Origin of the sequence: Pseudomonas sp. ZY71 (genome assembly GCF_036542145.1) — a bacterium.
GTDB lineage: Bacteria > Pseudomonadota > Gammaproteobacteria > Pseudomonadales > Pseudomonadaceae > Aquipseudomonas > Aquipseudomonas koreensis_A.
The window spans coordinates 4986908-5448280 of the sequence record NZ_CP144274.1 but is presented as its reverse complement, the minus strand read 5'-3'; the positions used below and the strand labels follow the sequence as shown (position 1 = coordinate 5448280).

The window sequence follows — 461373 nt, the reverse complement described above, 5'->3', positions numbered from 1 at the left end:
TCCGTCCAGACCTGAATGACGTCGAGATGGCCATGTGGATGACCCGCGAACACGGTGTGGCGAGTATCCCGGTCTCGGTGTTTTACCAGAATCCACCGCAAGGCCAGCGCCTGGTGCGTCTGTGCTTTGCCAAGCGCGAGGAGACGCTGCGTGAAGCGGCGGCAAAACTATGCGTGATCTGAGTGCGTTGCCCGATCTCAACCTGGCGCTGATCCAGACCAGCCTGGCCTGGCACGACCGGCAGGCCAACCTTGAGCATTTCGAGGTGTTGCTGGAGCAGGCGCGGGGGGCGGATCTGATCATCCTGCCGGAGATGTTCACCACCGGATTCTCCATGGAGTCCGAGACCCTTGCCGAAGCCGAGAACGGCCCGACCAGCAAATGGCTGCGCGTTCAGGCGGCCAAACTCAATGCAGTGATCACCGGCAGCGTGATTATTCAGGCGTCTGACGGCAGCCATCGCAACCGCCTGCTGTGGGCGCGACCGGACGGCGAAGTCTTGCATTACGACAAGCGTCACCTGTTCCGCATGGCCGGTGAGCATAACCACTACACCCCCGGCGAACGTCAGGTGCAGTTCGAACTCAAGGGCTGGCGAATCCGCCCGTTGATTTGTTACGACCTGCGCTTTCCGGTGTGGAGCCGCGATTCGCAGGACACTGATCTGCTGCTGTACACCGCGAATTGGCCGGGGGCGCGACGGTTGCACTGGAACCGCCTGTTGCCGGCGCGGGCGATCGAGAACCTTTGTTATGTGGCGGCAGTGAATCGCGTCGGCACTGATGGCAAAGGCTTTGCTTATACAGGCGACAGTCAGGTGCTGGATTTCCAGGGTGAAACCTTGCTGGCAGCAGGGGAGGCGGATGGGGTGTTCAAGGTGGTTCTGGAAGCCGCACCATTGGCGGCTTATCGCGAGCGTTTCCCGGCGAATCTGGATGCCGACACCTTCGAGTTCACCTGATACTCGCAGCGCCTGTCAGGACGCCTTCGCGAGCAGGCTCGCTCCCACAGGTGAATGCATTGCAAATGTGGGAGCGAGCCTGCTCGCGAAGGGGCCATAAGAGTCAGCCAAAAACCTGCAGGCAAAAAAAGGCCCCGGAGTTCGCACGCCGGGGCCTTTTGCATTTCAGCGGTCGATTACGCCGCTTTCGCCTCAGGCTGGCTCAGCGAGCGGTTCAGCGCGCTGAACAGGGCCTTGAAGCTGGCCGTGGTGATGTTTTCATCGATGCCCACGCCGTGCACCGCACGCTCGCCATTCACACGCAGTTCGATGTACGCCGCAGCCTTGGCGTTGGTGCCCGCGCCGATCGCGTGTTCGTTGTAGTCCATGATCTCCACCGGAACCGGCAGGCCGGCGACCAGTGCTTCCAGCGCACCGTTGCCCTTGCCGCGCCAGTGCAGGTTGGTTTCGCCCTGACCCTTGCTCGCTACTTCCACTTCGACGGCGCTGTTGCCGTTTTCTTCCTGCAGGCGATGGCTGACCAGCGCGTACGGGGTGTTCGCTTGCAGGTATTCGCTGATCAACAGCGAATGGATCTGCTTGGCAGTCATTTCCAGGCCGAGACGGTCGGTTTCACGCTGCACCACCTGGCTGAATTCGATCTGCATGCGACGTGGCAGGCTGATGCCGTATTCCTGCTCCAGCAAGTAAGCGATGCCGCCCTTGCCCGACTGGCTGTTGACGCGAATCACCGCCTCGTAGCTGCGGCCAATGTCGGCCGGGTCGATCGGCAAGTACGGCACTTCCCAAAGCGCGTCTGGTTTCTGCTGGGAGAAGCCCTTGCGGATTGCATCCTGGTGCGAGCCGGAGAACGCGGTGTGCACCAGGTCGCCAACGTACGGGTGACGTGGGTGCACCTGAATCTGGTTGCACTCTTCGACGACTTTGCGCACGCCGTCGATGTCGGAGAAATCCAGCTGCGGGTCGAGACCCTGGGTGTACATGTTCAAGGCGACGGTGACGAGGTCGACGTTACCGGTACGCTCGCCGTTGCCGAACAGGCAGCCTTCGACGCGATCGGCGCCAGCCATCAGGCCCAGTTCGGTAGCCGCAACGCCAGTGCCACGGTCGTTGTGGGTGTGCAGGCTGATGATCACGCTGTCACGACGGTTGATATTGCGGCCGAACCACTCGATCTGGTCGGCGTAGATGTTCGGGGTTGCGCACTCAACGGTAGCCGGCAGGTTGAGGATCATCTTGTGCTCAGGCGTCGGGTTCCACACCTCGATCACCGCATCACAGACTTCCTTGGCGAACTCCAGTTCGGTGGCACTGAAGGTTTCCGGCGAGTATTCGAAGGTCCACTCGGTGTCCGGCTGCATTGCGGCGTATTTGACGAACAGCTTGGCCGCGTTCACAGCGATGGCCTTGATGCCGTCCTTGTCCTGGTTGAAGACGATGCGACGGAAAGAAGGCGAGGTGGCGTTGTACAAGTGAACGATGGCTTTCTTCGCGCCACGCAGGGATTCGAAGGTGCGCTCGATCAAGTCTTCACGGCCCTGGGTCAGCACCTGAATGGTGGTGTCGTCCGGGATGTGGCCTTCTTCGATCAGGGTACGCACGAAGTCGAAGTCGGTTTGCGAAGCGGCCGGGAACGACGCTTCGATTTCCTTCACGCCGACCTGCACCAGAGTTTTCCAGAAGCGCAGCTTCTTTACCGCGTCCATCGGCTCGATCAGCGACTGGTTGCCGTCGCGCAGGTCGGAGCTGCACCAGATCGGCGCGGTGTCGATGGTTTTCGACGGCCAGGTGCGATCCGGCAGGTTGATGACAGGAAACGCGCGGTATTTCGAAGACGGATCTTTGAGCATGCTCATCGGGAAATTCCTTATTGTCTGGGCCGAAAAAAGGCGGCCTGCCGGTGTTACGAATGTTCTGGGAAAAGCGTGGGACGAGGTGCCGCGATTCAGCCTGGCAGTCGTGCGCTGACAAGGCACAGGCTGCGGTGCTGGCGAAGCTGAATGAGGGTGTGAGAGGTTTTCATGCCTTCAACCCTAACCGCGAGGGGAGAGGATGGCAAGCAGTCGAAAAAAATTGAGAGGAATACTCGGAAAGCGGGTTTTTGCGGGATTTTATTGCGCTGGAGATCGCTGATCGTTGTGATATTTGCGCGAGGTTTGATTGGGGCGCAATTGGGGATGATGGGGTGTCAGGGGTGTTTGAGTACAGCATAAGCCGCCATCGCGAGCAGGCTCACTCCTACAGTTGATCGTGTTCACAACACCGGTCCAATGTAGGAGTGAGCCTGCTCGCGATGAGGCCATAAACTTCGCTCTATTTTTTAAGGCTGAAATGCACCAATAAAAATCGCCGGATCCACCCGCGCATCATTCAGGCTGACATTCCAGTGCATGTGCGGGCCGGTCGCGCGGCCGGTCATGCCAACCTTGCCGACCACCGCGCCCCGCGCCAGTTGATCGCCGACCTTCACATCAATCTTCGACATATGGCAGAACATGCTGATAAAGCCCTGCCCATGGTCGACAAACACCGTGTTGCCGTTGAAAAAGTAATTGCCGGTGAGGATCACCTTGCCCGCCGCCGGGGTCTTGATCGGCGTGCCCATCGGCACCGCAAAGTCGAGGCCAGCGTGCGGATTGCGCTCTTCACCATTAAAGAAGCGACGCACACCAAACTTGCTCGACAGCGGCCCGTTCACCGGTTTGTCCAACAGCAGATTGCTTGGCGTGTTCGGGCTGAAGCTTCGGTAAGCCTTGATCTGCTCGGCCAGTTCGCCCTCGATGCGCTTGAGGTTCGACTGATCAGGGTTTACTTGCTGTTTGTTCTTCAGGGTGATGCGCTGTTCCGGGTATTTCTTGTTGCCCACGGTGAATGGCAGATTGCGCCCACCGCTGCTGATCTGCTGCGCGCCCGGCTTCACCGTCAACGGCACGCCGACAATCGCCAGCCAGTTGTTCTGTTCTTTCACCACCAGCACCGGTTTGCCCTGATACGTGGCTTTCGGCGCCTGCGCGGCCGCGCCCAGATCGACCACCGCCACGCCGCCCGGCACCGGTTTGTTCAGCAGCCGGGTGATGTAACTGTCGGCGTGGGCATTGAAGGTCAGGCAGAGCAGAAACAGTGGAGCCAGAAAACGTGGCATGGATCAGTCCAGTAAAGAGAGGGTGACAGGCGTCAGGTGATTGTCCTCGACGCGCACTTGCAGTTCGCCTTCGCCAAGTTTGGCCTTCAGGCGCTGGCCAGTGTGGGTCTGGGCGGCGTTGCGGATCGCGTGGCCACGTTCATCGAGCAGAATGCTGTAGCCACGACCGAGCGTTGCCAGCGGGCTGACCACATGCAGTGTCTGCATCTGGCTGTGCAATTGCAGGCGACGGTTTTTCAGGCCTTCGCGCATGGCGCGGGGCAGACGTTCGGCGAGACTGTCGAGACGCTGACGCAACATCGCCAATTGCCGCCCGGGATGTTGCCCGGCGAGGCGGGTTTCCAGGCGAATCAAGCGTTCGCGGCGGGTGTTGAGGTGACGCTCGAACGCCCGGCGCATGCGCATGTCCAGATCATCCAGACGCTGCGCTTGCTGGCGCAGACGTTCACCGGGATGGCGCAGGCGACGGGCCATGCCTTCCAGGCGCAGGCGATCACGCATCAGACGGTCGCGCATGCGCATCACCAAACGGCGATGCAGGCTTTCGACCTGACGGATCAGATGACTGGAATCGGGCGCAAGTAATTCGGCAGCCGCAGACGGCGTCGGTGCACGGACGTCGGCAACAAAGTCGCTGATCGACACATCGGTTTCATGGCCGACGGCGCTGACAATCGGTGTCACACAGGCATCGACGGCGCGGGCCACGGCTTCTTCGTTGAAGCACCAGAGGTCTTCCAGTGAGCCGCCGCCACGGGCAAGGATCAACGCGTCAAAACCACGGGCATCGGCCATTTTCAGGGCGCGGACGATTTGTGTGGTGGCTTCGCGGCCCTGCACGGCGGTCGGAATCAACGTCAGTTGCACCTGCGGCGCACGGCGGCGGAACACGCTGATGATGTCGCGAATCACCGCGCCGGTCGGCGAACTGATGATGCCGATGCGTTGCGGATGCGCGGGCAGCGGCACTTTGCGTTCGGCGCTGAACAGACCTTCGGCGCTGAGTTTTTCTTTCAGCGCATCGAAAGCCAGACGTAGCGCACCGTCACCGGCAGGCTCAACGGTGTCGAGGATCAGTTGATAGTCGCCACGGCCCTCGAACAGTGAAACCTTGCCGCGCACTTTGACCGCCAAGCCGTCCTTGAGCGCCTGGCGCACCCGAGCGGCGTTCTGCCGGAACAGCGCGCAACGCACCTGCGCACCGCTGTCCTTGAGGGTGAAATAGATGTGGCCGGACGCCGGGCGGGCGAGGTTGGAGATTTCACCTTCGACCCAGATGTTGCTGAACACGTCTTCAAGCAACACCCGCGCGCGGCCGTTGAGCTGGCTGACGGTCAGGACTTCACGGTCCAGGCCAAGTCTTGCAAAGGGATCTTTAATCATGGGGCGCAGTTTAAAGGCATTTGCCGTTGAATCACCACAAGTCCCCTGTAGGAGTGAGCCTGCTCGCGATAGCGGTGTGTCAGTCGCAGGATAGGTTGAATGTTCAACCGCTATCGCGAGCAGGCTCACTCCTACAAGGGGGTTGTGAAGGTTTCGATGAAGTGTTGGATCAGCGGGGTGGGGTTCTGTCGGTAGGCGAGGGCGACGGTGCTTTGGCAGTCGGCATCGGCCAACGGTAGAAAGCGCACGCCGCTCGGGGCGATGTCCTGCATCGATTCCGGCAGCAGCGCGATGCCGAAACCGGCCTGAATCAATTGTAATTGCGTGGTCTTTCGCGACATCACCCGCGCCGCTTTCGGGAAAAAGCCCTGACGCATGCACAGGTCGGCACACAGATAACTCAAGCCGCCGCGTTGCGGGTGCGGGATCGAGATGAACGCTTCGTCCTTCAGTTGGGCCAGGTCGACACGCTCAGCCGCGGCCAACCGATGATCCATGGGAACTGCCAGCAGCAATCGCTCAGTGAACAGCGGCACAATCTGAATCCCTTCACGCTGGCGCAACACCGGCAGGCGCAGCAAGCCAATATCGAGTCGGCCCTCGGCCAACTCTTCCAGTTGCGCCTCGGAAGACAACTTGCCGATGTCCAGCGACACACCGGGTTGTTGCTGCAGATAGGCGCCGATGTCACTGAGCAAACGGCCGCTGATCGACACGGTGCTGGAATGGCTGAGGCGCAAGGTGCCGAGCTGACCGTTGCCGACTTCCGTGGCCATGGCGCTGGCCTTGCTCAGCTCATTGAGCAGATTTCTTGCCCGCGGCAGAAACGCTTCGCCCGCCGCCGTCAGTCGAGGCTGGCGCGCGGTGCGTTCGAATAACGGCGTTTGCAGACGCGTTTCCATGTCCTTGATCTGCCGGCTCAGCGCCGATTGCGCGATAAACAGACGCTCGGCCGCCGCACTGAAGCTGCCGCATTCGGCGATTTCCACGAAGTAGCGCAATTGACGGGTTGAAAGCACAGCAATGCCTTTTTGAGATGGGTCGGTGGCTTTGAAGATATTAGTCGCAACGCTCGACGCTGGCTAAAGTCATCTCAGGCTTATTTAAGGATGTGGACCGATGAGCGTGGCGGGGTTGTTGAGTGAGTGGTCGTGGGGCGCCGAAGGCTGGGTGATCATCGGCTTGGGCATCGTGCTGGCTTATATCGTCTTCGGTATCGCCGGGTTCGGCACGGCGCTGGTGGCGGGGCCGATTCTGATTCTGTTCATGCCGTTGTCGAAGATTGTGCCGTTGCTGGTGCTGCTGGATTTTGTCGCGGCGTTCGGCAACCTGCTGCCGTCGCGGCGGGATGTGGCAAAACCGGAGTTGTTAAGGCTGCTGCCGTGCATGGCAGTCGGCTGCACATTGGGGGTGATTTTCCTGCTCAACCTCAAATCCGATGTGTTGCTGTTGTTGATGGGATTGTTTATCAGCGCTTACGCGATTTACAGCCTGTGGGTGAAAGCGCGGCCGACGCAATTGTCGTCGGCGTGGGCGGTGCCGATGGGCACGGTGGGCGGGTTGTTTGGGGCGCTGTTTGGCAGTGGCGGCTTTTTATATGCGATTTATCTCAACAGCCGACTGCCGAAAGAGGCCGCCAGGGCCACGCAAAGTGCGCTGATCAGTTGCAGTACGGTGGTGCGCTTGAGCCTGTTCGCCATCGCCGGTGTGTATGCCGAGCTACCCTTGTTGATGCTGGCGCTGTGTCTGTTGCCGGCCATGGCGCTGGGGCTGTGGATCGGGCGGCGCTTGACCCTGAAGTTGTCGCGCGAGGCGTTTGTGCGGTTGGTGACGTGGCTGGTGCTGGCGAGCGGGCTCGCATTGATCGGGCGTTACCTCAGCACTTGACCGGATTTCGTCAGGGATTAAGCTGCCGGCCTTTAGGGCCTCTTCGCGAGCAAGTCGAATCGTCGCACCGTCGCTCCCACAGGTAGCGCATACCAATGTGGGAGCGAGCCTGCTCGCGAAGGCGTCAGAAGCCACACCGCAGGACTTTCCATGAATTCGCAAAGCATCATCGTCCCGAAAATCTCCACCCTGCCGGTCCACGAACCCCGGGCCCGGGCGATCGTGCGCTGGCTGGTGCGCAAAAACATCATCAAAGAAGAGCTGACGACTTGTGGTCGCACCGGTAACCGCATGGCTTACGCGATTGCCGATGGTGCCCGTGCTGTGGTGCTGCACCCGCAAGCGTTGCCATTCGGTGAGCCGATCAATGGGCTGGAGATCGTCACCAAGCGCTGTATCTATACCCCGGCCAAAGGCTTCCTCGAAGAAGCCGGTTGCGCCGAGTGCCGTCGCGAAGTCGGCGAAGCACTGTTCGAAAGCCTCGAAGACTGGTTCCCAGGCCGCACCGACAACTTCACTTGCCCGGAATGCGGGCATGAAGATGACATCAACGGTTTTCTGTTTTTGCAGGAATGTGCGTTTTCCAACCTCGGTTTCATCTTCAACAACTGGCTGGAGGCGGGCTTCAAGCAAAGCTTTATCGACGAGTTCGCCGATTGGCTCGATCAACCTGTCTCTTGGGTCAAGGTGGAGCTGTAGGGCCGGGGATTTCCCGTACATCAGCAACATTGATATTAAGCTGAGTTTTACATTGAACAGCAGGGGGTGTCTGACTATAATGGCGCGCTTCCATTTTCCCGCTCGGGAGCCCCCGCGATGCTGCGTATCAGCCAAGAAGCTCTGACATTCGACGACATTCTCCTAGTGCCTGGTTATTCCGAGGTGCTTCCTAACGAAGTCAGTCTCAAGACCCGCCTTACCCGTGGCATCGAACTGAATATTCCTCTGGTTTCTGCTGCAATGGACACCGTCACTGAAGCCCGTCTGGCAATCGCCATGGCTCAGGAAGGTGGCATCGGCATTATCCACAAGAACATGACCATCGAGCAGCAAGCTGCCGAAGTGCGTAAGGTCAAGAAGTTCGAAGCCGGCGTCGTCAAGGATCCGATCACCATCGAGGCTGATGCCACGGTTCGTGATCTGTTCGAATTGACCCGCATGCACAACATTTCCGGCGTTCCGGTGCTGCACGATGGCGACCTGGTCGGCATCGTCACCTCCCGTGACGTGCGTTTCGAAAGCCGTCTGGAAGCCACCGTCCGTGAAGTGATGACGCCCAAAGAGCGTTTGGTCACGATCAAGGAAGGCGCGAGCAAGGATGAAGCACGCGAACTGCTGCACAAGCACCGCATCGAGCGCGTGCTGATCGTCGACGACAAATTCGCCCTCAAAGGCATGATGACAGTCAACGATATCGAAAAAGCCAAAGCCTACCCGCTGGCCAGCAAGGACGATCAAGGTCGTCTGCGCGTTGGCGCCGCTGTCGGCACCGGTAAAGACACCGGTGACCGTGTAGCCGCGCTGGTCAATGCTGGCGTGGACGTCGTGGTAGTCGATACCGCGCACGGTCACTCCAAAGGCGTGATCGACCGCGTTCGCTGGGTCAAAGAGAATTTCCCTGAAGTGCAGGTGATCGGCGGCAACATCGCCACCGGCGCCGCTGCCAAGGCTCTGGCCGAAGCAGGCGCTGACGCAGTCAAGGTCGGTATCGGCCCTGGCTCGATCTGCACCACCCGTATCGTCGCTGGTGTCGGCGTCCCGCAAATCAGTGCCATCGCCAACGTTGCCGCTGCCCTTGAAGGCACTGGCGTTCCGTTGATTGCCGACGGCGGCATCCGTTTCTCCGGTGACCTGTCCAAGGCCATCGTAGCCGGTGCTTCCTGCGTGATGATGGGCTCGATGTTCGCCGGTACTGAAGAAGCGCCGGGCGAAATCGAACTGTTCCAGGGCCGTTCGTACAAGGCGTATCGCGGCATGGGTTCGCTGGGCGCCATGTCCCAGGCACAAGGTTCTTCCGACCGTTACTTCCAGGACTCCTCGGCAGGCGCCGAGAAACTCGTTCCGGAAGGCATCGAAGGCCGTGTGCCGTACAAAGGCACCCTGAGCGCGATCATTCACCAGTTGATGGGCGGTCTGCGTTCCTCGATGGGTTACACCGGCAGCGCCAACATCGAAGAGATGCGCACCAAGCCTGAATTCGTGCGGATCACCGGCGCTGGCATGGCCGAATCCCACGTGCACGACGTGCAGATCACCAAAGAAGCGCCAAACTACCGCGTAGGTTGAGCCTTCAAGCAATAAAGTAAGCAACCGGGGCTGTTTGATTCAGCCCCGAGTTGTTTCTGAATCACGACTGTTTCTGAACGACTTAGACGAGACTGAATCATGGCCCTCGATATTCACGCTCACCGCATCCTGATCCTCGACTTCGGTTCGCAATACACCCAACTGATTGCCCGCCGCGTGCGCGAAATCGGTGTGTACTGCGAACTGCACCCGTTCGACATGGACGAAGATGCGATCCGCGAATTCGCTCCTAAAGGCGTCATCCTCGCCGGCGGCCCCGAGTCCGTGCACGTCGCCGACAGCCCGCGCTGCCCACAGGCAGTATTTGACCTGGGCGTACCGGTCTTCGGTATCTGCTACGGCATGCAGACCATGGCCGAGCAACTGGGCGGCAAGGTTGAAGGTTCCGAACTGCGTGAGTTCGGTTACGCCCGCGTTGACGTGGTCGGCAAGAGCCGCCTGCTCGACGGCATCGAAGACCATATCGACGCTGACGGCCTGTTTGGCCTCGACGTGTGGATGAGCCACGGTGACAAGGTCACCAGGATGCCGGAAGACTTCCACATCCTCGCCAGCACCCCGAGCTGCCCGATCGCCGGTATGTTCAACGACGACCGTGGCTACTACGGCGTGCAGTTCCACCCGGAAGTGACCCACACCAAGCAGGGCGGTCGTATCCTCTCGCGCTTCGTCCTCGACATCTGCGGCTGTGAAGCCCTGTGGACGCCGTCGAAGATCGCTGAAGACGCCATCGCCAACATCCGCGCTCAGGTCGGCACCGACAACGTGCTGCTGGGTCTGTCCGGCGGCGTTGACTCCTCGGTAGTTGCCGCACTGCTGCACAAAGCCATCGGCGACCAACTGACCTGCGTCTTCGTCGACAATGGCCTGCTGCGTCTGCACGAAGGCGAGCAAGTGATGGCCATGTTCGCCGAGAACATGGGCGTCAAAGTCATTCGCGCCAATGCTGAAGAGCAGTTCCTGAACAATCTGGCCGGCGAAGCCGATCCGGAGAAGAAGCGCAAAATCATCGGCCGCACCTTCATCGACGTCTTCGATGCCCAGTCGAACAAACTGGAAAACATCAAGTACCTCGCTCAGGGCACCATCTACCCGGACGTGATCGAGTCGGCTGGCGCGAAAAGCGGCAAGGCTCACGTGATCAAGTCGCACCACAACGTGGGCGGCCTGCCGGAAGAGATGAACCTGAAACTGGTCGAGCCACTGCGCGAACTGTTCAAGGACGAAGTCCGTCGTCTGGGTCTGGAACTCGGCCTGCCGTACGACATGGTCTACCGTCACCCGTTCCCGGGCCCGGGTCTGGGCGTGCGCATCCTCGGTGAAGTGAAAAAGGAATACGCCGACCTGCTGCGTCGCGCTGACCACATCTTCATCGAAGAACTGCGCAAAGCCGACTGGTACCACAAGGTCAGTCAGGCGTTCGTTGTGTTCCAGCCGGTGAAATCGGTTGGCGTGGTTGGCGATGGTCGTCGTTACGCTTGGGTGGTTGCCCTGCGTGCCGTGGAAACCATCGACTTCATGACCGCGCGTTGGGCTCACCTGCCTTACGAACTGCTGGAAACCGTCTCCGGCCGCATCATCAATGAAATCGAAGGCATCTCCCGCGTCACTTACGACGTGTCGAGCAAGCCGCCGGCGACCATTGAGTGGGAGTGATCCCGCTGCAGGTTGATTAACGAAAAACCCTTGGCCTGCAGCCAAGGGTTTTTTCGTTTCATGCCCTGAAAACAGTTAGCTGGGTATGCGACTTTGCAGGGTCAAGCCGATCTCTATCAGGCGCTGGGATAACGCACCGATGTCACGGAACATGATGCCGCTGATCCGCGGCATCGACTGTGCCCAGATGTAAACCTGACCATCCCCTCGGCGATTCACCATGGTTCGAACGATATTGCCGTCGCTGTTGCGACGCACAAGCGTGTATGCATTCTGCGTTTTTTCGAGCATGAACATGCCGTTGCGATTCAGCAGTGTATTCACCGTTGCCTCAGTCCACTGCGGCACAGGTGTTTCGATCTGCAAGCGCAAATCCGCGAATAGAAAGTCGGATGAGTTGCGCGTCGATGCCCCGTTATCAAACGGGCCCCGAGCGACTTCCAGTCCCGGGTCGACTCTGATGCCGGCCACTTCGGTGGACGTCGCTTCTTCAATCCGTAAACCGATACCGCCCCTGAGTTCGCTTATGCCGGGCAGATTTCTGAAGGTATTGGTGTTCATTGCCTCGACCAGGGCAACCCATTTGCCCGGCCTGTTGAGGAGCTCGTCACCCCACATGATTTGAGAGGCAAGCCGGGCGTGGATCATCTGCTCTTCGATCGAAGTCAGCGGTATTTTCAGCTTGTAACTGTGCGCGACTTCAAGACCTTGGGTGCGGATGCCATTGGCCTGGGCAGCCTTGATCAGTTCAAGCATGTTGAACCGGCCATCAGGGTCGGTACCCAGGCTGGACAAGTAGCCTCGAAGATCCTCTGACATCTCTCCCGACAGGTGAAATTCGTTGAGATCTGTCTGGGCAAAATCGCTCAGCAAACCCCGCACGTAAAGTGTGTCGATATGCCGTGCGAACGCCGGCATGTTTTCGATCATGAAACGCATGCTGGCGATGCGATCGAGGGTTTCGCCAACGACCAGTCCATCGGTATTGGCAAAGATGCGATCAATCAGCTCAGCCGTCTGCATCTCGGCATCGATTTGCGGGATGACTGGCCGTGCGGGCAGGTTCGTCCAGTTCAGCTCTGAGTAATACTCTTTGGCCTCGTTCAGCAGGGACGTGCGTCTTTCGCGGAAATGGGCCGCATACGTATCGGCCGTTGATGGTTTACTGCGGTTTGCACTGGAGAGCTCGGTGAAAGTCTCAGGCAAGTTCATGGCCCATCTTTTCATTTTCGCCATGTCCACTCCTGCGATGTCGTTGAGGGGAGTCACCAGGCGCAGTGGTCGCGCGACCGGTGAAACCGGGTCGACGAGAGGAAGCTCCGCTGACGGCGTTGCTGTAGCCGGGGCCGAGGACGAGGACTGGTCGGTGTCCAGGAAACCGGCCTTGCCCACGCATTGGCCGCCTCCCCTGAGACGCAGCGCGGGTATGCGTTGCCACTTGCCGCTACTGCCGAAGCGGACTGGCAACGAGTAAGCAAACTGATTAGGTCGCTCGGGATCGACGATGGCCCAGTTGCCAGCGTCTTCGGAGTCGGCAAAGTAGCGCACGTAGTACGCGGTACCCTCCATTTCAATGGCATGGCCCGGCTCCTTGTCCAGGCGGTAAATCCCCTCATATTTGCCTGGCGCTGCCTCTACAGAACGGTGGGCCAATATCTCATTGCATCGATATTTGGCAGGAATCCTTGGAACAGACCAATCTTGGCGCGCAGCCGCCGTGGCCAACTGCCGGGTGGATTCGAGGGTAGTTTCGATGGCGATTTCGTTTGTCAGCTCAACGGGCACTTCTGGATCAACTACCGGGATTGGCGGTTGATCCAGAGGCGGCAAGAAGGGTGTGTCAGGCGAAGTGAACTCGATCAATCCGCGCATTTCTTCAGCTTCGGCAAACTCCACCTGCGGGCCCACTTCAAGTTGCGCGCCAGTGCTGATCAGAAACGGAATGTTGAACACAATGTCGATGGCATTGAGCACTGCGCCAGTAACACCGGCCTTGCGTTCGGTTGGCGTAGTGCCGTTGATGGCCTGATCGATGTTCAATCCCATGTTCGCGATGCTGGCGCCAATCAAAGGCAACGCCACAGGCCAGCCCACCGCTGCCATCGGGCCGAATACTTTCAAACCGGCACTCAAATAACCGATCCAGAGTTTTTTGCGCAGGTCACTGTTGGACGTGAGCGCCAGGTGCGCCTCGGCAACCATGCCCGAGCGTGTCGACTCGCTCAACCAAGTGAATGCGTCACCGCTGATCGCGACGTTGCTGCGATTGATCATGCGGTGATCGCTGTGACCCCAGGTGCTGACCAGACGGTTCATCAGATCGGTGAGGTTTTCGTTGAGGTGATGGCGGTCAGCCAGCGGGAAATGCTGGAGAAATGCCGTGCGCTTGTCGTCTGAATTCATCTGCTCAAGTATCCACCAATGCAGATCCGCTTCATTGTCCTTCAAGAGGAATGCCTGGGCCTCGCCTGGCAAGTAAAGGGTCTGGCGGCCACTGTCTTCCACCAGCCGCAGCGCATTGAAGGCGACATGGCCATCGAGATCCAGCGCCCGCACTTCAACACCGACCGGGTGTAACGCTTGCAGCATTTGCAAGGTGACGGGCCAGGTGACGGGCCCGATTACCGAGCCGACGATGCGCTGAAAATCAGCGCCATCAAGGTCACCCTGCTGCAACGCCTGCACCGCCAGACTGAGAAAGTTGCACTTTGCCAAGACGCGGAAGTTATCCGACGAGGTTTGCCAGAATCTCGTCAGTTGACCTGTGTAGCGCGCGCTGAAGTCGACATCCCAGAATGCCCTCAGCACATCGCTGCCGAGCAATCGCACTTCATTGCTCTGATTGAAGTTTTCCGCCTCCGGACCATCCGAGTAGAAGCCGCAGTAGAGGCCAAGCAGATCTGCGTTGTCTTGATCGGTCGCACGAAAGCGATGGATCACCAACTGCGTGAGGGTAAGCGTTTCATAAGGCTTTTCCAGCACATGCTCCCAACCCGTGAAGGTCAGCGAGCTGCTCTGCGCCGTTTTGAAACGGTGGAAGTAAATCCGGTCGGGATCGAGGCCGGACAGTCCTTTTTCCGCCAGGATTTCGTTGGCGACTTGCCGGGCTGCGTCGAGCAAACTCGGGCAGGTCTGCACGATAGTCGCGGCAATGGCTTTGAGGGCAGTTTTGTCCGCTGCGTTTGGTAGCAGACGTCGTTCGGGGGAGGTCATGCGTTCTTCATCCATGAGAAACAAAGATTGAGCATGACCGATTCGCGCAAGGGCAGTGCACTACCCGGCTACCGCATATTGTCCCTCATGTTCAACCGGAGAGCCTCAATCAGGGATCCGGCTACGCAATATCAGTCCGGTATCGGACAACCGCTGAGACATGTCCTTCAGATTGGCGAACGCGATGTCATTCACACGCTGCCACGCAGGTCGGAGGAGCGAGACCTTGCCGTCACTCAATCGAGTTATCGGCGTGCGCTGGAGCATGCCCTGTTTGCTGCGGTGGATCAGCGTGTAGCTGTCGCCCGCTTTTTCAAACAGATACATGCCACGCCTGTACAAAAGATTCTCCAGCGTCTCCTCGCTCCAGGCCAGCTCGGGTGCCTGGACTTTCAAGCGCAAGTCGGCGCGCAGAAGATCCGGATTTCCTTGCCTGACAGTGCCACCGGGCGAGCTGCCGCGTGGTACTTCAATACCCGGATCGACATCCACGCCCAGCTCTTCACCAATGCCGACTTCATCGATTCGCAGACCGATTGCTCCTTTCAACTCACTGATGCCCAGCAGTCCTCTGAAGGTATTGGTGTTGTGAGCATCCGTCACTACGATCCATTTTCCCGGGCTGTTGAGGTAGACATCGCCGGTCATGATGTCGTTTGTCAGATAGGTGCTCATCATCTGCTCGTCGACGGAGGGCAGCGGGGTTTTCATTTTGTAGCTGGCGGCGCAGTCGATCGCCTGGACCCGAACCCCGTTCGCTCGTGCGACCTGGACCAGCTCCAACGGGTTGAATCGACCGCCGGGATCGGTGCCGAGGCTGTTCAGGTAAGTGCGTAAATCCACGGTCATCTGGCCGCTGATGAAGTAGCGGTTCAGTTCAACCTGAGCGAAGTCACTGAGCAGCCCGCGCATGTAGAGGGTTTTCGCGTGGCGGGCCAATGCCGGCATGCTTTCAATCAGAAAACGCAGGCTGGCGATGCGATCAAGGGTTTCTCCCACCACCAGCCCCGAAGCACTCTCAAAAATCCCGTCGACCAGATCGGTCAGCGCCATCAGGCGGCTGATTGCGGGCATTACCGGCCGCGCAGGCTGAATAACCCACGGCAGGTTCCTGAAAAAGCCTCGGGCTGAACTCTGCAGGAGTTGGCGTTTGCCAGCGGCATACAACTCGAACGGGTCGTCCATGCCGAAACCGCCCGCACCGTCGGGCTGCAGCTGGGCATGTGTTTCGTTGAGATTCAGTGCCCAGGCTTTTATCGAACGACGCACCGGCGGGTCGATGTCGTAGGCGCTGGTCACCGGGCACGGGGGCCGTGATGTCGACGATTGCGGTTCTGCCACTGGTTGTGCGGGCGTCTCCGGTGATACCGGTTCGAAGGTATCGAGTTCGATATCAGGGGCGCATTGCTTGCCCATGCACTGACCGCCTCCCTTGAGGCCCAGTGCTGGCATGCGCTCCCATTCACCTTCGCCATTGAGACGGACAGGCAGGGCGTGGACGAGCTGGTTGGGTCGCTCGGGGTCAATGATCGCCCAGTCACCACTGCCCCGAGAGTTGGCGAAGTAGCGCACGTAGTACGGAGCGTCATTCATCAGGATGGCGTAGGGCGGATCAGCGTCGAGACGGTAGATTCCGTGGAACTTCCCGGACTCCTCGCCGAGTGCCGTGCCGTCGAGCAACTCGTTGCATTGATAACGTTCGGGTACCGCTGGCGATGGGGCGTTCTGCGCAGGAATCAGCGTCGTTTCATCGACATTTGGCAGGGTGATTTCGGCATCGTCCGGCACCATGATCTGCATTGGCTTGTCAGCCTCGGAGGGAGGATTCAGCGCTTCGCTGTACTCGGCCATTTCTGCGGCCTGTGCCGCATCGACTTCGGCGCCAATCTCCAGCAGTGGTCCGGTGCCGATCAGCAATGGAAGGTTGAATAACAGGTTGATGCCACTCAGTACCGCCCCCAATACGCCGGCCTTGCGTTCGGCGTTGGTCTTGCCGTTCTGCGCCTGATCGATATTCAGGCCCATGCTGGCGATGGTCGCGCCTATTACCGGCAACGCCAGCGGCCATCCGACAGTGGCCATCGGCCCGAACACCTTGAGACCCGCACTGAGATAACCGATCCACAACTTTTTGCGCAGATCGCCATTGGATGTCAGGGACAGGTGCGCTTCTGCGAACATTGCCTGGCGGGTCGAGTCGCGTAGCCAACTGAATGCATCATCGCTCAGCACTTGGTTTGTACGGTTGATCAGGTGATGGTCGGCCCGGCCCCAGGTGGCCACCAGGCGATTCATCAGATCACTAATGTTCTCGCTCATCTGCTGACGATCGGCGAGAGCAAAATGATTCAGGAAGGTCGCGCGGCGTTTTGCGTCGTTCAGCTGATCCAGCACCCACCAATGCAGGTCCGCCGCCGTTTCCTTGACCACAAATGCCTCGGCTTCATTGGGCAAATAGATAATCTGCCGGCCGGCGGGGGCGACGAGGCGCAGCAGTTGCGGGGCGACGTGCCCGTCAATGTCGAAGGCGCAAACCTCTCCCGTTGGCGTGTGACTCGCTTGCAGCATGCTCAAGGTGACCGGCCAACTGATAGGCCCCACCACGGAATCCACCAGCCATTGAAAGTCACTGCCGTTGAGCTGCCCAAGATCCAGAGCCTGCACCGCACGGCTAAGGAAATTGCACTTGGCCAAGGTGCGGAAATCCTCGCCGTGACTGTTCCAGAAGTCCGTCAGAATGGCCGTGTAGTGCCCACTGAAATCGAGGTTCCAGAACGCCTTCAAGACCTCATTGCCATGCAGGCGCACCTGGTTCTTTTCGTCGAAATTCTCAGACTGCGGACCTTCCGTATAGAAGCCGCCGTACAGATCGAGAAGATCGGCATTGTCCTGGTCGGTGGCGCGAAAACGATGAATCACCAACTGCGTCAGGGTCATCGATTCGTAGGGTTTTTCGCGGATGTGCTCCCAGCCGGTAAACGAGCGGGTACTGCTCTGGGCCGTCTTGAAACGATGGAAATAAACCTCATCCGGATCAAGGCTGGACAAGCCTTGGGCTTCCAGCAGATCACGGGCCGCTTCACGGGCGGCGTCCTGCAGGCCGGGGCAGTTCTGCACGACGGTATAGGCGATTCGCTTCAGAGCAGCCTTGTCGGCCGCGTTCGGCAGAGGGCTTGGTTGGGTGGCGTACATGCTTTCTCCATCCTTGAGAAATGAGGGCCGAGCATGGCCGATTCGCTCAAGGGGAGTGCACTACATATGTACCGCACAGGATCGTTGGAAATGTGCCGGGGTCAGCGCCGTGCCACGTCGGAAAAGTAGAACTTGTCCAAGGTGTGCCGCGATTCGGTGTACTCGAACTGACGACCGTCCTGAAGGAAGGTCTGGTTGCTGACCACGATCACATGGCTCTGACCGTCGAGGTCCAGGTGCAATTGATCATCTTTGCTGCGCGGCACCGCTTCGATGGTGCGTTGCGCGTAGGCAATCTGTAACTGCAGGGTCTGTTCGATATGGGCGTAGATCGACTGCTCGGCAATATCGAGGGACAGACCGGGAATGACTTCGCTGACGAAGTGGTTGATGTCGAGGATGACCCGTTTGCCGTCGATCCGCCGCACACGCTTGATCCGCGTGATGAGGCTGCCCGGTTCGGCATGGATATGCTCGAGCAGGGCGCCTTCGAGCGGGATCTGGCTCAACTCGACCACCTCGGTACTGACGTCGTTGCCCAGGCGCGGGTAGGTTTCCTGAAAGCTGACGATGCCGCCGAGCTGAAACTCGATCGGGTTGGTCGAAAGCACGAAGGTGCCCTTGCCGTGGATCTTCTGCGCAAAGCCGCGTTCCTGAAGCAGTTCGATAGCCTTGCGCACCGTGCCACGGCTGGCCTGATAGCTGTCCATCAGTTCGGTTTCGGAAGGCAGGCGGGCGCCGCGCTCCAGGCGTTCAGTCGTGATGCTGGCCAGCAGATCGCTATAGATCTGGTTGTATTTGCTCATGGGTAGGCTCGGTGCCGACTGTGCTCAAAGCCACGAACCTTAAGGCCAGGGTAGGGCTTTGTCCATGTGGACGATGGAAATCACCTTAGGGCTGAGTAGGAAAATTCGTCTTCGGTCTGGCGGGAATAAGCATAAACAAACTCGTCTGTACGAGTTGTTGCATTAACTCGTACAGACGAGTATTTTTCGCTTCGGCGTGCTGCCAATAACAACAATCCATAGCGGAAGAACTAGCATGAGCCACGACTACCCGAATATCGCCAGGCAATTGCTGCAAAGCCTCGGCGGCAGCGAAAACCTCGAACAGGCTGCCCATTGCGTCACGCGGTTGCGGCTGGCCCTGAAGGACCCGAGCCTGGTCGACACTGCCACGCTCAATCAGATCGATCTGGTCAAAGGCTCGTTCTTCACCGGCGGCCTGTATCAGGTGGTGATCGGTCCGGGCGAAGTGGAAAAGGTCTATGCCGAACTGCGTCGCCAGACCGGTCTCGCGGCGTCGACCATCGCTGACGTCAAACAGAAGAGCGCCGAAAAGATCAACGCCGTGCAGCGGCTGGTGCGGGTGTTTTCCGACGTGTTCATGCCGATCCTGCCGGCGCTGATCATTGCCGGCCTGTTGATGGGTATCAACAATCTGCTGGGCGCCAAAGGCATGTTCATCGAAGGGCAGACCCTGCTCGATGCCTACCCGAAACTCGACGGGCTGTGGAGCCTGATCAACCTGATGGCCAACACCTCGTTCGTGTTTCTGCCGGCGCTGGTGGGCTGGTCGGCGGCCAAACGCTTTGGCGGCAGCGAGATCCTCGGCATTGTGCTTGGCCTGATGCTGGTACATCCGGATCTGCTCAACGCCTGGAACTACGGCAAGGCCGTGGCCGGGCTGGACGGGCAGCAGTTGCCGTACTTCGACATTCTCGGTCTGTTTCAGGTGGAAAAGGTCGGTTACCAGGGGCAGATCCTGCCGATTCTGCTGGCGGCCTACGTGATGAGCGTCATCGAAAAATGGCTGCGTGCGCGCGTACCCAACGCCATTCAATTGCTCGTGGTGCCGATCACCACCATCGTCGTTACGGGCGTGCTGGCGCTGGCGGTGATCGGCCCGGTGACTCGCCACATCGGCATCTTCATCACCGAAGGGCTGGTCATGTTGTTTGACCTGGCGCCGATGGTGGGTGGCGCGATTTTCGGTCTGCTGTACGCGCCGCTGGTGATCACCGGCATGCACCACATGTTTCTCGCGGTCGACCTGCAATTGATCTCGACCCAGGGCGGCACCTTCATCTGGCCGATGATCGTCATGTCCAACCTCGCTCAGGGCAGTGCTGCCTTGGCGGTGTTCTGGATGACGCGCAATGCGCGGGACAAGAGCATGGCGTCGACCTCGGCGATTTCCGCCTACTTCGGTATCACCGAACCGGCGATGTTTGGCGTCAATCTTCGCTACAAGTTTCCGTTTTACGCCGCGCTGACCGGCTCGGCGCTGGGCTGTGTGTTTCTGTCGTTGAACAAGGTTCAGGCCTCCGCCATTGGCGTTGGTGGCCTGCCGGGATTCATCTCGATCATTCCGCAGTACATCCCGATGTTTGTGCTGGGGATGCTGATTGCCATGCTCGTGCCGTTTGTTCTGACCTGTGCATTGAGCATGAAGATTGTCCGGCCCGGTTACCGGGTTGCCTGATCAAGCACTTTCGCGAGCAGGCTCGCTCCCACAGTTGATCGCATTTCAATGTGGGTACGAGCTGCACGGACTTATTGAAGGAGTTGCGCCATGCAAGACTGGCAACGTTCGGTGATCTACCAGATCTACCCGAAGAGCTTTCATAGCCACGCCGGCAACCCGACAGGTGATTTGCTCGGTATCGTCGCCAAGCTCGACTACCTGCACTGGCTGGGCGTCGACTGCTTGTGGATCACGCCATTCCTGCGTTCGCCGCAGCGTGATAATGGCTACGACATCAGCGATTACTACGCCATCGATCCGAGCTACGGCAGCATGGCCGACTGCGAGCTGTTGATCGCCGAAGCGGGCAAGCGCGGGATCAAGCTGATGCTCGACATCGTGGTCAATCACACCTCGATCGAACACGTCTGGTTCCAGCAGGCGCGCAGCAGCCTCGACAATCCTTACCGTGACTTCTATATCTGGCGTGATCAGCCGAACAACTGGGAATCCAAGTTCGGCGGTTCCGCCTGGGAGTACGAGGCCCAGACCGGTCAGTATTACCTCCACCTGTTTGACCACACCCAGGCCGACCTGAATTGGGACAATCCCGAGGTCCGCGCTGAAGTGTTCCGGATGATGCAGTTCTGGCGAGACAAGGGTGTGGGCGGTTTTCGTCTGGACGTGATCAATCTGATCTCCAAGCCTGAGGACTTTCCCGAAGACAGCAGCGATGGCCGCCGCTTTTATACCGACGGGCCGAATGTCCACGCGTACTTGCAGCAGATGCACCGCGAAGTCTTCGAAGGGCACGAGCTGATCAATGTCGGCGAGATGTCATCGACCAGCCTCGAACACTGCATTCGCTATTCGAATCCGCAGTCGAAAGAACTGTCGATGACCTTCAACTTTCACCACTTGAAAGTCGATTATCCGAACCTGCAGAAGTGGGTACGCGCCGACTTCGATTTCCTTCAGCTGAAGAAAATTCTGTCCGACTGGCAGACCGGCATGCAGGCCGGTGGCGGCTGGAACGCGCTGTTCTGGTGTAACCACGATCAGCCGCGCGTGGTCTCGCGTTTCGGCCATGAAGGCGAGTACCGCGAACGCTCGGCGAAGATGCTCGGTACCGCGCTGCATTTTCTGCAAGGCACGCCGTTCGTCTATCAGGGCGAAGAGCTGGGCATGACCAATCCGGGGTTCGAATCGATCGAGCATTATCGCGATGTCGAGACGCTGAACATCTTTCGCCTCAAGCGCGAAGCCGGCAGCAGCGATGCCGACAACATGGCGGCGATCATGCAGAAGTCCCGCGATAACGGTCGCACGCCGATGCACTGGGACGCTGGGCCGAACGCCGGTTTCAGCAGCGTCGAACCGTGGATCGGGGTACCGGCCAATGCCGCGCAGATCAACGTCGCCCATCAGCTCGACGACCCGGACTCGGTGTTGCATCACTACCGCCGTCTGATCGCGCTGCGCCGCAGCGAATCGTTGATCACCGACGGGCTGTACCAACAATTGCTGCCTGAGCATCCGCAGGTCTGGGCGTATGTGCGTGAAGGTGACGCCGAGCGTTTGTTGGTGGTGAACAACTTTTACGGGACAACCTGTGAAGTGGAGTTGCCGGCGACGGTCATCAGCGAGTCGATGAGCCAGCGCCAGTTGATCAGCAATTATGCGGACGGGCCGTTGCGCAAGCGCCAGGTGACTTTAAGACCTTACGAGTCATTCGTTCTGCACCTGATCGATCCCTGACCGTTAACTAAAAAAACAGCTTTCAAAACAACACGCAGAGCACTGCGCGGGGGATTTCTGCGCGCCGAATTCATGCAACCAGACAATAAAAACAATGGGGTGGCTTATGAAAACAACAATAAATCGCAGCCTTGCAGTCGCAGGTTTTTGCCTGGCTTTACCGCCAGCGTCACAAGCGCTGGAGTTTGGCGGCTATTTGCGCAGCGGTGTCGGCACGTCGGTCAACAGCAGCGGTCAGTCGTGCTTCCAGTTACCCGGTGCGCAGACCAAATATCGTCTGGGTAACGAGTGCGAGCAGTACGGTGAACTGGAGTTGCGTCAGGATCTGTACACCCTCGACGATGGTTCGGTCCTGAGTGTCGACGGCATGGCCTCGCTGTATAACCGCTACGACCGCAGCCCCACGTTCAAAGACGACAATGGCTCGATACGCTTGCCGCAAGCCTACGCACAGTGGTCGGCGATGCCCGCACTCAATGGCGGTTCATTGTGGGCCGGACGCCGTTACTACAAGCGTAACGACATCCATATTTCCGACTTCTACTACTGGAACCAGAGCGCCACCGGGGGCGGGGTCGAAGACGTATTGATCGGCGACCTTAAATACAGCTACGCCTTCTCGCGCAAGGACAACCTGTACCAGAAGGACTACATCAATCGGCATGACTTCAACGTCGCCGGTTTCAAGACCAACCCGGGCGGTGAGCTGGAGTTCGGCCTGAGCTATATCGACAAGCCCGACAGCCGCGATGCCCACCGAGGCTGGGCGATCACCACGCAACATGTGCAAAAGGATTTTCTCGGCGGCAAGAACAAACTGGCGCTGCAATATGGTGAAGGGCCGGGCACCGGACTGGGGTATACCGGCAACGTCAAACTGGACGACAGCAACAAAAGCTACCGGATCGTCGATTTTTTCGACTGGCAGGTGACGCCGCGCTTCGGTGGTCAGATCGCGGCGGTGTATCAGAAAGACATTCGCCCGGACGGTGCCGATCAGAACTGGATCTCGTTGGGGGTGCGTCCCGCCTATGCGTTCAGCGAACACTTCAAACTGGTCACCGAACTGGGTCACGATCAAGTCGAAGCCCCGGGTGGCACACGCAAGCTGAGCAAGTTCACGTTTGCCCCGACCTGGTCGCCCAAGGGCCCGGAGTTCTGGGCGCGTCCCGAGGTGCGTCTGTATTACACGTATGCCACCTGGAACGAGGCGGCGAAACGTGCGGCCAACGAACTGGCGAAAGGCTCGGCATTGTCTGACACCGGCGCTTTCGGCACCGCTCGCCACGGTGCGAATGTCGGATTGCAGGTCGAATACTGGTGGAAATAAGCGATGCTGATGGAGCGTCGTGCTCCATCGGTACTTCAAAGAACAAAACTGCAGGTGACGTCATGGCCACACCCCAACCTTTGCAACTGCTGGCTCCCTTGTCCGGTGTCCTGATGGCGCTCGAGCAAGTGCCCGATCCGGTGTTTTCCGGACGCGTGATCGGCGACGGTCTGTGCATCGATCCGACCTCGTCGACCCTGTGTGCTCCTATGGCCGGAATTGTCAGCAACGTGCAGGCCAGCGGGCATGCCGTGAGCATCATCGATGACAATGGTGTGCAGGTGTTGATGCACATCGGCCTGGATACGGTGAACCTCGGCGGGCAAGGCTTCACTGTTCTGATCGAAGAGGGGCAACGGGTTGCCGCCGGGCAGGCCCTGATCGAGTTCGACGCCGATTACATCGCCCGGCATGCGCGCAGCCTGATGACGTTAATGCTGGTGGTCAGCGGTGAGCCGTTTACCTGGCTGGTCGCGTCGAGCGGACAGGTCGAAAGCGCTCAGCCGTTGCTTGAAATAGCCAGCACCCAGGCACTCAGCGAGGAAGCAGTGGCGACAGAGGGGCAGGCTGTTTTCTCGCAACCATTGAAACTGCCCAACCCCAATGGTCTGCACGCGCGCCCGGCGGCAGTGTTCGCGCAAGCGGCAAAGGGCTTCTCGGCAAAGATTTACCTGCATAAGCAGCAGGCTCAAGCCAGCGCCAAATCCCTGGTGGCGATCATGGCGTTGCAAACTGCTTTTGGCGACAGCGTACAGCTCAGTGCGGTGGGCGAAGACGCTGACGCTGCGATCGAAGCGTTGACCCGGCTCCTGGCCGAGGGCTGCGGTGAAACGGTAACGGCAGTGGCGCCTACCGAGGTCGTCGTCACGGAGGCGCTAACGCTTCTGCGGGGCGTCTGCGCGTCACCCGGTTCGGCATTGGGCCAAGTGGTGCAGATCAGCGAACCGGTCTTCGACGTCAGCGAATTTGGCGGCGGAGCAGACGTCGAGCGTGCGGCCCTCGCCAATGCCCTGATCGAAGCCGATCTGGCCTTGCAGCATTTGCGTGATACCGCTGCTGGTGTAGCCGAAGCCGAGATCTTCAAGGCCCATCAGGAACTGCTCGAAGATCCGGGTCTGCTCGATCAGGCGCAAGCGTTGATCGACGAGGGCAAAAGTGCGGCGTTCGCCTGGCGCGCCGCCACTGAAGAAACCGCGATCATGTTTCGCCAGCTCGGCAGTGCACTGCTGGCCGAACGGGCGGCGGATCTGACCGATGTCGGGCGCCGCGTGCTCAAACTGCTTCTAGGGATTGGCGAGCAGGCGCTGGAGCTGCCGCAAGGGAGCATTCTGATTGCCGATCAACTGACGCCGTCGCAGACCGCCGGTATCGATACCAGCAAGGTACTGGGTTTCGCTACGGTCGGGGGCGGCGCGACCAGTCACGTGGCGATTCTCGCCCGCGCCTGTGGCCTGCCATCGATCTGCGGGGTGCCGGTGCAGATGCTTGCGCTGAGCAATGGCACTCAAGTACTGCTCGATGCCGACAAAGGCGAACTGCATGTGCATCCGGACTCGGCGGCGATCAAACAATGGCAAGCGCGCCACGCGCAACAGTGCCAACGCCACGAGCATGAGCTGGCCAATGCAGCGCTCGCGGCGCGCACCCGTGACGGCCATCACGTCGAGGTGTCGGCCAACGTCGCCTCATTGGCTGAAACCGAGCAGGCCATGGCCTCGGGGGGCGCGGGTGTCGGCCTGCTGCGTTCGGAGTTTCTCTACCTGGGCCGCAACCACGCGCCGAGCCATGACGAACAGGTCGCCACTTACAGCGCGATCGCTCGCTGTGTCGGGCCTGCGCACAATCTGGTGGTGCGCACCCTCGATGTCGGCGGCGACAAACCGCTGGCCTACGTACCCATGGACAGCGAAACCAACCCGTTCCTCGGCGTGCGCGGCATTCGCTTGTGCCTGGAGCGCCCGCAATTATTGCGAGAGCAGTTCCGCGCCATGCTCGGCTGCTGCGATCTGACACGTTTGCACATCATGTTGCCGATGGTCACGCAGCTGTCGGAGCTGCGTCTGGCGCGGCAGATGCTCGACGAGGAAATCCTCGCGCTAGGGCTAACGCAACGGCCGAAACTGGGGATCATGATCGAAGTGCCGGCCGCAGCGCTGATGGCGGATCTGTTTGCGCCGCTGGTGGATTTCTTCTCGATCGGCACCAACGACCTGACGCAATACACCCTGGCGATGGATCGCGACCACCCGCGTCTGGCCAGTCAGGCGGACAGTTTTCATCCCTCGGTGCTGCGTCTGATCGCCATGACTGTGAAGGCCGCGCATGCCCATGGCAAATGGGTCGGCGTGTGCGGGGCGATGGCCTCTGAACGTCTGGCGGTGCCGCTGTTGCTGGGGTTGGGTGTGGACGAACTGTCGGTGAGCGTGCCGATGATTGCCCCAGTCAAGGCAACAGTGCGCGAGCTGGAACTGGCGGATTGTCAGATCATCGCGCAACAGGTGCTCGGTCTGGAAAGTGCCGGGCAGGTGCGCGAGGCGTTGCAGCTGTTTCATGAGGCAACCGTCGATACTTTACGGGTTCTGGAGAACTGAACATGTTCGATCAATTGCAGAAGGCATTCTGGAAAGCCCTGACCCCGGATCTGGTCGCGGACACACCGACAGCTGCGGCCGAGCCGAGCGACGGATTGAGCGTCGATATCGTCGCGGCGCTGGGCGGTGTGGATAACCTGAAGTCGCAGCAACCGCTGGCGTTGACGCGGGTGCGTGTAGTGTTGCGTGATGTGTCGCACATCGACCAACGGGCGTTGAGCGCCGCCGGAGTCGCGGGCGTGATGCCCTTGGCGGACGGTGTGGTGCACCTGATTACCGGGCTGCGGCCTTAAGCCGGCAGGTGATGTGCGGCCTCAGGTCGCCCTTACTGTTTCTCAACCGCAGGTGTATCGTATTCGCCTTTTGCAGGCCTTCAGGGCCTGTCGCTGATACGTGAGGTAGTTGAGTTCATGTCCTTTACCCGTCGCCAAATCCTCGGTGGCCTGGCCGGTCTTGTTGTCGTTGGCGTTGGTGCGGGGGGCGCGTCGCGTTATTGGCTGGGCAAAATGGCCGACGCCGAGGCGGGCCACGATTATGAACTGATCGCCGCACCGCTCGACGTCGAGCTGGTGCCGGGGCACAAGACCGAGGCCTGGGCATTCGGCCCGTCGGCGCCGGGCACCGAGTTGCGTGTGCGCCAGGGCGAATGGCTGCGGGTGCGCTTCATCAACCATCTGCCGGTGGCGACGACCATTCACTGGCACGGCATTCGTCTGCCGCTGGAAATGGACGGCGTGCCGTACGTCTCGCAACTGCCGGTGTTGCCGGGTGAATACTTCGACTACAAATTCCGCGTGCCGGATGCCGGCAGCTATTGGTATCACCCGCACGTCAGCAGCAGCGAAGAACTCGGGCGCGGACTGGTCGGGCCGCTGATCATCGAAGAGCGCGAACCCACTGGTTTCAAGTACGAAAAAACCTTGAGCCTGAAAAACTGGCACATCGAAGACGAAGGCAATTTCGTCGAGTTCAGCATTCCCCGTGAAGCCGCGCGTGGTGGCACGGCGGGGCGCTTGTCGACCATCAACGGCGTGCCGACCCCGGTGATCGAACTGCCGGCCGGGCAGATCACCCGGGTGCGTTTGCTCAACCTCGACAACACGTTGACTTACCGCATCAACATTCCCGGCGTCGAAGCGAAGATTTATGCGCTGGACGGCAATCCGGTCGAGCCACGGCCGTTGGGCAAGGAATACTGGCTGGGTCCGGGCATGCGCATTTGTCTGGCGATCAAGGCACCGGCGGCGGGCGAAGAGTTGTCGCTGCGCAATGGCCCGGTGCGTCTCGGCACCCTGCGTTCGGTGGCCAATAACGAGGCGCCGACTGACTGGCCAAAAGCGCTGCCGGCCAACCCGGTGGCAGAGCCGGACCTGGCCAATGCCGAGAAACTCAACTTCAATTTCGAATGGGTCGGCTCGGTGTCGGTCAACGTCGACAATGGCCGGCCGCCGAGCCTGTGGCAGATCAACGGCAAGGCTTGGGACATTACCGACAAGACTTGTGCCGACCGACCGATCGCCAGCCTGAAACTGGGGCAGAGCTACATCTTCGAATTGAAGAACATGACCCAGTATCAGCACCCGATCCACCTGCACGGCATGAGTTTCAAGGTGATCGCGTCGAACCGGCACAAGATCATTCCGTACTTTACCGACACTTATTTGTTGGGCAAGAACGAGCGCGCGCAAGTGGCGCTGGTGGCCGATAATCCGGGGGTGTGGATGTTCCACTGCCACGTGATCGACCACATGGAAACCGGCCTGATGGCCGCCATCGAGGTGAAGTGATGCGCCAGATTCGCCCCGCCGCGATCATCGACCGCAGCCGAGACCGTGACTTCATGCGTGAAGCCCTGACCCTCGCCGCACAAGGCGCCGCGCTGGGTGAAGTGCCGGTGGGCGCGGTGCTGGTGCAGGATGGCGAAATCATCGGCCGCGGCTTCAATTGCCCAATCAGCACCAGCGATCCGAGTGCCCATGCGGAAATGGTCGCCATTCGTGCAGCCGCGCAGGCAGTGGATAACTACCGTCTACCGGGCAGTACGCTGTATGTGACGCTGGAACCGTGCAGTATGTGCGCCGGTTTGATCGTGCATTCGCGAGTGGCGCGGGTGGTGTATGGCGCGCTGGAGCCGAAGGCGGGGATTGTGCAGAGTCAGGGGCAGTTTTTTACCCAGGGCTTTTTGAATCACCGGGTGTTGTATGAAGGCGGGGTATTGGCGGAGGAGTGTGGCGCGGTGTTGACCGAGTTCTTCCGCGCCCGAAGAGCAAAAAGCCCCTCACCCTAACCCTCTCCCAGAGGGAGAGGGGACTGACCGGATTGGATAGGCGAGGTCCGCCGACCTGAGATACCGAGTCGAACTCAAGTTTAGAAAAGCCCAAAGATCGGCCCCCTCTTCCAGCGGGAGAGGGGACTGACCGAGCTGGATGGGCGAGGTCCGCCGACCTGAGATACCGAGTCGAACTCAAGTTTTGAAAAGCCCGAAGATCGGCTCCCTCTACCAGCGGGAGAGGGGGCTGACCGAGCTGGATGGGCGAGGTCCGCCGACCTGAGATACCGAGTCGAACTCAAGTTTTGAAAAGCCCGAAGATCGGCTCCCTCTCCCTGGGGAGAGGGCTGGGGTGAGGGGTGAGTTCACCGCGGTGTTTGAGAAGTTGTATTACTTCTTGGCGACGATAACCGCCCGCATCGGCGCCGGCAGGCCTTCGATGGTTTTGCTGTGGTCTTCCGGGTCGAGGAAGTCGCTCAGCGACTGATACTTCATCCACTCGGTACCGCGTTGTTCTTCGATCGTCGTGGTGCTGACGTCTACGCAACGAATGTCGGTGAACCCGGCACGACGCAACCACAACTCCAGCGCCGGCACCGACGGCAGGAACCACACGTTGCGCATCTGCGCATAACGGTCTTCCGGCACCAGCACTTGATGCTTGTCGCCTTCCACCACCAACGTTTCCAGCACCAGTTCACCGCCCTTGACCAGGCAATCCTTCAGCGCCAGCAAGTGCTCGATCGGCGAGCGACGGTGGTAGAACACGCCCATCGAAAACACCGTGTCGAAACCTTCCAGATTCGGCGGCAGGTCTTCAAAGGGGAACGGCAAATGCCACGCGTTCGGCTCTGAGAGATAACGTTGCACCGCCTGAAACTGGCAGAAAAACAGCCAGTTCGGATCGACACCGATCACACTGTTCGCGCCGGCGCCGAGCATGCGCCACATGTAATAGCCGTTGCCGCAACCGACATCGAGGATGCGTTTGCCCTTCAGATCCAGATGCGGCGCGACCCGCGACCATTTCCAGTCCGAGCGCCATTCGGTGTCGACGTGCACGCCAAACAGATCGAACGGCCCTTTGCGCCATGGCGACAGGCCCATCAGCGCAGTACGCATCTGCGCGCGGGTTTCGTCGTCGCAATCGGTGTCGAGTCTCAGGCCATTGAGCAGATCGATTTCGCTCGGCTGAATCTTCGGCAAGGCGTCCAGTGCACTTTGCCAGCGCTCCAGGTCGCCGTGACCTTTCTCCATTTTCTTGTCGAGTTGCGCCTGCAGGGTGTTGGCCCATTCGGCCAGCGGTGTGCCGGCCAGACGGCGGGCGAGGGGGGACAGATCAATCATGGCAAGGCAATCAACGAGGCAAAGTTAAGACACTGGAACCACGGCACGACTTTCGAGAACCCGGCCGCCAACAGGCGTTCGCGGTGTTCTTCGAGGCTGTCAGGCTTCATGACGTTTTCGATGGCGCTGCGCTTCTGGGCGATTTCCAGCTCGCTGTAGCCGTTGGCGCGTTTGAAGGCGACGTGCAAATCGGTGAGTAAGGCGTGTTCTTCGGCATCGTTGAAACGCAGCTTCTCAGAGAGAATCAGCGCGCCGCCCGGCAGCAGCGACTGGCGGATGCGTGAGAGCAACGCGGTGCGCTGATCCGGGGCGATGAATTGCAGGGTGAAGTTCAGCGCCACCACCGAAGCAGGTTGAAAATCGAGGGCAAGAATGTCGCCTTCGATCACTTCAACCGGCAGCAACTCCTGGAACATCGAATCCTGACCGTTGAGGTATTCGCGGCAGCGTTCGACCATCGCGGCGGAGTTATCCACAGCGATCACCCGGCAACCGTCGGTGCGCACGTGGCGGCGCAGGGCTTGAGTGACCGCGCCCAGTGACGAGCCGAGGTCGTAGAGCACGCTGTTCGGCTGGGCGAACTGCGCGGCGAGCACGCCGAGGTTTTCGACGATGGTCGGGTAACCCGGCACCGAGCGCTTGATCATGTCCGGGAACACCCGCACCACGTCTTCGTTGAAGGCGAAGTCAGGTACCTGGGCCAAAGGCTTGGCGAAAATGCGATCGGGTTCTTTGCTCACGGCGGTTCCGGCGGTGTCGGTGGAAAAGGCCGGCATTTTAGCCAAAGTGGCGTCGGGATGCTTGGGTTGTCTGATAAAGCGGCAAATCAAAAGATCGCAGCCTGCGGCAGCTCCTACAGGGGAATGCGGTTTTCTGTAGGAGCTGCCGCAGGTTGCGATCTTTTAAAGGCTGGCGCGTTTACTTTGAGAGAACGCCGAGGCGGCGATGCCCCACTGGCCCAGCCAGTAGCTCAGGATGATGACGTAAGGTGCGGCGTGGAAAGGGGCGACGAAACGGTCGATACCGATCACGCTGTCCGAGAACACAAACGCCAGCGCACCGCCCGCCGCCAGAAGCGCCGAACGTTTGGGCACATCGGTGCCAAGGCGAGCGAGGGCGCGCCACAGCATTGCGCTGATCGCCGTGCCATAGACAATCACCGGCAACAGCAACGGCCCGAGTCCACTGGAAATCAAAATCCCTAGCAACACCGCGCCAACACCGAGAGCGAGTACCAGCGGCAGAATCGCCAGACGCTTGCAGTCACTCAAATAAGCCTTCAGATACGCCAGATGCGCGACCAGAAACGCACCGAGGCCAAATACAAACAGATCGCCCGGCCACGCCAGCAACACATCACCCAGCAACGAGAAAATCAGCCCGAGGCTGATCCAGCGCCGATAGTCGCTGGGCGGCGCATCATGTAGCCAGCCGAGCAGCGCCAGCACCGGCAGCGGTTTCACCAGCAAGCACAGCAACGCCGCATGGGTGCTGACGCCGTAGAGAAACGTCACCGCGCCCATCAGCGCCAGAATCAGCCAGCCCACGATCAATTCACCGAAATGGCGCAGTCAAAGGTTTCTACCGGCAGCACTTCCGGCGCCCATGGCTGTTGCGAGGTCAGACGCAGACGCCCGGTGCCGGGGGCAAAAGCCTGGAAGCGCCAGGTCGACAGACCCGCTGCACCGACCACGCCGGCATCTTCCGGATTGCTGTAGACCTCGGGGCTGAGCGCGCGCAGCACGCCGCCAGCGGAGTCCTGAATGGCCCAGCGATAGCCGGTGGTCGGGTTGCTTGGCAGCATGATGATGAGGTTTTGCCCGTTGGTCAGCCGTACGGGGCATTCGCTTTGTTTTTCCACGGTCACGTTGTGTTTCGGTTGCGTGGCGCAGGCGGCCAGCAACGAGAGGGCGAGGGGGAGAAACAGGCGAGTGGGGGACATAGGGTCAGCGGCTCCGAGCGTTCACGACGAACGGCGAGCATAACTGAAGATGAGACAAAGTGTGACAACGCCAAGCCCTCACCCTAGCCCTCTCCCAGGGGGAGAGGGGACTGACCGAGGTGTCTTGTGTCATACATCGACCTGAAAGACCGAGTCGATTATGGATTCAGCGAAGTAATTTCAGGTCGGCGTAACTCTGCAATATCCCACGGTCGGCTCCCTCTCCCAGGGGGAGAGGGGACTGACCGAGGTGTCTTGTGTCATACATCGACCTGAAAGACCGAGTCGATTATGGATTCAGCGAAGTAATTTCAGGTCGGCGTAACTCTGCAATATCCCACGGTCGGCTCCCTCTCCCAGGGGGAGAGGGGACTGACCGAGGTGTCTTGTGTCATACATCGACCTGAAAGACTGAGTCGATTATGGATTCAGCGAAGTAATTTCAGATCGGCGTAACTCTGCAATATCTCACGGTCGGCTCCCTCTCCCTCAGGGAGAGGGCTGGGGTGAGGGGGGCTGTCTGTCAGAACAGGATCTTCGCCACATCCGCAAACTTCTTCGCGAAGTGCACAGTAATCCCTTCCTTCAGATAATCCGGCAATTCCTCAAAATTCCCCCGATTCGGCTCCGGCAAAATCAGCTCAAAAATCTTCTGCCGTCTTGCCGCAATCACCTTCTCGCGAACCCCACCAATCGGCAGTACATGCCCGGTCAGCGTCAGTTCACCCGTCATCGCCACGCCTTTTTTCGGCGGCTGATTACGCGCCAAAGACAACAACGCACTAGCCATGGTCACGCCGGCGCTCGGGCCGTCCTTCGGTGTCGCGCCTTCCGGTACGTGCAGGTGGACGAAGGCTTCGTCGAAGAACTTCGCATCACCGCCAAATTGTTTCAGGTGCGAGCTGACGTAACTGTAGGCGATCTCCGCCGATTCCTTCATCACATCACCGAGTTGCCCGGTGAGTTTGAAGCCACGGTTGAGCGTGTGAATCCGCGTCGCTTCGATCGGCAACGTGGCGCCGCCCATGCTGGTCCAGGCCAGACCGGTAATCACGCCAGTACCGGACAGCACTTGTTCGTTGCGGAACACCGGATGACCGAGTGACGCTTCGAGATCTTTCGGCCCGAGTTTGATCACCGCTTTCGGCTCATCAATGAGCTTCATCACCGCTTTGCGCACCAGTTTGCCCATTTGCTTTTCCAGCTGACGCACGCCGGCTTCACGGGCGTAACCGTCGATCAAGGCTTTGAGCGCGCTGTCGCTGATGCTCAGGCTGCCCTTGGACACGCCAGCCTTTTCCAGCAGTTTCGGCCACAGGTGACGCTTGGCGATGGCAACTTTCTCTTCGGTAATGTAGCCCGACAGGCGAATCACTTCCATGCGGTCGAGCAACGGACCCGGAATCGAATCGAGGGTGTTGGCGGTGCAGACGAAGAGGACTTTCGACAGGTCCATGCGCAGGTCGAGGTAGTGGTCGAGGAATTCGACGTTCTGCTCCGGGTCGAGGGTTTCCAGCAGCGCCGAGGCCGGGTCGCCCTGGTAGCTCTGGCCCATCTTGTCGATCTCGTCGAGCATGATCACCGGGTTCATCACTTCGACGTCTTTCAACGCCTGCACCAGTTTGCCCGGCTGCGCGCCGATGTAGGTGCGGCGATGGCCCTTGATCTCGGCTTCGTCGCGCATGCCGCCGAGGCTGAAGCGGTAGAACGGCCGGCCGAGTGATTCAGCGATGGATTTACCGACGCTGGTTTTACCCACGCCTGGCGGGCCGACCAACAGCACGATGGAGCCGCTGATCTCGCCTTTATAAGCACCGACGGCGAGGAATTCGAGGATGCGGTCCTTGATGTCGTCGAGGCCGGCGTGGTGTTTGTCGAGGATTTTGCGCGCGTGCTTGAGGTCGAGTTTGTCCTCGCCGTACACGCCCCACGGCACCGAGGTCGCCCAGTCGAGGTAGTTGCGGGTAACCGCGTATTCCGGCGAACCGGTCTCGAGGATCGACAGCTTGTTCATTTCCTCTTCGAGGCGCTTCTGCACCTGCGCCGGCAGGACTTTGCCTTCCAGGCGTTGTTCGAACTGTTCAAGGTCTGCGCTGCGGTCGTCCTTGGTCAAGCCAAGTTCCTGCTGGATGACCTTGAGTTGTTCCTTGAGGAAAAACTCGCGCTGATGCTCGCCGATCTTGCGGTTAACTTCGGCGGAAATCTCTTTTTGCAGGCGCGCGACTTCGACTTCCTTGCGCAGCATCGGCAGGACTTTTTCCATGCGCTTGAGCATCGGCACGCAGTCGAGCACGCCTTGCAACTCGGGGCCGGTGGCGGAGGTCAGGGCGGCGGCGAAGTCGGTCAGCGGCGACGGGTCGTTGGGGCTGAAGCGGTTGAGGTAGTTCTTCAGCTCTTCGCTGTACAGCGGGTTGAGCGGCAGCAGTTCCTTGATCGCGTTGATCAGCGCCATGCCGTAGGCCTTGACCTCGTCGGTCGGCTCGGTGGGCTGGTGCGGGTATTCGACTTCCACCAGATACGGTGGGCGATGGTGTTTCAGCCAGGTTTTGATGCGTACGCGGCTGAGGCCTTGGGCGACGAATTGCAGTTTGCCGTTTTCGCGGCTGGCGTGGTGGACTTTGACCAGGGTGCCGTATTGCGGCAGGGCGTCGGTGTCGAAGTGGCGCGGGTCTTCCTGGGGCGTGTCCATGAAGAACAGGGCCAGGGAGTGGTGTTCGGATTTGCTGACCAGTTCGAGGGTTTCGGCCCACGGTTCTTCGTTGACGATGACCGGCAGGACTTGGGCCGGGAAGAACGGGCGGTTGTGGATCGGGATGATGTAGACCTTGTCCGGCAGGTTCTGGCCGGGCAGGGCGAGGCCTTTGCCGGAGGAGGTGTGTTCGATGTTTTCGGCTTCGGTGTAGTCGTCGGGGTTTTCCGGGAATTCTTGCTGGTCGCTCATGGGGCACCTGCGCAATGGGGTATGGGTCTTAGATGGGGCAGGGCTTGGGTGGTTTCAATGGGGGGCGGTGTTTCTGATTGTGTGTTCAGGGTTTTGACAGGGTTCACGCTTTTCGACTTGGCGGCCTTTGGGCCGACCATGCTCTTTGGGGTTTTGGATGTATATCCGTTGCTGCGGGTGTTGCTGATTAGGGTTCCGCCCTTACGGCCATCCCTTTCAAGGTCTTTTCGTTTTGGCAGCCTTGATAACTCTGTCCGTTGAGACATGAGCATGGACCGCTGTACCTTGAACCCATGTCTTGGGTTTAGGCACCTTGGGACCGCGGGGGCTTTTCGCAACTTGTTTGGGCTGGATGTTTCTGGCCAACTCCAACAGGCGTTGGGCCAGTTGCTCCAGAGGGACAACGGGAAGATATTCTGAGGGCAGTGCAATCTGCATTCCCTCATAACCACTCCTGACCTGAACCGCCAAGTGATAGATGGAAGCTTCCCATCCTTCAGGTTGAGTCTCCCGGTGAGCTTGCTCGACACTTCGTTTGAGGACGGCCAGGACGTTGTAGGCCAATACCGCAGTAGCGAACCCGAGCAAGGCAGCCTTCGGGCTGCCAAGGGTTTCGATTTCACTTTCCAGAATCGCTTCCAGTCGCTGGAACATACCTTCAATGCTCCAGCGGCGGCGATAGAGCTCTGCGATCTGCTGTGCACTGACGCTTTGGGGTAGGTTGCTCCAGAACATCAAGCTGCTGTCTCCCGAGTCCGTTGGCGAATGAAGCGTCAGTTCGACACGCCGACATTGGTAACCGCCTCTGACCTGGATGACCTGCTCACGCACAGTGCCTGTTTCCACAGGCACCGGCTCTTGCCACTCACCTTCTTGAATCAAGCGTGGATGCTTGGCTTGCTGGCGAATGACAAAGGAGGTCTGGGCCTGCTCACAAGCTTCCATGACCGGGAGCGTGCAATAGAGTCGATCAGCCAACCACACTTGGCCCGGCTCGGCATCAGCCAACAGCGGCAGCACGCAAACACGCTCGCTTGCGTAGGCATCCTCACACGCCTGAAGGTCGATGACCTGATCGAGGTCGGGGTCGTAGGCCACCACCGAAAAACCGGGACGAGCGGCGCCGCGCTCGTGACGTAAAGCTCCCAGACGTTTCTCAGTGGATGCCAAGTGATTACCGTCCACTACCCGAACCTGCCAACCCGGCAGCATCGTCGTGCAACCCAGCTCTTTTATGGTTGGAGTCAGGCGTTGAGCGCAGCCCGTAACCAGGGCGCGCAACAGCGCCGGCTCGGTACGACTGATCTTGTCGTACCGAGCCGCCAAACTGACAGGAAGATCTTCCAGTTGCCGCGCGGCGGCGTGCAGGGATGGCTTCAAGCCCAATGAAACAAGGGACATCAGCTTGACGATGGTCGAGAACAGTAGCTCACGAGAATACTGCCGTTGCCGATGCTCTTCGAAAACCTGATCGACCCACTCAGGGGCAATAGCCTGCTCCAGCGCCAATTTAGCCATGACACTGGCGGGTGCTTTTTTCTCGAAACGCGCTAGAACATCGGCCCACATCGTTTGGGATCCCTGAATGAAATTTCAGGGGATTTTACCGAAGACCTTGAAAGGGATGGCCCTTACGGCGGGTCACTTTTTCCAGACGCCGAAAAAGTAACCAAAAAGGCTTGCTCCTGCGTGCGGCCCGCTCGCTGGGGCTCGGGGTTCCTTCGCTGCGGGATCGATCCGGGCGCAGCGCCTACGGTTTGCTTCGCTGCACCTCCTCTCGCTGTGTTTGGCTGCGCCAAACGGTCGCTGCGCTCCCACGCCCGGATCAATCCCTCCACTCAGCCTTCCGACGTCGCCCGTGGATCAAGATCAAAAGCAGGCGAGCTGACACTCGGCCTATTGAGTGGTGAAGAGCGCGGGTGTTCGGCTTTTGATTTGCGTTGTTGCTGCCCCTCACCCCAGCCCTCTCCCGAGGGAGAGGGAGCCGATTTATGTGCTTTTCAAGTTCTGAGTTCAACGCGGTATCGCACGTCGGCGTAGCTGTCCCAAACACCCCGGTCAGTCCCCTCTCCCTACGGGCGGTCCGACGTTTCGGGAGGGCTAGGGTGAGGGGCTTTTGATCTGATTCGGAACTTGAGTTCAACGCGGTATTGCACGTCGGTGTACTTCTGCCAAACACCTCGGTCAGTCCCCTCTCCCTCCGGGAGAGGGCTAGGGTGAGGGGCTTTTGATCTGATTCGGAACCTGAGTTCAACGCGGTATTGCACGTCGGCGTAGCTCTCCCAAACACCTCGATCAGTCCCCTCTCCCTCCGGGAGAGGGTTAGGGTGAGGGGCTTTTCGGCTGTGTTGTTGGCAATGCGCAGATCACCTCTGATGGTTATTTCACTTCGATCAATTTCACATCATCGACCAGCATATCGATCAAGCTCCGCAGGTATTTGAAACCCTGATCTTTCTTCCCCCAGCGATCAATGAAAAACAAGCCGTGGTCATTGACCTGGATCGGTGTCACGACGATGTCGCCGGTCTTGGATTTATGCACCAGGCGGGGCCCGTCCGTGCCCGTACGTTCGATCATGAACATCCCGGAATGGGTCAATTGGCTGCGGCTGACAGACGGCGTCGGGTCCGGCTGCTTCGTTCCGGCGACGGCCACTTCCATCAGGAAATCGCTGCGCAAGGCCCGGCTATTGGTGCCGCGTTTGCTGTCCACCACTTCCCACGCCCCGCGATGGATATCTCTGGCCAGTTCCGGAGCAGTGTCGCGCACCTGGAGACTGACCGCCGAGAGGGTATCCGCCAGACCCGGCACACCCAGGTTGTAATTAGTGTGGGCATTGCCGATGAGGGCCACCCATTTATGCGGTCCGTGTGCCAGTTGGTCGGCTTCGATCACTTGGCTGGCGAAATAGCTGAACATCTCGTTTCGCGAGATAGCTTCGTCAGACACACCCTTGAGGTGGTAGGACGCCGTGCAGTCGAGCGCCCTGATTCGGATTTCGTATTTGGCCGCCGCCTGACAGACCTCTGTGTACGTATCGTTACCGTCATGGGAGGGCATGTGGCCACGGTCCTGGACGCGCAGGTAATCCTTCAATCTGTCCGGCATGCGCTGTGTGCGATAAAAAATATCCAGGTCGGCCTGGTGCAAATCGGTGAGCAGATGTTCCACGTAGAGCGTGTCATACCCGGCTCGCTTAAGCGCTTTCATGTGCTTTTTCAGCAGCGCTTTGCTCGCTATGTGGGAATGGGCCTCGCCGATCAGCAGGTTCAAGCGTCCGTCGGCCAGCAGCCGCAAAAACTCCTCGAACGTGGTGTCGGCGGTGAGCGTCGGGAGCGTGGCCGCTTCGGGGGGCGTGTAGTGAGCAAAAGCATCACGGGCCTTTTTCTCCAGGCGCCCGCGGTTGGCGATGAACGCCTCGAACGCCCGTTTTTCACTCGGTACGGTCGGGGTGTAGCTTGAATCCATGGCGTAGGGCTGATGCAACATTTGCGCGATATCGTCACGCATCGAGGGCGCAATATCGTATTCGCTGAAATGCTCGACAACGGGGGTAATCGGTGCGGGCCGGGAGACGGGCTGAGGCGCCTTGTACGCCGTCGGCCATTGCACCCGATAATCGCCCCTGGCGGCCGTATCCCCGGCGATTGCACCGGCTGAATCGAGGGCGATGCGTGCCGGCTGATCGAGTGCGACATCTTCCACGCGCACGGCAACGGCCGCGTGCAGGTCGGCCAGGCCGGGGGTGTTGTTGAAGGTGCTCATGCGTGATTGTTCGGTGAGGACCACCCAACGTTCCTCAGGCGCATCGGCGATATCGGCGGCCAGTGTCTTGTGCGAATAGAAATTCCTGAGGCTGTTGCTGCGCGGGGTCAATGGCGAGACGTCGTTCAGTACCATCGCTCCTTCCAGTTGATAGCTGGTCGAAGCATCCAGTGCATGGATTTTCAGACCTTTTTCGCGAGCCGCACGCACCAGTGCCAAATAAGAGAATGGCGCGTTTTTCTCATGGCCCAGCGCACGGTCGACGGCTTCAAGATGGGTTTTGATGTGTCTCCAGGTTCCGCCCTTGTTCATCTTTTCCAGCTTGATATTGAAGACATCCCCCGCCAGGTATTCCACGTAAAGTCGCTTGAAGCCTGTGCTCACGAGTTCGTCCACACCATCGATCAGCAGTTGTTTGCTGGCGATCGAACCGGGCTGGGCGCCGATCACCAGGTTTTTCCCTTTGACGGCGTCGCTGGCCAGTAACCGGGCAAACGACAGGTCGTTGCCGACGGGCGGGACTTCGGCGCGGGCTGGCAGCGGGGCAAGTTCGGCGAAATGCGCGGTGGCGTCTGCGCTGAGCTTTTCGACCTGCTTCAGGTAGGCGGTGCGTGTCGAGGCAAGTTCATTGACGACGCCGGCAATTATCAAGTACGGACTGTTGGCTATATCGTCCTGACCGCGCATGAGGATGTCCTCGCGGGTTTGCGGATTCATCACTGCTTCGACGCGCTGCCGGTATTTGCGCTCCACGCCATAGACTTTGTAGGGGCCGGGTGTCTCTGGCACGGCTTGGTACTTGGGCGCGCCGCCGGCCATGCCGCTGCGTACCATCATCCCGTCGGAATTGCGCACGGTCAGGATGCCGGTAGAAACGAGGTCAGGGGAATTCGGCTTGCTCCGATAGAGCAGATAACGCCCGAGTGCGTCGGGGCTGTTCGCGGTAAAGAACAGCTGGTGTCTGAAAACCACCACGCGCATGTCATCCCAATCAGGTTGGGGTGCCACTTGGTCGATCACGGACATGACATTCTGTTGTTCGCTGCTGGCACTGGCGCTGGCGGTGCTCTGACGCAAAGGTCGACGCGCGGGCTTGAGCGAACGCAACGCCGGACGCAGGTCGGTCAGCACCGCGCCGGCACTGTTGAACAGATAGCCGAGCAGATGCTGGAAGGCTTCGCTGTGGTCACCCTGACGGTACGCGTGCAGGGCGAGCATGGCGTCCTTGAACGCCAGGAGCAGGCCGGTGCTCAAGCTCAGCAGCGGGAACGGCGCCGTGGCAATGGCGGCGATCCATTCGACACTGGTCCAGACCAGACCGGCGATCATCTCGGCACGGCTGGTGGTGGTGGCGTTAACGTCGTCGATACGCCGTTGCAGTTTCATGTTGTAAAGGGCCGTGCGCAGATCACTGACCGCCGCGACCGCGCGGGTCGAGTCGTAACGTGCAGGGCTGGGTGTGGTTTTATTGAGGTCTTTGGGCAGCCCTTTCCTGATGTTTTCAAGGTGCGCGCGAACCCGCGTCCGGGCGCTGACGCCGACGCGCAACGTCAGGTATTCGAGCATGCCCGACTGCTGCTGAAGCAGGTAATTGAACAGCCGCGCTTCGCGCAAAGCGACACCGTCGGGCGCCTCGGGGGTGTAGAGCAGGACCGGGTTGTCGCCATGGCTGAACAGCCACGCATCGAGCACCCATTCGCCGTCGATCATCAAGCGCTGGAGCGGATATTTCGTGCGCATCGACCCGGACGTCTCAGCCATGCTGTCGATACTGTGCTCCAGCCATTGCAGATCATGGCTGGCGATATGGCCCTGCAGTTGGCATTCCAGCGCGGCGCTTTTCATCTGGCGCTGGGTAATGGCCAGGGTCGCGTTGCGCCTGAAGTCGTAACCTTCGCTCGTCGAACTTTGAAGTTCAGCCTTGACCTTGGCGATGTAGCGCTGGCCGATCCACACACCTGTGACCGAGCGCGCGACATTCTGTGCGGTCAGGTTGCTGATATCGATGCCCTGCGGCCCTCTGAAGCGCGCCGAGCGGGAAAATTTGTCATCGAGAAAACCGACGCCGTCGGCGTAGCCATCGCGATAAAGCGCTGTGTAGGTCAAAGGTTTTGGCGTCCACGAGCGCACGAGGGAGGTCGGCGAGTAAGCCCAGACGGTATCCGGATCGACATCGTTGGTGGTGCGCTTGAGCAAGCGGTTCAAGCTGATTTTGGCTTGCTCGTGCACGTAGTCATCAAACGCCGGAAAGCGGCTGCCCGACAAGGCATGCTTGTTGAACGCGCGCAAGGCGCCTTCGGCGTCTTCACTCAGGGTCGTCAGCTTTCGGCGGTTGGCAGCCGTGGTGGCGCGATACCACAGCGGCGTACAGAAATCGTAGTCGTCGATCCGTGTGGCGAGCACCAGTTCAGCCATCGTACGCAGGCAATCGGAATGACTGTCGGCGTAATCGAACGTGACCTTTTGATGCTCCAGCGCCTCAGGTTTGAAACTCAGCCCGGCCAACACGTGGCGCACCTTCGCGCGAAAGCGCATGGGCGCGCGGCTGATCAGGTAGCCGGCCATGCTCTCGGCGACATCACTGTGCCTGGCCCAGCCGAGCAGGTGGGTCTGGCATTCGCGCTCACTGTCGAAGGCCTGGAATTGTTGGTCCCGCGGCGCCTGTGGCGTGCACAGCAATAACCGTTTGAGTGTGCCGCTGTCATCGTTGTGGCGCAGCACCCACAAGTCCTGCAACTGCGCGCCGTGCAGCGACAGGGTGGCGGCGCGCAGGCGCGGATCGCTGCCGTCGCGCAGGCGCTGGATCAGTTGCAGGTCACTGTCGAGCAAGTGCCCTTGCAGCACCGCCGTGTGAGCGAGGGCGACGATACGTTGATCGAGCATCTGCCTGATGGCGGGGTTGATCGCGGGCTTGGCCTGAAGCGCTTTTTGCAAGTGATGGAAGTCAATCCGAGGTTGCAGTTCCACGGCTTGCTTGATCAGCCACGCCGGCGTCACGTCAGCGTAGGCTGGCGGCAGAGGCGCGCCATCGTAGGTGACGGTGGTGTGCTTCAAAAACGCCGAGCCCGGTAATTCATCGCCGGTGTGCGGGCCGCGCAAGGACAGCTCGAGCAGACTGGATTGATGCACATAAACGCCGTAGCCCGGCACTCGGCGATCGGTCGAAAGGCTTAACTTTTCCGGCTCGAGATCGTCGATTTCCAGGTCTTCGCTCAAGCGTTCCAGCCATTGCTGGCGGGCCAGTGTCGTCAGGCTGCCTACCGGCTCCATCAGGTCGAGCAGGTGTTGCCGCGCCTGCTGGTAGTTGCGCAGATGCTCAGCCAGTGCGTCTTTCTGCGCGGTGCTGGCGCTGCGGTACCAGTGCGGTGAGCTGTAGCGCAGGTGGCGTTCGAACAAGGTTTGCGCGCGTAATGCCAGACGCAGCGTGAGATCCGGCAGCGCGGCGGCAATTGCGCGCTCTAGCGCTGTAAGCAATTGCTTGGGGTCTTGCTGCGGGTTATCGGCGAAGCTCAAGGCGCGCTCGATATCCTGCGTGCGTTTTTCGATCAGCGCATCGTAGGTGTGTTCGAACAAGGGTTTGCTGTCGATGGGTGCGAGCAGCAGCGGCCAGATCCCTGCTGCGCCCACCGCGTGATAGCGCCTTGGCAGCATGAGCATGAATTCTTCGCTACCGCTGGCCTGGTTCAGTGACGAGCGCAACTGGTTGTCGAGATCAGCAAGGGAGTTGAAAAACTCGATACCTCTTGCGGGGGTGAACAGCAGGGCGAAACCCATGCTCTGGTCGGTCTGCAGGTCCTTGACTCGGCGAGTGTCCTTTTCCGTGACAACAAAGGCACCGGCCAGCTCAACGGTGGTGTTTTGATAGTTGAACTGCAGCGCGTACATGGCCGGACGCAGCATCGGGGCCAAATCGAGCTTTTGCAGCAGTTCGCCGGCTTGCGGGTGCAACAGGCGGTCGGTGACAGCCTGCCTGGCTTCGTGGCCGATGGCGGTGAAGCCGGCATCATGGTTGAGGAAGGTTTTCGCCGGTTTATCGTCGATCCGGTCGCTCTGGTCCATGTTGATCAGTTGGCTGGCCAGTCTGACTTTCAGCGTGGCGATCAGCTGTTTGCCTGCATCGCTTTGCAGATCGCTGTTATCCAACGCCTGATACAGCGCGCGGCTGCGTTGCAGGTAGCTTGTGCGATAGGTGTTCAATTGCTGGTCGAGGCGTTTCAGAAAGGCCTCTTCGGTGGTCGGTGGTTGTTCGGGAAGCAATGGGGTTGGTGTATCAAACAGGTGATGGCCGATCGCGTTGAGATCATTTTTGATCTCTTCGGTGGTGGGGGCTGTGGCGGGGTTCATGGGCGCTTTTCCATGCTGAGGGTGAGCGGGCAGCATGGCGAGGGGCAGTGGGGGGCGGGTGGTATCTATGTATAGGGGGCTAGTTGTCTGTCGATATAGAGCTTGGGTTTGGCTGGGTATTTCACGTCGGCATGCGTCTGCCATACACCTGTGACGGAACGGCAGGCGCACGATTAATCCGACGAGTGAAATCCTGACCTGTTTGTTAGATAGGGTAAGTCAGTTCCTGGAGAAAAAAGTATCCGTTACCGGTGAGTTCACGTGTTTCATCACCGTGGACTGCCTTGGCGGAAAGTTGCAAATTATCGAGAGAGTATAAGTACAGGCTTTCATTTAGTTTGCTTACAGCGATGCCGGAAGAGGATGTCACTTTATAGTCATAAGGCTGAATTCCTCGTTCAGTCACGACATATTCAAAGTAGCCAGCGATTGAAGGATCCAGCAGCTTGCGAAGCGAGATGGAGAGTTTTCGCCTGCTCGATAAACCGTGATTATCTTCGAAAGAAAAATTGTAACCGCCCAGCTCATTGACAGACGCAGAAATGCTGGTCGTCAGGAAACTGGTCAGATTGACCGGCGTGCCGCCAATGGTGCCTTTTACATCAACGTTGAGAATACCGTTTACCCAGACTGCTGGAGATGCCTTTGGATGGGTCATGGGGGACTTCCTGTGCCTGATTTGGTTGGAGAAGGAAGTCTGAGTGGGCGGGTGAAGACAGTGAACTGTCATATCTGACAGGTTTTTATACTTGTTCGCGATGACGCTTCTTGATTGGGGTTATATAAAAAGCGCAGTGCTGATCACGTGTGGGCAGGCTTGCTCGCGAAAGCGCTGTTTCAGTCACTCAAACCGCGAATGGACTGACGCCTTCGCGAGCAGGCTCGCTCCCACAGGGGGTTAGCTGTGTGTTGGGGATTGCGGGATTTCGTGGTTATCCAGCACGCGGTTCACCGCCAGTTCGGCGAGCATGATGATTTGCTGGATCGCCAGAATCGTGCGTCGCTGCGGCAGGTCGATGTAGGCGGCAATGTCGCTGGTCATCAGGCTGGCTTGTGCCAGGGATTCGCAGGCGTGGACCAGCAGGCTTTCGCTGTCCTGTTCGGGGGCAACCTGGAACATGGTGCTGGGCTTGTGGAAACGCAGGGTCAAGGCGTTGGGTTTGAGGTAGTGGTCGAGGGCGCGTTCGGCGGCTTCGTGGAATTTCTTGGAATCGGGGGATTCGTAGGGCGAGGTGTCGTTGGTTTCGGGGGGATTGGGTGTTGGCTTTTTCATTTGTTGCTCCTCAGGAATTGGGCCATTCCTCTAATTGCCGCGACGCAAAAAGAGGGTGGCAGCTGTACGCGGGTTCGCGGACCGACCTGAGCATTCGGCATACCCGAAGGTATCCCGCGTACAGCCACCATAAAACAAGCACTCGGAGTGCTGCTGTTAAGCGGCGGCAATTATGCCCCAGAAGTCGGGCCGCGACGCCCGTTCGCTGAATTTGCAGCGACCCCCAGAGCCTATCCAGCCGATTTCCGAGGCACAACCGACGCGACTTGTCGGAAAACTCTCGCTGACAATGCGCTTCTGTAGGACGAACACCGTCCTTTGTAGGAGTGAGCCTGCTCGCGATAGCGGTAAATCAGTCACGGAAGATGTTGGCTGACATACCGCTATCGCGAGCAGGCTCACTCCTACAGGTTTTGTGGTGAATTCTGAAATGGCGTGCACAAAAAAGGCGATGTCCCTTGCGGGGCATCGCCTTCATTTTCACCGCCGCTAAAACTTATTCCGGCAGTTTGTACGCAATCACGTAGTCACCCATTTTGGTGCCCAGCGAACCGTGACCGCCGACAACCAGCAGCACGTATTGCTTGCCGTCCTTGCCGGTGTAAGTCATAGGGGTCGCTTGGCCACCCGCCGGCAGACGCGATTTCCACAGCTCTTTACCGCTGTTCACGTCGTACGCGCGCAGGTACTGGTCGAGGGTGCCGCTGAGGAAGCCGACGCCGCCGGCCGTGACCATCGAGCCGCCCATGCTTGGCACGCCGAGGGTGAAGCCGATCGGGATTGGCGAGCTGTCGCGGCTGGTGCCGTTTTTGCGTTTCCACACGACTTTGCTGGTGGTCAGGTCGATACCGGCGACGTAGCCCCAGGCCGGGGCCTGGCACGGTACGCCGAATGGCGACATGAACGGGTGCATGATCACCGCATAGGGCGCGCCGGTGTTCGGTTGCACGCCAGCGGTTTCGCTTTCGCGTTTGCTGCCGGCGGCGACTTGCTCGCGTGGCACCATTTTCGACACGAAGGCCATGTAGTTCGGGCTGGTGAACAGCATTTGCCGAACCGGGTCGACCGAGACGCCGCCCCAGTTGAACACGCCAACGTTACCCGGATAGATCAGGCTGCCCTGTTCCGACGGCGGGGTGTACTGGCCTTCATAACGCAGTTCCTTGAACTGGATGCGGCACAGCATCTGGTCGAACGGGCTCGCGCCCCACATGGCTTTTTCGGTGAGTTCCGGGGCCAGCAGGTTGAGGTCCGAACGGGCCTGGGTCGGTGCGGTGTGGTCGCCTTTCACGGCGCCTTGCGGGACCGGGATTTCCTTGATCGGGATGATCGGCGTGCCGTCACGACGGTCGAGGACGTACAGGCTGCCCTGTTTGGTCGGAGCGATCAGCGCCGGTTTCACGCCGTCGGCGGTTTTCATGTCGAGCAGGGTTGGCTGGCTGCCAACGTCCATGTCCCACAGGTCGTGGTGGGTGAACTGGTAGTTCCAGCGCACTTTACCGGTGGCCAGGTCCAGAGCGACTACACCGGCGCTGAATTTCTCGGCGCCCGGGGTGCGGTCGGCGCCCCACTGGTCTGGGGTCTGGTTGCCCAGTGGCAGGTAAACCATGCCGAGTTTTTCGTCGACGCTGGCCAGCGACCACATGTTGGCCGAGTTGCGGCTGTAGGTTTCGCCCGGTGCCAAAGGCTCGGTGGCGTCTGGCTTGTCGCTGTCCCAGTTCCACACGAGGTGACCGTCGCGCACGTCGAAAGCGCGGATCACGCCCGATGGCTCGTTGGTCGATTCGTTGTCGGTGACGTGACCGCCCATGATCACCAGATCACGGGTAATCGCGGCCGGCGAGGTGGAGTAGTAGCCACCAGCGGTGAACGGGCCGATGCCTTGGGTCAGGTCAACCACGCCGTTTTTGCCAAAACCTTCGCAGATCTTGCCGGTGTCGGCGTTCAGTGCGATCAGGCGGGCATCAGCGGTTGGCAGGTACAGACGACGCGGGCAAGCCTGAGCAACGGCTTTGCCAGCTTCGGAAATCACCGCCGAGGCTGCGTTTTCAGTTTTCGCGTAAGCCGCTTCGTCGTAGTACGACACGCCACGGCAAGTCATGTGCGCGAAGCCTTTGAAGCCGACCGGGCTCTTGATCTGTGGGTCGAAGCGCCACAGTTCTTTGCCGGTGTCCGGGTCCAGGGCCAACACTTTGCTGTGCGCGGTGCAGGCGTAGATCATGCCGTTGGCTTTCAGCGGGGTGTTTTCGTTGGTCAGTTCAACCGGGTCATCCGCGGTCGGCAGGTCGCCGGTCTGGATGCGCCAGGCTTCTTGCAGCTTGCCGACGTTGGCCGGGGTGATCTGCTTCAGCGGCGAGTAACGGTCACCGAATTCGGTACGGCCATAGGCCTGCCAGTCGCCATCGGGCATGGCTGGCGCGGTGCTGGTGGTGTCCGCAGTGTCGCGGCCCAGCTCGCCGAAGGTTTCGCCCGGGTGGGTGAACAGGCTGGCCAGAGCGGTGACGCCGGCCAGCACCACAGCGACGGTCAGACCGCCAGTGCCCAGCGGCGCCGGGCCGTTAAGCAGCAGCGGACGACGGAACCACGGCAGCAACATCACGAAGCCGAGGACAAACCACAGGGCCAGACGTGGCACCAGTTGCCACCAGTCCAGACCGACTTCCCACAGCGCCCAAACGGTGCTGGCAAACAAGACGATGGCGTACAGGCCCAGCGCCGCGCGACGGCGCATCAGCATCAGAATGCCGGACAGCGCGATACCGATACCGGCCAGCAGGTAGTACAGCGAGCCGCCGAGCATGCTCAGCTTGACCCCACCGGCCAACATGGCCAGGCCCATCAGTAGAAGCAGAATGCCGAGCAGGCTCGGTAGCAGACGGCCCCGACTCGAAGCACTTACGGTGCTCATAGTGTGATTCTCCGTGACGTTTATGTAGTCCCGCGCTGTAGTCACTTTAGATGACGATTTGGCACAGGCATGGTTCAGATAAAAACTTGTCTAGCTAACGAATTTCTTTTTTGTAGGAGTGAGCCTGCTCGCGATGGCGGTGTTTCAGTCACTGGAGATGTCGCCTGAAACACCGCCATCGCGAGCAGGCTCACTCCTACAATGGATTTACGTAAATCGTTTAGAACGAGGACTGGATCTTGATCCCGCCGATCAGGGCGTCGTCGACGTTGTTCACGCCACCGGGGTGGCGGATGTATTGCAGGTTCGGGCGTACGGTCAGCCAGTTGGTCACGTGCACGCCGTAATACAGCTCGGCGCTGTATTCGGTGTCTTGCGGCGGCAGGAACGACGGATCGTCATAGTCGTAAACGGCGTTGGCCTGATTGCTCGCTTCGGCGTTTTTGCGGAAGGCCGGGTTGACGTGCACGCGGGCGAGGGCGAAACCGATGTCGTCCTTGGCGCGCGCGTCGAACGGGCCTTTGTAGGTGATACCGGCCTGCACGTAGTTGTCGATCGCGTTGGTTTTCTTGTCGTGCATGGTGCCGTTGGCGAACACGCTGAGGCCGCGCGAGTTATCGCTGGCCATGCTGGTGATTTGCTGCTGAATGCCCAGCCACACGCCGTGTTTGCTCGACGCGCTGCGATAGGCTTCACCGCTCAGCGCTGCCGGTTGGCCGTGGTTGTCTTTATAGACGTCAGTGGCGTTGGCATTGCTGTAGTAATAACCGGCGCGGTATTCGCCCGGCAGACCGTTGAGTTTCGGCGTCCACACCAGTTCGATCGGCAGGATCGCGCCTTGGGTGCCGCTGCCGCTGAGTTTGAAGCCGTTGCCGCGATCGAGGTTCGACGGGTTCTGCTCGTAGGCGCCGACCTGTGCATACAGCTCCGGGGTCAGGTGATATTTGACGCGCAGCGCCCATTGGCTGACCGGCCAGTTGTACCAGATGCCGCCGACCCAGTTACCGACCTGCGAGCCGCAGAACGCGAGGTTCTGGAAGTCGCACGGGAAGCTGTTGAAGTCTTCGCCTTCGCCGAAACGACCGACCTTGATGTCGAGTTTCTGATCGAAGAATTTCTGCTGATACCACATCTGCGTCAGGCGTGTGGTCTGGCCACGGCCCCAGACTTCCTGGGCCGAGGTGAAACCACCGACGCGCGGATCGTTGATACGGTCGTTGCTGATGTTGTTGCCGCTGCGTTTGGTGATGGTCAGTTGAAACTCGGCGTCTTCCCAGCCGAGGATCTTTTGCAGGTCGAGGTGCGTGCCCAAGCCGAACTGATCGCTGTAACGCGCGGTGCGGTCGTGATCGTAGCCACCGTGCAGGTTGCTGCCCATTTCGCCGGTGTAATCGAGCTTGAAGTCGTAGCCTTTTTCCGAGAGTTCGGTGCGCGTGCCGTTCCAGTCACCGAGCATGTACGGTGATTCACTGTCGAACGCGGGCGCCGCTTGGACGCTGGTGGCGAGGCCGAGAGCGGTGCAGCCGCCAATCAGGCGCAGGGTTGAGATAGCGCTGTCTCGGGAGAAGGAAAAATCGGGCATGGCTAAGTCTTTTTTTGGTGTTTTCGGGGTGCGGGCTGAGTGCTTCAATAAGTCGCAGGCAGTGAAGCGATTCAGCGGAAGGGCGGCAGGATAATGATCTGTTACAAAAAGACAAAGGCCTTTTGTGAACATGCAGCGTTTCGGATTCGGTAACAGTGCGGCAAACGGGCGCATTGTCGACCGGTTCGATGCCTGCGATCTTTTCAGGTTGGCCTACATTTGAAGGTAGGCCTTCCACCCGAACACCCCCTCGGCTAAGGTGCGCGGCTTCTGCATTTTCACTTCGCCCAAAGGCCTGGCATGAACGAACAAACCCCCGATCCACTGCACGGCGTGACCCTTGAACAGATCCTCAATGCCTTGGTGAGCCATTACGAATGGTCGGGGCTGGCCGAGCGCATCGACATTCGCTGCTTCAAGAGCGATCCGAGCATCAAGTCGAGCCTGACGTTTCTGCGCAAAACCCCGTGGGCGCGGGAGAAGGTCGAGCGTCTGTACGTGAAGTTGATGCGCACCAAGCGACCGCTCTGAGATGGACGCCGGTTGTTGGCGCCGTCGCCTGATCACCTGCGCAGCCGTACTGGGCTGGGCGGGGTTGGGCATTCAGCTGTACCTGATTTTCTTCGCACGCTTGAGTGTCGGCGCCAGCCTGTTGGGCGGGTTGGTGAGTTTCTTCAGTTACTTCACGATTCTGACCAATACGCTGGTGACGACGGTGCTGACCTGTGCCGTGACCGCGCGTGAATCCGTCGCGCACCGCTGGTTTTTGCAGCCGTGGGTGAGTAGTGGGATTGCCGTGAGCATCGCTGTGGTCGGGCTGGCCTACAGCCTTTTGCTGCGGCACTTGTGGCACCCGGAAGGCTGGCAATTTATTGCTGACGAGTTGTTGCACGACGTGATGCCGCTGCTGTTTCTTGGATATTGGTGGCTGCGCGTGCCCAAGGGCACCTTGCGGTTGTGGCATCTGCCGGTGTGGCTGATTTATCCGCTGGTGTATTTCATCTACGCCTTGCTGCGCGGGCATCTGCTCGGCGCGTATGCGTATCCGTTCATTGATGTGGCGCTGTTGGGTTATCCACAGGTGCTGCTCAATGCCGGGGGGATATTGCTGGGGTTTGTGGGGATTGGCTTGCTGGTCATTGGCCTCGACCGCTGGAGGCTTGCACGAAGTTAAAGCACCTGTAGGAGTGAGCCTGCTCGCGATGGCGGTGGATCAGTTACAAATTTATTGACTGACACTCCGCTATCGCGAGCAGGCTCACTCCTACAAGGGATATCACTCTTCTTCCGATCCTTCAGCGCGCCAGTAGCCGACGGCTTTGATGAGCTGTTCATCCAGCCCATGCTCATCGATCAGCACCCGGCGAATCTGCCGTGAGACTTTCGTTTCGGTGGCCACCCACGCATACAGATTGCCCTTGGGCACCTGCAATTGCTTCACCGTCGCCAGCAAATTGTCCTTGCTACCTTCGCGCAACACCCAGATCACATTGACCTGCGCCGGGCTTTGCAGCACTTGCTGTTCGGCGCCGTTCTCCACCTCAATCACGACCAAGGCTTTGCGATTGGCCGCCAGGCCTTCGAGGCGACGGGCGATGGCGGGCAGGGCGGTTTCGTCGCCGATCAGCAAATAGCTGTCGAAAATGTCCGGCACGATCATCGAGCCACGCGGGCCGCCGATGTGCAGGAATTGCCCGGGTTGGGCTTGCTCCGCCCAGGTCGACGCCGGGCCGTCACCGTGCAGGACGAAATCGATGTCCAGTTCCAGCGCATCGAGGTCGTAGCGACGCGGGGTGTAGTCGCGCATTTCGGGTTTCGGTCCATCGTCCTTGCCAGCGCCGAGCACCATCGTCTCCAGCGCCGCCGCCTGTTCGGCGTTCTGCGGGAACAGCAGCTTGACGTGATCGTCAGTGCCCAGGCTGATAAACCCGGCCAGCTCCGGCCCGCCGAGGGTGATGCGGCGCATGCGCGGCGTCAGATCGACCACGCGCAGGACCTCCAGCTTGCGGCGTTTGATTTCGTGCATCACGCGGTGAATGGTTTGGGTATCGACTGCAGTCATTGGCTTTTCTCCGAAACAGGTTGAACGGCAGGGCCGTCGACGATGGCTTTGGCGGTGTCGTTGAGCAGGTCACGCACGCGCAGGATTTCTGCCGGGCTCCAGCGGCCGTGGTGCATTTGCAGGGCATGGCGCAGGTTGTGCACCGCCTCGTGGATTTCCGGCGGCCGATCATGGCCGCGCAGCGAGCGTTTGCTCACATCGATACGCATGCGCACGCCATCCAGGGCAACGGCTTGTTCGCTTAAAGACAAACGTCCGGCCTCGGTGACGCTGTAGCGTTTTTTGCCGCCCTCGGCGTCGCCGCTGATCAGCTCGCTTTCTTCGAGAAAGGTCAAGGTCGGGTAGATCACGCCCGGGCTTGGGCTGTAGGCGCCGTCGAACATGCCCTCGATCTGGCGGATCAGGTCATAGCCGTGGCATGGCTGTTCGGCGACCAGCGCCAGCAGCAGCAGTTTCAGATCACCGGGGGCGAACACCCGTGGGCCACGGCCGCCGCGCTCGCGTCCGGGGCGTTTTTCGAAGCCGTCACGGCCGTCGCCGTGTTCGCGGTGGGGGGAATGATGGTCTCTCATTTCGTCTTCTCTCGTCGTGTTTAGATACAACTTAAGATATATCTTAAGCGCGGTGCAAGACGTTTTTCTGAAAAATGGGCTGTTGGCTGACGAGCGGCAGAAGCGCAACGAACGCAAGCAGACATTTTTTGACCGGATGTCGGAAACAATAACTTCAGAGTTAAAGTCATCACTCTATTTGTTCTAGAGTACATATTCTAAATAACTGCAAGTTACCGTGGTGGCGAGACGAAGTTGCTGTATGGTTTTTTAACTGAAACTGTCTGTAGGGTGGAACTTACAGTCGCTGTTTCGAATGTCTGTTTTTTGTTCTTTTTTCTCGCAGGTCTTAGGGTTGATTAACTACGAGGTTGTCGGAAGTTGCCTGCTTACATTCCAGAGGCAACAGTCGATGATGCCCGGGCATTGAAAGTTCAAGTTTGACCTGGCTCAACTCGGGCAGCGACTCGGGCAGTGATTGTCTTGAACTTTCAATGTTCATCCCCCTATCAAGAAAACAGGTACATAACGATGTTCAAGAAACTCGCAATCGCCGCTCCACTGGCTCTTCTGGCACTGGGTTCCACTGGCGCATTCGCCGCTGGTGAAGCGTCGCACTCGATCAGCCTTGTCGCGCATGTGCCGACCAACGGTTTCTATGTCGTGCCGACGGATCCGGATCTGGTCAACAAGGACCAGGACATGAGCTATCAGCCAACCACCGGCAAGATGCGCGACGTCAATGGCTTCTTCGATGTGCGCAACAACAACGGCTCGGTACACGCCAGCCTCGAGAGCCAGCCGAAACTGGTGGCCGGCAACACCACCATCGACCTGCAAGTCCTGCTCAATAACAAGGAACTGACCCTGACCCCGCAAATGGTCGTGGGTGAGTCCGAGTCGGACGTCAACTATCGTGCACCACTGAAAATCACCGCTCGCGGCAGCAACTTCGAACCGGGTGATTACACCGGTTCCGTGGCAATGATTTTTGATGCAGTGCCACCGGTCAATTGATCGCGTGAACAGGCATTAAGCGCCCGACCCTACAGCGGCGTTAACCGACGGGGCAGGCAGAAGTGTCTGCCTCGTCGGACTTCCATTGTTTGTAATCAGAGTACGAGTTCATGTTCCCGATGACACCCATCGCGGCTGCGCTTGCGCTGTTGTTTTGTGCCAGCGCAGCCGTGGCTTCCAGCAACGCCGGTACGACACCTCGCAGTCTGTTGGCGCAGGCCAAAGGTTTGCCGGCGGATTTCGAGGAGCATTTCTTTGATGTGCCTCTGGCGGTGCGGGTCGAAGTCGACCAGCAACCGCTCGGTGAGGCCATGGTGGTGTTGTCCCGCGACGATCGCATCACCCTGCTCGAATTCACTGACACCAGCGAAAACCGCTTTGGTCCTGCCGAACGGGAAAAGTGGGCCGCTTATCTCAAGTCCGGTGTGCCGCTGGGCGCGTGTAGCGGTTCTTGCCCGGACCAGTTTCTGGCAGTGCACTACAACCTGGAAAATTCGCTGGTGTCGATCGCAACGGAAAACGCTGAGCGAGATGTTCAGGCCAAGCGCTATTACGACCAGCCCGAAGGCGGTAGCAGTGGCTTGATGGTGCGTAACCAGCTCAATCTCAATGGCGGTCAGGATCAGGACCTTGGCGGACGCTTCGGCCTCGAAGCCAGCTCAAGCCTGGGCAACTGGAGCCAGACGCTGAATCTGCAATTGGCCCGTCTCGGCGGTCCGGACGACAAGCTCTATCACGCGATTCACGAGTTACACACCCAGCGCGAACTGCAGGGCAGTTTTTTCCGCCTGGGCTATTTCACCCCCAATTCCGAAGGACTGACGCGCCAACCGCGCACGTTCGGCACCAGCCCCGACACCGCCGTCGGCGTGATGTATGGCAGCTCCGACAGCCTGGCCATCAACAGCCCGATGCCCAGTGTTTATCCGATCTATGTCACCGCTAACCGGCAGGGCTCGGTGGAGATCTGGCGCGATGGCCTGCTGATCAATACGCAATCGGTGCCCGCCGGTTTGCAGACCCTCGATACCCGACCGTTGCCCGGCGGTATTTATGAGGTGGAAGTGCGGCTGATCGAAGACGGCCAGATCACTTCCACCACCCAGGAGTTGGTGTACAAGCCCAACAACTGGCGCAACCTCGACGAACGCTGGCGCTATAACGTCTTCGCCGGTGAAGAAAGCAAGCTGCTGAGCAATTGGGACACCCAGTCCAGCGGCAGCCCCACGGCCGGCGCTTCGGTGAACTACCTGCTGCATCCACGGGTGATTCTCGGTCTGTCGGCGCGGCAGATTCGTGAAAAACTGCAATACGGCACGTCTATCGACTGGACGCTGGCCAACCACCTCAGCCTGTACGCCAACGTTTATAAAACCGAGGACTACGGCACCGGTCTCGATCTGCAGAGCCTGTACAACTATGGCTCGGGCAGCGTGGTCGTCAGCCACAACCGCAGCTGGCTCGACACCACTTACACCTACGACACCTTGCCGGACGGCACCCGCGTTCGCCCGCGCAATGTGTTTATCGGCCAGACCAGTAACTCGTCGCTGGCGCTCAACCATCGGCTGAGCAGCAAAAGCTCGGTCAACGCGAGGGTTTCCCACAGCGAAGGTAACGTCGAAGGCATGGGCGTGGATCTGGGCTGGACCCAGCGCGCCGAGCTGTTTGGCAGCGACGCCAGTTGGCGCTTGTCGTTGTTCGACCGGCCGGGCAGCTACAGCAGTGGCGATGCGCGCAATCGCGGGGTCGACCTGAGCGTCAACCTGGCACTTGGCGCGCCCGGCCAACAGATCACCGGCAGCATCGGCTCACGCACGGCCCGCGACGGTGCGCGCGACAACAATGCCTCGCTCGGCTGGCGCAAGGATTTCAAGGATCACGTGCTGCAAAGCGTGTCGGTCACGGCGTTGACCGACACCTATGGCCTGGGCATGTCGAGCCTGACCAATTTCCGCACCGATGCGGTCAATGGCGATGCGTTTGTCCAGCGCTCGTCCTACAACGGCAATTTCACCGGCGGCCTCAACGTCGACAGCACGCTGGTAGTCGGCGGCCAGCAAATGCTCATGACCAGCCAGAGCGAGGTGCGCGGCGCCGGGATGATTGTTGATGTCGAGTCGGACATCGAGGACATCGTTCTGCGCGCCGACGATTACAGCGGTGGCGGGGCGGCGTTGAAGCCGGGGCGCAATTTCATCCCGATCACCGCGTACCAGAACAGCTCGGTGAGTTTCGACTTCGAAGGCAACAACGTGCCGGCGGCGACCATCGAACCGGCGCGCAGCCGTTATCACCTGAACAAGGGCGGCGTGGAGTATCGCAAGGTGCGGGTGATGAAAACCCTGACCGTGCTTGGCCGACTGGTGGATGGCCAAGGGCGGCCACTCAAGGGCCATCACGTGATCAACCACGCCAGCCGTGGGGTGACCGAAGTCGACGGGTTCTTCTCGATGGAAATGAATGCCGGCTCACCGACCCTGGAAGTGCGTCAGGGCAGTCAATTGCTCTGTCAGTTCCGCCTCGATGCCGGCAGCCACCGCAGCGAAAACAATGTGCTGATGATCGGCGACCTGCGGTGTACGCCGGACACGTTGGCCGATGTGACGTCCACAGAACAGAAGGCGGGTTGAAAGGATGAAATTGCTAGCAGGAAGCTTGGGATTGGCGTTGACGCTGGGTGTTACCACGGCGCAGGCAGCCAGTCATGAAATTCGCGCGATGTTCCAGCCGGATCCTTCGCAGCCGAGCAAGAACGTGTTCGTCAACAAGACACCGAACAGTGGGTACTGCGCTAATTATCCAGACCAATGCGCGGATAACGCGATGTTCAGCATTCAGTTGCCAGTTCGTTTCAGTTCCACGCGCGCGCTCTATCAAGGTGAGGTCGTGCCGATAAAGGTGCCCGCCAATTGGCGGCGATTGACAGTGACCAATGCGGATACTCAGGAAACGGAAAGTGTAGAAGTGCGCATCACCGGTATCGGTTCGAATTTCGTTCTGAGCCACCCCGCCACCGAGTTGGTTGGTGTAAGTGACCTTCTTGAAGCCCATCAGAAACTCTGGACCACCAGCAGTTGGGTCTATGCGCCTGCTCCCTGTCAGTACAGCGGCGTGGGGGCATTCGGCCCAGCCAGTTACAGGTTTTTCTGGAAAACCCCCGTGGAGGCATTCTGTACCAAGAGAAACGCATACCCCATTCCGTCCATTTATTTCGACACGCTCGACTTCGCCTACGAATTGCGTACGCCTAATCCACTGGGCATGTCCTCTGGTCTCTACACCGGTTCCATGGCTTACAGCCTTGGCAATGGCGGCGATTTCGATCTGGGGCCGTTGATGCAACCGGATGACGCGAACCTGACCCTCGACTTCGTACTCGACGTGCAACACACCCTCAAGGTCGATCTGCCACCGGGCGGCAATCAGGTGTCGCTGGAACCGGAGGGGGGGTGGGCGCGCTGGATCGACAGCGGGCGCAAGCCGACGCGGATTTTCCGCGATCAGTTGTTCTACTTGTCAGCCTCGTCGCGCTTCAAGGTCAAGATGGTCTGCAATTCCACTGGCGGCACGGCCTGTAAGCTTGGCAGTGCGCAGGGCAATACCACCGAGGTTGAGGTCGGCCTGTCGCTGCCGCCGGGCATTACCGGACCCAGCGGTGGCAATGTCAGCCGCCTGCCTCTGCGCCACGACGAATGGGAAGGGCCATTCCAGCCCAGCCTGTACGTGGATCGCAAACCCGGCACGCTGCACTTCAACATGACGCCGTTTGCCATCGACTTTCTCCTGCGTCCCGGCGTGAACGACCGGCTGCGCGGCAACATCACCATTATCTGGGACTCGGAAGCGTGACCGCTGCCGCCGGGCCATTCTCACTATTCATGGAGTTGAAGACGATGAACCGTGGTTTTCTGCTGAGTCTGCTCAGCGTGTTTTGCCTGACGGCGCAGGCCGGGCCGCAGATCAATGTCGGCACCGTGTACGACTATCTCGATGCCGACAAAAGTACCTACCTCAAACGGGTGTTCAACAGCGGTGACGCCACCGCGTTCGTCAAGATCAATGTGCTGGAAATCGTTTACGGCGCCGACGGCGCCCCACAGGAAGTTGCCGTCGAGAATGCCGCCGACGGCGCCTCGCGCAATGGCCTGATGGCTAGTCCGGCGCGGCTGATCGTACCGGCGCAGGGCATGCAGGGCACACGGCTGTTGTACATGGGCGCGCGTGATCGTGAGCGCTATTTCCGTGTGCGCTTCGTCCCGGTGGTGCCGGAAAAGGAAGACGACTTTGTCGTCAGCAGCGAAGAGCGCGATGACTACAAGAAGTCCCTCACGGCGGGCGTCAACGTCATGACCGGTTTCGGCACGATCTTTTTTGTCCGGCCCAAGGATGCCCGCTTCGCCACGGTGGTCAATGACACCGACAGCCGTTACGAACTGCGCAACGACGGCAACACCGTGATCATCGTCGACGAGTTCAAAAGCTGTTCGCTGACCAAGGAAACCGACTGCGGCGCCACCACCAAACACCATGTGCTGGCCGGCAAAACCTTTGCCTTCGATAAAGAGAAAGGTCGCGAATACCGCTTCTTTCTGATCGAAGGCAGCGAGAAAAAAACCATGAAGATCGCCAGTCGCTAGGCAGGTTTTCCAATGACGCATCGGGTAACCCACATGATCAAGCAATCCATTGCCGGCGCGCTGTTGGCCGCCACCGCGCTGACTGGCGCAGGGGCGTGGGCCGCGCGCGAAGAACACACCTTCGAAGTGTCCCTGACCATCCCCAGTCGCCCGTTCTACATCATTCCAGCAGAACCGGACTGGATTCACCGCCCGCAACGGCTGGCGTGGGATTATCCGCGCGCCACCCTCGGCGGCCTGGAGAAAAATTTCGATGTGCGCCATGACAGCAGCGCGATCGAGGCACGCCTCGGGTCCGAGCCTTTCCTGGAAAATGGCCGCCCTGGAGAAATCATTGAGCTGCAGGTCACCTTCAATGGCGTCGAATTGAGCTCGCACATCATCCCGCGCCAAGTGCTCTCGCAGGAGGAAGCTGCCACCGGCAAACGCGTGGCGTTGAAGATCGAACCGATCGAACCCGCCGGCGGCTATCGCTCCGGAGACTACAACGGCAACGTGGTGTTGCTGTTCAACGCGCGGGCACCGGGGGCGCAATGAAAACAACACAGATCAGGCTCATCAGAGGCAGGACGAATAATGAAAAGCTACCTTTGGCTGGGATTGCTGGCCGCGTTGAACATCCCTCAGGCGCAGGCAATCAATCAGGAAATTCGTGCGTTGTTTCAGCCGGATTCCTCAAAACCAAACAAGAATGCCTTCGTCAATAAAACACCAAACAGCGGTTATTGCGCGGCGTATCCGGCGGAATGTAACGGCTATCAGATGTTCAGCATTGAGTTGCCCATTCGGTTTACCTCGTCGCGCTTTCTCGGGGCTCCAGACCGGATAGGCGTAAAAGCGCCGGGCAACTGGCGGCGGTTGACCGTGACGAATCATGAGACGCAACAATCGGAAACTCTTGAAGTGCGCATCAGTGGCATCGGTTCGACGTTTGTACTGAGCGACCCGGTGATGCAATTGACGGGCAGCAGCACTGCTGCCGATGGCCATCGCCGCTTATGGACGACTGACAGTTGGGTTCATGGCATTCCTGCCCCTTGTAGGTACAGCGGCGTCGGGGCATATGGCGACACGTTTTTCCGGTTTTTCTGGAAAACACCAGAGGAGGCATTTTGTGTGAAGGCGCCGGCGTACCGTATTCCCTCGATTTACTTCGACAAGCTCGATTTTGCCTACGAATTGCGTACACCCAATCCGCTGAACATGTCTTCCGGGCGTTACACCGGTTCAATGGTTTACACCCTTGGTTCTGGCAATGATATCGATATGGGCCCAGTGATGGAGCCGGATGACAGCGAGATTTCTCTGGACTTCGTGCTGGACGTACAGCACACCCTGAAAGTGGATATCCCACCCGGTGGCAACCACATCGCGCTGGAACCTCAGGGCGGCTGGCAGCGCTGGCTCGACAGTGGGCGCAAGCCCGTGCGCCTGTATCGCGACCAGATCTTCCATATCTCCGCCTCGTCGAAATTCACCATGAAACTTGAATGCGAGCACCGTCTGGGCTGGGGTTCTGGTTGCGCCATCGCTGATGGTCAGGGGTTCGCCGGGGCGGTGGACGTCAGTGTCACGCTGCCCAACGGCTTGACCGACAGCGCCGGTCAATCGATCAAGCGCAAGCTATTGAGTATCGAGCCGACAGCGCCGTTTCAACCTGGTTTCTATATCGATCGAAAGCCGGGCACCCTGCATTTCGAAGTGGATGAACAGCAAACCCACTGGCTGATAGACAAAGCCCAGGGGCGGCCGTACAGGGGCAATATCACGGTGATCTGGGATTCGGAAGTCGGTTAGTCGGGATGCAGTCGGGCCAGTCCTTGTCAGGGGCTGGCCGAGGTGAAAAACCTGGTGGTCAGAGACCGGCCGTGGCCATGGCCTCACGGGTCAATTTTCTGGAAAGCTCCTTGCGATCGTAAGCGATCTTATCGAACAGTCGTTTGTAAGTCTCATCACTCATGACGTCGCCGCTGAACACCTCTGCCTGGGAAACGCCCAATAGATCGGCGAGTTTTTCCAGTTTTCGCGCCAGCTCATTGAGGGGTGTCTGGGGTGTGGCGTTGGCCCATTCCGACTGGGCGCTGCGCAGCTCGTCGAGCTGCCCTGATTTATCGTCGAACAAACGGTCATTGACGTCGTAGTCATCCGAGTGGGTACGGCGTAAATGTTCTTCCCAGAAGTTTTCGGAGGTGAGGTCGATCATCCCGTTGACCAGTCCGTCGCCCTGTTCGAGCTTGGTGATCATCCTGAAGGCAGTTTCGATTTGTTCTTTGAAGACACCGGAGCGCAAGGGATAAAGCATGCTCTCGGACTGCCAGGGCAGCTCCAGTCTCTCAGCCAGACCTATCTCGAATGCCAGATGAATTTCCGCCTCGTCTGGCGCGGGTATACCGGGATCCATGAGGTTTTGTTCAATCTGGTTTTTGTACTCGACCCGGGCTTCATCGGCAACCCGGTCCAACCGGGCTGCACTGCGCGCCAGGCGCACCAGCTTGGCGTCCAGCTCGCTGGCTGAGGTCGACCCGGCGTATGCCTTCGATACCAGCACCTTCATTCCCAATGAGTTGAACAACTGCGCGCCGAGATCTCCGCAGTCTTTGGGTGACACAATCTGCTTGAACAGTTTTTCCCGCAACCGGGCGTCAAGCGCAGCAGCGTCGACCATTTCCCAGACCCGCTGGGTCAAGCGTCTGCGGCCATGATCCGTTTGGTAGTCGGCGCTCTCTCGCTGCTTGCGAATCACGCTGAAAAAACCTTCCGAATAGGGTTCTGCCATCAGGTCATGCCAGGACTCTTGGCGATACTTGCTGAGTGATCCTGACGGACTGAAGTCGATGGAGTTTTTCGGAAAAAGTTGCCAATAGCTGATCTCGTTTTCGGCGGCCGGAATGTTTTCCTGCACTAAGGAGAGGCCTATGGATTTACGGTATTCGCCATACCGCAGGCGATCTTCGTTGGACAATCGCTCCGTTTCGAAGCGCGCCCGGCTCAGCATTTTTGCCTGAGCGGGTCCGGAAACGACCTCGGGCAAGGTGTTGATTGGCGCACCGCGCAGATCCAGAAAGAAGCTTTGTGGCCGCTGTTTGTCGACTGCGCCAACGCCAAACAAACCTTCGGGCCAGGTCTGGATTCTCGTCTTGGCCAGGCGCAGTTCAGTCAAATGATCCATCCGCCCGACATCGGGTGGCTGACGCAGCGGATTGCCATTCAAATTCAGCGTTCGGAGTTGATCCAGCCCGGCCAGTTGCTGGCTGGATTCGTTGGTCAGTGTGATCGAGTTATCGGCTAGATCCAGATCTCTGAGTTGGCGCATCAACCCGAGGATGGAAGGTAATTGTTTCAACTCGCACTGTCGGGCGCTCAGTTGGCGAAGATTTGGGAAGGTGCTCAGCAGAGCGCTGGGGTCTGAGGAAAGGCGCGCCCGGTCAAGTTTCAACGCGGTGATGCGATCAAAATATTTCTTCATTTTGGGGCGCCTGCGCAGGTCATTCCACCAGCGCTCGAGGTCATGCCCCAGGAACTCGGAAGATAAATCCAGCGTTAAGCCTTGTTCAGGATGCACGCTACGCTCACCGAAAAACTCGCTCTGGCGATCAAGGCATTCAATCAAGCGTTTTTCGATGAACATGCCGCCTTTTTGCACGTAGTCCGGTGACATGTGCCAATAATCGCTTTCCGCATCAAATTTGCGATAACTATTACCCCACGCGATCAATTCGTCGTGCAGTTCCTTGCGTTCGTTTTCAAGGCGCTCGATGGCGTCTACCGGTTCGCCCTTGCGTGCCAGAGCCTCAATAAAAGCCGTTCGTTCCCTTTCGCTCATTTTTGGAAAGAGGCTCTCGAGTCTTTCATCCGGTGTCGATCGACGGAGAACCCGTGGCCAACCGCGCACCAAGGTCTCGGTTTCAATGCTCGCTACCGGCCGAATGGGTGGTTCGGCCAGCACGATCCGGCGCTCGGCAGCCGGCGCGGCTTTTTCCATGACCCAGTGTTTCAGTGCACGACTCTGGCCGCGTCGATGGCCCAAGAACGAGTGCGCCTGTTCAGGAACCGCGCGCAGCAGCGAGGTGTAGAAATCGTCGGCTTCATGCAGCGAGCGGTTGCTGCCGTCGAGCAGCGCATAACGGCCGTGCTCATTGCGGATCAGACGCCGGACGCTGGACGCATCCTGCGCTCCGGCGCTGCAGCGCAACGGACCATCCCAAGTGCCGTCGCGGATTTCGATGCGCAGATCGTCGAAGCTGTCGGTGTTGAATTTCAGGGTGTTTAGGGCAAGTCGCTCAGTGTCGGCAGTGAGCAGCTCATCACGAAAAAAACCGTCGTAGGCTTTTGACGCAGAAGCCTCGAAATTCAGTTCCCGGGCCTGGTTCTTGAGGCGCAGGGGCAGGCGTTGTGCGTCGACCACTCTTTGCAATTCGGCGGGACTGGCTTGGGCCACGACTTTCTCGGCCAGCACGAGCGGTAGCTCGGGAAAGGTCTGCTTTACCACTCGGATGTCGGCTTTGCCGGAGCGTTCACGGGATTGATAAATGTGATGCGCGACGGCGCTGCGTTTCTCATCGACGGTGTCCGCGAGCCGATTGCGCAAGAGGGCGACATGCTCGTCGCGGGTGGCCGCGTGACCGGTCAGATGATTCAGGTCCTCGTCATCGAGAAAGTCCACCACCCGCTCCGCCAGCCTGCCAGCGTTGAGATCGCCCTGACTGATGCTCAAGGTATCGGCGGGCAAAGCCAACGGGTTGCCATGCTTACGCGAATGGCCTGTGAGGCTCGTATCGGCGTAGACCTCCAGCGCTTTGCGAGGCGGCCAGCCCGGTAAACCGGTCAACATCGGTTCCAGCCACACCGCTTGCGGGTCGATCGGGCGACCGCCGCGTATGTCGGCACTCGCCGTGCGCACATCGTCGTAAGCGCTGAAGCGCTTGACCGTATCGGCCAGCAGCGGCGGTGGCGGGCTGTTATCGATATGCATCTGACGCAGGGCGTCGTGCTTGGTGCCGCTGCTGATGCGGATCTGCTCAAGCTCCGTGGGGGAAAAACGTTCGACGCTGTGGCCCAGTCGCCGCATCAGCGCTTCATTCGGCCAGTCGTGCGGGTTCTCCACTTCATGCACCCAGGCACCGTGACCGTTATGTTCGAGCGTTGGACGGTAGGCGTTGGTGCGGGTCGGGTGCTTGATGCGGTGGGTGTTGGACGTCGCGTCAGTTGAGGCTTTTTCGACAAAGAACAACTTGCCCTCCAGCGGCAGGACGTTTTCGTTGCCGTACTGATGCAGGCCATGGCGGTCAGGTTTTGCGTCTGGCGAGAGCATCAGTTCGTTGCGTTCGTAAGGACTCAGGTCCGGGTGCCATAAGCTGTTTTTGCCATTGGGCAGTTTCACCGGTTTCATGCCGTCAACCAGCGGTGACAGCTTGACGCGAAAGGCTTCGCCGATCTGCGCGCCGGCGGTGAAAGCGGCCAGTTGAATAATGTCGGTCACCACGCTGATGACATGCCCGGCGGCTTCTTCCCACAGGCCTTCGGCCAGATCGACCACACCTTCGATGACATCGCTGGTCAGTTGGTAAGCGGTGTAGGCCATCATCAGTTCACCCAGGCCCGGTACGAACGGCGTGGCGATCAACAATGCGACATTGAAAATGTCCGAGAGGATTTTCTTGAAGTTGTCCCACCAGGCCCAGCGTGCCTTGCTGTCGGTGTCGGCGGTGGAAACGGCGATTTCCCGCGCGTCGTTGAGGATCTTGTTGAGCTTTTGCTGGTAGGCGTGGCGCCAGTAATCGCCCGGTAATTTCACCCGGCTGAATTGCAGGTTGGGATTGTCCAGTGGATCCTTGCGCCACGCCGGTCGCTGATCGATCGGATCCTGCCGCGGGTGGTACCTGACGATGAACAGCCGTTGTTCCAGCTCGGCAAAGAAGTGCCCGCGCTGCTGCTGATCAACGAACTGGCTGAAGAACTGACGGTAGGTCTGTCCGGTCGATTCGCTGAGTCGGTCTTCACGAAACTGGCGCACCAATTCATCGCGGAACGCCTTCAGAGAGTCGTACTCCTTGAGCGGATGATCCGGGTCGTGGGGGATGTAGGCGATCAGGCGTCGAACGCCGCGACTGTCCGAAACCGTATGCGTCAGCAACAGGATGCCGGTCAGGCGGGTGCCGAGCAACGACAGGTCAGAGCACTGCATTGAGCGACCGTTGAGCAGCAGCTGCGGTTTGTTTTCGGCCAAGGTCAGCAGCATCTTGTAGGCGTCGTACTGGATATCTTCCTTGATCAAGGCCAGATGCGCGGCGACGGCGAGGGCATCTTTCTGACTCTCGTTCACCTTGTATTGCAGCACGCCTGCGGCCAGCGGTTCGCCGGGCAGCAGGTAACTTTCCAGGTGCTTTTTATATTGTGCGCCGATGTCCAGATCGCGGCACAGCGTCTGGAACTGGCTGATGGGCATTGCACCTTTGATCGGCACGACATCGAACAAGCCTCGCGCATCGGGTTGGCTGATGTAGTCCGAGCCATGCCCGATGGTTTCACTGCTGGCGAAGTTGTGCAGGGCGGCATCCAGTAGCGAGACCGTGCGGGTAACGACGCCCTTGGAAACATCAATGGCATACCACGGTTTGTCTTTCGGCAGGTACAAGCGCAGAAAGGTGCTTTTGACGTCCGGCTCGATGCCGTGACGTTCCTTGATTTTTGCCTTGAGCAGCGGCTCGGCGAAGGCATGCAGATCGGTTTTGGCCAGCAGCTGATCAACGCGGTTCTGCGAACTCCAGGCCTTGAGATTGGCGGCGGCGAGTTTGTTCAGGTATGCGGCGGGCGCGCTGGTGTACCAGGATTGAATCTTCAGTGGCGAAGCTGCCAAGGCGATGCCCCGGCTGACGGTGGCGGTTTTGAAATTGTCGTTGACGGCGGACTTGATGAAATCGTAGTGCCGTCCTTTGTTCGCGTTGTCCGCAGGCTGGGGGGAGAGAGACATGGCCAATCATCCTTGATTGTTGAGGAGTGATCAGCCTACCCACGGCAGGGCAAAACAAAAGTTCAAAGATCGGGAGGCAAACAGCGCTGCGACTGGCGAACCCGACGAAAATTCGAATCTGAAAAATACATAAGTACCACCCGCGACAGCGAAAAAACGTCACCCTGATGCAGAAATACCTGACACGAATTGTTACCTCGCTGTAGGGCGTGGCGCCTCGACCATTGCGATGCTCGCCGTCTGCGTTGGCTTGCATTGCGAGTCGCTGCCCGGTTGCAGATACGGCGTGAGAATCGGCGCCATGCCCTTGAGCACCTGCACGGGCAGGGCCGAGGTGAATTTGAAGTTCTCCGCCGAGCGCCCCGGCACGAACGCAGTGAGGGTGCCGAAATGGTGATCACCGATGTAGAACACGAAGGTTGCGGTACGGTTGATCGACTTCGAACTGAGGATGCGTCCGCCCGAACCGATGGCCTCGATGCGGTTGTCGCCGGTCCCGGTTTTGCCACCCATGGCCAGTGGGCTGCCATCAGCCAGTTTGAAACTGCCGGAAACACGTTTTGCCGTACCGGCATCGACCACTTGCGACAGTGCCTCACGCATGGCCGTGGCGACCTCGGATGGCATCACCCGTTTGCCGACATGCGGGTCGTTGACCAGTTGCGTTTCGTACGGCGTGTCGGCGGCGAAATGCAGACTGTCGATGCGCAGCGTCGGCATGCGCACGCCGTCATTGAGGATGGTGCCGATCAGTTCGGCGAGGGCGGCGGGGCGGTCGCCGGAGCTGCCAATCGCGGTGGCCAGTGACGGCACCAGGTGATCGAACGGATAACCGACTTTCTGCCAGCGCTGGTGAATATCGAGGAACGCCTCGATCTCGAGCATGGTGCGAATACGGCTGTCGCGGGCGCCCTTGTGCTTGCTCTTGAACAGCCAGCTGTAGACTTCCTGACGTTCGAAATGGCTGGCCTTGACGATCTCGCTGAAGGTCGCGTCAGGGTGGTGGAGCAGGTAGCCGATCATCCACAGGTCCAGCGGGTGCACCTTGGCGATAAAGCCCTGATCGGGCAAATCGTAACTGCCGGGACCGTAGGAATCGTAGAGGCGGATCAGGCGATCATCGGTGAGTTTTTCGTTGAGCTTGGCGCCTTTCAGGTGGGAACGGACGAAGGTGTTGAAGTCTGCCTGACTGGCATCGGGCAGCAGGTAGCGATGCACGGCGGCCATGCGGATCGGCGTCGGACGCATGCTGTCGAGGAAAGTATCCAGACGCGCTTGGGTGTCCTTGTTTTTGTACTTTTTCCAGAACTTGAGCTGGAACGAGGTGCCTTCGCGGTCGGCGAAACTGGCGAGGTATTCCTGGCGACGCGGGTCGCGATCATCCTTGAGCAATTCGGCACTGTTGTTGGGGCCGGAATAGGTGGTGTAACGCACCAGATCGCGCATCAGGCGAATGAACGGCAGGTTGATCGATTCGCGCAGGGCATCGCGCAGGGTCGGCATGCGGCCGTTGTCTTCCTTGCGAAAGTTGTGGAACACGTGCAAACCGCCGCCGGTGAAAAATGCCTCGCCGGGGCTCGCCGAGTATTTGCGATCGAGGGCTGCGCCGAGCAGCTTCGACAGGTCGTGATCCTTGTTCTGGATCAGATAATCGATGACCCACTGGCTCAGGCGATCCTGGTCGGGGACTTCGACCTTTTTCAGTTCCGGCACGCTCATGGCGCCGTACTTGTCGTGCAGTTCGGCGATGATTTGCAGGTACGTGGTCAGCACACGCATTTTCGCCGTTGAGCCGAGTTCGAGCTTGCTGCCTTCGTTGATGTCGAACGGCTGGTCGGTGCTGTCGGTCTGCACCCGCACGCGGGAACCGTCCGGGGTCAGTTCAAAGAGGGTGAAGCTGTAGCGCACTTGCGTGGTGCTGGTCGGCGTCAGCAAGCGTTCGCCGAGCAGGCCGATTTCAGCGGCATAGGCCGGGTCGGCGAGTTTCTTCAGGTACGCGGTGGCCTGGGTTTGCAGCTCGCCCTGCAGGGTGCTGGTGGCCGAGAGGTCGAGGCGGTCGAGATCGTACAGCGGCCGGTTGAGCATGCTCGCCAGACGACTGCGGGCGGCGCTGATGCCTTTGTTGGTTTCGATGGGCTGCATGGTCGGCTGGGTCTGCCAGTCGCGGTAGCTGACCTTGCTCGCGAGGGCGGCATCGGCCAATGCGCCATCGATCACCGCGTTCTGTTTGAGCAGACGCAAATGGCTGTCGGTAAGGTCGGCGAGTTCCTCGCGGCCCTTGGTCAGATAATACGAAGGGCGACGCTGGGCGATCATCAGCGAGAGCATCTCGCGCAGGGCCAGACCTTTGGCAGCCATGGTTTTCGGATCGGTGGCCGGGCTGTTCAACTGTGCGTTGGCCTGGTTGAAGTCACTGCCGTACCAGACGCGCAGACCTTCCGCCATGCCATGCACTTCACCATGCCCCGGCACCGCCGACAGCGGCACGCTGTTGAGGTAATCGCGCACGATGTTCTGCCGTGCTCCCAGGGTTTGCGGGCCGGGCTGATAGGCGCGCACGCTGGCGGACATCATCTGCCGCAGTTTCTCGGCACCGGACACCGTCAGGCCTTCCGGTGAATGCCGGTACTTTTCCAATTGCGTCGCCAACGTACTGCCGCCCGCCGATTGTCCCGGCAGACGCAGCAATTTGGCGACTTGCGACCACGCCGCCATGCCGAAGCGCGGCCAATCCACTGCCGGGTTGGCCAATGGCTGTTTCGGGTCGAGCAGGAAACGGTTTTCGATGAACAACAGGCTGCTGACCACCACGGGCGGAATCGATTCAAAGCTCGAATAAAGCTGTTGCGGATAGTTGTACTTGTACAGCGGCGCAGCCCGGCAATCGGTGATCGACAGCCCGGCCTGGATCTTTTCCGAGTACGGCACAAACAGGCCTTTGTCGGTGTAGCTGAGCAGCGCCGGGGAAAACCGCGTCTGCTCGGTGACGACATAGTTGCGTTTGAGCAGGCGCGGCAGGAACTCATCGAGGGAGCTGTAACCCAGGCGCAGATCGAACGGCCCGTTGCCCGGATAGCGAATCGCTTCGCTGGGGCCGGGTTCGAGATGGTAAGTCAGCGAAGCGGCGTATTGGCTGAGCTCGCGCGACTGAAAGCGCGAAGTGCGCATTTCCTTGGATGCGGCCAGCCCTACCACGATCGCGATAATCACCAGCAACAACCAGAAAGCCTTCCACCCGTGCCGATTGCGGCGGGGTTTTTCAGGGACAGGCGCTTCATCCACTCGTTCAGTCGGAACCACGGCTTTACTCGAATCGGTTTGCCACAAAGCGCCCATAGTCGATTGATCCATTCACGCAGATTGATCGGACTTGTCTGAAGCTTAGACGGTGGTTGGCGGCGGGGAAGAAAATGTGCGGGATGGGCGAGGGGTAGTTGCTGAATAAATCTGAACGGCTGGTGCCGGGGCGAAGACCTGTAAGTCAGAGCGCTCTATAGGGCAATGCTGGCCAAGCGGATACATGACGATGCACCAATGCTGTGCAATACTCGGCGGCTTTTTCGGTGGCGAATATTCCTACGTAAAGCAGGTAATGCCTCTCCGCAAACCAGGCTATTGCCGAGAGTTGTCGCTGAATGTTGTGGTTTATAGAGTGAAAAGTCCTGCCCAAGGCTTTTTATACTGCACGCCCCGCTGATCTTTCAGGTTGCCCTGCAAGACGCGTCTGCCCACAAAGCAGGCGCGGTTTCATCTCCAGCCAAGGCTTATCGGCCGACGCTTCGATACTCGGTGGTCATATCCAATAACAAGACGAGGTTGCACCCCTATGCCAGTCGGCAATCAACTGCCTCACGGCGACACCGCTCAGGGCGGTCCGCTCAAACGCGAACTCGGCGAACGGCATATTCGCCTGATGGCGCTCGGCGCCTGTATCGGCGTTGGTCTGTTTTTAGGTTCGGCCAAGGCCATCGAAATGGCCGGACCGGCGATCATGCTTTCGTACATTCTGGGTGGTCTGGCGATCCTGGTGATCATGCGCGCCCTCGGCGAGATGGCCGTGCACAATCCGGTCGCTGGCTCGTTCAGCCGCTACGCGCAAGACTATCTCGGTCCATTGGCAGGCTTCCTCACTGGCTGGAATTACTGGTTTCTGTGGCTGGTGACCTGCGTCGCGGAAATCACCGCGGTGGCGGTGTACATGGGCATCTGGTTTCCCGATGTGCCGCGCTGGATCTGGGCGCTCGCGGCGCTGATCAGCATGGGCTCGATCAACCTGATCGCGGTGAAGGCCTTCGGCGAATTCGAGTTCTGGTTCGCGCTGATCAAGATCGTCACCATCATCGCCATGGTCATCGGTGGCGTCGGCATCATCGCCTTCGGCTTCGGTAATGACGGTGTGGCACTGGGGATTTCCAACCTGTGGGCCCACGGCGGCTTCATGCCCAATGGCGTGACCGGCGTGCTGATGTCGCTGCAAATGGTCATGTTCGCCTACCTCGGCGTCGAGATGATCGGCCTGACCGCCGGTGAGGCGAAGAACCCGCAGAAGACCATTCCCGATGCGATCGGCTCGGTGTTCTGGCGGATTCTGCTGTTCTACGTCGGCGCACTGTTCGTGATTCTGTCGATCTACCCGTGGAATGAAATCGGCACCCAGGGCAGTCCGTTCGTGATGACCTTCGAGCGTCTGGGCATCAAGACCGCCGCCGGCATCATCAACTTCGTGGTAATTACCGCAGCCTTGTCGTCGTGCAACGGCGGCATCTTCAGCACCGGGCGCATGCTCTACAGCCTGGCGCAGAATGGCCAGGCGCCGGCCGGTTTCGCCAAGACGTCGAATAACGGTGTACCGCGTCGTGCGCTGTTGCTGTCGATCGGGGTGTTGCTGTTGGGCGTAATGCTCAACTATCTGGTGCCGGAGAAAGTCTTCGTCTGGGTGACCTCGATTGCCACCTTCGGCGCGATCTGGACCTGGGTGATGATCCTGCTGGCCCAGCTGAAATTCCGCAAAGGCCTGAGCGCCAGCGAACGTGCCGGCCTCAAGTACAAGATGTGGCTGTACCCGGTCAGCTCGTACTTTGCCTTGGCGTTTCTGGTGCTGGTGGTCGGCCTGATGGCGTACTTCCCGGACACGCGCGTGGCGCTGTATGTGGGCCCGGCGTTCCTGGTGCTGCTGACCGTGTTGTTCTATGTGTTCAAGTTGCAACCGACGGGCGAAACGCAGGGTGCTGCGCGTTCGGCTTCTTGAGTCGTAGCGGCTGAAAAACGAAGCCCCGGTCGCGAGATCGGGGCTTTTTTGTTGGCAGTGTCGTAGTCCGACGATACATAACCGCCATGGAGTGAAGTGCTGACCATTCGTCGTAATCGACCCTTGACCTGTAATTTCTGACAGTAGACCGCCAGCGCGTGATGACCTAGGTTGGCTGTTCGCCAAAAACGGCTTTGGCAAGGAGCTGAGATGAAAGGATTCTCTGCATTGACTGTGATCGGCCTCGCCGATGGACTGATTCACTGGCAAATATTTTTTGTCCTGTGCACCGCCGCGGGGCTGACTCAAGCCGCGAGTAATTTCGCCGCGTTTTGCGTGGCCGCGGCGTTCTCGTTTTACGTGAATGTGCTGTATACCTTCGAGCGCAATACGTCGGTGCTTGGTTATCTATTGTTTATCGGCGGGATGGGCGGGGTGAGTTTTGCCATCGGTTTGCTTGCCGATGCGCAGCACTGGCATGGATTGGTCACCGTGGTGTCTTTCACGCTGCTCAATCTATTGGCAGGCTACTTGTATTTCCGGTTTGTCTTGTCGCGCCAAAATCAGCAGTAACGCGCCAGTCCGTTGCGCAGACTGGCGCATTGGCCGTTACGCGGCCGCCACTTCCTGCGGCTCAAAACTGTCCGCCCGCGCCATCTGCCACATCCGCGAATAGAACTCGCCATTCACTTCGCCGGTGAGCAATTCCCCCGGTTTCAGGAACACATGCAACTGCGAGAACAACTTGATCTCGGTCGCCGACATACGTCGCACCAAGTGCTTGGCCGACAGTTGTGATGGATGTTCCAGCCCGGCTGCGGCGAGCATTTCCGCCAGAGCCTTCAGCGTATTGCGGTGGAAGTTGAATACGCGTTGTGCCTTGTCCGGCACCACCAGTGCGCGCTGACGCAGAGCATCCTGAGTGGCGACGCCGGTCGGGCATTTATTGGTGTGGCAGCTTTGCGACTGGATGCAGCCGATGGCGAACATGAAGCCGCGTGCGGAGTTGGCCCAGTCGGCGCCGATGGCCAGCACGCTGGCGATGTCGAAGGCACTGACGATCTTGCCGCTGGCGCCGAGTTTGATCTTGTCGCGCAGGTTCAGGCCGACCAGCGTGTTGTGGACGAACAGCAGGCCTTCGCGCATCGGCACGCCGATGTGGTCGGTGAACTCGACCGGTGCGGCGCCGGTGCCACCTTCCTTGCCATCGACGACGATGAAGTCGGGAAGGATGCCGGTTTCCAGCATGGCTTTGGCGATGCCCATGAACTCCCACGGATGGCCGAGGCAGAACTTGAAACCCACCGGTTTGCCGCCGGACAGTTCACGCAGTTGCTGGATGAACTGCATCATTTCGATCGGCGTGGAAAACGCGCTGTGGCGTGACGGCGACACGCAGTCTTCGCCCATCAGGATCCCACGGGTTTCGGCGATTTCCTGGGTGACTTTGTGCTTGGGCAGGATGCCGCCGTGGCCGGGTTTGGCGCCCTGGCTCATCTTGATTTCGATCATCCGCACTTGCGGATTCTGCGCTTGGGTGGCGAAGCGTTCCGGGTCGAAACGGCCGTCGCTGGTGCGGCAGCCGAAGTAGCCGCTGCCCAGTTCCCAGGTCAGGTCGCCGCCGTGTTCGCGGTGATACGGGCTGATGCTGCCTTCACCGGTGTCGTGGGCGAAGTTGCCGAGTTTCGCGCCTTGGTTGAGTGCGCGAATGGCGTTGGCACTGAGCGAGCCGAAGCTCATCGCCGAGATGTTGAACACCGACGCCGAGTACGGCTGGCTGCACTGGGGGCCGCCGACGGTGACGCGGAAACTGCTCGGGTCGCTCAGTGGCGCCGGGCGCATCGAGTGGCCGATGAATTCGAATCCGGATTGATAGACATCGATCAGCGTGCCGAACGGCTTGTCAGCGGTTTCGTTTTTCGCTCGCGAATAGACCAGCGAACGCTGCGCACGGGAGAAGGGCAGGGCGTCGCTGTCGGACTCCAGCAGGTACTGACGGATCTCCGGGCGGATGCCTTCGACCAGATAGCGGATGTTGCCGAGGATCGGGTAATTACGGCGTACGGCGTGCGGGCTTTGCAGCAGGTCGAACAGACCGATCAGGCTCAGTACGCCGGTGACCGCAGTGATCGGCCACAGCCAGTCATGTTCGAGGAAAGGCAGGCTGGCGAGGGTAAATATCACGCAGACGGCAAAGAAGGCGTAGCGGCTCAGGAGTGACAGGCTCATACGGTTTCCTTGGTTCGGACTCGGAATAATCAGCGAAGATTCAGGGATAAACACATTCCCCTGTAGGAGTGAGCCTGCTCGCGATAGCGGTATATCAGCTACAAATGATTTGACTGACCCGACGCCATCGCGAGCAGGCTCACTCCTACATGAGGCAACTTCACCAAATGATCAGGCGTTTTGTGCCTGAAGAAAAATCGAAAACAGCTCGGACTGGGATTTGATTCCCAGCTTGCTGTACATGTGTTTCTTATGGACTTTCACGGTTTCTACGGAGATTTCCAGCTTACGGGCGATCTCTTTACTGGAGCAACCGCTGAGCATCAAACGCCCGACATCCAGCTCGCGGGCGGTCAGTTGCGCACCTTTGAGTTGTTGCACCGACGCTTCCAGTTGCACCCTCCAGTCTGCCCGGACAGGGGCGGCGGCGAGCGCCACGGTTTCGTTGATCTCATAGGGTAGTCGTTGGCGCAGCAGGCCCAGCACCCAAGGCTGGATCAATGACAGCAGAGCGATGTGTTCGCCAGTGAAACGTTTTTCACTGCCCAGCGACAGACACAGCGTGCGATCGCCTTCGAGCTGACAATTGAACTGGATTTCGTCGGCCACGACATTCAGACGAAAGTATCGCTGGTAATACTCGGTCAGTTCGAAATGTTCCGGCGCCACCTCGGACAAGCGATACAGACCGGTGCGCGTTTGCTCGCGACAGGCGATGTAGAACGGATCAAGCAGGTACAGGCCACGCAGATAATCCTGAAACAACGGGTCAGGGTTGCCGTCTGCGCCCGGGCATTCGGCGAAGACTTGCGGGTGTTGATCGGCGCTGAACAGCAGCACCACCCAGCTATCGAACGGCACGTATTGGTCGAGCAAACGCACCAGTTGCGCCCAGAAATTCGGCTTGTCGAGCGCGTCGATCAGTTGCCCGACGGCGCGGTGCCAGGTGATGTCGTCAAACGAAAGTGTCATCGATCTACCCCTATCGGGTTACCCCGGCCGCGTAATTCCCTGGCCGCTCGCTTGCTGCGCATACTGGCCCACAGACAGCCACCGGGCAATCTTTCCGCGCCCGCCGCTCATAACAAGGGAATCCCCATGAAAGTCGAACTCGCCCAACTGGCGGGCCGTGACAATGCCACGGCATATAACCTCGAACGCGCACTCGCAGCGATTGCCGCGTGCGCTGCCGACACGCAATTGATCGTGTTCCCGGAAACCCACCTGATGGGCTTCCCGACGGCCGAGACCGTCGCGCAAACCGCCGAATCCGTCGACGGCCCGACCGTCAGCGCGGTGCTGGCCGCAGCGCGCGAACGCAACATTGCCGTGGTGATCGGCATGGCCGAAAACGACCACGGGCGCTTCTACAACACCACGCTGCTGATCACCCCTGAAGGTATTGCGCTGAAATACCGCAAGACGCATTTGTGGGCGTCGGATCGCGGCGTTTTCGAGGCCGGCGACCGCTATGCCACCTGCGAGTGGAACGGTGTGCGCGTTGGCTTGCTGATTTGCTACGACATCGAGTTTCCGGAGTCGGCCCGTGCCCTCGCGCAACTGGGTGCCGAGTTGCTCATCGTGACCAACGGCAACATGGACCCGTACGCATCGACTCACCGCACCGCGATCATGGCCCGTGCTCAGGAGAATCAGGCGTTTGCGCTGATGGTCAATCGTGTGGAAGCGGGGGACGACGGTTTGGTGTTCGCGGGTGGCAGTGCGCTGGTCGATCCGCTGGGGACGTTGCTGTTCGAGGCCGGGCGGGAAGAAGGGACGTTCAGCGTTGAGCTGGATTTCGACCGGTTAGAGATTGCGCGCAGGGATTATCGCTATCTGGATGATCAGCGTTTGAAGTTGCCGGGGGAGGTGGTGGAGCGCGGCGATGGTGTTCGTGAGTTGTTGATTCCACGCCGTTGACCGCTGCCCTCACCCTAGCCCTCTCCCGGAGGGAGAGGGGACTGACCGAGCTGATTGTTCGAGATACGCCGACCTGAAATACCGAGTCGCACTCAGGATCTGAAACTGCGAGTTCAAGTCGCACTCAGGATCTGAAACTGCGAGTTCAAGTCGAACTCAGGATTTGAAACTGCGAATTCAAGTCGAACTCAGGATTTGAAACCCACGGAGATCTGCTCCCTTTCCCCTCGCCCCCTTGGGGGAGAGGGCTGGGGTGAGGGGGAAAAGATTTCAAGTCGAACATAAAAATCAGCAACACCCGAGAACAACAAAAAGAACCGAAACATTCGCCGAACTCGGCTCTGCCATAAATCCAATAAAATTCGGAGTAAGTCGCCCATGGCTCGTTTGCAACGCACCCTTTCATTAGGGTCGGTGGTGCTGTTCGGCATCGCCTACATGACGCCGATCATTGTCCTCGGCACCTTCGGCATCCTCGCCCAATCCACCGCTGGCATGGTCCCCGCCGCGTATCTGGCGGCACTGATCGCGATGTTCTTCACGGCGATGAGCTACGGGCGCATGGCCGCCGCATTCCCGGTCGCCGGTTCCGCTTACAGCTACGTGCGCAAGGCGATCAGCCCGAAACTCGGCTTTATCGCCGGCTGGGCGGTGTTGCTCGATTACCTGTTTCTACCGATGGCGATCTGGCTGATCGGTGCGGCGTATCTCGCTTCCGCGTTCCCGTCGATCCCGCAGTGGATCTGGGTGCTGGCGTTCATCGGCATCACCAGTGCAATCAACATCATTGGCCTGAAACTGGCCAACGGCATCAACGCCTTGCTGATGCTGGTGCAGTTTCTGGTGCTGATTGCTTTCGTCGCGTTGTGCGTGCACTACATCGGCGGCGATGCGAGCACGCCGTTGTGGTCGGTCAAACCGTTCTTCAATGGCGACATGCAAATGCCGCTGATCATGAGCGGCGCGGCGATTGCCTGCTATTCGTTCCTCGGTTTCGATGCGGTCAGCACCCTGACCGAAGAAACCCGCGAGCCACGCCGCACCATTCCGCGAGCGATCATGCTGATCACCTTGATCGGCGGGCTGATCTTCGTCGGCGTTTCATACTTCGTGCAGATCGCACACCCGTCATTCCAGTTCGACAGCGTCGATTCGGCCGCCTATGAAATCGCCCGCAACATCGGCGGTGATCTGTTCGTGTCGATCTTTCTGATCGGTTTGATTGTCGGCCAATTCGCCTCGGGGCTGTCGGCCCAAGCCAGCGGCTCGCGGTTGCTGTTTGCCATGGGCCGTGACGGTGTCCTGCCGAAATCATTCTTCGGCACCTTGCACGCGCGCTTCGGCACGCCGGTCAACAGCATTCTGCTGTGCGCGGTAGTGGCGTTGCTGGCGCTGAAACTCGACGTGACTACCTCGACCTCGTTCATCAACTTCGGCGCGTTCCTCGCGTTCAGTCTGGTCAACCTCTCGGTGATCTTTCATTACTGGCTCGGCGGCGAGAAAAAAGGCCTGCGTGAGCTGGTGCTGTTTTTGCTCTTCCCGTTCATTGGTCTGGTTGCGGATTTATGGCTGATGGTCAGCCTCGATCACTTGGCGGTGTATCTGGGCCTGAGCTGGCTGGCGATCGGCGTGGTTTATCTTGCCGTGCTCACCGGTGGCTTCCGTCGGCAGCCGCCGGAGATGGATTTTCAGGAAGCCACTTGAGGCTCAGGCAGCGGGCCGGTTCTGGCGCATCGGCAACTCGACGCGAAAGGTCGTGCCCACCCCCGGTTCGCTGCGTACCGAAATATCGCCACCGTGCTTTTTCACAATGCCGTACGACAGGGACAAGCCAAGCCCGGTGCCCTGGCCGACCGGTTTGGTGGTGAAAAACGGATCGAAGATTTTCTGCAGGATGTCCGGCGCAATCCCCGCGCCGGTGTCCGCGACCTCCACCCAGGCCGTGTCTTGTTGTTGCCCGGTGCGCAAGGTGATGGTGCCGCGTTCGGGGCCCATGGCCTGTGCCGCATTGACCACCAGGTTCATGATCACCTGATTGATTTGTGATGGCAGGCACTCGATGTCCGGCAGGGGCTGGTACTCCTTGATCAAGTCGGCCTTGTACTTGAGTTCGCTGGCAACGATATTCAGGGTCGACTCGATGCCTTGTTGCAGATTGGCCCACTGCCATTGCTGATGGCTATCGGCCCGCGAGAAGTCCTTGAGGTCCTTGACGATCTGCCCGACGCGGCCAATGCCTTCCTTGGATTCGCGGATCAGCACCGGGATGTCTTCGAGGAGAAAATCCAGGTCGGCGTCTTTGCGCAATTGCTCAAGCCGTGCCACGGACTCACTGTCTGGCGTGGGGCCAAGCGTCTGCCAGGTATCAAGTACGCTCAGCAATTGTTTGAAGTAGCCGTCCAGGGTGCCGAGGTTGGAGGAGATGAAGCCGATCGGGTTATTGATTTCATGGGCCACACCCGCCGCCATTTGCCCCAGTGACGCAAGTTTTTCCGACTGCACCAACTGACTTTCCAGTTGCTTGCGCTCATCGATTTCCCGCTGCAGTTCTTCGCTGGCCTGCTTGAACTGGGCTGTGCGTTGATCGACCAGATGTTCCAGGTGATGCATCTGCAATGACGCGCGTTCGGTCATCTGCCACTTGGTCAGCAGGGTGTTGGCCATCTGCTGCACTTCGATGTTGTCGAACGGCTTTTTCAGAATCAGCAACCGATCATGCGCCTGCAGGCGCTCCAGCAGTTCATCCCAGGAATAATCCGAGTAGGCGGTGCAGACCACCACTTGCAACTGCGGGTCCTGTTGCCAGAGATGTTCAATGGTTTTCGCGCCGTCCCAACCGTCGGGCATGCGCATGTCGACAAAGGCCAGCGCGTAGGGGCGTTGTTCTGTTTGGGCCTGTATCAGTTTGCCCAGACCTTCCTCGCCGCCGTAGGCCGAGTCCAGCTCGAACGGCGGACGTTCGGCGCGCACCTGAGCGCCAAACAGTGCCGCTTCCATCTCGTCCAGTTCCACCGACTGCGCCGCCGGCGGCGCGAGAATCTTGCGAAAGTCTTCATGGATCGACGGCATGTCGTCGATCAGCAGAATGCGGCGGTTCGACAGCTCGCTCATGCGTTCTCCGTGACGCTGATCAGGGGGATCTGCAAAGTGAACAACGCACCCTGGCCCGGGCCGTCACTGTGCGCAGTGAGGTGGCCGTTCATTTCGATGGCCGCCAGGGCGCAGCTGTGCAGACCGAAGCCGTGGCCTTCCTTGCGGGTGGTGAAACCGTGGGCAAAGATCCGCGTCATGTTTTCCGCAGCGATGCCTTCGCCATCGTCCTTGACGCTGATTTCGAGGAAGCTGTCATCGACAATCCTGACCGCCAGGGTCATGGTCCGGGGGCGGTTGCTGAGGTCGGACATGGCGTATTTGGCGTTGCTGATCAGGTTGATCAGGATCAGCAACAAGCGGTGTTTGTCGCCCATCACCTGCGGCACGTCGGCGTATTCCCTGACCACCGTGACGTGGTGCCGGGTCAGTGCCCCGGCATTCATGCGCAACGCGTCTTCCAGTAACTCGTTGATGAACAATGGCTCGGTCATGCTGTTGGCGCCGGCATAGGATTGCTGGGTGGCGACGATGTCCTTGATGTGGTCGACGCTTTTGTTCATCTGGTGCAATTCGTCGAGCATTTCCTGCTGTTCCTGGGCAATCGCGGCCACCAATTGGTTGAGGTAGCCGGGGAGCAATTTGCCTTTGGCGTCTTCGCTGAGGAACGGACCGAGGTCATCCGGGTGTTCGTTGATCAGTTGCATGGCCTTGCCCAAGCCCTGGCTCTTGCTGTTGCGCAGCTTGCGCGTGATCAGGTCGCTGGAGATGTTCACGCTGTTGAGCACGTTGCCAACGTTGTGCAGCACATTGGTGGCGATTTCCGCCATGCCGGCCTGACGTGCCGCGTCGAGCAGTTCGCTCTGGGCGTCCCGCAGTTCCCGGGTGCGTTCTTCGACTCTTTGTTCCAGCGCGTCGTTGGCCGTTTGCAGGGCGTTATTGACCCGGTTGATCTCGGCGAAACTGCCGATCAAACGGATGGCCAGCCACACCAGTGACAACATCAGCAGCACCGAAAACAACAGCAGGTAGAAGTGGTACTGCCGGTCGACCTGATCGGCGCGCTGCTGATCGTGATCGAGCATGGTGGTGATGTTGTCGAGGCTGTCAGCCACGGGGATGTTTTCGATGTTTTCGAGCAACTGGTTGACCAGTGGCTGCTCGCGCGCAATCAGCGAGATATGGCTGCTCATGATTTTGATCGGGGTCTGAAACGCCGGTGGCAGGCGTTGCGCGTTGACCTTCAGCTTGTTCAGGCCGACCTCGATGTCGGCGGCCCGATCGTCGGAGGTGACCTGGGCGAATTCGAGGGCACTGAGCAGCAGGTCGTAGGTGTCGGTAGTGATGTTCTGCAGCTGCAATTTATCGAAGTCCGACAGGCTGGCCAGTTGCTGTTGGATGTCGTCTTCAGCGGTGGGCAAAAAGGCCAGGGAATTACGCAACAGCGCGTTGTGCGATTTGAACTGTTCGACCAGACGGGTCTTCTCCTGCATCGCCTGCAGGAAACTCTCGTGAGCCTCGTTCCATTGCGCCGAGTCGTTGCGCCCATGTCCGGACTCGATCGCGTCGAAGCGCGCCCAGAGCCGGTTCATTTCGTTCATCGGTGACACCAGCGGATCGTAGTTGTGGGTGAGCGCCACCCGCGCCTTGAGGAGCTCGTTTTCCCACAGCGAGTTCTGCTGTTTGATCTGCCGGATCAGATCCCTCGATTCGGTGTACGTCATGGTCTGGTCAGAGCTGGACTTGATGTACAGGAACAGCAGGATCGAGGCCAGCGCCAAAGCGACCAGGGTCAGCAACAGCAGGCTGCGTCGCCGCGAGATGTTGATCATGGCTTGTCTTCCCGTTGGCCGGTCAGGGTTGTAAGAAACAGCATGATCAGCCGTTTGTCCTCAGCGCTTGGCATGCGCCCCAACTGGTACTGGAACATCACATCCACGGCGTGTTCGAGGGTGGCTGCCGAACCATCGTGAAAGTACGGCGCGGTGATCGCGACATTGCGCAGGCTCGGCACCTTGAACACGGCCCGGTCCGCTTCGTCACCGGTCACGTTGAAGCGGCCCTGATCAGCCACGGTCGGGTTGCCGCGATCGGCAATGTAATCGCCGAACACACCGAATTTCTGGAACATGTTGCCGCCGATGTTCACCCCCTGATGGCAGGCAATGCAGCCGTACTCCTTGAAGCGCTGGTAACCGTACTTTTCCTCCAGGGTGAGGATGTCGGTATTGCCCTGCAGGTATTGATCGAAGCGCGAATCGAGCGTCAGCAGGGTGCGTTCAAAACTGGCCAGCGCCTGCTGGACATTGGCCCTTGTTACACCGTCCGGGAAGATGGCGGCGAAGTCGCGGCGATAGTCGGGGTTTTGCCCGAGCCGCTCGATGACTGTGTTCCAGTCGCTGCCCATTTCATGCGGGCTGGTGATGACGACGTTGCTTTGTTCCTCCAGTGTTTCGACGCGGCCATCCCAGAACTGGCGAAAGTTGAGGGCCGCGTTGAACACGGTGGGGGTGTTGACGGCCACCGGTTTGCCGTCGAAGCCCAGTGACAAGGCGCGGCTGTCGGCACCGTTCTTGTCGAGTTGGTGGCAGCTGGCGCAGGACAGCGTGTTGTTGATCGATAACCGTGGCTCGTGGAACAAGCGTCGACCGAGTTCCACGCGCCGGGCATCCTGCGGCGGCACTGCGGGCAACGGTTTCAGCGGCTCGTCCAGCGGCTCGGCACTGACCCCGACACAGAGTCCGCACAGCAGCAACGTCATCGTGTGGTGGAAAAGGCTCATCGGCAATTGTCTCCCTGACTCAAGGCCGGTTTCACAGTGATCATTCAATCGTCCAGGGCGCGGGTTGCGTACCGGCCAGCAACTGCGCAAATGTGTCTGCGGGCAGAGCTTCGCTGAAAAAGTAGCCCTGGCCTTCTTCGCAGTGATGAGCCTTGAGAAACGCCAGTTGTTCGGCGGTTTCGATGCCCTCGGCGATGACGTTCAGGCCAAGACTCTTGCCCAGGTTGATGATCGCGCTCACAAGCGCGGCATCGCTGCGGTCGTTGCACAGGTTGCGAATGAACGATTGGTCGATCTTCAGCACGTCGATAGGAAATCGCCGCAGGTAGCTCAGGCTGGAATAGCCGGTGCCAAAGTCATCGATGGCCAGACGCGTGCCCAGCGTCTTCAGGCGATTGAGCGCAGTCATCGTCGCCTCGACGTTTTGCATCAGCACGCCTTCGGTGATTTCCAGTTCCAGCCACTCGGGCGCCAGACCTGTCTGTTCCAGTACGCGCTCGATGCCGGCGACGAAGTCACGCTGGCGAAAATCGATAGGTGAAGTGTTGACCGACATACGGATCGGCGGCAGTCCGGCCAGTTGCCAGGCCCGGGTCTGCCGACAGGCCTCAGCCAGCACCCATTTGCTCAGCGGCACGATCAGACCGCTGTCCTCGGCCACCGGGATGAAGTCCGCCGGATAGACCCAGCCATGCCCCGGTTTTTGCCAGCGCACCAGTGCTTCGGCACCCACCACTTTGGTACTGCGCAGGTCGATTTTCGGCTGATAGTGCAGGACGAATTCATGCTCTTGCAGCGCTCGGCGAATGCCCGACTCGATGCTGTGCTGTTCGCGGGCGTGCTGGTTCATGGCTTCGATGAAGAAGCCGATGTTATCGGGGCCCTGTTCCTTGACGTTGCGCATCGCGGTCTCGGCCTTCTTGATCAGCTCGGTGGCTTCGAGGCCGTCATCGGGGTAGACGCTGATGCCGACGCTGGCGGTGACGCTGACATCGTGGCCGACAATCGTCTGCGGCAGGCGAATGGCGGCGAGGAGTTTTTCCGCGATGCCGTGGGTTTGCTGAGGGTGGTTGATGTCGCCGAGGATCACCACGAACTCATCGGAGCCGTAGCGAAACACCGAGTCCGAATCACGCACGCAGGACAACAGTTGCCGGGCGACCCGTTTGAGCATCTCGTCACCCGCCGGATGGCCCAGCGCGTTGTTGATGCGCTTGAAGCGATCGAGGCCGAGAAACATCACCACCAGTTGTTTGTCATGCCGCCGGCACACCGCCATGGCCTGGCTCAGTCGATCACCGAGCAGGGTGCTGTTGGGCAGTTCCGTGAGGCTGTCGTACTGCAGCAGGTGCGAGACCTTGAGCAGTTCGTGCACCCGCGCCTCGATGGTTCGCTCAAGGCTGAGCATCTTCAGTGCCGCGTCCTGTGCCAGTTGCCATTTCCAGGTCAGGGCGTTGGCCATCTGACGGATTTCCAGACTGTCGAACGGCTTTTTCAGGATCAGCAACTGATCGCCGAACTCCAGCCGTTCGGCCATCGCCTCCCAGCTGTAGTCGCTGTAGGCCGTGCACAAGGCGATTTGCAGGTTCGGGTCGACCCGCCACAGTTGCTCGATGGTTTCCAGGCCATCCCAGCCGGGCGGCATGCGCATGTCGATAAAGGCGAGGGCGTAGGGATTGCCACTGGCCAGTGCGCGGTTGACCAGCGCCAAGGCTTCCTGGCCCTGATAGGCGGAGTCGAGCTGGAAGCTCAGGTGCGGCGTCTGCTGGCTGCCGAACAATGTCTGTTCCAGTTGCTGAAAATCGACGGCGTCCGCCACCTGCGGGGCGAGGATCTTGCGAAAGTCATCGTGGATCGCTGGCGTGTCGTCGATGATCAGGATGCGCCGGTTGGTCTGGGGAAAAGGCGTTTTCATGCCTCGTCCTCCTTTGGCGTCAGACGGGCGCTGTCCTTGAGCAAATGTCCGGCCTGTTCGGCGCTGACCGCCGCGCTGAAATACAGACCCCGGGCGCTGGGCAGCGCGGCTGCGGCAGAGGGCGCGCGCGGCTGCTCCGGCGATGGCTGGCCTTCGGCGATGATGCCGATGCCCAGATCCCGGGCGAAGTTGACGATCGCGCGCAGGGCGTTGGCACCGGCGACATCGTGGGCGGCGCTGTCGACGAAACTCTGCGCCAGTTTGAGGTGATTGACCCGGTAGGTTTTCAGGTAGTCGAACGAGGAATATTCAGTGCCGAAATCATCGATGGCGATGCTCACACCCAGTTCACGCAGGCGCGGCAACGCGTCGTTGTGTGTCCACTTGGTCTGGGCCAGCGTGGCCTCGGTGACATCGAAACGCAGATCCCAGGGCGCGAGTTCCCAGCGGGCGGTGGTGCGCAGCACGTTGTAGATCAGCTCCGGGCCGCTCTTTAGTTGGGCTAGCGAGAGTTTGATTGCCATCACCGGCGGCGCAACGCCTTCGTTACGCCACAGATGCATCTGGTGGCAGGCATGATCCAGCACCCAGCGTCCGAGCGGAATGATTGCGCCGGTTTTCTCCGCGATCGGCACGAAGTCGGCGGCCGGCAGCAGGCCGCGACGGGGATGTTGCCAGAGTACTTGTGCCTCCATGCCCAGAATTCGGCCGCTGTGCAGATCAATCTCCGGCGCATACCGCAGCATCAGCTCATTGCTCTCGAGAGCCGTCATCAGTTCGCTGACGAGGGTCATGCGTTCGGCCACTTCCCGGGAGATTTCCTCGGAGTGGAAGTGATACTGGTTGCGACCCATTTCCTTGGCGCGGTACAGCGCCATGTCGGCCTGCCCGAGCAGGCTGTCGGCGTCGAGGCTGAGGTCGCTGTAACTGCTGATGCCGATGCTCACCGAAATGTGCAGCGCATTGCCGGCCAGTTGGTAGGGCGCCAGCAGCGTGTCGCGGATATTGGCGGCCATCGCGGCGGATTGGGTCGGGTCGCTGACGTCCAGTTGCAGGATCGCGAATTCGTCGCCGCCCAGGCGCGCCACCACGTCGCTTTCGCGAACGCCGCACTTGATGCGCCGGGCGACTTCCTGCAGCAGCAGATCGCCCACCGGGTGGCCAAGGGTGTCATTGATCCGCTTGAAGTGGTCGAGGTCCAGATAGAACACCGCGAACGGCATGGCACCCCGTCGCGCGGCGGCGAATGCCTGATGCAGGCGTTCGATCAGTGTGGCGCGATTGGCCAGGCCCGTCAGGCCATCGGAGCGCGCCAGCAAGGCCAGTTTGTCCTCGGCCAGGCGACGTTCGGTGATGTCGAGAATGATGCCTTCGACTTCCAGCAGACGGCCGTCCTGATCGCGCACCGGGATGTAGCGGTTCTCCACCCAGCGCCAGGTGCCCTGACCTGTGCGCATGCGGAACTCGATGGATGCGCCCGACGCATGCCGATCCAGCACCCGGGCCATGGCGGCATCGACGTTCGCCTGATCGTCCGGATGAATCAGTGCCTGTGCCCAGTCGGGCGACCCCACCAGGTCGGCGGCGACATGGCCGTAACGGGTGATGTTGTGGGAGATGTACATCAGTGCAAACGAGGGTTCGCCGCGCAAACGGTAAAGAATGGTCGGGCTGTTCTGCACGATCGCGTTGGCGTCCGACAGCTCCCGGGTGCGTTCCTGCACCGCTTGCTCCAGCAGGCTCATCTTCAGTTCTGCGTCTTCGGTCATCTGCCATTTGACCGTGAGGGCGCTGGCCATCTGGCGGATCTCGATGGCGTCGAAGGGCTTTTTCAGGATCAGCAATCGGTCGTTCAATGTCAGACGCTGGTCGATATCCTCCCAGGAATAATCGGAATAGGCCGTGCACAGCGCGACTTGCAGCTTGGGGTCGACCTGCCATAGCCGTTCGATGGTCTCCAGGCCATCCCAGCCCGGTGGCATGCGCATGTCGATGAACGCCATGGCGTAGGGGCGATTTTGCGCCAGCGCGGCCTCGAGTTTTTCCAGGGCTTCGTGGCCCTGAAACGCCGAATCCAGTTCGAAATGTTGGGATTGCCTGGCGGACGGGGTACCGAATAACAGGCTCTCGGTTTCGCCCAGACCATCGTCGCCGGGGATGACCGGGCTGAGAATCTTGGCGAAGTCGCCATGGATCGCCGGGCTGTCGTCAACGATCAGCACGCGGCGATTGATGTGCACGGTTGGCGCTGTCATGCCGCGCCGCCCGTGGGGAGGCATGCTGTGGTCATCCGGGGCATCCTTTTCCCTCGCCATTTGCCTGTTCGTGTCAGCCGATGGAGTCTTGCGCTGTCTTCAGCATAGTCGGCTCCCCGGCACTGCGCTTTCGGCCCCGGATAAAGAACAGCGTGAATGCCGGCGAAAATCATCTAGCCTTGGACTCAGGCGCGGACCGGCGCAGTGTTGGCTCGGGGCGTCGTTATTTCCCTGTTTGCTTGAGGCCATGCCATGGAAGAGCTATCCGCGCCGATGCCGGCGCATCGACCCACAGTGCTGCTGGTCGACGACGAGGAGTCGATCCTCAACAGTCTGCGTCGCCTGTTGCGCGGCCAGCCCTACGATCTGCTGTTGGCCACCAGCGGCGCCCAGGCGCTGGAGATTCTCGCGCAGCAGCCGGTGAATCTGGTGATGAGCGATGCGCGCATGCCGGGCATGGACGGTGCCTCGTTACTGGCGCATGTCCGTGAGCGTTATCCGGCGACTGCGCGGATCATGCTCACTGGCTATGCCGACCCGGCGGCGATCATCAAAGCCATCAATGACGGGCAAATTCACCGTTACATCAGCAAACCGTGGAATGACGAAGAGCTGCTGCTGATCTTGCGCCAGTCCCTCGAACACCAGCATTCCGAGCAGGAGCGTAAGCGGCTGGAGCGCTTGACCCGGGTGCAGAACGATCAGCTCACACTGCTCAACAGCACCCTCGAAAAGCATGTCGCGGCGCGCACCGCCGAACTGCAGCAAACCGCCGACATGCTCGATCTGGCGTACGAAGAGCTCAAGCACAGCTATGCCACCGGCACCGAAGTGTTCTCGCTGCTGGCCAATCTGCGCTTGCCACCTGCCAAGCAGACCAACCGGCAAATCATCGAACTGGTGCGCAGCTACTGCAAACAGCACGGCCTGGACGAGGCCACCAGCCGTGATCTGACCATGGCTGCGGCGCTGTACAACATCGGCAAACTGAGCTGGACCGACGCGATGATGACCATGCCCTCGGATCTGCTGCGCCATACCGAACGCGAGCGCTATCGCAGTTATCCGAAGCAGAGCGAATCGTTGCTCATGACCCTGGACCCGATGAAAGATGCGGCGCGTCTGATCCTGCATCATCAGGAGCGCTGGGACGGCAGCGGCTTTCCCGACCGGCTCAAGGGCGAGGGCATTCCGTTCGGTTCACGCTTGCTGAAACTGGCGGTGGATTTCGTCGAGTTGCAGCGCGGTCTGATCCTCGAGCGGCAGATGAACAGCGATGAAGCGCTGCTGTACCTGCGCCAGTACGCCGGGCGTTTGTACGATCCCGATCTGGTCGAGGATTTCATTCAGGTGTGCGCGGCATTTCTCAGCGACGTCACGCTGGCTGATCCGTCGGTCAAGGTGGTGTCTACTCGGGATCTGGCGGCGGGGATGATTCTGGCGCGCAATCTGAATGCCGATAACGGCATGCTGCTGCTCAACGCCGGCAAGGTGCTCAGTGCGCTGTTGGTGGAAAAGCTGATTGCGTTCGAAGCCATGGAGGGCGGCAAGTACACGATTTTCGTCAAGGTGCCGGAGGAGGTTGAAGCCGTGCTCAAGGCCCAGGGGGAATGATTTACGGGGTGACCTCAGCGGGGCGCGCATGGGATCCTTGCGGTTTTTCCAGGCCGGTGGCTGACCCATGACTTGTGCATCTGTTAACTCTGCAAACCTCATTCGTATAGCCGCCGCGCTGTTGCTCAACCCCGAAGGGCAAACCCTGCTGGTACGCAAGCGTGGCACCACGGCGTTCATGCAACCGGGCGGCAAGATCGAAGCGCACGAGTCGCCGGTGCACGCACTGGCGCGTGAGCTGGAAGAGGAGCTGGGTTTGCAGATCGATCCTGCGCAGGCAGCATTTCTCGGGCAGTTTTCCGCCCCCGCCGCCAACGAGCCGGGATGCGTTGTGCAGGCGCAAATCTTTCAACTGACGATCGACACTGAGGTCATGCCGGCAGCGGAAATCGAAGAAGTGATCTGGGTCGATCCGGCCACTGATCCTGCTGTCGTTCTGGCGCCATTGACACGCGACCTGATCCTGCCGTTTTATCGCAACTCGCTGAGCGCAATTGCCTGATCATCCACGCAAGGGACTTTGCCATGATCCCGCTACAAGACCTGCTGATTTTCGCCGCTGCCGCCTTGCTGATGGTGCTGACGCCGGGGCCGAACATGATCTACCTGATCTCGCGTTCGATCTGTCAGGGACGCAAGGCCGGGGTGACCTCGTTGCTGGGCGTGGTGGCCGGGTTCTTTGTGCATCTGTTTGCGGCAGCGGCAGGTTTGACCGCCGTGTTCCTCGCGGTGCCGATGGCCTATGAAGTGCTGAAGTGGGCCGGTGCGCTGTATTTGCTGTGGCTGGCCTGGCAAGCGCTGAAACCCAGGGCGCGCTCGCCGTTCGAAGCGCAGCAATTGCCGGCGGACTCGTCGCGCAAGCTGATCACCATGGGCTTTCTCACCAGCGCATTGAACCCGAAAATAGCGGTGTTCTACCTTTCGGTATTTCCGCAATTCATCACTCCTGAACACGGCTCGGTGTTCACCCAAAGCATCATTCTCGGCCTGACCCAGATCAGCGTCAGTTTCTGCGTGAATTTGCTGATCGCGCTGTTCGCGGCGGGCATTGCTTCGTGGTTTGTGCGCAACCCGACATGGCTGGCGCTGCAGCGTTATTTCATGGGTTTCGTTTTGGCTGGTCTGGCCGTGCGCCTGATGTTTGAGCAACGCAGGACGGCGTGAACATGTGGATCGAGCGGCTGGACGCCAGTCATGCCCTGGCTTACCGCGAACTGATGCTCGAAGCCTACGACCGTCATCCGCAGGCCTTCACCTCAAGCGTGCGCGAACGCGCGGTGATGCCATTGAGCTGGTGGGAAGGGCGCCTGACCAGCAAGCTCGACGTGGTGCTCGGCGCGTTTGAAGCCGGCACGTTGGCCGGGATTGTAGGGCTGGCCTTTGAACCGCGCGAAAAGGCTCGTCACAAGGCCACGTTGTTCGGCATGTACGTGTCGGCGGATTTTCGCCAGCATGGCCTGGGCCATGAACTGGTGCAGGCGGCCATTGCCGAAGCGCAAAACCATCCGGCGCTGAAACTGCTCCAGCTCACCGTCACCGCCGGCAATGACGCCGCATTCAATCTCTATCAGCGCTGCGGCTTCATCCAGTTCGGCCTCGAACCATTGGCGGTGCGGGTGGGTGAAGACTACTTCGACAAGATCCACATGTGGCGCGAGATCTGATTTCACACTGATCCCTGTGGGAGCGAGCCTGCTCGCGAAAGCGATGTGTCAGTCAGCAACGTTGGCAACTGACCGATTGCATTCGCGAGCAGGCTCGCTCCCACAGAGTTCGCGCTGTACTTGAGTCAGCGCACGGCGCTGACACCGTCCAGGGTCGAGAACGACGTGTCTTTCGCCGTCAGCAGAAAATCGCGCATGTACGGTGCATCGAGCATGTCGGTGCGAATCGCCGCGTACAACGTCGCGAACAAGCCTTTTTCCCCCAGCCGTTTACCTTTCACGTAACCGCGCGAGCTGTACTCGTGCAGCGCCCAATGCGGCATGCCGCAGACGCCACGGCCGCTGGCGACCAGTTGCATCATCATCACCGTCAGCTCTGAAGTGCGCACCTGTGCCGGCTCGATATCGGCCGGTTCGAGGAAGCGCGTGAAAATGTCGAGGCGATCGCGTTCCACCGGGTAGGTGATCAGCGTTTCCGTGAGCAAGTCTTCGGGGACGATGTACGGTTTGCTCGCCAATGCGTGCTGATTGGCCACGGCCAGCATGGCTTCATAAGTGAACAGCGGCACATAGGTGATGCCAGCGATTTCCAGTGGATCAGACGTCACCACCAGATCCAGATCGCCACGGGCCAAGGCCGGCAGCGGTGCGAAGGCGAACCCCGAGGCGAGGTCGAGTTCGACTTCCGGCCAGGCATCGCGGAACTGGTCGATGGTCGGCATCAGCCACTGAAAGCAACTGTGGCACTCAATGGCCATGTGCAAACGCCCGGCGGTGCCACCGGCCAGACGACCGATATCGCGTTCAGCAGCGCGCAGCAGCGGCAGCGTCGCATCGGCCAGTTGCAGCAAGCGCAAACCGGCGCTGGTGAAACGCACCGGCTTGGTCTTGCGCACAAAAAGGGCCATGCCCAAGCGTTCCTCAAGCTCCTTGAACTGGTGGGACAGCGCCGATTGCGTCAGGTGCAAACGGTCAGCAGCGTCCACCAGACTGTCGGCTTCACGCAGGGCATGCAGGGTTTTCAGGTGGCGGATTTCAAGCACCGGTGGCTCCATGAGGAAAACTTGTGGTCAACGCAAAAGTGTTGAGTTTGTCTCATGTTTGGCGGGCTGTCGACGATTACGAAATCTTTTGCCCGCAGAGTGTCACCTACCCGCTGCGCAGTTTCTGAGTGGGGGCTGCCGATCACTGACTCCAGCGCGTTTTATGAATCTGCCCTGGTGCGTCGAGCATATAGCTGACGTTATCGATGTAGAGCGACCCCTTGACCTTAAGAGGATCAGAGGGAAAGGACACTTGCAGTTGGGCGCTCACTACATCTGGCAACATGACGCCGGAGTATTCGAAAGGCATTTGCGCAGGTTTCAGCCACCAGCTACCGACGTCGTACTGGATCGTTCTGCCGTCCGCTCCATAGCCCGAGATGATAAAAAACACAATCGGGTGCGTGTCGATGTTCGGCGGATCCTGATGGTATTTGGCCTCAGGCGCGGATGCATCGATCTGCACGGTAAAGGCCCCGGGTGGGGTGTCGAATCGATTCAACAGCACGACGCCGTTATCTACACCAGGCAGCACCTTCGCTTGATAGCCGAGGTTATGCTGAACGACGCTGGCCTTGCCTTGGAATGCATGAACCTCCCAAGGCGCAAACTTGCCAGTGCCGAAGTCGCCGTTTTGCAGAAGATTTTTATTCATGTCTGCCATCCCGTAATCGTATCGACGCTTCACCATGAGTTCCGTCGTCGAACCATTGGCTGCGCAATCCCCCGGCGTCGCTACTGTCAGATCTGCCAGTAGCGACGGACGGTCCGCTGAATCTTGCTCAAATGGCTTCGAAATGACCCAGCACCACCGACTGCCTGCCAATGTCCGAATACGGCAGGGTGGCATCATCAGCGTGGGTCAGGAAGCGGTGCTCAGGCAGTTTCAGGTGAGCTTTTTCGAACCGACGAAAATCAGGCGTTGCACTGCGGTAATGAAAGTGCGCATACCACAGCAGGTAAGGCGGTTGTGCGTTGACGTTCCAGATCTCGTATTCCTGCATGTAGTCTGGATAACCCTGATACTGGCCCAGTGGCTGGATCGACTGCGTACGCCGTATCTCCACGACATGTTGATCGATGAGGTCGTCGAGCATGCCATCGGTTGGCTTCGGGCTGGTCAGTGAGCGTTCGGTGCGGATGGCTCGCCCGGCAGCCGTCAGCTCTGTGGCCTGGTCGCGCAACGTCTGGATGATCGGGTGTTGCGCAGACTTGGCTGCGATGTCGTCGGCGCGGGCGATGAACTCGTTTGCTCTAACGTCCATCATGTGTTGCAGATCAATGGGTAGCATGCCCCTGTCAGCGTTACTTTGAACCGTAGCCCGGAAAGTCGCGACGTTATCCACACGTTGTCGGGCTGCGCTCACCAGGGAGGCCAGACTCAACTCTGCGGGCGAGCGCGCCACTGAGGTTCGCGGGTTGGTCAGACGTAATATGCCATCGGCGGCTTGTTCCCAGATTTCCTCATGGCCGCCAGGCCCGGTGCATGTGTATCGGCGGGTCTGGGTCACGTTGTCCCATTGCTCGACGCCATGGCGCAATTGATTGTCAGCCGTGGTGAATACGCGTTGCAGAGGTGGCCCCCCGACCCTTCGCACCGGCGCCGCCGGCGTATTGATCCCGGCGCGCGCCCGATCGGCCAGGCGGTCAATACCTTCCAGCAAGGGCTCGACCACGTCGAGATGGAAGAATTGCGGGTAGCTGGCGATCCACACGCCCATCTCGCGACGAAAGCGCTGGCACAGCTCGACGGATTCCTGAAGCATGCGGTTTCGTTGGGCTGTTGTAGTCGCGATATTCGGCAGGTCGTACTGGCGGTACAGGACGCGATCAATGTCCGCGCGAAGCGGCTCGGCAACTCTTTGAAAATAGAGCCACGACGCAGGGTCGGCGTGGCCCGCTTTCTTGACAATTTCCAGGCGCTGCGAGGTTTTCAGGTATAGCAGGGCGGCATCACTGTATCGGGTGTTGATGTTGTCAACGAGTGTCGAAATCTTCGGCCGTTCTTTTGCAAGCATGCGTCCATACCAGTGATTGACCTGCTCCTTGAATGCCTCCATGTCTTCGAGTTTTTTCACGATCTCGATACGCAGTCCACGCATCTCTTCCAGGATGATCAAACGTTGCGGCAGGCTGTCGGGGGGCAAAGCGTTGCGGGCCCGTTTCAGCTCCCTGATTTTCAGGGTCATGGCATGAACGTTGTGCGAGGCGTGAACAGCGCGGCGCCGATAGCGATCGGTCAGGAGCCACGCGCACTTGCTTTGCATGCCGACGACTTCCCTGAGTTTTCCGCCATGGGTCAGCTCGGTCAGCTCGGTCAACGTTTGATAACGTTGTTCGGCCAAGCGGATATCGACAACGCAAGCGGCTTCGACTGCGGGCAACTTGGCCGGGCGCTGTTCCAGCGTGGCTTCGCTATAGACGTTGATCAACCGATCGCTTTGGGTTCCGCTGACCTGCAACCGATCGGCCAGATCATCCGCAGCGGCAGTCAATTGATGTTGGCGCCGAAAGTTGCGATCCACCAGCCAGCGCGGCAAGCGTTGGCGAATCACCGGAGGCCAGTAAGGATCCAGCGTATCGGCCACGCGCCCGACGACATTGCCACCCCCCGCCAGGCCGCCGTCGAAGGTCGTTCCGTAGACGCCGAACCAGGTGTCCCAGGCCCCGGTTTCATCCAGTGCGATCGGTTGCTTGTAGGTTTTTTGCGAGTTGCCTGACAGGCGCCACTGGCGCGAGTCGTTGCTCAGCTCAACTTGGTAGAGGCGACCCTGACGTTCGATGAAGTCGCCGTCGGCATGCCGGTAGATACCACGGTAGACGCCATGGCTGGACGGCACGGTGCCGGCCAGTGAAATCGGTTTTTCATATTCGTAATCCTTGAAACGCGCCAGCACTTGTCTGGCCTGGCGCTGCGTTTTGCCGTGCAGGGCCGCAACGTTGCCGACCAATGCGTGAAGTTGGCGAGCCTGTGTCAACGCGCGTGTCGTCCGGGAGAGGGTCGAGGCCACCGCTTCGCCCGGGAGCAGATCCATCAGCGCGTCGATCAACGACAGCAACATGGACTCGACTTCCGCCAGACCATCAGCGACGTCGCCGCGCAAAAATGCTGCTGTGGCCTGATTGGCCGCTGTCCAGGCTTGATAAAGGGCCAGCACACTGCCGACAAAGGGCACCATCCCCAGTGCCATTTTTATGTAGTTGAAGGCACGTGGGCCTTTCAAGGCGTAGCGCTCGAAGAACATCTCGTCGTTGGAACGCGAGGTACCGCGATGGGCTTCGACCAGCCGTCCCCTGTGCGCATCGAGCAGGTGCGCGGCCAGCGATGTGCTCGCCGGCCAGCGCACGCCCACTTCGATGATGGCATCGAAGTTTTTTGCCACGGCCTGAGCGATCCGGCTGACATGCGCCCTGACGTTGCCCTGCAAGGCCCGGCCCGCGAGGTACGCGACCCACTTGTCACTCCCGCACAACCTGAACAGCCCTGTGCGCGCCGCTTCGAGCGTGTCGTAGCGGCGGAAAAACTGCCCGTCGTGGCTGTCTGGCAGGTACAACAGGGTGACGCCGCTGACCTGTTCTTCGATGAAGCTGATGCCGGACAGGGTCACCGGGCCTCCGCCGGGGGTGTCCTTGCCGCCGACTTTCAGAGACACCGGCAACAGGACAATGCGCTTGCCGTTGGCTTGCCAAGCGTCTGCGGTGTCGGCATCGATGGCGGTGTTCAGCAGCGCGGCCTCGTCACGGTTGATGTGCTTTTGCAGGCGCGCATTTTCACTTTGAATCTTGAGCAGCAGACGCCATGGTTCGATGAGGCTTTCCCGGCGATGCTGTTTGATGAACGCCGACTCGCCGGCGGCCCCCGTGAAGGCGTCGTGGATCTTCTGTTCATAGGCCTTGGGCAGATCGAGTTCCGGCAGCACCTTGCGCAGATAGGTCAGGTTGATGCCATTGAGCAGGCGCGTACGATCTTTTTTCAGCGTTGCGGTGACCTCCGGGCGCAGGAAGATCAGACGCTGTGACAGCGCATCGTTGAGCACCGAATGGACGTTATCGATGTTGAGCTGGGCAAGGTCTTCGAGTGACATTTTGCTGCGGGTTTTGCTGGGCACGATGACAGTGGTTTTGCGGTTACCTCCTGGCCCGGACTCAGGGACTTGCTCGGTTCTGGTCGAGTCGGGCAGTTCGACCTGGATGGAAAAGTGGCCTTCAAGGGAAAAATCCTTGCGCAGTCGGGCGTGCAGATGGCGGCGAGTGAAGTCGTCACGGGGTTCCAGCGCAAGAGTCATGAGGGCGTGGCTTTCACGCATCGCCGCGATGTACGCCTCGATGTTCTGTTTAAGCCCGCTACGCTCGCTCTCCTTGAGTCTGATCAGCCAGCCTGGCAGGTTGCCGGCGAGGGTGCCGCTGCGTTCCTGCTCCAGCAGGTGAGCGAAGGCCAGGCTTCGGGCGGCGTGAACCGGCACCTGCACAGCGGCAAGACAGGCCTGGCGCAGCGTTTCCAGAGCGTCAGCCTGCTCGGGTTTGCCGCGCAGGCGGGTAGCTTTCGCTTCGAAGTCGGCGATCAGTTCATTGAGGCAGTAATGCAGCGGGTCCGCGGTCAGGGTGCTCAGTTGCAGGGCCAGTTCGCTGTCCTGATCCTGAATCTTGAACACCTCGCGCGCCAGTGTGCGACGGTCGGCAAATCGTTGCAGACCTCCACCGGTGCCCGGCCAGTAGAGCATCAGGCTGGCGCTTGAGGTGCTGTCCGAGAGTGCGGCCTGAGGTGCGATCACCAGCACGCCCTTGAGCGTTTCGCTCTGCGTGGAAGTGACCCCGTCTTTTGTTTCGCTCATCGACAAGGTCAGGCTGGCCGCCGTGAAGTCAATGTCACGTTCGGCCGCGATGGGCGTGTTCAGCACGGCTTTGAGCAGATCGTGTTCAGCGCTGTCGAGTTGGCCCAGCGCTGCTTGCAGTCTGGCTTCGGCATGCAAGCCGTCCTCGTGCGCCTGACGGAGCGCAGCGAGCGCTGTGTTGAAGGCGCTCAAATCAAGATTTTCGCGGTAAAGCAGCGATGTGGCGGCGCGCTCACCGGCTTGTTCGGCGGTCTCCAGTGCTTTGAGGGCGTCCTTGCATTGGCGGTAACGAGAACCGTCACCGTCGTTGTCCTGCAAACGCTCGAGTGCAACGCGCTCGCGTTTGAGCGCGGCCTGGCGCACGGCCAGTGGAATAGCGGCCGACAGACTGCCGAACAGCGGCTTTTCATCGAACTCGCCGTCGCTGACAGGCGTGGCTGGTTTTGGCGGCGCTGCCACGATGATCGCGTTGCTGCGCTGATGATCGATCAGGTCGACATGCACCAGGGATCGCGCGCCGTGCTCCCTGATCCCGGTTTTGTCTTTGTTGGTATTGCTCAAGGCATCGAGCTGCGCATGGTGTCGGTCGGCGAACAGATCGCTCGCCCCGGTGACCATCGGGTCGAGCGCTGCGCTGTAGTCAAAGCGCAGGATGTCCTTGGGCAGATCGGTGGGAATTTGCACATGGCTGGTCAGCCAGGCTTGCAGCTCGGCGCGGCTCTTGAAGGCCTGGATCGACACGGCGCTGCTGGGCAGATACAGCAGCGGCGCGACAGTGGCCAGATCACCCACGCTGATCACCCACGCCCCCGGAAGTTTCACTTTACTGTGATTGCTCAGTACCAGCGCCGGCTTTTGCGTGTGGATGGGTTGGCCATCAAGGGTCAGTGCGCTGGCGTCCGAATCGATGACCTGTTGCAGCGTTTTGAGTTGAGCAGCGCTAATGGTCTGGTTGGCGAGCGCCGTGTGCGCGGTGGCTTCGAAATGCGCACGGTAAAGCTGCGTGGCACGGCTGCTGCGTGACACCGGTGTGCGCGGCGCGCGCGCTTCCCAGAAGTTTCTCCAGCGTGTGGCGTGGCTCTTCGCGGGATCGAGCGATTTGAGCTTTTCCAGGAGTTGCAGGGGTTTCAACGCGTACAACGCATGATTTGTGCTGATGCCGGTGAGGTGGCAACGCTGATCCAGACCGGTTTCCAGCGTCGGTTGCTGGGCGACGAAGGCACACGCATCGGTAAGGCTGACGATATGTTCGGGGTGCTCATCAGTGGCAGCAAAGTGCAAGTGCGTGGTTTCGCCGTCCAGTTGCAGTTGTTGGCGCAGTAACTCATTGATCGTGTCGCGCAGGGCCGGGCTATCGGCAAACAATTGGCGCAAGCCTTCGCTGCTGGCGCGCCAGCGGTGGCTGGCCTGCTGCAACAGGCTGTCATCGGTCACTTTCGGCAGGTGCCCGGCTACCGTGGGCAATGGTGAGGGGGCGCTGGCTTCATCCAGATTAAGGCGATCGGGCATGGTGGCATGACTCGCAAGGGGAACGGCTCATCCGTTCCGGAACGGGTCATTCAAGACAAATCGCGCAAGGCGATGGCGGTACATAGATATTGTTTGCAACAACCCCGCGTGACCGCTCGGCACTCTTCATCAAACTGTCATCGAACTGTGGCAGCGCGCTTGTACAAACTTCATCAGACTCGCGCTCTACTGGGGTTCTGCGTTTCGGTGTTTTTCATGCACAAGGTGTTTTTATCCGTCGCGGCCATGTTGGCCGCGCTTTTGTTCAGTGCGCCGTCGATGGCGGCAGCGCGTTGTGATGTCAACGTGCCGACTGAGCACGCTGATCTGCAACAAGTCAGCATTGCTTATCAGAGCATTGGTCGGGCGTCGGACCCGGCGTTGCTGCTGGTGATGGGCCTGGGCGGGCAGTTGATCCACTGGCCGGACGAAGTGGTCGTCGCGTTGTGTCAGCAGGGCTTTCGGGTGATTCGCTACGACAACCGCGATGTCGGCTTGTCGACCTGGCGTCAGGCGCCGGTTGAAGCCAACCTGACCTTCGAAGTGCTGCGTTACAAGCTCGGTTTGCCAGTGGCGGCGCCGTACAGCCTGACCGATATGGCGGACGACGCGCTGGGTTTGATGGACGCTTTGCACGTTGAGCAATTCCATGTACTGGGCGCGAGCATGGGCGGGATGATCGCCCAGCACATGGCGGCGATGGCGCCACAGCGGGTCGAAAGCCTGACGTTGATCATGACCACGTCTGGCGCCGAAGGCTTGCCGGCACCGAGTGCGGCGCTGGTGCAACTTCTCTCGCGACGCGGTGCACCGAATCGTCAGGTGGCACTGGAGCAACAGGCGGATTTGCTCGCGGCACTCGGCAGCCCGGCGGTCACCGATGATCGGCAGGTCTTGTTGCAGCAGGCAGCCGCGTCGTATGACCGGGCGTTCAACCCCGAAGGCGTGAAACGGCAGATCATGGCGATCCTCGCCGAACCGAGTCGGGTGGCGTTGCTCAATCAATTGCGCGTGCCGACGCTGGTGGTGCATGGCACAGCGGACCCGTTGTTGCCGGTGATGCACGGCGTGCATCTGGCGGCGCATATTCGTGGCAGTCAGTTGAAGCTGATTCCGGGGCTGGCGCATCGCTTTCAAGAGGCGTTCAAGGAGCCATTACTGGCGGCGGTGCTGCCGTATTTGCAGGCGCATCGTGAAGACACCTCGCATTGGGCGCAGATTGAGCCGGTGGTGGGCGGGAATCTGCTGTAACCAAAAGTGGGCGGTGTTGTTATGGCCCCTTCGCGAGCAAGCTCGCTCCCACATTTGGAATGCGTACCCCTGTGGGAGCGAGCTTGCTCGCGAAGGGGTCGTTACAGTCACTACAAAACCCAGCCCGGGTGTATCGTGCAAACTTTCCCGCCCGATCTCCCCTCGCGAGGTGTGTGATGAGTTCCGCTTTGAAAATCGATTTTGTCAGCGACGTCTCCTGCCCGTGGTGCGTCGTCGGTTTGCGTGGTTTGTTACAGGCGCTGGAGATCTTGCGCAACGAAGTGCAGGCCGAGATCCATTTCCAGCCGTTCGAACTGAATCCGAAAATGGGCGCCGATGGGCAGAACATCGCCGAGCATATTCAAGAGAAATACGGTTCAACCCCGGAGCAGTCGCAGAAGAACCGCGAAGCGATCCGCGCTCGTGGTGCAGAACTCGGGTTTGCCTTTCGCACCGACGGCAACAGCCGCATTTACAACACTTTTGATGCGCATCGCTTGCTGCACTGGGCCGGGCTTGAAGGTTTGCAGTTGGCCTTGAAAGAGGCACTGTTCAAGGCTTATTTCAGTGAGGGCGGTAATCCGTCGGATCCTCGGCAGCTTGTGCAGATTGCGGAAAGTGTCGGGCTGGATCGCCAGCGTGCCGAGGCGGTTCTGGCGTCGGACGAGTTTGCCGATGAGGTGCGTGAAGAAGAGCAGTTGTGGCTGCAGCGCGGGGTAAGTTCGGTGCCGACCGTGGTGTTCAACGGGCAATACGCGGTGACGGGCGGGCAGCCGGTGGAAACGTTTGTCGGAGCGATTCGGCAGATCATTGCCGAGTCCAAGGGTGGCATCGTCAACTAAAGAGCAAAAGCCCCTCACCCTAGCCCTCTCCCAGAGGGAGAGGGGACTGATTGGGGGATGCTGGAGTGATACGCCGACCTGAGCGTGCTTCGCAGAATCCATAATCGACTCGGTTTTTCGGGTGATGTCACTTGAGCGACACCTCGGTCGGCCTCTCTCTCAGGGGGAGAGGGGACTGATTGGGGGATGCTGGAGTGATACGCCGACCTGAGCGTGCTTCGCTGAATCCATAATCGACTCGGTTTTTCGGGTGATGTCACTTGAACGACACCTCGGTCGGCCCCTCTCTCAGGGGAGAGGGGACTGATTGGGGGATGCTGGAGTGATACGCCGACCTGAGCGTGCTTCGCTGAATCCATAATCGACTCGGTTTTTCAGGTCGATGTCACTTGAACGACACCTCGGCCGGCCCCTCTCTCAGGGGGAGAGGGGACTGACTGGGGGATGCTGGAGTGATACGCCGACCTGAACGTGCTTTTGCTGAATCCATAATCGACTCGGTTTTTCAGGTCGATGTCAGACGCAAGACACCTCGGTCGGCCCCCTCTCCCTCTGGGAGAGGGCTGGGGTGAGGGTAGATTTTGATCTTAGCTGTGGATGCGCACCCAAACGCTGACCAGCACTGTGGCGGCCATCAACCAGGCCACCGCCGCCACCGCCAACGAAGCCTCCAGCCGCAATCGATCAACCATCACATACAACGTCGCCAGATAGACGAAGTACGGAATGATCGACCACATGCCGAACACGATCGTGGTCTTCAGATCATCGATCGAACGCCCTTTGCCAACGATGTAATGCGCAATCAGCGCAAACGTCGGAAACAGCGGCACCAATCCGGCGATGTAGTAGTTTTTGGTTTTCGACAGCGCCGCGATGATCAGAACTACCGCGGCGCCCAACAGGGCTTTGAAAAACAGATCCACATCGTTCTCGCTTAATGGCTCAGACCGTATTTTTTCACTTTGTCGAACAGCGTGGTCTTGGCCATGCCCAGTTCCAGGCTGGCCTGAGTCAGGTTGCCGCCACTGCGTTGCAGGGCATCGCTGAGCAGGTTGCGCTCGAACGCTTCCACCGCTTCGGCAAACGCCAGCCCTTGTCCGCCACTGTTGGCCCCGGACTTCTTGAACGCTGGCAGACCAAGGGCGAAGCGTTCGGCGACGTTGCGCAGTTCGCGCACGTTGCCCGGCCAGTCGTGGCTCATCAGGTTCGACAGGGTCTGGTTATCCAGCTCCGGCAGCGCGCGATCAAAGCGCAGCGCCGACTGCTGGGTGAAGTGCTCGAACAGTTGCAAAATGTCTTCACGGCGCTCGCGCAGTGGCGGTAGTTCCAGCGTCACCACGTTGAGGCGGTAGTACAAGTCGCTGCGAAACTCGCCAGCCTTGCTCGACTCGTCGAGGTCGGACTTGGTCGCCGCGATCACCCGGCAATCCACCGCCACGCTCTGGTTCGAGCCGAGGCGTTCGAGGGTACGTTCCTGCAACACACGCAGCAATTTGATCTGCAACGGCAGTGGCATGCTTTCCACTTCGTCGAGGAACAATGTGCCGCCGTCGGCGTGTTCGATCTTGCCGATCCGGCGTTTACCGGCGCCCGTAAACGCGTTGGCTTCGTGGCCGAAAATCTCGCTTTCGAAGAGGTTCTCCGGCAGGCCGCCGCAGTTCAACGCGACAAATTGTTTGCTGTGGCGGCGACTGAAGTCGTGCAGGCAACGGGCGACCAGTTCTTTACCGGTGCCGGTTTCGCCTTCGATCAACACGTTGGCCGAAGTGTCGGCGACGTTGGCGATCAGTTCGCGCAGGTTCTGCATCGCCGGCGAGCGGCCGATGATCCGCCCCTCAAGGGAATCACGCTCGGCCAGTTGCCGGCGCAGCGACGACACTTCGCGAGCCAGACTGCGTTGCTCCAGCGCCCGTCGCGCGACATCCACCAGACGCTCCGGCGAGAACGGTTTTTCCATGAAGTCGTAGGCGCCTTTCTGCATCGCGCCGACGGCCATGGAAATGTCGCCGTGGCCGGTGATCAACACCACCGGCAGACTGCGATCGCGTTGCTTTAGGCGGGTCAGCAGTTCCAGGCCATCGATGCCCGGCAGGCGAATGTCGCTGATGACGATGCCGGCGAAATTGTCGCCGACACGCTCCAGCGCTTCCTCGGCACTGCCGACGCCGACGCAGGGAATGTCTTCGAGGGTCAGCGCCTGTTGGCAGCCGAGCAGCACATGGGGGTCGTCTTCGACGATCAGCACACTAAGGTCGTGGTTCATATTGGCTCGGCATGAGTAGGGCTTACCAACGGTAAACTGAGGACGAAGGTGGAGCCGCCGCTGGCCGGGTGTTCGACACCCAGATGCCCGCCGGTGGCAGCGGCGAGGCTGGCGGAAAGGGTCAAACCAAGGCCCAGGCCTTGTTCGCCGGGCTTGGTGGTGAAGAACGGCTCGAACAGATGCTTGCGCGCTTCGGCGTCGATGCCGTGGCCGTTGTCGCGTACGCGCAGGCGATACTTGGCGTTGAACTCTTCGCCCTCCAGCCACAGTTCGGGCTGGGGCTGCGCCTGCATGGCGTCGAGGGCGTTGCCGATCAGGTTGACCAGAATCTGTTCGAGGCGGGTCTGGTCGATCTGCACTTGCACGTCGATGAACTGACGATGCACGTTCAGCGCCGAGGTTTCCACCCGGGCGCCCAGCACTTGCAAGGCGGCATCGACCGCTTTGCCGAGGCTGGCCTGACCCTTGTTGTCACCGCGCCGGGCGAACGAACGCAGGCTGGCGGTGATCCGGCCCATGCGGTCGATCAGATCGTTGATGGTTTTCAGGTTGGTGCTGGCCACATCCAGCTGACCGCGCTCGAGAAAGCGTACGGTGTTGCCCGACAGCGTGCGCATCGCCGCCAGCGGTTGGTTCAATTCGTGGGCGATGCTGGTCGACATTTGGCCAATAGCAGCGAGTTTTCCGGCCTGCACCAGCTCATCCTGCGCACGCCGCAGGGTCTCTTCGGCCTGACGGCGTTCGCGGATCTGGCTCTTCAGCCGTTCGTTGCTGGCGCGCAGGTCGGTGGTGCGTTCGGTAATCCGACGCTCCAGTTGATTGTTGGCTTCCTGCAAGGCTTCGCGGGCCGCGAGGCGGGTGGCGATGACCTTGCGCCGTTCGTTCCAGGCGATCAGCAGGAAGGCCACCAGCGCGAACGCGACGGCGACGAGAATGCCTTGGTTGATCGCTTCGCGGCGCAGGTCCTGCAACGGCGTAAGCAGGGTGAAATTCCACGGCGTGTCGCTCAGCGGTCGGGTTTGCGCCAGATAGCTGATGTCGTCCTCGCCGGACTGCACTTCGCTGTTGGCCGGGAAGGTGAGTTTTTCTACGCCCTCGGACAAGGTTTCGCGCGCCAGAGGTTGCAGCTCGTTGAGCGGGAACCAGTAGTACTGCAGGCTGCGGGCGAGTTTTTCCTTGGTGGCTTCACTCAGCGGAATCACTGCTTTCAGGCGCCGGGCCGGATCGCTGGAGAGAATGATGATGCCGTTCTCATCGCTGACGAACGCTTCCAGACGCGCGCGTTGCCAGCGTTCTTCCATGGCTTCCAGGCGCACCTTGACCACGGCGACGCCAATGATCTTGCCGTGCTCTTCGAGGCCATGAGCGAGGTAGTAACCGGGTTCGCCGTTGGTGCTGCCGATGCCGTAGAAACGCCCGGGTTCGCCACGGATGGCTCTCTGGAAGTAGGCGCGAAAGGACAGGTCTTCACCGAGGTAACTGTCGACATCGCGCCAGTTGCTGGTGGCCATGACGCGTCCGGTGGTGTCCATGACGTAGATGGCCCGACTGCGGCTGCGCCGGTTCAGGCCTTCAAGGTAATCGTTGACCTTTTGCCGGTGCTCCGGGGTCGGGTCGGCCAGCAGCTGCGACACACTGGTTTCGAGTTCCAGCAGGCTGGGCAGGTAGGTGTATTTGCTGATCTCGCTTTCGACCGCGCGGGCGTGCAGTTCCAGCTGGCGCTGGCCATTTTCGCCGAGGCTGCGAATGCCGAAATGTTCACTGGTCCAGAAGCCGATAAAACCCAACCCGATCATCAGGGCGATGATCAGTGGCGGCAGGAACAAATGACGAATCAGACGAGGCTTCACGGCAAGTGATGGCGGCGCGGCGCGATAGAGATTGGGGTCGCATTTCATCACAGTTGCCTTGGGTCAACCACCACACTTGCAGGCTCACCGCTGTCCCTGTGGGAGCGAGCTTGCTCGCGAAGAGGTCGGATCAGCCAACATCAATGTTGAATGTCAGTCCGCTTTCGCGAGCAAGCTCGCTCCCACAGGGATCAATGTGATGGCGCAAGTACTCGGTTTTAGTGCTGCAGGATTTTCTCGAGGAAGTGCTGCGCGCGTTCCGAGCGGGCACTGATGTCGCCGAAGAATTCCTCTTTCGGGCAGTCCTCGATGATCTTGCCGGCGTCCATGAAGATCACGCGATCAGCCACTTTGCGCGCAAAGCCCATTTCGTGGGTTACGCACATCATGGTCATGCCTTCGTGGGCCAGTTGCACCATCACGTCGAGCACTTCGTTAACCATCTCCGGGTCGAGCGCCGAAGTCGGTTCGTCGAACAGCATGACGATCGGGTCCATCGCCAGCGCACGGGCAATCGCCACACGCTGTTGCTGACCACCGGACAATTGCCCCGGGTGCTTGTGGGCGTGCGCCGACAGACCGACGCGCTCGAGCAGTTGCAGACCTTTCTTGGTCGCCTCTTCCTTGCTCCGGCCCAGCACCTTGATCTGCGCGATGGTCAGGTTTTCGGTGATGGTCAGGTGCGGGAACAGCTCGAAATGCTGGAACACCATGCCGACGCGCGAACGCAGTTTCGGCAGGTTGGTCTTCGAGTCGGCAATCGACGTGCCGTCGACGACGATGTCGCCTTTCTGGAACGGTTCCAGCGCGTTGACGCATTTGATCAGGGTCGATTTGCCGGAACCCGACGGGCCGCAGACCACGATCACTTCGCCTTTTTTGACCTCGGTGCTGCAATCAGTCAGCACCTGGAAGTCGCCATACCACTTGTTGATGTTCTTGATAGAGATCATACGGCAAACCTTTTTTGCAGACGCTTGACCAGCAGCGAGGCGGAAAAGCTGATGATGAAGTAGACGACACCGGCGAAGATCAGGAACTCGTTGGAACGACCGATGATGTCGCCGCTGGAGCGGGCGGAGTTGAGGAAGTCCACCAGGCCCACGGTGTAAACCAGCGAGGTGTCCTGGAACAGGATGATCGACTGTTGCAGCAGCAACGGCGTCATCTTGCGGAACGCCTGGGGCAGGATGATCAGACGCATGGTCTGGCCATAGGTCATGCCCATCGCCTGCGCGGCGGCCATCTGGCCTTTGGGGATCGACTGCACACCGGCCCGGACGATTTCGCAGAAGTACGCGGCTTCGAACATCATGAAGGCCACGACGCAGGAGGTGAACGCACCGATCGGCGTGTCTTCACCGGTGATCCAGCGCAGCACGAACGGCACCGCCAGGTAGAACCAGGTGATCACCAACAGCAGCGGAATCGAACGGAAGTAGTTCACATAAGCGCCGGCCACGCGGGACAGCAATTTGCTCGACGACAGGCGCATCAGCGCCAGGATCGTCCCCAGCACGATGCCGCCGACCACACCCATGACCATCAACTGCAAGGTCATGACCATGCCGTTCCACAGGCCCGGGATAGCGGGGATGATGCCGCTGAAATCGAAGTCCATTATTTACCCCCCACGGAGATCAGGCCGGGCACCGCGACTTTCTTCTCGACCATGCGCATCAGCAACATCAGGCTCATGTTCAGGGTGAAGTAGATCAGCGTGGCCAGGGTGAAGGCTTCAAACAGGTTGGCCGAGAACTCAGCGGTCTGTTTGGTTTGCGCCAGCAGTTCCATCAGGCCGATCAAGGACGCCACGGAGGAGTTCTTGAAGACGTTGAGGAATTCCGAGGTAAGCGGCGGAATGATGATGCGGTAGGCCTGGGGCAGCAGCACGTTCCAGTAGATCTGCGGCAGCTTGAAGCCCATGGCGCGGGCGGCGGATTCCTGGCCGCGTGGCAGCGCCTGGATACCGGTACGCACTTGTTCGCAGACACGGGCAGCGGTAAACAGACCCAGACAGACGACAACGCTCAGGTAAGCCGAGGTGGTCGGGTTGAGGTCCTGTTTGTACCAGTCCTGCAGGTTTTGCGGCAGCAGGTCGGGTACCAGGAAGTACCAGATGAACAGCTGAACCAGCAGCGGCACGTTACGGAACAGCTCGACGTAGCAGGTGGCAATGCCCGATACGATGCGGTTTGGCACCGTGCGCATGACGCCCAGAATGGAGCCCAGCAGCAAGGCGATGATCCACGCCACGATGGCGATGGCAATGGTCCAGCCCAAACCGGTGACGTACCAGTCGAGATAAGTCTCGCTGCCGACGCCGGTGGACTTGAAGAACACGCCCCAGTCCCAGTTGTAATTCATTAGGGTCTCCCCTCGAGATCGATCGATGTACAAGCACCCGCTTGGGGAAGATCCTTTCCCGCCTGACGTTGAACGTCAGGCACACGCGATCGGCTCGAAAACCGCCAGGTCGAGTGTTCCACAGTACAGCCCGCAGGTAGTAACAGACGCCTGAGGAGAGTGGCCCCCTCAGGCAATAAGGTTAGTCAGGAATCAGATTTTTACGTCAGGCGCCGGCTTGTCGCTCGGGTTGGCGATCAGATCTTTTACCTTGTCGCTCATCGGGAAGTTCAGGTTCAGGCCTTTTGGTGGAACCGGGCTTTCGAACCACTTGCTGTAGATCTTGTTGATCTCGCCAGACTTGTACAGGGCGACGATGGCGTCATCGACAGCCTTCTTGAAGGCCGGGTCATCTTTGCGAACCATGCACGCATAGGCTTCGAAGGACTGTGGAGTACCGGTGATGACCCAGTCGTCCGGCTTCTTGGCCTTGGCTTCTTCACCGGCCAGCAGGGCGTCGTCCATCATGAAGGCAACGGCACGGCCGCTTTCCAGCATGTTGAAGGATTCGCCGTGGTCTTTGGCGGAGATGATGTTCATGCCCATCTGCTTGTCGGCGTTCATCGCTTTGATGATGCGCTCGGACGTGGTGCCGGCGGTGGTCACGACGTTTTTGCCTTTCAGGTCGGCAAAGTCAGCGTAGGACGGCTTGCCATCCTTGTCTTTCTTGACCAGCAGACGGGTGCCGATTTCGAAGATGTTGACGGTGAAGTCGACTTGCTGGGCGCGTTCGGCATTGTTGGTGGTGGAGCCGCACTCGATATCCGCGGTGCCGTTCTGGATCAGCGGGATACGGGTTTGCGAGGTCACCAGGTTGTATTTGACCTGCAGGTCTGGCTTGTTCAGGTCTTTTTTCAGGGCTTCAACGATGGCCACTTGAATGTCGTGGGAGTAGCCCACGGGTTTGCCGGAAGCATCGGCAATGTAGGAAAACGGAATGGAGCTGTCACGGTGAGCGAGCGTAATGGTGCCCGAATCGTTGATTTTCTTCAGGGTGCCGGTGAGTTCGGCGGCGAAAACTGGCGTGCTGATCAGAGCGGCCGCAATGGCTGCGCCCAGGATATGGGGAACGATGCGCATCAAATTTTCCTCGAATTGTTTTTTTTATGGAGCCAGTTCGTCGGCCCTTTTGTGCTTCGAATGCCTGACGGCTCCTGAAGTGTTGGCACAACAAGCATTCGTCGAGAGAGTGTAGAGCATGACTCGTGCCAGACCAGTGAGATGTACTTAACTTTATGATTTATAACGTTATTAAAGTTTTGTGATGGTTTGTTTTGGCGTAACTGATCCGGTTTACCGAATCGACCGGGAAGTCGCGTTCGGAAAACCGAACGAGCAACAGCCCCTCACCCTAGCCCTCTCCCGGGGGAGAGGGGGCTGACCGCGGCGACTGGGTGAGATGCACCGACTTGAGATACCGAGTCGAACTCAGGCTTTACAGAGCACCTCGATCGGCTCCCTTCCCCCTCTACCCCTTGGGGGAGAGGGCTGGGGTGAGGGGGAAAGATCTAACTGACACAATCAGGTTCAACAGAACCCACAAAACAAGAAGCCCCTGAATCTCTCAATTCAGGGGCCTTCGTTTAAGCAATGTTCACATCACGCCGCTTCGATCTTGCTACGGTTCTGTTCGACCTTGCCCAGATACGCCGCAAGCTTCTCTTGCTCTGCCGGGGTAGTGAAAAGGCCCAGCTTGCTACGACGCCACAGAATGTCATGCGCCGTAGTCGCCCACTCTTCGCTGCACAGGTAATCCACTTCGCGAGTGTAGAGCCCGCCGCCGAGGTGTTCGCCCATGTCGGCCAGGGTTTCCACCCCTTCAAGCATGCGCCAGGTGCGGCTGCCGTAAGTGGTGGACCAGCGACGAGCGATCTCGGTCGGCACGAAGTCGAACTTGTCGCGAATCTGCGCGCACAAGGCTTGTGGCGTGGTCATGTCTTCGCCGCCGGGCAGGGTAGCGGTGGCTGTCCAGCTCGGGCGCATCTGGGTGAAGAACGGCAGCAACTGCGCCATCGCCGACTCGGCGAGTTTGCGGTAGGTGGTCAGCTTGCCGCCGAATACCGACAATAGTGGCGCTTCTTCGGTGTTGCCGGACAGTGCCAGGGTGTAATCGCGGGTGACGGCCGACGGGTTGTCGGATTCGTCGTTGCACAGTGGGCGTACGCCCGAGTAGCTGTGCTGGATGTCGTCGCGGCTGACTTGCTGCTTGAAGTGGGCGTTGACCACTTTCAACAGGTAATCGGTTTCACCTTCGGTGATGGCCACTTTCGCCGGATCACCGGTGTATTCACGGTCGGTGGTGCCGATCAGGGTAAAGTGGTTCAGGTACGGAATGGTGAAAACGATGCGCTGATCTTCGTTTTGCAGAATGTGTGCATGATCACCTTCGTACAGCTTCGGCACGATGATGTGGCTGCCCTGAATCAGACGGATGCCGTACGGCGATTCCATCTTCAGATCGTCACGAATGAACTTGGCGACCCACGGGCCAGCGGCGTTCACCAGCGCTTTGGCAGTGATCGAAAACAGGCTGCCATCGGCACGTTCCAGATTCAGGTGCCACAGGCCTTTGGCGCGACGGGCGCTGACGCAGCGAGTCTGGGTGTGCACGTGGGCGCCTTTTTCGCGGGCGGCCATGGCGTTCAAAACCACGAGGCGGGCGTCGTCGACCCAGCAGTCGGAGTATTCGAAGCCTTTCTTGATTTCGCTTTTCAGCGCGCTGTCGGCACCAAACTTGAGGCTTTTCGAACCTGGCAGTTTTTCGCGCTTGCCGAGGTTGTCATAGAGGAACAGGCCAGCCCGGATCATCCATGCCGGGCGCAGGTGCGGACGGTGTGGCAACACGAAGCGCATCGGCTTGACGATGTGCGGCGCCTTGGCCAGCAGCACTTCGCGTTCGGCCAGCGCTTCACGCACCAGACGGAATTCGTAATGTTCGAGGTAGCGCAGGCCGCCGTGGATCAGCTTGCTGCTGGCCGACGAGGTGTGGCTGGCCAGATCGTCTTTTTCACAAAGGAACACCGAAAGCCCGCGACCGGCGGCATCCGCTGCGATCCCCACGCCATTGATCCCGCCGCCGATAACGGCGATGTCGTAGATCTCGGAGATTGGGGGCGTACGCAAGGTAGAGGTGGACATCGGCTGGCCTCGGGTTCTTTTGATTTTCTATATTGGAAATCGAACATGAATGTTCATTTGCGAAAATGGTAGCCCATAAAGACGCGCGCAGCCAGTCGCATTCGATTGAAAAAACTCATCGAAGGGCGGCTAAAAGAAAATTTTCGAACATTAAATGCGCGCAAGGGCGCAGAAGACGTGTTGTTTGATCGATTGTTTTCGTCGGATCGCCGCCCGGAGCAGGCTCGCTCCCACAGTGGGTGGAAGACTCACAAATCTTGTGATTGGCTCGTATCTCTGTGGGAGCGAGCCTGCTCGCGAAGGCGTCAGTACAGACAATGAAGAGAAGGGTAGTTAAACGACCTCCAAGCGAATCTTGTGCTGACTCAACAACTGCGCCAGCGCCGGCACCGGCTGCTGATCGGTCACCAGGCAATCGATCAGGCTGATCGGGCCGAGGCGAATCATCGCGTTACGCCCGAACTTGCTCGAATCCGCCGCCAGAATCACCTGCCGCGCATTGGCAATGATTGCCTGCGAAACCCGCACTTCCTGATAATCAAAATCCAGCAAGCTGCCGTCTTCATCGATCCCGCTAATCCCGACCAGGGCGAAATCAACCTTGAACTGATTGATGAAATCCACGCTCGCCTGACCGACCACACCGCCGTCACGACGGACATTGCCGCCGGTCAGCAGCACATCGAAATCATCCTTGGCACTGAGCATCGACGCTACGTGCAGGTTGTTGGTGATGATTTTCAGGTGATTGTGATTGAGCAGGGCGCGGGCAATCGATTCGGTGGTCGTGCCGATGTTGATGAACAGCGAGGCGTGATCGGGAATCTGTGCGGCGATGGCTTCACCGATGCGTTGTTTTTCATCGCGCATCTGATCGGCGCGCATCGCATAGGCAGTGTTTTCAACGCTGGAATCATAGGCGGCACCGCCATGATAACGGCGGAGCAGATTGGCTTCCGCGAGCTGATTGATGTCGCGGCGGATGGTTTGCGGGGTAACAACGAACAGCGTGGCCATTTCCTCGATGCTCACATAGCCGCGTTCGCGGACCAGTTCGAGGATTTGCTGCTGACGGGGAGGCAGATTCATGGGGCTTCCTTTGGGCTGCCGTGCAAAATTTGCCCATGATGACGCAGGAATCCGCTCCCGACCAGTTTCCAAACAACGTGAAAGCTACTTCGTGCTGGGCGCCTACGGCGTTACGCAAGCCATCCTGCGTTAAAAACAGGCTCGGACTGCTCATTTACAAACCCGTAAAGTCGAGTGCGACCCCAGCCGGTCCTCGCCTGTTTTTGCCTTGGCTTGCCTTCGCTCGCTACGCTTTCACGCTGTTTGGACCGCTTTAGCCAGTCCTAAGGTTGGCTTATTCAGCGTCTTCACGCGCCCAATCACGGGTACGACTGACGGCTTTTTTCCAGCCTTTATAGAGTTTCTCTTTCTCCGTTTCGTCGAGGCTCGGCTCGAACTCGCGCTCGATCACCGCTTTGCCGCGCAGTTCTTCCAGGCTGCCCCAGAAACCACACGCCAGACCGGCCAGATACGCTGCGCCAAGCGCTGTGGTTTCACGCATTTGCGGACGCTCGACCTGCGTGCCGAGGATGTCGGCCTGGAACTGCATGAGGAAGTTGTTCGCCACCGCGCCGCCGTCCACGCGCAGGGCTTTGAGGCGTTCGCCGGAGTCCTGTTGCATGGCGTCGAGCACGTCGCGGGTCTGGTAGGCGATCGATTCCAGTGCGGCGCGGATGATGTGATCGACGCGAACACCGCGAGTCAGGCCGAACAGCGCGCCACGGGCATACGGGTCCCAGTACGGAGCGCCCAGACCGGTAAACGCCGGCACCAGGTACACGCCGTTGCTGTCCTTCACTTTATTGGCGAAGTATTCGGTGTCGTGGGCGTCGTTGATGATTTTCAGTTCATCACGCAGCCATTGCACGGTGGAACCGCCGTTGAACACCGCACCTTCCAGCGCATAAGCGACTTCGCCACGCGGGCCGCAAGCGATGGTGGTGAGCATGCCGTGCTGGGATTTCACCGCTTTGTCGCCGGTGTTCATCAGCAGGAAACAGCCGGTGCCGTAGGTGTTTTTCGCCTGGCCTGGCTCCACGCACATCTGGCCGAACAGGGCGGCTTGCTGGTCGCCGGCGATACCACCGATGGCGATGCCGCTCTTGGTGCGACCGTAGATTTCCGAAGAAGCCTTCACTTCCGGGAGCATTTCACGCGGGATGTCGAGGATCTCCAGCATCTTCGAATCCCACTCCAGCGAGTGAATGTTGAAGAGCATGGTGCGCGAGGCGTTGGTGTAGTCGGTGACGTGTACTTTGCCGCCGGTGAACTTCCAGATCAGCCAGCTATCGACGGTGCCGAACAGCAGTTCGCCATTGCGCGCACGCTCGCGGCTGCCTTCGACGTTGTCGAGGATCCACTTCAGTTTGGTGCCGGAGAAGTACGGGTCGGTGACCAGACCGGTGTTATCGCGGATGTACTCTTCGTGACCGTCGCGCTTGAGCTGCTGGCAGATCTCGGTGCTGCGGCGGCACTGCCAGACGATGGCGTTGTACACCGGACGGCCGGTGGTCTTGTCCCAGACCACGGTGGTTTCGCGCTGGTTGGTGATACCGATGGCAGCGACCTGATCGTGGTGCAGACCGGCCTGAGCCAAGGCCTCAACCATCACAGCGCTCTGGGTGGCGAAGATTTCCATCGGGTCGTGTTCGACCCAACCGGCCTGCGGGTAATGCTGAGCGAATTCGCGCTGCGCGGTGCAGACCACGTTCGCATCGCGGTCGAAAATGATCGCGCGGGAGCTGGTCGTACCCTGATCGAGGGCAATGATGTAGTTCTTATTCTGAATGTCGGTCATGTCGATTGCCTTGGACGAAATAAGGGAGAGTGGGCCGTGGCGCAGGCTCTATAGGGCAGGAGCCGGCGCCGACTGTTTCAAGAAGTTCTTGGTTTGCCGTCAATGGCCGGTTCTGCATCCTTTGTAGCAGGTGTGGCGCCGGTCAGGTGACGGGCGATAAGCCCGCGGTACCCGGCAGCGCCGAGGCAGGCACCGACAATCGGTGCAAAAATCGGAATCAGGAAGTACGGAATATCGCGACCGCCAGTGAAGGAAATTTCACCCCAGCCGGTAAAGAAAGTCATCAGTTTCGGACCGAAGTCACGCGCCGGGTTCATCGCAAAACCGGTCAGCGGGCCCATGGAACTGCCGATCACCGCGATCAGCAAGCCGATCAGCAGCGGCGCCAATGGGCCTTTTGGCAGGCCATTGTTATCGTCGGTCAGCGACATGATCACGCCCATCAGGATCGCGGTGATGATCATCTCGACCAGAAATGCCTGAGCAGTCGACAGCACCGGATTCGGGAAGGTCGAGAACACCGACGCCAACTCAAGGCTGGCGGTCGAGCCACGAACCATTTGGTGAGTTTGTTCGTAATCGAAGAACAGGTTGCTGTACAGCGTGTAAACCAGCAGCGCGCCGCAGAAGGCGCCAGCGATCTGGGCAAGAATATAGAACGGCAGTTTGCGCTTTTCGAAGTCGGCGAAGATCGTCAGCGCGATGCTCACGGCCGGGTTCAGGTGCGCACCGGAAACACCCGCGGTGAGGTAGATCGCCATGCTCACGCCGACGCCCCAGATGATGCTGATTTCCCACAGGCCGAAGCTGGCGCCCGCGACTTTGAGCGCGGCGACACAACCAGTGCCGAAAAAGATCAGCAGGGCAGTACCCAGAAACTCGGCCATGCATTGGCTCGAGAGCGTTGGTTGCTGTAAAGCAGTTGTCATTGAAAACCTCGGTTTTTGTTGTTGTCTGGCGCGATGCCGTCAGGGCAGGGCGCGATTTTCCCCGGTCAGGAATCCCCATTCCTTTCCCGGTTTACTGCTGGGTGCTGCGATGACGATAATTCTTACATTATTCAGATTCGAAAAAATATAGACAAGAAACAAACCTGTCAAAGGTCGAAAGTGAACCATCGGTCACAATAAAACTATTCGTTGTGTGAATGATCCTCTGCCGTCGCTGCAGTGCCGTGCGCTCGAAAAGTCTGTAAGCCACGGGAATCGTGGCTTGGGATAGAGCCTTTTAGGGGCTGATCACCTAGAATCCGGCACAGTGTTTTTCCGTCAATGCCGAGCCCGGAGCTGCCATGACCCCTGCGTTGGACTTGTTGAAAAAAGTTCGTGCCGAACATCGCGTGCACAGTTACGAACATGACCCAAAGGCCGCGTCCTATGGGCTGGAGGCCGCAGAGAAACTGGCGCTTGAGCCGGCGCAGGTGTTTAAAACCCTGCTCGCGGCCAGCGAAAAGGGCGAGTTACTGGTGGCGGTGGTGCCGGTCGTCGGAAGCCTCGACCTCAAAGGTCTGGCGCATGCGGCAGGTGTGAAAAAAGTCGAGATGGCCGACCCGGCAGCAGCCCAGCGTTCCACCGGTTATCTGTTGGGCGGCATTAGCCCGTTGGGGCAGAAGAAGCGCCTGCGCACCTTCATCGATAACTCGGCTCAGGGTTTTGCGACTATTTATGTCAGCGCCGGTCGGCGAGGCCTGGAGGTCGAACTGGCACCCGCCGTGCTCGCCGAGCATACCCAGGCGAAATTTGCCGATATCGGCCGCGCGTAAGCGTTATCGCTGTATGTAGAAAATTGCCCGGTTCTGTCACTGGCGCTGAGCGCATCGTGGTTGCATGCTCTGGCGACTGACTTAGGGAGAAGGTTATGCAGCTCGAGTTTCATCAGGTCGACGCGTTCAGTGATCGGCCGTTCAGTGGCAATCCGGCGATGATTTACCGGTTGGATGCATGGCTCGCGGATGAGCTGATGCAGAAGATCGCCGGCGAACACAATCTGGCGGAAACTGCGTTTCTGGTGCGTGAGGGATCGGTCTGGCATATCCGCTGGTTCACCCCGACCACTGAAGTACCGTTGTGCGGGCACGCCACGCTGGCCAGCGCTTATGTGCTGTTCGAGATCTATAAGGAAACCGCCGAGCGTATCGACTTCACTTGTAAGTCCGGCGCACTGAGCGTCACTCGAGAGGGTGATCGGTTGTGGCTGGATTTCCCCTCGATCGTACCGTCAGAGATTGGTGTGACGCTGGACGTCGAGCGGGCGCTGGGTGTTGAGGCGGTGGATGTGCTCGGCTCGAACGAACTGTTCGTGGTGCTGGAGTCGGAGCAGGCCGTGCTTGATTGCAAACCGGACATGGTTGCGCTGGCCAAGCTGCCGTGGCTGGGTGCGATCGTCACGGCGCGCGGCAATCAGCACGATTTTGTCTCGCGCTATTTCGCCCCGGCGATTGGCATCAATGAAGATCCGGTGACCGGTTCGACGCATTGCAGTCTGATCCCGTATTGGTCGAAGCGTCTGGGCAAGTCGAGTCTGACGGCGTATCAGCGTTCGGCGCGGGGTGGGGAGTTGTTCTGTCGGCTAGAGGGCGAGCGAGTAAAAATCGGCGGCAATGCGACGCTGGTTGCCAGCGGCACCTTGATCCTGGGTTAACGCAACCCCCTGTAGGAGTGAGCCTGCTCGCGATAGCGGTGTGTCAGTCGATATATATGTTGATTGACACACCGCTATCGCGAGCAGGCTCACTCCTACAAGGAGAATGGGTGTTGGATCAGAGGGCGGCGCTGTAGCGGCGCACGCCGTTTTCCACTGCCGGGATTTGTGCGGCGGTGCTGCCCGATGCCTGGAACAGTACGAGGTGTTCAGCGGCAACCCGAATCCCCACTTCCGCGCCAACCTGATGATCAGCGTGGCTCGGAAAAATCGACTCCAACTGCGCCCCCGTAGGCAACTGCAGACGATACAGCGTCGACGCGCCAAGGAACGTCTTGCCGACAATCCGCGCTTTCAAACCACTGTCCGGCGCATAAACAATGTCATCCGGGCGCAGCAGCACATCCACCGCGCCGCCAATCGGCCACGTATAAGCGCGATTCCCGCGCAACTCACCCAGTTCGGTCTGCACCGATTCCGGGCTGCCGAGCTGGCCGCGAATAAAGTAACCCTGACCGATGAAGCTGGCCACGTACGGCGTTGCCGGTTCGTGATACAGGTTGTACGGCGTGTCCCATTGCTCCAGGCGCCCCTCCTTGAACACGCCAACGTGATCGCTGACGGCGAAGGCTTCTTCCTGGTCGTGGGTCACCAGAATCGCACTGGTGCCACGGGCCTTGAGAATGTCGCGCACCTCATGACTGAGCTTGCGGCGCAGCTCGCCATCGAGGTTGGAGAACGGCTCATCGAGCAGCAGCAATTGCGGCTCCGGCGCCAATGCGCGGGCGAGGGCTACGCGCTGTTGCTGGCCGCCGGACAACTCGTGAGGGAAGCGTTTGCCGAGGTTCTTCAGGTTGACCAGTTCGAGCAGTTCTTCGGTCACGCGCTCCTTGTTCGGATGCTTGCGGATACCGAAGGCAATATTGTCGGCGACGCTCAGGTGCGGGAACAGTGCGTAATCCTGAAACACCATCCCGATCCGGCGTTTCTCCGGCGCCAGAGTGAAACCGGCGCTGGAAATGGTTTCGCCGCCGAGGGTGATCTCACCTTCATGCACCGGCTCGAAACCGGCGATGGCGCGCAGGGTGGTGGTCTTGCCGCAGCCGGACGAGCCGAGCAGGCAGCCGATGTCACCGGCGTTGAGGTGCAGATTGAGGTTCTGCACCACGCGTTGATCTTGATAACCGCAAGCGAGGTTGCGCAGGTTCAGCAGTAATTCATGGCTCATGCGTGGTGATATGCCGGTTCGACGAGGAACTCGAGCAGGGCCTTCTGTGCGTGGAGACGGTTTTCTGCCTGATCCCACGCGACAGAGCGCGGGTCATCAAGCAGGTCGAGGCTGATTTCTTCGCCACGGTGCGCAGGCAGGCAGTGCATGAACAGCACGTCCTCGGCAGCGAGGTCGAGCAGGGCACGGTTGACCTGGAACGGCGCGAACAGCTTGAGGCGCTTGGCAGTTTCCTCTTCCTGACCCATCGAAGTCCAGACATCGGTGCTCACCAGGTGCGCGCCGCGTACGGCGTCGGCAGGATCACGGACGATGGTCACACGATCGCCAGCCTTGGCGACGAACTCTGGGTTGGGCTCGTAGCCTTCCGGGCAGGCAACGCGCAACTGGAAGTCGAACTGCATCGCCGCTTCTATATAGCTGTTGCACATGTTGTTGCCGTCGCCGATCCAGGCCACGGTTTTGCCTTGGATCGAGCCACGATGCTCAAGGAACGTCTGCATGTCGGCCAGCAACTGACACGGGTGCAGGTCATCGGACAGGCCGTTGATCACGGGCACGCGGGAGTTGGCGGCGAATTCGGTCAAGGTGCTGTGGGCAAAGGTACGGATCATCACCGCATCGAGCATGCTCGACATGACGATGGCGCAGTCGCCGATCGGCTCGCCACGGCCCAGTTGGGTATCGCGGGGCGAGAGGAAGATCGCCTGGCCGCCGAGCTGGATCATGCCAGCCTCGAAGGAGATCCGGGTACGGGTCGAGGACTTCTCGAAGATCATGCCCAGCACGCGGTTTTTCAGAGGCTCGAACAGTACGCCGCGGTTACGCAGGTCCTTGAGCTCAACGCCTCGACGGATCACGCTGACCAGCTCTTCGGGCGTGCAATCCATCAGGGAGAGAAAGTGCCTTGCGCTCATCATTGACTACCTTTTGCTACAAACCGCAGATGCTCAAAGCCTTGTTTAGCGGAACAACGGGCGAGACCTGCGGCGTAAGCCGCACGGGGCGACGAAATAGGGGAAGGCGCGATATTGACACTAAATGTCGCGTTTTTCCAATAGGCTACGGTTTTTGCGGAAATCGAAGGGTGCACTGGATGTTGCAGTCGCGCATTTGCAGCCGGGTTCAGGGGCGCCGCGAGCCTCTTTGTACACTGGCCTCGCAGGGCTTGGCAATGCGGCGTGGCGGGGATCGTGTCGCTTGGGTCGGTTTACGACCGTGGCGCCATGCCATCATTTGGTCGGATGCTCAGGCTGAAACATTTGCTAAAGCAAAGTGCTGGGTTATAAATAAGTTTCGAGCGACGCAGGAAGCCTCCGCATGGAATCGAAAGAAAAACTGTTAATGGAATTGCTGGGCCATACGGCTCGCTCTCTGACCCATCTCACCGCGTCGGTCACCTCAATGTCCTTCGAACTGCTGCGCAGCGAAGACGAAGTGGTGAAGACCGTCGGTCGCCACATGATCGATCGCATGGCGACCATCAGTGCCGGCCTCGACGAACACTGGCGATTGATCGGCGAACTCACCGGCGTACACGTCGCCCACGAGCAGATCGAAACCATCCAGGAAATTCAGCTGGCCGCGCCGCCGCAGTTGCCGTCGAACTGATCATGGCGGTTTATCGGCTCACCTGATAGGTGTCGATTCACAAGACGAACGTCGCTGGCGCCTGAACGGCGCCGGGGCCATAGTTTTGTTCCCGCGGGCGTGATTACCCGCCCAGAACAAGACAGAGACTGGCCATGACCAAGACTCTCCATCACCGTGCCTGCCACCTGTGCGAAGCCATTTGCGGGCTGACCATCGAGACCACCGAAACTGACGGTAATGTCGCGATCACCTCGATCAAGGGTGATGCGCTCGACACCTTCAGCCGTGGCCACATCTGCCCCAAAGCCGTGGCCCTGCAAGATATCCAGAACGATCCGGATCGTCTGCGTCAGCCTATGCGCCGGGTGGGCAGTGAATGGCTGCCGATCGAGTGGGACGAGGCGTTTACGCTGGTGGCCGAGAGGCTGGCGGCAATTCAGGAGCGGCATGGTCAGAACGCCGTGGCGGTATATCAGGGTAATCCGAGCGTGCACAATTACGGGTTGATGACCCACAGCAACTATTTCCTCGGGTTGTTGAAGACGCGTAATCGCTTCTCGGCGACCTCGGTCGATCAGTTGCCACATCACCTGAGCAGCTATCTGATGTATGGCCACGGCCTGCTGCTGCCGATTCCGGACATTGATCACACCGACTTCATGCTGATCCTCGGCGGCAACCCGCTGGCGTCCAACGGCAGCATCATGACCGTGCCGGATGTCGAGAAACGTTTAAAGGCAATCCAGGCGCGCGGCGGTAAAGTCGTTGTGGTCGATCCACGGCGCAGCGAGACGGCGGCGATAGCCGACCAACATTTGTTCGTGCGTCCCGGGGGCGATGCGGCGTTGTTGTTTGGCGTGCTCAACACGCTGTTTAGCGAGGGGCTGACCCGCGACAGTCATCTGCCGGTTGATGGCATGGACGAAGTGCGTGCAGCCGTCGCAGGTTTCACTGCTGAAGCCATGAGCCCGCTGTGCGCCGTGCCTGCTGAGCAGATCCGCCAACTGGCCCGCGACTTCGCCGCAGCGCCGAGTGCGGTGTGCTATGGGCGCATGGGCGTTTCGACGCAAGCGTTCGGTACGCTGTGCCATTGGGTCGTGCAGTTGATCAATCTGGTCACTGGCAACCTCGACCGGGTTGGCGGCGCGCTGTGCACCGAACCTGCGGTGGATCTGGTGGCGTCGACCTCGGGCGGGCATTTCAACAAATGGCAGAGCCGTGTCTCGGGACGTCCTGAATACGGCGGCGAGTTACCGGTCTCGGCGCTGGCCGAAGAGATGCTTACTGAAGGTGAGGGCCAGATCCGTGCACTGATCACCGTCGCAGGCAACCCGGTGCTGTCGACGCCGAACGGGCGGCAACTGGAGCAGGCGCTGGACGGTCTCGAGTTCATGGTCAGCATCGACCTGTACATCAATGAAACCACGCGCTATGCCGACCTGATCCTGCCGTCGACCTCGGCGCTGGAGAATGATCACTACGACACGACGTTCAATCTGTTCGCGGTGCGTAACGTCACCCGCTTCAACCGCGCGATCCTCGCCAAGCCAGAGGGCGCCTTGCATGACTGGGAGATCTTCGTCGGCCTGGCCAAGGCCTTTGCCGAAAATACCGGCAAGGAGCTGAAACCGACCATGCCACCGGCGAAAATGATCGACATGGGCCTGCGTATGGGGATGTACGGCGACGCGTCTGAGCAAAAGCTGTCACTGGCGACGTTGTTCGATCATCCCCACGGGATTGATCTGGGGGCGCTGAAAGCGAATCTGGCGTCGCGTCTTAAAACGCCGAATCAGCGCGTGCAGGCCGCTCCGCCAGAGATTCTCGCTGACCTTGCACGTTTCGCTGCGCTACAGGCTCCGGCCGCTGATGAGCTGTTGATGATTGGCCGCCGCCACGTACGCAGCAACAATTCGTGGATGCACAACTATCACCGTCTGGTGAAGGGCAAGCCGCGTCATCAGTTGCTGATGCACCCGGATGATCTTGCCAGTCGTGGTCTCAACGATGGTCAGCTTGTGCGCGTCAGTTCGCGGGTCGGCCAGATCGAGGTGGAAGTGCTTGGCAGTCTGGACATGATGAGGGGTGTGGTCAGTTTGCCGCACGGCTGGGGCCATGCGCGGCCAGGTGTGCAAATGGCGATTGCCAGCGGTCAGCCGGGGTCGAGTGCCAATGACCTGACCGATGAATGCCAGCTTGATGAGTTGTCGGGTAACGCGGCGCTTAATGGCGTGCCGGTCACGGTGGCGGCGGCCTGAACATGACTGTCGGGGAGACCGAGCATGGCGCTCGGGATTCCGTTACAATGCGTCACCGTGCCGACCCATGAGTCGGAAAGTTCAGCCGAGGTGCTCCATGGATATCATCGAAACGATTAAAGAGCAGATTGCCAACAACACCATTCTGCTTTACATGAAAGGCTCGCCGAATGCCCCACAGTGTGGCTTCTCCGCGAAAGCTGCGCAGGCTGTGATGGCGTGTGGCGAAAAGTTTGCGTACGTGGACATCCTGCAGAACCCGGAAATCCGCGCCAACCTGCCGAAGTACGCCAACTGGCCGACTTTCCCGCAACTGTGGGTCGGCGGTGAACTGGTCGGCGGTAGCGACATCATGACCGAGATGGCTGCAGACGGTTCGCTGCAAAGCACCATCAAGTCGGCTGTTGAAGCGGCTGCTGCGAACAAGTCCGAAGCCTGATCCGGCTTTTGTGGGAGCGAGCCTGCTCGCGAATGCTTTCTGCCGCTGACGACGTTCTCGGCTGACATGATGCTATCGCCAGCACGCTGGCTCCCACAGGGTTTCAGCATTGACTGAAATCCGGGCAATAAAAAGCCCCGCGCCTCGAAAGAGGGCGGGGCTTTTTAGTGTCTGGAGTTTAGCGGGCGCTAACTTACTCTTCGCCCATCTGCGATTGCAGATAGTTCTCAAGACCGACTTTATCGATCAGACCCAGCTGGGTTTCCAGCCAGTCGATATGTTCTTCTTCGGATTCGAGAATGTCTTCAAGCAGTTCACGGCTACCGAAGTCACCGACAGTTTCGCAATGTGCGATCGCGGTCTTCAGGTCAGCGTGACCGGTCTTCTCGATACGCAGGTCGCACTCCAGCATTTCCTTGGTGTGCTCGCCGATGTGCAGCTTGCCCAGGTCCTGCACGTTCGGCAGGCCTTCGAGGAACAGGATGCGCTTGATCAGCTTGTCCGCGTGTTTCATCTCGTCGATGGATTCTTTGTATTCGTGCTTGCCGAGCTTGTTCAGACCCCAATCTTCATACATGCGCGCATGCAGGAAGTACTGATTGATCGCGACCAGCTCATTGGCAAGGATCTTGTTGAGATGCTGGATGACTGTAATGTCGCCTTTCATGATCGGAGTCCTGCCCTGTATTCGCTGTATATACGGCAGAGTTTGAGCTTCGTACTTATAAGTGTCAAACCTAAGTTATTGAATAATATATGAAAATTAATCGGAATAAGAATGTTTGTGTTCCGCGTCTGGACGCTAAGCAATTGATTTTCAGGCATAAAAAAACCGGACATAAGTCCGGTTCTTTGAAATGGGGGGAGTTACGCGGCAGTAAATTCTACCGGATAAGGGATCGCGGCCTGGGCAGTTTGCAGCTTGGTCAGGGTTTCGCGGACCACTTCCTTGGCAAGGCAGGCACATTTGCCGCATTGGCTGGCGACGCCGGTGGCCTGGCGGACTTCTTTATAGCTGCAGCAACCTTCATAGATCGCTTCGCGGATCTGTCCGTCGGTGACGCCAGTGCAGAGACAAACATACATAAGTGAGAACCGTCGCTGGTTGTGACTCAATTGCGATGGATCTTAATGTTAACGAGAATGATTGTCAAAGTGCTTTCGGAACGCTTCAGCTGATTAATAGCCATGACTGACGAACGGTATTTGCTGGCGATTTGCCTGGCCCCGTAAATGCAGCGCCGTTCTGCGCCTGCTTTAAAAAACCGTTAAGGACAGGCCAAATTCGCAGTGTATGATGGTCGGCCCTTGCGAAGGGGGTTCGTGTCACAGGGCTGTTGCCTGAGGGTGGCAGGCTGGCGCGGACCCTGAACTTCAAGTTTTTACACCAGGAGATATCAATGAGCGTACTCGTAGGCAAACAAGCCCCTGACTTCACCGTCCCGGCCGTACTCGGCAATGGCGAGATCGTTGACAGCTTCACCCTGTCCTCGGCCATCAAAGGCAAATACGGCCTGGTGTTCTTCTACCCACTGGACTTCACCTTCGTCTGCCCGTCCGAGCTGATCGCTCTGGACAACCGCATGGCCGACTTCAAGGCACGCAACGTTGAAGTGATCGCTGTGTCGATCGACTCGCACTTCACTCACAACGCATGGCGCAACACTCCAGTGAACAATGGCGGCATCGGTCAGGTGAAATACACCATGGCTGCCGACATGAAACACGACATCGCCAAAGCCTACGACGTCGAGTCCGAAGGCGGCGTGGCTTTCCGTGGCGCATTCCTGATCGACGACAAAGGCGTGGTTCGTTCGCAGATCATCAACGACCTGCCGCTGGGCCGTAACATGGAAGAGCTGATCCGTCTGGTCGACGCTCTGCAATTCCACGAAGAGCACGGCGAAGTCTGCCCTGCCAACTGGAAAAAAGGCGACAAAGGCATGAACGCTTCGCCAGAAGGCGTTGCTGCTTACCTGACCGAGAACGCTGCGGCCCTGTAAGGCGCAACGTCGAGGTACAAAAAAACCGGCCCACGTGGCCGGTTTTTTTATGCGCGGGATTTACCCGACGACCATCAATCAGTCGTCGAAGTCTTCCCAGCCGCCCATCTGTTTCCAGCGGTTGACGATGCCGCAGAACAGCTCAGCGGTTTTCTCGGTGTCGTAACGTGCCGAGTGCGCCTCACGGCCATCGAAATCGATGTCGGCAGCCTGGCAGGCTTTCGCCAGTACGGTTTGACCGTAGGCCAGACCGGCCAGCGTCGCGGTGTCGAAGCTGGAGAATGGGTGGAACGGGTTGCGCTTCATGTCCAGACGCGCAACGGCCGCGTTGAGGAAGCCAAGGTCGAAGCTGCTGTTGTGACCAACCAGAATCGCGCGCTTGCAGCCGTTGGCCTTCAGCGCCTTGCGGATGCCACGGAAAATGTCGGTCAGCGCAGTTTCTTCGCTGACCGCCATGCGTAGTGGGTGATCGAGCTTGATCCCGGTGAACTCCAGCGCCGCTGCTTCGATGTTGGCGCCTTCGAACGGCTCAACACGGAAGAAGTAGGTGTGGTCCGGGTAAACAAAACCCTTTTCATCCATGGCGATGGTGGTCGCAGCAATCTCCAGCAACGCATCGGTGGCCGAGTTGAAGCCACCGGTTTCTACGTCAACGACAACCGGCAGGTAGCCGCGAAAGCGTGCTGCCATCGGGTGACGGGAACTGCCACCGCCACTTTGACCGTCCAGTTCGTCGTCGAAATGGTCTTCACTCACGCGTGTTCCTCCAGCAGGCGCCAGCGCAGTTTTTCACCGGCGCGCAGCGGGATAACGGTCAGCTCGCCAAACGGCAGGCTGGTCGGGGCGGTCCATTCTTCACGAACCAGGGTGATGCGATCGGTGTTTGCCGGCAGGCCGTAGAAACGGGGGCCGTTGAGGCTGGCGAAGGCTTCGAGCTTGTCCAGCGCGTTACGCTGTTCGAAGGCTTCGGCATACATCTCGATGGCGGCGTACGCGGTGTAGCAACCGGCGCAGCCACAAGCGGCTTCTTTGGCGTGCTGGGCGTGCGGTGCCGAATCGGTGCCGAGGAAGAACTTCGCACTGCCACTGGTGGCGGCGTCGAGCAGGGCTTCCTGGTGCGTATTGCGCTTGAGGATCGGCAGGCAATAGAAGTGCGGCCGAATCCCGCCCACCAGCATGTGATTGCGGTTGTAGAGCAGGTGATGCGCGGTGATGGTCGCGCCAACGTTGGCCGAAGCCTCGTTGACGAACTGCACGGCGTCGGCGGTGGTGATGTGTTCGAACACCACTTTCAGCGTCGGAAAACGCTCGACCACGCGGCGCATGTGCTCATCGATGAAAATCTTTTCGCGGTCGAACACATCGACGTCGCCACGGGTGACTTCACCGTGGATCAACAGCGGCATGCCGACTTCGGCCATGGCTTCGATTGCCGGCAGAATCTTGTCGATGCTGGTCACGCCGGAATCGGAGTTGGTGGTCGCGCCGGCCGGGTACAGCTTGGCGGCATAGACAAAACCACTGGCCTTGGCTTCACGAATTTCTTCGGGCTGGGTGCGGTCGGTGAGGTACAGCACCATCAGCGGCTCAAAGCGACTGCCGGCCGGGCGGGCAGCGAGAATCCGCTGGCGATAGCCGTCGGCTTCAGCGGCGTTGCGCACCGGAGGTACCAGGTTGGGCATGATGATCGCGCGGCCGAAAGTGCGCGCAACATCGGCAACGGTATTGGTCAACACGGCACCATCGCGAAGATGAATGTGCCAGTCGTCGGGACGCAGCAGGGTCAGGCGGTCGGACATGAGGGGATTCCAGGCGGGTCAAACTGAGGCGAATGCTACCGGAAAAGACTCTTGCAGGCACTCGCTATCAAGTTTTGCGGGAAGCTTCCGATATCCCGTAGGTATGCCGTAAACATAGTGTGAATCGGTCTTTGTGTTTCAGAAGCCAATGGAGCCTCCCGTGCGCCAGCGTTATTTAGCCTTGCTCAGTGTGTTTGCCAGCCTTCCCGCGATGGCGCTCACGTACCAGACCCGTCTGGAGAACATTGAGTGGACGGTCGCCGGCGACAAGTTCGAATGTCGTCTGACCCAGCCGATCACCGATTTCGGCTCGGGCGAGTTCGTGCGCAAGGCGGGCGAGCAGGCGATCTTCCGTCTGAACGCCTACAACGCCATGCTTGGCGGTGGTTCGGCAACGTTGCTGGCGGCGGCTGCGCCTTGGCAGCCGGGGCGTGGTGACATCAATCTGGGCAGCGTCCGGCTTGGCAGCGGCAACGTGCTGTTCAGCAGTTCGCAGTCGCAGGCCGGTGGTCTGATCAGCGGTCTGCTGGACGGGCGCAGCCCGGTTGTACGTCGCGCGTCTGGCGATGGCCGTGTCTCGGAAGTGCGTTTATTGCCGGTGAAATTCAGCAAGGCGTTTAACGACTATCAGACCTGTGTGGCGAAATTGCTGCCGCAGAATTTCGACCAGATCAAGCAGTCGCAGATCGGCTTCCCCGGCGAGGGCGTTGATCTGGACGCCGCCGCCAAGGCCAAGCTGCAAGTGATGCTCGAATTCATGAAGGCCGATCCAACGGTCAATCACATCGAGCTCGATGGCCACTCGGACAACAGCGGCAATCGCCTGACCAACCGTGAACTGTCGCGCCGCCGAGCGCTGGCAGTGGTCGACTTCTTCAAGGCCAACGGCATTCAGGAATCGCAGATCACCGTACGCTTCCATGGCGAGCAATATCCGATCGTGCCGAACACCAATGCGGCCAATCGTGCGAAGAACCGTCGGGTCAATGTAAAACTGGCGCGCGTGGCGCCGACCAGCCCCGCACCTGCGCCTCAAGCGAGTACACCAGCCAGCACTGCAGCAACTTCCTGACCCGCCGGTCATCGTCGCGCTCTCGACAGATTCTGTCGCTTTGTCGTCTTAAGCTGTCGCGCCTCTGTAAATTATCGCGTTTGAGCGGTAGACTCCTCGGCTTTCCGTAGAACCCCGTGGAGTGATGGCATGGCGGACGTAAACAAGGTCGTTCTGGCGTATTCCGGCGGCCTGGACACTTCGGTGATCCTCAAGTGGCTGCAGGATACTTATAACTGTGAAGTGGTGACCTTCACCGCCGATCTCGGTCAAGGCGAAGAGGTCGAGCCGGCCCGCGCCAAGGCCCAGGCCATGGGCGTCAAAGAAATCTACATCGACGATCTGCGCGAAGAATTCGTGCGTGATTTCGTGTACCCGATGTTCCGCGCCAACACCGTTTACGAGGGCGAGTACCTGCTGGGTACTTCCATCGCACGTCCGCTGATCGCCAAACGTCTGATCGAAATCGCCAACGAAACCGGCGCTGACGCCATTTCCCATGGCGCCACCGGCAAGGGCAACGACCAGGTGCGTTTCGAACTGGGTGCCTACGCACTCAAGCCAGGCGTAAAAGTCATTGCACCTTGGCGCGAGTGGGACCTGCTGTCCCGCGAGAAGCTGATGGACTACGCCGAAAAGCACGCGATCCCGATCGAGCGTCACGGCAAGAAGAAGTCCCCGTACTCGATGGACGCCAACCTGCTGCACATCTCCTATGAAGGCGGCGTGCTGGAAGACACCTGGACCGAGCACGAAGAAGACATGTGGAAATGGACCGTCTCCCCGGAGAACGCTCCTGATAAACCACAGTATCTGGAACTGACCTACCGTAACGGCGATATCGTTGCGCTGGACGGCGTCGAAATGACTCCGGCCACCGTGCTGGCAACGCTGAACAAGATCGGTGGCGCTCACGGTATCGGCCGTCTCGACATCGTTGAAAACCGTTACGTCGGCATGAAGTCCCGTGGTTGCTACGAAACCCCGGGCGGCACCATCATGCTGCGCGCTCACCGCGCCATCGAGTCGATCACCCTGGACCGCGAAGTCGCTCACCTGAAAGACGAGCTGATGCCGAAATACGCCAGCCTGATCTACACCGGTTACTGGTGGAGCCCTGAGCGTCTGATGCTGCAACAGATGATCGATGCTTCGCAGGTCAACGTGAACGGTGTCGTTCGCCTGAAGCTGTACAAAGGCAACGTGATCGTCACTGGCCGCAAGTCCGACGACTCGCTGTTCGATGCCAACATCGCGACCTTCGAAGAAGACGGCGGTGCTTACAACCAGGCCGACGCGGCGGGCTTCATCAAGCTCAACGCGCTGCGCATGCGCATTGCGGCCAACAAGGGTCGCAAGCTGTTCTAAGCGTTGCAGACTGACGCGCAATGAAAAGGGCGGCCTTGTCATCGAGACAAGGTCGCCCTTTTTGCATCATTCTTTGCCTATCTCTGATCGAGCCGTGCTCCTGGTCTTCGCGTTCGTGGCTACGACTCATCTTTCATGCCCGTCCCAGCAGCGTCACCGCTTGTGAGCACAGGTTATAAACAATACAAAGCGTTTTGCCTGAGCCTTTTTTAACCTGCTTGATGTGCAGCAGCGCATTTTTCGTCAGTAAAACGTCCGACACATGATTGGAAAGAAACACCACCACACGGACAGTTTTCCTGTCGAGGTTTCGGATATTTTCCAGAATCGTGGCTAATTCTTTTGACGCGTCGACATCTCGCGCATCAATGAGATGCAGGTTGCTGATCCACGCGGGCAACTGGATGTTGTGCTGAACAATCAGACTCGACTTGGTGTTGGTCCCCCCAGGTGGATCGGGCGCGGTGTGCACTGTGCACGAGACTTTGCATTCCACTGTGGCTGACTCGTTGGGCACGATACAACTTGATAGTTCAAATGTACCTTGCGTGGATGACTGCTGAGTCGAAGTGTTTCGTTTGCTCTCGCGGTCATTGTTGTCGATTGTTTTTAGAAAGCTCTTGTCTTTGCCGAAGTCTGATGGCGAATAGAGAGAGCGGTAGTTAAAGTTTAAAGTAATAAAAAACAGAAATAGCAGATAGAATGGAAAGCTGATCAGAAACCACACGTAAATCTCTCTGTCTTTGTTGTCGAGAAAAGGCAGGGAAACTGCGGCTGATGTTTCCGAAATGGCTGCAAATATGGCAATTACTGTCATTGGGTTAGTGATCTTGTTTTTTATTTTCAGCATGTTTGTACTCTTGTGTCTGGTCTTTCTCATGGTTAATGGTTTGTGTTGGTTGAGAAGTGGGTAGTTGGTTTTCAGGTATTTATATTTATAGTAAAAGTATTGGGTCGGGTATAAATATCTTGTTTCAAGTGTTTATATTCTGCTCGCTGTTATCGAGTCCGTGTGTCTGCTATTGCGTTATGTTTGCGGTTTGTAATAAATCTCGTCTGCCGGGCGCAAGCTCAAGGGGAGCGAGGCCGTTTTGGCCAGTGCAGGTCAGCGGCGAGTCACCAACTCGATGTCGTCAGTCGTAGTCTGTAACAAGTTGGAAGAGAACTATTGCTTTGGATGGAGGAGGGAATAACGTCGGATTTTTAGGAGGGTAGCGATTTTTTGTAGGATTAATCCGCGATCGCTGTAGGGGATGTCTCTCGATGCAAGTGCATGATAACCCCGGCATGCCATAGAGCAAGTGACTGGGCTATTGTGCGTGTTCTAAAAATTCGAACAGCGAAACTGGACTTGCCCATGAATAAAGTGCTGATCGTGGATGATCACCCTGTCATTCGTCTTGCGGTACGTATGCTGATGGAACGTCATGGCTACGAAGTCATCGCAGAAACTGATAACGGTGTGGATGCGTTACAACTTGCTCGCGAACAAATGCCGGATATTGTCATTCTGGATATAGGAATACCAAAACTTGATGGTCTGGAAGTTATTGCACGCCTGACGTCGACGGCGATGCCTATTAAAGTACTGGTGTTGACTTCCCAGGCGCCTGGGCACTTTTCAATGCGCTGCATGCAGTCGGGGGCTGCCGGTTATGTCTGTAAACAGCAGGACTTGACCGAGTTGCTCAGCGCAATCAAGGCCGTCTTGTCCGGCTACAGTTATTTTCCCAATCAGGCGTTGCATACAGTGCGTACCAGTCTGGGTAATGCCAGTGAAGCCGATATGGTCGATCGTCTGTCCGGTCGGGAAATGATGGTGTTGCAGCAGTTGGCGCGGGGCAAGACCAACAAGGAAATCGCCGATGGCATGTTTTTGAGCAACAAAACGGTGAGTACCTACAAGACGCGTTTGTTGTTGAAGCTCAATGCTCGCTCCCTGGTTGATCTTATCGAACTGGCGCAGCGTAATGGTCTGGTCTGAATGTATCGATGGCTGACAGGGTCATGGGCCGATCAAACTCAGCTAGCCGCAGAAAGTGAAAAGCCTCCGTTTCGGGAGGCTTTCAAGTATCAGTCATCAAAATCGTACTCGGCCAATTGCTTTTGCAGTCGGCGCTCCTCAAGCAGATTATCGATCGTACGGCGCTTGCTGAGATTGGTCTTGGCGACTTCGAGCACAGGTTCGGCATCATCAGTTTCTGCAGCGATATCGTCATCTACATCCAGTGGCTCTTTGTCGCTACTCATCAGCTAACTCCCGGCTAAGAATGCCTCTGGCGCTCCTTATATCGATATTCCTGCGGCGGGTAAAAAAGATTTTTTCAATCGACTTATCAATTATTCCAATAGCCGGTCAATCGTCCGAAGTTTTGTCCTTGTACTCGCATAAATCCTCGATGCGGCAACTGCCGCAGCGTGGCTTGCGGGCCAGACACACATAACGGCCGTGAAGAATCAGCCAGTGATGAGAGTCGAGCAGGAATTCTTTGGGTACGAACTTCATCAGCTTCTTTTCCACTTCAACCACATTTTTACCTGGTGCAATGCCGGTGCGGTTGCTGACCCGAAAGATGTGGGTGTCGACGGCCATGGTCAGTTGCCGGAAAGCCGTATTGAGTACGACGTTGGCGGTCTTGCGGCCCACTCCCGGCAAGGCTTCGAGCTCTTCACGGGTTTGCGGAACCACACTGCCGTGGCGTTCGACCAGCAGGCGGCAGGTTTCGATGACGTTCTTGGCCTTGCTGTTGTAGAGACCGATTGTCTTGATGTATTCCGATAGACCTTCGACCCCTAAAGCGTGGATCGCCGCCGGCGTATTGGCCACCGGAAACAGCTTTGCCGTGGCCTTGTTGACGCCGACGTCAGTCGACTGCGCAGAAAGAATCACGGCGATCAACAGCTCGAACGGCGAGGAGTAGGCCAGCTCAGTCTTCGGCTCCGGATTGTCTTCGTGCAGGCGGCGGAAAATCTCCAGACGTTTTGCAGCATTCATGGGCGATGCGTTTCCTTGGATATCGAGTTCGGGCGAATCAACGCCTGGCGCGCCGCCAACAGCAGCGCCAACAAAATAAAAGCACCGGGGATCAAGGTGATCAGGTGCAGCCCTTCGCTAAATACAACAAAACCTGGCCAGTCTTCGGACAGCCCCCGGCCGAGACTACCGTGACCGATGAGTTCACGCAGCCCGGCGAGCAGCAACATCAATCCGCCGAACATGCCGCAGAGTTTCAAGCGCTCGACCAGCGATGAGCGCCAGAAGCCATTGTGTTCCAGTACCACGCATTGCAAGGCGATCAGGCCGGCATAGAGGCCGAATGTTTGCTGCCAGGGCAGAAACCAGCGTTGCGCCAACAGGTCTGCACAACTGCTGAAGGTCGCGGCGAGCAGCAGGCCAGCCAGCAATGCGCTCGTGCCAGTGAGGCGAGAGCGTAAAACAGGCATGCACAGGCCATACAGACCCACGACACTGGCGAACATCAATAATGCCCCCAGTGCGCCTGCCAAGGAGTCACTGGTGCCAAGCAGCAGTGTCAGTATCAAAGCATTCGAAAGGGCTGCCGAGCGGTTCATGTTCCGCTCCCCAGCAGTGCCGACCGATGTTCATCGAAGTAGCGCAGCGCATCATGGATAGCGCTGATCGCCGCGCGAGAGGTGATGGTCGCACCGGCGATTTGATCAAATTGTCCTTGATCCTTTTTCAGCGCCCAGCCTGCATCGGTCGGCTCTTTGGCTGATTGGCCGGTAAACGTTTGCAGCCAGGCATTCGGCCAGTCACCCAGATGCCCGCCGAGTGCCGGGGTTTCGGTCTGTTCAAGGGTTTTCACCGCCAATAATTTGCCAGTGGTATCGATGGCGATCAACAGCTCAATGGCACCCGCATAACCCTGGGTCTGACTGCGCAACAGTATCGCGACGGCCTGGCCGTCTCGGGTCGCGCGATAGCCGCCCGACAAGGTGCTGTGACTCAGGGTGGTGTCTGTCAAAGCCAGAGGCTGTTCCAGCGGTTGATTGTCGTAGGTCTCGAGCGGGAGCAGGTCGAGCAGTTTGCGGCTTTCGATCAAGCGCTGTTCGGCGGCAATCTGCGGTGCGTTAATGCGCTGTACGAAGTAGGTCGCGCCGATGCCGATGACCGCCAACAGCAGCACAATAAACGCGCTCGCCGTACGATTCATGGCCTCACCTCAACCTGACGGTCAGTGGCAAATCGCTCCAGCGCCGGCACGCAAAGATTCATCAGCAGCACCGCAAACGCCACGCCATCCGGATACCCACCCCAGGTGCGAATCAAATAAGTCAGCAGCCCGACCCCGATGCCGAACAGCAGGCGGGCGAGCGCGGTTTTAGCTCCCGAGACCGGTTCTGTGATGATGAAGAACGCGCCCAGCATGGTCGCGCCACTGAGCAGGTGGAACAGCGGCGACCCCTGCGAGTCCGACCCGGAACCATTCCAGAACAGCAGGCTGACGACAAATAGACTGGCGAGCATGCCTGCCGGTGCGTGCCAATCGAAGACCCGGCGTTGCAGCAAAAACAAGCCCCCGGCGAGAAACGCCAGATTCACCCATTCCACACCGTGACCGCCAAAGCGACCGAACGCCGGATTACTGGCGAACAATTCGTCCATGGTCAGGCTTTTGTTGATGCGCAAGCTGTCCAGCACGGTGGCCTGTGCCCACGCGTCCGGTGCCACACCTGCGCCGAATACCTGTTGAAACGTTGCCGTCAGATCCAGGCCATGGGCCGGCCAATGGGTCATCGGCTGGGGGAACATCACCATGGCCAAGGCAAACCCGAGCATCGCCGGATTGAACGGATTTCTACCAACGCCACCGTACACGTGCTTGCCAAACAACAGACCCGAGGCAATCGCCGTTACCGTCAGCCACCACGGGCAATAAGGTGGCAGGGCGGCGGCGAGCAATGTCGCGCTGACCAGTGCACTGCCGTCGCGGAGTGTCGGCTGCATTGGCTGTCGACGCAGTCGGAGGACAGCTGCTTCGACCATCAGCGCGGTGACGATAGCCAACATCAAGTTGATCAACACGCCCCAGCCGTACAACCAGAACAGCGTCAGCAGCCCCGGCAAGGCGGCGAGCAGCACCCGTTTCATCGCCTGTTGCAGGCGGTCTTCGGGTGCCTCAAGGGGCGACATGATCTTGCACCTGGCGCTCGGCGTCTTGCAGGCGGGCGCGGGCCTTGTCGAGGGTTTCACTGGGCGTGTCGGCGCGCCGTTCGAGTTTGTTGAGATCCGCGCGGGCGTAGGCCAATTCGGTTTTCAACTGGCGAAGCTGGCTGTCGATAGGGCGTTTTTCGACGCGCACCAGGTCAGGCAAAGGTTGATCGCTGGTGGCTTCGGCGGCGTGCAGGGCCTGCTCGGCATCGCTTAATGCTTGTTCCAGCGCGGCGATCTGCTCGGGCGCCGCTTCGGCGGTTTGGGCTTTTTTCAGATCAGCGCGGCGCATGGCCAACTGGATCTTCGCCCGTTTCAGATCGGCGTCTTTGGCAGGGGCAGGCACTGTGGGTGCTGGCGCAGCGCTGCTTTCAACGGCCGCCAGAGCCTGTTCGGCCGCTTCGAACTGCTGCTGCAACACGATCAGTTGGGTCTGCTGCTCGAACGTTGGCGGATGGCCGAAAGCTTTCAACGATTTGTGCAATTGCGCACGGCTCATGGCCACATCGATCTTGGCTTTCTTCAGCGCCGCATCAGCGGTCGCCGCTTTCTGCGCACGCACCCGTTCCAGTGCTGCCTGTACCGGATCGGTTGCAGTCACTTCAGGTTGCGCCGCCCGTTTTGCCCGCGCTTCACGCTCTGCCTGCTTTTGTTGTTCTTCGCGTTGCAAGCGCTGGTGTCGACGCTCGAAACGTTGACGCGCGTGGTCGCGTTTGGCCGCCCGTGCGCGCTGTTCTTCAAGACTGAATGCCAGACCGCCAACCACCGGCAACGTGCTCGGTGGCAATGGATGCATTTCGATGCAATCCACCGGGCACGGCGCAACACACAGGTCGCAACCGGTGCATTCGTCAATGATCACCGTGTGCATCAGTTTCGCCGCGCCGACAATCGCGTCGATCGGGCAGGCCTGGATGCACTTGGTGCAGCCAATGCATTCGGCTTCACGGATGAACGCCACTTGCGGCGGCGCTGCGCCGCGACTGATGTCCAGTTCCAGCACCGGCACTTTTAACAGTTCAGCCAGCGCGGCAATGGTTTCGTCACCGCCCGGCGGGCACTTGTTGATCGGCTCGCCTGCGACGATGCCTTGCGCATACGGCTTGCATCCGGGATGGCCGCATTTACCGCATTGGGTCTGCGGCAGAAGGGCATCGATGCGTTGAATCAGACTCATGTTTTGATCAGTCCACTGAATCCGAGAAAAATCACTGCGATCAATCCGGCGCTGATCAAATCGATCGGCAAGCCACGAAAGGGCAGGGGAATGTCGTTATCGGCCGTACGTTCACGCAAATCCTGGAACAGGCTCAGTACCAACCAGAAACCCAGCCCGGCACCGAGGCTCAAAGCGGTCGCCTGCAGCAGGCCCCGATCGTTTTGCGCGTTGATCAGTGCCAGCCCGAGCACGCCGGCATTGCCCAGCAACAATGGCCACAAACCTTCGAAGGGCAGATTCGGCAACCTGCGCGCGAGCAGCTTCAACAGTGGCGCAATCAGCAACACACTCAACGGCAGAAACACAAACAGGCGCAGCGCCTCAAGTTGCAACGGCACCAACAGCCAATGCCAGATCGCATAACCCGCCACACCGACAACCGACATCAGGCACAACGTCGCTAGCCCCAACGCATGCACCTGACGACGACTGGCCGCCAACAGCGGATCGACGCCCAGCGGCCAGTGCAACACGAAGTTGTTGAGCAGCGCAGCACTGATAAGCGTAAGCACGAGTTCGGTCATGGTTCTGCCAGCGAAACGGGCGGGTGTCTCTTAAGGTTAGGCATTATCCGGCCAGATATGAAAAATCCCACAGGCATGCCGGGCACGCCTGTGGGATCAATTCACCGCCGAGTGTTACTTGATGCGTTGACCCGGCTTGGCGCCGCTGTCAGGGCTCAGCAGGTAGATTTCTTCACCGCCAGGGCCGGCTGCCATCACCATGCCTTCGGAGATACCGAACTTCATTTTCCGTGGCTTGAGGTTGGCGATCATCATGGTCAGGCGACCGTCGAGTTTGGACGGATCCGGATAGGCGCTCTTGATGCCCGAGAACACGTTGCGTTGCTCGTCACCGATGTCGAGGGTCAGACGCAGCAGCTTGTCAGCACCTTCCACGTGTTCGGCCTTGACGATCAGTGCGACGCGCAGGTCGATCGCGGCAAAGGCATCGAAGTCGATTTCCGGCGACAGCGGATCCTTGGCCAGCTCGCCATTGCCGGCCGGGGCGGCGGCGCCGGTGTCGGTCTGGCTGGCGGTCAGGTCTTCTTTCGAGGCGTCGCTCATGGCTTGTACTTTTACCGGGTCAATACGGGTCATCAACGGCTTGAACTCGTTCAGCTGATGATTGGCCAGCAGCGTGGTGTGGTCGTTCCAGGTCAGCGGGGCGACGTTGAGGAACGCTTCGGCATCGGCGGCCAGCAGCGGCAGCACCGGTTTGAGGAAGATCACCAGTTGGCGGAACAGGTTGATGGCGGTGGCGCAGATCGCCTGGACTTCATCCTGCTTGCCTTCCTGCTTGTTCAACGCCCACGGCGCCTTGTCGGCGATCCACGCGTTGGCGCGGTCGGCCAGGGCCATGGTTTCACGCATGGCACGGGCGAAGTCGCGGGCTTCATAAGCATCGGCAATGCTTGGCGCGGCAGCGAGGAACGCCTCGGTCAGCTCTGGCGCGGCATTGGTGCCGACCAGCAGGCCAGCGTTACCTTTCTGAATGAAACCGGCGCAACGGCTGGCGATGTTGACCACTTTGCCGACCAGGTCGGAGTTGACCTTCTGCACGAAGTCTTCGAGGTTCAGGTCGAGGTCATCGACGCCACGGCCCAGTTTGGCCGCGTAGTAGTAGCGCAGGTATTCCGGCGACAGGTGATCCAGATACGTACGGGCCTTGATGAAGGTGCCGCGCGACTTGGACATTTTCTGGCCGTTGACGGTCAGGTAGCCGTGTACGTTGATGCCGGTCGGCTTGCGGTAACCGGCGCCTTCAAGCATCGCTGGCCAGAACAGCGCGTGGAAGTTGACGATGTCCTTGCCGATGAAGTGGTACAGCTCGGCGGTGGAATCCTTGGCCCAGAACGCGTCGAAATCCAGCTCCGGCGTGCGGTCGCAAAGGTTCTTGAAGCTGGCCATGTAGCCGATCGGCGCATCCAGCCACACGTAGAAATACTTGCCTGGCTCGCCCGGGATCTCGAAACCGAAGTACGGCGCATCGCGGGAGATGTCCCACTGTTGCAGGCCGGCGTCCAGCCATTCGGCGATCTTGTTGGCGACGGCGTCTTGCAGGGTGCCGCTGCGGGTCCAGGTCTGCAGCATTTGCTGAAAGTCTGGCAGTTTGAAGAAGAAGTGCTGGGAATCCTTGAGCACCGGGGTGGCGCCAGAGATCGCCGACTTCGGATCCTTCAGGTCGGTCGGGGCGTAGGTCGCACCACATTTTTCGCAGTTGTCGCCGTACTGGTCTTCGGTGCCACATTTCGGGCAGGTGCCCTTGATGAAGCGGTCGGCCAGGAACATTTTCTTTTCCGGGTCGAAATACTGGGTGATCGAGCGCTGGGCGATGTGCCCGGCGTCACGCAGCTTGATGTAGATCTGGCTCGACAGCTCACGGTTTTCTTCGGCGTGAGTGGAGTGGAAGTTGTCGAAATCAACCAGGAACTCGGCAAAGTCGGCGCTGTGTTCAGCCTGCACGTTGGCGATCAGTTGTTCCGGGGTGATGCCTTCCTTTTCCGCGCGCAGCATGATCGCCGAACCGTGGGCGTCGTCGGCGCAGACGTAAATGCATTGATTGCCGCGATGCTTCTGGAAGCGCACCCACATATCGGTCTGGATATATTCCAGCATATGGCCAAGGTGAATCGAACCGTTGGCGTAGGGCAGGGCGCTGGTGACGAGGATCTTGCGTGGTTCGGACATGTGGGGCTTCGCTACTTGATGAAACGGAGGTCGGCCACTATAAAGCGCCGGGCAAGATATTTCACCCCTGCAAATCGTTGCCGGGCGTGCCGTCCGGAGGATAGAAGGGGTAGGATACCCGCCATCTTTTCCCAGTCTTGTTATCGGAGTTGCCCATGAGCGCCGTCACTCGCGCAGCGGTGGAAGCCGTCCTCAGCCAATACACCGACCCTTACCTGAACCAGGACCCGGTCAGCGCCGGTTGCGTGAAGCACATCGAGATCGTCGGTGACCGCGTCAACGTGCAGCTGGAAATCGGTTACGCCGCCGGTCTGTTCAAGAGCGGCTGGGCGCAATTGCTGCAACTGGCCATCGAGAATCTTGATGGCGTGGTGATCGCCAAGGTTGAAGTGAACAGTGTTATCGCTGCGCACAAGGCGCAGGCGCAGATTCCAGGGCTGGCCAACGTCAAGAACGTGGTCGCCGTGGCTTCGGGCAAGGGTGGCGTGGGCAAGTCGACCACCGCCGCCAACCTCGCGCTGGCCCTGGCCCGTGAAGGCGCCAAAGTGGGGATTCTCGACGCTGATATCTACGGCCCGAGCCAAGGCATCATGTTCGGCATCCCCGAGCGCACCCGCCCTGAGGTCAAGGACCAGAAGTGGTTCGTGCCGCTCAAGGCTCACGGCGTTGAGGTCATGTCGATGGCGTTCCTGACCGACGACAACACGCCGATGGTCTGGCGCGGGCCGATGGTCTCCGGCGCCTTGCTGCAACTGGTCACGCAAACCGCGTGGGGCGATCTGGATTATCTGGTCATCGACATGCCACCGGGCACTGGCGATATCCAGCTGACCCTGGCGCAGAAAGTCCCGGTGGCCGGCGCAGTGATCGTCACCACGCCACAGGATCTGGCACTGCTGGACGCACGCAAAGGCGTGGAAATGTTCCGCAAGGTCAACATTCCGGTGCTGGGCGTGGTGGAAAACATGGCCGTGCACATCTGCTCGAACTGCGGGCATGCCGAGCATCTGTTCGGTGAGGGCGGTGGTGAGAAACTGGCGACTCAGTACGGCGTAGAGCTGCTGGCGTCGCTGCCGCTGTCGATGTTGATCCGCGAACAGGCCGATGGCGGCAAGCCAACGGTGATCGCCGAACCTGACAGCCAGATTGCCATGGTCTATCAGGAACTGGCCCGCCACGTCGGCGCGCGGATTGTGTTGCAGGAAGCGGCGACACCGGCGATGCCGAACATCACCATCAGCGACGATTGATGCATCCGCAACACTGAATAAACCTGTAGGAGTGAGCCTGCTCGCGATAGCGGAATACCATTCAACAGATTTGTTGAATGAATGACTGCAATCGCGAGCAGGCTCACTCCTACACGGGTTTTGTGGTGGGGGTTAGATCCGCAACCCGCCATCCATCTCCAGAATCCGCCCGGTGTAATAGTCGTTTTCGAAGATATACGCCGCCGAGTGCGCAATCTCTTCCGGCTTGCCCATGCGCTTGAGCGGAATCCCCGAAGTCATCTTCTCCAGCGCTTCCGGCTTCATGCCTAGAGTCATCTCGGTTTCGATGAAGCCCGGGGCAATGCCCGCCACGCGAATGCCGTAACGCGCCAGCTCCTTGGCCCAGGTCACTGTCGCTGCAGCAACACCGGCCTTGGCCGCCGAATAGTTGGTCTGGCCAACGTTGCCCGCCCGCGAGATCGACGAAATGTTGATGATCGCGCCGCTGGTCTTCAGCTCGACCATTTTCGCCGCCACTTCACGGGTGCAGAGGAACACGCCGGTCAGGTTGACGTCGATCACCGCCTGCCACTGTGCCAGGCTCATCTTGGTCATTTCGCCGTCCTTGACCTTGAGCAGCAGGCCATCACGGAGGATCCCGGCGTTGTTGATCAGGCCATGAATGGCGCCGAAATCGGCGGCGACCTGAGCGACCATGTGCTCGACCTGCTCTTCATTGGCGACGTTGCACAGATAGCTGCGCGCCTCGACGCCCTTGGCCTTGCAAGCCGCGACCGTGTCGTCGAGTTTTTCCTGATTGAGGTCGACGAGGGCGAGCTTCGCGCCTTTGCCGGCGAAATACTCGGCCATCGAACGGCCCAAACCCTGGCAACCGCCAGTGATAATGATTACTTTGTCGTTGAGTTGCATTCGCATGCCCCGATAGCAGGTCTGAGTAGTTTTTGTTTTCAGCGACTCCCGATCTGCACCGGCCGTGGCTGGTTTGCACATGAGAATTGCCCGCTGGCGTGACGGGGACTTGATCCCGGGCGCCCGTCCGTTTTTTCGACGGATACTATTTAAGGAGTCATAAATTGAGCGTTGAAGTGGCGAAGAATGCCCGAGAATTGCTTCTCAAGGAATACCGTGGAGTGCTGTCGACGCACTCCAAATCGATGCCCGGTTTTCCCTTTGGCTCCGTGGTGCCTTACTGCCTGGACGAGCAGGGCCGGCCGCTGATTCTGATCAGCCGCATCGCCCAGCACACCCACAACCTGCAAAAAGACCCGAAATGCTCGATGCTCGTCGGCGAGCGCGAGGCCGATGATGTGCAAGCCGTTGGTCGCCTGACCTATCTGGCCGAAGCGCAAAAGCTCGAAGACGCAGCTGCCATCGAAGCTGCCGCCGAGCGTTACTACCGTTACTTCCCGGATTCGCAGAACTACCACAAGGCCCACGATTTCGACTTCTGGGTATTGAACCCGGTGCGTCACCGCTACATCGGCGGTTTCGGCGCGATTCACTGGATCGATCAACTGACCCTGGCCAATCCGTTTGCCGGCAAGGCCGAAATCAGCATGGTCGAACACATGAACAGCGATCACGCCAAAGCCATCGCGCACTACGTCGACCTTGCCGGTCTGCCGAAAACTGTACCGGCGCAACTGGCCGGGATCGACACCGAAGGCATGCACCTGCGCATCGGTCAGGCGCTGTACTGGTTGCCGTTTCCGGCACCTTGTAATACGCCGACACAAGTGCGCGAAGCCCTGGTTTCATTGGCTCACGCCGAGGTCTGGAGAAAAAATACAGTGGCCGATGCTTGAATTCACGAAAGGGCGACGTCATCTAAGGCTTACTGCAAGGCATTTCTTGCGTTGAGGAAACTTTGATGCGCCCTTTTCTGTTGCTCTTTCTGCTGTTTCCAGTGCTGGAGCTGTTCGTATTCGTCAAAGTGGCAGGCTCAATCGGGTTTTTCCCGGCCCTGCTGCTGATCATTCTCGGCTCGATGTTCGGTGTTTTTGTGCTGCGCGTCGCCGGTCTGGCCACCGCCCTGCGTGCCCGTGAAAGCCTGAACCGCGGCGAACTGCCCGCGCAAACCATGCTTGAGGGCCTGATGCTGGCGTTGGCCGGCGGCCTGTTGATCCTGCCGGGCTTCATCAGCGATGTGGTCGGTCTGGTCATGCTGCTGCCATTCAGCCGCCGGTTGCTGGCGAACAAAATGCGTCAGCGCGCCGAAGAACAGGCCATGCGTCAGCGTGCGTTCGCCGACGACCTGCAGCCCCGTGGCGGTCCTGCACCGCGTCAGCCTCTGGGCCGCGAGGGTGATGTGATCGAAGGCGAGTTCGAACACCGCGACAGCAAGTAACTGCGTTAGCCACACGGCACCTTCGGGTGCCGTGTTCATTTATGGGCCTCCAGAGTGAAAAATTTTCTGGGCTCGCCCTTGTAATAAGCTTATGCGCCCTTATGTATCGGTCACCGAAAGGTTTCTGGCATTTGAGCCAGTCAGTCTTCCGCGGTTCGTTCGACGAACCGCAACCGGCGCAGGCCGGATTTGTTAAACCCGCCGGGACTACACCGGCCGATGAAAACCACAATTAGGAGAGATCGACAATGAAGCTTCGTCCTCTGCATGACCGCGTCGTAATCCGTCGCAGCGAAGAAGAAAAGAAAACCGCTGGCGGTATCGTCCTGCCAGGTTCGGCTGCTGAAAAAGCCAACCACGGTGTGATTCTCGCTGTAGGCCCGGGCAAAGCTCTGGAAAACGGCGAAGTGCGCGCACTGTCCGTTAAAGAAGGCGACAAGGTTGTGTTCGGTCCTTACTCCGGCAGCAACACAGTGAAAGTCGACGGCGAAGACCTGCTGGTAATGAGCGAGAACGAAATCCTCGCTGTTATCGAAGGCTGATACCCCCGTTCATTTTCCCGCTACTACAAAGTATTTAAGGAATATCGATCATGGCTGCTAAAGAAGTTCTGTTTGGCGATTCCGCCCGTAAAAAAATGCTCAAGGGCGTCAACGTCCTGGCTGACGCAGTAAAAGCGACCCTGGGCCCGAAAGGCCGTAACGTGATCATCGAGAAGAGCTTCGGCGCTCCGACCATCACCAAGGACGGCGTTTCCGTCGCCAAAGAAATCGAACTCGAAGACCGTTTCGAAAACATGGGCGCGCAGCTGGTCAAAGACGTTGCCTCCCGTGCCAACGATGACGCTGGTGACGGTACTACCACCGCTACCGTTCTGGCTCAGTCGATCGTCAACGAAGGCCTGAAAGCCGTCGCTGCCGGCATGAACCCGATGGACCTGAAGCGTGGTATCGACAAAGCGACCATCGCGATCGTCAAAGAGCTGAAGAACCTGTCCAAGCCATGCGCTGACACCAAGGCAATCGCTCAGGTCGGCACCATCTCGGCCAACTCCGACAGCTCCATCGGCGACATCATTGCCGAAGCCATGGAAAAAGTCGGTAAAGAAGGCGTGATCACCGTTGAAGAAGGCACTGGCCTGGAAAACGAACTGTCGGTTGTTGAAGGCATGCAGTTCGACCGTGGCTACCTGTCCCCGTACTTCGTCAACAAGCCAGAGACCATGGTTGCCGAGCTGGACAGCCCGCTGATCCTGCTGGTCGACAAAAAGATCTCGAACATCCGCGAAATGCTGCCAGTGCTGGAAGCCGTTGCCAAAGCCGGCCGTCCACTGCTGATCGTTTCCGAAGACGTTGAAGGCGAAGCCCTGGCGACTCTGGTTGTGAACAACATGCGTGGCATCGTTAAAGTCGCTGCCGTCAAGGCGCCAGGCTTCGGCGACCGTCGCAAGGCCATGCTGCAGGACATCGCTGTTCTGACCGGCGGTACCGTTATCTCCGAAGAGATCGGCCTGAGCCTGGAAGCCGCTACCCTGGAAAACCTCGGTAGCGCCAAGCGTGTGACCATCTCCAAGGAAAACACCATCATCGTTGACGGTGCTGGCGTTGAAGCAGACATCCAGGCGCGTATCACTCAGATCCGTGCCCAGGCTGCTGAAACTTCCTCGGACTACGACCGTGAAAAACTGCAAGAACGTCTGGCCAAGCTGTCCGGCGGCGTTGCAGTGATCAAGGTTGGCGCTGGTTCCGAAGTTGAAATGAAAGAGAAGAAAGCCCGCGTTGAAGATGCCCTGCACGCAACCCGTGCAGCCGTTGAAGAAGGCGTGGTACCTGGCGGTGGCGTTGCGCTGATCCGTGCTCTGCAAACCCTGAACGACCTGAAAGGCGACAACGCTGATCAGGACGTCGGTATCGCTGTTCTGCGCCGCGCTGTTGAAGCGCCGCTGCGTCAGATCGCTGCCAACAGCGGCGACGAGCCAAGCGTTGTGGTCAACGAAGTCAAGAACGGCAAAGGTAACTTCGGTTACAACGCTGCAACTGGCGAATACGGCGACATGATCGAAATGGGCATCCTGGACCCAACCAAGGTGACTCGTTCCGCTCTGCAAGCGGCATCGTCGATCGGCGGTCTGATCCTGACCACCGAAGCAGCAGTAGCTGACGCGCCGAAGAAAGACGGCGGCGCTGGCGGCGGCATGCCAGACATGGGCGGCATGGGTGGCATGGGCGGCATGATGTAAGCCAGCCTTGCCCCTGTAACGCAAAACCCCGCTGACGAAAGTCAGCGGGGTTTTTTATTGCCCAAATATCAGCGTCACCCCCAAACCCCTGTGGGAGCGAGCCTGCTCGCGAAGGGGACGGATCAGCCAGCATTAATGTTGAATGACACAGCGCATTCGCGAGCAGGCTCGCTCCCACAATGGGATCTATATTCAGGCGCTGATGGGTTGTGCCTTGACCACGGCCTCGGTTTTCACCGCCGGGCGATACAGCACCCAGTAATACGAGCCCAGACAAATCAGCCAGCAGAAAATCGCCGTCCATACGTTGTGCGAGAAGAAGTGCGCGCCTTGCATCATCCGGCTGATCGAAAACACCGAACCCAATGCAAAGGCAAAGATAAACGCCTGACGAGCCAGACGCGGACGGCGATCACGCAGGACAAAGAACAACGCAAACAAGGTGAACCCCGTTGCCGCATGCCCCCCAGGCCAGCAGCGACCGGGCTTGTTGGTTTCTGGGCGATGTTCCATCAGTTTGCTGTAGGTTTCATGTCCACCGAATTGCTCCAGGCTCCAAGGGCACTGCACAGCCGTCACGGCTTTCATCGGGGTGACGAATGAGGTCGCCAGGCCCAGCGACAGCACCAGGCAGCCCAGTTCGCGCTTGAACGGCTTAAGTCTGGCGAGAAAAAACGAGCCGATAAAACCCAATACTGCAAACACCGAAAACGCGATCACTACCTGTTTGGCGCGATCGTGCAGGATGTCTTCAAGGAAAAAACTGTGGCGGCCAATGAAGTCGCCGGCCACCGGGTCATAGAACAACCGCGCCAGCACCATGTCCAGATCAGTCATTTCCAGCAGGACCAGCGTGAGCGCTGCAACGACGGGAATGCCCAGATAAAGCCACAGATTCATCGGGCGAGGAGTGGGGCGTACAACAGTTGATGACATGTTGGTTCCTGAATAAAAGAAAACGCCCCGGGGCATCAGCCCGGGGCGCTTCGATTAACGTTCGCTGACTTGTGGAGCACCCTCCTTGGGTGCTTTCCAGGCAAGCAGCTGTTGCTTGAAGCCATAACTGGCGGTTTGGTAATAAGTGATCGCGCGGCTGATCAGTGGATCATCACTGGTCGCTCGGGATTCGCGGCTCTCGGTCAGCGCATCGTCATGCCGACGCAAGCCCTGACGCGGGCTGAGGATCGCCAGATCCTTGCCGTCGAACAGGCCCAGATGCTGGTAGTTGCCGACCACCACACGTGGTGGCAGCGGGTTATCCTGCAACAGGTTGCGACCGAAGAACGTCGATTGGTAATCCATGTTCAACAGGCCCAGCAGCGTCGGCGCAAGATCGATCTGGCTGGCCAGTTGGCCACTTTCACGCGGCTCGACCAGTTTCGGCGCATAGATAAACAGTGGGATTTGATAGTTGGTGATCGGCAAGTCTTCTTTACCGGCGCTACCGGCCGTGTGGTCGGCGACGAAGATGAAGATCGTGTTGTCGAACCACGGTTTCTGCCGCGCCTGCTCAAGGAACTGGCCAATCGCGTAGTCGGTGTATTTCACCGCGCCATCACGACCGTTACCGGATTTGATGTCGATCCGGTCGTCCGGATAGGTGTAGGGGCGATGGTTGGAGGTGGTCATCAACTGCAACAGAAACGGTTGCTGCTTGGCATAGTCGGCATCGGCCAGTTTCAGGGTCTGTTTGTACAGGTCCTCGTCGGCCATGCCCCAAGCGTTCTTGAAATGAATCTCGGCTTCGTCAACGCTGCTCTGATCGACCACGCGGTAACCATTGCCACTGAAAAACGCGTTCATGTTGTCGAAGTAGCCGCGCCCGCCATAGACAAACACGCTGTCGTAGCCCACCGCGCTGAGTTGCTGACCGAGGCTGGCGAAACCGCTTTCACGACCGATGCGTTTGACGATCGAACGGCCCGGGGTCGGTGGAATGGCCAGGGTGATGGCTTCCAGGCCGCGGTCGGTACGGGTACCGGTGGCGTAGAAGTTGTTGAAGTACAAGCTCTGTTTGCGCAAGGCATCCAGATTCGGTGTCAGGTTACGCTCGTCGCCATTGCTGCCCAGGTACTTGGCGCTGAGGCTTTCGATGGTTACCAGCACGATGTTCGGTTTGCGTGGGGTGCCGGGGTTGTCGATCATCCGGCGGATGTCCTGCGGGTCCTTGCCGATGAACTGCGCGTTGGGTTCATTCAGTTCGGCACGAATCTGCTGGGCGACTTTTTCCGGCGCCAGGCTGCCGTAAAACTGCGTGTAGTCCAGTTCGTTGTTCCGGAACGCGGCGAAGAACTGATACGGGCCATTGCTCGCCAGTTCGTTCTGATAGGCGTTGCCGCCCTGCGCACGCGGCGCATCCTGACTGAGCAGTTGCAGGCTCAGGCCGGCGACCACCAGCAACGCCAATGCATTGAGCAGACGTCCACGTAACGGCGGCAGCGGAGCGTCCAGCGCAGAGTTGAACGGCTTGCGCAGGGCAAAACTGATAGCAATGGCCAGCAGCGCCAGAATGCTCAACAGCGTAGCGATCGGATACGACTCCAGCACGTTGTTCAGCACTTCGTCGGAATACACCAGATAGTCGACGGCGATGAAGTTGAAGCGCACACCGAACTCGTCCCAGAACAGCCACTCGGCCACCGAGACGAACAGCATGGCGAACAGGCTGACGGTCAGCAGCCCTTGCAGAAACCAGCGATGGCCACGGCGACGCCACAGCGCTGGCGGGCAGAGCAGCAGGTACAGGCCCATCGGCAGCGCGGCATAGGCGAGGAAACCCAGGTCATACAACAGACCGATGCCGAAGACGGAAAGCGCAATGCCGCCGGCCTCATCAAGATGAGTCAGCAGCAGGACGGTTCGGGTCAGGAAGAACAGCACCAGCCAGACGCCAGTGACCAACAGCAGAAGGCGCATGGGCGCCGTCTTGAAAAAGTCCATTGTTTACATTCCTTATATCTAATGGCGCGAGAGTCTCGCGTTGTCACTGTAGTCAGGTTGTGAACCAATAGTGAAAAACTCGTTAAGCTTTGAATTTGCCTGAGAGAGTTGATTTACGAGGCTTTCAGCCCTAGCCCTGAGCTGGCGATGGCCTTAAGCTGCGCGAGCCATGACGGCCGTTACTGTGTACGGAGGAGTGCCCATGCGAATTCTACTGGTTGAAGACAACCGCGATATCCTCGCCAATCTGGCCGATTACCTGGGGCTCAAAGGCTATACCGTCGATTGCGCCCAGGACGGTCTGTCAGGCCTGCATCTGGCCGCCACCGAGCATTACGACCTGATCGTGCTCGACATCATGCTGCCCGGCATCGATGGCTACACCCTGTGCAAACGCCTGCGTGAAGACGCCCGTCGTGACACGCCGGTGATCATGCTCACTGCCCGCGATCAACTCGACGACCGCTTGCAGGGCTTCAAGTCCGGGGCTGACGATTATCTGGTCAAACCGTTCGCCCTGTCGGAACTGGCCGCGCGCGTCGAAGCGGTGATGCGGCGTACCCAGGGTGGCGGACGCCGGGCGTTGCAGGTCGGAGATCTGAGCTATGACCTCGATACACTGGAGGTGACCCGTGAAGGCAAGTTTCTCAAGCTCAACCCGGTCGGCCTGAAGTTGCTGGCGGTGTTGATGCAGAAGAGCCCGCATGTCTTGCGTCGGGAAATTCTTGAGGAGGCGCTGTGGGGTGATGATTGCCCGGACAGCGACAGCCTGCGCAGCCACGTACACCAATTGCGTCAGGTGATTGACAAACCGTTCGCCAAACCACTGCTGCACACCGTGCATGGCGTCGGTTATCGCTTGGCCGAGGGCCGCGATGGAGTTTAAGCAAAGCCTTTCCCAGCGGATCATCATCGCTTTTGCGCTGATGAGCGCACTGGTGGCCGGCGCGTTTGCCATGGGCATTGTTGCGACCGTGCACCTTGTGGAAGAGAAGTTGATTTCGGCCGGGCTGGGCGGCGACCTGCAGCGCCTTTTGCTCATGGACAATGTTTCGGACTGGAGCCACCGCCCGGAACCGGACCAATTGTTCTATTTCAGCGGCGGGCCTGGTGATTTCGAGCTGCCCAAGGACTTGCGTCACCTCGATGCGGGTTTCCATGAAGTGTTCCGCGAGCAACTGTCGTATCACGCGATGGTCGAGATCGTTGACGGTCGGCGTTATGTGCTGCTGCAGGATCAAAGCGATTTCGAAGAGCGCGAGCGGGTGCTGTTTGCCGTGGTGCTGGTGGGCTTCGTGCTCAGCCTGGCCCTGGCGGTATTCCTCGGTTGGGTACTCGCACGCAAGGTGATGGCGCCGGTGGTGCGCCTGGCCCGACAAGTGCGCCATCGCGACCAGTTACTCGGACTGGCACCGCCGCTGGCGCCGGATTATGCGGCAGACGAAGTCGGCGAACTGGCGGTGGCGTTCGATGCCACGCTGGGACGTCTGCGTCAGGCGCTGACCCGTGAAAGATTGTTCACCAGCGATGTCAGTCACGAATTGCGAACGCCATTGATGGTGCTGGCCAGCTCCTGCGAGCTGCTGATGGAAAACCCGGCCATCGATCAGCGTGGGCGTAATCAGGTCGAGCGCATTGCCCGGGCCAGTGAGGAAATGCGCGAACTGGTGCAGACCTTCCTGATGCTCGCCCGCTCCCAGCGCGAAGATGCCGGCTCGGCGCCGCAACAGAATCTCGCTCAAGTTGCGGACAGCCTGTTGTGCGTGTGGCGTGAGCCGATCGAAAGCAAAGGGCTGACCTTGCAGTTCGAACCGGGGAATCCGCCGCACACGTGCTACAACGCGACCTTGCTGACCGCGGTGATGGGCAACCTGTTGCGCAACGCTTGCCACTACACCGAGAAGGGCTTTATTCGCCTGACGCTCAACGGCAGCGGTTTCGTGGTGGAGGACTCCGGTGTCGGCATTCCGGAAGAAAAACGCGAAGCCATGTTCGAGCCTTTCGTACGTGGCAGCGAAAAGCGTGGCGAAGGTCTGGGACTGGGATTGTCGCTGGTGCAGCGGATCTGCGAGAACCAGGGCTGGACCGTCAGTTTGAGCACGATGGAGCCCAATGGCTGCCGCTTCGAAGTGGATCTGGGCAAAATCTGACGCAGGGGGTGGCGCAAGGCTACTCCCTCTAACCTGTCTGAATCCTGTATAACGCTGTAATAATTTGTCTGTTTACCGGACATTTTTTTCACAAACGGATGACCTGACGCTGACACGCCGCTCCTTAAGGTGGTGACATCAGCAATTCAGGAGTCCAGGTGATGGCCGGTCCGATCAAACTCGATTTTTCCGAGAAGTACGACGATCAACATGCGCAGAAATATCTGCGCAAGCACAAAGAAAGCCTTGGACGTCGTCTCTCCCACTGGCGTGACGAACAGATGGCCCGCAAGGCGCTGGCGTCGGTGGGTGAGCCGGGACTGGTGCTGGATCTGCCTTGTGGTGCCGGGCGTTTCTGGCCCTTGCTGGGCGAAAAGGCTAACCGGGTGATTATCGGCGCGGACAATTCCGAGTCGATGATCAAGACGGCTATGCAGTCGCAACCGGCCGATGTGGTGAAACGGGTACAACCCTTGCACACATCTGCCTTCGACATTGCCTTGCCTGACAACGCCGTCGACAGCATTTTCTGCATGCGTCTGCTCCACCACATCGGTGAAGCCGAGCATCGCCGGGCGATTCTGCGCGAATTCGAGCGCGTTACCCGGGACAGTGTGATCGTTTCGCTGTGGGTTGATGGCAATTTCAAAGCCTGGAAACGCCAGCGAGCCGAGCGCAACCGTGACAAACGCGAGTATCAGAATCGCTTTGTGTTACCGGCCGCTACGGTGGAAAAGGAATTCGAGGAAGCAGGTTTTCGGATTCAGGAACAACTGGACTTTATTCCGCTCTACGCCATGTGGCGGGTTTACGTATTACGCAAGAGGTAACAGGATGGCAGTGCAATTGGCAGCAGAAACGGATGTCGCTCCGCAAGATCGCTTTGACTTTTACTGGAACCAGCGTGGCGAGTGGGTGGAAGAACCCAATGTTCGACGCGGTGGCGAAAGCGGTGTGCAAAGGGTCGTGGGGCGCGATGGTCAACTGCTGTATGCCAAGCGCCAGACCGGTCATATCTATCGCAGTTGGTTGCACCCTTTTGGCCGTCCCACTGTTCTGCGTGAGCTCGATGCGCTGACCGGCGTGAGCAAGCTCGGTGTGCGCGTGCCAGAAATCGTTTTTTGCGGCGCCCAGCCTGATCCGCAGCACAAATGGCGCGCGCTGCTGGTGACCAAGTCCCTGGACGGTTTCCAGGAACTGGAACATTGGCTGGCGGCTGCCGGCGGTCGCGATCAGTGTGGCGATGGGGTTTACGAGCGTGTGCTCAAGGACCTCGCCGAGAACCTGGCGCGCATGCACAAGGGCCGTTGGCAGCACAGCTGCATTTACATCAAACACGTGTTTGTGCGGGTGACGGGCGAGGGCGAGTCGGCCAAGGTCGAGGTTGCCTTGATCGATCTGGAGAAGTGCCGCCAGCGTCTGACCGCCTATCGCGCCGCTTCCCACGACATGAAGCAATTGCGCCGCCATTCGTCGTTCCGCGACGCGGACTGGAAAAAACTCGTCTACTTTTATGAGACGGCGTTTGGCAGCGCTATCAAAGGTTTATAGCGATGAAACTAGAAATTGCACGAGGTTTGTTTTTGGTTGGAGCCTTGGCAGTTGCGTCATTGGCGGTGGCTGCCTGGGAGCAGCCCCGCATGCAGGTGGTTGGCGCGTCCGTAGACGACGCCCACTGCGCAGTCCCACGGGTGGCGAAAGCCTCCGTGGCGACCAAACCCGATCATGATTTGTTGCTGTTCATGTTCGGACTTTCTCAAGGGATGAGGCCGCAGAGTTGAAACGATTGAAGCCCACATAAAAGGCCTCGCAGTTGCGAGGCCTTTTTTTTATGCCCGAGACGACACAGATCCCTTGTAGGAGTGAGCCTGCTCGCGATAGCGGTGTGTCATTTAAATCATTTTTAACTGACACACCGCTATCGCGAGCAGGCTCACTCCTACAGGGGGTTATGCGGTTGGTTTGGGATCAGGTTTCGCCAGCAGGGTGTAAACACACGGCAGCACAAACAGCGTAAACAACGTGCCGATCGACATCCCCGTGGCAATCACCATGCCGATATCAAAACGGCTCACCGCCCCCGCACCCGTTGCCAGAATCAACGGTACCATGCCAAACACCATCGCCGCCGTGGTCATCAGCACCGGCCGCAAGCGAATCGCCGCCGCTTCCTCAACGGCTTCACGCGCCGTCAGACCTTTGTCCTTGCGCAACTGGTTAGCGAACTCGACGATCAGAATTCCGTGTTTACTGATCAGACCGATCAGCGTCACCAACCCGACCTGGGTGTAGATGTTCATGCTCGACCAGCCGAGGAACAGCGGGATCAACGCTCCGCAGATCGACAACGGCACCGTCACCAGAATCACCAGCGGATCGCGGAAGCTCTCGAACTGCGCCGCCAGCACCAGAAAGATAATCGCTAGAGCCAAGGCAAACGTCACCCACAAGGCGCTGCCTTCCTGGACGAATTGGCGTGAGGCGCCGCCATAGTCGAAGGCAAACCCGGCCGGCGCTTCTTCGCGGGCAATCTGCAAGACCGTGTCGATGGCTTCGCCCATGCTGACCAACGGGAAACCGGAAATCTTTGCCGCGTTGAGTTGCTGGAACTGGTTGAGCTGGCGCGGTCGGGCGCGGTCGCTGACCTTGATCAGCGTCGACAGAGGCAGCAGCTCACCCTGGGTGTTCTTCACATAGTAATTGTTCAGCCAGTCCGGGTTGTCGCGGTACGGCCGTTCGACCTGAGCAATCACCTTGTAGCTGCGCCCTTCGATGGTGAACCGATTGATTTCCGCCTCGCCCAGCAGCGTCGCCAGCGTGCCACCGAGGTCCTGCATCGACACGCCCATCTGCGCCGCTTTGGCGCGGTCGATATCGACCACGACTTCGGGCTTGTCGAACGCCAGATCAAGGTCGACGAAGGCGAACTTGCCGGATTCCATCGCGCGTTTCTTGATCCGGTCGGCGACTTGCAGCAGCAGTTCGTAATCGTTGGCGGTGTTGACCACAAACTCGAACGGCAAGCCTTCACCGGTGCCGGGCAAGGAGGGCAGGTTGAAACCGAAGATCTGCAGACCCGGGATGGCGCCCAGTTTGCCCTGCACTTCGGGGAGAATCTGCATCTGCGTGCGGCTGCGTTCGTTCCACGGCTTGAGCAGGAAACCGCCGATGCCCGCCTGCACGCCGTTGTAGCCGTTGATCTGGAACGAGGAGTAGTACTCCGGGAATTCCTTGAAGATCTTGATGAATTCGTCGGTGTAGGTGCTCAGGTAATCAAGGTTGGTCGGCTGCGGTGCGTTGGCCATCATGAAAATGATGCCCTGGTCTTCGTCCGGGGCCAGTTCCGATTTGGTGAACTTGAGGAACACCGGGATCAGACACAGCACGATCACGGCGAACACCAGCACTACCGGCCGTGTGTTCAGCGTGCCGTGCAGCATGCTCTGATAGCGGCGCTTGAGACCTTCGAAAATACGGTCGAGCCGATGTGCGAGGCCACTTGGGTTTTCCTCGTGACGCAGCAAAAACGCGCACATCATCGGCGACAGGGTCAGGGCGACGATGCCGGAGATCACCACCGCGCCGGCCAGGGTCAGGGCAAACTCCTTGAACAGCGCCCCGGTCAGCCCGGTGAGGAAACCGATCGGTGCATACACCGCCGCCAGGGTGATGGTCATCGAGACCACCGGCATGGCGATTTCCCGTGCGCCTTCCAGCGCCGCATCAAACGGCGTCTTGCCTTCCTCGATGTGCCGGTGGATGTTCTCCACCACGACAATTGCATCGTCCACCACCAGACCGATGGCGAGCACCATCGCCAGCAGCGTCAGCAGGTTCATCGAGTAGCCCATCATCTGCATGAAGAACATCACGCCAATCATCGACAGCGGAATGGTCACCACCGGGATCACCACCGAGCGCAGTGCGCCGAGGAACAGGAACACCACGACGATGACGATCAGCACCGCCTCGAACAGGGTTTTCACCACTTCATCAATGGAGGCCTGAATGAACAGCGTAGCGTCGTAAGCGATCTCGCTTTTCAGGTTCGGCGGCAGCTGAGCCTCCAGCTCGGGCATCAGCTTACGCACTTCCTTGATCACGTCCAGCGGGTTGGCGCCGGGGGTGGCCTTGATGCCGATGTACACCGACGGCGTGCCGCCGAACGAGCTGATCGAGTCGTAGTTTTCCGCGCCCATTTCCACCCGCGCGACATCGCTGAGCAGCACGCGGCTGTCGCCACTGACCTTGAGCGGAATCGCTGCAAAGGCCTCAGCGGATTTCAGTTCGGTGTTGGCGTTGATGCTGGTGACCACGTACTGGCCTTTCACTTCGCCGGCGGCGGAAAGGAAGTTGTACTGGCGCACGGCGTTGGTCACATCGGCGGCGCTGAGGCCGAAACCGGCGAGCTTCACCGGGTCGAGCCACAGGCGCATGGCGAACACCTGATTGCCGAGGATTTCCGCTTCGGCCATGCCCGGCAGGGTTGCCAGTTTTGGCTGGATCACCCGTGACAGGTAATCGGTGATCTGCGGGTTGCTCAGATCCTTGCTGAAGAAGCTGATGTACATCAGCGCCGAGGCGTCGGCGGACTCTTTGCTCAACACCGGGTCTTCGGCGTCCTGTGGCAGCTTGTTCTTCACCTCGTTGGCCTTGGCCAGCAGCTCGGTGAACAAGCGGTCGGTGTTGGAGCCGATGCGCGCGTAGATCGAGATCACCGAGAAGTTCTGCCGGCTGACCGAGGTCATGTAGTCGATGCCCTCGGCGCTGGCCAGACTTTGCTGCATCGGCTGGGTGATGTAGCCCTGAATGGTTTCGGCGTTGGCCCCGGGGTAAGCGGTGGTCACCGTGATCAGGGCGTTTTCCATTTGCGGGTATTGGCGCAGCGGCAACTTGCTCCAGGCCTGAAAGCCGAGCAACACAATCAACAGGCTGACCACGGTGGCGAGCACCGGGCGGCGGATGAACGGATCAGTAAAAGCCATGGGGATTCCTTGATCAGTCGGCGCGCGGCGGACTGTTCTGCTCGCCGAGGGTCTTGTCGTCGCTGATGGCGATGTGGGCACCGTTGTCCAGTTTGATCTGGCCGGCCGTCACCACTTGTTCGCCGCTCTGCACGCCCTTGTTGATCATCACCAGGCCATCGCGGCGTTCACCGGTTTCGATGAAGCGGCGTTCGGCGATCAGCACCGGTTGGCCCTTGTCATCCTTTTCGACGCTGCCGTCCTCGGCTTTCTTCTGCCCGACCACGTAGATCGAGTTGCCGTAGAGGGTGTAGGTGATCGCGCTTTCCGGTACCACGACGTGTTTTTGCGGATCGGGCAGCAGCACTTCAAGGCTGGTAAACATGCCCGGCAACAATTTGCCGTCAGGGTTGGCCAGCGTGGCGCGGATCAGAATATTGCGCGTGGTGCTTTCAACGATCGGGTTGATTGCGCTGATCTTGCCGGCGAAGTTTTGCCCGGGATACGCGGCGACCGCGATTTGCACCGGTTGGCCGATGGCCAGTTTCGGGATCGATTGTTCGGGCAGGTAGAAGTCGGCGTAGAGGCTGCTCAAATCCTGCAGGGTCGCGATTTTGGTGCCGCTGGCGAGGTAGTCGCCAATGTCGACCTGGCGGATGCCGATGGTGCCGCTGAACGGCGCGAGAATGCGCTTTTTCGCCAGCGCTGCGTTGAGCTGATTGACCGTGGCTCGCTCCTTTTGCAGAACCGCCGAGAGCCGGTCGTATTCACCTTTGGAAATGGCGCGACTGTCGATCAGTTGGCTGCCACGGCCGAAGTCCAGCTGCGCCAGACCCAGATCAGCCTTGGCGGTCTCCAACAGGGCGGTTTCGACGCCACTGTCGAGTTGCAGCAGCGGTTGCCCGGCCTTGACCTTCTGTCCGGATTCGAACTTGAGTTCGGTGACGGTGCCGGCCACTTCCAGGCTCAGCTCGACACCTTGCAGCGCCTTGAGCGTGCCGACGGTCGGCAGACGCATCTGCCACGGGCGTTCGGAGGCGTTGGCCACGGCGACGCTGATCGGCGGTTTCGGCTTGGAGAAGCCCTGGATCATCGTGTAGATCGAAAAGGCTTTGTACCCGCCCAGCACCAGGACGATCAGCAAAACAACACCCAACATGATCAGCATGCGGCGACGCAGCATATTTCCAGTTCCTTGGATAAATCAGGTGAGACAGGCGGGCACATTACTCCGAGTGCAGGGGGGATTCCAACTGGCAGTTCTTACAGGTAATGAAAAGGGTGAGGGGGATGAAAACCTCCTCACCCTTAAGGTGATGTCAGCAGATGAAGCGCACGCTTATGCCATCAGATGCAGATGGTTGTCCCAGAGCCCCGCCGGCAACTCCAGCGGTTTGGCCAGCAGCTCATCCTGACGGCAATCGTAGTACCGGCAACGGCCTTGCCCTGAGGTCACGACGAAACCGTCCTTCACCGCACCGACACCGGCGCAATCGGGTAATGGCGCATCGAGGCGTACTTCGCCACTGTCCAGATCCCAGATAAAGAAACGGTTGCCGCGCGGCGCTGTCAGCGCGACCAGACGCAATTCACTGTGCACCGCGACGCTGGCGGTGTAGTGCCCCATTGACTGCAACTGATGATCCGGCACCGGGAACGCCACGAACGGCTGCCCCGGACGCTTGATCGCCAGCAGCTCCGAACGCTCATGCGAGGCGCCCATGAATTGCTGACCGGCGACGATGGTGCCGTCACTGGCGATGCCCAGATGGCGCACGCTGTTCATCTGCTGGGCGAGGGTTTCCTTGCTCAGCAAAGTGCCGTCACGTTGCATCAAGACCAGACTTGGCTCCATGGCGTTGAGGTTCATGTCGACGCGGCTTTCCGCCTCGGTACGAATCCCGCCATTAGCCACGACCAGCGTCTCGCCGTCGGGCATCCACGACACCTGATGCGGGCCGAGGCCGTGGGTGGAAATCTCGCCGCTGTGCACCAGTCGTTCGCCTTCGAACTTGTACACACCGAGCAAACCACGGCCAGGATCGGTCGTGTCGTTCTCGGTGGCGTACAGGTATTCGCCGTCCTTGTGCACCACGGCATGCCCGTAGAAGTGCCGGTTCGGCTGCGAGGTCACCGTCTGCAGCAACCTACCGTCGCGCAGGTCGATCAGGTAACTCTCGGTGCCCGGGCGACGCGCGACGAACAGCGCGATCGGCTGCGTCGGGTGGTTGATGATGTCGTGGCAACGCTGGCCGACTTCGGTGGCGAACACCCGCGTGCCATCCAGCCGATAGCCGACGGCGTAATGCTTGCCGTCAGTGTCGTCGCGCGCCGACAGCAACAGCGGGCTCTGATCCTTGCGTTTGAACAGCGTCCAGCCGCCCAGCGTCACTGCTCCCAGCAGTGCACTACCTAAAGTCAGAACCTGACGTCGCAGCATGGCCGTTGCCCTCATCAGTCACCGTCGTTGGCGTTGAAGCCCAGTTGGATGCCCAGCGCCTTGGCCAGTTCGCCTTCGTGCAGGCGATGGACGACGTTGAGGCTGTCGTAGATGTCGTTGAGTTGCTGACGACCAGCGTCGTCTTCAAGCATTTCGCCGAGCGAACGCTGGGTGCTGTCGAACAGCTTCAGCGACGCGGCGTAAGCGGCATCGATCTTGTCGGCCAAAGGCTTTTGCTCAGTTGGCAACAGACCGCGCAGACCTTTGTTGTCGACGCCTTCCCAGACGGTTTTGGCCGCTGCGAGGCTGGCTTCCAGTGCGGTCAGCGAAGACTGGCTGCGCCATGCATCGGCCTGGAACGGCTGTGGCACGCCCTTGCTCTGGCGGCCCATTGGCGTGCCGAGTTTTTTCTTCAGGGTGTCCAGCGCGGTGACTTGCACGCGCAGCAGATCGGCGATCGCTTCGTGGGAGTCGGCGTAGCGCTGGTTGGGGAACTTGGTCATCTGCGCGAGCATGCCGTCGGTGTTGTTCCAGTTCTGCAGAATCTCTTCGGCCAGTTGCTTCTGACGTTCGCCGATGGCGATCAGCAGCGGGCAGTACTTGGCTTTCTGCTCGGCGTTGGCCACGTCAGGCTTGGCGTCGAAGAGGATGTATTCGTAGGCCGACAGGCCTTGCACGACGACGCTCGATTTGGCCAGGGCGGCGGCATCGATCTGCGGCTGCGCGACGACCAATTGCTCGACCTGACGGCCGACGAGGTTCTTCTTGTCCGGCCAGAACTGCACCTGCCACGAACGGTTGCCCTCGGCCAATGGACCGATCAGCAGCGGTTGCAGCTCGGCCCAGGCTTTCTGCGCGTGGAGGAAGTCGGCGCGGGCGGTTTCCAGGGTTTCTTTGCCCTGGCAGTAGGCGAGGGCGCTGACCGCCAGTTGCTTGTCGGCCTCGACCCAGCGGGTGTAGGTCGGCAGGATCACCGATTTGGCGATGGCTGCCGAGGTGACCGCTTGTGGATCCTGCGGTGAGCAGGCGCCGAGGGCGAGCGCGGCAAGGCTGGTGAACAGTAGCTTGGGACGGAACATGTCGGGCTCCCGATTCTTTTATCAGTGTTTAAAGTGAGTTCAAAAACGCCAGCAGCGCGGCACGCTGCTCGGCATTGAAAGACAAAACCTGTTGCTGCGCCGCTTTTGCCTCGCCGCCGTGCCAGAGCACCGCTTCGAGCAGATTGCGCGCGCGACCGTCATGCAAAAACTGTGTGTGGCCGCTGACCGCTTGCGTCAGGCCAATCCCCCACAACGGCGGCGTGCGCCAGTCGCGGCCGGAGGCCTGGAATTCCGTGCGGTTGTCGGCCAGACCGTCGCCCATGTCATGCAGCAGCAGATCGCTGTACGGGCGAATCACTTGATTGGCCAGTTCAGGTTCGGCCGCGTTGGCGGCGGTGGTGTATTTCGGCGTGTGGCAGGAATCGCAGCCAGCCTGGAAAAACAGGTTCTTGCCGGCCAGCACTTCTGCATCGTTGATGCCACGGCGTGCAGGCACGGCGAGGTTGCGGCTGTAGAACAACACCAGACGCAGGATGTTGTCGCTGACTTCCGGTTCGCCATCCGGCCCATTGCCGTTCGGCGCGTGTTTGCAGGCAGTTTGCGCGTCGGTGCAATCATCAAAGGGTCTCAAACTCGTCGTAAGACCCATATCACCCGAAAACGCGTGAACATTCTGTTGATTGAGGTTCGGTTGCCCGGCTTTCCAGCCAAATCTGCCCATGACGGTTTTCTGCAAGGCGTCATCCCAAACCTGATTGGGGCGGCCATTGATACCGTTTTTGTCTTTTGCCTGTGCGGCGGCGTTGGCGAGGATGGCTTCTTCGGGGATTGCTTCGAGCAGGCCCAGGCCAATCATCGGCGGCGCGACGCGGGCGGAAAAACGCGTGTCCGGGTGCATCGGGCCGTAGCCGAGCTGCGTGATCTGCAAGACGGGTTTGCGCAGTTCGACTTCGGTGCCGTCTTTGAAACGCACGGGCACGGGTGTGTAATCGACGCGCACCTTGCCTTCCGGGGCGACCCCGGGCACGGCCATGTCCTGGAACTGGCCGCCGTAGACCGGCTCCGGCACTACGCCGACCTGCTCGATGAGCTTGGCGAATTGCGGCGCATCAGGGATCGACAGCCTGACCAGCATCGACACCGCGTTGGCGGCATCCGGCGTTGGCGGATGGCCGCGACCGTCTTTGATGTGGCAGTTCTGGCAGGCGTTGGTGTTAAACAGCGGGCCGAGACCATCGCGTGCGGTAGTGGTCGACGGCGCAATCACCCACGGACTGCGAAAGAAGCTGTTGCCGACACTGAAATCCACCCGCCGCGACGGTGGCAGATTCGCCGAAGGCAACGAGAACGCATTCTGATCAGTCTTGCGCACGGTCGCTGCACCGCCCGAACGGGCTTCACCGGGCTCGGCCTTGGTGAAACGCGGGGCGTCATCGCAGGCACTCAGGCCCAGGGCCAGCAACAGTGCGGACAAGCGAAGAGGCAGCGAGGGCATCAGACATCCTGCGGACGGGCAAAAATAAAGGCGCAAAGTCTAACAGGGCGAAGGTGATTGAATAAGAGGAATTATCGTTTGCTTGATACAGCGCAAATCTGAAGAGCAATGCAAAACCCCTGTAGGAGTGAGCCTGCTCGCGATAGCGGTGCATCAGACACTAATTCGTCAACTGACACTCCGCTATCGCGAGCAGGCTCACTCCTACAAAGGGCCGTATACGGCAGACATGAAAAAGGCGACCCGAAGGTCGCCTTTTTGACGCAGACGCGGTTGATCAGAACTCGTGATCAGCGTTGTCCGGGTTCAGGTCGCTGATGCCCAGTTTGCCGGCAGCGGCTTCGATCGAACCGGTCTGCTTGACCAGCGAGGCGATGGCGTCGCGAACGATCTGGTTGCCTGCGGTGTTGCCGGCAGCGATCAACTGGTCGTAGTGCTCACCCTTGTTGGCATGATCAACCATGACCTGGATCTTCGCTTCAGTGGCGGCCAGATCGGCTTTCAGTGCAGTGTCGGCAGCCGGGTCAGCCTTGGCCACCAGCGACGACAGGCTGGCGCCGGTCATCTTGCTGCCGTCAACACGGGTGTACTCGCCCAGATAGACGTTACGAATGCCTTTGGCATCGTAGAAGTGCGAGTTGTGCGTGTTGTCGCTGAAGCAGTCCTGCTCGTCTTCAGGGGAGTTGGCTTCCAGGGAAACCTTCATGCGCTCGCCGGCCAGTTCGCCCAACGACAGGCTGCCCATGCCGAAGAGCATTTTGCGCAGACCGGTTTCGCCCGGCTCGGCTTCCAGAGTGGCGCGGTAGTTGTCAGCCACGTTCGGCTTCCAGTTGCCGACCATTTCTTCGAGGTCGCTGACCAGCAGTTGGGTCACCGACTTCAGGTAGGCACGGCGACGATCGTTGTGACCGCCAGTGGCGCCGGCGCCTTCCAGGTAGTCGGAGGCCGGACGGTTGCCAGCGCCAGGGCCGGTGCCGTTCAGATCCTGGCCCCAGAGCAGGAATTCAATCGCGTGGTAGCCGGTGGCGACGTTGGCTTCGGAACCGCCCAGCTCGTTGAGGCTGGCGAGTTTTTCCGCGGTGATGTCTTTGACGTCGACCTTGTCTTCGCCGACCTGAACTTCGGTGTTGGCGATGATGTTGGCGGTGGCGCCCGGGTTACCCAGTGCGTGCTCGTAGGATTTGTCGACGTAGTCGATCAGACCCTCGTCCAGCGGCCAGGCGTTAACCTGACCTTCCCAATCGTCGATGATGGTGTTGCCGAAGCGGAACACTTCACTTTGCAGGTACGGAACGCGCGCGGCGACCCAGGCAGCCTTGGCGGCTTTCAGGGTGTCGGCGTTCGGCTTGGCGAGGAAAGCGTCAACGGCGGTTTGCAGGGTTTTCGCGGTGGATTCGGCATCGCTGTAAACGGCGAAGACCATGTCGGCGTAGTGCGCAACCACAGCCTTGGCGGCGGCTTCGTCGACTTTACCGGCAGCGGCAGGCGCAGCCGCAGGTGCGGTGGTGCTGGCGGCTGGCGTCGGTGCGGCCGGAGCGGCGGCCTTGTCTTTGCCTTCGCCGCAACCGGCGAGGGAAATAGCGATGGCCAGCAGACTGGCGGTAGCCAGAGGCATACGAATCATGGCGAACATCCTGCTTCGATAGTTGAGTGGACTCGCGCTGGGGGGGCGCAAAACTGCGACATAATGCAAATCTTTCGCATTATGTGTAAAGGGTTGTGGCTGGAAATATTTCTTATTTACGTCGGTGTGATGGCACAGATCAAAAGATCGCAGCCTCGTTGCACTCGACAGCTCCTACAGGGGGAACACATTCCAAATGTAGTGGCTGCCGCAGGCTGCGATCTTTTGACTTTTAAAGAATGGCCGCGTTAGTGCGTTGTGCCTGTTTGAGATAGGCGCCCAGTTCCCGGGCCGGCAGCGGTTTGCTGTAGTGGTAACCCTGACCTTCGTGGCAGCCTTCGGAAATGATGTAGCTTTCCTGCTCGGCGGTTTCCACGCCCTCGGCAATCACCTGCATGCCGAGGCTTTTGCCCAGTTGAATGATCGCGCGAACGATGGTTGCATCGTCGTCGTCATCGAGCAGATCCTGTACGAAGCTCTTGTCGATCTTGATCTTGTCCAGCGGCAGGCTTTTCAGATAACTCAGCGATGAATACCCGGTGCCGAAGTCATCGATGGCGATCAATGCGCCGGAGCGGCGCAGGCTGAGCAAGTGCTGCGCGGCGGTGCTGATGTCTTCCATCAGGCCGGTTTCGGTGACTTCCAGTTCGAGACTGCGTGGCGGCAGGCGGTACATCTGCAGCAGGTTATTCACCACCCGCGGCAATTCGGCGTGGTGCAGTTGCACGGTGGACAGGTTGACCGCCATACGCAGGTCGGCGAAACCCATATCGTGCCATTCGCGCAATTGCTTGCAGGCCTGATCGAGCACCCATTCGCCGATGGCGATGATCGTGCCGTTCTGCTCGGCCAGCGGAATGAACAGGTCCGGCGGCACCAGACCGTGTTCCGGATGCTGCCAGCGAATCAACGCTTCGACGCCGACCACGCGGTGATCGCGATAGCTGATCTGCGGCTGATAGACGAGGTAGAACTGATCGCGCAACAGCGCATCGCGCAGGTCTTTTTCCAGTTCACGACGACGGCGCATCTCGCTATCTACACTGGCGATGTAGAACTGATAGCGGTTGCGCGAGCGGGTCTTGGCCAGCGTCATGGTCTGCTCGGCCTTCTGCAACAGCTTCTCGGTGCTGTCGCCGTCCTCCGGGAACAAAGTGATGCCGATGGTCGCGCGCAGGCGGATTTCCTGATGGTCGAGGGCAAACGCCGCTTCCAGGTCATCGAGGATGCTTTGCGCCAGTTCAGCCGCTTCATAAGGCTGTTCGATGTCGGCCTGTACCAGGGCGAACTGATCGCCACCCAGGCGGGCGAGGGCGCCTAAGCGGCCACTGTGGGCACGCAAGCGATCGGCCAGAGCCAGCAACAATTGGTCGCCGGTCTGGTAGCTGAATTGCTCGTTGATGCCTTTGAAATCATCCAGCCCCACGCACAGCACCGCGACCCGTCGTTGCAGTTTGCCGGCGTCGACCAGAATCTTGTCCAGTTGCTGCTGCAATTGCTGGCGATTGGGCAGGCCGGTGAGGAAGTCGTATTGGGCCATTCGCAACAAGCTGTTTTCCGCTTCGTGGCGCAGATGGGTGTTGCGTTCAATCGATTCGAGCAACTGGTTGGCGGTGTTGATCCAGATGCCCAGTTCGTTTTTCTCGTGGCCCTTGAGCTGCGGAATCTTGTGCTCGCTGGGGCGATCCGGATTGATCTCGGTGAGGTGCTCGATGATCCGCGACAACGGTTTGGTCAGCAGCCAGTGATAAACCAGATACAGCACCAGACCCATGGCCAGTGCCCGCAAAACCCCGGAAATGAAGATGATCACCGAACTGACGATAAAGCCCTCGCCATAGGTGGCGGTGTCGAGGGTGATACTCAAATCGCCGTAATACTCGCTGTACGGGCCACGCCCCACCAGTTGCGTGGTGAAGGTGCGCTCCTGGCCAAGGATCAGGTCGGTCAGCCAGCGGCTGTTGGACTGCTGCAGGTCGCGGGATTTCTGCGCGAGCATGGCTTCGTTGGGATGGCCAATGGAGGCCTGACGCACGGCATCGTCCTGGAACAGGCCTTCGATCACCTGCATGCCCATCTCCCGGTCCAGGCTGTAAACGGCCTGGGTCGACGGGTCGCGGAACATGTCGAGGATGCGTTCGGCGTCGCCAGCAACGGCCTGACGGGTTTTGTAGGCATCGAAAACAATCTGCGCGCAGCTCAAGACTACGCCGACGATCAATGCCGACAGGAGCACGACCCGGAGCAACTTCACCGACAAGCTGTTCTTGAGTTCCAGCTTCAAAGGGTTATTCCTTGTTCCGTGCGGGTAGCGTCAAGTTGCCATGAGTATTGGCAATCCCGTGTTGGCAGTCAAAGGGACAATCAGGCCGGGGATGATTTGCCCGTGGCCTAGGCCGAAATGCTGCTGTCTGGAGTATTAGCCCTAATTTGTACTATGTCGGTAGTTTCGTCCCTCAACTTGAGCGGTTCGCAGCATTTTTTCCTCTTTTTGATGGTAGCCCGCAGTGGCACGGCAGCAAGCAGCCGTAGACGGCTTTCAGGGTGAGAAAAACGCTATTTAAATGCAGGCATAAAAAAACCCGGCAAAAGCCGGGTTTTTTGACTGGCGCGCAGCTTAAGCGGTGAAGGTTTTGCCTTCGAACTGCTCAGCAACGAACTTCCAGTTGACCAGGTTCCAGAACGCTTCGACGTATTTAGGACGAACGTTGCGGTAGTCGATGTAGTAAGCGTGTTCCCAGACGTCGCAGGTCAGCAGCGGGGTGTCGCCGCTGGTCAGCGGGTTGCCGGCGCCGATGGTGCTGGCCAGAGCCAGGGAACCGTCAGCCTTTTTCACCAGCCAGCCCCAGCCGGAACCGAAGGTGCCGATCGAGGTTTTGCTGAACTCTTCCTTGAACTTGTCGAACGAACCGAAGGCTGCGTTGATGGCTTCAGCCAGCGCGCCGGTTGGTTGACCGCCGGCGTTTGGCGCCAGGCAGTTCCAGTAGAAAGTGTGGTTCCAGACCTGAGCGGCGTTGTTGAAGATACCGCCCGAGGAAGTCTTGACGATTTCTTCCAGGGTCTTGCCTTCGAACTCGGTGCCTGGCACCAGGTTGTTCAGGTTCACGACATAGGTGTTGTGGTGCTTGTCGTGGTGGTATTCCAGGGTTTCCTTGGAAATGTGCGGCTGCAGGGCATCGTGTGCGTAAGGCAGCGGCGGCAATTCGAAAGCCATGATGATTCTCCTAATCAGGTCTGTTGCGGTGAGCGCAAGGCCGATCACGGGCGGCCAGAAATGCACCGGCGAGTTTTTACTCTTTGCGGCGCAGGGTTTCGATCATAGCACCGGGGTTGCGGCATAACCACGCAACAACTGTGTGGGATAGAGGTTCAAGGGGATGCCCTCACTAAATGACGGATCGCGTTGGAGCTGTGATCGTGCCAAGCAAGGCGCGGGACGAAGAGGATGCTTTTTGCCTCTTCGAGTCCCGCAACGCCGCTTGGCACGATCACAGCTCCAACCCGAAGGGCCGCCGCCCCGTAAAGCGCAATCCGTCGTTGTTCGTCGCTCATTTGGCCCGCCAAACCACGCTCCTCACGCCTAGTCTTGCGCTTTACGGGGCGGCGGCGCGACCGTCATTTAGTGAGGGCATCCCCTTAGCTGTTTGGAATAAATCAGCTGGCGAAAATCAATTGCCCGGCAACCGTGAACATCATCAATGCCACCACCAGATCGAGAATCCGCCAAGTGCTCGGACGCGCCAGCCATGGCGCCAACCACGCGGCGCCCAATGCCAACGTGAAAAACCACAGCAACGAAGCGCTCGCCGCGCCCACTACATAAGCGCCCGGCACCGATTGCTGCGCGCCGAGAGAGCCGATCAGCAACACCGTATCCAGATAAACGTGCGGGTTGAGCAGCGTCACGGCCAAAGCGCTGAGCATCACCGCCCGCAGGGAGCGCACAGTCTGGTTCTCGCCCTGACCCAGGCTCTGTTTCGAACAGGCCCGGCGCAGCGCCTGGCTGCCGTACCAGATCAGAAACGTCGCGCCGCCCCAACGGGCAATGGCGAGCAGCGTCGGATTCTGCGCCAGAACCGTCGCCAGTCCGAATACCCCCGCCGCCACCAGCAGCGCATCGCAGACCACACACAATGCCGCCACGGGCAAGTGGTGTTCACGACGCAGGCTCTGCGCCAATACAAACGCGTTCTGCGTGCCGATCGCCATGATCAGCCCGAACGCCACCAGCAGGCCGTTCACATAGCTTTGCCACATAACAATTACTCCGCGTTGGCTGCGAGATCACGCAGCACTTGCATGGCGCGTTGGGCGTCGGCCTGACCGACGAACAAATGGTCGTGGTAATAGCCGGCAATCACGTTGCAACTGATCCCGGCCTGGCCCAATGCTGTGGCAAACGCGGCGGTGAGGCCCACCGCCTCCAGCGCCGAATGCACGTTGAGGGTGATCCACGCGGCGACGTAGTCGAAGCTCAAACCGGCCTGTTCGGCATGGGAACGTTCAAGAATGACCGTCAAACCTTCCTGTTCGCGGAAGCTGCCGACAATCTCCAGACCGCTTGGAAGCAGACCGTCGCGCAGGGTGCAGAACACGTATTCGCCGACGTTGAGTTGCGGGCTCATGCTGCGCAACAAAGTCGTGAGTGAAGTTTCGCCAGCCATGAAAGTGATCCTTGAGAAAGAGTGCTTGCTGGCTATTCTCCGGTCGAAACCTGTATAAGAAAAACCAATATTGCTGATCGCTCATTAGGAAAACTGATGTTCGACTATAAATTGCTGTCCGCTCTGGCCGCTGTGGTCGAGCAGGCCGGTTTCGAACGGGCCGCGCAGGTGCTCGGCTTGTCGCAATCGGCGATTTCGCAGCGGATCAAACTGCTCGAAGCGCGGGTTGGCCAGCCGGTGCTGATACGCGGCACGCCGCCATCGCCGACCGAGATTGGCCGGCGCCTGCTCAACCATGTGCAGCAGGTGCGTTTGCTTGAGCGCGATTTGCAGACGCTGGTGCCCGCACTGGATGAAGAGGGCCTGCCAGAGCGTTTGCGCATCGCGTTGAATGCCGACAGCCTCGCCACCTGGTGGGCCGACGCGGTTGGCGACTTCTGTGCCGACCAGCATTTGTTGCTCGATCTGGTCGTCGAAGACCAGACCGTCGGCCTCAAACGCATGCGCGCCGGTGAAGTGGCCGCGTGCCTTTGCGCCAGCGAACGACCGGTGGCCGGCGCGCGCAGCGTATTGCTCGGTGCAATGCGTTATCGCGCGCTGGCCAGCCCGGCGTTTATCGAGCGGCATTTCCCCGACGGCGTACGTGCCGAACAATTGCCGCGAACACCTGCGCTGGTGTTCGGGCCTGACGATTTTCTCCAGCATCGCTATCTCGCTTCGTTGGGTGTCGATGGCGGATTCGAGCACCATTTGTGCCCATCCTCGGAAGGTTTTATCCGCCTGACCGAGGCCGGGCTCGGCTGGGGACTGGTGCCGGAACTGCAAGTGCGCGAGCAACTGCAACGCGGGTTATTGCGCGAACTGTTGCCAGATAAACCGATCGACGTGCCGTTGTACTGGCATCATTGGCGCAATGGCGGTCAGTTGCTGGGCTTGCTGACCGAGCAATTGGTGCGCTCATCGGCGCAATGGCTGGTGCCCTGGAAGCAGCCATGAGCGTCAAGCTGCAAGCGGCAAGTCAAGCGCTGCGCACCGTTTTAAACTTGCAGCTAGAGGCTTGATGCTCGCAGCTGCTTTTTTGTTGGAGTTTTGCATGAAAATTCTGGTCACCGGCGCAAGCGGCTTCATTGGCGGACGCTTTGCGCGTTTCGCTTTGGAGCAGGGCCTGGACGTGCGGGTCAACGGTCGCCGGGCCGAGAGCGTCGAACATCTGGTGCGCCGTGGTGCCGAGTTTGTCCCTGGCGATCTGACCGATCCCGATCTGGTCCGCGAACTGTGCTCGGACGTCGAAGCCGTGGTGCATTGCGCGGGCGCCGTCGGACTGTGGGGGCGCTATCAGGACTTCCATCAGGGCAACGTGCAGGTCACCGAAAACGTCGTCGAAGCCTGCCTCAAACAGCGCGTCCGCCGCTTGGTGCATCTGTCGTCGCCGTCGATCTACTTCGATGGCCGTGATCACCTCAACCTGACCGAAGAGCAAGTGCCCAAGCGCTTCAAGCATCACTACGCCGCGACCAAGTACCTGGCCGAGCAAAAGGTTTTCGGTGCGCAGGAATTCGGCCTCGAAACCATCGCCCTGCGCCCGCGTTTCGTCACCGGCGCCGGCGACATGAGCATCTTCCCGCGTCTGCTCAACATGCAGCGCAAGGGCCGCCTCGCGATCATCGGCAATGGCCTGAACAAAGTCGACTTCACCAGTGTGCAGAACCTCAACGAAGCGCTGCTCAGCAGTTTGCTGGCCGCCGGTTCCGCGCTGGGCAAGGCCTACAACATCAGCAACGGCGCGCCGGTGCCGTTGTGGGATGTGGTCAATTACGTGATGCGCAAGATGGAAGTGCCGCAGGTCAGCAAGTACCGTTCGTATGGACTGGCCTATAGCGTCGCGGCGCTCAACGAAGGGGCGTGCAAGCTCTGGCCCGGGCGTCCGGAGCCAACCCTGTCGCGCCTGGGCATGCAGGTGATGAAAAAAAATTTCACCCTCGACATCAGCCGCGCCCGGCATTATCTGGATTACGATCCGAAAGTCAGCCTGTGGTCGGCGCTGGATGAGTTCTGCGCGTGGTGGAAAGCTCAGGACATCCGTTGAAACGATTCGGCCGGGCGGCAATGAACCGTGTAGCCGCTTGGGGGTCAATCCCTGCGGCTGCGGCGGTTATACTTCGCAGCATTTAGCCATCACCGCGTTTCCCAAAGGTTGCCTCAATGTCCATGCGTAATGATGCCCACGACGATTTCGATGATGTCCCGAGCCTGCGTGCCGACAACTTCGACGACGATGACATTCCGACCACCGCCCGCACCTCCGTACACTCGCGCACGCCGCCGGTGGTCAAGGTCAAGGCCGCGAGCACCGGGCCATTGTGGGCCTTGGTCGGTGCGCTGTTCTTCGCCTTCGTCGGTCTGGCCTGGTGGAGTTTCCAGCAGATCTCGTTGATGGAGCAGCAACTGGTCGCGACCCAGGAAAGCTTCGCGCGGATCAGCGAAGAAGCGGCCGGACGCTTGCAGGACATTTCCGGCAAGGTCGTCGCCAGCCAGTCCAACGTCACCAGCGACAGCGAAGCGCTGAAGCTGCAAATCAAACAGCTCGAAGGCAAGCTGCTCGATCAGAGCAAACAGCAGCAAGGCGTTGCGGGGCAGGCCAGTGATCTGGACAAACGCCTGGCGCAGATGACCGCGCAAACAACCGAACAGCAGAACGCCAATACCCAGTTGCAAGCGCAGGTCAAAGCCTTGAGCGCGGAATTGGCGACGGTGAAAAGCACACCGGCCGACACCAGCAAGGTCGACACGCAGTTGAAAGCCTTCGATGCGCAGTTCAAAAGCCTCGGCGCCGATATCGCGGCGTTGAAGAAACAGGGCAATCCGAGCGCGGCGATCGATCGTCTCGAACAGGAAATCGTTGTGCTTAAAAGCGAACAGGACAACCGCCCGGCAGCCGCGCAGGGCGGCGGCAATACTGCTGAGTTCGATGCCTTCCGTGGCCAGATGACCCGCAACATCAACACCCTTCAGGCGCAGATTCAGAACTTGCAGCAGCAGATCAATTCCCGCCCATAAGCTTTGTTGATCAGTGCAGGGGATTCTGTAATCCCCTGCATCATTCTGAATACTCGTACATCACCCCAAGCCGTCTACGCTCTTGAAACACCAACAAGAACGAGGGATGCGCTATGGGGTTTTTGCATAAAGTGGCCTGGCTCGGCGTGATGTTGCTGGGCGGCTTCGGCCAGGCCAGCGCCGCCACCACGGCCAAGGATGACAGTCAGGCCGCCATTGCCTTGCTGGAAAAAGCCCTGGCCTACTACCACGACAACGGCGACAAGGCGTTCGCCGCGTTCAGCCGCCAAGGCGAGTTTGTCGACAAGGATCGCTACGTGTTCGTCGTCGACACCAAAGGCGTGATGCTCGCCAGCGGTGGGCCTTCGTCGGCGTTGATCGGTCGTGACGTCAGTGAAGTGCTCGGGCCGGATTTGCAGAAGACCTTCAAAGACGCGTTGAAAGTGCCGGAAGGCAATGGCATCCAGCAGGCCGAATACCGTTGGCAGAACTGGGCCGACGGCAAGGTCGAGCGCAAGCATGTGTTTTATCAACGCATCGGTCAGCGAATTCTGGCGGTCGGTTATTACTTGCCGCGAGCCTCGGCGGAGCAGGCAAAGGCGTTGCTCGACAAAGCGGCGACTGATTTGGGCAAAGACGAGAAGGGTACGTTGACGGCGATCAACTCGCTCAAGGGTGGCTATTTGCAGGATGACTTGTACGTGTTCGTCGTTGATCTGAATACCCAGCGCTACGTCGCCCACGGCACCAACCTGCGCTTGATCAACACCGACTTCGGCAAGGTCAAGGATCCCGAAGGCAAACCGGTGGGCGAGCCGATTCTGGCGCTGATCGGCAAGCAGGATGAAGGTGAGTACGAATATCGCTGGAAAAACCCGGTGACCGGCAAGGTCGAGGACAAGCATGCCTACCTGAAGAAGGCCGGGCATTTCCTCGTTGCGGTGGGTTATTACAGCCCTTGAATGAACATCGCTCTCCTGTAGGAGTGAGCCTGCTCGCGATGCGGTGTGTCATTTAGCGATGATGTCGACTGACATACCGCATCGCGAGCAGGCTCACTCCTACAAGGGGTCTGCGTTGTTTGAATTATTTGGCGCCATGCTCACGCCCGCGCAGCAGGTTGTTCGGCATCGCAATCGCCGCTGCCAACCCAAGCAACGACACCGCCGCACTCACCCACAACAAATGCCGGAATGTCACCAGCAATTCCGCACGCAAGGCGTTCTGCGCATTCCCCGGCGCGGCGTTCAAACCATCCAGCAAGACGTTGCCCGAATGCCCCTCGCTCATCAGCGAACTGCTCGCCAGATGGGCGAAACTGGAATCCTGCAACAACGCCAGCAGCAGCGCCGACATCAACGCCACACCCACTGCGCCGCCGAGGGAGCGAAACAGATTGGTAGTGCTGGTCGCTACTCCGATGTCGCGTTGTTCCACCGAATTCTGTGTGCCGACCAGCGAAGTCGGGAACTGCATGCCGCTGGAAATACCGCAGAGCAGCATGAACAGACCACTGACCAGTGTCGCCTCAGGTGGGCTGAACGCCATGCCGAGAATCGCGATCGGCATCAGCAGAGCGCCGCTCAAAATCTGTGGTTTGTAACGCCCGGTGATCGACGTGCGGCGGCCGGCGAAAAATGCACCAATCGGCAGTCCCATCGCCAACGGCAGCAAGTGCAGGGCGGCGCTGTCAGCACCGGCCCCGGTCACGGTCTGAAAGCGCAGCGGCATCAGCACAATCAAGGAAATCGCCTGGAAACTGGTGAAGAAAATCGTGCACCAGCACAGCAGGGCATTGCGGTTGGCAAACAGGTGCATCGGCAGCAACGGCTCGCGCGCCCGGCGTTCGTGCCAGACAAACACCCCCAGCACCACCACCGCACAAGCGAACAAGCCGAGCACTTCAGCACTGCGCCACGAATGACCTTGGCCGACCTGAGTAATGCCCAATAGCAGGGCGGTCAGGCCGATGATCATCAACAGCGTGCCGAGGTAGTCGATGATCGGTTTGCATTGCGGAATCGGTAGGCCGCGCAAGTTGCGTCGCGCCACCCACCAGGCACCGAGGCCCAGCGGCAGGTTGATCAGAAACACCCAGCGCCACGACAGGTATTCGGTCATGTAACCGCCGAGCACCGGGCCGGCAACGCTGGCCACGGCGTACATGCTGCTGAAGTAACCCTGATAGCGTCCGCGTTCACGAGGCGGCACGATGTCGCCGATGATCGCCTGACTCACCGAGATCATCCCGCCGGCGCCGATGCCCTGAAGGATCCGCGCCAGCACCAGTTGCTCCATGCTCTGCGCCATGCCGCAAAACAGCGAGGCGAGGGTGAACAGGCCCATGCCGAACAGCATCAGTTTGCGCCGCCCGTACAGGTCGCCGAGTTTGCCGTAGATCGGCACGGCCACCGTCATCGCGACCATGTACCCGGAAATCACCCAGGCCAGCAGGCTGACGTCTTTGAACTGAGCGGAAATGGCCGGCATCGATACAGCAACGATGGTCTGGTCCAGCGCGCCGAGAAAGATCGCCATCATCAACGCGACCAGCACGCTGCGAATGGCCGGTTTGGGCGTTTCGGGGTGATTGAGATTGGTCACGGGCGAGCCTGCGGGCAGTAATGGACCCGCGCGGCTATTGCGCGCGGGTTGATGCTCGCCAGTGTAAGTCGGTAGCAGGCTATTCGATAGCCTCATAAGGAAGTCCGACGTAATTTTCTGCAATGGTTTTTCGCCCTGCTTCTGAACTGACAAAGTAGTCCAGTTCCGAGGCGCTGATGCGCTGGCTGAAGTCATCGTGATCGTCGAAACGATGCAGCATGGAAGTCATCCACCAGGAAAACCGCTCGGCCTTCCACACTCGGCGCAGGCAGATTTCCGAGTACTTCTCCAGCAAGTCGGTGCGCCCGTCGCGGTAAACCTTCAGCAGAATATTGAACAACGTGCTGACGTCACTGGCGGCCAGGTTCAAGCCCTTGGCACCGGTGGGCGGGACGATATGCGCAGCGTCGCCGACCAGAAACATTCGCCCATATTGCATCGGCTCGACGACAAAACTACGCAGTGGCGCGATGCTTTTTTCAATCGACGGACCAGTGACCAGTTTCTCGGCAAGCGACTCCGGCAGGCGATTTTTCAACTCATCCCAGAAGCGTTGATCGCTCCAGTCATCGACCTTCTCATCCGCCGGCACTTGCAGGTAATAACGCGTGCGGGTGGCCGAGCGCATGCTGCACAAGGCAAAGCCGCGTTCATGGCGGGCGTAGACCAACTCCTCATGCACCGGCGGCGTGTCGGCGAGAATGCCCAGCCAGCCAAACGGATAAACCCGCTCGAAGACCTTCAGGCTGTCGGCCGGAATCGCCTGCCGAGCGACACCGTGGAAACCGTCGCAACCGGCGATGTAATCGCAATCGACGCGAAAGGTTTCGCCGTCCTTTTCGAAAGTGACAAAGGCTTCGTCGCTTTTCATGCCGTAAGGAACGACATTGCTCGCCTGGTAAATCGTCGGCGCGCCGGCCTCCCGACGAGCGGCCATCAGGTCGCGGGTGACTTCGGTCTGGCCGTAGATCATCACGCTATTGCCACCGGTCAGCGCGTGCAGATCGATGTGCACCTGACGCCCGTCCAGGGCCAGATCGAAGCCGCCATGCACCAGTCCTTCGGCGTCCATGCGCTGACTCACACCAGCCTGACGCAACAGCTCTACCATGCCCTGTTCGAGCACACCGGCGCGGATGCGCCCGAGGACATAATCGGGTGTCTGACGTTCGAGGATGAGGGTGTCGATGCCGGCGTTGTGCAACAACTGGCCGAGGAGCAATCCGGACGGACCGGCGCCGATAATGGCGACTTGGGTTTTCAGCGTTTTCATTGTTTTTATGACTCGCAAGCTTCACACGGCCAAGACCGGTGAATGATTTTTATGGATCGAGTGCTTGCATTTTTCCCTTGCGGGTCTGTCAATTGAAGGTGAAAACTGAGCCGATACCTGTACATTCTGCCAATCGGTGCGATTATCGCCCACAACCCCGAGGCCTGGATTGAAGTGATGAACAAGCCTGAGCTGCCTTCGATTCCAGTGTTCAAGCTCTACGGTGAAAGCCTGGACTGGCCGACCCCTGACTTGCTGCACTGTGAAACCATTTCCTCCCGCAGTCGCGAACACGAGTGGGAAATCAAACCCCACCGCCATGCTGATTTGTGCCAGTTACTCTTCGTCTTCAAAGGTCAGGCAGAGCTTGAGATCGAAGGGCAACGCACGCAACTCGACACCCCGGCCATCCAAGTGCTGCCACCGCTTTCGGTGCACGGCTTTCGTTTTTCCGAAGACGTCGAAGGGTTCATCGTTACCCTCGCCACACCGCTGATCAACCACTTGCAGGCGCAACTGGGCGATTCGGTACATGCGCTGGCCAGCGCAGAACACTACCCGGCAGGTAACGACGGCGATTACCTCAACAGTCTGTTTTCGGCGTTGCAGGCCGAATACAACGGCCACCAGCCGGCGCGGGAAATGCTCATGCATTCGCTGGTCAGCGTGATCATGGTCTGGGTCAGCCGGCAGGCGATCGTGCGCCATAAAGCCAGTCAGCGTCCGCAGCGTCAGCGCGAATACCTCAATGGCTTTATCCAGTTGGTCGAGGAGACTTATCGCCAGCACGTGAAAGTCGAAGACCTGGCCCACCGACTGGGGATTTCGGTGTCGCACCTCAACGGCACCTGCCGTGAGCTGGCGGGACAACCGGCGTTGCAGATCATGCATGAACGTCAGTTGCTGGAAGCCAAGCGCTTGCTGACTTACACCAGCATGACGATTTACGAGATGTCGGAGTTGTTGGGGTTTTCCGACCCAACCAACTTCACGCGCCTGTTCCGGCGCCGGGTGGGGATATCGCCAAAGGCTTTCCGCGACAGCCTCAAGGCCGAGCAATAACTCACAGACACCACAAAACCCCTGTAGGAGTGAGCCTGCTCGCGATAGCGGTGTGTCATACAGATAAAGTTTGACTGACACACCGCTATCGCGAGCAGGCTCACTCCTACAGTTGAATATCAGCGCAATGCGTTCAGCGTGGCATTGTGCGGAATGCACCGCTCAAAGTTGCAGCTCGCATACTCGCGCGGCAGCTGTCGCTGCTGTTCGACCCGCCAGGCTGCGGTGCCGTACAGCGCCAGCGTGGCGGCGCAGGTGATGAAAATCGCGAAGTACCTTCTTGTTTTGATGTTCATGGCGTTGACCTCTGAACGACATACCCTGCGGTATTACTTTCAGCATAGGTCAGCGGCGGGGAGTTGCCAGTGAGTGTGCTTGAGGATTTACCACGGCATTCAGCACGCTGATGAACCCTTTGTGGGAGCGAGCTTGCTCGCGAAGAGGGCGTGTCAGCCAATGCAGATTTCGAATGAAATTCCCTCTTCGCGAGCAAGCTCGCTCCCACAGTGGATTGGGTTTACAGGCCGGTATCCCATTCGGGTTTTTCGGGGAACCTGAGCACCAGAAAATCCAGCATGCTGCGCAGCGCCGCCGGCATGTGTTTGCGCGAGGCGTACACCGCGTAGATGCTCATCTGCCGCGGTTCGGCATGTGGCAGCAGTCTGACCAGTTCACCGCTGTGAATATGCACCCCGGCCTGATAGGTCGGCAGCATCGCCACTCCGGCGCCGGCCAATGTCGCGCGCAATAACGTGCTGGCCTCGTTGGCGCTGATATTGCCCTGCACCGGCACCGAAACCGGTTCGCCATCCTCCTCGAAATGCCACAGGCTCTTGCCGAAATAGGAGTGCGTCAGGCAGTTGTGTCGGCTCAGTTCCTCGACCCGCAACGGCGCCGCTTGCTCCTGTAGATAAGCCGGTGCGGCGCAGACTACCGAACGACAAACGGTCAGGCGTCGGGCGATCAGGTTGGGGTCGAGATCGTTACTGGTGCGAATTGCCAGATCGATGCGCTCATCCACCAGATTCACCGTGCGATCGAGCATTTGCAGGTCGATGCTGACACCGGGATAACGTTTGACGTAGGCGGCCATTGCATCGGCCAGTTGCGCCTGGCCGAACGAGGTGCTGACGCTGATCCGCAGCAACCCGCGCGGGGCGTCGTGGGGTTCGCTGACGGCGGCCTGCATGTCCGTCGACAGTTCGATCATCTGTCGGCAACGCGGCAGAATTTCACTGCCGGCGGCGGTCAGGCTCAACTTGCGCGTGGTGCGGTGCATCAGCCGCGCGCCGACCCAGTCTTCCAGCTCCGCCAGATAACGTGAAACCACCGGCCGCGAAAGGTCCAGATGATCGGCCGCTGCCGACTGACTGCCCAGATCCACCACGGTGACAAACACCCGCATTGCTTGGAGACGATCCATGATTTGCCCGCTTTCAGAAACAAACTATGTTCAAGCATCGCATTTTTTGTACTGAGTCAGGCAACTAAGCTCTGTTCCATCGCCAAACACGGCATTCGGACACCGGAGCAACAGATGATCGGTTTCACCACACTCAAACGCGTTCTGCTCGCCACCGCATCCCTGGGTTTTGCCGCGCATGCAGCGGCAGCCAACCTGAACCTCGACGTCTACAACCCGGGGACAAACGCGATTTTCCCGGTGACCTCGGTGCTGGTCAGCGGCGAGAAAGACGCAATCCTCGTCGATGCGCAATTCGGCAAGTCCCAGGCTGAACACGTCGTGGAAAAGATCCGCGCCAGCGGCAAACACCTGACCACTATCTACATCAGCCATGGTGACCCGGATTACTACTTCGGCCTCGATACCCTGACCCAGGCCTTCCCTGACGCCAAGGTGCTGGCTTCGCAACCGACCGTTGATCACATCAACAAAACCGTCGCCGGCAAACTGGCTTTCTGGGGGCCGAAAATGGGCGCCGACGTTCCGGCGAAAACCATCGTACCGGGCGTGCTCAAGGGCGACAGCCTGATGCTCGAAGGGCAGAAATTGCAGGTCATCGGCCTCGACGGCAAACAACCGGATCGCAGTTTTGTGTGGATCCCGTCGCTCAAAGCCGTGGTCGGTGGTGTGGTTGTCGCCGAAAACATCCACGTATGGATGGCCGATACCCAGACCGCGCAATCCCACGCCGACTGGCTGGAAACGTTGCACTCGATCGAAACCCTGAAACCGAACACCGTGGTGCCGGGTCACTACTTGGGTGACAGCAGGCGTTCGCTGGCCAGCGTGAAATTCACCGCCGACTACATTAAGGCTTTTGACGTGGAAACCGCCAAGGCCAAAGACTCCACCGCACTGATCGCCGCGATGAAAAAGCGTTACCCAAAACTGGGCGAAGAAAGCTCGCTGGAGCTGAGCGCGAAAGTCGCCAAGGGCGAAATGCAGTGGTAAGCCGATTCTGAAAAACGCAGCACTCTCAAGCCAACTGGAGAATGTCATGAGCAAGATCGCAATCATTGGTGCCACCGGCCGCGCCGGTAGCCAACTGCTGGAAGAAGCCCTGCGTCGTGGCCATAGCGTTACTGCTATCGCCCGCGACACCTCGAAGATCGGCGCGCGTGCCGGTGTGGTCAGCAAGAATATCGATGTGCTGGATGGCGCAGCGCTGCAAGACGCGGTAGCCGGTCACGATGTGGTGATCACCGCTGCGCACTTCGCTACTGTTCCTGCGAGCGCTATTGTTGGGCCAGTGAAGCACGCCGGTGTGCAGCGTTTGCTGGTGGTCGGCGGTGCCGGTTCGCTGTTGCTGCCGGACGATACGCGAGTGATCGACAGTGCGGGTTTCCCGGCGGAGTACAAAGCTGAAGCCAGTGCTGGTGCGGCGTTTCTTGAGGCGTTGCGGCAAGAGAAAGAACTGGACTGGACCTTTCTGTCGCCGTCGGCAGAGTTTGTTGAAGGGGAGCGCACGGGGAGTTTCCGTGTCGGCCAGGATCATTTGCTGGTGAGTGCCGAAGGGCGTAGCTGGATTACCTTTGCCGATTACGCGATTGCGTTGATCGACGAAGTGGAAACGCCGAAGCATTCGCGTCAGCGGTTTACTGTCGGGTATTGATATACAGCTTTACCCTCACCCCAGCCCTCTCCCGGAGGGAGAGGGAGCCGACCGAGGTGTCTGGCGCTGTACATCGACCTGAAAAATCCAGTCGATTATGGATTCAAAGCCAATCGTTCAGGTCGCTGAACCTCTTCAATATCCCCCGGTCAGTCCCCTCTCCCTCTGGGAGAGGGTTAGGGTGAGGGAAAAAAGCCTCACCGCAAATGCGCCTGCTCAACCAACCAGATCATCAATTCTTCCAACTGCGGCGAAGGCTCGGTTCCCGCAGGCACCACCACGTAATACGCCAGCCCCGTCTTCACCTTCAAATCAAACGGCATCACCAGCCGCCCCGCACGCAGGTCATCACCAATCAACGACCAATCGCCGATCGCCACCCCCGTCCCGTGCGACGCCATCGACATCGCCTGATCCAGCGTTTCGAAATGCTGGCCGCTGCCGATGTTGTTCAGCCGCAGCTCAGCCGCGTTCAACCACACCGACCAATCCTGAATATCGTGAGTGGGGTGCAGCAACAGATGCTGTTGTAGATCCGCCGGCGTATACAGAGCCGGTGAGCCCTTGAGCAACAGCGGCGAACACACCGGCGTCAGTTGCTCGTCGAACAGGTGCAGCGCGCCCGGCGAATTGTCTGGCGGCGGGCCGTAGATCACCGCGGCATCAAATTGCTCGCGCTGAAAGTCCACGCCGTGTTGCAGCGAGGCGGTGAGTTTTACCGGCACGTCCGGGCGTTCTTTCTGCCATTGCAGCAAGCGCGGCAGCAGCCAGCGCATCACGCAGCTCGGTGCTTTGAGTTGCAGGGTTTCGCGCTGCAGGCCGATTTGCTCGGTGGCTTCGCTGATCAGGCCGAAGACTTTTTCCACACGGGGTAGCCATTCACGTCCTTCGGCGGTCAGCGCCAGGCCACGGGCCAGGCGGATGAACAGCGGATAACCGAGATGCGCCTCCAGCCCGGCGATCTGCCGGCTCACTGCGCCCTGGGTGATGTGCAACTGCTCGGCGGCGCGGGTGAAGTTGCAGCACTGCGCGGTGATCAGAAACGTATGCAGAGCGGGGAGGGGAGGCAGGCGTTTCATGGGGATCCAAGGTATGACGTGAGGACATGGCTAGTATGACTTTTAATCGATTGTTGCCGCTACCTGCCGACCGTTCCAATGAAGCCATGAAGGGCTCTTTGTAGGAGTGAGCCTGCTCGCGATAGCGGTGAGTCAGTCACCGCAATGTTGAATGTCCAGACGCCATCGCGAGCAGGCTCACTCCTACAGAAAGGCTCTGTGTCTTCAGCGAACAAGAAGGGCAATCGACATGGCGACGTGTGGCGAAGTACTGGTCAAGTTACTTGAGGATTATGGGGTCGAGCAGGTATTCGGCATTCCCGGCGTGCACACCGTGGAGTTGTATCGCGGGCTGGCCCGTTCGAGCATCAACCACGTCACCCCACGGCATGAGCAGGGCGCCGGTTTCATGGCCGACGGTTATGCGCGCACCAGCGGCAAACCGGGTGTGTGCTTCATCATTACCGGGCCGGGCATGACCAACATCACCACGGCGATGGGCCAGGCTTACGCCGACTCGATCCCGATGCTGGTGATCTCCAGCGTGCAGAGCCGCAACCAGTTGGGCGGTGGGCGCGGCAAGCTGCATGAGTTGCCGAATCAGAGCGCACTGGTCGCAGGTGTTGCGGCGTTCTCGCATACCTTGATGTCCGCCGCTGAATTGCCGGTAGTGCTGGCACGTGCTTTTGCCTTGTTTCAGGCCGGTCGCCCACGTCCGGTACACATCGAAATTCCGTTGGACGTGCTGGTCGAAAACGCCGATGAATTGCTCGCCAGCGTACCGGTCAATATCGACCGCGCCGGCGCTGCGCCAGCGGCCGTCAAACGCATGAGCGAGCTGCTGGCTGAAGCCAGACGTCCGCTGATTCTGGCTGGCGGCGGTGCCATCGACGCAGCGCCAGAGCTGACCAGACTTGCCGAGTTGCTCGACGCTCCGGTGGCGCTGACGATCAATGCCAAAGGCATGCTGTCGGGCAACCATCCGCTGCTGATCGGCTCGACCCAGACGCTGGTTGCCACCCGCGCGCTGGTCGCCGATGCCGATGTGGTGTTGGCCATCGGCACTGAACTGGCCGAGACCGATTACGACGTCACTTTCGCTGGCGGTTTCGAGATTCCCGGCAAACTGTTGCGCATCGATATCGACGCCGATCAGACCGTGCGTAACTACCCGCCGCACCTGGCACTGGTGGCCGATGCGCGCAACGCCGCGCAGGCCTTGCTGGATGCGCTGTCGCCGGAAAAACTCGGCGAGCGCAGCAGCGATTGGGGGCAAGCCCGCGCCGGCAAACTGCGCGCTGAACTGGCGGCAAGCTGGGATGCACCGACCCTCGCGCAAACCCGTTTCCTCGACACCGTACTTGATGAGTTGCCCAACGCCGTATTCGTCGGCGACTCGACGCAACCGGTGTACACCGGCAACCTGACGTTCAACCCGGATCATCCGCGCCGCTGGTTCAATGCCTCGACCGGCTACGGCACCCTCGGTTACGCCTTGCCGGCAGCGATTGGTGCCTGGCTCGGCGGTCAAACCGACCAAGGTGCGCGCCCTGCGGTGGTGTGCCTGATCGGCGACGGCGGTCTGCAATTCACCCTGCCGGAACTGGCCAGCGCCGTCGAGGCACGCACCCCGGTAATCGTCCTGCTGTGGAATAACCAGGGCTACGAAGAGATCAAGAAATACATGGTCAACCGCGCCATCGAGCCGGTCGGCGTCGACATCTACACCCCGGATTTTGTCGCTGTGGCCAAGGGCCTCGGCTGCGCGGCTGAAGCGATCAGCAGCATCGAACAACTGCGCACCGCGTTGCGTAGCGCAAGCGATCGTCAGGGCCCGACCCTGATTGAAATCGACCAGACCCAGTGGATGCAGGCGGTGGCGCAATGATCAGTTTCCCGACCACACTCTACGGCCTCTACATCAACGGCCAATGGTCGGCCGGCCGCGAACACCTGCGGGTGATCAACCCGGCCACCGAAGCGCTGCTGACCACGGTCAATGGCGGTGACGAGCACGCGGTCGATCAAGCCGTCGCCGCGGCCACAGCAGCGTTCAAGGACTGGTCGCAAACCAACGGTGCCGAGCGCGGCGCAATCCTGCGCAACATCGCCAATGGCGTGCGCAACGGTCGCGAGCACTTGATGAAACTGCAGTCGAGCAACAACGGCAAACCGCAGTTCGAAGCGGCCATCGACGTCGACGATGTGATCGCCACGTTCGAGTACTACGCCGAACTCGCCGAAGGCCTCGACGCCAGACAAGACAGCAACGTGCCGCTGCCCAGCGATGATTTCAGCGCACGCCTGCGCCGCGAGCCGTGCGGTGTGGTCGGGCTGATCGTGCCGTGGAATTTCCCCATGGTCACTACGGCGTGGAAACTCGCACCAGCGTTGGCGGCGGGTTGTTGCGTGGTGCTGAAACCTTCAGAGGTAACGCCGCTGCCGGAGCTGGAACTGGCGGCGATCATCGCGGAGTCGGGTCTGCCGAACGGCGTGTTCAATCTTGTCTGCGGTACAGGGCTGGCGGTCGGTGCACCATTGGCGGCGGATCCGCGTATCGCCAAAATCTCCTTTACCGGCAGCAACGCAGTCGGCGTGCAAGTGATGCAGCGTGCGGCGGAAACGGTGAAGGGTGTCAGCCTGGAGTTGGGCGGTAAATCTTCGCTGCTGGTGTTGGCGGATGCAGATCTCGATCTGGCGGTTGAGCTGGCCTGTGGCGGCGCATTTTTCAACGCCGGGCAGATGTGTTCGGCCACCAGTCGTGTGCTGGTGGCTGAGGAGCTGGAAGAGGAATTCCTCCGCCGTTTGCACAAGCGTGCACAAGCGATTCGGGTTGCCGATCCGTTTGACCCAGACGTGGAAATGGGCGCGCTGGTCAATCAGGCGCAGTACCAGCGAGTGCTTGGGCACATCGACCGTGGGCTCAGCGCGGGTGCGCGATTGATCTGCGGCGGCAATCGCCCGGCGGATCAGCCGCGCGGCTATTTCTTGCAGCCGACCGTGTTCACCGACGTGCCGCTGGACAGCGCGCTGTGGTGTGAAGAGATTTTCGGGCCGGTGCTGTGCGTGCGCAGTTTCACCACTGAAGCGCTGGCGATTGCCTTGGCCAATGACACGCCGTTTGGTTTGGTAGCCAGTGTGGTGACGAGCGATGCTGCTGCGGCGGATCGCGTGGCCAATGCCTTGCAGGCGGGGATGGTGTGGATCAATGCGCCGCAAGTGATTTTCCCGCAGGCGGCGTGGGGCGGGTACAAGCAGAGCAGTATTGGTCGTGAGTTAGGGCCTTGGGGGTTGGCGGCGTTTCAGGAGATCAAGCATGTGATCCGGGCGGGGTAAAAGCCGACCCTCACCCCAGCCCTCTCCCGGAGGGAGAGGGAGCCGACCGAGGTGTCTGGCGCTGTCCATCGACCTGAAAAATCCGGTCGATTATGGATTCGTCAAAGCACTTGGAAAGCCGACCCTCACCCCAGCCCTCTTCCGAAGGGAGAGGGAGCCGACCGAGGTGTCTGGCGCTGTCCATCGATCTGAAAAATCGAGTTGATTATGGATTCAAAGCCAATCGTTCAAGTCGGTGAATCTCTTCAATATCCCCCAATCAGTCCCCTCTCCCTCTGGGAGAGGGTTAGGGTGAGGGGCTTCTAGCGGTCACACCGAAAGCCGCAACCGCGCCAAATCCCGCAACGGCGGCGCACCAAACAAACGGCTGTACTCGCGGCTGAACTGCGACGGACTCTCATACCCCACCCGATACCCCGCCGCCGAAGCCTCCAGCCCCTCCGCCAACATCAACCGCCGCGCTTCCTGCAAGCGCAACTGCTTCTGATATTGCAACGGACTCATCGCCGTCATCGCCTTAAACCGGTGATGCAACGTCGACACACTCAGATTCACTTCCTTGGCCAGATCATCAATGCGCAATGGCTGTTCAAAGTTGCCGTTCAACCATTTGATCGCCTGGCTGATGCGATGGCTCTGACTGTTGGCAATCGCGATTTCATACAAGCGATGACCCTGCGGACTGCGCAGCAGGCGATAAAGAATCTCCCGGCGAATCAGCGGCGCGAGCATGGCGATGTCTTTCGGCGCATCGAGCAGACGCGCTAGACGCAACACCGCATCGAGCATCGAACTGTCGATCTTCTCGACATACAAACCGCGCCCGGTCGGCCGGGTCGGTACACCCATGGGACCTGCGTCGGCGATCAGTGCGGTGATTTCGGTCGGGTCGATGTCCAGGCGCACGGCGAGGATCGGATCCTCCGGCGATACGTTGACCACGCGCCCGCTCAGCGGCATCGAAACCGACACCACCAGATAATTCAGCGGGTCGTAATTGAAGTACTCGTCGGCCAGCCGCACCTCTTTGCGTCCCTGCGCCATGATGCACAGCGCCGGTTGCGCGAGCACCGGGGCGAAGTCGTGGGACTGGGTGTGGCGCGACATGAACAGCGAGCCGATGGCGGTCTCGTAGCTGCCATCGTCGGTGGTGTTGCGGCGGATGATCGCCGCCAGCTCCGCGCGCTGTTTTTCCATGTCAGCGCTGGGTTCGGCTTGAAAACGATCGAATGACGTCATGCACGGCATCCTCGGCAGGAGAGGTGGAATGGAGCAGAGCATATGTTTGTGCAAGCGCCAGCGGTAGACACATCCTGCGAAATGCTTGCCTGATTCTGCTTGGGCTCATGAGCATGCCCAGCCATAGCTGAACACAGCGCGGAAAACTTGCTTGATACGCCGTGTGACAACCGTGTGACGCAGTTTTACAGGTTGTTACAGGTTCTGCATGCAGTCTCGCAGGATTGTGCAACGCGGCGGCAGGAATCGACTAACGGCACCTAGCGCGTGGCCCTTAACCTTTGATCCTGTCGCAGCCCGTCCCCCGGCTGCCACGCGACTCCCTGGGAGGGTTGAACATGTCCAAGCAGATTCCCGTCAGTCATATGGCCTTCGTTCGAGCGCGCGCCGGGCGTTCGGCGGAACTCGGTGTACGCCTCAGTGCGTTGATCGATCCGTCCCGCGCCGCCCCCGGTTGCCTGAGCTTTGCCTTGCAGCATTCGCAGTGTGATCCCGAGTTGTGGCTGGTCTCCGGGTTCTGGAGCAGTCAGCAAATGATGACCAACTATTTCAACAGCCCGTCGATGGAAATCTTCGCCGAGCTGGTGCAGGAACTGGTGGTCAACAGCCTCGACTTCCACACCTTCAAGGACGTGTCGGCGGCACAAGCCCTCGGCCAATGCCCGGCGCCGGTACACAAACTCGTCGGTTGAGGGTTTAATGTCCGGCTTAATTTGTCTGAGCCGGGATGTGTGACATGGCACGTAAAGAGTTCGAACACTTCGAAGCAGTTTCCGCAGTCGTCCCCGTCGAGTTGGGCGGCAACAAGGGCTATCACGCGGCAATCGCGGTCAAGGCCTTGGTCGATGGCGGCGCACCACGCTTTCACAAACTGCTGAATGACCAGATCTTCCCCGGCGCCATTGCCGCCGATGAAGCGGCGATCAATGAGCTGGATAACCTCAAGGGCGTCACTGACGACGCCGAATTGATCTGGTAACGCGTTACTTGTTGGCACCCGGACGCCACATCTTGAACAGGGCCTCAGGCCCCAGCTGGAAATAATCCGCCGGCCCGCCGCCGCGCAGAATCGGTTCTGCCGCGGCGGTGTCGTAGATGCCGTCCTTCAACAGCCACTTGGCAATGTGAACGGCGACCACTTCGCCGAGGACCAGCCAGCTCGGCACCGTCTCGCCATCGGCACGCTGCAACTGAATGATCTGCGTGACCTTGCATTCGAAGGACACCGGACTTTCGGCGACCCGTGGCACCGAAATCACTTTTGACGCGACCGTCGTCAATCCCGCCAATTCAAATTCATTGACCTCAGGCGCGACCATTGCGCAGCTCTGGTTCATCTGCTCGGCCAGCGGGCGGGTGGCGAGGTTCCAGACGAATTCGCCGGTCTGCTCGATGTTGTTCAGGCTGTCTTTGCGCCCGACACTGGAAAAACCAATGATCGGCGGAATGTAGTTGAAGGCGTTGAAGAAGCTGTACGGCGCCAGGTTGAGCTGACCATTGGCATCCTGCGAGGAAATCCAGCCGATCGGGCGCGGACCGACGATGGCGTTGAACGGATCGTGGGGCAGACCGTGGCCATTGGCGGGTTCGTAGAAGTGGATGTCATCGGGCATGGTGGGTGAATTCCTGAGGCTGCTTTTCGGATGCAGCCATAGTGCAAGGACGCTCCGCATATTTCCAGCCAGACGCAAAACCCCGTGTAGGAGTGAGCCTGCTCGCGATAGCGGTGTGTCAGTTGATAGATGTTTGACTGACCCACCGCTATCGCGAGCAGGCTCGCTCCTACAAGGGATTTGTGTGGAGTTCAGAGATTGTCATCCCCCAGAAAAGACTAAGCCCGGCCAAGGCCGGGCTGTGGGAGGACTGCTGATACTTAGCTAATGGCAGCGGCAGTACCGGTTTTATCGAAGCCGTCAGCAGCGACCGTTTTACCCAGGTTGGTCTTGTCGAAACCATCGGCAGCCACAGCTTTGCCAATGTTGGTTTTATCAAAACCGTCAGCAGCATAGGTGCCCGAGTGGCTGGTTTCGATCGCGGCGCTGGCGCCGTTGATGAAGTCGGCGGATTTGGTGCGATCCGAGCCGTCGGCGGCGAAGGTATTGGCGGCCAGTACGGAAAGGGTCAGGGCGAGGATCAGTTTGGTTTTCATGTCGGTTACTCCAGATTCGTTGGCGGGTGTGTCTTGCTTGGGTTTAATGCTACGCCAACTAAATTGATTAAAAAGCGCAAATTAATGCTAAAAACAATCGATTAAATTGATATTAAGGACGGCGCAGAGTATTCGCTTTCGTCGTCGGTGCGAGCGTCGCGCAGGTCATCGATCAGGTGATTGCAGAATGCAGGGGCAGTATTAATTAGCGATTAATCGCTGTTTTTGCGCGTGTGACAGATTTTTCATACTTTGCCGACCGCATTTTCACTGCCGCAACGCCAGTCTGCCCACGGCCAGAAAACCAAGAACCGGCCGTCACACACTGGAGCGTTGCTTGCGATGAATAAACTTCCTCAAATCACCCTGGCCTTCTGGGTCATGAAAATCTGCGCGACGACCCTGGGGGAAACCGCGGGCGATTTGCTGTCGATGACCCTTAACGTCGGTTACGCCATGAGCTCGCTGATTCTGATCAGCGTGTTTGTCCTGACGCTGATCACGCAGTTGATGGCCAAGACGTACAAACCATTGCTGTACTGGCTGGTGATCCTGTCGACCAGTACCGCCGGCACGACCATGTCGGACTTCATGGATCGCACCCTCGGACTGGGTTACGCCACCGGCTCGATGATCCTTATCGCGATTTTGCTGGCGATCTTTGCTGCGTGGCGTCTGAGCGGTGATTCGCTCAATGTCAGCAAGGTGCAGACTTTTCGTGGCGAGATGTTCTACTGGATGGCGATTCTGTTTTCCAACACCCTCGGCACCGCGCTGGGCGACTACCTTGCCGACGATTCAGGGCTGGGTTTTGCCGGTGGCGCGCTGCTGATCGGCTCGACCATCGCGGCGGTCGTGCTGCTGAAATACTTCACGAAGATTTCCACAGTGGTGTTGTTCTGGGTGGCGTTCGTGCTGACCCGGCCGTTTGGCGCGACGTTGGGCGACTTGATGACCAAGCCCCATGAGAAGGGTGGGCTGGACTTCGGCACCATCGGTTCTTCTGCGGTGCTGGCGGGGATTCTGCTGGTGATGATTGTCGGGGCTTCGTATGCGCAGAAGCGGTATGGCAGACAGGGGGCGGCTGCCGAAATGTCCTGATTGATCCGAAGTCGAGTTGAGGCATTCGCGAGCAGGCTCGCTCCCACAGGGGATTTGTGTCGATCACGGATCCAATGTGGGAGCGAGTCTGCTCGCGAAGAGTCCATCACAGCCACCATTGCAGTGGCTGTGAAATCCCGATCAGTCGGTGACGATACGCGAATGCTTCTGGGTGTCTTTCATGGTGATGTACACCAGCAACGACACCGCGATGCACGCCGTCACATACCAGTAGTAACCGGTTTCCATGCCGATGCTCTTGAACCACAGCGCGATGTATTCAGCGGTGCCGCCAAAGATCGACACGGTCAGTGCATACGGCAGGCCGACGCCCAGGGCGCGGATTTCAGTCGGGAACAATTCGGCTTTCACCACCGCGTTGATCGAGGTGTAGCCGCTGACGATGATCAGCGCCGCCATGATCAGGAAGAACGCGCCCCACCAGGTTTGAATGGTGTGCAGGGTCATCAGGATCGGCACGGTGAAGATCGTCCCCAGCACGCCGAAGGCGATCAGGATCGGACGACGACCGATCTTGTCCGACAGGCCGCCGATGATCGGCTGCAGGCACATGAACAGGAACAGCGTGGCGGCAGAAATGGTGGTCGAGTCGGAGATGCTCATGCCGACCGTGTTCACCAGGTATTTCTGCATGTAAGTGGTGTAGGTGTAGAACGCCAGGGTGCCGCCCATGGTCAGGCCGACCACGGTCAACAGCTCTTTGGGGTGGCGCATCAAGGTGCGCATGGCGCTTTCCTTGGATTTTTCTTTCTTGGTGAACGACTCGGTTTCTTCCATGCCACGACGCAGGTACAGCGCCACGACCGCACACAGCGCGCCGATGGCGAACGGAATACGCCAGCCCCACGCGTACAGCTGTTCAGTGGTCAGTACGTTCTGCAGCACGATCAGTACGCCCAGCGCGATGAGCTGGCCGGAGATCAGGGTCACGTACTGGAAGCTGGAGAAGAAACCGCGACGTTCCTTGGTCGCCATCTCCGAGAGATAGGTCGCCGAGGTGCCATATTCGCCACCGACCGACAGGCCTTGCAGCAGTCGCGCGAACACCAGCAGGATCGGCGCGCCGATGCCGATGGTTTCGTAGTTCGGGCTGAGGGCGATCAGCAGCGAGCCGAAGCACATCAGGTAGACCGAGGCCATCAGGGCTTTTTTACGGCCGACCTTGTCAGCGTACATGCCCATCAGCCAGCCACCGATCGGACGCATCAGAAAGCCCACGGCGAAAATCGCGGCGGTGTTCATCAGTTGGGCGGTGGTGGAACCGGCAGGGAAGAAGGTTTTCGCGAAGTACAGGGAGAAGGCGGCATACACATACCAGTCGTACCATTCGACCATGTTGCCGACGGAACCGCTGAAGATCGATTTGATCCGGCTGGCGGTGGTTCTTTCTTTGGCGGGCACGGCAGCCGACCCAAGTGGCAGGGCGTTGGAGTTATCCATTGAAGGATCCTTCGTTTAATTGTTTTTGTGGAGCGCGTTGGAACGCAGCCTGCGAGGGCTATAGCAGGAGGTGTGCCAACGGGGGGAGGGCCGGTTTAGAGGGGGTGGCGGGATCGGGTGAGCGGGATATCGCCGAAGAATCTGGTTTGATGAGCGGATTTCCGCTTATTGGGGCGAAGATCAAAAGCCCCTCACCCTAGCCCTCTCCCGGAGGGAGAGGGGACTGACCGAGTGGATTGTTCGAGTGCACCGACCTGAGATACCGAGTCGAACTCAGGTTTGAAAAGCATGGAGATCGGCTCCCTTCCCCCTCGCCCCCTTGGGGGAGAGGGTTGGGGTGAGGGGGATGGATTTCAGCCACACCAAAAAATCCCGACCCAGCCTCACTCTGCCAGAAACATCTCCCGACTCAACCCATGCCGCTGCAGCTTTTCATTGAACGTGCGGCGCGGCAGTTGCAGTTCTTCGAGCACCGCTTTCACATCGCCCTTGTGCCGGGTCAGCGCTGCACGCAAACACTGCGCCTCAAACGCCTCCTGTTGCGCTGCCAGCGATTGCCCCGGATCAATCTCCGGCGCAGGCTCATCCAGCCCCAACACCTGGCGTTCGGCAACGTTGGCCAGTTCGCGCACGTTGCCCGGCCAGTCGTGGCTGAGCAGATGGCTCAATTGCGCACCACTCAAAGGTGGAAAGGTGCGCCCCAGGCGTTCAGCGGCATTGTGGGCAAAGGTTTCGAATAACAACGGAATGTCTTCGCGACGATCGCGCAGCGGCGGCAAGCGCAGCTCGGCGACGTTGAGACGGTAGGCCAGATCCTCGCGAAATCGCCCGGCCCGAGCCTCGTCGAGCAGATCCGGTTTGGTCGCCGCGACAATCCGCAGGTCGACACGAATGCTCTGGTTCGAACCCAGCCGTTCAAGCTTCTGCTCCTGCAACACCCGCAGCAGTTTCACCTGTTGGGCCAGCGGCATGCTTTCGATTTCATCGAGAAACAGCGTGCCACCGTCGGCGTATTCCAGCTTGCCGATGCGCTTGCCCGAGGCGCCGGTAAACGCGCCGCTCTCGTGGCCGAACAACTCGGCTTCGAACAACTGCTCAGGAATCGCCGCGCAGTTCAGCGCCACAAATGGCTTGGCCGCGCGCGGACCGAAATCATGCAGGCAACGCGCGACCAGTTCCTTGCCGCTGCCGGTTTCACCACGGATCAATACGTTGACCGGCAACGCCGCCAGGTCCAGCACTTGCCGACGCAGGGTCTGCAAGCCACGGGAGACGCCAAGCAACGTCGCATCGAGTTTCGCGCGGTTGTCAGCCTGTTCGTGCAGGGCGCGGTTCTCCAGAATCAGCCGGCGTTTGTCCAGCGCCCGGCGCAAGCTGCCGAGCAGGGTTTCCGGGCTGAACGGTTTTTCCAGAAAGTCGTAGGCACCGTCGCGCATCGCCTCGACGGCCATCGGTACATCGCCATGGCCAGTGAGCAGAATCACCGGCAGATCAGCGTCGCGTTTCTGCACCTCGGCCAACAACGCCAGGCCGCCCATGCCGGGCATGCGCACGTCACTGAGGATCACCCCGGCAAAGTGCGCGGGCAGGGCGGCGAGGCAGTCTTCGGCGCGGCTGAACAACTGCACCGCGAACCCCGACAGGCTCAGCCACTGCTCGACGGCGCTGCGGATGCTGCTTTCGTCATCGACCACCATTACCGAGTTGAGCATCAGATATGTGCCTCCAGATCGATCGGCAAAGTCAGGCTGAACACCGCGCCGCTGTCGCCATTTTCGGCGCTCAGACGACCGCCGGATTCATGCACGATAGCGAAGGATACCGCCAACCCCAGGCCCAGACCGTCGCCCACCGGTTTGGTGGTGAAGAACGGATCAAAGACCTGGCCCAAATGGTCTTCGGCGATGCCACCGCCATTGTCGCTGACGCTCAGCCGCCACAGTTGTTCATCGGCTTCCAGACGGATTTCCAGACGCTTGCAGGCTTTGCCCTGCATCGCATCGAGGGCGTTGCGCAGCAGGTTGATCAGCACCTGTTCGAGACGAATCGCATCACCGCGCACCCACGCCGGACGGGTCAGGTGCAGCACCAGACTGACCTGTTCGTCGCGCAGCCGGGCATCGAGCAACTGCAACGACTGATCGACCACCGTCGCCAGATCCAGCCGCTCGCGCAAGCCGCTGGGGCTTTTGCGCGCGAAGGTCTTGAGGTGGCCGGTGAGGGCGGCCATGCGCGTGAGCATGTCGTCCACCGGTTTCAAGGCTTTATAGGCATCGTCGACCCGGCCATGGTCGAGCAGCAGGCGCAGAGTCGCCAGTTGCATGCGCTGAGCGGTCAGCGGCTGATTGATTTCGTGGGCCAGCGCGGCGGACATCTGGCCGAGCGCGGCGAGTTTGGCCGATTGCACCAGGCCGTCCTGCGCGGTACGCAAGTCGCGGGTGCGTTCTTCCACCAACTGTTCCAGTTCCTCACGGTTGCGCTGGCGGATTCTCGACAGGCGCCAGCGCTGGTTGAGAAACAGCAACAGAAACACCAGCGCCAGCCACACCCCGGCGGCGGCGAGGCCGGCGTTGCGCAGGTCTTCGAAGGCCACTTGCGGATGGCGCAGCAGGTGCAGGGTCCAGCCTTCGGCGCTCAGTGGCAGCGATTCCCATAGATAATCCGCTGTGCCCTCAGGGCCTTCGACGCGGCGCAGATCACTGTTGTCATCGAAGCGGCGCAGCGACAAATGAGTCAAAGGCTGCAGCGACTGTTTGTCGTACTGGCGCGTGGCTTTGATCTCGGCCATGTCGCTGGCGCTCAACGCACGCAGCGCGCGGTAACGCCAGCCGGGCTGGTTGGCGATGAAGATGATCCCGCGCGCATCGCTGACCAGCAGCGTGTCATTGCCCTGACTCCACTCGCGTTCCAGCTCGGGGAATTCCAGCTTGACCACCATCGCGCCGAGAAACTCATCGTAGTCGCCGAGCACCGCGCTGGAGAGGAAGTAGCCGGGAATCCCGCTGGTCACGCCCACCGCGTAAAAACGCCCGGTGCCCTGGGTGCGGGTCTGGCTGAAGTAGGGGCGGAAACCGTAATTGTGGCCGACGTAACTGCTGGGCAAGCGCCAGTTGCTTGCCGCCACGGCGAGACCAGTGCGGTCGAGCAATTCAAGGGTCGAGGATTGCGCTGCGCCGTTGATCTTTTCCAGCTTGAGATTCAGCGCCGACTGCTCTTGGGCATCGACCGGTCCTGCCAGCGCCGAGCGCAATTGCGGGTCCAGCGCCAGCACGGCGGGCAGGGCGCGGTAGCGGTCGATCAGGGTGTGCAGGGAATTGGCGTACAACGCCAGTTGCTGGTTGGCGCGGGCGGCGTCTTCCTCCAGCGCCTGACGTTCGGCGTGGCGGATCGCAAGTGTGGCGGCAAGCGCCGCGCCGGTGATGATCAGCAGGGTATACAACGACAGACGCAAGGTACGGGAAGTCGGCAGCATGCTGGGCAAACGGATGGCAGTCGGGCGGGCACGATAGCATGTCGGCAGGCGGGAACATTGTCCCCGCTCAGAAAGCCGCCTATTTACGCGGCGGCGTTGTGCGCAGTTCTATGCTTTTGCACCGTTAACGCCAGACCGTGGAGCATGTCGGTGATTCGGGCTGTTTCCTGGTCGAGATCGTTGAGGTCGACGCCGTTCATGCTTGTTCTGCCAAGTGCGTGAGCATACTCATGGACCGTGTCGTTACTCGCCTCGATAGCCTGTGCAAGTCCGAGAATTTTCCCCTCGAACTCAAACATTTTTTCGCTGGATTTTCCAGAGATGGCCTTGGCTGCTTCATTGACAATTTCCGGCAAACTCCATAACGCCGCGGCTCCGCTAGCGATGGCGCCGGCCGCTGCGGGAGGTAGTGAATTGAGAGTTCCCTTCACACCCGTCGCCGTTAGTTGAGCGCCTGCCTCCTTCACCAACTTGAGTCCGGATTTTTTGTCGCGAGGAATCATGCCCTGGAGTTTGGCGTTTAAATACTCAAGCGGCTGCATTTGTTTGTGTTGGGCTTTCTCGATAATAGTGTCCGCTGACACTTTGGAGGTTTTCAAATTGACCGACGCGCTCAGTCCGCTTCTTTCAGCCGCGTAGTCGATGAGCGCGCTGACCCCGATTTTTGCGGCGTAGCCCATCCCTGCGCCTATCACGTTGCCGACACCGGGTGCCGCGGCGCCTAGTGCCTGAGCACCGACACCGACCGTTAGACCGACGCCATAACTGAGGGCTTTGCTTGCGACCAATACCAGCGTTCTGCGTGTTGTCGCCAAGGCAATGTCGCTGCCTGAACCCATTCTGTCGAGTTGCTTGGCGGCATCGCTGGCGCGGCGCTGGGTAATCCCCAGAATTTCAATGTGCTGCATCATCTGATCATTCATTTGGCGGGCCATACGCTTTTCTGCAAGGCGTTGCGCATTTTTGGCATAGCTCTTGTTTTGCGAAGCAATGATGCGATCCATTCCGGCATTCATATCGTCCAAAGTAGGCCACTTGGATTCACCGTTGACGTCGACATGGCCAATCGGATCGTTGCCGACGAAGGCGTAAAGATTCAGCCCATCCACGTCGCCTGCCGGGTCCGCGCTGATCCAGCGTTGCAGCCATGGTGCGTAATACCGTGCGCCGTAGTAATACAAACCGCTGACGTCCATTTCCTTGCCCGAATAGCGGATGAATCTGTAGCTGACTTCAGTCCCCGAGGGCGCGGTCATCCACGCCGTGGCGCCGAAGGGGTAATAACCTTCCTCGCTGACCCGTCGCGCCTGCTGATCCAGTTCGATCACGCAGGAGCCGAGGTGATCCTGGAGGCTGTAGCGCAGTTGATCGTTGTCGATGTCATCGGGTTTTTTCGCCAGCCAGTGCAGGCAGCGCGCATTGCCGAGGCTGATGATGTGCAGTTCTTCGCCGTTGTCGCGGGTGCGGATTTCCAGCCCCGGAAGGTAGCGCACCTGCTGGAAATGTTCGGTGGTGGCAGTGAAGGTTTCGTAGCGTTTGAACACACGCATGCCCCGACTGTACCCGTAACCCTCGGCATCATTGCGCCCGTTTGTGCGGGGTAGCAGGGTCACCTTCAACAGTTGGTCGCGGGCATTCCAACTCATGGATTGGCCTGGCTGTAGCGCCTGCTGGTTTCCGTGTGTATCGAACAACTTGTCGAAATCCGGCTCCGCATCGCCTTGTTTCCAGCGCACACCACGATTGCTCTGTGGGTCGATGCGCATCTGCTGGGTGAAGTTATTGCCGGCTCGCACGTGACAAAGTTTTGTCAGGTTGCCGCTTCTGTCGTACTGGTAAGTCTGGGTGTAATTGAGGCGATTGTTCGGGTCGCCCGGTTGCGGCAGGCCGGGTATGTCGGGCGGTGGGGCGTCGTCGTAACCGGTGGCGCTGGTCAGCCGATAGAGCGAGTCGTAGGTGAAATAGCGGTGACCATCGATCAGTTGGTTGGCGAAGTAGCGCGGCTGAAAAGCGTGGTCCTTGATGCGGGTGATATTGCCGACGCGGTCGTAGAAATATTCGAGGTTTTGCAGGACTGTGTAAGCGTCCTTGTGGCTCGACTGGGTGTGCAAACGACCGTCCGCCGGGTCATATGTCCACTGACTGAGGACGCGATTGCCGGCCAGTTGTTCGATGATCTGGTCATTGGCGTTGTACTGCGTATCCTGCAACACCACTTGCCAGTCAGGCGTGCCGCTGATCAGCAGTTCAGTTTTTTTGAGGTGCCCGGCCAGGCCGTAGCGCGAGCGTCGTTGATGGCCGCCGGCGTCGGTCTGCTCCAGCAGCGCACCGAGCGGGCTGAACACCTGTGCGCTGGTGAACGCTTCACCGTCCTGGAAGGTGCGGGTTTCGCACAGCGGCGGGCCGGTCAGGGAAAAACTGTCCGTCAACAGCGAACCGGCACGGTCTTTTTGCTCCAGCAACCGCCCGCGTTGGTTGAACTGCGCCTTCGCCGAGGCGCCGGCGTAAATGAAAACATCCACATCGGGTTCACCATTTTCCTCGACCGCTACCACCCGCAGTTGCTGATCGAAGTTCATGTGCCAATGGCTACCGCGCTGGTCCCAGCGCTGCAAAGGCTCACCGGCCAGTCCCGGGAGGGTCAAGCGCCAGCCGGCGTCAACGCTGTCAGTCCTTACGACATCGCCGTTTAGCGAGTAGACGTTAGTGAGATTCGCAGTGGGCAGACGCGGATCCCGCTGCGCCACCAGACGGCCGGCCACATCGTATTGTTGGTGCGTCACGAGTGCTCCAGGGGTCTCGTCAGCCAACGTGCGCAGGTAGGCGACCTGACGGATCGGCAGGCCACGACCATCGACCGCCGCCAACGTTGGAGTGCGCCTATGAACGGGGTCGTATTTCATTTGTATTTGTGTTTGGTGAAGGGCAGAACAATTTTCTGAAACTTCTTCCAATTCGACTCTGGTTTCGCTTGTTTGCGCAAAAACCTGTTGTCTGTGAGCAAGTCCTCTTTGTACCACTTCATGAAGGTCTGGGTGCTTTCGATATACCCCAGGGCCTTATTGGTCTCCTCTCGCAAGGTATCGAGTCGAATGGTTTTAGCAGCCGTCAGGCGGCTCGCATCAGGTAGTACACCAGCGGAATTGATCGTGTCTTGTCCTAAGCTTCTGAAGGCTTTCTCTATATCGGCCATTCGCGAAGTGAGGGCTTGTTTCCAGCCGGAGAGCATCGTTTCGATTTTTTCAATCTTGACCGGATCCAGACCATGTTTAATGTCCTCCACTTCCTGCACCCGCGCACCGATATTAAGTGCCGCGCCCACGCCTGGAAGATATGATCCGACGCCGCGGGCCAGTAAGGTGTTGGCGGCATCGGCCGGGGTGAAACTCGATGAACTCTCTGTGATGCCGACCTGTTGATCAATGGCTGCGACGCTCATTACCGAAGTTTGTGGAATCAATGAGGTTGTCATATTTGCAACGGACGTGTATTTGCTGGCGATCGACTCGCCGATATCGCCGCTGACGTGCATGACAATCATCTCGGACAAGTAGCCGACGAAGGAGGGCATACCGGCGGTAAGTGTTGAACCTGCGAACGCGTTGCCGAAATAACCAGCGAAGAAGCCGGCAACGCCAATAAGTGATTCTGCAACAACGTTCGCCAGCAGCTCGGTCCCGTACTGTTTCTTTGATATCTTCTGCATCTTGTCCTGCGTAGTAGCGGCGTAATCACTGAGCTCGGTCACGAAGTTCGAGAAATTGACGATGTCGAATTTCTCTCCGCTGTTGCCATGCACATCGATAAAAGAGACCGGGTTGTTACGCACAAACCCATACAGATTCAGCCCATCCACGGCCCCCGCGGGGTCCGCACTGACCCAGCGCTGCAACCATGGCGCGTAATACCGTGCACCGTAGTAATACAACCCGCTGACATCCATTTCCTTGCCTGAATAACGGATGAATTTGTAGCGCACTTCCACTTCGTTTCGTGCCGCCAGCCACGCGGTTCTGCCGAAGGGGTAATAACCTTCCTTGCTGATCATGTCGGCCTGTTGATCGAGCTCCATCACGCAGGAGCCGAGGTGGTCTTCCAGGCTGTAGCGCATTTGATTGTTTTCAATGCTGGCGGGACGCCCGGTGATCCAGTGCAGGCACCGCGCATTGCCGAGGCTGATGACGTGCAGTTCTTCGCCGTCGTCCTTGGTGCGGATTTCCAGGCCGGGCAGGTAACGCACCTGATGAAAGTGGCGGGTGGTGCCGGTAAACCATTCATGGCATTTGAAGACTCGCTGGCCCTGGCTGTAACGGTAATGCTCGGCGTCACTGTTGCTGTTTTTCCGGATGACCAGAGGCACGCTTTCCAGCTCGTCGCGCGCGTTCCACTGCAATGTCGGACCTGGCTTCAGATTCTGTTGATTGCCGTGAGGATCAAACAACGTGTCGAAATCCGGCGGTGCGTCGCCGGATTTCCAGAGCACGCCGCGGTTGCTGTTCGGGTCGATACACATCTGACGGGTGAAGGTATTACCGTCTCGTACATGACACAGTTCGGTCAGGTTGTGGCCGGTGTCGTATGAATAGCACTGGGTGTAATTGAGGCGGTTTTTCGGGTCGGTCGGTGTCGGCCAGCCGGGAATCTCCGAAGGCGCAGCGTCGTCGTAGCCGGTGGCGCGGATCAACCGGTACAGCGAGTCGTAGCTGAAATCGCGGTGACCGTCGATCCGTTGATTGGCAAACCAGACGGCTTCAAAGATGCGGTCTTCGACGCGGACAACATTGCCGACCCGGTCGTAAAAATACACAAAACTCTGCAGTAATTTTTCGCCTGCCTGGCTGCACTGGGTGTGCAGGCGCCCGTCGGCGGGATCGTAGGTCCATTGGTTGAGCACACCGTTGCCGGCCCGTTGCTCGACGATCTGATCATTGGCGTTGTACTGCGCATCCAGCAACACCGGTTGTAGTTGTATGCCCTTGATCCACAGATCCACCTGCTTGAGATGCCCGGCGAGGCCGTAACGTGACCGTCGACAATGTTCGCCGGCATCGGTCTGCTCCAGCACGACGCCGAGCGGACTGAACACATAATTGCTGGTGAACGCTGCGCCATCATGGAACGTACGGGTTTCCTCCAGTGGCTGGCCGGTGAAGGCGTAGCAGGGGATGTCCAGTGAACCTGAGGGATCGACCTGCTGGATCAGTTTGCCGCGCCGGTTGTGGGTTGCGCTCTCGGCCCCCTCGGCATAGGTGAAGGTATCGAGCTGATTCTGACCGTTGCCCGAGAGCTCCATCGCCACCACGCGCAGTTGGCTGTCAAAGGTCGAACGCCAGTGATGGCCGCGCTCGTCCCAACGTTGCAGTGGCTCGCCGGCCAGGCCGGCGAGCACATGGCGCCTGCCGCTATCGACGCTGTCGGTGAGCACCGCCGCGCCGTCCAGCGTGTAAACGGTTGTGGCGTTCGCTATGGGCAAGCGAGGATCGTGTTGCGCCACCAGACGGCCGGCCACATCGTGTTGTTGGCGCGTCACGAGTGCTTCAGGGGGCTCGCCAGCCACCGTGCGCAGGTAGGCGACCTGACGAATCGGCAGGCCACGGCCGTCGATCACCGACAGCGAGGGCGTGCGCGAATGCACACTGGCGTTCATTGTTTCGGCACCTTGGAAGGCGGCGCTTCTTCGGCGGTGTCGTTGAAATCGTAGGAGGCGCGATACCAGGGATGGTAAGTCTCTCGGGAAAAGTAGCCTTTGGCGTTGAGCACTTTAACCACGCGACCCAATGGGTCATAAAACAGCTGATCGTACAGTCCGAGTTTGTGCAGTGATCGATCGTTGATGTAGCAATGCCTGTGGGCAAAAAACGGCCGGTATTGGCGCGTCGGCAACCCCTTGTTGTTGTACTCGACGCGTTCGCTGATGCGCCAGCGTGGATTGGCAGGCGACTGACCTTTATCTATGAGCAGCGAGCAGTCTGTCGGGTCTACCTCGTACGCCTCGCCCGGATCGACCAGTTGTTGGGTTTGCAACGGCCGGCCAAAACCGTCGACACAGGCCTTGACCATCTGGAACTGTTGCTTGATTACGTCGCCGGGGTAGCGATCGGCTCTAAGGCTCACCGTGTGCACCGGCTCGCGCCAGACTTCTTTTATCGCCGCAAGCAATGCCAGTTCATCAGCCGTCAGGTCTTTACCGTGGGTCAGCCGACGGCGGGCGCTGGCGCGAATATGCCCGCTGGGTAACAGAAGCCTCTGGTCTATCCATTTTGAGTACAACGCCGCACCGGGCGGAATCTGTCCCATCCAGCTGAACAAGTCTTTATGCAGCGTACTCGCCGCACGTTGCACGGTGGCCTCCGGATTGGCGATGGCCCATTCAGGATGGATATCCGGCAGAGGGATATATTCGCTCAGTCGGCAGAAGCCGACGGTCGCCCCCCCTTCGCTGCCGTAAAAACTGAACCTCATGGGTTGCCCGGAGGCGTCGTAATCCACTTCCTCGACGTTTTCATTGGCGTCGGTGATTTCCCGGGGAAGTAGATGGTGATCATCGTAGCGGGTTTGCGTCACACAACCGTCGGGCAGTTCAACGCGGATAATCCTCAGTGAAAAGGAATCATAGTCAGCGCTGGTCCAACCGTGGCTGAGTGTTTCGCGATAACGCCGCACGTGATGGAAATGCTCGCTATCGTGGTATTCGACATCATTGAAGTACGCAGACCACAAGTCCTGATGTGTACTGCCCCGCGGGACTATCCCGAACAGAAACGGCATTGAGTTGTAACCGATTTTTTTCAGTTCGGCCCGCACGTCAAAATCCTTGCCGGGCAGGCTGTAGGCGTCCAGTGCGGTTTTGTCCAGCAGCGCCACTTCCACCCGGCCTGACAAGGCTTCGAAACCGGCTTCGCCATCATTGAGTGGCTTACCGTCTGTGCCCACATAACGCTGCACGGATTGTGTTGTCAGTACGCGCAGGTCGAGCCAGGTTTTCGAATCCTGATGTTTCGTAAAGTTCTCGTAGGACACCTGCGCCGGATTCAGCCCGGCAGGCAGCGTGCCTTTGGGCAACACCAGCGCATTTTCACGTTGTTGGTAGGGCAGGCCCAGGCGCCATTTTTGTCGATCAGTGTCCAGATCAATGAATCGGGCACGCGACTCACTCAAATAGAACGATTGCTGTGCCTTGTCGTGGGCGTCGCGCCAAAAAGTGTTTTCATCTTTATCGGGGAAGGGAGCGGGGCTGTCGGCCGTCAGCCTGCGGGCGTAACTCACGTTGAACCCACGGATCAATGATCCGTAGGCGTCCCGCAGCAGGTTGATGCTGTGCCGACAAAGCGGATCATTGACGAAACAGTCGTATTGATACTCGATTTCCTCTGCCAGCATCGGCAGCAAAACCGCGGCGGCATACTGATCCTGGGGTCGTACTTCGCGCACCAGATAACGCCGCTCTACGACCAGGTACGGCGTGGTGAGGCGCGGTGTGTCGGCATACGTCTCGCTGCGCAGAACCGAGCCGACCAAGGCCCGCGCAATCTGGTATTTGCTTTCGGCGTCGAGCGTGGTTTTGACGACTTTATCGACGCCCTTTTTGCGCTCATAACGGGTGAACAAGGTTTTGCCCAACGCGATAGCCTGCGCATCTCTTTTGAAATAGGTCAGGCGGGAGAGATTCAGCGCGCGGCCCGTGTGGTACCAGGTCAGTACTCGTACCGGCTGGCTGAAGCCTGGATCCGGATTGATCGTGGCCGCTTCGCTGTCGGTCTGCTGCACATGACCAAAACCGCGGAATTCGCGCTCCCGGGAATCGTAATACCCCTCCTGCCAGGTAAAAACCCGGGTCAAGCAGTTACCGGTGATCTCATCGAGTTGCTGCTGTTGCTTGACCACCGACACCGCAAATGGCAAACGGCACACTGGCAGGCGCCGGCGTTTGAGCAAGGCGCGCTTTTCATCCAGCCATTCCTGTGCCGAACTGCGATAGGTCACACGGGTGCTGCAACCCATGTTGTTATTGCTGGCGATCAGTTGATAGGGTTTGGCCGAGACGAAGTCGTAGCGCCAATGCTGCGGCTGCATGTGCGTCACGGTCAGGATCAGCGTGGCGCAACCCAGCCCCTGCAGGTCGGCGAAGATAACGTGGCACAACGAGTCGTACCGCACGCCTGTCGGCCAAGGGACAATCATGGGCGTTTGTATGAAACCGTTACCCGCGCAGTTCAGATAGATCTCGAAAACATCGGATTTCAGATAAATCAGCGCCGGTGCGCCGGAGCCGTCAATGTCGGCAAGGCGCACACGCAACGAATCGAATTCTCCATAGTTGAACGGCAACTCGCTGATCTTGCGACCTCTGCCGAATTTGCCATGACCCAGACTTGGCCAATAATCGACCCGGTCATGGCGAATGCGGCACAACCCGGGAATATCACTGCCGGTCAGATTGCCGAGCAGGACCAGTTCACTGCGTGAATTGCTGAACACTGGCAAGGGGTCGTCGTGGTCATGAGTAACGTTCTCAGCCGGTGCGAAGCCTTTCTCACGCAGATTCTGGTAGTAGCGAACGTAGTCTCTGGCGATGATCGCCATGGAAGGCAAACCGTTGCCGGCGAAGTCGCCGACGACTGCCTGCGAGGAGAAAAACTCCTTCGGCCAGGCGTCGATGGGAAAAAATTCAGAGAGGCCACGCTGTTCGGTCAGTTCACGAAAACCACTGAAGCCCGGTTGTGCGGTGACCCATTGCAAGCGTCCGCTACCGATCTGGTCGGTGAGCATTTGCAGCACGGCGCTATTACGGTTGGCGACAGGGATCTTCTCCAGCAACTGCCATTGCTCATAATCGACCTGGTCGGTGTTGGGCTTCGCGCGCTTGGGTGCTCGGTAATACCAGGCCTGGTCGTAACGGCAGAGCAAACCCGGCAGGCCTTCGCCCCACAGATCGATACAGCTGTAGAAACGGCCGTCCTCAATGCCATTTTGCTGGTCGGATTCGAGAAAGCGCTGCGGGACTTTATTGATGCGGAACGCCGAGTACTCGAACTCCACTGGCGGTGAGTTTTCGGCGCTACCGTCGGCATTGAACCCTTGATAGTGCGCCGCGCGGATCAGGCTGTAGGGCTGCGCATCTGACTGCGGTCCATATTCCAGCAGCAGCCGGCGCGCGAGTTTGGCGTTTTCGACTGCACCGTCAGGAAAGTGATGAAACATCAGCACCTGGTAGCACCGTCTTCGGGTGCCCAGTTCAAAACCTTGTCCGTGGGTCAGAAAAGCGTCGTCACGCACGGGCCAGAGCTTGGTGCTGGCATATTCCGGCTTATCAGTGAGTAATGTTCCGCGCTCGCCAAAATCGAACAGCAACTGGAAATACCATCGCGCAGTGGCCGCCGGGTTATCGGAGGTCCAGCTCAATAGCTGGTTGCTTGCCACGACGTTGCCGTAGCACACCCGGCGCAGATAGCGCTGGGCACGATAGTCATGAACCGGGTCAGGCTCAGCATCGTCAGCTTTGTATTCGTAGCAGATGTGCTCGCCGCGCGCGTTCATGCTTTCGCACAACAGCCAGGCGCTGACACGAGACGCATCGTCGGGGTCGGCGAGGCGTGAAGCGCCAGTCATGCCGTAGGAGAGCAATGAGCCATCAGCGCCATGCACAAGCCAGAACACCGGTTCATCGGCTTTCCCGGTCTGCCGTTGCCAGCACTCGCACAGGGCGAAATCGCTTTCGATTCGCGGCCAGTAACGCACCACTTTATGCGGGCCGATGTCCTGGCCGTTGTATGTGCTCTCCAAGCGGTATTTGAGATCGCCGTTTTCATCCAGCTCGGCCATGCACACTTCGCCATTCTGATTGACGATTTCATCGTGAACGGTGTAGCGCGGCACACCCTTGTTGGTGCGGCGGCTGATCCGGCTGATGTCTATACCCCACCCCACGCCGAAGGGGCCGTTGCCGCTGTTGCTGTTGTGACGCAGGGTCAGTTGCGGATCATAGCCGCGTCCGGCAGTCGTCGGGACAGGCAGTTCTAATCCAGCCGTACCGGTCGGGCCGACGGCGCTCCAACTGTTGCCAATGGTGGCGATTGATGAGCTTTTGGCGATGGAAGGAGCAGTAATGCTCAAGTCTTGATCGGGCATAGGGAAATCCATCGCGCTTGACGTGGGCGTGTATGGATTGACGCTAACAAGAACAGGCTGAAATTGAACCTGTCAGATCTGACAGGTGCGCAAGATCATTTTGTGTGCTTTGGCAGGTTTTTTATCGCGATCGGTTCGCACAAACAAAAACGGCCGGTTCATCGTTGCAGATGAACCGGCCGTTTTTATGAGAGCGAAATGCTTACTGCACTTCTACCGCCAGGCTTTCGCTGATCTTCTGTTGCCAGATCGCCGGACCGGTGATGTGCACCGACTCACCTTTGCTGTCCACCGCAACGGTGACCGGCATGTCCTTGACCTCGAACTCGTAGATCGCTTCCATGCCCAGTTCGGCAAACGCCAGCACTTTCGACTTCTTGATCGCCTGAGCCACCAGGTAAGCCGCGCCGCCGACGGCCATCAGGTACACGGCTTTGTTGTCCTTGATCGCTTCGATTGCGGTCGGGCCGCGCTCGGATTTGCCGATCATGCCCAACAGGCCGGTCTGCTCGAGGATCTGCCGGGTGAACTTGTCCATCCGCGTCGCGGTGGTCGGGCCAGCCGGGCCAACCACTTCGTCACCGACCGGATCAACCGGGCCGACGTAGTAGATGAAGCGGCCCTTCAGGTCGACCGGCAGGGTTTCACCCTTGTTGAGCATCTCGACCATGCGCTTGTGCGCCGCGTCGCGACCGGTGAGCATTTTGCCGTTGAGCAGGACGGTTTCGCCCGGCTTCCAGCTCTGCACGTCTTCCGGGGTCAGGGTGTCGAGGTTGACGCGGCGAGCCGACGGGCCGGCTTCCCAGACGATTTCCGGGTAGGCGTCCAGCGGTGGCGCTTCCAGCGAGGCCGGGCCGGAACCGTCGAGCACGAAGTGTGCGTGACGGGTGGCGGCGCAGTTCGGGATCATGCACACCGGCAGCGAGGCTGCGTGAGTCGGGTAGTCCATGATTTTCACGTCGAGCACGGTGGTCAGTCCACCGAGGCCCTGGGCGCCAATGCCCAACTGGTTGACCTTCTCGAACAGCTCCAGACGCATTTCTTCGATGCGGTTCTGTGGGCCACGGGCCTTCAGCTCGTGAATGTCGATGGATTCCATCAACACTTCCTTGGCCATCACAGCGGCTTTCTCGGCGGTGCCGCCGATGCCAATGCCGAGCATGCCCGGTGGGCACCAGCCGGCGCCCATGGTCGGAACGGTCTTGAGTACCCAGTCGACGATTGAGTCGGACGGGTTGAGCATGGCCATTTTCGACTTGTTCTCGGAACCGCCGCCCTTGGCCGCCACGTCCACTTCCACGGTGTTGCCCGGGACGATGGAGTAGTGAATCACGGCAGGGGTGTTGTCCTTGGTGTTTTTCCGAGCACCCGCCGGGTCGGCGAGGATCGAGGCACGCAGGACGTTTTCCGGCAGGTTGTAGGCGCGACGTACGCCTTCGTTGATCATGTCGTCCAGGCCCATGGTGGCGCCATCCCAACGCACATCCATGCCGACGCGCACGAACACGGTGACGATACCGGTGTCCTGGCAGATCGGGCGGTGGCCGGTGGCGCACATGCGCGAGTTGATCAGGATCTGCGCCATCGAGTCACGGGCCGCTGGCGATTCTTCGCGCAGGTAGGCTTCGTGCATCGCCTGGATGAAATCCACGGGGTGGTAATAGGAAATGAACTGCAGGGCGTCGGCAACGCTCTGAATCAGGTCGTCTTGCTTGATCACGGTCATGAGTCGCGCTCCTCTAAAAGACGGGAACATTCTATGGGGCAGCTACAAGCTTCAAGCTTTCAGCGGCAAGTTGGAGCAGTACGCGGACTGCTTGAGCTTGCGGCCTGGAGCTTGCAACTTGAAGCTGGCCCTTGGGGCCGGGCACGCCGGGGCTGCTGGCGCGACGCTAAAAAGGCGCGGCAGTATACCGCGCCTAGATGGGGCGTACACGCGCCGGCAGTCATTCGTTGGTCGCATGGGTGGGCGAATATCGGACAGAGGGTTTGCACTTCAAGAGCCACCCCCTCACCCCAGCCCTCTCCCCCAGGGGGGCGAGGGGGAAAGGGAGCCGATCTTCGTGCTGTTCAGACCTGAGTTCGACTCGGGAAAGGGAGCTGATCTTCGTGCTGTTCAGACTTGAGTTCGACTCGGGAAAGGGAGCTGATCTCGTGCTGTTCAGACTTGAGTTCGACTCGGGAAAGTGAGCTGATCTTCGTGCTGTTCAGACCTGAGTTCGACTCGGGAAAGGGGAGCTGATCTTCGTGCTGTTCAGACTTGAGTTCGACTCGGGAAAGGGAGCTGATCTTCGTGCTGTTCAGACTTGAGTTCGACTCGGGAAAGGGAGCCGATCTTCGTGCTGTTCAGACTTGAGTTCGGCTCAGGAAATTGAGCTGATCTTCGTGCTGTTCAGACTTGAGTTCGGCTCGGGAAAGGGAGCCGATCTTCGTGCTGTTCAGACCTGAGTTCGACTCGGGAAAGGGAGCTGATCTTGGTGCTGTTCAGACTTGAGTTCAGCTCAGGAGCGGGAGCCGATCTTATGCTGTTCAAACCTGAGTTCGGCTCGGTATTTCAGGTCGGCGTATCTCGAACAAACAACTCGGTCAGTCCCCTCTCCCTCCGGGAGAGGGCTAGGGTGAGGGGCTTTTGGCGGTATACGCAGGCCACACTTTTGACGTCAAATTTCGAGCCCGAAAATCGGTGGTCATTTATCGACTACGCCTCTAAAGTGGCAGCCGGTCTGTAGAGTAGGACACTCGGTCAGCCTCTTATCGCACGGTGAGTCAACGATTGACCCATAACGCCATTCAACGTCTTTTGCTCAAACGCTTTGCCCTCGCTGCGGCCACCTATGGATTGGCTTTGCTGCTGCTGTGGCTGGCGTTTTTCACCGGACATTACGCCCAGCCTGTCAGCTCGGTGGCCATCGGCAGTGCGCTGGTGGTGATCAGTCAGTCGGTGCTGTTCGCGCTGTTCTGGAGCGGGCGCAACCTGCGCTTTGCCGACCCCAGCCTGACCGAAGCGCAGGTATTGATCGGCCTCGGCTGGCAGACCTGGCTGATCGCCCATCTGGATGAAGCTCGCGGCGCCTTTCTGGTGTTCTACGTGCTGATCCTGCTGTTCGGTCTGTTCCATCTCAGTCGACGGGCGTTCATCCGCTGTGCCCTGCTGGTGTTCTTCAGTTTCTGTGCAATCACGCTGTGGGACGGTTACCACTTCCGCTTGCGCGAGCCAGCGCTCGCAGCCTTGCAGGTGTGCATTCTGGCGATGGTGCTGGCGTGGCTGGTGCTTTACGCACGCTTCGTCCAGGTGTCGCGACAACGCCAGCGCCAGCGCCGGTTTGCCTTGCAGGCGCATCAGGACACCCTGCGCGGGATGATGCGTCAGCTCGAAGATCTGGTCGCCACCGATGAATTGACCGGACTGTTCAATCGTCGACATTTTCTGCGTCTGGCCACGCGAGAGCTGAATGAAATGGACGAGGATGTCGTGCACGGTCTGGCACTGATCGACCTCGACCACTTCAAACGCATCAATGACCTGCACGGCCACGCCGCCGGCGATCAGGTGTTGCAGGCCTTCGCCGGCGTCGCTCAGGCGTGTCTGCGCGACGGCGATGTACTGGCGCGTTATGGTGGTGAGGAATTCGTTGTGCTGCTGCCCGATTGCGACGCCGAACGGCTGACCGCGTGCTGCGAGCGTCTGCGCATCGCCTTCACCGACGTTGAACTGGTGGGTCTGAATGTGCGCAACCTCAGTCTGTCGGCAGGCATGACCCTGCTGGCGTTGGGCGATGATCTGGACGACGCCTTGCAGCGCGCCGATCAAGCCTTGTATCGGGCCAAGCGTGACGGGCGCAATCGTTGTGCGGCCGCGTGGGAGAACGTTGATGCCTGAACTTCGCGTCGGTGAGCGACAATGGTCAGTGGCCACAGGCAGCAACCTGCTCGATGCCCTCAATCAGAATGGCGTCGTCGTGCCTTACAGCTGCCGCGCCGGCAGTTGCCATGCCTGTCTGGTGCAATGCGTGCAGGGCCTGCCCGCCGACAATCGCCCGGACGCCTTGAGCGCCGAACAGCGTCAGCAAGGTTGGCGTCTGGCCTGTCAGTGTCAGGTTGTCGAAGACTTGCAGGTGCACACCTTCGACCCGATCACCGACGGTCGCCCGGCAGTGGTCGAGGCGCTGGACTGGCTCAGCGACAGCGTCCTGCGTTTGCGTCTGACCCCGCAGCGGCCCTTGCGCTACAGCGCCGGGCAACATCTGGTGTTGTGGATCGATCACATCGCCCGGCCATATTCGCTGGCGAGCCTGCCGGAAGAAGACCGTTTTCTCGAATTCCACCTCGATTGCCGCCAGCCCGGCGAGTTCAGCGACGCCGCGCGGCGCTTGCAGATCGGCGACTCTATCCGCCTCGGTGAACTGCGCGGCGGCGCCTTGCATTACGACCCCGACTGGCACAACCGGCCGCTGTGGCTGCTGGCTGCCGGCACCGGTCTAGGCCCGTTGTTCGGCGTGTTGCGTGAAGCCCTGCGCCAGGATCACCAAGGCGCGATCCGCATCATTCACGTGGCCCATGATGCCGACGAGCACTATCTGGCCAAACCCCTTGCCGCACTGGCCGCACAACGGGAAAACCTCACTGTCGAGCTGTGGACAGCGGCCGAGTCAGCCGCCGCTTTGGCGCAACTGCGCCTTGTTTCCCGGCAAACCCTGGCCTTAGTCTGCGGCTCGACGGCCAGTGTCGACGCCTTCGCCCGACGTCTGTACCTGGCCGGATTGCCGCGCAATCAACTGCTGGCCGACGTATTTCTGAGCCGTGGTTGAGCGCTGAATTTTCAGACGCGAGACACGCCATGACCGAAGCCATCCTGCTGCAACGCGAACGCGGTTTGCTGACCCTGCGCCTCAACCGCCCGGACAAGAAAAACGCCCTGACCCGCGCCATGTACAGCCGCCTCGCCGAAGCGCTGAAGCAGGCCGATGGCGATACCGAGATCAACGCCGTGCTGATCACCGGCAGCGCCGAGTGCTTCACCGCCGGCAACGACATCGCCGACTTTATCCAGCAACCACCGAGCGACCTCGACAGCCCGGTGTTTCACTTCATGCTCAATCTGCTCGAATGTCGCAAACCGGTGATTGCCGCTGTGGCAGGCGCAGCGGTGGGCATCGGCACCACATTGTTGCTGCACTGCGATCTGGTCTACGTGGCCCGCGATGCGCGATTGCGCATGCCGTTCGTCAATCTTGGATTGTGTCCGGAATTCGGCTCCAGCCTGATCCTGCCGCGTTTGCTTGGGCAGGCCAAAGCGGCGGAGCTTCTGTTGTTGGGCGAAGGTTTTAGCGGTGAACAGGCTGCGCAGTGGGGCATTGCCACCGAGGCGTTGGGCAGTGGTGATGCGGCGTTACGCAAGGCACGGGAAGTGGCATTGCGTTTTGAAGAGCTGCCGGCGGAAGCGGTGCGCATCAGCAAACAATTGATGAGGGCGCCGGATCGCGAGTTGATTCGTAAGGTGATCGAGGAGGAGGGCGCATTGTTCACTCAAAGACTGCGCTCGCCGGAAGCGTTGGCGGCGTTGACCGGATTTATCAAACGGCATTGAGATATTTGTTGTATGGATTGACGCCATCGCGAGCAGGCTCACTCCTACATTTGAAATGCGTACCCCTGTAGGAGTGAGCCTGCTCGCGATGGCGTCGGATCAGTCGACACATCTCCTGGATCAGAAAACAAAAAGCCCCGGCACTCACATGCCGGGGCTCTTGTTTTTCAGCGCATCACTCAGACCTGCGGGTCACCCACGTGCAGGATCTTCATGCCGTTGGTGCCGCCGGTGGTGTGGTAGCTGTCGCCCTTGGTCAGGATGACCCAGTCGCCTTTTTCCACAACGCCGCGCTTGACCAGTTCGTCGATCGCCTTCTGGCTGACTTCGTGCGGTTCCAGCGAAGCCGGGTCGAACGGTACGGTGTACACGCCACGGAACATGGCTGCACGCGCCTGGGTTTCACGGTGCGGCGAGAACGCATAGATCGGCACCGAAGAACGGATGCGCGACATGATCAGCGGGGTGTAGCCACTTTCGGTCAGGGCGATGATCGCTTTGACGCCCGGGAAGTGGTTGGCGGTGTACATGGTCGCCAGCGCGATGCTTTCGTCGCAGCGGGTGAATTCCTTGCCGATACGGTGGCTGGAGGTTTTACCGGTCGGGTGCTTTTCAGCGCCGACGCAGATGCGTGCCATCGCTTGAACAGCTTCCAGTGGGTACAGACCCGCTGCGGATTCAGCGGACAGCATCACGGCGTCGGTGTAGTCGAGCACGGCGTTGGCCACGTCGGACACTTCGGCGCGGGTTGGCATCGGGTTCTGGATCATCGACTCCATCATCTGGGTCGCGACGATCACAGCTTTGTTGTGGCGGCGTGCGTGCAGAATGATTTTCTTCTGAATGCCCACCAGCTCGGCGTCGCCGATTTCCACACCCAAGTCACCACGGGCAACCATTACCGCGTCGGAAGCCTTGATCAGGCCATCGAGGGTTTCGTCGTCGGCCACGGCTTCAGCACGTTCGATCTTCGCTACCAGCCAGGCAGTGCCGCCGGCTTCGTCGCGCAGTTGACGGGCGTATTCCATGTCGGCAGCGTCACGCGGGAAGGACACCGCGAGGTAGTCGACTTCCATTTCAGCGGCGAGCTTGATGTCGGCCTTGTCTTTTTCAGTCAGGGCCGGTGCGGTCAGGCCGCCACCGCGACGGTTGATGCCTTTGTGGTCGGACAGCGGGCCGCCGATGGTCACGGTGCAATGCAATGCGTCGTCAGTTTGGGTATCAACGCGCATCACCACGCGGCCGTCGTCGAGCAGCAGCTCGTCGCCCACGCCGCAGTCCTTGACTAGGTCCGGGTAGTCGATGCCGACCACTTGCTGGTTGCCTTCGGTCAACGGATGGCTGGTGGAGAAGGTGAATTGATCACCGATCTTCAGCTCGATCTTCTTGTTGGCGAATTTGGCGATACGGATTTTCGGGCCTTGCAGGTCACCGAGCAGGGCGACGAAGCGGCCGTGCTTGGCAGCGAGGTCACGCACCAGCTTCGCGCGAGCCTTGTGCTCGTCGGGGGTGCCGTGGGAGAAGTTCAGACGGGCAACGTCCAGACCAGCCAGAATCAGCTGTTCGAGAACTTCCGGCGAGTTACTGGCCGGGCCAAGGGTAGCGACGATTTTGGTACGACGGACGGACATGCAAAGACTCCTGAGTTCAAGCGCTAGCGAAGGCTACTATGCTCTTGGGGTGTAGTCATTGTTCGAATGCACTACTTATTGTTTTCTTTATTGAACACGACGATTGGCGCAAACACTTCTGAAGATTTCTCGGCAAGGGTCGATAAAGAGCACAAGACAGGAGAACCCTCATGCGATTCGTACCCATTGCCGCCCTTGCCCTCAGCGTCCTCGCCGTGACGGGCTGCACCCGTTGGTCGATGAACCATCATTTGAACAACGCCTACAGCGCCTACGATCGTGGCAACTGCGAGCAGGTCATGCTCGAGCTGTCCAAGGTCGAACGCGCCAGCCGTGCCCGCCCGTATGTGTGGCCGGAAGTGTCGATGATGCGCGGCCAGTGCCTTGAGCGGCAGAAAATGTTTGTCGATGCGGCGCAGACCTACCAGTTCATCATTGCCTCGTACCCCAACAGCGAATACGCCTACCGCGCCCGCGCGCGTCTGGAAACCTTGCAGAGCCTGGGCCACTACCCGACGCGCAGCGCCGCTGCCGTGGTGCGCCCGACCCGCTTCTGATGACAGTTGTCATACAAAATCTGGCTGTGTGTACAAGCTGAGCTATAGTCGAGTAACCCGGGTTTGGAGCTGAATCTGTAAACCCGGAGCAACACCTGCGACTGGCAAGTGGTCAGGTGACGGCGACTTGGCGACCGTCACACCGGAAGCGGGGAGAGCGGGCCTGCGACACAGGCACGTTCCGAAGCAAAGGTGCGGCTCTGTCATGGAGCCTTGCATGGCGAACTGCGCATGTTTACCGACCGCCGGATCGAACGGCACCAGTTGCCGTACTTCCTCAGAGTGTTCAACAGCGTTACCGACAAGCCCATCGGTTTTCTCGGCAACGTCTCCGCAGACGGGCTGATGCTGATCAGCCAGTTGCCGATGATGATCGGGGTGGACTTCCAGTTACGCCTGAAAATCCCCGCCAGCGATGGCTGCCAACAGGTGATCGACTTCACTGCGTGTTGCGTGTGGTGCCATGAAGACGCCACGCCGCTGCATTACGACGCCGGCTTCATCGTACAGCGCCCGCCGGCGGAATTCGGCCAACTGGTGCAGGCGTTGCAGCAGTACTTCAGTTTTCAGCCGATGCCGGCGTCGGCCTGATTCAAAACCGCTAAAAGCTTTGCGAGCAGGTTCGTCCGACCTTTGATTTGTGCTGTGCACGAATCCTGTGGGAGCGGGCTTGCCCGCGAAAGCATCCTTGGGTACCCCGCCCACGCGTCAAACCATCGCAATCGTCCACTCGTCACCCCGCGTTTTCTCTGCCAATAACCAAGCGGGCGTTAGCTGATGCAGAACGCTTTCAGTTGCTCTGCTGCAGCATTTACCGTTCGTCGGGACTGTCAGGTTTTACAGGTGCCTGGGTATTCGCGAGTTCTGTAAAAACAAGACCTAGCTGCCAGAACCCTGGCCAAAGGAGAGCGATCATGTCAGAGGGTACTTTTATTCCTGAGAAGGTTGAGCATGCTTCGAACGAAGATGACGGGAATTCAGAAGTTCAGGCTTGGAAACCTCTCCAGTTTTATTACGGAAACAGCACGATTCTTGTCAGCCCAGATACGCCGATTACATTCAGTATTCCATCGTATGCCGGTGAACATAATCAGGTGTGGATGGACTTTCATTCCGCAACCTCGAGCAGGAAGATTCTTGATGGGCATTGGTTCCAGGCAGTTCATTGGAACACTATTCAGATCAATGGACTTGTAGAAGGCAAGGCCAAATTTGATGGTGTTTGGAGGCGAGGTGACGAGTGGGCTCCGTGGACCTCCCAGCTTGTTGAAGTAAGGAAGCCTGCCGCGTTTGATGCCATTGGTGTGGTTGGCGTTAGGGTATCAGGCACTGCAAGTCCTGGCAGTGTGATAAGGCTTGTGCGTCCTGCCGACAAAGCCGTGATGAGCACCACGCACACCACTCAATCTGATAGGCGCTGGACTGTCACATTGTCGACGGGCCTTTACCAAGGCGTTCATGAGCTACAAATCCGCGAAGACGTCAATGGGACACTGGGTCGATATACCCAGACGAAAACGTTCACGGTTCTAGGCATAGTCAAAATTACATCCCCGAGCATCAATCTGCCCGTCGAGAGTGTTCTACCCGTGTTCAAGGGCAACGGGGCGCTGTCGGGATCCCGCATCAGTGTTTTCATAGCAACCCCCCCCATGCTTGTGGCCACATCCGATCCGGTTGATTCCGACGGCGAATGGCTCGCAACCAGTAGCCATACTTTCGCGCGAGGGGCACGTTACACCATTATTGCCAGACAGAATCTGGGTGGCGGCTACTCCGACTGGAGCGACCCTCAAGAGTTTTATGTTATTGGCCCTCCCGTGTTTACAGCACCCAAGCCCAATCCCGCTGCGCCGCCAATCGTGGATATGACATCGATGTTCGAGGGTACCGGAGCCACCGGCTTCTATCAGAACAGGGTCGACGTGTATTCGGAGCAAATGGGGGCCGTGGCTGTGGGCTGGCCACTACCCGACACCGGTGTATGGCGCCGAGAAGGCACCCTTACACCCGGTCCTCATTCGATTTTCGGCACGCAGACAGTCAACGCAATTACCTCGATAAACAGCGAACCCTTCGGCATACGGGTGCGCCCGGGCGAACCGACGGTCGAGTACACCCTCAATCAAGAAACCATGACGTTTTCCGGTAGCGGCCATTACGACCCGTACCTCGAAACGCAGATTCAGTTCACCCTCAATCGTTACCCGGGCGACGAACCGCCGAACACGCCGCCCAATGTCATTGTGCGAGCCGACGGTTCCTGGACAACAACATCGACAGGCTGGACGTTTGGGATTTATTTAGTCGAGGTCGTGCAAAAGATCGTCGACAACGCGAGTGGCTGGATCGAGTCGCGGCCTTATGAGTTCGAAATCCGCAACAACATGCCGGATGTCACCGACGTAACCCATACCAAAGCCTACCGGCCGGTCTTCAGCGGCAAGGGTTATAACGGCGCCACCGTGAGTTTTTACCATCCTGGTGGCAACCTCAAGGCTGCCCCTGATGCAGTCGTGAGCGGTGGAACCTGGTCGAGCACAGCCAATGAAGACTGGGGGCCGGTGAAGGATCGGGAAGTCCATATCCAGCAGTGTCTGGAGGAGCATTGTTCACTCAACCGTGTGGTGTTGAAGGTTTCGATTGCGCCCCTGCCACCCACAGTGGACGAGCCACCCCGGGAAGGACTGAGACCGACGTTTCGCGGCACCTGCTTAGAGGGTGCCACGGTAAGCATCAGCTTCAGCGGCGACAACAACGTCTATGCCGGGATTGTGGATGGGGACACGTGGACGTTCCAGCGACCAGAGCCGTTTCCCGCAGATGTCCCCCAAACCATCTTCGTTACCCAAACGGCAGCCGATCAGACCTCGGAGGCGCAATCCAGAGACTTCACGCTTTACCCGGCCATGTTCACACCGGTCATCACGTATCCGGCCGAAGGCAGTGACGTGGAGCAGGATGTACTGATCAAGGGTGGCGACGGTGTGAGCGGCGCCACGATGCAACTGTACGAGTCTCAGTTTCAACAAAAAATAGGCGATGCTTTGCCTTTGGTCGAGGACGGTGAATGGGCAATCCCGCTCACCGGTTTGAAGCACGGTGGACACACGATCTTCGCGAAACAGGAGCGCAACGGACGGCCGTCCGACAGAAGTGACCATCGAAGCTTCAACGTGGTGCTGGCGCCACCGCAGATCAGCACACCGCAGGAGAGCGGCAAGCAGCCGCGCACCTGGACACTAGAGGGCGTTGGTCTGCCTTTCGCGCACGTCGAAATCTGGTGCGAGGGGGCTGCCGAACCGTGGTTGAGCAGTATCCCGGTGCCTGCGAGCGGTAACTGGCGGCAGCAAGTGACGCAGCCCGTGGGCACCTACATCATCTGCGCCCGGCAGTTATTTACTGATGACAACAAGACACATGAGTCCGCCTTCACCGAGTATTTGACCTATGACGTGGTCCCGGCAGCGCTTTTTGTCGAGACCCCGGTCGAAGACGAACGGGTCGGCCGGCAGTTGGTAGTGTCAGGTTTCGGTGTGCCGGGCGATACCGCTACGGTGACGTTGGGGGCCGCCACGCAAAGCACTGTCGTGCTGGAGGACCGTACCTGGTCGATGGCTGTTGAGGTTCAAGCTGACGGCGAGAGGGGTCTGGAGGTGAAGGCCATGCTTGATGGCTTCGAGTCGGACACCACCTCGCGCAAAGTCGTGGCGGGCCTGTACCTGCCCATCGTCAAGGAACCGGCAGCCGGGCGTCGGGTGCATGATCCGGTGGCCTTTTCCGGTGTGGGCGAGGAGGGCGGCGGGCAAGTCGTGAGCTGGTTCGACCCGGAGCAGAAATGGACGCCGCTGCTGCCCGTCGCCGCAAACCAATGGCGCGGTGAGTCCGATGTGTCTTTACCCCCCGGCGGCACGTGGTGCCGGTTCCGGCAGACGCTCACATCGCAGGCAGGGGTTTCCGATTGGGCCGAGAGCGCACGCTTCGAGGTCGAGCCGGTGCCCCGCGACGCTGACTCACGAAAAGCCGACGAGCGGTCATAGAACCTGTCAGTTATGACAGTAGACGCTTAAGGCTATCCAGCATCAAATCGATCAGAACGAATGGGCCGCCTGACGAATACGTCGGGCGGTTCAGGCCAGCTCTCGACCCAAGGAATCTGATCATGGCTGATCCGCGCCGTCCCGGCCTGCAACTGTACGATCAGTTGTTTACTGAAGACCCAAACGCGCAGGACGCGAGTGTGCAACCGCTCAAAACCTACCTGGAGAATAGCGGCTCGATTTTCCCGCTGGTGGAAAAAGGCGTGGAATACCTGATCGACGAGTATCAGATGAACAGGACGGACGCCCAACGGTTTTTACGTCGTGCCAACAGCATGGCCACTTACCTGAGCCGTCAGTTCATCGAGCAGCAACTGAGCGGTGGCAATGGCGATGGCGTTGCCAAGCCGGCGAGCGGGTTGTTATCGCTGGTGACCGGTCCCCGATACGAGCTGCTTTTCCATACCGAGTTCGAAAAACTGGCTCTGCCGGATTCTTTGGAGTCCTTCTTGTCCCCAGTAGCCTATCTGATCTTTTTGTTGCTCTGGATCCGCGACCGGATCGAATCGGTAAAACTTGATCCTCCAGGCTACCCGCTCAATGAGCGTCGTGCTGATCTGATGGATCTGTCTGTGGATTTCAGTGCAGTGTTCCGGTCGGTGTCTTCGGTGGACATCATCATCTCGGTTCTGGAGTGTTTCATTACTGAGCATCCGATAGAAAACCAGCCACAAAAGACCATCGAAGACGCGATGATTGAAGCGCGTTATCCCAATAGCCTGCCTTACTACCAACCCTGGGCCAGTGCTGACGGTGTTGCGCAAATCAACAACCTGTCACTGGGTGATTTTGCCCACACAGTGCATTTGAACTACCCCTACTTTTTGCGATCCGGTACCTGGATTGATTTCGCCGAACGTGCGCTGGCACATTCGACGCGATTCGGACCCTATCAGCGGGAATTGTTAACGGAGCCTCCCGTAGAGCTTGAAGACTTTGCCGCGTTTTATCGGGATAACTATGGCTCAGACATAGAGCAGGGGCCGGGGCCGCAGAATCTGGATCAGGTTCCTTACTTCGGCGCACACACAAAGCTCGGCACGCTGGGGATTGAACGTTTGCTGTCCATTCATGGGTTCGCCCCGGTGCGTTCGGCCAATGTGGTCTACCCCCAAGACTCTCCCCTGACACCTTCGACCCCTTTGACGGGTGCCGAAGAACCCGTCCCGTCGCCAGAAAGCGGGCGTTTCGGATCGGTCTACATCAACGCCAATGCCCACCCCGGCGTGATTATCAACGTTGCGGATGATGGCCCTGCGTCTCTGCATCGATTGTCTGTTGTTTACAACAATGTCGAGGGGCTTGCCGTCTTCGACCGGATAAACCGAATGGTGCGCCTGTGCAACTGGCTGGAACTGCCCAGTGATGAGGTGGACGCCGTGCTGGTTGCTGCGATCAGGGCGGAAGTGCGCGGCGGTGCGGATAAAGAAAAATGGTGGATATCGGACAACGTCATACATGCCCTCGGGCTGTTCCAGACTTTACGCGAACGCTACAACTGCACGGCGGCGGACTTTGCGGTATTAATCAATGAGCTGGCCATTTACGGGAGCGGCGAAGCGCTATCGCAATTCGATCAGGTGTTCAACAGTCAAGGCAGCTATCGCGAACCTTTGTTGCTGGACGACGGCGAGTTTCCAGTCACGCCCGCACCGGGCGAAGTCGATCTGACCATCAGCAAGCTGTGCAATGGTCTGGGTATCGACACACAGACTTACCAGTATCTGGCATTGCAAGTGGCCAAGGCCCACAGCGTCAGCAACAACAAGTTCAAGCGCAGCTTGCCGATCATTTCCAGTTTTTATCGACTGGTGCGATTGTCCCGATTGCTGAGCCTCACCCCCGTCGAAGGCGTGTTGATGCTGCTACTGGTGGGGGGGGAGGACTGGCTCAATGAGTTGGCGGGCACTCCAAAAATTGGTTCGGTCGACAGCGAGACACCGGACGTTCTGAACATCATTGATGCTCTGCAATCGTGCGTGCAGTGGTGTGAGCACAATAACTTGCTTGCGTTATGGGTGTTGAAACACGCGTTGCCCCCGCAACCCGCCCGCGAAGCCTCCGAGCAGGATCAACAGCTGTTCGATCAAGTACGCAACCTGCTGCCAACGGCGCAATTCTCCAATGCATCGGTGTTGATGGCCGGCCTGCCGCCTGCCGGTGCGGCCAGCTGGCTGGATTTCCTGGTGACAAGTGTTGCAGAACTGAAGCCTGTTATCGATACCGATGGGCTGGTGCTGGCGCCCATCGGGACACCGGAAGAGTACTTGATTGATGCGCAAAAAAGGGTTGAGTGGGCAGTCGATCAGGCCCTCGGTACCCTGGAACCCGGGGTGCGCATGAGTCTGGCCAGCACCCTGCTCAAAGTGCTACTGGATGCCAGGGATGCCCAGGTGTCACTGGTCAAGGAAACGCTGGCGGCCTATGCCGAGATTGCATCGGATCAGGCAATTGCGGTGCTGAACTGGGCCGACAAAACGGTTTACCAGTTTTTGCGCCAGGTAAAATCACGTATCGATTCGAGCACCGAGCCATCCAGGCGTAACCCGGATGCTGATGAGTTGCTGACGCTGTTGGCCGATGTACGGCGACGCGCTGAGGTGGTTTCAACGTTGGGGCTGAGTGCCACCCTGTTAGAGGATTATCTCGATTACGGTTATGACGCCTGGATGGGGCAGGCCAGAAAGGACCTTACCGTCAGCACCCTTTATCACCTGACCACGCTCAACCGGGCATTTGGCTTGAGTACGCAACCGGCGCAGAAGCTGCTCGACTACCTGCGCGAAGTCAACGCGCTGGAAGCAACCCTTGGCGTGCACGCGAAGCAGCTGTTGCATCAGGTTTCTACGATCAGACTGGCCGAGTTCTTCGACTGGAGCGTGCAGGAGGTGCGTGAATGCATCAATCGCATGGATCCGCAGCGGCCGATACTGAGAAACCTTAGCCAACTGGCTCTGTTTATCCGCGTCCGTGAGATGTCGACGAAAACGGGGATGGACGCACTGACGATTTTCCTGATGGGCCATTTGCCTGAAAACGTGGACAAGCAAGCCTATGCCGAGGCAGCCGAATTGGCCTTGCTGAGCCAGTCCGAGGCGCGTACGCCGCTCGCTCAAGTGGCGGGGGATCTGCGGCAGCTTGTGACCATGACTTGCGTTGTGGAACCCTCCGAGGTTGTCGCCCGCTCCACCGAAACAGCCACTTACACGGTCACGCTCAAAGATCCCAACGGAGGCCCATTGAGCGGTATCCGGGTGCATTTTCGCGCCAGTCTGGGCGAAATCGAATCAGGCCACACCGATACCAACGGAATCTTCAAGGCCATCTATAAACCCGGTGCCGCAATGGGCGTGGACACACCCGTTTTCTGGCTGGATCTGTTTGAGCCTGAGAACGCCCCGATCATCACCCTCATTTCCGACCATACCACCCTGGATTTCGTCGCGATGTTGAGCTCGCCGGTGCCTTCGGGGGGCGTGAAACCGGGCGATGAAGTCGAACTCTACGCAACGTTGATGGATGTTTTTGGAAACCTGGGAGTAGACGAGCCGGTGGACTGGCTTGTCGAAAGTGGTGAGGAAGACGGAAACAAAGTGATCTTCCGGGGAAAACACGGGAGTACCAATCTGGAAGGGCTCACGCGGGTGATGGTCTCCAGCGCTACCGGCGGCACATTCAAGTTGAGCGTGCTTTGCCAGCGTAACGACACGAAGGCGCGCTTCGATGAGATTACGTTCGAGGGTGGTGGGCCACCAGCGTGAGATGTCCCCAGTCCAGCATTTATTCCCCATCCAGGAGCAAGGGTCATGGCACTGAAACACATTGGCGATCTGCAGGAAAAACGGCGTTCCGCTTTGCTTGATTACTGCATCGGCCATGCGAGCCGGGCGAAATACCCTTTTGTGGAAACCCTGGCAGATTTGTTCGAACTGCTGCGCATGGATCCGCTGGACACCTATGCTGTGAAAAGTTCTTGGGTGGCCGAAGCGACCAGTTGCGCGCAACAGTACATTCACGCGGTGTACCGCAAACTTGAACCCGGTTATCCCAATCACCAGTTTCCCGCCAGCGATCTGGAAGAGTGGGGACTGTGCAACAACATTTCTGACTGGGCTGCCTTGCAGTTGATCAGGATTTACCCGGAACAAGTCGTCAACCCGTTTGTCCGCCAACGCAAGAGCAGCCTGTTCAAAACCCTCGAAAACGACTTGAACCAGACCCGCTTGAATGCTGATTCGGTGCAGGCGGCCTTGCAGAACTATCTGCAAGGCTTCGAGCAGACCTGCGATCTGGATGTCATCAGTTGCTACATGCACGGCCACACGCCTGACCGCGCCGATTACTATTTTGTCGGTCGTCAGCGGGTGCCGCCGTTCCTGTACTTCTGGCGCAAGGCCGAGATTGAGCTCACGTCCACCTGCGTTGCTGTCAATCCGGCGGCCTGGGGCGAATGGCGGGAAGTGGGGATCCAGCCAGCGTATCGGGTGCTGGATATTCGCGCGGTATTCTGGAACGGCCGGTTGTGTCTGGTCTGGGCCGAGTGGAGTGACAAGGTCGAAGGTAAAACGGATGACGACTTCATCCCCGACAAACTGAGCGTCAACCTGGCCTTCATGACGCAGAACGGTCAATGGTCGGCGCCGCTGACTTTGTACAGTGCGCAAGCAGAGCCCGAGGATGCCGAGGATTTTCAGCTGATTGCCACGGTGTGGATCGATATGGATTCTCCCAAAGGCAAGCTGGGGGTGTTGTTTCTGGTGAAGGACAAGGACAACGAATCTACTCTGGAAAAAACGGCGATACACAGGATTTACGATGTGCTGATGCGGCCCGACATGACTGACGCAGGTGGCTGGCTGGATGTCGCGCAAGACCGGTTTAAAACGCCCGAGACGGTGCAGCATCCATTTAACCCTCAGGTGACGATGACCAGCGCGGTAAAGCCTGTCGGTTCCATGGCGGGTTATCTCGATCTCCGGGCCACGGCCCAGCGTGTCGACGAGAAAGATGTGCTGACCGTCAATGGTTTTTGCAGGCCTACGGGGCTGCCCGCCGGCGTTTCAGTAGAGTTCGAATTGACCTTGGTCGGCGGTGCCGCTACGGATCCTGGGCCGATTAAAGCGAAGTTTTCGCAAGCCGGAGACTGGGCCACTGCATCGCTGAAATTCGAACGTGACAAAGGTACTTGGCCCAGAGGCACAACCTTCACTCTCAACGCTACGGAAACCGGGTTTGGCGGCAAGGAATTCAAACTCGACATCGTCAATCTGGCGGACTTCACTCCGCCAAAACTGCTGAAAAACACCACCGATTCCGCGCAGTTTATTGCCTACGAATTGCCGGTTCCCTACCTGAAATACAGTCGCCTGAACTCACAGTTCGGCCCTGAACTGGTACTGCGTTCCAGTATCTCCGTCGACGCTGTGCTGGACTGGGATACACAGTTTCTCGTGGAGCCACCGCCAACCGGCAGTGAGTTCGACGAGCCCAACGGTGCTTTCGATGGTGCCAACGGGTTGCACTACTGGGAGTTGTTTTTCCATCTGCCGCATCTGGTGTACACGCGTCTGCGCGATGAAGAGCGTTTTGCCGATGCGCAGAAATGGCTGCACTACGCGTTTGATCCGCAAGCCATCGCCGATCCCGACAGGCCCGCCCCCAAAGTGTCGTACTGGCGCTGCCGGCCGTTGGCGAACGACGCCGGCAATCCCGGCTGTGAGGCACTGGCCCCCGCCGATCCGGATGCCATCGGCTATTCAGCGCCCAAGCACTTCAGGATTTTGATGTTCTGCGAGTACGTGAAAAATCTCATGGCTTGGGGCGACTGGTATTACCGTCAACTGACCCGCGACAGCCTGGTGGCGGCCAAATTGTGTTATGTGCAAGCCGAATTCCTGATGGGCAAGCCGCCTGTGGCCCGAGCGGTGAATCGCTGGCAAACCGCTACTGTGGCAAGTCTGTTGGGCGCAAGCAGTAGCCGTCCGGCGCTGGAGGCGTTTGAACAGTCGCTCGCCTTCAGTCTGGCGGATGTCCCGTCCGGTTCCGATATTGCGCCAACGCTCGGTTTGTTGGCTGCCGGGCCGTTCAGGATTCCCATCGATCAAGCGTTGATGGATTTGTTTGACGCTCCGGGTCAACGTCTGCACAACTTGCGCAACAACCTCACCCTCGATGGCAAGCCGCTGGATATCCCGCTTTTCAGCCCGCCGTCCGATCCGAAAGCGTTGCTGAATTTTCTGGCCTCGGGTGGCGTCGGTGGGCCACGGCCGATGGGCGGGCGGTTGGTTGTCGGCGCGTTTCGCTGGCGCACCGTTCACGACATCGCCTCGCGTGCGGTGCAGGTGCTAGAGGGTTTCGGCAATCAGGTACGCGATATGCTCGAACGACGCGCGCGTGCCGAGCAGGAAGAACTGCAGCAAACACATCTGGTGGAATTGGGCGACTACTCTCGAACCGTGCAGGAGCAGTCCATCGCTCAACTGGAGGCCAGCGTCAGGGCGCTGGAGCAGAGCCGGGACGTGGCGCTACAGCGGCAGCAGGCCTACGCGCAGCGCTATAACGAGGACGTGTCGGCGGTTGAATATCAGGTCATGGCGAGCTTGAAACAGTCGAAAACCCATGCCTTGACCGCCAAAATCCTCAAACCCACCGGAGCGGTCATCGCGGCGTTGCCAAAAATCTTTGGCGTGGCCAATGGCGGGATGAAACCCGAAAATGCGATCGATGCCGTGTGCTTCGGCCTGGAAATCGCCGCAACGATGTTGCAAATCGACGCCGACGGTCAGGCCACTACCGAAGGTTACCGTCGCCGCCGCGACGAATGGGCGCTGCAACGTGATCAGGCCGAGTCCGAGGCCGTCGGCCTCAGTGTGCAGGTCGAGGCACAACGCCATGCGGTCACCGCGGCTCGCACGAACCTTGCACAAACCCTGCGGGCCAATGCTCAGGCGCTGGCGGTTTACAACTTCCTGAAAAAGCGCGCGAGCAATGCCGAGTTGTTTGGCTGGATGCTGGGCCAGTTCCAGGCTTTGTACTATCAGACCTATGACGCCGTGATCAGCCTGTGCCTCAGTGCCCAGGCGTCGCTGAATGCTGAAACTGGCGATTACGATGCGCAAATTCCCTTGCCCAATGTGTTTCTGGAACAACGTCATGGTTTGACAGCCGGCGAGCATTTGCGCGTGCATTTGCTGCGGATGGAGCGCGAATATCTGCAGCGCTACGAGCGTCGGCAGGAGTTGGTGAAAACCGTTTCCTTGCGCAAATTGTTCAACGACAAGGTTGACCCGCAGCCAGGTATCGCCAGCTGGGACGTTGCGCTCGCCCAGCTACAGACAACCGGCACACTGGAATTCCAGCTGACCCAGTTGCTTTTCGATCGTGATCATCCGGGACACTTTTGCCGGCAGATCAACTCGGTGGAAGTCGATCTGCCGGTGCTGACCGGACCGTATGAGGATCCGCGGGGTGTCTTGCAGCAGATCTCAAGCAAGACGGCCACCCGGGCAACGACGCAGTCAGTGCAGTACTTGCATAAACCAGGGGACGTGGCGCCTGGCGACGTGTTGATCAATTTGCGCAGTGGCCAGCAAATCGTGTTGTCGGTCGGGATCGCCGACAACGGTCTGACGGCCATGAAACCCGATGAAGGCTTGCTCAATCCCTTCGAAAACACCGGCGCGGTGTCGAAGTGGAAGCTGTTTTTCCCTTGGCATTTGAAGCAACCGCAAAAAGACATGCTGCTCTCCATGACTGACTGCATCGTGCGTATCCGCTACACGGCCAAGGTTGGCGAGCCGACCTTTGTCAGCAAAGTAATTGATCTGGTTGACGAATTTGAAAGTGCCGCGCGCAACAGTCAGGTCAAAGGAGTAGGCCAGTCATGAATGAGCCGATCGTTCAAGCGAAGCGGAATCTGCTGTTCAATGGTGATTTCAGCGAAGGGACACAGGGCTGGAAAAAAAGCGGTCTTTCGATCGGTGTATCGGAAGACTGGTACGCCGAGAAGCGAATCATACTGCTGCACCTCTCTCATAACAGTGCTGTCAGCCAGGAGTTTGAAGTTCCGAGAAAAACCGCCAGCGATGCGCAATACCGGCTGAGTTTCCTGTGCGAGACGATCCACCAGCAGTCGGGATGGCTATACCTCTTCAAGGGTTCGGAAGAAATATTGAAGGTAGAGCTGAAACCCGCGGTTGGCCGCAACCATGAAGAGGATCTGGCCCGATTGGCGGCCGGGCAACCTTTGGAGTTTGTCCCGAAGGAATATGACCAAGCGCTGAATTCATCACTCGACGCCGGCGATAAGCTTCGTATAGAGATCAATAGTCCGCAAAACAACGATGGGGATTACCACTCGAAAGTCCGTATTACCCGCATCAACCTCCAGTTGCACCTGGCCCCGTTGAAACTGCAAACCATGAAACTGGATGATCAGGTTCTGGACGAGGGCAGCACGTTGTATGTTTGTCTGGGGGCAACCGGCGACAACCCACACAGTTTGACGTGCGAACCTGAACCGGAGAATGCCTGGGAGAATACCGAGGCAGCACTGACGCTTACTGATAATCCACAGCAAGCGATCATCGTCAAACCGGGGCCGGAGGTTGAACAGTTGCTGACAGGGCAATGGTCGTTTTACTGTCCAGTGGTCGGTGATGGGGATCTATATTCGCTCACGCTGAACCTGATCAACCGCTACAACTCAGAGCCTTATACGATCCCGGTATCGCTGGGACATCATCGCCTGGAGTTTCGCGAGAGACTCGAAGCCGCGTATTACCCGGTACTGGAACATCAGCAAAGCGTGCGTCTGGGCGTGCGGGTGGCGTCTTTCTATACGCATCAGACCCTCGCGGGCCAGACGGTCAACTGGTCGACCGAAGAGCGGGTGATAGCAGCCTCTGTGTCCGATGAGTACGGTTGGGCTTACGTTGTTTTTGAGCCGGCGAAGGCGGGAGAAGTGGTCGTCGTCGCGTCGGTCGAGAGTCGTTACTACGCCAATGGGGTTTACACCGAACCGTTCACAGTGCGGGTACTGACCACTGATCCATGGAAGGACTTGCGCGCCGTTGTCGAGGATGACGAGACAGCCTGGGATGCGAACGGTTATCCGAATCGTGGCGACACCTATGACTTGCAGGTGCGTCTGCCGCAAAACAGTCCATTGCTGGACACTGAGCTGTCCTTGCATTCGAGTGGCGACAGTCATCAACAACTGGGCGTCGATGTCAGTCCACCCCTTGCGAAGTGGGTGCCGGTCACATCGTCCGACACGCACTGGACGCTGCGCTGTGATGATGAGCTCGACGGCCGTTTCCTGCTGTCGCTGATTTGCTCGAAACTGTTGCTGCCATCGCCGGGCAAACCGATGTCGCTGGCGCGCAATCGGGTCAGGGTCGGCGATGTGCGCGAAGCCAACAAATTTCCGGTGGTCGATGAGCAGGAAAGCGTGTTGTTGCGTGTGCAAGTCGTGCATGAGACGGCATTCGCTGACGGTGACCCGGTTCGTAACGCGTTGGTCGACTGGCACACGCCTGAAGGCATTATTACTGCCCGGACCGGGGCTGGTGGCTGGGCAAACGTGTTCTACACCCCATCAGCAGCCCGTGATTTGAAGGTCACCGCCCACATCAAGGCGCACCCGGAAGCCGTGCCGATCACTCGGGAGTTCGAGGTCCGGGCGATCGCTACCAGCCCCTGGAAGAGCGAGGTCGAGATCCGGTTGGATGGTGAGGTCGTCGAGCGCAATACGCTCGGTCTGGTTTGTCGAAAAGGGCGTTCGCACACCTTGAACGTCACCCCTTTGCCGGGCAGTCCTTGGGTCGGCAAAGCCATCAGCCTGCACTGGCGTGGCGCTGATCCCGATATCGGTTTACAGCCTTCCGATTTGGGGATAAGCAAACCTTTGGCAGCGGCGGGGGTGCAATGGATGCTGAGTTCAACGGCAGAAACCAGTATCAGCAGCCTGTTTGATCTTTATTTACAGTTGCAAGGTGTCGACATTGTTCGAGAGTTGTCCGGGCGCCTGCTGTCCACGGATTTGAGTTCGGAGGTCAGCCTGCTGCTGGATCAGATCCGGGCTGCGCCGGACGAACAAGCGCTTTATCCTTGTCTGGGCGCCATTCACCGTTTCAATGTGTTGCCCAATGCGTTAAGTCCGCTGGTGGGGTTGCAGGCCGTGCTGAGTTGGTTGGGCGATTCACCAGAGCAGCTCAATGCAACGATTGTCCCCCCGCTGGATGATTTCCAGTTATTGAGTGATGGAGGGGCGATCTGGAAGCTGAATTTCTCCGCCAGCGAGCAGCCCGGTCGATTTGCGCTGAAGTTTGCCTTTCCTGAGCTGGGTTATGTCGCCGAAGCCAAACCGATGGTGTTGGGCCATAACAAAGTGAGGATCCATGCCTTGCGCGAAGCAGCCGTGGATCCGGTCGTGGGCCAGGCCCCCGCCTGGCTGTGGGTGCAGGTGTATTCGCATTTCACCGACGGTCCGGTGGAGCAGGTTGCGGTGAAATGGTGGGACGGCAGGGATGGCACGACAACGTCCACCGACTCCGAGGGCTGGAGCGGTTTCGGCTTCCGTCCAGACACCGGCGGTATGCATTCGGTGACGGCGCTGGTGGACAGCTACTTTGACAACTTCGAAGACACTCGCACGGTAGCCGTCAAAGCGCAGCTAACGGATCCGTGGGTCGGCTTGATGGTCAGTTTCGACAACAAGCCGGAACAGCTGTGGGGTGAGAAAACCTGTTTCCCGCGTCGCAAGGGCCAGCATCGGATCGACGTGAAAGCCCCGGCCAACAGCGCATTGCTGGATCACGGTCTGGCACTGGGGATGACAGGGGCCGGGCCAATGGAACTGGGCATACGCTTCGATGAGCCCGCGCTCGGCGAATTCACGCGGTTCAGTGAGAAAGGACTCACCTACTTCCTTTCCGTTGGAGATCTGAAAAATGCCCGTTTCGGGCTGTGTTTTGCTTCTGAACGCTTGGCGAGTCTTTCTCCCGTCAACGCGATGTCTTTGGGGGAAGGCGCACAAGTGGTGAAAATCGCCGAGCGTTCGCGGGTCAGTCAGACGCTGTTCTGGGGCCAGGCTGTGTTCGAACCGATCACCATTGTTTCGGTTATCAGTGGCAAGCCGATGGCGGGAATGATGGTTGTCTGGAGAAGTCTGGATCTGGGCGAGGTGACAACGATCACCAACTTCTACGGCGAGGCGTGTATCCGCTTTGTACCTACAACACCGGGAGCGGCACAGCTGACGGCGACAGTAGGGGATGCGCAGCATTCGGAATCGATTTCGTTGTCGTATTTCGTCAATGAACCTCGAAAAATAAAGGAACTGTTCAGTGATGATCTGCCGGGTTATCCGGAGCAGGAAATCCTTATTCGAGCGAATGTGGTGTCGGCCTTGACCGGCGAGTCCATGCGAGACGTGTGGGTGAAGTGGGAGTATGAGAATGTCTCGATAACGTCGAGCAAGACGAATGCACAAGGGATCGCCGAGTTGGTTTTCAAACTTCCGTTCGTAGGCCAAGGTGTGCTGTACGCATCCGTCGAAGGCGGGTACGCGGGCTGGGAGGTGAAGTCCCTCCTTCTTGTTGCAGATGTCCCGCAATTGAACCCGTTGATCGTGCCGGGAGGCGATGTGATTGAGGTCGAGGAGTTCACGCTCGTTTACGCCAAAGTCATTTCTTCTGTCAGCAGAAAACCTATTGAAGGTGTGGAGGTCGTTTGGTTCAAGGACGACATCGAACAAGCCAGACGCACTACGACCAATGTGCGTGGTGAAACGCAGGAAAACTTCAGGGCCAATGCCACGGGCCGCATGTCGATCAAGGCGCAGATCCGTGATCCGGAAGGTGAAGCCTTCGATAGCCAGACGTTTGTATTTACGGTCGTTTAGCGTTCATGAGGATGTTGAATACTGCTAAAGCATCCCTGCTTTTTTCAATTGCTGATACCGCGTCACCAGTTCGGCCCCCAACTCGGCGGGCCGAACATCCACCACCGGAACCCCATGAGCACTCAACCGCTCATGGAGTTCTGCTCGTTCATTCAGGTAACTCACCGTGCCGCAGTAAGCCAACGCCTCGGGCAGGGTTTGCACCGCTGACTGGCGTAACGTATCCAGCGTCTCTTCGCGCAGGCTGGCGACCAGCACCCGATGTTGTGCGCTCAGGCGTTTGACCGCGCTCAGCAGTTCCTCATCGTCCTCATCGCGCAGGTTGGTCACCAGCACCACCAAGGCCCGGCGCTTCTGTCGCGTCAGCAGTTGATTGGCAGCGGCCTGATAATCGGCAGGGCGTTGCGTGCTGTCGAGGTCATAAACCGTGTTGAGCAACACGTTCAGTTGGCCGCTGCCTTTGACCGGCGCGAGGTGGCGTGGGTGTTCGCTGGCGAAGGTACTCAGGCCCACCGCATCGCCCTGACGCAACGCGACATAACTGAGCAGCAGGCAGGCATTGAGCGCGTGGTCGAAGTGCGACAGTTCATCATCCTGGCTGCGCATGCGTCGGCCGCAATCGAGCATGAAGATAATCTGCTGGTCGCGCTCGTCCTGATATTCGCGGGCAATCGGCGTGCGTTGGCGCGCGGTGGCTTTCCAATCGATCTGGCGCAGGCTGTCGCCTTCGCGGAATTCGCGCAGTTGGTGAAACTCCAGACCCTGACCGCGACGTTGCCGCTGGCGTACGCCGAGCTGGCTGAGCCAGTTGTCCACGGCCAGCAACTCACCGCCGTAGAGCCGGGCGAAGTCGGGGTAGACGCGGGTCTGGTCGCGGACATTGAGCAGGCGTTTGCCTGACCATAATCCCAAGGGGCTGGGCAGGTTGATTTCGCAGTGGCTGAAGTTGAAATGACCGCGTTTGAGCGGGCGCAGACGGTAGCCGAGCAGGCTGCGCTGGCCGGGTTGCAATTCAATCGACAGTGGCAGGTTTTCGAAGCTCAGGCCTTCTGGCGGATGGTCGAACAGTTGAATGTGCATCGGCTCGCTGAAGTCATGTTCGATTTCCAGACGCACTTCACCCCAACGGCCGAGTGCCAGACTCCCGGGCATCTGTCGAGTGACGCGTGGCGTCGGCAGACGTTTGAGGCGCAGCGCATCCAGTATCGCCAGGGCCAACAGTGCCAGCAGCAAGCCCCAGTTGATCGAGATCAGGCTCGCCGGGATCTCGATCTCCAGTGCGCGCAACGTGCCCAGCACAATGCCGATGGCCAGCAACAAGGCCAGCCAGATCAACAGCAGTTTCGACGGCTTCATGCCTTCACTCCGTGTAGGAGCTGCCGAAGGCTGCGATCTTTTTTGGCTCATCCCGAATTTCACAGACGCGGCGCCGGAATCTGCTCAAGCAGTTGCTGGAGCACTTGATCGACCTGCAGGCCTTCGATATCCAGCTCCGGGGCAATGCGCACGCGATGACGCAGCACCGCCAGTGCGCAGCCTTTGACGTCGTCGGGGATCACGAACTCACCGCCACGCAGCAAGGCGCGGGCACGGGCACAACGCACCAACGCAATCGAGGCGCGCGGCCCGGCGCCAAGGGTCAGCCCCGGCCAGGTGCGCGTGCTGCGCGCCAGGCGCACGGCGTAGTCGAGCACCTGATCGTCCAGCGGCAAGTCACTGGCGATGCGTTGCAAGGCTTGCACATCTTTGGCTTGCAACACGGTGCGCAGTGGTTGCACATCGAGCATGTCGGCGCGGGTCGAGCGGCAGACCTGACGCACCATGTTCAACTCCTGATCGGCGTCGGGGTAGTCCATGCGCACTTTGAGCATAAAGCGGTCGAATTCCGCTTCGGGCAGGGGATAGGTGCCTTCCTGCTCAATCGGGTTTTGCGTCGCCAACACCATGAACGGTTGCGCGATCGGCAGGGCGCGACCTTCGAGCGTGACCTGACGCTCCTGCATCGCTTCGAGCAAGGCTGCCTGGGTTTTTGCCGGTGCGCGGTTGATCTCGTCGGCCAGCAACAGGTTGGTGAACAACGGGCCTTTGCGCAGCTTGAACTGCTCGGTTTGCAGGTCGTACACGGCGTGGCCGGTGACGTCGCTGGGCATCAGGTCCGGAGTGAATTGAATCCGTGCAAACTCGCCACCGAAGCAACGGGCCAATGCCCGTACCAGCAGGGTTTTACCCAGCCCCGGCACGCCTTCAAGCAACACGTGGCCGCCGGCGATAAGCGCTGTCAGCACGTCGTCGATTACTTGGTTTTGGCCGATCAGGGCTTTCTGCAATTCGCCGCGCACCGCTTGCGCCAACTGGCTGGCACGCTGGCGTTGCTGGGCGGCGTGGCTGGCGCTGCCGGGCTCGATCTGTTCAGTCATAGCGTGTTCCTCAGGGTTTGCAGGTGGGCGACCTGGCGGCAGAAATCGGCGCTGGATATGCGCCGGTTCGGCACCGGGCTCAGGGCCTGGCTGATAGCGCGGGTGGGTTGCCGGGTCAGGCGCGACAACGCCAGCCATTGTTCGGCAACGTTCAATTGATCAAAGCCAGGATGCCGGCGACGGGCGCGGCGCAGTACATCCTGTTGCAGGGCTTGCAGCAGCGCTTGTTGACCGTTGTGGCGCAGCAGGAAATCGGCACTGGCGCGCAGGTGCTCCTGCAATTGCCGACGTCCACTCGGAGCGGGCAATTGCAGTGGGCCGTGGCGCACACCGACGTGCCAGAGCCACAGGCCGATCAAGGCGAGCAGGGCGACGATGGCTTGCGGGAAGTAACGCCAGAGCAAGGTCAGCAGACCGTCGTGCTCGGTGTTGTAGATCAACGCAACGTCGGTGTCGGCGCTCAGGTACCAGAGCAACCAGGCGTTGTCGTATTGGCTGATGGTCTTGTTTTTCCACAACTCGGCGTCGGTGACCACGGTGATCGTGCCAAGGCTGTAGGGCAACTGCATCATGTGCGTGGCCTTGGCACTGTTGGCCCAGGCTTGCGCAAGATTCTTCGGGTCGTCGAGGTGGAAGTCGGTGTCGAAACCGGCGTAGGCCGGTGCGTCTTCGTCTTCCAGATAGAGTTTGGTCAGTTTCGGAAAGCGATCTGGCTCAACGTCGGCGGGCAAGTCTTTCAGATCCTTGCTCAGGGATTGATGCAGTTGCACCCGGTCGAGCAACAGGTCGTTGCTTTGTCTGGTCTGCTCATCCCACAGCGATTCGGCGACGAACACCAGCCGCCCGCCGGCCCGGGTCCAGTTCAACACTTGGTCAACCTGACGCGGGGTCATGCGTGAGCGATCGTTGAACAGCAGAAGCGTATGCCGGCGCGGATCGATATCGGGGAGCACCGCGAGGCTTTCGGCATGGCTGACCATGAGCCCACGCTCACGTAAAAAGATCTCGGCCGCCAGATAAGGATTGGCTTGCGCGGCGGGCGAGGGGCCGTGATCGACTTCTTCCTGATAAGGCTTGGCCTTGAGGTAGAGGAAAACGCTCAGCGCGCCCAGCAGCAAGGCGATCAACGCAGCGATCCAGCACAGTGTCCGGCGACTCAACGGGCAGCTCCGGGGCCAAACAAGGCGCGCCAGCCATCACACAATTCCTGTTGCATGGACGCCGGTGGTACGCGATGCCCGTAGGCCATGTTCTGCCAGTGATTGGTCAGTTTGCGGCTGAAGGCGAGCAGTTCGGCGCGCTGCAATTGTTCAACGTGCGCTAGCACCTGGAGTTCGGTGTCGGCGGGTTTCAGGGTCAGGTCGAAGTCGTGGAGCAGATGGCTGAGCAGCCCTCGATAGAGCAGGCCCAGCGCTGCACGAGGTTGGCTTTGCCAGAGTTGTTCGGCATGGGCGGCGATGTCGTCAGGCAAGGTGTCGCGGTTCAAATCCAGACCGAAGGCTTGCTGCGGCAACGCGCGTTTCGGTTTGGCAGGCAGCCTCGGTCGGCGGCTGACGAAGGCTTGCAGAAACTCGCGATAACGCCAGATCAGCCAGCCCAGAGCAGCAATGACCGCGCCCCACAACAGCACCTCGATGACCTTCGCCAGCACGTTCAAGTGTTGCCCGTCGAGCCAGCCCAGCAGGGTTTTCAGCCACTGCGGCGCTTCACCCGGAGTTTGCGCTTCGGCAGGTTTCGCCGGGTCGTCGCCAAAGCGATAGCGGGTGACGGATTCCTTGTTCTTGAACGGCGGTTGCTCAAGCAGTGCCTTGATGCTGTCACGGGAGGCCTGACTGGTGAGTGGCTGATTCAACAGTCGCGGCGCCTGGGGGCTGTCATCCGGCTCGGCTGCCCACGCTGAAGGCACATTCGGCAGCAGCAGAAAGACCGCCAGCAGCACCCCCAAAACACCGTTGTTGAGACGATGACGCAAGCGGCGGAACACCAGCTCGATATCCCACGCTTCCAGCTGTGTGCGGCGGTTCAGATAAAGGCTGAAGCCGCAGGCGACGTAGATCGGCTCCCACACCACCAGCACCAGCGCGTAGAAAACATTGGTCAGGTGTTCGAGCCAGCGCCAGTCGTGATCCGCCGCGAATATCAGCGACTGCCAGTCCCAATCCGTTTCGATCTGCTGTGGCAGCAACATGTAGAACAACACCATCAGGCCGATCCACAGCGCAGTTTCCAGATGCACGCCGATAATGGTCAGCCACTGCGCGGCACCGGCGTTGCGTTGCAGCAGCACCTGCAGGCGTTGTTGCCGGGCATTGCCGTCGAGGCCTTCGAGTTGCACCACCGGCAATAGAAAGCTGCGGCTCAAACTCAGGCGGCGCCAGGTCAGGCTGGCCAGCAGTTGCGGTTTGAGCAGGCGCGGCCATTCGCGCAAGGCTTGTTTGAGGGTCGGCGTTTCGCCAAACAGCGCTTTCGACAGGATGTACAACGGCAGGCGCTCATACGCCGGTTTCAGCCACCAGAAGATAAACACCGCCAGCGTCGGCGAATCCCAGAACAACAGGCTGAGCAAAGCGAACAACGGCAGCGTGACGATCGCCCAACTGATCATCAGCAGACGCCGATGTTGCTGGCTCATCAGCACGCCGAGGTCCATGGCTTCCCAGGTCGTGCGCGGACGGATCACCACGGTGGCGTCACTCAGGCGCATGGCGGGTCCTTCCGGCGAACAACAGATAGACCGCGACCAATGCCCACAGCCCGGCGCCGACCAGGTATTTGGTCAGTGGCGTGACACTGGTTTTCGATGACCAATAGGCTTCGATAAACGCAGCAATCAGCAGGAACAACATCACCCCGCAGACCAGTAGCACACTTTTGCGCGCCGCCCGTTGCAGCGCTTCGCTGCGGGTCAGCCGTCCGGGCGCGATCAACGCCCAGCCGAGTTGCAGACCGGCCGCGCCGGCGAGGGCGATGGCGGTGAGTTCAAAGGCGCCGTGGGCGATGACGAATGACCAGAAGGTCTGGCCGAAACCGATCTCGCTGAGGTGCCCGGCCACCGCACCGATGACCATGCCGTTGTAGAACAGAAAGAACGCACTGCCCACGCCCAGCAACAAGCCGCTGGCAAAGGTCTGAAAGGCAATGCCGATGTTGTGCATCACGTAGTAACCGAACATCACCCAGTCTTCGCTGGCCGCACGTTCGGCGGGGCGCCCGAGGTGGCCGGCGACCGGGTCGTACATGCCTTGCATCTCGCGCACTTGATCGGCGGGGATCAGGTTGTAGACCAGTTCGGGAAATACATACACCAACAGGCCAACGCCGATCAGGCTGCCGAAGAACAGCAGGCTGGCGACCAGCACAAAAGGCCATTCGGCGCGCACCAGACGTGGGAAGTCGGCGAGGATGAAACTCAGCAGATTGGCGCCGAGTCGGCTGCGATGACGGTACAGCTGTTGATGTCCGCGCAGTACTTGTTGCTGCAGCGAATCGATGAGGAAACTGCTGTAACCACGCTCCTGAGCCAGCGCCAGATGTTGGCAAAGCCGTCGATAGGCCTTGGGGAAGCCGCCGACTTGCGAGGTGTCCTTGCCACGTTCGAGGCGTTCGAGGGCCAGCGCAAAACGCTCCCATTCGGCCTTGTGGCGACTTTCGAAAAGGCTTTGCTTCATGTCGGGCCCAACAAGCCGCGAGCGATGCCATTGAGTTCAGCGACAGCCTTGGGCGCGGAAATATGCAGAGGCTGGGCGAGCAGCGCGGCCAGTTCATTGACCCGCGCTGGAGATAAATCACCTTGGCGCTCGGCAAAACCCAGCACGGCACGTTGTTCGGCGAGTGTCAGGGCAACAGGTGAGCGGCGAGGTTCGGCATCAGGCAGTTGCGGACGCATCAGCGGACGTTCGCTATAGATCACCAGCGTACCGGCAGCCATGTCACCGAGGCGTTTGAAGGCCGGGTGGTGCAGGCAACTGAGGGTGCCGAGGAAGTAGCCGAAGGGCAGCAGATCGACAAAACGCAGCAGATTGCGCAGCAGTGAGGCCGACCAGCCAATCGGTGTGCCGTCGTCGTGCACCACGCGCAGCCCCATCCACTGTTTACCCGGCGAGCGGCCCTGACGCAGCACTTCGAACAGCACCATGTACCACCAGCTGATCGCAAACAGCAGCAGCGAACCAAGACCCATGCCGAGCTTGCCGAGAAACGCCAGGGCGATGAACAGCACGCCCATGATCACGCCGCGTATGGCCAGATCGATCGCGAAGGCCACGGCACGCACCATCAACCCGGCAGGACGCAACGGCAGGTCGATACCTTCCGGCGTTTCGACCTGATGCCGCGTATCCAGCGGCGGGGCCAGCGGTGCTTTCCTTGGCAGTGCTGTGGGCTCGAGCATGGGCTACCTGATGTTCGCCTGTTCGGGGTGCAAGTGAGGCCGATGCTAGCAGCCTCTCGGGGGAAAACGACATAACTATGTATTGCACATCGTAAAGCGCGAAGTGTTTGAATGACGCGAGGCTGGCCGCGAGCGCGGTCGAGCGCCTAGACTTTGCCGATCTTCTGTTCAGGAACCGCCCGTGACTTCAATCTTCTGGTACGACTACGAAACCACTGGCATCAATCCGCGTAATGATCGCCCGTTGCAGGTGGCCGGGATTCGCACCGACCATGCGCTCAATGAAATCGACGAGCCGGTCAACCTCTACTGCCAGCCCAGCGAAGACATCCTGCCGCATCCGGCGGCGTGCGCGATCACCGGCATCACCCCGAGCCAGCTCGCCGAAAAGGGTTTGAGCGAAGCGGACTTCATGACGCGGGTGCACGCTCAACTGGCGGCTCCCGGCACCTGCGGCGCCGGTTACAACACGCTGCGTTTCGACGACGAGATGACCCGTTACAGCCTGTATCGCAATTTTTTCGACCCGTACGCCCGGGAGTGGCAGGGCGGCAACAGCCGTTGGGATCTGATCGATGTGGTACGCGCCGCCTATGCGTTGCGTCCTGACGGCCTGGTCTGGCCGACCGATGACGACGGCCGGGTGACGCTCAAGCTTGAACGCCTTACAGCGGCGAACAATATCGATCATGGTCACGCCCACGAAGCCTTGTCAGACGTGCGCGCCACCATCGCACTGGCGCGGTTGATCCGCGACAAACAGCCAAAACTGTATGACTGGCTGTTCCAGTTGCGCAGCAAGCAAAAGGTCATGGATCAGATACGTCTGCTGCAGCCACTGGTGCATATTTCCGGGCGTTTCTCCGCCGCGCGCAGTTACGTCGGTGTGGTGCTGCCATTAGCCTGGCATCCCAAAAACCGTAACGCCTTGATCGTCTGCGATCTGCACCTCGACCCGCAGGGGTTGCTCGATCTGGACGCGCAGACCCTGCGCCAGCGGTTGTACACGCGTCGCGACGATTTACTGGAAGGCGAGTTGCCGGTGCCGCTCAAGCTGATTCACATCAACCGTTGCCCGGTGGTGGCGCCGCTTTCCGTTTTGCGCGCGCAAGATCAGCAACGGCTGGGGCTGGACATGGCGCTGTATCAACAGCGAGCACTGCGGCTAACTGACGCACAACAAAGTTGGAAAGATAAAGTTGCTGAGATTTATGTCAGTGAAGATTTCACGCCGAGCGAGGATCCGGAACAACAGTTGTACGACGGATTTATCGGCGACCGCGACCGGCGTCTATGTGAGCAAGTGAGGAGCGCTGACCCGGCTCAACTAGCGCAAGAGCAATGGCCTTTCGATGACGAACGTTTGCCCGAATTACTCTTTCGATATCGCGCACGTAACTTTCCCGAGACGTTGAATTTCGAAGAGCAAGAGCGCTGGAGAATATTTTGTCAGCAGCGTTTGTCCACGCCTGAGTGCGGCGCACCGAATACCTTGAAATCTTTTACCGAGGCGGCCGAGCAATGGTCGCTTAATGCCACGCCGATGCAGAGTGAAGTGCTCAATGAGTGGCAGAATTATGTCCAGGCATTGCGCAAACGTTTGAATCTTTGAAATCGAACATGACCGGGCTTAAATGCCGGGCATAAAAAAACGCCAGCATTCGCTGGCGTTTGTTTTTTCGCGGATCGCTCTGCGAAGGCGTTGCGGCTTAGCCCAGCAGGGTAGCCCAGCCTTCAACCACGTCACCGCCCCACTTGGCTTTCCACTCTTTCAGAGTTTTGTGGTTGCCACCTTTGGTTTCGATGACTTCGCCGTTGTGCGGGTTTTTGTATTGTTTAACTTTGCGAGCACGCTTGGTGCCGGTAGTTTTTACAGCGCCGCCACGTGGAGCTTTGGTTTTTGCTTCCGGGTCCAGCAGCGCGATGATGTCACGCAGGGACTTGGAGTATTCGCCCATCAGGGTGCGCAGTTTGCCTTCGAATTCCAGCTCGGTTTGCAGTTTGTCATCTTGGGACAGGTTCTTCAAACGGGCTTGCAGCTCTTTGATAGCTTCTTCGGTGGCGCGATATTCGTTGATCAAGGACATGATTACTACCTTAGTAGAGTGCGGGATGGCAGGGTGACAGTGCCGCAATAATAGTCAGGCTGTTTCATCAAGTAAACATTTAACCGGAGTTTTTATTTAAATTAGTTACGAGAAACTGCGTTCTATTGAATATTCAGTTAAATAGTGTGATCCAGTCATCACAGATATTCACAGTTGCCTGATCAAGCGATGTCACACGCTGGCCCTCAGCTGGATGGTGACGCCGGCGAAAAACCGGAGTGCCGGGCCTGGCTCGCGCCGATGCTGATCAATACTGCAGTTTTCCCCCGCAGCCGCTAGAATGGCGGCCTTTGCGAAGTTCTGGAGTTTCCCCCTCATGCGCACTTTCCGCCTGGTGATTTCTTGCCCGGACCGCGTTGGCATTGTTGCCAAAGTCAGTAATTTTCTGGCAGCCCACAACGGCTGGATCACCGAAGCGAGCCACCACTCGGACAATCAAGTGGGCTGGTTCTTCATGCGTCACGAAATTCGTGCCGATTCGCTGCCTTTCGGTATTGAAGTGCTGCGCGAGAAGTTTGCGCCGATCGCCGAAGAGTTTTCGATGGACTGGCGCATCACCGACACCGAGCAGAAAAAGCGCGTTGTGCTGATGGCCAGCCGCGAATCCCACTGCCTCGCTGACTTGCTGCACCGCTGGCACAGCGATGAACTGGACTGCGAAATTTCCTGCGTGATTTCCAACCACGATGACCTGCGCAGCATGGTCGAGTGGCACGGCATTCCTTATTACCACGTTCCGGTCAATCCGCAGGACAAGCAACCGGCCTTCGACGAAGTGTCGCGCCTGGTCAAACAGCACGATGCCGAAGTAGTGGTACTGGCGCGTTACATGCAAATCCTGCCGCCGGACATGTGCCGTGAATACGCGCATAAGGTCATCAACATTCACCACAGCTTCCTGCCGTCGTTCGTTGGCGCCAAGCCGTACCACCAGGCGTCGCTGCGTGGCGTGAAACTGATCGGCGCGACTTGCCATTACGTCACCGAAGAGCTGGACGCCGGTCCGATCATCGAGCAGGACGTGGTCCGCGTCAGCCACAGTGACAGCATCGAAGACATGGTGCGTTTCGGCCGTGATGTCGAGAAGATGGTGTTGGCGCGTGGCCTGCGTTATCACCTCGAAGACCGCGTGCTGGTGCACGGCAACAAGACTGTGGTGTTTTGATCTAAACCACACCGGCTTGAAAAACCAAGGGTCTGGGCGTTCAATCGCTCAGACCCTTGTTCATTTCAGCTTTGAGGAAAAGCCATGACCGATCCACTGGACAAAGCCACTTCCAAAGCACCGGCAACTTTGGGCGAGGGTTGTTTGAGTCGATATGATCCCGAGGACATGAGCCCGGAGGATGGTACCGAGTTTCCCGGCGCTGCCGAGTTGTGGGAACAACTCAAAGAGCAGGAGCAGGACGACGTCAAGAAGCCTGTCTGACGTTCATCAGCTTCTTCAACAGCGGCCGCCCCAACATCAACAGAAACACCGGGCCCCCCACCACCAGATAGAAGTAATACGTCACCACCCGCCAGATCAGAATCGCCGCCGCTGCGGTGGATTTACCCACCATCGGCGCCAGCAGCGCTGCCGACGTCAATTCCGCCGCCCCGGCACCGCCCGGCAGCAGACTGAATTGCCCGGCTCCGAGCGAAAGCATCTGCACCAGAAAACTCCACGCCCACTGCAAGTCGGCGCCCAACCCGCGCAGCGCCAGATACAGCACGCTGTAACGCAGCAACCAATGCACGCACGTCAGCGCAAAGACCTTGATCAGTGTCTGCCAGGGCAACTTCAACGTATCGGTAAACGCGGCGAGAAAATGCAGCAACTTGCGCGCCCAGCGACGCCGGGTGCGGACCTTGACGTTGGCCCTTGCCAACAGACGCCCGCTCAGTCGAATCAACGCGCGGTGGTAGCGCGCGACCAACACGCAACTGAACAGGCCGCCAAACAACGACACGGCGCTGACCGTCAGCAGCCACTCCAGCCGATCGCTGAGGTGTTGAAACAGCGCATAAATCAGAATTCCGCTAAGGGCGCAGAGAAAGAACAGCAAATCACTCAGTTGATCCATGGCAAACACCGCGCTGCCCCGCGCCGGCCGCACACCCGAACGGGCCAGCAGGGCCATGATTGTCAGCGGTCCGCCACTGCCGCCGGGTGTTGCGCCATAAGCGAATTCGGCGGCCATGACCACGCCAAGGCTCTTCAAGGGTGTTACGCGATCACGTTGATCGCCGAGCAACAACCGTAAACGCAGGGTATTGATGCCCCAGCACAGCAGGATCATGCCGAACATGATCAGCAACCAGTGCAAAGGGAAACTCTGCAGTCGCGCCCAGGTTTCGCCGCCGCCGAGCACAACGGGGATCAGCACCGCCGCAAGCAGGCCGATGAGCAACAGAATGCCGCGACTCATGCGACGCGTTCCAGTCGACCGCACTGTTGAGCGAGCCAGTTCATTTTGGTCATCGGTACGCGTCCTTCGTTCAGCAGTCGTTCAAGAGTATGCAACCAGTAGTCGCGGGAGAAGCGGTGGCGCATGTCCACCGGGTGCAAGCCTAGCCGAATCACCGGCGCCTGGCGCCAGCGCTGTTCCCGCTGCTCGCAGACCAACTTTGACAGGCCCCGGCGCCAGGCACTGCGGGCGCTCCAGACCAGACCGGGGGCGTCGATAGCGGTGAAATCCGGCAACCGATAAAGATGCTGCGGATCGCTGGTGTAGCTAAACGGCAATTCACACAGGGCCTGGCGGGTGCCGTCGCTCATCAGCCACGCCGGGGCGACGAAACCGTGCAGCGGCCAGCCGTGGCGCTGGAAAACATCGATGCCATCGCGCAGGCGGGCGAGGGCGGTTTCGCGGGACAAACGATAGAACTCGCCTTCATGGGTGTAGACCCGGCGCATGAACCAGTCTCGTGGTGTCGTTGGGCGGGGCTCCTGGTCATCGTGAAAATAACCATGTAACGCCAACTCATCGCCACGGGCGGCGCGCGTGTCGAGCATTCGACAAAATGCCGGGTGAGCGTCGAGGGTGTTGTGCCGGTGGAAGTTCGGTACGACCAGCCACGTCATTGGCACATTGCCCAATGCGTCGACCGCCTCGACAAACGGTTGGTAATCCGTCCACGTCGACGGTGCCACGTCGTGCAATACCAGCAACACGGCGGGATTGTTCATCGATTCAACCATTGGCCACCCGCGGCAGCGTTTGCCCAAGTACCGCGTGATAGTGGCCCAGCAAACTGTCGACCACCGTGTCCCAGGCGTAGTGGGTTTCGACATGCTGGCGGGCCTGTGCGCCCAGTTTGCCGCAGCCGCGACTGAACAGTTCGCGCACGGCATTGGCCATCGCCTGCGGGTTGTTTGGCGCGCACAGCAGGCCGCAGGACTCCGTGACAATCTCTTCGAATGCCCCGGCAGCCACCGCCACCACGGGAATGCCGCAAGCCATGGCTTCGAGGATCACCAGGCCAAAGGTTTCCTGATCGCCGGCATGGATCAACGCATCGGCACTGGCCATCAACTGCGCGACGCGTGGCGCGGGGCAGAATTCGTCGATCACACTGACATTGTCCGGCACTGCCGCCGGCATCGAAGAACCGACCAGCAACAAGTGATAACGCGGGCCAAGGCGTTGCATGCATTTGAGCAGCACCGGCAGGTTTTTCTCTTTCGAACCGCGTCCGGCGAAAATCAGCAACCGGGTGTCTTCGGCGATGCCCAGTTCTGCGCGCAGTTGCGGGTCGCGGACACTGGGGTGAAAGGTCTGCAGATCGACGCCCAACGGTTGCACGAAAACATTGCGTACACCGAGGCCGCTGAGCTTGTCAGCCATGACCTGGCTAGGTGCCAGGACCCGATCGAAGTTGCCGTAAAGCTTGGTGACGTATGCCTCGATATTCGGCGTGACCCAATGGCCCATGCGATTGCTGATCAGCAGCGGCAGATCCGAGTGATAGAAGCCGATCACCGGCACATCGAGCTGCCGCCGGGCATCCAGCGCGGCCCATGCGGTCAGGTAAGGATCACCGACTTCGATCAGATCAGGCTGCAAATCCTGCAGGACATTTCGCCAAGGCGCGAGGCGTACAGGGAAGCGATAACCCTTGCCGAAGGGCAGGGCGGGGGCGGGAACCGTGTAAATACCGTCGTGTTCGCCGAAATGCGCACCTGGAATCAACAGGCTGTGGCGAATGCCGGGTTTGACGCCCAGCCGGCGGTGTTTGGCATCCAGATAAGTGCGCACGCCACCGCTGGCCGGGGCGTAGAACATGGTGATGTCGGCGATGTGCACGGTGATCAACCCTCCGCTGCGTGGTTCTCCCTTGGTTGACCTTTATCAAGAATAGATGTTCGGTCGGGATTGCGCGGTAGAGCTGAAGAGTGCCCTCACCCTAGCCCTCTCCCGGAGGGAGAGGGGACTGACCGAGGTGGATGTTGGAGATACGCCGACTTGAGAGACCTGAGTCGAACTCGAATTTTGAACAGCACGAAGATCGGCTCCCTTTCCCCCTCGCCCCCCTGGGGGAGAGGGCTGGGGTGAGGGGGTAACGCTCTTGATCTTAAATGCGGAAACTACCAACCAGTTGCTTCAACCGCGAAGCCTGCTGCTCAAGATCCGAACACGCCCGCAACGTCGCCTGCAAGTTCTCCACACCTTCCTGGTTCAGCGTGTTGATCTCGGTGATATCGACGTTGATCGACTCAACCACAGCAGTCTGCTCCTCGGTCGCCGTGGCCACCGACTGGTTCATGCCGTCGATCTCGCCAATGCGCTGCGTCACGCTGTTCAAGCGCTCCCCGGCAAGGTTGGCAATTTCCACGCTGTCCTGACTGTGGCGCTGGCTGTCGCTCATGGTGCTCACCGATTCACGGGCGCCGACCTGCAGCTCCTCGATCATGGTCTGCACCTGTTGCGCCGATTCCTGGGTGCGGTGCGCCAGATTGCGCACTTCATCGGCCACCACAGCAAAACCACGACCGGCCTCACCGGCACGCGCCGCTTCAATCGCCGCGTTAAGCGCGAGCAGGTTGGTTTGCTGGGAAATGCTGGTGATCACTTCGAGAATCTGGCCGATGTTCACGGTTTTGCTGTTCAGCGACTCGATATTGCTACTCGACGCGCTGAGCATGCTCGACAGTTGATTCATCGCCTTGATGCTGCGATCCACCACTTGCTGGCCGTCTTCAGCCAGACCGCGCGCGTCGCTGGCCTGATTCGAGGCTTGTGCGGCGTTGCGGGCGATTTCCTGCGCGGCGGCGCCGAGCTGGTTGATCGCCGCCGCCACACTGCTGGTGCGCGAAGCTTGCTGATCGGAGTTGTACATCGACGAGTTCGACGCAGCGACCACGCGCAGGGCGACTTCGTTAACCTGGCCGGTCGCCGAAGACACTTCGCGGATCGAGCCATGAATGCGCTCGACGAAACGGTTGAATGCGGTTCCGAGGATGCCGAACTCATCGTTATTGACGATGGTCAGGCGTTTGGTCAGGTCGCCTTCGCCATCAGCAATGTCTTCCATGGCGCGGGTCATCACGTGCAGCGGCTGGATCAGCAGGCGGATCAGCATGCCGAGCAGGGCGATGATGATCGCCACCGCGATCACGGTGGCGATCACGGCCGAGGTGCGGAACTGACTGAGCATGGCGAAAGCCTGATCCTTGTCCACCGACAGACCGATGTACCAGTTCACCGACGGCAGACCTTTGATCGGCGCGAAGGTGACGATGCGGGTCTTGCCGTCAACGGTGACTTCGCTGAAGTCGCTGCTGATGCGCGGGGTGTCCTGCGGATAGGCTTCTTTCAGTGATTTCATCACCAGCGCCTTGTCCGGGTGCACGAGGATCTTGCCGTCGGCGCTGACCAGGAACACGTAACCCATGCCGTCGAAGTCGCGGGCGGCGAGGGTGTCGACCAGCGATTGCAGGCTCAAGTCGCCACCGACCACGCCCACGCTCTGACCAGCCTTTTTCGAGGCGGTGGCGATGGAAATGATCAGTTGGCCAGTCGCGGCGTCGATGTACGGCTCGGTCAGGGTCGAGGTACTGCTGTTCTCGGCACCTTTATACCAAGGGCGCACCCGTGGATCGAAACCGTCGGGCATCTTCGCATCAGGACGGATGGTGAAGTGGCCAGTGGCATCGCCGAGGTAGGAAGCCATGAACGTCGACGTCAGGGCTTTCTGTTCCAGCAGGCTGGCGACATTGGCCGGTTCCGGGTTGATGGCGATGTTCTGGGCGGCGTTCTCGATCAGCAGAATGCGACCGCTGAGCCAGGTCTGGATATTGCCGGCGGTGACTTCGCCCATCTCGTTGAGATAGTTGTTAAGGTCATCGCGGATCGCATTGCGCTGTAGCCAGTCGTTGTACAAGGTAAACGAGGCGAAGGCGGCAATGACGATAAGGGCGGCGGCAAGCAAGATTTTATGGCTGAAGCGCAGATTTTTGTTCATGGCTTGGGGTTCCGCTAAGGTCTTAATGTCCAGGGCGTGCTTTTATAGAAGCGCGCAAAATGGGCAAGGGTGAAAACAAGCTGATATTTCCGTCTCTCCTTAGGGAAATGTCCGGCCTGACTTGTGGTCGGGTCTCTCACTCTTCTGTATCGGCCATGCGTAATCAAAGATTAACCATTGGGTGACAAAATGCCTGACTCCTCGCAACTCGTAATCGGCGCCGACCTCGCAGGCCAACAGATTGCTCAGGCCATGCGCCTGGCGAACCGCCACGGACTGGTCGCCGGCGCCACCGGTACCGGTAAAACCGTTACTTTGCAGCGTTTGGCCGAGGCGTTCAGCGACGCCGGGGTCGCGGTGTTTGCCGCGGACATCAAGGGCGATCTGTGTGGCCTCGGTGCGGCCGGCAACCCGCAGGGCAAGGTTGCCGAGCGTATCGCCGGGATGCCGTGGCTCAACTACACGGCGCAGGCTTATCCGGTGACACTGTGGGATATCCACGGTGAGTCCGGTCATCCATTGCGCACCACGCTGAGCGAAATGGGCCCGTTGCTGATCGGCAGTCTGCTGGAACTGACCGACAGTCAGCAGTCGGCGCTCTACGCAGCCTTTAAGGTTGCCGATCGCGAGGGCCTGTTGCTGCTGGATCTGAAAGATCTGAAGGCGCTGCTCAATCACCTCAAGGACAATCCGCAGCTATTGGGCGACGACGCCGCGCTGATGACCACTGGCTCGAGTCAGGCGCTGCTACGCCGTCTGGCGATCCTTGAGCAGCAGGGCGCTGAAGCCTTGTTCGGCGAACCGGCACTGCAACTCGAAGACATTCTGCAACCGAGCGCCGATGGCCGTGGGCGCATTCACTTGCTCGACGCCAGCCGTCTGGTGCATGAGGCGCCGAAGGTCTACGCGACGTTCCTGTTGTGGCTGCTGGCTGAGCTGTTCGAGCAGTTGCCGGAGCGCGGCGATGCCGACAAACCGCTGCTGGCGCTGTTTTTCGATGAGGCGCATTTGCTCTTTGGCGATACACCCAAGGCACTGCAGGAGCGGCTGGAACAAGTGGTGCGCTTGATCCGTTCCAAAGGGGTTGGCGTGTACTTCGTCACGCAGTCACCGGCGGACTTGCCGGATGACGTGCTGGCGCAGCTCGGCCTGCGCATTCAGCATGGCTTGCGCGCCTTCACTGCCAAAGAACAGAAATCCCTGCGCGCGGTGGCGGACGGCTTCCGGCCGAATCCGGCGTTCGACAGTTTGTCGGTGTTGACTGAGCTGGGCATTGGCGAGGCCTTGGTCGGCACGCTGACCGAAAAAGGCACGCCGGAGATGGTCCAGCGCGTGCTGGTGGCGCCACCGCAATCGCGGATCGGGCCGTTGACCGAGACTGAGCGCACGGTGTTGATTGCCGGATCGCCGTTCAAAGGGCGCTATGACAAGCCGATTGATCGCGAGTCGGCGTATGAAATTCTGATGGGGCGCAAGGGCCTGGCGCCTGAAGCCGAGGCAACCGCAGGCAAGCCTGCGCCTGAAGAGCCGAGCCTGGCCGACAGAGCAGGAGAGTTCCTCGGCACCGCCGCCGGCCAAGCGCTGAAATCGGCGATGCGCCAAGCTGCCAATAACCTTGGCAAACAACTGGTACGCGGCTTGATGGGCTCTTTACTCGGTGGCAGCAAACGCCGCTGACCTAATGTAGGAGTGAGCCTGCTCGCGATTGCGGTATGCCAGGCACGACAATGTCGACTGTTTCACCGCTATCGCGAGCAGGCTCACTCCTACAATTGTTGCTGTCAGGACTTGTCTTTGGCGTGCGCCGCCAGTCGCTCCAGCGCCGCACGCAACCCCGGATCAGTGATCCCGTCCGCCGTCGCCTGAATCGTCGCCGCCGCTTCCGTGGACAAATCCATCGTGTGCCCGGCTGCCCCGCGTTGAACCGTCGGCGGCTGCACTTTGAACAGAATCCGCGTCAGACTGGCGAACTCGTCGAACATCTGCAATTGCCGCTGCAAGCGTTTTTGCTGATAGCGCAGGCGTGTCGCCCAGTGGCCGTCGGTGACAATCAGCAACAGACTGCCCTCACGCCACGAGGCCACATGGCAGTGTTCCCGGGCGGCAGGTTGCAGTTGGCTTTCGAGCAGGCGCTGCAAATGCCCCAGTCGTTGGGCATGGCCGAGGATGGCTTTGAGCGGCTTGGCTTCGCGCAGGAGAACGGCGGGTGCTCTGGCCGTAAGAGGGCGGAATGCCATGATCGAACACCTGAAGTAACAGAAACGCCATGGTAGCAGAAAGGCCGAAATCACTCGCCCATTGCTTTTGCCCCCGCTTTACCCATTAAATCAACGACTAACTTCTGCCTTGTATGACTTGAAGTTGAGCAAAACGCCCCTATTTTAAGTGAGCCCCGTCAAAGCGCAGTGCCAGCATCGTGGAACATCGCCACTTTCCTCACTTCCGTTTCCGGGTAGAATGCTCGTTCGCATGCGGCCATGAGGGCTGCACGGGCGACGCTCACGGGGCCGCCCTCCATCCCTTTAGTGTGGAAGATCCTGCCGATATGTTTGCGCCTTTGTTAAAGAAACTTTTTGGAAGCAAGAACGAGCGTGAAGTCAAACGCATGCTCAAGACGGTGCAGCTCGTCAATGCCTTCGAAGAGCAAATGGTGGCCCTTTCGGACGATCAATTGCGTGCCAAGACCGCTGAGTTCAAGGCCCGCATCGCCAAAGGGGAAACCCTCGACAAGCTGTTGCCAGAAGCCTTTGCGGTCGCCCGCGAAGCCGGCAAGCGCATCATGGGTATGCGCCACTTCGACGTACAGCTCGTCGGTGGCATGACCTTGCACGAAGGCAAGATCGCCGAAATGCGCACCGGTGAGGGTAAAACCCTCGTAGCGACCCTGGGCGTTTACCTCAACGCACTATCCGGCAAGGGCGTGCACGTTGTGACGGTGAACGACTACCTGGCGCGTCGTGACGCCAACTGGATGCGTCCGCTGTATGAATTCCTCGGCCTGACCGTCGGCGTCGTGACGCCGTTCCAGCCGCCGGAAGAGAAACGTCTGGCCTACGCCGCCGACATCACCTACGGCACCAACAACGAATTCGGTTTCGACTACCTGCGCGACAACATGGCGTTCAGCATGGAAGAAAAATTCCAGCGCGAACTCAACTTTGCCGTGATCGACGAAGTCGACTCCATCCTCATCGACGAAGCGCGTACCCCGCTGATCATCTCCGGTCAGGCCGAGGACAGCTCCAAGCTGTACATGGAGATCAATAAACTGATCCCGCAGCTGGAACTGCACGTTGAAGAAGTCGAAGGCGAAGTCACCAAGGCTGGTCACTACACCGTTGACGAGAAGACCCGTCAGGTCGAACTCAACGAAGCCGGTCACCAGTTCATCGAAGACATGCTCACCCGCGTCGGCCTGCTGGCGGAAGGCGAGAGCCTGTACTCGGCACACAACCTGGGCCTGCTGACCCACGTGTATGCCGGTCTGCGTGCGCACAAGCTGTTCAACCGCAACATCGAATACATCGTGCAGGACGGTCAGGTCGTACTGGTCGACGAACATACCGGTCGTACCATGCCGGGTCGTCGTCTGTCCGAAGGCCTGCACCAGGCCATCGAAGCCAAGGAAGGCCTGAACATTCAGGCCGAGAGTCAGACCCTGGCCTCGACCACGTTCCAGAACTACTTCCGTCTGTACACCAAGCTGTCCGGCATGACCGGTACCGCAGACACCGAAGCGTTCGAATTCCACCAGATCTATGGTCTGGAAGTCATGGTCATTCCGCCGAACAAACCATTGGCGCGTAAAGACTTCAACGACCTGGTGTTCCTCACCGCCGAAGAGAAATACGCGGCCATCGTTGCGGACATCAAGGAAAGCATGGCGGCCGGTCGTCCGGTGCTGGTGGGTACTGCCACCATCGAAACCTCCGAGCACATGTCCGCATTGCTCGTGAAGGAAGGCATCGAACACAAGGTTCTCAACGCCAAGTTCCACGAAAAAGAAGCCGAGATCATCGCGCAGGCCGGTCGTCCGGGCGCTCTGACCATCGCCACCAACATGGCCGGTCGTGGTACCGACATCCTGTTGGGCGGTAACTGGGAAGTTGAAGTCGCGTCGCTGGAAGATCCGACCCCTGAGCAGATTGCCCAGATCAAGGCCGACTGGCAGAAGCGTCACCAGCAAGTGCTCGAATCCGGCGGTCTGCAAGTGATTGCGTCCGAGCGTCACGAATCCCGTCGTATCGACAACCAGTTGCGTGGCCGTGCCGGTCGTCAGGGCGATGCCGGTTCGAGCCGCTTCTACCTGTCGCTGGAAGACAGCCTGATGCGTATCTTCGCCTCTGACCGGGTGAAGAACTTCATGAAAGCCCTGGGCATGCAGCCGGGCGAAGCGATCGAACACCGCATGGTGACCAACGCGATCGAGAAGGCGCAGCGCAAGGTTGAAGGCCGCAACTTCGATATCCGTAAGCAACTGCTCGAGTTCGACGACGTCAACAACGAACAGCGTAAAGTGATCTATCACATGCGTAACACGTTGCTGGCCGCTGACAACATCGGCGAAACCATCGCCGACTTCCGTCAGGACGTGCTTAACGCCACCGTCAGCGCGCACATTCCTCCGCAATCGCTGCCAGAGCAGTGGGACGTGGCCGGTCTGGAAGCCTCGCTGCAGAGCGACTTCGGTGTAGCGTTGCCGATCCAGCAATGGCTCGACGAAGACGATCACCTGTACGAAGAAACCCTGCGCGAGAAGCTCATGACCGAGCTGATGGCGGCGTACAACGAGAAAGAAGACCAGGCCGGTGCCGACGCACTGCGCTCGTTCGAGAAACAAATCGTACTGCGCGTGCTGGACGACCTGTGGAAAGACCACCTGTCGACCATGGATCACCTGCGTCACGGTATCCACTTGCGTGGCTACGCTCAGAAGAACCCGAAGCAGGAATACAAGCGCGAGTCGTTCACGCTGTTCTCCGAGCTGCTCGATTCGATCAAGCGCGACTCGATCCGTGTGCTGTCGCACGTTCAGGTGCGCCGCGAAGATCCGGAAGCCGAAGAGCAACGTCTGCGTCAGGAAGCCGAAGCACTGGCCGCCCGCATGCAGTTCGAACACGCCGAAGCGCCAGGTCTGGAGCAACCGGAAATACTCGGTGAAGAGGTTGATGTAGCCCTCGCCACCGCGCCGGTGCGCAACGAGCAGAAGCTGGGCCGCAACGAACTGTGCTACTGCGGTTCGGGCAAGAAATTCAAGCATTGCCACGGGCAGATCCAGTAAAACCCGTTTCAATCGCTGAAATACCCGCGCCGCGACCGGCTCCTGCCGTCGCGGCGTTTTGCCATTTAAACCACCGTCGCTGCGCGTGGCGGTGCTGACATCATTGAGTAAGGAGCGCATTCATGGCTGTTGGTCTTGGTCCTTTGCCAACGTTGCACCCGGTTGCCGGTTTTGAACTCGGTATCGCCTCGGCCGGCATCAAGCGCCCCGGGCGCAAAGATGTCGTTGTGATGCGCTGCGCCGAAGGCTCGACCGTGGCGGGCGTGTTTACCTTGAACGCCTTTTGCGCTGCGCCGGTGATCCTGGCGAAGAAGCGCGTCCAGAATGCCGTGCGTTATTTGCTGACCAACACCGGCAACGCCAACGCCGGTACCGGCGAGCCGGGTCTGGCCGCTGCCGAGCGCACCACCGCCAAACTGGCCGAGCTGACCGGTGTCGATGCCAGCCAGATTCTGCCGTACTCCACCGGCGTGATTGGCGAGCCACTGCCGGTCGAGAAGATCGAAGGCGCCCTGCAAGCCGCGCTGGATGATCTGTCGGAAAACAACTGGGAAGCTGCGGCCACCGGGATCATGACCACCGACACTCTGCCGAAGGGTGCCAGCCGCCAGTTCGCGCATGACGGCGTGACCATCACCGTCACCGGTATCAGCAAAGGTGCGGGCATGATCCGCCCGAACATGGCGACCATGCTCGGTTACATCGCCACCGACGCCAAAGTCTCCCGCGATGTCCTGCACAACTTGATGCTCGACGGCGCCAACAAGTCGTTCAACCGCATCACCATCGACGGCGACACCTCGACCAACGACTGCTGCATGCTGATCGCCACGGGCAAGGCTGCACTGCCGGAAATCACCCGCGCTGAAGGCGAGCTGTTCGCCAAATTGAAGCAGGCGGTGTTCGAAGTGTGCATGGACGTGGCCCAGGCCATCGTGCGTGACGGCGAAGGCGCGACCAAGTTCGTGACGGTTGAAGTGAATGGCGGCGGCAATCATCAGGAATGCCTGGACGTTGGCTACACCGTGGCCCACTCGCCGCTGATCAAGACCGCACTGTTCGCTTCTGACCCGAACTGGGGCCGTATTCTGGCTGCCGTTGGTCGTGCCGGCGTGCCGGATCTGGACGTGAGCAAAATCGACGTGTTCCTTGGCGAGGTGTGCATCGCCAGCCGTGGCGCCCGTGCGGCGACCTACACTGAAGCCCAGGGTTCGGCGGTGATGCAGCAGGAAGAGATCACCATCCGCATCGAACTGGGTCGTGGCGATTGCAGCGAAACCATCTGGACCACCGACCTGTCGCATGAATACGTGAAGATCAACGCTGAATATCGCACTTGATCTAACCTGAGACCGAGTCGATGCCATCGCGAGCAGGCTCACTCCTACAGTGGTTTGTGAAAGCCACAGATCACCTGTAGGAGTGAGCCTGCTCGCGATGGCGATCCATCAGCCACCAAAAATTCTGGCTTGATTCTCCTGACGAAAAGGCGCCACACCCATGTCCCTGCACCTGATCATCGGCGACAAACTGCTTTCCTCCTGGTCCCTGCGTGCCGCCCTGGCGCTCGAACTGACCGGCGCACCCTACAGTGAAGAACTGATCAAACTCGGCAAGCCCGACACCCGCGCGCTGCTGCTCAAGCATTCGCCGACCGCTAAAGTCCCGCTGCTGCAAACGGCGCGCGGCACCATCGCCGACTCACTGGCCATCGCCGAATACCTCGCCGAGACGTTCCCGTCCGAGCAACTATGGCCCAGCGACATTTTCGCCCGTGCCCAGGCCCGATCCGCCTGCGCTCAAATGCACAGCGGCTTCTTCGCCATGCGCAATCACATGCCGTTCAACCTCAACCATGACGCACCGCTGAACCCGGTACCGCCAGAAGTAAAGGTCGACATCGAACGCATGCTCGCGCTGTGGGCCGAGTGCCGTGCCGCCGCCACCGAGAACGGGCCGTATCTGTTTGGTCGCGTGAGTTTGGCCGATGCGTTCTTCGCGCCGATTGCCGTGCGTCTGCGCACCTACCAAGTGCAGCTGCCCGCCGCCGACGAAGCCTATGTTGAAACCGTCTACCAATGGCCCGCCTTCAAGGCGTGGCAAAAGGCTGGACTGGAGGAGTTGAATCCGTGAAACGTGTACACGTCGCCGCTGCGGTCATTCGTGACGACAGTGGCAAAATCCTCATCGCCCGCCGCGCCGACACCCAGCATCAGGGTGGTCTGTGGGAGTTTCCCGGGGGCAAGGTCGAGGTTGACGAGTCGGTCGAAACTGCGCTGGCCCGGGAGCTGCACGAAGAGCTGGGCATCGTCGTTGGCGCCGCCCGCCCGCTGATCAAAGTGCGTCACGATTACCCGGACAAACAGGTGTTGCTGGATGTCTGGGAAGTGTCGGCATTCACCGGTGAACCACACGGTGCCGAGGGCCAGCCTTTGGCTTGGGTGACCGCGAAGGAGCTGGCGAACTATGAGTTCCCGGCCGCCAATCAGCCGATCGTTGCCGCCGCGCGTCTGCCTGCGGAGTACTTGATTACCCCGGAGGATCTGGAAACCCCGGCACTGCTGCGCGGTATCCAGAAGGCAATTGCCGGTGGGATCAAGTTGATCCAGCTGCGCGCACCGAACGGCTACGACCCCAAGTACCGCGATCTGGCTGTTGATGCGGTGGGGCTGTGTGCCGGCAAGGCGCAGTTGATGATCAAGGGGCCGTTCGAATGGCTCGGCGATTTCCCGTCTGCCGGATGGCACATCACCTCTGCACAGCTGCGTAAATATGCGGCGGCGGGGCGGCCGTTGCCGGCGGAGCGCTGGCTCGCGGCGTCGTGCCACAACGCTGAGGAATTGGCGTTGGCGGAACAGATGGGCGTGGATTTTGTGACCCTGTCGCCGGTGCAGCCGACGCTGACTCACCCGGATGCGCAGCCGCTGGGCTGGGAGCAGGCTGAGGCGTTGATTGAAGGCTTCAGTAAACCGGTGTTTCTGTTGGGTGGGGTTGGTCCGGCGGAGCGGGACAAGGCCTGGAATGTTGGCGCGCAGGGTGTCGCGGGGATTCGCGCGTTCTGGCCTGACTCTGTTTAACGGCTACTGACCTCATCGCGAGCAGGCTCACTCCTACAATTGACCGCGTTACTTCAGGTAGAACGCGGTCAACTGTAGGAGTGAACCTGCTCGCGAAGGCGGCCTGTCAGACGCTAGATTTCTGCAGGTTTCACCGCCGGTTGCCAAAGAATCTCCGCAATCCCCTGCCGCCGCGCAATCAACCGCGCCGCCACAAACAGCAAATCCGACAACCGATTGATATACGCCAGCCCAACCCCGGCCAACGGTTCCAGCGCATTCAGATGCTGACACCGCCGCTCGGCACTCCGCGCCAGGCTCCGGCAGACATGGGCTTGGGCAATCAGCATCGACCCGCCCGGCAAAATGAAATTCTCCAGCGGCCCCAGTTCTTCATTCCACACATCGATCGCAGTTTCCAGTCGTTCGATTTCTGCCGCGTTCAATGCCTGATACTCCGGCATCGCCAGCTCGCCGCCCAGATCGAACAGCCGATGCTGACAAGGCGCCAACACCTCGATCAGTTCATTCAGCCCCGGATACGTGTCGCGCTCGGCCAGCAACCCGGCCAGCAATACACCGACCTGACTGTTCAGCGTATCGACTTCACCAATTGCCTCGATGCGCGGGTGATCCTTGGGCACGCGACGGCCGTCACCCAGGCCGGTTTCGCCTTTGTCACCGGTGCGGGTGTAGATTTTCGACAGGCGAAAGCCCATGGGTTACCTCGATATTTGATTGGTTTCAGCAGCGATGGGCAGCGGTTGCGTCAGCGGCAGGCGCAAGGTGAAACAGGTGCCCTGGCCCGGTGCTGACTGCACTTCCATCTGTCCTTTGTGATTGTTGGTAATGATGAAGTACGACACCGACAAGCCAAGCCCGGTGCCCTGGCCGATTTCCTTGGTGGTGAAGAACGGCTCGAAGGTGCGTTTGCGCACGTTCTCGCTCATGCCGATGCCGTTGTCCTCGACCTGAATTTCGGCCCACGGTGGATTGAGCTTGGTGCGCAGGATGATCCGCCCCGGCTCACTGTCGTCTTCGCGCTGGTGAATCGCCTGCGCGGCGTTTTTCAGCAGATTGAGCAGCACCTGTTCCAGTTCGTTGGCGGTGCCCGGCACCGGGCCGAGCGCCGGGTCGAACTGGCGGATGATCGCCTGGCCCTTGAAGTCGAAACCGATGGCCAGGTCGAAGTCGTTGCCGGCGATTTCCACGGCTTGATCGATCAGTGCCGGCAGATCGCAGGGCGCCATCTGCCGGGTGCTGCGGCGGCTGAAGCTGAGCATGTGCGTGACGATTTTCGCTGCCCGAGCGCCGGCCTGTTGAATGCCATCCATCAGTTGCGGCACTTCGCGGCCCTGCAGGTAGCGGTTCACCGTGTCCAGGTCGATGTTCAGTTGCTCGGCGGTTTCGAGGTTCTTCGGCAGGTCGGCGGACAGGCGTCGACGGATGTTTTGCACGTTGTGCAGGATCGCGCCCAGCGGGTTGTTGATCTCGTGGGCCATGCCGGCGGCGAGGCCACCGACTGAGAGCATTTTTTCCGACTGCACCATCATTTCTTCCAGCGACAAACGCTGGGTGATGTCATCGATGCGGATCACCACGCCACGCCCGGCACCGCCCATCAATGGATAGAACGTCAGCGCGTAATGCTTCGGTTCTTCATCCTTGAACCAGGTTACCCGCTCGATTTTCGCCACGGTGTGCTGCTCGACCGTCTGCTTGAGTTGCGGCAGAAACGGCTTGAGCGGTTCGAAGGCAAGGAAAATTGGCTGGTTCAGTGCCTCGTCCAGTCGTGTGCCGGAGAGGGCACTGGCTTCCTGGTTCCACTGGGTGACGTAGAGCTGCTCGTCGAGGGCGATCAGTGCCGAGGGCATAGAGTCGATGATGCTGTTGAGGTAATTCTGGAAACCGGTGAGCTTCTTCTCGATCTTGCTGCGCACCTGGACTTCCAGTTCCAGCTTGCGGTTGGTGTGGCGGGTTTCCTCGGCCAGACCCTGGGCCTGATCGTAGGCGGCTTGCGAGTCATCGCGGGCGCGCTTGAGTTGCTGTTCGCGGGCTTCGATGCGCGACAGCATGGTGTTGAACGCCTCCGCCAGACTGCCGATTTCGTCGTGGTTGCCGCGTGAGGCGCGCAGGGCGTAATTCTCTTCGCGGGTCACCTGACGCGACAATTCCTCAAGCTGATGAATCGGTCGGGTGATCAGACGTTTGATCTGCCGGGCTATCACCAGCCACAACAACACGCTGAAAATCAGAATGCCGAGGCTGGCGGTCAGCGTGCCGGTGTAGAACGCCATCGGCAACTCGCTGCTGGCCACCAGCAACAGATGGCCCGGCGCAGTGCCGGGGCGGGGCAGGGTGATCAACTGGTTGCTGCGAAATTCGGTCAGTTGCCACGCTTCGATGTGCCGATAACGTTCCGGCAGGCTGAGTTTGTCGCCGTGCTGGACTTGCGCCAAGCGTTCGCCCTTGCCGTCATACAGCGCGGCGGCGCGCAGCGGTGAGTAGCTGTCGAGCTCTTTGAGCAGGCGCTCGGCGCTTTGCGGTGATTGCAGGGCCTCGCTGACCAGACTCGGGTTGGCAATCAGTCGGCCGATGGTCTGCAAGGCCTGCGGTGCCATGCTTTCCTGGGAGATGTAATAGGCGGCGCTGATAAAGGTCAGGTTGGCGACCAGCAGAACCGTGGTCAACAGCACCAGCAGGGCGGCCAGCAGTTTCTGGCCGACCGGCAGGTTTTCGAGGCGCTGGCGCAATGGCATCAGGTTTATCGCAGCAAAGGAACAAGTGGCCAGCGTAGCCGCTGCTCAGTCGCTGGGCAATCCACGGCTGTTCAGATGCGCGATCAGCCGCTGCTGCAATTGATTGAGGTGCGGCAGGTTCAACTGGTGGCGCGCAGCGACTTTGCAGGCGTGGCCCAATAGATAGCTGATTTCGGTGCGGCGTTGATTGGCGACGTCCTGATACATCGATGAGTAATTGGCGGCGGTGGCGTGGATGACCCGTTCGACTTCCTCTTGCAGATTGTCGGCGGCGGCGGGTTGGCCGCAACGCTCCAGCAACTCGGCCAGTTCAGCGCACAGGGTGGCGACTTCGCAATGGTGTTCCTGCAAACCACCGTTGCGGCAATTGTGCAGCACGGTCAACGGATTGATCGCACAGTTGAGCGCCAGTTTGCGCCACAGCCGCGTGAGGATATCGGTGCTCCATTCGTGGGGGATTTTCGCCGCGTCGAGATCATCCAGCCAGATCGGCGCGACGGGATGGCCGGCGTCGCCCAGCCAGGTGAAACCGTGGCCGGCAAACACTACGCGCCATTCGCCATCGCGAAACGCGCCTTCTGTACTGGAAGCGCTGATGCAGCGTGCCAATGGCACAAGGTTGGCGACGGCGTCCTGACTGCCGAGGCCGTTTTGCAGAAGGATCAGTTCGGCGTCCGCTGTCAGCCGTGGGGCGAGGCGGGCGACGGCGTTTTCTGCGTCGTAGGCTTTGCAGGCTACCAGCAAACGGCTGATCGGCTCGGGACTGTCGGGTGTTTCGCCGGGAACCGCATAGCTGCTCGCCACACCTTGCTCCACCAGCGTCAAGCCGCCCGCAGCTTGATAGCTTTGCAAGCGTTCGGCATCACGCACGATCAGTCTGACCGGCAGGCCGGCGCGAGCCAGACGTGTGGCCCACAGTGTGCCGAGACTGCCGGCGCCGAGAATATGCCAGGGGGTGGCCATCAGTTTTTTGCTCGATTGCGTACAGGCATGTGCGGCTCGCCGTGTCGGTGGGAAAAGACCCGTTATAATGAGCCCGATTTTAACCGCAAGCCAAGCGCGCTCCATCCACATCGAGCGCGCCTTTTTATTGGAGAGATTACATGCCGTCGTTCGACGTGGTATCCGAACTGGACAAACACGAACTCACCAACGCGGTCGAGAACGCCGTGAAGGAACTCGATCGTCGTTATGACCTGAAAGGCAAAGGCAGCTTCGAGTTCAAGGAAAAGGACCTGACCGTCAGCCTGACCGCTGAAGCCGGGTTCCAGCTGGAAGCAATGATCGAAATCCTCAAGCTGGCGCTGGTCAAGCGCAAGATCGACGTGCAGTGCCTTGAGGTCAAGGACGCTTACGCATCGGGCAAACTGATGAAGCAGGACGCGGTACTTAAGGAAGGCATCGACAAGGAACTGGCGAAGAAAATCGTCGGCCACATCAAGGATGTCAAGCTCAAAGTGCAGGCGGCCATTCAGGGCGAGCAAGTACGCGTGACCGGCAAGAAGCGTGATGACCTGCAAGAAGCCATCGCGGCGCTGCGTGCCAAGGAATTCGGCATGCCGCTACAGTTCAACAACTTCCGCGACTAAGCTCGGTCAGATGACCTGTGGGAGCGAGCCTGCTCGCGAAGGCTGTATGTCATTCAATAATGAGTTGACTGACACACCGTCTTCGCGAGCAGGCTCGCTCCCACATTGTTTTGTGTACACCCGGCGGTTTTCTGCCGCTTATTTTTCGCGTGCCGAATGGCCGGAAATCAGGAGATAGAACATGGATTTGAATGCTGAGGTGGACAACCTGGTCAAGGCATCCCAGGCGTGGATCCCGATGATCATGGAATATGGCAGCCGCGTGCTGTTGGCAGTGATTACCCTGGCCATCGGCTGGTGGCTGATCAACAAGGTCACGCAAAAACTCGGCGGTCTGCTGGCCCTGCGTAATGCCGATCTGGCGCTGCAAGGCTTTATCAGCAGCTTGGCGAACATCATTCTCAAAGTGCTGCTGATTGTCAGCGTCGCTTCGATGATCGGTGTTGAAACCACCTCTTTCGTTGCCGCGATCGGTGCGGCCGGTCTGGCGATCGGCTTGGCGTTGCAGGGCAGTCTGGCGAACTTCGCCGGCGGCGTGCTGATTCTGCTGTTCCGTCCGTTCCGTATCGGTGACTGGATCGAAGCGCAAGGCGTGTCGGGTACGGTCGACAGCATCCAGATTTTCCACACCGTGCTGCGTACCGGCGACAACAAGACCATCATCGTACCGAACGGCAATCTGTCGAACGGCATTATCACCAACACCAATCGTCAGCCAACCCGCAAAGTGGTGTTCGATGTCGGTGTGGATTACGAAGCTGATCTGCAAAAAGCGCGTCAGGTACTGCTGGATCTGGCCAAGGATGAGCGTGTGTTGCACGATCCTGAGCCACAGGCCGTGATTTCGACGCTGGGTGACAGTTCGATCACTGTTTCCCTGCGTGTGTGGGTTAAAACTGCAGACTATTGGGACGTGATGTTCATGTTTAACGAACAGTCGCGTGACCGTTTAAAGACTGCCGGTATTGATATTCCTTTTCCACAACGCGTGATACGTGTGGTACAGGAATCGGTCACACAATGATAGGTTGCTAATTAATTGCCTGACTTATCGGTCAGGCAACTATTGCAAGTGACAGGCAACAAAAAAGGCCCATCGCAAGATGGGCCTTTTTTTATGCTTCCAAACTAACCACTGACGATTACAAGATGTTCAGTGGGTATTCGGTGATCAGACGGAACTCTTTGACGTCGCCTTCGCCTTCGTCAGCGTTGGCAGTGTGCCAGGCTTGACGAATGCGGAAGGACAGGTCTTTAGCCGGGCCAGACTGAACAACATACTTGGCTTCGAAGTTGGTTTCGTGGTGTTTGCCATCTTCACCGTACAGCGGAGCGCCAGTGTTGGTGCGGTATTGGCTGTTAGCAGCCAGACCGGTACCGTCGATGTCCCAACCTTTAACGTAACGAACCATGAAGCTCAGGCCTGGAACGCCGTACTCAGCCATTTTCAGGTCGTAACGGGCTTGCACGGATTTCTCGCCAGGACCGTTGAAGTCAGAGTACTGGATGGAGTTGGCGAGGAAGATCGAGTCGCCACCACGGTTGTTTTTACCCACACCGACGTAGTCGAACGGGGTATCGCCGTTGACCTTCTGGAAGGCCAGGGTGAAGGTGTGTGCTTTCAGGAACGACAGCGCGGTTGCCAGGGAGAAGGCAGTGTTGCTGATGTCACCCGCCAGCTTGTCACCGGTGTCGGTGGTGCGGTAGATGTTGAAGTCAGTGTTCAGCGAAGTGTCGCCACCGAATGGAGTGGTGAGGTTCACGTTGGCGTAGTACTGGTTCCAGATGTCTTCCAGCTTGGCGCCGTAGAGCGATGCGCTCAGGTTTTCGGTGATGCCGTATTTGCCACCGAAATAGTCGATGGTCTTGGCTTCCTGGCCTGCGTAGTTAGCGTACAGGCCGCCATCACGGGCGTTTTTGTCCTGGCTGGTCGCCGAGTAGAAGTGACCGGCTTCGAGGTCAAGGTCTTTGACTTCGCTGCTCTGCAACTGGAAGCCGCTGGCAGATTGAGGAATTATGCGGGAACCACCGACAGCGAACACTGGAGCAGTGCTTGGCTGTTGGTCACCGATTTTCAATTCGGTTTTGGAGATGCGGAATTTAACGGCAGCACCGGCTTTACCTTGGCTGTCGTTAACGTCGTGAGCATAGCCGTTAGCCTTCAGAGTGTCGCTACGGCTCATGTTGCCAGTGCCGGAAGTGCCGTCACCGCCATCCAGTTTGATCGCCAGGTAACCGAATGCATCGATACCTACGCCGACAGTACCTTGGGTGTAACCGGAGGTGAAATTACCCAGAAAGCCTTGGGTCCAGTCTTTCTGATCATGGCCACCGTCTTTGTTGTCGCGGTTGAAGTAGTAGTTCTTCAACGTCTCGGTGAGTTTCGCGTCTTCAACAAAACCTTTGGCTTCAGACTGGTCACTTACAAACGGTGCGGCCGTAGCCATTTGAGTACTGGCGGCTGCAGCAACTGCCAGTGCGATCATGCTCCACTTCATCACGCGCATCGTGATTTGCTCCTTTGGTTTTAGAAGAGTACTGCCGTCCCACCTGTTTTATTATCTGGGCGGCTCTTTCTTTTTGTGTCGGCGCAAACTTATATCACGCCGACAATGTTGGCGATACTTGCGAATCTAACCTTTCAGCTTCTTTACGACGTTGTCGCAAATGGCGCGGTGGATGTCGCAAATTCACAGTACCAATGCAGCCGGACTGACAACTTTCTCGCTGTTTATGGGCCTTTTTGCATCGGTAAAAAAGAGTCCCTGGCAAAACACTTGAATCTCCATCGGGCAACCCTGCCACTGTTCTTATGGGGCTTAAGGCATCCACTTCCAGTGGTGCGCTTATAGTCCATATGGGTACGAATGCAACAAGCGTGCACAAACCGCGATTTCGTTGCGGTTATTTTTCTGAACACCCGCCTGCGCTTGTGAAAACCTTGTGAAAGCTGGGCTTCAAGCCTGATTTTTTCTGTGCTTGACGCCATTCCTCCTATGGTGTTGCCACGCCGAGAAACGCGCGTGACAACCAAAAACGTTACCGGTTCACCCCGCCAGTGAGTATTTGGCGGATGCCCGACGCAGTGAGCGTAGACGCACTGTGCGGTTTTGGTGCAAAAAAATTTACAGCTGTTCTGAATTCATACAGCTTGAAGGAACATGACGCTGCACGTCTCTGCTGATTCTGGTCATTTTTTCGCGCTGAACGTCGATGTTGGTTCCGTGCTGGTGCGTCGCGCTCACAAATGTCACATCTCGGGGCGTTGGCAGAGCGACGGGATTCACCGTCGTCGTGAAGGCTGGCGCATTCGCAGGTATGCTGCCGTCCTGTCGCTTGGTGCGCTGTCCATCGGGATGCCGCTAAGCTGAATAATGATCAGCCGGGAGTGCGCGCAGTGTTTGCTTTAGATTCACGACTTCAACAGGACACGCTGACGATCGGTGATTTCCCTCTCTGCCGACTGCTGTTGTCCAATGATGCCAATTACCCTTGGTTCATTCTGGTGCCTCGTCGGGACGATATCAGTGAGTTGTTTCAGTTGGATGTCGCCGACCAACAGCAGTTTTGGCAGGAAACCACCGCGCTGGCTGAGCTGCTCAAGGATTTGTTCGATGCAGACAAAATGAACGTCGCGACCTTGGGTAACGTTGTCAGTCAGATGCATATGCATGTGATTGTGCGCAAACGTGACGACGCAGCCTGGCCGGCGCCGGTCTGGGGCAAACACCCGGCCAAGCCTTACAGTACCGAGCAGGTCGCTGCCATTCGCGAACGGTTGCGGCTGGTCCTGACCGAGCATTTCACCTTTGTGGAGGGCTGAGTCATGAGCCTGGAAGAACGCGTTACCGATCTGGAAAGCCGCCTGGCGTTTCAGGATGACACCATTCAGGCGTTGAACGACGTGCTGGTTGCTCAGCAGCGTGTGGTCGAGCGTCTGCAATTGCAGATGGCAGCCCTGCTCAAGCGTCAGGAAGAGATGGTTGGCCAGTTCGAGTCCTTTGAGGATGAGGCGCCACCGCCGCACTATTGAGGCGGGTACTTTTCAGCAGGCGTAAAAAAACCGCGAACAGCACGCTGTTCGCGGTTTTTTCATGCCTGAATCAGCGTCGCGGCAGAGCGGCGATCACGTCCTCGGCTTGCAGGCCCTTGTCCCGGTTCATTACCGAGAACTCCACGCGCTGGCCTTCGACCAGTACGCGGTGACCTTCGCCACGGATCGCGCGAAAGTGCACGAAAATATCATCGCCGGAATCCCGGGAGATAAAACCGAAGCCTTTGGAAGTGTTGAACCACTTGACGGTACCGGTATCGCGATTGGTCATGTCATAGCTGGTTGGAGCGGCAGCCGGTGAAGAACGATAGAAGCTCACAGCCAGGTGCAAGACCACGGCAACCAGCGAGATCACCAGGGTGAACAGCACGGCTGGCTGACCGGCGATGACGGGCATCGGGGCGATCAGGGTCAAGGTTTGCAGGACGACGGTCAGTACCAGCAGCGCGCTGACCAGGTTTTGCAGATGCTGACGAGGGCCTTTGTTCCAGAAAGGAATCACTGGGGCGATCACCAGGTTGAGCAGGCCGAAAAAGGCCAGGTAAAGTGCATCGGGTTGTTGCAGGTAGGGAACAGCTTCGGATTTCAAGCTGGGTATGAACGACAGCAGCAAGGCTGCTGCGCCCATTAGCAGGTGGACGATTTTCAACATTTTGATTGGCTCACGTTTATGACGGCTCACAAGGAAGAGCTGAAGGCGCACGGTTCGCTTCGGAACAAAATAAGAGGCGGTGGACACGTTCACGGCATCAGCCTATGCGCAACACCCCGAAAAATGGGGCATGGCGACACACTGCCTATTTAACAGCAAAGCCTGCGGCTACTCAAATCAGCCCGGCCAGCGGCAGGTGTCGGTCGATTTGTCGCAGCACCTGCACCCGATCCGGGCTGCGGGGAGTCGGCAGGCTTGCTAGAGTGGGTCTGCACCTGTTGGATGAATTCAATCGCCGTTAGGGGGTAAACATGGCAATCGATATCGGTATCAGTGAAGAAGACCGCAAGTCCATCGTCGAAGGCTTATCGCGTCTGCTGTCGGACACCTACGTGCTGTATCTGAAAACCCACAACTTCCACTGGAACGTCACCGGCCCGATGTTTCGCACGCTGCACTTGATGTTCGAAGAGCAATACAACGAACTGGCGCTGGCCGTTGATTTGATTGCCGAGCGTATTCGCGCCTTGGGCTTTCCGGCACCGGGCGCCTACGCCACGTACGCGCGCCTTTCTTCTATCAAGGAGGAAGTCGGCGTACCGAGTGCTGAAGACATGATCAAGCAACTGGTCGATGGCCAGGAAGCCGTGACCCGCACCGCGCGTGGCATCTTCCCGCTGCTCGACAAGGTCAGCGATGAGCCGACCGCCGACCTGCTGACCCAGCGCATGCAGGTTCACGAGAAAACTGCGTGGATGCTGCGCGCATTGCTGGAAGCTTAATCCTGCGGGCGCGCAGGCCAGCATTCGAAGGACTGCGCGCTGTCCGGAATCTTACCTGTATCGTTGGCTTATCCTACGGAGATGGTCAATAAGTCGTCTGGCTATAACTTTGTGTCTGCGCTTTTATGAAAGCCACAGGATGTGACTTTTCAAACAAGCAGAGATGGCAAAGGAGTGTCACCGATATGGTAGAGGGAGACAGGCGAGGCGACAGGATTGTCGGCTTGCCACATGAATTGAAAGTCGATCCGTTCGTCAACGAATTCGACATGGCACTGGTTCAGCCATCGTCACGATCCGTGCGTCTGAACGGTTATGCGACCTGCCTGCGGCTGGAGCGGGTCTACTGGAACATCCTCGGCAAAATGGCCGCAGACAACTGCTGTTCGATCAGCTCGCTGTTGTCCCACGTCGACCGTGAAGTGCATTTGCGTCACGGCGGGGTGAGAAATTTCAGCGCGCTGGTGCGGGTGGTGTGTGTCATGAACGGCGTCAAGCACGGTGCACCTGCCTAATCGCTCTGAAGCGGCGGTTGCAAACGAGGTCGCGGCCTGTGCAGTCTTACGGCTGCACAGGCCGCATTTAATCGATATAATCCCGCTCTTTCGCCGCAAAGCCCTGCGCGCGGTGGCAATCTGATCGCCGAGACACCCCCATGCCGATGTACGATTATCAATGTGCTTCCTGTGGTCATCAGTTGGAAGCCATTCAAAAGATCAGCGAGGCCCCGCTGGTCGACTGCCCTGCCTGTCAGGCGCCAGAGCTCAAGAAACAACTGTCGATGCCAGGCTTTCGCCTCAGTGGCGGCGGTTGGTACGAAACCGATTTCAAGACCGGCGCCAAGAAGAACCTGGCCGGTGGCGACAAATCTGACTAGGGTTCAACCTCAGGTTGAACGACACGCGTGAGTTCCGCATTGCTTGAAAAGCAACGGGAGCTCCACCGAATTTTTCGAATTACGAGAAGCGAACCACGACCATGATGCGCAGCCACTATTGCGGCCAACTGAACGAAAGCCTGGAAGGCCAGGAAATTACCCTTTGCGGATGGGTTCACCGTCGTCGCGACCACGGCGGGGTGATTTTCCTCGATATCCGTGATCGTGACGGTCTGGCCCAGGTGGTTTTCGATCCGGATCGCGCCGAGAGCTTCGCCGCTGCCGATCGCGTGCGCAGCGAATACGTCGTGAAGATCACCGGCAAGGTGCGTCTGCGTCCGGCCGGTGCCACCAACGCCAACATGGCGTCGGGCATGATCGAAGTGCTGGGTTACGAACTGGAAGTGCTGAACGAGTCGGAAACCCCGCCGTTCCCGCTGAACGAGTTCTCCGACGTCGGCGAAGAAACCCGTCTGCGTTATCGCTTCCTCGACCTGCGTCGTCCGGAAATGGCCGAGAAGCTGCGTCTGCGTTCGCGCATGACCACCAGCATCCGTCGCTTCCTCGACGAGAACGGCTTCCTCGACGTCGAAACGCCGATCCTGACCCGTGCGACTCCTGAAGGCGCACGTGACTATCTGGTGCCAAGCCGTACCCACGCCGGTTCGTTCTTCGCCCTGCCGCAATCGCCGCAGCTGTTCAAGCAACTGCTGATGGTCGCCGGTTTCGACCGTTACTACCAGATCGCCAAGTGCTTCCGCGACGAAGACCTGCGCGCTGACCGTCAGCCAGAATTCACCCAGATCGACATCGAGACCAGCTTCCTCGATGAAAAAGAGATCATGGGCCTGACCGAAGAAATGATCCGCAACCTGTTCAAGGAAGTGCTGGGTCTGGAATTCGGCGACTTCCCGCACATGACTTTCGAAGAAGCCATGCGCCGTTACGGTTCCGACAAGCCAGACCTGCGTAACCCGCTGGAACTGGTCGACGTTGCCGATCAACTGAAAGAAGTCGATTTCAAAGTGTTCAGCGGCCCGGCCAATGATCCGAAATGCCGTATCGCTGCTCTGCGCGTTCCAGGCGGGGCGAGCATGCCGCGCAAGCAGATCGACGATTACACCAAGTTCGTTGGCATCTACGGTGCCAAGGGCCTGGCGTACATCAAGGTCAACGAGCGCGCTGCCGGTGTTGACGGTCTGCAATCGCCGATCGTGAAAAACATCCCGCTGGAAAACCTCAACGCCATCCTTGATCGCGTGGGTGCTGTTGACGGCGACATCGTGTTCTTCGGCGCCGACAAGGCCAAGATCGTCAGCGAAGCATTGGGCGCACTGCGCATCAAGCTCGGTCACGACCTCAAGCTGCTGACCTGCGAGTGGGCGCCAATGTGGGTCGTCGACTTCCCGATGTTCGAAGAAAACGACGACGGTAGCTTCTCCGCGCTGCACCACCCGTTCACCGCGCCGAAGTGCTCTCCTGAAGAGCTGGAAGCCAACCCGGCTGGCGCTCTGTCCCGCGCGTACGACATGGTGCTGAACGGCACTGAGCTGGGTGGCGGTTCGATCCGTATCCACCGCAAGGAAATGCAGCAAGCGGTATTCCGTCTGCTGGGTATCAATGAAGCGGAACAGGAAGAGAAGTTCGGCTTCCTGCTCGATGCGCTGAAGTACGGTGCACCGCCGCACGGTGGTCTGGCCTTCGGTCTGGATCGTCTGGTGATGCTGATGACCGGCGCCCAGTCGATCCGTGAAGTGATCGCCTTCCCGAAAACCCAGAGTGCTGCCGACGTGATGACGCAAGCGCCGGGTGTGGTGGATGCCAAGGCACTGCGCGAACTGCACATTCGTTTGCGCGAAACGCCAAAGGCTGAGTAAGACGGGCCTGAAGGCGCATCTTCGGATGCGCCTTTTTTCTTTCTATAGAGAGCAGGTCGAGATTTTTTGTTTGCTGGCCGCTGCATGAGCAGGGCGGGCAACGTTTCAAAGAGAATTCGGAGCGAGTTATGGCAGGTCATTCCAAGTGGGCGAACATCAAGCACCGCAAAGAACGTCAGGATGCCAAGAGAGGCAAGATCTTCACCAAGTGGATCCGCGAACTGACCGTTGCGGCCCGCCAGGGCGGCGGTGACCCGGGCTCCAACCCGCGTCTGCGTCTGGCGCTGGACAAGGCGCTGAGCGCGAACATGAGCCGCGACATCATCGATCGTGCCGTCGCGCGTGGCGCCGGTGCCACCGAAGCGGACAACGTTGAAGAGCTGACCTACGAAGGTTACGGCCCGGGCGGTGTAGCGGTGATGGTCGAGTGCATGACCGACAACCGCAACCGTACTGCGGCAGCCGTTCGTCATGCGTTCAGCAAATGTGGTGGCAACCTCGGCACCGACGGTTCGGTGGCTTACCTGTTCGAGCGCAAAGGCCAGATCAGCTTCGCGCCGGGCGTTGATGAGGACGCACTGACCGAAGCGGCGCTGGAAGCCGATGCCGACGACGTGGTCAGCCACGAAGACGGCTCGATCGATGTGTTCACCTCGTTCACCAGCTTCTATGCCGTGCGTAACGCGCTGGAAGCCGCCGGGTTCAAGGGTGATGATGCGGAAATCGTCATGCAGCCGACCACCAGCGCCGAACTGGATCTGGAAGGCGCGGAAAAGGTGCTCAAGCTGATCGACATGCTTGAGGATCTGGATGACGTGCAGAACGTCTATTCCAACGCGGATATTCCGGAAGACGTGGCCGCTCAGCTCGGTTAAGAGCGACTACGATTCAATGTGGGAGCGAGCCTGCTCGCGAAGGCGGATTTTCAGGCAACATCGTTGCTGATGATGAAACCGCTTTCGCGAGCAGGCTCGCTCCCACATTTGTTATGGGTTGATTTGAAAATCGTGCTTTTACCGAATCTGCAGGCGCTATGACTTTAATTCTTGGTATCGACCCCGGTTCGCGCATTACCGGTTACGGCATTGTTCGTGATACCGGGCGTGGTGGCTGCATCTATGTGGCTTCGGGCTGCATCCGTACCGGTGCGGGCGAGTTGCACGAACGTTTGCAAATCGTTTATCGCGGCGTACGCGAGATCATCCAGACTTACGGCCCGGTGACCATGGGCATCGAAAAAGTCTTCATGGCGAAAAACGCCGACTCCGCGCTGAAGCTCGGGCAGGCCCGTGGCGCCGCGATTGTTGCCGGTGCCGAAGAGTGCCTGGAAATCGCCGAGTACACGGCCACTCAGGTCAAGCAGGCGGTTGTGGGCACAGGCGCCGCGAATAAAGAACAAGTGCAGATGATGGTCATGCACATGCTCAAACTCACCAGCAAACCGCAAATCGATGCCTCGGACGCCCTTGCTATCGCCATTTGTCACGCACATACACGTTCCAGCCTGCTGCCGCACGGCTTGGGAACGGCACGCAGTCGTGGCGGGCGCCTGCGTCTCTGATAGCATCAGCATCAATTTTCCTGAAAGCGGATTTCTTGCGCCTGGGTCGTCGGCCCGGAATTCGCCTTTCGACAGTCGCCAGCCCACGGCTGGCCAACGCTCAAGGATCTGAAACGTGATTGGACGCTTGCGCGGCACTCTGGCTGAAAAACAGCCGCCGCACCTGATTCTGGATGTAAACGGCCTCGGGTATGAGCTGGAAGTGCCCATGACCACTCTTTATCGTCTGCCGTCGGTCGGTGAACCGCTGACCCTGCACACCCATTTGGTCGTACGTGAAGACGCGCAGTTACTCTATGGTTTTGCCGGCAAGCGTGAGCGAGACTTTTTTCGCGAGTTGATCCGTCTCAATGGTGTCGGGCCGAAATTGGCCTTGGCCCTGATGTCGAGTCTGGAAGTCGACGAACTGATCCGTTGCGTGCAGTCGCAGGACACCTCGGCGTTGACCAAGGTGCCGGGGGTCGGCAAGAAAACCGCCGAGCGTCTGCTGGTCGAGCTGAAAGACCGCTTCAAGGCCTGGGAAACTACGCCGGCCATGTTCGCGCTGGTACCGAATCAGCCGGACGGCCCAGCGCCGGTCAATACCGCCGAGAACGATGCGGTCAGCGCGCTGATTTCCCTGGGCTACAAGCCGCAGGAAGCAAGCAAGGCGATTACCGCCATCAAGGACAAGAATTTGAGCAGTGAAGACCTGATCCGCCGCGCCCTGAAGGGAATGATTTAAGTGATTGAAGCTGATCGTCTGATCACCGCCGCGCACAGCCCGCGCGAGCGCGAAGAAGTCCAGGACCGGGCCATTCGTCCGGTCAGTCTGGCCGACTATATTGGCCAGCCGACCGTGCGCGAGCAGATGGAACTGTTCATCCAGGCTGCTCGTGGTCGTAGCGAATCCCTCGACCACACGCTGATCTTCGGCCCGCCGGGTCTGGGCAAGACCACGCTGGCCAACATCATTGCCCAGGAAATGGGCGTGTCGATCAAGAGCACTTCCGGTCCGGTACTGGAGCGTCCGGGTGATCTGGCCGCATTGCTGACCAATCTTGAGCCGCACGACGTACTGTTTATCGACGAAATCCATCGTCTGTCGCCGATCGTTGAAGAAGTGCTGTACCCGGCGATGGAAGATTTCCAGCTCGACATCATGATTGGCGAAGGGCCGGCAGCGCGTTCGATCAAGCTCGATCTGCCGCCATTTACCCTGGTGGGCGCAACCACTCGCGCCGGTATGCTGACCAACCCGTTGCGTGACCGCTTCGGTATCGTCCAGCGTCTTGAGTTCTACAGCACGGCCGACCTGGCGACGATTGTCAGCCGTTCGGCAGCCATTCTCGGTTTGCCGCTGGATCCGGAAGGTTCTTTCGAGATCGCTCGTCGCGCCCGTGGCACGCCGCGAATCGCCAACCGTCTGCTGCGTCGAGTGCGTGACTTCGCCGAAGTGCGCGCCAAAGGCCATATCACCAAAGCGGTGGCGGATCTGGCGCTGAATCTGCTGGATGTCGATGAGCATGGCTTCGATCATCAGGACCGGCGTCTGTTGCTGACCATGATCGAGAAGTTCGATGGCGGCCCGGTCGGTATCGACAGCCTCGCCGCCGCAATCAGCGAAGAACGCCACACCATCGAGGATGTGCTGGAACCGTATCTGATTCAGCAGGGCTACATCATGCGCACGCCGCGGGGCAGGGTGGTGACGCGGCATGCCTACCTGCACTTCGGTTTAAACATCCCGTCACGAATGGGTGAAATGCCCGTGGCAGACGAGTTTCTCGATGCCGTGGACGATTGATACACATTTTTTGTCGATTTATTCAGGGTTTGTACGGTCATAGGACGGTACTTTTGCGGTAAAGCTCTGAAACCATGAAAAACAGTTGTCTGGCCGGATTGGCAACCTGAGGAGTAAGCACTAGAGTATGCGCGCGCAAAACGGGCTTGAGCCGTTCGCACATCGTTGTCGCGTTTATTACGAGGACACCGATGCGGGCGGCATCGTGTATTACGTTAATTACCTCAAGTTTATGGAACGGGCTCGAACCGAGCGGCTTCGCGAGCTGGGCTTTGCTCAATCGCAGCTGGCAGGGGAGGACCTGTTGTTTGTCGTGCACTCCAGCGAAGCGCGCTATCACGCGCCGGCGCGACTGGACGACGAACTGCTGGTAAGCGCTGATGTAATCGAATTGAACCGCGCCAGCCTGCGCTTTAAACAGCAGGTCAGGCGGGCAACGGATAATGTGCTGCTCTGTGAAGGGCAGTTTTTGGTGGCCTGTGTGCGCACTAACAGTTTGAAACCCCGGGCCCTTCCCGAAGACTTGCGTGCGGCCTTCGCCGACGCGGTCGGCCCGGGTACACACTCAAAGCAGGAGATAAAGCGTGGAAGCTAACGTCGTCGACCATTCCTCCATGTGGAGCCTGGTCAGCAATGCCAGCATCGTGGTGCAGTTGGTAATGTTGACCCTGGTGGCCGCATCGGTGACCTCATGGATCATGATCTTTCAGCGCAGCAATCTGCTGCGCGCCGGTCGACGCGCCCTGGAGAGCTTCGAAGAGCGCTTCTGGTCGGGTATCGACCTGTCCAAGCTGTACCGTCAGGCGGGCAGCAATCCTGATCCGGATTCGGGCGTGGAGCAGATCTTCCGTGCCGGTTTCAAGGAATTCTCCCGTCTGCGTCAGCAGCCAGGCGTTGATCCTGAAGCAGTAATGGAAGGCGTGGCGCGTGCCATGCGCGTGGCCATCTCCCGCGAAGAAGAAAAGCTGGAGCAGAGCCTGCCGTTCCTCGCCACCGTCGGTTCGGTCAGCCCGTACATCGGCCTGTTCGGTACCGTGTGGGGCATCATGAACTCCTTCCGCGGTCTGGCCAGCGCCCAGCAAGCGACCCTGGCCACCGTGGCCCCGGGTATCGCCGAAGCCCTGATCGCCACGGCGATTGGTCTGTTCGCCGCGATCCCTGCCGTAATCGCTTACAACCGTTTCGCTGCTCGCAGCGAAACCTTGCTGGGCCGCTACTACACCTTCGCCGATGAATTCCAGGCGATCCTGCACCGCAAAGTGCACACCAGCGAAGAATAAGCAGGTAATTTCCAATGGCTTTAATCGCTCGAGCTCGCAAAAAGCGCAAGCCGGTCGCCGAGATGAACGTGGTGCCTTACATCGACGTGATGTTGGTACTGCTGGTCATCTTCATGGTGACCGCGCCGATGCTCAATCAGGGCGTGAAAGTTGATCTGCCCAAGGTTTCCAGCGAAGCCTTGCCGCAGGACAACAACACGCAAGTCCTGACCATTTCGATCAAGGCTGACAAGACCTACTACTGGAACCTTGGCAGCGAAGTCGATACCGAGAAGCAACAGGACAGGGCCATGACCCTGCCGCAAATGACCGACGCGGTGACCAAGATCATTCGCGCCGGCACTGAAGGCGGCAAGCGTACCCAGGTCTTCATCCGCGGTGACAAGACCGTCGATTATGGTTCCGTCATGGGCGCCATGGGCGGGTTGCAGAAAGCCGGGGTCGGTAATGTTGGTTTGATTACCGAGGCCCCCTGATGCAGCAACAGCGAGAGCCGTCCGCCTCGGAAAGCTACTTCTGGCCTAGTGTTCTGGCGATTGTCCTGCACGTGCTGGTGTTCGGCATGCTGTTCGTCAGTTTTGCCTTTACACCAGAGCTGCCGCCGGCCAAACCGATCGTCCAGGCGACCCTCTACCAGCTGAAATCGAAAAGTCAGGCAACCACCCAGACCAATCAGAAGATTGCGGGTGAGGCGAAGAAATCCGCCGCGCGCCAGACTGAAGTCGAGCAGATGGAGCAGAAGAAGGTCGAGCAGGAAGAGATCAAGGCCGCTGCGGAACAAAAGAAAGAAGAAGCGGCTCAAAAAGCCGAGGAAGCCAAGAAGGCCGACGAGTCGAAGAAAGCAGACGAGGCGAAAAAGGCTGACGAAGCCAAAAAAGCCGACGAAGCCAAGAAGACCGCCGAAGCCAAGAAGGCTGAAGAGAAACAATTGGCTGATATAGCCAAGAAGAAATCTGAAGAAGAAGCGAAAAAGGCTGCTGAAGAAGAGGCCAAGAAAGCCGCTGCTGAAGAAGCCAAGAAGAAGATCGTCGAAGACGCGAAGAAGAAAGCCGCCGAAGACGCCAAGAAGAAAGCTGAAGCTGAAGAGGCGAAGAAGAAAATCGCCGACGAAGCGAAGAAGAAAGCTGCTGCCGATGCTGCGAAGAAGAAAGCGCAGGATGCGGCACGCAAATCGACCGAAGATAAAAAGGCTCAGGCCTTGGCCGATCTGCTTTCCGACACGCCGCAGCGCCAGCAGGCCTTGGCTGATGAGCAGGGTGACGAAGTCGCGGGCAGTTTCGATGACCTGATTCGTGCGCGAGCGGCAGAAGGTTGGGCTCGTCCTCCTTCGGCACGCAAAGGCATGACGGTTGTATTGCAGATCGGCATGTTGCCGGACGGTACGGTGACCTCGGTCAGCGTGGCCAAGTCCAGTGGTGATGGTCCGTTCGATGCGTCGGCAGTCGCTGCAGTGAAGAATATTGGACGTTTGACAGAAATGCAGGGAATGAAGCCGAGCGATTTCGCTCCGTATCGTTCATTCAAGATGACATTCACACCTGAGGATCTAGCCTTGTGAGAAACCTTCTTCGAGGAATGCTGGTCGTGATCTGCTGCATGGCAGGGATCGCGATGGCGGATGAGAAAAACATTCTGGTTACCAGCGGCAGCGATCGGGCTACCCCGATCGCCGTTGTACCGTTCGGCATGCAGGGCGGTGCCGTGCTGCCGGATGACATGGCTGAAATCATTGGTAACGATTTGCGCAACTCGGGCTACTACTCGCCGATTCCAAAGCAAAACATGATCAGCCAGCCAAGCCAGCCGAGCGAAATCATCTTCCGTGACTGGAAGGCGGTGGGTGCTCAATACATGATGGTCGGCAGCATTGCGCCAGCCGGCGGTCGTCTGCAGGTGCAGTGGGCATTGTTCAACGTGGCCACCGAACAGAAAGTGGCAGACGGCAGTGTTTCCGGTACTACCGAGCAACTGCGTGACATGGCGCACTTTATCTCCGACCAGTCGTTCCAGAAGCTGACCGGTATTGAAGGTGCGTTCTCGACGCGTCTGCTGTACGTGACGGCTGAGCGCTTCTCCGAGAAGAACACGCGTTACACCCTGCAACGTTCTGACTATGACGGTGCCCGCGCCGTGACTCTGCTGCAATCGCGCGAGCCGATCCTGTCGCCGCGTTTCGCACCGGATGGCAAACGCATCGCTTACGTATCGTTCGAGCAGAAGCGTCCGCGCATCTTCATGCAGAACATCGACACCGGTCGCCGCGAGCAGATCACCAACTTCGAAGGCCTGAACGGTGCACCAGCCTGGTCGCCGAACGGTGATCGCCTGGCGTTCGTGCTGTCGAAGGACGGTAACCCGGACATTTACGTTATGAATCTGGCTTCGCGCCAGATCAGCCGCGTAACCAATGGCCAGGGCATCAATACCGAACCGTTCTGGGGCAAGGATGGCTCGACCATCTACTTCACCTCCGACCGTGGCGGCAAGCCGCAGATCTATAAAACCAGCGTCGGTGGCGGTGGTGCCGAGCGTGTTACGTTCATTGGCAACTACAACGCCAACCCGAAACTGTCGGCAGATGAAAAGACTTTGGTGATGATTCATCGTCAGGATGGCTTCACCAATTTCAAGGTGGCAGCTCAGGATCTGCAGCGAGGTAGTGTAAAGATCCTCACTGATAGCACTCTGGACGAGTCACCTACTGTTGCGCCCAACGGCACCATGGTAATCTACGCCACCCGCCAACAGGGCCGGGGAGTCTTGATGCTCGTGTCCATTAATGGACGCGTTAGGCTCCCGCTTCCTACCGCTCAAGGCGAAGTCAGAGAACCGTCCTGGTCCCCTTACCTGAAGTGAGCGGGCGCTACACGTTTTACTTAACACACTGGGGTTCATTAGGAGTTTCACGATGGAAATGCTGAAGTTTGGTAAATTTGCTGCGCTGGCTCTGGCCATGGCTGTAGCTGTAGGTTGCTCGTCCAAAGGCGGCGACAACGCCGGTGAAGGCGCTGTTGATCCAAACGCTGGTTACGGCGCAAACACTGGTGCCGTTGACGGTTCCCTGAGCGAAGAAGCTGCTCTGCGCGCAATCACCACCTTCTACTTCGAATACGACAGCTCGGACCTGAAGCCAGAAGCCATGCGCGCTCTGGACGTTCACGCCAAAGACCTGAAAGCAAACGGCGCTCGCGTTGTTCTGGAAGGCAACACCGACGAACGTGGTACTCGTGAGTACAACATGGCACTGGGCGAGCGTCGTGCGAAAGCCGTTCAGCGCTACCTGGTACTGCAAGGTGTTTCCCCAGCTCAGCTGGAACTGGTTTCCTACGGCGAAGAGCGTCCAGTTGCTACCGGCAACGACGAGCAGTCCTGGGCTCAAAACCGTCGCGTCGAACTGCGTAAGTAATTCGATATGCGAACGTGCCGTCGTGCTGTAACTGTTCTGGCTCTCAGCCTCGCGCCGCTTGCGGCGTGGGCTGCGGTTCCTGTGGTCGATGACAACTCCGGTTATAACAATAGCGGGAGCAGTTATCCGCCTGCGGGTTACGGTACGAACGGCGCCTATGCCGGGGGAGCGGCTTCGGCCCCTACCTCGGCACAAGGCATGCTGTTCAACCAATTGCAACAGATGCAGGATCAGATATCGCGCCAGCAAGGTGTGATTGAAGAACTGCAGAATCAGGTTGCGCGCATGAAGCAGGAATCCCTGGAGCGATACCAGGATCTTGATCGGCGCATAGGATCCGGTGCTGCACCTGCCGCGACTCCTGAGAATTCTTCTGCCGGTGGCGATGCAAGTGCTGCTGCCGGTGCTGCCGCTGGCGCCGGGGCTGCTGCCCAGGCACCTGCTGCAAGCAGCGAACCGGGTGATCCGGCCAAGGAAAAGCTGTATTACGATGCCGCTTTCGACCTGATCAAAGCCAAGGATTTCGACAAGGCCAGCCAGGCTTTTGCCGCTTTCCTGCGCAAATACCCGAACAGCCAATACGCGGGCAACGCCCAGTACTGGTTGGGTGAAGTGAATCTGGCCAAAGGCGATCTGCAAGGTGCAGGTCAGGCTTTCGCCAAGGTTTCGCAGCTGTATCCCAAGCATGCCAAAGTGCCGGATTCGCTGTACAAGCTGGCTGATGTAGAGCGCCGCCTCGGTCATACCGACAAGGTCAAAGGCATTCTGCAGCAGGTGGTGGCCCAATATCCGGGTACCTCTGCCGCTCAGTTGGCTCAACGCGATCTGCAGCGCATGTAAGCAAGCTTGACCCGTTTGGAAGAAACCCGCGCTTGTCGCGGGTTTTTTCGTTAGAATTCACGCCCTTTTTCTGAAACACGCTTCTTGCGGTCTACGCGTTGGCGGGATTGCCTGAAGTGCCTGACGGAGGCGGACAGCCTGTTTAGCTGTTACGCCCGTGGCGACTATGCAAGACACATTGAGAATCACCGAAGTTTTCTACTCGTTGCAGGGGGAAACGCGGACTGCCGGGCTGCCCACGGTTTTTGTGCGCCTGACCGGTTGCCCTTTGCGTTGCCAATACTGCGACAGCGCCTATGCCTTCAGCGGCGGCACCGTCCGTTCCCTCGACGACATCCTCGAGCAAGTGGCCGGATTTCGTCCGCGCTACGTCTGTGTCACCGGCGGTGAGCCGCTGGCACAGCCGAATGCCATTCCTTTGCTCAAGCAGTTGTGTGATGCCGGTTACGAGGTTTCGCTGGAAACCAGCGGCGCACTCGACGTCTCGGCGGTCGATCCGCGCGTCAGTCGCGTTGTCGACCTGAAGACGCCGGATTCGAAAGAAGCCCATCGCAACCGTTACGAGAACATCGAACTGCTGACGCCCAACGATCAGGTGAAGTTTGTCATCTGCTCGCGGGACGACTATGACTGGGCCGTCTCCAAACTGATTCAGTACGGTCTCGATCGGCGTGCCGGTGAAGTGCTGTTTTCCCCAAGCCACCATGACCTCAATGCCCGCGATCTGGCGGACTGGGTGGTGGCGGACAACCTGCCGGTGCGGTTGCAATTGCAGTTGCATAAATATCTGTGGAACGACGAGCCGGGGCGCTGAGATGACTGAACAACTGAACACCACTGAAAAACGTGCGGTCATCCTGCTGTCCGGTGGCCTGGATTCGGCGACTGTTGTAGCCATGGCTCGCGCGCAAGGTTACAGCTGCTACACCATGAGCTTCGACTACGGCCAGCGTTCGCACGCCGAACTGCACGCCGCTGCCCGCGTCGCCCGCGACCTGGGCGTGGTCGAGCACAAGGTGATTGGGTTGAACCTCAATGGCATGGGCGGCTCAGCGCTGACCGACACCAGCATCGACATCCCCGAAGAGCCGGGCGAAGGCATTCCGGTGACGTACGTGCCGGCGCGTAACACGGTGTTCCTGTCGCTGGCGTTGGGCTGGGCAGAAGTGCTCGGTGCTCGCGACATCTTTATTGGTGTCAACGCCGTGGACTATTCCGGTTACCCGGATTGCCGCCCCGAGTTCATCGAGTCGTTCGAGCGCATGGCCAATCTGGCGACCAAGGCCGGCGTTGAAGGCAACGGCTTCCGCATTCAGGCGCCACTACAGAACCTGAGCAAGGCGCAGATCGTCGAGGCGGGCGTGAAGCTCGGCGTTGATTATGGCCTCACCGTGTCCTGCTATCAGGCCGACGATGACGGCCGCGCGTGCGGTAAATGCGACAGCTGCCGCCTGCGTGCAGAAGGCTTCGCGGCAGCTGGTGTGGACGACCCAACACCTTATTTTTGATTATTTTCAAAAAGGTGTTGAATAGTCCTTAAAAATCAGTATTATACGCGCCACCACACAGCGGGTCGTTAGCTCAGTTGGTAGAGCAGTTGGCTTTTAACCAATTGGTCGTAGGTTCGAATCCCACACGACCCACCATATTTGGCGGTTTAGAAAATCCGGAAGGCCCACGAAAGTGAGGATTTCCGGGTTTTTTTTTGCCTGCAATTTCGCTCCGCGTTATTTCAATACCCGCAGCGCTGACGCAGGTCAGAATCATCTTTTGTATCAACGGGATATTCTGTAGCCTTGCGCAGCTTCAACGCTGTCCGTGCCTGATAATACTCACTCTCCCGGCGGTACCCTCAAGCGGTCCGGAGCCGGGTGTATACTCGACTTTCGCGCGAAAGCGCCTGCAGGTCTTGCGAACATGACGCAGATTTCCGAACGCCTTCTGGTTCAAGCCCACCTCGATGCCAAACAGCCCAAACCGCTGACGGCTGAGGAAGAGGCTTATTACCGTTCTGCCATCGCCGCCGAGCTCAAGGCTCAGGACGCGGTGCTGGTGGCCCACTTTTATTGCGATCCGGTGATTCAGGCTCTGGCCGAAGAAACCGGTGGCTGTGTCTCTGACTCCCTGGAAATGGCCCGCTTCGGTAACGCTCACCCGGCGAAGACCGTGGTGGTCGCCGGCGTGAAGTTCATGGGCGAGACCGCGAAGATCCTCAACCCGGAAAAACGTGTGTTGATGCCGACGCTTGAGGCAACGTGCTCGCTGGATCTCGGTTGCCCGGTCGACGAGTTCTCGGCGTTCTGTGATCAGCACCCGGAGCGCACGGTGGTGGTCTATGCCAACACCTCTGCGGCGGTCAAAGCCCGGGCTGACTGGGTAGTGACGTCGAGTTGCGCGCTGGAGATCGTCGAAAGCCTGATGGACAACGGCGAGACCATCATCTGGGGGCCGGACAAGCACCTCGGCACCTACATTCAGCGCAAGACCGGCGCGGACATGCTGCTCTGGGACGGTGCCTGCATCGTTCACGAGGAGTTCAAGTCCAAGCAGCTCGAAGACATGAAAGCGCTGTATCCGGACGCTGCGATTCTGGTGCATCCGGAATCGCCAACGTCGGTGATCGAGTTGGCGGACGCCGTCGGTTCTACGAGTCAGTTGATCGCTGCCGCGCAGAGCCTGCCGAACAAGACGCTGATCGTCGCGACAGACCGTGGCATCTTCTACAAGATGCAGCAGTTGTGCCCGGACAAGGTCTTCATCGAGGCGCCAACCGCCGGTAACGGCGCCGCGTGCCGCAGTTGCGCACATTGCCCGTGGATGGCCATGAACACCCTTGAGCGCACGCTCAAGAGCTTGAAGGAAGGGACGAACGAGATCTTTGTCGATCCGGCGTTGATTCCGCAGGCGATTCGCCCGTTGAAGCGCATGCTCGACTTTACTCAAGCGGCGCGGATGAAGCTGGCCGGTAACGCCTGAGATCTTTCAGGCAACGAATAAACCTGTAGGAGTGAGCCTGCTCGCGATAGCGGTGTGTCAGATAACAATTATGTTGACTGATACACCGCTATCGCGAGCAGGCTCACTCCTACAGTGGTTTTTGGCGTCTGGAAATTATTTGGTCTTTTTCGGGACTCGCACGACGCGGGTATCGGAATAGATGTCATGCCACGTGCGCTTCTGCTTGTCGTACAGCGACCAGAAGAATCCCAGCCCCACGCACAGCCACGACGCAATCGACACCATAAACCGCAACAGCGCCTGCCACAGGCTGATCGCCGTGCCATCGGTGTTCTGCACGCGAATGCCCCACACCTGCATGCCCAGTGTCTGCCCGCCATGGGTCCAGAACTTGGCGAAGAATCCGAACAGCACCAACACCAGCACGGTGGAGTACAAGGGATCACCGTCCAGTTGCCCGGCATCGGTCATCACCCGCAGACGTTCTTCGCCGATGATCGCTGCCTGGATCATCTTGTAGATGCCACCCGTGACGATCAGCAGGGCGGTGCACAGCAGAAAGTCGTAGAACATCGCTGCCAAGCGACGGCCAAGGCCTACCGGAGGGAAATCCCCTTGGGGCGTGAGCAGGTTTTTCGACATGGCAGCCTCTGGACGCAAAGTGAAGCGCCATTTTACGGATTCGCGCGCACAAAAAAGCCCCTGATATCAATATCAGGGGCTTTTTCGTAACAGAAATCAGGCTTCTGCTTGTACTTCGTCAGCCTGCATGCCTTTCTGGCCTTGCACAGCAACGAAGGTCACTTTCTGGCCTTCTTTCAGGCTTTTGAAGCCGTTGCCCTGAATGGCGCGGAAATGCACGAACAGATCCGGACCGCTTTCTGGAGTGATAAAACCAAAACCTTTCTCGTCGTTAAACCACTTGACGGTACCGCTCTGACGTGTGGACATTTCTTATTTCCTTTGACGCATAAATTGATGACAGTCTCTTTCTCATGAAAGAGTACTGGGGCTGGTTGCAGGAGAGTAAGAAGACGTCGAACGGGATGTAGCTAACTTGTAGGCTACTGCCCAGGTCACGATTCCAAGCTGACCCATGCAAACACAGTGGACAAACTCTACGCCAACTACGGGAGAAAAAACAAGCCCTGCGAAGCCCCCGGTTTTACTGAGCTTTAGGCAGTTAGGTGTTTCACTAGTGCAGCCTTAGACGATTCGCTTGTTCAATTGTTTTCGATCGTTATAAGCAAAGTTCATATTCGAATCAGTTGATAGAAAATGCACTTTTTTGTGGCGATTGCGTTACACATTAGTGCACGCATAACGCAATCGCGTTACTTATAGAAACAGTCAATCAACCACGATAGTAGCGTTGTGGAACAAATGGCATTTTGCTTACAAGCATTTGCACCTTTTTCCCACGCACGATGGCCCAAACCGGTGTGTCGATGGCGACATAAGTGCTGTCGAGGTAACCCATTGCCAGCGGACCGCCCAGTGTCGGACCGAAGCCGCCGCTGCACACGCTGCCGATGATTTCGCCGGCCTCGTTGACGATTTCTGCGCCTTCACGCACTGGCGTACGTTCTTGCGGCAGCAGGCCGACACGTTTGCGTGCGACACCGTTCTGCTGCTGAGCGAAAACGTTCTCCGCGCCCGGAAAACCGCCGGCCCGCGCGCCATCAGCGCGACGTGGCTTGGAGATCGCCCACAACAGGCTGGCTTCGATCGGCGTGGTCTCGGTGTTCATGTCGTGGCCGTAGAGGCACAGGCCGGCTTCCAGGCGCAGCGAATCGCGGGCACCGAGGCCGATGGCCTGGACTTCCGGTTCAGCGAGCAGGGCGCGGGCGAGTTTTTCCGCGTCGGCGGCCGGAACGGAGATTTCGAAACCGTCTTCACCGGTATAGCCCGAACGGCTGACGAAGCAGTCGACACCCAGCAGATTCACACGGGCGAACTGCATGAACGTCATTTTCGCCACGTCGGGAGCCAGTCGCGCCAGCACGGTAACGGCTGCCGGACCCTGCAATGCCAAGAGGGCGCGTTCTTCGAACAGCGCCGTTATGGTGCACTGAGCGCCGATGTGTTTTTGCAGGTGGGCCAGGTCCTGATCCTTGCACGCGGCGTTGACCACCAGAAACAGTTCGTCATTACCGAGGTTGGCGACCATCAAGTCATCGAGAATGCCACCGGTCTCGTTGGTGAACATCGCGTAACGCTGCATGCCCACCGGCAGATCGATGATGTCCACCGGCACCAGGGTTTCCAGGGCTTTGGCGGCATTGGCGCCGGTCAGGCGGATCTGGCCCATGTGCGAGACGTCGAACAACCCGGCCTGTTCACGGGTGTGCTGGTGTTCCTTCATAACGCCGAGCGGGTATTGCACTGGCATGTCGTAGCCGGCGAACGGCACCATGCGGGCGCCGAGTTCGAGGTGCAGAGCGTGCAGCGGGGTTTTCGACAGTTGTTCGGTGGACATGCGTGGCTCCTTGAAAATTTGAGTTTGGGTAAGAGGCAAGATCAAGATCAAAAGCCCCTCACCCCAGCCCTCTCCCAGAGGGAGAGGGAGTTAGGTACGTTTATCTCCCGGAGGGAGAGGGCTGGGGTGAGGTCAGCATTCGATAATGTTGACCGCCAGACCGCCGCGGGCGGTCTCTTTGTATTTGCTTTTCATGTCGGCGCCGGTCTGGCGCATGGTGCGGATGACTTTGTCGAGGGAGACGAAATGCTGGCCGTCGCCTCTCATGGCCATGCGCACCGCGTTGATGGCTTTCACCGAGCCCATCGCATTGCGCTCGATGCACGGCACCTGCACCAGTCCGCCAATCGGGTCGCAGGTCAGGCCGAGGTTGTGCTCCATGCCGATTTCCGCCGCGTTCTCCACTTGCTGAACACTGCCACCGAGCACTTCACACAACGCGCCGGCCGCCATCGAACAGGCCACGCCGACTTCACCTTGGCAGCCGACTTCGGCGCCGGAGATCGAGGCGTTTTCCTTGTAGAGAATGCCGATGGCCGCCGCGGTCAGCAGAAACCGTACGACGCCGTCGTCATTCGCGCCGGGGATAAAACGCATGTAGTAATGCAGCACCGCCGGAATGATCCCGGCCGCGCCGTTGGTGGGTGCGGTGACCACGCGCCCGCCGTTGGCGTTTTCTTCGTTGACCGCGAGTGCGTAGAGATTGACCCAGTCGAGCACTGACAACGGATCGCGCAACGCTGATTCCGGGTTTTTGCACAGTTGCCGATGCAGCGCTGCCGCACGGCGTTTGACCTTCAAACCGCCGGGTAAAATGCCTTCGTTACGGCAACCGGCGGCGACGCAATCCTGCATCACTTGCCAGATGTTCAGCAGGCCGGCGCGGGTTTCCGCTTCCGGGCGCCAGGCGCTTTCATTGGTCAGCATCACCTGACTGATCGACAGACCGTAGGTGGCGCAATGACCGAGCAAATCCTTGGCACTTTTGAACGGGAAGGTCAGCGGTGTGGCGTCTTCGACGATGCGGTCGGCACCGGCCGCGTCCTCGTCGACCACGAAACCACCGCCAACCGAGTAGTACTCGCGGCTGCGGATTTGAATCCCCGCCGCATCAAAGGCGCGGAAGATCATGCCGTTGGGGTGATAGGCCAGCGGCTTGCGGATCATCGCCAGGTGTTCTTTCTCGTTGAACGCAATGCTGTGTTCGCCGAGCAGATTAAGCCGGCCGTTGCCGCGAATCTCTTGCAGGCGTGCGGCGACGGTTTCGGTATCGACGGTGTCCGGGTGTTCGCCTTCGAGGCCGAGCAGCACGGCTTTGTCGCTGCCGTGACCTTTACCGGTGGCGCCGAGGGAACCGTACAACTCGACGCGAACGCTGGCGGTGGCCGTCAGCAGATTTTCACGTCGCAGGCCTTCGGCGAAACGCGCAGCAGCACGCATCGGGCCGACGGTGTGGGAACTGGAGGGGCCGATGCCAATCTTGAACAGGTCGAACACGCTTAACGACATGAGTGGTTCTCCGGTTTCTTGTTATAGGAATTGGCAAAGTTTTGCGGCTGACCGCATTCCCTGGTAGGAGTGAGCCTGCTCGCGATAGCGGTCTGTCAGTCGACATCATTGGTAAATGTCAGTGCGCTATCGCGAGCAGGCTCACTCCTACAGGGGGATCAGCGGTGTGTGCGGGATCAGCGATAACTGATCCCGCATCGGTTTAAGCGTAGCTTTCGATCGACGGGCAGGCGCACACCAGGTTGCGATCACCGAACACGTTGTCGACACGACCGACCGGTGGCCAGTATTTGCCTTCGATCAACGACGCAACCGGATAAACGGCCTGCTCGCGGCTGTACGGGTGAGTCCACTCGCCAACCAGTTCCGCTGCGGTGTGCGGGGCGTTTTTCAGCGGGTTGTCGTCCTTGTCCAGCGTGCCGTTCTCCACCGCGCGGATTTCTTCGCGGATGCGGATCATGGCGTCGCAGAAGCGATCCAGCTCTTCCTTGGATTCGCTTTCGGTCGGCTCGATCATCAGCGTGCCCGCTACCGGGAACGACATGGTCGGTGCGTGGAAACCGAAGTCGATCAGGCGCTTGGCGACGTCATCAACGCTGATGCCGCTGCTGTCTTTCAACGGACGCAGATCGAGAATGCACTCGTGCGCCACCAGACCGTTGCTGCCGGTGTACAGCACTGGGTAGTGCTCTTCGAGGCGACGGGAAATGTAGTTGGCATTGAGGATCGCCAACTGCGAAGCGCGCTTCAGACCGGCGCCGCCCATCATGCGAATGTACATCCAGGTGATCGGCAAAATACTTGCGCTGCCGAACGGTGCCGCGCAGACCGCGCCTTCTTTGCGTTCCATCTGGCCGTGGCCCGGCAGGAACGGGGTCAGGTGCGACTTCACGCCAATCGGGCCGACGCCCGGGCCGCCACCGCCGTGCGGGATGCAGAAGGTTTTGTGCAGGTTCAGGTGCGAGACGTCGCCGCCGAACTTGCCCGGTGCGCAGAGGCCAACCATCGCGTTCATGTTGGCGCCGTCGATGTACACCTGGCCGCCGTTGTCATGAATGATCGCGCAGATTTCGCGGATGCCTTCTTCGAACACGCCGTGGGTCGACGGGTAAGTGATCATCAGCGCGGCGAGGTGTTCGCGGTGCTCGATGGCTTTGGCGCGCAGGTCTTCGATGTCGACGTTGCCACGCGCATCGCAGGCGGTCACGACCACACGCATACCGGCCATGTTGGCGGTGGCCGGGTTGGTGCCGTGAGCGGACGACGGGATCAGGCAGATGTCGCGGCGCTCATCGCCACGGCTCTGGTGATAGGCGCGGATCGCCAACAGGCCTGCGTATTCACCTTGCGAACCGGCGTTCGGTTGCAGCGAGATAGCGTCGTAACCGGTGGCGGCGCAAAGCATCGCTTCCAGCTCGTCGGTCAGTTGCTGGTAACCGGCACTTTGCGCGGCCGGGGCGAACGGGTGCAGCGCACCGAATTCAGCCCAGGTCACCGGGATCATTTCGCTGGCAGCGTTGAGTTTCATGGTGCACGAGCCCAGCGGGATCATGGTGCGATCCAGGGCCAGATCCTTGTCGGCCAGTTTGCGCAGGTAGCGCATCAGCTCGGTTTCCGAGTGATAGCGGTTGAACACCGGGTGGCTGAGGATTGGCGACTGGCGTACCAGCGATGCTGGGATGGTGCTCTGCACGGAGGCGGCGAGGGCAGCGAAGTCCGGCAGGGTCTTGCCATCGGCGAACAGGCCCCACAGGGTTTCGATATCAGCCTGGGTGGTGGTTTCATCGACCGACAGGCCCAGACGCTGAGCGTCGATCACGCGCAGGTTGATCTGCGCAGCATGCGCCTTGTCGTGCAGTGCGGCGGTGTGTGCGCCGGTGGCCACGGTCAGGGTGTCGAAGAAACTGGCTTGTTCGACGTTAGCGCCCAGCGCGGTCAGACCCTTGGCGAGAATCGCGGTCAGGTGATGCACGCGGTTGGCGATCTGCGTCAGGCCTTTCGGGCCGTGGTAGACGGCGTACATGCTGGCGATGTTGGCCAGCAGCACCTGTGCGGTGCAGATGTTCGACGTGGCCTTCTCGCGGCGGATGTGTTGCTCGCGGGTTTGCATCGCCAGACGCAGGGCCGGCTTGCCGAAACGGTCAACCGAGACACCGACCAGACGGCCCGGCATGTCGCGTTTGAACGCATCTTTGGTGGAGAAGTACGCAGCGTGCGGGCCACCGAAGCCCAGCGGCACGCCGAAGCGTTGTGCCGAACCGATGGCGACGTCTGCGCCGAACTCGCCAGGGGCGGTCAGCAGCGTCAGGGCCAGCAGGTCAGCGGCCACGGCCACCAACGCGTTGGCGGCGTGGAAGCGTTCGGTCAGTTCGCGATAGTCGAAGACATCACCGTTGCTCGCCGGGTATTGCAGCAGCGCGCCGAAGAACGGCGTCACGTCGGTCAGTTCACGCTCATCGCCCACGACAACTTCGATGCCCAGCGGCTCGGCACGGGTGCGCAGCACGTCGAGGGTTTGCGGGTGGCTGTGGATCGAGGCGAAGAATTGGTGGCTGCCCTTGTTCTTGCTCAGGCGTTTGCAGAAGGTCATGGCTTCGGCAGCCGCAGTGGCTTCGTCGAGCAGGGAGGCGTTGGCGATCGGCAGGCCGGTGAGGTCACTGATCATGGTCTGGAAGTTCAGCAGCGCTTCGAGACGGCCTTGGGAAATCTCTGGCTGGTACGGCGTGTAAGCGGTGTACCAGGCCGGGTTTTCCAGCAGGTTGCGCAGGATCGGCGACGGCGTGTGGCAGTTGTAGTAACCCTGGCCGATGTAGGTCTTGAACAGCTGATTTTTGCCGGCGATCGATTTGATCATTGCCAGTGCATCGGCTTCGCTCAAACCGTCGTCCATGCCGAGCACGCTGGTGCCCTTGATGCTTTCCGGGATGACGCTGGCGCTCAGCGCTTCGAGCGAGTCGAAGCCGAGGCTGTTGAGCATGGCTTGCTCGTCACCGGCGCGCGGGCCGATGTGACGGGCGATGAATTCGTTGGCGGTGCCAAGGTTTACTTGAGTCATGTCGGTATTCCTCAGGCTTCGGCTTGGGCTTTGATCAGACGGTCGTAAGCGTCCTGATCGAGCAGTTTGGCCACAGCCGATGCGTCGCTTGGCTGGAAGCGGAAGAACCAGCCTTCGCCCAGCGGATCTTCGTTGACCAGTTCCGGGGCGTCTTCGAGCGCCGGGTTGACGGCCAGTACTTCGCCGTCGAGCGGCATGTACACGCCGCTGGCGGCTTTCACCGATTCCACGGTGGCGGCTTCAGCGCCTTTTTCGTAAGCCTGCAGCTCAGGCAGTTGCACGAACACCACGTCGCCCAGGGCGTTCTGCGCGAAAGCGGTGATGCCGACAGTAACGCTGCCGTCAGCTTCGGTGCGCAGCCATTCGTGATCTTCAGTAAAACGCAACTCGCTCATGGAAACTCCTCAGGGGGCCAGACTCGTCTGGTGGACGCGGTGGAATAGTCGGGCGCGAAGGCCCTTATTTATGAGGGGATGAATAGCAAGAATGCGGCCAAGGTTGATTTATCATTACAAATCAATAGGTTATGTATTTTTGCTATGCGGCATGCGCTGACATGTGTAGCGAAATCGCTACAGCGTGGGACGAGGAAAAAAGCTGAACGGGATCAAAGCCTTGCACAGCGGTGATCAGAAGAGACTGTATCGATATCGTTCCGCTGTAGCGCTTTCAGTACAGGTGGAGGTCGTTTTTTGAACGGATTTCGAATCCACCACAAATAAATGTAGGAGTGAGCCTGCTCGCGATAGCGGAGTGTCAGACGTCGCAAATGTTGAATATCAGACCGCTATCGCGAGCAGGCTCACTCCTACAGGAGGATTTGTGGTGGGTTCAGGGTTTGTTGGGGATGCCGTATTTGCGCAGGCGATGGGCAATCGCGGTGTGCGAAGTTTGCAGGCGGCTGGCCAGTTGCCGGGTCGAGGGGTAGCTGACGTAGAGTTTTTCCAGCAGCGTTTTCTCGAAGGACTCGACCGCTTGTTCGAGGCTGTCGACGTCGCTGTCAGCCTGACGCGCGACCGAGGTGCCGGCAATGTCGAGGTCGCCGATATCCACCAGGCTGCTCTCGCAAATCGCCGCCGCACGGAAGATCACGTTCTGCAATTGCCGCACGTTGCCCGGCCAGCGGTTGCCGAGCAGCGCCGGGTAAGTCCCCGGAGCGAGGCGGCAGACCGGGCGCTGGATCTGCGCGCAGGCCTGCTGCATGAAATAACGCGCCAACAGCAGAATGTCCTGACCACGCTCACGCAGCGGCGGCACTTCAACGTTGAGCACGTTGAGGCGATAGAACAGGTCCTCACGGAACAAGCCTTCGCTGACCATTTTTTCCAGATCACGGTGAGTTGCGCTGAGGATGCGCACGTTGACCTTCACCTCACGATCACCGCCGACCCGACGGAAGCTGCCGTCGTTCAAGAAGCGCAGCAGCTTGGCCTGCAGATACGGCGACATCTCGCCGATTTCATCGAGAAACACCGTGCCCTGGTTGGCCAGTTCCATCAGCCCCGGCTTGCCACCGCGCGCCGCGCCGGTGAAGGCACCGGGGGCGTAGCCGAACAGCTCGCTCTCGGCGAGGTTTTCCGGCAGCGCCGCGCAGTTCAAGGCGAGGAACGGTGCACTGTGGCGAGTGCTGATCGCGTGGCAGGCACGGGCGACCAGTTCTTTACCGGTGCCTGTTTCGCCTTGAATCAACAGCGGCGCGTCGAGGGCGGCGACTCTTTGCGCGCGGGCCTTGAGCGTGCGGATTGCCGGGGATTCGCCGAGCAGCGCGTCGAAACCTTCGGCGTGGTCGTGGTGCAGCGCCGAGAGTTGTTCGCCGATGCGGTTCGGTTGATACAGCGTCAGGAGGGCGCCAGCGTCTGTGATCGGCGTGGCGTCGAGCAGCAAGGTCTGGCCGTTGACGGTGATTTCGCGCAGTGGCAAGCGGAAGCCGTGTTCGAGCAAGGTGTCGAGCAGGGCCGGATCGTTGAACAGTTCAGAGACGCTTTCACCGGCCGGTTCGCGACCGTAGAGCGCTATTAATGCCGGGTTGGCCAGCAGCACTTTGCCGGCACTGTCGAGCGCCAGAACCGGATCGGTCATCGCCGCCAGCAACGCGTCAAGCTGCAGGTGCCGACGCTGGCCAGGAAGAATGTCGACCACGGTCACCGCTTCCACGCCGAGCACGCGAAACAACGCGTCTTTCAGCTCTTCGAGCACTTGCGGGCTGAGGGTCGGTGCGTCGATGTAGACGTTGGGCGGGATCATCTCCACCGCATCCAGATTGAGATTGCGCCCACCGAGGATAGCCAGAACTTCCTGGGTGATGCCGACGCGGTCGATGAAACTGACGTGGATACGCATGGGGCGGTTCAGTGATCTGCAGAGCGGAGGGTGGCAAGTATGCCTTGGGCTTGGAGAGAGGTGAAAGCAAAAGCACCCTCACCCCAGCCCTCTCCCGGAGGGAGAGGGGGCCGACCGAGGTGTCTGAGGTTTGCCATCGACCTGAAAGAACCAGTCGATTATGGATTCGGTAAAGCGAGTTGAGGTCGGCGTAACTCCGACGCATCTCCCAATCAGCCCCCTCACCCCAGCCCTCTCCCGGAGGGAGAGGGGGCCGGCTGCAGTGGTCTAATTTCCCCGGACACCCCGATAGGTGGAAAATACATCTATCGAGGAGTTATTCATGACTAAAAAACGCAGGGCATTCGACGACAGCTTCAAGCTGCAAGTCGTGAAGATGATCAAGGATCAGGGACTGACCGTTGTGCAGGTTTGCCAAGATCTGAACATTGGTGAGACAGCCGTTCGACGCTGGGTGCAGCAATACGAGGCAGAGCAACTGGGGCAGGCCGGAATCGGCAAGCCATTGACGGCGGAACAGCAGCGCATCCGGCAATTGGAACAAGAAAATCGGCAGCTCAAGATGGATAACGACATCTTAAAAAAGGCTACCGCCTTCTTTGCCCGCGAGCTGAAGTAAGGTATCGACTGGTTCGGCAGCTGCAACAGAAGGCTTACTCAGTGGCACATGTCTGTCGGTTGCTGAGCATTAGTCGTTCAGGCTTCTATGAGTCTCAGAAGCGTGCCGATGCGCCTGTGCGGCAGAGTTGTCCTGTTCTTGTGCAACTCAAGGCGTCTTTCGCCGAGAGTGGAGGCTGCTACGGCAGCCGCCCTTTGCGCGACGCTTTGCGCGGTAAAGGCATGCTTGTCGGGCTGTATAAAATCCGTCGATTGATGCGGGCTAACGGACTGCGTTCAGCCTGGAAGCGCAAGTTTGTACACACAACCGATAGTAATCATGACCTGCCGATTGCAGAGAATGTACTGAACAGAAAATTTGATCCAGTAGCGCCAAACAAGGCCTGGGTAGCCGACATCACCTATATCCGCACCCGCAGTGGCTGGTTGTATCTGGCCGTAGTATTGGACTTGTTCTCGCGCAAGATAGTGGGCTGGTCGATGGCTCCGAACATGCCGGCAGAGCTGGTGTGCACCGCGATGCAACTGGCTATCGCGCAGCGTCAACCGCCACCAGGCTTGATTGCCCACTCAGATCGGGGCAGTCAATACGCAAGTGCAACTTACAGAGAGTTACTGGCAAGAAACGACATGCAGCAGAGCATGAGCCGTAAAGGTAATTGCTGGGACAATGCGGTGATGGAACGCTTCTTCCTGAGTTTGAAAATGGAGCGGGTATGGCGACGTGACTACGCCAACCATGCTGAAGCGATCCGCGACATCACCGAGTACATCGTTGGGTTTTATAACAACGAACGGCTGCACTCGAAACTGGGATATCTGCCACCGACCGTCTATGAGCGGGCGATGGCGTCAGAACCACCTATCGAGGTGTCCGGAATTAGTTGACCACTGCAGACCGAGGTGTCTGAGGTTTGACATCGACCTGAAAGAACCAGTCGATTATGGATTCGGTAAAGCGAGTTCAGATCGGCGTAACTCCGAAGCATCCCCCAATCAGTCCCTCACCCCAGCCCTCTCCCGGAGGGAGAGGGAGCCGACGGAGGTGTCTGAGGTTGGACATCGACCTGAAAGAACCAGTCGATTATGGATTCGGTAAAGCAGGATCAGGTTGGCGTAACTCTGAAGCATCCCCCAATCAGTCCCTCACCCCAGCCCTCTCCCAGGGGTAGAGGGGGCCGGCCGAGGTGTCTGAGGTTGGACATCGACCTGAAAGAACCAGTCGATTATGGATTCGGTAAAGCGAGTTGAGGTCGGCGTAACTCTGAAGCATCCCCCAATCAGTCCCTCACCCCAGCCCTCTCCCGGAGGGAGAGGGGGCCGACCGAGGTGTCGGAGGTTTGACATCGACCTGAAAGCACCAGTCGATTATGGATTCGGTAAAGCAGGATCAGGTCGGCGTAACTCTGAAGCATCCCCCAATCAGTCCCCTCTCCCTCTGGGAGAGGGCTAGGGTGAGGGGCTTTTGCGGGTTATTCGAAGTGCTCAAGATTGACCGGATCCCCGGACTTCATATCAAGTTGCTTGCGGATGTCTTCAAACATCATGTCGTAATGCTTGTGAACCGAGCCGATCTGGCTGTGCGTCTTGGGAATGCCGTACTTCTCGGCGATTTTCGTCACATTGTTGGCAAAGTTGTAGGCCTCCTCTTTGGGCAGGAAGAAGGTCTCTTTCATGTCCTTGCCCTGAAGGTTGCCATGCATCGTGAACTGGATGCCTTTGCCTTTTTTCGGATCGCTGAACACTTCATAGTCGAGGCACACGTTGTAACTGACGTCATCCGGCGTCAACGCGTGCCGCTCAATATGCAAATGACCGGGTTCAAACTGGGCCATGAGTTTCTCCTTTCAAGGCATGGGAGAAGGGCAGACCAGGGGCCTGCCCCCGGAGTTTCTAATTATCGGTAAGTGATGCCCGGCTTCGCCGTGGTCACGCGAGTACCGGCAGTACCTTGGACAATCGCTTCAATATCCGCCAACGAACCGATCACCGCGACCTTGCCAGTATGGCGCGCGAATTCGCAGGCTGCCTGTACCTTCGGCCCCATGGAACCAGCGGCGAAACCGAGGCGTTCGAGTTCGTCCGGGTGCGCTTCGGCAATGGCTTTCTGCGTCGGTTTGCCGTAATCGATGAACGCCGCATTGACGTCCGTGGCGATCACCAGCAGGTCGGCTTCCAGTTGCTCGGCGAGCAGCGACGAGCACAGATCCTTGTCGATCACCGCCTCGATACCCTTGAGGTTGCGGTTCTCGTCGTACATGGTCGGAATCCCGCCGCCACCGGCGCAGATCACGATGCTGCCCTTGTCCAGCAGCCATTTGATCGGGCGAATTTCGAAGATGCGTTTTGGCCGTGGACTGGCGACCACGCGGCGGAATTTGTCGCCGTCCGGGGCAATCGCCCAGCCTTTTTCAGCAGCGAGTTTTTCTGCTTCGGCCTTGTCGTAAACCGGGCCGATCGGTTTGGTCGGGTTCTGGAAGGCCGGATCCTTGGCGTCGACTTCGACCTGAGTGAGCAGGGTGGCGAACGGCACTTCGAAGTCGAGCAGATTGCCCAGTTCCTGTTCGATGATGTAGCCGATCATGCCTTCGGTTTCGGCACCGAGCACGTCCAGCGGGTAAGGGGTGACGGAGGTGTAGGCCGCCGCTTGCAGCGACAGCAGGCCGACTTGCGGGCCATTGCCGTGGGCGATGACCAGTTGGTTGCCAGGATGGATCTTGGCGATTTGCTCGGTGGCGATGCGGATGTTGGCGCGCTGATTGTCAGCGGTCATCGGTTCACCACGGCGGAGCAGGGCGTTACCGCCCAGCGCTACGACGATACGCATGGTGCATGTCCTTCTAATCAGAGGAGAGGCAAACAACTCGATCTTCCTGTAGGAAAACCGGGATCCCCTGTGGGAGCGAGCCTGCTCGCGAAGGCGTCAGATCAGTCGACATCTCTGTTGAATGACCCACCGCTTTCGCGAGCAGGCTCGCTCCCACCTTTGGCACCGGTTCCTTCAGTGGGAGCTATTTCAGTTACAGATCAGCCAGGGTCGAGACCAGAATCGCCTTGATCGTGTGCATGCGGTTTTCCGCTTGCTCGAAGGCGATGCAGGCAGGCGACTCGAACACGTCGTCGGTCACTTCGATGCCGTTTTTCAGGTGCGGATACTGCTCGGCAATCTGTTTGCCGACCTTGGTATCACTGTTGTGGAACGCCGGCAGGCAGTGCATGAACTTGGTGCGCGGGTTGCCGGAGGCTTTCATCAGCTCGGCGTTGACCTGGTACGGCAGCAGTTGCTGGATACGCTCGGCCCAGGCTTCCACCGGTTCGCCCATCGATACCCAGACGTCGGTGTGAATGAAGTCGACGCCTTTAACGGCTGCTTTCGGGTCTTCAGTCAGGGTGATACGTGCGCCACTTTCTTCCGCATATTTGTGGCAACGCTCGACCAGATCATCCAGTGGCCACAGCGCTTTCGGCGCGCAGATGCGCACGTCCATGCCGAGCTTGGCGCCGACCAGCAGCAGCGAGTTGCCCATGTTGTTGCGCGCATCGCCGAGGTAGGCGTAGCTGATGTCATGGATCGGCTTGTCGGCGTGTTCACGCATGGTCAGCACGTCGGCGATCATCTGCGTCGGGTGATATTCATCGGTCAGGCCGTTGAATACCGGTACGCCAGCGAACTTGGCCAGCTCTTCGACGATTTCCTGTTTGAAGCCACGGTACTCGATAGCGTCGTACATGCGCCCCAGCACGCGGGCGGTGTCTTTCATGCTTTCTTTGTGGCCGATCTGCGAGGAGTTCGGGTCGATGTAGGTGACGTTAGCGCCTTGGTCATACGCCGCCACTTCGAACGCGCAACGGGTACGGGTCGAGGTTTTTTCGAAGATCAGGGCGATGTTGTTGCCCTTCAGGTGTTGCTGTTCGGTGCCGGTGTATTTCGCGCGTTTCAGATCGCGGGACAGGTCGAGCAGGTAACGCAGCTCACGTGGGGTGTGGTGTTCCAGGCTGAGCAGGTTACGGTTGTGAATGTTAAAAGCCATGATGGATCTCCTTCGGTGTCGGTTATCCCCCTGGCCGTGACTTTCTGTTGCGAGCAGGTAAGTGACGGCCAGGGCTCAGAGGTTTAGTAATCGATCGGGTCGCGGATGATCGGGCAGGTCATGCAGTGGCCACCGCCACGGCCTCGGCCCAGTTCACCGGCGCTGATGGTGATGACTTCCACGCCTGCCTTGCGCAGCAGGGTGTTGGTGTAGGTGTTGCGGTCGTAGCCGATGACCACGCCCGGCTCCACGGCCACCACGTTGTTACCGTCGTCCCATTGCTCGCGTTCGGCGGCGAAGCTGTTGCCGCCGGTTTCCACCACGCGCAGCTTCGACAGGTTGAGGGCTTTGGCCACGGTGTCGAGGAAGGTGCCTTCTTCGCGGCGGATGTCGATGCCGCCCTGTTTGCTTTCGTCAGGGCGCAGGGTGAACGCAACAATCTGGTTCACCACTTCCGGGAAAATCGTCACCAGGTCGCGGTCGCAGAAGCTGAACACGGTGTCGAGGTGCATCGCGGCGCGGGACTTCGGCAGGCCGGCAACGATGACTTTTTCCACGGCTTTGTTCTTGAACAGGTTCAGCGCCAGTTGGCCGATGGCCTGACGCGATGAGCGCTCGCCCATACCGATCAACACCACACCGTTGCCGATTGGCATGACGTCGCCGCCTTCAAGCGTCGAGCTGCCGTGTTCCTTGTCCGGATCGCCGTACCAGATTTCGAATTCGGCGTTGGTGAACTGTGGGTGGAATTTGTAGATGGCGGTGGCCAGCAGGGTTTCCTGACGGCGCGCTGGCCAGTACATCGGGTTCAGCGTCACGCCGCCGTAGATCCAGCAGGTGGTGTCGCGGGTGAACTGGGTGTTCGGCAGCGGCGGCAGAATGAAGCTGGAGTGGCCGAGGAAGTCGCGGAACATCTGGATGGTCTTGCCACCGAAGCTGTCCGGCAGGTCATCGGCAGACACGCCGCCAATCAGGAACTCGGCGATGTGCCGTGGCTCGAGGCTTTTCAGCCAGGACTTCACTTCGTTGATCAGGCCCAGGCCCACCGAGTCGGCGGTGACCTTGCGCTCGAGAATCCAGTCCAGTGCTTCAGGGATGGCGACGATGTCGGTGAGCAGGTTGTGCATTTCCAGCACTTCGATGCCGCGCTCGCGCATTTTAGTCACGAAGTCGAAGTGGTCGCGCTTGGCCTGAGCCACCCAGAGCACGTCATCGAACAGCAGTTCATCGCAGTTGTTCGGGGTCAGCCGCTGATGGGCCAGACCTGGGGAGCACACCATGACTTTGCGCAGTTTGCCGGCTTCGGAATGGACGCCGTACTTAACTTTTTCCGTGGTCATTTCAGATCCTCCAGATAACAAAACAATCAGGGATTACAGAGTCAGGAAGCCGTCGTAGAGACCGTAGGCAGCCACCAGGGCACCCACGACCACTGCGGCGAAAATCAGCTTCTCGACGTTAGTGAAAATCGGTTGTTTGAGTTCCAGCTTGGCCTTGGCGAACAGGATCGCGCCGGGTGCGTAGAGCAGGGCCGAGAGCAGCAGATACTTGACCCCGCCGGCATACAGCAGCCACACCGCATAGATCAGCGCGATGCCGCCGATAATCAGATCCTTGCGCCGCTCGGCCGCGAAGCCTTCGTAGCTCTCGCCGCGCACCGCCAGCAGCAGGGCATAGGCTGCCGACCACAGGTACGGCACCAGAATCATAGAAGTGGCGAGGTAGATCAGCGACAGGTAAGTACTCGCCGAGAACAGCGTGATGATCAGGAAAATTTGCACCATCGCGTTGGTCAGCCACAGGGCGTTGACCGGTACGTGGTTGGCATTTTCCTTACGCAGGAACTCCGGCATGGTGTGGTCTTTGGCGGCGGCGAACATGATCTCCGCGCACAGCAGCACCCACGACAGCAGTGCCCCCAGCAACGAGATGATCAGACCGACGCTGATCAGCACCGCACCCCAGTGACCGACCACATGCTCAAGCACGGCCGCCATCGACGGGTTCTGCAGTTTCGCCAGTTCCGGTTGGGTCATGATGCCCAGCGACAGTACGTTCACCAGCACCAGAAACAGCAGCACGGTGATGAAGCCGATCACGGTGGCCTTACCGACGTCCGAGCGTTTTTCCGCGCGGGCCGAGAAGATGCTCGCGCCCTCGATGCCGATGAACACCCACACGGTGACCAGCATCATGTTGCGCACCTGGTTCATCACACTGCCCAGATCCGGGTTTTTGATGCCCCAGATGTCGGCGGTGAAGATGTCCAGTTTGAAAGCGAACACCGCGATCAACACGAACAGCAGCAGCGGTACGACCTTGGCGACCGTGGTCACCAGGTTGATGAACGCCGCTTCCTTGATCCCGCGCAGCACCAGAAAGTGCACCGCCCACAACAGCACCGAGGCGCCAATCACCGCAGCAACGGTGTTGCCCTCACCGAAAACCGGAAAGAAATAGCCGAGGGTGCTGAACAGCAGAACGAAGTAACCGACGTTACCCAGCCAGGCGCTGATCCAGTAACCCCACGCGGACGAGAAACCCATGTAATCGCCAAAACCGGCCTTGGCGTAGGCGTAGACACCGCCGTCCAGGTCAGGCTTGCGATTGGCGAGGGTTTGAAAGACAAAAGCGAGGGTGAGCATGCCGACAGCGGTGATGGCCCAACCGATCAGTACGGCACCGACATCGGCGCTGGCGGCCATGTTTTGAGGCAAGGAGAATATCCCGCCACCGATCATTGAACCGACTACCAATGCAACCAGTGCACCTAGTCTTAGTTTTCCGGGAGCTTCAGACATTGCATGACTCCATTGCAGGAGAGAAGAGATCACAGCGTAGTTCTGTTGTCTGTTCAAACAGCTGACTTGGATCAGTTCATGGTCACATTCCATTGTTAATGAATGACTTAGGCTTCGACTGAAGGCATAAAGCTATTGCCTGCAAGGCCCGTCCTAGAGGCTTTCTGGCTACATTTTTGGGAATGGCTATTATTACTTTCGAATTATCACGCTAGTTCTTTTTCAGCTTTTGGCAAATTTTCCGCCTCTGTTTTCAGTACAGAATTGAATTATCGGGATCAGCGCACAAAACTGTCTTAACGTGCTAGGCGTTAGCGTCATCCGCTATATATAAACAGGCGTTAATTGGCGTTACCTGATAAACGTCATCTACCTTTATCCGTTTAGTTAATAGTTGTTACAAATGCACGCTCACCACACTTCAAAGGGAAACTGAAATGTCGCAACCGACGCAAAAGCTGCGCCTTGGCGCGTTGATCGCCCTGGTGGTGGGTTCGATGATTGGCGGGGGGATTTTCTCGCTGCCGCAGAACATGGCGGCGCGCGCCGATGCCGGGGCGATTCTGATCGGTTGGGGGATTACCGCGATTGGCATGCTGACCCTGGCGTTTGTGTTTCAGACGCTGGCCAACCGCAAGCCGGAACTGGACTCGGGTGTCTACGCGTACGCCAAGGCCGGATTTGGCGACTACATGGGGTTTTCCTCGGCGTGGGGTTACTGGATCAGTGCCTGGCTGGGCAACGTCGGTTACTTCGTCCTGCTGTTCAGCACCCTCGGTTACTTCTTTCCGGTGTTCGGGCAAGGCAATACGCCAATCGCCATCGGCTGCGCGTCGGTGCTGCTGTGGGCCGTGCATTTTCTGGTGATGCGCGGGATCAAGGAGGCGGCGCTGATCAATCAGCTGACCACGGTGGCGAAAGTCGTACCGCTGATCATGTTCATCGTCATCGCTGCCGTCGCCTTCAAGGCTGACATTTTTACCCGCGACATCTGGGGCACCAGCAACCCGAATTTCGGCGGGGTGATGGATCAGGTGCGCAACATGATGCTGGTCACGGTGTTCGTGTTCATCGGCATCGAAGGCGCCAGCGTGTACTCGGCGCGGGCGGAAAAACGCAGCGACGTCGGTCGCGCCACGGTCATCGGTTTTGTCGGCGTGCTGGCGCTGCTGGTGTTGGTCAACGTGCTGTCGCTGGGGATCATGAGTCAGCCGGAGCTGGCCAATCTGCAGAACCCGTCACTGGCGGCGGTGCTCGAGCATATCGTCGGGCCGTGGGGCGCGCTGTTGATCAGCATCGGACTGGCGATTTCACTGCTCGGTGCGTTGTTGTCGTGGGCGCTGCTGTGTGCGGAGATTCTCTTCGCCACCGCCAAGGACAAGACCATGCCGGCGTTCCTGAAAAAGGAAAACAAGAACCACGTGCCGGTCAATGCGTTGTGGCTGACCAACGTGATGATCCAGATTTTCCTGTTGATTACGCTGTTTTCGGCGGGCACTTACACCAGTCTGATTTATCTGGCGTCGTCGATGATTCTGGTGCCGTATCTGTGGTCGGCGGCGTACGCGGTGCTGCTCAGCGGACGCGGCGAAACCTATGAGCATGCCTCGGCAGAGCGCACCAAGGACCTGCTGATCGGCGGCATCGCCCTAGGGTATGCGGTGTGGTTGTTGTATGCCGGCGGGGTGAAGTATTTGCTGTTGTCGGCGTTGCTCTATGCGCCAGGGGTGATCCTGTTTGCCAAGGCCAAGCATGAACAGGGCGAGCCGTTGTTCACCCATGTCGAGAAGGGCATTTTCACCTGCGTGGTCATCGGCGCGGGGCTGGCGGCGTATGGGTTGTACAGCGGGGTGCTGTCGTTGTGAGGTTGTCGCTTGCCTATGCGCCGCCGTATGACTGGGACGCAATGCTGGGGTTTCTCGCGGCGCGGGCGGTGGTCGGGATGGAGGTTGTGGTCGAGGATGTGTACTCGCGCAGCATCGGGTTGAACGGGCTTCATGGCACGGTTTCAATTTGGCCTGAGGCAGGGAATGCCTTGGCGGTTGAGCTGGATTTTCCTGATCCGTTGATGGTGCCCGAGATCGTTATCAGGTTGCGGCGGATGTTTGATCTGGATGCGGATCTGGCGCTGATGCACGGGCATTTGGCGAGTGATCCGTTGCTGGCGCGGTTGATTGCCGAGCGTCCGGGGTTGCGGATTCCCGGTGCGTGGGATGGCTTGGAGTTGGCCTTTCGCGCGGTGCTCGGGCAGCAGATTACGGTGCTGGCGGCGATTCGTTTGGCGGGGAAACTGGTTGGGCAATATGGCGCGCCGCTGGATTCGGGCGTGCCTGGATTGACCCATGTGTTTCCCGAGGCGCAGGTGCTGGCAGCGGCAGATCTGGCGGCGCTGGGCATGCCGAAAAGTCGTGGGCGCACGCTGTCGGGCGTCGCACAGGCATTGCTGGATGATCCTTGGTTATTTGAGCCAAATCGCGAAGGCGGCGTGGCGCGGTTGTTGGCGTTGCATGGGATTGGCGAGTGGACGGCGCAGTACATTGCGTTGCGGCAGTTGCGCGATCTGGATGGGTTTCCGAGCGGCGATGTCGGGTTGTTACGGGCGTTGGAAGTGCTGGAAGGGCAGCGGCCAAACGCTCGGGAATTGTCTTTGCGGGCTGAGGCTTGGCGGCCTTATCGAGGGTATGCGGCGCAGCTTTTGTGGACGTCCTTGAGCCGTGCTGATTGATACATCATCGTTCGACTTGAAATTGCAGCCCTCACCCCAGCCCTCTCCCTGAGGGAGAGGGGGCCGACCGAGGTGTGTTGCGTTTTACATCGACCTGAAAGACCGAGTCGATTATGGATTCAGCGCCAATCGTTCAAGTCGGTGAATCTCTCGAAAATCTCCCAATCAGTTCCTTTTGCCTGAGGGAGAGTGGGCCGACCGAGGTGTTTTGCGCTGTCCATCGGCCTGAAACATTGAGTCGATTAGGAATTCACCAATGTTCGTTCAAGTCGGTGAATCTCTCGAATATTCCCCGATCGGTCCCCTCTCCCTCTGGGAGAGGGTTAGGGTGAGGGGCTTTTAATTCCACTGTGGGTGATGAGAACCCAGTTCTATGGCCGGCAACGCCCACTGAATCGGTGTGCCGCTGATCTTCACCGGCACCTGCAAGCGATGCGCCGGGCCCCACGGGGTTTGCTCCACCGACACCACCTGATCCTGTTCATCCTCGGCACGTAGCGCTTCGGTTGTCCCCGGCGCAGACTCGATCAACAACTTCGCCGTCCGCGCCAGCGACAATCGCGCCGAGCCACCGCGACCCGTGTTCAAACGCTCAGTCAGCAATCTGATTGCACTCGCCGCCATCAAATACCCCGTCGCATGATCCAGCGCCTGCACCGGCAACGGCGTCGGTTTATCGGCCTGTTGCCAGCGCTGCCCGGCCTCGGCGATGCCGCTGCTCATCTGCACCAGACTGTCGAAACCACGGCGGTTTTGCCACGGGCCGCTCCAGCCGTAAGCGTTGAGACCGACATCGATCAGGCCCGGCGCGAGCTGACGACGGCGCTCAACGCCGAAACCGAGATGCTCCAGTGCGTCGGCGCGGTAGCCGTGCAGCAGAATATCGGCGTCCTTCAGCAGACTTTCGAACACCGCACGATCTGCCGAGTCATGCAGATTCAACCGCGCGCAGCGTTTGCCGAGGGTCATTTCCGGGACGACACCGGGCTCGTTCCAGGTCGGTGAATCGATGCGCAATACATCGGCGCCAAGGCCGGCGAGAAAACGGCTGGCGGTGGGGCCGGCGAGCACGCGCGTCAGGTCCAGTACCTTGATCCCGGCCAACGGTTGCGCCACCGAGCCTTGCCAGGTTTGGCTGCTTTCATCTTGCGAATCGAGGAAATGCACCAGCGGCTCGGCATTCACCGCCAGCCCCTGCGGATGCGTCTGCCACTGTGCCCAACTGCGCATTTCGGCGGCGCAGCCCTTGGCCTCGACCACCGCTTGTTCCAGATCCGTACTTGCCCATTGCGCGACTTTCGCCGCCATCGCAGCACGGTCGGCGCAGGCACCGAGCACACGTTCAGCGGCGGCGCGGTGATGTGGGGCGTTGGTGTGCAGGCGGATCCAGCCATCCTGTGTGGCGTAGTCGCCGGCAACCGGGTCCCACAGCGGTGGTACTTGCCAGCCCATCGGGCGCAGCGAGGTCGAGAACCAGAACGAGGCCAGGCGTCGGTCGACTTCAATGTCGGGCAAGTGACCGGTCTGCTCTTCGATCAATTGGCTAACGGCCTGACCGGCCGCGGCGAGGCTGGCGCAGGCAAGCTCAGTGACGGCGAACGCCGAGGGCAGGGCGCCTCGGTCGGTGAACGGAATCGGCGTGTGTGACAAGCCGAGTGCGGCTTGAATGGACGTGAGCAAATCAGTCATCGAAGGCCCTCCGGAGCGAGAGGGCGATGATAGTGCAAAAAATCATTGGATTAGATGAAAGCTCCTGTAGGAGTGAGCCTGCTCGCGATCGCGGTGGGTCAGTCGACACATGCTCCACTGATCCACCGCGATCGCGAGCAGGCTCACTCCTACAAGGGAAATGCAGTGTGGCTTAGACGCGGAACTGATCCATCAATTTCATCTGCTGACTGGCCAGGGCATTGAGCTGGCTGCTGATCGCTGCCGATTCAGTGGCTTGTTCAGTCAATGTTTCGGTAACGGTACGAATCGCCGAAACGTTGCGATTCACTTCTTCAGCCACCGCACTCTGCTGCTCCGCCGCGCTGGCAATCTGCAGGTTCATGTCGCTGATCACCGTCACCGCATCGCTGATCTTGCCCAGCGCATCGACGGCCTGACGAATCTGCCCGGCGTTGTTGTGCGCCTGGGTCTGGCTCGAATGCATGGTCGCGACCACGCCACGGGTGCCGGTCTGAATCCGCTCGATCACGATGCGAATCTCTTCCACCGAATCCTGCGTGCGCTTGGCGAGGTTGCGCACTTCGTCGGCAACCACGGCAAAACCACGGCCACTCTCACCGGCACGAGCCGCTTCGATCGCCGCGTTGAGTGCCAGCAGATTGGTCTGCTCGGCGATGCTGCGGATCACTTCCAGCACCGAACCGATCTGCTCGCTGTTGACTGCCAGCGCTTCAACCTCGGTCACCGCTTTGCTGACTTCATCGGCCAGTTGATTGATGTCGCGGGTGCTGCGTTCGATGATCGACATGCCGTCCTTCGCCGACTGATCGGCACCTTTCGCCGCATTGGCCGCGTTGGAAGCGCTGTTGGCGACGTCGTGGGCGGTGGCGCTCATTTCGTTGGAGGCGGTGGCGACCTGGTCGATTTCGCGGAACTGCACCTGCATGCCTTCGCTGGTCTGACGGGCGATTTCCGAAGACTGGTCGGCGGTGCCGCGTGCTTCGGTGATGCTCTGTTTGATCTGCGCGATGGTCGGTTGCAGCTTGTCGAGGAAGCGGTTGAACCAGTTCACCAGTTCGCCCAGTTCATCCTTCTTGCTGTAGTTCAGGCGTTGGGTCAGATCGCCTTCGCCGCTGGCGATGTTCTTCAGCATCTCGGCGACGCTATTGATCGGGCGAGTAACGCCGGACGCGGTCAGCCAGATCAGCAGCAGGCCGACCAGGCCAGCGATCACGGCGACCAGCAACGCGGTGAGCACGCCGGTTTCCTGAGCATCGTCGAGCACCGCTTGCAGCTTGACCGAGTCGGCCAGCAGCACTTGTTTCGGCAGATCTATGACCACGCCCCAGGCGCGCGAGTTGCCGATCGGGTCAACCGGGTACACCGCACGAATCAGTTCGCCCTGTTCAAGAATCTTCGGTGTGCCGGAGGTCAGCAGTTGCAGCACATCCTGGCCATCGGCGCCGAGGGTGTCGCTGATTTTTTTACCGACCTTGGTGGCGTTGGAACTGTCGGCAGCGAGCACGCCGCTGCCGGAGACGATCAGCATGTGTCCGGCGTTGTTGAACAGGTTGCGCTGGGAGTCCACGGCGGCTGCTTGCAGGGCGTCGAGGGCAATGTCGACACCGACGACACCGATGGCTTTACCGTCGACGATCAGCGGCACGGAAATGGTCGTCATGAGCATTTCCTTGCCGCCGACGGTATCGGCATACGGGTCGAGCAGGCAGGTGCGCTTGTTGTCGCGAGGGCAGGTGTACCAACTGTTGTAGGGCGTGCCGCTGACGCTAAGGGTGGTTTTGGTCAGGTCTTCTTCGACCATGATCGTATTCAGCGAGGCGCCGGCGGCGCGGCTCCAGTAAGTCGCGAAGCGCCCGGCTTCGTTGGACTGACGCGCGGCATCGTTGGTGAATTCGCTGTCCTTGCCGTCGAGAGCATTCGGTTCGAAAGCGAGCCAGATGCCGAGCACTTTATCGTTGCGCTCAAAAGCGGTTTTCAGGCTCAGGTTCAACTCTTCGCGCAACGCACCGGCGTCCAGTGAACGCTTGGCGGCCATGACGCGCATGTCCTTGATCTGATCCGCTACGGCCGTGATCACCGTCAGGCTTTCGCCAAAGGTTTTCTGCACCCGCACCGCTTGCTCGGCGGCTTTGGCTTGCAGCAGATTCTCGACACTGGCGGTGAGCAGCTTGTTGCTGGAGTTGCTGACCAGTTCGTCGTTCTGATTGGTCTGGTAGATGTTCATGCCGACGATCAGCGCAACCACACCGAGCAGGCACAGGCCGGAGAGCAGGACGATTTTCAGGCGAATGGACAGAGAGTCGAACATGGGGCGATCTCGCGAATGAATAAACGGGTGGCATTCGGGCAGGAACTACCCGGTTCGCCAAATCCATTCAGCGCCATTCAATGCTCATCGGCGTGGAAGCAGAGGTCATGAGGCGCGTGCCGACGGACGGTCAGCGCTAAACGTTTGCGCAGGGGAAAGTGCTGAAAAAGCGAATAATTACAGGGATGTTTCAGTGCGAAGACGGGTCAGTGCAGACCCGGATGGATTCCGGGCGCGACCAGATCCACAGATTGCCCAGGCTCATCCCGGCAATCGCCAGATAGACCGGCCAGCCATGATCGAGCATCACCAGCATTAACGTCGCGCAAAGCAACATGCTCACTGTCGCGCTGACTTTGGCCTTGCGCGCGATGATCTTGCCGTTGCGCCAGTTGCTGAGGATCGGCCCGAACAGGCGATGGTTTTCCAGCCAGGCACTCAGGCGCGGCGAACTGCGGGTCGCGGCCCAAGCGGCGAGGAGGATGAACTCGGTGGTCGGCAGGCCGGGCACGACAATGGCGATCAGGCCGATGCCGAGGCTGACGTAGGCCAAGAGGCCGAACAGCACGCGGGCGAGTTTCGTGGAGGCGGGTTGCGGCATGGGCTACGCGGCGGCTTCTGAAGCGGAAAGGAGATCTTACAGGCTTACGCAGTTCCCCTGTAGGAGTGAGCCTGCTCGCGATAGCGGTGTATCAGTCGACATTCATATTGAATGACAGGACGCCATCGCGAGCAGGCTCACTCCTACAGGATGTGTGTTGTGTCAGGCCGGTTCGGCTTCTGTGGCGTAAGCCTGTTCCAGCAGCACGGTGAAACGGTTGAACGCGTCGATCGCACCTTGCTCGACTTCAGCTTCTTCTTCAGCGCTGAACTGCAGCGAATCGAGGGTGCGCACGAAGCTCTTCCAGCCTTCGGCACGGCCACCTTCAGGCTCGCCCAGGTGACGGGCGCCAAAGGTTTCGCTCAGCTCCAGCGCCACAGCGCGTTTGATCAGGAACGCCGCACCGAGCTTCGAACCTTCGGAGACAAAGATCCAGCCCAGTGCGCGAGCCTTGCTCGGATTTTTCACCGCGCCTGCGACCGGCGCCGGCACTTCGGTGTCCAGATCCGCCAGGTCAGCCTTGGCCGCTTCGGCGCGGCAACGGGCCGGCAGATCCGGGACGATGGCGGTCAGTTCGGCATCGTTGTACAGCTCGACCAGTTCCGACTGGAACAGGTACTGCGCGACGACAAAACGGGCGAAGTTGGCGCGGGTCTCGAACGGCGCGTGAGCCTTCACCAGCGCATCGAGTTTGCTGTGCGGCTCATGGGTGATCTGGTTCAGGCGTTGTGAACGCAGGGCTTTTTCCGAAGTGGTCATGACATGTCCTTGATAAAAGAGGCGCTTGATAACGAGACGAACAAGACGCCGTGCAAGCGTAAAAAAACCTCACGGCGCGATGCCAGAACACGCGCAGTGAGGTTCGCCGGATCAGATGTCCCAGATCAGATTGATCGCGAAGTTACGGCCCGGTTGGGTCAGGCGATCAAGGTTGGCCGGCTGCGTCACCGACGCTTCGCCGACGCTGTCGTAACCGCGCACGTCATCCCACAGCCAGTATTTCTTGTCGGTCAGGTTGTAGATGCCGCCGCTGACGGTGACGTCGTCGGTGACTTTGTAATAACCGGCCAGATCAAGAATGCCGAAACCCGGGGTTTTGAACTGGCTGCTGACGCCATCCGGCGACTTGAAGTTGCTGTCGTCGACGCGATCCTTTTTCTTCACCACGGTCCAGCTCAGCAGGCCACCGTAGTTGTCCTGGTCGTAACCCAGACCGAACACGCCGGTCAGCGGGTTAACGCTGTTGATCGGTTCGCCGTTGTCGTTGTTGCGACCGTAGGCGTAGGCGATCGAGCCTTGGGTGTAGAGGCCTTGCGGCGCGCCAAACGCATCCAGGTTCAGGCGACCTTTGACTTCCGCACCCTTGATGGTGGCGTGCTTGATGTTGGCCGACTGGAAGGTCAGCTCGTTGCGGCCCGGGGTCACGGCGTCTTCGTTGATGAAATCGCGGTACTTGTTATAGAACACCGCCACGTCGAACGAACCGTGCTCGAAGTTACCGCGCAGACCGGTTTCATAGCTTTTGCTTTTCTCCGGTTCGAGGTCCGGGTTCGGCGCCACGCTGTAACCGGTGGTGGTGTTTTCGAAGCGGCCGTACAGGGCTTTCGCGGTCGGGGTGCGGAAGCCTTCGGCGTACTGACCGTACCAGGTGTAATTCTCGGTCAGGGCGTAGGTCAGGCCGAATTTCGGCGAGACTTTGTGCCAGGTCTTGTTCTTGTCGCTGACCGTGCCTTGGCCGTCAGCCGCCACGGTGTTGAGGAATTCCTGAGTGATGTGCGGCTTGAGCTGGGTGTAGTCGTAGCGCAGGCCCGGCAGGAAGGTCCAGTTGTTCCAGCTGATCTGATCCTGAGCGAACACGCTGTAGGTGTTGATGGTCGGGTCCGGGAAGTCGGTAGCCTTGGCCAATACGTCAGCGGTGCTGGTCGCACCAATGGCGGTGCAGCTACGACCGACGGCCAGGCAGGTGCCGTCGCCGCTGCGCGAACCGGTGACTTTCTGTTGCTTGAGGGTGGTGCCGTAAGTCAGGACGTGATCGGTAACGCCGAGGGCGAACGCCTTGTCCAGTTGCGCGTCGAACACCCACTGTTTCTCTTCGTAGATCGTGTCACGAGTACGCAGCACTTGGCGGGTGATCGGGTAGTAGAACTCGGTGGTGCTCTGGTCAGTCTTGGCGATCTGGTGGTTGAGGCTCCACTTCACGTTATCGACCAGCAGGCTGTCGAGGGCGAACGAGTGTTCGATGCCGATACGCTCACGAGTGATCGTGTCGTTACCGGTGCGCCACTGGTACATGCCGCCGGGCAGTACGCTGTTCGGAATGGTCGGGGCGCCGTTGAAGTACGGGCCGCCGTAGGCACTTTTCTGATCGGTGTCGCGATCATCCTTGTACTTTTCGTAGGTCAGGCCCAGACGCGAATCTTCGTTGTAGTTCCAGCCGATCTTGGCCAGCACGTTGTAGGCGTTGACGTCTTCCGGGTTGGCGGCGGTGCGCTCAAGGCCAGTGCCATTGTTGCTGCCATAGGAATCGGTTTCGTGACCGTCGCGCTGGCTGTAGTGCAGCAAACCGTCGAACTGGTCAGCGCGGCCGGCCACGGTGGCGGACTTCAACCAGCTGTCATCGGCGGAGCTGTAACCGGTTTTCAGACGCGCACCGACGTCTTTGCCGGGCTTGATGATGTCGTCAGCATCGAGGGTGTAGTAGCTGACAGCGCCGCCGATGGCGTTGCTGCCGTAGAGCACCGAGGCCGGGCCACGGAGGATTTCCACGCGTTTGACGATTTCCGGGTCAACGTAATTGCGCTGGGTCTTGGCATACGGGCCGTTGAAGAAACCGTCCGGCACTTCCACGCCATCAACCTGAGTCAGGATGCGATCACCGTCGATACCACGGATGTTGTAGCCGCTGATGCCGCCACGGGTGCCGGCGCCGCCGACGGAAACACCCGGCTCGTAGCGGACCAGATCCTTGATGGTGTTTACGTTGTTGCGGTCCAGATCCTGGCGGGTCTGCACAGTGACGGTGGCCGGTACGCTGTTGACCGACTGCTCCTGACGGGTGGCGCTGATGGTCACCTGATCGAGATTGAGCGTGCCGCTGGCGTTGCGCTTTTCCAGCACAACGTTGTTGTTGCTGATTTTGCGGAAGCTCAGGTTGGTCCCCACCAACAGACGCTCCAGGGCTTTTTCCGCTGGCAGCGAGCCACGCACACCCGGCGACGACACGCCCTGACCCAGTTCTGCCGGCAAGCCGACCTGCCAACCGGTCACGGCGGTGAAGGCATTGAGTGCCGACACCAGCGGCTGCTGGCCGATGGAGAACGAGTAATCGCCCATGTTTCGCGTCGGTTGCTCGGTGGCCGCCATCAGTGGCGCAGTGCCGGCCATCAGGATGGCCGCGGTCAGCAGCGACAAGACGCGGGAAGGGGAGGAAGTCTGGCGGGTAAGGCGTGAGGACATCGATAGCGCTCCGTGTCGCACGAATCTTTATAGGGGCTGATTGGCTTCGCGTGTTGCGAATCAATTGCATTGGCTATAACGAGACGTACTGACGTTGGCTATCGAGTAAAAATAATTCTCATTTAGTTCAGGATGACTACGGCGGGGAATTCTTTCAGTTGCGCCGAGGTGATCTGAGCGAGGGAGCGAACCACGTCGAGCGGCTGATCGAGACGGTAATTGCCGGTCACGGCGACGTCGGCCAGTTGCTCGTTGGTGTTGATGATCCAGCCCGGGTAGTAGCGGCGCAATTCGGCCAGCACCTGATTCAGCGGGCAGTTCTCGAACACCAGTCGGCCCTGGACCCATGCCAGATCGGTGTTGGCGTCGAGTTTGGCCGGGCGGTCGAAACCGTTGGGGCCAATGCGGATGCTCTCCCCAGCGGTCAGTCGCACGCGAGCATCGTTGTGGGTGGCGCGCAGATCGACGTCGCCACGTTGTACATTGACCTGCGCGACGCCATCGAGATAACGCACCGCGAACGCAGTATCGCGCACGCTGGCAGTGACCGGCCCGGCATCGATTTCCAGCGGTTGACTGCGCCCGCTGGCAATCTCGAAAAACGCCTCGCCCTGAAACAACCGGGCAACGCGCTGCTGATCGTTGATGGTGCTGGAGAATGCCGAATTGGTGTTGAGCAGAACTTTCGAGCCGTCCTCCAGTTGCAGACGCTGACGCTCGCCAACCACCGTGAGGTGATCGGCCTGAAGGCGCATCGGCAGATTACTGAAACTGAACAAGCCAAGGATCAGCACCGCAGCAGTGGCCAGCGGTTTCCAGTGCGGACGCAGACGCTTGAGGACGGTGACTTTCGCAGGTTTGGCCGCCAGGTTTTGCGCGCACTGGGCGACTTGCGGGCCGTCCCAGATCGCTTGGGCCTTGGCGAACGCTTCGGCATTCAACGGATCGGCCGCGAGCCAGGCATGAAACTGCCGGGTCTGCTCCTCGTCCGGGCTGCCGAGCACGATGAGCCAGTCCAGTGCCTGGTCCATTGCGTTTGCAGCGTCCTGCACCGAATCCGGCGAAGGCGAGCGGTGGGTGTCCGTCACGGTGTTTCCTCGGCAGTGTCTGCGCACGGCTGTTTTTTCAAGTGAAGCGTAAAAGTCGGGCAAGGGTAACAAAGCCCGATGATCCGTGCAGTCGATCCTGGCACTTACAGAAAAGCCCTACAGCCTCAGTCGCCATTCAGACGTTCGGCGACGCCGATGCAAATGCTCATGATCAGCTTCAATTCTTTTTGTACGGTGCTGAGGGAGACGTTCAGCTCATCAGCGATTTCCTGATAACTGTTCCCGTGCAAACGGCTGAGGATGAAAATCTGCTGCTGGCGGGGGCTGAGTTGACTGAGGCTCACATTCAGGCGCTCCAGCATCTGTTCGGCGTGGGCGGCGTCTTCGGCGCTGCTGGCCGGGGCGGCGATGCTGTGCACGACATCCTGCGGCACATCATCGACCATGGTCCGCGAGTGGATCTTGCGCGCGCGCAAATGATCCAGCGCCAGATTGCGCGCGGTCTGGAAGACAAAAGGTTCGAGGTGATCGATGGCCCGCTCGCTCAACGCCCGCGTCACACGCAGGTAGGTCTCCTGCAGCAGGTCTTCAGCGGTGCTGTGATTGTTGACCATCCGTTCCAGCGTACGCAGCAACGATGTGCGCTGGGTGAGGAAGACGTGGTTGAAGCGCGATTGACTCACGGGAGGACCTGATCGATTTCAAGCGAATGATAATGCTTATCATCTAGTCGAATGGTCAAGCCCTGATTTCAAATACAGCATAAAACCCCTGTAGGAGTGAGCCTGCTCGCGATAGCGGTAGATCAGCCACAACATCTGTGACTGACAGATAGCTATCGCGAGCAGGCTCACTCCTACAAAGGGCAACCGATTATTCCGCGTTACACAGCGCCAGGCAGTTATCCAGCATGCGATTCGAGAAGCCCCACTCGTTGTCATACCAGGCCAGCACTTTCAGCAGTTTGCCGCTGGATTTGGTGTGGTTGGCGTCGAAGATCGACGACAGCGGGTTGTGGTTGAAGTCGCTGGAAACCAGCGGCAACGTGTTGTATCCCAAAATCTTCGAATGCTGGCTTGCAGCCTTGAGCAGCGCGTTGACTTCCTCGGCGCTGGCTTCTTTTTTCAGCTGCACGGTCAAATCCACCAGCGACACATTGATCACCGGCACTCGCACGGCCATGCCGGTCAGTTTGCCGGCCAGTTCCGGCAACACCAGGCCCACCGCTTCAGCGGCGCCGGTCTTGCTCGGGATCATGTTCTGCGTGGCCGAACGCGCGCGGTACGGGTCGGTGTGATAGACGTCGGTGAGGTTCTGATCGTTGGTGTAGGCATGAATCGTGGTCATCAGACCGCTTTCAATGCCCAGTTCACGGTGCAGCACTTGTGCCACCGGTGCCAGGCAGTTGGTGGTGCACGAAGCGTTGGAGATGATTTGGTGCGACTGGCGCAGAATGTCGTGGTTCACACCATAAACGACGGTGGCGTCGGCGCCTTTTGCCGGGGCAGAGATGATCACTTTGCGGGCGCCGGCAGTAATATGCGCGGCGGCTTTGGCGCGGTCGGTGAAGAGACCGGTGCATTCGAACACCACATCAATCTTTTCCGCCGCCCATGGCAGCTCGGCCGGGTTGCGAATCGCGCTGACCGCGATGCGGTCGCCGTTGACGGTCAGACTTTCATTGTCATGCTCGACTTGCGCGTCGAACGTGCCGTGAACGGTGTCGTATTTGAGCAGATGAGCATTGATCGAGCTGTCGCCCAGATCGTTGATGGCGACGATCTGCAAATCCTGTCGATAGCCTTGGGTATACAGTGCGCGCAGGACATTACGGCCGATGCGGCCAAAACCATTGATTGCGATTCGAAGAGTCATGGAACAGCGCCGCCGTCGTTTTGTTGTTGGAATTACAAGATTATTCGCATAAAAATAGAAAACAAGCCTTTTTAGTGGCAATATTTTGTTTTATCTACAACGAGTGACCTGAATCAACTGGTCCGAATGGTCAAAAAAGCCGTCTGTCATTCCAACAACAACGGCGTTTGATCAGCATAGACAATCAGGTCGCCACATCCGTTAGCCTGGAGTTCTACACATGCATCCCCGCGTCCTTGAGGTCACCGAACGGCTTATCGCCCGCAGCCGCGCCACGCGTCAGGCTTACCTTGCACTGATTCGTGGCGCCGCCACTGACGGGCCGATGCGCGGCAAGCTGCAATGCGCCAACTTCGCCCACGGCGTGGCCGGCTGCGGCAGCGAAGACAAGCACAGCCTGCGGATGATGAACTCGGCGAACATCGCCATTGTTTCTTCGTATAACGACATGCTCTCGGCGCACCAGCCGTACGAAGTGTTCCCGGAACAGATCAAGAACGCCCTGCGCGAAATCGGCTCGGTCGGCCAATTCGCTGGCGGCACTCCGGCGATGTGCGACGGTGTCACCCAAGGCGAGCCGGGCATGGAACTGAGCCTGCCGAGCCGCGAAGTGATCGCCATGTCGACCGCTGTGGCGCTGTCGCACAACATGTTCGACGGCGCGCTGATGCTCGGCATCTGCGACAAGATCGTCCCGGGCCTGATGATGGGCTCGCTGCGCTTCGGTCATCTGCCGACGATTTTCGTCCCGGGCGGGCCGATGGTCTCGGGGATTTCCAACAAGGAAAAAGCCGACGTGCGCCAGAAGTACGCCGAAGGCAAAGCCACCCGCGAAGAGCTGCTGGAATCGGAGATGAAGTCCTACCACAGCCCGGGCACCTGCACCTTCTACGGCACCGCCAACACCAACCAGTTGCTGATGGAAGTCATGGGCCTGCACTTGCCGGGCGCCTCTTTCGTCAACCCGAACACGCCGCTGCGTGATGCGCTGACCCGCGAAGCCGCGCATCAAGTGACGCGCCTGACCAAGCAGAACGGCAACTTCATGCCGATCGGCGAAATCGTCGACGAGAAGTCGCTGGTCAACTCGATCGTCGCGCTGCACGCCACCGGCGGTTCGACCAACCACACCCTGCACATGCCGGCCATCGCCATGGCGGCGGGCATTCAACTGACCTGGCAGGACATGGCCGACCTCTCCGAAGTCGTGCCGACCCTGAGCCACGTCTACCCGAACGGCAAAGCCGACATCAACCACTTCCAGGCTGCGGGCGGCATGTCGTTCCTCATTCGCGAACTGCTCGGCGCCGGCCTGCTGCACGAAGACGTCAACACTGTGCTCGGCCACGGCTTGAGCAAATACACCAAAGAGCCGTTCCTTGATAACGGTGAACTGGTCTGGCGTGAAGGCCCGGTCGACAGCCTCGACGAAAACATTCTGCGCCCGGTCGCCCGTGCGTTCTCGCAGGAAGGCGGTTTGCGCGTGATGGAAGGCAACCTCGGTCGCGGTGTGATGAAGGTGTCTGCCGTCGCTTTGGAGAACCAGATCGTCGAAGCGCCGGCGATGGTGTTCCAGGATCAGCAGGATCTCGCCGACGCGTTCAAGGCCGGCCTGCTGGAAAAAGATTTCGTTGCGGTGATGCGCTTCCAGGGCCCGCGCTCCAACGGCATGCCTGAGCTGCACAAGATGACACCGTTCCTCGGCGTGCTGCAGGATCGCGGCTTCAAAGTCGCGTTGGTGACTGACGGGCGTATGTCCGGTGCTTCGGGGAAAATCCCCGCCGCGATTCACGTCAGCCCGGAAGCTTATGTCGGTGGCGCTTTGGCGCGCGTGCAAGAGGGCGATATCATCCGCGTCGATGGCGTCAAAGGCACCTTGGAACTCAAGGTCGACGCCGCCGAATTTGCAGCGCGCGAACCCGCCAAAGGCCTGTTGGGTAACAACATTGGCAGCGGTCGCGAACTGTTTGGTTTTATGCGTTTGGCCTTCAGCTCGGCGGAGCAGGGCGCCAGCGCCTTCACTTCTGCCCTGGAGACGCTTAATTGAAACTGGCTTTGGTCGGTGACATCGGAGGCACCAACGCGCGGTTTGCGTTGTGGAAAAACCAGCAACTGCAATCGGTTCAGGTGCTGGCCACGGCCGACCACGCCAGCCCGGAAGAGGCGATCAGCCTCTACCTGAGCGGGCTCGGTCTGGCGCCGGGTTCGATCGGTTCGGTGTGCCTGTCGGTGGCCGGCCCGGTCAGTGGTGATGAATTCAAATTCACCAACAACCACTGGCGCCTGAGCCGCACCGCGTTCTGCAAAACCTTGCAGGTCGAGCAGTTGTTGTTGGTCAATGACTTCTCGGCGATGGCGCTGGGCATGACCCGTTTGCAGCCGGGCGAATTCCGCGTGGTCTGCGAGGGCACGCCGGAGCCGTTGCGTCCGGCGGTGGTGATCGGTCCGGGCACTGGCCTTGGCGTTGGTACGTTGCTGGATCTGGGTGAAGGTCGTTTTGCGGCGTTGCCGGGCGAGGGCGGTCACGTCGATCTGCCGCTGAGCAGCCCGCGTGAAACCCAGTTGTGGCAGCACATCCACAACGAGATCGGCCATGTCAGCGCGGAAACCGCATTGAGCGGCGGCGGTCTGCCACGGGTTTACCGGGCGATCTGTGCGGTCGATGGGCATGAGCCGACACTCGACACGCCGGAAGCTATCACCGCAGCTGGTTTGGCCGGTGACCCGATTGCCCTGGAAGTTCTGGAGCAGTTCTGCTGCTGGCTCGGCCGTGTCGCCGGCAACAACGTGCTGACCACGGGCGGACGGGGTGGGGTGTATATCGTTGGTGGTGTGATTCCACGCTTTGCCGATTTCTTCCTCGAAAGCGGTTTCGCCCGTAGCTTTGCTGACAAAGGCTGCATGAGCGATTACTTCAAAGGCATTCCGGTGTGGCTGGTGACAGCGCCGTATTCCGGCCTCGTTGGCGCCGGTGTAGCCCTGGATCAATCAATCCCAACCTGAAATGCAATCAAACTGTAGGAGTGAGCCTGCTCGCGATAGCTGTCTTGGATTCAACACATTCGTTGACTGACAAACCGCTATCGCGAGCAGGCTCACTCCTACAGTTGTTTTGTGGTGTTTGTAAAATCAGTGCTTAAGGCATAATCCGCCCCAATTCCAACAACAAGGATGCCTTCGAAGTGAGCTCAGTCAACAAGTCGATATTGTTGGTCGATGACGACCAGGAAATACGCGAGTTGCTGGAAACCTACCTGACCCGCGCCGGGTTTCAGGTACGGGCCACCGCCGACGGTGCCAGTTTCCGTCAGGCCCTCAATGAGGCGCCGAGCGATCTGGTGATCCTCGATGTCATGCTGCCCGACGAAGACGGCTTCAGCCTGTGCCGTTGGGTGCGTCAGCATCCGCGTCAGGCGCAGGTGCCGATCATCATGCTCACCGCCAGTTCCGACGAAGCCGACCGCGTGATCGGTCTGGAGCTAGGTGCCGACGATTACCTCGGCAAACCCTTTAGCCCGCGCGAACTGCAAGCACGCATCAAAGCCCTGCTGCGGCGTGCGCAATTCGGTCAGGAGCGCAGCGGCAGTGAAGTGCTGGCCTTCGATGAATGGCGGCTGGACATGGTCAGCCATCGGCTGTTTCACACTGACGGCGAGGAAGTGATTCTCTCCGGTGCCGACTTCGCCCTGTTGAAACTGTTCCTCGATCACCCGCAGGAAATCCTCGACCGCGACACCATCGGCAACGCCACCCGTGGCCGCGACCTGATGCCGCTCGATCGCATCGTCGACATGGCCGTCAGCCGTTTGCGCCAGCGCCTGCGCGATACCGAGAAACCGCCACGACTGATTCGCACCGTGCGCGGCAGTGGCTATCAACTGGCAGCCAACGTGGTTGCCGGCAATGGTCACTGATTCGCTGCGTAAACTCGCCGCCAAGGTCCCGGTTCCGCGTTCGCTGCTTGGGCGGATGTTGTTGCTGACCTTGCTGGCGGTGTTGTTCGCACAGACGCTGTCGAGCGTGATCTGGGTCTCGCAATTACGCGCCACGCAGCTCGAAGGCCTGGTCACCAGCGCCCGCAGCCTCGCCCATTCGATGACCGCCAGCGTCAGTTACTTCCGCTCACTGCCGGTGGCTTATCGACCGCTGGTGCTCGACCAATTACGCAGCATGGGCGGCACCCGCTTCGTCGTGACGCTCAACGACAAACCGTTGGGCATGGACGTGCTGCCGGTCACGCCGCGTAAAGCGGCGGTGATGAAAGCGGTCGACGAAGTGTTGCGCCAGACCCTCGGCAATGACACGGATATTTCGGTGACCTTTGTCAGCCCCGAGGACCTGCGGATTTTCAACGCCGGGCTGAAGCTCGATGAGTTGCCACGTTCCTGGGCGCATTACGCGCTGACTCTGGAACCGGTGAATCCCCCCGTGCTGGTCACGCAGATTCAGATGGCGCCGGGCGAATGGCTGTACATCGCCTCGCTGTTGCCGGAGCCGTACACCAGTCTTGAAGAGCAAGGCCTGCCCTCGCAGCAGGTGTGGTTCATCGTCCTCACCAGCGGATTCCTGCTGCTGTTCATCGGCCTGCTGGTGCACTGGCAGAGCCGGCCGCTCAAGCGTCTGGCACGTGCTGCACGGGATCTGTCACTGGGCGCCGACGTCGAACCGGTGGCCGAGGGCGGTGGCAGTGAAGTGGTGGAAGTGGGGCGCGCCTTCAACACCATGCGCGAGCGTATCAGCCGTTACCTGACCGAGCGCAGCCAGTTGTTCAGCGCGATTTCCCATGACCTGCGTACGCCAATCACGCGTTTGCGTCTGCGCGTCGAATTGCTTGAAGACGAGAAGCTGCAGGCCAAATTCGGTCGCGATCTGGATGAGCTGGAGTTGTTGGTCAAAGGTGCGCTGCAATGCGTGAAAGACACTGACATCCACGAGAACATCGAACCGGTGGATCTCAATCACGTGCTTGATTGTCTGGTCGAGCCCTATCTGGCACCGAATGGTAATGGTCGCGTGACTCAGCATGGCCGGGCGTTGGCGGCGTATCCGGGCAAGCCTTTGGCGTTGAAACGCTGCATCGGCAATTTGATCGACAACGCGTTGAAGTATGGGCAGAACGCGCATCTGCACATTGATGACGATGACAGCGCGTTTGTCTTGCACGTTGATGATGAAGGGCCGGGGGTGCCGGAGCAGCGCCTGGAGCAGGTGTTTGAGCCGCACTTCAGATTGGCGGGGCAGCAGCAGGGCTATGGCTTGGGGTTGGGCATTGCGCGCAATATTGCCCACAGTCATGGTGGGGAAGTGACGCTGCAGAATCTGCGTGAGGGTGGGTTGCGGGTGACCCTGCAATTGCCGCGTTCGGCGGATTAGGTCAAAAGCGCCCCTCACCCTAGCCCTCTCCCAGAGGGAGAGGGGACTGACCGAGTTGTCTTGCGTCATACATCGACCTGAAACACCGTGTCGATTATGGATTCGCTGAAAAACTTTCAGGTCGGCGTAACTCTTCAATACCCCGCGGTCGGCCCCCTCTCCCTCCGGGAGAGGGCTGGGGTGAGGGTGGCTCTTTTGTCACGGATCAGTGACAAACCCCGCCCCCTTCGTTACAAGCCCACCCCGGCCCGTTGTTTAGACTCCCCGCAGTCATAACAACAAAAAAGGCCACCCATGGATCTTTTCCAACCCGGCTTCAGCAGTTGGCTGAATGCCCCTGCCCACCAGCAATGGCTCGCCGCCGAAGGCCTGCGTCTGCTGGATTTCGCCAAGGCAGCAAAACTCCCACAAGGCTTCGGCAACCTCGACGAACGCGGCCGTCTGCCAGCGAACGCGCAAGCCGAAACCATGAACACCGCGCGCATGACCCATAGCTTCGCCATGGCCCACATTCAGGGCTTGCCGGGTTTTGCCGAACTGGTCGATCACGGCATCGCCGCCCTGCGCGGGCCATTGCGTGATGCTTTGCACGGTGGCTGGTTTGCCGTCGCCGAACACCGCGACGACAACACCGGCAAGAACGCCTACCTGCATGCGTTCGTCGCACTGGCCGCCAGCTCTGCGGTGGTCGCGCAACGCCCCGGTGCGCAGGCGTTGCTGGATGACGCCATCGATATCATCGACACCTATTTCTGGAGCGAAGAAGAGGGCGCCATGCGCGAATTCTTCAACCGCGACTGGAGCGAAGAAGAAGCCTATCGCGGCGCCAACAGCAACATGCACGCCACTGAAGCGTTCCTCGCTCTTGCTGATGTCACCGAAGATCCGCGCTGGCTGGTGCGTGCGCAACGCATCGTCGAGCGGGTGATCCACGGTCATGCCGCCGGCAACGGTTACATGGTCATCGAACATTTCGACCGCGACTGGCAACCGCTGCGCGAATACAACCACGACAATCCCGCCGATGGTTTCCGCCCTTACGGCACCACACCGGGCCACGGTTTCGAATGGGCGCGGCTGTTGCTGCACCTCGAAGCGGCACGTGTTCAGGCCGGCATGCTCACCCCCGGTTGGCTCGCGACCGATGCGCAGAAACTCTTCGAGAACAACTGCCGCAACGGCTGGAACGTCGATGGTTTGCCGGGCATCGTTTACACCCTCGACTGGGGCAACAAAGCCGTGGTCCGTCATCGTTTGCACTGGACCCACGCCGAGGCCAGTGCCGCCGCCAGTGCCCTGCTTAAACGCACAGGCGATGCGCAATACGAAAGCTGGTACCGGCTGTTCTGGGAATTCTGCGAGATGAATTTCATCGACCGTTGCGACGGCAGCTGGCACCACGAACTCAATCCGCAAAACCTGCCAAGTGCTGATATCTGGCCGGGCAAACCCGATCTGTATCACGCCTGGCAAGCCGTGCTGATTCCGCGTCTACCCTTGTCACCCAGTATGGCGACTGCGCTGGCACAGTTATCCCAGAGCAGTCCTGTGTAACCATGTGGTGACATTCGCGCGTCCCTTCGTTACCTGCGAAGGGAAACGTCCTGTTTAAACTCCTGTGCAGCGCAAGCACCAGACTTGCAATGCATAACAACAAGAAAGGTACATCTCAGATGAATGCGATTTCTCGCCTCGCTACTGTCATTTCTGTCGCCTCCCTGTTCCCGCTCGCAATTCTGCCTCTCAGTGTTTCCGCTGCCGAATCCAAAGGTTCGGTCGAAGTCGTGCACTGGTGGACGTCCGGTGGCGAAAAAGCCGCTGTTGATGTGCTCAAGGCGCAAGTCGAAAAAGACGGTTTCACCTGGAAAGACGGCGCTGTCGCCGGTGGTGGCGGTGCAACGGCCATGACCGTGCTGAAAAGCCGTGCAGTCGCCGGCAACCCGCCTGGCGTCGCTCAGATCAAAGGCCCGGACATCCAGGAATGGGCGTCGACCGGCCTGCTCGACACCGACGTGCTGAAAGACGTCGCCAAGTCGGAAAAGTGGGACAGCCTGCTCGACAAGAAAGTCTCCGATACCGTGAAGTACGACGGTGATTACGTGGCCGTGCCGGTGAACATTCACCGTGTGAACTGGCTGTGGATCAACCCGGAAGTGTTCAAGAAAGCCGGGATCACCAAGAACCCGACCACCCTCGAAGAATTCTATGCCGCTGGCGACAAGCTGAAGGCGGCGGGTTTCATCCCGCTGGCCCACGGCGGTCAGCCTTGGCAGGACAGCACCGTGTTCGAAGCTGTGGTGCTTTCGGTCATGGGTGTCGATGGTTACAAGAAAGCCCTGGTTGATCTGGACAACGCCGCGCTGACCGGCCCGGAAATGGTCAAGGCACTGACCGAGCTGAAGAAAGTCGCGACCTACATGGACGCCGACGGCAAAGGTCAGGACTGGAACCTCGAAGCGGCCAAGGTCATCAACGGCAAGGCCGGCATGCAGATCATGGGTGACTGGGCCAAGTCCGAATGGACCGCCGCCAAGAAAGTCGCTGGCAAGGACTACGAGTGCGTCGCCTTCCCGGGCACCGACAAGGCGTTCACCTACAACATCGACTCGCTGGCCGTGTTCAAGCAGAAGGACGCAGGCACTGCGGCCGGTCAGCAGGACATCGCCAAAGTCGTGCTGGGTGAAAACTTCCAGAAAGTCTTCAGCATCAACAAAGGCTCGATCCCGGTTCGCAACGACATGTTGAACGACATGGAGAAACTCGGTTTCGATTCCTGCGCACAGACCGCTGCCAAGGACTTCCTGGCAGACGCCAAGTCCGGCGGCCTGCAGCCAAGCATGGCGCACAACATGGCGACCACGCTGGCGGTGCAAGGCGCGTTCTTTGATGTCGTGACCAACTACATCAACGACCCGAAAGCCGACCCGGCCGACACCGCCAAGAAACTTGGCGCAGCGATCAAGTCGTCCAAGTAATCCTTGGACCCTGTAGGAGTGAGCCTGCTCGCGATAGCAGTTTGTCAGGCAACAGATTCATCAACTGGCACACCGCAATCGCGAGCAGGCTCACTCCTACAAGGGGACGAGTTGCCCAAGTAGTCCTTTTCTCTCGTACTGGATTTCCCCATGAGTTCTGTTGCTGTGTTCAGCAAGGCCTCGCCGTTCGATGCATTGCAACGCTGGCTGCCCAAACTGGTGCTGGCGCCGAGCATGTTCATCGTGCTGGTGGGCTTCTATGGCTACATCCTGTGGACGTTCGTGCTGTCGTTCACCACCTCGACTTTCCTGCCTAACTACAAGTGGGCCGGTCTGGCGCAATACGCGCGGTTGTTCGACAACGATCGCTGGTGGGTCGCGAGCAAAAACCTCGCGCTGTTCGGCGGCATGTTCATCGGCATCACTCTGGTGATCGGCGTGTTGCTGGCGGTGTTCCTCGACCAGCGCATCCGTCGCGAAGGCTTTATCCGCACCATTTACCTGTACCCGATGGCGCTCTCGATGATCGTCACCGGTACCGCATGGAAATGGCTGCTCAACCCGGGCATGGGCCTGGACAAATTGTTGCGTGACTGGGGCTGGGAAGGCTTCCGTCTCGACTGGCTGATCGACCCGGATCGTGTGGTGTATTGCCTGGTGATCGCCGCTGTGTGGCAAGCCTCGGGCTTCATCATGGCGATGTTCCTCGCCGGCCTGCGTGGCGTTGATCAATCGATCATCCGTGCCGCGCAGATCGATGGCGCGAGCATGCCGACGATCTATTGGAAAGTGGTGCTGCCAAGCCTGCGTCCGGTGTTTTTCAGCGCGGTGATGATTCTGGCGCACATCGCGATCAAGAGCTTCGACCTGGTCGCTGCGATGACCGCCGGTGGTCCGGGTTATTCCTCCGACTTGCCGGCGATGTTCATGTATTCCTTCACCTTCAGTCGCGGCCAGATGGGCATGGGCTCGGCCAGTGCGATTCTGATGCTCGGTGCGATCCTCGCGATCATCGTGCCTTACCTGTATTCCGAGCTGAGGACCAAGCGCAATGACTAGTCTCGCTGCCAAACCCGCTATCAGCCTGAGTCGCATCGCGATCTACGCAGTGCTGATCATCGCCGTTCTGCTTTATCTGGTGCCGCTGGTGGTGATGTTGCTGACCAGCTTCAAGACCCCGGAAGACATCAGCACCGGCAACCTGCTGAGCTGGCCAACCGTGGTCAGCGGTATCGGTTGGGTCAAGGCCTGGGCCACGGTTGACGGGTACTTCTGGAACTCGATCAAGATCACTGTGCCAGCCGTCATCATCTCCACCGCCATCGGTGCCTTGAACGGTTATGTGCTGTCGTTCTGGCGCTTCCGCGGTTCGCAGTTGTTCTTCGGTCTGCTGTTGTTCGGCTGCTTCCTGCCGTTCCAGACCGTGCTGCTGCCGGCCTCGTTCACCCTCGGCAAAATGGGCCTGGCGAGCACCACTACCGGTCTGGTGTTTATCCATGTGGTTTACGGTCTGGCGTTCACCACGCTGTTCTTTCGTAACTACTACGTGAGCATTCCGGATGCGCTGGTAAAAGCTGCGCGTCTGGATGGCGCAGGTTTTTTCACGATTTTCCGCCGCATCATTCTGCCGATGTCGACGCCGATCATCATGGTCTGCCTGATCTGGCAGTTCACCCAGATCTGGAACGACTTCCTGTTCGGTGTGGTGTTCTCCAGCGGTGATTCGCAACCGATCACGGTGGCGCTGAACAACCTGGTCAACACCAGCACCGGCGCCAAGGAATACAACGTTGATATGGCAGCGGCGATGATCGCCGGCCTGCCGACCCTGCTGGTCTATGTGGTCGCAGGCAAGTATTTCGTGCGCGGGCTGACGGCCGGCGCAGTCAAGGGGTAATCATGGCAACGCTCGAACTTCGCAACGTCAACAAGACCTACGGTGCCGGCCTGCCGGACACCCTGAAAAACATCGAACTGTCGATCAAGGATGGTGAGTTCCTGATCCTCGTCGGCCCGTCGGGCTGCGGCAAGTCGACTCTGATGAACTGCATCGCCGGTCTTGAAACCATCACCGGCGGCGCGATCATGATTGGTGATCAAGACGTCAGCGGCATGAGCCCGAAGGATCGCGACATCGCCATGGTGTTCCAGTCCTACGCGCTGTACCCGACCATGAGCGTGCGCGAGAACATCGAATTCGGCTTGAAGATTCGCAAGATGCCTCAGGCGGCGATCGACGAAGAAGTCGCGCGCGTGGCCAAGCTGCTGCAAATCGAACACCTGCTCAATCGCAAGCCGGGTCAGCTTTCCGGCGGTCAGCAACAGCGCGTGGCGATGGGCCGTGCGCTGGCGCGTCGGCCGAAGATCTATCTGTTCGACGAACCACTGTCCAACCTCGACGCCAAGCTGCGCGTCGAGATGCGCACCGAAATGAAACTGATGCACCAGCGCCTGAAAACCACCACGGTCTACGTGACCCACGACCAGATCGAGGCGATGACCCTGGGCGACAAGGTTGCGGTGATGAAGGACGGCATCATCCAGCAGTTCGGCACGCCAAAAGAGATCTACAACGATCCGGCCAACCTGTTCGTGGCGAGCTTCATCGGTTCGCCGCCGATGAACTTCATCCCGCTGCGCCTGCAACGCAAGGACGGTCGCCTGCTGGCGCTGCTCGACAGCGGCCAGGCGCGTTGCGAGTTGCCGATGAGCATGCAGGACGCCGGGCTTGAAGATCGCGAAGTGATCCTCGGCCTGCGCCCGGAGCAGATCGTTTTGGCGAACGGCGAGGGTAACGGCCTGCCGAGCATTCGTGCCGAAGTTCAGGTGACCGAGCCGACCGGTCCGGACACCCTGGTGTTCGTCAATCTGAATGAAACCAAAGTCTGCTGCCGTCTGGCGCCGGACGTGGCACCGCAGGTGGGCGAGAACCTGACGCTGCAATTCGATCCGTCGAAAGTGTTGTTGTTCGATGCCAAGACTGGCGAACGCCTCGGCACTGCCGGGCAACCACAGACCGATGCGCGGTCTGCGAACGTGGCGCAATTCAAAGGCCGCTGAAGATCAATGTAGGAGTGAGCCTGCTCGCGATTGCGTCCTGTCAGTTGATGTAGTTGTTACCTGACACACCGCTATCGCGAGCAGGCTCACTCCTACAAAGGAGCAAGCGGTGCCCGGCCTGTCGAGCATCGCAATTTATGTAAACCGCGTTAGATAAAAACAGTTAATAACAATAAAGACGAGGATGTAGGGATGAAAAAGAAACACGTCAATGCCCGGTTGATCTGTCAAGTGTCGGCTGCGGCGGCCTTGGTGCTGGCCGGTAACGCCATGGCGGCGGATGCCTTCAGTTCCGATTCGAAATGGATGACCGGCGACTGGGGTGGCGAGCGTACCAAGCTGATCGAGCAGGGTATCGACATCAAGGCTGACTACGTTGGGGAAGTCGGTGGCAACCTGAACGGTGGCTACAACGACGACAAGACCGCGCGTTACGCTGACCAGTTCGGTCTGGGCGTGGCACTCGATCTGCAAAAGCTGTGGGGCTGGGATAACACCCAGGCGAAGATCCAGCTGACCAACCGTAACGGCTACAACATCTCCAACGACCGCGTTGGCGATCCGCGTGCCGGCACCCTCAGCTCCTCGCAGGAAGTCTACGGTCGTGGCCACATGGTGCGTCTGACCCAGTTGTGGATTCAGCACCAGTTCTTCGACAACAAACTCGACGTCAAGGCCGGTTACTTCGGTGAAGGCGAAGACTTCAACACCTTCCCGTGCGACTTCCAGAACCTCGCGTTCTGCGGTTCGCAAGTGGGTAACTGGGCAACCAACATCTGGTACAACTGGCCCGTCAGCCAGGCCGCGATCCGCGTGAAGTACAACATCAACGACGAGCTCTACGCGCAGATCGGTGCGTACAACCAGAACCCGTCGCAGCTGGAACACGGCAACGGCTTCAAACTCAGCGGCAGCGGCACCAAAGGTACTGTGTTGCCGGTCGAGTTGGTCTGGTCGCCGAAGGTCAACAGCCTGCCGGGCGAATACCGCGTCGGTTACTACAAAAGCACGGCGGATGCCGACGACGTTCGCGAAGACGTCAACGGTTTCGACGCTGCTACTACTGGCGATGCCTACAAGACCCACAGCAGCAAAAGCGGCTACTGGTTTGTGGCGCAACAGCAACTCACCAGCCACAACGGTGATGCGACCCGCGGTCTGAACATCGCCGCCAACGCCACGTTCCACGACAAAGACACCAACTTCATCGACAACTATCAGTCGGTGATGTTTGTCTACAAAGGCCCATTCGACGCGCGTCCAAAGGATGACGTCGGTATCGGTGCGGCGCGTATCCACGTCAACGACGACGTGAAGAAAAACGCCGAGCTGCTGAACGCCTCCAACGGCGTTTCGGATTACGACAATCCGGTGTTCTCGCCGATTCGTGAAACCGAATACAACTACGAGATCAACTACGGCTTCCACGTCACCAACTGGCTGACCGTACGCCCTAACCTGCAGTACATCACTCACCCGGGTGGTGTGGATGAAGTCGATAACGCTTTGGTCGCTGGCCTGAAAATTCAGTCTACGTTCTAACGCGTCTGCGATAAGCTCCTCTCTATGTGCGCATATTTGCGGACAGCCAAGGCTGTCCGCTTTTTTTTGGGGCTGGCGCCGCCCGGTGAAAGTCGAGTTCAGGATCGTGGCAAATGCATGAGCATCCGCTGCAACGCTTCTTCAAATCCCTGCGTGAACAACCGGTGTTCGCCTGGGAGCGCTATCAGATGCGCGACGTGTTGGTGATCGATCATCCGCTGTGTCAGGCGGTGTTCAGTCGTCAGGGCGCGCAGTTGCTGCACTTTCAGCCGCGTGGGCAAAAGCCGTGGTTGTGGTGTGCGGCGAAGTGGCCGCACGTAGGTGCCATTCGCGGTGGCGTGCCGGTGTGTTGGCCGTGGTATGGCCGTCATCCCAGCGAAAACGCTTGGCCATCGCATGGTTGGGCGCGACTGCTCGACTGGAAGTTGCTCGACAGCAGCAGCGCCGAAGATGGCGTGCGCCTGCACTGGCAATTGCAGCTGTGCGACTGGCAGGTTGACCTGCATGCGCATCTGGGCGAACGCATGGAACTGCGTCTGAGCACCGAGCATCAGGACGATATGCCGTGCCAGTTGAGCCAGGCTTTGCATGCTTACTGGCGTATTGGCGATGTCGGTGAGATAGCGCTGTCTGGGCTCGAAGGTGCGCAGGGTTATGACCAGTTGAATCGCCAGGTTTGTCAGCAGGAAGGTGAATTGCGCGTTGATGGTGGCTGTCAGCGAGTGTTCCAGCATGACGGCGAATTGCAGCTGAAAGATCACGCCTGGCAGCGTGAGCTGTGCATCGATACCGGTGACAGCGCGGACACGGTGGTCTGGCATCCGGGGGCGCGGCCGTTGTTGGGCGTGACGTGGGATGAGATTTCCGAGTTCGTGTGTGTGGAAGCGGCGGCGGGCGGGACGGACAGCCTGCATCTGGCGCCGGGGGAGAAGGCGCATTTGAGTTTGCAGGCGTGGGCGGCGGCTTAGTGTGTCAGTCACATCGTAGCCCCTCACCCTAGCCCTCTCCCAGAGGGAGAGGGGACCGAATGGGGGATATTCGAGAGATGCACCGACCTGAACGAATGTCGGTGAATCCATAATCGACTCGGTGTTTCAGGTCGATGTACCGCGCAAGACACCTCGATCGGCCCCCTCTCCCTCCGGGAGAGGGCTGGGGTGAGGGTGTGCTTTTGATCTTTAGTTGAATTCATCCCCAACCGGATACCGGCTGGCATTCAAGCTCTCTTTGATCTTGCGCAAATGCGGCTGGAAATCCACGCCACGACGCAAGGTCATCCCCGTCGCCAACACATCCAGCACCGTCAACTGAATGATCCGCGAAGTCATCGGCATATAAATGTCGGTGTCTTCCGGCAGCGGAATATTCAGGCTCAAGGTACTCGCCTTGGCCAGCGGCGAATTCTCCGCCGTCAAACCCAACACCGAAGCGCCGTTCTCGCGAGCAATGCGCGCCACCTCGACCAGCTCACGGGTGCGACCGGTGTAGGAAATGATCACGAACAACTCACCGGTGTGCGCCACCGAGGCAATCATCCGCTGCATCAGCACATCGGCATGCGCAGTGACGGCGAGATTGAAACGGAAGAACTTGTGCTGCGCATCCAGAGCCACCGGTGCCGAGGCGCCGAGGCCGAAGAAGTGGATCTGCCGCGCCTGAATCAACAGGTCGACGGCGCGGCTGATCAGGTTCGGGTCCAGCGCCTGACAGGCACTGTCCAGCGAGGCGATGGCGCTGCCGAAAATCTTCTGCGTGTAGGCTTCTGGATTGTCGTCAGCCTCGACCGCGCGGCTGACATACGCCGCGCCACTGGCCAGGCTCTGCGCCAGTTGCAGCTTGAGTTCGGGATAGCCGCTGACACCGAACGAACGGCAGAAACGGTTGACCGTCGGTTCGCTCACCGAGGCTGCCTGGGCGAGGGCGGCGATGCTGAAGCGGGTGGCCTGCTGCGGGTTGAGCAGGATCACCTCGGCGACTTTGCGTTCGGCCTTGTTCAGGTCTTCAAGGCGACTCTGGATCTGTTCCAGTAAATTTCGCACGCGGTCCATATGGAATTCCTAATTCACCTGCGCAAAGGTGCGCCGGGCTATGCAAATTGGGCCTTTGATATGGCCCGTAACGGTGGCCTATCCTACTGATGCGTCCGAGCGACCACCACTCGGAATCTGTATTTTGCGAAAATGTTGTGGTTATTACTACATTTTCCCTTGAGTGATGCCTTGAAAAAAGGTATTTGTAGCTTAACTTGATAAAAGAACAAACATCATGCCTTCGATTACGGTTGAACCGTGCACCTTTGCCTTGTTCGGCGCGCTTGGCGATCTGGCCCTGCGCAAGCTGTTTCCTGCCCTTTATCACCTCGATGGCGCCGACCTGCTGCACGAGGACACGCGCATCATCGCGCTGGCCCGTGAAGAAGGTTCCCAGCAGCAGCACATGGCGTTCATCGCCGCCGAACTGCGTCGTTATGTGGGCAAAGAGCTGGACGAGGCAGTCGCTGAGCGTTTTCTCGCACGCCTGACCTACCTGCACGTCGACTTCCTCAAATCCGAAGATTATGTGGCGCTGGCCGAACTGGCCGGCAGCACGCAGCGCATGATTGCCTACTTCGCCACGCCGGCGGCGGTGTACGGCGCGATCTGCGAGAACCTGGCGAAAGTCGGTCTGGCAGAAAACACCCGCGTGGTGCTGGAAAAACCGATCGGCTCCGACCTCGAATCGTCGCGCAAGGTTAACGACGCCGTGGCGCAGTTCTTCCCTGAGAACCGCACCTACCGCATCGACCACTACCTGGGCAAAGAAACCGTTCAGAACCTGATCGCCCTGCGTTTCGCCAACAGCCTGTTCGAAACCCAGTGGAACCAGAATTACATCTCCCACGTGGAAATCACCGTGGCCGAGAAGGTTGGCATCGAAGGCCGTTGGGGCTACTTCGACAAGGCCGGCCAACTGCGCGACATGATCCAGAATCACCTGCTGCAACTGCTCTGCCTGATTGCCATGGACCCGCCGGCCGACTTGTCCGCCGACAGCATCCGTGACGAGAAAGTAAAAGTGCTCAAGGCGCTGGCACCGATCAGCCCGGAAGGCCTGACCACGCAAGTGGTGCGCGGCCAGTACATCGCCGGCCACAGCGAAGGCAAATCCGTACCGGGTTACCTCGAAGAACCGAATTCCAACACCCAGAGCGACACTGAAACCTTCGTCGCTTTGCGTGCCGATATCCGCAACTGGCGCTGGGCCGGCGTGCCGTTCTACCTGCGTACCGGCAAGCGTATGCCGCAGAAACTGTCGCAGATCGTCATCCACTTCAAGGAACCGTCGCACTATATCTTCGCCCCTGAGCAGCGCTTGCAGATCAGCAACAAACTGATCATCCGCCTGCAACCGGACGAAGGCATTTCCTTGCGCGTGATGACCAAAGAGCAGGGCCTGGACAAAGGCATGCAACTGCGCAGCGGCCCGCTGCAACTGAATTTCTCCGACACCTGGCGTAGCGCGCGGATCCCCGATGCCTACGAGCGGTTGTTGCTGGAAGTGATGAACGGCAATCAGAACCTGTTTGTCCGTAAAGATGAAATCGAAGCCGCGTGGAAATGGTGTGACCAGCTGATCGCCGGGTGGAAAAAATCCGGTGACGCGCCCAAGCCGTATGCGGCAGGGTCGTGGGGGCCGATGAGCTCCATTGCATTGATCACGCGGGACGGGAGGTCGTGGTATGGCGATATCTGATGTGCAACTGCCTGCGGGCGTGAACGCTCACGAATTCAACAGCCCAGTGCTGTTGGCCGAAGGTCTGGCGCTGAACGTTGCCAAGCAATTGAGCGAGGCCATTGCGGCACGCGGCAACGCGGTGCTGGTGGTGTCTGGCGGTCGTAGTCCGGTGGCGTTTTTCCAGCACCTGGCCAAGCAGGAACTGGACTGGTCGAAGGTCGTCGTGACCCTCGCCGACGAGCGTTGGGTACCGGTTGAACACGCTGACAGCAATGCCGGTTTGCTCAAGCAATACTTGCTCAAAGGCCCGGCGGCCAAGGCGCAGTTCCTCAGCCTTTATAGCGCGGCGGCCAACGTCGAGCAGGCTGCGGAACAGGCTGATCGTCTGCTCGCCGAGTTGCCGCCGATTGATGTGCTGGTGTTGGGCATGGGTGATGACGGCCACACCGCGTCGCTGTTCCCCGACAGCCCGAACCTGACCGAAGCGCTGCAGGCTGATGGCACACGCCGTTGCTGGCCGATGCTGGCGCCGAGCGTGCCGCGTCAGCGCCTGACCATGAGCCGTGCGCTGCTGGCCTCGGCCCGGCACAAGATTCTGTCGATTTCCGGTCAATCGAAACTGACCACCCTGAATGCCGCACTGGCATCCGACGACGTCGCCGCCATGCCGGTGCGCGCGTTTCTGCAACCTACGTTAGAGATTTACTGGTGCCCATGAGCCAAGGAACAGCCGCTATGACAACCCCATCCCCGACCGTTTCCATGGCGGACAAAGTTGCCCTGATCGACAGCCTCTGCGCCAAGGCGCGGATCCTGCCGGTGATCACCATCGCTCGCGAACAGGACGTGCTGCCACTGGCCGACGCCCTGGCCGCCGGTGGCCTCACCGCGCTGGAAGTGACCCTGCGTTCGCAGTTCGGCCTCAAGGCCATTCAGATCCTGCGCGACCAGCGTCCGGAACTGATGACCGGCGCCGGCACCGTGCTCGATCGCAACATGCTCGCGGCGGCCGAAGCCGCTGGCTCGCAATTCATCGTCACCCCGGGCATCACCCGTGACTTGCTCGAAGCCAGCGTCGACAGCCCGATTCCGCTGTTGCCGGGCATCAGCAACGCCTCCGGCATCATGGAAGGCTACGGCCTGGGTTATCGCCGCTTCAAGCTGTTCCCGGCGGAAGTCAGCGGTGGCGTGGCGGCAATCAAGGCCCTCGGCGGCCCGTTCGGCGAAGTGAAATTCTGCCCGACTGGCGGCGTCGGCCCGGCCAACATCAAGAGCTACATGGCGCTGAAAAACGTCATGTGCGTGGGCGGTAGCTGGATGCTTGATCCGGAGTGGATCAAGAACGGCGACTGGGCCCGTATTCAGGAATGCACCGCCGAGGCGTTGGCGCTGCTGGACTGATTGTTACCAGACACTTCGTTGTGTGTTCTACGGCTTTACGGTGCGCTTGGTCGGTGCACCGTTTTTTTTTGCCTTGAAGAAAGTGTCAGGACATCACGCGATACATAGTTACCGCACAGCCGCGTTTGCGTGGCGCTAATCTGCGTTCATCTTACGGAAGAGAGAACGCCTCATGGACGATCATCAATCTGTCGCTTTATCAATCAACGCTCTGCGCCCGCGGCAGTTGCCCGTGGTTGGCAGTTTCGATTGGCACAACAGTAAGGGCAAGGTGCGCAACATCAGCGCGGGCATCGAAGGTTTGCCCCTTGTATTGCGGCTGACCCTGGTCGATGCCATGACCGGCGAGCCGGTCAGTGGCGCCGTGGTTCGCATCGAGCAGCACATTGGTACCGACACACTGTGCGGCAGTCAGTCGACCGACAGTAAAGGCATCGTTCGTTTCACCAGCCTTTACCCGGATCGGCAAACTGCCTTTTCGTGCATCGCTCTGAGCGTCGCCATCGCCAATGACGATCAACAGCCGCAGCTGTACCAGGAGGCCTGGGCGGGGCGCCTGCATTTGCCCTGTGCCTGCAATTGCACAGCCGTTGATAACGATGCCGTTCGACTGGGATTGCGCCCGATCACGGACGCTGGCCCGGAGGACGGCTACTTCGGCAACCTGACGATCGGCGTCGACACCTTTGCACTGTCATCGCAGATCGGCGTGGCGGGCTACGACAAATACCTGATCACAGTGTTTTAGCGCAGCTCGTTCAGCGCGCGGACCAGCAACTGCATGTCGCCAGCGGTGGTGGTCAGGCCCGGTGTAATGCGGATGCTCGGCCCGCTGGCGGCGCCGTTGCGCACCACGGTGAACAGGTTGTAGTCGTTGAGCAGACGCTCGGCCATCGCCTGTTGATCATCGTGCCGGGTGAAACGCAGCGATGTGATGCCGCAATACAGCCGTGGATCGTCTGGCGTCATCACTTCGATGCCCGGCAAATGCCGCACCGCGCTGACCCACAGATTGCGCAGATAATTGACGCGAGCGCCTTTGGCCGGCGCACCGCCGAGGGAGCGGTGCTCCTCGAACACTAGCGGCAAGGTCATCAGCGCTGGAATGTTGGGCGTGCTGTACGACGTGCGCGCACGGATATCATTGGCCGGGTAATGCATTTCATCCATGTCCGGATCGATATCGGCCAAGCGTTGCGGCGCGATATAGAGGAAGCCGAGGGTGAGTGGCGCGCCGATCCATTTGTGCAGGTTGAATCCGGCGAAAGAGATGCCCAGTGCTTCAAGATCGAACTCGATCTGACCGAGCGCATGGGCGCCGTCGAGGATGACATCGACGCCATGCTCTTTGGCGAGCCGGGCGATCGCTTGCACGGGCATCACCAGGCCGGTGCGGTGAGTGACGTGAGTCAGGGCCATCAGCTTGATCTTCGGATGACCGACGAAGGCCTCGCGGTAAGTCTCCAGCAGGCTGTCGTAGCTCGCCGGGTGTGCGTGGGCAATCTCGATCACTTCGGCGCCGCGATGTCTGGCCAGCCAGCGCATGGCGCCTTTGACCGTGTCGTATTCCAGGTCACTGATCAGCACCTGATCGCCCGGCTGCAGCCGGTTGTAGTTGCGGATCAGCGATTGCAGGCCTTCGGTGGCATTGCGAGTGAACGCCACGCTCTGCGCCCGTACGCCGATCAGCTCGGCCAGTTGCGCGCGAATGTCGAGGTTGTCGTGCTGTTCGAAACGCTGGCGCACATACACCGAGTTGCTGGTGTTGATCAGCTCGATATTGCGCTGGTACTCCTCGATCACCGTGCGCGACATGCGCCCGAAGTAACCGTTTTCCAGGTTCACGGGGCCGGGTTGAACGTCGTATCGGTCGGCGAACGTTTGCCAAAAGGCTTCGTCACGGGCGCGGCGGGTGTTATCGGGCATGGTCGGCTGACTCTGAGAGAGGAGGGTGCTTCAGTGGCGCGGGGCAGGTTTGCCGTGTTTGGCGCGCAGCGGTTCGAGCAAGTCCGACAGGCCGTTATGGTCGATCTCCTGCATCAGCGCGAGCAAACCACCGAGTTCGCCGTGCGGGAAACCTTCGCGGGCAAACCAGTTCAGGTATGGCCCCGGCAGGTCGGCAATGATCCGCCCCTTGTACTTGCCGAAAGGCATTTCGCGAGTGATCAGCAGTTCGAGTTTTTCGGGATTCATCAGGGTTTTCGTCTGGCTTCAAAACAATCAGGAAAATACAGGCATTCTGCATGCAGGCCAAATGACAGATCATGCAAATAACCGTGATACAGATAGTTCACTTATCTTTAACTTATTGATTTACAACAGTTTATTAGAAATAAAAAAGCTGGCACGCACGCTGCAATATCCCTTGCATCTTCAACCAATCGCAAGGAATTGAAAAATGACCGACATGAATAAAGAAGCCATCTCTGTACTCAATGACCTGATTGAAACCAGCAAGGACGGTCAGGAAGGGTTCAAGACTTGCGCTGAAGACATCAAACATCCAGAGCTGAAAACCCTGTTTGTCACTCGCTCCGCTGATTGCGCCACTGCTGCCGCCGAACTGCAAGCCGAAGTTCGCAAGCTGGGCGGCGATCCGGAAACCTCCACCAGCGTCAGCGGTGACCTGCACCGTCGCTGGGTCGACGTCAAAGCCATGTTCACCGGCAAAGACGAAGAGGCCGTGCTGAACGAAGCCGAGCGTGGCGAAGACCATGCGCTGAAGGCTTATCGTGAAGCCATCGAGAAGATCAACAAGCACAATCTGGTGGGTATTCGTGACCTGGTTGAACGCCAGTATCACGGCGTGCAACGCAATCACGACCAGGTGAAAGCGCTGCGTAACCAGGCTCGCGCTCGTTCGTAAGCGTTCGCCGGGTACAAAAAACGCCAGCTAGTCTGGCGTTTTTTTATGTCTGGGGGAAAGCCGAAGCAAGGGCCCCTCACCCTAGCCCTCTCCCAGAGGGAGAGGGGACTGACCGAGGTGGATGTTGGAGATACACCGACTTGAGCGATCTGAGGTGAACTCAGGTTCTGAAAAGCATCAAGATCGGCTCCCTTTCCCCTCGCCCCAGAGGGAAAGAGCTGCGGACTGATCGTGGTGGAGGTTGGAGATACACCGACGTGAGCGATCTGAGGTGAACTCAGGTTTTGAAAAGCACCAAGATCGGCTCCCTTTCCCCCTCGCCCCCCTGGGGGAGAGGGCTGGGGTGAGGGGGAAAAGCTCTCACTGACACACCAAAAATCAATCAGCCAATGCTGATCGCCGGCAGCGTCGGCAACGTCACCGTCTGCTGCTTGCGCGGTGCCAGAATCTCCGCCTCACCATCCACCACCAGCTCATCACGCTGGTTGAACACACGCGTCGCAATGCGCACCCGAAACTTCGGCAGCTTCTCGAGGATTTCCAGACGCACGGTCAGCGTGTCGCCAATCTTCACCGGCTTCTGAAAGCTCATCTGCTGGCCGATATAAATAGTGCCCGGCCCAGGCAACTCGCACGCCACTGCGGCACTGATCAACGCACCGCTGAACATGCCGTGAGCGATACGCTCTTTGAACATGCTTGCGGCGGCGAACTCGGCGTCCAGGTGCACCGGGTTGTGGTCGCCCGACATCGCGGCAAACAGTTGAATGTCGCGCTCTTCGACGGTCTTGCTGTAGCTGGCGGTCTGGCCGACCTCGAGGGCTTCGTAAGGGATGTTGGTAACCTGGGTCATCGGTCTCGATTCCTGTAACGGATTCAATGAATCCACAAAAAATTATTCGCTGCGATGCGGGCGTGGATGGCTCAGGGCCTGATCGATCCAGGCCAGCACATCCGCGATCACTTCGTCGCGGTTGGTTTCGTTGAACAATTCGTGCCGCGCCTGCGGGTAGATCTGCAGTTGCAGGTGCTGGCTGCCGGCCGTGCGCAAGGCATTGGCCAGATCTGTCAGACGCTTGCCTTCACTCACCGGATCACATTCGCCGCCGATTACCAGCAGCGGCAGGCCCGGGTCGATCTGCGCGAGATTGGACGCTTTGCTGATCTGCTGCAAGCCGCCGAGCAGGTCGATCCACAGTTGATTGGTGCAGCGAAAGCCACACAGCGGGTCGTTGGCGTACAGGTCAACCTCGGCCGGATCGCGGCTCAACCAGTCGAACGGTGTGCGTGCCGGTTTGAATTTGTTATTGAACGAGCCGAACGACAGCCATTCGATCAGCGCACTGCGGCCCTTGCCACCCTGACGCAGTTTTTCCAGACGGGCGATTTGCCGCGCAGCGCGATACAGCGCAACAGGCTGAAAGTTGGAACCACTGAGAATCGCCCCGTGCAGACTGGCGCTGTGATGCAGCAAATAACCTTGGGCGATGTAGCTGCCCATGCTGTGCCCCAGCAGGATGATCGGCACGCCGGGGTGCTGCTGACCGATGTGCTGATTGAGGCTGGCCAGATCGCCGAGCACTTTGCACCAGCCGTCGTCATCGGCGAAGTGGCCGAGGGTACCGTGATTGGCGGTTTTGCCATGTCCGCGCAAATCCGGCGCGTACACGCCATATCCTTTGTCGCAAAACGTGTCGGCCAGTCGCGCGTAGCGACCACTATGTTCAGCCATGCCGTGGGCCAGCAGGATCACCGCTTTCAACGGCGCCGTAGGCAGCCATTGATTGACGAACAGGCGGCTGCGGTCACTCGCGTCCAACCATAGGGTGTCGTGGATCATGGCGATTCCTTTGCTCAGAGTCGGATCATTGTATAGCGCGTCTGATCAGCCCACGCCACGGCAGGAAGATTCACACGATCAATGACGGCTTTGTCCATATTTGCCTCAATGGCCATAGCTGCTAGTGTCCGTGAAGCTCCGCTTTTTCAGAAATGACAGAAAGCGGCCCCGGATCGGCTCAGGTAAAGAGGACAAGAACAATGCAACCTGATTTCTGGAACGATAAACGCCCGGCCGGCGTACCGCTGGACATCGACATGGGTGAGTTCAAGTCGGTGATCGAGGTGTTCGAGCGTTCCTGCAAGAAGTTCGCCGATCGCCCGGCGTTCAGCAACATGGGCATCACCCTGACCTACGCCGAGCTCGAGCGCCAGAGCGCTGCCTTCGCCGGTTACCTGCAAGCGCATACCGATCTGGTGCCGGGGGATCGCATTGCGGTACAGATGCCCAACGTCCTGCATTACCCGATTGCCGTGTTCGGTGCACTGCGTGCCGGGCTCATCGTGGTCAACACCAACCCGCTGTATACCGCGCGGGAGATGCGCCATCAGTTCAAGGATTCCGGCGCACGGGCACTGGTGTACCTGAACATGTTCGGCCAGAAAGTCCAGGAAGTGCTGCCCGACACCGACATTCAATACCTGATCGAAGCGAAGATGGGCGACCTGATGCCCACCGCCAAGGGCTGGCTGGTCAACACCGTGGTCAGCAAAGTGAAGAAAATGGTCCCGGCGTATTCGCTGCCGCAGGCGATCTCCTTCAAGAGCGCACTGCGCATGGGCCGCGGCCTGGGGATCAAGCCGCTGAAGGTCAGCCTCGACGACATCGCTGTGCTGCAATACACCGGCGGCACCACCGGGCTGGCGAAAGGCGCGATGCTGACCCACGGCAATCTGGTGGCGAACATGCAGCAAGTGCGCGCCTGTCTCGCCCAACTCGGCCCGGACGGTCAGCCGCTGCTGCGCGAAGGCCAGGAAGTGATGATCGCGCCGCTGCCGCTCTATCACATCTATGCCTTCACCGCGAACTGCATGTGCATGATGGTTTCCGGCAACCACAACGTGCTGATCACCAACCCGCGCGACATTGCCGGCTTCATCAAGGAGCTGAAGAACTGGCGCTTCTCGGCGTTGTTGGGTTTGAACACCTTGTTCGTCGCGCTGATGGAACACGCGGATTTCAAGACCCTCGATTTCTCCAGCCTGAAACTCACCAACTCCGGTGGCACCGCGCTGGTCAAGGCTACCGCCGAGCGCTGGGAGCAGATGACCGGGTGCCGCATCACCGAAGGCTACGGCCTCACCGAAACCTCGCCGGTGGCCTGCACCAACCCGTACGGCGATCAGTCGCGTCTGGGCACGGTCGGTTTGCCGGTGCCGGGCACGTTGCTGAAAGTCATCAACGATGACGGTGTCGAACAGCCGATGGGCGAGCGCGGCGAGTTGTGCATCAAAGGCCCGCAGATCATGAAGGGCTATTGGCACAAGCCTGAGGCCACGGCCGAAGTGCTGGATGCCGAGGGCTGGTTCAAGTCCGGTGATATCGCGGTGATCGATCCGGACGGTTTCGTGCGCATCGTCGATCGCAAGAAGGACATGATCATCGTCTCCGGTTTCAACGTGTACCCCAACGAAATCGAAGACGTGGTGATGGCCCATCCGAAAGTCGCCAACTGCGCGGTGATCGGTGTGCCGGACGAGCGTTCGGGCGAGGCGGTGAAGCTGTTTGTGGTGGCGCGGGAAACCGGGGTCAGCCTCGAAGAGCTCAAGGCCTACTGCAAAGAGAATTTCACTGCGTATAAGGTGCCGAAACACATCGTATTGCGTGAGTCATTGCCGATGACGCCTGTCGGGAAAATTCTGCGGCGTGAGTTGCGCGATATCGCGTAAAAATCATCGGCTGCGCTGCGCGCATTCGCGAGCAGGCTCGCTCCCACAGGGAAATATGTGATCCTTGTGGGAGCGAGCCTGCTCGCGAATTTTTTTGGCCGATGTCCCCGAAAACCGGGGCTTTCAAGGTGGTCTAGGATTTTTGCTCTAAAATGACTGCTAGGTGGTCTTGAGTCATGAATATGACTGTAGGGGCCGCTTTTGGCTCTAGTCGACCCTTGGCAAAGCTGCTACTCTCGGCGCGCTTTGTGACTTCTCGGCCTATATAAAAGCCAGATTCACCAATACCAAACACACACCAATAATAATCGCATCAAATGCGGTGAAGAATTCGCGTTGCTGAGGAGTGGGCTTCCATGATCGAAGACTTTTGGAAGGATAAATACCCGGCTGGAATTGCTGCCGACATCAATCCGGACGAGTATCCGAACATTCAGGCAGTGTTGAAGCAATCCTGCCAACGCTTCGCCAACAAACCGGCTTTCAGCAACCTGGGCAAGACAATCACCTACGGTGAATTGTACGAATTGTCCGGTGCGTTTGCCGCGTATCTGCAACAGCATACCGATTTGCAGCCCGGCGATCGAATCGCCGTGCAACTGCCCAACGTTCTGCAGTACCCGGTGGCCGTCTTCGGTGCGATTCGCGCCGGGCTGATCGTGGTCAACACCAACCCGCTGTACACCGCGCGGGAAATGGAACACCAATTCAATGACTCCGGCGCCAAAGCCCTTGTTTGCCTGGCGAACATGGCGCACCTGGCCGAAGCCGTGGTGCCGAAAACCGGCGTCAAACACGTGATCGTCACTGAAGTCGCCGATCTGTTGCCGCCGATCAAGCGTCTGCTGATCAACAGCGTCATCAAGTACGTGAAGAAGATGGTGCCGGCCTATCATCTGCCGAAAGCCGTCAAGTTCAACGACGTGTTGAGCAAGGGCCAGGGCCAGCCAGTGGCCGAAGCCAACCCGCACAGCGGCGACGTTGCCGTGTTGCAATACACCGGCGGCACCACCGGCGTGGCCAAAGGCGCGATGCTGACCCATCGCAACCTCGTCGCCAACATGTTGCAGTGCAAGGCTCTGATGGGTTCCAACCTCAATGAAGGTTGCGAGATCCTGATCACGCCGCTGCCGCTGTACCACATCTACGCGTTCACCTTTCATTGCATGGCGATGATGCTGATCGGCAACCACAACATCCTGATCAGCAACCCGCGCGACCTGCCGGCGATGGTCAAGGAACTGTCGAAGTGGAAGTTCAGCGGTTTTGTTGGTCTCAACACGCTGTTCGTGGCGCTGTGCAACAACGAAGGTTTCCGCAAGCTGGATTTCTCCGCGCTGAAAGTCACCTTGTCCGGCGGCATGGCCTTGCAACTGGCCGCTGCCGAGCGCTGGAAAGCGGTCACCGGTTGTGCCATTTGCGAAGGTTACGGCATGACCGAAACCAGCCCGGTGGCCACGGTCAACCCGATCCAGAACATTCAGATCGGCACCATCGGTATTCCGGTGCCATCTACTTTGTGCAAAGTCATCGACGATAACGGTGTCGAGCAGCCGCTGGGTGAAATCGGCGAGCTGTGCGTCAAGGGCCCGCAAGTGATGAAAGGCTACTGGCAGCGTCAGGAAGCCACCGATGAAATGCTCGACAGCGAAGGCTGGCTGAAGACCGGTGACATCGCGCTGATCCAGCCGGACGGCTATATGCGCATTGTCGATCGCAAGAAAGACATGATTCTGGTCTCCGGTTTCAACGTCTACCCGAACGAACTGGAAGACGTGCTGGCGACCCTGCCAGGCGTATTGCAGTGCGCGGCCATCGGCGTGCCGGACGAGAAGTCGGGGGAGGCGATCAAGATTTTCATTGTTGCCAAACCGGGCGTGACGCTGACCAAGGAAACGGTGATGGAGCACATGCGCGCCAACGTCACCGGCTACAAGGTGCCGCGTTCGGTGGAATTCCGCGATGCGCTGCCGACCACCAACGTCGGCAAGATTCTGCGTCGTGAGCTGCGGGATGAAGAGCTGAAGAAGATCAAGGCCAAGTCCGCCGCCTAAAAACACGAAGCCCCGCAGATGCGGGGCTTTTTGTTGGTGTATGCGGGGGAGTTTGCAGTGCCCGGTAAATCCTACCCCCTCACCCCAACCCTCTCCCCCAAGGGGGCGAGGGGGAAGGGAGCCGATCGGGGGCCTTTCAGAACCTGAATTCGACTCGATATTTCAGGTCGGTGTAGCTCGCCCAAACAACTCACCCTAACCCTCTCCCTCTGGGAGAGGGTTAGGGTGAGGGCTATTGACGAAACGGCGCAAAATTCACGTTAGTCCCCGCCGGACGCATGTCCTGCAGATACGAATCCTTGTCCGCACTCAATTCCAGGCTCAACGCCGCTTTACGCTTGCCCTCGTTACGAATCACCAGCCCTTCAAGCTTTTCACGCAGAAACACCGTCGGCACTTTCAGGTGCAGCAGTTCATCGGTGGCCGGCGTGTGCATCAGCAAGTGAATCCACTCGTACTGACCGATGGCCAGACGCGACACCGGCAGGTCGAACCACCAGATGTTGCGGTTACGGTTCAGTTCGGCGAAGTGGCAGTTGTTGGTGCCGAGCACGGCACCGCCCAGTTCCTTGTTGCGTCGGGCGATGGCCTGCGTTTTATCGAGTTTCATAACATTCCTGCGGGATCGGTTCATTGGCGCACAGCGCCCATATGTTGCGCATTCTCGGGGCTACGCACACAAACATAAAGCCCAACCTGCACGCCGCGACGAAATGAGCCCCTGAAAATAAATGAAACTTGGCGCAAACCCGGCCAGTCAATCATTACGTACTGACTTTTCCCCCTTATTGCACCAAGGAGAAACACCATGAGTAGCACAGGCGATAAAGTAAAAGGCATGGCCAACGAAGCGGTCGGCAACGTCAAGCAAGGCGTCGGTAAAGCCACCGACAACACCAAGCTGCAAGCCGAAGGCAAGATTCAAGAGAAAAAAGGCGAAGCCCAGCAAGCCGTCGGCAAAGCCAAGGACGCGGTCAAAAAAGGTGTCGACAAGGCGTAACTCAGCCTTGAACGAAATACACGAGCGGCCATCCAAGGATGGCCGTTTTTGTGTCAAAAGCCTGCAGCAACCCAACGAGGTTCGCCAAACAGGCTAACGTGATGTAAAAAACGCCCCTGAGTCGCCACGACTTCAACCTGTTCTGCGGCGAAAGGAGACGCGAATGATTTTTCCGGACATGAAAGGTCTGCCCCTGCACCGGGTGATGGTGCGCACGGTCACTGAATTCGTCGACGACGAGATGTCGACCTATGCCTCGGCACTGGCCTACCAGATGCTGTTCTCGCTGTTCCCGTTCATTCTGTTCCTGATCGCCCTGATCGGTTTCTTGCACCTGCCGGACTTTTTCTCCTGGCTGCGCCTGCAATCGGAACTGGTCCTGCCACCGCAGGCGCTGGAGCAGGTCAATCCGGTGATCGACCAGTTGCAGCAGTCCAAGGGTGGCCTGCTTTCCGTCGGTATCGTCATCGCCCTGTACACCGCATCCGCCGGTGTGCGCTTGATGATGAGTGCGATGAACGCGGCGTACGATGTGGTTGAAGGCCGCCCGGTCTGGAAGCGCTTCCCATTGTCGATTGTCTACACCGTCGGCATTGCCGGCATGCTGTTGGTGGCCGCCGCGCTGATGGTGCTCGGGCCGCAGGTGATGGGCTGGATCGCCGCGCAGGTGGGGCTGGAAGATTTCATCGTCACCGTGTGGACCATCGCGCGCTGGCCGGTGATCGTGATTCTGATGATGGTCGCCGTGGCACTGATCTACTACGTGATGCCCGACGTCAAACAGGAATTCCGCTTCATCACACCCGGTTCGGTATTGGCCGTGGTGGTGTGGATCATCGCCTCGTTGGGTTTCGCGTTCTACGTGAAAACCTTCGCCAACTACAACGCGATGTATGGCAGCATCGGGGCGATCATCGTGCTGTTGCTGTACTTCTACATTTCCGCCGCGGTGCTGTTGCTCGGCGCCGAGATGAACGCGGTGATCGAGCACATGTCCAGCGAGGGCAAGGATGCGGGTGAGAAAGTCCCCGGCGAACTCGATGAACATCCCAAACAACACGTCTCGGGCCTTGGCCGCGATCACTCGCTCAAGCCGGACACTGACGAAGTCTGATCATGATCCGTGAAATTCTGAAAATGGGCGACGAGCGCCTGCTGCGTATCGCCCCGCCAGTGCCGGCCGAGATGTTCGACAGCCCTGAGCTGTGGCAACTGATCGACGATATGTTCCAGACCATGGAAAGCGTCGGTGGCGTTGGCTTGGCCGCGCCGCAGATCGGTGTCGATCTGCAATTGGTGATCTTTGGTTTCGAACACAGCGAACGTTACCCGGACGCTGAAGCGGTGCCGCAGACGATCCTGATCAATCCGTTGATCACACCGCTGAGTCCACTGACGGAAGAGGGCTTTGAAGGCTGTCTGTCGGTGCCGGGTTTGCGCGGTGCGGTGGAGCGTTATCAGCAGATTCGCTACGAAGGGTTTGATCCGAAGGGTGAGCCGATTGTGCGCGTTGCGTCAGGTTTCCACGCACGGGTTGTGCAGCACGAATGCGATCACCTGATCGGCCGGTTGTACCCGTCGCGCATTACCGATTTCAGCAAGTTCGGTTTTACTGAAGTGATGTTCCCGGATCTCGATCCCACCGCTGACGACTAATCCCCGGGAACACCACAACCCCCTGTAGGAGTGAGCCTGCTCGCGATAGCGGTCTGTCAGTGACATTTTCGGTGACTGACACGCCGCTATCGCGAGCAGGCTCACTCCTACAGGGTTTTGCATCAGATTGAAGGTCTCAGCTCCATCGCAATCATCGGCTTGCTCCGCGCATACCGGCTCAATCGCTCCGCCATCGCTTGCGGCAGCGACGGGTCGAAGGTGAACCCGCGTCGCTCATAAAACTCACGCAAATCCGGATGACAGAAGAGCCACACAGGCTCGCTCACATCCTGCACCGCTGCCGCGATCAACTGCGCGGCAATCCCTTGTTCACGGCAGTCCGGATCAACAAACAACCCGGTCAACCAATGTCCGCCCGCCACCGGCCGCAAGCACAACGCGCCCACAATCTCTCCGCGCCGCGCCACCCATAATTGTGCCTCACGAACCGCTTTCATCGAGGACTGGTGGCTGCGGTAAAACTTGTTCATCAACGGCCAAAGCGACTCGTCGAGCAGGCTGTATTGGGTGTCGGGCATGGGATCGGACTGTCGGTGGGCAAAGCGGCGATTATAAAAGAACGCACGGCTCTGGATAGGTGTATACCTGACCTCACATCCCCTGTGAGTGGAGTACGCATCATGTCCAAAGGTATGGAATCAAAGAAAGCCGCGAAGAAGAAACCAGCCAAGACCGCGATTGAAAAACGCGCGGAGAAGAAAGCCAAGAAAGTCGACATCTTCGGTCACTGATCACGCCTTTCCGGAGCCCGGTTCTCGGGCTCCTGCCTGCACCCGAAAATAATCTGCAAGATTGCACCGCGTTGTTGCACAGAAGGGCAAGAATCCCGTTCCGAGCAACGCCATGCCCCATTACTTCGACGCCGCCCACCGTCAGCAAATCGAAACCCTGCGCCAACGCTTTACCGCCCGCACCGAATGGCCGACCTGGCTGTTGCTGATCGGCGTCTATGCTGGCTGGTTTGCTATTGTGCTCAACAGTCACTGGCTGGGCCGTGCCTTGAGCACGCTGTTGTTGATCCCGCTGGTGGTGTTGTGGCTGTCGGTGCAGCACGAGTTGCTGCACGGGCATCCGACGCGCTGGGTGCGCTTCAACAAGATCCTTGGCTACGCGCCGTTTGCCGTGTGGTATCCGTACACGTTGTATCGCGATAGTCATTTGCTGCATCACCGCGATGAGGATCTGACCGTGCCCGGCGTCGATCCGGAAAGCCGTTACCTGACCCGCGCCGGCTGGCAGGGCAGTTCGCTGTTTGAACGCAGCTTGCACTGGTTGAACAAAACCGTGCTCGGGCGCTTTGTGATCGGTGCTCCGCTGGCGCTGATGGCGCTGGCCAAAGAAGAGTTGCTGCGGCTGAAGAATGGCGAGCGCCAGGCCTGGTTGATGTGGCTGACCCACGGCCTGCTCACGTTATTGATGCTGTGGTTCATCGCCCGTTTCAGCGTGCTGCCGGTCTGGCATTACCTGCTGCTGATCAGCGTGCCGGCGCTGTCGATCGCGATGATCCGCTCCTACTACGAACATCGCCCACACGCGCAACCTGAGCAGCGCACGGTGTTGAACGAAGCGGGTTGGCCGTGGCGCTGGTTATTCCTGAATCTGAATTTTCATCTGGTGCATCACGACTTGCCGAAGCTGGCGTGGTACGACTTGCCCACGGTTTACCGGATGCATCGTGAGCAATGGATCGCGCGCAGTGGCGGGTTTCTCGTTCAGGGGTATGGCGAGTTCTGGCGGCGCAATGGCTTCAAGCCGATCGACAGTCCAGAGCATCCTTACCACTAACCCAAGAACACCACAAAACCCTGTAGGAGTGAGCCTGCTCGCGATAGCGGTATATCAGTAACATTTTCAGTGTCTGACACACTGCTATCGCGAGCAGGCTCGCTCCCACATTGGATATTTGTAACTCGGGAAAAATGTGTATGACCCAACACCACACCGAACTCCTGATGTACGTCGCCCCCGAGCCCATCCGCGCAGCCAATGAGCGCTGGATTGCGCGCATTCTCGAGCAACTTGGCCACACCCGCCTGGGTGCTGAAGGCCTGTCATTGCCCGAACTCTGGTTATCCCCCGATCTGCTGCTCACACAAACCTGCGGCTACCCGCTGATGACTGCATTGCGCGGACAAGTGCGCATCGTCGGCCGCCCGCGCTACGAACTCCCCGACGCCAGCGCCGGCAATCATTGCAGCCTGATCATTAGCCGAGTTGATGACCCACGCAAAACCCTGGCGGACTTTCACAACAGTCGCGGGGTGATCAACAGTGACGACTCCAATAGCGGCATGAACCTGTTGCGCCAGCGCTTGGCGCCACTGAATCAGGACGGACAATTCTTCGCCTCGGTCGGCATCAGCGGCGGCCATCGCGAGAGCCTGCGTTGGCTGCGCGAAAACCGCGCCGATCTGGCCGCCATCGACAGCGTCACCTACGCCTATCTGGCGCAATATGCGCCGGAAGAAGTCCGTGCCTTGCGGGTGATTGCGTGCAGTGCCCTGAGCCCGACCCTGCCGTTCATTACTGTCGTCAGCGCCACGGATGAGCAGATCGAGCAGCTGCGACAGGTAATGAATGAAACCTTGCGCGAACTCCCTGATGTCGTGGAGACCTTGGGATTGCCTGAGGTGCTTGCGGCCAGTGAGCGCGATTATCAAATCCTGCTCGACTATCAGCGTGAGGCTGAAGGACTTGGCTATGGCCGCTTGCGCTAAGGATCGCAGCCTTCGGCAGCTCCTACAGGGGGTCGGTGCAGGTGCTGCCGAAGGCTGCGATCTTTTAATCTTTTATTTGTAAATGGAATATAAAAATTCGTTTTAAGTATTTTTAACGAATAAGGCGCCTTGCTACGATCGCGCCACCGGAACACCGGACATTCAGCGACCCCTAACCCAGGAGCCCCTATGTCCGGCGCCGAGCTTTCCCATCGCAACACCGTGGACGAGCTGTTTCGCGCCCACTATCGCTGGCTCTGTGCTTACCTGCGCGGTCATCTGCACGACGCGGCCGGCAGCGAAGACATCGCCGCCGAAACCTTCGCCCAATTGCTTGAAGCCCCGGCACTGAGGGCCATCCGCGAACCCCGCGCCTTGCTGACGACCATCGCCCAACGCTTGCTCTATCAACGCTGGCGACGCGGTGATCTGGAGCGTCGTCATCGCCAGCAGCTTGCTGTCGATTACGCCGTCTCGCCTGAAGACCTGGTCACGCTATCGCAAACCCTCAACCGCCTCGATCACAGCTTGCAACGCTTGCCCGCCAAGGTCCGCACGACGTTTCTGCTCGCCCGCATCGATGGCCTGACCTACCCGCAAATCGCTGCCGAACTGGGCATTTCCCAGCGCTCGGTCAGCGAGTACATGAACCTTTCCCAAGCGCTGTGCGATCGCCACAGCGCCAACCAATCCCTGCAAGACAAGAGGTCCGCATGAGATCGATCAAAACCCTGCTCGGCACTTCGCTGCTGGCGTTGAGCCTGAGTGTCGGCGCTGTTTCGGCGGCGGAAAAAACCGCGCCGATCCACTTCGGCGACATCACTTGGGAAAGCGGCAGTTTCATCACCGAAGTGCTGCGCCTGATCGTTGAAAAAGGCTACGGCTACCCGACCGACACGTTGCCCGGCAGCACGGTCAGCCTGGAGGCTGCACTGGCGAAAAACGATATTCAGGTGATCGGCGAGGAATGGGCCGGGCGCAGTCCGGCGTGGGTCAAAGCGGCCGCCGAGGGCAAGGTGTTCGGTTTGGGCGACACGGTCAAAGGTGCCACCGAAGGCTGGTGGGTGCCGGAGTATGTGATCAAAGGCGACCCCGAGCGCGGCATCAAAGCCTTGGCGCCGGAGCTGAAATCGGTGGCCGATCTGCCGCGCTACAAAGACGTGTTCCGCGACCCGGAAGATCCGTCTCGCGGGCGTTTCCTCAACAGCCCGACCGGTTGGACTTCGGAGATCGTCAACAGCCAGAAGCTCAAGGCCTATGCGCTGAACGACAGCTTCGTGAATTTCCGCACCGGTTCCGGCGCGGCACTGGATGCCGAGGTGGCGTCGTCGATCAAACGCGGTAAACCGGTGCTGTTCTACTACTGGTCGCCGACGCCGCTGCTGGGTCGATTCAAACTGGTGAAACTGGAAGAACCGCCGTTCGATGCCGAGGCCTGGAAAACCCTCGCCGATGCCAATAACCCGAATCCCAAAGGCACCCGGTCGATGCCGGCGAGTCTGGCGATCGGTGTGTCGGCGCCATTCAAGGCGCAGTACCCGGAACTGGTGACGTTCTTTGAAAAGGTTGATTTGCCGATTGATCTGTTGAACCAGACGCTGGCGGGAATGAGCGAAAAACGTTTGCAGCCGAGAGTGGTGGCTGAGGCGTTTTTGCGTGATCAGCCGCAGGTCTGGAAGCCATGGGTGCCTGCGGAGGTGGCGGCCAAGGTGAGTGCAGGTTTGTAGATTTTTCCTGATGTTTTGGTAGTGCGACGACTATTGCTATCGCGAGCAGGCTCACTCCTACATTTGATCGTGTGAACATCGCAGATCAAATGTAGGAGTGAGCCTGCTCGCGATGGCCATCCCCCGATACAACGCCCCGCGCTGAACCGTTTCTTGTGCAAAAAGTGCCAGATACTGGCCGACTAGTGGCCTTGCGCAGGCCTTTGCACTGGCTATGCTTCTCGTAACTAACTATGTCGACCGTCATGTCAAAACATGGCTGAAAGGCAGGGTTGGTTCGTGAATTCATGCTGCCAGAGTGCGCAAGCCAAGGCACCGACACTGAACCAACAAGGAGCGTCGCTTACATGGAAGTTCTTCAACGCGTTAGGGCTGGCCCGCGTGCGGGCTATCAAGAGAAGGATGTCTTGATTAGAGCGTCGCTGCATGGACGCTCCGATTGATCATCATTTATCACCTGACAACTTCCTCCCGTGGAGGAATGCGTGTGCCTGTTCTGTGGAACGTAGTGGTGGATCGTGAAAGAACTGAACTTTCATCAAATCAAAAGTCCGCGCGGAAGGTGATACAACCATGTTCAACCTACATCACAAGGCTGACCTGCAGGAAATCGAGCGCTTCAGCTGCGCCCTGACCGAGGCCAACGCCAAACTGGCCGCGATCAGCCGTTCGATGGCCATGATCGAGTTCAGCCCTGACGGCATCGTTCTCGATGCCAATGAAAACTTCTGCAAGACCATGGGCTACAGTGCCGATGAAGTACGCGGCAAACATCACCGGGTGTTTTGTGAAGAGGCTTTCTATCGCAGCGAGGAGTACGCCAGATTGTGGCGTGACCTGGCGCGCGGTGAGCCGATCAGCGGAACGTTTCTGCGTTTGAACAAGGCCGGCAGGGAAGTCTGGCTCGAAGCCAGTTACATGCCGGTTTATGGCCCGGACAAACAAGTCCGCAGCGTAATCAAAGTCGCTGCCGACATCACTGCTCGAGTGAATAAAGAACACGAAGAAGAAAGCATGCTGGCGGCGATCAGCCGTTCCATGGCGGTGATCGAATTCACCCCTGAAGGCAATGTCATTACCGCCAACGACAACTTTCTGCAAACCATGCAGTACTCGCTCAACGAAATCGTCGGCCATCATCACAGCCTGTTCTGCCATCGTGCCGAAGCCGAGTCTGCGCAGTACAAGGCATTCTGGGCCTCACTCAATCGCGGCGAATATCACTCGCACCGTTTCGAGCGCAAGAACAAGTCCGGGCACATGGTCTATCTGGAAGCGTCGTACAACCCACTGTTCGACGCCAAGGGCCGCTTGTACAAAGTGGTCAAGTTCGCCAGCGACATCACCCATCAGATGACCACGTTGCAGAACGCTGCCGAATCGGCCCACAGCACTTCGGTACAAAACGACGCCTGCGCGCAAAAAGGCTCACAAGTCGTACAGCAAACCGTGCAGATCATTCAGGACATTTCCCGCGACCTCAACGAAGCGGCGGCGAGTATCGATGCGGTGAGCAAACAGTCAGACATCATCGGTACCATCGTGCAGACCATTCGCGGCATTGCCGACCAGACCAACTTGTTGGCACTTAACGCTGCGATTGAAGCGGCGCGGGCCGGTGAACATGGGCGTGGTTTTGCGGTGGTCGCGGATGAGGTGCGCAGCCTCGCGGCGCGTACCAGTCAGGCGACGTTGGAAATTGTCGATGTGGTGCGCAAGAACCATGACCTGTCGCTGAGTGCGGTGTCGAGTATGCAGTCGAGCCTGAGTCGTACCGGGCTTGGCGTGGAGCTGGCGAATGAGGCGGGGGAGGTGATTCTGGAGATTCAGCAGGGCTCACGGCATGTGGTGGATGCGATCAGCCAGTTCAATGAAACCCTGCAATTGAACTGAAAACGCAGCCAAACCTGTAGGAGTGAGCCTGCTCGCGATAGCGGTATATCAGTGACATCTTCGGTGACTGACTAGCCGCAATCGCGAGCAGGCTCACTCCTACAAGGGATTTTCATTTAGACCCGAGATCAGAGTGCGGCGAGAAACTTGTCCGCCTGCTTGTCGCTGTCCTTCACATCGTTGTCTTTCTCCGCTTGGGCCAACTTCATCTTGTCCTGCAAGCGCTCGGCGATCTCTTTGCCGATGGCCAGTTGTTTCTCCGGCGGCATGGCTTTGATGTCGTCTTCGGTCAGCCCCATCGACTGCAGGATACTGTCGCGCAGACGCTGTTCCGGCGTCTTGCTCATGTAGTCCTTGAATTCATCGGTGGCGGATGTTGCCGAGGCCGTGGTGGCATCGGTGGCTTGCAGGTTGACGCGGGTCTTGGCAAACGCTTCGTCGACGTTGTCGCTGATACGCGAGGCTTCGCTGACTTGCTGGGTGGCGATCTGCGTGGCCGAGTCCTGCACCTTGGCGGTGGCTTCAGCTGTTTGCGCCTGGGTCTGGTTTTGCAGGGTTTGCAGCATGGCGCCGTGCAGACCACCTTGCAGACCGGCTGCGGCGATGGACGTCGCATCGTCATTCAGCGCTTTGGGCAGATGAATGATTTGCTGTTGTTTGGCACTGATCAACATGATGTGTGGACCTGTAGGTAATTACTCGACTGCCGTATCAGAGCAATTACCGTGCCTTCTGAATAAATCCTTTTATTTCAGAAGGTTGATCGTCGGTCAGGCGTTCGCGGCGGTTATCCTTTGCCGATAAGCGGCAGAGGATGACCGTTGCCAGCCATCAGCGATGGGCAATGTTCTCCAGCGCCAGATTGCGTGTGCGCGGGCCGAACCAGCCGATGGTCAGCATCACGATCAGCATGCTGCTGACGATGAACGCCAGTACGCCCGGTGTGCCGAAGTTGTCGAGAAACAGGCCGATCAACAGACTGCTGAACACCGTCGACAAACGACTGAACGAATAGCAGAAACCCACCGCCCGGGCGCGGATGTTGGTCGGGAACAATTCGCTCTGGTACGAGTGATAACTGAAGCTCAACCAAGCGTTGCAGAAAGTGATCATCACTCCGCAGAAGATCAGCCCGAACGCGCTGGTTTGCAGAGCGAACAAGGTGCCGAAGGTCATCGCGCCGAGGGCCGAGCCGACGATCTGCCATTTGTTCTCGAAACGGTTGGCGAATTTAACGAACAGCAGCGGCCCGAGCGGGTAGGCGAGGGTGATGATGAACGCGTACATCAAACTATGGGTAACGCTGACGCCCTGGCCGGACAGCAACGCCGGCAACCAGTTGCCGAAACCGAAGAAACCGATCGCCTGGAAAATGTGGAAAACGATCAGCATCAATGCGCGACGACGATACGGTGGCTGCCAGATATCGGCGAAGCGGCCCTTGCCTTCGACGTCGACCGGGACCGTTTCGGGCACGTCCAGTGGCTTGCCGTGATCCTTCTCGCAGCGTGCTTCGATGCCATCGAGAATCCGCTTGGCTTCATCAAAGCGGCCATGCTGCGCGAGCCAGCGCGGCGATTCCGGCAGACGCTTGCGCAGCCACCAGATAAACAGCGCAAACACCGCACTGGCCAACACCACCCAGCGCCAGCCGCTGATACCGAATGGCGCTTGCGGCACCAGCCACCACGACATCAGCGCCACCGCCGGTACCGACAGGAACTGCACGAAAAACGCAAAGGCAAACGCCGAACTGCGCATGCGCTTGGGCACCAGTTCCGAGAGGTAGGCGTCGATGGTTACCAGTTCGATCCCCAGACCGATGCCAACCAGAAAGCGCATGCAAATGATGCCCAGCGCCGAACTCTGAATGCCCATCAACACCGTCGCCACCGTGTACCAGACCAGGGCAAAGGTGAAGATCGCGCGGCGGCCGAAGCGATCGGCCAACGGGCTGAGCAGGCTGGCGCCGAGGAACAGGCCGAGGAACGTCGCCGAAGCAAACGCTGCTTGATCAGAGAAACCGAACACACCCTGATTACCGGTGGCAAAGATGCCATCGCGAATCAGCCCGGGGCTGATGTAGGCAGTCTGGAACAGATCGTAGAGTTCGAAGAAACCACCGATCGACAGCAGCGCCACCAGCCGCCAGATCGTCGCGACCGCTGGAAGACGATCAATGCGGGCGGACACCTGAGCGGCGCGGATCGGGTCGATGCCGTCGCTTTGCGCGGCGGCGGGGGCGTGTGCAGTCATGGGCAGGTCCATTTTTTATTGATGGAAAAGCTTAGCCTGCTATCGGAGTTGACGGATTGTGAATATCGGCGGTTTACGCGGATAAACCGCTGATTTCTCGCAATATCTGTTTACGAATTAACGATTTATGCCGCAGCCGCCGAATCTGGCAACGCCGAGGCCGGCAGTCCGAAGATCCGGTCGAACAGCCAGTTGAAGGCAAACGTGTAGCACGGGATGAAAATGATCAGCGCCAGATCCAGCAGAAACGCCTGCACCAGACTGATGTTCATCCACCACGCAATCAACGGAATCAGGAACACGATCAACGTCAGTTGAAAACCGACCGCGTGAGCGATGCGTCGTTTCACCGTGCGGGTGCGCGATTGCTGGCGGCTTTCCCAGTGCTCGAACAGCGAGGTGTAAATGAAATTCCAGGTGACGGCGATGGTGGTGATGATCACCGCCAGCGGCCCGGTGCTGCCCGGGGACGTGCCGGACAACAGCGCCAGACCGAGGGCGGAGAAGGTCATGCCGATCACTTCGTAGAGCGACACGTAGACCAGTTTGCGTTTGACACCTTGCATGGGGAATTGCCTCTTTCTTGCCGTTTGTGGCCAGCGGGACTGGCGAAGACGGCGAAAGATAGCTTCAATAGGGCTGACAGAAAAAGTCAGCTACTTTCAGTTCTATTGATAGGTGTTTGAGGTGAATTTCAACAGCGACAGCATCGAGCTGTTTCTTGCCGTGATCGAGCGTGGCTCGTTTTCGGCGGCGGCGCGTGCGTTAGGTCGGGTGCCTTCCGCCGTCAGCATGGGTATTGGCAATCTTGAAGCGGAGCTGGGTTATCTGCTCTTCGACCGCAGTCATCGCGAACCGCAACCCACGGCGATGGCGCTGTCACTGGTACCCCATGCGCGGCTGATCGCCGAGCAACTCAAGCAACTGCAAGTGCATGCCGTGGAATTGTCATTGGGGCTGGAGAGCAAGTTGTCGATCGGCGTGGTCGCGGACATCGACCGCCGTCGTTTGCTGGCGGCGATCAAGGTGATCGCCGAGCGGCATCCGCTGCTCGACATCGAAGTGCTGACCGCGCCGCAGGATGATGTGCTGGCGATGCTGCACAGCGGCCGGGTCAGCGTATGCCTGGCGTTTGCCGGGTTGAGCATGAATGTGCTGGAGCGTTTTCAGTTTGTCGGCAGCGAGCGGATGATCGCCACACTGGCGGCGGACAGCCCGCTGTTGCAGGGGCAGGATGTGTTTCTCGAGGATCTGGTGCATGTGCGGCAGATCATCGTCGCCAGCCGGGACTTGCCGATCAGTGAGACGCGACCGTTGGTGGCGGAGTCGTATTGGCGCACCGACAGTCTTGAGACGGCGATGGAAATGGTCGAGGCGGGATTGGGCTGGGGCAACTTCCCGCTGTCGGTGGTGCAGCCGCGACTGGACAGCGGACGGCTGAAACGGCTGAATTTCCGCAACATCGAAAACGGACTGGTGATGCCGGTGCATGCCGTGTGGCTCAAGAGCCAGCCCTTACAAAAAGGCGCACTGGCCCTCGTCGACCTGCTCAGCCATTGAACATTGCGCAGATCCCCTGTAGGAGTGAGCCTGCTCGCGATAGCGGAGTGTCATTCAACACATGCGTCGCCTGACACACCGCTCTCGCGAGCAGGCTCACTCCTACAAGGGTTGTGTTTCAACTCAGCATTTGTGAGCACCACATAAAACCTGCGGGGGGGCGACAGCGTCAGGTACTTTCGCGGATCTTCAGTTCAAAGCCCATGTCTTCTACCGGGCGCGCGACCGAGTTACCGGCCATCAACGTCAGCATCTGCTCCGCCGCGCGCCGGCCGATCGCTTCACGCGGGGTGTTGATGCTGCTCAGGCGCGGCACCATGTGTTCGGACATCGGCAAGTCGTTGAAACCGAGAATCGCCACCTGCTCAGGAATCTTGATGCCGTTGCGCAGTGCTTCCAGCAACGCGCCCTGCGCCAAATCGTCGTTACCAAAAAAGATTGCATCAACATCCGGATGCGCCGCGAGCAACTGCAAAAACAATTCCCCGCCCAAGCCCACCGATGAAGAGCGAGGCGTCAGCACTTCCAGATCCGGGTCATAACGGCCGGCCTTCTGCAGCGCTTTGCGAAAACCTTCACCGCGCAGCAGGGTTCGCTGATCAAGTTGCGCACCAATGTAAGCCAGGCGTTTGCGCCCACGGGAGAGCAAATGCTCGGCCGCCGTTTCACCGGCACTGAGCTGCGAGAAGCCTACGCAATTCACCCCGGCGGCGCTGTCCAGTTCCATCATGTACACGCAGGGAATGTTGCTCGCCTCGATCATCCGCCGCGAACTTTCCGTGCGATCAAACCCGGTCAACAAGAAACCGCGCGGCTGATAAGCCATGTAGTTGCGCAGCAGGTTTTCTTCTTCATCGCGCGAGTAGTGGAAGTTGCCGATCAGCACTTCGAAGCCCTTGGGCGTGAGCACCCGATGAATGGCTTCCAGCGTATCGATGAACAGCAGGTTGGATAACGAAGGCACCAGAACCACCACCGAATGGCTCTGCGCCGAGGCCAGCGCGCGGGCGGCAGGGTTCACTACGTAGTTGAGCTCGAGGGCGGCTTTCTGCACTTTTTCCACAAGTTCCGTGGCGACCGTGCTGACCCCACGCAAGGCGCGGGAGGCGGTAATCGGGCTGACACCGGCCAGGCGGGCAACTTCATTCAGGGTGGGACGGCCGGTGGTGCGAGTGTTTTTATCGTTTTTAGGGGAGGTCATCGGGCGGCTTGCCAAACAAAAATCAAGGCACTAAGGTAGCGCTGTCCTGATGCAGCTGTAAATGCGTAAGCGAGGTCCTGCCTGATCTTCGCTTTTTGGCGTTGGGAACAAACCTGCTGCAACCCAAAAAAACGACAAGAAGGCGTCGGCAACTTCTGCCTGTGCACTAGAGTCATAGCTAGCAAAGGTAGCGCTGTCTGCGCGCTGAGGTGTTATATGAGTCATCCCATCACCGCCCTGGTCATCATGGGCGTTGCCGGTTGCGGCAAGACGTGCGTCAGCGAGGCCTTGTGCCAATTGAGCGGCGCCACTGCCATTGAAGGCGACACTTTCCATCCGGCCGCGAACATCGAAAAGATGAGCGCGGGGATCCCCCTGAACGACGACGACCGTGCCGGCTGGCTCGACAGCCTGTGCGATGAACTGCGTCGCGTCGATGCATCCGGCAAACGCCCGGTGCTGACCTGCTCGGCCCTTAAACACAGTTATCGCGAAGTGTTGCGCAGTGCCTTGCCGGGCCTGGGTTTCGTGTTTCTTGAATTGACCCCTGAAGTCGCGGCTGAACGTGTGTCCCATCGTCCGGGCCACTTCATGCCGGCCACGTTGATCGAAAGCCAGTTCGCCACCCTCGAGTCGCCCAAGGGCGAACCGTTGACCCTGGCCCTGAATGCCTCGATCCACAGCGTTGAAGAACTGGCGTCCCAGGCTCACGTCTGGTGGCAGGCCCACGGTCTGAAGCAGGCGGTATGAGTGTGTTGAAAGAGATAGCGCTGTCCTCCCGACTTCTGTTTAACCCGCTTTAATAACAACAACAATCCAGGAGACACCCCCAATGTTTGGCATGTCCCATGAGACGTTCCTGCTGCTCGATGCAGTGGTCACGGTAATCGGCCTGATTATCCTGATCACCAAATTCAAGATTCACCCGTTCATTTCCCTGACCATCGCCGCCGCGTTCCTCGGCCTGACGTCGGGCATGCCGATCGGCACCATCATCAAAGCGTTCCAGGACGGCTTCGGTGGCGTGCTCGGTTTCGTCGGCATCATCCTTGCGCTGGGCACCATGCTCGGCAAAATGATGGCCGAATCGGGCGGGGCGGATCAGATCGCCCAGACCCTGATTCGAGCGTTCGGTAAAGACAAAGTCCAGTGGGCAATGATGTTCGCCGCGTTCCTGGTGGGCATTCCGCTGTTCTTCGAAATCGGCTTCGTATTGCTGATTCCGCTGGTGTTCATCGTTGCGCGCCGTACGGGCGTGTCGATCATCAAGATCGGTATCCCGCTGCTCGCCGGCCTGTCCGCCGTGCACGGTCTGGTGCCACCGCACCCGGGCCCGCTGCTGGCCATCGGCGTGTTCGGCGCTGACATCGGCAAGACCATTCTTTATGGTCTGATCGTTGCGCTGCCGACCGCTATCATTGCTGGTCCGATCTTCGGTACGTTCATCGCCAAGCACATTCCGGGTCACCCGAATCAGGAACTGGTCGATCAACTGGCCCGCGAAAATGACGACTCGACCACGCTGCCGAGCTTCAGCATTACCCTGATCACCGTGCTGTTGCCGGTGTTCCTGATGCTGCTGAAAACCTTCGCTGACGTGGCGCTGCCGGACGGTCACTTCTTCCGTACCTGGATGGACATGATCGGTCACCCGATCTCCGCGCTGCTGCTGGCGTTGCTGCTGTCGCTGTACACCTTCGGCCACAAGCAGGGCATCGGTTCCCAGCAGATGCTCAAGTGGCTCGACGCAAGTCTGGCGCCAACCGCCGCGATCATCCTGATCATCGGTGCTGGCGGTGGCTTCAAGCAGATGCTGGTGACCAGCGGCGTGGGCGACGTGATCGGCCACATGGCGGTCAGCGCGCAGATCTCGCCGATCCTGCTGGCGTGGCTGGTGGCGGCAGTGATTCGTATCGCTACCGGTTCGGCGACTGTGGCGACCATCACTGGCGCGGGCATTGTGGTGCCGGTGGTGGGGATGATTCCGGGTGTGAATCGTGAGCTGCTGGTGCTGGCTACTGGTGCCGGTTCGCTGATCCTGTCGCACGTGAATGACGCCGGTTTCTGGCTGGTGAAGCAGTACTTCAACATGACCGTGGCCGAGACGTTCAAGACCTGGACGGCGATGGAAACCATCCTGTCGGTGGTTGCGTTGGGCTTTATCCTGCTGCTGTCGCTGTTCGTTTAAGCGCTTCTTGCAGACACAAAAAAACCGCAGCGATGCGGTTTTTTTGTGGGTGAAATTTCGAGGCCGGACACATTCCCTTGTAGGAGTGAGCCTGCTCGCGATAGCGGTGTGTCAGTGCCATTTACGGTGACTGACACACCGCTATCGCGAGCAGGCTCACTCCTACAGGTTTTGCGTTAGCCGCCAGTTTTTGCGACTAATCCATCCGCCCGGAACATCCCGCGAATCCCGCGCACCGCCTGACGAATCCGGTCCTGGTTTTCGATCAGCGCAAAGCGCACATGATCATCGCCATACTCACCAAACCCAACCCCCGGCGAAACACAGACCTTGGCCTCGGCCAGCAGTTTCTTGGCAAATTCCAGCGAACCCAGATGCGCGTACTGCTCGGGAATCTTCGCCCAGACATACATCGACGCTTTCGGATTCTCGACCATCCAGCCCAGTTCATGCAGACCTTTGACCAGCACATTACGACGCTGACGATACTGCTCGGCGATGTCGCGCACGCATTGCTGATCGCCTTCCAGCGCAGCAATCGCCGCCACTTGCAGCGGGGTGAAGGTGCCGTAGTCGTGGTAGCTCTTGATCCGCGCCAAGGCGTTGACCAGTTCCGGGTTACCGACCATGAAACCGATGCGCCAGCCGGCCATGTTGTAGCTCTTAGACAGAGTGAAGAATTCCACCGCAATGTCCTTGGCGCCCGGCACCTGCATGATCGACGGGGCTTTCCAGCCGTCGTAGACGATGTCGGCGTAGGCCAGATCGTGAATCACCAGCACGTCGTACTGCTTGGCGAGGGCGATCACCCGCTCGAAGAAATCCAGCTCCACACACTGCGCGGTCGGGTTCGACGGGAAGCCGAGGATCATCATTTTCGGCTTCGGGATCGAGCCACGAATGGCCCGTTCCAGCTCATCGAAGAAGTCCACGCCCGGTACCAGCGGTACCGAACGCACCTGGGCGCCGGCAATCACCGCGCCGTAGATGTGAATCGGGTAGCTCGGGTTCGGCACCAGCACGGTGTCGCCCTGATCGAGGGTCGCCAGCATCAAGTGCGCCAGGCCTTCCTTGGAACCGATGGTGACAATGGCTTCGCTTTCCGGGTCGATATCGACCTCGTAGCGCTGCTTGTACCAGTTGGAAATCGCCCGGCGCAGGCGCGGAATGCCCTTGGACGTCGAATAACCGTGGGTATCTTCGCGTTGGGCAACTTGTACGAGTTTTTCGACGATGTGCGGCGGTGTGGCGCCGTCAGGGTTGCCCATGCTCAAGTCGATGATGTCTTCACCACGACGACGCGCGGCCATCTTCAGCTCGGCGGTGATGTTGAAAACGTAAGGGGGGAGTCGATCTATGCGCGCAAAGCGGCGCGGCGAACCTTGTTCGGCCATTGTTGCCTCGGATAACGTAAGCGCCCGGAACCGTCCGAGCGACGCTGGTCACTGCGGTGACCTGTGGCGGAAGATAAGGTCAGTGATGGCATACTGTCCAGCCCGTTTGTAAACAATTTTGTCCCAAGGAAATCGGTAGATGGAATTCACCAGCGGCTTCTTGCTGAGCCTTTCGCTGTGCCTGGATATCGGCGTAGCCAACATCGCGATGATCACGCTGGCGATGCAGCGCGGTTACTTTCAGGGCTTTGCGCTGGGCCTTGGCACCTGCGTCGGCGACCTGATTTACGCGGTGCTGGCGCTGGCCGGGATGACCGTTTTGCTGCAATACGAAACAGTGCGCTGGGTGTTGTGGATCGGGGGTTCGGCGTTGCTGATCTACTTTGCGGCGAAGATGATCTACTCGGCGATCCATCACGAAGCGCTGCTGGCCGAGACGGCAGAAGTGGGGCAGAACTCCCATCGCAAGGAATTCTTCCGGGGGATTTTTCTCGCTATGTCATCGCCAAGCGCGATTCTCTGGTTTGCCGCGGTCGGCGGCACCTTGATCGCCCGTTCCGGTGGCGGTGGCCCTTTGAGTTCGGCGCTGTTCCTTGGCGGTTTCCTCTGCGCCGGGCTGCTGTGGTCGGCGGGTTTATGCTTCGCCGCAAGCCACGGTGGCAAGCTGTTGGGCGACAAGCTGCTGCGCTATTCCTACATGGCATCTGCAGCGATCTTCTGCTATTTCGCGGTGTACGTGATCGTATCCGGCTACAACGAATTTGTCGGATCAGGTGCCGTCGAGCAGTTGCATTCGCTGTAAGCGTGCGAATTGGGTTTGGCTTTCTATACTCCCAGCCGAACCCCTTTTTTGTTCCAGGAGTCGAGTCATGGATGAGCAAATACGCGTCGAAGTGGCTGAACCTCGCTTCGAACATGGACACTTCCTGCTTATTGCAGGCTTTCGCGGTCGATTTACCCAAGACACAGCAAAAGACATCCCCGCGCTGTGGGAAAAGTTCTTGCCGCACCTGGGAAAGATTCCGGGGCAAAAGAACGAAGTGACTTACGGCGTCTGCAGCAATTTCGACGGCAAGGGCGGCTTTGATTACATCGCCGGGGTGGAAATCAGCAAGCTCGATGACCTCGACCAGCAGGTCTACCAATGGGTCGAAGTGCTGCCTCGCCAGTACGCAGTGTTCGAGCACAAAGGACCGCTCGAACAATTGCCGCAGACCCTGCAATACATCTACAAGACCTGGCTGCCGACCTCCCACTACGTGGAACTCAATGCCCCGGAACTGGAGCGTTACAGCGCCGATTTCAATCCGAAGCAGAACACCGGCAAACTGGAAATCTGCGTACCGGTCGATACCAAGGCCTGAGCCGACAAGCATGAGGCGGATCAATGATCCGCCTCATGGTTTTCAACCCCGCTTGCCTTTGCCCAACCGTCGCGCCCGCAACAGGTCGATGCCCAAGGTGATAAAGCCGAATGTACTGATGCCCAACACCATCAACAGGCCGATTTCAACGCTGCTCATAAAGCGGTTTCCCCCAAGGGTAGTCAGAGACACACCTCAGAAATAGCCCGCCGCCTGCACGAAGAAAAGCGCTTATACGCAGGCTTTACGCCGCCCGTGCGCATCGATATACAGGCCTTATTCCTTTATGCTTTCGGCACTTTCTTCTGCTGATTTCCGAGCCGCCATGAACACCGTTATCCGCAACGTCACCGCCACCGATCTGGACCGCTGCTACGCCATCGAAACCGTCGCCTATGAAGGTGACGAAGCGGCCACCCGCGAAAAAATAGCCACGCGCATCGCCACTTGGCCGGAAGGTTTTATCGTTGCCGAGGTGGACGGTGAGGTCGCAGGCTTCGTCAACTCCGGCGCGGCGTTTGATGTGCAGATGTCGGATGAAGCGTTCAAGGAGTTGATCGGCCACGACCCGAAGGGGCCGAACGTGGTGATCATGTCAGTGGTGGTGCATCCGGATTATCAGGGGCAGGGTTTGGCCAAGCGTTTGATGGGCGAGTTCATTGAACGTATGCGCGGGATGGATAAAGCGACGATTCATTTGATGTGCAAGGAAAATCACATTCCGTTGTATGCCGGGTTTGGTTTTGCCTACATCAAGCCGTCGGAGTCGGATCACGGCGGCATGGCGTGGCACGAGATGATCCTGACCCTCTGACCCAACCCCTATCAAAACCTGTAGGAGTGAGCCTGCTCGCGATAGCGGAGTGTCAGACAACATTGATTTAACTGGTACACCGCTATCGCGAGCAGGCTCACTCCTACAAGGGGCCGTGTTGTATCAGTAGAGGGTGTCGCTTACTCGTTTCGGGGCTTCACGGTCGTAGGTTTCGGCATCGAACTCGCCATCGTTCAGGCGCTTGTGGAACGCGCCAGCAGAGGGCAGGGCCGAGCGTGGCAGATGCGTTTCCGGGTTCCACGCATCCGAACGGACGAAGGCTTTCGAGCAATGAAAGAACGCCGCTTCTACCGTCACCAGCAACACCGTTTTCGCCGGTTTGCCATTCACCGCAAAGCTTTCCAGCAACTGCGGCTCCGCGCTGATCGTCGCCGTGCCATTAACCCGCAACGTTTCACCAATCCCCGGAATGATGAACAGCAGCGACACCCGCGAATCCTGCAGCACATTGCGCAAGGTATCGATGCGGTTGTTGCCCGGGCGATCCGGCAGGGCCAAGGTGCGCTCATCAATGATCCGCACAAACCCGGCCTTGTCGCCTCGCGGTGAATTGTCGAGGCCATCGGCGCCCACCGAGCTGACAATCACCAGCGGCGAAACCCGCACCATCGCCTGATAATCCTCGTTGAGAAAACCGATCTGCTTGCGCACCGCGCGCTCGTGGGGCAGTCCGTAAATCGCTTCCAGCGCTTCGATTGAATCGATCATCCTTGCTCTCCCACTCACTTAGAAAAACAGCCCCATGCGCCGTTCGTAACCGATCCGGCCCTTGTACGCTTCGCCGCTGTCGACATAGCCGTGTTTGGCATACAGCGCGATGGCTGCGTCGTTATCCGCGTCCACCGACAATTCCAGCCCTTTGATCTCCGGCCAGGCCTGACGCGCGACTTCGGGGAGCGCTTGCAGACACGCCTTGCCGAAACCTTTGCCCTGCGCCCGGTGATCAACCTGCAACGCATGCAATGTTGCACTGTGCTCATTGGCCCAGGCTGGCAACACCGGCGGGCGCTTGAGCAGCAGAAACGCCACCGGTACCTCATCCGCCAACAGCGCGAAACCTTTCACGCCGGGGCCGGGTTTCGACAGCAGGGTGTGCAAGGCACCGTGGATATCGCCGGAGAACTTGATCTGCTCGGCATGGATTTCAATCGCCTCGACTTGCTGACGCTGCAAGGCGTTCAGGCTGTCGTACGGCACGAGTTGGGCTGACACGGGAATTTCCTTTTTCCTACAAAGATAAGCCTCGGATTCTAGCGATTTTGGCCTCAGTGGAAATTTTTTGTTTCGACTGTCGATTTGCCTGTTTGCCGAACGACTAAAGGTGTCTTCACAACAAAAACCACGGAGAACAGCATGAGCGCACAATCTGAAATCCAGACCCTGATCGACACCTACCGCGAAGCCGTCATGACCAAGGACGTGGAGAAAGTCATGGCGTTGTACGCCGACGACATCGTCTCTTTCGACGCGATCAAGGCCCTGCAATTCAAGGGCAAACCCGCCTACCGCGCGCACTGGGTCGCGTGCATGGAAATGTGCCCCGGCCCGCACGTCTTCGAATTCCAGGAAATCGCCATCGAAAGCGCCGACAACATCGCCTTCGCCCACTGGGTGGCCAACTGCGGCGGCACCAATGACAAGGGCGAAACCCAGAGCTGCTGGATGCGCGTCACCGCTTGCTATCGGCAGGTTGGCGGGACATGGAAAATCGTCCACGAACACTGGTCGGCGCCGTTCGATCCGATGAGCGGCGCGACGCTGTTCGATGTGACTCCCTGATCTTCAGCCATAGTTGATCCGTCCGATTCAGGAGAACGCCATGAAGTATTTATGCCTGGTCTACAGCGATGAGCGCCTGCTGCATTCGTCGCCCGACAGCCCGGAAGACGCCGAGTGCTGGGCCTACGCCGAGTCGATTCAGGGCAGCGGACGGATGGTTGCCGCCGAAGCGCTGGAGTCGGTGCAGACCGCCACCACGGTGCGTATGCGCAACGGCAAACTGTCGATCACCGACGGCCCGTTTGCCGAGACCAAGGAGCAATTGGCCGGTTTCTATCTGATCGACGCCAAGGATCTTAACGAAGCGCTTCAGGTCGCCGGCAACATTCCGGCGGCGCGGGTTGGCAGCGTTGAAGTGCGGCCGGTGCGGCAGTTGAATGTCTGAGGTTCGGGCGCGGGTCGAGCAGGTCTATCGCCAAGACTCGCGGCGGATTCTGGCGACGCTGATTCGCCTGCTGGGTGATTTCGACCTCGCCGAAGAAGCCTTGCACGAGGCGTTCTTCGTCGCGGTCGAGCGCTGGCAGCGCGACGGCGTGCCGGATAATCCGCGTACCTGGCTGGTGTCGACCGGGCGGTTCAAGGCGATTGACGTGTTGCGTCGACGTGCACGCTTCAAAGCTTCACAGCCCTTGCTGTTGGCGCAGCTGGAAGAACTCGAACAGGCCGACTGGAGTGGCGAAGACGTGGAAGACGATCGTCTGCGGCTGATCTTCACCTGTTGTCACCCGGCGCTGGCGGCGGATGCGCAAGTGCCGCTGACCTTGCGCGAAGTCTGCGACCTGACCACCGAGGAAATCGCCCGCGCCTTTCTCTCCGCGCCGGCGGCGATTGCCCAGCGCATCGTGCGGGCGAAAGCCAAGATTCGTGATGCGAAAATCCCTTATCAAGTACCGAGCCTGAGCGAATTGCCCGAACGCCTCGACAGTGTGTTGCGGGTGATTTATCTGGTGTTCAACGAGGGGTATTCGGCGTCGGTCGGGGCTGAGTTGACCCGTGAAGATCTGACTCGCGAGGCGATCAGGCTGGGACGGCTGTTGATGGAGTTGCTGCCGGAACCGGAGGTTTTGGGGTTGTTGGCGATGATGCTGCTGCACGAATCGCGACGTTCGGCGCGCACTTCGCCGGACGGTGAATTGGTGCTGCTGGATGATCAGGACCGCTCATTGTGGGATGGCGAATTGATCGCTGAAGGTTGTGCGCTGGTCGAGCGTGCGCTGACCACGCGGCGCTTTGGGCCATATTGTTTGCAGGCGGCGATTGCGGCGGTTCATGCTGAGGCGCCGTCGGCGGCAGAAACCGATTGGGAGCAGATCGTTGGTTTGTATGACGTGCTGCTGTGCGCGGTGCCTTCGCCGGTGATCGAGTTGAACCGGGCGGTGGCGGTGGCCAAGCGCGATGGGGTGCTGAACGGATTGAATCTGATTGAAGGGATTTTGGCCCGGGGTGAGTTGCAGGATTATCACTTGGCGCATTCGGCGCGGGCGGAGTTTTGTCGGCAGTTGGGAAGGGCGGAGGAGGCGCGTTCGGCGTATTTGCGAGCCTTGGAGTTGACCCGACAAGAGCCGGAGCGGCGGTTTATTGAAGGGCGACTTTCGGCGCTGGAATTGCCCTCACCCTAGCCCTCTCCCAAAGGGAGAGGGGACCGATTGGGGGATATTGGAGAATTTCACCGACTTGAACGATCGGTTTTGAATCCAGAATCGACCCAATCTGCTCGAGGTTTAAAGTCGCAGTGAATCCATAATCGACTCGGTCTTTCAGGTCGATGTCGGACGCAAGACACCGCGGTCGGCTCCCTCTCCCTCCGGGAGAGGGCTGGGGTGAGGGGCTTTTGAGCTCATATCCAATGAATTCACAATCGACTCGGTCTCTCAGGTCGATGTCTGACGCAAGACACCTCGGTCGGCTCCCTCTCCCTCCGGGAGAGGGCTGGGGTGAGGGGCTTTTGAGCTCATATCCAGTGAATCCATAATCGACTCGGTCTTTCAGGTCGATGTCTGACGCAAGACAACGCGGTCGGCCCCCTCTCCCTCCGGGAGAGGGCTGGGGTGAGGGGCTTTTGACTTCAGGCTTGCCAGCAATCCGCAGCGCCGCTATTCCAGCATCTTGCTCAACAACCAACTCCCCGCCGGCCCCGGCGGATACAGCCGCGACCACAACGCATCAACAAACACCGGCTTAGGCCACCCACGCACCTTCAACTCCACCAACAAATCATTGCCAAAGCGCTGCGCCAGCCAACGCGGCAGCGGCGCCCAGCCAAAACCTTTCTCGGCCATTTCCAGCAGCATCAGATAACTCGGTGCCGACCACACCCGACCTTTGCCGCGACTGTCATACGGATTGACGATGGTCGCCAGGCGCAATTCGCGATGCTGTTCCAGGATGTGCTGATCAACATGATCAAGCTTGGCCAACGCGTGGTCGCGATTGACGAACAATGCGATTTCCGTGCGTTCGGCCACCGTCGACGTCGCCAGATCCGGCGGATAGTTTTCTTGCATCTCCGCGAAGGCCAGATGCGCACGACCACGCTGCACCAATTCGATCAGGTCATCACATTCGGCAATCAAACATTCCAGCTCCAGATCCGGATAACGCTGCTCAAACCCGACCAACGCGGCTTCAAAACGGTCCGACTGATAGGTATCGGAAATCGCCACCGTGAGTTTCGGCTCAACGCCTTGCGACAATTGCCGCGCGGTCATTTCCAGGCGACTGCTGGCCGCCAGAATCGCCTCGGCGCGTTGCAGCATCACATGCCCGGCCGGTGTCAGGGTCGGTTTGCGGCTGCTGCGATCAAACAGTACCAGGTCCAGATCGATCTCGAGGCTGGCCACCGCCGCGCTGATGGTCGATTGGCTGCGCCCGAGCTTGCGCGCCGCCGCCGAAAACGAACCTTGGGTGGCGGCCTGGACAAACGCCAACAGCACTTCCTGCGAAATCATCAACTATCGCCTTGATCGATGGTTACTGGTTATGAAGTATCGATGCGAGCATAGATCATGGCAACCATCTTCACTCAAGGAGTCAGGCCATGACTGCCCACAAATCCATCACTGAACGTATTTTTCAGGCCATCGGTTTCGAACTGCTGGCCATTCTGATCTGCACGCCGTTGCTGGCGTGGATCATGCAAAAACCGATGCTTGAAATGGGCGCGGTGACCGTGTTGATCGCCTTGCTGGCACTGGGTTGGAACGTGGTGTTCAACCGCTTCTTCGATCGCCTGCTGGAACGCATGAATGTGGCGCACAACGCCTGGGTGCGGGTAGTGCATGCGCTGCTGTTCGAAGGGGGCTTGATCGTGATGGGTGTGCCGCTGATTGCCTGGTGGCTGTCGGTCAGCCTGTGGCAGGCGTTTTTGCTCGACATCGGCGTGCTGCTGTTTTTCCTGCCGTACACCTACGTGTATCACTGGGGCTATGACGTTTTGCGCGAGCGGTTCATGACGCGCAACGCTTGCCAAGGCTAACACCACCTCATGTAGGAGCTGCCGAAGGCTGCGATCTTTTGCTCTTGATTTTTAAGCGCAAGATCAAAAGATCGCAGCCTTCGGCAGCTCCTACAAGGGAAAGTATTTCAGCGTTAGTTAGAGGAACATGCCGCCTGATGCCTCCACCCGTTGGCCATTGATCCACTGTCCGCCCGGCGACAGCAGCAGCGCCAACGCTCCGCCAATATCGTCCGGCTGCCCGGCACGGCCCAGCGCGGTGTTGCTGGCGACCATCGCATTCAGCGCCGAGTTATCGCGTACGGCGCCACCTCCGAAGTCGGTTTCAATCGCCCCCGGCGCGAGAATGTTCACGCCAATCTGCCGCGCACCCAACTCCTTGGCCTGATAACGGGTCAGCACTTCCATCGCGCCTTTCATCGCCGCGTAAGCGCCGTAACCCGGCAGGCTGAAACGGGTCAGGCCGCTGGAAATATTGATGATGCGTCCGCCGTCGTTAATCAGTGGCAGCAACTGCTGAGTCAGAAAGAACGGCCCTTTCAGCTGGATATTCATCAGCAAATCGAACTGCTCCGGCGTGGTTTCGGCGAACAGTGCATGAACACCGATCCCGGCATTGTTGATCAGGAAATCAAAACGCTGACGGTCGAAAGTCTGCTGCAACGACTGCTCAACGTGTTTAGCGAAATCGGCAAAGCTTTCGCTGCGGCCAACATCGAGTTGCAGCATCACGGCTTTGCCGCCAAGTGCTTGCACTTCGGCAACCAGCGCCTGCGCCTCTTCAGCACGGCTGTGGTAAGTGCCGATGATGTCGATGCCCTGAGCGGCGAGGTGCAGGGCGGCGTTCTTGCCCAGGCCACGGCTGGCGCCAGTGATCAATGCGATTTTGCGATTCATGGAGGCTTCCTCGATTGCAGTGAGTGGTGATGGGACTCAGTTTATTTATCCGCCGTGAGGTGATAAACAGAGTGAAACCGGAATCACTGATCGGCTCAGCCGAACAATCGACAGGTGACTAATGAACAAACTGGAACTGCTGCGCACCTTCGTGCGGGTCAGCGAACTGTCGAGTTTTACCCTCGCCGGGGAAAATCTCGGTCTCCCGCGATCGACCGTTTCCGAGCATGTGCAAGCGCTCGAAGCGTTACTCGGCACGCGCCTGCTGCAACGCACCACGCGCAAGGTGCAGGCGACGCAGGACGGACTGGTGCTGTACGAACGCAGCAAGGATCTGCTCTCGCACATGGACGAGATCGAAGGCTTGTTCCGCCAGGACGAGGCTTCGCTGACCGGGCGCATTCGGGTCGATCTGCCGAACATTCTCGCGCGGCGTCTGATCATGCCGCGCCTGCCGCAATTCATGGATCGGCACCCGAATCTGGAGCTGGAAATCAGCAGCACCGATCGCCGCGTGGATCTGCTCAGCGAAGGCTTTGATTGCGTGGTGAGGATTGGCGCGCAACCGGATCAATCGGTGGTCGCGCGGCACCTCGGTGACTTCCCCATGGTCAATTGCGCCAGTCCCGCGTACCTCGCGCGCTACGGCGTGCCGCAGACACTGGAAGATCTGGCGCAGCATCGGCTGGTGCATTACGTTGGCGTGCTCGGTTCGCGTTCGGAAGGGTTTGTGTACGAGGAGGGCGGCCAGGTGAAACGCTTGCCGATGGCTGGCAGCATTACGGTCAACAGCACTGACGCTTACGAGTCGGCGTGCCTCGGCGGCTTCGGTCTGACTCAGGTGCCGCGTACCGGCATGCAGCCGCATCTGGACAACGGCGAACTGGTGACGGTGCTACCGCAATTCACCGCGCCGGCGATGGGCATTTCATTGTTGTATGCGCGACAGCGGCATTTGCCGTTACGGGTGCGGGTGTTTATGGACTGGCTGGGCGATCTGATCCGCTCCGCGCTCTAAACCTGAACACCGGTCAAAACTGTAGGAGTGAGCCTGCTCGCGATAGCGGTGGGTCAGTTTAATCAATGTTGACTGATACACCGCTATCGCGAGCAGGCTCACTCCTACAGGGGATCTTCGTCCGTCAGAAGATCTGGGTGAAAAGCCAGTACAGGCTGCCTGACAGCAGGATCGCCGCCGGCAGGGTCAGCACCCACGCCATCAACAGATTGCGGATGGTCTTCATCTGCAACCCGCCACCGTTGGCGACCATGGTCCCGGCCACACCCGAGGACAACACATGCGTGGTCGACACCGGTAAACCAAACATGTCCGCCGCACCAATCGTCAGCATGGCCACGGTTTCCGCCGAGGCGCCCTGCGCATAGGTCAGGTGGGTCTTGCCGATCTTCTCGCCGACCGTCACCACAATCCGCTTCCAGCCGACCATGGTGCCCAACCCCAGCGCGATGGCCACGGCGATCTTCACCCACAGCGGAATAAACCGCGTGGCGTTGTCGATCTGTTGCTTGAACAGTTGCAGTTTGCCGCTGGTGTCGGCGTCGAAATTGCCGACCTTGTTTTTGTCCATCAGGCGAATGCTTTCGCTGGCCAGGTACATGTCATTGCGCACGTTGCCCATGGCTTCAGCCGGGACTTTCGCCAGCGAACCGTAACCTTTGACTTCCTCACCAATGTGCCCGGTGAGGGCGGCGAGGGCGGGGATCAGTTGTGGCGTGGCGTCCTTGCTGCGCACGTAATCGGAGAGCACCGCACGCGGATCGGCCGGCGTCGGCAGCGGCGCACTTTTCACCAGCGCTTGCTGGGTGACTTGCGCCACGGCGGCGAACTGCAGCGATTGTTCTTCTGGCATCGTACGGTTGAGTGCGTAGGCCATCGGCAGCGTGCCGACCAGAATCAACATGATCAGGCCCATGCCTTTCTGCCCGTCGTTGGAGCCGTGAGCGAAGGACACGCCGGTGCAGGTCAGAATCAGCAAACCGCGAATCCACCACGGCGGTGGGGTATTTCCCTCCGGTGCCTTGTACAGCGAACGATTTTTTACGAAGGCGCGCAGCGCCAGCAGCAATAGTGCCGCACAACCGAAACCCACCAGTGGCGACAGCAGCAAGGCGTAACCGATCTTGGTTGCCTGTGCCCAGTCGACACCGCTGGTGCCGTCGCGGCCGTGCATCAAGGCATTGGCCACACCGACACCGATGATCGAACCGATCAGCGTGTGCGAAGACGACGCCGGCAAACCCAGCCACCAGGTGCCGAGGTTCCACAGGATCGCCGCGATCAGCAGAGCAAAGATCATCGAGAAACCAGCGGACGAACCGACCTGCAGAATCAACTCCACCGGCAGCAACGCGATAATGCCGAACGCCACCGCACCGCTCGAAAGCAGCACGCCGAGAAAGTTGAAGAACCCCGACCAGACCACCGCGACATTGGGTGGCAGCGAGTGGGTGTAGATCACCGTCGCCACGGCGTTGGCGGTGTCGTGGAAACCGTTGACGAACTCAAAGCCCAGCGCAATCAACAGCGCCACACCGAGCAGCAGAAACGGCGTCCACGTGGTGACCACCGTGCCGAGTTCGTGCATGTCGTGCATCAGGCTGTAGGCGGTGAACAGCATTCCCATCGCCAGCACGGCGAAAAAGATCACGTAGGTGAATGGGCCGGTTTTCTTGTCGAGGGCAGGCCTGCCGCTGGCGGCGGAGGCGGGGCTGGCGGTCAGGGAGGGAGTAGCCATGAGCGGACAATCCTGAGCGAGGGAAGGAATGTCGCCCATGATCGTTGCAGAATGTTACAGAGAGACTGCGCCATGTCAGTGTTTGCTTTATTAGTCCGACCATTGATCTAAACAACGACGAAGATCCCCTGTGGGAGCGAGCCTGCTCGCGAAAACGGTGTGTCATTCAACATGATGGCGTCTGACACTCAGTCTTCGCGAGCAGGCTCGCTCCCACAGAGGATCTGCGGTGGTAGTGCATTCCGCGGTCAGTAATCGCCTCTTTTACGAAACGCCCAACGCCCGGCAATCACGGTAAACGTCGCCACCAGTGCGACCAATATCCAGAACCCCTCCGGATCCTGCGACAACGGCACGCCACCCACATTCATCCCGAAAAAACCGGCAATGATGTTGATCGGCAACGCGAGCACAGTCACCACCGTCAGAGTAAACAGCGTGCGGTTGCTCTGCTCGTTGAGGTTGGCGGCGATCTCTTCCTGGAGCAGTTTGATCCGCTCGCCGAGGGCAGTGAGGTCGTTGATGATCAGCGCAAACTCCTCGGTGGATTTGCGTAGTTCCTTGACGTCCTCCTTCTGCAACCACGGCGGCGGCCGGTTGAGCAGACGCAGCAACGAACCCGGTTCCAGCGCCAGCAGCCGTTGCAGGCGCACCAGCACGCGGCGGTTGGCACCGAGTTCAGCGCGGTTGGTCGACAACCGCGAGGAAAGCAATTCGTCCTCGACCTGATCGACGCTCAGGCTGGTTTTGCGCACGATCTGCGTCAGCACTTCGCCCTGATCGCGTAGCAGGTGCACGAGCAATTCCGAGGGCGAACGAAAGCGTTCGCCGGCCTTCACCGATGAGCGCAATTTGTCCACCGAGTGCAACGGTTGCAGGCGCGCGCTGACGATCAGTTTGCTGCGCACACAAACCCACAGCGTCGACACATCCGAAGAAACCATGCTGCTGAGGTTGAACACCACATCGTTGACCACCGCCAGCAATGCCGAGTCGACATGCTCGATGCGCGTCGAACGCGAGCCTTCGTGCAGCGCCTCGAAAAACTCTTCGGGCAATTGCAGATGACTTTTCATCCAGCGTTCGCACGCCGCATGCGCCAGATTGAGGTGCAGCCAGAGGAATTCGCCCGTGTCGTTGTCGTCCTGCAAACAGCGCAACGCTGTCGCCGAGTCGACTTCGCGACCCCGTTCGCCGGGCAGGAAACGAAAGCCATAGAGCAGGCCAAACAGATCAGGATCGCGATGGCTGATATCGAGGCTGTGGTTCATGAAGGCTCGCTGCGAGGAGGGTGCGTCGGTCGCGCAAATGGCAGGTTCACTGAGCCGCATCATCGCAATGTCACATGACATTTATATGACAGCAAAGTGACGTCAAATCAGCGACTTACCGGCGGTCGGATTTTCTTCAAGAAGCGCTCTGGCGCGCCGATCACAGGTGCGTTAGGTTGCGCGCCATTGGCCATGAGCCAAGGCTCGCCGACATGGATGTCCGGCACAATTTCACGCCTTACCGGGCGTGCCTCATTCTTGTCCTGAGTATCTTTCGATGCTGCAAAAATCCCTGAGAGCGCAAATTCTCGCCCTGCTGAGCGGCAGCCTGCTGGCGGTGCTGTTGATTGCGCTGGCGTGTTTTCATTTCCTCTCCAACGGCGTGCAAAGCTACAGCCAATTGATCGCCGGTCCCCTGCACACCTCGCAACTGATCGACGAAGCCAATCTGCAATTCAAGGTGCAGGTGCAGGAGTGGAAAAACGTCCTGCTGCGCGGCAAACAACCGGCGGATCTGGCCAAGTACTGGGGCCAGTTCGAAGACCGGCAGCGCGATGTACAGAACATCCTTGGTGAACTGGCCGGGCAGAAAGGCATTGAGCCCAGTCTGAAATCGCGCATCGAACGCCTGCGCGACGAACACCGTCAACTGGGTAGCGCTTATCAGAGGGGACGCGATGCCTACGTGGCTGCCGGTGGTGATCCGACGGCGGGTGACGCGGCGGTCAAAGGCGTTGACCGTGCCGCCAGTGATCAGATGAGCGAACTGGTCGCTGAGTTGCGCAAGCAGGGTAGTGCACAGTCGGCGCTGATCAGTGCCGAGGCCGATCGCACCGTGTGGCTGGGGCTGCTGGTGATGCTCGCATCGGGTCTGCTGATCGGCTTGTTGAGCCTGTGGCTGGTCAACCGCAACCTGGTCGAGCCGATCCGCAAACTCATCGATTACGTCACCCAATTGAGCCGCGGCAAACTGGCCGAACGTGTGGTCAGCGACCGTCAGGATGAACTGGGCAACCTCGCCGCTGCGGCCAATACCCTGCGCGATTTCCTCGCCGACACCTTCACCCGTTTGCAGCGCAGCGCCAGTGATCTGGACAGCGCCAGCGGTGAGTTGAATGCGATCGCCACGACCATGGCCGGCGGCACCAACGAGCAGTTCAACCGCACCGATCAAGTGGCCACGGCGATGAACGAAATGTCCGCCACCGCCCAAGAAGTGGCGCGTCACGCTGCCGATGCCGCGCGTGCTGCGGACGATGCCGACCAGTCTGCCCAGCAGGGTGAGAAGGTCATGCAGAGCACCATTCACTCGATCACCCAGATGCGCGGTGAAATCGCCAACACCGCCACGGTGATTCGTCGTCTGGAAGCCGACAGCGGCCGCATTGGCAAAGTGCTGGAAGTGATTCGTGGCATCGCCGAACAGACCAACCTGCTGGCGCTCAATGCTGCGATCGAAGCGGCGCGGGCCGGCGAGGCCGGGCGTGGTTTTGCGGTGGTCGCCGATGAAGTGCGTAACCTCGCGCAGCGTACGGCTGAGTCGATCATCGAGATCAACCAGATCATTCAGAGCGTGCAGACCGGTGCGGTGGACGCCGCACAAGCCATCGACAGCGGCCAGACGCGCAGCGATGAAAGTGTCGAGCAAGTGACCCAGGCTGGCGCGATGCTGGAGCGCATCACCCACGCCGTGGAAGCGATCCGCGACATGAACCGTCAGATCGCTACTGCTGCCGAAGAGCAGACCTCGGTGGCCGAGGACATCTCGCGCAACCTCACCGAGATCACTTCGATCGCCAGCACCAACCTCGACAACGTCCAGCGCACCGAAAGCGCCAGCCAGAACCTGCATGGTCTGTCCGGGCAACTGAACGAAGTCACCGCGCGCCTGAGCGCCTGACGCCATCGACTGTGTACCGGTTCGGATACCGAGTCGGTACACAGTCGATCTCAATTACCTGCGGCCGTGGTCGATGACCGGTTATCTATAACCGGCATTGGAGCCTTTCCATGGTCAGCATCACTTCTGTTTCGATCAATCAGACCGTCAGCGCACCGACCAGCAAAACGTCGATCAGTGACGTTGGTGACGACACGTCTACCTCAGCAACCGCCAGCACGGGTGCGACTGCCGATACCGGTAAAGTCGCTGCCGGTGGTGGGGCCGCTCCGGTGGGTGACAGCAGCTCCAGCAGCAGCGAAGAATCGGATTCGGTGAAGGAACTGCGCAAGCAGATTGCCGAGTTGCAGAAGCAATTGCAGGAAGAACAGCAGGCGTTGCAAGCGGCGCAGGCGAAGCAGGAAAGTTCTAATGCCAAAGCCGCCGAAGTAGCCGCCGCACAAGCGCAGATCACAGCCACCTCGGCCTCCCTGTCCACCGCCACCGCCTCGCTGTTGCAGGCGTTGCAGGATTCCGACTCGAGCACTTCCGGCTCGCTGGTCAGCACCTCGGCGTGATGCCCTTTCCCCTCACCCTAGCCCTCTCCCAAGGGAGAGGGAACTGACCGTGGTGACTATTTGAGGTACGCCGACCTGAAATATCGAGGCGCACTCAGGCCTTTGTTGTTTACTTGTCGGCTGCAAGATTGCGAGTCGAACTCAGGCCTTGAATAGCCCGCGGTCTGCCCCCTTTCCCCTCACCCTAGCCCTCTCCCGGAGGGAGAGGGGACTGACCGTGGTGATTATTTGAGGTACGCCGACCTGAAATATCGAGTCGAACTCAGGTCTTGAATAACCCCCCGATCGGCTCCCTTTCCCCCTCGCCCCCTTGGGGGAGAGGGCTGGGGTGAGGGGGAGAAAATCTCACTGACAACACATCAACAAAGCCAAACACCAGACACAAAAAAGCCGCACGATCTTTCAATCGTGCGGCTTTCGCTTGTGCGCGGTATCAGTGGTCTTGCTTGTTGCTCAGCACTTTGCCGGTGGTGGCGTCGAAGTCGACATCCCATTCAGTGCCATCGGCCAAACGCAGCTCAACTTCATACTCATAACCATTGAAGTGGTTATCCAGGTCAGTGTCAGTAATAGTCGCACCCGGATGCAGTTTCAGCGCTTCGGCGTTCATTGACTCCAGCGACTTGATCTTGCCCGACTTAACCAGTTCAGGAATCTGGTCAACGCGAACATCCGCCTGGGCCAGGCCAGCGGTAAGAGTCAGGGCAGCGGCGGTAAACAGGGCAGTCAAAGTTTTCATGGGTTCATTCCTTGGTTGATTCGTTTAAGTGGCCTCAGGTTAACCAGCGCAACTTAACTCACCCTTAAAACCCCGCACCCAAACAAAACGGGCAAGCCATGCACCTGCACAGAACCTGTGGGAGCGTGGCTTGCCCGCGATGAAGGCGCCTCGATTTCAGATCAGAAACCGTTGTTCTTCAACACCTGATCAACACTGCCGGCCGCCGGGCGTTTGTAGAACTTCAACAGTTCGCTGGCGCGGTTGGTGAAGATACCGTCGACACCGGCCGCCATGACTTTCTCGAAGTCCACTGGCTCATCAACGGTGTAGACGTGCACCAGCAGGCCTTGATCGTGGGTGTATTTATTCATCCACGGTTGCACCAGATCCGAATAGCTCTGGTCGCCGCCCTTGGTCAACTTCGCCGAAGGGCCGGTGCCGATCGCACCCTGGGCCTTGGCGTAATCCACCCATTGCTTGAATTCGGCTTCGGACTTCGGCTCTTGTTTGCCGTAGAAAACGTTTTTGTCCTTCTCGCCGGACTCGGCAAACGTCACCTTGGATTTCGGATCGATGCTGCCTTCGCCCACCCACAACAGAAGGATTTTCGGCACCTGCGGCATTTCTTTTTCCAGCAGTTCGAGGCTGTTCTTCTCGAACGTTTGCAGAATCACCTTGCCTTTGCCCTGACCCACGCCCAGCGCACTTTTCGCCAGTTTCGAACCGGCCGGGCTCAGCCAGCCACGATCCTGCAGTTTTTCCTTGAGGTCTTTCTCGATCCCGGGAAACAGTTGCGGCTCTTTGGTCTCGATGTACAGGCCCGGCTTGTGTTGCGGATTGGCCTGAGCGATGTCGATGATTTCATCGAGGGTCAGAATTTTCAGTCCGGCGTAGGACGGGCGGGCGCGATCCGGGTACTTGGCGTTGAACCAGCTGCCGGCGTCGAGGGTTTTCAGTTCGGCCATGGTAAACGCGGTGGCCGAGGCGTCCTTGCGCTCCGGGAATTTGGTCGCAACGTCGGTGGTGCGTTGCAGGTTGTCGTCGTGCAGGGCGAACAACACGCCGTCCTTGCTGCGCTGCAAGTCCATTTCCAGGTAATCGGCGCCCAGATCGCGAGCCAGTTTGTAGGAGGCTGCGGTGGATTCCGGTGCATCGAAAGACGCGCCACGGTGGGCGATCACCGCCGGGTGCGGGATGCCGTTTGCGGCAGCGAGCGCTTTCGGATCGGTTTGGCTGGCGGCGTGCGCCTGACCGAGGCCGAGCAGCAGGCTCAGGACCAGAGCACTTTTGGTGAAAGTAGCGGGCATGTTCGAGTTCCTTTCGCAGGGCATTTTCAAAGACGTACCTTTTAACAACTGAATCGCTCGGGTGCTATCGCAGGACCGACATAAACGTATTAAAAGCGATTTTTCCTGCACTTTTGTGGCGCGGTTTGCAGTACGCTTGACCTCGGCAGACGTCCCGGCAGAGGGCGCGCCGCTCTGTTGCCCTGCGTGTAAACCATCGATCATTTTTCGTGAGGTTTACCATGCGCATCACCTCCCAACTCATCTGCCAGGCTGCCGACGATCTCAAGGGTTTTGTCGGCCTTAACCGCAAAACCGGTCAATACATCGTGCGTTTCAGCGAAGATTCGTTCGGCATGGACGTGGCCGATGACGGCATTATTCCTGTGAACGAATTCGTCTGGGCGCCGGCGACAGCGCAGACCATGACGCTTAAACGCGAGTTGATTCAGTTGTTGCTGGATCAGAATATTGATGACCGGATCAACATCACCGAGCCGTTGCGCGTTTATATGAGCAAGGTTGAGGTGCCGGAGATTGAGGCGGTGCGCAGTCTGGTGCGCGGCTGAAGATTTGCTGTGAGGGTGAGGGCCTCTTCGCGAGCAGGCTCGCTCCCACATGGGAACAGTGGTGGTCACAAATCCCCTGTGGGAGCGAGCCTGCTCGCGAAGGCGGCCGCCAATGCGCCGCCATTTTATGGCCCGAACCGATACTCGCGTTCAACCTTGCACACCCGCGTATGAAATACCGAATACCACTGTTCCCGCCCACGCTGCTGAATCAAGCGATGCTCAGGATGCTGCCGCCACGCCAGAATCGCCGCCTCGCTCTGCCAATACGACACCGTAATCCCGACGCCATCCGCCCCACGAACCGACTCCACCCCAAGAAACCCCGGCTGCTCACTGACCAACGCAGCCATGCGCTCAGCCGCCTCGGCATACCCATTGTCACCTTCGGTTCGAGTCGAAGTAAAAATCACCGCAAAGCAATCAGTCATCAACGCGGCTCCATGCAAGCTTCGACAAACGCGCGCACCAGCGGCGGCATCTGCCCTTTGAGCGCGGCACGTTCTGGCTGGAACAACGTCGCGACAAAGAAGCGGTGATCCTTGAGTTCTATAGCGCGTAAATCCCCTGACGAATCATGCCCCACTGCCTGTAGCCGATCGTTCAACAGTTGCTGTTCGAACAGCGGATTCACACCGAAGCGGCAGCGATAGCCTTCAAGAATCTGCGACGTTTCGTACGCCTTGGCGATCAACGACCCGGGAACCAAGTGAATACTGTCCACCGCTTCGACCAGCGAACAGGTCAACGGCGTGAGTACCGCGCGTTCAGAGTCGGGCGATGTTTCACCGTGTTCCGCATCCTCCCAACCCAACACGTTGCGGGAAAACTCCAGCACCGCATGCTGAAAACCGCCGCAGGTGCCGAGGAAAGGGCGCTGCTGTTCGCGGGCAAAACGGATCGCCCGCAGTGCGCCGTCTTCGCTTTTGTAGGGGCTGGCGGGTACGCACCAGAAACCGTCGAACCGCTCGAGCGGCGTATCGGCGTGGATCTGCTCGGTGGGCAACCATTCGAATTGCACGTTGCGGTTGAGGTGTTCGGCGACCAGCCCGAGGGCGACGGGAATGGCTTGGTGAGCGGTGACCTGCGGGTCGTAATCGCCAATCAGGGCGATACGGATGGCGCTGTTTTCCATGGGGGTTCCCTGCGCTTGTTGATTGATGGCACTCACTATAGATTGGCGTTCACGCACTCAATATGGGCGTTTCCCCAAGTGATCAATGCAGCCACGCACTATCAGCTCGACTACCCCGATCTGGCCCTGATTCTGGCCTTGGTGCGCGGCGGCTCTCTGGCCCGCGCTTCGCAGCTGTTGAAGGTCGACGTATCGACGGTGTTTCGCGCCGTGCGCCGTCTCGAAGCCGCACTCGGTCAGCAACTGTTCGAAAAAAGCCGCGCCGGCTATTTACCGACAACTCTCGCGCAGACACTGGCCGAGCAAGCCGAACGCGCCGAGCAAGCACTAGAGGCCGCGCGCATTGGCGTGGAGCAGGGCGGCGAAGTGGTCAGCGGCACGGTGCGTCTGACCTGTACCGATTCGGTGCTGCAGAGTTTGCTGCTGCCAGCACTGGCGCAGTTCATGCCCAATTACCCGGCACTGACCATTGAGCTCAGCACCTCCAACGATTTCGCCAACCTCAGCCGCCGCGATGCCGACATCGCCCTGCGCCTGACGCGGACACCGCCGGAACATCTGGTCGGACGGCAACTGGCGAAGATTTCCTATCGGGTCTGCGCCAGTGCGCGGTATCTGCAAAATGTCGATGCTTCGGATCTGACGACGTTGACCTGGATCGCCCCGGACGACTTTCTACCCGATCACCCAACCATCGCCTGGCGTCGTCAGCATCTACCCGGCGTCACCCCGGGCTATCGATGCAACAGCATGTTGTCAGTGACAGAGCTGGTTCGCGCGGGCCTCGGCGTGGCGGCGTTACCGGACTTTCTGATCACCGGCGGTTTGCAGGCGTTGAGCGAGCCGCTGCACGGTTACGACACCGCGCTGTGGCTGCTGACTCGCCCGGATTGCCGCGCCTTGCGCTCGGTGGTGACGTTGTTTGATGAGTTGGGGCGGGCGCTGCGGTTGCCGTGATCAGCGCTGCGGGTTCTGGCGCATGTGATCGTGCAACTCGCTGGTCAGGCTGGCGATGCGTTCGGTGAGGTTTTTGGTCATTTCGGTGAGGCGGGTGTTCTGCTCCAGCAGTTCAAGCAGTTGCGCGGTGTTCTTCGCGGCTTGGGCCTGGCGCTCGGTATTGGCCTGTGCCAGCGCTTCACGGTGTTGCGCATCGGCATCGGCTTGCGCCTTGTCGCGCGCGGCCTGACGGGTTTGTGCCAGCAGAATCAGCGGCGCGGCGTAGGCCGATTGCAGGCTGAAAGCGAGATTCAACAGGATAAACGGGTAAACGTCGAAGGTGGTCACGCCAAACGCGTTGAGGCAGACCCACAACAGCACAATCAGGGTTTGCGCGCCGAGAAACATCGGCGTGCCGAAGAACCGCGCAAACGCCTCGGCGCGCAGGGCGAACGTGTCATTGCCGAAGGTGGTGCTGAGGTGGGCGTGAGGGCGGTGGAAGCGCAGGTGATCGACGGGAGCTGTTTCAGGCGATGCGGGTTTTTCAGTGGTCATGGTGCACTCGGCAGGGCGTGGGACGTGTAGTCACTATAGCCCTGCGTTATGGCGACCGGCCCCTTCGCGAGCAAGCTCGCTCCCACAGGTAGCCGGGGTATTCACAAATATTGTGATCAACCTAACCCCTGTGGGAGCGAGCTTGCTCGCGAAGGCAACGACGCGGTCTACCTGCCTTTAACCCGGCACCCGCTCATTGGCAAACATGCTCACCGCATCCACCGCCTCACTGGCGCCATCACGAATCTGCAGAATCACCGTCCCCGCCTGATTCGCCAACTCGACCCCTTCAGCCGCGCGACCCCGGGTGCCTTCCATACTCTTGATGGCCTGGCGGGTCTCGTTCTGGATCAGCCCGATCATGCTGGAAATTTCCGCCGTCGAGCCGCTGGTACGTGCCGCCAGTTGTCGCACTTCATCAGCGACCACAGCAAATCCGCGTCCCTGTTCACCGGCGCGCGCTGCTTCGATCGCAGCGTTGAGCGCCAGCAGATTGGTCTGGTCGGCAATCGCGCGGATGGTGTTGACGATGGCGGTGATCTGCTCGGAGCGTTCACCCAGTTGTGCAATCAGCGTTGAAGATTCGGCAATGTCCTCGGCGATTTCGCGCATTTCGCTGGCGGCCTGCTGGATCACCTGCGTACCTTGCTCGGCGACTTTTCGCGTCGCCACCGAGATGTGATACGCCGCGCTGGCACTGCGCGCGTCCTGCTCGTGTTGCTCGACTCGGGCGGTCACGTCGGAGGCGAACTTCACCACTTTGCACAAGCGCCCGGCAGCGTCGTAAACCGGGTTGTAGTTGGCTTCGAGCCACACCGTTTGCCCGCGTTTATCGACGCGTTCGAACTGACCCTGGAAAAGCTCGCCCTGGTTCAAACGCCGCCAGAAATCCTCATACGCGCTGCTATTGACCAATGCCGGCGTGCAGAACAAACGGTGATGTTTACCTTTCAGCTCGGCGAGGGTGTAACCCATGCGCGTCAGAAAATTCTGATTGGCCGTGAGAATGCTGCCGTCGAGGTTGAATTCGATGACCGCCATGGCGCGGTCAATCGCCTGCAACTTGGCGTTGGCCTCACTTTCCTGCTGCACCTTGGCGGTCACCTCCATCGCGTACTTGACCACTTTCACCACCCGTCCCGAGGCATCCTTGATCGGGTTGTAACTGGCTTCCAGCCAGATCGGCTGACCCTTGCCGTCGACCCGTTCAAACGTACCGGACTGAAACTGGCCGTTTTTCAGGCGAGACCACAAATCAGTGTACTGAGCACTACGGCCGAACTCTGGTGTGCAAAAGCGCCGATGCGCTTGGCCGATCGCTTGTTCGGCGGTGTAACCCATGGTCTTGAGAAAGTTGTCATTGGCACGCAGCACCACGCCATCGAGGTCGAACTCGATCACCGCCATCGAGCGATTGATCGCATCGAGCAGGCCGGCTTGTTCGGTGAGGGTGCGCTGAAGGTCATCGACGACGGCTTTGTGGCGATTGAAGAACATGCTCGCAGTACTCTGGAAGAAGGGGAAGATCGAGGATTCAGTCCCTATTTCCGCGCTGGCAGACCGAATGCGCGGACGGCATTCGGCGGTGACTGCTCAATGCCAGCATTCCTTAACTGGCAGATGGCTACTTATACAAAACTTCATAAAGTTGTACAAGAAAGTAATTATTTGTAATTTTGTATAACTTTTTAAGCGCTGGCGTTGTCTGTCGCGGTACGGCTCAAGGCTACGTTGATAGTGTTGCGGCCCTTATGTTTGGCGGTGTACAGCGCTTTGTCGGCATCGTCCAGCCAGTCGAGGGCATCCTTGTACAAGGGTTGATACCGCGCCAGACCGATACTCAGACCCACTCGCAAGTCTGGCACCTGCGGATGACAACATGAATTCAATGCTTCACCCATCGCTCCATCAAGCCTCCATGCCTCGTACAGCGGCAACTGGCAGGGAGCGGGTTACAGGTGGAGGGCGATTTAGAGCTGATAGCAGGCCAGAAACATCTCCAGCGCCGATTCGGCGACGGTGTTCTGCGTGTCGACATCAAGAGCGGCGCGGCCCATCGACATCTGTGGCCAGAAGCCAAAGGTCTTGAGCAAACCTTGTACTTGATGGGCGGCGAATTCCGGGTCGACCGGTTTCAATCGGCCGTCGGCCTGCGCGGCGCGAATCCACACGGTCAGAGCTTCTTCGCGCTCGCCCATGCGCTCGATCATGTTCTGCGCGCGCTCCGGAGAATGAATGGTTGCAGCAATTGCCACCCGTGCCAGGGTCAGAAAATTCTCGTCAGCCATCAACTGCACCTTGGCCTGCAGCATCTGCCGTAATTGCTCGCGCAAGGGCTGATCGCGGTTGTAGGTCACCGATTGCTCGGCGCTGATTCGTGCCCACAACTGGTTGAGAATTTCGGCGAACAACTCTTCTTTACTGGGAAAATGGTTGTACACCGTGCGCTTCGACACACCGGCCGTGGCCGCGATTTTGTCCATGCTGGTGATCTCGAAACCGTGGGCACGGAATTCGGCAATCGCCGCCTGAATAATGGCTTCGCGTTTACGGTCGGTGAGTCGCAGTGGAACTGTCATAAGTACGCTTCGGCAGAGAAAAGATGAAATTACACTTGGCAGTTTACTTGTCATCCGCTTTGATGCAACCTAGAAACTACACCGGTCAGTGTAATGTTGCGTTAATCCTCGCAATCTAAAAACCAGACAGTTCGGCCTATTGCGTGCAGCTTTGGCCATTTATCGTCCCACCGTGGAAAAACCGCGAATTGCGCGGTTTTTCTGGAGTCATTCAGTCATGGCCAATCCAGTTTCGCTCCCGGATAACACATCCACGCCTGAAGCCTCGCGGCAGCATCAGGGGCTGTTTCGCAATCACGCACCCGTGCAGCGCGAAGGCCTACGCAAAATGCTGCGGATCATGTGGAACATGATTTTCCACAAACCGCGCAACACCCGGCCCGCCGCGCCGATCCCGGTGCAAGCGTTGACTCGGGAAGAGCTGCTGGCAGCGCCCAATCACAGCGTCTATCGCCTCGGTCACTCGACTCTGTTGCTGAAGCTGCGCGACAAATTCTTCATCACCGACCCGGTCTTCGCCGAGCGCGCATCGCCAGTGCAGTGGGCCGGGCCGAAACGCTTCCACCAGCCACCGATCAGCATCGACCAGTTGCCACCGATCGAAGCGGTAATCCTGTCGCACAACCATTACGACCACCTCGATTATCAGGCCGTGCTCAGGCTGGCCGCCAAGACCAACCTGTTCCTGACCCCGCTCGGCGTCGGCGACACCCTGATCAAATGGGGCATCGAAGCCAGCAAAGTCCGCCAATACGACTGGTGGCAGGGCGCCGAAATTGCCGGCATCCGTTTCGTCGCCACACCGTCGCAACACTTCTCCGGCCGTGGTCTGTTCGATGGCAACAGCTCACTGTGGGCGTCATGGGTGATGATCGACGGCGACACGCGGATCTTCTTCAGTGGCGACAGCGGCTACTTCGACGGCTTCAAACGCATCGGCGAACAGTACGGCCCCTTCGACCTGACCCTGATGGAAACCGGCGCCTACAACGTCGAATGGCCACACGTGCACATGCAGCCCGAAGAAACCCTGCAAGCGCACATCGACCTCAAAGGCCGCTGGCTCTTCCCGATCCACAACGGCACCTTCGACCTGGCCATGCACGCCTGGCACGAACCGTTCGACCGGATCCTGGCATTGGCGTGGGAACGCAGTATTTCCATTACCACGCCGCAGATGGGCGAGGCGTTTAACATCGCTCAACCGCAACGCGGGGAGGCGTGGTGGTTGGCGGTTGAAGGGGAGAGTGAGGCGGTGGTGCAGAGCGCCTGATGAGTTGGAGACGGTTCGCGTCTAAGGGGGCGAACCGGTTGCTCCAGAACCAAGCCCTGAAATCTTGATCTTGTATTCGGCCATCGTAGTAACGGGTACCTCCCGGAATTTTCCACGAAGGATTTGCTGGAGATTCTCCAGAGGTATTCCCAGTCTTTGTGCAGCCTCAGATTCGCTCATGTCGCTGGACTCGATGAGCGAGACCAATTTTGTCGCGTACTCGGACTTGAGCAGCATCTCGCCTGTATGCTCAAGCCCTAAATCTTGATAAACATTGCCTGTGCTTTCTTCGATCTCGCTCATGTTTTTATCCTTACTCAGCCATCGCAAAATCCCCACGTCCCACCGCTTCCGACGAAACGCTCTGAAAACTCGCACTACGCCCCGGCGCAAACCCGGGAAAGAACACCAGCCCCTGCGCCTCGAACCGGTAAGCCAACGCCAGTCGCGCCGCATCCGCGACATCCTGCTGCGCTTCAAAGCGTTGGATGTCTTCAACCGGGACCTCAGCCTCTCGCGATAGCTGTTCCACGCTCCAGCCCAGCATCGCTCGGGCCTGGACGCAGTGCGTCGGGGTGAACTGGAAAAGGGCAATGCGTTCGAGGATGTGGTTCATCGCAAGAGAGGCCATGGTGTGCTCCGGGCTCAAGAGTGCTGATTGAAAATGTACTGTGTTTTTGTACAGTTGTTTTCGGCCGGGATCAAACGCATTTTTTGATTTGCGCTAATTCGCCGCCTCCAACCAGACGGACGGTGCCTGCCCGAGGATCCGCCGGAACATCGTCGAGAACGCCGCCGGGCTTTCATAACCGAAGTCCAGCGCGATGCGCGTCACCGCTTCACCTGAGGCCAAACGTGCCAGCGCCAGGACCACGCAAGCCTGCTGCCGCCATTGCCTGAAGCTCAGCCCGGTTTGTTGGCGAAACAGTCTGTTGAAGGTACGCAAGCTTATGTGTAATTGGTCAGCCCACTGCTGTGGTGATTGGTGGGCGTACGGCTGATGCAGAAAGGTCTGACACAGAGACAGGAGCTTTCCGTCAGTCGGCAGCGGAATGTGCAGCGGCAGCGGCGCACTGCGCGTCAATTCATGCAGCAACAGATCAATCAACACACCATCGCGCCCGCCGAGGTCATAGGTCAGCGGTACCTCCACCGCCTCCATCAGCAAATGCCGCATCAACGGCGACACGCTGATCACCTGACAGCGCTCCCCCAAATCCACTGCACCCGGTTCGATGTACAAGCTGCGCGTGCTGACCCCAAGCATCAACACCTCGTGCGCCACCCCCGGCGGAATCCACACCGCCCGCTGCGGCGGCACCACCCAGTTGCCGTCATGGGTGCTGACTTGCATCACCCCGGTCGCGCCATACAACAATTGCGCCCGTCGATGCGTGTGAAAAGGCAGCAAGTGACCGTGGGAATAATCCGTACCGATCGCCACCACCGCGCGCGGTGTGTCATCCAGCAGATTGATCGAAACATTGCGCATCAGGTGTTTCCCAGTGGTTGGCGTAAACGCAAACATTATTGGCTGAGTTGCTGAAGCAGGCCAAGCGATGCCGCTCTATCGTCGACCGTTCTCCCACCACGGACGCCTCGACATGTTCTATTTACTGCTGACCCTCTTCGGCTGCCTGACCGGTATCACCGCCGTGCTGTTCGGCTTCGGCGGCGGCTTCGTCGTGGTGCCGCTGCTGTATCGCCTGCTCACCGCCAGCCACGGCGTCGACGACCCGATCGGCCAGTCAGCGATGCACATCGCCGTCGCCACTTCGACCTGCGTGATGATCGTCAACGCCCTGATCGCCACCGACAAACACCGTCGCGCCAGCAATCTCATTCGTCATTACCTGTGGCCGTTGGGAGGGTTCATCGGAGTGGGTGCGGTCGTGGGTGCAATGGCGGCGGTGTGGGTCAGCGGCGACGTGATTCGCTATGCGTTCATCGGCTACCTCGGTGTAACCATTGTCGATTGCTTGCTCAGGCGCGGGTTTCTCACTCAGAACGCAGGCGTCATCCCACGCCGACTTGGCGCTACGGAAACTTCCGCAGGTGGTGTAGGCATCGGCGCCATTGCGACGTTTCTCGGTGTAGGCGGCAGCGTCATGACCGTGCCGTTGTTGCGCCGCTGTGGATTGAGCATGTCGCAAGCGACGTCCATGGCCAATCCGCTGAGTGTGCCGGTGGCAGTTGCGGGGACGCTGACGTACATGGCGCTTGCCGGGTTCAGTCAGGCTGACCTGGGCGCGTGGTTTGTCGGGTATGTGGATTTGCTGGCGTTTGCGGTGCTGACGGTTGGCTCGCTCATCGGGATTCGATTGGCCGCGCCATGGATTGGACGAATCCCGGATCGGGTGCATGCGCGTGTGTACATCGGGCTGTTGCTGATGGTGATGATCAGCATGTGCTTGAGTTGAAGGCGACAGCGCTCGATTCCCCCGCGCAACCTCGACATAATCCGCAACGTTTTCTCATGGGCAAAAGCCCAGTCACTCAAGGATGAAAGATGTATCGCGGACTGTTGCGAATCTCCGGCATGTTGATGCTCATCGGTTTAGTGCTCTCAACCCGGATATGGGCCGACGACAACAAGCCGGTGTATACCGGCACCCTGGGCAAAGCCGCGATCGTTGTGGAAATCGACACTCGCTACAGCGAGGGTCGTTACTTCTACAAAAAATACCGAAAAGACTTGGCGCTGGACATCAGCAAAGAAGACGATGCGCTGGTGATGGCCGAAGGCGCGGCGATGGATGGCCATTCGCGCCCGACTCTGCGCTTGCAGCCAAAACTCGACGGCTGGAGCGGCGAATGGAGCAACCCGGACGGGAAGATCCTGAAGGTCGAATTACAGCCCGCCAAGCTCCCCGATGTTCCCGCCGGTGCCTTGCCTTATTTCACCGAACTGCATGACAAGAACCCGTACGAGTACCTACGGTTGCAGGGTCTGCAACTTGTAAAAGGCAAAACCGAAACCTTCATGGGCTACACGGTGCAATGGTGGAGCGAGGCGAAGTCGGGGGCTTCGCTGTTTGAAGTGGTATCGGGTTATTCGCCGCAAGCGCGGGAGCGCATCAATCAATATTTGATGGCACGCTTGTGGGGCGAGGTGGACGCACACTTCAGCTGTGCGGGGAGCTACTCGCAATCCAGTCAACCGCTATGGTTGTCGTCTTCGGTGATGAGTGCGCGCATTGCTACCGAATATTATTGTGGCGGTGCCTATCCGGATCAAAACAATGAATCGCTCAACTTTGATACACAAACAGGGAAGTTGCTGACCCTTGAGGACGTTTTGTGGGTGGGGCAGGGCAAGCCCTTTCATTATGTGGAGGGATTGGAAGGCGCCTCTACAGTGTCCTCCGCTGACTATTACAATTACCGCTCCAAAGAATTCGCACCCTGGCTCGTCGCGCAGCTGCTAAAGCTTTATTCCACGGAAATGACCGTCGTCGCGGAAGGCGAAAACGAATGCGGGTACGACGAGCAAGAACCTTGGGCATTCCCATCCTGGTACTTCAGCGCAAACGGCATCACCTTCACGCCGTCGTATCCACATGTCGCCGCCGTGTGCGGATACGTCGAGTGGGGCGTGCTGCCTTATGACCTGATCAAACAGCACCCCGGCGGTGTTCCATTGCAATTGCCTTGATTCGCGCGTCGAAGGGGGTTGGAATCAGTCAGCGTGTTCGCAAGAATATGTTTCTTTTCTGTAGAAATTACATGGGGCCTACATGCTGATCTTTAACTGCACCGAAGCCGCCAGCAAATTCTTCAGCCGTGTCCACAAGGGCAAAAAGATCACGCCGGTGGATGCTAAACCGCCGTCCGCAATCATTGAAGATGATGAGCTGAGCGGCGCTGACGAGCAGTGGCTGGTGCACGCGATAACGGTACAACGCAAGCATGTGTTGCTGGTCATTCACGTCCAGACCCGCTATTGCCTGATTTTCGCTGATGCGAAAAAGGCTGACACAGAAGACTTTGTTGATCGATTCGTGGATCGTTGGGTCAAGGGGATAGTGATCAACGCACATCATCATGACCTCGGGCAGTGGCTTAACCCGGAGTTGATGTTGGCGCGGTTGAAACAGACTTGTGAGCATCAACGGTTCTATCGACGTAGCCATCGCAGCGCGCAAAAACACATTGATGAGATTGCATGGATTTTCCAGGACAAGGTCGCCCATACGGGGTCTTTGCCACCGGATGAAATCACAGCGATGGTATTTGACGAGCAAATGAATGACACACCGAGGAACAGCAAGGGCGCCAAGTCTTACTATTTTCCGAATGAGGAAATGGCGCTTCACTGGCTGCGTCATTACTGCTTTCTTGATGACGTCCAGCTTCATGCTGCCAAGGAGCGTCGCCAACAAATGGTTCGGGAAATTGCGGCCCTCGAGCGCAAAGCCTGGCTTGAAAAGTACGAGCAAGAAAACTCGAATAGTTAAGCTGCCCCCGCCATAATCCGCAGCGTATTTTTCAGCGCCGGCGCCTGTGTGCCGACGCGACCACCGACTCCTTCAAGGATTGATTCATGCTCAAGGGACTGATGCGCCTGGCGCCATATGCCGCGGCGCTGTTCACACTGATTTCCACCGCCCATGCCGAAGATGGCCGGCGCGTATTTACCGGTACGCTGGGTAAGACGCCGATTGTCGTGGAGCTCAATACCACACAGCCGGACGAAGTGACTGGCCGCTACTTCTATGAGAAGTACCATCGCGATCTGCCCCTAAGCGGCGCGTTGCAGGACAGCACACTTACTCTGACCGAGGGCAACAATCGTTACGGTGATGAAAAGCCTCTGCCAACGTTGAAGCTGGAAGAGAACGGCGACGGCTGGCAGGGCGAGTGGCAAAGTCCGAAGGGCAAGAAACTGTCAGTGCAACTCACCGAGGCCAAAACTCCAACACCAACCGCTAACACGCTGCCAATCATCGCCGCGCTGCCGAGCGGCGAGTTGTACGAATACTTGCGAGTGCAGGGGCTCAATCTCAAAGCCACGAAGCAAGAGACCTTCATGGGCTACACCCTGCAATGGTGGACGGAGCCCGACTCGAAAATTGCCCTGTTCAGTGTGGAATCCGGTTTGCCGAAAGATGATCTGCAACGGGTTAATCAGCAATTGCTGGGACGGCTCTGGCTTGAAGTGATCCGTTATCACAGTTGCCAATTGAGTGGCGGAGAGAACGTCGACTTCATGCAGCAGGCAGAACCGAAAATGATCTCGCCAGCGGTAGTCAGCTTGAACATCTCGACCAGCTATTACTGCGGCGGCGCGCATCCTGATTTTGGCGATTCACCCCTCAACATTGATGTAAAAACCGGCCACCCATTGTCACTCGAAGATGTCTTTTGGGTAGGTAAGGGCACGCCGATTTTGCATGCCGAGCGCGACAGCCTGGGCGACAAACCTCTTAGCGAGGCCGAAAGTAACGCGCGCTATCAGTACGTAAGCAAAGAGTTGGTACCTTGGGTAATCAAGCAATTCACCGCCCTGTACCCCACAGAAATGAAGAAACCGACGGGAGATGACGACTGCAACTTCCAGGATGAGAGCATCTGGGGCACTTCACCTTGGTACTTCACCGAGAAGGGCTTGTACCTCGGCGCCTATTTCGCTCGCGTGCAACGCTCTTGCGATTCACCCGACTGGTCGATCCTGCCGTACTCGCTGATCAAACAACACCCCGGCGCCGCCAAACTGCAACTGCCCCAGGGCTAACCGTCACTCCAGACCCGGCGCTTCACGAATAATGAAGTGATCCAGGTTCTCGATATTGGCATTGAAGACCTCGAAAGGCTTTTCGGGGTTCTTCTTGCCCGGCACCTGCTTCAACTCCGGCGTCACCCCATAGAAAAAACAGAACAACGCCTTGTCGCTATCCACCGCGTGCTTGATCTCCTCCAGAAACGCCTTGCGCTTGCGGTAGTTGTCGATCAGCTTCTTGTTCAGATAAACGCTGACCGGATACGGCTTCTTCTTACTGTCCTCGGGTTTCTTGAACCAGACCTTGTCTTCGAAATCGATACGAAAACTGGCACTGTGAAAGTCCTCGATCTTCTTGATCCGCCCCCAGTAAATCAGCCCCTTGTTGTCCGTCAGATACTCGATCTTCTTGAAGAACGAACTGTACGGCGCCGAATGCTCGCCGACCTTCAACGGCATCCGCTTAAGCAACTCCTTGTCCGCGAAGTTGGAAACAAAACACTCCACCGGATGCGCAAACACACTGGTCTTGTCCGGCGCCGACTCACGACTCGCCGACTCTTTACCACCGTCCGCCGCCGCCCGCACCGGGTCATCCCGCAACACATCCGCCACCCCCGTTGGCGCGATAGGCTTGCGCACATACTCACGGCGGGTCAGCAACAACTCCGAAGGGAAGTGTTCCTCACGCCCGTCATCCACCTCGCCATCCGCCGTCTCAACGCCAGAAGCCAAAGCCTTCAAACTCACATACGGACAACCCGCGACGTGCTGCGTAGTGGGCAGATTCTTGAAGTGCGGCGTACGTACGTAATTCACGTTCTTGGCGTTGAAGGTGCCCAACTCGTTGGACGCCTCGAACGCTGAACGACAGGCATCGTTGGGGCACTGGAAGTGTTCCTTCGCGGAATCGAAGGCCACCGTCTCATCGAAATTGAGATCGCGAACGTCATAGATCGACAACTTGTCATCGAGGCTGCGGCAGTAGGCGAGATCGAATTTCATGGTGGGGCTCGGATCCTTGAGTGGGGGAGGGGTATTAATAGCGGGAGGCGGCGCGGGTTGCACTGATTGTTTTCAGGATGATGCGGAATCTGTGGGAGGTAGCCTGCTGGCGACTCTTGGCATCAACCAGATTTCAATTCTCACGCCGCCATTGCAGGCTACGCATCTCCCTGTGGCGAGGGAGCTTGCTCCCGCTGGGCTGCGGAGCAGTCCCAAGCATTTTGAGGCAAAAAAATCCGCTGCTTGAGCCTCAAACAGCGGATCTTGAAACCCTCAGCAACCACGCAACAATCGCGAAGCCCTACGCCACCAGGATTCCTGCCGATTGAACTGATCCTCCGCCAGCAAACAAGGCATATCCCGCAAACGAATCCACGGCTCGTCCTGCCAGTGCAACGTACTCAGCGACATCTGCGGCCAGCTCAGAACACTCAACGTCGGACGCTCAACCGAGCGCGCCGGGCGAGCATCACGCAGGGCGGGCACAACCTGATGAGTCAGCCACTCGCGAAGCTGCCGATGCTCAGGACAGTAGTGATAAATCAGCAGCGCATACACGCCGGACTCACTCACCATCATTTGGTCCTCCGCTTCGCCATAGGTCTCCACGCGCATCATCTGCTGCTGATCAGCGTCGAGTTTACGCAATTGGCGCTCATCAAGATGTTTGCCCATCAACCGGCCCAGCTCATGGACACAGAACCACGCTTGGTTCTCAACCAGAAGGGCGTGCAAATGGGTTTTGTTGCGGACGAAACGAGTAGGAAGAAGTGTTTCAGACATGGCATGCCTCCTGACCAAGAGGCACGGGATTCGAACGGCGGGTACAGCGATTCACCTTCATCATGAAGGTTTGATATTCAGGCATTTCCATTTACCTCTGGCTGCTTTCTTAGGGCATTCGTTAGGGTGTCGGGAGCTAAGAAACCCACCAGAGACGGGCCGGACATATTCCCCTTTCGGGTCTTGTATTCGCCCACTCCCGACATAACGGGATTTTTCGCAGGCGTAGAGAAACCGCAGACGAAAAAAAGCCGCATGACTGTCGGGTGCGGAGGACCGCTCTGGTTTGTAGAGTTTCTTAGGCTCGGAGCTGAGGGTAGCCTTAGAAAAAAAGGGGGTCAAGCAAACGGTCCCTGACTAGACCATTGCTGTTGTTGCTTCGGCATTTTGCAATGATGGCACTTGATGTACATTGTCGGACGACACCAAACTGATGGTTAGCCGGCGAGGCTAAACGTTGCATGGCTTATGTAACGGTTCATAGGGAGTGAAGATGGCAAAGCTAAGGCCTAGAGCAAGGATCGTACGAACAATTGGAGACCAATTAATAAGCGGCCCAGAAGCAGCTCTGATTGAATTGGTGAAAAATGCTTTCGACGCTGATTCTCCTTCCGTGCATATCAAGATAGCTCCGCCGGAGGATGGCAAAGGAAACGATGACGAGGGATCGATTACGGTCGTAGATGCTGGGCACGGTATGAGTGCGGCTGATCTCCTAGATAAATGGTTTGAACCAGCCACAAGTGACAAGGTTACCAGGAAGTCAAGCCCCGAAAAAAAACGAACCATGCTAGGTGCCAAAGGAGTTGGTCGATTTGCAACGGCGCGATTGGGCAAGAAGCTGCATCTAAAAACTAAAAGCATCGACTCGAATAGTTCATTAGAAGTAAGTGAAATAATCGTTGATTGGGATTTGTTTGATAAGACTCTTTATCTCGACCAAGTTGATATTGATATCTCTACTAGGCCTGGAAGTAAGGAGGAGTGTCCAGGTGTTACTCTGGTAATCACCGGTCTTCGGGATCAGTGGACAAAAAAACAACTTGAGTTACTCGTGAGGGAGTTGCGGCGCCTAGCTTCACCAATAAAGGCTCGCGAAGATGAATTTAAGATATACCTGGATATAAGCTCATTTAAAAAAGACGTTCATGGATTTGACGGGCAAACTATTGTTGCTGGAGCTCTAGAAGGAGTGGAAGGCATCGAAGATGAATCGTTTGATCCGCAAGAAATAAAGCCGTTCGCGATTGACAAAATATTTCATTATATGGTCGAGGGGCAATTTGATCGCGATGGTGGGTTCGCAGGATACTTTATAAATCAGAGAGGTGATGGTGTTCGGCAAGAAATAAATATTTCAGCGACGGAGCCATCTTCTGAAGAGTCTAAGTGTGGTGCGGTCTCGTTGCGGTTAAATATATACGATCGCGAGAGTGAGGCGGTAGTTGAGTTGTTCGAAAAGCTAGGGCTGGGGGGGATTGGGCGCCTAGATGCAAAACGAGTATTAGACGAGAATATAGGGATTGGTATATATCGCGGCGGTTTTCGCATCAGACCATATGGTGATGCCGAATCGGATTGGCTAGAGCTAGAACGGATGCGAGTTCAAAATCCTTCTAAAAAGCTGGGTTTGAACCAAGTCTGGGGATTGGTCGAAATAAAGGATGAAAAAGAGTCTGGCTTAGTAGAGAGAAGTAGTCGGGAGGGGTTGGAGCACAATGGAGCATTTCTACGACTGAAACGACTCGTAGCTGAGCTGTTAACTCATATTGAAGCAATGCGCCAAGACTTTAGGCAGGCTGCTGGATTAAGTAGGAAGTCCGCAACTGACACGGAGTCAGTACGCAGTAAAGCTAACTTGAGTGCGACCACCCGTGCTGTGGCAACTCTTCCTGCCCAGTACAGAAATAAAATTGAGCGAGCAATGAAAGCTGATAGCTTAGCTTTGAAAACGTCTATTGCAGAACTTGAGACTTACCAGCAGGCGCTTTCCTCTAGATCGACGCTTGGGCTTGTTGTTGCACAGATACTACATGACGGCAGACGCTTTCTATCGGATATCGCCACGCGATCTAAACGATTGTCTGACGGCGCACCGCGGCTGAGAGAAGAATCCAAGTTTGGCGATCATTTTCGCTCTGTTTTTGGAAAAGAGGCTTATTCCATACATCATTCTTCCGGACAATTAAGTAAGTTGTTCAAAGCTCTCGATCCGATCTCCGGAAAGAGAAGAGGTCGAAGTCAGATTTTTAAAGTGACTTCTGTATTGGATCGGTGTATTGGTTTATTTAGCGACAGCATTGCTGAAGCATCAATCGTGCTCGAGATGCCGGACGAAGAACTACACCCCCATGTAATCGGCTTTGAATCAGACTTGATGGCAGCGCTGATAAATATTATAGATAATGCAATCCATTGGTTAAGTGTTAGTCCTGAGTATCCGAGGCAACTGGCTTTTTCTGTAAGTATGTCTAAGAAGTATGTGAGAGTTGCTGTTTCGAATAACGGTCCTCTGATTGCAGATCGCTTTCATGGGAATTTATTTCATCCAGGATTCTCCCTCAAGACAGAGGGGTCGGGTATCGGGTTGGCTATCGCTAGGGAAGCAATGAGAGCAAGCAAAGGAGATGTCGCATTTGATCCTCTAGCAGATCAAACGACTTTTGTAATTGAAATGCAGAGAGCTCCTATATAATGAATTCACCAGTGATTACTTTAAAAATTTTAATTGTAGAAGATGAAGATTCAAAGCTGATGGAATGGCAAGATGCTATAGATTCGCATAATGCAGACTCTGAAGCTAAAGGGTTCTCCATTGATTTTCTAGCGTCTAAAACAGTTACTGGTGCTAAAGAACTGTTAGATCTCCACCGGTTTGATGCTGCGGTAGTTGACTTGCGCTTGCAGACTGAGGTCGGTGTTGCTGCAAATAACAGTGACGGGAACATATTTGTACGTCACCTGATAAGCGCATTGCCAATGGGGGTCGCGGTATATACCGGTCAGCGTGTAGACGCTGATGTAGGTAGCTATGGTAGCCCTCAGGTTGAAGTTATGGATAAGGGGGACGGTTTTGATCAGGTTTTTAATTGGTTGACAAGTAACAAAGATGTATTTTTAAAGTTGCGAGGGGTTAAAGCGACGTATAATAGAGAAACCGCGAAGATCTTCTATAAGTCTATTTGGCCTCGCTGGCAGCACTGGACATCAGATTTATCCCAAGATCTAACGGAAGTAGTCGCAAGGCACGTAATTGCACATGTGCATGATGCGCTCTTGGTTGCTGGTGGAGATTCGACTCACCCTGAGGAAACATATTTCGTTCCTCCTATGAAAGAGCGTTTGGATACTGGAGATTTGGTTGATTTCGAAGGGCGGAAGTGGATAGTAGTTTCTCCTCGATGCGATTTAGCGAATCAAGGGAAAGTAAAAACTATTCTTATGGCTGCCTTGGAAGATATATCGGAAAAGTGGGGCGCTTTAATAGCTGCTAATTCAAATGCTTCTCGGGAAAAAATTAAAAAACTTATTCAGCATGATGGATCTTTGAAGCAACATTTTTTGTTGCCGATGCGCGACGTTTCTTCAGTGCCGCAGGGGCCTTGGATGGTTCAGTTCGATGATATTTGTGCATTGCCTTCAGAGATGGCTTTAGTCGAGTTGGTTCCATTAAGGTTTGCGTCATTATCACCTATGTTTGTGCCATCATTAGTTGAACGTTTTGGGGGGTATTTTAGTCGGATAGGCACGCCCGGGTTTTCAAGCGAGTAAGAAGCTATGCGAAAAGAATGATGCATTCATTATGGGTGCATTGTTCTATATTTTATAAAGTTAGTATGGGGTGAGTGTGAGGTTATGGCCAAGACTGGTAGTGTATTTCCATATTAGGTATTACCGCAATTAGCCAGTCTAAATTTAATGATTTGTCTCTCGTGCCGCATTCCCATATGTCAATCACTCGCCAGCCATTTCTAAGTAAAGTGTTTCTATTTTTGATGTCTCGAGTTATATTATCTAAGAATTTTTTTGACCAGAATTCTTTTCTGGTTGCAGGCGTTGAGCTTAACCTGCATCGTGGATGTCGGTGCCAGAAGCACCCATTTACAAATATGCAAAGACGGTACCGCTTTATGACGATATCGGGTTTTCCAGGAATGCCTGCTTGATGGAGTCTGTACCGAAAGCCGTGCGAGTATATAAATTTTCTTACTTTGATTTCTGGCGAAGTATTTTTGTTTTTTATGTTGGCCATAAATTTCGATCTAGTCGCAGTGCTAACGATATCCATGATTAACTCCTAAGTTGGTTTATGAGTAGTAAGATTTTTGAAGGTAATATGAAGTCACCGAATCCAATTCAAATTGTAGATCTTTTTGCGGGGCCGGGAGGCCTAGGTGAAGGTTTTTCGTCTTTTTACGAAGGGCGACGCTTCAATATTATTGTTTCAGCGGAGGCGGATCCGGTCGCAAGAGAGACCCTTAGGCTACGAGCATTTTATCGACTTCTAAGAAATAAAAAATCACCTGCTTTAAAGGACTATTACGACTTCTGTAATGGTTACTCTCCACAGCCATGGACCGCTGCTAGCGAAGATGAGTGGGAAAAGGCTGGAGAGGAAGCGAAGTGTATTACGTTAGGCACCAAAGCGGGAGATGACGAACTTGATAATATTCTTGATTTTAAGCTAGATGAGAGTCGACCTTGGGTGCTTATAGGTGGTCCACCTTGTCAGGCATATTCTCTAGCGGGAAGATCAAGAAATAAGAGTAAAGCAAACTATACTCCTGAGGGAGATCATCGCCATTTTTTGTATAAAGAATATTTGAGAATAATTCAGGAACGTCAGCCTACGGTTTTCGTTATGGAGAATGTGAAAGGTATACTTTCTTCGAAGATTGACGGTGAGAGTATTTTTCAGAAAATTCTACAAGATCTCTCTGATCCCGATAAGGCTTTAGGTGTTTCTCGTTCAGGTAAGAAGTATAGGATTTGTTCTTTTGTCAGTGATAGCGCCGCAGGGGCGGGTGTCGGTTACGAGATTGATCCTCGGGAATATATAATACGAGCGGAAAAATACGGTATTCCTCAAGCCAGGCATCGAGTTATTCTGCTTGGTATCGCTGTTGATAGTAATGAGGATGTGCCAGCTTATACGAAGCTTGAAAACTTTTTTGAACCTGTGAGCGTTCGTGACGTTATTAAAGACCTTCCGAAGATTAGAAGTCGGCTTACGAAGCAATTTGATAGTGATGATGTCTGGCGAAGCGTGGTTTTAAGCGAGTTGGATCAGCTCATTGCTAGTGTAGATGCAAAGAAAAATGAAAGTTTGTCTTTGGAATTAGACGTAGCGCGCAATACTTTAATTAACGGTGATTTGAGCGTGGGGGCGTTACGTTTTCCCGATTATAATCCAGATGTCAGTAGCCCGTTAGGGGGTTGGTTTCATGATAATGCGTTAGAGCGATGGTTAAACCATGACGCGCGTGGTCATATGACTTCTGATCTTCGTCGGTATATATATGCTGCGTCTTTTGCAAAGGTCAATGGCTACTCCCCAAAAGGTCATTTGGAATTTAATTTACCAGGTCTGGCTCCGGCGCATAAAAATTGGGAGTCTGGAAAATTTAGTGACCGTTTCAGGGTTCAGTGTGCCCAATCTCCGTCCACGACAATAACCAGTCATATCTCTAAAGACGGCCATTATTTCATCCACTACGATCCCGCTCAATGCCGAAGCTTGAGTGTTCGGGAAGCTGCCCGTCTACAGACATTCCCAGATAACTATTTTTTTCAGGGGAATCGGTCCCAGCAGTATCACCAAGTAGGTAATGCGGTTCCTCCTCTGCTTGCTTATAAAATAGCTTCTGTGGTTTCTGCGGTTTTAGATGGGGTCGGGGTGTAAGTGCCGATTTTAAGTTTCTAACTGTTTTTTATGATGTTGAACTTTGAGCGATTTTAATGGATTACTTAAAGGCTATAAAAATAGGTAAGGATACGAACACTCCTTATAATGAAATTGCACGAAAAATATTTTTGACATTTCCCACGCATGCATTTATAGGAAATGAGGAGCATCAATATTCCGTATATAATGAGATATCTAAATTTTTTGATGTTCCAATTAGCTCTGTCCACGTTGCAGGATTGGCAAAAATAGGTAAAAGCATTCATAAGGGTCGTGATTTCGAACCCGGTGTTTCGGATTTAGATATCGCTATTATTGATGTTCGTTTGTTTTTAAAGTACATGGAGTATGTTTGTAAGGTTTCAAAGAATTACACAGATTTAACTAGATTTCCTATGGTGGGCGTTACTTCTACTTGTGAGTCTTACTTGAAATACTTATCGAAAGGGATTTTTCGACCTGATTTGATGGTTAATGGAGAGAAGCGGGCAGAAATTAATAATTTTTTTGGCGTTTTGTCTTCGAAGTATAGTGGTCTTTTCAGCTCCATAAATGCTGCTGTGTATATGTCTGAAACGTTTTTTGAGAATAAACAAAGATCGGTTATAACGAATGTTGTTAAAAATGGGGTTTACTGATGGTTGAGTATAGAGTGCGATCAGTTTCGCTTTTGAATTTGGTGAATGATATTAAGGCGGGGCGTTTGATCCCTGATGCTTATTTTCAAAGAAACTTGGTCTGGCGAGATGTTCATAAAAAAGATTTTATAAAAACTATTCTTCTGGGGTTTCCATTTCCGCAAATTTTTATATCCAAAGGTAAAGTGGATGTTGAGACTATGTCTACAGTTTCATGCATAGTCGATGGGCAGCAGAGAAGCGATGCAATTGTAAATTTTATTGCGGATAAACTCGAAGTTGAAGGCGCTAAATATAGCGATCTTCCTGAAAAACAGAAGTCTGAATTTCTAAAATATGAGATCGCGGTAATTGAACTAGATCTGGAGAATGATGATCCAAAAGTTCAAGAGATATTTCAACGTATCAATCGCACTTCGAACTCACTAACGTCTATTGAGAAATTAGCTTCTCAATACTCTACATCGGATTTCATGTTAGTGGCGAAGTTTCTTTCTGATCACATTTCTTTGGATAGAAAAGAGGAGGATGACTTTCGAGAGGATCCTAATGTTCCAGAAGAGTTCTATTTGTGGGCCAACTCGAAAAACATTAAAAATTTTTCTAAGTTGGTTAATGAGAAGGGTGTCTTTAACAGTCATGAAATAGCGCGAAAAACAAATTTGATGCACGTTTTGAATATCATTTCTGCAGTGATTGGTGGATTTTCAAATCGAAATGAGAAGGCGATCCAGCATCTAGATGATTACGCTACGTCATTCAATGAGCGAGATGTAGTAGTCGATGCTTTAGAGAGAGCGGCTGACTTTATCCTGAAAGTTGGTTTTAGAGGGAAGTCGTATTGGTTGAATAAAGCTAATTTCTTTTCCCTGGTTATTGCTGTCGTGTCACTTCAGGAACAAGGCGTTATTCTAGATCCCTCTAAGGTAAAATTGATTCTCGAGTCTTTCGAACGTACCCTTCCTGAGGATTATAGGTTGGCTGCGACTGAGGCGGTTAATAGCACTAGAGCGCGCCAATTAAGAAATAAGTATCTAATCGATCAGTTGAGTCGTGGTCTTAAGTGATTTTTGTTTTGGCTAAACATATTAAAAAGGCCTCTTTCGAGGCCTTTTTCGATGGTGGGAGTATTAATCCCAGCTCAGAGCCCCACCAGTCTGATACTCAATAACCCGCGTCTCAAAGAAATTCTTCTCTTTCTTCAAGTCCATAATCTCGCTCATCCAAGGGAACGGGTTAGTCGTCCCTGGATACTCTTCCTTCAAACCAATCTGGCTCAAACGACGGTTAGCGATGAACTTCAGGTAGTCCTCCATCATCGCCGCATTCATACCCAACACCCCACGAGGCATGGTGTCACGCGCGTATTCAATCTCCAGCTGCGTACCCTGCAGAATCATCTGGGTCGCTTCTTCCTTCATCTCAGCATCCCACAAATGCGGGTTTTCGATTTTGATCTGGTTGATCACGTCGATGCCGAAGTTCAGGTGCATGGATTCGTCGCGCAGGATGTATTGGAACTGCTCGGCGACGCCGGTCATTTTGTTGCGGCGGCCCATGGAGAGGATCTGGGTGAAGCCGCAGTAGAAGAAGATGCCTTCCAGAACGCAGTAGTAGGCGATCAGGTTGCGCAGCAGCTCTTTATCGGTGTCCGGGGTGCCGGTTTCGAACTTCGGATCGGAGATCGAACGGGTGTATTTCAGGCCCCAGGCTGCTTTTTTAGCGACCGATGGAATCTCGTGGTACATGTTGAAGATTTCGCCTTCATCCATGGCCAGCGATTCGATGCAGTACTGGTAGGCGTGGGTGTGGATCGCCTCTTCGAAAGCCTGGCGCAGGATGTACTGGCGGCATTCCGGGTTGGTGATCAGGCGGTACACGGCCAGTACCAGGTTGTTGGCAACCAGGGAGTCGGCGGTGGAGAAGAAGCCGAGGTTGCGCATGACGATGCGGCGCTCGTCGTCGGTCAGGCCTTCCGGGTCTTTCCAGAGGGCGATGTCGGCGGTCATGTTGACTTCTTGCGGCATCCAGTGGTTTGCGCAACCGTCCAGATATTTCTGCCAGGCCCAGTCGTACTTGAATGGCACGAGTTGGTTGAGGTCGGCGCGGCAGTTGATCATGCGCTTTTCGTCAACGGCGACACGGGCGGAGGCGCCTTCGAGTTCGGCGAGGCCTTCGGCGACGTCGAGGGAGTTCAGTGCAGCCTTGGCGCGGGCGACAGCGGCCGAGTCGTCGGCGGTCACGGCGCGGGCTTCGATCGCGGCGGCACCACCAGCGTTGTCGAGGCGGTCCATGTTGGCTTCAGTAGCGTGGCCGGCGTTGGCGCCTTTCACGGTTGCTACTTCACTGTCTTCTTTGTCGAATTCGTCCCAGCTCAGCATGACGTGTCGTCTCCTGCGTGAGGGCCTGTGCCCGTGTGAAACCTGATTGGTTGGTTTTTCACACGGTCGTACAGACCGCGTTGGATGTCGTTTTTTGCAGCGATGCACGCAGGCAAATAAACAGAAATTTTGACGGGTTCCGAGAGCCTCTGATGGGCGCAATCAGCGTTGAACGCTGCTGCGGGGCTTCAGAATGGCTTTTGCTCCCTGTAAGGGAATATTGCTGACCCGTATGGGGCGGCATTATAGGGAAAAAAACACGGCTGTGCTGAGGCGAATCCGCGCATGGAGCGGTCGAGGAGGGTGGTTTTTCGACGAGAGTGAGGGTTTACAGGGCTTTGCCGGGGATAGATTTTTTTCGTAAAAATCTCGCCATTGTGAATTTGCTCAAAAAACGAACAAAAAAATCGGTTTTTCACTACATCTAGTGTTTTGCAAGCATTTCTGACGGTTTCAAACACAACTGAGCCCGACCGAAGTCGGGCTGGAATCGACCCTCAATGAAGCGCTGAGAGATCCAATTCGGTGCAGTCTCGAATCATCAATTGGTGCAACCGTTGCCCATCACGCTGTAACGCAGGATGTGACGCTGACCTTTAGAGTCGTCGTACTCCATTTTTGCCGGTACTACTTCGCAGACGTTGGGAATTTCACTCATCGATACAACGTTGGCGATGTCCAGGTGAGTGGAGTAAGTGTATTCCTCGATCACCGGTTGTTGCTGTGCGACATCAGTCGGGACCTCATCTGCCATGGCGGTTGCGCACAGACTGCTGAGGGCCAGAACCAATAAAGCTTTCATTTCAGATTTACCTTTTTGAGGTCGAGTGGGGTCACGCAACCTTTATGGGGTTGCGTGTGTAACTTCATCGTTTGCAGTTATTACTTGAGAGCTGGATTAACGGCCTTCGTGGGGGCTGTATCGTTGTTAATCGCATTTGCCTTGTTGGCGAGGTGGATTTTAGGGAGATGGGGCGGGGGTAAACAGAGCGGGTTTTGATAAACACCTTTGGCAGATTTGGTAACAATCCCTTGATATGGGGGTTGATAACCGGGTGGTTTGTCTGGGATACCGAGGTGTCTGATTCGCTTGCAGGCAAGCTCCCACAGGGGATTGGGGGTGTTTGGGAGATTTGCGTGCGGGGTAGGTGGAGGATTTGTAGGGGCTTGTTACTACCATCGTCGAATGGTTCTATGGCCCCCGCCCCGTTACAACAGGGTCATACAAAAACAACTATTACACCGAGGTAGGAAAGATGAGTGCGGCTTCTCTGTATCCCGTTCGTCCCGAGGTTCTGGCTAACACGCTGACTGACGAGGCGACCTACAAAGCCATGTACCAGCAGTCGGTCGTCAACCCTGACGGCTTCTGGCGCGAGCAAGCCAAGCGTCTCGACTGGATCAAGCCTTTCACCACGGTGAAACAGACGTCGTTCGACGATCACCATGTCGACATCAAGTGGTTTGCCGACGGCACCCTGAACGTTTCCTACAACTGCCTCGACCGTCATCTGGCCGAGCGCGGCGATCAAGTCGCAATCATTTGGGAAGGCGACGATCCTTCCGAAAGCCGCAACATCACCTACCGCGAACTGCACGAACAAGTGTGCAAACTCGCCAACGCCCTGCGTGGTCAGGACGTGCATCGCGGCGACGTGGTGACCATTTATATGCCGATGATTCCCGAAGCCGTGGTCGCCATGCTGGCCTGCACCCGGATCGGCGCGATTCACTCGGTGGTGTTCGGCGGTTTCTCGCCGGAAGCCCTGGCCGGTCGCATCATCGACTGCAAATCGAAAGTGGTGATCACCGCTGACGAGGGTATTCGCGCCGGCAAGAAGATTTCCCTCAAGGCCAACGTCGACGACGCGCTGACCAACCCGGAAACCAGCAGCATTCAGAAAGTCATCGTCTGCAAGCGTACCGGTGGCGACATCAAGTGGAACCAGCATCGCGACATCTGGTACGAAGACCTGATGAAAGTGGCGGGCACCGTTTGCGCGCCGAAAGAGATGGGCGCCGAAGAAGCGCTGTTCATCCTTTATACCTCCGGCTCGACCGGCAAGCCGAAGGGCGTGCAACACACCACCGGCGGTTATCTGCTGTACGCGGCGATGACCCACGAGCGCGTGTTCGATTACCGTCCGGGCGAAGTTTACTGGTGCACCGCCGACGTCGGCTGGGTCACCGGCCACAGCTACATCGTCTACGGCCCGCTGGCCAACGGCGCGACCACGCTGCTGTTCGAAGGCGTGCCGAACTATCCGGACATCACCCGGGTGGCGAAGATCGTCGACAAGCACAAGGTCAACATCCTCTACACCGCACCGACCGCGATCCGCGCGATGATGGCCTCGGGTCAGGCTGCGGTTGAAGGCGCGGATGGCAGCAGCCTGCGTCTGCTCGGTTCCGTGGGCGAGCCGATCAACCCGGAAGCCTGGGACTGGTATTACAAGAATGTCGGCAAGTCGCGTTGCCCGATCGTCGATACCTGGTGGCAGACCGAAACCGGCGGCAACATGATGAGCCCGCTGCCGGGCGCTCACGCGCTGAAGCCGGGTTCGGCGGCGCGTCCGTTCTTCGGTGTGGTGCCGGCGCTGGTCGACAACCTCGGTAACATCATCGAGGGCGAGGCTGAAGGCAATCTGGTGATTCTCGATTCGTGGCCAGGTCAGGCGCGCACGCTGTATGGCGACCATGATCGTTTCGTCGATACCTACTTCAAGACCTTCCGTGGCATGTACTTCACCGGTGACGGCGCGCGTCGTGATGCCGATGGTTACTACTGGATCACCGGGCGTGTCGATGACGTGCTCAACGTGTCCGGTCACCGCATGGGCACGGCCGAGATCGAGAGCGCGATGGTTGCGCATCCGAAAGTTGCCGAGGCGGCGGTGGTGGGTGTGCCGCATGACATCAAGGGGCAGGGCATTTATGTCTATGTCACGTTGAAGAATGGCGAGGAACCGACCGAGCAACTGCGTCTGGAACTGAAGAACTGGGTGCGCAAAGAGATCGGGCCGATTGCTTCGCCGGACGTGATCCAGTGGGCGCCGGGGCTGCCGAAGACGCGTTCGGGCAAGATCATGCGCCGCATTCTGCGCAAGATTGCCACGGCGGAATATGACGGGTTGGGGGATATCTCAACGCTGGCGGATCCGGGTGTGGTGCAGCATTTGATTGATACGCACAAGACCATGAATGTGGCTTAAGCGTTAGAAGCATAGGAGCCCTGTCCGGTTTTGCCGGGCGGGGCTTTTTTGTGTCTGGAGGTTTTGTGGTGACTGGGCTGGCCTCTTCGCGAGCAGGCTCACTCCTACAATTGACCGGGTTCCTTCAGATGGAATGCGATCCCTGTAGGAGTGAGCCTGCTCGCGATAGCAATCTGTCAGACGCCATCGCAGTCCATTGTCAGACCACCAACGCACCCAACCAATAATTATCGATCTCCCCCGTAAGACATTTCCCGCTGTTACCCAACACCTTCCACGTAACCGAATGTGTAACCGCCCGCCCCGCGACGGGGCAAAGGGAAACGTATCGCCCCGTTTTAGAGCCTCGAAATCCCCGGTGAAAAATAAGACACAACGCTGCGCTTGCCGGATTAGAAGGGTTTGCGAATAATAGGCCCGCAATTTGCAGCATAGATCGGTTCACTGTCTTTCGCTCTTGCATGAAATTGCAGGGCTGTCAATGCGCCAAAGTCGCTTTCTCTGTGCATCTGTAATTAGTTGTCGCATTGAAGAAATATCGGCTTCCGGCCTGTCGTTAGAATGCCGATCACTCGCTCATCGTGGCTGACGTTGAAACCTTCTTCGGTTTCAATGGGAAACTTCCCACCGATGCAGCAACCGATTTCCCGATTCACCCATTCGCATATTGGGCTGTCGCTCACTCTGCCGTTTTTGCCCTTTACCGATGGAGTCCCAAGATGAAGAAACTTGTGCTGCTTGGCGCCCTGGCACTGTCCGTGCTGTCGATGAACGCCTTCGCTGACGAAAAACCTCTGAAGATCGGTATCGAAGCGGCTTACCCTCCGTTCGCCTCGAAAGCGCCGGATGGCAGCATCGTCGGTTTCGACTACGACATCGGCAACGCTCTGTGCGAGCAGATGCAGGTCAAGTGTGTGTGGGTCGAGCAAGAGTTCGACGGTCTGATCCCGGCACTGAAAGTGCGCAAGATCGACGCGATCCTGTCGTCCATGTCGATCACCGAAGATCGCAAGAAGTCGGTCGACTTCACCAACAAGTACTACAACACCCCGGCACGTCTGGTCATGAAGGCCGGTACTCAGGTCAGCGAAAACCTGAGCGAGCTGAAGGGCAAGAACATCGGCGTGCAACGTGGTTCGATCCACGAGCGTTTCGCCCGCGAAGTCCTCGCGCCACTGGGTGCCGAGATCAAGCCGTACGGCTCGCAGAACGAAATCTACCTCGACGTGGCCGCCGGTCGTCTCGACGGTACCGTGGCTGACGCCACCCTGCTGCAAGATGGCTTCCTCAACACCGACGCCGGCAAAGGCTTCGCGTTTGCAGGTCCTGCGTTCACCGACGTCAAATACTTCGGCGACGGCGTAGGCATTGCCGTGCGTAAGGGCGACGCCCTGAAAGACAAGATCAACGCTGCCATCGCGGCCATCCGCGAAAACGGCAAATACAAAGCAATCCAGGACAAGTACTTCGCCTTCGATATCTACGGCAAGTAAGACGTCTCTGCGACAAGTCCGAAATGGCGCAAGCAACAGGATCTCTGCGGTTTGCGCCATTTTTTCATCCCAACTTTCGAGGACCTGAATCATGTTGAAAGGCTACGGGGCTGTCATCCTCGATGGCGCATGGCTGACGCTTCAGCTCGCCTTGTCGTCCATGGCTCTGGCCATCGTTCTCGGGCTGATCGGTGTCGCGTTGCGCCTGTCGCCGGTGCGCTGGCTGGCCTGGCTGGGCGATCTGTATTCCACGGTGATCCGCGGGATTCCCGATCTGGTGCTGATCCTGCTGATCTTCTACGGCGGTCAGGACTTGCTCAACCGCGTCGCACCGATGCTCGGCTACGACGACTACATCGACCTGAACCCGCTGGCCGCCGGTATCGGCACCCTCGGTTTCATCTTCGGTGCGTACCTGTCGGAAACCTTCCGTGGCGCGTTCATGGCCATTCCCAAAGGTCAGGCTGAAGCGGGCATGGCGTACGGCATGAGCAGTTTTCAGGTGTTCTTCCGGGTGATGGTGCCGCAGATGATTCGCTTGGCGATTCCGGGCTTCACCAACAACTGGCTGGTACTGACCAAGGCCACCGCGCTGATTTCCGTGGTCGGTCTGCAAGACATGATGTTCAAGGCCAAGCAGGCGGCAGATGCCACCCGCGAGCCTTTCACCTTCTTCCTCGCAGTGGCGGCGATGTACCTGGTGATCACCAGTGTTTCGTTGCTGATCCTGCGTCAACTTGAGAAGCGCTACTCAGTAGGCGTAAGGGCGGCTGATCTATGATCTTCGACTACAACGTCATTTGGGAGGCCATGCCGCTGTATCTCGGCGGCCTGCTGACCACCCTCAAACTGCTCGCGCTGTCGCTGTTTTTCGGTCTGCTCGCGGCCCTGCCGCTAGGGCTGATGCGCGTCTCGAAGAACCCGGTCGTCAACGGCGCCGCGTGGCTGTACACCTACGTGATCCGTGGCACGCCGATGCTGGTGCAACTGTTCCTGATCTACTACGGTCTGGCGCAGTTCGAAGCGGTCCGCGAAAGCTTCTTGTGGCCGTGGCTGTCCAGTGCAACGTTCTGTGCCTGTCTGGCGTTTGCGGTCAACACCAGCGCCTACACCGCTGAAATCATCGCCGGCAGCCTCAAGGCCACGCCGAACGGTGAGATCGAAGCGGCCAAGGCCATGGGCATGTCGCGCTTCAAACTGTACAAACGTATTTTGCTGCCATCGGCCCTGCGCCGGGCACTGCCGCAGTACAGCAACGAAGTGATCATGATGCTGCAGACCACCAGTCTGGCCTCCATCGTGACCCTTATCGATATCACTGGCGCGGCGCGCACCGTCAACGCGCAGTTCTATCTGCCGTTCGAGGCGTACATCACCGCTGGCGTGTTCTACCTGTGCCTGACGTTCATTCTGGTCAAGCTGTTCAAACTGGCCGAGCGTCGCTGGTTGAGCTACCTGGCCCCGCGGAAGCACTGATATGGAACGCATCGACCACGTATTGCCGTGGAGCCACCTGGGCAGCGAGCGCAAGATTTCGGTGTTCCGCTTCGGGCATGGCGAGCGCAAGGCCTACATTCAGGCCAGCCTCCATGCTGACGAATTGCCGGGCATGCGCACCGCCTGGGAGCTGAAAAAGCGCCTCGGCGAACTCGAAGCCAAAGGCTTGCTCAACGGTGTCATCGAGCTGGTGCCAGTCGCCAACCCGCTGGGTCTTGGGCAGTTGCTGCAAGGCAATCACCAGGGCCGTTTCGAGGCCGGCAGTGGCAAGAATTTCAACCGTGATTTCGTTGAGCTGAGCGCGCCGGTTGCGGCGGCATTGGCCGACCGTCTCGGAGATGATCCGCACGCCAATGTGCGCCTGATCCGTCAGGCGATGGCTGATCACTTGGTGGCATTGCCGGAAGCGAGCAGCCAGTTGCAAGGCATGCAACGTGTGTTGCTCAGCCACGCTTGCACCGCTGATGTGGTGCTCGACTTGCACTGCGATGCCGAAGCCGCGCTGCACATGTATGCGTTGCCGCAGCACTGGCCGCAGTGGCGTTCGCTGGCGGCGCACCTGAATGTGAAGGTCGGATTGCTTGCGGAAGATTCCGGCGGCAGCTCGTTCGATGAAGCCTGCTCGTTGCCGTGGCTGCGTCTGTCGCGGCAGTTCCCCGATGCGCAAATTCCGCTGGCGTGCCTGGCGACGACCATTGAGCTGGGCGGTCAGGCCGATACCGGTCGCGCCGAAGCCGAGGCCTATGCTGAAGGCATTCTGGCGTTCCTCGCCGAGCAAGGCTTGATCACCGGCGAGTGGCCGAACCCGGCGCATGAGGCCTGTGAAGGCATGCCGTTCGAAGGTACCGAGTTGCTGTTCGCGCCGCACCCTGGCGTGGTGAGTTTTCTGCGCAAGCCCGGCGAGTGGGTCGAGGCGGGCGACGAGATTTTTGAAGTGATTGATCCTCTGTCCGATCGGGTCAGCACGGTGTGTGCAGGTACCTCCGGGGTGCTGTTTGCCATTGAACGGCTGCGTTATGCCCAACCCGGTTTCTGGCTGGCCAAGGTGGCGGGGCGCGAAGCGCTGCGTCACGGGCGCTTGCTCAACGACTGACTGACTGTTTTTGTGAGAACCGACCGCATGTACAAACTTGAAGTCCAAGACCTGCATAAACGCTATGGCAGTCACGAAGTGCTCAAGGGCGTGTCCCTGAAAGCGGCAGCCGGCGATGTGATCAGCATCATCGGCTCCAGTGGCTCCGGCAAAAGTACTTTCCTGCGCTGCATCAACCTGCTCGAGCAGCCGCACGCGGGCAAGATTCTGCTCAACAACGAAGAGCTGAAACTGGTAGCGAACAAGGACGGCGCGCTGAAAGCCGCTGATCCGAAGCAGCTGCAACGCATGCGTTCGCGCCTGTCGATGGTGTTCCAGCATTTCAACTTGTGGTCGCACATGACTGCAATTGAAAACATCATGGAAGCGCCGGTGCACGTACTGGGCGTACCCAAGTACGAAGCCCGCGAGAAAGCCGAGTACTACCTGAACAAGGTCGGCGTGGCCCATCGTAAAGACGCGTTCCCTGGGCACATGTCCGGTGGCGAGCAGCAGCGTGTGGCGATTGCCCGTGCGCTGGCGATGGAACCTGAAGTGATGCTGTTCGACGAACCGACTTCCGCGCTCGACCCGGAACTGGTGGGCGACGTGCTGAAAGTCATGCAAGCGCTGGCACAGGAAGGTCGCACCATGGTCGTGGTCACGCACGAAATGGGCTTTGCCCGTGAAGTGTCGAACCAGTTGGTGTTCTTGCACAAAGGCGTTGTTGAAGAAAGCGGCAACCCGCGTGAAGTGCTGGTGAATCCGCAATCGGAACGTCTGCAACAATTCCTCTCGGGCAGCCTCAAGTAATCGCTGCCGTTATGCACCAGATTAGGTCATGCTTCGCGACCTAGAGACTGACCGAGATCCCTTGTAGGAGTGAGCCTGCTCGCGAAAGCGGTGGTTCAGACAGCAGTAATGTTGACTGTTACACCGCCATCGCGAGCAGGCTCACTCCTACATTTGAGCTGTGCAGTTTCAAGATTTGTGTTCATTTACGGGCTAGCATTGGCCCATGCCTTCATCACTGTTCTTCGCTTCGGATTGCCCGCCCATGACTGCCCATCGAATTGGTTTCCTGATTTGGCCCAGCACTAAAGCGTTGACGCTGGCGCTGGCGGAGGAAGCCTTGCGTGTTGCTCAGCGGGTGCACCCGGACGTGGTTTACGAACTGTCGTTCCTGCAAGCCGAGCCACCGGCTGAAGGCGCCTGGCAATTGCCCGGCGAGGCATGGACCGGCAAGCTCGAAAACTTCCAGAAACTGTTCCTGCTTGCTGACGAGCCACCGACCACGTTGGCCCCGGCACTCAGCAGTGCGCTCAAGCAACTGGTGCGTGCGGGAACCGTCATCGGCGGTTTGTCCGCTGGCGTTTATCCCTTGGCGCAACTCGGTTTGCTCGACGGTTATCGCGCTGCCGTGCATTGGCGTTGGCAGGATGATTTCGCTGAACGTTTCCCGAAAGTCATCGCCACCAGTCACCTGTTCGACTGGGATCGCGATCGCCTGACCGCGTGTGGCGGCATGTCCGTGCTCGATCTGTTGCTGGCGGTACTGGCCCGTGATCACGGTGCGGAATTGGCCGGGGCAGTCTCGGAAGAACTGGTGGTTGAACGTATCCGCGAAGGTGGCGAGCGTCAGCGCATCCCGTTGCAGAACCGCCTCGGCTCCAGTCATCCGAAGCTCACCCAAGCGGTGTTGCTGATGGAAGCCAACATCGAAGAGCCGCTGACCACCGACGAAATCGCCCAGCATGTGTGCGTGTCCCGTCGCCAGTTGGAGCGGATCTTCAAGCAATACCTCAACCGTGTGCCGAGCCAGTACTACCTGGAATTGCGCCTGAACAAGGCCCGGCAGATGTTGATGCAAACCAGCAAGTCGATCATCCAGATCGGCCTCTCGTGTGGCTTCTCTTCGGGGCCGCATTTCTCCAGCGCCTATCGCAATTTCTTCGGCGCCACGCCGCGGGAAGATCGCAACCAGCGGCGCAGCAGCAGCCCGTTCGAATTGTCGTCAGTGCCGCCCGAGCGCGGTTAGACCGCGTCGAGCGCCGGGGTCAATCGGAAAACGAAAGGTCCTGGAAGTCATCCAGCGCTTCGTTTGTGCTGGCTCGCGTTTCTCGATCCTCCAGTCTGCGGGCAATCAGTGCCTCGTTGTACGTTCTCAGGCGATGCTCGCTCTGCGTGCTTAATGGATTGCCACTGAAGTCATAAGTGGCCCCTGAACCGAGGGTCGGTGACGGCAGCGGGTCAGGAAGCTCGGTAATGGCGTTGGCGGACAGATCGGCATAATTCAAACGTGGCAGTTCGAAAAGGCCGGCTGGAACATCGGTCAACCCGGTGTGGCTCAGATGTAACGAGTAACACGTCCGCAGGTTTCGCAGGTCTGGCGCCAGCCCCAGGGGGTTGTGGCTCAGGTCGAGAATTTGCAGGTTTTCCATGCGTGCCAGGGCGCTCACCGTTTGCGCGTTCAGGACGATACGGCAATCGGGCAGCTCCAGATTGGTCAGTTTGTTCAGAGTGAAAATCGTCTGGGGAACCTCGTTGAGCTGATAGGCCCGTATGTCCAGTTGTTCCAGATTCGGTAACAGCTCAAGCAAGCGATCTACCCGAGGATGTACTTTCGCGGTACTGGTCAGTGTCAGCTCGCTGATCTGCTCGAAGCGCCCGCTCAGTGTTGGCAGCTCGCCGGTGAACGAAAGATCACAGGAGAGTTCGGTGGAGGCAAAACCTACCGGAGCTTCGCGCAATCTGCGTTCCAGGCCATTTATGAACCAGGTTCTTTTAGCATTTTCCTGCCGCAGTGCTTCACCCTCCAGCGTGACGCCTGTGGCTGGATCGTGCGGGTTCTCCTTCGCCCACGCCCCGAGTTCGCCCAGTAATGCCGTAAGGTCGCTCTGCCGGCGCAGCAATTCCAGATGCCCCTCGGCGAGCGTGCCGGGCAGGCTGTAGATCAGGTGGTTAGCATCGACTTCGCTGATGCGTGGGTACAACGATTGGGTCAGGGCAATGTCCGCTTCTGCGGCCGTTACACCCAGATGCTGGCGAGTGATCTGGTAGTCGGTTTTGATCCGGTCTCTGGCGGCGGCGGACAGTGGATTGGCCCGCAGGTCGACACCGTTGTCAGCGAAGCCAGTCATGTCTTGTGGCAAATCGACAATGGCGTTTTCGATCAGCAGCGCGTAGCGCAGTCTCGTCAATTGCCCCACGCCGGCGGGTATCTGGCTGATACCGGTGCGGCTCAGGTCGAGTGTCGTCAGCGCTCGCAATGAGCTGACATCCGGCGCTGTGCCCAGCGGGTTGTTGTAAAGGTCCAGCGCCTTCAAACGGCTCAGTCCGGACAATGTGGTCTGGCCCACGGTATCGAGGACAATGCCGCAACTGCTCAGCGTCAGTGTTTCCACGACCGGCAGCAGTGATAGTGCACGGGGCATCCTGCCCAAGGCGAAATCGCGCAACTCCAGTACCTGTAATCCGCCGAAGCACGACAGGAAAGCAGGGGGCGCATTCAGGGTCTGATTTCCCCGTATGGATAAGCGGATGACATGACTGAAGTCGGCAGTCAGTGCCGGCAGTTCACCTGCGAAGGGTGCCTCGAATTCCAGCGAATTCAATCTTAACTCGGGTCTTGTCGGGTTCCTGCCACGCCAGAATTCCTCCAGATTTTCACTGAATTGTTTTCTGTGATTTCGCTCAAGCGCTCTGCGGAATGCTCCCCAGTGTTCACCGGTCGCAGGGTTACGCACCGGCACGCTTTCGGTCCAGGCGTTGAGGTCGCTGAGCATCTGACTGATCTCCGCTTCCCAGCGCGCCAGTTGCGCCGTACCTGCCTGCAAGTTGCCAGGCAGGCGATAGATCAAGTGACTGGCGTCGTCGACATCCATCTCCGGGTACAGCCGTTGCGCGCTGGCCAGATCGCTGACGTCCGGCATCACATCGAAGTGGCGTCCATGCTCGACATAAAAGGTCTTGATACGTTCGCGAGCCGCCAGGGACAGCGGGTTGTTGCCCAGATTGAGCCCGTCGGCAAGGTCCAGATCGAGGCTGAAAAACGCCTCGGGGAGATCGCTGATGCGGTTGTCGTTCAACAGGGCGTTTTTCAGGTTCGGATGCCTGGCGAGACCCTCGGGCAGGGCGGTAATCCCGGTATTGGTCAGCAGAATGTCACGCATGGCCGGGAAGGACTGAAGGTCAGGTGCCGCCGATAGCGGGTTGTGGCTCAGATCCAGCAGCTCGAGGTTTTGCAGTGTCGAAAGGGTGCTCTGGTCGAAGGCGGTGAAGGTGATGCCGCAATCGCTCAGCGTCAGTTCCTTGAGCTTCGTCAGACGAGTCACGGTCTGGGGGATTTCATTCAGCGGGAATTTTCGCAGTTCCAGTTCCCGCGCGTTCACGAATAAATCGGTGAACGCATCCGGTGCGCCGATGGCGGCGTTGCCTTTGAGTTTCAGGCCAGACACATGGCTGAAATCCGTGGTCAGTTGGGGGAAGTCTCCAAAGAACCTCAGGTCGGCTTCGAGAAAATCGGCGCGCATCCCTGATTCGCCATAGCGGTGACGCCAGAATCGTTCCAGCTGCTGGCCGAATTCGGATCGGGCGGCGTACTGGTCGAACAGCTCAATGGCCGTGAGGATCTGCCCAGTGAGCGGGTGAGTGCTTGGCACCTGGGGAGCCCACAAGGTCAGGTCGGTGGTCATCTGATTGAGTTCGGCACGCCATTTGACGAGATGGGTCCGGCCATCCGCGAGGGTTCCGGGCAGGTCATAGAACACATCACTGGCTTCCTGTTCGTCCAGGGACGGGAACAGTTGGCGCATGAGGGCAATGTCGCCCTCATCGGCGCGCACGTCGAAGTCAATTCCGGTGCGTCGGTAATAGGCTTTTACTTTGTTGTGCGTTGCGCTCGACAGCGGATTGTCGGAGAAGTCGAACCCATCGCTCTGATTGGCCGACAGTTCAAAAACTGCATCGGGGATTTCGGTAATACGGTTGCCACTGAGGATGGCGGTGCGCAGGTTCGTATGACCGGTCAATCCGTTGGGCACCACGTTGATACCGGTGTTGGACAGATCGAGGTAGGTCAGCTCGGGCAACATGTTCAGGTCGGGAAAAGTGCCCAGCGGGTTGTTGCTCAAATCCAGCGTATGCAGGTTGTTGAGGGATAGGAGCGTTGCCTGATTTTCCGGGGTCAGCGTCACACCGCAATCGTTAAGCTCCAGAACGCTGAGGCCAGGCATTCTGATCGATGACAGTGCAACCGGTTCGAGGTCGAAGGCGTGTAACTCCAGGGTGTTCAGTTTCTCGAAACGCTGCACGAACGGCAGCAAGGCTGAGATGTTTTTGTTGCCGGTTAGCCGCAACCGGGAAACATGGTCGAAGTTGGCGCTCAGGATTGGCATGTCACCCGTGAAGTCCAGATTCGCGATCAGCTCGCTTTGCCTGACAGAGGCTGATCTGTTACGCCAGAACTGCTCCAGTGTTTGTCTGAACGCGACCCTTGCATTGCGCTCCAGTGCTTGCTCGTCGAGGGTCAACGGTCGCTCGAATGCGGGGTCGAGCGCAGGAATACGCTCGACCCATGTGTCCAGCTCGGCATTCAAAGTGCGCTGCTCGGCCTCCCAGCGCGAGAGCTGGACTCGCCCTTCAGCCAGGGGGCCGGGCAGCCGGTACAGCAGATCGCTTGCCTGATCAGTGTTCAGCCCGGGGAACAATGCCACCGCGCGCTCGATGTCCGCAGATTCCGGGCGTACGCCAAAGTGTTTTCCGGTGTGGTTGTAGAACGTCTTGACCTTTTCCCGCGTTGCCGCCGTCAGCGGGTTGTCTGCAAATCCGAAACCGTCACTGAGGGAGCTGGCCAGATCGAAAAAGGCTGGCGGTATTTCCGTGATCCGGTTGCCCTCGAAATTCCCGGTAATCAATCGCGGATGATCGAGCAGATTGGCCGGAAGGGTAGAAATGCCCGTTCTCGACAGATTGAGATAACGCAGCGAGGGTAGGGCGCTGACGTCCGGCAATGCACCCAACGGATTGCCGCGCAGGTCCAGCAGCGAGAGATTGGGCAATGCCGCCAGCACCGCCTGATTGCCCGTTGAATGGCTGACGCCACAGTTGCGCAGGATCAACTGGCGCAGATTGGGCATGGCGGTCAAGGATTGGGGCAGATTGGGCAAGTTGAGGTTTTGCGCATCCAGATAGAGCATTCCGGGGAAGCGCTGCAGAAAAACATCCATGGCTCCGGTACTGACGCTGCCATTGATCGAGAGCATGGAGACGTGACTGAAATCCGCTTCCAGTAGCGGCAGCTCACCGACGATCGGTTGGGCGATCTGCAACATATAGCCGGCGGGGCCACGAGTCTGCCTGCGCCAGCAACGCAACAGCGCCTCTCTGAACTGGGCGCGATTCTGCAGGGCTGCCCGGCGTTCGATGTAGGTCAATGGCTGGCCGCTGACCGGGTCGTTGGCGGGGACAGCGGTTTCCCAGCGACGCAGGTCATCACTGAGCTTGATGTGCTCGTTGCGACGGCTGGCCAGTTCAGCGTCGAGTGCTGCGGGATCATCCTGAAACACCGCGACGAAATTTCGTGCTTCCTCGGCGGATATGCCTCGATAGATCTCCTGCACGCGCTCTTCGGGGCTGATGATTCGCTGGCCCCTGGTGGTCAGGTTGTCCTGATTCTCTATGCCGAACGCACCGAGTTCGCCCGCTTCAAAAAAGTCGGCAGCGGCGCGGCTTCTTGGCGGGTTTGATTGTTCATTTCTAAAGCCAGACAGGCGCAACGTGTCGACGGCAGGCTGGCGAATCGGTGCTTCGAACATCACTGTGCGCAACTCATTGCGTTCCAGTGTTCGCTCCGCGACTGCTGCTTTCAACGCGTCTCCCTGGCCAATCCGGAAGCTCAGGCTTTGGCGCTCACTGTCCGGCAGCGCTTGTAAAAGGCTGGAATAAAAATCCGCGGCCGAATGCAGTTGCTGGCCACGCTCGTCGTAGGGCTGATAGCGGCCATCATGTTGGCGAACCAGTACTTTCTGTGCGGGCGCATCGTCGCGCCCGATGCTGTCGAGCACGGGGCCTTCGTAGTGTCCGTCGCGGATTTCGAGGCGCACATCGCCGCTCCAGCCTGGCAATAGCTTGAGGCTGTGCAGTGCGAGTGCATCGGAATCGGGATTGTTCACGGAGTCGAGTACCAGCCCTTCGTAAGCACGGGTAACGCGTACTTCCTGATTGGCCAGTTGCATAAGGTCCTGCTGGCGCTTCGGCAGCTCTCCCGCGTTGATCTGCAACAGCTCGCTGCCGGTAGCGCTGTCGAGCAGTTCGCGGGTGAGGCTGGCCGGCAGTGTCGGATCGTGGTTGATGAATGGTTGGGCCAATGGGTCGTCGATGTGCTGGAGCGCCTGATAGCGCGATTCGAACAGCGAGCTGCGATGGCGGCGGGCGAGAGCGGCCAGTTGCTGACGCAGGGTTTGGCTGCGCACGCCGAGCGAAGGCATTGGTCCGCCGAAGGGTTCTGCGAGCAGGGCTCTGGCTTGTTGTTCGTCGAGGGCAGCCAGCAGGCTCTTGAGCAGATCGCCGTCGATCAGGCGACTTTGATCAAGCTCGGTCAGCGGTAAGGTTTCGTCCGCTGAGGATTGCCAGACCAGCTCACCCTGCTGGTTGACCAAACGCAGACGCTGGTTGTCTGGCCAGCGGCCGTGTTGCGTCAGCAGTTGCAACTGCGTCACGGGGTCGGCCCGCAGGAATTCCTCGCTGACGTCGCTATCGAGCTGATTGATCAGGCGTTGCAGTTGCTGATCGATCTTGAAGCGCTGGATGCTATCAGCCAGCAGGGGTGGCGGCGTTTGCTGATCGACATGCATTTTGCGCACGGCATCTTCGGTGACGCCGCTGACCCGCAGCAATGCCTCGCGCTCGGTCGGTGAGAACGACTCGACTGCCGGACCGATTCGCCGCAGCGCCGTGTCGGTGTCCCACTCCAGTGGTCGTTCCAGCTCGGTGTGCCAGGCGCCGGCGCCATTGTGCCGCACTACCGGCTGGTAAGCGTCGGGTCGGGTCGGGTGATCAATGCGGTACTGGCCGGGAACCGCGCCTTCACTGACTGCAAAGTGGGCATTCTCAAGTGGCAGCAGTTGTTTGTCCTGGTGAGTGTGCAAGCCCAGTTCATTGGGTATTGAACTGGCATCGGGTTCTGCCGGGTGTTGGTACCGGGCCAGATCGGGCTCCCAGTAGCGGGTTTCACCGCTGGCCAGCTTCACAGGCTTGAAGCGGTCGATGAATGCAACAACTTCCTTGGGCAAGACCTTGCGAAACTCGCCGGCGCCAATCGCACCGCCCATGCCGAAGATACCCAGCTGGATCAGCGATTCGACGGTGCCGATCAGGTGTGTGAATGCTTCGGTCGTGCGACCCTGTCCCCATTCGATGATGCCCTCGAAGGCTTCATCGAGTATTTGATAGGCCATGTAGGCCATCATTGCTTCACCCAGCACCGGCACGAACGGTGCGACGATCAGCGCGGCGGCCTGCACGATGCTCGAGATGATGTTGCTCACCGAATCCCAGAACGCCCAGCGTGCTTTTTGATCGACGATAGCGGTGGGTACGGCGATCACTCGGGCGTCATTGAAGATCTTGTTCAGTTTCATTTGGTAAAGGTGTTGCCACAGACCGTCATGGAACGGTGTCAGCGTGGTCTGCAGATCGGGATGCTCGACGGGCGTTTCGCGCCACGCGGGCAGTGAGCTGCCGGGCTCTGGCGGATGCCACTCGATCTTCGTCAAGCGGCTATTGAGGGTGCTGAAGAAAAAGCCGCGATGTTCGTGGTTCACGAAGCGGCTGAAAAACTGCTGGTAGTCTTTAGAGCGTAACTGGCGCGTCAGTTCGACGATCAGATCGTTGGTCGAGGCGTATTCCTTGAAGGGGTGCTCGGGATCATCGGGGACGTAAGCCACCACGCGCGCAGGGTCGCGTGATGCGTACAGATCAGGGGCAAACACGACGATTCCGGTGAGCGGCGCGCACAGCATCCCCATGTCATGGCACACCACAGGCGCCCCGCTGACATACAGACCTTTCATGCCGTCGAGCACGGCGTCGATCAAGCGAAAATAACTTTCCGAGACATCGCGGTTCATCCGCGCCCATTGCAGGGCGGCTTTCATCGCGGCCTTCTGACTGTCGTCCAGTTTGCTGCGCAATACGGACGCCACCATCGGATCGGTATAGCCGAGGTTGTCTTCGAGATGGGTTTTGTACTGAGCGCCGAGGTCCAGTCTTCGGCACAGTTGGGTGAAGGCGGCAATGCTCAATTTGGTCTTGATTGACGGCAGGGTCGTGAACTGGCCGGTGGCGGAGGGCCGGGTGACAAAGGTTGAGTCTACGTCGAAGGCGTCGTCACCGGTTTCCGACTCCTCGAAATTGTGCAGCGCAGCGTCCAGTAACGAGACCGTCCAGGCACGCGTGCCGGTTCTGATCGGGAACCAGGGCGTGGTGGCGGGGATGTACAGGCGCACGAAGGTTTCGCGCACATCCAGATCCAGGCCAAAGCAATTGTTCAGTTCCTGTTTGAGCAGAGGTTCGGCAAAGGCGCTGGCGTCCTGCAGATGTTCCAGGCTCTGGTCGACCTTGCTTTGTGCGGTCCAGTGCGCGGCGTTGAGGGCCTTCATCTGTTGATGGTGGTCGACGGGCGCTGCCTGAAGGGAAGCAGACATCTGCGGCGGGACGTTCTTGAGTCGCTGGCGCCGGCTCGATGAAGCGTTGCCGAGCCAGTCGGGCAGAGCGTTTTTCAGCGGCAGATAATGATCGTCTTGATACTGCGCGTCACTCGTGGCGGTCGAGGCTGCCGCAGGGTGTCGTTGAGTCAGGTGCATGGGCCAATCCTTGGCGTTGAAAGAACGCGCAGCAAATCAGGAATGGGCCACCCTTGTGCGGTACATATTTATATCTTTGTCGCGGGGTTGAATTGGTATTCTCAGCAACCTGCCGCAAATCGGCGGCGCCCGGTAAACTGCGCCTTTGCGACGCTATTTGTCGCATTGCCGTAAACCCGGGAAAATCCGGGGTTTGCGCTATAAGAAGTTGTCGCTTGGCGACAAGGCCGGGCAGAAAACTGTCCTTACAATCCCCCCATCGCTCGCCAGTTTCAGGCGGGTGGCCCTCATCAGGAGACTCCGATGTCCGTTGAGCACGCTGCGGTACAACGCGCTGATTTCGACCAGGTAATGGTTCCCAACTACGCGCCTGCCGCTTTCATTCCGGTGCGTGGCGCCGGTTCCCGTGTCTGGGATCAGGCCGGCCGCGAGCTGATCGACTTCGCCGGCGGGATTGCCGTTAACGTATTGGGCCATGCGCACCCGGCGCTGGTCGGTGCCTTGACCGAGCAAGCGAACAAGCTGTGGCACGTGTCCAACGTGTTCACCAACGAACCGGCCTTGCGTCTGGCGCACAAGCTGATCGACGCCACGTTCGCCGAGCGCGTGTTCTTCTGCAACTCCGGCGCTGAAGCCAACGAGGCCGCGTTCAAGCTGGCCCGTCGTGTGGCGTTCGACCGTTTCGGCACCGAGAAGTACGAAATCATCGCCGCGCTGAACAGCTTCCACGGCCGTACCCTGTTCACCGTCAACGTCGGTGGCCAGTCGAAGTACTCCGACGGTTTCGGCCCGAAAATCACCGGCATCACCCACGTGCCTTATAACGACCTGGCCGCGCTGAAAGCCGCCGTTTCCGACAAGACCTGTGCGGTCGTGCTGGAACCGATTCAAGGTGAGGGCGGCGTACTGCCAGCCGAACTAGCCTACCTGCAAGGTGCCCGCGAACTCTGCGACGCGAACAACGCGCTGCTGGTGTTCGACGAAGTGCAGACCGGCATGGGTCGCAGCGGCAAGCTGTTCGCCTACCAGCATTACGGCGTGACCCCGGACATCCTCACCAGCGCGAAGAGCCTGGGCGGTGGTTTCCCGATCGCGGCAATGCTGACCACCGAAGCGCTGGCCAAACATCTGGTCGTCGGCACTCACGGCACCACGTACGGCGGCAACCCGCTGGCCTGCGCAGTCGCTGAAGCAGTGATCGACGTGATCAATACTCCAGAAGTGCTGAACGGCGTGAACGCCAAGCACGACAAGTTCAAGGCGCGCCTTGAGCAGATCGGCGAGAAATACGGCCTGTTCACCCAAGTGCGTGGTCTCGGTCTGCTGATCGGTTGCGTGCTGAGCGATGCCTGGAAAGGCAAGGCCAAAGACATCTTCAACGCCGCTGAAAAAGAAGGCCTGATGATTCTGCAAGCCGGCCCGGACGTGATCCGTTTCGCCCCGAGCCTGGTGGTGGAAGACGCCGATATCGATGCCGGTCTGGATCGTTTTGAACGCGCTGCTGCAGCACTGACGCAAGCCTGATAGACCCTTCGGCGCCTGGAGTTTTTCAGGCGTCGATCAAAATTTTATGCCGGACCAGATCAACTGTAGGAGTGAGCCTGCTCGCGATTGCGGTATGTCAGTCGACTCATTGGTTTCTGACAGACCGCAATTGCGAGCAGGCTCACTCCTACATTGATCTCTATGTAGGCCCGGTTATTTTTCTGTGAATTGATAAGAGAAAAGGAGTGACACCATGCTGGTGATGCGCCCCGCGCAAATGGCTGATCTGGGCGAGGTACAGCGTCTGGCTGCGGACAGCCCGATTGGTGTCACTTCCTTGCCGGATGACGTGGAACGTCTGAGCGACAAGATCGCTGCAAGCGAAGCTTCGTTCGCTGCCGAAGTGAGCTTCAACGGTGAAGAGAGTTACTTCTTCGTTCTCGAAGATTCCACTACCGGCAAGCTGGTCGGCTGCTCGGCGATTGTTGCTTCGGCCGGTTATTCGGAACCGTTCTACAGCTTCCGCAACGAGACCTTCGTGCACGCCTCGCGCGAGTTGAAGATCCACAACAAGATCCACGTGCTCTCGCAGTGCCACGACCTGACCGGCAACAGTTTGTTGACCAGTTTCTACGTGCAGCGCGAGCTGGTCGGTTCGCCGTGGTCCGAGCTCAACTCCCGTGGCCGTTTGCTGTTCGTCGCCAGCCACCCGGAGCGTTTTGCCGATTCGGTGGTGACCGAGATCGTCGGTTACAGCGACGAGAATGGCGACTCGCCATTCTGGGATGCGATCGGTCGCAACTTCTTCGACCTCAACTACGCCGAAGCCGAACGTCTGTGCGGGCTGAAAAGCCGTACGTTCCTCGCCGAGCTGATGCCGCATTACCCGATCTACGTGCCGCTGCTGCCGGATTCCGCCCAAGAGGCGATGGGCCAGGTGCACCCGCGTGCGCAGATCACCTTCGACATCCTGATGCGCGAAGGCTTCGAGACCGATCACTACATCGACATTTTCGACGGTGGCCCGACCCTGCATGCGCGCGTTTCGGGGATCCGTTCGATCGCCCAGAGCCGTGTGGTGCCGGTGAAGATCGGCGAGCCGGTGAAAGGCGCCGGGCGCCAGTATCTGGTGGCCAACGCGCAGTTGCAGGATTACCGCGCGGTATTGCTGGAGCTGGACTACGCGCCGGGTAAACCGGTGACTCTGGATCTGGAAGCGGCCGAAGCCCTGGGCGTCGGTGAAGGTGCCAGCGTGCGCCTGGTGGCGGTTTAACGCCTTAGCGAGTTTCACGGGTGGCGAAAGCGGCCCGTTTGAGGAGATAGCATGATTGTTCGTCCCGTACGCAGCAGCGATTTATCCGCGCTGATCGACCTGGCCCGCAGCACCGGCACCGGCCTGACCACATTGCCGGCCAACGAAGAACGTCTGGCCCATCGGGTCGGCTGGGCCGAGAAGACCTTTCGCGGGGAAGCCGGCCGTGGCGATGCGGACTACCTGTTCGTGCTCGAAGATGACGACGGTCGCGTGGTGGGGATTTCTGCGATCGCTGGCGCGGTCGGCATGCGTGAGCCTTGGTACAACTTCCGGGTTGGCCTGACGGTCAGTGCCTCGCAAGAACTGAACATCTATCGCGAAATTCCGACGCTGTTTCTGGCCAACGACCTGACCGGTAATTCCGAGCTGTGCTCTTTGTTTCTGCACGCCGATTACCGCAGCGGTCTCAACGGTCGCATGCTGTCGAAGGCGCGGATGTTGTTCATTGCCGAATTCCCGGAATTGTTCGGCAACAAGATCATTGCCGAAATGCGCGGTGTCTCCGATGACGCCGGTCGTTCGCCGTTCTGGGAAAGCCTCGGTCGGCACTTCTTCAAAATGGAATTCAGTCAGGCTGACTACCTCACTGGTGTCGGCAACAAGGCGTTCATCGCTGAGCTGATGCCGAAATTCCCGCTGTACACCTGCTTCCTCTCCGAAGGCGCGCGCAGTGTCATCGGTCAGGTTCACCCGGACACCGAGCCAGCCTTGGCGATGCTCAAGGGTGAAGGTTTCAGCTATCAGGGTTACGTCGACATTTTCGACGCCGGCCCTGCCATCGAATGCGAAACCGGCAAGATCCGCGCGGTGCGTGACAGTGAAGCGCTGGTGCTGGCCGTTGGCACACCGGGCGACGACGCGACGCCGTTCATCATCCATAACCGCAAGCGCGAAGACTGCCGCATCACCGCTGCGCCGGCACGTCTGGCTGCCGGTACGTTGGTGGTCGATCCGCAGACCGCCAAACGTCTTCAACTCAACGCTGGCGATCAAGTGCGCGCCGTGGCGTTGTCCGCTGCACGGGAGTCGAAATAATGAATTCGCTATACATCGCAGGTGAGTGGCTGGCCGGTCAGGGTGAAGCTTTTCAATCGCTGAACCCGGTGACCCAGCAAGTGCTGTGGTCGGGGGAGGGCGCCACCACTGCTCAGGTTGAATCGGCGGTGCAGGCTGCGCGTCAGGCGTTTCCGGGTTGGGCGCGTCGTACGCTGGACGAGCGCATCAGCGTGCTTGAAGCTTTCGCCGCGTCGCTGAAAAACCACGCTGACGAACTGGCTCGCACCATTGGTGAAGAGACCGGCAAACCGTTGTGGGAATCTGCGACCGAAGTGACCAGCATGGTCAACAAGATTGCCATCTCGGTACAGAGCTACCGCGAGCGTACCGGCGAGAAGAGCGGCCCGTTGGGCGACGCTACTGCCGTGTTGCGTCATAAGCCGCACGGCGTAGTCGCGGTGTTCGGCCCTTACAACTTCCCCGGCCACTTGCCGAACGGTCACATCGTTCCGGCATTGCTGGCGGGTAACAGCGTGCTGTTCAAGCCAAGCGAACTGACGCCGAAAGTCGCCGAGCTGACGGTCAAGTGCTGGATCGAAGCCGGTCTGCCGGCAGGCGTTTTGAACCTGCTGCAAGGTGCTCGCGAAACCGGCATCGCGCTGGCGGCGAACCCGGGCATCGACGGCTTGTTCTTCACCGGTTCGAGCCGCACCGGCAATCATCTGCACCAGCAATTTGCCGGGCGACCGGACAAGATTCTGGCGCTGGAAATGGGCGGCAACAACCCGCTGGTGGTCGATCAGGTCGCGGATCTGGATGCGGCGGTTTACACGATCATTCAGTCGGCGTTCATTTCTGCCGGCCAGCGTTGCACCTGTGCACGCCGTCTGCTGGTGCCGCAGGGCGCGTGGGGCGACAGCCTGCTCAAGCGTTTGGTTGAAGTCAGCTCGACCATCGAGGTCGGTGCATTCGATAAGCAACCGGCGCCGTTCATGGGCTCGGTGATTTCCCTCGGCGCGGCGAAAGCGCTGATGGACGCTCAAGCACATCTGTTGGCCAATGGCGCGGTGTCGTTGCTGGCGATGACTCAGCCACAGGCGCAAGCCGCGTTGCTGACGCCGGGCATTGTTGACGTGACGGCGGTAGCCGATCGTCCAGACGAAGAACTGTTCGGCCCGTTGCTGCAAGTAATCCGCTACACCGATTTCGAAGCGGCGATCGCTGAGGCCAATGACACGGCATATGGTCTGGCCGCTGGTCTTTTGTCGGATTCCGAAGCGCGTTATCAGCAGTTCTGGCTGGAAAGCCGTGCCGGGATCGTCAACTGGAACAAACAACTGACCGGTGCTGCGAGCAGCGCGCCGTTTGGTGGTGTCGGTGCCTCGGGCAACCATCGCGCCAGTGCCTACTACGCAGCGGATTACTGCGCGTACCCGGTGGCGTCGCTGGAAACACCGAGCCTGACTTTGCCAGCAGCCCTGACGCCTGGCGTGAAAATGGCGTAACGGCCATCGCGAGCAGGCTCACTCCTACAAGAGCGATGAAAATCCCTGTAGGAGTGAGCCTGCTCGCGATAGCCGCGACGCGGTCTGACTGAATTGTTACCTGAAGCCTATAACAACAGATTCTCGTGGAGCCTCGCTGATGAAATCCTATGAAGTCAACTTTGACGGTCTAGTGGGGCCGACCCATAACTACGGTGGTCTGTCCTACGGCAACGTTGCCTCCCAGAGCAACAGCCAGCAATCTTCGAACCCGAAGGAAGCCGCGCTGCAAGGTCTGGCGAAGATGAAAGCGCTGATGGAAATGGGCTTTCAGCAAGGTGTGCTGGCACCGCAGGAGCGTCCGGACGTGGCCGCTCTGCGCCGTCTGGGTTTCAGCGGCACTGACGCGCAAGTGATCGAGCGCGCCGCCAAAGAGGCGATGCCGCTGCTGGTCGCCAGTTGCTCGGCGTCGAGCATGTGGGTGGCCAACGCCGCCACCGTCAGCCCGAGTGCCGATACCGCTGATGGCCGCGTGCACTTCACCGCCGCCAACCTCAACTGCAAATACCACCGCAGCATCGAGCACCCGACCACCAGCCGCGTGCTCGGCGCGATGTTCGCCAATCAGCAGAACTTTGCTCATCACGCAGCATTGCCAGCGGTCGCGCAGTTCGGTGACGAAGGCGCGGCCAACCACACGCGTTTCTGTCGTGAGTATGGCGAGGCGGGCGTCGAGTTCTTCGTGTTCGGTCGCAGCGCCTTCGACAACCGTTTCCCGGCGCCGCAGAAATACCCGGCGCGCCAGACCCTCGAAGCCTCGCAAGCCGTTGCCCGTCTGCACGGTCTGCGTGATGAGGGCGTGGTCTACGCCCAGCAGAACCCGAACGTGATCGATCAGGGCGTGTTCCACAACGACGTGATCGCCGTAGGTAATGGCGAGGTGCTGTTCTATCACGAGGACGCCTTCCTCGACACCGAGTCGATGCTGGCCGAGCTGCAAAGCAAGCTCGCCAAAGTCGGCGGCAATTTCCAGTCCGTGTGTGTGCCGCGTTCGGCAGTCACCGTGGATGACGCGGTCCGTTCCTACCTGTTCAACAGCCAATTGCTGTCGCGTCCTGACGGCTCGATGCTGCTGATCGTTCCGCAAGAGTGCCAGGCCAACGAACGCGTCTGGGCTTACCTGCAAAGTCTGACCAGCTCCGGCGGCCTGATCCGCGAAGTGAAAGTCTTCGACCTCAAGCAAAGCATGCAGAACGGCGGTGGCCCGGCGTGCCTGCGACTGCGCGTCGCGCTTAACGAAACCGAACTGGCGGCGGTCAACCCAGGGGTTATCATGACGCCACCGTTGTACGGTTCGTTGACCGCATGGGTTGAAAAGCACTACCGCGACCGCCTGAGCGAAACCGATCTGGCGGATCCGCAATTGCTGCTTGAATGCCGGACGGCACTGGATGAACTGACGCAAATCCTTAAACTGGGCGCGGTTTATCCATTCCAGATCAATTGATGGCCGGCGCGTCGCCTGAAAGCGGCGCGCGGCTTGTCTCCCCAAGAGAGTAAAAACATGAGCGATTCCCTGCAGCTGATCCTTGAAGACACCGACGGCACGCAACTGGAGACTTCCTGCACCCGCGTCGCGGTCATGTGGCAAGGCAAAGAGCTGTGGATCCAGCAGGACGGCCGCGGCCAACTGCTGATCGGCGTGGACGTTGAAGAAGGTGACGCCGAGTACGCCAACCTGCTGCTGCGCCCATTGGCGACTAATCTGGTAAGTCTGCAACTGGAAATGGAACCGGCTGACGTCGGCGACGACGAAGACCACGTGCACGGCCCGGATTGCAACCACGACCACTAAGGAAACCGCTCTATGCTCGCCCTCGGCAAACTGCTTGAACTGACCCTCGCCGGCCGCGAACCGGCGGAGAAGACTCAACTGACTGTCGAAGGCGTGCGGATGCGCTGGTTGAGCGAAGGTGCGCTGGAAGTCCGGCCGCCGGAAGCGCGCGACAATGGCCTGGACCTGCTGCTGTCGGCGGGCATCCACGGCAACGAAACTGCACCGATCGAGTTGCTTGATCGGTTGCTGCACGACATCGCACGTGGCGATCTGAAGCCGCGCGCACGCATTCTGTTCCTGTTCGGCAACCCGGAAGCGATTCGCAAAGGCGAGCGTTTCGTCGAGCAGGACGTCAATCGGCTGTTCAACGGCCGTCATGAACAAAGCAGTGGCAGCGAAGCGCTGCGTGCCTGTGAGCTGGAGCGGTTGGCGGCGAGTTTCTTCAGCCTGCCGGATCGCCAGCGTCTGCACTACGACCTGCACACCGCTATTCGCGGCTCGAAGATCGAACAGTTCGCGCTGTATCCGTGGAAGGAAGGTCGCCAGCATTCACGCCTTGAGCTGGCGCGCCTGCGCGCTGCCGGCATGGAGGCGGTGCTGTTGCAGAACAAACCGTCGATCGTGTTCAGCTCGTACACCTACGACAAACTCGGTGCCGAGGCTTTCACGCTGGAACTGGGCAAGGCGCGGCCGTTCGGGCAGAACGACGGGGTTAACGTCTCGCTGCTGGAAACTCGTCTGAAGCAGATCATCGAAGGCACTGAGCCGGAGATGGCTGAACCACGGCTGGATGGTTTGCAGCTGTTCAGCGTCGCGCGGGAAATCATCAAGCACAGCGATGCCTTTCGTTTGAACCTGCCGCAGGACATCGAAAACTTTTCCGAGTTGGAGATGGGGTATGTGCTGGCCGAGGATCTGGCCAATACCCGCTGGATCATTGAGGAAGAGGGCGCGAGGATCATTTTCCCCAATCCGAAGGTCAAAAACGGCTTGCGCGCGGGCATCCTGATCGTCCCGACCACCGACGAAAATCTCGCCTGATCCTACGCAAAACCCCTGTAGGAGTGAGCCTGCTCGCGATTGCAATGTATCAGTCACTACATTGGTCGACTGACACTCCGCTATCGCGAGCAGGCTCACTCCTACAGTTTTGGTTCCGTGTTTACACGGCTACAGCATGCGGCTCAGTACGGCGCAGCGCGCGAACCTTGCGCAGCGTATCCGCGCAAGTCCGCGCCGCTTCCTGACCCTTGTGCACAAAGTGCTCAAAGAAAAACTTCTGATGTTCGTCGCCAGCATGGAAGTGATGCGGCGTCAGCGACACCGAGAACACCGGCACTTCGGTTTCCAGCTGCACTTGCATCAGGCCGCTGACCACCGACTGGGCGACGAACTCGTGACGGTAGATGCCGCCGTCCACGACCAAGGCTGCGGCGACGATGCCGGCATAACGACCGGTCTTGGCCAGCAACTTGGCGTGCAGAGGCATTTCAAAGGCGCCGCCGACTTCGAAGATATCGATGTCCGATTCCTGATAACCCAAGGCAATCATTTCGGCGACGAAGCCTTTACGGCTCTGGTCGACGATTTCCTTGTGCCAGCAGGCCTGGATGAACGCGACGCGCTCGCCATGAGGGTGTTTGCTTTTGCTGTCGATAGCGGTGGGTTGCATGTTCTGACTCCTGTTTGTGTGAAAAACAGGGCGTTATGAATCGAAAGGGATTCAAGGGTGCGCACACGCACAACATTGCGCGGACGGCCCTTTGGCGTTAATCCCGTTCTCTCTTCATCCGGACTATGACCGTCGGCCCCGGAATCACACCGGGTCTGCTGACCTTGCCGCCGCGCACAACCAAAGCCGTGTCAGCACCAAGCGCTCGCGGGCTATACGCATTGCGCGCAATTACCGCCGGTGGGGAATTGCACCCCGCCCTGAGAACGTTTTTGCCGCCCTTTCTCGGGCGGCGCAGCGTTTTTAACACATATTTTCCGGCCCTGCACAGAACCTGTGGGAGCGAGCCTGCTCGCGAAAGCAGTGTGTCAGTCAGCAGATGTGTCACTGACAGACTGCTTTCGCGAGCAGGCTCGCTCCCACATGGATGGTGTGTTCTCAAGAAGTAACCTGACCTTTTCGCGCTCAAGGGTTGATTAATCCACGCGATGCCCGCAGTAATTCCACTTCGTAAAGGGATTTCCCCTGCTGACTTGAGGCCAGGTTCATGAGCGTTATCGATCTTCGCAGCGACACCGTCACCCAACCGACTCCCGCCATGCTCGACGCAATGACTGCGGCGGACACTGGCGATGACGTGTACGGCGAAGATCCGACGGTCAATCGTCTGGAAGCCGAATTGGCCAAGCGTCTGGGGTTTGCTGCAGCGCTGTTCGTGCCGACCGGCACCATGAGTAATCTGCTGGGGTTGATGGCGCACTGTGAGCGCGGCGACGAATACGTCGTGGGTCAGCAGGCGCATACCTACAAGTACGAGGGCGGTGGCGCGGCGGTGCTCGGTTCGATCCAGCCACAGCCGCTGGAAGTACAGGCCGATGGATCGCTGGATCTGGATCAGGTCGCCGCAGCGATCAAACCTGACGACTTCCATTTCGCCCGGACCCGTCTGCTGGCGCTGGAAAACACCATGCAGGGCAAAGTCCTGCCGCTGGAGTATCTGGCTCGGGCCCGTCGCTTCACTCAGGACAAAGGCTTGCAACTGCACCTCGACGGCGCGCGCCTGTACAACGCGGCGGTCAAGCTGGGCGTCGATGCACGGGAAATCACCCAATATTTCGATTCGGTGTCGGTGTGCCTGTCCAAAGGTCTTGGCGCGCCGGTCGGCTCGGTGTTGTGCGGTTCTGAGCAACTGATCGGCAAGGCCCGGCGTTTGCGCAAAATGGTCGGTGGCGGCATGCGCCAGGCCGGGTTGTTGGCGGCGGCGGGGCTGTATGCGCTGGATCACAACGTCGAGCGTCTGGCCGACGATCACGCCAATGCGAAATTGCTCGCCGAAGGTCTGCGTGAAGCAGGTTTCATCGTCGAACCCGTGCAAACCAACATGGTTTATGTGCAAATGGGCGACAAAGCCGAAGCGATCAAGGCCTTTGCTGCCGAACGCGGGATCAAGTTGAGCGCCGCCGCACGCCTGCGTATGGTCACGCACATGGACGTCAATCGCTCGCAAATCGAGCAAGTGATCGCGACATTCGTCGAGTTTTCGCGCAAGTGACAGCGTTAGCCGTCCAATTGACCGTTTCTATCGTATAAACACGCTGTACCCCGCGCGCAGGGCCGATATAATGCGGCCCTTTGCCGTCGCTTCGTCTGTTGACGTTTCGAACAGGCCTTTGGCCGCAGCCTCCGTGGAAGAACCTAATGAAAAGCGCAGAAATCCGTGAAGCCTTCCTTCGCTTCTTCGAAGAGCAAGGCCACACCCGTGTAGCCTCCAGCTCTTTGATTCCGGGCAATGACCCAACCCTGCTGTTCACTAACGCGGGGATGAACCAGTTCAAGGACTGCTTCCTGGGCCAGGAAAAACGTGCGTACACCCGTGCGACCAGCAGCCAGAAATGCGTGCGTGCCGGTGGCAAGAACAGCGACCTGGAAAACGTCGGTTATACCGCCCGTCACCACACATTCTTCGAAATGCTCGGTAACTTCAGCTTCGGCGACTATTTCAAGAAAGACGCGATTACCTACGCGTGGACCTTCCTGACCGGCGTTCTGCAACTGCCGAAGGAAAAACTCTGGGTCACCGTCTACGCCTCCGACGACGAAGCGTATGACATCTGGACCAAACAAATCGGTGTGCCGGTCGAGCGCATGATCCGCATCGGCGACAACAAAGGCGCGCCATACGCCTCCGACAACTTCTGGACCATGGGCGATACCGGCCCGTGCGGCCCATGCACCGAGATTTTCTACGATCACGGCGACCACATCTGGGGCGGCCCACCGGGCTCGCCGGAAGAAGATGGCGACCGTTACATCGAGATCTGGAACAACGTGTTCATGCAGTTCAACCGCACCGCCGATGGCGTGTTGCATCCGTTGCCAGCACCGTCGGTCGACACCGGCATGGGCCTGGAGCGGATCAGTGCGGTGATGCAGCACGTCAACTCCAACTACGACATCGACCTGTTCAAGAACCTGCTGAAGGCCTCGGCTGAAGCCATCGGTTGCGAAAATGGCGATCAGTCTTCGCTCAAGGTTGTTTCCGATCACATCCGTTCGTGCGGTTTCCTGATCGCCGACGGCGTGCTGCCATCCAACGAAGGTCGCGGTTATGTACTGCGCCGGATCATCCGTCGCGCTTGCCGTCACGGTAACAAGCTGGGCGCCACTGGCAGCTTCTTCTACAAGATCGTCGCGGCGCTGGTTGCCGAGATGGGCGAAGCCTTCCCGGAACTGAAGAAGCAGCAGAGCAACATCGAGCGCGTGCTCAAGGCTGAAGAAGAGCAGTTCTCCAAGACTCTGGAGCACGGCCTGAAGATTCTCGAGCAGGACCTTCTGGAACTCAAAGGCACCGTGGTGCCGGGCGACGTGGTGTTCAAACTCTACGACACCTACGGTTTCCCGATGGACCTGACCGCCGACATCGCGCGAGAGCGCAGCCTGACGGTCGACGAAGCCGGTTTCGAGCGTGAGATGGAAGCCCAGCGTGTTCGCGCGCGTTCGGCCAGCTCCTTCGGTCTGGACTACAACACCTTGGTCAAGGTTGATGTGGCCACCGAGTTCACCGGCTACAAAGACACCAGCGGTTCGGCAAAAATCGTCGCTATCTATAAAGATGGCCAGTCGGTCGACGTCTTGAATGAAGGCGAAGAGGCGGTGATCGTTCTGAACCAGACGCCGTTCTACGCTGAATCCGGCGGCCAGATCGGCGACTGTGGTTATCTGCAGGCTGGCAACGCACGTTTCGACGTACGTGACACCACCAAGACCGGCGGCGCGTTCCTGCACCACGGTGTGCTGGATTCGGGCAGCCTGACCATTGGCGCGCCAGTGGAAACTCACGTCGATGCCGAAGTGCGTCACGCGACTTCGCTGAACCACTCGGCCACGCACTTGCTGCACGCTGCGCTGCGTCAGGTATTGGGCGAGCACGTTCAACAGAAAGGTTCGTTGGTCGATAGCCAGCGTCTGCGTTTCGACTTCAGTCACTTTGAAGCGATCAAGCCGGAACAGATCAAAGCACTGGAAGACATCGTCAACGCCGAGATTCGCAAGAACTCCTCCGTTGAAACCGAAGAAACCGACATCGAAACCGCGAAGAACAAAGGCGCGATGGCGCTGTTCGGCGAGAAGTACGGCGACAACGTGCGCGTGCTGAGCATGGGCGGCGATTTCTCCGTCGAGCTGTGCGGCGGTATCCACGCCAACCGTACCGGCGACATCGGCCTGCTGAAAATCATCAGCGAAGGCGGTGTGGCCTCGGGCGTGCGTCGTATCGAGGCAGTCACTGGTGCGCAAGCACTGGCCTACTTGAACGCGGCAGAAGAACAACTCAAGGAAGCGGCCAGCCTGGTCAAGGGCAGCCGCGACAACCTGATCGACAAGCTGTCAGCTGTGCTGGAGCGCAACCGCCAACTGGAGAAGCAACTCGAGCAGTTGCAAGCCAAGGCGGCCAGCGCGGCGGGCGACGATCTGTCGTCCTCGGCGCTGGACGTCAAAGGCGTGAAGGTTCTGGCCGCACGTCTGGATGGTCAGGACGCCAAGGCGCTGCTGGCGCTGGTTGATCAGTTGAAGAACAAACTCGGTCGCGCAGTGATCCTGCTCGGCAGTGTCCATGAGGAAAAGGTCGTTCTGGTTGCTGGCGTAACCAAAGACCTGACTGGCCAACTCAAAGCCGGTGATTTGATGAAGCAGGCTGCTGCGGCAGTGGGCGGGAAGGGCGGTGGTCGTCCGGACATGGCGCAGGGCGGCGGTGTCGACGCCGGCGCACTGGATGGCGCACTGGCGCTGACCGTTCCATTCGTCGAGCAGGGTTTATAAGGCAGTCCGTCCGGCCCGCAGTCTAGTGGCGGGCCGGGCGGCTGTTCGAGTGATTATTGGGCGCCCTTCATGGGCAGAGGCGGCTTTGAAATGGCTTTGATCGTACAGAAATTTGGAGGCACCTCGGTCGGTACTGTCGAGAGAATCGAGCAGGTCGCCGACAAGGTTAAGAAATTCCGCGATGCCGGCGATGACCTGGTGGTTGTGCTGTCTGCAATGAGCGGCGAAACCAACCGTCTGATCGATCTGGCCAAGCAAATCAGTGGCGATACTCAACCGGTTCCGCGTGAACTGGACGTGATCGTTTCCACCGGTGAGCAGGTGACGATTGCCCTGTTGGCCATGGCGCTGATCAAGCGCGGTGTGCCGGCGGTGTCGTACACCGGTAACCAGGTGCGGATCCTGACCGACAGTGCGCACAATAAAGCGCGTATCTTGCAGATTGATGACCAGAAGATTCGTGGTGATCTGAAAGCGGGTCGCGTGGTGGTTGTCGCCGGTTTTCAGGGCGTCGACGAGCACGGCAACATCACCACCCTCGGTCGTGGCGGTTCCGACACCACCGGTGTGGCACTGGCTGCCGCGTTGAAGGCTGACGAGTGCCAGATCTACACCGACGTTGATGGTGTTTACACCACTGACCCGCGTGTCGTGCCAGTCGCTCAGCGTCTCGACAAGATTACCTTTGAAGAGATGCTGGAAATGGCCAGCCTCGGTTCCAAGGTGTTGCAGATCCGTGCGGTGGAATTCGCCGGCAAGTACAACGTTCCGCTGCGCGTACTGCACAGCTTCAAGGAGGGTCCGGGCACCCTCATTACTATTGATGAAGAGGAAACCATGGAACAGCCGATCATTTCCGGCATCGCTTTCAACCGCGATGAAGCCAAGCTGACCATCCGTGGCGTGCCAGACACCCCGGGCGTGGCGTTCAAGATTCTCGGCCCGATCAGTGCCGCGAACATCGAAGTCGACATGATCGTGCAGAACGTTGCGCACGATAACACCACCGACTTCACCTTCACCGTACACCGCAACGACTACCAGGCCGCACAGACCGTGCTGGAAAACACCGCTCGCGAGATCGGTGCCCGTGAAGTGGTTGGTGACACCAAGATTGCCAAGGTCTCGATCGTCGGCGTCGGCATGCGTTCCCACGCAGGTGTGGCCAGCCGCATGTTCGAGTCCCTGGCAAAAGAAAGCATCAACATCCAGATGATCTCGACTTCGGAAATCAAGGTTTCCGTGGTCATCGAAGAGAAGTACCTGGAACTGGCCGTGCGCGCCCTGCACACGGCTTTCGAACTGGATGCTCCGGCCCGTCAAGGCGAGTAATTCCGTTTCTTGAAGGGCGCGGTCTGACCGCGCCCTTTATTTTTTGAATGGCGCGAGCCCTGAACTGTTCTTTTGCTCGCGCTGGTCAATACTCAGGCATGTAGGGCTACGATCGCTCCGGTTGTAGGTCGGGTGCCTTTTTTTTGCAGACTGTTGTCCCTGAACTGAATTGCGTGAGGAGAAAGGTATGCTGATTCTGACTCGTCGGTGCGCAGAAAGCCTGATTATCGGTGATGGCGAAATCACCGTGACCGTGCTCGGCGTTAAAGGAAACCAAGTGCGTATCGGCGTCAACGCCCCGAAAGAGGTTGCCGTGCACCGTGAGGAAATTTACCTGCGTATAAAGAAAGAGAAGGACGAAGAACCAAGCCATTAATTTTTATCGATTTTTATGTTTGCAAACGGGGAAAAGGTTGGTTAAGATACGCCCCGTGTTGCGGAGAGCTGGCCGAGTGGCCGAAGGCGCTCCCCTGCTAAGGGAGTACACCTCACAAGGGTGTCGGGGGTTCGAATCCCCCGTTCTCCGCCATTATTTGCTTAGTACGTCGTAATCTGGCTTTTTCTGTAAGTTGTTGAAATTAATAGAAAAAGTGGTTGGAATAGAGATTAGACGGGCTATAATGCGGCGCAACAAATGCACTCGTAGCTCAGCTGGATAGAGTACTCGGCTACGAACCGAGCGGTCACAGGTTCGAATCCTGTCGAGTGCACCATTTAAGAGTCAGTTACAGCAATGTAAATGACTTGGCTTCAACCAGATGTGATCTGGTCTAAAAACACAAATGCACTCGTAGCTCAGCTGGATAGAGTACTCGGCTACGAACCGAGCGGTCACAGGTTCGAATCCTGTCGAGTGCACCATTTAAGAGTTAGTTGCAGCAATGTGAATAACTTGGTTTCAGCCAGTTGTGGTCTGGTCTAAAAACACAAATGCACTCGTAGCTCAGCTGGATAGAGTACTCGGCTACGAACCGAGCGGTCACAGGTTCGAATCCTGTCGAGTGCACCATATACCGAAAAGCCCGCGTTTAACGCGGGCTTTTTGCTGTCCGCGATTTGGCTTTTGCCTTCACGCATCCTCTCTCGTCAAAATCTATTTGAGCACTCCGGCCTCGCTTGAGGTCGTATCGATAGCTCGTCGTCGATGTTCGAATATTCACCTTGTCCGGTTTGCCTAGCGCGCTTTCAACATCTTGCTGACTCATGCCGGCAATCACGCGTTGATTGATGATCGCGGCGCGACGTTGTCTCGCGTCGATCAGGTTTCCGCATTTGTCTTCAGTGTGGCCAACAATACCTGGTTCTCTATTTCGCGTTGTCATGCCTGATGTTTCTTCATGGTTGTGTTCTGGCATCACTGCCACAACCGATCCGGGTGAGTAGGGGTGGACTTCCTGTGCTGAGCGCTGCTCGCCTTGTGCGCAGCTCATCGAGGTGAACGTGATGCTGCCGTCAGCGGCTTCGCAGCGATGGAGGGTGAGGGCGGCTCCGGTGGGTGGCAGGCAGAGCAGGCTGGTGAGTACGAGGTGGGATGGTTTCAATGGCATTCGGCGTCCTCCATGACGATCTACGCTCAAGGGTAGTCGCTACATCTTTCGGCGCTGGTGTGTTTTCTTTTCAGGATGAGTCGTCGCATTTGCAGGGATCAGGACAGTGCTCAGGTTTGTTTCGCAAGCGCTTGTTTCGACCGCGATTTTTTAACGTTTTAAACCGTCAGGCGGTGTATCATTGCGCCCGTCAGCCCCGCCGGGGCTTATGGAAAACCTCCATGGACTTACCCAGTAGTTACTCAGTAAATAGTTTCACCAATCATGAATTGACTGATTGATCCTTCCGGCGTGCCCCGCTGCTGGGAGTGGAGTTCGCCTATGTCTGAAATCGAAGTAAAGAAAACACAAGAAAGCCTGCAGGATCGCCTGGCTCAGGTCGTCGAACTGCTGCAGCGTCAGCGGGTCGTCGAAGACCTGACTCACCGCCAGGAAGGCGCGCATCACGATCGCGTCGAAAACCTGGTTCACCGACAAAACCTCGTCGAGCTGCAACGCAAGCTCGATGATCTGCACTCCGCTGACGTTGCCTACATCCTTGAAGCCCTGCCGCTGGACGATCGTCTGACGCTCTGGCAATTGGTCAAGGCTGATCGCGACGGCGATATCCTTCTCGAAGTATCCGACTCCGTTCGTGAAACGTTGATCGCCGACATGGACGATCACGAGCTCTTGGCTGCGGCCAAGGACATGGACGCCGACGAACTTGCTGACCTGGCTTCCGAGCTACCGCGAGACGTCGTCCATGAGCTGATGGAGAGTCTGGATAACCAGCAACGTGAACGCGTACGGTCGGCCCTGTCTTACGACGAGGAGCAGGTCGGTGCGTTGATGGACTTCGAGATGGTCACCATCCGTGAGGATGTCAGCCTCGAAGTGGTTCTGCGTTATCTGCGTCGACTCAAAGAGCTGCCGGGTCATACCGACAAACTGTTCGTCGTCGACTACGACGGTGTGCTCAAGGGTGTGCTGCCGATCAAGCGTCTGCTGGTCAATGACCCGGACAAGCAGGTTGCCGAAGTAATGGCCAGCGATCCGGTGAGTTTTCACCCGGACGAGGACGCTTATGACGCCGCGCAGGCGTTCGAGCGTTACGACTTGATCTCGGCCCCTGTAGTCGACAAGAACGGCAAGTTGATCGGCCGTCTGACCATTGATGAAATGGTTGACCTGATTCGTGAAGAGAGTGAGAGCGAAGTTCTCAACATGGCCGGTCTGCGTGAAGAGGAAGACATCTTCGCCTCCGTCTGGAAGTCTTTACGCAACCGTTGGGCATGGCTGGCGGTCAACCTGATCACTGCGTTTGTCGCCTCTCGAGTGATCGGTCTGTTCGAAGGCTCGATCGAGAAGCTGGTAGCGCTCGCAGCGCTGATGCCGATCGTGGCGGGTATCGGTGGCAATTCCGGTAACCAGACGATCACCATGATTGTTCGCGCCATGGCGCTCGATCAGGTCAGCACTGGCAATACCTCGCGTCTGATGCGCAAGGAGTTGGCGGTGGGCTTGATTAATGGCTTGGTCTGGGGTGGTGTGATCGGCGTCGTTGCTTATCTGCTCTACGGCAGTTGGTCGCTGGGCGTGGTAATGACGGCAGCGATGACGCTGAATCTGTTGCTGGCTGCGTTGATGGGGGTGTTGATCCCTATGACCCTGGCGAAGATGGGGCGAGATCCGGCGATGGGGGCGAGCGTGATGATCACTGCGATGACGGACAGTGGTGGTTTCTTCATCTTCCTGGGGTTGGCGACAATCTTCCTGCTCTGATCGGTATTAGCGAAACTGCCCGCCAATTGGCGGGCTTTTTTGTGTCTGCGAAATCTCAAATGCCGCGCAAAAAAAAGCCAGCAATTAAGCTGGCTTGAGATGTTCGGTATGGCTCAGGACGCGTCTGCTGCCATTTCGGCGTCATGGGCAATCAAGGACACCAAAGCGTTTTGCTGACGATGAGATAGCTGGCGGAAACGTTGCAACAGCTCGCGCTCGTGCAACGACAGCTCCGGGCTGTCCAGGCGCATGCTCAGCTCTTCGCCCAGTGCGCCTTCCTGAATAAGACTCTGCTCAAGGCGCGCAATGATCTCGGAGTTCATGCTGCGATGATGATTGCGAGCCACCTCGGCAATGCGTTCACGCATTCCGTCTGGCAGACGTACGACAAACTTGTCAGCCGTACGGCTGGAATAAATTGCCTGTTTCAATGGGCGCATATATTTAACCGGTTAGTTCAGGGGAGCGGTTCTCGGGATTGGCCGCAGGATGTGTGGTAGGACAAGCATCCGCGCCAAATGGTTCAACCTGAATTGTTAAGAGGCCCGCATCATGCCTCAAAATTGCCAGATCATTGGCGTCAATTCTGTGACAAATATTGAGCTGGGTAAAGGCGTAATGCCAGCACCAATTATCAGAAATGCGGACTGGTTTGAAAACTTCGCCTCTGTCCGCATCCTTGCCCGCTTCCTGCTGCACATGAATTAATGTCCGAAGGCATCAGAACGTGCATTCTATGCGGGTTCTGCATCCTTGTTCCTTACCTTTACAGGATAGTGGCAAATTGCCGATTTACTAGTGGCAGGCACCCGCTGGAGGGCGTTTTCAGGATGGATGGCAAGCTAATTTATTTGATGGGGCCTTCCGGTTCAGGCAAGGACAGTTTGATTGAGGCAGCTCGGGAGCCATTACGCGCTTTGAATTGCCATGTGATGCGCCGGGTGATCACACGATCTGCCGAATCGGTAGGGGAGGATGCTATTGGTGTAACACCGGACGAGTTCGAGCGTCGTGAGCATGCTGGCAATTTCTCGCTGGCCTGGCGTGCCAATGGTCTTGCCTACGGGATTCCGGTGGAAATGGATCAGCGCCTGAGCGATGGGCAGCATGTGCTGGTCAATGGCTCTAGGGCCAATCTGCGTCAGGCAATTGAATGCTATCCAGCGTTGCTGCCGGTTTTGCTGACGGTCAGGGATGAAGTACTGCGAGAGCGTCTGCTCAAGCGTGGTAGGGAAACGCTTGAGCAAATTGATGCAAGACTGGCTCGCAATGCGTTGTTCAAGGATAGGAGATCAAGTGATGGGCCAGTACATATTGTCGACAATTCCGGAGATCTGGCGGACGCCGTCAATGATCTCTTGCGTCTGATCCGGCTCAGCGTAAAACCGGATCAAATTTGATCTTTCGTCCTGCTGCCAGTGCCAGCACAAATAGCACGGCAAAAACGGCGCAGCCAATCAGGGGCAGGGTGATTTCAGCGCCTTCGAACAGCGATAAATGCGCAACGCCACTCAAAAGGGCGAGGATCAGAAATCCCGCAGCTGACTTGGACATGTTGTACTCCTGAAGATATTTCAAAAAACCAGATGTTCGGAGGTCAGTGCTGGTCGCACTTGCTCAGAGTTACTGACGGCCAGCGGTGTTGATGTGCCCTGATCGCTCAGTACTGCCAGTTGGGGGGCTTTTTGTACCTGCAAGTAATGCGGCATACGCTGGGCCAATGGCTCCGGCGAGTCGCTTGCGGGGATAAAATGGAAGCTCACCAAAACCGCCAGAGCAATTGCGTTTGCAAGCAAAAGGGTGCTGTTCATGGGCGTAGCTCCGAATGTTCTTCTATTGAACAGACAAAGCAGCCGTCGTGCCAACAGTCTAACCTCTGTTAAGTCCTTTAAAAACAAGCATTTGAGCAAGTTTTACGGATTGTGCAGGTTGCAATCTGCACTGATGGCTTTTAAGGCAGCGTGCAAAATGCACGGTAATTCTTCCCGCAGCATCACAGGGCGCCTGCCTACACTTAAAAAGCCCTACGGACGACATGACAAATCGGGGTTCGGTGGTTAACATGCACGCCGTCCGTCATGCAGCGTCTGCTGCGACGAAACGTGTGTCTCAGTAGCTCAATTGGATAGAGCATCCCCCTCCTAAGGGGAAGGTTGGCAGTTCGAACCTGCCCTGGGACACCATCTACTATAGAAACTCCTCTCCTTTGCTGTTCGCTAACCCAATGCTCAAGGCTCTGGCTTTGTCATGGGCCAAGGGGGCTTGCCTGCGCTTGCTGCTAGAGGGGCTGTCTCCTTGATTTTGAATCAGGCGTGCGTAAGCGTCTCTATCGTCTATATAGAAGGCTTTTTCCACTGAACGATAGAAAAGCTAAATTAACAGTTGACGGCAGATTTCAGATGTCTATAATTCGCCCCACTTCCGGCGCAGTCGAAACGGAAAACTCCTTGAGATTCAATGAGTTATGTAGGTTTCGGCAGTGAGTTGCTTCAGTTCATCGAAGCCGAAAGGAAGTTGAAAAAGAGGTGTTGACAGCAGCGTGTAACGCTGTAGAATTCGCCTCCCGCTGACGAGAGATCGGAAGCGCAAGTGGTTGAAGTTGTTGAAGAATTCTTCGAAAGCTTCTGAAAATAATCACTTGACAGCAAATGAGGCTGCTGTAGAATGCGCGCCTCGGTTGAGAAGAAAGATCTTAACCAACCGCTCTTTAACAACTGAATCAAGCAATTCGTGTGGGTGCTTGTGGAGTCAGACTGATAGTCAACAAGATTATCAGCATCACAAGTTACTCCGCGAGAAATCAAAGATGTAACCAACGATTGCTGAGCCAAGTTTAGGGTTTCTTAAAAACCCAAAGATGTTTGAACTGAAGAGTTTGATCATGGCTCAGATTGAACGCTGGCGGCAGGCCTAACACATGCAAGTCGAGCGGATGACAGGAGCTTGCTCCTGAATTCAGCGGCGGACGGGTGAGTAATGCCTAGGAATCTGCCTGGTAGTGGGGGACAACGTTTCGAAAGGAACGCTAATACCGCATACGTCCTACGGGAGAAAGCAGGGGACCTTCGGGCCTTGCGCTATCAGATGAGCCTAGGTCGGATTAGCTAGTTGGTGAGGTAATGGCTCACCAAGGCGACGATCCGTAACTGGTCTGAGAGGATGATCAGTCACACTGGAACTGAGACACGGTCCAGACTCCTACGGGAGGCAGCAGTGGGGAATATTGGACAATGGGCGAAAGCCTGATCCAGCCATGCCGCGTGTGTGAAGAAGGTCTTCGGATTGTAAAGCACTTTAAGTTGGGAGGAAGGGTTGTAGATTAATACTCTGCAATTTTGACGTTACCGACAGAATAAGCACCGGCTAACTCTGTGCCAGCAGCCGCGGTAATACAGAGGGTGCAAGCGTTAATCGGAATTACTGGGCGTAAAGCGCGCGTAGGTGGTTCGTTAAGTTGGATGTGAAATCCCCGGGCTCAACCTGGGAACTGCATTCAAAACTGTCGAGCTAGAGTATGGTAGAGGGTGGTGGAATTTCCTGTGTAGCGGTGAAATGCGTAGATATAGGAAGGAACACCAGTGGCGAAGGCGACCACCTGGACTGATACTGACACTGAGGTGCGAAAGCGTGGGGAGCAAACAGGATTAGATACCCTGGTAGTCCACGCCGTAAACGATGTCAACTAGCCGTTGGGAGCCTTGAGCTCTTAGTGGCGCAGCTAACGCATTAAGTTGACCGCCTGGGGAGTACGGCCGCAAGGTTAAAACTCAAATGAATTGACGGGGGCCCGCACAAGCGGTGGAGCATGTGGTTTAATTCGAAGCAACGCGAAGAACCTTACCAGGCCTTGACATCCAATGAACTTTCCAGAGATGGATTGGTGCCTTCGGGAACATTGAGACAGGTGCTGCATGGCTGTCGTCAGCTCGTGTCGTGAGATGTTGGGTTAAGTCCCGTAACGAGCGCAACCCTTGTCCTTAGTTACCAGCACGTAATGGTGGGCACTCTAAGGAGACTGCCGGTGACAAACCGGAGGAAGGTGGGGATGACGTCAAGTCATCATGGCCCTTACGGCCTGGGCTACACACGTGCTACAATGGTCGGTACAAAGGGTTGCCAAGCCGCGAGGTGGAGCTAATCCCATAAAACCGATCGTAGTCCGGATCGCAGTCTGCAACTCGACTGCGTGAAGTCGGAATCGCTAGTAATCGTGAATCAGAATGTCACGGTGAATACGTTCCCGGGCCTTGTACACACCGCCCGTCACACCATGGGAGTGGGTTGCACCAGAAGTAGCTAGTCTAACCTTCGGGAGGACGGTTACCACGGTGTGATTCATGACTGGGGTGAAGTCGTAACAAGGTAGCCGTAGGGGAACCTGCGGCTGGATCACCTCCTTAATCGACGACATCAGCTGCTCCATAAGTTCCCACACGAATTGCTTGATTCATTGAAAAAGACGAAAGAAGCAGCCCGAAATTGGGTCTGTAGCTCAGTTGGTTAGAGCGCACCCCTGATAAGGGTGAGGTCGGCAGTTCGAATCTGCCCAGACCCACCAATTTTGTGTGGGAAACGCCTGTAGAAATACGGGGCCATAGCTCAGCTGGGAGAGCGCCTGCCTTGCACGCAGGAGGTCAGCGGTTCGATCCCGCTTGGCTCCACCACTACTGCTTCTCTTGTATAAAGCTTAGAAATGAGCATTCCATCGTTGTGATGGTGAATGTTGATTTCTAGTCTTTGACTAGTTCGTTCTTTAAAAATTTGGGTATGTGATAGAAAGATAGACTGAACGTTACTTTCACTGGTAACGGATCAGGCTAAGGTAAAATTTGTGAGTTCTCTTAATTGAGAAATTCGAATTTTCGGCGAATGTCGTCTTCACAGTATAACCAGATTGCTTGGGGTTATATGGTCAAGTGAAGAAGCGCATACGGTGGATGCCTTGGCAGTCAGAGGCGATGAAAGACGTGGTAGCCTGCGAAAAGTTTCGGGGAGTCGGCAAACAGACTTTGATCCGGAGATGTCTGAATGGGGGAACCCAGCCATCATAAGATGGTTATCTTGTACTGAATACATAGGTGCAAGAGGCGAACCAGGGGAACTGAAACATCTAAGTACCCTGAGGAAAAGAAATCAACCGAGATTCCCTTAGTAGTGGCGAGCGAACGGGGACTAGCCCTTAAGTGGCTTTGAGATTAGCGGAACGCTCTGGAAAGTGCGGCCATAGTGGGTGATAGCCCTGTACGCGAAAATCTCTTAGTCATGAAATCGAGTAGGACGGAGCACGAGAAACTTTGTCTGAATATGGGGGGACCATCCTCCAAGGCTAAATACTACTGACTGACCGATAGTGAACTAGTACCGTGAGGGAAAGGCGAAAAGAACCCCGGAGAGGGGAGTGAAATAGATCCTGAAACCGTATGCGTACAAGCAGTGGGAGCAGACTTTGTTCTGTGACTGCGTACCTTTTGTATAATGGGTCAGCGACTTATTTTCAGTGGCGAGCTTAACCGAATAGGGGAGGCGTAGCGAAAGCGAGTCTTAATAGGGCGTCTAGTCGCTGGGAATAGACCCGAAACCGGGCGATCTATCCATGGGCAGGTTGAAGGTTGGGTAACACTAACTGGAGGACCGAACCGACTACCGTTGAAAAGTTAGCGGATGACCTGTGGATCGGAGTGAAAGGCTAATCAAGCTCGGAGATAGCTGGTTCTCCTCGAAAGCTATTTAGGTAGCGCCTCATGTATCACTGTAGGGGGTAGAGCACTGTTTCGGCTAGGGGGTCATCCCGACTTACCAAACCGATGCAAACTCCGAATACCTACAAGTGCCGAGCATGGGAGACACACGGCGGGTGCTAACGTCCGTCGTGAAAAGGGAAACAACCCAGACCGTCAGCTAAGGTCCCAAAGTTATGGTTAAGTGGGAAACGATGTGGGAAGGCTTAGACAGCTAGGAGGTTGGCTTAGAAGCAGCCACCCTTTAAAGAAAGCGTAATAGCTCACTAGTCGAGTCGGCCTGCGCGGAAGATGTAACGGGGCTCAAACCATACACCGAAGCTACGGGTATCATCTTCGGATGATGCGGTAGAGGAGCGTTCTGTAAGCCTGTGAAGGTGAGTTGAGAAGCTTGCTGGAGGTATCAGAAGTGCGAATGCTGACATGAGTAACGACAATGGGTGTGAAAAACACCCACGCCGAAAGACCAAGGTTTCCTGCGCAACGTTAATCGACGCAGGGTTAGTCGGTCCCTAAGGCGAGGCTGAAAAGCGTAGTCGATGGAAAACAGGTTAATATTCCTGTACTTCTGGTTATTGCGATGGAGGGACGGAGAAGGCTAGGCCAGCTTGGCGTTGGTTGTCCAAGTTTAAGGTGGTAGGCTGAGATCTTAGGTAAATCCGGGATCTTAAGGCCGAGAGCTGATGACGAGTGTTCTTTTAGAACACGAAGTGGTTGATGCCATGCTTCCAAGAAAAGCTTCTAAGCTTCAGGTAACCAGGAACCGTACCCCAAACCGACACAGGTGGTTGGGTAGAGAATACCAAGGCGCTTGAGAGAACTCGGGTGAAGGAACTAGGCAAAATGGCACCGTAACTTCGGGAGAAGGTGCGCCGGTGAGGGTGAAGGACTTGCTCCGTAAGCTCATGCCGGTCGAAGATACCAGGCCGCTGCGACTGTTTATTAAAAACACAGCACTCTGCAAACACGAAAGTGGACGTATAGGGTGTGACGCCTGCCCGGTGCCGGAAGGTTAATTGATGGGGTTAGCTAACGCGAAGCTCTTGATCGAAGCCCCGGTAAACGGCGGCCGTAACTATAACGGTCCTAAGGTAGCGAAATTCCTTGTCGGGTAAGTTCCGACCTGCACGAATGGCGTAACGATGGCGGCGCTGTCTACACCCGAGACTCAGTGAAATTGAAATCGCTGTGAAGATGCAGTGTATCCGCGGCTAGACGGAAAGACCCCGTGAACCTTTACTATAGCTTTGCACTGGACTTTGAATTTGCTTGTGTAGGATAGGTGGGAGGCTTTGAAGCGTGGACGCCAGTTCGCGTGGAGCCATCCTTGAAATACCACCCTGGCAACTTTGAGGTTCTAACTCAGGTCCGTTATCCGGATCGAGGACAGTGTATGGTGGGTAGTTTGACTGGGGCGGTCTCCTCCTAAAGAGTAACGGAGGAGTACGAAGGTGCGCTCAGACCGGTCGGAAATCGGTCGTAGAGTATAAAGGCAAAAGCGCGCTTGACTGCGAGACAGACACGTCGAGCAGGTACGAAAGTAGGTCTTAGTGATCCGGTGGTTCTGTATGGAAGGGCCATCGCTCAACGGATAAAAGGTACTCCGGGGATAACAGGCTGATACCGCCCAAGAGTTCATATCGACGGCGGTGTTTGGCACCTCGATGTCGGCTCATCACATCCTGGGGCTGAAGCCGGTCCCAAGGGTATGGCTGTTCGCCATTTAAAGTGGTACGCGAGCTGGGTTTAGAACGTCGTGAGACAGTTCGGTCCCTATCTGCCGTGGACGTTTGAGATTTGAGAGGGGCTGCTCCTAGTACGAGAGGACCGGAGTGGACGAACCTCTGGTGTTCCGGTTGTCACGCCAGTGGCATTGCCGGGTAGCTATGTTCGGGAAAGATAACCGCTGAAAGCATCTAAGCGGGAAACTTGCCTCAAGATGAGATCTCACTGGAACCTTGAGTTCCCTGAAGGGCCGTCGAAGACTACGACGTTGATAGGTTGGGTGTGTAAGCGCTGTGAGGCGTTGAGCTAACCAATACTAATTGCCCGTGAGGCTTGACCATATAACACCCAAGCAATTTGCGTCGAAGAGACCAGATTGCGGTGTGTGAAGACGAAACGAACCGAAAGTTCGACTGCACTTAAAAAAGCAGCACAAAACACCGAAAACTACCACATACCCAATTTGCTGAAGCGAGGCCATCTGGTCACGACTCAGTACCCGAATTTCTTGACGACCATAGAGCGTTGGAACCACCTGATCCCATCCCGAACTCAGCAGTGAAACGATGCATCGCCGATGGTAGTGTGGGGTTTCCCCATGTGAGAGTAGGTCATCGTCAAGATTAAATTCCGAAACCCCAATTGCGAAAGCAGTTGGGGTTTTGTTTTGCCCGCAGGAAAGTTTTGGCTCGCGACAGGTAATACGTTTACCAATGTATTACCTGCCCCCAACCGTCGCTAACCTTGAGCGCGAGAAGTCATGCTACGCGCCGTCGTCCGTTTCAACTTTACCTAGTGCTGCGCTCACGGCGCTGACATGGCGTTTGCCATTCACGTCATAACTACGCCCAGTGGCTTCGGCATCCGGTTTGCGCAATACCAGTTGTGCCGACAATCCTTCCTTTTCGTAGTAGCTGCCGAACCAGTTGATCAACGCGCCGATATAACAATCATTGCCAATGACAACCCCCAGATTCGTGACAACTTCGAGGGTGTAGGGCGCCATGCCATAGCTGTAATAGTCGTTTTCTCCTGCGCCACTGGCCGGGACAGGGCAGAGCGGCGTGTTCGCTGAACTGACTTCTCCAGCCTGCGTCGCTTTGCTTATCGCCCGGTCAAGTGTCTGTTGCAGAGCGGGCTCCAACTCGTAAGTGGTGGTGCCGTCTTCCTTATGTTGAAGGGTGGGCACCTTCAGGTCGTAACGGTAATGAACCGCTATCGTCGGTACCCGATTGTTGATTCTGAGCGGGTTTAGCAAGTAAAGCTGATCAACTCCGTAGGCACCGCTGCGATACGCCGCATACACTTTTCCACGGATGTTTATCCAATTCGCTGACTGGTTGGCGCCGCGATCATTGGTGTGAAACAGCGAGCTTTCAGCGGCGGGGCTTCTCTTGATGAAACGCTCGCCGGTTCGCCGCCAGGTCTCCGTGTAGGTAAACAGACCTGTGCCGCCGGTGTAGGTATCGACGATAAGGTCGCGCTGACCATCGTCGTCCATGTCCAGCAGGGTGTACGTGGAGTGACCGAAATCGGCAGCGCCGGAAATGTCCGACGTCCTCAGCGCCTGCCACTCGTCTGGCGTGAGACCGGCGGGCTTCGATGTCGGAAAGTGCGTGTCGCTTGGATCATCCTTGTCGACGTCTCCAGAGAACGAGGTCTTGCCCGCGCGGATGCCAAAGGCTTCAAGCGTACGCTCCAGGGCAAACTCCGGATTGTCCTTGCTCGCTGCTTGAATGCTGTTGCTCAGTTCATGCATCACTTGCGTATCGAGGTCATCCGGTGGGTAGGCAAGCGCCTCCGTCAACAGTGCCTGAAGGACTTTCAGGCGCTCGTCATAACGCTGATTCAGGCACGAGACATCGTCGGCGCATTCATTGCGAGCCTTTAACCACAGTCGTTGAGTACGTTTCAGTTCCGGTTGTACCTGGGCGGACGCCTTTATTAACGCTCGATAAACAGAGCCCATCTGTACATCTTGTTCATAAAGTCCTTTGCCCGCGCAAACAGTGTTTTCGGCGGCATTCGCCGCTTTTGTGCAGTCCATTCCAGCCGCCATTGCCTGCTGAACAAGCAGCAGAGCGCAGGCGGAAACGATGCAGCGTCCTTTGATGTACACGATGTAAACCTTGTAGTGGAAAGTTGTCCTGGCGCGCAGGGTAAATGCTCGCAGAGGAATCTTGAAGTGCCGGCTTCAGGGAACAGCACTTCTGGCCGATAACCCATTCGGTGACTTAAAAGTCGCGCGAAATCGCTTGATAGCATTTGGCCGCCAGCTATCATCTGCGCGCCTGAAATTGCCCTCACTTCAATTGCCTGGAAATCTTCGATGCTGTCGTATCACCAAAAGAGTTTTCTGATCGTCGATGATTTCTCGGATTTCCGCAGTTCCGTGCGTTCGATGCTGCGTGAGCTTGGGGTCAAGGACGTCGATACGGCCGACACCGGTGAGCAGGCGCTGAAGATGTGCGCACAGAAGTCCTACGATTTCATCCTGCAGGATTTCCATCTCGGCGACGGCAAGAAGAACGGTCAACAGGTTCTCGAAGACCTGATGCTGGAAAAGCTCATCAGCCATGAAGCAGTGTTTGTCATGGTCACCGCCGAGACCAGTCAGGCGATGGTGCTCAGTGCCCTCGAGCATGAGCCGGATGCGTACCTGACCAAGCCGTTCAACCGCTCCGGTCTGGCCCAGCGCCTGGAGCGTCTGGAGCAGCGCAAGACGTTGCTCAAACCGATTCTGCAAGCCCTCGACCGTGGCAAACCGGTCGAGGTGCTTAACGCTTGCATCGCCCTGTGCAAGCAGGACATCCGCTATTCGCCGCTGTGCCTGCGCTACCGCGCTGATGCGCTACGCGACATGAATCAGAACGAAGCGCTGGAACGCCTCTACGACAGCATCATTGCTGACCGCCCATTGCCGTGGGCATTTGCCGGGCTGGGCAAGTTGTTGTTCAAGCGCGGTCAGGTTGCACAGGCTAAAGGCGTTTATGAGAAAGCGCTGAAGGTGTTCCCGATGATGCCGTCGCTGTACGACGGCATGGCCGACGTGCTGGTGTCCGAGGGGGATACCAAAGGCGCGCAACAGGTGCTCGAAGAGGCCATTCGTCTTTCGCCACTGGCGGTGCGCCGACAGGCTTTGCTCGGCAAACTGGCGATGGCCAACGAAGATTTCGACACCGCCTCGCGTGCTTACCGCCAAGCGGTGTCGCAAGGTGCGCAGTCGCGCTTCAAGGACCCGGAAAGCAACCTCGGGCTGGCCCACGCGCTGATCAGCAAGGGCAGCGAACGTGGTCTCGATACGCGCACGCGTCTTGAGATCAACACCACCCTCAGCGCCGTGGCCAAAGAAAACCCGACCGACCCGGGCCTGCAGATTCGAGCGCGTCTGATGAAGGCCACCAGTCTGCTCCTCAACGATGCGGAAACCGCTGACAAGCTCACCGAACAAGCGCTGATGCGCCTCGACGGCATGGAGCAATTCATGAGCCCGGAAGCGGCGTTGCTGGTCGCCAAGCAATTGCAGATGCTCGGGCAGGCCGAGGCGGGCACCTCGATGCTCAAGAGCTGTGCGGAGATCTACGGGGATGACCCTGCGGTGATGAAAGACATCGCCAAGCTCACCGATGACCCGACCATTCTCAGTTCCAGTAACGCCGCCGCCGATCTCAACCGTCAGGGCGTGCGCGTGTACAAGACCGGCAACCTGGTGGAGGCCCGCGAGGTGTTCCGCAAGGCGCTGAAGATGCAACCGAAAAACATCAGTATCGCGCTGAACATGGCCCAGTCGCTGCTGCACGGCACCGACACCAGCGTGCCGTCGGCGGAGCTGGAAGAATGTCGGGCCTGCCTGAAAATGGTTGGCCTGATGCCCGACACCGACGCGCGTTTTGCGCGTTATCAGAAGCTGAAAAGCAAGGCGTTTGGCGAATGAGCAACGACAAGCAGGCGCTGGATTTTTCCACGGTGATCGCCTCCACCGTCCACGACATGAAGAACTCGCTGGCCTTGCTGATGCAGGCCCACAGCCAATGGCTCGCGCGCTTGCCGCAAGCGCAGCGCGAAGGTTCGGAGCAGGGCGTCATCGACTTCGAGTTCGCCCACCTCAATGGCATGCTGGTGCAGTTGCTCGGGCTGTACAAGCTCGGCGTCAACCAGATGCCGCTACAACCGGCGTATCACGAACTCGATGACTTTATCGAGGCGCAACTGGCGGCGCATCAAGAGGTGTTTGCCAGTCGCGGGATCATCGCCACCTATGAAGTCGATCCGTTGAGTCCGTTGGGTTTCTTCGACCGCGAACTGATTGCCTCAGTGCTCGGAAACTGCATCAACAATGCGATTCGTTATGCCCGCGAATCGTTGCTGATCACCGTCAGTGACGAAGCCGGGCAACTGGTGCTGAGCATCAACGACGACGGCGACGGTTATCCGGCCGAGATGCTCGAGCGTCAGGCCGATTACGTGCAGGGCATCAATCACAGCAGCGGCAGCACCGGGCTCGGTTTGTATTTCGCCAATCGTATCGCCGCGCTGCATCAGCGCAACGGTGTCGAAGGGCGCACTGAAATCCGCAATGGCGGACCGCTTGGCGGCGGGGTGTTCAGCCTTTATCTGCCGTGACACAGGTTTTTGTTTGACGCTGCTTGATATTCCGAACAGCCGAAGCCTATTTTGTACGGGTCGCCGTTCGCGGCTCGCACAATAACAAGGATTGCGTCATGACAACCGATGGCCAGCGTTCACTCGCGCAGCGATTGACGGGCATTGATGAGATTGAATGTGTCACGCCGGATTTGAACGGCGTACCCCGGGGCAAAGTGATGACCGCCGAGGGGTTCCTCGAAGGACGGCGTTTGCAGTTAGCGCGGGGTGTGCTGCTGCAATGCATCATGGGCGGTTATCCGGCAGCGCGGTTTTACGGCAGCGATGACGGAGACCTGGCACTGGTCGCCGAGCCGACCCAGATCCATCGCTTGCCGTGGAGTGACGACCCGCGCGCCCTGGCCATTTGCGACGCTGATGAACTGACCGGCGAAAGCTCCAATCTGTCGACCCGTGGCCAGTTGAAAAAAGTCATCGCCCGTTACGCCGCGCGCGGCTTGGCGCCGGTGGTGGCGACCGAGCTGGAATTCTTTGTCTTTGCCCCCAACACCGATCCGACCCAACCGTTCCGCCCGCCAGTCGGTCTCGACGGTCGCCGCGAGGATGGCCAATCCGCGTTCAGCATCAGCTCCAATAACGGTCTGCGGCCATTCTTCAACGAAGTCTATAAATGCATGGCGGCACTCGGAATGCCGCGCGATACCTTCATGCACGAAATGGGTGTCAGCCAGTTCGAGATCAATCTGCTGCACGGCGATCCGCTGTTGCTCGCCGACCAGACCTTTCTGTTCAAACACCTGCTCAAGGAAGTCGCGCTCAAGCATGGCCTGACCGTGGTGTGCATGGCTAAACCGCTGGCACACACGCCGGGCAGTTCGATGCACATTCACCAGAGCATCGTCGAGGTCGGCAGCGGCAAGAATCTCTTCAGTGACGCGAACGGTGAGCCGACGGCGATGTTCCGCCACTTCATTGGTGGCCAGCAAGCGGGCATGGCCGATTTTACTGCACTGTTCGCACCGAATGTGAATTCCTATCAGCGTCTGTGCCATCCGTACGCGTCACCGAACAACGCGTGCTGGTCCCACGACAACCGCGCCGCCGGGCTGCGGATTCCGGCGAGTGCGCCGGTCGCTCGTCGCGTGGAAAACCGTTTGCCGGGCGCCGATGCCAATCCGTATCTGGCGATCGCCGCGAGTCTGGCCGCCGGCTTGCATGGCATCGAGCATGAGCTGGAACCGAGCGAGGCGATTCAGGGCGAGTTCGAAGTGCCGGACAACCTCTCGCTGCCTTGTACTTTGCATGCCGCGCTCGAGCGTCTGAAACGTAGCCAATTGGCGAGGGAACTGTTCGGACAGGAGTTCATCGAAGGCTACATCGCTTCGAAGACCATGGAGTTGACCAGCTTCTTTGATGAAATCACTCCCTGGGAACGACGTGTTCTAGCAGCCCAGGCCTGACGTACCGCCGCCATCGGGCTATCGTTCTGGTAGCCCGATATTTACTGCAAGGAGCCGCTCGGAACGCCGATGCGCCAAATCTGGAAATCCTTTCGAGCGCTGTATTTCGCCTCGCTGATGATGTTGATCGGCTCGGGCCTTCTATCCACTTATCTGGCCTTGCGTCTGGCCGCTGACAATGTCGACGGCCTCTGGGTCGGTGCGCTGATGGCGGCCAACTATTTCGGCCTGGTGCTGGGCGGCAAGATCGGTCACCGGCTGATCGCCCGTGTCGGGCATATTCGTGCTTATTCCGCCTGTGCCGGGATCGTCGGGGCGGCGGTGCTGGGCCACGGGCTGGTCGATTGGCTGCCGGCGTGGCTGGTGCTGCGGACCATTGTCGGTCTGGGCATGATGTGCCAATACATGGTGATCGAGAGCTGGCTCAACGAGCAGGCTGACGCCAATCAGCGAGGTCTGGTGTTCAGCGGTTACATGATCGCGTCTTACCTTGGCCTGGTGCTGGGTCAATTGATTCTGGTCATGCACCCCGGGCTGGGTCTGGAACTGCTGATGCTGGTCGCGCTGTGCTTTGCGCTGTGTCTGGTGCCTGTGACGTTGACTCGACGGATTCACCCGGCGCCCCTGCATCCGGCGCCGATGGAGCCGCGCTTCTTTATCAAACGGGTCCCGCAGTCGCTGAGTACGGTGCTTGGTGCCGGTTTGATCATCGGTTCGTTCTACGGTCTGGCACCGTTGTATGCCTCGCAACAAGGGCTGTCGACCGAGCAGGTCGGTCTGTTCATGGGTAGCTGCATCTTTGCCGGTTTGCTGGTGCAGTGGCCGTTGGGCTGGTTGTCCGATCGTTACGATCGGGCGCTGCTGATTCGTTGCTTTGCCGGGTTCCTGGCGGTGGCGGCGTTGCCGTTGGCGGTATTGCCGCAAGTGCCGCTTGAGGTGTTGTTCGGGGTTGGCTTTCTCTGTTCGCTGGTGCAGTTCTGTCTGTATCCGTTGGCGGTTGCGTTTTCCAATGACCACGTGGAAGGGGATCGCCGGGTGTCGCTGACAGCAATGTTGTTGGTGACCTACGGGGTCGGCGCGAGCATCGGGCCATTGCTCGCGGGTGTGCTGATGAAGTTGTTCGGCAGTCAGAGCCTGTATGCGTTCTTCAGCTTCTTCGCGCTGGTGCTGGTGTGGCGGATCCGGCCGAAAGCCGTGACCAATCTGCATCAGGTCGACGATGCGCCGCTGCATCACGTGGCCATGCCGGACAGCATGTCCAGTTCGCCGCTGGTGGCAGCCCTCGATCCTCGGGTCGATGAGCAAGTGGTGCAGGAGCAGATGGTGCAGGACCCGGTGCAGACCCCAGCAAATCCCGAGCCTGAACCTGCTACGCCGTCAGAGCCTGCGGCAGAAGGCGAGCCGGATACCGATAATCCCGCGCCCGATCTCAGTGGCGGCAGACCCTGAACTGAGCAAAAAGCACCGCGCATAAAAAAGGGCAGTCCCCTCAAGGACTGCCCTTTTTATTGGCCGGACAAATCAGAGATCGTCTTTGTCGAAACGGCGTGCTTCACGTTGCAACTGATACACGAAACGCTCAACGTTGCGCGCTGCCTGACCACTGATGTTGTGGAAGCGCAGGCCGGCAAAGGTGATGTTGAGTTTTTCTTCGAAGTGCAGATAGCGCAATTCGACGGAGGTCGGCTGGTTGCCGAACAGTGGCGGCGCGATCAGGCGGTCATAGACTTGGCCCAATTGCAGACGATCAGTGATATCGCCTTCGAAACGCAGCTTGCAGCCGGTCGCGGAGATATCCAGCAGTTTGCCGTTGATCGGCGCCTTGAGCTTTTCGCCGCCCAGTTCAACGCTGACCAGATCAGTCAGTTTCAGCGCGGCGCGGAAGGCATTGCGGCGCTGGTGGTAAACCACTTCAGTCGGCAGCTCGCCGGTGTAGAAACGATCACCTTCGGACTCTTCGATATTCAGCGTGCCGGTGCATTCCCAGGCAATGCGCACACCTTCATGAAAACCTTCGACCTTGAATGGTTCGCCGGCCAGCAGAAAGCGTTCGCCGTCACGCGGGATCATCTCGTCCAGCGCGATCGAAGCGCTGTCGCGGTCGACTTTGATCAGGTAGCTCTGGAAGCGCTGGCTGCGCTCATGAAAGGTGATGATCAGCGGATCGTGGCTTTCTTGCAGCTGGCGCAGGTTGCTGGAGATTTCCAGTGGCGTGGTAAGCACCTTAGGGGGCTGCGGAGCATCATCCGCGCTGAGGGCGTTGGACACGGTTTATCAATCTCCAGACAAAATATGACGACTAGCCAGCATTTTGCCAGCATGTTCCGCGGGTTGATAGAGCTGGCGCATCAACGGCTCATGCCTGGCTGAGCGGACGCGGTGTGGCGGGTTTGGCAAATGTACCGCTGGCGTTATAAAGCGCTGGCGCTTCACCACCGGTGAGGATCTTCAGCTGATTGGCCGTGGCGGCCTGCTGGATCTGGATCGACTGGCCATTCTTGACGTTGGCGGCCTGACATTGAGCGATCAGATCGGTCAATGCGTCGCCTTGCGTCAACAACTGCTCGCCAATGCTCGACTGGCCAGCCAGTTGCGCAAGACCGCTGCGGTCTGTCGGCAAGTTGAGGCTGGCGAGTATTTCGCTGCGTTTGCGGCCATGCTGTTCAAGCAGAATGATCAATGCCTGTTTGTGCGCCAGAATTTCTTCCAGCAGGGGCATGTCGCGACCGTGCAACGCGAGAGATTCGGTTTGCAGCAACTCCAGCAATTGTTGAGCTGGAGCAAAGTCGTCGTTGATCAGTTGCAATAAATTAGTGTCGTGCATGGCTGGCCTTGGGTGTTAAGCGTCCAAAAGCCTCGCGCCGGCAAAGGCCTAGCGCTGGGCTTCGAAGTTGAGCAGTTTGCTGGCTACACGGTTGCTGTCGACTTTATAGCTGCCATCGGCAATCGCGGCTTTCAACTCGGCCACACGGGCTTTGTCGACAGCAGGTTGATCGCGCAGCTTGTCAGTGACCTTCTGCAACTGTTGAGCCTCATTGCTGAGGTGTACCGATTCCCCGCTTTTTGCGGTACTGGCCGGTTCGGCCTGGGTATTCAGCGGCGCGGAGGTGCCGGTTTCGGCGGTTTCCTTGGCGTTGCTGGTACGTGTACTGCCCGTAAGTGACGAGGAGCTGTTCAAACGGCTGAAATCGATGACCATGATAAAAACCTCTGGGAATTTGGACGCTTGCCATGTTTTCGGCCATCCCCTGGAAAACTTTAGGCACATTTACAATGAGCCTTGCATGCGCCGGCGCGTGTCCTGCTGCGGCACAGTTTAGGGAACAGCCGGGGTCAGCGCCAGTTTTCTACATCGCGACTTCCACTTGGCCCGGCGCGGTGACTTGCGCCTTGATGACCCGTTGCGAGTTGAGGTTTTTCACCCGGATCTGCTCTTTCAAACCGCCATTGGCCAGCGCTTCCCCGGGCATGCGCACGGCGAGCGTGCCGCTGCGGGCGGTGATGACCACTTGATCGCCTTTGCGAATGACTTCGGCCTGTTCCAGATGAACCAAGGTGATGACCTGATCGGCTACCGTTGGTCGGGTTAATTTCTGCCCGATCGCTTCGTCTACCGAGGTCAGAAAGCCTTGGTTGATCGTACTCACGTCGCGCTCACGCAGGGTCACGTCCTGTGGTTCGATAATCCCTGCACGTTTCAGCGGTCGGGTGGTGGTCACGATCTCGCGAAACAGGCGGACTTGAGCGGGCACGAACACGGTCCAGGGCGAGGCGCCTTCGCAGCGAACCTTCACGGTAACCCGGCCCAACGGACGTGCCGGACTTTCCAAAGTCGCTGTCAATTCCTTGTCGCACATAGGCATGCGCATACGGGGGTCGAGCTGGTTAACTTCGATTTCGTAGCGGCCTTCCGTTTGACTGGTTGCCAGATAGTCTTCTACGGTGAACTCAAGAAAGCCCTGAGTGACGCCGATAAGCATGTCAGGCAAGGTAACCGCATCAGCAATGGCAGGGCTGCCAGCAAAAAAGCAGCAAATAGCGCCCGCAGCACAAAGCCCTCTGCGGAGGGGAGATGTCAGGCGTCGAAAAAATGTCGTTTGAGCGTTCATACGAGTTAAAAAGCAAGCGCCGTGCCGTTTAGCAATGAATGTGCGTCGCAACAACACTTGGCGTTGGTGTAGGAGTCTGGGCATGGCTGGTGTAATGGATTCGGTGAACCAGCGCACGCAACTGGTAGGGCAGAATCGCCTGGAGCTGTTGTTGTTCCGTCTTGACGGTCAGCAGCTCTATGGAATCAACGTGTTCAAGGTGCGGGAAGTGTTGCAGTGCCCGTCGCTGACGTTGATGCCCAAGTCCAGTCCTGTCGTGTGCGGGGTGGCAAATATCCGGGGGGCGACCATTCCGATCCTTGATCTGGCAATGGCCACCGGTTCCGGAGCGTTGAAAGACAAGAACAACCCGTTCGTGATCATCACGGAGTACAACACCAAGACCCAGGGTTTCCTGGTCCGCTCGGTGGAGCGCATCGTCAACATGAACTGGGAAGAGATTCATCCACCGCCCAAGGGCACGGGTCGCGATCATTACCTGACCGCTGTGACTCGGGTGGACAATCAGTTAGTCGAAATCATCGACGTCGAGAAAGTGCTGGCGGAAGTTGCGCCGACACCGGAAGCGATTTCGGTGGGCGTGGTCGATGTCGAGACCCAGACCAAGGCACTGTCGTTGCGTGTCTTGACGGTCGATGACTCGTCGGTGGCGCGCAAGCAGGTCACGCGTTGTCTACAGACGATCGGTGTCGAAGTAGTGGCGCTGAACGACGGCAAGCAGGCGCTGGATTACCTGCGCAAGCTGGTCGACGAGGGCAAGAAGCCGGAAGAAGAGTTCCTGATGATGATTTCCGACATCGAGATGCCGGAGATGGACGGGTACACCCTGACGGCGGAAATCCGCGGCGACGCACGCATGCAAAAGCTTCATATCATCCTGCATACTTCGTTGTCCGGGGTATTCAATCAGGCGATGGTCAAGAAAGTCGGTGCTGATGACTTCCTGGCCAAGTTCCGCCCTGATGACCTGGCATCCCGGGTAGTCGACCGGATCAAAGCAGCAGATATCAGCTAGGAGCGTTTTGCTCCTGGCGGTCAACACGATTTAAGAGGCGGCATCATTGTCTACGGGTAATTTGGATTTCGAACAGTTCCGGGTCTTCCTGGAAAAAGCCTGTGGCATTTTGCTCGGTGAAAACAAGCAATACCTGGTCTCGAGCCGTCTCAACAAACTGATGGAGCAGCAAGGCATCAAATCCCTGGGTGAGCTGGTTCAGCGCATCCAGACCCAGCCGCGCAGCGGTTTGCGCGAGCAGGTGGTCGATGCCATGACGACCAACGAAACCCTGTGGTTTCGTGACACCTATCCGTTTGAAGTCTTGAAGAACAAGGTACTGCCTGAAGCGATCAAGGCCAGCCCCAACCAGCGTCTGCGGATCTGGTCGGCGGCGTGCTCGTCGGGCCAGGAACCGTACTCGCTGTCGATGTCGATCGACGAGTTCGAGCGCAGCAACCTGGGCCAGTTGAAGATGGGTGTGCAGATCGTTGCCACTGATTTGTCCGGCCTTATGCTGACCAACTGCAAGACGGGCGAGTACGACAGCCTGGCGATCGGTCGTGGTTTGTCGCCGGAACGTTTGCAGCGTTACTTCGACCCGAAAGGGCCGGGGCGCTGGGTGATCAAGGCGCCGATCAAGAACCGCGTGGAGTTCCGTTCGTTCAACCTGCTCGACAGCTATGCCGCGCTGGGCAAGTTCGACATCGTGTTCTGCCGCAACGTGTTGATCTACTTCTCTGCCGAAGTGAAGAAAGACATCCTGTTGCGCATTCACAGCACGTTGAAGCCGGGCGGTTATCTGTTCCTTGGCGCTTCCGAAGCGTTGAACGGTTTGCCGGACCATTACCAGATGGTGCAGTGCAGCCCGGGGATCATTTACCAGGCGAAGTGATTGCATCGGCAATACAAAAAACGGCAGGCCCGAAAAGGCCTGCCGTTTTTTTGTGCCTGCGGAATTTCTCCCTGACACCACAAAACTCCTGTAGGAGTGAGCCTGCTCGCGATAGCGGTAGCACATTCAGCATCATCGGTGCCTGACACACCGCTATCGCGAGCAGGCTCACTCCTACAAGGAGGCTGTGGCGTGGATGAGGGAGAAGGCAAGCGGCAGAAAAGCGGCATCCGGCGGAAACCGGTTGCCGCTTTTCTGGCATTGCCGCTTTGCCGACGTCCGGCAAGGCCCCGGTTTACGGGGGTTTTATGGTTTGGCACGGCGCTTGCTAAAGCTCAGTTACGAAAAACCGGTCACCTGAAGGTTCCCGACATGAGCATCAGCTTCGATAAAGCGCTCGGCATTCACGAAAAGGCATTGGGCTTCCGCGCCCAGCGTGCCGAAGTGCTGGCCAACAACATCGCCAACGCCGACACCCCGAACTACAAGGCGCGGGATCTGGACTTCTCCAAAGTGCTTGAAGCACAGACCCAGAAAAATGCGAACGGCACCATCGCTTTGAACATGACCAACAGCCGTCACATCGAAGCTGAGGGCCTGGGCAACGGCGACGAATCGCTGATGTATCGCACGCCGATGCAACCTTCGATCGACCAGAACACTGTGGACGCCCAACTGGAACAGTCGAACTACGCGGAAAACGCCGTCGGCTTCCAGGCCAGCTTCACCCTGCTCAACAGCAAATTCAAAGGGCTGGTGTCAGCCCTGCGCGGAGAGTAATCCATGTCCCTGTCCAGCGTTTTCAACATTGCCGGCAGCGGCATGAGCGCACAGACCACGCGTCTGAACACCGTGGCGTCGAACATCGCCAACGCCGAAACCGTCTCGTCGAGCATCGACCAGACCTATCGCGCCCGTCACCCGGTATTCGCCACCATGTTCCAGGGCGGCCAGAACAGTGGCAGCAACTCGTTGTTCCAGAGCCAGGACGCGGCCGGTCAGGGCGTGCAAGTGCTCGGTGTGGTCGAAGACCAGAGCAACCTCGAAGCGCGCTACGAGCCGAACCATCCGGCGGCTGACGCCAAAGGCTACGTCTACTACCCGAACGTCAACGTAGTGGAAGAAATGGCCGACATGATTTCCGCGAGCCGTTCGTTCCAGACCAACGCCGAAATGATGAACACCGCCAAAACCATGATGCAGAAGGTACTGACCCTCGGTCAGTAATAAGGGGCGACTGCCATGAGTGTTACCGATACCACCGCTACGCCGAGCCTGAAGGACATCCTCGCCAACTCGGCGAAGACCAGCAGCACCACGACGGGCGGCATCGCCTCGGCGACCAACAGTGCCACCGGCGGTCAAGCGTTGGGCAAGGATGCGTTCCTGCAATTGCTGGTCACCCAGCTGAAAAACCAGAACCCGCTCGACCCGCAGGACAACAGCGCATTCGTTGCGCAGTTGGCGCAGTTCAGCAGCCTCGAAGGCATCACCACGCTGAACTCCACCGTGAGTGGCCTGGCCGGCAACTACAACTCGTCGCAGGCGCTGCAAGCTTCGTCGCTGGTCGGTCGCAATGTGATCGTGCAGACCAACACCGCGCAGCTCGACGATCCGAGCAAAGGCCTGACCGGTTCGGTGAACCTGTCGACGTCCATTGCTGAGGGTACCGTGACCATCACCGACAGCAGCGGCAAGACGGTTCGCACCATCGATCTGGGCAGTCGCGCCGCTGGCAGTGCCAGCTTCACCTGGGACGGCAAGGACACGTCCGGCACCCTCGTGCCGACCGGTACCTACACCTTCAAGGCGAGCGCACCGATCAACGGCACCGCGACCGATCTGGCCACTTACCTGCCGGCAACGGTCAACAGCGTGACGATCAGCCAGACCGGTGGCGAGTTGATGCTCAACCTGGCTGGCAAGGGCTCCGTTGCCCTGTCCAAAGTACAAACCATTGGTATATAGAGCCGACTAACCGGCAACAAAGGAGTGGAATATGTCTTTCAATATCGGCCTTAGCGGTCTCTATGCAGCCAACAAACAACTGGACGTGACCGGCAACAACATCGCCAACGTCGCGACCGCCGGTTTCAAATCGTCCCGTGCAGAATTCGAAGACGTTTACTCGGCGACCCGTCTGGGCACCGGCAGCAAAGTCATCGGCAACGGTGTTCGCCTGGCCAACGTTTCCCAGCAGTTCACTCAGGGTGACATCAACAACACCGGTAACGTGTTGGACATGGGTATCAACGGTTCCGGCTTCTTCACCATGAGCAACAACGGCTCGATTTCCTACACTCGTGCCGGTACTTTCAAAGTCGACGACGCCGGTTTCATCACCAACACCGACTACACCTCGCGTCTGCAAGGTTACGCCGTGGATTCCAGCGGCAAGATCATCAAGGGTGTGTTGACCGACCTGAAGATCGACACCTCGAACCTGGCACCGAAGTCCACTTCGGCCGTGGCTTCGAGCATCAATTTGAACTCATCGGCACCGGTGATCGTTGATACCGGCACCAACGCTGTCAAGTTCGACCCGTCCAAGGTCGAGACTTACACCGAGTCGTTCAGCACCCCGATCTATGACACGCAAGGCAACAAGCACAACATGGATCAGTACGTCGTGAAGACGGGCGAAAACACCTGGAAGGTGTACACGCTGGTCGATGGGCGCAACCCGGATGCCACCGGCAGTGATCCAAGCAAAGCTGCCACTCCGCCGATTGCATCGACTTTGACGTTCGACTCTGCCGGCAAACTCGTCCAGGTCAGCACGCCTGCCGCGGTTGCAGGTGATCCTCCGGTGATCAGCAGCGATCTGACCCTGATGAACTGGAAGCCAGGCACAGTGACCAACGGTGTCTTTACACCTAACGGCGCAGCTGCCAACCCGGATGGTGTAACCATTTCGATGGCCAAGACCACTCAGTACAACGCTGACACCTCGCGTACCATCCCGACTCAGGATGGCTACGCCACTGGCCAGATCACCAACCTGACCATCGACGGCACCGGTACGCTGTTCGCCAACTTCAGCAACAACCAGAACAAGGCGATCGGCCAGGTTGCACTGGCCAGCTTCACTAACGAACAAGGTCTGCAAGCAGTGGGCGGCACCAGCTGGAAGGAAACCTTCGCTTCGGGTATTCCGGGTTATGACGCTCCGGAAACCGGCACCTTGGGTTCGATTCAGTCCAACTCGCTGGAAGAGTCGAACGTGAACCTGACCAATGAGCTAGTGGACCTGATCAAGGGCCAGAGCAACTATCAGGCGAACGCGAAGACCATTTCGACCCAGAGCACCATCATGCAGACCATCATTCAGATGACCTGATGTGATCGAATCGCTGCACTGAAAACCGACGCCTTGGGCGTCGGTTTTTTTTTGCCTGCTGTCAGGCTTTTCTTAGAGACCTACCGTTCGTCGGCAGCTGTGGTGCAGTAATTGCAGATGCCCCGAGCAAAGGAGGGGGCGCGTCAAACTTCCGCAGGTCATGGAGACCTCTGGTTGCAGAGCGGTTAAACGTCTCATCAATGACCACGCGCAAAAGTACTCGGCCTTATCGAGGCGATTCTGAAGCATTGCGTTGACTATCGATTCATCAAAAAGGCAAGGAAGAAACAATGGCAGTTATAAACGGAACGTCGGGTACGGACACACTGGTAGGCACGTCAAGTGCGGATGAGTTGTATGGGTTTGCAGGAAATGACTCGCTGAGTGGTGGCGAGGGCAATGACCTGCTGGATGGCGGAGCAGGTGCTGATGTCTTGAATGGCGGAAACGGTATCGACACCGCGTCTTATGCCAACTCGACAGCCGGGGTAACCGTTAACCTGGTTTCAGGCACGGGTATTGGCGGGGATGCGCAGGGTGACACCTTGACCTCCATTGAGACGGTCGTCGGGTCTGCGTTCAACGACAACCTGACCGCAAGTCTGGCGGGCAACAGTTTGATCGGCGGCGCGGGCAACGACGTGTATTTCGTCAACGGCTCGGCAGTCAACGTGATCGAAACCGCCGGCGGTGGCGATGACGAAGTGCGCACTGTGGTCACCAACCTGCGTCTGGCCGACAACGTCGAGCGTCTGACTTACGTTGGCAACAGCAGTTTTGTCGGGTTCGGCAACGGTCTGGACAACGTCATCACTGGCGGCGCCAACAACGACACCTTGTCGGGTGGTGCAGGCGCTGACCAGTTCATCGGCGGTGCGGGCACCGATACCGTGAGCTACATCGACAGCCCTGGCTCGATCACCATCAACACCAAAACCGGCGTACACACCGGCATTGCCGAGGGTGAGACGTATGTTGGCATTGAGGTGATTCAAGGCTCGAACTCCGACGACATTTTCATCAGTGGCGCAGCCGCCGATACGTTCGATGGCTCGATGGGCAACAACGACACCGTTGATTACTCGGGTTCGGCGAGCGGTGTGACGGCGAGCCTGCTCAGTGGCGCGGTCGGTGTCGGCGGTGATGCGCAGGGCGACCGACTGTGGAACATCGAAACCGTGATCGGCTCGTCCTTCGATGACTCGCTGACTGCGAGCCTTGCAGGCAACAAACTGATCGGCGGCGCGGGCAATGACGTGTATTTCGTCAACGGCTCGGCAGTGAACGTGATCGAAACCGCCGGCGGTGGCGATGACGAAGTGCGCACTGTGGTCACCAACCTGCGTCTGGCCGACAACGTCGAGCGTCTGACTTACGTTGGCAACAGCAGTTTTGTCGGGTTCGGCAACGGTCTGGACAACGTCATCACTGGCGGCGCCAACAACGACACACTGTCGGGCGGCGCCGGCGCTGACCAGTTCATTGGTGGCAATGGTTTTGACGTCGTCAGCTATATCGACAGCCCGACCGGTGTGACGATCAACACCAAGACCGGCGTGAACTCCGGCATCGCCTTGGGTGATACGTATGTCGGTATCGAGCAAATTCGTGGATCGAACAGCGGCGATATCTTCGTCGGTGGGCTGGGTGCGGATAATTTCGACGGGAGCGGCGGCACCGACATCCTCAGCTTTGCGAGTGAGACTTCCGGCGTCACGCTGGATTTGAGTCCAACAGTGCTTACCGGTATTGCTGCGGGCGACGCCTACACCTCGATCGAGGCGTTCCAGGGCACAAGTTATGCCGACACTTTTACCGGCAGTGCCAGAGCCGCCGAGAGTTTCATTGGCGGCGGCGGTGCGGATACCTTGACCGGTGTGGGTCGAGGTGATGGCGCCTGGTACGTCAACAGTTCCGATGCAGTGCAGATCAATCTTCTGACAGGTTCCATCTCCGGCGGCGATGCCCAAGGTGATGTGCTCATCAATATCGATAATCTGATCGGTTCGGCGTTCAATGACACCTTGACCGGTAACACCTACGCCAACGTGTTGGAGGGGGGAGACGGTAACGACGTCTTGTATGGCGGTGATGGCAACGACACTCTGTACGGACATAGCTTCACGGATATCAGCGCTCTGGCCGTAGCTGTCTCGACGCAAAACCAGTCCGACACCATTTATGGCGGTAATGGCGATGATTACATCATGGGTTACGCGCGCGATGTGGGGTCGGTCTTTTATGGTGAAGCCGGTAATGACAACATCACGGTCTTTTCAGGCATTGCCAACGGAGGCGACGGTAACGATACGTTGACGGGCTCGGGTCATGGCTACGAACTGCATGGCGGGGCGGGCGCGGACAAGCTGTACCTGAATGCTTCGGGTGACGCGTATGGTGGCGAGGGCAGCGATGCATATTTCGTCTCTTCCAAAACCATGGTTGCGATTTCCGATGACGGCACCGCGGGCATCGATATCGTCACCCTGAAAAACATCCAGAGCTTCAATGATGTCCGCATCATGACCAACGACCAAGGCGTCTATATCTTCAATGCTGCGGACGTGCAGAGCGGCAACCTGGACTCCGGTCTTTTCCTGAAGGACTGGAACAAGGGGGCCAACACCATTGAAACCTTCTACACCAACAACGGCGATTCTTTCACCATCCCGGTGGTAGGGCAGGCAATGGCCGAGTCCTTGATGAGCTGACGGAGGCTGCAACATAAAAACGGCGAGGCCCGCAATCAGGGCTTCGCCGTTTTTTATGCCTGTGGTTTTTTCCAGACAAAAGAAAACCCCCGACACACCAGAAGTCTGTCGGGGGTTTCTTTTGCCTGAAGAATCTCAGGCGTCTCGCAACGCCTGACTCAGCTCAGCTTATTGGCAAGCTTCGCAATCCGGCTCGTCAATGGCGCAAGCCTTTGGCACTGGAGCAGGACCGGCAGGAGCAGCCAGAACCGAATCGTCGCCGTGGTTGCCGCCGCTGGAAACAGCGTTCAGCTTGCTGGTGCTGATGGTCGACTTCTCGGTGCTGGTCGCGGCCAAGGCACGGAGGTAGTAAGTGGTTTTCAGACCACGGTACCAGGCCATGCGGTAGGTCACGTCGAGCTTCTTGCCCGATGCGCCAGCGATGTACAGGTTCAGCGACTGGGCCTGGTCGATCCACTTCTGACGACGGCTGGCCGCGTCAACGATCCACTTGGTGTCCACTTCGAACGCGGTCGCGTAGAGCTCTTTGAGTTCTTGCGGGATGCGCTCGATCTGCTGAACCGAACCGTCGTAGTACTTCAGGTCGTTGATCATGACCGAGTCCCACAGACCGCGAGCCTTGAGGTCGCGAACCAGGTACGGGTTGATCACGGTGAATTCGCCCGACAGGTTCGATTTCACATAGAGGTTCTGGTAGGTCGGTTCGATCGACTGCGATACGCCAGTGATGTTGGCGATGGTCGCGGTCGGTGCGATGGCCATGATGTTCGAGTTACGAATGCCTTTCTGTACACGGGCGCGAACCGGTGCCCAGTCGAGGGTTTCGTTCAGGTCGACATCGATGTACTTCTGGCCGCGTTGCTCGATCAGGATCTGTTGCGAATCCAGCGGCAGGATGCCTTTGGACCACAGCGAACCCTGGAACGTCTCGTACGCGCCACGCTCATCAGCCAGGTCGCAGGAAGCCTGGATCGCGTAGTAGCTGACCGCTTCCATCGACTTGTCGGCGAACTCGACGGCAGCGTCGGAACCGTAAGGAATGTGCTGCAGGTACAAAGCGTCCTGGAAGCCCATGATGCCCAGACCGACCGGACGGTGCTTGAAGTTGGAGTTCTTCGCTTGTGGCACCGAGTAGTAGTTGATGTCGATAACGTTATCGAGCATGCGAACAGCGGTGTTCACGGTGCGTTCCAGCTTGGCGGTGTCCAGCTTGCCGTTGACGATGTGGTTCGGCAGGTTGATCGAGCCCAGGTTGCAAACGGCGATCTCGTCCTTGTTGGTGTTCAAGGTGATCTCGGTGCACAGGTTCGAGCTGTGAACCACGCCGACGTGCTGCTGCGGGCTGCGCAGGTTGCACGGGTCTTTGAAAGTCAGCCATGGGTGGCCGGTTTCAAACAGCATGGAGAGCATTTTGCGCCACAGGTCTTTGGCCTGGATGGTCTTGAACAGTTTGACCTTGCCTGGGTATTCGGTCAGGGCTTCGTAGTACTCGTAGCGCTCTTCGAAGGCTTTACCGGTCAGGTCGTGCAGATCCGGCACTTCGGATGGCGAGAACAGGGTCCACTTGCCGTCATCGAAGACACGCTTCATGAACAGGTCAGGGATCCAGTTGGCGGTGTTCATGTCGTGGGTACGACGACGATCATCACCGGTGTTCTTACGGAGTTCGATGAACTCTTCGATGTCCATGTGCCAGGTTTCCAGGTAGGCACACACAGCGCCTTTGCGCTTGCCACCCTGGTTAACGGCTACCGCGGTGTCGTTCACTACCTTGAGGAACGGAACCACGCCTTGCGACTTGCCGTTGGTGCCCTTGATGTACGAACCCAGTGCACGCACCGGCGTCCAGTCGTTGCCCAGGCCGCCAGCAAATTTCGACAACATGGCGTTATCGTGGATCGCGTGATAGATGCCCGACAGGTCATCCGGCACGGTGGTCAGGTAGCAGCTCGACAGCTGTGGACGCAGGGTACCGGCGTTGAACAGTGTCGGGGTCGACGACATGTAGTCGAAGGACGACAGCAGGTTGTAGAACTCGATCGCACGGTCTTCTTTGTGCTTCTCTTCAATCGCCAGGCCCATGGCCACGCGCATGAAGAAGATCTGCGGCAGTTCGAAACGAATACCATCCTTGTGGATGAAGTAACGGTCGTACAGGGTTTGCAGGCCGAGGTAGGTGAATTGCTGATCACGCTCGTGGTTGATCGCCTTGCCCAGTTTTTCCAGGTCGAAGGAGGCCAGCACAGGGTTCAGCAGTTCGAACTCGATACCTTTGGCGATGTAGGCCGGCAGAGCTTTGGCGTACAGGTCGACCATTTCGTGGTGAGTGGCGCTTTCGGCCACACCGAGGAAACCCAGACCTTCGGCACGCAGGGTGTCCATCAGCAGGCGGGCGGTCACGAACGAGTAGTTCGGCTCACGCTCAACCAGGGTACGAGCGGTCATCACCAGGGCGGTGTTGACGTCGGTCAGGGCCACGCCGTCGTAGAGGTTTTTCAGGGTTTCGCGCTGGATCAGGTCGCCGTCGACTTCTTCCAGACCTTCGCAGGCTTCGGTGACGATGGTGTTCAGACGACCCATGTCCAGCGGCGCCAGGCTGCCGTCAGCACGGGTGATGCGGATCGACGGGTGAGCGTTGACCGCTTCTTCGGCCGGCGCGTGGGCAGCGCGTTCTTTAGAACGACCGTCACGGTAGATCACGTAGTCGCGCGCAACTTTCTGCTCGCCGGCACGCATCAGGGCCAGTTCGACCTGATCCTGGATTTCTTCGATGTGGATGGTGCCACCCGACGGCATACGACGCTTGAAGGTGGCGGTGACCTGTTCGGTCAGGCGCGCAACAGTGTCGTGGATTCGCGACGAAGCGGCAGCGGTGCCGCCTTCAACTGCGAGGAACGCTTTGGTGATAGCGACGGTGATCTTGTCATCGGTGTAAGGAACGACAGTGCCATTACGCTTGATCACGCGCAGTTGGCCAGGCGCGGTGGCTGCCAGATCCGAATTCGAATCAGCGGCCTGCGGCAAGGTGCCCTGCGGGTTCTCGCGAGTTGTGTCGGTTTGCATGGGGGGTGGTCTCCACATTCTCTATGTTTGTTTGGGCACCATCATGGTGCCCACCGTTCTGTCCAGAAGCACTACAGCCGACGGGCGTCGGGTATAACAACTTCGGGACAGTAGGAAAAAAGGCTGATGAAGCCGCATCCTTGCCGAAGTTTTTGGCTACGAGCCAGGGCTCGAACCGGATTCCTTCCCAGGTGACAGTAATGACTGCAACACCCGTACCGTTCTCGCCGCTGCGAGGTAAAAAACGGTGCCATCCGCCAGTGCGGTTTGGGCTTTGAAAAACTTGCTGGGTTCAACCGGAAACCGGCAATAAATCGCTTGAGTTTCAGGTCTGAAATGTGGTTGGGCGTTTAAGTCGAAAACCCTATATGTAGGGTTTTTTTTTCGCCGTGCTACAAGATAATGCGTTTCGAGGGGTGTTGCAACGTACTACCTGTGGATAAACCTGTGCGTAAATTGTGTGTGAAACGAGGAACAAGCGTGTAGGCCGCGAACCTGCTGAGCTAGACCGTTTGTCTCCGTTTTTTCACCGGGAAAAACGCTTCAGCGGTTTTTTAAGGGCGCGAACCCTATCACAAAAAACTGCCGTCTCCGAACGCATTTACCGACTTGTGTTCTGGCTGTACGCCGTTTATACAATCGGCCCATGCACAGGCATTCTTTTCCTCCCGAAACATGACAAAAGGACGGGAGGATCTGAAACTGTGGGAGCGAGCCTGCTCGCGAATGCGCTGTGTCATCTGACTCAGATGTTGGCTGATACGACGCCTTCGCGAGCAGGCTCGCTCCCACAGGGAAGTGTGTCGAGGCAGACGTTCCTCTTTTATCAATAACAATAGAAAGCAGAGGTCACCGGTGGAGCAACAAGCCTTTCAGGTATTGATCGTCGAGGATGACCAGCGACTGGCCGAACTGACGCGCGACTACCTGCAAGCCAATGGACTGCGCGTGGACATCGAAGGCAACGGTGCGCTGGCGGCGGCACGGATCATCAAGGAGCAGCCGGATCTGGTGATCCTTGACCTGATGCTGCCCGGCGAAGATGGCCTGAGCATTTGCCGTAAGGTGCGCAATCATTTCGATGGGCCGATTCTGATGCTCACCGCGCGCACCGACGATGCCGATCAGATCCAGGGGCTCGACCTCGGTGCCGACGATTACGTGTGCAAACCGGTGCGCCCGCGTCTGTTGCTGGCGCGCATTCAAGCGTTGCTGCGACGTAGCGACACACCTGAACCGGTCGCCGAAAAATCCCGTCGTCTGCAATTTGGTCCGCTGGTGGTTGACGACGCCTTGCGCGAGGCGTGGCTGAGTGACAACGGCATCGAGCTGACCAGCGCCGAGTTCGATCTGTTATGGCTGCTGGTCTCCAACGCCGGGCGCATTCTGTCCCGCGAAGAAATCTTCACCGCCCTGCGCGGCATCGGCTATGACGGCCAGGACCGCTCGATCGATGTGCGCATTTCGCGCATTCGCCCGAAAATCGGTGACGACCCCGACCATCCACGCCTGATCAAGACCATTCGCAGCAAAGGCTACCTGTTCGTCCCCGAAGCCTGCGTAGATCTGCCGCTGTGAATTCGATCTTCCTGCGCATCTACGGCGGCATGTGTGCAGCGATCATTCTGGTGGCAGTGCTCGGGGTGCTGGCGCTGAATCTGCTCAATCAGGTGCGCAGCGAGCAATACCGCGAGCGGCTGGCCCACGGCACGTTCTCGCTGATGGCCGGCAACCTGCAACCGATGAACGAAACCGAGCGTCATCGCGCGTTGCTGGTGTGGGAGCGTTTACTGGGGATTCCGCTGGCGCTGAAGAAATTTGCCGAAACCGACCTTGATCTGACCCAGCGCACCCGCGTGCAGCGTGGTCAGGCGTTGGTCGAGCAGACCGGACCGCACGCGGCGAAGGTCTATCGAATGGTCAGCGACAAAGAGCAACTGGTGCTGGTGGGGGAAGTGCAGCAGATCAGCGAACAACTGGCTCGCGCGACTATTTACCTGTTGGCCGATGAGCTCGTGCGCGTACCGGTCGGCGAGCAACCCAAGCGCCTCGCGCAGATAAAGGAAGAGAAAGGCTTCGGCTTTGATCTGCGCCTGGTCACGGTGAATGACGCCGACATGGACGAAGACCAGAGCCGCCGCGTGGCCGAAGGCGATACGGTAATGGCGCTGGGCAAGGGCGGCGATTCGATTCGCGTGTTTGCCGGCATGGTCGGCACGCCGTGGGTGCTGGAGATCGGCCCGCTGTATCAGATGAACCCGTACCCGCCGGAATGGCTGGTGCTGATTGCGGCACTTGGTCTGAGCCTGATCGGCCTTATCGTTTATCTGTTGGTGCGTCAGCTCGAACGCCGTTTGCGCGGCCTCGAAGCAGCGGCCACGCGGATTGCCAAGGGCAGCCTGGAAACTCGTGTGCCGGCGCGCGGTGCCGACTCGGTGGGGCGTCTGGCGTCGGCGTTCAACGGCATGGCCGAGCACTTGCAACAGTTGCTGGCGATCCAGCGCGAACTGGTGCGCGCGGTGTCCCATGAATTACGCACGCCGGTGGCACGCCTGCGTTTCGGTCTGGAAATGATCGGCTCGGCGACCACGCCGCAAGCGCTGGAGAAGTACCGCGAAGGCATGGATCACGACATCGAAGACCTCGATAAGCTGGTCGATGAAATGCTCACCTATGCGCGGCTGGAGCAAGGTTCGCCGGCGCTGACCTTCCAGCGCATCGATCTGGATGCGCTGGTCAATCAGGTAATTGAAGAGCTGGCGCCGTTGCGCGCCGAGGTCACCGTGCAGCGGGGTTTGTGCCTGTCTGCTGCGGACAACGATGATGCCTGGGTCGAAGCCGAGCCACGCTATCTGCATCGAGCGCTGCAGAATCTGGTGAGCAACGCCATGCGCCATGCACGTTCGAACGTGACGGTGAGTTATCAGGTCGGGCAATTGCGCTGCCGCGTGGATGTCGAAGATGACGGGCCGGGCGTGCCGGAAGTGGCGTGGGAGCGGATTTTTACACCGTTTCTACGTCTGGACGACAGCCGCACACGGGCGTCGGGCGGGCATGGTCTGGGGTTGTCGATTGTGCGACGGATCATTCACTGGCATGACGGCCGGGCAATCATTGGCAAGAGCAAGAGTCTGGGCGGGGCTTGTTTTAGCCTGAGTTGGCCGAGGAATCAGGAACGCCGTTGAGATGTGTGGTGGCGGGTCTGGCCTCATCGCGAGCAGGCTCACTCCTACAGGGGAACGCATTTCAAATGTAGGCCTTCGCCTGCTCGCGATAGGGTCAGTGCCCGCAACACAAATCTTCAGGCCTGAATGCTGACCAGGCTCAACAACTGCCCATCCCGCACCCCAAACTGCGCCTCCAGTTCAGTGCCGTTACGCCATTCAGCGGACAAGTCCGTCAACAACCGCAACCGGACTTCACCGGCCTCAGTCCACTCCAGCACTTCAGCATGCTCGAAATAAAAACGCTGCTGCACAATCGGGTACAGCGCCTTGAACAAACTCTCTTTCACCGAAAACGTCAGCGTCACCCACAACGCCAACTGATCCCGCGAGGCGGCCGTCATGCGTTGCATTTCAGGTGGCGTCAGAATCTCCGCAGTCAGGCGCTCGGCGCGTTCGGTGTTGAGCAGGTTTTCCAGATCCATGCCCAAACCGCGCCAGTGTTGCTTGTTGGCGACAATCGCTGCCGCACGACCGGTGCTGTGCGTGATCGAGCCGCAGATATGCGCGGGCCATATCGGCGCGCGGTCTTCACCCATCGCCGGCACCACGCTGCTGCCTTCCAATTGCTGCAACGCCGCGCGGGCACAAATCCGCCCGGCGAGGAATTCTGCCTGACGCTTGGCCACCGAACGCTGAATGCTTGGCGGTGCAACGACGGCGCTGCGCTGAAAGTCATCGCCGAGCAGTCGGGCCGGGTCGAAATGGGTGCTGAGCAGCACGGTATCAGGCAACACCGTCGGCAACGGCCAGTGGCTGTCGAGCGCGGTGCAGCAGGAGGGCAGGGTGGGGGTGAGATTCATGGCGGGCATTTTGCCGGTTAGTCGGGCCGAGGTCGAGATAGCGGTGAAGCTATCGCGAGCAGGCTCACTCCTACAGGGGAACGCATTTCAATTGTAGGAGCGAGCCTGCTCGCGAAGGCCGCGCCGCGGTGTCGCTGATCAGCCAAAGATTTTCTGCAAGAACGCTTTCATGTCCGCCCAGGATTTTTCATCCGCTGCCTTGTTGTACCCGATGTCCGGGCCACCGTGCTCGCCATGGCTCAGGCGATCGGCATCCGGATTGGTGAAGCCATGCTTGGCGCCATCCAGACTGACAAATTTATAGTCAGCCCCGGCCTTGTCCATTTCTGCCTTGAACGCCGTGACGTTATCCGCCGTAACCATGCTGTCCAGCGCGCCATGCTCGACCAGAATCTTTGCTTTCACACTGCCAGGCGTTGCCGGGGTTTTGGTCGCTAGCGCACCGTGGAAACTCACCACGCCCGCCAATGGCTCACCTTGCCGCGCGGCGTTGAGCACCACGCCACCGCCGAAGCAGTAACCGATGGCGGCGATTTTGTTGGCGTCGGTCTGCGGCTGCTTCTTCAACAAATCCAGCCCTGCCTCGAAGCGCTTGCTGGAAGCCGCCGCATCCTGGGTCGCCGCCTGCATGAACGCCATCGCGTCTTTCGGGTGCTCGGTGTTCTTGCCTTCGCCGTACATATCAATGGCCAGGGCGCTGTAGCCGAGCCCGGCGAGATCGCGCGCGCGGCGCTTGGCGTAATCGTTCAGCCCCCACCATTCGTGCACAACGACGACGCCCGGACGCTTGCCTTTGATGGCGTCGTCATAGGCGTAGTAGCCGATCAGTTTCGTGCCGTCGGCGCTCTGATAGGGGATTTCTTCAGTCTTGATCGCAGCCTGAGTGAGGCTGCTGACGGCCAGCAAAGTGAGGGCAAGGAACAGGCGCATGGTCGGGTCTCCTGACAATAAAAGGTCAGAACAGCCTAGTTCATTTGGTTCAGGTCAGGTTCAGAGACGGTTCAGGGGCGGTACAGGGGAGGGTCAGTAACCTTGCGCCATACCCAAACAGCAACTGTGAAAGAGGAAATACCCATGACTCGTTTTAACAAACTGCTGCTGGCATTTACCCTGTTAGGCTCCAGCATCGCCGCCAACGCCGACGACACCAGCAACTTTGCCGGCCTGACGTTCGGCCAGACCAGCGACAAGATCGATAAGTCCCACGCACTGAACAACAACCTCGACCACCCGAACGCCACCGGCGCGATCGACGGCAACAACACCTACGGCGTACGCCTCGGTCAGCAAAACAGTCAGGGTCGCTACTACGCCACCTACGACAACGTGTCGGGCTCGCACAATGGCATTAAACTGCGTCAGGAAAACCTGCTGGGCAGCTACGATCTGTTCTACCCGGTGGGCGGCAGCACCAAGCTGTTCGGCGGTGCCACGGCCGGTCTGACCAAGCTGACTCAGGATTCGCCAGGCTACAGCCGCGACAGTGACATCGGTTACGCCGTCGGCGGTCAGTTCGGTGTATTGCAGCAAGTCTCGCAGAACACCTCGGTCGAACTCGGTTACCGTTACCTGATGAGCAACGCCAGCACCGAGATGAAAGAGAGCGGTGGCAGCAAGCAAGGTTCGCTGGACTTGAACAGCAGCGCGCAGACTTACCTGTCGGCTAACTACAATTTCTAAGGAGTTGCCAGCAGGTTCAATGTGGGAGCGAGGCTGCTCGCGAAAGCGGTGAATCAGTCGATCAATTTATCGACTGACACACAGCCTTCGCGAGCAGGCTCGCTCCCACAGGTGTGTTTTTGGAGATTCTGGATTTACCCGGGAGAGTGTTATGAAACTGTTGGTCGTCGAAGATGAAGCGCTGTTGCGCCATCACCTGCAAACCCGCCTGACGGAAAGCGGTCATGTGGTCGAGTCCGTGGCCAATGCCGAAGAGGCGCTGTACCAGACCGGACAGTTCAACTTCGACCTGGCGGTGATTGATCTCGGCCTGCCGGGCATGGGCGGTCTCGACTTGATCCGCCAGTTGCGCGCGGGCGGCAAGACCTTCCCGATCCTGATCCTCACCGCGCGCGGCAACTGGCAGGACAAGGTCGAAGGCCTCGCCGCCGGCGCCGACGATTACGTGGTCAAGCCGTTCCAGTTCGAAGAACTCGATGCGCGCCTGAATGCCTTGCTGCGCCGCTCCAGCGGTTTCACCCAGTCGACCATCGTCGCCGGTCCGCTGCTGCTCGACCTCAATCGCAAACAGGCGACCCTTGACGAGCAACCGCTGGCGCTGACCGCCTACGAGTACCGCATCCTCGAATACCTCATGCGCCACCATCAACAAGTGGTGCCCAAGGATCGCTTGATGGAGCAGCTCTACCCGGACGACGACGAGCGCGATCCGAATGTCATCGAAGTGTTGGTCGGCCGTCTGCGCCGTAAACTCGAAGGCCCGGCCGGGTTCAAGCCGATTGATACCGTGCGCGGCCTCGGCTACCTGTTCAATGAGCGCTGCACTTGATTCGTTCCCTTCGCGTTCGCTTGATGCTCGCCGCCACCACGTTGGCGGTGTTGTTCATGCTTGCCTTGCTGCCGGCCATGCAAGGCGCCTTCAGCCTTGCATTGCAGGATTCGATCGAGCAGCGGCTGGCCTCGGATGTCACCACGCTGATCTCGGCCGCACGCATCGAAAACGGTCGGTTGGTGATGCCCAATCAGTTGCCGGATGAGCGTTTCAATCTCACCGACTTCCGTTTGCTCGGCTACATCTACGACCGCGAAGGGCACCTGGTCTGGCGCTCGAAAGCCACCCAGGAAGAGCAGATCAACTACAAGCCGCGCTACGACGGACTCGGTAACGAGTTTGCGCGGATCCGTGAAACCAATGGTCAGGAATTCTTCGTCTACGACGTCGAAGTCAAACTGCTCGGTGGCAAAAGCGCGGCGTTCAGTATCGTTGCCCTGCAACCGGTGCGCGAGTACGAAACCACCCTTGAGGGGCTGCGCGAGAATCTCTATCTGGGCTTCGGCGCTGCGCTACTCGTACTGCTGGCGCTGTTGTGGATCGGCCTGACCTGGGGGCTCAAAGCCTTGCGCCGGCTCAGTCAGGAGCTCGACGAAATCGAAGGCGGCACCCGTGAAAGCCTCACCGAGCAGCATCCGCGTGAGTTGCTGCGCCTGACCGGCTCGCTCAACCGTTTGCTGCACAGTGAACGCCAGCAACGTAGTCGTTATCGCGATTCTCTCGATGATCTGGCGCACAGCCTGAAAACGCCGTTGGCGGTACTGCAAGGGGTTAGCGAGGACATGGCCCAGCGTCCCGAAGAACGCGATCAAGCGTGGGTGCTGCAAAGCCAGATCGAACGCATGAGCCAGCAGATCAGCTATCAACTGCAACGGGCCAGCTTGCGCAAAAGCGGACTGGTGCGCCACCAGGTGCGCCTGCAACCGGTGCTCAAAAGCCTGTGCGACACACTGGACAAGGTTTACCGCGACAAGCATGTGCGCGTGGCATTCGATCTGCCAGAGCACTGTTATGTGCCGATCGAGCAGGGCGCGCTGCTGGAAATGATGGGCAACTTGCTGGAGAACGCTTATCGCCTGTGTCTGGGCGAAGTGCGCATCAGTGTGCGCGAGACCCTCGCCGGGATTGAATTGTGCGTCGAAGACGACGGTCCGGGCGTGCCGCCGGATCAGCGTGCGCGGATTCTGGAACGCGGTGAACGGCTGGATGCCCAGCATCCGGGGCAGGGCATCGGGTTGGCGGTGGTCAAGGACATTATTGAAAGCTACAACGCCAAACTGGCGTTGGGCGACTCGCCGATGGGTGGGGCGGCGTTCAGGATTCATTTTCCTGCGGTGTGATTGGGAGTTGCCCTCACCCTAACCCTCTCCCAGAGGTAGAGGGGACTGACCGAAGTGTCTTGCGAAAATGATCGACCTGAGCGATTTGCAGCGAATATGGATTCAATAGAGAGCTTGCAGGTCGGCGTATTTCTCAACCATCCCCAATCAGTCCCCTCTCCCTCCGGGAGAGGGTTAGGGTGAGGGGTTTTTGATTTAGTGCCTCACTGCTCCTGCGCCCGATAAGCCCCGGCGTCAGCCCCGTCCACTTCTTGAACGCCCGATGAAACGCCGACGGTTCGGAAAATCCGAGCTGCTCGGCAATCTGCTGCAACGACAGATCCGCCCGGCCTAAATGATAAATGGCGATATCCCGCCGCAACTGATCCTTCAACTCCTGAAAACTCGTGCCTTCCTCACGCAAATGCCGGCGCAGGGTTTGCGGGCTGATGTGCATATGCGCCGCCACCGCTTCCAGATCCGGCCAGTTCGCACTGTCACGACTGAGCAAACGACGCAGGCGGCTGCTCAGGCTGTCGCCGTCGTCCGGGCGTGAGAGCAGGTCGGCGGGCGAGCGTTCGAGGAAATGTTTGAGCGTGCGTTCGTCCTGCAACAGCGGCATAGACAGATAGCGACTGTGAAACAACAGGCTGCTCTGCTCAGTGCCGAAGGTCATGGGGCAGGGGAACAGCAGGTCGTATTCGGCACCATGTTCGGGGCGCGGATAGCTGAAAGTCGCCTGTTCAAGGCGAATCCGCTGGCCAATCAGCCAACTACCGAGGCGATGCCAGATCACCAGCAGGCTTTCAGTGAGAAAGTGATCCGGGTCCCACATCTGCGAATCATCGAGGCTCAAACGCACCCATTCGTCTTCGCGACGCAGGCTCAGGCGCGGGGCTTCGGGGAATAGGCTATAAAACAATAAACCGCGTTGCAGTGCCTTCTCCAGATTGCGGCAGTGAATCGAGGCATGGCACATCATCGCGAAACTGCCGGGCTTGCTCGGGGCGTTGCCGAAACCCAGGTATTCGTCGTCCAGCGCCAGCCACAGGCCCTGAATCAACCGGGTGAATTGTTCCGGAGCAATGCGCGCACGCGGTTCATCGAGCAATTCCGGGCTGATGCCCAGTTGCAGCAGCAGGCCCGAGTAATCGAAACCCACGCGGCGTGCGCCGCCGAGGGCGGCACGGGCAAAATGACTGGCGATGGTGCGTTCGCGCATAAGCGGCAGATCCTTCCTCAGGCGCCGGATGGTAGCCGGCGGCTGGACACGCCTACAAGGCGGATTTCCGCCAAATTGTAGGACGAGAAGCGGCGAGTTGGCGGAAATCCGCCACACTTGAGTAACCGGATGGTGACACCCATGCACCTGTGATCCCTGATATCAAAAGGCTTGCAGGCAATCGCACCAAAGTGGCACGACGTTTGCGATACAAGCCACAGAAGCGTGCGTTTGGCCCAGATGGAAAACGCTGCTCCAACAACAAATCCCTCCAGTGCAGGAGGGTTCGCAATTCAGGTTTCGCGGTCAACAGATGGATGTTGCCACGCGAGGCTCTTGAGGAAATCTGCAATGACGACTCGTCAGCCACTGTACAAATCCCTGTATTTCCAGGTGATCATCGCAATCATCATCGGTATTGCGCTTGGTCATTACTACCCGCAGTTCGGTGTCGCGGTTAAGCCACTGGGTGACGGGTTCATCAAGCTGATCAAAATGATCATCGCCCCGATCATCTTCTGCACCGTGGTCAGCGGTATCGCCGGCATGCAGAACATGAAGTCGGTCGGCAAGACCGGCGGTTACGCACTCCTGTACTTCGAAATCGTTTCGACCATCGCGCTGCTGGTCGGTCTGGTCGTGGTCAACGTTGTGCAACCGGGCAACGGCATGCACATCGACGTCGCCACCCTCGACGCTTCGAAAGTCGCTTCTTATGTAGCGGCTGGCGCTGACCAAAGCGTTGTCGGTTTCCTGCTGAACGTGATCCCGACCACCATCGTCGGCGCGTTCGCCACCGGTGACATCCTGCAAGTGCTGATGTTCTCGGTGATCTTCGGTTTCGCCCTGCATCGCCTGGGCGCCTACGGCAAGCCGATCCTCGACTTCATCGATCGCTTCGCCCACGTCATGTTCAACATCATCAACATGATCATGAAGCTCGCGCCAATCGGTGCCTTCGGTGCAATGGCGTTCACCATCGGTGCCTACGGTGTTGGTTCGCTGGTGCAGCTGGGTCAACTGATGATCTGCTTCTACATCACTTGCCTGGCGTTCATCCTCATCGTCCTTGGCGGTATCGCCCGCATGCACGGCTTCAGCGTGCTGAAGATGATCCGTTACATCCGTGAAGAGCTGCTGATCGTCCTCGGCACGTCCTCGTCGGAATCGGTACTGCCACGCATGCTGATCAAGATGGAGCGTCTGGGCGCGAAGAAATCGGTAGTGGGTCTGGTGATCCCGACCGGTTACTCGTTCAACCTCGACGGTACCGCGATCTACCTGACCATGGCCGCCGTGTTCATTGCTCAGGCCACCGACACGCACATGGACATCACTCACCAGATCACTCTGCTGGTAGTGTTGCTGCTGTCCTCCAAAGGCGCGGCGGGTGTAACCGGTTCGGGCTTCATTGTGCTGGCAGCGACCCTGTCGGCGGTAGGTCACCTGCCAGTGGCCGGTCTGGCGCTGATCCTCGGTATCGACCGCTTCATGTCCGAAGCACGCGCCCTGACCAACCTCGTTGGTAATGCTGTAGCGACCATCGTGGTTGCCAAGTGGGTGAAAGAGCTGGACACCGACACGCTGCAAACCGAGCTGGCCTCGGGCGGTCGTGGTATCGCTGATACCCGTCCGGAAGATGACCTGGGTGTGGCTGAAGGCCCGACGCCTAGCAGCGTCAAGTAACCCTCGCTTCATGAAAAACCCGCTTCGGCGGGTTTTTTCTTGCCTGCTGTTTGAGCGTAACGGTCACACCCGCTGACATTTGCGGTGATTGCCGTGCGCGGCATCGCTGCCTAGGCTGAGTGCATCGCTTAAGGAGTTCGCCCATGTCCGCACCGCTGGCCTCACTGAAAATCCTCGATTTCTCGACGCTGCTGCCGGGGCCGTTTGCCTCGTTGTTGCTGGCGGACATGGGCGCCGAGGTGTTGCGCATCGAGTCACCGACGCGCCTGGACCTGCTGCGCGTTTTGCCGCCGCATGATGGCGGAGTCTCGGCCAGTCACGCCTACCTCAATCGCAACAAGCGCAGCCTGGCGCTGGATCTGAAACAGCCTGAAGCCGTGGAAGTGGTCAAGCAGTTGCTGGCCGATTACGACATCGTCCTCGAGCAGTTTCGCCCCGGTGTGATGGAGCGTCTGGGCCTGGGTTATGAAGCGCTGAAGGCGATCAACCCGAAGCTGATTTATGTGTCGATCACCGGTTACGGCCAGACCGGGCCGTATAAGGATCGCGCCGGGCATGACATCAATTATCTGGCGCTGGCCGGGCTTTCCAGTTACACCGGCCGCGCCGACAGCGGGCCGTTGCCGCTGGGCATGCAAGTGGCGGATGTCGCCGGTGGTTCGTTGCACGGGGTGATCGGCCTGCTGGCGGCGGTGATTGCCCGTCAGCAGAGCGGGCAGGGCACGCATCTGGATGTGAGCATGACCGATTGCGCGTTCAGCCTGAATGCCATGGCGGGGGCGGGGTATCTGGCGTGCGGCGAACAGCCTGAGTGGGAAGACCAGATGCTCAACGGCGGTAGCTTCTACGATTATTACCGCTCTCGCGATGGCCGCTGGATGTCGGTAGGCAGTCTGGAACCGGGGTTCATGCAGCAACTGTGTACGGCGCTGGGGCGGCCGGAGTTGGCGGCGCAGGGCTTGTCCTCAAAGCCTGAGCAGCAGCGGGCGTTGAAATACGCGCTGACGGTCGAGTTTGAAAAGCATGACTTTGCTGAGTTGTGCGAGATGTTTGCCGGGATCGATGCGTGTGTCGAGCCGGTGTTGAGCCTGGGTGAGGCGGTGCGCCATCCGCAATTGCAGGCTCGGGAACTGGTGACGCAGGTGCCGCGTGGGGATGGCACGACGCAGGCGCAGATGGCGTGTCCGTTGAAGTTTTCCGAAGCGTTGCCGGCGCCGCGGCATGTTGGCGCGGTGTTGGGGCAGCATACGGATCAGGTGTTGGCGGAGTTGGGGCTTAGTGCTGAGCGGATTGCTGAATTGCGGCGGGCCAAGGTAATTCTCTAGTGCTTGTACAGGCCCCATCGCGAGCAGGCTCACTCCTACAGGGGAACGCATTCCAAATGTAGGAGTGAGCCTGCTCGCGATGGCGCCAGTCAGGGCAACACAACACTGACTATTCCACCCGCATCTCACCACTGAACACCAAGGTACTCCGGCAGCTACGACACAAATACCGCCGCCCCTGCCGCACCAGACTATGGCGCTGCGCCGAAAACGGAAAATCACTGTCCGCGCACGGGCATTTGTAGATATAGCGGGTCACGCTGCGGCGCTTGATTGCATAGGTGTGGCAGCGATCCGGCGGCAGTTCGTAAACCCCGCGCATGATCAGTTGCCACTCTTCGCCATGCGGCTGGATACGGTCGCCAAACAACTGATGGGCGATCAGGTGCGCGACTTCGTGGGCCACGGTCTGCTTGAGGAAGTGTTCGGCGTTTTCCCGGTACAGCTGCGGATTGAAGCGCAACAGGTTCTCGTGCAGATGCGCGACACCGGCTTTTTGCCCGCGCAGCTTGAGGCTGACGACAGGACGAGGGAATGAGCGTTTGAAAAAGGATTCTGCGAGTTGGTAACAGTCTTCGACGCGGGTATTGAGTTGCTCGGGCATGCTTGATGGATCTCCAGAGGCGTCGAGTATGCCGCAACGCCGCAGACTTGCGAATCATCGAGCTGCCGAATGGTCATCCTCGAAACGACAAGGCCGCCTTGCGGCGGCCTGTATTCAGCCTGTCGAGTCAGTTCGTGTAAACGGGACCCACGCCCAGCCCCCAGACAATCACGGTAAACGCCATGATGGCGACCAGCACCACCAGACCCACCGCCAGCACCGAGCTCGAGAACAGAAAACCCTCGTCCGACGGAATATTCATGAACGTCGGCAGACCCACATACAGCAGATAAACCGTGTAACAGATGGCCGCCGTGCCGACGATCATCCCCAGCCACATATGCGGATACAGCGCTGCCAGCCCACCGACAAACAACGGTGTCGCGGTGTAAGTGGCGAAGGCCACGCAACGGGCAAGGCTTGGATTGGCGTCATAGGTGCGCGCCATCCAGTGCACGAACGCCCCCATCACCGCGACGCCGCCGAGCATCGCCAGGTACGACATGACGGTCATCCAGATTGCGCTTTCGACGGTGAGCATCACCGGTGCGCGGTTGCCGATCACCCAGCCGACCTGAGTCGTGCCGATAAACGCCGAGACAGCGGGGATCGCCGCCAGAATCAGCGTGTGGGTGAGGTACATGTGGCTGATGCTTTCCTCTTGGTCGCCACGGATTTCCTTCCATTCCTGATCGGGGTGGGTAAAAAGTCCCACTACGTGATGGATCATGCCAGTCACTCCTCTTGTTATTGCCATCGCCCCCCAACGGAGCGCCTACGGGCCAAGGTGGCCGAGCAAATACAGGTCTTCAGATTGTGTGCGACCTTATGTCGCAGTATAGAAAGGTCTTACCCGCACAGGTATTGGGGGCTTAGAGCAAATCGCGCTGTAAACAGGGCGGGTAATCGCCTCGGGGTCTGTTAACTCGTTGTCGGCTGACCGCGACAACCTGTGCCCACAACGCCGGGGTTTTTGCGTAAAATGCCGGCCTTTCGTCACACCTCACGGATTTCGCGTCATGGGCACTCTTACGGTCAACCAGAACAAACTGCAAAAGCGCCTGCGCCGCCTGGCCGGCGAGGCGGTCGCCGATTTCAACATGATTGAAGATGGCGACAAGGTCATGGTCTGCCTGTCCGGGGGCAAGGACAGCTACACCATGCTCGACGTGCTGCTGCACCTGCAGAAGGTTGCCCCGATCAAGTTCGAGATCGTCGCGGTGAACATGGACCAGAAGCAACCGGGCTTCCCCGAACACGTGCTGCCGGCCTATCTGAAAGAGCTGGGCGTCGAGTACCACATCGTCGAGAAAGACACCTACTCGGTGGTCAAGGAGCTGATCCCGGAAGGCAAGACCACCTGCTCGCTGTGCTCGCGCCTGCGTCGCGGCACGCTGTACACCTTTGCCGACGAAATCGGCGCGACCAAAATGGCCCTCGGTCACCACCGCGACGACATCGTCGAGACGTTCTTCCTCAACATGTTCTTCAATGGCAGCCTCAAGGCGATGCCGCCGAAGCTGCGTGCCGATGACGGTCGCAACGTGGTGATCCGTCCACTGGCGTACTGCAACGAGAAAGACATTCAGGCGTATTCGGACCTCAAGGAATTCCCGATCATCCCGTGCAACCTCTGCGGTTCGCAGGAAAACCTGCAGCGTCAGGTGGTCAAGGAAATGCTGCTGGACTGGGAGCGCAAGACCCCGGGCCGCACCGAAAGCATCTTCCGCAGTCTGCAGAACGTGATCCCGTCGCAACTGGCCGACCGCAACCTGTTCGACTTCACCAGCCTGAAAATCGACGAGACCGCGGCTTCGCGCTTCGTTAACGTCGTCAATTTGTAAACACCTTCAAATGTGGGAGCGAGCCTGCTCGCGAAAGCGGTGTTTCATTCAACTGATTTGTTGACTGAGACTCCCACTTCGCGAGCAGGCTCGCTCCCACATTGGTTTCTTCGCTTCATTCAATAGGAGAGGGCATGCGCGATTACAAGTGGCTGCACGAATACTGTCTGAACCGCTTCGGTTCGGCGGCTGAACTGGAAGCCCATCTGCCCGTTCCCAAGACCCCGGCGCAACTGCGCAAGATCAGCGACGATCGCTACCTCTCGACCATGGCCCTGCGCGTATTTCGTGCCGGCCTCAAGCACAGTCTGGTCGACGCCAAGTGGCCGGCCTTTGAGGAAGTGTTCTTCAAGTTCGACCCGGAAAAAGTTGTGCTGATGAGCGCCGAACACCTCGAGCGCCTGATGCAGGACGCGCGGATCATTCGCCATTTGGGCAAACTGAAAAGCGTGCCGCGCAATGCGCAGTTCATTCTCGATGTGGAGAAGGAGAAGGGCAGTTTCGGTGCGCTGATTGCCGACTGGCCGGTGACCGATATCGTCGGGCTGTGGACGTACTTGAAAAAGCACGGTCATCAATTGGGCGGGCTGTCGGCGCCACGGTTTTTGCGCATGGTTGGCAAGGATACGTTTGTGCCGAGCTATGACGTGGTCGCGGCGCTGAATGCACAGAAGATCGTCGACAAGGCGCCGACCAGTCTGCGCGATCTGGCGATTGTGCAGGATGTGTTCAACCAGTGGCATGAGCAGAGCGGTGGGCGGGCGATGAGCCAGATTTCGATGATGCTCGCGTACACCGTCAACCATTGAGACCGAGTCGCGCCTATCGCGAGCAGGCTCACTCCTACAGGGGATTTGTAAACGCCACAGATCCCCTGTAGGAGTGAGCCTGCTCGCGATAGCTATTCGTCAGGCGACGGAGATTTCGCCTTCGCCAGCCAGTTTGCGATTCAACTGATACCGCCACCGCACATACAACAGCGCCGAGCAGAACACCGCCAGGCTCGCGACCATTTCCAGCACGCCAAACCACTGCCTGCTCGGGTCATACGCTGCCAGTGCGCCTTTGATGAAATACAGATTCACCACAAAACACATCCACGAATGCCCACGGGCGCTGCCCATGATCATCGCCGGGGCGAGGACGATCCACGGGATCAGTTCGACCAGCAGAATTACCCACGGTCGCGCACCGTGCAGATCGGCGAAAATCAGGTAGTAGGCTGCGAGCAATCCGGCCAAGGCGAAAAAGCTCAGCAGACTGATGATGCGCATTACTTTGACGCGCGGCTCCAGCCATTCGACGGCAGGCAGGATTTTCGGCTTCTTCGCCACTGTCAGCCCTCCAGTTTCTGCGCAGTCTTGGCCAAGCGCAGGCCCAGCGCGCGACACAGCGCCACTTCATGCTGATCGAGGCCTTTTTTACCGTCAGCCCCAGCGTGATGACTGGCACCGTAAGGCGTACCGCCGCCCTGGGTTTCCAGCAAAGCCGACTCGCTGTACGGCAGGCCGGTGATGAGCATGCCGTGGTGCAGCAGCGGCAGCATCATCGACAGCAGCGTGGTTTCCTGACCGCCGTGCAGGCTGGCGGTGGAGGTGAACACGCCGGCCGGTTTGCCGACGAGGGCGCCGGTCAGCCACAGGTTACTGGTGCCGTCGAGGAAGTATTTCAGCGGTGCGGCCATGTTGCCGAAACGCGTCGGGCTGCCAAGTGCCAGCCCGGCGCAATTCTTCAGGTCATCGAGCGTGGCATACAGCGCGCCTTCGTCCGGGATGTCCGGCGACACCGCTTCACACTCGGTGGAAATTGCTGGCACCGTACGCAAGCGCGCTTCGAGCCCCGCCTGTTCCACACCGCGGGCAATCTGCCGGGCCATCTCGTTGGTCGAGCCGTTGCGGCTGTAATACAGCACCAGAATGTACGGCGCGCTCACGGCAACAACTCCAGGATATTTTCCGGCGGACGACCGATGACGGCTTTGGCGCCGACTTCAAGAATCGGCCGCTCCATCAGTTTTGGATGCTGGGCGATGGCGTCGATCAATTGCGCATCGCTGAGGCTTTCGTCAGCCAGTTGAAGCATTTTGTATTCATCTTCCCCAGTACGCAGCAACTGGCGTGCGCTGATCCCCAGCTTGCCGAGCAGGGCCTTGATTTGCGCCGCGCTCAAAGGGGTTTCGAGGTAACGCACGACGTTCGGGGTCAGGCCGCGGGCTTCAAGAAGTTCCAGCGCGCCGCGGGATTTCGAGCAGCGCGGATTGTGATAAAGCGTCAGATCGGTCATGGCGGGTCGCTTCTGGCGTAAAGTGGCGGCTATTCTAACTGTGCAGCGCGCAATCCAGAACCTTCGGAGGCAATGGGTCGCAGGCGCCTTCAAATTTTCACAAGGAACACGACATGACACGGCGATTG

Annotated in this window: 372 protein-coding genes, 8 tRNA genes, 3 rRNA genes, 7 pseudogenes and 1 riboswitch (2 of these 391 only partly in view); of the genes and pseudogenes, 209 read left to right on the top strand and 181 right to left on the bottom strand. The window is 58.7% G+C overall.

All coding sequences use genetic code 11. The features are described 5' to 3' along the window. Together VY732_RS24040 and VY732_RS24035 are read left to right on the top strand one after the other, a co-directional pair. On the top strand, window positions 1-182 hold the final stretch of the coding sequence (locus tag VY732_RS24040; protein ID WP_212621113.1) for a pyridoxal phosphate-dependent aminotransferase. The gene continues 967 nt to the left of window position 1, outside the view; the window shows 182 of its 1149 coding nt (coding positions 968-1149); its start codon lies beyond the left edge, outside the window; it ends in the stop codon at window positions 180-182. After that, window positions 170-961: an amidohydrolase gene (locus tag VY732_RS24035; protein ID WP_331691966.1), complete on the top strand. Its 792-nt coding sequence runs from the start codon at window positions 170-172 to the stop codon at window positions 959-961. The genes VY732_RS24040 and VY732_RS24035 overlap by 13 nt, the downstream gene beginning before the upstream one ends. 176 nt (window positions 962-1137) lie before the next feature. Here VY732_RS24035 and leuA read toward each other — a convergent pair whose 3' ends face one another. The 4 genes from leuA to VY732_RS24015 all read right to left on the bottom strand — a co-directional run bounded on the left by leuA (window position 1138) and on the right by VY732_RS24015 (window position 6505). Continuing rightward, complete coding sequence (leuA, locus tag VY732_RS24030) at window positions 1138-2817, bottom strand: 2-isopropylmalate synthase (protein ID WP_016984364.1); 1680 nt, start codon at window positions 2815-2817, stop codon at window positions 1138-1140. 464 nt (window positions 2818-3281) lie between these two features. Next, a complete protein-coding gene (locus VY732_RS24025; protein WP_102900320.1) occupies window positions 3282-4103 on the bottom strand; it encodes a M23 family metallopeptidase in 822 nt (273 codons plus the stop codon). 3 nt (window positions 4104-4106) lie between these two features. Continuing rightward, window positions 4107-5486 carry an exodeoxyribonuclease VII large subunit gene (xseA, locus tag VY732_RS24020; RefSeq protein WP_331691963.1) on the bottom strand — a complete coding sequence of 460 codons (1380 nt, stop codon included), beginning with the start codon at window positions 5484-5486 and terminating at the stop codon, window positions 4107-4109. Window positions 5487-5617: 131 nt separating this feature from the next. Further along, window positions 5618-6505 (bottom strand): LysR family transcriptional regulator, encoded by an 888-nt coding sequence (locus tag VY732_RS24015; RefSeq protein WP_331691962.1) that lies wholly within the window; start codon window positions 6503-6505, stop codon window positions 5618-5620. Window positions 6506-6605: 100 nt separating this feature from the next. Here VY732_RS24015 and VY732_RS24010 point away from each other — a divergent pair, with 100 nt between their 5' ends. The 4 genes from VY732_RS24010 to guaA all read left to right on the top strand — a co-directional run bounded on the left by VY732_RS24010 (window position 6606) and on the right by guaA (window position 11336). Then, on the top strand, window positions 6606-7373 hold the full coding sequence (locus VY732_RS24010) for a sulfite exporter TauE/SafE family protein (protein WP_331691961.1): 768 nt from the start codon (window positions 6606-6608) through the stop codon (window positions 7371-7373). A 150-nt stretch (window positions 7374-7523) separates the two neighbouring features. Then, window positions 7524-8072: a sugar ABC transporter ATPase gene (locus VY732_RS24005; RefSeq protein ID WP_038363001.1), complete on the top strand. Its 549-nt coding sequence runs from the start codon at window positions 7524-7526 to the stop codon at window positions 8070-8072. A 117-nt stretch (window positions 8073-8189) separates the two neighbouring features. After that, window positions 8190-9659, top strand: coding sequence for an IMP dehydrogenase (gene guaB, locus VY732_RS24000; RefSeq protein ID WP_007916845.1), 1470 nt, complete (start codon window positions 8190-8192; stop codon window positions 9657-9659). A 99-nt stretch (window positions 9660-9758) separates the two neighbouring features. Beyond that, window positions 9759-11336 carry a glutamine-hydrolyzing GMP synthase gene (gene guaA, locus VY732_RS23995; protein WP_007916833.1) on the top strand — a complete coding sequence of 526 codons (1578 nt, stop codon included), beginning with the start codon at window positions 9759-9761 and terminating at the stop codon, window positions 11334-11336. A gap of 75 nt (window positions 11337-11411) precedes the next feature. Here the strand turns inward: guaA and VY732_RS23990 are convergent, their stop codons facing one another. The 3 genes from VY732_RS23990 to treR all read right to left on the bottom strand — a co-directional run bounded on the left by VY732_RS23990 (window position 11412) and on the right by treR (window position 18547). Then, window positions 11412-14549, bottom strand: coding sequence for a membrane-targeted effector domain-containing toxin (locus tag VY732_RS23990; protein WP_331691960.1), 3138 nt, complete (start codon window positions 14547-14549; stop codon window positions 11412-11414). A 105-nt stretch (window positions 14550-14654) separates the two neighbouring features. After that, entirely contained in the window at window positions 14655-17741 is a 3087-nt protein-coding gene (locus VY732_RS23985) for a membrane-targeted effector domain-containing toxin (RefSeq protein ID WP_331691959.1), read from the bottom strand. Window positions 17742-17842: 101 nt separating this feature from the next. Further along, entirely contained in the window at window positions 17843-18547 is a 705-nt protein-coding gene (gene treR / locus VY732_RS23980; protein WP_034156275.1) for a trehalose operon repressor, read from the bottom strand. 235 nt (window positions 18548-18782) lie between these two features. Between treR and treP the strand changes: the two genes are divergently transcribed. The 7 genes from treP (at window position 18783) to tadA (ending at window position 28173) form a co-directional block, all read left to right on the top strand. Beyond that, window positions 18783-20225, top strand: a complete 1443-nt coding sequence (gene treP / locus VY732_RS23975; protein WP_212621118.1) for a PTS system trehalose-specific EIIBC component — start codon at window positions 18783-18785, stop codon at window positions 20223-20225. Between the two features lie 90 nt (window positions 20226-20315). After that, window positions 20316-21965: an alpha,alpha-phosphotrehalase gene (treC, locus tag VY732_RS23970; RefSeq protein WP_331691957.1), complete on the top strand. Its 1650-nt coding sequence runs from the start codon at window positions 20316-20318 to the stop codon at window positions 21963-21965. Window positions 21966-22071: 106 nt separating this feature from the next. Then, window positions 22072-23295, top strand: a complete 1224-nt coding sequence (locus VY732_RS23965; protein ID WP_331691955.1) for a maltoporin — start codon at window positions 22072-22074, stop codon at window positions 23293-23295. Between the two features lie 62 nt (window positions 23296-23357). Beyond that, the gene (gene ptsP, locus VY732_RS23960) at window positions 23358-25886 is read left to right on the top strand and encodes a phosphoenolpyruvate--protein phosphotransferase (protein ID WP_331691954.1); all 2529 of its coding nucleotides are present in this window, start codon (window positions 23358-23360) and stop codon (window positions 25884-25886) included. A gap of 2 nt (window positions 25887-25888) precedes the next feature. Next, on the top strand, window positions 25889-26179 hold the full coding sequence (locus tag VY732_RS23955) for a PTS transporter subunit EIIB (RefSeq protein WP_331691953.1): 291 nt from the start codon (window positions 25889-25891) through the stop codon (window positions 26177-26179). A gap of 117 nt (window positions 26180-26296) precedes the next feature. Continuing rightward, window positions 26297-27673, top strand: a complete 1377-nt coding sequence (locus VY732_RS23950; RefSeq protein ID WP_331691952.1) for a multicopper oxidase family protein — start codon at window positions 26297-26299, stop codon at window positions 27671-27673. Beyond that, window positions 27673-28173: a tRNA adenosine(34) deaminase TadA gene (gene tadA / locus VY732_RS23945; protein WP_034156281.1), complete on the top strand. Its 501-nt coding sequence runs from the start codon at window positions 27673-27675 to the stop codon at window positions 28171-28173. Before VY732_RS23950 ends, tadA begins: the two co-directional genes overlap by 1 nt. Before the next feature lie 372 nt (window positions 28174-28545). Here tadA and cmoB read toward each other — a convergent pair whose 3' ends face one another. The 11 genes from cmoB to VY732_RS23890 all read right to left on the bottom strand — a co-directional run bounded on the left by cmoB (window position 28546) and on the right by VY732_RS23890 (window position 48260). Then, window positions 28546-29502, bottom strand: coding sequence for a tRNA 5-methoxyuridine(34)/uridine 5-oxyacetic acid(34) synthase CmoB (gene cmoB, locus VY732_RS23940; protein ID WP_331691949.1), 957 nt, complete (start codon window positions 29500-29502; stop codon window positions 28546-28548). Next, window positions 29499-30278, bottom strand: coding sequence for a carboxy-S-adenosyl-L-methionine synthase CmoA (gene cmoA / locus VY732_RS23935; RefSeq protein ID WP_175559565.1), 780 nt, complete (start codon window positions 30276-30278; stop codon window positions 29499-29501). Before cmoA ends, cmoB begins: the two co-directional genes overlap by 4 nt. 126 nt (window positions 30279-30404) lie before the next feature. Next, entirely contained in the window at window positions 30405-31049 is a 645-nt protein-coding gene (locus VY732_RS23930) for a lysoplasmalogenase (RefSeq protein WP_331691947.1), read from the bottom strand. Between the two features lie 2 nt (window positions 31050-31051). Next, window positions 31052-31444 (bottom strand): protease inhibitor I42 family protein, encoded by a 393-nt coding sequence (locus VY732_RS23925; protein WP_007916811.1) that lies wholly within the window; start codon window positions 31442-31444, stop codon window positions 31052-31054. A 523-nt stretch (window positions 31445-31967) separates the two neighbouring features. Then, a complete protein-coding gene (gene lon / locus VY732_RS23920; RefSeq protein ID WP_331691944.1) occupies window positions 31968-34385 on the bottom strand; it encodes an endopeptidase La in 2418 nt (805 codons plus the stop codon). Between the two features lie 216 nt (window positions 34386-34601). Continuing rightward, window positions 34602-35903, bottom strand: coding sequence for an IS4 family transposase (locus VY732_RS23915; protein ID WP_331695891.1), 1302 nt, complete (start codon window positions 35901-35903; stop codon window positions 34602-34604). Between the two features lie 861 nt (window positions 35904-36764). After that, window positions 36765-42497, bottom strand: coding sequence for a membrane-targeted effector domain-containing toxin (locus VY732_RS23910; RefSeq protein WP_331691942.1), 5733 nt, complete (start codon window positions 42495-42497; stop codon window positions 36765-36767). Between the two features lie 205 nt (window positions 42498-42702). Continuing rightward, a complete protein-coding gene (locus VY732_RS23905) occupies window positions 42703-43155 on the bottom strand; it encodes a hypothetical protein (RefSeq protein ID WP_331691940.1) in 453 nt (150 codons plus the stop codon). A 240-nt stretch (window positions 43156-43395) separates the two neighbouring features. Beyond that, window positions 43396-43770, bottom strand: a complete 375-nt coding sequence (locus VY732_RS23900) for a DUF6124 family protein (protein ID WP_077574401.1) — start codon at window positions 43768-43770, stop codon at window positions 43396-43398. Window positions 43771-44266: 496 nt separating this feature from the next. Continuing rightward, window positions 44267-46678: a glucose/quinate/shikimate family membrane-bound PQQ-dependent dehydrogenase gene (locus VY732_RS23895; protein WP_331691938.1), complete on the bottom strand. Its 2412-nt coding sequence runs from the start codon at window positions 46676-46678 to the stop codon at window positions 44267-44269. 220 nt (window positions 46679-46898) lie between these two features. Then, window positions 46899-48260 (bottom strand): carbohydrate porin, encoded by a 1362-nt coding sequence (locus tag VY732_RS23890; RefSeq protein WP_331691937.1) that lies wholly within the window; start codon window positions 48258-48260, stop codon window positions 46899-46901. A 300-nt stretch (window positions 48261-48560) separates the two neighbouring features. Here VY732_RS23890 and VY732_RS23885 point away from each other — a divergent pair, with 300 nt between their 5' ends. Together VY732_RS23885 and VY732_RS23880 are read left to right on the top strand one after the other, a co-directional pair. Next, a complete protein-coding gene (locus VY732_RS23885; protein WP_007916799.1) occupies window positions 48561-48791 on the top strand; it encodes a VF530 family DNA-binding protein in 231 nt (76 codons plus the stop codon). Window position 48792: 1 nt separating this feature from the next. Further along, on the top strand, window positions 48793-49434 hold the full coding sequence (locus VY732_RS23880) for a Pr6Pr family membrane protein (protein WP_331691935.1): 642 nt from the start codon (window positions 48793-48795) through the stop codon (window positions 49432-49434). A gap of 102 nt (window positions 49435-49536) precedes the next feature. Here the strand turns inward: VY732_RS23880 and VY732_RS23875 are convergent, their stop codons facing one another. Together VY732_RS23875 and VY732_RS23870 are read right to left on the bottom strand one after the other, a co-directional pair. Then, window positions 49537-50322 carry a siderophore-interacting protein gene (locus tag VY732_RS23875; RefSeq protein WP_331691933.1) on the bottom strand — a complete coding sequence of 262 codons (786 nt, stop codon included), beginning with the start codon at window positions 50320-50322 and terminating at the stop codon, window positions 49537-49539. Continuing rightward, entirely contained in the window at window positions 50319-50894 is a 576-nt protein-coding gene (locus VY732_RS23870; RefSeq protein ID WP_331691931.1) for a PadR family transcriptional regulator, read from the bottom strand. The genes VY732_RS23875 and VY732_RS23870 overlap by 4 nt, the downstream gene beginning before the upstream one ends. A 510-nt stretch (window positions 50895-51404) precedes the next feature. On the opposite strand from VY732_RS23870, the gene VY732_RS23865 reads away from it, so the two are divergent. The 6 genes from VY732_RS23865 (at window position 51405) to VY732_RS23840 (ending at window position 58327) form a co-directional block, all read left to right on the top strand. Beyond that, window positions 51405-51890: a CS1 type fimbrial major subunit gene (locus VY732_RS23865; protein WP_331691929.1), complete on the top strand. Its 486-nt coding sequence runs from the start codon at window positions 51405-51407 to the stop codon at window positions 51888-51890. 110 nt (window positions 51891-52000) lie between these two features. Continuing rightward, entirely contained in the window at window positions 52001-54523 is a 2523-nt protein-coding gene (locus VY732_RS23860; RefSeq protein ID WP_331691927.1) for a TcfC E-set like domain-containing protein, read from the top strand. A gap of 4 nt (window positions 54524-54527) precedes the next feature. After that, window positions 54528-55742 carry a hypothetical protein gene (locus tag VY732_RS23855; RefSeq protein ID WP_331691925.1) on the top strand — a complete coding sequence of 405 codons (1215 nt, stop codon included), beginning with the start codon at window positions 54528-54530 and terminating at the stop codon, window positions 55740-55742. Between the two features lie 44 nt (window positions 55743-55786). Then, window positions 55787-56530 carry a molecular chaperone gene (locus VY732_RS23850; RefSeq protein ID WP_331691924.1) on the top strand — a complete coding sequence of 248 codons (744 nt, stop codon included), beginning with the start codon at window positions 55787-55789 and terminating at the stop codon, window positions 56528-56530. A 33-nt stretch (window positions 56531-56563) separates the two neighbouring features. Beyond that, entirely contained in the window at window positions 56564-57067 is a 504-nt protein-coding gene (locus tag VY732_RS23845; RefSeq protein WP_331691923.1) for a CS1 type fimbrial major subunit, read from the top strand. 39 nt (window positions 57068-57106) lie between these two features. Then, window positions 57107-58327: a hypothetical protein gene (locus tag VY732_RS23840; protein ID WP_442968550.1), complete on the top strand. Its 1221-nt coding sequence runs from the start codon at window positions 57107-57109 to the stop codon at window positions 58325-58327. Window positions 58328-58385: 58 nt separating this feature from the next. Here the strand turns inward: VY732_RS23840 and VY732_RS23835 are convergent, their stop codons facing one another. Both VY732_RS23835 and VY732_RS23830 read right to left on the bottom strand, forming a co-directional pair. Next, window positions 58386-63500, bottom strand: coding sequence for a dermonecrotic toxin domain-containing protein (locus tag VY732_RS23835; RefSeq protein WP_331691919.1), 5115 nt, complete (start codon window positions 63498-63500; stop codon window positions 58386-58388). Window positions 63501-63692: 192 nt separating this feature from the next. Next, complete coding sequence (locus VY732_RS23830; RefSeq protein WP_077574388.1) at window positions 63693-66836, bottom strand: transglycosylase domain-containing protein; 3144 nt, start codon at window positions 66834-66836, stop codon at window positions 63693-63695. A gap of 490 nt (window positions 66837-67326) precedes the next feature. Here VY732_RS23830 and VY732_RS23825 point away from each other — a divergent pair, with 490 nt between their 5' ends. Beyond that, window positions 67327-68748, top strand: a complete 1422-nt coding sequence (locus VY732_RS23825; RefSeq protein ID WP_331691916.1) for an amino acid permease — start codon at window positions 67327-67329, stop codon at window positions 68746-68748. 210 nt (window positions 68749-68958) lie between these two features. After that, a complete protein-coding gene (locus VY732_RS23820; RefSeq protein WP_331691915.1) occupies window positions 68959-69321 on the top strand; it encodes a GtrA family protein in 363 nt (120 codons plus the stop codon). Window positions 69322-69357: 36 nt separating this feature from the next. Here VY732_RS23820 and VY732_RS23815 read toward each other — a convergent pair whose 3' ends face one another. Together VY732_RS23815 and VY732_RS23810 are read right to left on the bottom strand one after the other, a co-directional pair. Continuing rightward, window positions 69358-70977 (bottom strand): FMN-binding glutamate synthase family protein, encoded by a 1620-nt coding sequence (locus tag VY732_RS23815; protein ID WP_123593738.1) that lies wholly within the window; start codon window positions 70975-70977, stop codon window positions 69358-69360. Window positions 70978-71148: 171 nt separating this feature from the next. Beyond that, window positions 71149-71949, bottom strand: coding sequence for a helix-turn-helix transcriptional regulator (locus VY732_RS23810; protein WP_095048312.1), 801 nt, complete (start codon window positions 71947-71949; stop codon window positions 71149-71151). A gap of 126 nt (window positions 71950-72075) precedes the next feature. Here VY732_RS23810 and VY732_RS23805 point away from each other — a divergent pair, with 126 nt between their 5' ends. Both VY732_RS23805 and VY732_RS23800 read left to right on the top strand, forming a co-directional pair. Beyond that, window positions 72076-72897, top strand: a complete 822-nt coding sequence (locus tag VY732_RS23805) for a carbon-nitrogen hydrolase family protein (RefSeq protein WP_331691914.1) — start codon at window positions 72076-72078, stop codon at window positions 72895-72897. A 378-nt stretch (window positions 72898-73275) separates the two neighbouring features. Continuing rightward, window positions 73276-74601 carry an APC family permease gene (locus VY732_RS23800; RefSeq protein ID WP_331691913.1) on the top strand — a complete coding sequence of 442 codons (1326 nt, stop codon included), beginning with the start codon at window positions 73276-73278 and terminating at the stop codon, window positions 74599-74601. A 3-nt stretch (window positions 74602-74604) separates the two neighbouring features. Here VY732_RS23800 and VY732_RS23795 read toward each other — a convergent pair whose 3' ends face one another. From VY732_RS23795 to VY732_RS23775, 5 genes are read right to left on the bottom strand one after another with little or no spacing between them, the layout of a single operon-like run. Next, window positions 74605-76008, bottom strand: coding sequence for an ATP-binding protein (locus tag VY732_RS23795; RefSeq protein WP_331691911.1), 1404 nt, complete (start codon window positions 76006-76008; stop codon window positions 74605-74607). Next, entirely contained in the window at window positions 76005-77819 is a 1815-nt protein-coding gene (locus VY732_RS23790; protein ID WP_331691909.1) for a DAHL domain-containing protein, read from the bottom strand. The genes VY732_RS23795 and VY732_RS23790 overlap by 4 nt, the downstream gene beginning before the upstream one ends. Further along, window positions 77816-78769, bottom strand: a complete 954-nt coding sequence (locus tag VY732_RS23785; protein ID WP_331691907.1) for a cytochrome-c peroxidase — start codon at window positions 78767-78769, stop codon at window positions 77816-77818. Before VY732_RS23785 ends, VY732_RS23790 begins: the two co-directional genes overlap by 4 nt. A gap of 40 nt (window positions 78770-78809) precedes the next feature. Then, window positions 78810-80684 (bottom strand): putative bifunctional diguanylate cyclase/phosphodiesterase, encoded by a 1875-nt coding sequence (locus tag VY732_RS23780; RefSeq protein WP_331691906.1) that lies wholly within the window; start codon window positions 80682-80684, stop codon window positions 78810-78812. Beyond that, window positions 80681-82939, bottom strand: a complete 2259-nt coding sequence (locus VY732_RS23775) for a GGDEF/EAL domain-containing response regulator (protein ID WP_331691905.1) — start codon at window positions 82937-82939, stop codon at window positions 80681-80683. The genes VY732_RS23780 and VY732_RS23775 overlap by 4 nt, the downstream gene beginning before the upstream one ends. Before the next feature lie 252 nt (window positions 82940-83191). Between VY732_RS23775 and VY732_RS23770 the strand changes: the two genes are divergently transcribed. From VY732_RS23770 to VY732_RS23755, 4 genes are all read left to right on the top strand, one after another. After that, complete coding sequence (locus tag VY732_RS23770; RefSeq protein WP_331691904.1) at window positions 83192-84553, top strand: HD domain-containing phosphohydrolase; 1362 nt, start codon at window positions 83192-83194, stop codon at window positions 84551-84553. 67 nt (window positions 84554-84620) lie between these two features. Beyond that, window positions 84621-85055: an NUDIX hydrolase gene (locus VY732_RS23765; RefSeq protein ID WP_331691902.1), complete on the top strand. Its 435-nt coding sequence runs from the start codon at window positions 84621-84623 to the stop codon at window positions 85053-85055. A 23-nt stretch (window positions 85056-85078) separates the two neighbouring features. After that, a complete protein-coding gene (locus tag VY732_RS23760) occupies window positions 85079-85717 on the top strand; it encodes a LysE family translocator (RefSeq protein WP_331691901.1) in 639 nt (212 codons plus the stop codon). Window positions 85718-85719: 2 nt separating this feature from the next. Further along, the gene (locus tag VY732_RS23755; RefSeq protein ID WP_123593734.1) at window positions 85720-86217 is read left to right on the top strand and encodes a GNAT family N-acetyltransferase; all 498 of its coding nucleotides are present in this window, start codon (window positions 85720-85722) and stop codon (window positions 86215-86217) included. A 125-nt stretch (window positions 86218-86342) separates the two neighbouring features. Here VY732_RS23755 and metR read toward each other — a convergent pair whose 3' ends face one another. The 3 genes from metR to VY732_RS23740 form a co-directional block, all read right to left on the bottom strand. Beyond that, window positions 86343-87260 carry a transcriptional regulator MetR gene (gene metR / locus VY732_RS23750; RefSeq protein ID WP_007916739.1) on the bottom strand — a complete coding sequence of 306 codons (918 nt, stop codon included), beginning with the start codon at window positions 87258-87260 and terminating at the stop codon, window positions 86343-86345. A gap of 142 nt (window positions 87261-87402) precedes the next feature. After that, entirely contained in the window at window positions 87403-87915 is a 513-nt protein-coding gene (locus tag VY732_RS23745) for a hypothetical protein (RefSeq protein WP_331691900.1), read from the bottom strand. Window positions 87916-88042: 127 nt separating this feature from the next. Then, window positions 88043-93601, bottom strand: a complete 5559-nt coding sequence (locus VY732_RS23740) for a dermonecrotic toxin domain-containing protein (protein WP_331691899.1) — start codon at window positions 93599-93601, stop codon at window positions 88043-88045. Between the two features lie 216 nt (window positions 93602-93817). Between VY732_RS23740 and VY732_RS23735 the strand changes: the two genes are divergently transcribed. Together VY732_RS23735 and VY732_RS23730 are read left to right on the top strand one after the other, a co-directional pair. Continuing rightward, window positions 93818-94852, top strand: coding sequence for an alpha/beta fold hydrolase (locus tag VY732_RS23735; RefSeq protein ID WP_331691898.1), 1035 nt, complete (start codon window positions 93818-93820; stop codon window positions 94850-94852). A 176-nt stretch (window positions 94853-95028) separates the two neighbouring features. Then, complete coding sequence (locus VY732_RS23730; protein ID WP_331691897.1) at window positions 95029-95694, top strand: DsbA family oxidoreductase; 666 nt, start codon at window positions 95029-95031, stop codon at window positions 95692-95694. Window positions 95695-96281: 587 nt separating this feature from the next. Here the strand turns inward: VY732_RS23730 and VY732_RS23725 are convergent. From VY732_RS23725 to VY732_RS23675, 11 genes are all read right to left on the bottom strand, one after another. Next, the gene (locus tag VY732_RS23725) at window positions 96282-96620 is read right to left on the bottom strand and encodes a GlpM family protein (protein WP_137219177.1); all 339 of its coding nucleotides are present in this window, start codon (window positions 96618-96620) and stop codon (window positions 96282-96284) included. A gap of 11 nt (window positions 96621-96631) precedes the next feature. Then, complete coding sequence (locus VY732_RS23720) at window positions 96632-97960, bottom strand: sigma-54-dependent transcriptional regulator (protein ID WP_077574375.1); 1329 nt, start codon at window positions 97958-97960, stop codon at window positions 96632-96634. Further along, entirely contained in the window at window positions 97957-99858 is a 1902-nt protein-coding gene (locus VY732_RS23715) for a sensor histidine kinase (RefSeq protein ID WP_331691896.1), read from the bottom strand. Before VY732_RS23715 ends, VY732_RS23720 begins: the two co-directional genes overlap by 4 nt. Window positions 99859-100028: 170 nt before the next feature. Then, window positions 100029-100763 (bottom strand): amino acid ABC transporter ATP-binding protein, encoded by a 735-nt coding sequence (locus tag VY732_RS23710; RefSeq protein WP_007963947.1) that lies wholly within the window; start codon window positions 100761-100763, stop codon window positions 100029-100031. Then, complete coding sequence (locus VY732_RS23705; protein WP_003227756.1) at window positions 100760-101431, bottom strand: amino acid ABC transporter permease; 672 nt, start codon at window positions 101429-101431, stop codon at window positions 100760-100762. The genes VY732_RS23710 and VY732_RS23705 overlap by 4 nt, the downstream gene beginning before the upstream one ends. Next, the gene (locus VY732_RS23700; RefSeq protein WP_016986630.1) at window positions 101431-102177 is read right to left on the bottom strand and encodes an amino acid ABC transporter permease; all 747 of its coding nucleotides are present in this window, start codon (window positions 102175-102177) and stop codon (window positions 101431-101433) included. The genes VY732_RS23705 and VY732_RS23700 overlap by 1 nt, the downstream gene beginning before the upstream one ends. A gap of 192 nt (window positions 102178-102369) precedes the next feature. Next, window positions 102370-103296, bottom strand: a complete 927-nt coding sequence (locus tag VY732_RS23695; protein ID WP_277759105.1) for a glutamate/aspartate ABC transporter substrate-binding protein — start codon at window positions 103294-103296, stop codon at window positions 102370-102372. A gap of 519 nt (window positions 103297-103815) precedes the next feature. Beyond that, a complete protein-coding gene (gene glpD / locus VY732_RS23690; RefSeq protein WP_331691891.1) occupies window positions 103816-105354 on the bottom strand; it encodes a glycerol-3-phosphate dehydrogenase in 1539 nt (512 codons plus the stop codon). 333 nt (window positions 105355-105687) lie between these two features. Beyond that, a complete protein-coding gene (locus tag VY732_RS23685) occupies window positions 105688-106443 on the bottom strand; it encodes a DeoR/GlpR family transcriptional regulator (protein ID WP_007916700.1) in 756 nt (251 codons plus the stop codon). A 274-nt stretch (window positions 106444-106717) separates the two neighbouring features. Next, complete coding sequence (gene glpK / locus VY732_RS23680; RefSeq protein WP_077574371.1) at window positions 106718-108220, bottom strand: glycerol kinase GlpK; 1503 nt, start codon at window positions 108218-108220, stop codon at window positions 106718-106720. Between the two features lie 77 nt (window positions 108221-108297). After that, window positions 108298-109149: an MIP/aquaporin family protein gene (locus VY732_RS23675; protein ID WP_331691890.1), complete on the bottom strand. Its 852-nt coding sequence runs from the start codon at window positions 109147-109149 to the stop codon at window positions 108298-108300. A 362-nt stretch (window positions 109150-109511) separates the two neighbouring features. Between VY732_RS23675 and ybaK the strand changes: the two genes are divergently transcribed. Both ybaK and VY732_RS23665 read left to right on the top strand, forming a co-directional pair. Further along, the gene (ybaK, locus tag VY732_RS23670) at window positions 109512-109982 is read left to right on the top strand and encodes a Cys-tRNA(Pro) deacylase (RefSeq protein WP_003227741.1); all 471 of its coding nucleotides are present in this window, start codon (window positions 109512-109514) and stop codon (window positions 109980-109982) included. A gap of 95 nt (window positions 109983-110077) precedes the next feature. Next, window positions 110078-110860 (top strand): PhzF family phenazine biosynthesis protein, encoded by a 783-nt coding sequence (locus tag VY732_RS23665; protein WP_331691889.1) that lies wholly within the window; start codon window positions 110078-110080, stop codon window positions 110858-110860. A gap of 118 nt (window positions 110861-110978) precedes the next feature. Here the strand turns inward: VY732_RS23665 and VY732_RS23660 are convergent, their stop codons facing one another. Beyond that, window positions 110979-112088: an ABC transporter ATP-binding protein gene (locus VY732_RS23660; protein WP_093430583.1), complete on the bottom strand. Its 1110-nt coding sequence runs from the start codon at window positions 112086-112088 to the stop codon at window positions 110979-110981. After that, window positions 112085-113005: an ornithine carbamoyltransferase gene (argF, locus tag VY732_RS23655; protein WP_038369078.1), complete on the bottom strand. Its 921-nt coding sequence runs from the start codon at window positions 113003-113005 to the stop codon at window positions 112085-112087. The genes VY732_RS23660 and argF overlap by 4 nt, the downstream gene beginning before the upstream one ends. Before the next feature lie 403 nt (window positions 113006-113408). Here argF and VY732_RS23650 point away from each other — a divergent pair, with 403 nt between their 5' ends. From VY732_RS23650 to grxD, 3 genes are all read left to right on the top strand, one after another. Further along, entirely contained in the window at window positions 113409-113699 is a 291-nt protein-coding gene (locus tag VY732_RS23650; protein ID WP_331691888.1) for a hypothetical protein, read from the top strand. A 134-nt stretch (window positions 113700-113833) separates the two neighbouring features. Continuing rightward, window positions 113834-115939 (top strand): molybdopterin oxidoreductase family protein, encoded by a 2106-nt coding sequence (locus VY732_RS23645; protein ID WP_331691887.1) that lies wholly within the window; start codon window positions 113834-113836, stop codon window positions 115937-115939. A 97-nt stretch (window positions 115940-116036) separates the two neighbouring features. Beyond that, window positions 116037-116378, top strand: a complete 342-nt coding sequence (grxD, locus tag VY732_RS23640) for a Grx4 family monothiol glutaredoxin (RefSeq protein WP_008079424.1) — start codon at window positions 116037-116039, stop codon at window positions 116376-116378. Between the two features lie 193 nt (window positions 116379-116571). Here grxD and bfr read toward each other — a convergent pair whose 3' ends face one another. Both bfr and VY732_RS23630 read right to left on the bottom strand, forming a co-directional pair. Then, a complete protein-coding gene (gene bfr, locus VY732_RS23635) occupies window positions 116572-117045 on the bottom strand; it encodes a bacterioferritin (RefSeq protein ID WP_007916671.1) in 474 nt (157 codons plus the stop codon). A gap of 200 nt (window positions 117046-117245) precedes the next feature. After that, the gene (locus VY732_RS23630; RefSeq protein ID WP_003227725.1) at window positions 117246-117464 is read right to left on the bottom strand and encodes a bacterioferritin-associated ferredoxin; all 219 of its coding nucleotides are present in this window, start codon (window positions 117462-117464) and stop codon (window positions 117246-117248) included. Between the two features lie 314 nt (window positions 117465-117778). Here VY732_RS23630 and VY732_RS23625 point away from each other — a divergent pair, with 314 nt between their 5' ends. Beyond that, window positions 117779-118381, top strand: a complete 603-nt coding sequence (locus VY732_RS23625) for a peroxiredoxin (protein WP_003227723.1) — start codon at window positions 117779-117781, stop codon at window positions 118379-118381. Between the two features lie 78 nt (window positions 118382-118459). On the opposite strand, the gene rnt is transcribed toward VY732_RS23625, so the two are convergent. Both rnt and pyrC read right to left on the bottom strand, forming a co-directional pair. Continuing rightward, on the bottom strand, window positions 118460-119137 hold the full coding sequence (gene rnt / locus VY732_RS23620; protein ID WP_008079422.1) for a ribonuclease T: 678 nt from the start codon (window positions 119135-119137) through the stop codon (window positions 118460-118462). Beyond that, window positions 119134-120180 carry a dihydroorotase gene (gene pyrC, locus VY732_RS23615; protein ID WP_008079419.1) on the bottom strand — a complete coding sequence of 349 codons (1047 nt, stop codon included), beginning with the start codon at window positions 120178-120180 and terminating at the stop codon, window positions 119134-119136. Before pyrC ends, rnt begins: the two co-directional genes overlap by 4 nt. Window positions 120181-120340: 160 nt before the next feature. Between pyrC and VY732_RS23610 the strand changes: the two genes are divergently transcribed. Together VY732_RS23610 and VY732_RS23605 are read left to right on the top strand one after the other, a co-directional pair. Beyond that, a complete protein-coding gene (locus VY732_RS23610) occupies window positions 120341-121252 on the top strand; it encodes a flagellar protein MotY (protein WP_016986655.1) in 912 nt (303 codons plus the stop codon). 129 nt (window positions 121253-121381) lie between these two features. After that, window positions 121382-122599 carry an argininosuccinate synthase gene (locus VY732_RS23605; protein ID WP_016986656.1) on the top strand — a complete coding sequence of 406 codons (1218 nt, stop codon included), beginning with the start codon at window positions 121382-121384 and terminating at the stop codon, window positions 122597-122599. Between the two features lie 133 nt (window positions 122600-122732). On the opposite strand, the gene VY732_RS23600 is transcribed toward VY732_RS23605, so the two are convergent. Continuing rightward, the gene (locus VY732_RS23600; protein ID WP_077574365.1) at window positions 122733-123449 is read right to left on the bottom strand and encodes a hypothetical protein; all 717 of its coding nucleotides are present in this window, start codon (window positions 123447-123449) and stop codon (window positions 122733-122735) included. A 507-nt stretch (window positions 123450-123956) separates the two neighbouring features. Between VY732_RS23600 and VY732_RS23595 the strand changes: the two genes are divergently transcribed. Further along, window positions 123957-124583, top strand: a complete 627-nt coding sequence (locus VY732_RS23595; protein ID WP_007916656.1) for a response regulator transcription factor — start codon at window positions 123957-123959, stop codon at window positions 124581-124583. Between the two features lie 89 nt (window positions 124584-124672). Here the strand turns inward: VY732_RS23595 and VY732_RS23590 are convergent, their stop codons facing one another. The 8 genes from VY732_RS23590 to metG all read right to left on the bottom strand — a co-directional run bounded on the left by VY732_RS23590 (window position 124673) and on the right by metG (window position 131681). Further along, window positions 124673-124849, bottom strand: coding sequence for a PA3496 family putative envelope integrity protein (locus tag VY732_RS23590; RefSeq protein WP_176091769.1), 177 nt, complete (start codon window positions 124847-124849; stop codon window positions 124673-124675). A gap of 106 nt (window positions 124850-124955) precedes the next feature. Next, the gene (gene nth / locus VY732_RS23585; RefSeq protein ID WP_077574364.1) at window positions 124956-125594 is read right to left on the bottom strand and encodes an endonuclease III; all 639 of its coding nucleotides are present in this window, start codon (window positions 125592-125594) and stop codon (window positions 124956-124958) included. Further along, window positions 125591-126172: an Rnf-Nqr domain containing protein gene (locus VY732_RS23580; protein WP_137219168.1), complete on the bottom strand. Its 582-nt coding sequence runs from the start codon at window positions 126170-126172 to the stop codon at window positions 125591-125593. Before VY732_RS23580 ends, nth begins: the two co-directional genes overlap by 4 nt. After that, window positions 126169-126774: an RnfABCDGE type electron transport complex subunit G gene (locus VY732_RS23575; RefSeq protein ID WP_077574362.1), complete on the bottom strand. Its 606-nt coding sequence runs from the start codon at window positions 126772-126774 to the stop codon at window positions 126169-126171. The genes VY732_RS23580 and VY732_RS23575 overlap by 4 nt, the downstream gene beginning before the upstream one ends. Continuing rightward, a complete protein-coding gene (locus VY732_RS23570; RefSeq protein ID WP_077574361.1) occupies window positions 126771-127754 on the bottom strand; it encodes an RnfABCDGE type electron transport complex subunit D in 984 nt (327 codons plus the stop codon). The genes VY732_RS23575 and VY732_RS23570 overlap by 4 nt, the downstream gene beginning before the upstream one ends. Beyond that, window positions 127741-128949 (bottom strand): electron transport complex subunit RsxB, encoded by a 1209-nt coding sequence (rsxB, locus tag VY732_RS23565; RefSeq protein ID WP_331691886.1) that lies wholly within the window; start codon window positions 128947-128949, stop codon window positions 127741-127743. The genes VY732_RS23570 and rsxB overlap by 14 nt, the downstream gene beginning before the upstream one ends. After that, window positions 128946-129515, bottom strand: coding sequence for an electron transport complex protein RnfA (locus VY732_RS23560; protein ID WP_331691885.1), 570 nt, complete (start codon window positions 129513-129515; stop codon window positions 128946-128948). The genes rsxB and VY732_RS23560 overlap by 4 nt, the downstream gene beginning before the upstream one ends. Before the next feature lie 114 nt (window positions 129516-129629). Further along, window positions 129630-131681, bottom strand: coding sequence for a methionine--tRNA ligase (gene metG, locus VY732_RS23555; RefSeq protein WP_137219165.1), 2052 nt, complete (start codon window positions 131679-131681; stop codon window positions 129630-129632). A 155-nt stretch (window positions 131682-131836) separates the two neighbouring features. Here metG and apbC point away from each other — a divergent pair, with 155 nt between their 5' ends. Beyond that, window positions 131837-132931 (top strand): iron-sulfur cluster carrier protein ApbC, encoded by a 1095-nt coding sequence (gene apbC, locus VY732_RS23550; protein WP_095123282.1) that lies wholly within the window; start codon window positions 131837-131839, stop codon window positions 132929-132931. Between the two features lie 132 nt (window positions 132932-133063). Here apbC and VY732_RS23545 read toward each other — a convergent pair whose 3' ends face one another. After that, window positions 133064-133822 carry an SDR family oxidoreductase gene (locus VY732_RS23545; protein WP_127929588.1) on the bottom strand — a complete coding sequence of 253 codons (759 nt, stop codon included), beginning with the start codon at window positions 133820-133822 and terminating at the stop codon, window positions 133064-133066. Window positions 133823-133986: 164 nt separating this feature from the next. On the opposite strand from VY732_RS23545, the gene VY732_RS23540 reads away from it, so the two are divergent. The 4 genes from VY732_RS23540 to groL all read left to right on the top strand — a co-directional run bounded on the left by VY732_RS23540 (window position 133987) and on the right by groL (window position 137499). Next, a complete protein-coding gene (locus tag VY732_RS23540) occupies window positions 133987-134718 on the top strand; it encodes a HugZ family pyridoxamine 5'-phosphate oxidase (RefSeq protein ID WP_331691884.1) in 732 nt (243 codons plus the stop codon). 65 nt (window positions 134719-134783) lie between these two features. Further along, window positions 134784-135260: an FxsA family protein gene (locus tag VY732_RS23535; RefSeq protein ID WP_077574356.1), complete on the top strand. Its 477-nt coding sequence runs from the start codon at window positions 134784-134786 to the stop codon at window positions 135258-135260. Between the two features lie 248 nt (window positions 135261-135508). Beyond that, window positions 135509-135802 carry a co-chaperone GroES gene (locus VY732_RS23530; protein WP_007916610.1) on the top strand — a complete coding sequence of 98 codons (294 nt, stop codon included), beginning with the start codon at window positions 135509-135511 and terminating at the stop codon, window positions 135800-135802. A 50-nt stretch (window positions 135803-135852) separates the two neighbouring features. Next, window positions 135853-137499: a chaperonin GroEL gene (gene groL, locus VY732_RS23525; RefSeq protein ID WP_016986670.1), complete on the top strand. Its 1647-nt coding sequence runs from the start codon at window positions 135853-135855 to the stop codon at window positions 137497-137499. Between the two features lie 192 nt (window positions 137500-137691). Here the strand turns inward: groL and VY732_RS23520 are convergent, their stop codons facing one another. Together VY732_RS23520 and VY732_RS23515 are read right to left on the bottom strand one after the other, a co-directional pair. Then, window positions 137692-138435: a phosphatase PAP2 family protein gene (locus tag VY732_RS23520; protein ID WP_331691883.1), complete on the bottom strand. Its 744-nt coding sequence runs from the start codon at window positions 138433-138435 to the stop codon at window positions 137692-137694. A 54-nt stretch (window positions 138436-138489) separates the two neighbouring features. Next, on the bottom strand, window positions 138490-140439 hold the full coding sequence (locus VY732_RS23515; protein WP_116030033.1) for an LTA synthase family protein: 1950 nt from the start codon (window positions 140437-140439) through the stop codon (window positions 138490-138492). Between the two features lie 202 nt (window positions 140440-140641). Here VY732_RS23515 and colR point away from each other — a divergent pair, with 202 nt between their 5' ends. The 5 genes from colR (at window position 140642) to VY732_RS23490 (ending at window position 144370) form a co-directional block, all read left to right on the top strand. Beyond that, entirely contained in the window at window positions 140642-141325 is a 684-nt protein-coding gene (gene colR / locus VY732_RS23510; protein ID WP_016986673.1) for a two-component system response regulator ColR, read from the top strand. Beyond that, window positions 141315-142589, top strand: a complete 1275-nt coding sequence (locus tag VY732_RS23505) for a sensor histidine kinase (protein WP_077574353.1) — start codon at window positions 141315-141317, stop codon at window positions 142587-142589. The genes colR and VY732_RS23505 overlap by 11 nt, the downstream gene beginning before the upstream one ends. Window positions 142590-142750: 161 nt before the next feature. After that, entirely contained in the window at window positions 142751-143419 is a 669-nt protein-coding gene (locus VY732_RS23500; RefSeq protein WP_016986675.1) for a class I SAM-dependent methyltransferase, read from the top strand. A 4-nt stretch (window positions 143420-143423) separates the two neighbouring features. Further along, on the top strand, window positions 143424-144140 hold the full coding sequence (locus VY732_RS23495; RefSeq protein WP_077574352.1) for a lipopolysaccharide kinase InaA family protein: 717 nt from the start codon (window positions 143424-143426) through the stop codon (window positions 144138-144140). 2 nt (window positions 144141-144142) lie between these two features. Further along, window positions 144143-144370, top strand: a complete 228-nt coding sequence (locus VY732_RS23490) for a hypothetical protein (RefSeq protein WP_034153490.1) — start codon at window positions 144143-144145, stop codon at window positions 144368-144370. A 168-nt stretch (window positions 144371-144538) separates the two neighbouring features. On the opposite strand, the gene VY732_RS23485 is transcribed toward VY732_RS23490, so the two are convergent. The 10 genes from VY732_RS23485 to VY732_RS23440 all read right to left on the bottom strand — a co-directional run bounded on the left by VY732_RS23485 (window position 144539) and on the right by VY732_RS23440 (window position 158816). Then, the gene (locus VY732_RS23485) at window positions 144539-147574 is read right to left on the bottom strand and encodes a multidrug efflux RND transporter permease subunit (protein WP_077574351.1); all 3036 of its coding nucleotides are present in this window, start codon (window positions 147572-147574) and stop codon (window positions 144539-144541) included. Between the two features lie 13 nt (window positions 147575-147587). Next, complete coding sequence (locus VY732_RS23480; protein ID WP_077574350.1) at window positions 147588-148736, bottom strand: efflux RND transporter periplasmic adaptor subunit; 1149 nt, start codon at window positions 148734-148736, stop codon at window positions 147588-147590. 156 nt (window positions 148737-148892) lie between these two features. After that, window positions 148893-149993 carry a DUF1513 domain-containing protein gene (locus VY732_RS23475; RefSeq protein ID WP_077574349.1) on the bottom strand — a complete coding sequence of 367 codons (1101 nt, stop codon included), beginning with the start codon at window positions 149991-149993 and terminating at the stop codon, window positions 148893-148895. A 14-nt stretch (window positions 149994-150007) separates the two neighbouring features. Then, the gene (locus tag VY732_RS23470) at window positions 150008-151072 is read right to left on the bottom strand and encodes an imelysin family protein (RefSeq protein WP_077574348.1); all 1065 of its coding nucleotides are present in this window, start codon (window positions 151070-151072) and stop codon (window positions 150008-150010) included. Between the two features lie 28 nt (window positions 151073-151100). Continuing rightward, complete coding sequence (locus VY732_RS23465) at window positions 151101-152528, bottom strand: di-heme oxidoreductase family protein (RefSeq protein WP_331691882.1); 1428 nt, start codon at window positions 152526-152528, stop codon at window positions 151101-151103. A 277-nt stretch (window positions 152529-152805) separates the two neighbouring features. Further along, window positions 152806-154152, bottom strand: a complete 1347-nt coding sequence (locus VY732_RS23460; protein ID WP_123593718.1) for an imelysin family protein — start codon at window positions 154150-154152, stop codon at window positions 152806-152808. Window positions 154153-154384: 232 nt separating this feature from the next. Next, window positions 154385-156436 (bottom strand): putative bifunctional diguanylate cyclase/phosphodiesterase, encoded by a 2052-nt coding sequence (locus tag VY732_RS23455; RefSeq protein ID WP_077574345.1) that lies wholly within the window; start codon window positions 156434-156436, stop codon window positions 154385-154387. A 333-nt stretch (window positions 156437-156769) separates the two neighbouring features. After that, window positions 156770-157366, bottom strand: coding sequence for a superoxide dismutase (locus VY732_RS23450; RefSeq protein ID WP_007918933.1), 597 nt, complete (start codon window positions 157364-157366; stop codon window positions 156770-156772). 440 nt (window positions 157367-157806) lie between these two features. Beyond that, on the bottom strand, window positions 157807-158409 hold the full coding sequence (locus VY732_RS23445; protein WP_116030025.1) for a LysE/ArgO family amino acid transporter: 603 nt from the start codon (window positions 158407-158409) through the stop codon (window positions 157807-157809). 5 nt (window positions 158410-158414) lie between these two features. After that, on the bottom strand, window positions 158415-158816 hold the full coding sequence (locus tag VY732_RS23440; protein WP_123593716.1) for an ACT domain-containing protein: 402 nt from the start codon (window positions 158814-158816) through the stop codon (window positions 158415-158417). Window positions 158817-158912: 96 nt separating this feature from the next. Here VY732_RS23440 and VY732_RS23435 point away from each other — a divergent pair, with 96 nt between their 5' ends. The 4 genes from VY732_RS23435 to VY732_RS23420 all read left to right on the top strand — a co-directional run bounded on the left by VY732_RS23435 (window position 158913) and on the right by VY732_RS23420 (window position 162835). After that, window positions 158913-159812, top strand: coding sequence for a LysR family transcriptional regulator ArgP (locus VY732_RS23435; protein ID WP_123593715.1), 900 nt, complete (start codon window positions 158913-158915; stop codon window positions 159810-159812). 97 nt (window positions 159813-159909) lie between these two features. After that, window positions 159910-160902, top strand: a complete 993-nt coding sequence (locus VY732_RS23430; RefSeq protein WP_123593714.1) for an NAD-dependent epimerase/dehydratase family protein — start codon at window positions 159910-159912, stop codon at window positions 160900-160902. A 116-nt stretch (window positions 160903-161018) separates the two neighbouring features. Further along, window positions 161019-161873: an ATPase gene (locus VY732_RS23425; RefSeq protein WP_116030021.1), complete on the top strand. Its 855-nt coding sequence runs from the start codon at window positions 161019-161021 to the stop codon at window positions 161871-161873. A 113-nt stretch (window positions 161874-161986) separates the two neighbouring features. Next, window positions 161987-162835: a cache domain-containing protein gene (locus tag VY732_RS23420; RefSeq protein WP_331691881.1), complete on the top strand. Its 849-nt coding sequence runs from the start codon at window positions 161987-161989 to the stop codon at window positions 162833-162835. Between the two features lie 124 nt (window positions 162836-162959). Here VY732_RS23420 and VY732_RS23415 read toward each other — a convergent pair whose 3' ends face one another. Together VY732_RS23415 and pobA are read right to left on the bottom strand one after the other, a co-directional pair. Next, on the bottom strand, window positions 162960-164477 hold the full coding sequence (locus VY732_RS23415) for an MDR family MFS transporter (protein WP_331691880.1): 1518 nt from the start codon (window positions 164475-164477) through the stop codon (window positions 162960-162962). A gap of 79 nt (window positions 164478-164556) precedes the next feature. Next, window positions 164557-165750, bottom strand: coding sequence for a 4-hydroxybenzoate 3-monooxygenase (gene pobA, locus VY732_RS23410; protein ID WP_331691879.1), 1194 nt, complete (start codon window positions 165748-165750; stop codon window positions 164557-164559). A 177-nt stretch (window positions 165751-165927) separates the two neighbouring features. Here pobA and VY732_RS23405 point away from each other — a divergent pair, with 177 nt between their 5' ends. After that, on the top strand, window positions 165928-166812 hold the full coding sequence (locus VY732_RS23405) for a helix-turn-helix domain-containing protein (RefSeq protein WP_123593710.1): 885 nt from the start codon (window positions 165928-165930) through the stop codon (window positions 166810-166812). Between the two features lie 119 nt (window positions 166813-166931). Here the strand turns inward: VY732_RS23405 and VY732_RS23400 are convergent, their stop codons facing one another. Both VY732_RS23400 and VY732_RS23395 read right to left on the bottom strand, forming a co-directional pair. Continuing rightward, the gene (locus VY732_RS23400) at window positions 166932-167108 is read right to left on the bottom strand and encodes a hypothetical protein (RefSeq protein ID WP_176091768.1); all 177 of its coding nucleotides are present in this window, start codon (window positions 167106-167108) and stop codon (window positions 166932-166934) included. Window positions 167109-167329: 221 nt separating this feature from the next. Then, window positions 167330-168235: a LysR family transcriptional regulator gene (locus VY732_RS23395; RefSeq protein ID WP_331691878.1), complete on the bottom strand. Its 906-nt coding sequence runs from the start codon at window positions 168233-168235 to the stop codon at window positions 167330-167332. Between the two features lie 114 nt (window positions 168236-168349). On the opposite strand from VY732_RS23395, the gene VY732_RS23390 reads away from it, so the two are divergent. After that, window positions 168350-169228, top strand: a complete 879-nt coding sequence (locus tag VY732_RS23390; protein WP_331691877.1) for an MBL fold metallo-hydrolase — start codon at window positions 168350-168352, stop codon at window positions 169226-169228. A 46-nt stretch (window positions 169229-169274) separates the two neighbouring features. After that, a complete protein-coding gene (locus tag VY732_RS23385; RefSeq protein WP_137219150.1) occupies window positions 169275-169889 on the top strand; it encodes an NAD(P)-dependent oxidoreductase in 615 nt (204 codons plus the stop codon). A gap of 197 nt (window positions 169890-170086) precedes the next feature. On the opposite strand, the gene VY732_RS23380 is transcribed toward VY732_RS23385, so the two are convergent. Then, a complete protein-coding gene (locus VY732_RS23380) occupies window positions 170087-170968 on the bottom strand; it encodes a LysR substrate-binding domain-containing protein (protein WP_123593705.1) in 882 nt (293 codons plus the stop codon). Between the two features lie 229 nt (window positions 170969-171197). Between VY732_RS23380 and VY732_RS23375 the strand changes: the two genes are divergently transcribed. Both VY732_RS23375 and VY732_RS23370 read left to right on the top strand, forming a co-directional pair. Further along, window positions 171198-172835, top strand: coding sequence for a 5-guanidino-2-oxopentanoate decarboxylase (locus tag VY732_RS23375; RefSeq protein ID WP_331691876.1), 1638 nt, complete (start codon window positions 171198-171200; stop codon window positions 172833-172835). After that, window positions 172835-174283: an aldehyde dehydrogenase family protein gene (locus VY732_RS23370; RefSeq protein WP_331695890.1), complete on the top strand. Its 1449-nt coding sequence runs from the start codon at window positions 172835-172837 to the stop codon at window positions 174281-174283. Before VY732_RS23375 ends, VY732_RS23370 begins: the two co-directional genes overlap by 1 nt. 309 nt (window positions 174284-174592) lie before the next feature. Here the strand turns inward: VY732_RS23370 and VY732_RS23365 are convergent, their stop codons facing one another. Further along, window positions 174593-175522 (bottom strand): AraC family transcriptional regulator, encoded by a 930-nt coding sequence (locus VY732_RS23365; RefSeq protein WP_077574324.1) that lies wholly within the window; start codon window positions 175520-175522, stop codon window positions 174593-174595. Window positions 175523-175860: 338 nt separating this feature from the next. On the opposite strand from VY732_RS23365, the gene VY732_RS23360 reads away from it, so the two are divergent. Beyond that, window positions 175861-176214, top strand: a complete 354-nt coding sequence (locus VY732_RS23360) for a putative quinol monooxygenase (protein ID WP_038366796.1) — start codon at window positions 175861-175863, stop codon at window positions 176212-176214. A gap of 44 nt (window positions 176215-176258) precedes the next feature. Further along, window positions 176259-176501 (top strand): hypothetical protein, encoded by a 243-nt coding sequence (locus VY732_RS23355; RefSeq protein ID WP_077574323.1) that lies wholly within the window; start codon window positions 176259-176261, stop codon window positions 176499-176501. Between the two features lie 4 nt (window positions 176502-176505). On the opposite strand, the gene VY732_RS23350 is transcribed toward VY732_RS23355, so the two are convergent. Next, entirely contained in the window at window positions 176506-177135 is a 630-nt protein-coding gene (locus VY732_RS23350; protein ID WP_116030009.1) for a flavin reductase family protein, read from the bottom strand. 260 nt (window positions 177136-177395) lie between these two features. Further along, window positions 177396-177671: a hypothetical protein gene (locus VY732_RS23345; protein ID WP_077574321.1), complete on the bottom strand. Its 276-nt coding sequence runs from the start codon at window positions 177669-177671 to the stop codon at window positions 177396-177398. Window positions 177672-178013: 342 nt separating this feature from the next. On the opposite strand from VY732_RS23345, the gene VY732_RS23340 reads away from it, so the two are divergent. After that, entirely contained in the window at window positions 178014-178772 is a 759-nt protein-coding gene (locus tag VY732_RS23340; RefSeq protein ID WP_077574320.1) for a COG4705 family protein, read from the top strand. 141 nt (window positions 178773-178913) lie between these two features. Here the strand turns inward: VY732_RS23340 and VY732_RS23335 are convergent, their stop codons facing one another. The 7 genes from VY732_RS23335 to VY732_RS23305 all read right to left on the bottom strand — a co-directional run bounded on the left by VY732_RS23335 (window position 178914) and on the right by VY732_RS23305 (window position 195559). Continuing rightward, entirely contained in the window at window positions 178914-180233 is a 1320-nt protein-coding gene (locus VY732_RS23335; RefSeq protein ID WP_007912608.1) for an MFS transporter, read from the bottom strand. Window positions 180234-180616: 383 nt separating this feature from the next. Continuing rightward, the gene (locus tag VY732_RS23330) at window positions 180617-181945 is read right to left on the bottom strand and encodes a sigma-54-dependent transcriptional regulator (RefSeq protein WP_331691875.1); all 1329 of its coding nucleotides are present in this window, start codon (window positions 181943-181945) and stop codon (window positions 180617-180619) included. Next, entirely contained in the window at window positions 181945-183705 is a 1761-nt protein-coding gene (locus VY732_RS23325) for an ATP-binding protein (protein ID WP_331691874.1), read from the bottom strand. The genes VY732_RS23330 and VY732_RS23325 overlap by 1 nt, the downstream gene beginning before the upstream one ends. An 83-nt stretch (window positions 183706-183788) precedes the next feature. After that, window positions 183789-186659, bottom strand: a complete 2871-nt coding sequence (locus VY732_RS23320) for an RHS repeat-associated core domain-containing protein (RefSeq protein ID WP_331691873.1) — start codon at window positions 186657-186659, stop codon at window positions 183789-183791. Beyond that, the gene (locus tag VY732_RS23315; RefSeq protein WP_331691872.1) at window positions 186605-189352 is read right to left on the bottom strand and encodes an RHS repeat-associated core domain-containing protein; all 2748 of its coding nucleotides are present in this window, start codon (window positions 189350-189352) and stop codon (window positions 186605-186607) included. Before VY732_RS23315 ends, VY732_RS23320 begins: the two co-directional genes overlap by 55 nt. After that, window positions 189349-193833: a SpvB/TcaC N-terminal domain-containing protein gene (locus tag VY732_RS23310; RefSeq protein ID WP_331691871.1), complete on the bottom strand. Its 4485-nt coding sequence runs from the start codon at window positions 193831-193833 to the stop codon at window positions 189349-189351. Before VY732_RS23310 ends, VY732_RS23315 begins: the two co-directional genes overlap by 4 nt. Window positions 193834-194035: 202 nt before the next feature. Next, window positions 194036-195559 carry a fumarate hydratase gene (locus VY732_RS23305; RefSeq protein WP_007916251.1) on the bottom strand — a complete coding sequence of 508 codons (1524 nt, stop codon included), beginning with the start codon at window positions 195557-195559 and terminating at the stop codon, window positions 194036-194038. A 1047-nt stretch (window positions 195560-196606) separates the two neighbouring features. Between VY732_RS23305 and VY732_RS23300 the strand changes: the two genes are divergently transcribed. From VY732_RS23300 to VY732_RS23290, 3 genes are read left to right on the top strand one after another with little or no spacing between them, the layout of a single operon-like run. After that, window positions 196607-197713 (top strand): GGDEF domain-containing protein, encoded by a 1107-nt coding sequence (locus VY732_RS23300; protein WP_077574313.1) that lies wholly within the window; start codon window positions 196607-196609, stop codon window positions 197711-197713. Next, complete coding sequence (locus tag VY732_RS23295) at window positions 197706-198641, top strand: iron-sulfur-binding ferredoxin reductase (protein ID WP_331691870.1); 936 nt, start codon at window positions 197706-197708, stop codon at window positions 198639-198641. The genes VY732_RS23300 and VY732_RS23295 overlap by 8 nt, the downstream gene beginning before the upstream one ends. Window positions 198642-198670: 29 nt before the next feature. Beyond that, entirely contained in the window at window positions 198671-199420 is a 750-nt protein-coding gene (locus VY732_RS23290; protein ID WP_331691869.1) for an enoyl-CoA hydratase-related protein, read from the top strand. 179 nt (window positions 199421-199599) lie between these two features. Here VY732_RS23290 and pyk read toward each other — a convergent pair whose 3' ends face one another. Further along, window positions 199600-201051, bottom strand: coding sequence for a pyruvate kinase (gene pyk, locus VY732_RS23285; protein WP_034153448.1), 1452 nt, complete (start codon window positions 201049-201051; stop codon window positions 199600-199602). A gap of 170 nt (window positions 201052-201221) precedes the next feature. Between pyk and VY732_RS23280 the strand changes: the two genes are divergently transcribed. The 6 genes from VY732_RS23280 (at window position 201222) to VY732_RS23255 (ending at window position 217613) form a co-directional block, all read left to right on the top strand. Next, entirely contained in the window at window positions 201222-201608 is a 387-nt protein-coding gene (locus tag VY732_RS23280; protein WP_007951249.1) for a tetratricopeptide repeat protein, read from the top strand. A 231-nt stretch (window positions 201609-201839) separates the two neighbouring features. Next, window positions 201840-202199: a PilZ domain-containing protein gene (locus tag VY732_RS23275; protein ID WP_077574329.1), complete on the top strand. Its 360-nt coding sequence runs from the start codon at window positions 201840-201842 to the stop codon at window positions 202197-202199. 323 nt (window positions 202200-202522) lie between these two features. Further along, window positions 202523-205648: a hypothetical protein gene (locus VY732_RS23270; RefSeq protein WP_331691868.1), complete on the top strand. Its 3126-nt coding sequence runs from the start codon at window positions 202523-202525 to the stop codon at window positions 205646-205648. A gap of 122 nt (window positions 205649-205770) precedes the next feature. Next, window positions 205771-209469 carry a Tc toxin subunit A gene (locus VY732_RS23265; protein ID WP_331691867.1) on the top strand — a complete coding sequence of 1233 codons (3699 nt, stop codon included), beginning with the start codon at window positions 205771-205773 and terminating at the stop codon, window positions 209467-209469. 45 nt (window positions 209470-209514) lie between these two features. After that, window positions 209515-213594 carry a neuraminidase-like domain-containing protein gene (locus VY732_RS23260; RefSeq protein WP_331691866.1) on the top strand — a complete coding sequence of 1360 codons (4080 nt, stop codon included), beginning with the start codon at window positions 209515-209517 and terminating at the stop codon, window positions 213592-213594. Next, window positions 213591-217613, top strand: a complete 4023-nt coding sequence (locus VY732_RS23255) for a hypothetical protein (protein WP_331691865.1) — start codon at window positions 213591-213593, stop codon at window positions 217611-217613. The genes VY732_RS23260 and VY732_RS23255 overlap by 4 nt, the downstream gene beginning before the upstream one ends. A gap of 24 nt (window positions 217614-217637) precedes the next feature. On the opposite strand, the gene VY732_RS23250 is transcribed toward VY732_RS23255, so the two are convergent. Genes VY732_RS23250 through VY732_RS23225 form a run of 6 tightly spaced genes read right to left on the bottom strand, consistent with a single transcriptional unit; the run spans window position 217638 to window position 224420 of the window. Continuing rightward, window positions 217638-218969: a DUF58 domain-containing protein gene (locus VY732_RS23250; protein WP_331691864.1), complete on the bottom strand. Its 1332-nt coding sequence runs from the start codon at window positions 218967-218969 to the stop codon at window positions 217638-217640. A 59-nt stretch (window positions 218970-219028) separates the two neighbouring features. Then, window positions 219029-220030 (bottom strand): AAA family ATPase, encoded by a 1002-nt coding sequence (locus VY732_RS23245; protein WP_331691863.1) that lies wholly within the window; start codon window positions 220028-220030, stop codon window positions 219029-219031. Further along, window positions 220027-221190, bottom strand: coding sequence for a DUF4350 domain-containing protein (locus tag VY732_RS23240; RefSeq protein WP_331691862.1), 1164 nt, complete (start codon window positions 221188-221190; stop codon window positions 220027-220029). Before VY732_RS23240 ends, VY732_RS23245 begins: the two co-directional genes overlap by 4 nt. Further along, the gene (locus VY732_RS23235) at window positions 221187-222734 is read right to left on the bottom strand and encodes a DUF4129 domain-containing protein (RefSeq protein ID WP_331691861.1); all 1548 of its coding nucleotides are present in this window, start codon (window positions 222732-222734) and stop codon (window positions 221187-221189) included. Before VY732_RS23235 ends, VY732_RS23240 begins: the two co-directional genes overlap by 4 nt. Next, entirely contained in the window at window positions 222721-223698 is a 978-nt protein-coding gene (locus tag VY732_RS23230) for a stage II sporulation protein M (protein WP_331691860.1), read from the bottom strand. The genes VY732_RS23235 and VY732_RS23230 overlap by 14 nt, the downstream gene beginning before the upstream one ends. After that, on the bottom strand, window positions 223695-224420 hold the full coding sequence (locus VY732_RS23225; RefSeq protein WP_331691859.1) for an RDD family protein: 726 nt from the start codon (window positions 224418-224420) through the stop codon (window positions 223695-223697). Before VY732_RS23225 ends, VY732_RS23230 begins: the two co-directional genes overlap by 4 nt. Before the next feature lie 181 nt (window positions 224421-224601). Here VY732_RS23225 and sbcB point away from each other — a divergent pair, with 181 nt between their 5' ends. Beyond that, window positions 224602-226032, top strand: coding sequence for an exodeoxyribonuclease I (gene sbcB, locus VY732_RS23220; protein WP_331691858.1), 1431 nt, complete (start codon window positions 224602-224604; stop codon window positions 226030-226032). Window positions 226033-226129: 97 nt separating this feature from the next. Here sbcB and mvaT read toward each other — a convergent pair whose 3' ends face one another. Then, a complete protein-coding gene (gene mvaT, locus VY732_RS23215) occupies window positions 226130-226507 on the bottom strand; it encodes a histone-like nucleoid-structuring protein MvaT (protein ID WP_008058684.1) in 378 nt (125 codons plus the stop codon). 337 nt (window positions 226508-226844) lie between these two features. Between mvaT and purU the strand changes: the two genes are divergently transcribed. Beyond that, window positions 226845-227693: a formyltetrahydrofolate deformylase gene (purU, locus tag VY732_RS23210; protein WP_007912774.1), complete on the top strand. Its 849-nt coding sequence runs from the start codon at window positions 226845-226847 to the stop codon at window positions 227691-227693. 84 nt (window positions 227694-227777) lie between these two features. Then, window positions 227778-227957, top strand: coding sequence for a hypothetical protein (locus tag VY732_RS23205; protein WP_137219578.1), 180 nt, complete (start codon window positions 227778-227780; stop codon window positions 227955-227957). On the opposite strand, the gene VY732_RS23200 is transcribed toward VY732_RS23205, so the two are convergent. The 5 genes and pseudogenes from VY732_RS23200 to VY732_RS30075 form a co-directional block, all read right to left on the bottom strand. Continuing rightward, the gene (locus tag VY732_RS23200) at window positions 227941-228939 is read right to left on the bottom strand and encodes a lysylphosphatidylglycerol synthase transmembrane domain-containing protein (protein WP_331691857.1); all 999 of its coding nucleotides are present in this window, start codon (window positions 228937-228939) and stop codon (window positions 227941-227943) included. The two genes, VY732_RS23205 and VY732_RS23200, sit on opposite strands and share 17 nt — an antisense overlap. Continuing rightward, window positions 228936-229712 (bottom strand): DUF2334 domain-containing protein, encoded by a 777-nt coding sequence (locus VY732_RS23195; RefSeq protein WP_331691856.1) that lies wholly within the window; start codon window positions 229710-229712, stop codon window positions 228936-228938. Before VY732_RS23195 ends, VY732_RS23200 begins: the two co-directional genes overlap by 4 nt. Next, entirely contained in the window at window positions 229705-230796 is a 1092-nt protein-coding gene (locus VY732_RS23190) for a glycosyltransferase family 4 protein (protein ID WP_177412564.1), read from the bottom strand. Before VY732_RS23190 ends, VY732_RS23195 begins: the two co-directional genes overlap by 8 nt. 289 nt (window positions 230797-231085) lie before the next feature. Continuing rightward, the gene (locus tag VY732_RS30080; protein WP_371043227.1) at window positions 231086-231850 is read right to left on the bottom strand and encodes a methyl-accepting chemotaxis protein; all 765 of its coding nucleotides are present in this window, start codon (window positions 231848-231850) and stop codon (window positions 231086-231088) included. Window positions 231851-231943: 93 nt separating this feature from the next. Beyond that, a pseudogene (locus VY732_RS30075) lies at window positions 231944-232975 on the bottom strand (HAMP domain-containing protein); the annotation flags it as partial. Between the two features lie 189 nt (window positions 232976-233164). Between VY732_RS30075 and VY732_RS23180 the strand changes: the two are divergent. Continuing rightward, complete coding sequence (locus VY732_RS23180; RefSeq protein ID WP_116030054.1) at window positions 233165-234652, top strand: helicase HerA-like domain-containing protein; 1488 nt, start codon at window positions 233165-233167, stop codon at window positions 234650-234652. 104 nt (window positions 234653-234756) lie between these two features. Here VY732_RS23180 and VY732_RS23175 read toward each other — a convergent pair whose 3' ends face one another. Continuing rightward, window positions 234757-235212, bottom strand: coding sequence for a DUF721 domain-containing protein (locus tag VY732_RS23175; protein ID WP_077574296.1), 456 nt, complete (start codon window positions 235210-235212; stop codon window positions 234757-234759). Window positions 235213-235520: 308 nt separating this feature from the next. Between VY732_RS23175 and secA the strand changes: the two genes are divergently transcribed. From secA to VY732_RS23155, 4 genes are all read left to right on the top strand, one after another. Then, a complete protein-coding gene (gene secA, locus VY732_RS23170) occupies window positions 235521-238256 on the top strand; it encodes a preprotein translocase subunit SecA (RefSeq protein WP_123593678.1) in 2736 nt (911 codons plus the stop codon). A 122-nt stretch (window positions 238257-238378) separates the two neighbouring features. Further along, complete coding sequence (gene argJ, locus VY732_RS23165; protein ID WP_331691854.1) at window positions 238379-239596, top strand: bifunctional glutamate N-acetyltransferase/amino-acid acetyltransferase ArgJ; 1218 nt, start codon at window positions 238379-238381, stop codon at window positions 239594-239596. 160 nt (window positions 239597-239756) lie between these two features. Beyond that, window positions 239757-240389, top strand: a complete 633-nt coding sequence (locus tag VY732_RS23160) for a glutathione S-transferase family protein (RefSeq protein ID WP_077574293.1) — start codon at window positions 239757-239759, stop codon at window positions 240387-240389. After that, complete coding sequence (locus VY732_RS23155; RefSeq protein ID WP_331691853.1) at window positions 240386-241333, top strand: Nudix family hydrolase; 948 nt, start codon at window positions 240386-240388, stop codon at window positions 241331-241333. The genes VY732_RS23160 and VY732_RS23155 overlap by 4 nt, the downstream gene beginning before the upstream one ends. A 113-nt stretch (window positions 241334-241446) precedes the next feature. Here VY732_RS23155 and VY732_RS23150 read toward each other — a convergent pair whose 3' ends face one another. From VY732_RS23150 to VY732_RS23140, 3 genes are read right to left on the bottom strand one after another with little or no spacing between them, the layout of a single operon-like run. Further along, window positions 241447-242031 (bottom strand): cob(I)yrinic acid a,c-diamide adenosyltransferase, encoded by a 585-nt coding sequence (locus VY732_RS23150; protein WP_331691852.1) that lies wholly within the window; start codon window positions 242029-242031, stop codon window positions 241447-241449. A gap of 3 nt (window positions 242032-242034) precedes the next feature. Further along, entirely contained in the window at window positions 242035-244071 is a 2037-nt protein-coding gene (locus VY732_RS23145) for a sensor histidine kinase (protein WP_331691851.1), read from the bottom strand. A gap of 45 nt (window positions 244072-244116) precedes the next feature. After that, the gene (locus VY732_RS23140) at window positions 244117-245034 is read right to left on the bottom strand and encodes a putative 2-dehydropantoate 2-reductase (protein WP_331691850.1); all 918 of its coding nucleotides are present in this window, start codon (window positions 245032-245034) and stop codon (window positions 244117-244119) included. A gap of 140 nt (window positions 245035-245174) precedes the next feature. Here VY732_RS23140 and VY732_RS23135 point away from each other — a divergent pair, with 140 nt between their 5' ends. Both VY732_RS23135 and VY732_RS23130 read left to right on the top strand, forming a co-directional pair. Continuing rightward, window positions 245175-245660 carry a YajQ family cyclic di-GMP-binding protein gene (locus VY732_RS23135; RefSeq protein WP_077574288.1) on the top strand — a complete coding sequence of 162 codons (486 nt, stop codon included), beginning with the start codon at window positions 245175-245177 and terminating at the stop codon, window positions 245658-245660. Between the two features lie 181 nt (window positions 245661-245841). After that, the gene (locus VY732_RS23130; protein WP_116029981.1) at window positions 245842-246684 is read left to right on the top strand and encodes a mechanosensitive ion channel family protein; all 843 of its coding nucleotides are present in this window, start codon (window positions 245842-245844) and stop codon (window positions 246682-246684) included. Between the two features lie 118 nt (window positions 246685-246802). Here VY732_RS23130 and VY732_RS23125 read toward each other — a convergent pair whose 3' ends face one another. Next, window positions 246803-248167 carry an OprD family porin gene (locus VY732_RS23125; RefSeq protein ID WP_077574286.1) on the bottom strand — a complete coding sequence of 455 codons (1365 nt, stop codon included), beginning with the start codon at window positions 248165-248167 and terminating at the stop codon, window positions 246803-246805. A gap of 654 nt (window positions 248168-248821) precedes the next feature. Here VY732_RS23125 and VY732_RS23120 point away from each other — a divergent pair. From VY732_RS23120 to VY732_RS23110, 3 genes are read left to right on the top strand one after another with little or no spacing between them, the layout of a single operon-like run. Further along, complete coding sequence (locus VY732_RS23120; RefSeq protein ID WP_331691849.1) at window positions 248822-249031, top strand: hypothetical protein; 210 nt, start codon at window positions 248822-248824, stop codon at window positions 249029-249031. Window positions 249032-249057: 26 nt separating this feature from the next. Beyond that, a complete protein-coding gene (locus VY732_RS23115) occupies window positions 249058-249483 on the top strand; it encodes an HIT domain-containing protein (protein WP_077574284.1) in 426 nt (141 codons plus the stop codon). A 3-nt stretch (window positions 249484-249486) separates the two neighbouring features. Further along, window positions 249487-249693 (top strand): SlyX family protein, encoded by a 207-nt coding sequence (locus VY732_RS23110; RefSeq protein ID WP_038366649.1) that lies wholly within the window; start codon window positions 249487-249489, stop codon window positions 249691-249693. A 70-nt stretch (window positions 249694-249763) separates the two neighbouring features. Here VY732_RS23110 and VY732_RS23105 read toward each other — a convergent pair whose 3' ends face one another. Beyond that, window positions 249764-250366, bottom strand: a complete 603-nt coding sequence (locus VY732_RS23105) for a cold-shock protein (RefSeq protein ID WP_331691848.1) — start codon at window positions 250364-250366, stop codon at window positions 249764-249766. Window positions 250367-250677: 311 nt separating this feature from the next. Between VY732_RS23105 and VY732_RS23100 the strand changes: the two genes are divergently transcribed. From VY732_RS23100 to nadA, 19 genes are all read left to right on the top strand, one after another. Then, on the top strand, window positions 250678-251148 hold the full coding sequence (locus VY732_RS23100; protein ID WP_007912745.1) for a Dps family protein: 471 nt from the start codon (window positions 250678-250680) through the stop codon (window positions 251146-251148). Window positions 251149-251333: 185 nt separating this feature from the next. Further along, window positions 251334-251663, top strand: a complete 330-nt coding sequence (locus tag VY732_RS23095; RefSeq protein ID WP_331691847.1) for a ribbon-helix-helix domain-containing protein — start codon at window positions 251334-251336, stop codon at window positions 251661-251663. 140 nt (window positions 251664-251803) lie between these two features. After that, complete coding sequence (locus tag VY732_RS23090) at window positions 251804-252025, top strand: FmdB family zinc ribbon protein (protein WP_007912741.1); 222 nt, start codon at window positions 251804-251806, stop codon at window positions 252023-252025. A gap of 101 nt (window positions 252026-252126) precedes the next feature. After that, window positions 252127-253902 (top strand): aspartate--tRNA ligase, encoded by a 1776-nt coding sequence (aspS, locus tag VY732_RS23085; RefSeq protein ID WP_095121315.1) that lies wholly within the window; start codon window positions 252127-252129, stop codon window positions 253900-253902. 128 nt (window positions 253903-254030) lie between these two features. Then, on the top strand, window positions 254031-254777 hold the full coding sequence (locus tag VY732_RS23080) for a YebC/PmpR family DNA-binding transcriptional regulator (RefSeq protein WP_007912738.1): 747 nt from the start codon (window positions 254031-254033) through the stop codon (window positions 254775-254777). Window positions 254778-254935: 158 nt separating this feature from the next. After that, window positions 254936-255463: a crossover junction endodeoxyribonuclease RuvC gene (gene ruvC, locus VY732_RS23075; RefSeq protein ID WP_007962095.1), complete on the top strand. Its 528-nt coding sequence runs from the start codon at window positions 254936-254938 to the stop codon at window positions 255461-255463. 115 nt (window positions 255464-255578) lie between these two features. Beyond that, on the top strand, window positions 255579-256187 hold the full coding sequence (gene ruvA / locus VY732_RS23070; RefSeq protein WP_034153418.1) for a Holliday junction branch migration protein RuvA: 609 nt from the start codon (window positions 255579-255581) through the stop codon (window positions 256185-256187). Further along, entirely contained in the window at window positions 256188-257249 is a 1062-nt protein-coding gene (gene ruvB / locus VY732_RS23065) for a Holliday junction branch migration DNA helicase RuvB (protein ID WP_007912736.1), read from the top strand. It abuts the gene before it with no gap. A gap of 127 nt (window positions 257250-257376) precedes the next feature. Beyond that, the gene (ybgC, locus tag VY732_RS23060; protein WP_077574280.1) at window positions 257377-257844 is read left to right on the top strand and encodes a tol-pal system-associated acyl-CoA thioesterase; all 468 of its coding nucleotides are present in this window, start codon (window positions 257377-257379) and stop codon (window positions 257842-257844) included. Beyond that, window positions 257834-258529 carry a protein TolQ gene (gene tolQ / locus VY732_RS23055; RefSeq protein ID WP_008080223.1) on the top strand — a complete coding sequence of 232 codons (696 nt, stop codon included), beginning with the start codon at window positions 257834-257836 and terminating at the stop codon, window positions 258527-258529. The genes ybgC and tolQ overlap by 11 nt, the downstream gene beginning before the upstream one ends. A gap of 23 nt (window positions 258530-258552) precedes the next feature. Beyond that, complete coding sequence (gene tolR / locus VY732_RS23050) at window positions 258553-259005, top strand: protein TolR (RefSeq protein ID WP_161806672.1); 453 nt, start codon at window positions 258553-258555, stop codon at window positions 259003-259005. Further along, the gene (gene tolA / locus VY732_RS23045; protein ID WP_016983827.1) at window positions 259005-260087 is read left to right on the top strand and encodes a cell envelope integrity protein TolA; all 1083 of its coding nucleotides are present in this window, start codon (window positions 259005-259007) and stop codon (window positions 260085-260087) included. Before tolR ends, tolA begins: the two co-directional genes overlap by 1 nt. Before the next feature lie 17 nt (window positions 260088-260104). Further along, entirely contained in the window at window positions 260105-261385 is a 1281-nt protein-coding gene (tolB, locus tag VY732_RS23040; protein WP_174244523.1) for a Tol-Pal system beta propeller repeat protein TolB, read from the top strand. 52 nt (window positions 261386-261437) lie between these two features. Then, window positions 261438-261935 carry a peptidoglycan-associated lipoprotein Pal gene (gene pal / locus VY732_RS23035; RefSeq protein WP_003178634.1) on the top strand — a complete coding sequence of 166 codons (498 nt, stop codon included), beginning with the start codon at window positions 261438-261440 and terminating at the stop codon, window positions 261933-261935. A gap of 6 nt (window positions 261936-261941) precedes the next feature. Continuing rightward, the gene (gene ybgF, locus VY732_RS23030; protein WP_077574278.1) at window positions 261942-262775 is read left to right on the top strand and encodes a tol-pal system protein YbgF; all 834 of its coding nucleotides are present in this window, start codon (window positions 261942-261944) and stop codon (window positions 262773-262775) included. 166 nt (window positions 262776-262941) lie between these two features. Further along, entirely contained in the window at window positions 262942-263589 is a 648-nt protein-coding gene (queE, locus tag VY732_RS23025) for a 7-carboxy-7-deazaguanine synthase QueE (RefSeq protein WP_273916800.1), read from the top strand. A gap of 1 nt (window position 263590) precedes the next feature. Further along, window positions 263591-264283: a 7-cyano-7-deazaguanine synthase QueC gene (gene queC, locus VY732_RS23020; RefSeq protein WP_331691846.1), complete on the top strand. Its 693-nt coding sequence runs from the start codon at window positions 263591-263593 to the stop codon at window positions 264281-264283. A gap of 62 nt (window positions 264284-264345) precedes the next feature. Next, window positions 264346-264421 (top strand) — tRNA-Lys (locus VY732_RS23015). A gap of 271 nt (window positions 264422-264692) precedes the next feature. Beyond that, window positions 264693-265751 (top strand): quinolinate synthase NadA, encoded by a 1059-nt coding sequence (gene nadA, locus VY732_RS23010; RefSeq protein ID WP_016773509.1) that lies wholly within the window; start codon window positions 264693-264695, stop codon window positions 265749-265751. A gap of 135 nt (window positions 265752-265886) precedes the next feature. Here nadA and VY732_RS23005 read toward each other — a convergent pair whose 3' ends face one another. From VY732_RS23005 to VY732_RS22975, 7 genes are all read right to left on the bottom strand, one after another. Beyond that, on the bottom strand, window positions 265887-266375 hold the full coding sequence (locus VY732_RS23005; protein WP_116029978.1) for an RDD family protein: 489 nt from the start codon (window positions 266373-266375) through the stop codon (window positions 265887-265889). A gap of 96 nt (window positions 266376-266471) precedes the next feature. Then, complete coding sequence (locus VY732_RS23000) at window positions 266472-266684, bottom strand: cold-shock protein (RefSeq protein ID WP_003227496.1); 213 nt, start codon at window positions 266682-266684, stop codon at window positions 266472-266474. Between the two features lie 403 nt (window positions 266685-267087). Then, on the bottom strand, window positions 267088-268212 hold the full coding sequence (gene gcvT, locus VY732_RS22995; protein ID WP_077574273.1) for a glycine cleavage system aminomethyltransferase GcvT: 1125 nt from the start codon (window positions 268210-268212) through the stop codon (window positions 267088-267090). Window positions 268213-268344: 132 nt separating this feature from the next. After that, window positions 268345-269721, bottom strand: a complete 1377-nt coding sequence (locus VY732_RS22990) for an L-serine ammonia-lyase (protein WP_064391759.1) — start codon at window positions 269719-269721, stop codon at window positions 268345-268347. Window positions 269722-269923: 202 nt separating this feature from the next. Further along, entirely contained in the window at window positions 269924-272776 is a 2853-nt protein-coding gene (gene gcvP / locus VY732_RS22985) for an aminomethyl-transferring glycine dehydrogenase (protein WP_331691845.1), read from the bottom strand. Between the two features lie 11 nt (window positions 272777-272787). Beyond that, on the bottom strand, window positions 272788-273171 hold the full coding sequence (gene gcvH / locus VY732_RS22980; protein ID WP_095121307.1) for a glycine cleavage system protein GcvH: 384 nt from the start codon (window positions 273169-273171) through the stop codon (window positions 272788-272790). Between the two features lie 436 nt (window positions 273172-273607). Next, entirely contained in the window at window positions 273608-275116 is a 1509-nt protein-coding gene (locus VY732_RS22975; RefSeq protein ID WP_077574269.1) for a sigma-54-dependent transcriptional regulator, read from the bottom strand. Window positions 275117-275438: 322 nt separating this feature from the next. On the opposite strand from VY732_RS22975, the gene VY732_RS22970 reads away from it, so the two are divergent. Next, window positions 275439-276622 (top strand): IS3 family transposase gene (locus tag VY732_RS22970; protein ID WP_331691757.1). Its coding sequence is split into 2 segments (ribosomal slippage): window positions 275439-275703 and window positions 275703-276622, totalling 1185 coding nucleotides; the frame shifts between segments, so codons are not numbered across the junction. 584 nt (window positions 276623-277206) lie between these two features. On the opposite strand, the gene VY732_RS22965 is transcribed toward VY732_RS22970, so the two are convergent. From VY732_RS22965 to arcD (VY732_RS22940), 5 genes are all read right to left on the bottom strand, one after another. Then, on the bottom strand, window positions 277207-277569 hold the full coding sequence (locus VY732_RS22965; protein WP_077574268.1) for a DUF5064 family protein: 363 nt from the start codon (window positions 277567-277569) through the stop codon (window positions 277207-277209). A gap of 62 nt (window positions 277570-277631) precedes the next feature. Next, complete coding sequence (gene arcC, locus VY732_RS22960) at window positions 277632-278561, bottom strand: carbamate kinase (RefSeq protein ID WP_034153407.1); 930 nt, start codon at window positions 278559-278561, stop codon at window positions 277632-277634. 193 nt (window positions 278562-278754) lie between these two features. Further along, the gene (locus tag VY732_RS22950) at window positions 278755-279765 is read right to left on the bottom strand and encodes an ornithine carbamoyltransferase (RefSeq protein WP_016983839.1); all 1011 of its coding nucleotides are present in this window, start codon (window positions 279763-279765) and stop codon (window positions 278755-278757) included. A gap of 83 nt (window positions 279766-279848) precedes the next feature. Beyond that, a complete protein-coding gene (arcA, locus tag VY732_RS22945) occupies window positions 279849-281105 on the bottom strand; it encodes an arginine deiminase (RefSeq protein WP_331691844.1) in 1257 nt (418 codons plus the stop codon). 33 nt (window positions 281106-281138) lie between these two features. Further along, window positions 281139-282566 (bottom strand): arginine-ornithine antiporter, encoded by a 1428-nt coding sequence (arcD, locus tag VY732_RS22940; protein ID WP_008086807.1) that lies wholly within the window; start codon window positions 282564-282566, stop codon window positions 281139-281141. 437 nt (window positions 282567-283003) lie between these two features. On the opposite strand from arcD (VY732_RS22940), the gene arcD (VY732_RS22935) reads away from it, so the two are divergent. Then, on the top strand, window positions 283004-284431 hold the full coding sequence (arcD, locus tag VY732_RS22935) for an arginine-ornithine antiporter (protein WP_331691843.1): 1428 nt from the start codon (window positions 283004-283006) through the stop codon (window positions 284429-284431). After that, window positions 284428-285291: a DNA-3-methyladenine glycosylase family protein gene (locus VY732_RS22930; RefSeq protein WP_331691842.1), complete on the top strand. Its 864-nt coding sequence runs from the start codon at window positions 284428-284430 to the stop codon at window positions 285289-285291. The genes arcD (VY732_RS22935) and VY732_RS22930 overlap by 4 nt, the downstream gene beginning before the upstream one ends. A 339-nt stretch (window positions 285292-285630) precedes the next feature. Here the strand turns inward: VY732_RS22930 and VY732_RS22925 are convergent, their stop codons facing one another. From VY732_RS22925 to gap, 9 genes and pseudogenes are all read right to left on the bottom strand, one after another. Then, window positions 285631-286980 carry a CoA transferase gene (locus VY732_RS22925; protein WP_331691841.1) on the bottom strand — a complete coding sequence of 450 codons (1350 nt, stop codon included), beginning with the start codon at window positions 286978-286980 and terminating at the stop codon, window positions 285631-285633. Between the two features lie 172 nt (window positions 286981-287152). Beyond that, window positions 287153-287680 (bottom strand): annotated as a pseudogene (locus tag VY732_RS30070) (methyl-accepting chemotaxis protein); the annotation flags it as partial. Between the two features lie 330 nt (window positions 287681-288010). Further along, a pseudogene (locus VY732_RS30065) lies at window positions 288011-289018 on the bottom strand (PDC sensor domain-containing protein); the annotation flags it as partial. A 463-nt stretch (window positions 289019-289481) separates the two neighbouring features. Further along, window positions 289482-289892 (bottom strand): YbaN family protein, encoded by a 411-nt coding sequence (locus tag VY732_RS22915; protein ID WP_331691839.1) that lies wholly within the window; start codon window positions 289890-289892, stop codon window positions 289482-289484. A gap of 162 nt (window positions 289893-290054) precedes the next feature. Beyond that, entirely contained in the window at window positions 290055-290651 is a 597-nt protein-coding gene (locus VY732_RS22910) for a biliverdin-producing heme oxygenase (RefSeq protein ID WP_038366589.1), read from the bottom strand. A 111-nt stretch (window positions 290652-290762) separates the two neighbouring features. Next, window positions 290763-293348, bottom strand: a complete 2586-nt coding sequence (locus VY732_RS22905) for a TonB-dependent receptor (RefSeq protein WP_331691838.1) — start codon at window positions 293346-293348, stop codon at window positions 290763-290765. 122 nt (window positions 293349-293470) lie between these two features. Continuing rightward, the gene (locus VY732_RS22900) at window positions 293471-294436 is read right to left on the bottom strand and encodes a FecR family protein (protein WP_123593663.1); all 966 of its coding nucleotides are present in this window, start codon (window positions 294434-294436) and stop codon (window positions 293471-293473) included. Between the two features lie 125 nt (window positions 294437-294561). Beyond that, the gene (locus VY732_RS22895) at window positions 294562-295080 is read right to left on the bottom strand and encodes an RNA polymerase sigma factor (protein WP_122598769.1); all 519 of its coding nucleotides are present in this window, start codon (window positions 295078-295080) and stop codon (window positions 294562-294564) included. A 190-nt stretch (window positions 295081-295270) separates the two neighbouring features. Next, the gene (gene gap, locus VY732_RS22890; RefSeq protein ID WP_077574258.1) at window positions 295271-296272 is read right to left on the bottom strand and encodes a type I glyceraldehyde-3-phosphate dehydrogenase; all 1002 of its coding nucleotides are present in this window, start codon (window positions 296270-296272) and stop codon (window positions 295271-295273) included. A gap of 220 nt (window positions 296273-296492) precedes the next feature. On the opposite strand from gap, the gene edd reads away from it, so the two are divergent. From edd to VY732_RS22835, 11 genes are all read left to right on the top strand, one after another. Further along, on the top strand, window positions 296493-298319 hold the full coding sequence (gene edd, locus VY732_RS22885; RefSeq protein ID WP_137218817.1) for a phosphogluconate dehydratase: 1827 nt from the start codon (window positions 296493-296495) through the stop codon (window positions 298317-298319). Then, window positions 298316-299275, top strand: a complete 960-nt coding sequence (locus VY732_RS22880; protein WP_123593660.1) for a glucokinase — start codon at window positions 298316-298318, stop codon at window positions 299273-299275. Before edd ends, VY732_RS22880 begins: the two co-directional genes overlap by 4 nt. Before the next feature lie 179 nt (window positions 299276-299454). Continuing rightward, entirely contained in the window at window positions 299455-300186 is a 732-nt protein-coding gene (locus tag VY732_RS22875; protein WP_025112821.1) for a response regulator, read from the top strand. Beyond that, window positions 300176-301645, top strand: coding sequence for an ATP-binding protein (locus VY732_RS22870; protein ID WP_212623162.1), 1470 nt, complete (start codon window positions 300176-300178; stop codon window positions 301643-301645). Before VY732_RS22875 ends, VY732_RS22870 begins: the two co-directional genes overlap by 11 nt. A gap of 294 nt (window positions 301646-301939) precedes the next feature. Continuing rightward, on the top strand, window positions 301940-303199 hold the full coding sequence (locus VY732_RS22865) for a D-mannose isomerase (protein WP_331691837.1): 1260 nt from the start codon (window positions 301940-301942) through the stop codon (window positions 303197-303199). Between the two features lie 119 nt (window positions 303200-303318). Then, window positions 303319-304620 (top strand): ABC transporter substrate-binding protein, encoded by a 1302-nt coding sequence (locus VY732_RS22860; RefSeq protein ID WP_077574253.1) that lies wholly within the window; start codon window positions 303319-303321, stop codon window positions 304618-304620. A gap of 150 nt (window positions 304621-304770) precedes the next feature. Beyond that, entirely contained in the window at window positions 304771-305679 is a 909-nt protein-coding gene (locus VY732_RS22855) for a carbohydrate ABC transporter permease (protein WP_331691836.1), read from the top strand. Further along, complete coding sequence (locus VY732_RS22850; protein WP_093430462.1) at window positions 305672-306517, top strand: carbohydrate ABC transporter permease; 846 nt, start codon at window positions 305672-305674, stop codon at window positions 306515-306517. Before VY732_RS22855 ends, VY732_RS22850 begins: the two co-directional genes overlap by 8 nt. Window positions 306518-306519: 2 nt before the next feature. Then, the gene (locus tag VY732_RS22845; RefSeq protein ID WP_116029964.1) at window positions 306520-307680 is read left to right on the top strand and encodes an ABC transporter ATP-binding protein; all 1161 of its coding nucleotides are present in this window, start codon (window positions 306520-306522) and stop codon (window positions 307678-307680) included. A gap of 192 nt (window positions 307681-307872) precedes the next feature. Then, complete coding sequence (locus tag VY732_RS22840; protein WP_095126181.1) at window positions 307873-309222, top strand: carbohydrate porin; 1350 nt, start codon at window positions 307873-307875, stop codon at window positions 309220-309222. 113 nt (window positions 309223-309335) lie between these two features. Next, window positions 309336-310190: a D-hexose-6-phosphate mutarotase gene (locus VY732_RS22835; RefSeq protein WP_007917868.1), complete on the top strand. Its 855-nt coding sequence runs from the start codon at window positions 309336-309338 to the stop codon at window positions 310188-310190. A gap of 210 nt (window positions 310191-310400) precedes the next feature. On the opposite strand, the gene VY732_RS22830 is transcribed toward VY732_RS22835, so the two are convergent. After that, complete coding sequence (locus VY732_RS22830; protein ID WP_171057240.1) at window positions 310401-311261, bottom strand: MurR/RpiR family transcriptional regulator; 861 nt, start codon at window positions 311259-311261, stop codon at window positions 310401-310403. A gap of 226 nt (window positions 311262-311487) precedes the next feature. Here VY732_RS22830 and zwf point away from each other — a divergent pair, with 226 nt between their 5' ends. From zwf to VY732_RS22810, 4 genes are all read left to right on the top strand, one after another. Further along, complete coding sequence (gene zwf, locus VY732_RS22825) at window positions 311488-312954, top strand: glucose-6-phosphate dehydrogenase (protein WP_077574250.1); 1467 nt, start codon at window positions 311488-311490, stop codon at window positions 312952-312954. Beyond that, the gene (gene pgl / locus VY732_RS22820) at window positions 312941-313654 is read left to right on the top strand and encodes a 6-phosphogluconolactonase (protein WP_331691835.1); all 714 of its coding nucleotides are present in this window, start codon (window positions 312941-312943) and stop codon (window positions 313652-313654) included. Before zwf ends, pgl begins: the two co-directional genes overlap by 14 nt. A gap of 17 nt (window positions 313655-313671) precedes the next feature. Further along, window positions 313672-314337, top strand: coding sequence for a bifunctional 4-hydroxy-2-oxoglutarate aldolase/2-dehydro-3-deoxy-phosphogluconate aldolase (locus VY732_RS22815; protein WP_008082815.1), 666 nt, complete (start codon window positions 313672-313674; stop codon window positions 314335-314337). A 172-nt stretch (window positions 314338-314509) separates the two neighbouring features. Next, a complete protein-coding gene (locus tag VY732_RS22810) occupies window positions 314510-315085 on the top strand; it encodes a hypothetical protein (RefSeq protein WP_116029961.1) in 576 nt (191 codons plus the stop codon). On the opposite strand, the gene VY732_RS22805 is transcribed toward VY732_RS22810, so the two are convergent. Then, on the bottom strand, window positions 315082-316263 hold the full coding sequence (locus VY732_RS22805) for an aminotransferase class V-fold PLP-dependent enzyme (protein ID WP_331691834.1): 1182 nt from the start codon (window positions 316261-316263) through the stop codon (window positions 315082-315084). The genes VY732_RS22810 and VY732_RS22805 overlap by 4 nt on opposite strands. 30 nt (window positions 316264-316293) lie before the next feature. Further along, the gene (locus VY732_RS22800) at window positions 316294-316530 is read right to left on the bottom strand and encodes a DUF3820 family protein (protein WP_003227425.1); all 237 of its coding nucleotides are present in this window, start codon (window positions 316528-316530) and stop codon (window positions 316294-316296) included. 205 nt (window positions 316531-316735) lie between these two features. On the opposite strand from VY732_RS22800, the gene VY732_RS22795 reads away from it, so the two are divergent. After that, window positions 316736-317203 carry a ferritin-like domain-containing protein gene (locus tag VY732_RS22795; RefSeq protein ID WP_034153383.1) on the top strand — a complete coding sequence of 156 codons (468 nt, stop codon included), beginning with the start codon at window positions 316736-316738 and terminating at the stop codon, window positions 317201-317203. A 382-nt stretch (window positions 317204-317585) separates the two neighbouring features. On the opposite strand, the gene VY732_RS22790 is transcribed toward VY732_RS22795, so the two are convergent. Together VY732_RS22790 and VY732_RS22785 are read right to left on the bottom strand one after the other, a co-directional pair. Then, window positions 317586-318056 (bottom strand): MaoC family dehydratase, encoded by a 471-nt coding sequence (locus VY732_RS22790; protein WP_003227420.1) that lies wholly within the window; start codon window positions 318054-318056, stop codon window positions 317586-317588. A gap of 42 nt (window positions 318057-318098) precedes the next feature. Beyond that, complete coding sequence (locus VY732_RS22785; RefSeq protein WP_331691833.1) at window positions 318099-319043, bottom strand: alpha/beta hydrolase; 945 nt, start codon at window positions 319041-319043, stop codon at window positions 318099-318101. A gap of 200 nt (window positions 319044-319243) precedes the next feature. Here VY732_RS22785 and fadD2 point away from each other — a divergent pair, with 200 nt between their 5' ends. Then, window positions 319244-320932: a long-chain-fatty-acid--CoA ligase FadD2 gene (gene fadD2, locus VY732_RS22780; RefSeq protein WP_116029959.1), complete on the top strand. Its 1689-nt coding sequence runs from the start codon at window positions 319244-319246 to the stop codon at window positions 320930-320932. Between the two features lie 356 nt (window positions 320933-321288). Beyond that, a complete protein-coding gene (fadD1, locus tag VY732_RS22775; protein ID WP_331691832.1) occupies window positions 321289-322986 on the top strand; it encodes a long-chain-fatty-acid--CoA ligase FadD1 in 1698 nt (565 codons plus the stop codon). A gap of 232 nt (window positions 322987-323218) precedes the next feature. Here the strand turns inward: fadD1 and VY732_RS22770 are convergent, their stop codons facing one another. Next, a complete protein-coding gene (locus VY732_RS22770) occupies window positions 323219-323596 on the bottom strand; it encodes a hypothetical protein (protein WP_007917843.1) in 378 nt (125 codons plus the stop codon). Between the two features lie 198 nt (window positions 323597-323794). Between VY732_RS22770 and VY732_RS22765 the strand changes: the two genes are divergently transcribed. The 3 genes from VY732_RS22765 to def all read left to right on the top strand — a co-directional run bounded on the left by VY732_RS22765 (window position 323795) and on the right by def (window position 325642). Next, entirely contained in the window at window positions 323795-323986 is a 192-nt protein-coding gene (locus VY732_RS22765; RefSeq protein ID WP_008082339.1) for a CsbD family protein, read from the top strand. A gap of 163 nt (window positions 323987-324149) precedes the next feature. After that, window positions 324150-325100, top strand: coding sequence for a YihY/virulence factor BrkB family protein (locus tag VY732_RS22760; RefSeq protein ID WP_077574243.1), 951 nt, complete (start codon window positions 324150-324152; stop codon window positions 325098-325100). Window positions 325101-325102: 2 nt separating this feature from the next. After that, a complete protein-coding gene (gene def / locus VY732_RS22755) occupies window positions 325103-325642 on the top strand; it encodes a peptide deformylase (protein ID WP_116029957.1) in 540 nt (179 codons plus the stop codon). Between the two features lie 122 nt (window positions 325643-325764). On the opposite strand, the gene VY732_RS22750 is transcribed toward def, so the two are convergent. Further along, complete coding sequence (locus VY732_RS22750; RefSeq protein WP_331691831.1) at window positions 325765-326181, bottom strand: GNAT family N-acetyltransferase; 417 nt, start codon at window positions 326179-326181, stop codon at window positions 325765-325767. A gap of 325 nt (window positions 326182-326506) precedes the next feature. Between VY732_RS22750 and VY732_RS22745 the strand changes: the two genes are divergently transcribed. The 6 genes and pseudogenes from VY732_RS22745 (at window position 326507) to VY732_RS30055 (ending at window position 332000) form a co-directional block, all read left to right on the top strand. Then, window positions 326507-327448, top strand: coding sequence for a fatty acid desaturase (locus VY732_RS22745; RefSeq protein WP_331691830.1), 942 nt, complete (start codon window positions 326507-326509; stop codon window positions 327446-327448). 140 nt (window positions 327449-327588) lie between these two features. Continuing rightward, window positions 327589-328380 carry a phosphate/phosphite/phosphonate ABC transporter substrate-binding protein gene (locus VY732_RS22740; RefSeq protein ID WP_331691829.1) on the top strand — a complete coding sequence of 264 codons (792 nt, stop codon included), beginning with the start codon at window positions 327589-327591 and terminating at the stop codon, window positions 328378-328380. A 189-nt stretch (window positions 328381-328569) separates the two neighbouring features. Next, window positions 328570-329097, top strand: a complete 528-nt coding sequence (locus tag VY732_RS22735) for a sigma-70 family RNA polymerase sigma factor (RefSeq protein WP_331691828.1) — start codon at window positions 328570-328572, stop codon at window positions 329095-329097. After that, complete coding sequence (locus tag VY732_RS22730) at window positions 329094-330107, top strand: ABC transporter substrate-binding protein (protein ID WP_331691827.1); 1014 nt, start codon at window positions 329094-329096, stop codon at window positions 330105-330107. The genes VY732_RS22735 and VY732_RS22730 overlap by 4 nt, the downstream gene beginning before the upstream one ends. A 573-nt stretch (window positions 330108-330680) precedes the next feature. Further along, window positions 330681-331409: pseudogene (locus tag VY732_RS30060) on the top strand (PAS domain-containing protein); the annotation flags it as partial. Between the two features lie 51 nt (window positions 331410-331460). Further along, a complete protein-coding gene (locus VY732_RS30055; protein ID WP_224789345.1) occupies window positions 331461-332000 on the top strand; it encodes a methyl-accepting chemotaxis protein in 540 nt (179 codons plus the stop codon). A 128-nt stretch (window positions 332001-332128) separates the two neighbouring features. Here the strand turns inward: VY732_RS30055 and VY732_RS22720 are convergent, their stop codons facing one another. From VY732_RS22720 to VY732_RS22710, 3 genes are all read right to left on the bottom strand, one after another. Continuing rightward, entirely contained in the window at window positions 332129-332674 is a 546-nt protein-coding gene (locus VY732_RS22720) for a hypothetical protein (RefSeq protein ID WP_212621236.1), read from the bottom strand. A gap of 157 nt (window positions 332675-332831) precedes the next feature. Continuing rightward, window positions 332832-334256, bottom strand: a complete 1425-nt coding sequence (locus tag VY732_RS22715) for an MFS transporter (protein ID WP_137219024.1) — start codon at window positions 334254-334256, stop codon at window positions 332832-332834. A 125-nt stretch (window positions 334257-334381) separates the two neighbouring features. After that, window positions 334382-334822, bottom strand: a complete 441-nt coding sequence (locus VY732_RS22710; protein ID WP_034153370.1) for a PACE efflux transporter — start codon at window positions 334820-334822, stop codon at window positions 334382-334384. A gap of 121 nt (window positions 334823-334943) precedes the next feature. Between VY732_RS22710 and VY732_RS22705 the strand changes: the two genes are divergently transcribed. Further along, entirely contained in the window at window positions 334944-335816 is an 873-nt protein-coding gene (locus VY732_RS22705) for a LysR family transcriptional regulator (protein ID WP_331691825.1), read from the top strand. 169 nt (window positions 335817-335985) lie between these two features. Here VY732_RS22705 and VY732_RS22700 read toward each other — a convergent pair whose 3' ends face one another. Beyond that, complete coding sequence (locus VY732_RS22700) at window positions 335986-337017, bottom strand: LacI family DNA-binding transcriptional regulator (RefSeq protein WP_122598743.1); 1032 nt, start codon at window positions 337015-337017, stop codon at window positions 335986-335988. Window positions 337018-337233: 216 nt separating this feature from the next. Here VY732_RS22700 and VY732_RS22695 point away from each other — a divergent pair, with 216 nt between their 5' ends. Further along, window positions 337234-337767 carry a gluconokinase gene (locus VY732_RS22695; RefSeq protein ID WP_007917804.1) on the top strand — a complete coding sequence of 178 codons (534 nt, stop codon included), beginning with the start codon at window positions 337234-337236 and terminating at the stop codon, window positions 337765-337767. Window positions 337768-337849: 82 nt separating this feature from the next. Next, the gene (locus VY732_RS22690; RefSeq protein WP_008082018.1) at window positions 337850-339205 is read left to right on the top strand and encodes a GntP family permease; all 1356 of its coding nucleotides are present in this window, start codon (window positions 337850-337852) and stop codon (window positions 339203-339205) included. A gap of 176 nt (window positions 339206-339381) precedes the next feature. On the opposite strand, the gene alaC is transcribed toward VY732_RS22690, so the two are convergent. Then, window positions 339382-340599: an alanine transaminase gene (gene alaC / locus VY732_RS22685; protein WP_077574233.1), complete on the bottom strand. Its 1218-nt coding sequence runs from the start codon at window positions 340597-340599 to the stop codon at window positions 339382-339384. Window positions 340600-340738: 139 nt separating this feature from the next. Between alaC and VY732_RS22680 the strand changes: the two genes are divergently transcribed. From VY732_RS22680 to VY732_RS22670, 3 genes are all read left to right on the top strand, one after another. Beyond that, the gene (locus tag VY732_RS22680) at window positions 340739-341401 is read left to right on the top strand and encodes a LysE family translocator (protein WP_150707499.1); all 663 of its coding nucleotides are present in this window, start codon (window positions 340739-340741) and stop codon (window positions 341399-341401) included. Between the two features lie 67 nt (window positions 341402-341468). After that, window positions 341469-341963: a GyrI-like domain-containing protein gene (locus tag VY732_RS22675; RefSeq protein ID WP_077574231.1), complete on the top strand. Its 495-nt coding sequence runs from the start codon at window positions 341469-341471 to the stop codon at window positions 341961-341963. A 325-nt stretch (window positions 341964-342288) separates the two neighbouring features. Beyond that, entirely contained in the window at window positions 342289-342777 is a 489-nt protein-coding gene (locus VY732_RS22670; RefSeq protein ID WP_331691824.1) for a GNAT family N-acetyltransferase, read from the top strand. Window positions 342778-342900: 123 nt separating this feature from the next. Here the strand turns inward: VY732_RS22670 and VY732_RS22665 are convergent, their stop codons facing one another. Together VY732_RS22665 and VY732_RS22660 are read right to left on the bottom strand one after the other, a co-directional pair. Next, a complete protein-coding gene (locus VY732_RS22665) occupies window positions 342901-343506 on the bottom strand; it encodes a pyridoxamine 5'-phosphate oxidase family protein (RefSeq protein ID WP_331691823.1) in 606 nt (201 codons plus the stop codon). A gap of 18 nt (window positions 343507-343524) precedes the next feature. Next, window positions 343525-344010, bottom strand: coding sequence for a GNAT family N-acetyltransferase (locus tag VY732_RS22660; RefSeq protein WP_116029945.1), 486 nt, complete (start codon window positions 344008-344010; stop codon window positions 343525-343527). Between the two features lie 141 nt (window positions 344011-344151). Here VY732_RS22660 and VY732_RS22655 point away from each other — a divergent pair, with 141 nt between their 5' ends. From VY732_RS22655 to VY732_RS22645, 3 genes are read left to right on the top strand one after another with little or no spacing between them, the layout of a single operon-like run. Next, window positions 344152-344577, top strand: a complete 426-nt coding sequence (locus VY732_RS22655) for a YybH family protein (RefSeq protein ID WP_331691822.1) — start codon at window positions 344152-344154, stop codon at window positions 344575-344577. A 40-nt stretch (window positions 344578-344617) separates the two neighbouring features. Then, a complete protein-coding gene (locus VY732_RS22650; protein ID WP_077574226.1) occupies window positions 344618-344962 on the top strand; it encodes a YciI family protein in 345 nt (114 codons plus the stop codon). Further along, window positions 344955-346196, top strand: coding sequence for an RNA polymerase sigma factor (locus tag VY732_RS22645; protein ID WP_331691821.1), 1242 nt, complete (start codon window positions 344955-344957; stop codon window positions 346194-346196). Before VY732_RS22650 ends, VY732_RS22645 begins: the two co-directional genes overlap by 8 nt. A 474-nt stretch (window positions 346197-346670) precedes the next feature. On the opposite strand, the gene VY732_RS22640 is transcribed toward VY732_RS22645, so the two are convergent. Further along, complete coding sequence (locus tag VY732_RS22640) at window positions 346671-347525, bottom strand: LysR family transcriptional regulator (RefSeq protein WP_331691820.1); 855 nt, start codon at window positions 347523-347525, stop codon at window positions 346671-346673. 89 nt (window positions 347526-347614) lie between these two features. On the opposite strand from VY732_RS22640, the gene VY732_RS22635 reads away from it, so the two are divergent. Continuing rightward, window positions 347615-348052, top strand: coding sequence for a multidrug/biocide efflux PACE transporter (locus VY732_RS22635; protein WP_331691819.1), 438 nt, complete (start codon window positions 347615-347617; stop codon window positions 348050-348052). Window positions 348053-348169: 117 nt separating this feature from the next. On the opposite strand, the gene VY732_RS22630 is transcribed toward VY732_RS22635, so the two are convergent. Then, complete coding sequence (locus tag VY732_RS22630; protein WP_331691818.1) at window positions 348170-348928, bottom strand: SDR family NAD(P)-dependent oxidoreductase; 759 nt, start codon at window positions 348926-348928, stop codon at window positions 348170-348172. Between the two features lie 121 nt (window positions 348929-349049). Between VY732_RS22630 and VY732_RS22625 the strand changes: the two genes are divergently transcribed. Further along, window positions 349050-349946, top strand: coding sequence for a LysR family transcriptional regulator (locus tag VY732_RS22625; RefSeq protein WP_331691817.1), 897 nt, complete (start codon window positions 349050-349052; stop codon window positions 349944-349946). Between the two features lie 124 nt (window positions 349947-350070). On the opposite strand, the gene VY732_RS22620 is transcribed toward VY732_RS22625, so the two are convergent. Next, window positions 350071-351684 (bottom strand): inorganic phosphate transporter, encoded by a 1614-nt coding sequence (locus VY732_RS22620; RefSeq protein WP_077574219.1) that lies wholly within the window; start codon window positions 351682-351684, stop codon window positions 350071-350073. 248 nt (window positions 351685-351932) lie between these two features. Then, window positions 351933-352955: a transporter gene (locus VY732_RS22615; protein ID WP_077574218.1), complete on the bottom strand. Its 1023-nt coding sequence runs from the start codon at window positions 352953-352955 to the stop codon at window positions 351933-351935. Between the two features lie 277 nt (window positions 352956-353232). On the opposite strand from VY732_RS22615, the gene VY732_RS22610 reads away from it, so the two are divergent. Together VY732_RS22610 and VY732_RS22605 are read left to right on the top strand one after the other, a co-directional pair. Next, window positions 353233-354855, top strand: coding sequence for a methyl-accepting chemotaxis protein (locus VY732_RS22610; RefSeq protein WP_331691816.1), 1623 nt, complete (start codon window positions 353233-353235; stop codon window positions 354853-354855). A 110-nt stretch (window positions 354856-354965) separates the two neighbouring features. Further along, on the top strand, window positions 354966-355412 hold the full coding sequence (locus VY732_RS22605; protein WP_331691815.1) for a hypothetical protein: 447 nt from the start codon (window positions 354966-354968) through the stop codon (window positions 355410-355412). A 433-nt stretch (window positions 355413-355845) separates the two neighbouring features. Here the strand turns inward: VY732_RS22605 and VY732_RS22600 are convergent, their stop codons facing one another. Beyond that, window positions 355846-356151, bottom strand: coding sequence for a PepSY domain-containing protein (locus tag VY732_RS22600; protein WP_212621250.1), 306 nt, complete (start codon window positions 356149-356151; stop codon window positions 355846-355848). A gap of 161 nt (window positions 356152-356312) precedes the next feature. Then, the gene (locus VY732_RS22595) at window positions 356313-357440 is read right to left on the bottom strand and encodes a glycerophosphodiester phosphodiesterase (protein WP_331691814.1); all 1128 of its coding nucleotides are present in this window, start codon (window positions 357438-357440) and stop codon (window positions 356313-356315) included. A 221-nt stretch (window positions 357441-357661) separates the two neighbouring features. Here VY732_RS22595 and VY732_RS22590 point away from each other — a divergent pair, with 221 nt between their 5' ends. Then, a complete protein-coding gene (locus VY732_RS22590) occupies window positions 357662-357988 on the top strand; it encodes a DUF2025 family protein (RefSeq protein WP_077574214.1) in 327 nt (108 codons plus the stop codon). A gap of 125 nt (window positions 357989-358113) precedes the next feature. Here the strand turns inward: VY732_RS22590 and VY732_RS22585 are convergent, their stop codons facing one another. Together VY732_RS22585 and VY732_RS22580 are read right to left on the bottom strand one after the other, a co-directional pair. Beyond that, window positions 358114-358419 (bottom strand): antibiotic biosynthesis monooxygenase family protein, encoded by a 306-nt coding sequence (locus VY732_RS22585; RefSeq protein ID WP_331691813.1) that lies wholly within the window; start codon window positions 358417-358419, stop codon window positions 358114-358116. Then, a complete protein-coding gene (locus VY732_RS22580; protein ID WP_331691812.1) occupies window positions 358419-359123 on the bottom strand; it encodes a CTP synthase C-terminal region-related (seleno)protein in 705 nt (234 codons plus the stop codon). The genes VY732_RS22585 and VY732_RS22580 overlap by 1 nt, the downstream gene beginning before the upstream one ends. 15 nt (window positions 359124-359138) lie before the next feature. Here VY732_RS22580 and VY732_RS22575 point away from each other — a divergent pair, with 15 nt between their 5' ends. Further along, the gene (locus VY732_RS22575; protein WP_331691811.1) at window positions 359139-360080 is read left to right on the top strand and encodes a LysR family transcriptional regulator; all 942 of its coding nucleotides are present in this window, start codon (window positions 359139-359141) and stop codon (window positions 360078-360080) included. Here VY732_RS22575 and VY732_RS22570 read toward each other — a convergent pair whose 3' ends face one another. The 5 genes and pseudogenes from VY732_RS22570 to VY732_RS22555 all read right to left on the bottom strand — a co-directional run bounded on the left by VY732_RS22570 (window position 360081) and on the right by VY732_RS22555 (window position 363193). After that, complete coding sequence (locus VY732_RS22570) at window positions 360081-360614, bottom strand: DUF1003 domain-containing protein (RefSeq protein ID WP_331691810.1); 534 nt, start codon at window positions 360612-360614, stop codon at window positions 360081-360083. Between the two features lie 177 nt (window positions 360615-360791). After that, window positions 360792-361229: pseudogene (locus VY732_RS30050) on the bottom strand (methyl-accepting chemotaxis protein); the annotation flags it as partial. A gap of 156 nt (window positions 361230-361385) precedes the next feature. Continuing rightward, window positions 361386-362021 (bottom strand): annotated as a pseudogene (locus VY732_RS30045) (PAS domain-containing protein); the annotation flags it as partial. 281 nt (window positions 362022-362302) lie between these two features. Further along, complete coding sequence (locus VY732_RS22560) at window positions 362303-362464, bottom strand: diguanylate cyclase domain-containing protein (protein WP_442968578.1); 162 nt, start codon at window positions 362462-362464, stop codon at window positions 362303-362305. A 120-nt stretch (window positions 362465-362584) separates the two neighbouring features. After that, a complete protein-coding gene (locus VY732_RS22555; RefSeq protein WP_331691808.1) occupies window positions 362585-363193 on the bottom strand; it encodes a TetR/AcrR family transcriptional regulator in 609 nt (202 codons plus the stop codon). Window positions 363194-363410: 217 nt separating this feature from the next. On the opposite strand from VY732_RS22555, the gene VY732_RS22550 reads away from it, so the two are divergent. Next, window positions 363411-364466, top strand: a complete 1056-nt coding sequence (locus VY732_RS22550; protein WP_331691807.1) for an MBL fold metallo-hydrolase — start codon at window positions 363411-363413, stop codon at window positions 364464-364466. 21 nt (window positions 364467-364487) lie between these two features. Here VY732_RS22550 and VY732_RS22545 read toward each other — a convergent pair whose 3' ends face one another. The 3 genes from VY732_RS22545 to VY732_RS22535 form a co-directional block, all read right to left on the bottom strand. Further along, window positions 364488-364769 (bottom strand): XRE family transcriptional regulator, encoded by a 282-nt coding sequence (locus tag VY732_RS22545; RefSeq protein WP_331691806.1) that lies wholly within the window; start codon window positions 364767-364769, stop codon window positions 364488-364490. Window positions 364770-364779: 10 nt separating this feature from the next. Next, entirely contained in the window at window positions 364780-365097 is a 318-nt protein-coding gene (locus VY732_RS22540) for an XRE family transcriptional regulator (protein WP_331691805.1), read from the bottom strand. 93 nt (window positions 365098-365190) lie between these two features. After that, window positions 365191-365958, bottom strand: coding sequence for an AraC family transcriptional regulator (locus VY732_RS22535; protein WP_116029928.1), 768 nt, complete (start codon window positions 365956-365958; stop codon window positions 365191-365193). Between the two features lie 112 nt (window positions 365959-366070). Here VY732_RS22535 and VY732_RS22530 point away from each other — a divergent pair, with 112 nt between their 5' ends. The 4 genes from VY732_RS22530 to VY732_RS22515 all read left to right on the top strand — a co-directional run bounded on the left by VY732_RS22530 (window position 366071) and on the right by VY732_RS22515 (window position 370200). Beyond that, window positions 366071-366886, top strand: coding sequence for a sulfite exporter TauE/SafE family protein (locus VY732_RS22530; RefSeq protein WP_331695889.1), 816 nt, complete (start codon window positions 366071-366073; stop codon window positions 366884-366886). Between the two features lie 89 nt (window positions 366887-366975). Continuing rightward, window positions 366976-368121 carry a hypothetical protein gene (locus VY732_RS22525; RefSeq protein ID WP_331691804.1) on the top strand — a complete coding sequence of 382 codons (1146 nt, stop codon included), beginning with the start codon at window positions 366976-366978 and terminating at the stop codon, window positions 368119-368121. Window positions 368122-368203: 82 nt separating this feature from the next. Next, window positions 368204-368923 carry a DUF6933 domain-containing protein gene (locus VY732_RS22520; RefSeq protein WP_273917156.1) on the top strand — a complete coding sequence of 240 codons (720 nt, stop codon included), beginning with the start codon at window positions 368204-368206 and terminating at the stop codon, window positions 368921-368923. Window positions 368924-369009: 86 nt separating this feature from the next. After that, window positions 369010-370200, top strand: coding sequence for a hypothetical protein (locus VY732_RS22515; protein ID WP_331691803.1), 1191 nt, complete (start codon window positions 369010-369012; stop codon window positions 370198-370200). Between the two features lie 3 nt (window positions 370201-370203). On the opposite strand, the gene VY732_RS22510 is transcribed toward VY732_RS22515, so the two are convergent. Then, window positions 370204-371190: a hypothetical protein gene (locus VY732_RS22510; RefSeq protein WP_331691802.1), complete on the bottom strand. Its 987-nt coding sequence runs from the start codon at window positions 371188-371190 to the stop codon at window positions 370204-370206. Between the two features lie 273 nt (window positions 371191-371463). After that, window positions 371464-371973 carry a BRO-N domain-containing protein gene (locus tag VY732_RS22505; RefSeq protein WP_331691801.1) on the bottom strand — a complete coding sequence of 170 codons (510 nt, stop codon included), beginning with the start codon at window positions 371971-371973 and terminating at the stop codon, window positions 371464-371466. A gap of 493 nt (window positions 371974-372466) precedes the next feature. Between VY732_RS22505 and VY732_RS22500 the strand changes: the two genes are divergently transcribed. Further along, window positions 372467-374668, top strand: a complete 2202-nt coding sequence (locus VY732_RS22500) for a sensor histidine kinase (RefSeq protein ID WP_331691800.1) — start codon at window positions 372467-372469, stop codon at window positions 374666-374668. Beyond that, a complete protein-coding gene (locus tag VY732_RS22495) occupies window positions 374668-375744 on the top strand; it encodes a histidine kinase (RefSeq protein WP_331691799.1) in 1077 nt (358 codons plus the stop codon). Before VY732_RS22500 ends, VY732_RS22495 begins: the two co-directional genes overlap by 1 nt. Before the next feature lie 82 nt (window positions 375745-375826). Here the strand turns inward: VY732_RS22495 and VY732_RS22490 are convergent, their stop codons facing one another. Beyond that, window positions 375827-376261, bottom strand: coding sequence for a very short patch repair endonuclease (locus tag VY732_RS22490; RefSeq protein ID WP_331691798.1), 435 nt, complete (start codon window positions 376259-376261; stop codon window positions 375827-375829). A 21-nt stretch (window positions 376262-376282) separates the two neighbouring features. Here VY732_RS22490 and VY732_RS22485 point away from each other — a divergent pair, with 21 nt between their 5' ends. Genes VY732_RS22485 through VY732_RS22475 form a run of 3 tightly spaced genes read left to right on the top strand, consistent with a single transcriptional unit; the run spans window position 376283 to window position 379583 of the window. After that, window positions 376283-377875 (top strand): DNA cytosine methyltransferase, encoded by a 1593-nt coding sequence (locus VY732_RS22485; protein WP_331691797.1) that lies wholly within the window; start codon window positions 376283-376285, stop codon window positions 377873-377875. A 56-nt stretch (window positions 377876-377931) separates the two neighbouring features. Then, window positions 377932-378516: a hypothetical protein gene (locus VY732_RS22480; protein ID WP_331691796.1), complete on the top strand. Its 585-nt coding sequence runs from the start codon at window positions 377932-377934 to the stop codon at window positions 378514-378516. Continuing rightward, window positions 378516-379583, top strand: coding sequence for a DUF262 domain-containing protein (locus tag VY732_RS22475; RefSeq protein ID WP_331691795.1), 1068 nt, complete (start codon window positions 378516-378518; stop codon window positions 379581-379583). The genes VY732_RS22480 and VY732_RS22475 overlap by 1 nt, the downstream gene beginning before the upstream one ends. Before the next feature lie 63 nt (window positions 379584-379646). On the opposite strand, the gene VY732_RS22470 is transcribed toward VY732_RS22475, so the two are convergent. Both VY732_RS22470 and VY732_RS22465 read right to left on the bottom strand, forming a co-directional pair. Beyond that, window positions 379647-380897, bottom strand: coding sequence for a ribonucleotide-diphosphate reductase subunit beta (locus tag VY732_RS22470; RefSeq protein ID WP_008084848.1), 1251 nt, complete (start codon window positions 380895-380897; stop codon window positions 379647-379649). Between the two features lie 541 nt (window positions 380898-381438). After that, entirely contained in the window at window positions 381439-381699 is a 261-nt protein-coding gene (locus VY732_RS22465; RefSeq protein ID WP_008084846.1) for a DUF2790 domain-containing protein, read from the bottom strand. A 454-nt stretch (window positions 381700-382153) separates the two neighbouring features. Here VY732_RS22465 and acs point away from each other — a divergent pair, with 454 nt between their 5' ends. The 7 genes from acs (at window position 382154) to argR (ending at window position 390209) form a co-directional block, all read left to right on the top strand. Next, a complete protein-coding gene (acs, locus tag VY732_RS22460) occupies window positions 382154-384109 on the top strand; it encodes an acetate--CoA ligase (protein ID WP_007912698.1) in 1956 nt (651 codons plus the stop codon). 719 nt (window positions 384110-384828) lie between these two features. Next, a complete protein-coding gene (locus VY732_RS22455; protein WP_108227156.1) occupies window positions 384829-385602 on the top strand; it encodes an ABC transporter substrate-binding protein in 774 nt (257 codons plus the stop codon). A 91-nt stretch (window positions 385603-385693) separates the two neighbouring features. Next, window positions 385694-386383 carry an ABC transporter permease gene (locus VY732_RS22450; RefSeq protein ID WP_007912702.1) on the top strand — a complete coding sequence of 230 codons (690 nt, stop codon included), beginning with the start codon at window positions 385694-385696 and terminating at the stop codon, window positions 386381-386383. Then, window positions 386380-387078 carry an ABC transporter permease gene (locus VY732_RS22445; RefSeq protein WP_007912703.1) on the top strand — a complete coding sequence of 233 codons (699 nt, stop codon included), beginning with the start codon at window positions 386380-386382 and terminating at the stop codon, window positions 387076-387078. The genes VY732_RS22450 and VY732_RS22445 overlap by 4 nt, the downstream gene beginning before the upstream one ends. Window position 387079: 1 nt before the next feature. Continuing rightward, window positions 387080-388192, top strand: coding sequence for a M14 family metallopeptidase (locus VY732_RS22440; RefSeq protein ID WP_331691794.1), 1113 nt, complete (start codon window positions 387080-387082; stop codon window positions 388190-388192). A 27-nt stretch (window positions 388193-388219) separates the two neighbouring features. Then, a complete protein-coding gene (locus VY732_RS22435; protein ID WP_007912705.1) occupies window positions 388220-388984 on the top strand; it encodes an ABC transporter ATP-binding protein in 765 nt (254 codons plus the stop codon). Between the two features lie 244 nt (window positions 388985-389228). Then, window positions 389229-390209: a transcriptional regulator ArgR gene (gene argR, locus VY732_RS22430; protein ID WP_034153329.1), complete on the top strand. Its 981-nt coding sequence runs from the start codon at window positions 389229-389231 to the stop codon at window positions 390207-390209. Window positions 390210-390228: 19 nt separating this feature from the next. Here the strand turns inward: argR and VY732_RS22425 are convergent, their stop codons facing one another. Next, window positions 390229-398034 carry a dermonecrotic toxin domain-containing protein gene (locus tag VY732_RS22425; RefSeq protein WP_331691793.1) on the bottom strand — a complete coding sequence of 2602 codons (7806 nt, stop codon included), beginning with the start codon at window positions 398032-398034 and terminating at the stop codon, window positions 390229-390231. Between the two features lie 303 nt (window positions 398035-398337). On the opposite strand from VY732_RS22425, the gene VY732_RS22420 reads away from it, so the two are divergent. The 7 genes from VY732_RS22420 to astE all read left to right on the top strand — a co-directional run bounded on the left by VY732_RS22420 (window position 398338) and on the right by astE (window position 406192). Then, on the top strand, window positions 398338-399558 hold the full coding sequence (locus VY732_RS22420) for an aspartate aminotransferase family protein (protein ID WP_008077923.1): 1221 nt from the start codon (window positions 398338-398340) through the stop codon (window positions 399556-399558). 214 nt (window positions 399559-399772) lie between these two features. Further along, window positions 399773-400792, top strand: coding sequence for an arginine/ornithine succinyltransferase subunit alpha (gene aruF / locus VY732_RS22415; protein ID WP_007919353.1), 1020 nt, complete (start codon window positions 399773-399775; stop codon window positions 400790-400792). Window positions 400793-400843: 51 nt separating this feature from the next. After that, a complete protein-coding gene (gene astA, locus VY732_RS22410; RefSeq protein WP_077574191.1) occupies window positions 400844-401869 on the top strand; it encodes an arginine N-succinyltransferase in 1026 nt (341 codons plus the stop codon). Next, window positions 401866-403335 carry a succinylglutamate-semialdehyde dehydrogenase gene (astD, locus tag VY732_RS22405; protein WP_331695888.1) on the top strand — a complete coding sequence of 490 codons (1470 nt, stop codon included), beginning with the start codon at window positions 401866-401868 and terminating at the stop codon, window positions 403333-403335. The genes astA and astD overlap by 4 nt, the downstream gene beginning before the upstream one ends. Before the next feature lie 139 nt (window positions 403336-403474). Further along, a complete protein-coding gene (gene astB / locus VY732_RS22400; protein WP_331691792.1) occupies window positions 403475-404821 on the top strand; it encodes an N-succinylarginine dihydrolase in 1347 nt (448 codons plus the stop codon). Window positions 404822-404878: 57 nt separating this feature from the next. Beyond that, window positions 404879-405169, top strand: coding sequence for a hypothetical protein (locus VY732_RS22395; protein ID WP_007919345.1), 291 nt, complete (start codon window positions 404879-404881; stop codon window positions 405167-405169). A gap of 12 nt (window positions 405170-405181) precedes the next feature. Next, entirely contained in the window at window positions 405182-406192 is a 1011-nt protein-coding gene (astE, locus tag VY732_RS22390) for a succinylglutamate desuccinylase (protein ID WP_077574187.1), read from the top strand. Window positions 406193-406313: 121 nt separating this feature from the next. Here astE and VY732_RS22385 read toward each other — a convergent pair whose 3' ends face one another. Next, entirely contained in the window at window positions 406314-406823 is a 510-nt protein-coding gene (locus VY732_RS22385; protein ID WP_007919335.1) for a 6,7-dimethyl-8-ribityllumazine synthase, read from the bottom strand. Between the two features lie 101 nt (window positions 406824-406924). Beyond that, window positions 406925-407095, bottom strand: a riboswitch (FMN riboswitch). Between the two features lie 275 nt (window positions 407096-407370). Here VY732_RS22385 and ltaE point away from each other — a divergent pair. From ltaE to VY732_RS22345, 8 genes are all read left to right on the top strand, one after another. Beyond that, window positions 407371-408375 carry a low-specificity L-threonine aldolase gene (gene ltaE / locus VY732_RS22380; protein ID WP_331691791.1) on the top strand — a complete coding sequence of 335 codons (1005 nt, stop codon included), beginning with the start codon at window positions 407371-407373 and terminating at the stop codon, window positions 408373-408375. A 146-nt stretch (window positions 408376-408521) separates the two neighbouring features. Then, entirely contained in the window at window positions 408522-411140 is a 2619-nt protein-coding gene (alaS, locus tag VY732_RS22375) for an alanine--tRNA ligase (RefSeq protein ID WP_331691790.1), read from the top strand. A gap of 90 nt (window positions 411141-411230) precedes the next feature. Continuing rightward, window positions 411231-412472: an aspartate kinase gene (locus tag VY732_RS22370; protein ID WP_007919332.1), complete on the top strand. Its 1242-nt coding sequence runs from the start codon at window positions 411231-411233 to the stop codon at window positions 412470-412472. A 187-nt stretch (window positions 412473-412659) separates the two neighbouring features. Beyond that, window positions 412660-412848, top strand: a complete 189-nt coding sequence (gene csrA / locus VY732_RS22365) for a carbon storage regulator CsrA (protein ID WP_002554426.1) — start codon at window positions 412660-412662, stop codon at window positions 412846-412848. A 62-nt stretch (window positions 412849-412910) separates the two neighbouring features. Continuing rightward, a tRNA-Ser gene (locus tag VY732_RS22360) sits at window positions 412911-413001 on the top strand. 107 nt (window positions 413002-413108) lie between these two features. Next, window positions 413109-413185 (top strand) — tRNA-Arg (locus VY732_RS22355). 71 nt (window positions 413186-413256) lie between these two features. Continuing rightward, a tRNA-Arg gene (locus tag VY732_RS22350) sits at window positions 413257-413333 on the top strand. 71 nt (window positions 413334-413404) lie between these two features. After that, a tRNA-Arg gene (locus tag VY732_RS22345) sits at window positions 413405-413481 on the top strand. Between the two features lie 19 nt (window positions 413482-413500). On the opposite strand, the gene VY732_RS22340 is transcribed toward VY732_RS22345, so the two are convergent. Further along, the gene (locus tag VY732_RS22340; protein WP_123594080.1) at window positions 413501-414019 is read right to left on the bottom strand and encodes a cell envelope protein SmpA; all 519 of its coding nucleotides are present in this window, start codon (window positions 414017-414019) and stop codon (window positions 413501-413503) included. Window positions 414020-414340: 321 nt separating this feature from the next. Here VY732_RS22340 and mgtE point away from each other — a divergent pair, with 321 nt between their 5' ends. Continuing rightward, on the top strand, window positions 414341-415783 hold the full coding sequence (gene mgtE, locus VY732_RS22335; protein WP_034153320.1) for a magnesium transporter: 1443 nt from the start codon (window positions 414341-414343) through the stop codon (window positions 415781-415783). Window positions 415784-415896: 113 nt separating this feature from the next. On the opposite strand, the gene VY732_RS22330 is transcribed toward mgtE, so the two are convergent. Next, window positions 415897-416223, bottom strand: coding sequence for an Arc family DNA-binding protein (locus VY732_RS22330; RefSeq protein WP_003178899.1), 327 nt, complete (start codon window positions 416221-416223; stop codon window positions 415897-415899). A gap of 390 nt (window positions 416224-416613) precedes the next feature. On the opposite strand from VY732_RS22330, the gene phnN reads away from it, so the two are divergent. Next, complete coding sequence (gene phnN / locus VY732_RS22325) at window positions 416614-417183, top strand: phosphonate metabolism protein/1,5-bisphosphokinase (PRPP-forming) PhnN (RefSeq protein ID WP_077574182.1); 570 nt, start codon at window positions 416614-416616, stop codon at window positions 417181-417183. Here the strand turns inward: phnN and VY732_RS22320 are convergent. After that, window positions 417158-417337: a PA3371 family protein gene (locus tag VY732_RS22320; RefSeq protein WP_077574181.1), complete on the bottom strand. Its 180-nt coding sequence runs from the start codon at window positions 417335-417337 to the stop codon at window positions 417158-417160. The two genes, phnN and VY732_RS22320, sit on opposite strands and share 26 nt — an antisense overlap. 20 nt (window positions 417338-417357) lie before the next feature. Next, window positions 417358-417594 carry a hypothetical protein gene (locus VY732_RS22315; protein WP_137218949.1) on the bottom strand — a complete coding sequence of 79 codons (237 nt, stop codon included), beginning with the start codon at window positions 417592-417594 and terminating at the stop codon, window positions 417358-417360. A gap of 295 nt (window positions 417595-417889) precedes the next feature. On the opposite strand from VY732_RS22315, the gene VY732_RS22310 reads away from it, so the two are divergent. From VY732_RS22310 to rrf, 6 genes are all read left to right on the top strand, one after another. Beyond that, window positions 417890-417966: transfer RNA gene (locus VY732_RS22310), tRNA-Arg, on the top strand. Window positions 417967-418646: 680 nt separating this feature from the next. Next, window positions 418647-420183 (top strand): 16S ribosomal RNA (locus VY732_RS22305). An 81-nt stretch (window positions 420184-420264) separates the two neighbouring features. Then, a tRNA-Ile gene (locus VY732_RS22300) sits at window positions 420265-420341 on the top strand. A 30-nt stretch (window positions 420342-420371) separates the two neighbouring features. Beyond that, window positions 420372-420447 (top strand) — tRNA-Ala (locus VY732_RS22295). 246 nt (window positions 420448-420693) lie between these two features. Next, window positions 420694-423587: ribosomal RNA gene (locus tag VY732_RS22290) — 23S ribosomal RNA — on the top strand. Between the two features lie 166 nt (window positions 423588-423753). Further along, window positions 423754-423869: ribosomal RNA gene (gene rrf / locus VY732_RS22285) — 5S ribosomal RNA — on the top strand. Together the 16S, 23S and 5S rRNA genes with 2 tRNA genes alongside form the textbook arrangement of a ribosomal RNA operon. A gap of 140 nt (window positions 423870-424009) precedes the next feature. On the opposite strand, the gene VY732_RS22280 is transcribed toward rrf, so the two are convergent. Beyond that, on the bottom strand, window positions 424010-425365 hold the full coding sequence (locus VY732_RS22280; RefSeq protein WP_077574158.1) for a lysozyme inhibitor LprI family protein: 1356 nt from the start codon (window positions 425363-425365) through the stop codon (window positions 424010-424012). 210 nt (window positions 425366-425575) lie between these two features. Between VY732_RS22280 and VY732_RS22275 the strand changes: the two genes are divergently transcribed. The 4 genes from VY732_RS22275 (at window position 425576) to VY732_RS22260 (ending at window position 430760) form a co-directional block, all read left to right on the top strand. After that, window positions 425576-427180 carry a tetratricopeptide repeat-containing response regulator gene (locus VY732_RS22275; protein WP_212621271.1) on the top strand — a complete coding sequence of 535 codons (1605 nt, stop codon included), beginning with the start codon at window positions 425576-425578 and terminating at the stop codon, window positions 427178-427180. Further along, window positions 427177-427869, top strand: coding sequence for a sensor histidine kinase (locus VY732_RS22270; protein ID WP_077574156.1), 693 nt, complete (start codon window positions 427177-427179; stop codon window positions 427867-427869). The genes VY732_RS22275 and VY732_RS22270 overlap by 4 nt, the downstream gene beginning before the upstream one ends. Before the next feature lie 200 nt (window positions 427870-428069). After that, window positions 428070-429311 (top strand): glutamine synthetase family protein, encoded by a 1242-nt coding sequence (locus VY732_RS22265; protein ID WP_331695887.1) that lies wholly within the window; start codon window positions 428070-428072, stop codon window positions 429309-429311. A 69-nt stretch (window positions 429312-429380) separates the two neighbouring features. After that, window positions 429381-430760: an MFS transporter gene (locus VY732_RS22260; RefSeq protein ID WP_095123065.1), complete on the top strand. Its 1380-nt coding sequence runs from the start codon at window positions 429381-429383 to the stop codon at window positions 430758-430760. Window positions 430761-430832: 72 nt separating this feature from the next. On the opposite strand, the gene VY732_RS22255 is transcribed toward VY732_RS22260, so the two are convergent. From VY732_RS22255 to flgA, 4 genes are all read right to left on the bottom strand, one after another. Continuing rightward, window positions 430833-431579, bottom strand: coding sequence for a flagellar brake protein (locus VY732_RS22255; protein WP_331691765.1), 747 nt, complete (start codon window positions 431577-431579; stop codon window positions 430833-430835). 88 nt (window positions 431580-431667) lie between these two features. Then, complete coding sequence (locus tag VY732_RS22250) at window positions 431668-432135, bottom strand: flagella synthesis protein FlgN (RefSeq protein ID WP_331691764.1); 468 nt, start codon at window positions 432133-432135, stop codon at window positions 431668-431670. Window positions 432136-432183: 48 nt separating this feature from the next. Continuing rightward, the gene (gene flgM, locus VY732_RS22245) at window positions 432184-432510 is read right to left on the bottom strand and encodes a flagellar biosynthesis anti-sigma factor FlgM (protein WP_077574151.1); all 327 of its coding nucleotides are present in this window, start codon (window positions 432508-432510) and stop codon (window positions 432184-432186) included. Between the two features lie 148 nt (window positions 432511-432658). Then, window positions 432659-433420 carry a flagellar basal body P-ring formation chaperone FlgA gene (flgA, locus tag VY732_RS22240; protein WP_095123060.1) on the bottom strand — a complete coding sequence of 254 codons (762 nt, stop codon included), beginning with the start codon at window positions 433418-433420 and terminating at the stop codon, window positions 432659-432661. A gap of 82 nt (window positions 433421-433502) precedes the next feature. Between flgA and VY732_RS22235 the strand changes: the two genes are divergently transcribed. The 7 genes from VY732_RS22235 (at window position 433503) to VY732_RS22205 (ending at window position 441360) form a co-directional block, all read left to right on the top strand. Then, on the top strand, window positions 433503-434435 hold the full coding sequence (locus VY732_RS22235; protein ID WP_007917585.1) for a chemotaxis protein CheV: 933 nt from the start codon (window positions 433503-433505) through the stop codon (window positions 434433-434435). A 46-nt stretch (window positions 434436-434481) separates the two neighbouring features. Further along, window positions 434482-435309 carry a protein-glutamate O-methyltransferase CheR gene (gene cheR, locus VY732_RS22230; RefSeq protein WP_007917583.1) on the top strand — a complete coding sequence of 276 codons (828 nt, stop codon included), beginning with the start codon at window positions 434482-434484 and terminating at the stop codon, window positions 435307-435309. A 372-nt stretch (window positions 435310-435681) separates the two neighbouring features. Continuing rightward, complete coding sequence (flgB, locus tag VY732_RS22225) at window positions 435682-436089, top strand: flagellar basal body rod protein FlgB (protein WP_007917581.1); 408 nt, start codon at window positions 435682-435684, stop codon at window positions 436087-436089. A 3-nt stretch (window positions 436090-436092) separates the two neighbouring features. Further along, window positions 436093-436536 (top strand): flagellar basal body rod protein FlgC, encoded by a 444-nt coding sequence (flgC, locus tag VY732_RS22220; RefSeq protein ID WP_003227217.1) that lies wholly within the window; start codon window positions 436093-436095, stop codon window positions 436534-436536. Window positions 436537-436551: 15 nt separating this feature from the next. Continuing rightward, window positions 436552-437277 (top strand): flagellar hook assembly protein FlgD, encoded by a 726-nt coding sequence (flgD, locus tag VY732_RS22215; protein ID WP_077574149.1) that lies wholly within the window; start codon window positions 436552-436554, stop codon window positions 437275-437277. Between the two features lie 31 nt (window positions 437278-437308). Continuing rightward, on the top strand, window positions 437309-438649 hold the full coding sequence (gene flgE / locus VY732_RS22210; RefSeq protein WP_077574148.1) for a flagellar hook protein FlgE: 1341 nt from the start codon (window positions 437309-437311) through the stop codon (window positions 438647-438649). 290 nt (window positions 438650-438939) lie between these two features. After that, window positions 438940-441360, top strand: a complete 2421-nt coding sequence (locus VY732_RS22205) for a beta strand repeat-containing protein (RefSeq protein WP_331691763.1) — start codon at window positions 438940-438942, stop codon at window positions 441358-441360. Between the two features lie 168 nt (window positions 441361-441528). Here VY732_RS22205 and VY732_RS22200 read toward each other — a convergent pair whose 3' ends face one another. Further along, complete coding sequence (locus VY732_RS22200) at window positions 441529-444423, bottom strand: ribonucleoside-diphosphate reductase subunit alpha (protein WP_116033302.1); 2895 nt, start codon at window positions 444421-444423, stop codon at window positions 441529-441531. An 855-nt stretch (window positions 444424-445278) separates the two neighbouring features. Here VY732_RS22200 and VY732_RS22190 point away from each other — a divergent pair. Continuing rightward, complete coding sequence (locus VY732_RS22190; protein WP_116033307.1) at window positions 445279-446001, top strand: response regulator; 723 nt, start codon at window positions 445279-445281, stop codon at window positions 445999-446001. Then, window positions 445998-447608 (top strand): ATP-binding protein, encoded by a 1611-nt coding sequence (locus tag VY732_RS22185; RefSeq protein ID WP_077574134.1) that lies wholly within the window; start codon window positions 445998-446000, stop codon window positions 447606-447608. The genes VY732_RS22190 and VY732_RS22185 overlap by 4 nt, the downstream gene beginning before the upstream one ends. A 116-nt stretch (window positions 447609-447724) precedes the next feature. Here the strand turns inward: VY732_RS22185 and VY732_RS22180 are convergent, their stop codons facing one another. Both VY732_RS22180 and VY732_RS22175 read right to left on the bottom strand, forming a co-directional pair. Further along, window positions 447725-448450 carry a 4'-phosphopantetheinyl transferase family protein gene (locus tag VY732_RS22180; RefSeq protein ID WP_331691762.1) on the bottom strand — a complete coding sequence of 242 codons (726 nt, stop codon included), beginning with the start codon at window positions 448448-448450 and terminating at the stop codon, window positions 447725-447727. A gap of 138 nt (window positions 448451-448588) precedes the next feature. Beyond that, window positions 448589-449380, bottom strand: coding sequence for a dienelactone hydrolase family protein (locus VY732_RS22175; RefSeq protein WP_331691761.1), 792 nt, complete (start codon window positions 449378-449380; stop codon window positions 448589-448591). Between the two features lie 144 nt (window positions 449381-449524). On the opposite strand from VY732_RS22175, the gene VY732_RS22170 reads away from it, so the two are divergent. The 3 genes from VY732_RS22170 (at window position 449525) to VY732_RS22160 (ending at window position 452302) form a co-directional block, all read left to right on the top strand. Continuing rightward, a complete protein-coding gene (locus VY732_RS22170; RefSeq protein ID WP_123453372.1) occupies window positions 449525-450130 on the top strand; it encodes a hypothetical protein in 606 nt (201 codons plus the stop codon). Between the two features lie 151 nt (window positions 450131-450281). Further along, window positions 450282-450959, top strand: a complete 678-nt coding sequence (locus VY732_RS22165; RefSeq protein ID WP_016987432.1) for a response regulator transcription factor — start codon at window positions 450282-450284, stop codon at window positions 450957-450959. Further along, on the top strand, window positions 450956-452302 hold the full coding sequence (locus VY732_RS22160; RefSeq protein ID WP_016987433.1) for an ATP-binding protein: 1347 nt from the start codon (window positions 450956-450958) through the stop codon (window positions 452300-452302). The genes VY732_RS22165 and VY732_RS22160 overlap by 4 nt, the downstream gene beginning before the upstream one ends. 203 nt (window positions 452303-452505) lie before the next feature. Here the strand turns inward: VY732_RS22160 and VY732_RS22155 are convergent. Continuing rightward, window positions 452506-453503, bottom strand: a pseudogene (locus VY732_RS22155) (AraC family transcriptional regulator). 351 nt (window positions 453504-453854) lie between these two features. Here VY732_RS22155 and VY732_RS22150 point away from each other — a divergent pair. Together VY732_RS22150 and VY732_RS22145 are read left to right on the top strand one after the other, a co-directional pair. Next, complete coding sequence (locus VY732_RS22150) at window positions 453855-455189, top strand: dicarboxylate/amino acid:cation symporter (protein ID WP_077574129.1); 1335 nt, start codon at window positions 453855-453857, stop codon at window positions 455187-455189. 143 nt (window positions 455190-455332) lie between these two features. Next, on the top strand, window positions 455333-456514 hold the full coding sequence (locus VY732_RS22145; protein WP_331691760.1) for a CaiB/BaiF CoA transferase family protein: 1182 nt from the start codon (window positions 455333-455335) through the stop codon (window positions 456512-456514). Window positions 456515-456623: 109 nt separating this feature from the next. Here VY732_RS22145 and VY732_RS22140 read toward each other — a convergent pair whose 3' ends face one another. Both VY732_RS22140 and VY732_RS22135 read right to left on the bottom strand, forming a co-directional pair. Beyond that, on the bottom strand, window positions 456624-457118 hold the full coding sequence (locus VY732_RS22140) for a SprT family zinc-dependent metalloprotease (protein WP_077574127.1): 495 nt from the start codon (window positions 457116-457118) through the stop codon (window positions 456624-456626). A gap of 127 nt (window positions 457119-457245) precedes the next feature. Further along, window positions 457246-457848: a Yip1 family protein gene (locus VY732_RS22135; protein WP_007917515.1), complete on the bottom strand. Its 603-nt coding sequence runs from the start codon at window positions 457846-457848 to the stop codon at window positions 457246-457248. 289 nt (window positions 457849-458137) lie between these two features. Between VY732_RS22135 and ttcA the strand changes: the two genes are divergently transcribed. Next, window positions 458138-458962, top strand: a complete 825-nt coding sequence (gene ttcA, locus VY732_RS22130) for a tRNA 2-thiocytidine(32) synthetase TtcA (protein ID WP_038367448.1) — start codon at window positions 458138-458140, stop codon at window positions 458960-458962. A 134-nt stretch (window positions 458963-459096) separates the two neighbouring features. Then, window positions 459097-459771 carry a DNA-3-methyladenine glycosylase I gene (locus VY732_RS22125; protein WP_077574126.1) on the top strand — a complete coding sequence of 225 codons (675 nt, stop codon included), beginning with the start codon at window positions 459097-459099 and terminating at the stop codon, window positions 459769-459771. A 99-nt stretch (window positions 459772-459870) separates the two neighbouring features. On the opposite strand, the gene VY732_RS22120 is transcribed toward VY732_RS22125, so the two are convergent. Genes VY732_RS22120 through arsC form a run of 3 tightly spaced genes read right to left on the bottom strand, consistent with a single transcriptional unit; the run spans window position 459871 to window position 461245 of the window. Further along, window positions 459871-460296, bottom strand: coding sequence for a DUF2069 domain-containing protein (locus VY732_RS22120; RefSeq protein WP_331691759.1), 426 nt, complete (start codon window positions 460294-460296; stop codon window positions 459871-459873). Window positions 460297-460298: 2 nt separating this feature from the next. Beyond that, window positions 460299-460895 carry an NAD(P)H:quinone oxidoreductase gene (wrbA, locus tag VY732_RS22115; protein WP_077574124.1) on the bottom strand — a complete coding sequence of 199 codons (597 nt, stop codon included), beginning with the start codon at window positions 460893-460895 and terminating at the stop codon, window positions 460299-460301. Then, a complete protein-coding gene (arsC, locus tag VY732_RS22110) occupies window positions 460892-461245 on the bottom strand; it encodes an arsenate reductase (glutaredoxin) (protein ID WP_331691758.1) in 354 nt (117 codons plus the stop codon). The genes wrbA and arsC overlap by 4 nt, the downstream gene beginning before the upstream one ends. A gap of 113 nt (window positions 461246-461358) precedes the next feature. Between arsC and VY732_RS22105 the strand changes: the two genes are divergently transcribed. Further along, window positions 461359-461373, top strand: the beginning of a protein-coding gene (locus VY732_RS22105) for a TlpA disulfide reductase family protein (protein ID WP_322844454.1). The gene runs 453 nt beyond the window's last position; only the first 15 of its 468 coding nucleotides appear in the window; the start codon lies at window positions 461359-461361; its stop codon lies off the right edge, out of view.

Bases quoted from the DNA above. Each gene is read 5' to 3' on its own strand.
- VY732_RS22270 (WP_077574156.1), top strand. From the start codon at position 427,177: ATGAGCAACGACAAGCAGGCGCTGGATTTTTCCACGGTGATCGCCTCC.
- VY732_RS23955 (WP_331691953.1), top strand. From the start codon at position 25,889: ATGTTCGATCAATTGCAGAAGGCATTCTGGAAAGCCCTGACCCCGGAT.
- VY732_RS23535 (WP_077574356.1), top strand. From the start codon at position 134,784: ATGCGCCCTTTTCTGTTGCTCTTTCTGCTGTTTCCAGTGCTGGAGCTG.
- VY732_RS23175 (WP_077574296.1), bottom strand. From the start codon at position 235,212: ATGGCATTCCGCCCTCTTACGGCCAGAGCACCCGCCGTTCTCCTGCGC.
- VY732_RS23810 (WP_095048312.1), bottom strand. From the start codon at position 71,949: ATGACACTTTCGTTTGACGACATCACCTGGCACCGCGCCGTCGGGCAA.
- astA (WP_077574191.1), top strand. From the start codon at position 400,844: ATGATTGTTCGTCCCGTACGCAGCAGCGATTTATCCGCGCTGATCGAC.
- VY732_RS22165 (WP_016987432.1), top strand. From the start codon at position 450,282: ATGAAACTGTTGGTCGTCGAAGATGAAGCGCTGTTGCGCCATCACCTG.
- VY732_RS23480 (WP_077574350.1), bottom strand. From the start codon at position 148,736: ATGCTGCGTCGCCGCATGCTGATCATGTTGGGTGTTGTTTTGCTGATC.
- VY732_RS22735 (WP_331691828.1), top strand. From the start codon at position 328,570: ATGTCCGGCGCCGAGCTTTCCCATCGCAACACCGTGGACGAGCTGTTT.
- VY732_RS22690 (WP_008082018.1), top strand. From the start codon at position 337,850: ATGTTTGGCATGTCCCATGAGACGTTCCTGCTGCTCGATGCAGTGGTC.
- VY732_RS22525 (WP_331691804.1), top strand. From the start codon at position 366,976: ATGTATCGCGGACTGTTGCGAATCTCCGGCATGTTGATGCTCATCGGT.
- flgE (WP_077574148.1), top strand. From the start codon at position 437,309: ATGTCTTTCAATATCGGCCTTAGCGGTCTCTATGCAGCCAACAAACAA.
- VY732_RS22730 (WP_331691827.1), top strand. From the start codon at position 329,094: ATGAGATCGATCAAAACCCTGCTCGGCACTTCGCTGCTGGCGTTGAGC.
- astB (WP_331691792.1), top strand. From the start codon at position 403,475: ATGAAATCCTATGAAGTCAACTTTGACGGTCTAGTGGGGCCGACCCAT.
- VY732_RS22750 (WP_331691831.1), bottom strand. From the start codon at position 326,181: ATGCCCGACACCCAATACAGCCTGCTCGACGAGTCGCTTTGGCCGTTG.
- VY732_RS23200 (WP_331691857.1), bottom strand. From the start codon at position 228,939: ATGAGTCGCGGCATTCTGTTGCTCATCGGCCTGCTTGCGGCGGTGCTG.
- VY732_RS23230 (WP_331691860.1), bottom strand. From the start codon at position 223,698: ATGAAGCAAAGCCTTTTCGAAAGTCGCCACAAGGCCGAATGGGAGCGT.
- VY732_RS22910 (WP_038366589.1), bottom strand. From the start codon at position 290,651: ATGACCACTTCGGAAAAAGCCCTGCGTTCACAACGCCTGAACCAGATC.
- VY732_RS22520 (WP_273917156.1), top strand. From the start codon at position 368,204: ATGCTGATCTTTAACTGCACCGAAGCCGCCAGCAAATTCTTCAGCCGT.
- VY732_RS23485 (WP_077574351.1), bottom strand. From the start codon at position 147,574: ATGGCTTTTACTGATCCGTTCATCCGCCGCCCGGTGCTCGCCACCGTG.
- VY732_RS23900 (WP_077574401.1), bottom strand. From the start codon at position 43,770: ATGAAAAAGCCAACACCCAATCCCCCCGAAACCAACGACACCTCGCCC.
- VY732_RS23785 (WP_331691907.1), bottom strand. From the start codon at position 78,769: ATGAGCCTTTTCCACCACACGATGACGTTGCTGCTGTGCGGACTCTGT.
- VY732_RS23820 (WP_331691915.1), top strand. From the start codon at position 68,959: ATGAAAGGATTCTCTGCATTGACTGTGATCGGCCTCGCCGATGGACTG.
- gcvH (WP_095121307.1), bottom strand. From the start codon at position 273,171: ATGAGCGAGTTGCGTTTTACTGAAGATCACGAATGGCTGCGCACCGAA.
- VY732_RS23925 (WP_007916811.1), bottom strand. From the start codon at position 31,444: ATGTCCCCCACTCGCCTGTTTCTCCCCCTCGCCCTCTCGTTGCTGGCC.
- VY732_RS23005 (WP_116029978.1), bottom strand. From the start codon at position 266,375: ATGTCGAAAAACCTGCTCACGCCCCAAGGGGATTTCCCTCCGGTAGGC.
- VY732_RS23100 (WP_007912745.1), top strand. From the start codon at position 250,678: ATGGCAATCGATATCGGTATCAGTGAAGAAGACCGCAAGTCCATCGTC.
- VY732_RS23305 (WP_007916251.1), bottom strand. From the start codon at position 195,559: ATGACCGTGATCAAGCAAGACGACCTGATTCAGAGCGTTGCCGACGCC.
- VY732_RS23950 (WP_331691952.1), top strand. From the start codon at position 26,297: ATGTCCTTTACCCGTCGCCAAATCCTCGGTGGCCTGGCCGGTCTTGTT.
- VY732_RS23580 (WP_137219168.1), bottom strand. From the start codon at position 126,172: ATGAACCGCTCGGCAGCCCTTTCGAATGCTTTGATACTGACACTGCTG.
- VY732_RS22655 (WP_331691822.1), top strand. From the start codon at position 344,152: ATGAGCGCACAATCTGAAATCCAGACCCTGATCGACACCTACCGCGAA.
- VY732_RS23590 (WP_176091769.1), bottom strand. From the start codon at position 124,849: ATGAGTAGCGACAAAGAGCCACTGGATGTAGATGACGATATCGCTGCA.
- VY732_RS23500 (WP_016986675.1), top strand. From the start codon at position 142,751: ATGGCCGGTCCGATCAAACTCGATTTTTCCGAGAAGTACGACGATCAA.
- VY732_RS22330 (WP_003178899.1), bottom strand. From the start codon at position 416,223: ATGCGCCCATTGAAACAGGCAATTTATTCCAGCCGTACGGCTGACAAG.
- gcvT (WP_077574273.1), bottom strand. From the start codon at position 268,212: ATGTCCACCGAACAACTGTCGAAAACCCCGCTGCACGCTCTGCACCTC.
- VY732_RS22455 (WP_108227156.1), top strand. From the start codon at position 384,829: ATGAAGAAACTTGTGCTGCTTGGCGCCCTGGCACTGTCCGTGCTGTCG.
- flgM (WP_077574151.1), bottom strand. From the start codon at position 432,510: ATGGTCATCGATTTCAGCCGTTTGAACAGCTCCTCGTCACTTACGGGC.
- VY732_RS23375 (WP_331691876.1), top strand. From the start codon at position 171,198: ATGGCGACGTGTGGCGAAGTACTGGTCAAGTTACTTGAGGATTATGGG.
- VY732_RS23915 (WP_331695891.1), bottom strand. From the start codon at position 35,903: ATGGCTAAATTGGCGCTGGAGCAGGCTATTGCCCCTGAGTGGGTCGAT.
- treC (WP_331691957.1), top strand. From the start codon at position 20,316: ATGCAAGACTGGCAACGTTCGGTGATCTACCAGATCTACCCGAAGAGC.
- VY732_RS23130 (WP_116029981.1), top strand. From the start codon at position 245,842: ATGGATTTGAATGCTGAGGTGGACAACCTGGTCAAGGCATCCCAGGCG.
- VY732_RS23985 (WP_331691959.1), bottom strand. From the start codon at position 17,741: ATGTACGCCACCCAACCAAGCCCTCTGCCGAACGCGGCCGACAAGGCT.
- VY732_RS23560 (WP_331691885.1), bottom strand. From the start codon at position 129,515: ATGACCGAACTCGTGCTTACGCTTATCAGTGCTGCGCTGCTCAACAAC.
- VY732_RS22915 (WP_331691839.1), bottom strand. From the start codon at position 289,892: ATGCCGCAACCCGCCTCCACGAAACTCGCCCGCGTGCTGTTCGGCCTC.
- VY732_RS22125 (WP_077574126.1), top strand. From the start codon at position 459,097: ATGCGCGATTACAAGTGGCTGCACGAATACTGTCTGAACCGCTTCGGT.
- pyk (WP_034153448.1), bottom strand. From the start codon at position 201,051: ATGTCCGTCCGTCGTACCAAAATCGTCGCTACCCTTGGCCCGGCCAGT.
- VY732_RS23435 (WP_123593715.1), top strand. From the start codon at position 158,913: ATGTTCGACTATAAATTGCTGTCCGCTCTGGCCGCTGTGGTCGAGCAG.
- flgA (WP_095123060.1), bottom strand. From the start codon at position 433,420: ATGAACGCTCAAACGACATTTTTTCGACGCCTGACATCTCCCCTCCGC.
- VY732_RS23790 (WP_331691909.1), bottom strand. From the start codon at position 77,819: ATGATCAACATCTCGCGGCGACGCAGCCTGCTGTTGCTGACCCTGGTC.
- VY732_RS23425 (WP_116030021.1), top strand. From the start codon at position 161,019: ATGTCCATGCGTAATGATGCCCACGACGATTTCGATGATGTCCCGAGC.
- VY732_RS22260 (WP_095123065.1), top strand. From the start codon at position 429,381: ATGCGCCAAATCTGGAAATCCTTTCGAGCGCTGTATTTCGCCTCGCTG.
- VY732_RS22605 (WP_331691815.1), top strand. From the start codon at position 354,966: ATGGTCAGCATCACTTCTGTTTCGATCAATCAGACCGTCAGCGCACCG.
- VY732_RS22840 (WP_095126181.1), top strand. From the start codon at position 307,873: ATGAAAAAGAAACACGTCAATGCCCGGTTGATCTGTCAAGTGTCGGCT.
- csrA (WP_002554426.1), top strand. From the start codon at position 412,660: ATGCTGATTCTGACTCGTCGGTGCGCAGAAAGCCTGATTATCGGTGAT.
- VY732_RS22925 (WP_331691841.1), bottom strand. From the start codon at position 286,980: ATGACTGATTTGCTCACGTCCATTCAAGCCGCACTCGGCTTGTCACAC.
- VY732_RS22675 (WP_077574231.1), top strand. From the start codon at position 341,469: ATGGATGAGCAAATACGCGTCGAAGTGGCTGAACCTCGCTTCGAACAT.
- VY732_RS23905 (WP_331691940.1), bottom strand. From the start codon at position 43,155: ATGACCCATCCAAAGGCATCTCCAGCAGTCTGGGTAAACGGTATTCTC.
- VY732_RS22785 (WP_331691833.1), bottom strand. From the start codon at position 319,043: ATGATCCACGACACCCTATGGTTGGACGCGAGTGACCGCAGCCGCCTG.
- VY732_RS22500 (WP_331691800.1), top strand. From the start codon at position 372,467: ATGGCAAAGCTAAGGCCTAGAGCAAGGATCGTACGAACAATTGGAGAC.
- VY732_RS22645 (WP_331691821.1), top strand. From the start codon at position 344,955: ATGTCTGAGGTTCGGGCGCGGGTCGAGCAGGTCTATCGCCAAGACTCG.
- VY732_RS22905 (WP_331691838.1), bottom strand. From the start codon at position 293,348: ATGTCCTCACGCCTTACCCGCCAGACTTCCTCCCCTTCCCGCGTCTTG.
- VY732_RS23800 (WP_331691913.1), top strand. From the start codon at position 73,276: ATGGCTCGTTTGCAACGCACCCTTTCATTAGGGTCGGTGGTGCTGTTC.
- ttcA (WP_038367448.1), top strand. From the start codon at position 458,138: ATGGGCACTCTTACGGTCAACCAGAACAAACTGCAAAAGCGCCTGCGC.
- VY732_RS22540 (WP_331691805.1), bottom strand. From the start codon at position 365,097: ATGGCCTCTCTTGCGATGAACCACATCCTCGAACGCATTGCCCTTTTC.
- VY732_RS23870 (WP_331691931.1), bottom strand. From the start codon at position 50,894: ATGAGAGACCATCATTCCCCCCACCGCGAACACGGCGACGGCCGTGAC.
- VY732_RS23450 (WP_007918933.1), bottom strand. From the start codon at position 157,366: ATGGCTTTCGAATTGCCGCCGCTGCCTTACGCACACGATGCCCTGCAG.
- VY732_RS23775 (WP_331691905.1), bottom strand. From the start codon at position 82,939: ATGACAGCGCCAACCGTGCACATCAATCGCCGCGTGCTGATCGTTGAC.
- VY732_RS23400 (WP_176091768.1), bottom strand. From the start codon at position 167,108: ATGAACATCAAAACAAGAAGGTACTTCGCGATTTTCATCACCTGCGCC.
- VY732_RS22850 (WP_093430462.1), top strand. From the start codon at position 305,672: ATGACTAGTCTCGCTGCCAAACCCGCTATCAGCCTGAGTCGCATCGCG.
- VY732_RS22200 (WP_116033302.1), bottom strand. From the start codon at position 444,423: ATGCAAACCGACACAACTCGCGAGAACCCGCAGGGCACCTTGCCGCAG.
- VY732_RS22265 (WP_331695887.1), top strand. From the start codon at position 428,070: ATGACCGCCGAGGGGTTCCTCGAAGGACGGCGTTTGCAGTTAGCGCGG.
- VY732_RS23895 (WP_331691938.1), bottom strand. From the start codon at position 46,678: ATGAGCACCGTAAGTGCTTCGAGTCGGGGCCGTCTGCTACCGAGCCTG.
- phnN (WP_077574182.1), top strand. From the start codon at position 416,614: ATGGATGGCAAGCTAATTTATTTGATGGGGCCTTCCGGTTCAGGCAAG.
- VY732_RS22395 (WP_007919345.1), top strand. From the start codon at position 404,879: ATGAGCGATTCCCTGCAGCTGATCCTTGAAGACACCGACGGCACGCAA.
- VY732_RS22795 (WP_034153383.1), top strand. From the start codon at position 316,736: ATGACCGACATGAATAAAGAAGCCATCTCTGTACTCAATGACCTGATT.
- VY732_RS23730 (WP_331691897.1), top strand. From the start codon at position 95,029: ATGAGTTCCGCTTTGAAAATCGATTTTGTCAGCGACGTCTCCTGCCCG.
- treP (WP_212621118.1), top strand. From the start codon at position 18,783: ATGAGCCACGACTACCCGAATATCGCCAGGCAATTGCTGCAAAGCCTC.
- VY732_RS23270 (WP_331691868.1), top strand. From the start codon at position 202,523: ATGTCAGAGGGTACTTTTATTCCTGAGAAGGTTGAGCATGCTTCGAAC.
- VY732_RS23715 (WP_331691896.1), bottom strand. From the start codon at position 99,858: ATGAAATGCGACCCCAATCTCTATCGCGCCGCGCCGCCATCACTTGCC.
- VY732_RS22695 (WP_007917804.1), top strand. From the start codon at position 337,234: ATGAGTCATCCCATCACCGCCCTGGTCATCATGGGCGTTGCCGGTTGC.
- VY732_RS22640 (WP_331691820.1), bottom strand. From the start codon at position 347,525: ATGATTTCGCAGGAAGTGCTGTTGGCGTTTGTCCAGGCCGCCACCCAA.
- VY732_RS23250 (WP_331691864.1), bottom strand. From the start codon at position 218,969: ATGAAGCCGTCGAAACTGCTGTTGATCTGGCTGGCCTTGTTGCTGGCC.
- VY732_RS22870 (WP_212623162.1), top strand. From the start codon at position 300,176: ATGGTCACTGATTCGCTGCGTAAACTCGCCGCCAAGGTCCCGGTTCCG.
- VY732_RS23340 (WP_077574320.1), top strand. From the start codon at position 178,014: ATGAATAAACTTCCTCAAATCACCCTGGCCTTCTGGGTCATGAAAATC.
- VY732_RS22810 (WP_116029961.1), top strand. From the start codon at position 314,510: ATGGACGATCATCAATCTGTCGCTTTATCAATCAACGCTCTGCGCCCG.
- zwf (WP_077574250.1), top strand. From the start codon at position 311,488: ATGCCTTCGATTACGGTTGAACCGTGCACCTTTGCCTTGTTCGGCGCG.
- VY732_RS23545 (WP_127929588.1), bottom strand. From the start codon at position 133,822: ATGCAACTCAACGACAAAGTAATCATTATCACTGGCGGTTGCCAGGGT.
- VY732_RS22835 (WP_007917868.1), top strand. From the start codon at position 309,336: ATGCATGAGCATCCGCTGCAACGCTTCTTCAAATCCCTGCGTGAACAA.
- VY732_RS23145 (WP_331691851.1), bottom strand. From the start codon at position 244,071: ATGCCATTGCGCCAGCGCCTCGAAAACCTGCCGGTCGGCCAGAAACTG.
- VY732_RS23335 (WP_007912608.1), bottom strand. From the start codon at position 180,233: ATGGATAACTCCAACGCCCTGCCACTTGGGTCGGCTGCCGTGCCCGCC.
- VY732_RS22170 (WP_123453372.1), top strand. From the start codon at position 449,525: ATGACTCGTTTTAACAAACTGCTGCTGGCATTTACCCTGTTAGGCTCC.
- VY732_RS23350 (WP_116030009.1), bottom strand. From the start codon at position 177,135: ATGCCCGATGACATCCACTTCTACGAACCCGCCAATGGCCACGGTCTG.
- VY732_RS22635 (WP_331691819.1), top strand. From the start codon at position 347,615: ATGACTGCCCACAAATCCATCACTGAACGTATTTTTCAGGCCATCGGT.
- VY732_RS23225 (WP_331691859.1), bottom strand. From the start codon at position 224,420: ATGCTCGAGCCCACAGCACTGCCAAGGAAAGCACCGCTGGCCCCGCCG.
- pal (WP_003178634.1), top strand. From the start codon at position 261,438: ATGGAAATGCTGAAGTTTGGTAAATTTGCTGCGCTGGCTCTGGCCATG.
- xseA (WP_331691963.1), bottom strand. From the start codon at position 5,486: ATGATTAAAGATCCCTTTGCAAGACTTGGCCTGGACCGTGAAGTCCTG.
- alaS (WP_331691790.1), top strand. From the start codon at position 408,522: ATGAAAAGCGCAGAAATCCGTGAAGCCTTCCTTCGCTTCTTCGAAGAG.
- VY732_RS23515 (WP_116030033.1), bottom strand. From the start codon at position 140,439: ATGGACTTTTTCAAGACGGCGCCCATGCGCCTTCTGCTGTTGGTCACT.
- VY732_RS23720 (WP_077574375.1), bottom strand. From the start codon at position 97,960: ATGAACCACGACCTTAGTGTGCTGATCGTCGAAGACGACCCCCATGTG.
- VY732_RS22385 (WP_007919335.1), bottom strand. From the start codon at position 406,823: ATGCAACCCACCGCTATCGACAGCAAAAGCAAACACCCTCATGGCGAG.
- astE (WP_077574187.1), top strand. From the start codon at position 405,182: ATGCTCGCCCTCGGCAAACTGCTTGAACTGACCCTCGCCGGCCGCGAA.
- VY732_RS23875 (WP_331691933.1), bottom strand. From the start codon at position 50,322: ATGACTGCAGTCGATACCCAAACCATTCACCGCGTGATGCACGAAATC.
- colR (WP_016986673.1), top strand. From the start codon at position 140,642: ATGCGAATTCTACTGGTTGAAGACAACCGCGATATCCTCGCCAATCTG.
- VY732_RS23850 (WP_331691924.1), top strand. From the start codon at position 55,787: ATGAACCGTGGTTTTCTGCTGAGTCTGCTCAGCGTGTTTTGCCTGACG.
- VY732_RS22445 (WP_007912703.1), top strand. From the start codon at position 386,380: ATGATCTTCGACTACAACGTCATTTGGGAGGCCATGCCGCTGTATCTC.
- queC (WP_331691846.1), top strand. From the start codon at position 263,591: ATGACTGAACAACTGAACACCACTGAAAAACGTGCGGTCATCCTGCTG.
- VY732_RS22760 (WP_077574243.1), top strand. From the start codon at position 324,150: ATGATTTTTCCGGACATGAAAGGTCTGCCCCTGCACCGGGTGATGGTG.
- VY732_RS23650 (WP_331691888.1), top strand. From the start codon at position 113,409: ATGGAATCGAAAGAAAAACTGTTAATGGAATTGCTGGGCCATACGGCT.
- VY732_RS23405 (WP_123593710.1), top strand. From the start codon at position 165,928: ATGAACAAGCCTGAGCTGCCTTCGATTCCAGTGTTCAAGCTCTACGGT.
- nth (WP_077574364.1), bottom strand. From the start codon at position 125,594: ATGAATGCTGCAAAACGTCTGGAGATTTTCCGCCGCCTGCACGAAGAC.
- VY732_RS22175 (WP_331691761.1), bottom strand. From the start codon at position 449,380: ATGCGCCTGTTCCTTGCCCTCACTTTGCTGGCCGTCAGCAGCCTCACT.
- flgC (WP_003227217.1), top strand. From the start codon at position 436,093: ATGTCCCTGTCCAGCGTTTTCAACATTGCCGGCAGCGGCATGAGCGCA.
- VY732_RS23735 (WP_331691898.1), top strand. From the start codon at position 93,818: ATGCACAAGGTGTTTTTATCCGTCGCGGCCATGTTGGCCGCGCTTTTG.
- VY732_RS23595 (WP_007916656.1), top strand. From the start codon at position 123,957: ATGAATAAAGTGCTGATCGTGGATGATCACCCTGTCATTCGTCTTGCG.
- VY732_RS22145 (WP_331691760.1), top strand. From the start codon at position 455,333: ATGTCCGCACCGCTGGCCTCACTGAAAATCCTCGATTTCTCGACGCTG.
- gcvP (WP_331691845.1), bottom strand. From the start codon at position 272,776: ATGACTCAAGTAAACCTTGGCACCGCCAACGAATTCATCGCCCGTCAC.
- ptsP (WP_331691954.1), top strand. From the start codon at position 23,358: ATGGCCACACCCCAACCTTTGCAACTGCTGGCTCCCTTGTCCGGTGTC.
- VY732_RS23385 (WP_137219150.1), top strand. From the start codon at position 169,275: ATGAGCAAGATCGCAATCATTGGTGCCACCGGCCGCGCCGGTAGCCAA.
- apbC (WP_095123282.1), top strand. From the start codon at position 131,837: ATGAGCGCCGTCACTCGCGCAGCGGTGGAAGCCGTCCTCAGCCAATAC.
- VY732_RS24010 (WP_331691961.1), top strand. From the start codon at position 6,606: ATGAGCGTGGCGGGGTTGTTGAGTGAGTGGTCGTGGGGCGCCGAAGGC.
- VY732_RS22665 (WP_331691823.1), bottom strand. From the start codon at position 343,506: ATGATCGATTCAATCGAAGCGCTGGAAGCGATTTACGGACTGCCCCAC.
- VY732_RS23705 (WP_003227756.1), bottom strand. From the start codon at position 101,431: ATGGACTTCGATTTCAGCGGCATCATCCCCGCTATCCCGGGCCTGTGG.
- purU (WP_007912774.1), top strand. From the start codon at position 226,845: ATGCGCACTTTCCGCCTGGTGATTTCTTGCCCGGACCGCGTTGGCATT.
- VY732_RS23260 (WP_331691866.1), top strand. From the start codon at position 209,515: ATGGCACTGAAACACATTGGCGATCTGCAGGAAAAACGGCGTTCCGCT.
- VY732_RS23865 (WP_331691929.1), top strand. From the start codon at position 51,405: ATGTTCAAGAAACTCGCAATCGCCGCTCCACTGGCTCTTCTGGCACTG.
- VY732_RS22465 (WP_008084846.1), bottom strand. From the start codon at position 381,699: ATGAAAGCTTTATTGGTTCTGGCCCTCAGCAGTCTGTGCGCAACCGCC.
- pobA (WP_331691879.1), bottom strand. From the start codon at position 165,750: ATGAAAACGCTGAAAACCCAAGTCGCCATTATCGGCGCCGGTCCGTCC.
- VY732_RS22250 (WP_331691764.1), bottom strand. From the start codon at position 432,135: ATGCACGACACTAATTTATTGCAACTGATCAACGACGACTTTGCTCCA.
- VY732_RS22450 (WP_007912702.1), top strand. From the start codon at position 385,694: ATGTTGAAAGGCTACGGGGCTGTCATCCTCGATGGCGCATGGCTGACG.
- VY732_RS22595 (WP_331691814.1), bottom strand. From the start codon at position 357,440: ATGCCCGCTACTTTCACCAAAAGTGCTCTGGTCCTGAGCCTGCTGCTC.
- VY732_RS22440 (WP_331691794.1), top strand. From the start codon at position 387,080: ATGGAACGCATCGACCACGTATTGCCGTGGAGCCACCTGGGCAGCGAG.
- VY732_RS23675 (WP_331691890.1), bottom strand. From the start codon at position 109,149: ATGACAACTGCTTTACAGCAACCAACGCTCTCGAGCCAATGCATGGCC.
- VY732_RS23160 (WP_077574293.1), top strand. From the start codon at position 239,757: ATGTCCCTGCACCTGATCATCGGCGACAAACTGCTTTCCTCCTGGTCC.
- VY732_RS23625 (WP_003227723.1), top strand. From the start codon at position 117,779: ATGAGCGTACTCGTAGGCAAACAAGCCCCTGACTTCACCGTCCCGGCC.
- VY732_RS22550 (WP_331691807.1), top strand. From the start codon at position 363,411: ATGGCCAATCCAGTTTCGCTCCCGGATAACACATCCACGCCTGAAGCC.
- VY732_RS24025 (WP_102900320.1), bottom strand. From the start codon at position 4,103: ATGCCACGTTTTCTGGCTCCACTGTTTCTGCTCTGCCTGACCTTCAAT.
- VY732_RS22580 (WP_331691812.1), bottom strand. From the start codon at position 359,123: ATGGAAAACAGCGCCATCCGTATCGCCCTGATTGGCGATTACGACCCG.
- arcD (WP_331691843.1), top strand. From the start codon at position 283,004: ATGTCGCAACCGACGCAAAAGCTGCGCCTTGGCGCGTTGATCGCCCTG.
- VY732_RS23600 (WP_077574365.1), bottom strand. From the start codon at position 123,449: ATGCTGAAAATAAAAAACAAGATCACTAACCCAATGACAGTAATTGCC.
- VY732_RS23255 (WP_331691865.1), top strand. From the start codon at position 213,591: ATGAATGAGCCGATCGTTCAAGCGAAGCGGAATCTGCTGTTCAATGGT.
- VY732_RS22670 (WP_331691824.1), top strand. From the start codon at position 342,289: ATGAACACCGTTATCCGCAACGTCACCGCCACCGATCTGGACCGCTGC.
- VY732_RS23310 (WP_331691871.1), bottom strand. From the start codon at position 193,833: ATGCCCGATCAAGACTTGAGCATTACTGCTCCTTCCATCGCCAAAAGC.
- flgB (WP_007917581.1), top strand. From the start codon at position 435,682: ATGAGCATCAGCTTCGATAAAGCGCTCGGCATTCACGAAAAGGCATTG.
- VY732_RS22585 (WP_331691813.1), bottom strand. From the start codon at position 358,419: ATGACTGATTGCTTTGCGGTGATTTTTACTTCGACTCGAACCGAAGGT.
- flgD (WP_077574149.1), top strand. From the start codon at position 436,552: ATGAGTGTTACCGATACCACCGCTACGCCGAGCCTGAAGGACATCCTC.
- VY732_RS24005 (WP_038363001.1), top strand. From the start codon at position 7,524: ATGAATTCGCAAAGCATCATCGTCCCGAAAATCTCCACCCTGCCGGTC.
- VY732_RS23380 (WP_123593705.1), bottom strand. From the start codon at position 170,968: ATGAAACGCCTGCCTCCCCTCCCCGCTCTGCATACGTTTCTGATCACC.
- VY732_RS22180 (WP_331691762.1), bottom strand. From the start codon at position 448,450: ATGAATCTCACCCCCACCCTGCCCTCCTGCTGCACCGCGCTCGACAGC.
- VY732_RS22315 (WP_137218949.1), bottom strand. From the start codon at position 417,594: ATGAACAGCACCCTTTTGCTTGCAAACGCAATTGCTCTGGCGGTTTTG.
- tolA (WP_016983827.1), top strand. From the start codon at position 259,005: ATGCAGCAACAGCGAGAGCCGTCCGCCTCGGAAAGCTACTTCTGGCCT.
- VY732_RS23460 (WP_123593718.1), bottom strand. From the start codon at position 154,152: ATGATTCGTATGCCTCTGGCTACCGCCAGTCTGCTGGCCATCGCTATT.
- VY732_RS23630 (WP_003227725.1), bottom strand. From the start codon at position 117,464: ATGTATGTTTGTCTCTGCACTGGCGTCACCGACGGACAGATCCGCGAA.
- VY732_RS23365 (WP_077574324.1), bottom strand. From the start codon at position 175,522: ATGACGTCATTCGATCGTTTTCAAGCCGAACCCAGCGCTGACATGGAA.
- gap (WP_077574258.1), bottom strand. From the start codon at position 296,272: ATGACTCTTCGAATCGCAATCAATGGTTTTGGCCGCATCGGCCGTAAT.
- VY732_RS22485 (WP_331691797.1), top strand. From the start codon at position 376,283: ATGAGTAGTAAGATTTTTGAAGGTAATATGAAGTCACCGAATCCAATT.
- VY732_RS22140 (WP_077574127.1), bottom strand. From the start codon at position 457,118: ATGCCCGAGCAACTCAATACCCGCGTCGAAGACTGTTACCAACTCGCA.
- VY732_RS22625 (WP_331691817.1), top strand. From the start codon at position 349,050: ATGAACAAACTGGAACTGCTGCGCACCTTCGTGCGGGTCAGCGAACTG.
- VY732_RS22490 (WP_331691798.1), bottom strand. From the start codon at position 376,261: ATGGATATCGTTAGCACTGCGACTAGATCGAAATTTATGGCCAACATA.
- aspS (WP_095121315.1), top strand. From the start codon at position 252,127: ATGATGCGCAGCCACTATTGCGGCCAACTGAACGAAAGCCTGGAAGGC.
- VY732_RS23475 (WP_077574349.1), bottom strand. From the start codon at position 149,993: ATGCTGCGACGTCAGGTTCTGACTTTAGGTAGTGCACTGCTGGGAGCA.
- VY732_RS22650 (WP_077574226.1), top strand. From the start codon at position 344,618: ATGAAGTATTTATGCCTGGTCTACAGCGATGAGCGCCTGCTGCATTCG.
- VY732_RS23090 (WP_007912741.1), top strand. From the start codon at position 251,804: ATGCCGATGTACGATTATCAATGTGCTTCCTGTGGTCATCAGTTGGAA.
- VY732_RS23770 (WP_331691904.1), top strand. From the start codon at position 83,192: ATGGAAGAGCTATCCGCGCCGATGCCGGCGCATCGACCCACAGTGCTG.
- VY732_RS23835 (WP_331691919.1), bottom strand. From the start codon at position 63,500: ATGTCTCTCTCCCCCCAGCCTGCGGACAACGCGAACAAAGGACGGCAC.
- VY732_RS22615 (WP_077574218.1), bottom strand. From the start codon at position 352,955: ATGAACCACAGCCTCGATATCAGCCATCGCGATCCTGATCTGTTTGGC.
- VY732_RS22620 (WP_077574219.1), bottom strand. From the start codon at position 351,684: ATGGCTACTCCCTCCCTGACCGCCAGCCCCGCCTCCGCCGCCAGCGGC.
- ybgF (WP_077574278.1), top strand. From the start codon at position 261,942: ATGCGAACGTGCCGTCGTGCTGTAACTGTTCTGGCTCTCAGCCTCGCG.
- bfr (WP_007916671.1), bottom strand. From the start codon at position 117,045: ATGAAAGGCGACATTACAGTCATCCAGCATCTCAACAAGATCCTTGCC.
- VY732_RS22480 (WP_331691796.1), top strand. From the start codon at position 377,932: ATGGATTACTTAAAGGCTATAAAAATAGGTAAGGATACGAACACTCCT.
- aruF (WP_007919353.1), top strand. From the start codon at position 399,773: ATGCTGGTGATGCGCCCCGCGCAAATGGCTGATCTGGGCGAGGTACAG.
- VY732_RS23360 (WP_038366796.1), top strand. From the start codon at position 175,861: ATGTCCAAGCAGATTCCCGTCAGTCATATGGCCTTCGTTCGAGCGCGC.
- lon (WP_331691944.1), bottom strand. From the start codon at position 34,385: ATGAGCGACCAGCAAGAATTCCCGGAAAACCCCGACGACTACACCGAA.
- VY732_RS23605 (WP_016986656.1), top strand. From the start codon at position 121,382: ATGGCGGACGTAAACAAGGTCGTTCTGGCGTATTCCGGCGGCCTGGAC.
- VY732_RS23765 (WP_331691902.1), top strand. From the start codon at position 84,621: ATGACTTGTGCATCTGTTAACTCTGCAAACCTCATTCGTATAGCCGCC.
- VY732_RS30080 (WP_371043227.1), bottom strand. From the start codon at position 231,850: ATGTACAACTCCGATCAGCAAGCTTCGCGCACCAGCAGTGTGGCGGCG.
- fadD1 (WP_331691832.1), top strand. From the start codon at position 321,289: ATGATCGAAGACTTTTGGAAGGATAAATACCCGGCTGGAATTGCTGCC.
- VY732_RS23150 (WP_331691852.1), bottom strand. From the start codon at position 242,031: ATGGGCTTTCGCCTGTCGAAAATCTACACCCGCACCGGTGACAAAGGC.
- VY732_RS22370 (WP_007919332.1), top strand. From the start codon at position 411,231: ATGGCTTTGATCGTACAGAAATTTGGAGGCACCTCGGTCGGTACTGTC.
- VY732_RS23275 (WP_077574329.1), top strand. From the start codon at position 201,840: ATGTTTACCGACCGCCGGATCGAACGGCACCAGTTGCCGTACTTCCTC.
- VY732_RS23125 (WP_077574286.1), bottom strand. From the start codon at position 248,167: ATGCGCGTGATGAAGTGGAGCATGATCGCACTGGCAGTTGCTGCAGCC.
- VY732_RS22710 (WP_034153370.1), bottom strand. From the start codon at position 334,822: ATGCAAGGTGTCAAACGCAAACTGGTCTACGTGTCGCTCTACGAAGTG.
- VY732_RS23440 (WP_123593716.1), bottom strand. From the start codon at position 158,816: ATGGCTGGCGAAACTTCACTCACGACTTTGTTGCGCAGCATGAGCCCG.
- VY732_RS22320 (WP_077574181.1), bottom strand. From the start codon at position 417,337: ATGTCCAAGTCAGCTGCGGGATTTCTGATCCTCGCCCTTTTGAGTGGC.
- VY732_RS23860 (WP_331691927.1), top strand. From the start codon at position 52,001: ATGTTCCCGATGACACCCATCGCGGCTGCGCTTGCGCTGTTGTTTTGT.
- VY732_RS23740 (WP_331691899.1), bottom strand. From the start codon at position 93,601: ATGCCCGATCGCCTTAATCTGGATGAAGCCAGCGCCCCCTCACCATTG.
- arcC (WP_034153407.1), bottom strand. From the start codon at position 278,561: ATGCGTATCGTCGTAGCGCTGGGCGGTAACGCCCTGCTCCGCCGTGGT.
- VY732_RS23710 (WP_007963947.1), bottom strand. From the start codon at position 100,763: ATGATCTCTATCAAGAACATCAACAAGTGGTATGGCGACTTCCAGGTG.
- VY732_RS23660 (WP_093430583.1), bottom strand. From the start codon at position 112,088: ATGAGCCATGAATTACTGCTGAACCTGCGCAACCTCGCTTGCGGTTAT.
- VY732_RS23910 (WP_331691942.1), bottom strand. From the start codon at position 42,497: ATGAACCCCGCCACAGCCCCCACCACCGAAGAGATCAAAAATGATCTC.
- guaB (WP_007916845.1), top strand. From the start codon at position 8,190: ATGCTGCGTATCAGCCAAGAAGCTCTGACATTCGACGACATTCTCCTA.
- VY732_RS22745 (WP_331691830.1), top strand. From the start codon at position 326,507: ATGCCCCATTACTTCGACGCCGCCCACCGTCAGCAAATCGAAACCCTG.
- VY732_RS22965 (WP_077574268.1), bottom strand. From the start codon at position 277,569: ATGGCCCAGTTTGAACCCGGTCATTTGCATATTGAGCGGCACGCGTTG.
- rsxB (WP_331691886.1), bottom strand. From the start codon at position 128,949: ATGAGTCTGATTCAACGCATCGATGCCCTTCTGCCGCAGACCCAATGC.
- VY732_RS23490 (WP_034153490.1), top strand. From the start codon at position 144,143: ATGAAACTAGAAATTGCACGAGGTTTGTTTTTGGTTGGAGCCTTGGCA.
- VY732_RS23280 (WP_007951249.1), top strand. From the start codon at position 201,222: ATGCGATTCGTACCCATTGCCGCCCTTGCCCTCAGCGTCCTCGCCGTG.
- arsC (WP_331691758.1), bottom strand. From the start codon at position 461,245: ATGACCGATCTGACGCTTTATCACAATCCGCGCTGCTCGAAATCCCGC.
- VY732_RS23575 (WP_077574362.1), bottom strand. From the start codon at position 126,774: ATGAATCGTACGGCGAGCGCGTTTATTGTGCTGCTGTTGGCGGTCATC.
- VY732_RS22815 (WP_008082815.1), top strand. From the start codon at position 313,672: ATGACAACCCCATCCCCGACCGTTTCCATGGCGGACAAAGTTGCCCTG.
- VY732_RS23110 (WP_038366649.1), top strand. From the start codon at position 249,487: ATGAGCCTGGAAGAACGCGTTACCGATCTGGAAAGCCGCCTGGCGTTT.
- VY732_RS22975 (WP_077574269.1), bottom strand. From the start codon at position 275,116: ATGCGTATCCACGTCAGTTTCATCGACCGCGTCGGCATCACCCAGGAA.
- VY732_RS23245 (WP_331691863.1), bottom strand. From the start codon at position 220,030: ATGACTGAACAGATCGAGCCCGGCAGCGCCAGCCACGCCGCCCAGCAA.
- VY732_RS23355 (WP_077574323.1), top strand. From the start codon at position 176,259: ATGGCACGTAAAGAGTTCGAACACTTCGAAGCAGTTTCCGCAGTCGTC.
- VY732_RS22340 (WP_123594080.1), bottom strand. From the start codon at position 414,019: ATGCCATTGAAACCATCCCACCTCGTACTCACCAGCCTGCTCTGCCTG.
- VY732_RS22470 (WP_008084848.1), bottom strand. From the start codon at position 380,897: ATGCTGAGCTGGGACGAATTCGACAAAGAAGACAGTGAAGTAGCAACC.
- nadA (WP_016773509.1), top strand. From the start codon at position 264,693: ATGACGCAGATTTCCGAACGCCTTCTGGTTCAAGCCCACCTCGATGCC.
- VY732_RS23390 (WP_331691877.1), top strand. From the start codon at position 168,350: ATGATCGGTTTCACCACACTCAAACGCGTTCTGCTCGCCACCGCATCC.
- VY732_RS23965 (WP_331691955.1), top strand. From the start codon at position 22,072: ATGAAAACAACAATAAATCGCAGCCTTGCAGTCGCAGGTTTTTGCCTG.
- VY732_RS23105 (WP_331691848.1), bottom strand. From the start codon at position 250,366: ATGTTGAAAATCGTCCACCTGCTAATGGGCGCAGCAGCCTTGCTGCTG.
- VY732_RS22590 (WP_077574214.1), top strand. From the start codon at position 357,662: ATGCGCATCACCTCCCAACTCATCTGCCAGGCTGCCGACGATCTCAAG.
- VY732_RS23840 (WP_442968550.1), top strand. From the start codon at position 57,107: ATGAAAAGCTACCTTTGGCTGGGATTGCTGGCCGCGTTGAACATCCCT.
- VY732_RS23095 (WP_331691847.1), top strand. From the start codon at position 251,334: ATGGTAGAGGGAGACAGGCGAGGCGACAGGATTGTCGGCTTGCCACAT.
- cmoB (WP_331691949.1), bottom strand. From the start codon at position 29,502: ATGATTGATCTGTCCCCCCTCGCCCGCCGTCTGGCCGGCACACCGCTG.
- VY732_RS22990 (WP_064391759.1), bottom strand. From the start codon at position 269,721: ATGTCGTTAAGCGTGTTCGACCTGTTCAAGATTGGCATCGGCCCCTCC.
- VY732_RS22720 (WP_212621236.1), bottom strand. From the start codon at position 332,674: ATGTTGATCAGTGCCAAACAACAGCAAATCATTCATCTGCCCAAAGCG.
- VY732_RS23470 (WP_077574348.1), bottom strand. From the start codon at position 151,072: ATGTTCCGTCCCAAGCTACTGTTCACCAGCCTTGCCGCGCTCGCCCTC.
- VY732_RS22205 (WP_331691763.1), top strand. From the start codon at position 438,940: ATGGCAGTTATAAACGGAACGTCGGGTACGGACACACTGGTAGGCACG.
- VY732_RS22545 (WP_331691806.1), bottom strand. From the start codon at position 364,769: ATGAGCGAGATCGAAGAAAGCACAGGCAATGTTTATCAAGATTTAGGG.
- VY732_RS23530 (WP_007916610.1), top strand. From the start codon at position 135,509: ATGAAGCTTCGTCCTCTGCATGACCGCGTCGTAATCCGTCGCAGCGAA.
- VY732_RS23845 (WP_331691923.1), top strand. From the start codon at position 56,564: ATGATCAAGCAATCCATTGCCGGCGCGCTGTTGGCCGCCACCGCGCTG.
- VY732_RS23180 (WP_116030054.1), top strand. From the start codon at position 233,165: ATGCCTGACTCCTCGCAACTCGTAATCGGCGCCGACCTCGCAGGCCAA.
- arcA (WP_331691844.1), bottom strand. From the start codon at position 281,105: ATGACCACGGAAAAAGTTAAGTACGGCGTCCATTCCGAAGCCGGCAAA.
- tadA (WP_034156281.1), top strand. From the start codon at position 27,673: ATGCGCCAGATTCGCCCCGCCGCGATCATCGACCGCAGCCGAGACCGT.
- VY732_RS30055 (WP_224789345.1), top strand. From the start codon at position 331,461: ATGACCACGTTGCAGAACGCTGCCGAATCGGCCCACAGCACTTCGGTA.
- acs (WP_007912698.1), top strand. From the start codon at position 382,154: ATGAGTGCGGCTTCTCTGTATCCCGTTCGTCCCGAGGTTCTGGCTAAC.
- VY732_RS23665 (WP_331691889.1), top strand. From the start codon at position 110,078: ATGCAGCTCGAGTTTCATCAGGTCGACGCGTTCAGTGATCGGCCGTTC.
- VY732_RS22510 (WP_331691802.1), bottom strand. From the start codon at position 371,190: ATGAAATTCGATCTCGCCTACTGCCGCAGCCTCGATGACAAGTTGTCG.
- edd (WP_137218817.1), top strand. From the start codon at position 296,493: ATGCATCCCCGCGTCCTTGAGGTCACCGAACGGCTTATCGCCCGCAGC.
- VY732_RS22610 (WP_331691816.1), top strand. From the start codon at position 353,233: ATGCTGCAAAAATCCCTGAGAGCGCAAATTCTCGCCCTGCTGAGCGGC.
- argJ (WP_331691854.1), top strand. From the start codon at position 238,379: ATGGCTGTTGGTCTTGGTCCTTTGCCAACGTTGCACCCGGTTGCCGGT.
- VY732_RS23520 (WP_331691883.1), bottom strand. From the start codon at position 138,435: ATGTCATCAACTGTTGTACGCCCCACTCCTCGCCCGATGAATCTGTGG.
- VY732_RS23080 (WP_007912738.1), top strand. From the start codon at position 254,031: ATGGCAGGTCATTCCAAGTGGGCGAACATCAAGCACCGCAAAGAACGT.
- ybgC (WP_077574280.1), top strand. From the start codon at position 257,377: ATGCGCGCGCAAAACGGGCTTGAGCCGTTCGCACATCGTTGTCGCGTT.
- argR (WP_034153329.1), top strand. From the start codon at position 389,229: ATGACTGCCCATCGAATTGGTTTCCTGATTTGGCCCAGCACTAAAGCG.
- ruvC (WP_007962095.1), top strand. From the start codon at position 254,936: ATGACTTTAATTCTTGGTATCGACCCCGGTTCGCGCATTACCGGTTAC.
- tolB (WP_174244523.1), top strand. From the start codon at position 260,105: ATGCTGGTCGTGATCTGCTGCATGGCAGGGATCGCGATGGCGGATGAG.
- VY732_RS23330 (WP_331691875.1), bottom strand. From the start codon at position 181,945: ATGCTCAACTCGGTAATGGTGGTCGATGACGAAAGCAGCATCCGCAGC.
- VY732_RS23570 (WP_077574361.1), bottom strand. From the start codon at position 127,754: ATGTCGCCCCTTGAGGCACCCGAAGACCGCCTGCAACAGGCGATGAAA.
- VY732_RS22740 (WP_331691829.1), top strand. From the start codon at position 327,589: ATGACCCAACACCACACCGAACTCCTGATGTACGTCGCCCCCGAGCCC.
- VY732_RS22495 (WP_331691799.1), top strand. From the start codon at position 374,668: ATGAATTCACCAGTGATTACTTTAAAAATTTTAATTGTAGAAGATGAA.
- groL (WP_016986670.1), top strand. From the start codon at position 135,853: ATGGCTGCTAAAGAAGTTCTGTTTGGCGATTCCGCCCGTAAAAAAATG.
- mgtE (WP_034153320.1), top strand. From the start codon at position 414,341: ATGTCTGAAATCGAAGTAAAGAAAACACAAGAAAGCCTGCAGGATCGC.
- ybaK (WP_003227741.1), top strand. From the start codon at position 109,512: ATGACCCCTGCGTTGGACTTGTTGAAAAAAGTTCGTGCCGAACATCGC.
- VY732_RS22600 (WP_212621250.1), bottom strand. From the start codon at position 356,151: ATGAAAACTTTGACTGCCCTGTTTACCGCCGCTGCCCTGACTCTTACC.
- glpK (WP_077574371.1), bottom strand. From the start codon at position 108,220: ATGACCGACATTCAGAATAAGAACTACATCATTGCCCTCGATCAGGGT.
- VY732_RS22475 (WP_331691795.1), top strand. From the start codon at position 378,516: ATGGTTGAGTATAGAGTGCGATCAGTTTCGCTTTTGAATTTGGTGAAT.
- VY732_RS23235 (WP_331691861.1), bottom strand. From the start codon at position 222,734: ATGCGCCTGAGTGACGCCACCGTGGTGATCCGTCCGCGCACGACCTGG.
- VY732_RS23140 (WP_331691850.1), bottom strand. From the start codon at position 245,034: ATGGCCACCCCCTGGCATATTCTCGGCGCCGGCAGTCTCGGCACACTG.
- mvaT (WP_008058684.1), bottom strand. From the start codon at position 226,507: ATGTCCTTGATCAACGAATATCGCGCCACCGAAGAAGCTATCAAAGAG.
- VY732_RS23830 (WP_077574388.1), bottom strand. From the start codon at position 66,836: ATGGGCGCTTTGTGGCAAACCGATTCGAGTAAAGCCGTGGTTCCGACT.
- leuA (WP_016984364.1), bottom strand. From the start codon at position 2,817: ATGAGCATGCTCAAAGATCCGTCTTCGAAATACCGCGCGTTTCCTGTC.
- alaC (WP_077574233.1), bottom strand. From the start codon at position 340,599: ATGGCCGAACAAGGTTCGCCGCGCCGCTTTGCGCGCATAGATCGACTC.
- VY732_RS23885 (WP_007916799.1), top strand. From the start codon at position 48,561: ATGAACGAACAAACCCCCGATCCACTGCACGGCGTGACCCTTGAACAG.
- VY732_RS22515 (WP_331691803.1), top strand. From the start codon at position 369,010: ATGCTCAAGGGACTGATGCGCCTGGCGCCATATGCCGCGGCGCTGTTC.
- VY732_RS23805 (WP_331691914.1), top strand. From the start codon at position 72,076: ATGAAAGTCGAACTCGCCCAACTGGCGGGCCGTGACAATGCCACGGCA.
- VY732_RS23880 (WP_331691935.1), top strand. From the start codon at position 48,793: ATGGACGCCGGTTGTTGGCGCCGTCGCCTGATCACCTGCGCAGCCGTA.
- VY732_RS22505 (WP_331691801.1), bottom strand. From the start codon at position 371,973: ATGTCTGAAACACTTCTTCCTACTCGTTTCGTCCGCAACAAAACCCAT.
- VY732_RS22275 (WP_212621271.1), top strand. From the start codon at position 425,576: ATGCTGTCGTATCACCAAAAGAGTTTTCTGATCGTCGATGATTTCTCG.
- VY732_RS23290 (WP_331691869.1), top strand. From the start codon at position 198,671: ATGACCGAAGCCATCCTGCTGCAACGCGAACGCGGTTTGCTGACCCTG.
- VY732_RS22555 (WP_331691808.1), bottom strand. From the start codon at position 363,193: ATGACAGTTCCACTGCGACTCACCGACCGTAAACGCGAAGCCATTATT.
- VY732_RS22860 (WP_077574253.1), top strand. From the start codon at position 303,319: ATGAATGCGATTTCTCGCCTCGCTACTGTCATTTCTGTCGCCTCCCTG.
- VY732_RS23505 (WP_077574353.1), top strand. From the start codon at position 141,315: ATGGAGTTTAAGCAAAGCCTTTCCCAGCGGATCATCATCGCTTTTGCG.
- VY732_RS24035 (WP_331691966.1), top strand. From the start codon at position 170: ATGCGTGATCTGAGTGCGTTGCCCGATCTCAACCTGGCGCTGATCCAG.
- VY732_RS23265 (WP_331691867.1), top strand. From the start codon at position 205,771: ATGGCTGATCCGCGCCGTCCCGGCCTGCAACTGTACGATCAGTTGTTT.
- VY732_RS22800 (WP_003227425.1), bottom strand. From the start codon at position 316,530: ATGAATCCCGAAAAACTCGAACTGCTGATCACTCGCGAAATGCCTTTC.
- VY732_RS23760 (WP_331691901.1), top strand. From the start codon at position 85,079: ATGATCCCGCTACAAGACCTGCTGATTTTCGCCGCTGCCGCCTTGCTG.
- VY732_RS23990 (WP_331691960.1), bottom strand. From the start codon at position 14,549: ATGACCTCCCCCGAACGACGTCTGCTACCAAACGCAGCGGACAAAACT.
- arcD (WP_008086807.1), bottom strand. From the start codon at position 282,566: ATGTCTGAAGCTCCCGGAAAACTAAGACTAGGTGCACTGGTTGCATTG.
- VY732_RS23495 (WP_077574352.1), top strand. From the start codon at position 143,424: ATGGCAGTGCAATTGGCAGCAGAAACGGATGTCGCTCCGCAAGATCGC.
- VY732_RS22425 (WP_331691793.1), bottom strand. From the start codon at position 398,034: ATGCACCTGACTCAACGACACCCTGCGGCAGCCTCGACCGCCACGAGT.
- VY732_RS23685 (WP_007916700.1), bottom strand. From the start codon at position 106,443: ATGAATCTGCCTCCCCGTCAGCAGCAAATCCTCGAACTGGTCCGCGAA.
- VY732_RS23745 (WP_331691900.1), bottom strand. From the start codon at position 87,915: ATGAATAAAAATCTTCTGCAAAACGGCGACTTCGGCACTGGCAAGTTT.
- VY732_RS23325 (WP_331691874.1), bottom strand. From the start codon at position 183,705: ATGCTGCCGACTTCCCGTACCTTGCGTCTGTCGTTGTATACCCTGCTG.
- argF (WP_038369078.1), bottom strand. From the start codon at position 113,005: ATGAGCGCAAGGCACTTTCTCTCCCTGATGGATTGCACGCCCGAAGAG.
- VY732_RS23700 (WP_016986630.1), bottom strand. From the start codon at position 102,177: ATGAATTACAACTGGGACTGGGGCGTGTTCTTCAAGTCCACCGGCGTC.
- VY732_RS22530 (WP_331695889.1), top strand. From the start codon at position 366,071: ATGTTCTATTTACTGCTGACCCTCTTCGGCTGCCTGACCGGTATCACC.
- VY732_RS23120 (WP_331691849.1), top strand. From the start codon at position 248,822: ATGACGCTGCACGTCTCTGCTGATTCTGGTCATTTTTTCGCGCTGAAC.
- VY732_RS23780 (WP_331691906.1), bottom strand. From the start codon at position 80,684: ATGAAAACGCCTTTTCCCCAGACCAACCGGCGCATCCTGATCATCGAC.
- VY732_RS23395 (WP_331691878.1), bottom strand. From the start codon at position 168,235: ATGGATCGTCTCCAAGCAATGCGGGTGTTTGTCACCGTGGTGGATCTG.
- VY732_RS23825 (WP_331691916.1), top strand. From the start codon at position 67,327: ATGCCAGTCGGCAATCAACTGCCTCACGGCGACACCGCTCAGGGCGGT.
- VY732_RS23855 (WP_331691925.1), top strand. From the start codon at position 54,528: ATGAAATTGCTAGCAGGAAGCTTGGGATTGGCGTTGACGCTGGGTGTT.
- VY732_RS23000 (WP_003227496.1), bottom strand. From the start codon at position 266,684: ATGTCCACACGTCAGAGCGGTACCGTCAAGTGGTTTAACGACGAGAAA.
- VY732_RS22950 (WP_016983839.1), bottom strand. From the start codon at position 279,765: ATGGCTTTTAACATTCACAACCGTAACCTGCTCAGCCTGGAACACCAC.
- cmoA (WP_175559565.1), bottom strand. From the start codon at position 30,278: ATGCCGGCCTTTTCCACCGACACCGCCGGAACCGCCGTGAGCAAAGAA.
- secA (WP_123593678.1), top strand. From the start codon at position 235,521: ATGTTTGCGCCTTTGTTAAAGAAACTTTTTGGAAGCAAGAACGAGCGT.
- VY732_RS22845 (WP_116029964.1), top strand. From the start codon at position 306,520: ATGGCAACGCTCGAACTTCGCAACGTCAACAAGACCTACGGTGCCGGC.
- VY732_RS23465 (WP_331691882.1), bottom strand. From the start codon at position 152,528: ATGCCCTCGCTGCCTCTTCGCTTGTCCGCACTGTTGCTGGCCCTGGGC.
- VY732_RS23795 (WP_331691911.1), bottom strand. From the start codon at position 76,008: ATGAGCGAGCTGTCGAACCGCCGCATTCTGCTGATCGACGACATGCCG.
- VY732_RS23190 (WP_177412564.1), bottom strand. From the start codon at position 230,796: ATGTTCTACGCCCCGGCCAGCGGTGGCGTGCGCACTTATCTGGATGCC.
- ltaE (WP_331691791.1), top strand. From the start codon at position 407,371: ATGAGCGTTATCGATCTTCGCAGCGACACCGTCACCCAACCGACTCCC.
- VY732_RS22570 (WP_331691810.1), bottom strand. From the start codon at position 360,614: ATGACCACTGAAAAACCCGCATCGCCTGAAACAGCTCCCGTCGATCAC.
- VY732_RS23890 (WP_331691937.1), bottom strand. From the start codon at position 48,260: ATGCCCGATTTTTCCTTCTCCCGAGACAGCGCTATCTCAACCCTGCGC.
- VY732_RS22435 (WP_007912705.1), top strand. From the start codon at position 388,220: ATGTACAAACTTGAAGTCCAAGACCTGCATAAACGCTATGGCAGTCAC.
- treR (WP_034156275.1), bottom strand. From the start codon at position 18,547: ATGAGCAAATACAACCAGATCTATAGCGATCTGCTGGCCAGCATCACG.
- VY732_RS23755 (WP_123593734.1), top strand. From the start codon at position 85,720: ATGTGGATCGAGCGGCTGGACGCCAGTCATGCCCTGGCTTACCGCGAA.
- queE (WP_273916800.1), top strand. From the start codon at position 262,942: ATGCAAGACACATTGAGAATCACCGAAGTTTTCTACTCGTTGCAGGGG.
- VY732_RS22865 (WP_331691837.1), top strand. From the start codon at position 301,940: ATGGATCTTTTCCAACCCGGCTTCAGCAGTTGGCTGAATGCCCCTGCC.
- VY732_RS22235 (WP_007917585.1), top strand. From the start codon at position 433,503: ATGGCTGGTGTAATGGATTCGGTGAACCAGCGCACGCAACTGGTAGGG.
- VY732_RS23645 (WP_331691887.1), top strand. From the start codon at position 113,834: ATGACCAAGACTCTCCATCACCGTGCCTGCCACCTGTGCGAAGCCATT.
- VY732_RS22805 (WP_331691834.1), bottom strand. From the start codon at position 316,263: ATGCCCGATAACACCCGCCGCGCCCGTGACGAAGCCTTTTGGCAAACG.
- VY732_RS22135 (WP_007917515.1), bottom strand. From the start codon at position 457,848: ATGATCCATCACGTAGTGGGACTTTTTACCCACCCCGATCAGGAATGG.
- VY732_RS23430 (WP_123593714.1), top strand. From the start codon at position 159,910: ATGAAAATTCTGGTCACCGGCGCAAGCGGCTTCATTGGCGGACGCTTT.
- VY732_RS23135 (WP_077574288.1), top strand. From the start codon at position 245,175: ATGCCGTCGTTCGACGTGGTATCCGAACTGGACAAACACGAACTCACC.
- VY732_RS22150 (WP_077574129.1), top strand. From the start codon at position 453,855: ATGACGACTCGTCAGCCACTGTACAAATCCCTGTATTTCCAGGTGATC.
- fadD2 (WP_116029959.1), top strand. From the start codon at position 319,244: ATGCAACCTGATTTCTGGAACGATAAACGCCCGGCCGGCGTACCGCTG.
- VY732_RS23445 (WP_116030025.1), bottom strand. From the start codon at position 158,409: ATGTGGCAAAGCTATGTGAACGGCCTGCTGGTGGCGTTCGGGCTGATC.
- glpD (WP_331691891.1), bottom strand. From the start codon at position 105,354: ATGTCCACCTCTACCTTGCGTACGCCCCCAATCTCCGAGATCTACGAC.
- VY732_RS23315 (WP_331691872.1), bottom strand. From the start codon at position 189,352: ATGAACGCCAGTGTGCATTCGCGCACGCCCTCGCTGTCGGTGATCGAC.
- VY732_RS22790 (WP_003227420.1), bottom strand. From the start codon at position 318,056: ATGACCCAGGTTACCAACATCCCTTACGAAGCCCTCGAGGTCGGCCAG.
- grxD (WP_008079424.1), top strand. From the start codon at position 116,037: ATGGATATCATCGAAACGATTAAAGAGCAGATTGCCAACAACACCATT.
- VY732_RS22535 (WP_116029928.1), bottom strand. From the start codon at position 365,958: ATGCGCAATGTTTCGATCAATCTGCTGGATGACACACCGCGCGCGGTG.
- VY732_RS22700 (WP_122598743.1), bottom strand. From the start codon at position 337,017: ATGACCTCCCCTAAAAACGATAAAAACACTCGCACCACCGGCCGTCCC.
- VY732_RS23345 (WP_077574321.1), bottom strand. From the start codon at position 177,671: ATGAAAACCAAACTGATCCTCGCCCTGACCCTTTCCGTACTGGCCGCC.
- def (WP_116029957.1), top strand. From the start codon at position 325,103: ATGATCCGTGAAATTCTGAAAATGGGCGACGAGCGCCTGCTGCGTATC.
- VY732_RS23205 (WP_137219578.1), top strand. From the start codon at position 227,778: ATGACCGATCCACTGGACAAAGCCACTTCCAAAGCACCGGCAACTTTG.
- VY732_RS22770 (WP_007917843.1), bottom strand. From the start codon at position 323,596: ATGAAACTCGATAAAACGCAGGCCATCGCCCGACGCAACAAGGAACTG.
- VY732_RS22765 (WP_008082339.1), top strand. From the start codon at position 323,795: ATGAGTAGCACAGGCGATAAAGTAAAAGGCATGGCCAACGAAGCGGTC.
- VY732_RS22420 (WP_008077923.1), top strand. From the start codon at position 398,338: ATGTCCGTTGAGCACGCTGCGGTACAACGCGCTGATTTCGACCAGGTA.
- VY732_RS22680 (WP_150707499.1), top strand. From the start codon at position 340,739: ATGGAATTCACCAGCGGCTTCTTGCTGAGCCTTTCGCTGTGCCTGGAT.
- pgl (WP_331691835.1), top strand. From the start codon at position 312,941: ATGGCGATATCTGATGTGCAACTGCCTGCGGGCGTGAACGCTCACGAA.
- VY732_RS22630 (WP_331691818.1), bottom strand. From the start codon at position 348,928: ATGAATCGCAAAATCGCATTGATCACTGGCGCCAGCCGTGGCCTGGGC.
- pyrC (WP_008079419.1), bottom strand. From the start codon at position 120,180: ATGTCCGACCGCCTGACCCTGCTGCGTCCCGACGACTGGCACATTCAT.
- VY732_RS22715 (WP_137219024.1), bottom strand. From the start codon at position 334,256: ATGACTGCACACGCCCCCGCCGCCGCGCAAAGCGACGGCATCGACCCG.
- VY732_RS23695 (WP_277759105.1), bottom strand. From the start codon at position 103,296: ATGCGCATCGTTCCCCATATCCTGGGCGCAGCCATTGCGGCCGCTCTG.
- VY732_RS23420 (WP_331691881.1), top strand. From the start codon at position 161,987: ATGGGGTTTTTGCATAAAGTGGCCTGGCTCGGCGTGATGTTGCTGGGC.
- VY732_RS23815 (WP_123593738.1), bottom strand. From the start codon at position 70,977: ATGAGCCTGTCACTCCTGAGCCGCTACGCCTTCTTTGCCGTCTGCGTG.
- VY732_RS23295 (WP_331691870.1), top strand. From the start codon at position 197,706: ATGCCTGAACTTCGCGTCGGTGAGCGACAATGGTCAGTGGCCACAGGC.
- VY732_RS23195 (WP_331691856.1), bottom strand. From the start codon at position 229,712: ATGGTTGAATCGATGAACAATCCCGCCGTGTTGCTGGTATTGCACGAC.
- metG (WP_137219165.1), bottom strand. From the start codon at position 131,681: ATGTCCGAACCACGCAAGATCCTCGTCACCAGCGCCCTGCCCTACGCC.
- guaA (WP_007916833.1), top strand. From the start codon at position 9,759: ATGGCCCTCGATATTCACGCTCACCGCATCCTGATCCTCGACTTCGGT.
- VY732_RS22855 (WP_331691836.1), top strand. From the start codon at position 304,771: ATGAGTTCTGTTGCTGTGTTCAGCAAGGCCTCGCCGTTCGATGCATTG.